The organism is Variovorax sp. 22077 (assembly GCF_052044195.1).
GTDB lineage: Bacteria > Pseudomonadota > Gammaproteobacteria > Burkholderiales > Burkholderiaceae_C > Variovorax > Variovorax atrisoli.
In genome coordinates this window covers 1-453,117 of sequence record NZ_JBQEQC010000001.1, presented here as the reverse complement: position 1 = coordinate 453,117, position 453,117 = coordinate 1, and the positions used below count along the sequence as shown (strand labels likewise).

Here is a 453,117-nt window from a genome sequence, read left to right as displayed (position 1 = left end):
CGGTGTCGAGCGCGGAGGTGGCCTCGTCCAGCAGGAGGATCGGCGCGTTCTTGTAGAGCGCGCGGGCAATGGCGAGGCGCTGTCGCTGGCCGCCCGAGAGCTGCGTCGCGTTGTGGCCCAGCACGGTGTCGATGCCCTGGGGCAGGTTCTCGACGTGCGAGCTCAGGTTGGCCGCGTCCACGCATTGCTGCACGCGCTCGCGATCGATCTCGGAACCCAGCGCCACGTTGGCGGCCAGCGAGTCGTTGAGCATCACCACGTCCTGGCTGACCATCGCGAACTGGGCGCGCAGGCTCTTGAGCTGCCACTCGCTCGTGTCGTGGCCGTCGAGCAGCACCTGGCCGCTGCTGGGCTGAACGAAGCGTGGCAGCAGGTTGACCAGCGTGGTCTTGCCCGAGCCCGAGGGCCCGACGAATGCGACCACCTGGCCGGGCTCGATGGTCAGGCTCACACCGTCGAGTGCGCGAAGCTCGTCGTCGCCCCGATAGCTGACCTTCACGTTGCGCAGCTCGATGCGACCCTGCGCATGTTCTAGGGTAAAGCTGCCCTGCGATTCGGGAGCCACTTCGTCGATGAGGATCAGCCCGCGCTCCAGCGCGGCGAGGCCGCGCGTGATGGGGCCCGCCACTTCGGCCAGGCGACGGATCGGCGCGATCAGCATCAGCATGGCCGTGATGTAAGCCACGAAGCCGCCCACCGTGAAGCCCTGCTTGCCGCTTTGCCAGAGCGCGATCATCACCACCACCGAGAGCGCCAGCGAGGCCATCATCTGCGTGAGCGGCGTGGTGGCGGCCTGCGCGATGGTCGATTTCACGGCCAGGCGGTTCAGGCGCTGGCTCAGCTGCTCGAAGCGGCGGCCTTGGGCGTCTTCGGCACCGTGCAGGCGCACCACGCGATGGGCCAGCACGTTCTCTTCGACCACGTAGGCCAGCTCGTCGGTGGCCTGCTGGCCCTGCTGGGTCAGGCGGTAGAGCCGCTTGGAGAACACCTTCATGATCCACGAGATGCTCGGCACCAGGAAAGCAACGATGAGCGTGAGCTTCCAGTTCAGGTAGATCAGGTAGCCCAGCAGCGCGACCAGCGTGAAGCCGTCGCGCGTGAGGCCGAGCAGCGCCTGCACCAGCAGCATCGCGCCGGTCTGCACTTCATAGACGACCGTGTTCGAAAGGGCACTGGCCGACTGGCGGGCGAACAGCGCGAGCTCGGCGCCGAGCAGCCGCTCGAACAGCACCCGCCGCAGCTTCTGCATGCCTTCGTTGGCGATGCGCGAGAGCGCGTACTGCGAGATGAACTGGGCGATGCCCCGCACCGCAAAGAGCAGCAGCACCGCGGCAGGCACGAACCAAAGCGGCATCTGGCCGCGCGTGAAGCCGCGGTCGAGCAGCGGCTTCAGCAGGGCCGCCATCAGCGGCTCGGTGACTGCAGCCAGCAGCGCCCCGATCAGTCCGAGTGCCCACCATTGACGGGAGCCGCCAAACCATGTCATGAGTCGCGCCAGGCGGCGCATCAGGGGAGGGCGCGCGATCTCGGCGCCGGGGGATGCTTGCATGGCGGCGGATTCTACGGGTCGGGCCTTTGCAGGCGCGCAGCCGCCCCCTGTGTAGGACCGGATCGACGGATAAACGTTTTGTGACGGCAGCCTCTGGGCAGTGTGTAACATCTCGCCTGTTAAAGCCGGGGAGAACTTTTTCACCCGGAAACCTCTCCGAACCGCATGAACAAGCCGTTGTCAGCCCAAATTCCAACTCCTTCTTCATCGCTATTTGCACGCCGCACCCTCATTGCGGCTCTCGCGGCCTCCCCCATGATTCCTGCACTCGCCCAGTTCCGGGTCGAGGTTTCGGGCGTGGGGCTCACGCAGCTGCCGATCGCGCTCGTTCCATTCAAGGGGCAAGAGGCCTCCCCACAGAAGATCTCCGACATCATTCAGGCCGACCTGGAACGAAGCGGCCAGTTCCGGGGCGTCGATGCCTCGGGCCAGACCCTCGACGAAGCCTCGCGTCCCGACCTTTCCCTCTGGCGCCAGCGCACTGCCGATTCGCTGGTCGCCGGCAGCGTCACTCGCCTGGCCGATGGCCGCTTCGACGTGCGTTTCCGCCTCTGGGACGTGGTCAAGGGACAGGACCTGGGCGGGCAGAGCTACACCGTTCCCCAGGGCGACCTGCGCCTCGCATCGCACCGCATTGCCGACTACGTCTACGAGAAGCTGACCGGCGAAAAGGGCATCTTCTCGACGCGCATCGCCTACGTCACCAAGGCAGGCAGCCGCTACTCGCTGTGGGTGGCCGATGCCGACGGCGAGAACGCGCAGGCTGCGCTCGCCAGCCCCGAGCCGATCATCTCGCCCTGCTGGTCTTCCAATGGTCAGCAGCTCGCGTACGTTTCCTTCGAGTCGCGCAAGCCGGTCGTGTACGTGCACAACGTGGCATCCGGCCAGCGCCGCCTGCTCGCCAACTTCAAGGGCTCGAACAGCGCCCCGGCCTGGGCGCCCGACGGCAACTCGCTGGCGGTCACGCTCAGCCGCGATGGCGGCTCGCAGCTCTTCTCCATTCCGGCCAACGGCGGCGAGCCGCGCCGGCTCACTCAAAGCTCCAGCATCGACACCGAGCCGGTGTACTCGGCCGACGGCAGCACGATCTATTTCGTGAGCGACCGCGGCGGCGCCCCGCAGATCTACAAGATGAGCGCCGGCGGCGGCAGCCCGACGCGCGTGACCTTCAGCGGGACCTACAACATCTCTCCGTCCGTCAGCGGCGACGGCCGGTGGTTGGCCTACATCTCGCGAGTGGGCGGCGCCTTCAAACTCCATGTGATGGAGTTGGCAACCGGCAACGTCAGCGCGATCACCGACACCTCCGCGGACGAAAGTCCGAGTTTTGCTCCGAACAGCAAGCTGATCGTCTATGCAACCCAGTTGCAGGGCCGCGAGGCCCTCATGACGACCACGCTCGATGGAAAAATAAAGGCACGACTGGCGGGGCAGGCGGGAGACATCCGTGAACCGGACTGGGGTCCGTTCCAAAAGCAATGACCAAGGTTTCTTTGAGGAGTTTGAAAAAATGTTGAAACGTTCGCTCTATTCGCTGGCCATCGTGGCTCTCATCGCCGGTTGCTCGTCGGGCACCAAGCTCAACGAAACGCCGGTGACCGACCGGTCCGGCACGGCTGGCGGCCAGCAAGGCGCCAGCACCGTGGCACCTGTCACCATCGACCCGACTGCGGGCACCGCTCAAGGTCCGGTGGGCGTCGAGCGCATCGTCTACTTCGACTACGACAGCTACACGGTCAAGCCCGAGTTCCAGTCGCTGATCGACGGCCATGCCCGCTTCCTGAAGGCCAACCCGCAGCGCCGCATCTCCATCGAAGGCCACACCGATGAGCGCGGCGGCCGCGAGTACAACCTGGCGCTGGGCCAGAAGCGTTCCGAAGCCGTGCGTCGCGCGCTGACCCTGCTGGGCGTGAACGACAACCAGATCGAAGCCGTGAGCTTCGGCAAGGAAAAGCCTGCGGTCACCGGCTCGGGTGAGGAAGTCTGGGCGCAGAACCGCCGCGCCGAAATCCGCTACACCCGGTGATGCCACGCGCCCTACTGCGAGGCTCGGCTCTGGCCGCGGCCTTGCTCTGCGTCTCGGCGGCCTCGCAGGCTGCGCTGTTCGAGGATGACGAGGCTCGCCGCGCCATCCTCGACCTGCGCCAGCGCGTCGAGGCCATGCGCCAGCAGACCGATCAGCGGCTGACCGACGAAAACGGCCAGTTGCGTCGCAGCCTGCTCGACCTGCAGAACCAGATCGAGCAGATGCGCGGCGACCTGGCTCGCATGACGGGGCAGAACGAGCAGCTCACGCGCACGTTGAGCGAAATGCAGTCGCGCCAGACCACCATCGACGACAAGCTCCGCCAGAGCGAGCCTTCGAAGGTGTCGGTGGACGGCCGCGAGTTCACCGCCGACCCCAAGGAAAAGGCCGACTTCGAGGCTGCCCTCGGCGTGTTCCGCTCGGGCCAGTTCGCGCAGGCGCAGACCGCGTTCGCCGAATTCGTCAAGCGCTACCCGCAAAGCGGCTACAACGCCTCTGCGCTGTTCTGGCTGGGCAATGCGCAGTACGCCACGCGCAACTACAACGAGGCCATCGCGAACTTCCGCTCCATGCTCTCGCTCGCGCCCGACCACGCCAAGGCTCCTGAGGCCGTGCTGTCGATCGCGAACTGCCAGATCGAGCTGAAGGACACGCGCGCTGCGCGCCGCACGCTGGAAGACCTGACCAAGGCCTACCCGCAGTCCGAAGCCGCGCAGGCCGGTCGCGAACGTCTCTCGCGCCTGCGCTGACGAGGGCGGAGCACTCCGCTTGAGCGCCATCATCGCCACTGCGTCTCTCACTCCTCCCACAGCCGCCGCGGATGTCGTCACCGACACCGCGGCGCCTGACTTTGCGCGCCGCTTCGGCGGCCTCGAGCGGCTGTACGGCGTGGCCGGTGCCGCACAAATCCGCGATGCCCACGTGCTGGTGGTCGGCATCGGCGGTGTCGGCTCCTGGGCCGTCGAGGCGCTGGCGCGCAGCGGGGTGGGGCGGCTGACCATGATCGACCTCGACCACGTGTCGGAGTCGAACATCAACCGCCAGATCCATGCGCTCGATGCAACGGTGGGGCAGGCCAAGGTCGAGGCCATGCGCGAGCGCATCGCGCAGATCAACTCCGAGTGCAAGGTCCAGGCCATCGACGATTTCGTCGAGCCCGGCAACTGGCTCTCGCTGCTCGACGCGGCCCAGGCTGCGAACGGGCCGGCAACGGCCGTCATCGATGCCTGCGACCAGGTGAAGGCCAAGGTGGCGATGGCCGCATGGGCTCGAGCGTCGCGCGCCACGTTCGTCACGGTGGGCGCCGCTGGCGGCAAGCGGCAGGCGCACAAGGTCGACATCGAAGACCTGTCGCTCGTCACGCACGACCCGCTGCTGGCCCAGCTGCGCCAGCGCCTGCGCAAGGAGCATGGCGCTCCGCGCGAAGGCCGCAAGATCGGTGTCGCCTGCGTGTTCAGCCGCGAGAGCGTGGCGCCTCCCGATGCCTCGTGCGCCATCGAGAGCGGTGACGGCACGCTCAACTGCCATGGGTACGGATCGGTGGTCAGCGTGACCGCGACTTTCGGCCAGTGCGCAGCAGGTTGGGTTCTGGACAAAATAGCGTCAAAGCACACGCTATAATCTTTGGCTTTGCCGGATAGCACTTCGGCGAAGAACAGAAAAATGGTTCGGGACGTTAGCTCAGTTGGTAGAGCAGCGGACTTTTAATCCGTTGGTCACTGGTTCGAATCCAGTACGTCCTACCAACACCCTGGAGCGCTCACCATACTGGTCGAGCGCTCTTTTTTTTGCCGAGTGCGTCGGCCATTGTGATCGCTGATGCTGCCGCCTGCGCGACCACCAATGGCCCTGCGCTCAGATCGCAACCTTCTTGTGCTCGCCAAGGTCCTGCGGCGGCTCGCCCGTGATGGCGGCCTTCGCCATCTTGTAGAGCTGCACCATCTTGCTGTCGTCCACGTCCCAGTACTCGGCATCGACCACCGCCACTGCGAGCAGGCCGAGGTTGGGATCGGTCGGGCCATTGGGGAACCAGGCCTGCGCCATCTTGTTGAAGAGTGCTTCCTTCTTTGCCTGGTCCTCAAGCAGCGCGGCGTGGCCCGACACCGACACGTAGCTGTCGTCGTCGGTGTTGGCATAGGCGATGTTCACCACCGGGTCGCTGGCGACGTGACGCGCGATGTCCCCGTTCTTCGGCACGAAGAAGTAAAGCGTGCGCACGTCGTCGCCGTCCCTGTTCTGCGTGGTCAGCGGATGGCTGTGCAGTTGGCCGTCGCCATGGCGGTGGGTCAGCATGCCGAAGCGGGTGTCCTTGATGAGGTCCCAGAGCTTGCCCAGGTCGGTCGTCGTCGTCATGTCGTTGAACTCCAGATCGGTGAAAAGAAGTCCTTAAGGTAAGCGCGGGCGTGTAGCGCGCCATGAGGACACACGGCGCACAGCCGTGTGGTCCCGCACCGACAAGGCTTGTCGAAGGGCAACGCGTTGGTGACGCAGCGAGCAGGCTGTTCCGGCCGTCCTCTGGCGGGGGAGCGTTCTCGAAGCGGCTACAGTCGCCCGTCTTTCCTCACCCGGCGGCTCTGGCTGGCGCCTCCGACCTTTTCCGATGCGTACCTTCATTTCTTTCTCCGCCATCGTTCTTTCTGCGGCATTGGCAGCCGGCTGTGTCACCCGCGAGGCTCCGCGCTACACGCCGCTGGGCAACGGCGTCTTCAAGTCGCCGACCGCGCAGGATGCCGAGAACTACTGTCGCAATTTCGGCGCACCGATGCGCTTCCTGGCCAACCCGGGCGCGGAAGACGCGGTCAAGCGGGTTTCCGGAGGCGAGGTCTTCTACCGCTGCGATTGACATAGAAAAGCCCACGGTCCTCAGTACCGTGGGCTCTTACTGCCGATCGGATCGGCGCTGCGCTCAGGCTTCCGGTGCCACGCTGCCCGGCAGCGTCGGCGCGTTCGTGCCGGCGGTGCTTTCCTTTTCGTCTTCCGCGTCTTTCTCATGCCGCGCCGCGATGAACAGGTACATCGCCGGCACCACGAAGAGCGTGAACAGCGTGCCGATGGACAGCCCGCTGAAGATCACGATGCCCATCGCCTTGCGGCCCGCGGCGCCGGCGCCTGAGGCGATGACCAGCGGCAGCACGCCGAAGACCATGGCGGCGGTCGTCATCAGGATGGGGCGCAGGCGGGTGCCGGCGGCTTCCACGATGGCGTCGAGCTTGCTCAGGCCCTGCTTCTGCAGGCGGTTGGCCACTTCGACGATCAGGATGCCGTGCTTGCTGATGAGGCCCATCAGCGTCACCAGGCCCACCTGGGTGTAGATGTTCATCGAGGCGAAGCCCCAGAAGATGAAGATCATCGCGCCGAAGAGGGCGAGCGGCACCGAAACCAGGATCACCACCGGATCGCGGAAGCTCTCGAACTGCGCCGCCAGCGCCAGGAACACGATGATCAGCGCGAAGACGAAGGTGATGGCGAAGTTGCCCGACTCCTGCACGAACTGGCGCGACTGGCCCGAGTAGTCCACCGTGTAGCCGCTGGGCGCCATCTGCTGGACCAGGCCGCGCAGGTACTCCAGCGTCTCGCCCTGCGTGCCGCTGGGCACGCCCTGGATGGTCACGGAATTGAGTTGCTGGAAGTGGTTCACCGTCTCGGGCTGCACGCTGTACTTCAGGCTCGCCACCGTGCTGGCCGGCACCACGCCGTTGGGCGTCTTGATGTAGAAGTTCAGCACGTCCGAGGGATTCAGCCGGTCGACCTGTTGCACCTGCGGGATCACCTTGTACGAGCGGCCCGAGATCGAGAAGTAGTTGACGTACGCACCGCCCAGCGCAGCGCCCATGGCGTTGCCGACGTCCTGTTGCGTGATGCCCAGCGAGGCGATCTTGTCGCGGTCGACCACCACGGAGGCCTGCGGCAGGTCGATCTTCAGGTCAGCGTCGATGTAGTAGAACTTTCCGTCGGCGCGCGCCTTGTCCATGATCTGCTGGGCGAGGGCGTTCAGATTCTCGAAGGGCTCGGTGGTCTTGATGACGAACTGCACCGGCAGGCCCGATGCACCCGGCAGTGCCGGGAACTGGAAGGCCACCACCTTCGCGCCGGCAATGCCGTTCCAGCGCTTCTGCAGATCGGTCTGGATGTCGTGCGCGCTGCGCGTGCGCTCGTCCCAGGGCTTGAGCAGCACGCCCGCGATGCCCGCGTTGGTGCTGGGCACGCCGGTCAGCTGGAAGAGCTGCGCGTACTCGGGCGTGTCGTGCGCGACCTTGAAGATCTGGTCGGCGTACGTCTGCATCTGGTTGATGGTGGCCGTGGGCGCGCCCACCACCTGCGACAGCACGATGCCCTGGTCTTCCTCGGGCGCGAGCTCCGACTTCGACATCTTGAACATCACGAACAGCAGCGCCACCAGGATCGCGCCCATGACGATCATCACCGGCCAGGTCTTGAGCACGCCGCGCAATATCAGCTGGTAGCGGTGATGCACGCGCTCGAAGACGTGCTCGATCTTCATTGCGAACTTGCCGGTGTCCTGCTCGGGCTTGAAGAAGCGCGAACACATCATGGGCGACAGCGTCAGCGCCACGATGCCCGACACCACCACCGAGCCCGCGAGCGTGAAGGCGAACTCGGTGAAGAGCGAGCCGGTCAGCCCGCCCTGGAAGCCGATGGGCACGTACACCGCCACCAGCACCACCGTCATCGCCAGGATGGGGCCGCCCAGTTCGCGCGCCGCGAGCAGCGAGGCCTGCATGGGCGACTTGCCCTCGCGCATGTGCCGGTCGACGTTCTCCACCACGATGATCGCGTCGTCCACCACCAGGCCGATGGCGAGCACCAGCGCCAGCAGCGTGAGCAGGTTGATCGAGTAGCCCAGCGCCAGCATGATGAAGAAGGTGCCGATCAGCGACAGCGGCATCGCGATCAGCGGCACCACCACCGCGCGCAGGCTTCCCAGGAAGAGATAGATCACCACCGTCACGATGACCAGCGCCTCCACCAGCGTCTTGATCACTTCGCTGATCGAGGTGTTGATGAAGTCGGTCGAGTCGTAGACGATCTTGCCGGTCAGCCCCGTGGGCAGCTGCGCCTGGATGTCGGGGAACACCGTGCGCACCTGCTTGGCCACCTCGAGGATGTTGGCTTCGGGCGCGACCTTGATGCCGATGAAGACCGAGCGCACGCCGTTGAAGGCCACGTTGAAGTCGTAGTTCTCGGAACCCAGCGTCACGTTGGCCACGTCCTGCAGCCGCACGATGGCGCCGTTGGCGCTCTTCACCGAAAGCTGCTTGAACTCGTCCACGCTGTGCAGCGAGGTGCCGGCCGTGAGCGGCACGCTGACCATCTGGCCCTTGCTCTGGCCGACGGCCGCGAGGTAGTTGTTGGCGGCCAGCGCCGCGCTCACGTCGGTGGCGGTCACGCCGTAGGCGGCCATCTTCTGCGCATCGAGCCATGCCCGCAGCGCGAAGGTGCGCGCGCCGAGGATCTCGGCGGTCTGCACGCCCGGAATGGCGTTGAGCTTGGGCTGCACCACGCGCACCAGGAAGTCGGTGACGTTGTTGTTGGGCAGCGTGTCGCTGTAGAAGCCGATGTACATCGCGTCGGTGGTCTGGCCGGTAGCCACCGTCAGCACCGGCTGCTGCGCCTGCGGCGGCAGCTGGTTGCGCACCGAGTTCACCTGCGTGTTGATCTCGGTCAGCGCGCGGTTGGAGTCGTAGTTCAGCCGCAGCGTGGCGGTGATGGTCGACACGCCCAGGCTGCTCGACGACGACAGGTAGTCGATGCCCTGCGCCTGCGACACCGCGGCCTCCAGAGGCTGCGTGATGAAGCCCGCGACCGTGGCCGCGTCCGCGCCGTAGTAGGCGGTGGTGATGGTGACCACGCCGTTCTCGGTCTTCGGGTACTGGTTGACCGGCAGGCCGGCCAGCGCGCGAAGGCCCAGGACCACGATCAGCAGGCTCACCACCATCGCCAGCACCGGCCGGCGGATGAAGATGTCTGTGAAGTTCATTCGGGCGACCTCATTTTTCCTGCGGCGTCGGCGCCGGGTTGTTGGTGGGCTGGACGCTGTTGTCCACCACCACCGGCGTGCCGTTCTTCAGCTTGTTCTGGCCGCTGCTCACCACCACCTGGCCAGCCGTGAGGCCCTTGACGATGGCGATCTGGTCGCCGCGCGTCGGGCCGGTCTCGATGAAGACCTGCTGCGCGACGAGCTGCTTGGCGCCCGATGGATTGGCCGGCTGCGCGGGCGCACCCGCGGTGCCTGCCGCGCCAGCGGTGCCAGGTTTGGGCGGCTCGGCTTCCTTCACCACGTACACGGTCGAGCCGTACGGGTTGTAGGTGACGGCGGTGGCCGGCAGCGTGAGCTGCTCCTGCTCGCCGCCGACATCGATCTTCACGTTGGCGAACATGCCGGGCAGCAGCTGCTGCTTCAGGTTGGAGATGGTGGCCTCGACCTGCACGTTGCGCGTGGCGGCGTCCACCTTCGGGCTGATCGCATTGATCTTGCCGCTGAAGCTCTGGCCCGGGAAGGTGTCGACCGACAGGTTTACCACCTGGCCCACCGCCAGGCCCGCGAGCTGCTGCTGGGGCAGGGCGAAGTCGACGTAGATCGGGTCCAGCGTCTGCAGCGTGACCAGCTTGTCGCCCGCATTCACGTACTGGCCGGGGTTCAGCGTGGTGATGCCCAGGCGGCCGGAGAAGGGCGCGCGGATCGACTTCTTCGCGACCAGCGCGGCCTGCTGCTCGACCTGCGCGCGCTTGGCCTTCAGGTCGTTGGTGTCGGCATCGATCTGCGCCTGGCTCACCGCCTGCACCGCGAGCTGCGCCTGGTCGCGCTTGAGTACGATGGCGGCCTGCGCGGCGGCCGCCTCGGCCGCGTGCAGCTGGGCGATGTCGGAATCGGCATTGAGCTCGACCAGCAGCGTGCCGGCCTTCACGTCCTGCCCCGACTTGAAGTGCACCGTGCGCACCAGCCCGGCCACCTCGGTGCCCAGGTCGGCGCCGCGCACCGGGTTCAGCGTGCCGACCGCGGTGAGCTGCGACTGCCACCGCAGCTTCTGCACCTCGGCCGTCGACACCGTCTGCGGGCCGGGCTTGGGCACTGCGGCGATCAGCGCGCGGATCTGAAGGAACTTGCCCACGGCGAGCACGGCGACCAGCAGCAGCACGCAGCCGATCATGATGATCATTCTCCGGGTCATAAATTGGCTTTTCTTGGAGTTATGGAGTGTTCGGGTCTGCTCAGTTCAGCGGGGCCGAAGCCTGAGGCGAGGGCGCAGCGGGCTGCCCCGGCGCGATCGCCGCGTCGGCCAGCTCGCCGCGGTTCCACCAGCCGCCGCCCAGTGCCTGGAAGAGCGCGGCCGTGTCGGCATAGCGCGCGGCCTGCGCCTGCGCCAGCGCGGTGTGCGTCTGCAGCCAGGCCTGCTGCGCGGTCAGCAGCGTCACGTAGCTCACCGCGCCGGCGCGGAACTGCGCGGTCGACAGGTCGAGCGACTGCCTGGCGAGCGACTCGGCGGTGGCCTGGGTCTGCAGCGCTGCCGCGTCGAGTTCGAGCGCGCGCAGTGCATCGGCCACGTTCTGGAAGGCGCCGAGCACGGTGTTGCGGTACTGCGCGGCTGCCGAGTCGTAGGCCGCGACGGCCGCGCGTTGCTGCGCGCGCAGCGCACCGCCGTTGAAGATCGGCTGCGTGAGCCCGGCGCCGATGTTCCACAGCGTCGTCGGCCCGGTGAACAGATCGCGGGCACGCAGCGAGGTGTTGCCGTAGCTCGCGCTGAGCTGTATCTGCGGATAGAGGTTCGCCGTAGCCACGCCGACCGCCGCGCTGGCCTGGTGCAGCTGCGCCTCGCTGGCACGCACGTCGGGCCGCTGGCGCGCGAGCTCGGAGGGCAGCGACAGCGGCAGCTCCTGCGGCAGCGAGAGGCTGGCGAGGTCGAACTCCGGCAGGCCCTGCTCCGAAGGCAGACGGCCCGCGAACACGGCGAGCTGGTGGCGCGTCTGCGCGAGCGATTTCTCCAGCGGCGGTATCGCCGCCTGCGTCTGCGCGACCTGCGTGCGCTGCTGCAGCACGATCGACTTCGGAATCGCGCCGGTGTCGAACTGCTTTTCGATCACGCCCAGCTGCTCGCGCTGCGCCTGCAGCACCTCTTGCGTGGCCTGCAGCTGGCCGCGCAGCGCGGCCTCGCGGATCGCGGTGGTGACGAGGTTCGAGGTCAGCGTGAGGTACGTCGCCTCCACCTGGTAGCGCTGCGCTTCCACGGCGGCCTGCGCGCCCTCGATCTGCCGGCGCGAGGCACCGAACACGTCGAGGTTGTAGCTGACGTTGACCGAGGCGTTGTACAGCGTGAGCAACTGGCCGCCCGCCACCCGCGTGCTGACCTCCGAGGCTCGCTCGCGTTGCACCCCCAGCTGCGCGTTGACCTGCGGCCACAGCAGGTTGCCCGACTTAGCGTCGTAGGTGGCCTCGGCCTGCCGCAGCGCGGCCTGCGCGGAAGCCAGCGTGGGGCTCTGGGCGAGCGAGGCGCGGATCAGCCGATCGAGCGGCTCCGAGCGGAACACCTCCCACCACTGGGCGGGAATGTCGCGGCCGGGGAGCAGCTCCTGCACCTGGCCGGCCGGCACGTCGGACTTCGCGGTGCGCGCCGGCATCGGCGCGGGTGTGTAGTCCGCGCCGCCGGCGGCGGCCGGCAGGTCGGGCATCCTGAAATCCGGCCCGACCGCACAGCCGCTCATCAGCAGCAGGACGGCGCCGAGCACGGCGCCCTGAACGGGCCACCCCGCGCGTCGACGCGCAAACGCAGCGCGCAACGACGAACCAGGGTGATCCTCCAATGCATTGTTGTCTTGATTTGGCATGGGGCAGCGGTTGTACACCCGGAACGCCCGGGCTGCCTGACTTCCTGAAGTCTCACCGCCGCGCCCTTGCCCCGCGAGGCCGTTGCGACGAAACGGGACCTGCACGGCGCGAAATGTACGGGCAAGGCGCCAAATGCACCACCCCAAGGGCACTGCAAAAAATTACCCACGGCCCAATTCCAGGAACACCGAGGAACCGGCTCTGCCGGGCCTCGGGTGTTGCCCCCGGTAGGGGGTTGGCGAAGCGGCACGCAGTGCCACGCAGCCTGGGGGCGAGCAATTGTTCAAAAAAAAGCCCGCACGAGGCGGGCTTGAAGGTGACCTGCTGGAGGAGGGAGGATCAGAGGATGCAGGCCACAGGGAGAGCCATGAATATCGCTTCCGAACCTGCACGCAACCTGACCTCGACGAAATCGTGTTCCAGCTAATGCCTGGCTAATTTTTTGCCGAGGCGCCGCCCGCGCCCGGCTCAGTCCTCGTCTTCCCACTTGCCCACCACCGTGCCCAGCACGGTGAAGGTGGAGCGCACCGGCTCGTGCTTGGGATTGAGCGGCAGCAGCCAGCGGCGGCCGTCCTCCTGCTTGAACACCTTGAAGGTGACCTCGTCGCTGTCCTCGAGCTTGGCGATGATGCGCTCGCCGTCGTCGGGCGTCCTCAGCGAGGTGTCGACGAAGACGATGGAGCCTGATGGGTAGCTCTTGAGCTGGCCACTGGGCGAGGTCATGCTGTCGCCGCGAACGCGCAGCGCATAGCTCTGGAGGCTGTGGTGGGCGATGCAGGGAATCCAGCGCTCGGCGCGCGGCTGCTGCGAGATCTCGTGGCTGTCCCAGTTGGCTGCGTCCGTCCACGAGATGAGCGGCACGGTGCCGGGCGTGCGCGGATTGAAGCTCGGAATCGTCGGGGGGATGTGGGTCACCCGGTACGGCCCGAGCGGTTCGTTGGCCCGGTCGCGGGCCTGGCGCATCTGGTCTTCGTCCCAGGGGGCGGGGCCGTCTCCGGTGTCGAGCCAGTTGGGATCGGCCCGGTAGGCGCGCGCCAGCGCCAGCACGCTCATGGAGCGGGTGACGTCCCCGCGCTCGATCTTGGAAATGCTCGACTGCTTGACGCCCGAGGCCGCTTCGGCCTGCTTCTGCGTCATCTTGGCGAATTTGCGCGCGGCCAGGGCGCGTTTGGCAATGCTGTCCATCGGTTGGGGATTTAAGCCCAAACGAATATTCTTCCTGAACTCTAGAATAGTTAAAAAAGGGAGGAAAGAATGAAACCAAGGGAGTTGGTTCTGGCCCTGAGGGCCATGGGCCTCACGCAGAAGCAGATCGAACAGAGAACAGGCATTCCGCAGCCGACGATCAGCAAGATCGGCCTGGGCCGGGTGGCCGACGTGATGTCGCGCCACTACGTCGCGCTGCTGGCTGCCTACGAGCAGCGTGCGAAGGAGGAGGCCCTGAAGCCGGGGCCCGAGGCCTTCCGCCCCCCGGCAAAGAAGCGATGAGCAGGCGGTGCATCGACGATGGACGTCGGGCCTGTGGCTCGACCGCGCGCTGTGCGTGCTGCTGGCGCTGCTTTCCCTGGCGGGACTGGCCTTCGGCCTGATCGCGGCGCATCCGGCCATCGCGGGCGGCAGCTGCTTCGGGCTGGCGTGCGCCGCGTGGGCGGCACAGGTGCTCTTCGACGGCGAGGCGCTCAGGCGCTCGCGTGCGGTTCGGGAGGCGCGAGAGCGAGGGTGGTGCTGACGCGCACGCAGTCCTTGATGTGCTGCTCGCCAAGGGCGCGCAGCGCCGCATAGCCGAGCGCGGCCGACACCATCTGCCCGGCGATGGGCACGTACTTGGTCGCCTGCTTGGCCGTGAGGCGCACGCCCGCGTGCTTTGCGAGGCGCAGCAGCAGGTCGTGCGTGACGAGCCGCCCGACCAGCAGCGCGCCCACGGTGGTCGCGGCCTTCTGGATGCGCTCGCGCTGGTGCGGCGCGAGCTTCTCGACCTGCGTGACCGAGAGGCCGAATTCCGCGCTGATCTGCGGCACCAGCCGCGATAGCAGCGCGGCGTCGGCCATCCAGTCGAGGCCGGGCAGGGGAACCGCGCTGGCTGCTGCCGCCATCAGCGCCTTGCGGCTGATGAGGCGGCGGCTGCGGTGGACGGCGGCGATGAGCTTTTCATCGCCCCGGGCCAGTTCGATGGCTGACGGCATCCGGCGACTCCCTTTCTTCCTGCCTGAGCGGCTTTGCGGTTCAGGCCGCCAGGGCTTCCAGCTGGTCCGACAGGGCCAGCCAGCGCTCCTCGAGGCGGCCGATTTCGTCGTTGAGCGCCTTCAGCCGCTTGCCGGCCTCGGCGATCTCGGCCGACGGCAGCGGCTGGGCCAGCCGCGCCTCGAGCTCGGCGCGTTCGGAGCCGGCCTTGGCCAGGCGTTCGTCGATCTGGGCGATCTCGCGCTTGATCGGCTTGGCCTGGTCGCTGCGCTGCTGGCGCTCCTGGGCGTCCTGCTTGCGCTGCTGGGGCGCTGCCGGGGCGGCCGCCGCTGGGGCCGCGGCGGCCTCGGCCTCGCGCACCGCCACCTTGGCTTCCTCGCGCAGGCGCTTCGATTCGTCGAGCAGGTAGCGCTGGTAGTCGTCGAGGTCGCCATCGAAGTCGCCGACAACCCCGCGGCCCACCAGCCAGAACTCGTCGCACACCGAGCGCAGCAGCGCGCGGTCGTGGCTCACCAGCATCAGCGTGCCTTCGAACTCGTTGAGCGCCACGGCCAGCGCCTCGCGGGTGGCCAGGTCGAGGTGGTTGGTCGGCTCGTCGAGCAGCAGCAGGTTGGGGCGCTGCCACACCATCATGGCGAGCACGAGGCGGGCCTTCTCGCCGCCGCTCATGGTGCCCACGGGCTGCTTCACCATGTCGCCGCTGAAGTTGAAGCTGCCCAGGTAGCCGCGCAGCGCCTGCTCGCCGGAAGGCTCCTTGGCATTGCCGCCGAGCTCGCGCGCCAGGCGCACCATGTGCTCCAGCGGGTTGCTCTCGGGGTGCAGCACGTCGAGTTCCTGCTGCGCGAAGTAGCCGATGTTCAGGCCCTTGCCTTCGGTGACCTGGCCCGCCAAGGCGCCCATCTCGCGCGCGATGGTCTTCACCAGCGTCGACTTGCCCTGGCCGTTGGCGCCCAGGATGCCGATGCGCTGGCCCGCCAGCACCGAGCGGTTCACGCCGCGCAGGATGGTCTTGGGCTCGGCGTCCTCGACAACGTAGCCGAAGCTCGCGTTGCTGATCGACAGCATCGGGTTGGGGATGTTGCCCGGCTCCTTGAACTCGAAGCTGAATTCGGCTTCGGCCAGCAGCGGCGCCACGCGTTCCATGCGCTCCAGCGCCTTGACGCGGCTCTGGGCCTGCTTGGCCTTGCTGGCCTTGGCCTTGAAGCGGTCGATGAACTTCTGCAGGTGGGCGATCTTTTCCTGCTGCTTGGCGAAGGCCTGCTGCTGCTGCTCCATCTGCAGCGCGCGCATGTCCTCGAACTTGCTGTAGTTGCCGCCGTAGCGCGTGAGCTGGGCGTTGGCGATGTGCAGGGTGACGTCGGTCACGGCGTCGAGGAACTCGCGGTCGTGGCTGATGACGATCATGGTGCCCTGGTACTTCTGCAGCCAGGCTTCGAGCCACACCAGCGCGTCCAGGTCCAGGTGGTTGGTGGGCTCGTCGAGCAGCAGAAGGTCGCTCGGGCACATCAGCGCGCGGGCCAGCTGCAGGCGCATGCGCCAGCCGCCCGAGAAGCTGTTGACCGGCGCGTCGAGCTCGTGCGTCTTGAAGCCCAGGCCCAGGATCAGCGCCTGCGCGCGCGGCACGGCGTCGTGCTCGCCGGCGTCGGCCAGGTCGGTGTAGGCGTGGGCCAGCTGCATGCCGATGTCGGCGTCGTCGGGGTTCTCGGTGTAGGCGGCCTCGATGGTGGCCAGCTGCTCGCGCAGCTCGGTCAGGCGGGTGTCGCCGCCCACCACGAAGTCGGTGGCCGACTCCTCGGTCTCGGGCATGTTCTGCGCCACCTGGGCCATGCGCCACTGCTTCGGAATGGAGAAATCGCCGCCGTCTTCGTGCAGCGTGCCGTTGAGCAGGGCGAACAGGGTCGACTTGCCGGCGCCGTTGCGGCCCACCAGCCCGACCTTCTCGCCGGGGTTGAGGGTGACCGTGGCGCCGTCGAGCAGGACCTTGGCGCTGCGGCGAAGAATGACGTTCTTGAGAGTGATCATGAAAGAGGAACCGTAGGGGCGATTATCCCGCCCGGCCTCGGACGCCCCGGAAAAAGGGGCAAAGGCGCGGGGAAATCGGCATCGATCGCCCGGTGAATGGAGTTGCGCAGCCAGTGGCTGCGGGAAAGCGGCAGAAAGGGGAGGGCTCGGGCGGGCGCAGCTAACGCACGCCGGCGCCGGCCACGAGGGCGTCGCGCGTGACCAGCAGCACCTGGTCTTCGCCGGCCGAGGTTTCGAGCCAGAACACTTCGAGCTGCGGAAAGGCGGCCTCGAAGTACTCGCGCTCGTTGCCGATCTCCAGCACCAGCACCGCGCGCTCGCTCATGCGAGACGGCGCGTCGGCGAACAGCTGGCGCACGAAATCCATGCCGTCGGCACCGCCGGCCAGTGCCAGCTCGGGCTCGGCGCGGTATTCGGCGGGCAGGGCGGCCATGCTGGCGCTGTTCACGTAGGGCGGGTTGCACAGGACCAGGTCGTAGGGACCGGGCAGGTTCTTCAGTCCGTCCGACTCGACCAGCCTCACCCGCGCGTCCAGCTCGTGGCGGGTGACGTTGATGGCCGCCACCTCCAGCGCCTGCAGCGAGATGTCCGCAGCGTCGACCGTCACTTCCGGGTACGTGAGCGCCGCCAGCACCGCGAGGCTGCCGTTGCCGGTGCACAGGTCGAGCACGCGCTGCGTGTGTTCGCCCAGCCAGTAGTCGATGGTTCCCTCGGCGATCAGCTCGGCGATGAAGCTGCGCGGCACGATGGCGCGCTCGTCCACGTAGAAGGGCACGCCCTGCAGCCAGGCTTCCTTGGTGAGATAGGCGGCGGGCTTGCGCGTCGAGATGCGTTCGTCGATGAGCGCCGCCACCTTGCCTGCGTCGGCGGGCGACACGGGCTTGTCGGCCACGCCGTCGAGGTCGTCCAGCGGCAGCTTCAGGCGCCACAGCACCAGCCAGGCGGCTTCGTCGAAGGCGTTGGCCGTGCCATGGCCGAAGGCCACGCCGGCTTCTTCCAGCCGCTTCGCGCCCGCCTCGATGAGTTCGATGACGGTGCTCATCCGGCGAGCGCGGCGTCCAGCCGCTTCAAGACGCGCAGGTAGATGCTCTTCAGCGTTTCGATCTCGGCCACTTCGATGTGCTCGTCGATCTTGTGGATGCTGGCGTTCACCGGGCCGAGCTCGACCACCTGCCTGCAGATCTTGGCGATGAAGCGCGCGTCGCTCGTACCGCCGCTGGTCGACAGCTCGGTCTCGATGCCGGTTTCATCGCGGATGGCGCCCTGCACGGCCTCCACCAGCTCGCCCGGCGTGGTCAGGAAGGGCAGGCCTCCGATGGTCCAGGCCAGCGTGTAGTCGACCTGGTGCGCGTCGAGCACGGCGTGCACGCGCTGCTGCAGCGACTCGGGCGTCGATTCGGTCGAGAAGCGGAAGTTGAAGTCGATCACCGCGCTGCCCGGGATCACGTTGCTCGCGCCGGTACCCGCGTGGAAATTGCTGATCTGCCAGCTGGTCGGCTGGAAGTACGGGTTGCTCGCCGCGTCCCAGCCGCCGGCAGCGTTGATGGCCACCAGCTCGGCCAGCGCGGGTGCGACCGCGTGGACCGGGTTCTTCGCCAGGTGCGGATAGGCGATGTGACCCTGCACGCCCTTGACCGTGAGCTTGCCGCTCATGGTGCCGCGACGGCCGTTCTTGATCATGTCGCCACAGCGCTCCACGGCCGTGGGTTCGCCGACGATGCAGTAGTCGACGGTCTCGCCGCGCGCGGCCAGTGCGTTGCAGACGACCACCGTGCCGTCCACGCCCGGGCCTTCCTCGTCGCTCGTGAGCAGCAGGGCGAGCGTGAGCTGTGGCTCTGGCACTGCCTGCAGGAAGTCTTCGATGGAGGTCACGAAGGCCGCGACCGACGTCTTCATGTCGCAGGCGCCTCGGCCGTAGAGCTTGCCGTCGCGGTGCGTGGGCGTGAAGGGATGGCTGGTCCACTGCTCGACGGGGCCGGTGGGCACCACGTCGGTGTGGCCGGCGAACACCAGCGTCCGGGTGGCGGCCTTCGCGTCCTTGGGGCGGCGCACCGCCCAGAGGTTGGTCACCCGGAAGTCGGCGGGGCCGCTCTCGATCGTCTCCAGCGTGAAGCCCAGCCGCGCCAGCCGCTCGCCGAGGATCTGCTGGCAGCCCGCGTCGTCGGGAGTGACGGAAGGGCGCGAGATGAGTTGTTCGGCTAGCTGGAGAGTTCGGGACATGGCACAGGAAAGGAGGGGGACTCTTCCAGGAACCCCGCGGAACCGGCGCTGCCGGGCCGCGGGCGTTGCCCCGGCGAGGGGGCGGCTAAGCGACACGAAGTGCGCGAAGCCTTGGGGGAGAGTCAGAATTTGACGTCTAGCGTGATGTCGGTGAAGGTGGGTTCGTCGACCTGATCCGTCAGGTGGCGGTCGTCGACATGCTGCTTGGGCGCCGCGCGGTTCTGCAGGCGCCACATGAGGTTGGTGGGGGAGTCGGCCTGCGACAGGCCCTCTTCGCGGGTGACGCGCTCTTCGATGACGAGGCGGGCGATGTCTTCCTCGAAGGTCTGCGAGCCTTCGGCCATCGACTTCTCCATGGCCTCCTTCACGCCGGAGAAGTCGCCCTTCTCGATCAGCTCGGCCACCAGCGCGGTGTTGAGCATGACCTCCATCGCAGGCACGCGCCCGCCGGTCGGCGTGCGCAGCAGGCGCTGCGACACGATGGCGCGCAGCGCACCGCCCAGGTCGCCCAGCAGCGTGGGGCGCACCTCGACGGGATAGAAGCTCAGGATGCGGTTCAGCGCGCGATAGCTGTTGTTGGCGTGCAGCGTGGCCACGCACAGGTGGCCCGACTGCGCGTAGGCGATGGCGGCCGACATGGTGTCGCGATCGCGGATTTCGCCGATCTGGATCACGTCGGGCGCCTGGCGCAGCGCGTTCTTCAGCGCCGTCTGCAGCGAGGTGGTGTCGCTGCCCACGTCGCGCTGGTTCACCACGGACTTCTTGTTGGTGTAGGTGAACTCGATCGGTTCCTCGACCGTGAGGATGTGGCCGCTGGCGTGCTCGTTGCGGTAGTCGAGCATCGAGGCCAGCGTGGTGGTCTTGCCGGCACCGGTGGCGCCGACCATGAGGATCAGCCCGCGCCGCTCCATGACGAGCGTCTTCAGGATGTCGGGCAGGTTCAGCTCTTCGAAGCTCGGAATCCGTGGGGCGATGTGCCGCACCACCACCGCGTAGGTGCCGCGCTGGCGCATGGCGCTGATGCGGTAGTTGCCGGCGTCCTCGAGGTGGACGGCCATGTTGAGCTCGCCCGTGCTCTCCAGCTCCTGGATGCGCGCGGCGGGCACCACTTCCGACAGCAGCGCCAGCGGCGCCGTGGGCGGCAGCACCTGCGCATTGACGGGCAGGCAGTTGCCGTTGATGCGGATCAGCACCGGGGAGTGGGCCGAGAGATAGATGTCGGATGCCTTGCGTTCGGCCATCAGACGAAGAAGCCGTTCCATCATGTTCATCGGTCTCTCTCCTCGGGTGCTCTTGGAATCATTCGTGAGCTGCGTGCAGAACGTGTTCTTCGCGGAGAACGCCGCAAAACCGGCTTTGCCGGGCCGCTGGCGTCGCCCCCTGCAAGGGGGCGTTCGAAGCGACACGAAGTGCGCGCAGCATGGGGTGTGCCAGGTTCAGTCGCGCAGCAGGTCGTTGAGGCTGGTCTTGGAGCGCGTCTGCGCGTCGACCGTCTTCACGATGATCGCGGCGTAGGTGCTGTAGTCCTGGCCCGACTTGGTCTTCTTGGGCAGGTTGCCGCTGATGACCACGCTGCCGGCCGGCACGCGGCCGTAGGAGATCTCGCCGGTGTCGCGGTTGAAGATCGGGGTGCTCTGGCCGATGTACACGCCCATGCCAAGCACCGAGTTCTCTTCGACGATCACGCCTTCGACGACTTCGGAGCGCGCGCCGATGAAGCAGTTGTCCTCGATGATGGTCGGGTTGGCCTGCAGCGGCTCCAGCACGCCGCCCAGGCCCACGCCGCCGGAGAGGTGCACGTTGGCGCCGACCTGCGCGCACGAGCCCACGGTGGCCCAGGTGTCGACCATGGAGCCTTCGCCCACGTAGGCGCCGATGTTCACGTACGAGGGCATCAGGATCGCGCCCTTGGCGATGTAGCTGCCGCGGCGGGCCACGGCCGGCGGCACGATGCGCACGCCCGATTCCTTCAGCTCGTTGGCCGACAGGTGCGAGAACTTGGTGGGCACCTTGTCGTAGAAGCCGAGCGAGCCGGCCTGGATCTGTTCGTTGTCCTTCAGGCGGAACGACAGCAGCACGGCCTTCTTGATCCACTGGTGCACGGTCCACTTGCCCACGCCTTCGCGGGTGGCCACGCGCAGCTTGCCGTTGTTGAGTTCGGTGATCACGTGCTCGACGGCGTCGCGCACTTCGGCCGTCGAGGAGGCGACCGAGATGTTGGCGCGGTCTTCCCACGCGGCGTCGATGATTTGTTGCAGTTGCTGGGTCATGGAGAGTCTCGGGTGAAAAATGGGGGCAGGGGTCAAGCGAAGCGGATCAGGGGCGGGCGTCCTTGCAGAAGCGCACGATGCGCAGTGCGGCCTCCACGCATTCGGCCGTTTCGGCCACAAGCGCCATGCGGATGCGGCCCCGGCCGGGGTTGACGCTGTGCGCGCCGTACGTCGTCTGGCGCGCCAGATAGCTCCCCGGCAGAACCGTCACATTGTATTGAGCGTACAGGGCGCGGGCGAAGGCTTCGTCGTCCCCAGCCCACACTTCGGGCACGCCGGCCCAGAGGTAGAAGCTGGCATCGGGCAGCCGCACATCGAGCACCGGCTCCAGCAGCGGCGTGACCGCCGCGAACTTGGCGCGGTACTGGGCGCGGTTGTCGACCACGTGCGACTCGTCGCCCCAGGCGGCGATGCTGGCCGCGGCCACGGCGCCGCTCATGGCGCTGCCGTGGTAGGTGCGATAGAGCAGGAATTTCCTGATGATGGCCGCGTCGCCCGCCACGAAGCCGCTGCGCAGGCCGGGCACGTTGCTGCGCTTGGACAGGGATGTGAGCGCGATCAGGTTGCGGAAGTCGGGCCGCCCGAGCTTCACCGAGGCCTCCAGGCCGCTGAGCGGGGGCTCGTCGCGGAAGTAGATCTCGCTGTAGCACTCGTCGGCGGCGATCACGAAGCCGTGGCGGTCGGAAAGCGCGAAGAGCTTCTTCCATTCGTCCAGCGCCATGACCGCGCCGGTGGGATTGCCCGGCGAGCAGACGAACACCAGCTGCGTGCGGGCCCAGATGTCTTCGGGCACGCTGTCCCAGTCGACCGCGAAGTTGCGCGCGGGCACGCTGGGCACGTAGTACGGCTCCGCGCCGGCGAGCAGGGCCGCGCCTTCGTAGATCTGATAGAACGGATTGGGCGACAGCACCACGGGCTTGGGCGAGGCGGTCGGGTCGACCACGGTCTGGGCCAGCGAGAAGAGCGCCTCGCGCGAGCCGTTGACGGGCAGCACCTGTGAGGCCGGGTCCAGCGAGAGGCTGTATCGGGTCTTGAGCCAGTCGGTGAAGGCGGTGCGCAGCTTCAGGTCGCCGGCGGTGGCGGGGTAGGCGGCCAGCGCGCCGAGGCTGGCGCTCAGTGCATCCTTGATGAAGCCCGGCGTGGCGTGCTTGGGTTCGCCGATGCCCAGGCTGATGGCCGTGAACTCGGGGTTGGGCGTGACGCCCGCGAACAGCTGCTTCAGCCGCTCGAAGGGGTAGGGTTGCAACCGGGAAAGCAGGGGATTCATGGCCGGGATTATCGGTGACAGGTGTTACCGCTCCCGGCGAAACGGCTACTCGCGCGGGCCGGTGGCAGGAGCGGACGCGGCCGCTCTCAGGCGGCACTGCGCCGGTAGAAGGCCAGCGAGCCGGCCAGCGCCAGCAGCATGCCGCCGCAGGCGCGGTCGATCCAGCGGGTGGCCGACACGGTCAGCAGCCGGATCGCCCGGGCGCCGACGAAGGCGTAGGCCAGCATCACCGTCATGTCCAGCGCCGCGAAGATCAGGGCGATGACGATGTACTGCGGCGCCTGGGCCCCCGAAGGGTCGATGAACTGCGGCAGGAGCGCCGAGCAGAAGATGTAGCCCTTGGGGTTGGTCACCGCCACCAGGAATGACTTGAGGAAGATCCGCCGGCTCTCGCCCGCCGCGGCCGAGGGTGCCGCATCGGCCGCCGGCAGGTGGAGGCCGCCCCTGGAGCGCAGCATGCGCAGGCCCAGCCAGGCCAGATAGATCGCGCCTACCCATTTCAGCATCGAGAACCAGAATTCCGACGCAGCCAGCAGGGCGCCCAGTCCGAGCGCCACGGCGCCGACCAGCACGAAATCGGACAGCACCGCCCCGAGCATTCCCGGCAGCGCTCGCCGCACGCCGTGGCGCGAGCCGTTGCTGAGCGCCAGCAGCACCGTCGGCCCGGGCGTGGCGATGGCGGCGAAGGCCACGATGGCGAAGAGCAGGGCGGTGGCGAGCGTCATCGTGGATTTCTCCTTGGTATCCGCGCGGGGTGCGGCTAGATCTTCTTGACCAGCACCAGGCTCTTGCGGTCCCAGTTGTACTTGCGCTTGCGGGCCTCGGGCAGCCAGTCGGGGTTGACCTGCTGGAAGCCGCGCTTGAGGAACCAGTGCATGGTGCGGGTGGTGAGCACGAAGATGCTCTCCAGCCCCATGGCCTTGGCGCGGTGCTCGATGTGCTTGAGGATACGCTCGCCGTCGCCCTGCGACTGCGATTGCGGCGACACCGTGAGCGCGGCCATCTCGGCGGTGCGCGCCTCGGGGTAGGGGTAGAGCGCCGCGCAGCCGAAGATCACGCCGTCGTGCTCGACCACCGTGTACTGGTGGATGTCGCGCTCGATCTCGGTGCGGTCGCGCTTGACCAGCGTGCCGTCGCGCTCGAAGGGTTCGATCAGCTGCAGGATGCCGCCGATGTCGTCCACCGAGGCCTCGCGCAGGCTCTCGAGCTTCTCGTCGATCACCATCGTGCCGACGCCGTCGTGCACGTACACCTCCAGCAGCAGCGAGCCGTCGAGGGCGAAGGGCAGGATGTGGTTGCGCTCCACGCCCGCCTTGCAGGCCTTCACGCAGTGCTGCAGGTAGAAGGCGGTGTCGGTGGGCTTCTGCGGCGGGGGCAGCGAGGCCAGCAGCTTCTCGGCGGCATCCAGCGGCAGCTCGGTGTCGATGGGGTTGTCCTCGCTCTCGGGCAGCTCGCTGTCGATGCGGATGCCGGGAATCTCGGTCAGGAAGATCAGCTTGTCGGCCTGCAGCGAGATGGCCACGCTGGTGGCGACCTCTTCCATCGTCAGGTTGAAGGCCTCGCCCGTGGGCGAGAAGCCGAAGGGCGACATCAGCACCATGGCGCCGAAATCCAGCGTGCGGCGGATGCCGGCCGCGTCCACCTTGCGCACCAGGCCCGAATGCTTGAAGTCCACCCCGTCGACCACGCCCACCGGCCGCGCGGTGATGAAGTTGCCCGAGATCACCCGCACGGTCGAGCCGGCCATCGGCGTGTTGGGCAGGCCCTGGCTGAAGGCCGCCTCGATCTCGTAGCGCAGCTGGCCGGCGGCTTCCTGAGCGGAGTCGAGCGCCACTTCGTCGGTGATGCGGATGCCGTGCGAATACTTCGCCTCGTGCCCCTTGGCCGCGAGCTGTTCGTTGACCTGCGGCCTGAAGCCGTGCACCAGCACGATCTTGACGCCCATGCTCTGGATCAGCGCCAGGTCTTGCGCGATGTTCTGCAGCTTGCCGGCAGCGATCGCTTCGCCCGCGAGCCCGACCACGAAAGTCTTACCGCGGTGCGTGTGAATGTAGGGTGCGACCGAGCGGAACCAGGGCACGAAGGTGAAATTGAAGACGGTGGACATGGGGCGTGATTGTGCATTCATGAAAGGCGGTCTGCCTGACTCGATCCGACCCCTGCGGATCGGTCGAGCCAGGCGGGCCGGACGGACGGATCAGGCGATCGCGCGCAGTACGCGGGCCGCGGCGGCGGGCGCCGACGGTGGCGGCGGCCCTTCGTGTCGGGCACGGAAGCCCGCCAGCAGCGCCGCGTAGGCGTCGGTCGCCCCGTGGGCCTCGTCCGAGCCCGGAGCGGGCAGCCCCAGCATCGCAGCCAGTTCGGCCGGCGCGATGGAGCCGTCGCGCAGCAGCGCATCGACCACCGCCATCAGCGCCGGCACGTGCGCCTCCAGCAGCGCCAGCGCGCGCTCGTGCTCCTGCGCCAGCAGGGCCTCGATCTCGGGGTTGGTGGCTTCCACGTCTGTGTTGACGTTGTCGTTCGGGTCGTTGGCGACGTCGGTGCGGCTCAGACGCGTGCCGAAGGCGAAGTGGCGCACGTACTGCGCGGCATAGGCGGTCGCCTGCATGAAGTCCTGCGTGGCGCCCGAGGTGCAGGCCTGTTCGCCGAACACCAGCCGCTCCGCGGCGCGTCCGGCCAGGCCCACGCAGATGCGGTCGCGCAGGTTCTCCTTCGACCAGGCCTTGCGCTGCTCGTAGCTGTTGTAGCCGCCCTCGAACGAGGCCACGTTGATCTTGATCTCCTGTGGCGCGCGGCCGAAGAGCAGGCCGTACGCCACGCCGTGGCCGGCCTCGTGCACCGCGAGCAGGGCGCGGAAGTCCTCGCTCGAACGCTGCTTGAGGCGATTCAGCTCCAGCGCCACCGGAAACTGGCGGCGCGCCTTGCGGTACTTCGCCGCGATGGCCGACACGCCCCCGTCCAGCGAGAGCCACACCGGCTCGCTGCCGTTGGCGCCTTGCTCCAGCGCCCACAGCGCGGCGTTGACCAGCGTGGCGCTCAGGATCGCGTGGATCGACGAGAACAGCGGACGCGTGCCCTGCGCCGGGAACACGGCGTTGGCATAGATCTGCTCGTACACGCTCGCGTCGAGCACGAAGCGCACGCCGGAGCTCTCCTGGATCTCGGCCACGTAGCGGTCGCAGATCGACAGGATCAGGCGCACGTAGGTCGCGCGGTCGAACGAGGGGTAGATCACGTGGTTGTTGCCCAGGCGTGCGATCTGCTCGGGGCGGAAGCGCTCGGCCAGGGCCTTCTTCACGTCGATGACGGAGAGCTTCTTCGTCAGCTCGTGGAAGATGTCGGCGTCGGTGTCGCAGTCCTCGACGCGCTGCGCCGTCTCGGCGTACATCTCGTCGAGGTTGCCCGAGACGAACACCAGCAGCTTGCTGTAGTCGGTCTCCCAGCCCTGCTGCGTGTCGCGGAAGGCGCGCAGGCGCGCGTTCACCTCGGCGGGCTTCCAGGCCATGATCTGAAGCAGCGTCTCCGACAGCTTCAGGCAGCGCTTCACCTCGCGCGCCTCCCAGGGCGACAGGTGCAGCTTGCGCTTCTTGTCGTACTTCTTCTTGTCGGAGCCGTCGCGGTCCTGCGTGTACTCGGCATAGGCCAGCGATGACTCGATCTCGCCGAGCATCGAGAGCGCGGGCGGCAGGCGGCCGTCGGACAGCAGCGCCCACACGTCCTGGTAGCGCTCGACCTTGGCGTCATGGCCGCCGTTGTCGACCGTGCGGAAGCGCTGGAACTCGTCCAGCACCAGGATGCCGGGCGTGCCCTCGGCGATGCCCGACTCGGCCAGCATGGCGGAGATGGAACCGCGGCTGTGATAGCCCGAGCCGTGGCTGAAGCCGTCCATCTGCACTTCGATGAAGCGGTCGTAGAAGCCCAGGTGCTGTGCGAGCCTGCGCACCAGCTGAGTCTTGCCGGTGCCGGTGAGGCCCCAGAGGCAGACGATGACCGGGCGGCTGATGAGCTGCGGCAGCACGTACCAGGCGCGGATCGAGTCGATCACGCGATCGATGATGTCGTCGATGCCGAAGAGCTCGGTCTTCAGCGCTTCGGCGACGGTCTGCAGGTGGCGAGTGCGCTCGGCGAGCTCGGCATGCAGTGGGTTTCGGATGTCTTTGGACATGTTTTTCTTCTTGGGTATCTGACAGGAACGGAGGAATGCAGCCGCCGCTTCGCCACGAAAGGCGGGCAGGGGGCGGCAGGCTCGACGCTGTGGGAGTCGGTCGCGGCGCTTCGGTCTGCGAAGCGCGCCGACGATGTCGAGGGCGCGGGCTTCAGGCCGGGCGGGGCAACTTGACCCTTCCGAGCGCACGGGGCGCGCGGCTTGCGCAGCGACGGCGCAAGGTGGTGAGGGCAAGGCGGTAGGACATGGACGCGATCGTAGTAGCGGTTTGCAATCGAGTAAAGACTATTTACGGATCGTGTCGCGATCTCGCCGCAATCAGGCCGAACGTTGTGGATGCCGTGCAACAACCGTGGTGGGCGCCGATAATCGACGGTTTGCCTGCCTGCCGGCTCCTTCGCTCCTGCGCGCAACCGGCGAGTGCCGCCGACGACTGCTTCCTGCCTTGACGACCACCACACCCCTTCGCATCGAGTTCCCCGAATCGCTTCCTGTATCGAGCAGGCGCGAGGAGATCATGGACGCCATCTCGGCGCACCAGGTCGTGATCGTCTGCGGCGAGACGGGCTCGGGCAAGACCACGCAGCTGCCGAAGATCGCCCTCTCGCTGGGCCGCGGCAAGCTCAACGCCGAGCCCGGCAAGGGCCGGCTCATCGGCCACACGCAGCCGCGCCGCATCGCCGCGAGCTCGGTGGCCAAGCGCATCGCAGAGGAGCTGAAGACGCCACTGGGCGACGTGGTCGGCTTCAAGGTGCGCTTCCAGGACCGCCTCTCGCGCGACGCCTCCGTCAAGCTGATGACAGACGGCATCCTGCTGGCCGAGACGCAGACCGATCCGCTGCTGAAGGCCTACGACACGCTCATCATCGACGAGGCCCACGAGCGCTCGCTGAACATCGACTTCCTGCTGGGCTACCTGCGAGAGATCCTGCCGCGCCGGCCCGACCTGAAGGTGATCGTCACCTCGGCCACCATCGACGCCGACCGCTTCGCGCAGCACTTCGCCTCGGCGAAGGGGCCGGCGCCCACGATCTTCGTCTCGGGCCGCACCTATCCGGTGGAGCAGCGCTACCGGCCCTTCGAGGAATCGCGAGAGCACGACCTGAACGACGCCATCGCAGACGCGGTCGACGAGCTCTGGCGCGACCCGCACAACGCGGGCGACATCCTCGTCTTCCTGCCCGGCGAGCGCGAGATCCGCGAGGCGGCCGACCATCTGCGCCGCCACCTGAGCCACCAGCCGCTGCTGCGCAGCGCCGAGGTGCTGCCGCTCTTCGCGCGGCTCTCTGGCCCCGAGCAGGACCGCATCTTCGACGGCCACACGGGCCGGCGCATCGTGCTGGCCACCAACGTTGCGGAGACCTCGCTCACCGTGCCGGGCATCCGCTACGTGATCGACACCGGTACCGCCCGCGTCAAGCGCTACAGCTTCCGCAGCAAGGTCGAGCAGCTGCTGGTCGAGCCGATCAGCCAGGCGGCCGCCAACCAGCGCGCGGGCCGCTGCGGCCGGGTGGCGAACGGCATCTGCATCCGCCTCTACGACGAGAAGGACTTCGAAAGCCGCCCGCGCTTCACCGATCCCGAGATCCTGCGCTCCTCGCTCGCAGGCGTGATCCTGCGCATGAAGTCGCTGCGCCTGGGCGACGTGGCGCGCTTCCCGTTCCTGGAGGCGCCGTCGCCGCGCGCCATCGCCGACGGCTACCAGCTGCTCAACGAACTGGGCGCGGTCGACGACGCCAACGAGCTCACGCCCACCGGCGCCGAGCTGTCGAAGCTGCCGCTCGACCCGCGCGTGGGCCGCATGATCCTGGAGGCCCGTTCGCGGGGGGCACTCGAGGAAGTGCTCGTCATCGCGTCGGCCCTCAGCGTGCAGGACGTGCGCGACCGGCCGATGGACGCACAGCAGCAGGCCGACCAGGCGCATGCGAAGTTCGACGACGAGAAGAGCGAGTTCAGCGGCTACCTCCGGTTGTGGAAGTGGATCGCGGACGCGCGCGGCGGGCATGGAGACACCCACAAGCTGAGCAACCGCCAGTACGAGCAGCTGCTGCGCCAGAACTTCATCAACATCCGCCGCGTGCGCGAGTGGCGCGACATCCATTCGCAGCTGCTCACGGTGGTCACCGAGCACAAGTGGCGCATCAATGCCCAGCCCGCCGGCTACGAGGCGCTGCACATGTCGATGCTGTCGGGCCTGCTGGGCAACATCGGCTGGAAGCTGGAGGACGACGAGGCCTACCTCGGCGCGCGGGGCATCAAGTTCTACAAGCACCCCGGCGCGCACCTGAAGAAGAAGCCCGGGCGCTGGATCGTCGCGGCCGAACTGGTCGAGACCACGCGCCTCTTCGGACGCGGCATCGCCAACATCGAGCCGCAGTGGCTCGAAGAGGTGGCTGGGCACCTGCTGAAGAAGCAGCTGCTCGATCCGCACTGGGAGAAGAAGGGCGCGCAGGTGTCGGCACTGGAGCGCGCAACGCTCTATGGCCTGGTGGTGTACAGCGGCCGGCGCGTGGACTTCACGCGGGTCGACCCCGTTGCCGCGCGCGAGATCTTCATCCGCGAGGCGCTGGTGGGCGGGCAGTGGGAAAGCAGATTCCCGTTCCTGCAGGCCAACCGCAAGCTCGTGCGCGAGGTGGAAGGGCTGGAGCACAAGTCGCGCCGGCAGGACGTGCTGGTCGACGACGAGCTGATCTTCGCCTTCTATGACGCCCAGCTTCCGCCCGATGTCGCCAGCGGCATCACGTTCGAGAACTGGTACCGCCAGGCCTCGAAGGAGCAGCCGCGCCTGCTTTACCTGACGCGCGACGAACTCATGCGCCACCAGGCGGCGGGCATCACGACGCAGTCCTTCCCGCCGACGCTGCGGCTGGGCGGCGTCGACTGCGCCGCGAGCTACCTGCATGAACCCGGCGATGCGAAGGACGGCCTCACCGTCAGCGTGCCGCTCTTCGTGCTCAACCAGGTCAGCGAAGAGCGCTGCGAATGGCTGGTGACGGGCATGCTCAAGGACAAGATCCAGGCCCTGCTCAAGAGCCTGCCGCAGCGTCCGCGTTCGCGGCTGGTGCCGCTGCCCGAGTCGGCCTCGAAGCTGGCGGAAGAACTGTCGGCCCCCGAGGTATTCGGCGCCGGCTCGCTGACCGACGTGCTGCTCAAGCGCGTGCGCGAGATGACCAGCATCGATGTCAAGCGCGCCGACTTCAAGCTCGACATGCTGCCTGCGCACCTGTTCATGAACCTGCGCGTGGTCGACGAGCACGGCCGGCAGCTGGGCATGGGGCGCAACCTCGGCGCGCTGAAGGCCGAACTGGGTGCGCAGGCGCGAGGAGCCTTCCAGGCGTTGGCAGGCCTGAACATCAAGGCGGCACCGGAGAAGAAGGCTGCCGCGACGGCGCCGGACCCGCGTTCGAAGCCCGCCGCCAAGGCCGCGGACGCGCCTGCCGCGCTGCCGGCCGGACAGCGCTACACCGCCTGGACCTTCGGCGAACTTCCCGAACTGATGGAAGTGCGCCGCGGTTCGCAGTCGCTGATCGGCTTTCCGGCACTGCGCGACGAAGGCGACGCCGTGACCATCGAGGTGTTCGACGAGCCCGCCGTGGCGGCAGCCAAGCACCGCGCCGGCCTGCGCCGCTTGTTCGCGCTGCAGCTCAAGGACGCGCTCAAGTACCTCGAGAAGAACATCCCCGACCTGCAGAAGATGTCGGTCGCATACATGCCACTGGGCACGTCGGAGGAACTGCGCACGCAGATCATCGACGTGGCGATCGACCGTGCGTTCCTGCAGGACCCGCTGCCCACCGACGAACAGGCGTTCAAGCGCCGGCTGGAGGAAGGGCGCGGCCGCCTCACGCTGATCGCCAACGAGGTGGCGCGGCTGGCCGGCGCGGTCCTCGTCGAGTACGCCGCGGCCGCGCGCAAGATCAAGGACACCAAGATCCAGCCCGAAGCCGTGCAGGATGCCGCCCAGCAGCTGCAGCGCCTGGTCGGCAAGCGCTTCATCGCCGACGCGCCGTGGACGCAGCTGCAGCACTTCGCGCGCTATCTCAAGGCCATCGTGCTGAGGCTCGACAAGCTGCGTGCCGACCCCGCGCGCGACGCGAGCAAGCTCGCCGAGCTGAAGCCCCAGGACCAGCGCTACTGGCGCCTCGTGGCGGAGCGCAAGGGCGTGGTGGACGAGCGCATGCTCGAATTCCGGTGGCTTTTGGAGGAACTGCGCGTGAGCTTCTTCGCGCAGGAGCTGCGCACGCCGCAGCCCGTGAGCGTGAAGAGGCTGGACAAGGCCTGGGCCCAGCTGCAGGCCTGAGACCACTGAGACCACTGAGACGACTGGGACGACTGGGACGACTGGGACGACTGGGACGAGAAAAAGCCCGCTTGCGCGGGCTTTTTCTTGGCTTCCTATGGCCGGGACGCGATGGCTGAGAGGCCTATATGCGTCCCATCAGCACCAGGATCACCACGATCACCACCACCAGGCCGAGGCCGCCGCTGGGTCCGTAGCCCCAGGAGCGGCTGTAGCCCCAGCTCGGCAGTGCGCCGATCAGCAGCAGGATGAGGATGATCAGCAGAATGAACGAGAGCGACATAAGGGTCTCCAGGGCGTTGTTGCAATGAGCTGTCATGCTCGCCCTGCCATGTCGCGCGTGTCGCCGGAAGGCAGCGCCTCCGGTGGTCAGGCGGCGTCCTACCGTGGGCGTCGGCGCCTTGCCGGCGCGGTTGCAGGCACGAACAGCAGCACCGCCGTCACCAGCAGGAAAACCAGGCCCAGCCCGCCCGTGATGAGCGCACCACCCCACAGCGAGAAGAAGCCGTCGAGCATGGCGTCCTGCGGGTCGTTCGGGTCGAAGAACACATCGACCTTCTCGCCGACCTTGTAGGCCGGCGGGCTGCTGCTGCTCGACGGCGCGAACTCGATGATCTCGCCCGAGGGCGCCCTGAAGCGCACCAGCGGTTTCCAGGTGCCTCCCGATTCGTGGCGCTCGGAGCTCTCGACGTAGAGCAGCCGCATCACCTCGCCCTGCGTGCGGCTGGCCGAGGCGATGAAGGACGCCGTGTTGTGGTGCAGCAGCCACGCGACCGCGCACAGCACCAAGGCGACCGCACCGAAAACGAGCCTCAGGATGGCAACGGGGTTGTTCTTCATGTGGGCAGGGACCTTCCGAGCAGGGCTGCGCTCGCAATGGCGCAGAGGCCCGACAGCACGGTGCAGGCGACGAGGAAGGCGGCGGCCGCCAGCGTCGCCACGAGCGCCTTGGCGAAGGAACGGGTGCGGAAGAAATAGATCGGCACGCCGAGAATGGGGAAGAGGCCCGCCAGCAAGGCCGAGCGCCCTGGCGGTGCGCCGCCGCGCTCCAGCCCCTCGGCGCGGCACCACGTGTAGCTGAGCGCCCCGATGAGCAGGGCGTGGGCAACGTCGATGGCCGAGTAGGACTTGCCGGCCACTTGCGGCACGACGGGCGAAAGCACGCCCGCCGCGACGAACGAGAGCGCAAGCGCCAGAAGCACCCGGCGCGGCCTGTTCATCGCGATGGGCATCGGGCGGTGGCTGCGGTCATCGAGCCGCAGCCGTCAGAGGCGTGCGAGGCGGTCCAGCGCCGCGAGCAGTGTCTCGTCCTTCTTGGCGAAGCAGAAGCGCACCACGCGCTGGTCGAAGCCGTTGCCGTAGAAGGCCGACAGCGGGATGGCGGCCACGCCGATCTCGCGCGTGAGCCACAGGCAGAACTCGGCTTCGGACAGGTCGCTCACCGCCGAGATGTCCACGCACTGGAAGTAGCTGCCTTCGCTGCGCAGCAGCCTGAAGCGGGTCTTCTCGGCCAGGCCGGCGGCGAACAGGTCCCGCTTGCGCTGGTAGAAGGCCGGCAGCTCGAGATAGGGCTTCGGCTCGGCCATGTACTGAGCCAGCGCATGCTGCATCGGCGTGTTCACGGTGAACACGTTGAACTGGTGCACCTTGCGGAACTCCGCCATCAGCGGGGCGGGCGCGGCCACGTAGCCGACCTTCCAGCCGGTGACGTGGTAGGTCTTGCCGAAGCTGCTGACGATGAAGCTGCGCGCGGCCAGCCCCGGAAAGCGCGCCACGCTCTCGTGGCGGGCACCGTCGAACACCATGTGCTCGTAGACCTCGTCGCTGATCACGAACACGTCGGTGGGCGCGAGCAGTTCCTCGAGTTGGCGCATCTCGGCCTCGGTCCATACCGTGGCGCTCGGGTTGTGCGGCGTGTTGATGATGATGGCGCGCGTGCGTGGAGTGAGCGCGGCGGCGATCTTGTCGAAATCGGGCCGGAAGGTGCCAGGCACCAGCGGCACGCGCACCACGCTGCCGCCGGCCAGCTCGATGTTGGGCACGTAGCTGTCGTAGCAGGGCTCCAGCACGATCACCTCGTCGCCCGGGCGCACCACGGCGAGGATGGCCGTGATGATCGCCTGCGTGGCGCCGGCGGTGACGGTGATCTCGGCCGCCGCGCTGTAGGTATGGCCGTACTGCGCCGCGATCTTGGCCGAGATGGCATCGCGCAGCGCCGGAATGCCGGGCATCGGCGGGTACTGGTTGTGGCCCGCGGCCATCGCGGCCGTCACGTCTTCCAGCAGCTTCGGATCGCAGTGGAAGTCCGGGAAGCCCTGGCCCAGGTTGACCGCGTTCTTCTCCGCGGCCAGCGCCGACATCACGGTGAAGATGGTGGTGCCGACGGCCGGCAGCTTGGTGACGATGTCGGGCGTGCGTGGTGACGTGCTCATGATGTCGTGGTTTCAGTTGTTCTTGCGCCAGCCTGTCGTCCGTCCTCGCTCCCTTCCAGGGACACCGCGGAACCGGCTTTGCCGGGCCGCTGGTGTCGCCCCCGGAGGGGGTTGGCGAAGCGACACGAAGTGCGCGAAGACTGGGGGAGGTCCTATTACAGCTCGTAGTCTTGTTGGTGGCCGCTGAGAGCCTTCGCGATCAGGTTGCGGTCGAGGCGGTCGGAGAGCAGCTCGGCGAACTTGAACACGAAATTGCGCAGGTAGGCGCTGCGCTTGAACGCGACCCGCGCGATATTCTGGCCGAACACATGGCCCATCGGGCGCACCACGAGGTCGGCGTTCGACTCGTCGCGCACCGCCATCTCGGCCACGATGCCCACGCCCAGCCCGAGGCGCACGTAGGTCTTGATCACGTCGGAGTCGATGGCTTCGAGCGCGATGCGCGGCGTGAGCTTCTTCTGGGCGAAGGCGTGGTCGATGCGCGTGCGGCCGGTGAACGAGGGGTGGTACGTGATGATCGGCTCGCTCGCCAGGTCTTCCAGCGTGATGCGCTCCTTGGAGGCCAGCGGATGGTCCTTGGGCAGCACCAGCACGTGCTGCCATTCGTAGCAGGGCAGGGTCACCAGTTCGGCGTAGCCGTCGAGCGACTCGGTGGCGATGCCGATCTCGGCGATCTCGTCGATCACCATGCGCGCCACCTGGTCGGGCGAGCCCTGGTGGAGGCTCACGTTGACCTTGGGATAGGCCTCGCGCAGGTTGGCCACGGGCACCGGCAGCACGTAGCGCGCCTGGGTGTGGGTGGTGGCGATGGAGAGGGTGCCGCTGTCCTGCGCGCTGAACTGCTCGCCGATGCGCTTGAGGTTGCCCACCTCGCGCATGATCAGCTCGATGCTGGCGATGACGTGCTGGCCCGGCTCGGTGACGCGCTTCAGCCGCTTGCCGTGGCGCGCGAAGATCTCGACGCCCAGTTCCTCCTCGAGCTCGATGATGGCCTTGGATACCCCGGGCTGCGAGGTGTGCAGTGCCTTGGCCGCCTCGGTGAGGTTCAGGTTGCGCCGCACGGCTTCCTGAACAAACTTGAACTGATGCAGATTCATATCAAATTCCGTCTTATTGCGGAATTCATTATGCCTTCGGAATCTATCGAAATTTCCCGATGTTCACGATTTGACCGCAATCCTGGCCAGGAGATCGACCAGTTCGGGCTCTTCGCCCACGATCCGGGCCAGCGAGAAACCTACGGCGGGCCAGCGCTGGCGCAGCGCCTCGACCTGCTGCGGCAGGTCTTCGCGGGCGTGCTTGCCCATGCCGAGGAAGAGCGGAACCACCCGGACGGCGGTTGCGCCACCGCCAATCAGCGTTTCGGCGGCCGTGGGCAGGTCGGGCGTCGCCAGTTCCATGTACGCGCAGGCCACGCGGGCGCCGGGATCGTCGGCGAGCACCTGCCGGGCGACCGCCTCGATGGGCTCGCGCCAGCGCTCGTCGCGCGAGCCGTGCGCCAGCAGGATGATTCCCTGGGTGGCCGTCATCGCCGCAGCACCAGCCAGCTGAAGGCCGTGAGCGACATCACCGAGTAGATCAGCCCCGGCGCTGCCGCCGTGAGCCATGGCGACCAGTTGCTGAGATTGCCCAGGTAGCCGAACACGTTGTTCAGCAGGAAGAAACTGATGCCGATCATCACGCCGCCGAACACGTAGGTCGTGATGCCGGACTGGCGGAAGTGCAGGTAGGCGAAGGGCAGGGCGAGCACCACCATCACGAGGCACGACAGCGGATAGAAGACCTTCCGCCAGAACTCGATCTCGTAGCGCTGCGCCGTCTGGCCGTTGGCGTCGAGGTGGCGGATGTAGTCGAACAGGTCGATCGTGCTCATCCGGTCGGGGCGCAGCAGCGCCACCGACACCATCTCGCCGGTCAGCGAGGTCGGCCAGTTCAGTTGAGGCAGCTTGGTGGTGACGATGTGCGCCTGTTCGGCCGAGCTGCGCGTGTCGTATTTCTGTTCTTCCACGCCGGTGAGCATCCAGTGGCCGTCGTCACCGATGGTGGCCGAGGCCGCGGTGATCTGGGTCTTGATGTAGCCGCTCTCGTCGAACTCGAAGATGCGCGGGCTCTTCAGCGCGCCCTTGCGGTCGATGGCCAGCACGTTCACCGCGTAGGAGACGTTGTCGCGCTTCTCCTTCAGCCACGCGCCCGTGTTGCCGGCCAGCGAATAGGTGCCCTGGTACCTGGCCTTGAGCAGCTGGCCCGTACGCTCGGAAATGGGCGCGATGTAGTCGCCGACGGCGAAGGTCAGCACCACGAAGCCGATGCCCATGATCAGCAGGGTGCGCAGCGCGCGCCAGGGCCCCAGGCCGCTGGTGCGCAGGATGGTGTATTCGGAGCTCTGCGCCAGCCGTGCCATGACGAAGATCGAGCCGATCAGCACGGTGATCGGCAGCAGTTCGTACAGGTGGCTCGGGATCAGCAGGGCCACGTACAGCAACGCTTGCGCGGGCCCGTAGTTCAGGCTGTCGGGCTTGCCGATGGACTGCAGTTCGTCGACGAAGTCGAAGAAGAAGAAGAGGCTCAGGAAGCCGAGCGTCACGAACGCGACGGCCTTCAGCACCTCGACGTAGATCAGGCGTCTTATCGTTTTCACGTGGGTTCGATCCTGGGAGCGGATGGCGGCGCGGCGACGGAGGCGGACGGGCTCTTCCGGATGCGGCGTCCCCAGTTGTTCTGGCGGGCGCCCAGCCATGCCAGGTTGATCAGCAGCACGCCGCCGTGCAGCAGCAGCATGAAGCCGCCCATGCCGAACTTGCCCGAGCTGATCCAGCTCTGGCCGAGGTTGAGCATGTTGTAGTAGACGACGAAGGCGAACAGTGCGAGCAGCAGGTTGCCGCTGCGGCCCACGCGCGGGTTGCCGCTGGACACGTTCAGCGCCAGCAGCACGAAGTTGATGGCGGCCAGCAGCATGCCGATGCGCCAGGCCAGCTCGCCCCGGCTCATGTCGCTCGCGTCGGTCAGCAGCGACAGCGTGGTGCGCGCACGTGCGGGGGTGGCGTCGTCGCCGAAGCCGGAGCTGCCGCCGGCGCGCGTGCCGTAGGTCTTGAATTCGCTGATCTTCAGGCCGGTGTTCGCCATCGGCTGCTCTAGGCGCTGGCCGTTGTTGAGCAGGAGGTAGCGCGAGTCGCCGATGTTCTCGATGCTGCCGCTGCGCGCCGAGGTCGTGATCTGCATGTTGCGCTCGATCGACCAGATGAAGACGTTGGTGGCCTTGGAGTTGTCCGGCGTCTCCTTGTCGATGAAGAACACCCGCACGCGGCCGGCCGATTCTCGGAATTCACCCGGCGCCACGCGCTCGATGTCGCTGCGCTGCTCGTACTGCTTGCGCATGCCGATGGTCTGCGAGTTGGCCCAGGGCCAGCCCACCAGCGCCATCACGGCGATGAGGATCAGCACCGGCCAGGCGAAACGGAACAGCGGCTTGACGAAGTCGGCCATGCCGCGACCGCTGGAGAACCAGATGACCATCTCGCTGTCGCGGTACATGCGCGACAGGGTGCCGACGATGGCGATGAACAGGCTCAGGCTGAGGATGGTCGGCATGTAGCCGAGCACCGTGTAGGCCATCACCAGGAACACCTCCTGCGGGTTCACACTGCCCTTGGACGCCAGCCCGAGGGTGCGGATGAGCATCATGGTCATCACGATGGTGACCAGTACCACGAGGGTCGCTCCGAAGCTGCGCGACAGCTCCTTGCGTAGGGAAGAATGGAATAACATCGTTCGAGGAAAAAAAGGATTATGGACTTTCAACTCAAGACCCTCACCGTCGCCCAGGCTGCAGCCGAGAAATCCGATGTCCTGATCGTGCTCGCCGGCAGCGCCCCCATCGTCTCCAAGGACCCGCTTTCCGTGCTCGCCGCCAGCGCCCGCAAGGCCGGCGACCTGCCCGACAAGGCCGGCAAGCTGCTGGGCCTCTACCGTCCCGAAGGCGTCGTCGCCGGCCGCGTGGTGCTCGCTGCCATCGGCGACGGCAAGCCGGCTTCCGTGCGCAGCGGGGTGGCCGCGGCCGTCAATGCGGCCAAGGCGCAGCCTGCCAGGCGCGTGACCCTGGTGTTCGCCCAGCCGGCCGACGGCCCGGCGGTGGCTGCAGCCGTCATTGCGGCGGCTGAAGCGAGCTATGTCTACACCACCACCAAGCCCAAGGCCGAGCCGCGCAGCATCCGCCAGCTGACTATCGGCGTTGCAGACGCCGGCGCGGTTTCCCAGCCCTTCGACGAAGCTCGCGCCACTGTCCGCGGCATCGAGCTGGCCAAGGAATGGGGCAACCGTCCCGCCAACCACGCCACGCCCACGCTGCTGGGCGAGGCCGCCAAGGAGCTCGGCAAGCTGCCGAACATCAAGTGCGAGGTGCTGGGCCCGAAGGAGGTCGAGAAGCTCGGCATGGGCTCCTTCGCCGCCGTGGCGCAGGGCTCGGCGCAGCCGCTGCGCTTCATCGTGCTGCGCTACCACGGCGCGCCCAAGAGCCAGGCGCCGGTCGTGCTGGTCGGCAAGGGCATCACCTTCGACACCGGCGGCGTCTCGCTCAAGCCGGCCGCCGAGATGGACGAGATGAAGTTCGACATGTGCGGCGCGGCCAGCGTGCTGGGCACATTCCGCGCCCTGGGCGACATCCAGCCTGCCATCAACGTCGTCGGCCTCATCCCCTCTTGCGAGAACATGAACGACGGCCGTGCCGTGAAGCCCGGCGACGTGGTGACCAGCATGAGCGGCCAGACCATCGAGGTGCTCAACACCGACGCCGAGGGCCGGCTCATCCTCTGCGACGCGCTGACCTACGCCAAGCGCTTCGAGCCCGCCGCCGTGATCGACATCGCCACGCTGACGGGTGCCTGCGTGATCGCCCTCGGCGGCGTGCGCAGCGGCCTGTTTTCCAGCGACGACACGCTCGCAGCGGCGCTCGAGGCCGCAGGCGAGGCCTCGCAGGACCGCTGCTGGCGCATGCCGCTGGACGATGACTACGCCGAGGGCCTGAAGAGCAACTTCGCCGACGTGGCCAACATCGCCGGCCGCGCGGGCGGCGCCATCACCGCGGCCAAGTTCCTGCAGCGCTTCGCCAGCGACTTCGCATGGGCGCACCTGGACATCGCCGGCACCGCATGGAAGAGCGGAGCGGCCAAGGGCTCGACCGGCCGGCCGGTGGGCCTGCTGGTGTCCTATCTGATGGGCCGCGTGGGCAGCACCGGTGCTGAGGATGGCACCCAAGGCGCCAAGGCCGGCGCCAAGACCAAGGTCGGCAAGAAGGCCGGCAAGTCCGCCGCGGCTCCCGCAGGAAAGACCCGGACCGAGAAGTGACCGAGATCGGCTTTCACTACAACGCGCGCGACAAGCTGAACTACGCCTGCCGGCTGGTTCGCAAGGCTGTGAACACGCGCGGCCTGCGCGTGGTGGTGGTGGGCGATGCACGCTCGCTCGAAGCGGTGGATGGAGCGCTCTGGCAGCTGTCGCCCGTGGACTTCGTCGCGCACTGCCGCGACGACGCCCCTGCGCACGTGGTCGCGCGCTCATCCGTGGTGCTGTCGTCGCAAGGCGCCGACGCGGCCTCGCTGCCGCACCGCGAGATGCTGGTGAACCTTGGTGTCGAGGTGCCCGCGGGCTTCGAGCGCTATGAACGCATGATCGACATCGTGAGCGACGAGGCGAACGACCGGCAGCTCGGCCGAGCCCGCTGGCGCCACTATGCCGATCGTGGCTACACCATCCTGCCGCACGACTTCGCAAAGAGTTCCTGACATGGCCAGCACGCTGCGCACCCCGCCCCGGTTCGTCCCCACGCTGACCACGGTGCTCGACATGCCCGCGGAGCCTGCGAGCCCCGAGCCGCAGGCCGCGCCGGCATCGCAGCCAGACCCGACGAACTCGATGGCGCTGCCGCCGGCTGCGCAGTTCTCGCAGGCGGAAATCGTCAGCCTCGAAGAGCAATTGCTGCACCGCGTTCTGCAGCGCGTCGACCTGTCGCTGGAGGAGCGTTTGAGCGACACCGTGTCAGCTGCCGTTCAGCATCAACTCGACGCAATGGTGCCGCGTTTGCGCAATGAAATAGAGGCTGTTCTGCGTGCGCTCGTCATCGAGGCGATGGCCGCTGAACTCAGCGAAAACACCGGGTCTACGCCACCTTCCGGACCCTGAATACTGGGCTAAACTGCGCCGCAGGTCGGAAGGGCGTGAGGGTGCCGCTGGTCCGCGGCGCGAAACTTGCGAGGTCTGCGCGCCCGGATCACACGACCGGTTTGTTTATTCTCTTTTCATCCAAGTTCTGGAGGTTCCCATGCAATTGAAATGGACTGCGGTCGCACTGGCTGCAATCACGCTCGTGGCTTGCGGCAAGAAGGAAGAAGCTGCTGCTCCCGCTGCAGCGCCCGCGCCAACGGCCGCGGCCCCGGCGGCTGCACCTGCACCCGCACCTGCCGGAGACACCCTGGTCGTCAAGATCGGCCACGTGGCACCTACCAGCGGCCCCATCGCCCACCTCGGCAAGGACAACGAGTTCGGCGCGAAGATGGCCATCGAAGACCTGAATGCAAAGGGCATCAAGATCGGCGACAAGGTCGCCAAGTTCGAACTGGTTCCCGAAGACGACGCTGGAGACCCGAAGCAGGGCACCGCAGTCGCCCAGAAGCTGGTGGACGAAAAGGTCAACGGCGTGGTCGGCCACCTGAACTCGGGCACCACCATTCCCGCCTCCAAGCTGTACAGCGACGCCGGCATTCCGCAGATCTCGCCTTCGGCCACCAACCCGAAGTACACCCGCCAGGGCTTCAAGACGACCTTCCGCGTCGTGGCTGACGACACGCAGCTCGGCGGCACGCTGGGCAAGTACGCCGTCGAAACGCTCAAGGGCAAGAACATCGCCGTGATCGACGACCGCACGGCCTACGGCCAGGGCGTCGCCGAAGAGTTCGAGAAGGCGGCCAAGGCTGCTGGCGCCACCATCGTGGGCCACGAATTCACCACCGACAAGTCGACCGACTTCAACGCCATCCTGACCAAGCTGAAGGCTGCCAAGCCCGACGTGCTGTTCTTCGGCGGCATGGACGCCGTTGGCGGCCCGATGCTCAAGCAGGTCAAGCAGCTGGGCCTGAACGTCAAGTTCATGGGCGGCGACGGCCTGTGCACCGGCGAACTGCCGAAGCTGGCTGGCGATGCCATCGGCGAAGACATGGTGGTGTGCGCGGAAGCCGGCGGCGTGGACGGCGACTTCAAGCAGCCGCTGGAAGACTTCAAGGCCAAGTTCAAGACCAAGAACGGCGTCGAAGTGCAGATCTATGCACCCTACGTGTACGACGCGGTCAACGTGCTGGCCGAAGCCATGGTGAAGGCCGGTTCGTCCGACCCTGCCAAGTACCTGCCCGAAGTCGGCAAGGTGCAATACAAGGGCGTGACCGGCCCGATCGCCTTCGACGAGAAGGGCGACATCAAGAACGGCGCCCTGACGCTGTACACCTACAAGGGTGGCGCGCGTACCCAGATCGCCGTGGTGCGCTGAGCTGCTTCAGCCAGGAACGAAAAAAGGGCCTTCGGGCCCTTTTTTCATGCCCGCCGTATTTGCGTGCGGGGGCGGGGAGAGCGTCAGAGCGGCGCGAGGCCGGACGGGCGGTTGGCGTTGCAGTACTCGATGAAGGCGTCGAGGTCGCGCGACTTGTCGAACACCGCATCCGCCCCGAGGGCCGTGCAACGCGCCCGGATGTCCGCCGTCACGTAGTTGCTGAGCACCACCACCCGCTGGCCGGGACGGCGTTCCTTGCAGCCGCCGAGAACGCCGAGACCGGAGCCTTCCTTGAGGAAGAGGTCGACGATCAGAAGCTGCCATTCATCGGGATGGGCGGCGAGCCAGGCGAGGGCGTCGCTTTCGGTCTCGGCGAAGCCTACCACACGGCCATTGACCAAATCCTCGAGTGCCGGGACCAGGTTGTCCCTGATGGTCTTGTTGTCCTCGACGAGGAACGTGATGAGGGCCATGCCGTGGTTTCGCCTTGAGAACCAATAGCGTAGCGTGCCCGGCGCCGACTCCGCGTAGGAGAAGGGATACGGACGAGGTCCGCAGCTCCGGTCAGTCGGCGCCCTCGGCGCGGATCTTGGCCTTGAGCTTCTCGGCCAGTGCCTGGCTCTCGTCGCGTTCGGCCGTCACTTCGAGCCGCTTCTCGATCTCTTCGCTCAGGGCGGCGTTCACCTCGGCAAGCTTCTCTGCGGATTTGGCCAGCTTTTCCTCGAGCTGGCTGGTGTGCTCGATCGCCTGCGCCACCTCGCCGACCTGTACCTCCTCGGGCAGTTCCTGTTCGAGCACCGTGTTGACCACGGCGAGGTTGTCCGATGCCCGTTGCACGTCGGCAGCCACCTGCTCGCTTTTTTCGAGGGTGCGATCCAGCGTCGTCGTGCCGCGCGACGGGTTTTTCTGTTTTCCGGCCATCGAGATTCCTTTGGGCTTTGGAGGAAGTAGAACCTTTGGATCGTAGCGCCAGACGCGAGCGCCTGCGAGGCCATCGGGGGTTGTTGGAAAGCAACGCATCGGCTTCCCGATCCTGGATGACGAGAGGGTGCAATGGAAAAGCCCTGCTGCCAAACAGAAAAGCCCAGGTGCTTTTGGCAACCTGGGCTTCTTGTTTCTCTGGCGGAGCAGGCGGGATTCGAACCCGCGGAGGGCTATTAACCCTCACACGCTTTCCAGGCGTGCGACTTAAACCGCTCATCCACCGCTCCGAAGCCCTCGATTGTAGCAGTCAGATCAGCCCTGATTCGACGGACCTTGCGACGACGGCTTGCCGGCCTGCACCATCCGCATCGCGGAGGCGATGAGCGAGGCGGTTTCGGTCATGTTGCTGGGCACGATCAGCGTGGTCTTGGAGTCGGCAGCGACCTTGCCGTAGGCGTCGACCGCGCGCTCGGCCACCTTGAGCTGCACGGCCTGCTCGCCGCCGGGCTGGCGGATGGCCGCTGCCACGCGCTCGATGGCATCCGCCGTCGCCGTGGCCACCGCGGTGATGGCCGCCGCCTCGCCCTGGGCGTTGTTGATCTGCGCCTGCTTCTCGCCTTCGGAGCGGGCGATGAAGGCCTCGCGCTCGCCGGTGGCGATGTTGATCTGCTCCTGGCGGCGGCCTTCGGATGCTGCGATCAGCGCGCGCTTCTCGCGCTCGGCGGTGATCTGGCGCTGCATCGCCTGCAGGATCTCCTTGGGTGGCGTCAGGTCCTTGATCTCGTAGCGCAGCACCTTCACGCCCCAGTTCAGCGCCGCCTCGTCGATCGCCGCCACCACCTGGGCGTTGATGACGTCGCGCTCCTCGAAGGTCTTGTCGAGTTCCAGCTTGCCGATCACGCTGCGCAGGGAGGTCTGGGCGAGCTGGGTCACGGCCACGATGTAGTTCGACGAGCCATAGCTGGCGCGCATCGGATCGGTCACCTGGAAGTACAGGATGCCGTCGACCTGCAGCTGCGTGTTGTCGCGGGTGATGCAGATCTGGCTCGGCACGTCGAGCGGGATTTCCTTCAGGCTGTGCTTGTAGGCCACCCGGTCGATGAACGGGATCAGGAAGTTGGGGCCGGGCGTCATCGTGCCGTGGTACTTGCCCAGCCGCTCGCGGATCCAGGCGTTCTGCTGGGGCACGAACTTGACCGACTGGCTGATGAAGATGATCGCGATGACCAGGATGATGAGAGGTACCGAGAATTCCATGGTGCGCTTCCTTTTCTGAGTTCTGTCTACGACGGACTGACTGACTAAACCTTGTCGACCACCAGCCGGCTGCCGACCACCTCGACCACGCGGTGTTCGCCGGTGGAGGGTGTGCGGCCGGCACGCTGGATCACCGTCCACTGCGCGCCGCGATAGCGCACGGTCGCCGTGCCGTCCGGGTTCCAGGCGTCGACCTGCACGGTCTCGCCGATGTCGAGGTTCACGTCGCGGTTGGCTTCGGTGGGAGGGGCGGGAGGGCGCTTGCGCTGGATCGCGTACCAGACCAGCACGGCCCCCACGCCGATGACGGCCGCCACGATCAGTTGCGTGACGGTGCCGAAGCCCAGGTGCGCCGAGATGGCTGCGGCAGCAAAGCCGGCCGCCAGCAGCAGGAGATAGACGGTGCCCGAGAGCAGCTCGACCACGATGGCCGCCCCCGCGATCAGCCACCAGACAGTGGAATTTGCCATGCCGACTCCTCTTGTTGCTTGTTCGATCCGCGTGATTCTGCGGCATCCGCTCCAAGCGCTTTCCCCGCGTAGGGATACTGCGGTGCGAAGGGCAGGGCCGGCCTTGTCCGACACCACCCGATGGCTTGCGCGAAGCTGACCGGAGCCGTCATCCGAATTCCGTACACTTCGCGCCTCGCCACATTGCCCTGTGTGTCCCTCTCAGCCAGACCGTCCGGAGCCCTGCTCATGAAATTTCGCTTTCCCATCGTCATCATCGACGAGGACTTCCGCTCCGAAAACACTTCGGGCCTCGGCATCCGCGCGCTCGCGCAGGCCATCGAGACGGAGGGCTTCGAGGTGCTGGGCGTCACCAGCTACGGCGACCTGAGCCAGTTCGCCCAGCAGCAAAGCCGCGCCAGCGCCTTCATCCTGTCGATCGACGACGAGGAGTTCACCATCGGCCCCGACCTCGACCCGGCCGTGCTGAACCTGCGCACCTTCATCGGCGAAGTGCGGCGCAAGAACGCCGACGTGCCGATCTACATCTACGGCGAGACCAAGACCTCGCGCCACCTGCCCAACGACATCCTGCGCGAGCTGCACGGCTTCATCCACATGTTCGAGGACACCCCCGAATTCGTGGCGCGCCACATCATCCGCGAGGCCAAGAGCTACCTCGAGAGCGTGCAGCCGCCTTTCTTCAAGGCGCTGATCGACTACGCGGAAGACGGCTCCTACTCCTGGCACTGTCCCGGCCATTCGGGCGGCGTGGCGTTCCTGAAGAGCCCAGTGGGCCAGATGTTCCACCAGTTCTTCGGCGAGAACATGCTGCGCGCCGACGTCTGCAACGCGGTGGAAGAGCTGGGCCAGCTGCTCGACCACACCGGCCCGGTCGCGGCCAGCGAGCGCAATGCGGCGCGCATCTTCAACGCCGACCACTGCTTCTTCGTGACCAACGGCACCAGCACCAGCAACAAGATGGTGTGGCACCACACGGTGGCGCCGGGCGACGTGGTGGTGGTCGACCGCAACTGCCACAAGTCCATCCTGCACGCGATCATCATGACCGGCGCGATTCCGGTGTTCATGAAGCCCACGCGCAACCACTTCGGCATCATCGGCCCCATTCCCAAGAGCGAGTTCGAGCAGAGCGCCATCAAGGCCAAGATCAAGGCCAACCCCCTCCTGGCCGACGTGGACGCCGACAAGGTCAAGCCGCGTGTGATGACGCTCACGCAGTCGACCTACGACGGCGTGATCTACAACACCGAGACCATCAAGAACATGCTCGACGGCTACGTCGACACGCTGCACTTCGACGAGGCATGGCTGCCGCACGCGGCCTTCCACCCGTTCTACGGTGCCTACCACGCGATGGGCAAGCGCCGGGTCCGGCCGAAGGAATCGCTGGTGTTCGCCACGCAGTCCACCCACAAGCTGCTGGCCGGCATCAGTCAGGCCAGCCACGTGCTGGTGCAGGACTCGCAGAACCGCCAGCTCGACCGCGACCTCTTCAACGAGGCCTACCTGATGCACTCGTCGACCAGCCCGCAGTACGCGATCATCGCGAGCTGCGACGTGGCCGCCGCCATGATGGAGCCGCCCGGCGGCACCGCGCTGGTGGAGGAGAGCATCCTCGAGGCGCTGGACTTCCGCCGCGCCATGCGCAAGGTCGAGGAGGAGTTCGGCAAGGACGAGTGGTGGTTCAAGGTCTGGGGTCCCGAGAAGCTCGTCGAAGAGGGCATCGGCCGCGCCGAGGACTGGATCATGCACGGCGAGAAGAACGGCCAGCCGAAGACCGGCAAGGGCAAGAACTCGCAGCGCAACTGGCACGGCTTCGGCGAGCTGGCCGACGGCTTCAACATGCTCGACCCGATCAAGTCGACCATCGTCACTCCCGGCCTGGACCTCGAAGGCAACTTCGCCGAGACCGGCATCCCGGCCAGCGTGGTGACCAAGTTCCTCGCCGAGCACGGCGTGATCGTGGAGAAGACCGGCCTCTACAGCTTCTTCATCATGTTCACCATCGGCATCACCAAGGGCCGCTGGAACACGCTGCTGACGGCGCTGCAGCAGTTCAAGGACGACTACGCGCGCAACCAGCCGATGTGGCGCATCATGCCGGAGTTCTGCCAGCAGCACCCCGGCTACGAGCGCCTGGGCCTGCGCGACCTGTGCCAGCACATCCACCAGCTGTACGCGCGCTACGACGTGGCCCGCCTCACGACCGAGATGTACCTGAGCGATCTCACGCCGGCCATGAAACCCAGCGACGCCTTCGCTCACATCGCGCACCGCAAGACCGAGCGGGTGGAAATCGACGAACTCGAAGGCCGCATCACCACCAGCCTGATCACGCCGTACCCGCCGGGCATTCCGCTGCTGATCCCGGGCGAAGTGTTCAACAAGAAGATCGTCGACTACCTCAAGTTCTCGCGCGAGTTCAACACGCAGTGCCCGGGTTTCGAGACAGACATCCACGGCCTGGTGGCGCGCGTCGACGAGACGGGCAAGAAGCGCTACTACGCCGACTGCGTCAAGGAATCGAAGTAAGGGGCAAGGAAGTCCGAGGGTCTGATCGATCGGCCGGTCAGCCCTCGCGCACCCGCATGAAGCGCGCGAACCGGGGCAGGCCCTTGGCCGTGGTCCCGTTGTAGCGGTAGGTCACCCAGCTGCCGACGGGCGGCGGGTTCTCGCGCTGCGCGTCGGTGAAGCCTCCGCCCAGCCTGAAGCGCTTGCCCTCGGGCGTCTCGACCACCAGGGCGCCGAGCCTGGTGCTGTGCCTGCCCTTGCCCAGGACATGCTCAACCACCCGGGCTTCGGCATCTTCGTAGGGCTTGACCTTCAGCAGATCGTTGCTGCGCTCGCCGCGGTAGCCGGAGGCGCCGCGGTGCAGCATCAGGCCTTCGCCGCCCATCTTCACCGTCTTGTCGAGCAGCGCCTGCAGGGCTTCGTGCGTGGTGGCGCGCTCCTGCGGCACGGGCACGACCCAGGGGGCGTCTGTGATCGGCAGCAGCTTGCGCAGGGCCGCGAGCCGCGTTGTGAAGTCGCCGGGCTGTGCGGGCAGGTCGAAGACCATGTAGCGCATCTCGTGCCACGCGATGTCGTTGGGCGTCTGGTTGCGAGCGGTCGATACGGCGTGCTCGAACCGGCCCCGGCCGGCCCAGAGCTCGCCGTCCAGTGGCTGCTTCGGCAGTGGGGCAGTGAACCATGTCGGGGCGACGATGCGCTCGCCGCCGCGCGTCCAGAGCTGCTTGCCGTCCCAGAAGGCGCGCACGCCGTCGTACTTCTCGCTGACCCAGTAGTCCGCCAGCGACATGCCGGGCCGATAGGTTTCGGCAAGGATCAACGATGGTGCAGGCTCGCGCGCGAGCGCCACGGCCGGCGAAGCGGCCAGCCCTAAGGCGGCGAGCAGCAGGAGTCGGCGGTTCAGCACGTTGCTATGGAATGAATAGCGAAAAAGCGAGGGCCGCTCGCGCGGCCCGTTTCGGTGGGCGTCGGGACGCTTACTCGGCCATGCCGCCGACCACGTTGCTGAAGCCGCCGTCCACGTAGGTGATCTCGGCGGTCACACCGCTGGCCAGGTCGCTCAGCAGGAAGGCCGCGACGTTGCCGACTTCCTCGATGGTCACGTTGCGCCGGATCGGCGATGCGTCGGCCACGGCCGCCAGCATCTTGCCGAAGCCCTTGATGCCGCTGGCCGCCAGCGTCTTGATCGGGCCCGCGCTGATGCCGTTGACGCGCATGCCCTTCGGGCCCAGCGAGGCCGCGGTGTAGCGCACCGAGGCTTCCAGCGAGGCCTTGGCCAGGCCCATGGTGTTGTAGTTGGGCAGCGCGCGTTCGGCGCCGAGGTAGGTCAGCGTGAGCAGGGCCGACTTGTCGTTCAGGTAGGGCAGGGCCGCCTTGGCCATTGCCGGGAAGCTGTATGCACTGATGTCGTGCGCGACCTTGAAGCCTTCGCGCGACAGCCCGTCGAGGAAGTCGCCCGCGATGGCCTCGCGCGGCGCGAAGCCGATGCTGTGCACGAAGCCGTCGAACTTGGGCCAGGCCTGGGCAAGGTCGGCGAAGAGCTTGTCGATCTGGGCATCGTCGCTCACGTCGCAGTCGAAAATCAGCTTCGAACCGAAGTCTGCGGCATATTCGGTGATACGGTCCTTGAATCGCTCGCCGACGTAGCTGAAGGCGAGCTCCGCGCCCTGGTCATGACAGGCCTTGGCAATGCCATAAGCAATGGAGCGATTGCTCAATACACCGGTGATCAGCAGTTTCTTGCCCGAAAGAAAGCCCATGAGGTTGCCTTGTGAAAATCTTGGGCAGAATTCTCGCATGCGGTTTCTCCGGGTCTGGTGGTTGTTGGTGTGTGCGGCTCCCGCCTGGGCCGCGCATGGTTACGCACTCTGGGACGATCTCAAGTACGCCCCCGGCTTCAAGGCCTTCGACTACGTCGATCCGGCGGCGCCGAAGGGCGGTGAGCTGAGGTTGGTGAGCAACCTGCGGGTGTCCACCTTCGACAAGTACAACCCCTTCACCATCAAAGGCACGGCGCCGGCCTATCTGGACAGCCTGATGTTCGACACGCTGCTTGCCGGCGCGATGGACGAGACAGGCTCGGGCTACGGCCTGTTGGCAGAAGACGTGACGGTCGCCCCCGACCGCCGCAGCGTCACCTTCCGGCTGCGCCCCGAGGCGAAGTTCCACAACGGCATGCCGGTCGAGGCCGCCGACGTGAAGCACACCTACGAAACGCTCATCGGTCCCTATACCTCTCCGGGCTACAAGACGTTGCTGCAGGAAGTGGACGGGGCCGATGTGCTCGATGCCCGCACCATCCGCTTCCGCTTCAAGACCGTCAATCGCGAGCTGCCGCTGATCGTCGGCGGCTTGCCTGTCTTCAGCCGTGCCTGGGGCGTGGAAAACGGCAAGGCCAAGCCCTTCGACCAGGTCGTGATGGATATTCCGATCGGCAGCGGCGCCTACAAGATCGGGCCTGTGCGCTTCGGCAAGGACATCACCTACGTGCGCGATCCCAACTACTGGGGACGCGACCTGCCGGTCAACCGCGGCTCGCACAACTTCGACCGGATCACCGTCAAGATCTACAAGGACAACGCCGCCCGGCTCGAAGCCCTGAAGGCCGGTGAGTTCGACATGATGAGCTTCTACTCGGCGGGAGACTGGGCGCGCCGGGTCTATGGCAGGCGCTTCAGCAGCGGCGAGCTGGTCAAGCAGGAGTTCCCGCACAAGAAGCCGGCGGGCTTTCAGAGTTACGTGCTCAACACCCGGCGGGACAAACTCAGTGATCCGCGCGTGCGCGAGGCGCTTGGGCTGGCGCTCGACTACGAGTGGATGAACCGGCAGATGTTCTACAACGGCTATCCGCGCGTGAAGGACCTGTTCGGCAACACCGACTGCGAGGCGCAAGGCTTGCCTTCGCCGCAAGAGAAGGCTTTGCTGGAGCCCTGGCGGGGCAAGATTCCCGATGCCGCCTTCGGCCCGATGTACGTGCCGCCCGTCACCGAGGGCGAGGGCCATTCGCTGCGAAACAATCTCCGCCACGCGCGAGATCTGCTGAAGCAGGCCGGGTGGGAGTACCGCGACGGTGCGCTGCGCAATGCGAAGGGCGAGGCGATGACGCTCGAATACCTGGACAGCAAGGAAGGCGGCGTGCGCACCGTGTCCCCATGGGTTCGCAACCTCGAAAAGCTGGGTATCAGGCTCAACTTCGTCACTGCCGATTTCGCGCTCTACCAGGAACGGCTCGACCGCTTCGACTTCGACATCACGACCATCAATTTCCAGGGCACGAACAACCCGGGCCAGCAACTGCTGGAGGTCTTCGGAAGCAAGGCGGCCAAGACGGAGAGTTCAGGCAACTTCATGGGCGTGTCGACGCCGGCCGTCGACGCTCTGCTCAAGGACATCGTCGACGCCGATACCAAGGCCGAACTTATCCCGGCCTGCAGGGCACTCGACCGGGTGATCATGCACAGCCACTACCTGATTCCCCAGTGGACATTGACATCGCACCGCATCGTCTACAACGACTGGCGGCTGGCGTTCAAGTCGCCCATGCCGCCCTACGCGGGGGGCGAGGACTGGGTCATGAGTACCTGGTGGGCCAGGATGCCTCCGCGCAAGCCCTAGAAGCATCAGAGAAAAATCAAGAAGAAGGAAACGGCCGTGCTCTCCTATGTCCTCAAGCGCCTGTTGCTGTTCATACCGACGCTGCTCGGCGTGCTGCTGGTGACCTTCCTCGTGATCCAGTTCGTGCCCGGCGGGCCGGTCGAGCAGTATCTTGCCGAGGCCAAGACCGCCGGGCGTGGCGGCGGCGGTGGGGGCTTCGAATCGGGCGGCGGCAGCTACCGCGGCAACCAGGGCGTGGACCCCAAGCGGCTGGAGCAGATCAAGGCGCTCTATGGCTTCGACAAGCCACCGCACGAGCGGCTCTTCCTCATGCTGGGGCAGTTCGCGCGCTTCGACCTCGGCAAGAGCTTCTTTCAGAACAAGGACGTCTGGACCCTGATCCTGGAGAAGCTGCCCGTATCGATCAGCCTGGGCTTGTGGACCTTCTTCATCAGTTATGGCGTGGCGGTGCCATTGGGCGTCGCGAAGGCGGTCAGGGCAGGTACGCGCTTCGACCTGATCAGTACCCTTATCGTGCTCATCGGCTATGCCATTCCCGGCTTCGTGCTCGGCGTGGCGCTTCTGGTGGTGTTCGGCGGACATCTGCAGTGGTTTCCGCTGCGGGGGCTGACCTCGGCCGACTGGGACGAGCTCAGCTGGGGCGCGCGGATCGTCGACTATCTCTGGCACATCACGCTGCCGGTGACCGCCATGGTGCTCGGCAGCTTCGCGGTGACGGCAATGCTCACGAAGAACGCCTTCCTGGAGGAAATCCGCAAGCAATACGTGTTGACAGCACGTGCCAAGGGGCTGGGCGAGAAGCAGGTGCTCTGGAAGCACGTGTTCCGCAACGCGCTGATCCCGATCATCACAGGCCTGCCCTCGGCGTTCATCGGCGCGTTCTTCGCGGGCTCGCTGCTGATCGAGACGCTGTTCTCGCTCGACGGGCTGGGCCTGCTGGGCTATGAAAGCGTGATCCGCCGGGACTATCCGGTCGTGCTCGGTACCCTGTTCCTCTTTACGCTGATCGGCTTGTTCGCCAAGCTGATTTCCGATCTCTGCTACGTCTTGGTGGATCCGCGTGTCAAGTTCGACTGATGGCGTCATGACTGGCGCTGGCGCTGGCGTTGGCGCGGCGCCCAAGGCCGAAACCGCAGCCAAGGCTGCCCATACCTCGCCGGGACGGCGCGCCTGGCTGCGCTTCAAGCGCAATCGGCTCGGTTTCTGGAGCCTGGTGATCTTTGTCGCGATGGTGGTTCTGAGCCTCTTTGCGGAAGTTCTCTCGACCGACAAGCCGCTGGTCCTGCGGTACGAGGGGCGAACCTATTTCCCGGTGCTGCGCGACTATTCCGAGAAGACCTTCGGCGGCGACTTCGAAACGCCGGCCGACTACCTCGACCCGTTCATCAAGGATCGCATCACGCAGGGCGACAACTGGGCGATCTATGCGCTCAATCCCTACGGTCCCAAGACGCTGAACTACTTCGCGAAATCGCCCAGCCCTGCCGCGCCAAGTCGGGACAACCTGCTAGGCACGGACGATCGCGGCCGCGACCTGCTGGCCCAGCTGATCTACGGGTTTCGCGTGAGCGTGCTGTTCGGCCTGGCGCTCACCGCCATCGGTACTGTGCTCGGCGTGGCTGCGGGGGCGGTGCAGGGCTATTTCGCGGGCAGGATCGACTTGGCATTCCAGCGCTTCATCGAAATATGGGGCTCGATGCCGGAGCTCTACCTGCTGATCATCTTCAGTGCCATCTTTGCGCCCAGCGTCGCGCTGCTGCTCATCCTGCTGAGTCTTTTCGGCTGGATGGGACTGGCCGACTACGTACGCGCCGAGTTCCTGCGCAACCGCCAGATGGACTACGTGCGCGCCGCCCGTGCCCTGGGTGTAGGCAATCTGCAGATCATGTGGCGCCACATCCTGCCCAACAGCATGGTGCCTGTCGTGACTTTCCTGCCCTTCCGAATGAGCGCTGCCATCCTGGCGCTCACCTCGCTAGATTTCCTTGGATTGGGCGTACCGCCGGGTACGCCGTCGCTGGGCGAACTGCTGAGCCAGGGCAAGTCCAACATTGACGCCTGGTGGATATCGATCTCTACGTTCGGCGTGCTGGTGCTGACGCTGTTGCTGCTGACCTTCATGGGCGACGCCCTGCGCGACGCGCTCGATCCCCGGAAGGCCGACAAGTGATGAGCAGCGACGCACAACAAACCACCGGCCATCAGCAGCCGCTGCTCGAAGTGGAGGACCTGCGCGTCGCCTTCGGCGGCAAGGAGGTCGTGCACGGCATCGACTTCCGGATGGCTGCGGGCGAGAAGCTCGCCCTGGTTGGCGAATCGGGCTCGGGCAAGACCGTCACCGCGCTGTCGCTGCTGCGGCTGGTTCAGAACGCGGAGCTTTCGGGCAGCGCCCGGCTCTTCGGCAACGGACAGAAGGAACAGAAACAGCATGGGCCACGCGACCTGCTGACCATTCCCGAGCGCCAGTTGCGCGGCATCCGCGGCAAGGAGATCGCGATGATCTTCCAGGAGCCGATGACCGCGCTGAACGCGCTCTACACCGTGGGCGACCAGATCGCCGAGGTGCTCGAACTGCACGAGGGCCTCTCGAAGCGAGAGGCGCAGGCGGCGGCGGTCCAGCTGCTGGCCGATACGGGCATCCCCGAGCCGGCGCGGCGGGCGAGGGCGTTTCCGCACCAGCTTTCGGGCGGTCAGCGGCAGCGCGCGATGATCGCCATGGCGCTCGCCTGCAAGCCGCGCCTGCTGCTGGCCGACGAGCCGACCACCGCGCTCGACGTGACGGTGCGCGCGCAGATACTCGACCTGCTAGCCGACCTGCAGCGCAAGCATGGCATGGCGGTGCTACTCATCACGCACGACCTGAACCTGGTTCGTCGCTTCGCCGATCGCGTGGTGGTCATGGAGAGTGGCCATATCGTCGAGCACGGCCCGGTGGCTTCGGTGTTCGAGGCGCCGCAGCATCCCTACACGCGCAAGCTGATCGACAGCCATCCCGAGCGCGACGTGGCGGCCGTGGCCGTGAATGCGGGTGCGGCACCGCTGATCGAGGCCAGCGCGCTGCGGGTGACCTATCCGGTGCCGAAGCCGGGATTCGCCGGGTGGTTCGGCAAGGGCGAGTTCGTGGCGGTGCAGGGCGCCGACTTCCGCATCGCGCCGGGCGAGACGCTGGGCGTGGTCGGCGAGTCGGGCTCGGGCAAGTCGACGCTCGCGCTCGCGGCGCTGGGGTTGCTCAAGCACAAGGGCGCGCTGACTGTCGCGGGCAAGGGCTGGGCGGTCGATCGCGCCTCCGACCTGGGACTGCGGCGGGTGATGCAGGTGGTTTTCCAGGATCCGTTCTCCTCGCTCTCGCCGCGCATGACGGTCGAGCAGATCGTGGGGGAGGGCCTGCGCGTGCATGCGCCGGAACTGGGCGTCGAGGCGAGGCGCACGCGCGCGCTGGCGGCGCTGGCCGACGTCGGGCTGACGGAGGCGCAGTTTCCGTCGCTTCTCGAGCGCTATCCGCACGAATTTTCGGGCGGACAGCGCCAGCGGCTGGCGATCGCGCGGGCGCTGATCGTCGATCCGCGGCTGCTGGTGCTCGACGAGCCCACCAGCGCGCTCGACGTCACCATCCAGAAGCAGGTACTCGGCCTGCTGCAGCGGCTGCAGCGCGAGCGGGGCCTGAGCTACCTGCTGATCACGCACGACGTGGAGGTGATCCGCGCGATGGCGCACAACGTCATCGTGATGAAGGACGGCGCCATCCTCGAAACCGGGCCGGTCGAACGAGTGCTCGACGTGCCCGAGCATCCCTATACGAAGAAGCTGGTGGCCGCCGCGCTGCTGGAATAAGACGGAGACTGAAACAAGAATGTCGGAGATCGGACGCGACCGGCGCGGAGCCTGGCGCGCGGCCCTGGCCTGCATGGTCACCCTTGCGGTGGCGATGGGCCTGGGGCGCTTCGCCTTCACGCCCATGCTGCCCATCATGCTGCACGAGGGAAAGCTGGAGCTGGCCGCAGGCGGTGTGCTGGCGTCGCTCAACTATCTGGGCTACTTCCTCGGTGCCGTGAGCTGCGCGGCGATCGGCATCAAGGCATCGAGCATGGTGCGGGGCGGCCTGCTGGCCACGGCCGCTCTGCTGGTAGGCATGGGGCTGCTGCACAGCTTCACGAGCTGGGGCGTGCTGCGCACCGCGGCTGGCGTGATGAGCGCGTGGGTCTTCGTCTTCGCTTCGGGCTGGGGCCTGCGCAGGCTTGCCGAGACGAACGCGCCGACGCTGGCCGGGGTGATCTACACCGGCCCAGGGATCGGGATCGCCATGACGGGCCTGCTCGGCGGCGCGCTGGGGCAGTGGGGTTCCGATGCGGGCTGGATCGGACTCGGCATTCTTGCGCTGGTACTGATCGCGCTGATCTGGCGGGTGTTCGACGACGGCGAAAAGGCTCCGGCCGGCGGTTCGGCGGCTGCGGCGCCGGCCGCCTCGGCCCGTGTGGCCGGGCCCGACGATCGCAGCGACGCGATCTGGCTCGTCGCGCTGTACGGGCTGGCGGGCTTCGGCTACATCATCACCGCCACCTTCCTGCCGGTGATCGCCCGTCAGGCGCTGCCGGGGTCGTCGTGGCCGGACTTCTTCTGGCCGCTGTTCGGGGTGGCGATCATCCCGGGCGCGCTGATCGGGGCCCGCGCCCCGACGCATTGGGACAATCGCCTGCTTCTGGCAGTGGCCTATGCGCTGCAGGCGCTGGGGGTGGTGCTGTCGGTCGCCTGGCCCAGCATTCCCGGTTTCGCACTTGGCAGTCTGCTGCTGGGCATGCCGTTCACCGCAATCACTCTTTTTGCGATGCGGGATGCGCGCCGGCTGCGTGGCAACGCGGCGGCGGGGCTGATCGGCTATGCGACGGCTTCGTACGGCGTGGGGCAGATCGTCGGGCCACTCTTTGCCGCGCCGCTGGCGCAGCGCACCGGCTCGTTCCAGCTGCCCTTGCTGGTTGCGGCAGCGGCACTGGCGTTCGGGGCAGTGCTCTTCGCATATGTCTGGTTGAAATCGCGCGGCGCGCCCGAAACGGTGCCGCAATAGAACGTTCGGCCCCGCAGCCCCTTCATTAATTGCGCAAATAGCATATAATTCGAGGCTCACGACCAAACGGGCGGGTACCAACCGCCCGTTTTTTTTGGTCCATCCATTCCAGGCATTCATTTCATGGCTTTCTGGCATCCGTGGCGGGCGGATGGCAGGGCCGGGCATTTAAAGGCGCTTTCGAACACGTGGCATTGCAGCAAATAGTGGAACAAACCGTAGCCGGCCTCGGCTACGACCTGGTCGAGGTCGAGCGTTCGGCCGGGGGACTGCTGCGCGTAACGATTGATTTGCCCTGGAAAGGCCCCAACTCCGAAGCTGCTGCCGCTGGCCTGCCGGAGCCTTTCGTCACCGTCGAGGATTGCGAGAAGGTGACCCGCCAGCTGCAGTTCGCGCTCGAGGTCGACGGGGTCGATTACAAGCGGCTCGAGGTTTCCTCGCCGGGTATTGACCGCCCGCTGCGCAATGAGCAGGATTTCGAGCGTTTCGTGGGCGAGGTGATCGACATCACGCTCAAGGCGCCGATGGGCGCTGCAGCGGCTGGCCAGGTGGCGGCCAATCGCAAGAAATTTCGCGGCACGCTGGAACGGGCCGCACAGGTAGAGGGCGCCGGCGCCCCGGGCTGGCAGATCGTCTGGAGCGATGCGCCCGAGCCCAAGCCGGGTCAAAAGGTGAGCAAGAAGCGCGCGCCCGCAACGTTGCAGGCGCTCGGCTTTGCGCTGGACGAGCTGCGCGAGGCGCGGCTCGCTCCGATTGTGGATTTCAAGGGCCGCAAGGCCAAAACCCAACCGGGTTTTTCGGATATTGACGACGGAACGCAGGTTCCGGACTGAACAGAGGAGTGGTGGCATGAATCGCGAAATGTTGATGTTGGTGGATGCGATCTCGCGCGAGAAGAACGTCGAGCGTGACGTCGTCTTCGGCGCGGTCGAGTCCGCGCTGGCGCAAGCCACCAAGAAGCTCCATCAGGGCGATGTGGACATCCGCGTCTCGGTCGATCGCGACAGCGGCGACTACGAAACCTTCCGCCGCTGGCATGTCGTGCCCGACGAGGCCGGCCTGCAGCTGCCGGATCAGGAAATCCTGCTGTTCGAAGCCAAGGAAGAGATGCCCGACATCGAGGTCGGCGAGTACATCGAAGAGGCCGTCGACTCGGTGCCCATCGGCCGGATCGGCGCCATGGCCGCCAAGCAGGTGATCCTGCAGAAGATCCGCGACGCTGAGCGCGAGATGCTGCTGAACGACTTCATGTCGCGCGGCGACAAGATCTTCGTCGGCACCGTCAAGCGCCTGGACAAGGGCGACATCATCGTCGAGGCCGGCCGCGTCGAAGGCCGCCTGCGCCGCAGCGAGATGATCGCCAAGGAAAACCTGCGCAACGGCGACCGCGTGCGCGCCATGATCATGGAGGTCGACCTGACGCTGCGCGGCGCGCCGATCATCCTGTCGCGCTCGGCCCCGGAATTCATGATCGAGCTGTTCCGCCAGGAAGTGCCCGAGATCGAGCAGGGCCTGCTCGAGATCAAGAGCTGCGCCCGCGACCCCGGCTCGCGCGCCAAGATCGCCGTGCTCTCGCACGACAAGCGTGTCGACCCGATCGGCACCTGCGTCGGCGTTCGCGGCACGCGCGTCAACGCCGTGACCAACGAGCTGGCCGGCGAGCGCGTGGACATCGTCCTATGGAGCGAAGACCCCGCCCAGTTCGTGATCGGCGCGCTGGCTCCGGCCAACGTGTCGTCGATCGTGGTCGACGAAGAGAAGCACGCCATGGACGTGGTGGTGGACGAGGAGAACCTCGCCATCGCCATCGGCCGCGGCGGCCAGAACGTGCGCCTGGCTTCCGACCTGACCGGCTGGAAGATCAACATCATGGACGCCAACGAGTCGGCCCAGAAGCAGGCGAGCGAGACGGACGCCAGCCGCAAGCTGTTCATGGAGAAGCTCGACGTCGACGAGGAAATCGCCGACATCCTCATTTCGGAAGGCTTCAACAGCCTCGAGGAAGTGGCCTACGTGCCCATCTCCGAAATGCTGGAGATCGAGGCCTTCGACGAAGACACCATCAACGAGCTGCGTGCGCGCGCCAAGGATGCGCTGCTGACCATGGAGATCGCCAAGGAAGAGGGCGTCGAGACGCAGTCCGCGGTGTCGCAGGACCTGCGCGACCTCGAGGGCCTCGACCCTGAGCTGATTCCGAAGCTGCACGAAGCGGGCGTGAATACCCGCGACGACCTTGCCGACCTCGCGGTCGATGAACTCACCGAGATCACCGGCCAGAGCGCCGATGACGCCAAAGCCCTCATCTTGAAGGCCCGCGAACATTGGTTCGCCGGCCAAGAGTGACGGTCATGGAGGCACGAAACCAATATGTCCAGTACCACTGTCGCCGAGTTCGCGAACGAGCTCAAGAAGACTCCCGAAACCTTGCTTGACCAGCTCAAGAGCGCGGGTGTACCCAAGGCGTCCGCCGCCGACGCCCTCACCGAGGCGGACAAGCAGCGCCTGCTCGGCCACCTGAAGGCCAGCCACGGCACTGTCGAGCCCGAGCGCAAGAAGATCACGCTGACCAAGAAGTCGACCAGCGAGATCAAGCAGGCCGACTCCACCGGCCGCGCCCGCACCATCCAGGTCGAGGTGCGCAAGAAGCGCACCTTCATCCAGCGCGACGACGGCCATCTGGCCGCAGCCCCGGAGGCCGCGCCGGCCGCCGCGGAGGCGCCCGCCGCTGCGCCTGCCGCACCTCGCGTCGACGAGGCCGAACTGGCCCGTCGCGAGGAAGAGGCACGCCGTCAGGCCGAGCTGATCCGTCGCCAGGAAGAGGAACTGGCCGAGAAGCGCCGCCAGCGCGAAGAGGCCGAGGCACGCGAACGCGAGCAGGCCGAGAAGGCTGAAAAGGCCGAGCAGGAAGCTGCGCGCGCCGCCGCCGAAGCAGCCGAGAAGAAGGCTGCCGCTGCGGCCGCGGCTGCTGCCGCCGCCGCCAAGCCGGCTGCTGCTCCTGCGCCCGCGCCCGCTGCGGTCACTGCAGCAGCCACTGCTGCTGCCGAAGAGAAGGCCGCCGCCGAGCAGAAGGCTGCCCAGGCCAAGGAAGATGCGAAGGCCAAGGCCGCTGCCGAATCGAAGGCCCGTGCCGAAGAGGAAGCTGCGCGTGCCCGCGATCTGGACGAGCGCCGCCGCAAGGCATTGGCCGAGGCCGAGGCCATCCGCGCCATGATGAACGCACCGGCCCGCGTGCTGGTTCCGCACAAGGCGCCCGAGAAGCCCCAGGCCGAGAAGGCCGGCGTCAAGGGAACGCTGCACAAGCCGACCGCGCCCGCAGCGCGAGCAGGTGCGCCTGCCGCGCCCGGTGCGGCTGCTGCGCCGAGCGGCGCTGGCGGCGGTGCGGGCAAGGAAGTCAAGTCCGCGAAGCTCTCTTCGAGCTGGGCTGGCGATCCTGCCAAGAAGAAGGAAATCAAGACCCGCGGCGATGCCAGCGGCGGCGTCGGACGCAGCAACTGGCGTGGAGGCCCGCGCGGCCGCCGCGGCAACGACCGCGGCCATGAAGAGCAGCACGTGCCGGCCGCACCGGTCGAGGCACGCGTGCTCGAAGTCCATGTGCCCGAGACCATCACCGTGGCCGAACTGGCGCACAAGATGTCCGTGAAGGCGCAGGAAGTCATCAAGCAGCTGATGAAGCTGGGCCAGATGGCGACCATCAACCAGTCGCTCGACCAGGACACCGCGATGATCCTGGTGGAGGAAATGGGCCACAACGCGGTGGTTGCCGCGCTGGACGACCCCGAAGCCTTCACCGACGAGGACGTGTCGGCGCAGATCGCCGAGGCGCTGCCGCGTGCTCCGGTCGTGACCGTCATGGGTCACGTCGACCACGGCAAGACCTCGCTGCTGGACTACATCCGCCGCGCCAAGGTCGCCGCGGGCGAAGCCGGCGGCATCACGCAGCACATCGGCGCCTACCACGTGGAAACCGAACGCGGCATGGTGTCGTTCCTCGACACCCCGGGTCACGAGGCCTTCACGGCCATGCGTGCCCGCGGTGCGCAGGCCACCGACATCGTGATCCTGGTGGTGGCGGCCGACGACGGCGTCATGCCCCAGACCAAGGAAGCCATCAAGCACGCGAAGGCGGCTGGTGTGCCGATCGTGGTCGCGATCAACAAGATCGACAAGCCCGATGCCAACCTGGACCGCGTGAAGCAGGAACTGGTGGCCGAGGAAGTCGTGCCCGAAGAGTACGGCGGCGACGTCCCGTTCGTCGGCGTGTCGGCCAAGACGGGCCAGGGCATCGACGAACTGCTCGAGCAGGTGCTGCTGCAGGCCGAAGTGCTGGAACTCAAGGCGCCGGTGGATGCCGCCGCCAAGGGCCTGGTCATCGAAGCGCAGCTCGACAAGGGCCGCGGTCCGGTCGCCACCGTGCTGGTGCAGTCCGGCACGCTCAAGACCGGCGACGTGGTGCTGGCAGGCTCGACCTACGGCCGCGTGCGCGCCATGCTGGACGAGGACGGCAAGCCGACCAAGTCCGCGGGCCCGTCGATCCCGGTCGAAATCCAGGGCCTGACCGAAGTGCCGCAGGCCGGCGACGAGTTCATGGTGATGGGCGACGAGCGCCGTGCGCGCGAAATCGCCACCTACCGTGCCGGCAAGTTCCGCAACACCAAGCTGGCGAAGGCCCAGGCCGCGAACCTGCAGAACATGTTCACCGACCTGTCGGCGGGCGAAGTGCAGACGCTGCGCATCATCATCAAGGCCGACGTGCAGGGTTCGCAGGAAGCGCTGTCGCAGTCGCTGCTCAAGCTGGCGACGGACGAGGTCAAGGTGCAGATTGTCTACGCCGGCGTGGGTGGCATCAGCGAAAGCGACATCAACCTCGCCATCGCCTCGAAGGCGGTCGTGATCGGCTTCAACGTGCGCGCCGACGCCGGTGCGCGCAAGCTGGCCGAGAGCAACGGCGTGCAGCTGAACTACTACAGCATCATTTACGACGCCGTCGACGAGATCAAGGTCGCGATGTCGGGCATGCTGGCGCCGGAGCGCCGCGAGGAAGTCATCGGCTCGGCCGAGATCCGCACGGTGTTCGTCGCATCGAAGATCGGTACGGTCGCTGGTTCCTACATCACCTCGGGTTCCGTCAACCGCAGCGCGCATTTCCGCCTGCTGCGCGACAACGTGGTGATCTACACCGGCGAGATCGACTCGCTCAAGCGCATGAAGGACGACGTGCGCGAAGTCCGCGAAGGCTTCGAGTGCGGTATCAAGCTCAAGAACTTCAACGACATCAAAGAGGGCGATCAGCTCGAATTCTTCGAGATCAAGGAGATCGCGCGGACACTTTGATCACCCCCAGGCTTCGCGCACTTCGTGTCGCTTCGCCAACCCCCTTCCGGGGGCAACACCGGCGGCCCGGCAAAGCCGGTTCCGCGGTGTTTTGCGAAGGGGTCCCGTTGATGAAGCCTGAGACCATGACGAGTTCCAGTTCCCTACATGCCTAAGAAAAAAGCAGCCGCTCCCAACCGCGCCTTCAAGGTCGCCGATCAGATCCAGCGCGATCTGACGGAGCTGATCGCGCGCGAGTTGAAGGACCCGCGCGTGGGCATGGTCACGCTCCAGGCCGTCGAAGTCACGCCCGACTACGCGCATGCGAAGGTGTTCTTCAGCCTGCTCACGGGCGACGTGGCCGAGACGACCGAAGCACTGAACCAGGCCGCGGGCTTCCTGCGCAACGGCCTGTTCAAACGCCTTCACATCCACACCGTGCCGACGCTGCACTTCGTGTTCGACCGCACCACCGAGCGTGCAGCCGACATGAACGCGCTCATCGCACAAGCCGTCGCTTCGCGCTCGAAAGACGACTAGCCATGAACGCGCCACGCACAAGGGTGCAGCGGCGCCCTGTGCATGGGGTGTTGCTGCTCGACAAGCCGCTGGGTTTCTCCAGCAACCAGGCCTTGCAGAAGGCCAAGTGGCTGCTGCGCGCCGAGAAGGCGGGCCACACCGGCACGCTCGACCCGCTGGCCACCGGCGTACTGCCGCTGTGCTTTGGCGCCGCCACCAAGTTCAGCCAGCTTCACCTGGATGCCGACAAGACCTACGTGGCCACCGCCCGCCTTGGCGTGAAGACCTCCACCGGCGATGCCGAGGGGGAGGTGATTTCCGAGCGCCCAGTCGAGGTCATGCCCGAAGACCTGGCGCGCGTCGAGGCGCAGTTCACCGGCCCGATCCGGCAGGTGCCGCCGATGCACAGCGCGCTCAAGAAAGACGGCAAGGCGCTCTACGAGTACGCCCGCGAGGGCGTGGAGGTCGAGCGGGCGCCGCGCGACGTGGTGATCCACAAGCTCGAGATCCGGGCGGTCGACGGTGACACCATCCGCATCCTCGCCTCCGTCAGCAAGGGCACCTACATCCGCACCCTCGGCGAGGACATCGGCGAGGCGCTCGGCTGCGGCGCGCACCTGACCTCGCTGCGGCGCGTCGCCACCGGCGGCTTCACCGAGGCCCAGTGCGTCACCATCGAGGCGCTGGAGGCCATGGACGAAGAGGAGCGCCTGGCGCAGCTGCTGCCGGCCGAATCGCTCGTGGGCGGCCACAGCCGCGTCACGCTGGGCACGGAAGATGCGGCACGTTTTCTGTCGGGCCTTCGCCGCCGCGGGGGCTGGGCCGATGCGGACGAGGTTGCCGTCTTCGGCACCCAGCCGCCTGCCTTCCTTGGCACGGCCCACGTCAAGTCCGGCGAACTGATTCCGGGGCGCTTGCTGAACCCCATCGAAATCCAGCAAATTCTTTTGAACGCACAACAGACCGAAGCGACACCATGAGTACCAAGCAAATCCGCAATATCGCCATCATTGCCCACGTTGACCATGGCAAGACCACGATGGTCGACCAGTTGCTGCGCCAGTCGGGCACCTTCGCCGAGCACGAGAAGGTGGTCGACACTGTGATGGACAACAACGCGATCGAAAAGGAACGCGGCATCACCATCCTGGCGAAGAACTGCGCCGTGAGCTGGAAGGGCACGCACATCAACATCGTCGACACCCCCGGCCACGCGGACTTCGGCGGCGAGGTGGAGCGGGCTCTCTCGATGGTCGACGGCGTGCTGCTGCTCATCGACGCCCAGGAAGGCCCGATGCCGCAGACCCGCTTCGTGACCAAGAAGGCGCTGGCGCTCGGCCTGAAGCCCATCGTGGTGGTGAACAAGGTCGACAAGCCGGGCGCGAACCCCGACAAGGTGGTCAACGCCGCCTTCGACCTGTTCGACAAGCTCGGCGCGACCGACGAGCAGCTCGACTTCCCGGTGGTGTACGCCTCGGGCATCAACGGCTGGTCCTCGCTCGAAGAGGGCCCGCAGGGCGAGCAGTGGGGCCCCGACATGTCGGCCCTGTTCGACACCATCCTGAAGCACGTGCCCTCGCAGAAGGGCGACCCCACCGCACCGCTGCAGCTGCAGATCTCGGCGCTCGACTTCTCGACCTTCGTCGGCCGCATCGGCGTGGGCCGCATCAGCCAGGGCACGCTCAAGCCCATGATGGACGTGCTGGTCATGGAAGGCCCCGACGGCAAGACCATCAAGGGCCGTGTGAACCAGGTGCTGACCTTCCAGGGCCTGGACCGCGTGCAGGCCACCGAAGCCGGCCCGGGCGAGATCGTGCTGATCAACGGCATTGCCGACATCGGCATCGGCGTGACCGTCACCGACCCGGCCAACCCGGCACCGCTGCCGATGCTCAAGGTCGACGAGCCCACGCTGACGATGAACTTCTGCGTCAACACCAGCCCGCTGGCCGGCCGCGAAGGCAAGTACGTCACCAGCCGCCAGATCTGGGACCGCCTGCAGAAGGAACTGCAGCACAACGTCGCGCTGCGCGTGAACGAGACCAGCGAGGAGGGCGTGTTCGAAGTGATGGGCCGCGGTGAACTGCACCTGACCATCCTGCTGGAGAACATGCGCCGCGAAGGCTACGAAATGGCCGTGTCGAAGCCGCGCGTGGTGTTCCGCGAAATCGACGGCGAACGCCACGAGCCGATCGAGCTGGTGACGGCCGACATCGAGGAAGGCCATCAGGGCGGCGTGATGCAGGCACTGGGCGAGCGCAAGGGCGAACTGGTCAACATGGAACCGGACGGCCGCGGCCGCGTGCGCCTCGAATACCGCATTCCGGCGCGCGGCCTGATCGGCTTCACGAACGAATTCCTGAACCTGACGCGCGGCTCCGGCCTCATCAGCAACATCTTCGACAGCTACGAGCCGCACAAGGGCGACATCGGCGGCCGCAAGAACGGCGTGCTGATCTCGATGGACGACGGTGAAATCTTCACCTACGCGCTGGGCAAGCTCGACGATCGCGGCCGCATGTTCGTGAAGGCGAACGACCCGGTGTACGAAGGCATGATCGTCGGCATCCACAGCCGCGACAACGACCTCGTGGTGAACGCCACGCGCACCAAGCAGCTGACGAACTTCCGCGTCTCGGGCAAGGAAGACGCGATCAAGATCACGCCCCCGATCGAACTCACGCTCGAATACGGCGTGGAATTCATCGAGGACGACGAGCTGGTGGAAATCACGCCCAAGAGCGTGCGCCTGCGCAAGCGCTTCCTGAAGGAGCACGAGCGCAAGCGCGCGAGCCGCGACCTGATGCAGGGCTGATCGAGCGGCCGCCTCCCGGGCACCGTTCTTTCCTGCTCCCTCCATGCGCCTGACGCACGGCGGCGCCGTCTGGCTGATGGTCGTCGTGACCCTGATGTGGGGCACGGCGGGCGTCGTCACGCGGCATCTGGCGCAGGCGCACAGCTTCGAGATCACCTTCTGGCGCAGTCTCTTCACGACGCTGGCGCTGCTGGTGATCCTGCCGCTTTGGCGCGGACGCGCCGTGTTCTCCCAGTTGCGCCGCGGCGGGCGTGAGATCTGGATTTCCGGCGTTTGCTGGGCAGTGATGTTCACGGCCTTCATGGTCGCGCTCACGCTGGCTTCGACGGCCAGCGTGCTGGTCACCATGTCGCTCGGGCCGCTGTTCACCGCGCTGGCGGCGCGCTTCTTCATCGGACACCGGCTGCCGGCGCGCACCTGGCTGGCCATCGTGGTCGCGGGGGCGGGCATCGGCTGGATGTATGGCACGCAATTGATGGAAGGCGGCGGCGGATCGCTGGCCGGCACGCTGCTCGCGCTGTGCGTGCCGCTGGCCGGTGCTGCGAACTGGACTGTCGTGCAGCACGCACAGGCGAAGGGCCACCGGATCGACCTGGTGCCCGCGGTGCTCATCGGCGCGGTGCTCACCGTGCTCTTCACGCTGCCTTTGGCATGGCCGTTCCAGGCCGGCGCGCACGACCTGGGGCTGCTGGCATTCCTGGGCGTGTTCCAGCTTGCGATTCCCTGCGTTCTTTCGGTGCTGTGCGCCCAGGTGCTGAAGGCGCCCGAAGTGGCGCTGCTGGCCCTGCTGGAGGTGATCTTCGGCATCGCGCTGGCGTGGATCGGCGCTGGCGAACAGCCCGCGCCGAGCGTGCTGGCCGGCGGGATGCTGGTCATCGGAGCGCTCGTCTTCAACGAGCTGCTTGCGCTGCGCGGACGGCGCACCACGGTCGCCGACACCGCGGTGCCGGGCGCGCACTGATCCCTGCGCCGGCTATTGCTCCACGCTGACGGCCGGCACGCCGATGCTGCCCATGCGTGCTTCGAGCACCTTGCGCATGAAGGTCTGGGCGAAGTCGTCGCCCACGCGCCATTCCCCGTCGTCGCCTTCGACGAAAGTGAATTCCCCCCTCACCGGCAGCGAGCTGTCGCTGCCCGACAGAGCGCCCATCAGGCTGTCGTTGTATTCGACGACCAGCGGGCAGGCGTGGCCGGAGCCGTCCTCGAGCTTGCGGCAGGGACCGGTGGGCTCGATCTCGGCGATCGCGCGCGCGCGGTTCGGGTCTTTGCGCACCAGGCCCGGGTCGGTGCGCGGGCGCATGCGCGCAGCCGAGGCGCTGCGGGCGGCGCCCAGCGGCGCGGCGCCTTCGCGAAAGGCCTTCTCCATCGCCTCGCGGCCGATGGGCTCGGCGTTGTAGAGCGGCCTGCCGTCGGCATCGAGATTGCCGAAGCGGGCCTCGACGATGGCGACGTCGGCGCCGCGCACGACCATGTCGTCGCCCTTCGGCTCGGCAGGGCCGATGGTGTAGGCCATCTGTTCCTTGCTGTCGCCCTGCGTCATGACGGCCATGCAGCCGCGGATGCGTTCCGGCTTGAGGTAGCCGATCTCGCGCATGCTGCCGACGGTGGGCGTCTCGATCACGCGGCCGCCGTTGGGATCGAGTTGGCGCATGCGCATGTCCATGCTCACGCGGCGCATGAGGCTGTCGAGCGTCGTGCGGGTGGAGGCGGCGTCGCAGGCGGGCACGCTGGCCGGCGCGAAGGCATACCAGCCGATTCCACCGCCGATCACGGCCACCGCGACGGCGAATTTCAGCGCGCCGATGCGGCTGCTGCGCTTCGCACGCGCCTGCCAGGCCTTGACGGCCCGCTCGTCGGCTTCGATGAGGGCCTGCGCCCCGTCCACGATGCGCGCGCGCTCGACGGCGGTGGCAAAGGGCGGTTCTGCCGCGACCTGGGCGCGCAGGGCATCGAAGCGTTCCCGTTCGAGCGGTCCCTCCGTGGCCAGCCATGCGAGCGTGGCGATGGGAGAGGCGGGCACGGTGCCGACGATGGGCGTCTCCGCGAGTGCCATGTCGCGCGTCTCGCTGTCGATCAGCGCGTCCTTGTGGAGCGATTCGATGGCTTCGTGCGTGATGCCCTGTTCCGCGAGTTCGACGAGGTCGTCGGTCTCGATGTCGGCGTCCGCGGCGTCGTCCCAGTGAGGGGCGTTCTCGTCGATTCGCTCGATCGCGGCGATCTGCTCCTCCTCGGTGACGAGGCCGCGCACGCGCATCCAGGCCAGCGCATGGGCCGGGCTTGGCAGGGGCGGGAGGGTGGCAGTCTCGGGGTGGGCGAGCGCGGCGTCGTGCTGCGCATCGTCGATCAGGCCCATGTTCAGCAGGGCCCGGAATGCGTCCGGATTGGCGTCTGGCGTCATGGGAGGATTCTGCCGTGGCGGCGCCGGCCCCGGGAGTGGGGGAAAAACCGGCAGCAAACCGGCAAGAAGGCGACAAGAAGACGACAAGAGATCGACAAGAAAAAACGCCGGCAGGAGCCGGCGTTTTCGTTTCAGGCCCGAAGGCGATCAGGGACGCGCGACCTTCCAGGCGCCGTTGGCGAAGCCGTCGCCGGTCTTGTCGCCAGGCTTGGCGTCCTTGGCCCAGTAGTACAGCGGCCAGCCCTTGTAGGCCCATTGGCGCTTGCCGTCCTCGCGAATGATGATGGTGTAGCCGCCGAGGGGCTTTGCGGTGTCTGCCACGGCCAGGGGGGGCCAGTTGGCGGCGCATTGGCCGTTGCAGGCGGAGGTGCCGGCGCCCGCGGTGTCCTTGGTGAAGGTGTACAGCGTCATTCCATTCGGTCCGACCAGCACGCCGTCGGCGGTGCGGGTGGGCGTGTCGGGTGCGCTTGCGGTCTTGTTGGACATGCTGCCGCAGCCGGCAAGCAGGGCCGCCGCGAGGATCGAGGCGCTGAGCAATTTCATGCAGTTTCTCCTTCGGTTGAAAAATCGCGAAAACCGGGCCGGTGACGAAGCACCGGACGAGGTGGATGCGCGAGCCGGCAGTTTATGCGGTCATCAAGACAGATCGCGGTAGGCCAGCGTCGCGAGTTTGAGCAAAAGGTCGCGCGGCAGCTTGCCGGCGATGGCGTAGCCGAAGCCCTGGTCCACCCAGTAGAAGCTCGGCACGGGGCCTTCGGAGGCGAAGCGGAAGGCGGTCTCGGCGGCTGCGGGGCTGCCGGCTGCACGTGCATCGAGGGTGCCGACGTAGAGCGTCACGCGCTCGCCGGCGGCGTCCTCGAACATGAACTGGGCGCGTGCGCCGGTCTCGCCGGGCAGCAGGCGGCCGCCGACCAGCGTGTAGCCCTGGCTGGAGAGGTCGGGCACCTTCAGCGGCCTGTCGAGGCGCCTGGAAAGCCACTGCACCAGGTGCTGCTGCTCGGAGGCAGCCACTTCGACCGGGTGGCGCTTCTCGGGCGCGTAGACCGCATGTGCCACCGAGGCGTCGTGCACGAATTCGCGCAGGGCAGGGGCGCGGGCCAGTTGCGAGCCCGCACGCGGGGCATGCCACTGGGCCCACTGGGCATTGCCGATCCAGCCCGCGGCGAAAGCCACCAGCAGCCCCGCTGCCAGGCCGCCCCAGCGCGTCCAGGAACTGCCTTGCCGCGTCCGCCCGAGCGCGCCCATCAGCGGCGCGGGAACAGGCGCGTCCAGCAGCTCGCCGTGCAGCCTGCGGAGTGCATCGCGCTGCGAGTGCCATGCCGCGACCTTGGCGGCCAGGGCAGGATCGCGCGCGATCGCCGCTTCGACCGCGTCATGGCGGTCGGCGGCCAGCTGGCCGTCGACCCAGGCGTGCAGCTCTTCTTCGGTGGGGGGCGGGGCGGGGCGGTTCATGGTCTTGCGTCGACGGGTTCGTTCACTTGAGGCGGCGCAGTCCGGGGCGCGCCGGCGCCGCGGCGCCGTCCATCAGCTCCTGCAGCCGGACGCGGGCGCGAGACAGGCGCGACATCACCGTGCCGACCGGCACGCCGAGCACCTTGGCGACTTCGGCGTAGGACAGGTCCTCGAGGGTCACCAGCAGCAGAACGGCGCGCTGCTCCTCGGGCAGCTGCATCAGGCAGCGCTGCAGATCCAGGCCCGTGCCGTGGTCGCGGCCGGTGTCTGCAAGGCCCTGGATCTCCTGGGCCGCGTCTTCCAGCGGCACCACCGCATGGGGCGGCGGCGTGCGCCGCACCTGGCTCGCGAAGATGTTGTGCATCACGGTGAAGAGCCAGGCGCGCAGGTCGCTGCCCACGACCCACAGTCGCCACTTGCCGCAGGCGCGCTCCAGCGTGTCCTGCACCAGGTCGTCGGCCGCCCAGGCGTTGCCCGTGAGCGCCCGCGCGTAGCGGCGCAGGCTCGGGATGTGCTCGACGAGCAGGCGGGCGTCCATGGGGAGGGCAGGATGTCCGGTCGATCAGGGCTTGGCGATCTTCCAGGCCCCGTTGACGCCGTCGCCGGTCTTGTCGCCGGGCTTGGTGTCCTTCACCCAGTAGTACAGCGGCCAGCCCTTGGCGGCCCACTGCTTCTTGCCGTCGTCGCGTGTGACGATGGTGAAGTCGCCGGCAGGCTTGTCGCCCTCGGCGGCCATGAAGGGCGGCCAGTTGGTGGCGCAGGTGCCGTTGCAGACCGATTTGCCGCTGCCGGCCGTGTCCTTGTCGAAGGTGTAGAGCGTCATGCCGTTCGGCCCGACGAGCACGCCGTCGGCAGGCTTGGGCTGGGCGAAGGCGGGGAGCGCGAGAACGACGCTCAGCAGGACGGCGGAAGAGGCGCGGAAAGGCAGCATGGAAGAACTCCTTGTTGGTGGCGACACCGGGCTTCCGGTGACAAGCGCACAAACGCCCGCAGCGCGGCTTTTATTCCATCGCCTGCAAAAAAATCTTCAGCGGTTGCGGCTCTTCATCGCGCGCTCGACCTCGCGCTTGCCTTCGCGGTCCTTGATGGTGTCGCGCTTGTCGTGCTCGGCCTTGCCCTTGGCGAGCGCGATCTCGCACTTCACCTTGCCGGACTTCCAGTGCAGGTTGAGCGGAACCAGCGTGTAACCCTTTTGCTCGACCTTGCCGATCAGCCGGCGGATCTCGTCCTTCTTTAGCAGCAGCTTCTTGGTGCGCACCGAGTCGGGGTTGACGTGGGTGGAGGCGCTCTTGAGCGGGTTGATCTGGCAGCCCAGTACGAAGAGTTCGCCGTTGCGGATCACGACGTAGCCGTCGGTGAGCTGCACCTTGCCTTCGCGCAGCGCCTTGACTTCCCAGCCTTCGAGGACCATGCCGGCCTCGAAGCGTTCTTCGAAGAAGTAGTTGTACGCGGCCTTCTTGTTGTCGGCGATGCGGGAGGAGGTATCTTGTTTCTTGGTGGCCATGGCTCGGGAATATGGGGGCTGCATGGCTTCAATACAATCCGTCGCGCACGCTGTGCCGATTCTATGAAAACAGTCAACAAGTCCGTCCTCATCTGGTACAGCGCCGAAGAGATGTATGCGCTCGTCATCGACGTCGCCAAATATCCGCAGTTTCTTCCGTGGTGCGACAAGTCCCGCGTCATCGAGGAGGACGAGGCCGGCATGACGGCCGAAGTGGGCCTCGCGTTCGCCGGGCTGCACCAGAGCTTCACCACCCGCAACACCCACGTTCCGGGGCGTGAGGTGCAGCTGAAACTGGTCGACGGCCCGTTCTCCAACCTCGACGGCAAGTGGAAATTCACGCCCGTGGGAGAAGAGGGCGAGCGCGCCTGCCGCGTCGAACTGCACCTGAGCTACGGCTTCAGCAACTTCGCCCTGCAGGCGCTCGTGGGCCCCGTGTTCGACACCATCGCATCGAGCCTGGTCGAGGCCTTCGTCAAGCGTGCCGAGCAGATCTACGGCTCGCCCTGACCCCCGCGATGGGCATCGAGGTCACGCTGAGCTGCTCGCCCGCGCCGCGGGAGGTCTTCGAGCAGGTGCTGCGCCTGCCACAAGGAGCGACGCTGGCCGATGCGGTGCGGGCCAGCGAGCTGCCCACCCGCTTTCCGAACCTCGATTGGCGCCATGCGATGACGCCCGGCATCTGGGGCAAGGCGGTCGAATGGGATCAGGTGCTGAAGGACGGCGACCGTGCCGAGCTGTGCCGCCCGCTCACGGTCGATCCGAAAGTGGCGCGCCGGGAGCGCTTCCAGCGCCAGGGCGCGCGGGGCACCGGACTGTTCGCGAACCGCCGCAAGGGCGGGAAGGCCGGCTACTGAGAGGCTTCCGGTGACTGCGGCTACTTGCAGTCGCTGTTGATCACGTCCTGGATGCGCTTCTGCTCGGCGGCGCGGGCGGCGTCGTCCATGATCTCGCGCTCGCCCTTGGCGTTGACCCGCGCGAGGCGGATGCCGCTGTCGACCGTGGCCTTGCTCTGGCGGGCGAGGGCGCAGTTGTCGGCCTTGGCCTTCGCGACCTTGGCTTGCTCCTCGGCCTGCTTGTTCTTTTGCTCGGCTTCGGCCTTCTTGGTCTTTTCCTCGAGTTCCTTGTCGACGCCGGTCGGCTTCGGCGCTGCGGCTGCCTTCGGCGCGGCAGCGGGGGCGTCGGCGGCGCCTTCCGCAGCAGGCGGGGCGTCGACATTCGGGTTGGCAGTGGAACGCGCCGCCGGCGGCGGGCCGACGCGGCGCAGGATGTTCTTCTCGGGCACGTCGGGCGGCGGGGCCTGGTCGCTGTAGACCTTCTTGCCGTTCTTGTCGAGCCATTGCCATTGGGCGCTTGCCGACAGCGGCAGCGCAACGACACATCCCAGTACCAGCCAGTGCACGAATTTCATCCCCGAAGTTTAGCCCGGCCTTACTTTTTGCAACATCCGGGGCGGGTGGTTTTGCAACGTTCATCAATTGCCTGTGTCGGCAAACCCATTGGCGGCCTCGTTACAATCCGTCTTTTGGAGCCTCACCCATGCGCCTTCTCGGCAAAGCGCTGACCTTCGACGACGTGTTGTTGGTGCCAGCCTTCTCCCAGGTCCTGCCCAAGGACACCTCCCTCGCCACCAAGCTCTCCCGCAACATCACGCTGAACCTGCCGCTCGTCTCGGCGGCCATGGACACCGTGACCGAAGCCCGCCTCGCGATCGCCATCGCGCAGGAAGGCGGCATCGGGATCGTGCACAAGAACCTCACAGCGCAGCAGCAGGCCGCAGAAGTGGCCCGGGTGAAGCGCTACGAGTCGGGCGTGCTGCGCGATCCGGTCGTCATCACGCCGACGCACTCGGTGCGCCAGGTGATGGCCCTGTCCGACCAGCTCGGCATCTCGGGCTTCCCGGTGGTCGACGCCGGCAAGGTGGTCGGCATCGTCACCGGCCGCGACCTGCGATTCGAGAGCCGCTACGACGTGCCCGTCAGCGAGATCATGACGCGCCGCGAGAAGCTCATCACCGTGCCCGACGGCACCACGCTCGCCGAAGCCAAGGCTCTGCTGAACAAGCACAAGCTCGAGCGCCTGCTCGTCATCAACGGCGACTGGGAGCTCAAGGGCCTCATCACCGTCAAGGACATCACCAAGCAGACCAGCTTCCCCAACGCCGCGCGCGACGCCAACGGCCGCCTGCGCGTGGGCGCGGCGGTCGGCGTGGGTGACGGCACCGAGGAGCGCGTCGAGGCGCTGGTGAAGGCCGGCGTCGACGCCATCGTGGTCGACACGGCCCACGGCCACAGCGCCGGCGTGATCGAGCGCGTGCGCTGGGTCAAGAAGAACTATCCGCAGGTCGACGTGATCGGCGGCAACATCGCCACCGGCGACGCCGCCCGCGCGCTGGCAGATGCCGGAGCCGACGCGGTCAAGGTCGGCATCGGCCCCGGTTCAATCTGCACCACCCGGATCGTGGCCGGCGTGGGCGTGCCGCAGATCATGGCGGTCGACAGTGTCGCCACAGCGCTGCAGGGCACGGGCATTCCGCTGATCTCCGACGGCGGCGTGCGCTATTCGGGCGACATCGCCAAGGCCATCGCGGCCGGCGCGAGCACCGTCATGATGGGCAGCATGTTCGCCGGCACCGAAGAGGCGCCTGGCGAGATCGTGCTGTACCAGGGCCGCAGCTACAAGAGCTATCGCGGCATGGGCTCGATCGGTGCGATGCAGCAGGGCAGTGCCGACCGGTACTTCCAGGAGTCGACCACCGGCAATCCCAACACCGACAAGCTCGTGCCCGAAGGCATCGAAGGCCGCGTGCCCTACAAGGGCTCGATCGTCTCGATCGTCTACCAGATGGCCGGCGGCGTGCGCGCCAGCATGGGCTACTGCGGCTGCGCGACCATCGCCGACATGCAGAACAAGGCCGAGTTCGTCGAGATCACCACGGCCGGCATCCGTGAGAGCCACGTCCACGACGTGCAGATCACCAAGGAAGCGCCGAACTACCGAGCTGATTGAGTGGGTTCTGGCCAGACCTTGAAAGTCAGGCCAGACTGGGACTAGAATTTGGGCCAGATTCAATTTTTCTGGCCCAAATGCAGTCCATCGGCATCGCCGAAGCCAAGAACAACTTCTCCGCCCTGATCGACTCCGTCGAGAAGGGCGAGGAAGTTCGCATCACCCGCCACGGCAAGGAAGTCGTGCGCATGCTGCCGGTGCGCCGCAAGCCGGTCATCACCGACGAGCAGATCGAGCGTGAGCTGGGCCAGATCGACGCGCTCCACGCCACCATCCAGCCCGGCCCGCGACCGCGCGCACTGCTCGACGAGGGGCGCCAGCAATGACAGCCTTCGTCATGGACGCCTCGGTCACCGCCGCCTGGCTGCTGCCCGACATGGCCAGCGAGCACACCCGCAGGCTCTACGCCGCCATCCGCCGCGACGAAGTCGAGCCGCAGGCGCCCAACGCCTGGCAATGGGAGTGCGCCAACATCCTCGCCAATGGCGTGCGCAGCGGCCGCATTCCCTCGTCCGCCGTCGAAGGACTGTGGAGCGTGCTCGATGCCATCCGCCACCGCGTCGAACTGCACGAACTCGCTCCGGCCCAGCACAAGGCCGTGCTCGCGGTGGCCATCGACGCCGGCATCTCGCTCTACGACGCGGGCTATCTCTGGCTCGCCAAGTCGCTCAACCTCCCGCTCGCCACCTTCGACGAGCAACTCATCCAGGCTGCACCTCGCGCGGGTGTCAGGCTGCTCGACATTTCAACGCTCTGAGTCCCAACGCCCATGCAACACGACAAGATCCTCATTCTCGATTTCGGCTCGCAGGTCACGCAGCTCATCGCACGCCGCGTGCGCGAAGCCCACGTGCTGAGCGAAGTGCATCCCTGCGACGTCACCGACGAGTGGGTGCGCGAATATGCGGCCGATGGTCACCTCAAGGGCGTGATCCTCTCGGGCAGCCACGCCAGCGTGTACGAGGAAACCACCGACAAGGCCCCGCAGGCCGTGTTCGACCTGGGCGTGCCCGTGCTTGGCATCTGCTACGGCATGCAGACCATGGCGCACCAGCTCGGCGGCAAGGTCGAGGGCGGCCACAAGCGCGAGTTCGGCTTCGCGGCCGTGCGCGCCCATGGCCACACGGCACTGCTGAAGGACATCGCCGACTTCACCACGCCCGAAGGCCACGGCATGCTCAACGTGTGGATGAGCCACGGCGACAAGGTCACCGAACTGCCGCCGGGCTTCAAGCTCATGGCCAGCACCGAGAGCTGCCCCATCGCCGGCATGGCCGACGAGGCCCGACGCTACTACGCAGTGCAGTTCCATCCCGAAGTCACGCACACGGTGCAGGGCAAGGCAATCCTCGAACGCTTCGTGCTTGGCATCTGCGGCGCCAAGCCCGACTGGGTCATGCGCGACCACATCGCCGAAGCCGTCGAGAAGATCCGCGAGCAGGTCGGCGATGAAGAAGTCATCCTGGGCCTGTCGGGCGGCGTCGATTCGAGCGTGGCTGCCGCGCTGATCCACCGCGCCATCGGCGACCAGCTGACCTGCGTGTTCGTCGACCACGGCCTGCTGCGCCTGAACGAGGGCGACATGGTCATGGAGATGTTCGAGGGCAAGCTGCACGCGAAGGTGATCCGCGTCGACGCCAGCGACCTGTTCCTCGGCAAGCTCGCGGGCGTGAGCGACCCGGAAGCCAAGCGCAAGATCATCGGCGGCGAGTTCGTCACCGTGTTCAAGCAGGAGGCTGCGAAGCTCAAGGCGGGCGGCGGCGGTCACAAGGGCGCGACCTTCCTGGCGCAGGGCACGATCTACCCCGACGTCATTGAGTCGGGCGGCGCCAAGAGCAAGAAGGCCGTCACCATCAAGAGCCACCACAACGTGGGCGGCCTGCCCGAGCAGCTCGGCCTCAAGCTGCTGGAGCCGCTGCGCGACCTGTTCAAGGACGAAGTGCGCGAACTCGGCGTGGCCCTGGGCCTGCCGCCGGAGATGGTCTATCGCCACCCGTTCCCCGGCCCGGGCCTGGGCGTGCGCATCCTCGGCGAAGTGAAGAAGGAATACGCCGACCTGCTGCGCCGCGCCGACGCGATCTTCATCGAGGAACTGCGCAACTTCACCGACGAAGCCACCGGCAAGACCTGGTACGACCTGACGAGCCAGGCCTTCACCGTGTTCCTGCCGGTCAAGAGCGTGGGCGTGATGGGCGACGGCCGCACCTACGACTACGTGGTGGCGCTGCGCGCCGTGCAGACCAGCGACTTCATGACCGCCGACTGGGCCGAGCTGCCGTACGCGCTGCTCAAGAAGGTGTCGGGCCGCATCATCAACGAGGTGCGCGGCATCAACCGCGTGACCTACGACGTGTCGAGCAAGCCGCCGGCGACGATCGAGTGGGAGTGAAGGGCTCCGCGGGGTCAGGCGGAACCGGCGCGCGCTGAGCACGCCGCCGACCAGGCCTCAGTTCAGCGTGATGTTGGCCTTCTTCGCCACCGCGTCGAATTTCGCAAGGCTCTTCACGACGAATTTCTGGGTCTCCGCGGGAGAAAGCTTGCCGGCCACCTGACCGCCTGCGGCCAGCGCAGCCACCACCTCGGGTGTGCGGCTGGTCTCCTCGATGGCGGCGTTGAGTCGCGAGACGATGCGCGCATCGACACCTGAAGGGACTGCCGCGACGAAGTACTGCGTCGCTTCGTAGCCCTTGAGGCCGGCCTCTTCCATCGTTGGCACGTCGGGCAGGCTGGGTATGCGGAAGGTCGTCGTCACCGCATAGGCCTTGAGCTGGCCCGACTTGATGTGCGCGAGCACGGGAGTCACGCCCAGCATGCCCAGGCTCGTCTGGCCGCCGATGATGTCTGTCACCGCCTGGCCGCCGCCCTTGTAGGGGATGTGGACCATCTCGGTGCCTGCCATGCTGTTGAACAGTTCGCCTGCCAGGTGCTGGCCGGTGCCGGTCCCCGAGCTCGCGAAGTTCCATTGCGCAGGCGTCTTCTTCATGGCTTGGATCAGTTCGGAGAGGTTTCGCGGCGCTCCCTCCTTCTTGCCGACAAGCACGATCGGGCCCTGCGACATCAACGCGACAGCCGAGAGCTCCTTGCCGATTTCCGGCTGGCGCTGGCCGTAGAGCACCGGACCGGGAACGGTCACGAGCATGTAGCCGTCCTTGGGTGCACGAGCCACAGCCTGCAGCGCCAACGCACCCGACGCACCGGGCCGGTTCTCGATGACGATGGACTGCCCGATCTTCTCGGACACGGCCTTGGCGATCACGCGCGTGATCACGTCGACCGAGCCTCCGGGCACGAAGCCCACCATCCACGTGATGGGCTTCGCCGTCGGCCAGGGCTTTTCCTGTGCCAGGGCCGGTTGCAGGAACAGGCCGCCGGCGAGGCCAGCGACGACGAGAAGACGGCGAGAAACGTGCGAGGGCATGAGCGACTCTCCAGTTGGATCGGTGTGGTGAAAAAAGAAGGACGTGGCGCGCTCAGTCGGCGGCACCTGGCGGTGTGTTCGGAAACTGCAGGCAGCTGTCGTTGAAGGCCTTCAGCATCCGCAGCATCGGCCCCATCACCCAGGTGTTGAAGACCAGCACATCGGTTTCTTCCTTGGGGTCCCGGATGATGTTGAACAGGTAGGGCGACTCGAGCTTGCCCTTGCCCTCGTTGACTTCGGGCTCCCAATAGAAATGCAGCTTCCAGTCGCGCCATTTCAGTGCGCGCAGCTCGTTCTTGATGAAGAAGGGGAAGCCCTCGCGCGCCGATTTGGTCTGTTCTCCGCGCAGGAAGGGCAGTTGATCCACGCCGTCGATCGGGCGATCCGCAGGAATCTCGGCGCCCGCGACCTTTGCCAGCGTCGCGAATACATCCGTCACATGCACGATCTCGTTGCTGACGCGACCGGGCTCGATCCGCCCGGGCCAGCGCGCAATGAAGGGCACGCGCAGGCTGCCTTCCATGGCCGTGTGGTACGTGCCGCGCCACGGGCCGGCCGTGCCGCGATAGGGCGCGCGGAACTCGGGGCCGTTGTCGCTGCAGAAGATGAACAGCGTGTCGTCCGCCAGCCCCAGGCGTTCGACCTCGTCGATGACCTGGCCGACACGGTGATCCATCTCGGCCATGGAATCGGCGAAGTCCCCGTTGCCCGTGCGGCCGGCAAAGTCGCGGTGCGGCAGCGTGGGGAAGTGCAGGTGCACCATCGGCAGGTACAGGAAGAACGGCCGGCCGGCCTCGCTGTGCCGGCGCATGAAATCGCATGAGCGCGCGACGAGTTCTTCGTCGATGGCGCGGCGCGATTCGAGGTCGTAGACCTTGACCTGGCGCGAGGGCTCGCCGCAGCGGCCTTCCATGATGTAGGGCAGGTCGACCACGCTCGGATCAAAGCCGGTGGTGGACGTGAACTGGCTCTCGTCCGTGGTGCGCGGAATGCCGTACCACTCGTCGAAGCCGCGGTCCGAGGGGTAGCGGCCTTCGACGTCGCCGAGATGCCATTTGCCGTAGTGCGCGGTGGCATAGCCGCGTGACGACAGCAGCTGCGCGAGCGTGATCTCTCGCCGCGTGAGCCCCTGCGGCATGCCCGGCGGCACGGATTGAAGGCACCCGGTGCGGATCGGATGGCGCCCGGTCATCAGCGCCGACCGCGTGGGCACGCAGTCGCTCTCGACGTTGAAGTTCTGCAGCAGCAGGCCCTCACGGGCCAGCTGGTCGATGCGTGGCGTGGGGGCGCCGCGCAACGCGCCGCCGCCGTAGCAGCCGAGCTCACCCCAACCCAGGTTGTCGGCGACGATCAGTACGATGTTTGGCAATGACATGGATGGCTTCTTTGCAATTGGAAGGCTCCCATTGCACTGCCAGATCCACGCCAGAATCAGTCCATCAGGCGCACAGTTTCATTCGTCTGGGGAATGCCCCTTCGGGCGGTACGACGACACCAGCTCGCGAAAGTCCGTCATCAGCGGCGACCACCTTGCGCCCGGGCGCGACAGAAGCACCAGCGTCCGGTTCACCACGAGTTCGGGAATGTTCAGCGGCACTGCCTTGCCAAGCCAGCTGCGCAGCACCGAGTCGGGCACGATGCTCAGTAGGTCGGTCGAGCTGAGGATCCCCATTGCTGCTTCGGAGGTGTATTCGGTCTCGACGGCCACGCTCGGCAGGGGCACGCCGTTGCGTTCGAAGATGGCGAAGAAGTGCCTGCGCGCCGCACTTTGCGGGGGCGCCATCACCCACGCATAGGGCGTGAGGTCGTTCAGGCCGACGACCGGCTTCTTCGTCAGCGGATGCCCCTGTCGCACCACCACGCGAATGTGGTCCTCCCCGAGCTGGAGCCGCGTGCTCAGCAACGACTGCCCCGTGTAGGAGGGCACGACCGCCAGGTCGATCTCGCCGTCTTCGACGGCCGCATCGAGCGCGTCGGACTTGCCGATGCGAAGACGCAGCCTCATGCCGGGGCGTTTGCGCACCATCTCGGCGGCGGCCATCACCGCGACGCTGTCGGCTGCCGGGCTGGTGATACCGAGCCGCAGCAGACCGGCATGCCGTGCGCGCAGTTCGGAGGCGGCGCGCGTGAGATCGAAGCGCTGCAACTCGAAACGTCGAGCCGCTTCCAGGAACATCTCGCCTTCGGCCGTCAACCTTGCACCATGCAGCCCCCGTTCGAGCAACTGCACGCCCACCTCGTCTTCGAGCCGGCGTATCGCCTTGGATACCGAGGGCTGGGTGACGCCCAGATGCTGCGCAGCACGGCTGATGCTCCCACTGCGCACGATTTCTATGAACGCCGTGAGGTCTGCTACAGAGAGATTCATGCTGTGAAGGAGTGCGCTGCGAGTGGTGCCGGCATTATCGAGTTGCGCTCTGCATGGCCGTGAGCCGTGTCCCTCCTGCCAATGCCGTGTCCGCTGCGCCATGACCTCGGGGCATGAACCGGTTTGTGTCGTCCGGTTCGCCCGCGGGCATCTAGACCTCTCGCGTCGTTCCCGCCTCAGATGCCCAGCCAGGCCCGCAGCGCGGCTCGGCTGCTCACGCCCGCGCGGCTGTAGGCGTTGCGCAGGTGCACCCGCACCGTGGCCGGCGAAAGGCCGAGCCGCAGCCCGACGTCCTTGCTGGAGTGCCCCATGCAGTACAGCCGCGCGATCTCGGCCTGTCGCGCGGTGAGTGCGGCGATGCCGTCGCGTGCAGGGCGGCGCTGCAGCGCGACGCGCAGGCCGCTTTCATCCGGGCCCACCTCGATCGACCATCCGGCGGCGTCCAGCTGACGCAATGCCGCCCGCTGGCCTGACAGCCACGCCTGCGGCAGGCGCGGCGAGGTCGCGCCTGAAAGCGCAGCGAGCGCCGGCCACGCGGCGCAGAAGGCGCGGTTGGCGAACAGCACCCAGCCCTGTGCATCGGTGAGTGCCAGCGGCCGCGACTCCTCGTCCAGGCCCTGGCGCGCATGGGCATACAGCCGGTTGACCAGCAGCGACTCGCGGATCTGCGGCGTGAGGGCGGTCAGCGCGCGCGCTTCGCGCTCGGTGTGCGGCGGCGAGCCGGGGCCTCGGTTGAGGTAAAGGTGCACGAAGGTCTCGCTGCCTTCGAAAGGAATCGCAACGCCCATCTGGTGGACGATGCCGTGGCTCGACAGGAATTCGCGCCAGGCCGGCGGCGTCTTCTTCCAGCGCGGGTCGTCGTCATTGGCGAACGCGGCCTGCTCGGGCTGCGCGCGCATGGCGAAGGTGATGAAGTCCAGCTCGGCGCCGTTGATCCGGTTCCACTGCTCGCTCATCGCGGCCAGGTCGTAGCCGATGCCCACCGACGAGACGAAGCTGCGCGGATGCCAGGTGTTGATGGCGCCGTGGTCGGCGCGGAATTCGTCGAGCAGGCGTCGCAGCAGCTCGTGCTGGAAGCGGTCGCTGCCGGTGGTGCGGGCCAGGCGCAGCAGCGACAGCGGCTCGGCTCCGCCGGCGGAGCGGGTCGGGAGAGTTTCGGGATCGGAGGGTGTTGTCCGGGAGGGCATGGCACGCGGGTCGCGATCGGAGGGCGGGCCGGGCGGGGCCGTCGGCCGGGGCGCCGCAGGCTACCACAAAGCATGGTACGGGCCGGGCGCGTTGCACCGGCAGCATCGCCCGGGCGGCCTCCAGGGCCGCGAGAGCGAGGAGAACAGACCATGAAACCCCATCCATCACAGCGCCTGATGCCGGCAGTGCGGTTGCTCTGCGCCCTGGGCATCTGTGCGGTGCCCGCCGTTCAGGCGCAGGTGCTCAATCCCAACGTGTGCCCGGGCGGCACGCTCTACAGCAGCCGCGACGAGGGCGCCTATTCCGGCTTCAGCACGGCGCGCGACGTGGTGCAGGCCGACTGCCAGAGCAATATCGCCGGCGGTGCCGAGTCGCAGGCCGGGATCGACCTCACTTCAGGCAATACGGCCATCGGGCGCTCGGCGACGGCCTACGGAAGCAATGCGTCGGCCTACGGCATCCGGGCGCAGGCCGCGGGCAATGGCGCGACCGCGATCGGCCTGCGCAGCAACGCGAGCGCGAATTCGGCCACCGCGATCGGCTCATTCACGGAAGCGAGCGCAGGCTCGGCCCTCGCCGTGGGCAATGTCGCCAAGGCGAGCGGGGAATCGTCGGTCGCGCTGGGCTACCGCAGCGCGGCCTCGGCCGTGGAGGCGGTCTCGATCGGTGCGGACAGCGCCGCCAGCGAGGAGCGCGCGGTCGCGGTAGGCAACGACAGCCAGGCGAGCGGCGTGCGCTCCAGTGCCTTCGGCGTCAACAGCAAGGCGCGCGACGAGCGCAGCACCGCCGTCGGGGCCGACAGCGACGCGGGCGGCTACGGCAGCGTGGCACTGGGTTCGGCCTCGCGCGCGTCCGGCGACGGTGCGACGGCGCTGGGCTATGCCAGCCTGGCCAGCGCCGACGGAGCCCTTGCGCTGGGCCGCAGTGCGTGGGCCAGTGGCGTGCGTTCCCTGGCTCTGGGCATGCTGAGCACCGCCAGCGGGCAGAACTCGGTGGCCATTGGCGCCCAGAGCAACGACGGGGGGCGCAGCAACGTGGTGTCCTTCGGTTCCCCGGGCAACCAGCGCACGCTGACCAATGTCGCGGGCATCGAAGCCAGCGGCCAGGTCGGTGCCGGCACCTTGTCCGTCGGTGGAAACGCGGCGGTGGGCGGCCAACTTGTCACGCAGGGCGGCATCGACAACCGCGGGGCAGGCATCGTCAATGCCGGGCGCATCAGCGGCGTCGTTGCCGGAGACGTCAGCGCCACCTCGACCGATGCCGTCAACGGGGCGCAGCTGTACGGCGTGCGCACCACTGCCGAGCAGGCCCTGACCCTCGCGACGAACCAGAGCACGCAGGTGATCGACATGACCCAGCAGCTGCAGACGCACACGACGCAGATCCAGGAGCAGTCGGTGCAACTGCAGGCGGTGGTGAACGGCCAGCTCGGCGTGTGCACCGTGAGCGGCGGGGCCTTGCGCTGCTCAATTCCCGGGCAGGCGGCGGCCAGCGCCAGCGGCATGGGTGCCGTCGCAGTGGGCATCGGCGCCTCGGCGCAGGGCGACGGCGCACAGGCCATCGGCCGCGACGCGCAGGCGCTCCACGCGGGCTCGCTCGCCATCGGTGATGGCGCGCGGGCGCTGGCCGATCCGACCACGGCCATCGGTGCGGCCTCGCTGGCCAGCGGTGTCAATGCGGTGGCCTTGGGCGCGAACGCCCGGGCCCTGGCCCCAGAATCTGTGGCGCTGGGGCAGGGCTCGGTGGCCGATCGTCCTTCCACGGTGAGCGTGGGCAGTGCGGCGGCGCCGCGCCAGATCGTCAACGTGGCACCCGGCACCCTGCCCACCGATGCGGTCAACCTCTCGCAGCTGGAGCGTGCCAACGCGCAGCTCGGCGCGCAGGTACAGGGGGTGCGCGACTTCGCGGCGCGCGGCGTCGCCCAGGCAATGGCGATGCCTTCGGTGCCGATGCTGCAGGCCGGCCGCCGCTGGGTCGGCGCCGCGGCAGCCCACTATGCGGGCCAGAGTGCGCTCGGCGTGGGCTTTGCCTACCAGCTCGACGACCACTGGCAGGTGGGCGGAGGGCTTTCCGTTGCAACCGGCTCCGGCGCGCAGGTCGGCGCAAGGATGCAGGCCGGCTACCAGTGGTAGCCGGTGCGCCGATGCAGCAGGCCCATGCTCAGAAGTTCGCCTTCAGGCCCACCGTCACCATGCCGCCCTTCGCCTGCTTCGACAGCTTGCCGAAGTAGTCGTAGTCGGCGGTGATCGACAGGTTCTGCGTCATGCGGTATTCGGCGCCGAAGCCGGCCATCAGGCCGGTCGAGCTGCCCGAGATGCGCTGGCTGGGCAGCGCCCAGTTGTTGTCGCCGGAGATGCGGCCGCGCGCGATGCCGAGCCGGCCGTTGAGCGCGAACGATTCGCCCAGCGGCAGCCGGGCGGTGGCTGCCGCGTAGAAGACCTGGCCCGTGCCCGACTGCAGGCCCGAATAGGCACCGTTCGAGCTCCACTGGCTCACGCGGCCGAGCCGCGCGTAGCCCGCCTCGACGCCGAAGGTCTCGGTGAAGCGATAGCCGCCGTACAGCTTGTAGGCCGTGCCGCTCCGGCTGCTTTTTTCGCCGCCCCACGGCACGGGCACACGGTTGGAAGACGAGAGGCTGTAGCTCGAGCGGCCGACGGCGCCGCCCACGTAGATGCCGGAATCCTGGCCCGGCCCCGCGGCGCTGGCGGCCATGGAGGCGGTGTCGAGGAGAAGGGCTGCTGCGAGGACGGTGCAGGCTTGCGTTCTGGTCTTCAAGATGAGTTTCCTGTTCGGATGGTTGGTTGATCGAGATCGGTCGGCAGGTGGCTCCGGCGCATCGACAGATGCGGTGCCACCGGCTTGCGACGATTCTCGAAACGCAACCTGAAGGAGTGCTTGGCGCTTGCTGAAGCGCTGATGAAGGGCGCGTGCCATGGGCGATGATCAAGGCATGTCAGATCAGCTTCTTCTTCCCGGTATCGAGCCTCCGCCCAAACCCCTGCCACGCCCGCGCAGCAAGGTGCGTCGCAGCAAGGCGGCACCCGGGCACTCTCTCTTTTTCGCAATTCTTCCGGCCCCGCAGGAGGCCGCCTCGATCGCCGAGCTCGGCGAACGCATGAACTCGCAGCACGCACTCAAGGGAACACTGGTGGCGGCGCACCGTCTGCACGTCACGCTCTTCGACCTGGGCGACTACGAGGAGGTGCCGGCCGACAAGGTCGTGCTGGCCTCGAAGGCCGCCGCATCCGTGCCGCCGCCTGCCTTCGACATCGTCTTCGAGAAGGCGATGAGCTTCGCCAAGGGTGCGCTCGCGCTGTGCGCCGACGACGAAGACGGCGTCCGCTCGCTCAAGGCCTTCCGCCAGCGCCTGGGCGAGGCGCTGGCCGACGCGGGCCTGAAGCCTGCGCGCTCCTTCACGCCGCACATGACGCTGGCCTATGCGCGGCGCAAGCTCGAAAGGCATGCGATCGAAGCGCCGGTGCGATGGTCGGCTGGCTCGCTGGTGCTGATCGACAGCCACGTGGGCGAGGGCGTGCACGAGGTGCTGGGCCGATGGCCCGAGGTGGCCTGAAATGGGCCCCGGCATTCTGTTCTGCCTTGCATCGGCTCCTTCTGTATCTGTTTCGCCGTGCAGGCGCTGAGGACAATGGCACTCCCTTTCATGGAACAGACATGACAGCAGAAATGACCCGCGACCAGATCGCCGACCAGATCGCCGCCGAGATCGGCCACAGCTTCGACGGCGAGATCATTGCCGGCGGCCACTACGTGCCGCTGGTGCGCGACGGCCGCACCATCCATCTCAGCGGCCAGGTGCCGCGCGTGGGCACCACGGTGGTGGTCACGGGCCGCGTCGGCGATGCGGTGTCGCTGGACAAGGCCCGCGAGGGCGCGCAGATCTGCGCACTGCGCAGCCTCGCGCTGCTGCGGCGCGCGCTAGGCTCGCTCGATGCGGTGGAAAAGGTGCTGCGCGTCGGCGTGTTCGTGCAGTGCACCGCCGACTTCACGCAGCAGAGCGAAGTGGCCGATGCCGCCTCCGACCTGCTGCACCGCGTGTTCGGCGAGGCCGGCGTGCACGTGCGCACGGCGGTCGGTGTCTACGCGCTGCCGAAGAACGCGACGGTCGAGGTGGAGATGACCGTCGCTGCCAAGCAGAACATCGGCTAGCCGGCGGGAAGGCTATCGCGGTGCGAGCGCCAGGACATCGCGCGCCAGCTGCGCGATCGTCAGCGGCGCGCAGCCCTCGGCGTTGTTGCTCACGGTGACGAACGCGTTCTGGCCCGCACGGGTGGTGCCCGCGATCACCTTGGCGAGCGCGGCGCGGGTTTCCGGATCGGGGTCGACGATCTTGTCGAAGGGGCCGTAGAGCTTTTCCGCGTCTTCATACCCGAAGCGGCCGTGCCGGCGGTGCAGGTTCCAGCGGCACACCAGCGGGCCCGGCCACATGGCGCGCAGCATCGGCAGCTGGTCTTCGATGGGCGGCATCTTGGCGTGCAGGCCCATGCAGAAGGTGGCGCGCACGCTGCGCAGCATGTCGGCGAAGGCGGGGTTCAGCAGCTGAGGGTCGCGCACCTCGACGGCGATCACCGCGTCGGGCGCGGTCGATGTGATGTCGGGCAGCGATTCGAGCATCGCCGCGATGCGCGCCAGCAGCGCGGGCTGGTCGGCCAGGAGGTGCCCGGGGATCGGGCTCAGCTGGAACACCAGCACGCCGATGCGATGGCCCAGGCCTTCGAGCGCGGGCAGCACGAAGTCCTGCCGTGCGATCTCGCTGCTGAGGAACACCGGGTTGGCCTGCATGCCGCGCCCGCCTTCGTCGCGCACCGTGGCATCGGTGACCAGGCTGGGCGCCTTCACCATGAAGCGGAAGTCGTCCGGCACCATGGCGGCGTAGCGCGCGTACTGGCTGGCGGTGAGGGCGCGGTAGAAGTTGCGGTCGACGCTCACGGTGCGAAACAGCGGGTGCTTCGCCAGCGCGGAGAGGCCGTTCTTGGAAAGCACGGTCTCGGCGTATTCGCCGTCCCACACCAGGTTGGCCCAGCCGGGGTAGCTCCACGACGAGGTGCCCAGGCGCAGGTTGGGAGGCAGCGCGGCGGCCAGCTCGACCAGTTCCGGATCGGCCGGCGCGGGCTCGACCGTCGCGGTGCGCGGCGGCTTCTTCTTCGCAGCGGATGCTTCGGCGGGCGGCGGTGGCGCGGCCGAAGGCGCTTCTTCGGGGCGCGGGAGGTCGGGAAAGAGGGAGTCCTGTACGTCGGCCATGGCTGGTGCCGCATTTTCGGCCAAGAGGAAAGCCGCCTGGCCGCGCCGGGCACAATCCGCGCCATGAAACAGTGGTTGCGTACGCAAGGCGGATGGTGGCTGGCCTGGCTGGCACTCACCGCCGTGGGCGCCGTGTGGATCGCGCGTGCCGAACTTGCGCAGATGCAGCAGGACTTCGAGACCGACGTGCGCATCGCGCACCGCCTGATGAGCCAGCAGATGGTGCAGTACGACGCCGTGCTGGCCACGCTGGCGCTGCTGGAGCCCAGCACGGGCGCGGACCATCCCGAGCAGCGCCTGCCTTCCGTGTACTCCTCGATCCTGCGCGTGCAGCGGCGCGACCGCGACCAGCCCTGGCCCGACAGCGCGCGCGCTGGCGCACTGGAAGCCGCCGAGGCGCGCTCGCGCAGCCTCCAGCGCGCCGAGCTGGCCGCGCTCGACCTGGCCCATGGCCGCTACACGCTGGTCATCGGCGCCACGCCTTTCAGCTACGCGCTCGACATCGACCTGGCCGGCTCCGTGCCCTGGCGCGACTGGCCGATGAATCCGCAGCGCAGCCCCGTGCGGCTGAGCCTGCAGCGCGACGGCCAGCAACTGGTGCTGCAGCCCGGCGCGATCTCGCCGAGCACGAACGGATGGCGCTTCGGCCTGACCAAGGCGCTCGCGTCTCCGAGCCAGCCTTTCGATCTGGTTGCCGAGAGGCAGGTGGTTTGGGGCGAGCTGCCCTGGCGCGGCATCGCCGGCGGGGCCGCCGCGATGGCGCTGCTGCTCGCAGGCCTGTGGACCGCCCAGCGCCAGCGCGTGGCGCGCCGCCGGGCCGAGGAGCTGCTGCGGCTCGGGCAGGTCGCGCGGCTCAATGCGCTCGGCGAGCTTTCCGCCGGCCTTGCGCACGAACTCAACCAGCCGCTCACGGCAGTGCTGGCCAACACCCAGGCCGCCCGCCGGCTGCTCGACGACGATCCGCCCGATCTGGACACGGCACGCGACGCGATGGGGCGCGCGGCAGAGCAGGCGCGCAGCGCGGCAGGCGTGGTGGGCCGGCTGCGCCGAGTGATCGAACGTCCGGGCGCCGGCAGCGAGACGAAGCCGCTGGTGCTGCAGGACGTGGTGCGCAGCGCCATGCACCTGCTGGCGCCCGAGTTCGCGAAGCGCGGCGTCGCCGCACAGTTCGATGCATCGGCACAGGCCCCGGTGCGCGTGCAGGCCGAGGACGTGGCGCTCGAGCAGATCGTGCACAACCTGCTGATGAACGCGCTGCAGGCACTCGACCTGGTGCCGGCGGCCGAGCGGCGGCTGGTGTTGTCCGTCGATCGCAAGGGACAGGAAGGCGTCCTGACCGTGACCGACAACGGCCGCGGCATCGCCCCCGAGGCGCTGCCGCGTCTCTTCGAACCCTTCTTCAGCACGCGCGAGGGCGGGCTTGGCCTCGGCCTGAGCCTCAGCGAGACGCTGGCCAGCGGCATGGGCGGCAGCCTGAGCGCCGCCAATGCCTCACCGCGCGGCGCGTGCTTCACCTTGCTGCTGCCGCTGGCCGATCCGCCATCGTCGCCGTAGTCGCCGTAGTCGTCTTCCTCGTCGTGAACACTACAAGCATCCATCCACCGCAATCCCCGCTCATCCACCTGATCGACGACGATCAGGCGGTGCGCGACGGCCTCTCGCTGCTGATCGGCACGGTCGGCCTGCGCGTGCAGGCGTGGGCCGACCCGCAGGCCTTCATCGACGGCTTCGACCGCGCCAGCGTCGGCGCCATCGTGCTGGACGTGCGCATGCCCGGCATCAGCGGGCTCACCGTGCTCGACCGGCTGGTGGCGCAGGGCGTCGACCAGCCGGTGATCATGCTGACGGGCCACGGCACCGTCGAGATGTGCCGCCGCGCCTTCAAGGCCGGCGCGGCGGAGTTCCTCGAGAAGCCGGTGGACGACGAGCAACTGCTCGAGGCGCTGCAGCAGGCGGTGCGCCAGCATGTGCGCTCGCGCGAGCGCTCGCAGGCCGACAACGCCGCGCGCGAGCGTGTGGCGCAGCTGTCGGAGCGCGAGCGCGAGGTGCTGGCCTTCATCGTGCAGGGGCTCACCAACAAGGAGATCGCGCGCACGCTCGCGCTGTCGCCGCGCACGGTCGAGACGCACCGTGCCAACCTGTTCGCCAAGCTCGACTGCGATTCGCTCGCGCAGCTGATCCGGCGCTATGCGGTGCTGGTGGACGGGGAGGGCGCTCCGTAGAACTACGGAGCGCCGGGCGTAGCCGTACGAATGGCACGCGCGGACAGCGTTTTCTACAGTGGCACAGCCGTCGGCAAGGGCCGGCGCAACAACCCGAATCCACTGGAGATAACGAACAATGCAATCCATCTTCCGCCTCGGCGGCGTCGCCGTCCTGCTCGCAGCCTCCGTCGCCCAGGTGCAGGCCCAGGCCCAGGCGCTCGCGCCGGCCGTGCGCACCGAGAAGAACATCTCGCTCGCCCTGGCCAACCAGATCGCCGCCGAAGCCGTGGCCGCCTGCGCCGCCAACGGCTACAACGTGGCTGCCACCGTGGTCGACCGCGCCGGCACCGTGCGTGCCGTGCAGCGCGCCGACAACGCCGGCCCGCACACATTGGCATCGAGCGAGCGCAAGGCGTGGACCTCGGCTTCGGCCAAGAGCCCCACGCAGGCCATGATGGAAGGCGCGCAGAAGAACCCTGGCGCCGCCAACCTGGTGTACCTGCCGGGCTTCCTGCTGCTGGGCGGCGGCGTGCCGGTCAAATCGGGCAATGAGGTGATCGGCGCGGTCGGTGTGGGCGGCGCGCCCGGCGGCCACCTCGACGAGCAGTGCGCCAACGCGGCGCTCGAGAAGGTCAAGGGCCAGCTCTGATGACCGCACGCGGTATCTGGCCGGGCCTGCTGGCGGTTGCGCTCGGGCTGGGCGTGCCGGCCGGTGCGCCTGCCCAGGTGCCGCCGCTGGCTGCCGAGGTGCTGGCCTTCGAGGGGCTGCACCAGGCCGCCTGGCACGGCGATCTGCAGAAGCTGAAGTCGCTGATCGCCTCGGGTGCGAACCTCGATGCGCGCGATTCGCGCGGGCGCACGCCGCTGCACGTCGCCACCTTCGCCCGGCAGCGCGAGGCGATCAGGCTGCTGGCCAAGGCCGGCGCCGACCTCGACCTGCTGGAGGACGACCGCTACGACGCCGTCACCATCGCCGCCGTGGCCGACGATGCGGCCACGCTCTCGGTGCTGCTCTCGCTCGGTGCCAAGGCCGGGCAGACCACGAGCCGCTACGACGGCACCGCCCTCATCGCAGCCGCGCACCTCGGCCACGACGAGGTGGTGCGCAGGCTCATCGCCGCGGGCGCCCCGCTGGACCACGTCAACAACCTGCACTGGACGGCGGTGATCGAATCCATCGTGCTCGGTGACGGCGGCCCGCGCCATCAGCGCACGCTGGCCGCATTGGTCGAGGCAGGCGCCGACCTCAAGCTCACCGACCGCCAGGGCAACACGCCGCTGCAGCTGGCGAAGGCGCGCGGCTACACCGCGATGGCCAAGCTGCTGGAGACACCGCGCGCAAAGTAGGCAGCTCGGGGAGAATGGGGCCTCGCCACGAGGCGCCAGGAGGAAATCGCCCCATGTACATGCCCCCGCAGTTCAATGCGAAGGACCCGGCCATCGCGCTGGAGTTGATGCGTTCGCATCCCTTCGCAAGCCTGATCTCGAACGACGACGACGGCCTGCCGTACGTCACGCACCTGCCGCTGGTCGCCGAGCAGCGAGCGGGCGACGAGCTGGTGCTGTGGGGCCATTGCGCCAAGCCGAATCCGCACTGGCGTTACCTGCAGGCCAGGCCTCGGGCGGTGGCCACCTTCCTCGGGCCGCACTCCTATCTCTCTCCTTCCGTCTACCCCGATCTCGCGCGCGTGCCGACCTGGAACTACCTGGCGGTTCACTGCACCGTCGAGGCGCGGCTGATCGAGGAGCCCGCCGAAAAGGATGTGCTGCTCAAGAAACTCATCCATGACCACGAGCCCACCTACGCGCAGCAATGGCGCGACCTCGGCGAGGAGTTCCAGCTCAAGATGCTTGCCGGCATCGTGGGCTTCGAGCTGCGGGTGACGGCGCTGCAATGCAAGATCAAGCTCAACCAGCATCGCCGCGAATCGCATGCCGCGATGCATGCCGTCTACAGCGCGGGCACGCCCGACGAGCAGGCGCTGGCGGCGTGGATGGGGCGCCTGGGCATGACGGCCGGGGCGCCGGTCGCGGAGGGCGGCTGAGGTGCGGGGACTCGGTCTGATCGGACTCGTGCTCGTGCTGGCGATCGTCGGGCTGGTCGCGAAGAAGCAACTGAGCGGCGTGGCCTCTTCCGCGCGGCCGGCGGTGCCCGGCATCGAGGTGCCCGCTGTCGGCGGCGCGGCTGCGAACCCGCAGCAGGTGCAGCAACAGGTCAAGGAAGCGCTGGACGCCGCCGTCAAGACGCGCCAGATGCCGGATGACAACTGAGGCGATCCACTCCCAGGAGATGCACGACGACGCGCACTGGATGGCGCTCGCGCTCGCCGAGGCGCGCCTTGCGGCCGAAGCCGGCGAAGTGCCGGTGGGCGCGGTGCTCGTGAAGGACGGCCGGCTGATCGCGACAGGGCGCAACACGCCGGTCGCGCAGCACGACCCCAGCGCGCATGCCGAGATCAATGCACTGCGCGCGGGAGCCCTGGCGCTCGGCAACTACCGGCTCGACGGCTGCGAGCTGTTCGTGACGCTCGAGCCCTGCGCGATGTGTTCGGGAGCGATGCTGCATTCGCGGCTTGCCCGCGTGGTTTACGGCGCAGCCGATCCGAAGACCGGTGCTGCCGGCTCGGTGCTCGATCTCTTCGCAGAGCCTCGTCTGAACCACCGCACGCTGGTGCAGGGTGGGGTGCTGGCCCAGGAGTGCGCCGAGGTGCTGCAGGCTTTCTTCCAGCAGCGGCGCAGCGCCGCGCGCGCACAGGCCGAGCCCTTGCGCGACGACGCGCTGCGCACGCCGCCAGCACGCTTCGATGCGCTCGCCGGCTACGACTTCGCACCGCACTACGTGCAGGACCTGCCGAGCCTTCAGGGCTGGCGCATGCACTATGTCGACGAAGGCGCCGGTGACGATCCGGCTTGCTGCCTCTGCCTGCATGGTCCGGGCGAATGGGGTTATCTCTTCAGGCACCTGGTGGGCGCGACGGGCCTGCGCACGCTGGTGCCCGACCTGATCGGCTTCGGCAAGAGCGACAAGCCCAAGCGCGAGGCAGCGCATTGCCTGGAGTGGCATCGCGACGTGCTGCTCGAATGGCTGGACCGCGTGCGGCCCGATGCGTCGGCGCTGGCGCTCGTCCACAGCCGGGCTGCCTACGGACTCGCCGCGCTCCTGCAGGCGGCAGCGCCCGGTCGGTTCGCGGTGGTGCTCGTCGCGCCCGACGGGCATGAGCGCGCCGATGATGCATGGCGCGCGCCCTTTCCCGACAGAGGGTTCGAGGCAGCGCTGCGCGCGCTCGGCCCTGTCTCCAAGGCCTCGGGGCCGACGCCGGAGCAGGCGGCGGTGCTCGCGCTGCAGCTGAGAAACGCAATGGGATACTCGAACGCGTGACCAAACACATCTACATCTACTCTCCCTCCAGCGCGGTCCGCGACAAGGCCGCTTTCCGGCGCGGCGTGAAGCGGCTCAAGGCTCTGGGCCATGAAGTCGAGGTCGACGATGCGGCACTCTCGGTGCACCAGCGCTTCGCGGGCGACGACGCCACGCGGCTCGCGGCGATCTCGCGCGCGGCTGCCAGCGGCGCCGACGTGGCGCTCATCGCGCGCGGCGGCTACGGCCTCACGCGCATCCTCGACGCCATTCCCTACAAGGCCCTGGCCAAGGCGATCGAGAAGGGCACCGAGTTCGTCGGCTGCAGCGACTTCACCGCGCTGCAGAACGCGCTGCTGACGAAGACCGGCGCGGTGACCTGGTCGGGTCCTGCGGTCGGAGAAGACTTCGGCGCCGAGGCCGGCCCCGACGACATCATGGAGGCCTGCTTCGACGACCTGATCACGGGGCAGGGCGAAGGCACCGGATGGCGCATGCCGGCGCGAGACGTCGACCTCGAGTTCAAGCCCGTGCAGGATGCGGTCCTGTGGGGCGGCAACCTCTGCGTGCTCACCAGCCTGCTCGGCACGCCGTACTTCCCGGCGGTGGACAAGGGCGTGCTCTTCATCGAGGACGTCAACGAGCACCCTTACCGCATCGAACGCATGCTCGATCAACTGAAGATGGCCGGCGTGCTCGCGCGCCAGCGTGCCGTCGTGTTCGGGCAATTCACGGGCATCCGCAAGGTGCCGGGTTACGACCGCGGGTTCGGACTGAACACGGTGATCGACCGGCTGCGCGCGTCGCTGAAGGTGCCGGTGCTGGCCGGCCTGCCATTTGGGCACGTTCAAACAAAAGTTTTATTGCCGGTGGGGGCGAAGGTGTCGATGGCCGCAGAGGGGCGTGATATTTTTCTCGTTTGGGGCCACAGGGACGCACATGGCCATGACGATCACCATGGACATGACCATGATCACCCCCACTGATTGAGACACAAAGGGAATAAAACGTTAAAAATAAAAACGGCCCCGAGGGGCCGTTTCAGATTCAATTGTTTTTGGTGAAGCGCTGATGCGTTCGCGGCCCCATCGAGCCGGGCAGTCCGCCCTTGAACATGCTATTGATCGCTTTCATCTGGCGGCGCGCGGCGGTTTCACCGTCGATGGCGCTCAGCGCGATCATGACGTCCTGCCGCAGGTACCACAGCGCCTCGACGTCGGCGGCAAACCGCACGCGCTGGCTCACCCGCTGGACCGAGTGACCGCCATGGCCCTGGAGCGCCGAAAGCATCGCGGTACGGATGCGCCCCAGCTGGCTCTCCGTCGCTCGGTGCGATCCGGAGCCGGGTACGTTCAGCAAACGAAGAAGACGGCGAAAGAACATGGGACGGGCGTTGTGGCGCCGAAAGCGGGAACGGACGCTACCTTAAGCCTGAGTTAACCATTCCACAAGATGTGAAACGATGTTTCTTGTTTGCAAACAACACGCTTTACTTATCGTTTTCGCTGGCCGTTGAATTTTGTTTTCCAAAGTACTACAAATTGAGCGTGACTCCTTTTATGCCCGTCTCGCTGCCACCGACACTTGCTGAATACTGAAGCCATCGATCCATTTCGTGCGTATAGGAACGGATGGAGATGGAATGTCCGCAAAGGTGGCGGACCGGGGTGCGAGGGGCCCGGGCATTTACAACGATCGACAGAAATCGAGAATCAAAACGGTATGGGTGTCAATTCCACAGTCGTGTTCGCTGATTTGACGGGAAGCACGAGGGTCTTCGAGGCGATGGGCAACGCGCGCGCCACGGAAACCGTGACCCGTCTGACGCAGTGGATCGGCGGCGTGTGCCAGGCGCATGGCGGCCGCGTGGTGAAGTCGCTCGGCGACGGCGTCTTCGCGATCTTCTTCAGCGGGGCGGCGGCCACGCATGCCGTCATCGAGCTGCAGCGCTATCACCAGAAGCGGCTGCTCGCATGGCCGGCACCCCTGCGCATGGCGCTGCAGATCGGGGTGGCCAGCGGCGAGGTGGTGGAGGTGGAGGGCGACTGCTATGGCGATGCCGTGAACCTCGCCTCGCGGTTGAGCGACCTCGCGGGGCCCGGCCAGATCTGGGTGACGGCCGCCGTGATTTCACAGTTGCGCGAAGGCTCCGTGCAGCATCGCGACCTGGGCCTGATCAACATCCGCGGGCGCAGCGAGATGTCGGTGGTGCACCGCATCGACTGGCAGGAGGACGTGACGTCCTTCCTCACCGTGCCGGCCGCGCTCGCGCCTCTGCGGATGCCCGATTCCTCCTTCGGCCAGATCGAGCTCGCGTGGCTCGACGTGCGCTCCATGTTCCGCACCGAGGAGCTCCCGATCCATCTCGGCCGCGTCGACGACGCGCAGTTCGTGGTGAAGGACCCGCGCGTCTCGCGGCTTCACGCCCGCATCGAGTTGCGGCACGGCAGCTGCGTTCTGATCGACGTCAGCACCTACGGCACCTGGGTGCGCTTCCACGGCAACGACGGGCCCAGCACCGAGATAGCGCTGCGGCGCGAGGAGTGCGTGCTGCATGGCCGGGGCGAGATCGGCCTGGGCGCGCCCCTGAGCGACTTCAGCGCGCCGACCATCGCCTTCAACACGAGCAGCGGCGACGTGCTGCTGTCGCGCCGCGAAATCGCACGCTGAGCGTCGACCTGCACTGCAGCGTCACTGCCCGCGGTGCCGACATTTGGCTAGGATGCCTGGCTGAGACCGGGTGCACCGCGCGCACGTATCGGGCGTTGCGTATCCACTCGGGCGTGTCCGCCCCTCAGGCCTGGAGCCACTGTGAACCTCAAATCGCAATCTTCTGTTTTCAAGCTGGCGGCCATCGGTGCCGTCGCCTTCGGTGCGCTGCTGGCGGCGGGAGCCGCCGATGCGCGCGGAAGCTGGTCGGTGCAGATCGGCACTCCCGGCTACGTGGTCGGCGGCTATCCGGCGCCGTACTACGCTCCGCCGCCGGTCTACCCCTATCCGGCGCCGATCTATTACGAACCGCCCCCGCCGGTGTACTACCGGCCACCGCCTCCTGTGTACTACCGCCCCGCACCGGTCTACACGCCGCCTCCGGGACGCATCTACTACGGGCCCGGCTATCCCTACCGCCCGCCGAACGGCTGGGACGACGAGCGCGACTGAAGCGCCCCCTGCTGAATCCTTTCTGAAGCGCTGGCATGCCCTCTGGCATGCCAATTTTGTTTCAAGGAGTGACTAAAAAGTCACATTGCTACACATTTTTGTGGCGACCTGACCGCTCCTGGACACCTGTCCTGCCGTTTTTGCGCAGGGCATGCCGCTTGCCTTTGATCGCTCCGACAGGCGCCGATGCGCCACAGGAGCGAGGATCATGTTGGAACAGCTGGAGGCCGGGCCCGCAACACCGGCCGACGAGGTGGTGTACGTCGCGCAGACGGCAAACGCCCGGGAAGACGCAGCGGCGCCTCACGGCTCCCGCCCGCTGAAGGCAGCGGCTGCGTTCTCGATCGCATCGGCGCTGGCCGCCTGCGGCGGCGGGGGTGGAGGAGGGGGCGGCGGGGCCGGCGGCTTCGGCTTTCCCATCGGCGGCGGTGGCGTCGCACCTGGCTCCAACCCGGCCACCCCCACGCCCGATACGGGCCCCTACCACTACACCCAGGCCCAGTCCGACGCGGAGGCCGCGCGCTTCCTGCTCCAGGCCCAGTTCTCCGCTTCCGAGGACGAGATCGCCGCCGTGCGCGCCAAGGGCTACCTGCCGTGGCTCAGCGAACAGCTTGCTGCGCCGCGCCAGCCGTCGGCCTGGGAGTGGGTCAACAGCAAGACGTATGGCAAGGTGGAAACCGATGCCATGATCTGGCGCCAGCTCATGACGGCGGCGGATCCGGTGCGCAAGCGCATGGCGCTGGCGCTCAGCGAAATCTTCGTGGTCTCGGGCACCGAGATCGGATCGAGCTGGCCCACGGCCATGATGGCCCAGTACTGGGACATGCTCGCCAACGGCGTCACCGCCAACTTCCGCCAGCTGCTGGAAGACGTGACGCTGAATCCCGCGATGGGCTTCTATCTCAACACCCGCGGCAACAGGAAGGAAGACGCTTCCGGCCGCCAGCCCGACGAGAACTACGCGCGCGAGGTCATGCAGCTCATGACCATCGGCCTCTACCAGCTCGAAGCCGACGGCACCGTGAAGACCGGCGCCGATGGCCAGCCGATCGAGACCTACGTGCAGAACGACGTGACCAACCTCGCGCGCGTGTTCACCGGCTACGACCTCGACATCCGCTCGTCCGAGCGCAACGGCTTCACTCCGCCAGGGGCCAGCTACACCATCGAGACCAACGCGTGGACCACGCGTCCCATGGCCTTCACGGCCGCCAACCACTCGATGCTGGAGGCACGCTTCCTGGGCGCCACCGTGCCCGCAGGAACGGCCGGCCCGGCGGCGCTGAAGATCGCGCTCGACACGCTCTTCAACCATCCGAACGTCGGGCCCTTCATCGGCCGGCAGCTGATCCAGCGGCTGGTCACCAGCAACCCGAGCCCAGCCTATGTGAAGCGCGTGGCCGACATCTTCGCGAACAACGGCGCGGGCGTGCGCGGCGACATGAAGAGCGTGTTCGCCGCCGTGCTGATCGACGACGAGGCGCGCGGCCCCGCTGGCCTTTCCGATCCGAACTTCGGCCACCTGCGCGAGCCCATGCTGCGGTTCGTGCAATGGGGGCGCACCTTCGGCATCGGCTCGGCATCGGACAACTGGAACATCGGAAATACCTTCGATCCGAGTTCGAGCCTGGGCCAGTGCCCGCTGCGCTCACCCTCGGTCTTCAACTTCTTCCGGCCGGGCTACGTGCCGCCCTCGACCGCGATCGCCAGCAACAAGATGGTCGCGCCCGAGTTCCAGCTGGTCAACGAGACCAGCGTGGGCGGCTATCTCAACTTCCTGCAAGGCAAACTGCAGAACGGCTTCGACAACAAGGACGTGATCGCCACCTACACGGCCGAGAAGGCGCTGGTGAACGATCCCGCCGCGCTGGTGCGCCGGCTCAACCTGCTGCTCACCGGCAACCAGCTCTCGGCCGCCACGGTCGCGCTGATCACCGACGCGCTGAGCAAGGCGCCGCTGGCGAACCCCACCACCGACGCCCGCAGGCTAGACCTCATCTGCGCCGGCGTGCTGCTGGTGATGGGCTCGCCCGAATACCTCGTGCAGAAATGAAGACAGAAGCCGGAGCGAACCGAACATGCACCTGATCGATCCTGCCCGCCACACGCGCCGCGCGTTCCTGCGCCGCTCGGGCCAACTCGCGATGGCCGGCACCGCGCTGCCTTTCGCACTCAACCTCGCCGCCATGGGCGAGGCCGCGGCCCAGGCCGCACCGGGCGACGACTACAAGGCGCTGGTCTGCGTCTTCCTCTTCGGCGGCAACGACTACGCCAACACGCTCGTCAACTTCGACACCGACAGCTACAACAAGTACAGCACCATCCGCGGCGGCATCGCGCTGCCATACGATGCGGAGCTCGCAAAGACCGAGCTCAAACCCGACGTGGCGCTCGCCAACGGCCGCAAGTACGCGCTGAACCCGACCATGGGCGGCCTTGCCACGCTCTTCGACCAAGGCAAGATGGCCGTGCAGCTCAACGTCGGCCCGCTCATCAAGCCGCTCACGCGCGCGCAGTTCAACAGCACGAACCGCCGGGATTTCCCGATTCCGCCCAAGCTCTTCTCGCACAACGACCAGCAGTCGATCTGGCAGTCGTCGTCGCCCGAGGGCTCGACCATCGGCTGGGGCGGCAACCTCGGCGACCTGATGCTCGGCGGACAGCGCAATGCGTCGCTGTTCACCTGCATCTCGGTGGCGGGCAACGCGGTGTTCCTGTCGGGCGACGAGGCGCTGCAGTACCAGGTCGGCACGGGCGGCGCGGTTCGCATCAACAGCGTGAGCCCGGCAACCGGCAGCGTGTACGGCTCCTCGGCCGTCAAGGCCGCCATGCAGCAGATCGCGCAACAGGCGCGCGGGCACACGCTGGAGAACGAATACAACAAGGTCACGCTGCGCGCGGTGGAGGCGGAAGGAAGGATCACCTCCGCCATCCAGTCCGATGTCATGGACGTCACCTTTCCCACCACCAACAACAACCTGGCCGCCCAGCTCAAGATGGTCGCCCGCCTGATCCGCGGGCGCGCCTCGCTGGGCGTGAAGCGCCAGGTGTTCTTCGTCTCCATGGGCGGCTACGACCTGCACGACGACCTCGACACCAAGCAGGGGCCGCTGATGCAGCGCCTGTCCGACGCCCTGGTCGCATTCCAGGCACAGATGGAAGCCCTCCAGATCGCCGACAAGGTCGTGGCCTTCACCGCCTCCGACTTCGGCCGCACCCTGTCGAGCAACGGCAACGGTTCCGACCACGGCTGGGGCAGCCATCATTTCGTGATTGGCGGTACCGGCCCTGACAAGGGCTCGGGCAAGGGCCCGGGCGCGGTGAAAGGCAAGGCCTTCTACGGCACGCCGCCGCCGGTGAGCGTGGGCAACACCTCGGCCGACGACGACCAGTGGCACGTCGGGCAGGGGCGGCTGCTGCCGACCACCTCGGTCGACCAGTACGCGGCGACGCTGGCCAAGTGGTTCGGCGTGCCCGATTCGGACCTCAACGGCATCCTGCCGAACCTGAAGAATTTCAACAACATCACAGCGCCGAGCGGCATCAGCTACCCGCGCGACATGGGGTTCATGACATGAACACAGCAATGAGCAGCATGGCCAGCATGAGCGCCATCGGCGGCCTCAACGGCATGGAGGGCGGCGCCAGCGTGAACTTCAGCGCCGAGCCCCACGACGAACCGCGCACTCCCGAGCGCAGCAAGGGCGTGACCCACGTGCGCCCCTTCACCAGCGTGGAAGCGGCCATCGCGGCGGTGGAGTCGCTGGACCGCGAGCTCAGGAAGTTCGAGCTCGCCGTGGCCGACAGCCTGCAGGACTACCTCGGCGTGCAGATGGCGCAGATCACCGACTGCGCGCTGGCGCGCGGCTGGGAGCCGGTGAGCTTCATGCAGCGCGAGGGCTTTCGCGTCTATCGCTACGAGGCGATGCGCAGCCCGCGCAAGGGCAGGAAGGAAAGGCGCAGCCGCGAGGGCTGAGCGCCTAGCCGCCGGCCGCGAGGATCTGCTCGAGCCTTGCGAAGTCGACCGGCTTCTGCAGATGGTGGTCGAAAAGCCCTTCGGCAGAGCGGCCGTTGGAGTCCTGCACCGAGAAGCCCGAGATCGCGATCAGCAGCCTGGGGGTGCCTTCGCGGGTGCTCTCGCGCAGTTGTCGCGCCACTTCGGTTCCCGGCAGGTCGGGCAGGCTGAGGTCGATCAGCGCCGCATCGAAGCTTCCGGCGGCGGCCGCGTCAAGCGCCTGCCGAGCCGTGTAGGTGCAGCGCGCGGTGTGGTCGAGCAGGCTCAGCAGCTCCTGCAGCAGGTCGGCCGAGGCCTGGTTGTCGTCGACGATGAGCACGTTCACTGGGAGCTCTTCTTTCCGTCAGGTTGGGTGTCAGATGGGTTGGCAAGCACGGCGGGCACCTGCAGCGGCAGCTCGACCGTGAAGCGCGACCCCTCTCCGGGTGCGCTCTCCACGTCGATGCGCCCGCCATGCAGGTCGACGATCTTGCGGGTGATGAAGAGGCCGAGGCCCAGGCCGGCCGCGTGCTTGCGGCTGTCGTCGGTGCGCTCGAACTGCTCGAAGATGCGAGCCTGGTCTTCCGGCGCGATGCCGATGCCCTGGTCGCGCACGCTCACGCGGGCCGTGTCGCCCGACTGTTGCACGAGCATTTCGACGGGCTTGCCGCCGCCGTAGCGCATCGCGTTGGTCAGCAGGTTGGTCAGCACCTGCTCGATGCGGAATTCGTCCCATGCGCCGCGCAGCTCGGCCGGCGCCGACAGCGTGACGACCGTGCCCGCGGCCTCGGCCTGCTGGCGCAGGTTTTCCACCACTGCCTTCGCCAGGGCCGAGAGATCCGTCGGCTGGGGCTTGATGGACAGCGCGTCGCGCCTGAGCCGCGTGACGTCGAGCATGTCGTCGATCAGCCGCACCATGTTACGGATCTGCCGCTGGTCCCGCTCGATCATCGCGGGCAGCCGTTCGGGCGAGAAGCTGGCGAGGTTGCCCTTCGAAAGATGCAGCTGCCGCAGCTGCGCCTCGAGGTAGAGGGTGTTCAGCGGCGTGCGCAGCTCGTGCGACACCATCGACATGAAGTCGTCGCGCATGCGCACCGCGCGCTCCAGATCGTGCTGCGTCTGCTGCAGCTGCTGCACCAGCTCTTCCTGCTTCTTGTGCGCGGCGGCCAGCAGGTCCATCTCGTGGCGCAGCGCCTTGCGGTGCTGGTAGAGGTCGACGAACACGTTCACCTTGCTGACGACGGCGTGCGGGTCCAGCGGCTTGTGCAGGAAGTCGACCGCGCCGCTCTCGTAGCCCTGGAAGGCGTAGTTCAGTTCGCGGCCCGCCGCGCTCACGAAGATGATGGGAATGTGCCGCGTGCGCTCGGTGCCGCGCATCAGCTCGGCGAGCTCGAAGCCGTTCATGCCGGGCATCTGCACGTCGACGATGGCCAGCGCGAATTCGTGCTCCAGCAGCAGCGCGAGTGCGGCCTCGGCCGAGCCCGCGCGATAGGCGGTGCGGCCGGGCGCGCGGATCAGCGCCTCCAGGGCCAGCAGGTTTTCCGGCAGGTCGTCCACGAGCAGCAGCTTGCTTTCGATGTCAATGTTCATGGACGGCCTCCAGTTGGAGCAGCAGGGCGCGCAGGTCGCGCAGCGGCAGCACGTAGTCGGGGAGATGGCGCGCGATGGCGGCCTGGGGCATGGTGGGAATCTGTGCTTCCTCCGGTTCCTGGACGGCCGTGAGCCCGCCGGCCAGATGGATGCGGTGCAGGCCTTCGGCGCCGTCCTCGTTCGCGCCGGTCAGCAGGAAGCCGGCCAGTGCCGATCCGTAGACGTCGGCGGCGGAGCCCATCAGCAGGTCGATGGACGGGCGCGAGAAGAGCACCGGCGGTTCGCAGCTCAGCGAGAACGAACGCTCGCGCTCGATCGACAGGTGATAGCCCGGCGGCGCGAAATACAGGCAGCCGGGCGCGAAGGGCATCTTGTCGTTGGCCTCGTGCACGGGAATGGGCAGCCGCTGCGCGAAGATCTCGGCCAGTCGGCTCTCGTGTTCCTCGGGCAGGTGCAGCACCACCGCCATCGGAATGTGCCAGCTGGCGGGCAGGTCTTCCAGCAGCGCCGAGAGCGCATCGATGCCGCCGGCCGAGGCGCCCAGCACCACCGCATCGACGCGCTTGCGCACCGGCGAACGCAGCTGGCGTTTCATCTGGCGCGTCATGTGGCTTTCTTGCGGTAGATGCGTTCGGCGCGCGCATGCGCGTCGAAGCGGTCGGCGTAGCTCGAGAAATCGATACTTTCCTTCGACCCGAGCCCGAGAAAGCCGCGGTGCGACAGCGACTCGTGGAACAGGCCCAGGGCCCGGTCCTGCAGCTCGCGGTTGAAGTAGATCAGCACGTTGCGGCACGACACGAGCTGGGTCTCCGCGAACACGCTGTCCGTCGCCAGGCTGTGGTCGGCGAAGATCACGTCGGCGCACAGCGAGGGGTCGAAGCGCGCGGCCTCGTAGGCGGCGGTGTAGTAGTCGGAGAACTCGCCGCGCCCGCCGGCTCGCTGGTAGTTCGCGGTGTAGCCGCGGATGGCCTCCAGCGGGAAGATGCCCTGCCTGGCCTTCTCCAGCGATGCGGGGTTGATGTCGGTGGCGTAGATCTGGGTGCGCGCCAGCAGCCCTTCCTCGCGCAGCAGGATGGCCAGCGAGAACACTTCCTCGCCCGTGCTGCAGCCCGCCACCCAGACCTTGACCGAAGGGTAGGTGTGCAGGATCGGCACCACGTGCTGCCTGAGCGCCAGGAAGTAGGACGGGTCGCGGAACATCTCGCTCACCGGGATCGTCAGGAACTGCAGCAGCCGCCCGAAGAGCGCCGGGTCGCGCAGCACGCGCTCCTGCAGCGCGGAGATGTTGGCGAATCCCAGCTGGTCGAGCGCGTACAGCACCCGGCGCTTCTGCGAGGCGGTGGTGTAGTTGCGGAAGTCGTAGCTGTACTTGAGGTAGATGGCCTCCATCAGCAGGCGCAGCTCGATCTCGGTGTCGCTCAGCGGAGGCAGCGGCGCTGCATTCGCTGCAGTCGCCGGTGCGCCGGCCCTGGACATGTCGTTGCGTGCGGTCACAGCCGCTCCATCTTCGGCAGCCAGACGCGCAGCAGCGAGAACAGGCGCTCCAGGTCCACCGGCTTGGCGAGGTAGTCATTGGCGCCCGCGGCCAGGCATTGCTCGCGGTCGTCCTTGGTGGCCTTGGCGGTGATGGCGATCACCGGCATGTCGGCGAAGCGCGGGTTGCCGCGCAGGCGGCGCGTGGCTTCCAGACCGTCCATCTCCGGCATCATCACGTCCATCAGCACCAGGTCGATCTCGCTGACCTGGTCGAGCCGCTCGAGCGCCTCGCGGCCGTTGCGGCCGATCTCGACGATGGCGCCGCGCTGTTCCAGCGCGCTGGTCAGCGCGAAGATGTTGCGCACGTCGTCGTCCACCAGCAGGATCGTGCGGCCCTCGAAGATGCGGTCGCGCCCGCGCGCCGTCTTCAGCATGCCCTGGCGCTCGCTCGACAGCTCGGCCTCCACCTTGTGCAGGAACAGCGTCACCTCGTCGAGCAGGCGCTCGGGCGAGCGTGCGCCCTTGATGATGATCGAGCGCGAGTAGCGCTGCAGCTCGGCTTCTTCCTCGCGCGTGAGGTTGCGCCCGGTGTAGACGATGACCGGCGGGAACGACACGATCTCCTCCGCCGCCATCGCCTTCAGCAGCTCGCTGCCCTGCATGTCGGGCAGCTTGAGGTCGGTGATCATGCAGTCGAAGACGCGGGTGCGCAGCAGCTCCAGCGCCTCCTCGCCGGAGCCGACGGCGACGATCTCGATGTCGTCGTCGCCGATCAGCTGGATGACGCTCTCGCGCTGCAGCTCGTCGTCTTCCACCAGCAGCACGACCTTGACCTTCTGCGTGAGCTTTTCCTCCAGCCGTGCGAACACCTTCATCAGCTCGTCGCGGGTGGCCGGCTTCAGCGCGTAGCCGACCGCGCCCATCTGCAGCGCCGCGCCCTGGGCGCTCTCGGCGGCCGACACCACGTGGATCGGGATGTGACGGGTGTGCGGCGAATCCTTCAGCCGCTGCAGCAGGTCGAGGCCGGTGCTGTCGGGCAGGCGCATGTCCAGCAGGATCGCGTCGGGCAGGAACTGCGTAGCCAGCTCGAAGCCATCGGCCGCGCCGTGAGCCACGAGGCACCTGTAGCCCAGCTCGTGCGCCAGGTCGTAGAGGATGTGGGCGAACTGCGGCTCGTCCTCGACCACCAGCACGCGGCGGACCTGATCGCGCGGCAGGCTGCGGTCGTCGGCGAACTGCGGCGCCGGCACCGGGGCAGGGGGCTTGGGTGCCAGCGAGGGATGCGTGGGCTGCGCAGGGGCCGGGGAGTGCGCGACCCGGTGCGCCTGAGGGGCCGGCGGCCTGGGCTGCTGCTGATGGCCGGGCGAGGCCTGGGGCGCCTGCGCCGGCAGCTGCAGCGTGAAGGTGCTGCCCTGGCCGGGCGTGCTATCGACGGTGAGCGTGCCGCCCAGCAGCTGCGTGAGGTCGCGCGAGATCGACAGGCCGAGGCCGGTGCCGCCGTAGCGCCGGCTGGTGGTGCCGTCCGCCTGGCGGAAGGCCTCGAAGATCAGCTCGTGCTGCGTCGGGTCGATGCCGATGCCCGAATCGGACACCGCGAAGGCCGCGCCGCCGTCGGCCGTGGGCGAGATGGCGAGCCTCACTTCGCCGCTGTCGGTGAACTTGATCGCGTTCGACAGCAGGTTCTTCAGGATCTGCTCCACCCGCTGCCGGTCGGTCAACAGCGAAGCCGGCGCGTCGGGGCTCAAGTCGAGCCTGAAGCCGAGCTTCTTCTGCATGCAAAGGGGCGCGAAGGTGTTTTCCAGGCTCTCGGCCAGCTTGGCCAGGGGCACGTTCTCGGTCACCACTTCGAGCTTGCCGGCCTCGACCTTCGCGATGTCGAGGATGTCGTTGATCAGCACCAGCAGGTCGTTGCCCGACGCGTAGATCGATTCCGCGAACTTCACCTGCTCGGCCGTCAGGTTGCCCTGCGGGTTGTCGCCCAGCAGCTTGGCCAGGATGAGCGCGCTGTTGAGCGGCGTGCGCAGCTCGTGCGACATGTTGGCAAGGAATTCCGACTTGTAGCGGCTCGCGCGCTGCAGTTCGTCGGCGCGGTCCTCCAGGTCGCGCTGTACGCGGCGCAGCGCGTTGTTGCGCTGGTCGAGCGCCTCGGTGCGCTCGGAAAGCTGGCTGTTCGTCTGCTCCAGCTCGGCCTGCTGGTTCTCGAGCATGGCCTGGGAGGCGCGCAGCGCGCGCGACTGTTCCTCCAGCTCCTCGTTGGCGGTGCGCAGCTCTTCCTGCTGCACCTGCAGCTCCTCGTTGAGCTGCTGGGTTTCGGCCAGCACATCCTGCAGCTGCTCGCGGTAGCGCGCGGCCGCCAGCGAGGTGCCGATGTCGTCCGCCACCATGTCCACGAGCTGGCTGCCGCGCTCGTCCAGCGTGCCGGGCAGGCCGAGCTCGACCACGCCGTTGACCATGCCGCTGCTGCCCACCGGCACCAGCAGCACCGCCTTCGGCGCCATCTCGCCCAGGCCGGAGTTGACCTTCAGGTACGCGGCGTCGATCGGATCGATCAGCATGCGCCGGTTCTCGGCGGCGGCCTGGCCGACCAGGCTTTCGGTGGGCGAGAAGACCTGCGGCATGGCCTCCGCGGCACTGGAGAAGCCGTAGCTCGCCGCCCGGCGCAGCGGACCGTGGCGCTCGCGCACATAGATGGCGCCGACCGAGGTGCCCAGGTGGCGGGAGAAGAAGGAAAGGATCTTGCGCCCCATGTCCGGCGCGCTGAGCTCCCCGACCAGGTCGCCGACCAGCTCGGTCTGCGTACCGCGCAGCCAGGCTTCGTGCGCGAGCCGGTCGTTGTGCTCGGCCTGCTTCTTGAGCACCACGTCGTAGCTGTCGGACAGCCGCACCAGCTGCCTGCGCCCGAAGTAGGCCACCAGCCCGGTGAAGCCCAGCGTGAACAGCAGGAAGAGCCCGACCACCCACCAGGCGGTGCGGTTGGCGTCGCTGTTGCGCTGGAAGCGCAGGGCCTGCTCGGTCTCCATGAAGGCGGTGAACTCGGCCCGCATGCTGTCGGTCAGGCGCTTGCCGCGGCCCACGCGCACCTGCAGCTGGGCGTCGTCGCCCTTGCGGCGGGCGGCGATCAGGTCGGCGGCGTACTGGTTCCAGGTCTCCTGGATGGCCGCGATGCGGTTGACCCGCTCCACCTGCTGGCGGTTGTCGGAGACCAGTTCACGCAGCGCGGTCGTCCCGGCCTTGACCCGGGGCAGCGCATCGCGATACGGATCGAGGAAGCTCTCGTCCCCGGTGATCACGAAGCCGCGCATGCCGGTTTCCATGTCGATGCTCTGGCGCTGGAGCTCGCTGGCGGCGCGGCTGACCCGGTCGGTGTGCTCGACCCATCCGATGGTCGACAGCAGGAACAGGATCAGCCCCACGAACACCACGGCGCCGAACAGACCGCCGATCAGGGGAAGCTTGATGTTGCGGCTCAGGAGCCGCTCGAAGTCGTCGGGATCGATCGCGGTGGGTGTTGTCGTCATCGGTGCCGTTTGTAAGCAAATCTTTTCAAGTTTGACCGAGAAAAACGCGCGACCCTGTCGGAGAAGTTCCCGACAGACGAGCCAGGGCTGCGCAGCGACGAGAAAAAGGGGCGCCTCGCTATACTGTGATTCTGTACAGTGAGTTCCAGATGGGCTCCGAACCCCTCCATCCGCAAGACGCGCCTCCAGCTCCCGCCGTCCATACCGTGTCCGTCAAGGCCCTGTGCGCCTTCGGCGCGAAGGCGGGCGACCTGGACCTGCGCTTCGTGCCGGCGCCCAGCGCGCTCGAAGGCATGGCCGGCCATGCGCTGGTGCAGCACAGGCGTGGCGGCGACTACGAGTGCGAGGTCGCCCTCGAATCAACCTGCGGCAGCGTGCATGTGCGGGGCCGTGCCGACGGCTACGAGCCCGACAGGGCCAGGGTCGAGGAGATCAAGACATTCCGCGGCGACTTCGACGCCATCCGCGGCAACCACCGCGCGCTGCACTGGGCGCAGGCCCGCACCTACGGCTGGATGCTGTGCGAGCGCGACGGACATGACGAAATGGCCGTGGCGCTGGTCTATCTCGACGTCGCAACCGGCGAGGAAACCGTGCTCGAAGAGCATCACACCCGCGAGGGCCTGCGCGAGCACTTCGAACTGCTGTGCGGCCGCTATGCCGCCTGGGCCGCGAGCGAAGCCGAGCACCGCGCCGCGCTCGACGGCACGCTGGCCACGCTTTCGTTTCCCTACGGCAGTTTCCGGGCCGGCCAGCGCGAGCTTGCCGAGGCCGTCTACCGGGCCGGCGCAGGGGGACGCTGCCTGCTGGCGCAGGCGCCCACCGGCATCGGCAAGACGCTGGCCACCATCTTTCCGCTGCTGAAGGCGCGCGCGGCCCGGAAGGTCGACCGCCTGTTCTTCCTCACCGCCAAGACCTCGGGCCGGCCGGTGGCGCTGCACGCGCTGCGCATGCTGGACAAGGGCAGGGGGCCGGCCAGGCTGCGCGTGCTCGAACTCGCGGCGCGCGAGAAGGTCTGCGAATACCCCGACCGCGCCTGCCACGGCGACGCATGCCCGCTGGCCAGGGGCTTCTACGACCGCCTGCCGGCCGCGCGCGAGCAGGCCGTGCAGGTGGCATGGCTCGATCGCGAGGCGCTGCGCGAGATCGGCCTTGCGCACGAAGTCTGCCCGTATTTCCTTGCGCAGGAGATGGCGCACTGGGCCGATGCCGTCGTCGGCGACTACAACTACTACTTCGACAGCAGCGCCTTCCTCTATGCCGTGATGCGCGAGGCCGGCTGGCGCGCCGCCGTGCTGGTCGACGAAGCCCACAACCTGCTCGAACGCGCACGCGGCATGTACACGGCCGAGCTCGACGGCGGTGCGCTGGAGGAAGCCCACCGCGCGGCGCCCGCCGTGCTGCGCGGTCCGCTCGCGCGGGTGTTCCGCGAATGGGACACGGTGCAGCAGTCGCAGCAGGCCGACTACGAAGCGGCCGACGAGATCCCGGAGCGCTTCCTGCGCACGCTGCAGGCCGCCAACACCGCCATGGCCGAGCATTTCGCCGCAACGCCCGAGTCTTCGCAGGGCCCCTTGCAGCGCTTCTTCTTCGACGCGCTGCACTTCGCCCGGCTGGCCGAGGCCTTCGGCGACCACTCGGTGTTCGAGCGCACGCTGGGCGCCACGCAGCAGGCGCGCCGCCTGGCCATCCGCAACCTCGTGCCGGCGCCGTTCCTGCACAGCCGCTTCGCGGAGGCGGCGTCAGTCACCTGCTTCTCGGGCACGCTGTCGCCTTTCGAGTTCTATCGCGATGCCCTCGGCGTGCCGGAGGACGCTGCATTGCTCGACGTGGCCTCGCCGTTTCGCAGCGCGCAGCTGCACGTGGAGGTGGCGACCGGCGTATCGACGCGCTTTCGCGATCGCGCGGGCTCGCTGCGCGACGTGGCCGACATCATCGGCGCTCAGTTCGAGCGACTGCCCGGCAACTACCTGGCCTTCTTCAGCAGCTTCGACTACCTCGAGAAGGCCTGCGCGGCTTTTTCGCTGAGGCACCCCGGCGTTCCCGTGTGGACCCAGACGCGCGGCATGCGCGAGGCCGACCGCCAGGGCTTCGTGGCGCGCTTCGAGGAGGGCGGGCAGGGCATCGGCTTCGCGGTGCTGGGCGGCGCTTTCGGCGAGGGCATCGACCTGCCGGGCAGCCGCCTGATCGGGGCCTTCGTGGCCAGCCTGGGCCTGCCTCAATACAACCCGCTCAACGAGATCACGCGCGAGCGTATGCAGGCGCGCTTCGGCAAGGGCTACGAATACACCTACCTCTACCCCGGCCTCCAGAAAGTGGTGCAGGCCGCCGGCCGCGTCATCCGCACCGAGGAAGACCAGGGCGTGCTGCACCTGCTGGACGACCGCTTCGCACGCGCCGAGATCCGGGAGCTTCTGCCGCGGTGGTGGCAGGTGCAACTGGTTGGCCGGAGTCAGGAATACCGACATGGATGAGCGTGGCGTGCGCGTTATCGGCGGCCCCTGGTCGGGTCGAATTGCGGTGCGACTGAGCCGTTCGTGCTTGCATATCTTTTCTGTCTGCAAATTGCGAGTTGTTGGCGATTGTTTTCGGTTTTCCGGATAATGAATTTATGTGATTTAAACGATCGAAATGAGCAGTTTTTCTCTAGGCCGTCTTTCAGGCTGCTTAGACTCGAAGAGGTAATTCATCAATTAGCTATCTCTTCATGAAATCAATCTTTTCAAACTCTGAATCGGAAATCCCGAAAAACTCTCGCCGGCAGTTCCTGCAAAAGGGCGCACAAACTGCCACTGCGATTTGGGGCGGCCTGGCGCTGACGGGATGCGGAGGAGGAGGAGGAGGAGGAGGAGGAGGAGGAGGAGGAGGAGGAGGAGGAGGAGGCGCCATCACTCCAAGTGGTGCGGGACTGTTTCCGGCTTCCGGGAACTCAAATGGACAGGCGGCGGTGCCGTCTCTCGAAAACTCGGCGCCGCAATCCGTAAACAATTCGAGTGCCGAGAATTCGCCTGGATCCGCTGCAGGTGGCACTGTCGACGAGAGTTTTTCCTCTGTCACGACACACCCGGTCATTCAGTCTTTCGTTCCTTCGGCCGAGGTTCCGGGAAAATTGATTGTTATCACTGGCGCCAAATTCGACTCTACAGCTGTCGTCAGCTTCGGCGGGGTGGCGGCAACGAAAGTCAGCGTCGATTCGGACACGCGGATTTCGGTCACGGTGCCCGCGTTGGCCGCGTCCGGGCCAATCACCGTAAAGACGACGGGGGGAGCCAGTCAGTCGAGCGCCCAGTTCTCCGTGCTGTCGGCACCCGCGCCGGCTGCTGGTTATCGGCTCGCCTGGCACGACGAGTTCGATGGCACCAGCTTGGACAAGAGGCGCTGGAGAGCACATGGCGGTACCCGGGGCGATGCCACCCATGCGCCCGATGCGATTGAGGTCGCCAACGGCGTCCTGACGATTTCGACCTATACGGATCCCGCGACGGGCAAGCACTGCACGGGCTTCCTGGACACGAACACCGGTGACCAAGGCAGATTCACCTTCGGCTATTTCGAGGCTCGCGTGCGCTTCGTGAGCATGCCTGGCCAGTGGTCGGCCTTCTGGCTGATGTCGAACATGAACAAGGTCTACGTGCCCGAGGACCCCAGTCTCGGGGTGGAGATCGACATCATCGAACATCGCGCGGTCGTGGAGAACAACGCAGGAAACGTCCGCAACCAGCATTCCAGTGCAATTCACTGGAATGGCTACGCGAAGGACGAGATGCAGACAGTCGGCAGCGGGCAGAAGCAACTGCCGGCGGGCCAGTCGTTCGCCGAATGGCATACCGTGGGTGTACTTTGGACTCCCTCGGGCTACCAGTTCTTCTTCGATGGAAATCCATACTGGGACACGACGATGGGGCTCTCCATGTCCCCGGAGTTCATCCGGCTCACCAGTGAAATCAAGGATCTCTACTGGGCTGGCAATATTCCGGCCGAAGGCTACGGCCGGCTGGGCGCCAGCACCAACGGGACCATGCAGATCGATTGGGTTCGCGTCTGGCAACTTCCCACACCTCCCTGACGGACCCTCATGACGCGCGCCGCCAGACGCCTCGAGCACGCCGGACAGCCTGACCTGTTCGGCGAAGCGCCTGCGGCCGCGATCGAAGGGCTGCGCTATGAGAACGGGTTCCTCTCGCGCGAGGAGGAAGCCGGCCTGCTGGCCATCGTGCAGGCTCTCCCGCTCAAGGAGATGCGCTACAAGGAATACACCGCCCGGCGAAGGGGCACGAGCTTCGGCGGCAGCTACGACTTCGACACCAACCGCCTGAAGCCCGGCGCGCCGCTGCCCCCTGAGCTGCATCCGCTTCGCGACAAGGCGGCGGCCTGGGCCGGCATCGCCCCCGAAGAACTCACGCACATGCTGATTGCCGAGTACCGGCCGGGCACGCCGCTGGGCTGGCATCGCGACGTGCCTGATTTCGAGGACATCGTCGGCGTGTCGCTGCACAACGATGCCGTCATGCAGTTCAGGCCCTACGTGCCTGGCGCGTCTTCTTCGGGGCCGCCAACGCTCGAGTTCCTGGTGGAGCCGCGCTCCATCTATCTATTGCGCGGACCCGCGCGGTGGGCCTGGCAGCACGCGATCGCGCCCACCGAGGCGCTGCGCTACTCCATCACCCTGCGAACGCGGGCTCGACGCGAACGGACTTCTTCTCTTTCTGTTCGTCCTTCTTCCGCCGGGGAGCGAAGAGAGACGCCGCCGCCGACAGGTCGCTGATCCAGGCGTTCCAGGCCGCTTCGCGCTGGGCCGGATCGCCGCGCAGCAGCGCCGACGGATGCAGCGTGACAAGCACTCGCCGTCCCGCCGCATCTTCCTGCCACTGGCCGCGCAGCTTCGTCACGGCCACGGTGCGTCCGAGCAGCGAGCGGGCGGCCGTCGCGCCCAGCGCGACGATGGCGCGCGGCCGTACCAGCTGAAGCTCGCTCTCCAGCCAGTGATGGCAGGCCTCGGCTTCTCGTTGACCCGGGGTCTTGTGCATGCGACGCCTGCCGCGCCATTCGTACTTGAAGTGCTTGACCGCGTTGGTCACGTACAGCTTCTCGCGCGACCAGCCGAGTTGCGCCACGGCCCGGTCGAAGAGCTTGCCGGCCGGCCCCACGAAAGGGCGGCCGGCGAGGTCTTCCTTGTCGCCTGGCTGTTCGCCCACGAACATCAGTACCGGGCGCACAGGACCCTCGCCGAACACGGACTGCGTCGCGTACTGTCCGATCGGGCACTCGCGACAGGCGTCGGTCGCCTCGTCGAGCGCCCGCAGCGCAGTCTGCGCCTCGCGAACGGTGATGCGCCGGCCGTTCAGGCCGCTGCCGCCATGGTCCGGCATTCTTCCTCGCACCGCCTGCAGGCTTCGGCGCAGCGCTGGCAGTGATCCGCGTCGTGGCTGCCGCATTCGGCGGCGCAGCGCTGGCAGATTTCGGCGCACATGCCGCATGCGACCACGACGTTGTCGCTGCCCCGTGCCATCAGGCCGGCAGCGAAGGCGCAGGCCGCGGCGCAGTCGATGTCCAGCGCGATGCATCGCGCCATGCCGCTCATTCCTTCGGCAAGGCAGGCGGCGGCGCATCGGTTGCATGCCAGGGCGCAGTCGTTGCAGGCAGCGATGCAGCGGTCCATGGAGCTGCGGGCAGTACCGGCAGAGGTCGCCGGCGTCATCTCGAACCTCCGCGCCGGGCCTGCAACTGGTTGCCGGCGCCGACGTGGCTCTCGCGGTCGTTGCGGCTTTCGGGCGTGCGCCGCGGCTCGTTCCTCGGCGTGGGCGGCTGGCTGCCTGCCTTGTTGTGTCGGGTGGGCAGGGTGTCGTGCTCGTCGGTGGTGACGGCGTCGGGGTCTTGATGCTGCTTGGCGGATGTCATGGGATGGAACTCCTTCGTGGAAAGTCGGGGAGGCCACTTGCCTCTCGCATCTCTTGTGCGTCTGCCCCTGCATGGCGCATGTGGGAATGGGCCCACCCTGCGCGTCGGCCCGGTGGAAGCCGGCCGGGCAATCCCACGACGGACGGCTCCGACGCTCGGCGCGCTCTTCTTCTTACCCGCGCAGCCTGCAACGCGCACAGCATGAAAGCTCCTCAACCAACCGCAGGAGCAACGCATGCCTAGAGGCGACAAGTCGTCCTATACGGACAAGCAGAAGCGACAGGCCGAACACATCGAGAAAGGCTACGAACATCGCGGCGTCGGCAAGGGCGAGGCGGAACGCCGGGCCTGGGCGACTGTGAATGCCGAGACCGGCGGCGGCAAGAAGAGCGGCTCTGGGCGCGGCAAGTCGGAGAACCAAGGCCCCTCGCGCAAGGGCGGAAAGCTCGGCGGCGCAGCGGCGGCGCATCGCACCGCGGCCGAGCGATCGGCCTCCGCCAGGAAGGCCGCCGCCACGCGCAAGCGCAACGCCGAGAAGCGCGGCTGAGCGCGGGGCTGCCGATGCACATCGTCCTGGGGGCGACCGGCCATGTCGGCTCGGCGGTCGCGCAGGCCCTGCTGGAGCGCAGCGAGCCGGTCACAGTGGTCACGCGCGATGCGCACAAGGCCCAGGCCTTGCGTACCAAGGGAGCGCACGTGGCGCAGGTCGACGTGTTCGACACGCATGCGCTGCGCCGGGTGTTCATGGGCGGTCGGCGCGTCTTCGTGCTGAACCCGCCGGCATCGCCTTCGTCGGACACCTCGGCGCAGGAGTCGAAGAGCGCGCACGCCATCGTTGCGGCGCTCGAGGGTTGCCAGCTCGAGAAGATCGTCGCCGAGTCGACCTACGGTGCACAGCCTGGCGAAGGCGTCGGCGACCTCAGCGTGCTGTACGAACTCGAACAGGCGCTCGCCGCCGGCCCGACGCCGTTCAGCGCACTCCGCGCCGCCTACTACATGAGCAACTGGGACGCCTCGCTGGACACCGCGCGCAGGCAGGGCAGGGTCCACAGCATGTTCCCGAAGGACTTCGAGCTGCCGATGGTGGCGCCGCACGACATCGGCCAGTTCGCCGCGAAGCTGATGCTGGGCCCGGCCGAATCATCGGGGCCATTCCATGTCGAGGGGCCTGAGCGCTACTCGCCGGGCGACGTGGCGCGTGCGTTCTCCGAAGCGCTCGGCAAGCCGGTGGAACTGGTCGAAACGCCTCGCGAGCAACTGGAGCAGGCCTTCTCGTCGCTGGGCTTTTCCGAGGCTGCCGCGAAGTCGTATGCCGCGATGACGCGGGCCACGATAGACCAACACTACGAACCGGCGACCAGGCCGGTGCGCGGTGCGATCACCCTGCGCGAATACATCACCGCGCTGGTGAGAAGAAGCTCCGGCTGACACGGTGGGGCGGGGGCTTCGAAAACCCGCCAGGATGCATGTCCGAAATTCGTGCGCGGCGCGATGAAGCCCCGGAAACCGGACATTCGCGACCTGTTTCTGGCGCCAGCCGGACAACTTTCGTTTTCCCGCCACTCGCATGCGGCGGCAAGAAGCCTGCTCGATCCGCGACGTTGCCCCGAACGTGGCAGCTATGTCGCGCAACGTCGCCGATCGCCGCGCCTTCGTGCGCGCCCGGATGAGGTTTGTAGTAGCTCGAACGCGTCGATACGATCCCGCGCCTTGCCCTCATGAAAGGACTCGCGGGTGCTTCCGACCGACGTTTCTTCCCCATCCTCCAACGCCGACCTGCAACAGCGCAGCCGGCGCCATGTCTGGCATCCGTGCACGCAGAGCATCCGCCTCGAGGCGGTGCCGCCGCTTCCCATCGCGCGCGGCGAAGGCGTGTGGCTCTTCGACCAGGAAGGCCGCCGCTACATGGACGCCACCAGCTCATGGTGGGTCAACCTCTTCGGCCATGCGCATCCGGCGATCAACTCCGCGCTGAAGCGGCAACTCGACACGCTCCCGCACGTGATGCTCGCTGGCTGCACGCACGAGCCGGCGGTGGAACTCGCGCAGCGGCTGTCGGGGCTCACGGGTGGCGTGTTCGGGCACTGCTTCTACGCCTCCGACGGCGCGTCGGCGGTCGAGATCGCGCTGAAGATGAGCTTTCATTTCTGGCGCAACGCGGGCCGCGGTGACAAGCGGCGCTTCGTCGCGATCAGACACGGCTACCACGGCGAGACGCTGGGCGCGCTGCATGTGACCGACGTGCCCGTGTTCCGCGACGCCTATGCGCCATTGCTCGCCGATTCGCTCCTGGTCGCTTCGCCCGACGCGCGCAATGCCGCTGCGGGCGAGAGCGAAGCCGATGTCGCCCACCGCGCAGCCGCCGAACTGGAGGCGCTGCTGGCCGAGCGGCACGGCACCATCGCCGCCGTGATCGTCGAGCCGCTGGTGCAATGCGCCGCCGGCATGGCGATGCACGACCCCGAATACCTGCGCTGCGTGCGCGCGCTGTGCGACCGCTACGGCGTGCACCTCATCGCCGACGAGATCGCCGTGGGCTGCGGGCGCACCGGCACCTTCTTCGCCTGCGAGCAGGCAGGCATCTGGCCGGACTTCGTGTGCCTGTCCAAAGGGATCAGCGGCGGCTACCTGCCGCTGGCGCTGGTGATGACGCGCGACGCAATCCACGACGCCTTCATCGACGACGACGCGACGCGCAGCTTCCTGCATTCGCACTCGTACACCGGCAACGCGCTGGCCTGCCGCGCGGCGCTGGCGACGCTGGACCTGTTCGAGGCCGAGAACGCATTGCAGCGCAACCAGGGCAGGGCGGCGCGCCTGCTCGAGCGGCTGCGGAAGGGCCTGGAAGGCCGGGAGGTGGAGCACCTGAGGCAGCGCGGAATGATCACCGCCTTCGACGTGCGCGAGCCGGGCGAGCGCTTTGCGGAGCGCTTCCATCTTGCGGCGCGCGCGCAGGGGCTGCTGATGCGGCCCATCGGCAATACCGTCTACCTGATGCCGCCCTACGCCATCGGCGACGACGAGATCGACCTGCTGGTCGACGGCACGCTCGCCACGCTGGACGCCGTCGCGGCCACGAACCCGAAGATGGAAGGAGCCCGCGATGTCGCGCTTGCTTGACCGACTGCAGAGCGAGATCGACGCGCTCGACGCCCAGTCGCTGCGCCGCCGCAGGCAGGTCGCCGAGAGCGCCTGCGCGCCGGTGCAGACGCTCACGCTGGCCGGCACCTCAGCGCCGCGCACCATGCTCTGCTTCAGCAGCAACGACTACCTAGGCCTGGCGGCGCATCCCGCGCTGGCGACGGCCCTGGCCGAGGGCGCCGCGCTGTACGGCGCGGGCAGCGGCGGCTCCCACCTGATCCTCGGGCACTCGCGTGCGCATGCGCAGCTCGAGGAAACGCTCGCCGGATGGATGACGCCCTTCATTCCCGAGGCGCGCAGCCTTTTCTTCTGCACTGGCTACATGGCCAACCTCGCGGTGCTGACCGCGCTTGGCGGGGCGGAGGCGGTGATCTTCTCGGAGGAGCTCAACCACGCCTCGCTGATCGACGGCGCCCGGCTCGCGAGGGCGCGCGTGGAGCGCTATGCGCACTGCGACGTGGCGGCGCTCGATGCGCAGCTCGCCGCCTGCGACGCACCGGTGAAGCTCATCGTGAGCGACGCGGTGTTCAGCATGGACGGCAACGTCGCGCCCGTGGCCGAACTGCTGGCGCTGGCCGAGAAGCACGATGCCTGGCTGGTGATCGACGATGCGCACGGCTTCGGCGTGCTGGGCGCCAGCGGACGCGGCGTGCCCGAGGCGCTGGGCCTGCATTCGCATCGGCTGGTGCTGGTGGGCACCCTTGGCAAGGCGGCGGGCGTGTCCGGCGCATTCGTGGCGGCGCACCGCACCGTCATCGACTACCTGGTGCAGCGCGCGCGGCCTTACATCTTCACCACGGCCGCGCCGCCGGCGCTCGCGCATGCGCTGCTCGCGAGCCTGGCGCTGATCGGCGGTGAGGAGGGCGCCGAACGCCGCGCGCGGCTCAAGGAGCGCATAGCCCAGCTGCGAAGCGGGCTGGCGTCGGTACTGCCGGCCGACGGCAGCGCCTGGCTGCCCGAGTCGCCGACCGCGATCCAGCCGCTGATCGTGGGGGACAACGCGCGTGCGATGCGGACGATGGCGCAGCTCGATGCGCACGGCCTGCGCGTCGGCGCGATCCGACCGCCGACGGTGCCCGCGGGCACGGCGCGGCTGCGCATCGCGCTGTCGGCCAGCCATACCGAGTCCGATGTCGCGCGATTGGTCGATGCGCTGGGCGAGGCCCTGGCCGGCCAGCGCTCGAAGGAGGTCGCATGAGCATGACGCAGCCTCGGCGCCGCTGGTTCGTGACCGGCACGGACACCGGCATCGGCAAGACGCTCGTGAGCAGCGCCATGCTGAGCCTGCTGGCCGGATCGGGCCTGCGCGCGGTCGGCATGAAGCCGGTGGCGGCAGGCCTCGAGGAGGTCGACGGTGCCTGGCGCAACGAAGACGTGGAGCAGCTGCAGGCCGCCGGCAATGTCGATGCACCGCTGGCACTGCGCTGCCCCTATCTGCTGCGAGCGCCGATGTCGCCGCATCTGGCGGCAAGGCAGGAGGGCGTGCAGATCGCGCTGCAGCCGCTGCTCTCGGCCTTCGAAGAACTTTCGGAGCGTGCCGACGCGGTGGTGGTCGAGGGTGTGGGCGGCTTCTGCGTGCCCTTCGGCGACGACCTCGACAGCGCCGACCTCGCCGTGGCACTGGGGCTGCCGGTGATCCTGGTGGTGGGCCTGAGGCTGGGCTGCCTCAACCACGCGCTGCTGAGCGCCGAGGCGATCCGCGCGCGCGGCCTGGTGCTGGCCGGATGGGTGGCGAGCATGGTCGATCCGTCGATGCTCGCGCCGCAGGCCAACCTGCAGACGCTGCGCGCGAGGCTCGGTGCGCCGCTGCTGGGCGTCGTGCCGCATCTGGAGAAGCCCGATGCGGCAGGCGCGGCCCGCCACATCGACCTGCCCGCGCTGCGGGCGACGGCGGGGCATGCAGCACGCCGCAGCGCCTTGCTGCAGGCAGCGGCATCAGCCGCGGCGGCCTGATTCTTCCAGCCGCTTGCCGCGCACGCCGCCCTGGCGCTCCAGCATCCAGCCGGGGTATTCGGCCGGCAGCGCGCTCACCTTGTCCAGCGCGGCGAGCTCGTCGGCCGTGAGCTTGATGGCGGTAGCCGCGATGTTGTCGTCCAGCTGCTCGACGCGCTTGGCGCCGATGATCACGCTGGTCACCACCTGCTGGTGCAGCAGCCACGCCAGCGCGATCTGCGCCACCGACACGCCGCGCGATTCGGCCAGGCCGCGCATCACGTCGATGCAGTCGTAGGCGCGTTCGACGTTCACCGGCGGAAAGTCGAAGTTGGTGCGGCGGCTGCCTTTCTCGGCCTCGGTGTTGCGGCCGTACTTGCCGCTGAGCAGGCCGCCCGCAAGCGGGCTCCACACCATCAGGCCGACGTTCTCGCTGCGCAGCAGCGGCACCAGCTCGCGCTCCAGGTCGCGCCCGGCGATGGTGTAGTAGGCCTGCAGCGACTCGAAGCGCGCCAGCCGGTCGCGTTCGGCGATGCCCAGCGCCTTGGCGATCTGCCAGGCGGCCCAGTTCGACACGCCCACGTAGCGCACGTGGCCTTGCCGCACCAGGTTGTCGAGTGCGTGCACCGTCTCCTCGATGGGTGTGACGGGGTCGAAGCCGTGGATCTGGTAGAGGTCGATGTGGTCGAGCTGCAGGCGCTGCAGGCTGGCCTTCACGCCGTCCATGATGTGGAAACGCGAGGCGCCGGCGGAGTTGACGCCCTTGCTGCCGGTCTCTCCCAGCACCTTGGTGGCCAGCACGAAGCTGTCGCGCGGCACCTTGAGGTTCTTCAGCGCCTGGCCGGTGATGACCTCCGACTGGCCTTCCGAATACACGTCGGCCGTGTCGATGAAGTTGATGCCGGCGTCCAGCGAGCGGCCGATCAGCCCCTCGGCCTCCGACTGCTGCAGGTTGCCGATCTGGCCCCAGATGCCGGAGGAGCCGCCGAAGGTCATGGTGCCCAGGCAGAGTTCGGAGACGAATAGGCCGGTGCGGCCGAACTTGCGGTATTGCATGGAAAGGTTCCTTTGTGGGGAGGGGGCGAGGGGAAAGAAGGCAGGGAAGGAGCGAAAGGCCCGATCCGCCGGAAAAGTATCCCGCCGGCTTCCGTTCCCCGGCGAGCGCGTTCCTGCAAAGTATTTGCCTGATTCTCCAGACCTCCCGCGCGGGGCGTGCGAAGCGGCGGGAGGAGCGCTAAGCTTCCGATCGCTCATTCCTCCAGGGGCCGTCCGGTCGTTTCCGCGGCTCCCCATCGCGACAAGGCTCCAGAAACATGTCCGACGAAACACCCGAAATCGCCGCCGCCATCGCCCAGCCGATGCCGCTCGACCCCGAACTCGAAGAAGCCCGCAAGCAGCTCGTGGCGCTCATCGAGCACATCACGCAGGGGCAGGAAGGCACCGTCGTCACCGCCGTCCCCGGCCTGCAGGTGTTCTGCATCCGCAAGCCCGAAGGGCCCAAGCACGGCTTCGCGTCCCCCGCTTTGGGGCTGATCGCGCAGGGCTCCAAGCGCATCATCGTGGGCGACGACATCTACGTGTACGACCCCATGCACTACCTCGTGACCTCCGTCGACCTGCCCGTGTGCGGCCAGGTGTGCGTCAAGAGCGAGGACGAGCCCTACCTGGGCGTGCGGCTCGAGCTGGCCCTCGACGAGATCGGCGACCTCATCGGCGACGAGAAGCTGCCGGCCAAGGCCAACGCGCCGGCCTCGCGCGGCATGTACGTCAACCGCATCGCCATGCCGGTGCTGGAGCCGGTGCTGCGCCTGCTGCGGCTGCTCGATACGCCGGAAGACGTGCCCATCGTCGCGCCGCTGATCAAGCGCGAGATCATGTATCGCCTGCTGGTCAACGGCGAGGGCGCCCGGCTGCGGCAGATCGCCCTGCAGGACAGCCACACGCAGCGCATCACCAAGGCCATCAGCGCGCTGCGCATGAACTATGCCCAGTCGCTGCGGGTGGAAGACATGGCGCGCGCGGTGCACATGAGCGTGTCGTCGTTCCACCACCACTTCAAGGCGGTGACCGCGATGAGCCCGCTGCAGTACCAGAAGCAGCTGCGTCTGCAGGAGGCGCGCCGGCAGATGCTGATCGCAGGCGCCGACGTGGCGAGCGCCGCGCACAGCGTGGGCTACGAGAGCACCTCGCAGTTCGCCCGCGAGTACGGCCGCATGTTCGGCGCGCCCCCGCTGCGCGACAAGCGCCGCTGGCTGGGCGAGGCGGGCAACGACGCGATGGGCGCCGCCTCCATGGAGGCGGCGTGAGCCTGCCGGCACGCGGAGCTGCGCCGCGTGGCTGAATCGAAGATCGCCATCTACGGCGCCATCGGCGCCAACGTGGCGATCGCGGCCACCAAGTTCGTCGTCGCGGGCATCACCGGCAGCTCGGCGATGCTGTCGGAAGGCGTGCATTCGGCGGTCGACACCTTCAACGGCGTGCTGCTGCTGGTGGGCCTGCACCTGAGCAAGCGGCCCGCGACGGCGGAGCACCCGTTCGGGCACGGCAAGGAGCTCTACTTCTGGAGCCTGATCGTCGCGGTGCTGATCTTCGGCCTGGGCGGAGGCGTGTCGTTCTTCGAGGGCGTGCAGCACATCCGCCAGCCGGAGCCGATGCGCGATCCGTTCTGGAACTACGTCGTGCTGGCCGCGGCGGCGCTCTTCGAGGGCACGAGCTTCCTGATCGCGCTGCGGCAGTTTCGCGCGCAGGCACGCGGATTGCCCTTCTGGCAGGCGCTCGACCGCAGCAAGGACCCGACCACCTACACCGTGCTGGCCGAGGATTCCGCCGCGCTGGTGGGCCTGGCGGTCGCCGCGCTCGGCATCTACCTGAGCCATGCGCTGGACATGCCCGAACTCGACGGCGTGGCCTCGGTGATCATCGGCGTGCTGCTGGCGGGCGTGGCGGTGGTGCTGGTCGCGCAGGCGCGCGGGCTGCTGATCGGCGAGGGCATCCGCCCCGAGACCGCCCGTGCCATCCGCGCGATGGCCATGGAGCAGGAATGCGTGGAGGAGGTGGGGCGCATCCTCTCGATGTACATCGGTCCCGACGAGGTGCTCGTGGTCGTCGACGTCAACTTCAAGGACGACACGCCCACCGGCGAGGCGGCCGATGCCATCGCGGCCATCGAGAAGCAGGCGCGTGCGCGTTTCCCGATGATCAGGCGGATCTTCATCGAGGCGAGCGAGGCACCCGCTCCGGCCAGGACCAGCGACGCCTTGTAGCACTTGCCGCGATTTCTTGCGTCGTCCCGGCCATGCAGGCTTCGCGAAACTTCGCTATCGTTTTGCCCGCTGCAGCAACCCGCCCGCCCCTTCGGGCGGGAGAACTCGACAACACGGAGAAATGCATGCTTTGGGAAAAGAAGCTGGCGCAGTGGAGCGCCGCGGTCCGCGAGCGCGCCAACCTGCCGGCGCGGCTAACCCTGTGGGATGGCCAGTCCTTCGATTTCGGCACCTTCAGCGGACCCGCCGTCACGCTGCACGTGAAGTCGCCAGCCGCGCTGTCGCTGATGCTGCAGCCCACGCTCGACAACCTGGGCGAGGCCTACGTCAAGAGCAAGATCGACATCGAGGGCAAGCTCAGCGACGTGATCGACATCGCCTACGGCCTGGCCAGGACATCGATCGACAAGCCGGGCGGCGCGCTGCAGAACATGGCGCGCTACTTCACGCACACCAAGTCCTCGGACAAGAAGTCCATCCAGTACCACTACGACGTTTCCAACGAGTTCTACCAGCTGTGGCTCGACCCGAACATGGTGTACTCGTGCGCCTACTTCGAGAACGGCGATGAAGACCTTGCCACCGCGCAACTCAAGAAGATCGACCACATCCTCACCAAGATCGAGCTGAAGCCGGGCCAGACCCTGCTCGACATCGGCTGCGGCTGGGGCGCGCTGGTGATCCGCGCGGCGCAGAAGTTCGGCGCGCGCTGCGTGGGCGTGACGCTGTCGCAGAACCAGTTCGACCTCGCGACCGAGCGCGTGAAGGCCGCCGGTTTGGAAGACCGCATCGAGATCCGCCTGCAGGACTACCGCGACGTGACCGGCCAGTTCGACCGCATCACCAGCGTCGGCATGTTCGAGCACGTGGGCCGCAAGAACCTGCCCGACTACTTCAGGCGCGTGCAGCAGCTGCTGGCCGACGACGGCGTGGTGATGAACCACGGCATCACCTCGTCCGACCCCGAAGGGGGCGGCGTGTCGTACGGCGGCGGCGACTTCATCGACCGCTACGTGTTCCCCAACGGCGAGCTGCCGCACATCAGCCTCGCGCTGCAGGCCATGCAGCAGGGCGGGCTCGAGGCCTTCGACGTGGAGAACCTGCGCCGCCACTACGCGCAGACGCTGCGCTTCTGGAGCGACGCCTACGAGGCCAACAGCGAGAAGGCGCGCGCCCTGGTCGACGAGGAGAAGTTCCGCATCTGGCGCGTGTACCTCGCGGGCTGCGCCTATGCCTTCGAGAACGACGACGTGGCGATCTACCAGGTCGTCGGGCGCAAGGCGGGCAGGCCGGCGAAGACGCTGCCCTGGTCGCGCCGCTACATCTACGACGGCACTTCGGCGCTGAACGCCGGCTGAGCTCGCTCGGGCTCGGGCGCCCGAGAGCCCGAGCCAGCGACAGGGGCTCATGGCGTCTATAGCATGCACGGCTCATGACCTCCACGACCCCCAGAACAACAAGCCGCCCACTGGTCATCGCCTCGATCATGGCCTCCATGGCGATGGTGGCCATAGAAGCCACCATCGTCTCCACCGTGATGCCGCAGATCGCCTCCGAGCTGGGCGGTCTGCATCTCTACAGCTGGGTGTTCGCCTCCTTCCTGCTGGCTCAGACCGCGATGACGGTGGTGTTCGGCAAGCTCTCCGACCTCTACGGCCGCAAGCCCATCATGTTCGTGGGCATCGCGGTCTTCGTCATCGGCTCGGTGCTCGCGGGCTTCTCGTGGTCGATGCCGGCCATGATCTGCTTCCGGCTCATACAGGGCATCGGCGCGGGCGCGATCCAGCCGGTGGCGCTCACCATCGTGGGCGATCTCTATCCGGTGCGCGAGCGCGGCAAGGTGCAGGGCTGGCTCGCGAGCGTGTGGGCGGTGTCGGCGGTGCTGGGGCCGATGATCGGCGCACTCATCGTGCAGAAGCTCTCGTGGGCGTGGATCTTCTGGGTCAACGTGCCGATCGGCCTCGCGGCGGCGGCGGGATTCTGGTTCTTTCTGCACGAAGCGCCCACGGTGCGGCGCTCTTCCATCGACATCGTGGGCGCCGTGCTCTTCACCATCGGCATCGCGGCGTTGATGATCGCGCTCACCGAATTCGGCGTGGGCAACTCGGGCGTGGCGCTCGCGTGGGCCGGGTTGTTCGCCGTCACGCTGGTGCTGTTCATCGCGCAGGAGCGCCGCGCGGCCGACCCGATGGTGTCGCTGCGCCTGTGGGGCGCGCGGATGATAGCCATCGTCAACGGCGCGGCCATGCTCGCCGGCATGGTGCTGATCGGCATCACCACCTTCCTGCCGATGTACGTGCAGGTGGTGCTGGAGCGCTCCTCGGTCACGGCCGGCCTCACGCTCACGATGGTCATGCTGGGCTGGCCCATCGGCGCGACGCTGACATCGCGCACCTTCCACCGCATCGGCCTGTGGCGCATGGTGGTGACCGGCGCGGCGCTGATTCCGGTGGGCGCCTCGACCTTCGTGCTGCTGGGCTCGGGCAGCTCTCCCGTGCTTCCCGCGATCGGCTCCTTCGTCATCGGACTGGGCATGGGCGTGATGAGCCTGAGCTCGCTCATCCTCATCCAGGAGGGCGTCGATCTCGCGCAGCGCGGCATCGCCACCGCATCGAACGTGTTCTCGCGCAACCTCGGCAGTGCGCTGGGCGCTGCCTTCTTCGGCGCGGTCTTCAACTTCGGGCTCACGCACGGTGACGGTCGGCCGATGTTCTCCGACGAGCAGCTGCGCATGCTGCTGCAGGGCGTGCACGGCTCCGTCGCGGGCGATTCGGCTATCCGCCTGGCGCTGGGTGGATCGCTGCACCTCACCTTCGTGATGATGCTGGTCGTGAGCCTCGGCGTGATCGCGCTGGCCTTGCTGCTGCCCAGGGAAGGGCTGGTGGAGAGCAGGGCGGTGGCAGCCGGGGAGGCTGCGCCGAAGTAGCCCGCCTCAGGGCGCCTGCAGCGCTTTCTTCATGTACGCGAGATAGAAGCCGGGCGCGTAGTCGTCGATGCGCCCGTATTCCTCGTAGCCCTGCTTCAGGTAGAAGCCGCGTGCCTGCCACTCGAAGGTGGACAGCTTCGCGTTCCTGGCGCCGAGCGTGATGGCCTGCCGCTCGGCTTCGGCCAGCAGGCGGCTGCCGAGGCCTGCGCCCCGGGCATCTTCCTCCACGAAGAGCACTTCGACATCGAGCCAGTACAGGAACACGAAGCCGCGCAGACCGCCGAGCAGACGGCCGTTCTCGTCCCTCGCATCGAGCCGGATGTATTCCTGCCTCGGGTATTCGCCGACGAAGCCGTAGTTGTAGCGGCGCAGCTTGAGGCCCAGTTCGCCGGAGCGCAACTGTTCCTCGGTAGGGGGCGACAGGGTGATGTTCATTCTGGTGCTGCCTCGATCCTGGGGAGGCGGCATTCTGCCCGCACGCGCGGACCGCATATCGATCCGCGCTTTCCTTCTTTGTGCGCTTCGGCAGCCGTTGATACGGTCTCGCTCTTTGCATTGCGAGGCGATCGACCATGGGCGCGAGGGATTTCGAGCGGCATCTTCTTTCGGGAGCGGACGGCTCCGCGCGGCATGAGGCCGATGTCCTGGTGATCGGCGGCGGGCCGGCCGGTGCATGGGCTGCCGTGAGCGCAGCCGCGCAAGGGGCGCGCGTGCTGCTCGCCGACAAGGGCTTCTGCGGCACGTCGGGCGCGACGGCGCCTTCGGGCACGGGGCTCTGGCACGTGTCGCCCGAAGGCAAGGCGCGCGAGGAGGCCAAGGCCAGCCGCCTGGCGATGGGTGGCCACCTGGCCGAGCACGCCTGGATGGACCGCGTGCTGGAGCAGACCTGGGAGAACGTCGAGCGGCTCAAGGACTGGGGCTACCCCTTTCCCGCCGACGATCAGGGCGCGCTGCGCTGCACCTCGCTGCAGGGTCCCGAATACATGCGGCTGATGCGCAAGCGGGTGAAGGAATCCGGCGCGCGCATCCTCGACCACAGCCCCGCGCTCGAACTGCTGGTGGACGAGCACGGCACCGTCTGCGGCGCCACCGGCGTCAACCGCCAGACGGGCGAGAGCTGGGTGGCGCGCACCGGTGCTGTGGTCATCGCCACCGGCGGCTGCGCCTTCCTGAGCCGCGCGCTCGGCTGCAACGTCCTCACGGGCGACGGCCAGCTGATGGCGGCGGAGGTGGGCGCGGCGCTCTCGGGCATGGAGTTCTCGAACGCCTACGGGCTCGGACCGGCGTTCTCGTCGGTGACCAAGTCGCTGTTCTACAACTGGGCGACCTTCTACACGGCCGACGGCGTGGCCATCGATGGCGCGGGCTCCTCGAAGGGGCGGGGCGTGATCGCGCAGACGCTGCAGTCGCAGCCGGTCTTCGCATGCCTCGACCGCGCCGATGCGCAGATCCGCGCGTGGATGCGCACCGCGCAGCCCAACTTCTTCGTTTCCTTCGACCGGCAGGGCATCGACCCCTTTACGCAGCACTTTCCCGTGACGCTGCGGCTCGAAGGCACCGTGCGCGGCACGGGCGGCCTGCACCTGGTGGACGACAGCTGCGCCACCTCGGTGCCGGGCCTGTACGCCGCAGGCGACGCCGCGACGCGCGAGCTGATCTGCGGCGGCTTCACCGGCGGCGGCAGCCACAACGCGGCCTGGGCGCTGTCTTCCGGCTTCTGGGCCGGCGCAGGCGCGGCGGCCTTCGGGCGCGATGCGCGCGCCAGGTCGCAGCGCACCGCACTGCGCGCGGGCGGCGTGGCGCTTTCGACGCGCGGTGCGACGGCCTTCGACAGCCAGGAAGTCGTTCGCGCGGTGCAGGCCGAGGTCTTTCCGTACGAGCGCAACTGGTTCCGCGAAGGCGATGCGCTGCGCGATTCGCTCTCGCGGCTCGATGCCTTGTGGGAGCGCCTGCGCACCAGCGCGCCGGCCGCCACTGCTACCGAGGCGGTGCGCGCACGCGAAGCGGCGGCCATGCTCGCCACCTCGCGCTGGATGTATCGCAGCGCGCTGCAGCGCACCGAAACGCGCGGCATGCACCGCCGGCGCGAGCACGGCACGCTCGATCCGTCGCAGCGGCACCGGCTGCTCAGCGGCGGGCTCGACGAGGTCTGGGTGCAGAAGCACGCAGTGAATGAAGGGGTGGACGCATGATCGAAGTCATCAGCGCCGAGCGCTGCACCGCCTGCAACATCTGCGTGAACGCCTGCCCGACGAACGTCTTCGAGGCCGTGCCGGGCGCAGCGCCGCGCATCGCCCGGCAGGACGACTGCCAGACGTGCTTCATGTGCGAGCTGTACTGCCCGGAAGACGCGCTCTACGTCGCACCGATCGCGGACCGCAGCGCCACCGCCGAGGAGCGCGATGCCGCGGCGGTGGCCCTCATGGGCAGTTACCGCAGCGCCGTCGGCTGGGGCCGCGGCCGCCAATCGACTGCGTCTGCCGATGCGAGCTTCGAGCTGCTGCGGCGCGCGCACTGAGCCGCCTTTTCTTTCTTCTCAACTGAGCTTCTCGATGTCCGATCTTCCAAGCCGCCGCCGGTTGCTGCGCGGCGCCGTCGCCGCAACTGCCGCAGCCGCCGCGAGCGCGTTGCCCGTCTTCTCCATTGCCCAGCAGCAGGGCAGCAGCCAGGTGCTGCGCCTGGGCTACATCGGCCCCGGCAAGAAGCCCGCCAACGCCACCGGCTGGGCGCTGCGGCAGGGGCACCTGCTGCGCGAGCTGGCGCCGCTGGGCTTCAAGGAAATCACGACGCGCAACTTCCCGAATGGGCCCGACCTCAACGAAGCGTTTCTCTCCGGCGCGCTCGACGTCGGCATCTACGGCGACACGCCCGCCGTGGTGGCGCGCTCGCGCGGTCTCGACGGGCAGCTCATCGGCTTCGACGCGGTCGGCATGAACGTGTGGCTGCTCACGCCGCGCAATGGCGTGCGCAGCGTGAAGGAACTCGAGGGCCAGTCCATCGGCGTGGCGCGCGGCTCCTACATGCACCGCTACGTGCTGGGCCTGCTGAAGGAGAACGGCCTGCAGAAGTCGGTCAAGGTGATCCACATGTTCCCGCGCGACGGCGAGGCGGCGCTCGACCAGGGCTCGATCGCGGCGTTCGCGGCGCAGATCGACGTGGGGCCACTGCTGGCCTCGCGCGGCTATCCGGTGATCGACGAGGCGGAGAAGCACCCGACGCTGCGTGGCACCTCGGTGATCGTCGCCTCGGGCAAGCTTCTGGCCGCTGCGCCGGGCCTGCCCGCCGCATGGACGCGCGCACGGCGCACCGCGCTGCAGGAGATCCATCGCAACAGCGCCGACTACTACGCCTTCCATTCGGAGGTGAGCGGCTTTCCGCTGGAGATCGTGAAGGTCTCGCACCCGCTGTCGCACTTCCCCGAGGCTGCGTATCCGCCCGAAGGGCTGGCGCTGCTCGACGAGGTGAAGAAGTTTCTGCTGGCCGAGAACCTCGTGAACCGCGACTTCGCGCTGTCCGAGTGGCGCGCTACGCAGCAGGCCTGAAGCGCGCCGCGGCGCTGCTCAGGAATGGCAGACGAGGCCGTCCTTGAGCAGCGTGATCTCGAACTGCAGGTTGCCCGCACGTGCGCCGCGCGCCTTTGCCAGCGTGCCGTCCGCGCGCCATTGGCGCAGCGCGGCGGCGAGGTAGTCGCGAGACGCCTCGTCGCCCTGCGGCAGGCGGATGGCGGCGTCCGAAGGCGGGCGCAGGCCGCTTGCCAGCGGCTTGTAGAAGCGCCATTCCTCGTTCTTCAGCAGCCGCTGAAGCACTTCCTCGTCTTCGGCCAGCGCCGTGCACTCGCCCGCCATGAAGGCCGACACCGCATGCACGGACGAGGGGTAGCTGCGCGGCTGCGCGCCGTAGCGCAGCGACACCGCGCCGGCATAGCCCGAGCCTTCGCCCACGCAGACCGAGGCGCCGCGCAGCGAGTCGGCATCCTGCACGCGGCCCTTGCGCAGCGCGACCACGAGGCCGCTGCCGGTGTCGTAGCTGCCGGGTGCCGCGTCGATGCCCTTGGGTGCGGCCGTTGCCGGAACACCTGCCACCAGCAGGTCGACGCGGCCTTCGCGCAAGGCCGCCTCCTGGGTGGCGGTGTCCAGCCCGACCAGCTCGAGCTTGACGCCGAGCGAGCGTGCGAGCTCGCGCGCCAGCGTGGCGTCGAAGCCGTCGGGTTCGGGCGGCGTGGGTGCTTCTGGAGGGGCCGGGCGGGGATAGCGGCGCACGCCCACGACGAGCGTGCCGCGCTCGATGGCCCTGGCGAGCACCGGCCCCTTGGGCAGTTCGCTCAGCCGGCTGCCCGAGGCCCACGAAGCGCCCAGGCCCGCCAGCGCGGCAGCCGCGGCGAGCGAGGCGCCCGCCAACGCGAACCTGCGGGGGCGCGTGGAAATGGCTTCACTCATCGAGGCTCAGCCCCCGCCGCCAGCGCAGCAGCCGCCGCTCCAGCAGCGCAAGAAGGTAGTTGAGCAGCAGCCCGAGCGTCGCCAGCAGCAGGATGCCCGCATACATGGTCGGTATCTGGAAGGTCTCCTGCGAGTTCAGCGTGAGAAAGCCCAGCCCGGAATGCGCACCGATCATCTCGGCCGCCACCAGCGCCGTGATGCTGTAGGCGCCCGCCAGCCGAACGCCGGTGAAGATCGAAGGCAGCGAAGCCGGCAGCACCACCTTGAAGAAGACGAAGCGGCGCGAGGCGCCCATCGACAGCGCCGAGTTCACCAGCAGCCGGTCGACCTGCTTCACGCCGCCCACCGTGCTCAGCAGCACCGGCCAGAACGAAGCCCAGAAGATGATCGCCACCTTCGACAGCTCCCCGATGCCCAGGAACAGGATGAACACCGGGAACAGCGCGAAGGCCGATGTCTGGCGGAACAGCTGCAGCACCGGATCGACGATGGCCGCGAGCCTCCTGAAGCCGCCCACGAGCAGACCCAGCACCACGCCCGCGACGCTCGCGAGCACCAGTCCCCAGAGCGAACGCTGCAGGCTGGCGGCGACATGCTTCCAGAGCTGGCCGTTCTCCAGCAGCTGCACGATGCTCGCGAGCACGGCCGAAGGCGGGCTCAGGTAGGCGTCGCTCACGATTCCCAGGCGCGGCAGCGCTTCCCACAGCGCGAGGAACAGCACGATGCCGATGCCGCGCTCGGCCACCCGGCCGAGGCTGCGTGCCAGCTTCAGAAGCCGGCTGGGCGACCGCACGACGGGCGCTTCGAGCACCGCGCTCACGACACCACTCCTTCGAGCGACCGGGGCCGCAGGCCGAGCTGCACTTCGTCCTTCAGCACCTCCCAGGCGCGCTGGCGCAGCGCTGCGAACTCGCCCGAGTGGCGCAGCTCCGCCGAGCGCGGGCGCGCGAGAGGGATGTCGATGATGTCCTTGATGCGGCCGGGCCGCTGCGTCATCACCGCCACGCGGTCTGAGAGGTACACGGCTTCCTCCAGGCTGTGCGTGATGAACACGATGGTCTTGCGGTGCTGCTCCCAGATGCGCAGCAGCTCGCCCTGCAGCACCTCGCGCGTCTGCGCATCGAGCGCGGCGAAGGGTTCGTCCATCAGCAGCACGTCGGGCTCGTAGGCCAGCGAGCGCGCGATGGCCACGCGCTGCTTCATGCCGCCGGAGATCTCGTGCGGGTAGCGCTCGCCGAAGCCCTGCAGGCCGACGAGCTCCAGGTATTCCTGCGCCGTGCGGCGGCGCGCGGGCCTGGCCACGCCGCGGATGTCCAGACCCACCGCGATGTTGTCGAGCACCGTCAGCCACGGAAAGAGCGCGTAGCCCTGGAACACCACGCCCTGGTTGCGGTTGATACCCGAAAGCGGCTGGCCATTGATGGCGATGCGCCCGCCGGTGCGCTCGGTGAGCCCGGCCAGGATGCCGAGGAAGGTCGACTTGCCGCAGCCCGAGGGGCCGAGCACCGAGAGGAACTCGCCTTCGCGCACGTCGAGGTCGAAGCCTTCGAGCACGCGCACCCGTTCGCTGGCGCCGCGTGCGGCGTAGTCCATCCGCACGTCGCGGGCGGAGATCTTGATGCTCATCGCTTGGTGCCCGCTCAGGCCTTCGTGGCGAAGGGGTTGAACTCGTTCGTGTACACGTCCTTCACCGACACCTTGCCGGTGGCGAGCTTGCCCTCGGACTGCAGGATGTCGATGTAGTACTGGATCGGCGGCTCGGTCACCACCAGGTCGTCGACGTAGGCGTAGCGGTCGACGTTCTTCAGCTCCATGTTTATGCGCCTGGCCACCAGCTTGCGGGCTTCCTCGGTGTTGGCGTTGACCCAGTTGCCGGCCTTGGCCAGCGCGGTCACCACGTCGCGCACCGCCTCGGGGTGCTGGCGGATGAACTGGCCGTGTGCGCTGTACGGTGCCATGCCGCCCAGGCCGCCGTCGAGGTCGAAGTCGCTCCACAGCCGCACCAGCGAGTCGGCGTTGTCGGCGCGGCCGGAGAAGGGCGCGTGGATGATCGCCAGGTCGGTGTTGCCGGTCACCAGCGTCTGCTCGGCCTGCTCGTCGGGGATGACGACGAAGTTGATCTTGTTGACGTCCACGCCATGCTGGCGCAGGTACTTCTTGGTGACGAACTCGGCGCAGGCGCCGAAGCTGTTGAAGCCGATGGTCTTGCCCTCGAGGTCCTTCGGCGCGCGGATGCCCGAGTCCTTGCGGACGAAGTACTTCATGTGCGGCGCTTCCTGCAGCGTCTTGCCGCCGGCGGCCACCACCTTGAGGTCGGCACCCGAGGCGATGGCCGAGATCACCAGCGGCACCATGCGGCTGCCGAAGTCGATCTCGCCCGTGCCCACCAGCGGAATGATCTGCGGCGCGGCGATCTTGCCGACGTAGTCGGGCCGGGTGTTGGTGCCCTCGAAGTAGCCGAGCTCGTCGGCTAGGTAGATCAGGTCGAAGGAGGGGTTGTTCGGGTACTTGAACGCGACCTTGTCGCCGGTCTTCTTCACCACCGCCGGAGCACTGCCGGCGGATGCGGTCCTGCCTTCGTCGCGCGAGCAGCCCGCGAGCAGCAATCCGCCGAGGCCGCTGGCGGCGCCGAGCGAAGCGAAGGTCTTGAGCGCGCGGCGGCGCGAGGAAAGGGCGGGAGTGGACGGGTTGGACATGGCGGCGCGCCCCGGGGTCGGGGCCGGTCTGGGAAGTTGGCTAGGCGCCGATGCTAGGAAGCGGCGCGCACGCCTCCAACGAAGAAATCCGCGCATGCATATGCGGCGACGGATAAGTGCGACAGCGGCGTGGAAATGCTTGCCCCGCGCGGCAGGCGGGGGCATCCTCGAAAGTTTCCCGCGATCTCCTTTCGTTCGGTCGCCCTTTCTTCCTTCTTCCATCGCCAGGACCAGACACACCCATGACCTACCACGCCGAACCCAAGCGCTACGACGCCATTCCCTACCGCCGCGTCGGCCGCAGCGGGCTGGTGCTGCCCGCCATCTCGCTCGGGCTGTGGCACAACTTCGGGGACACCACCTCCATCGCCACGCAGCGCCAGCTGCTGCGCACCGCCTTCGACCTGGGCATCAACCACTTCGACCTGGCCAACAACTACGGCCCGCCCTACGGCAGCGCCGAGACCAACTTCGGCCGCCTGCTGCGCGAAGACTTCAAGCCCTACCGCGACGAGCTCATCATCTCCAGCAAGGCAGGCTGGGACATGTGGCCGGGCCCCTACGGCAAGGGCGGCGGCTCGCGCAAATACGTGCTCGCCAGCCTCGACCAGAGCCTGCAGCGCCTGGGACTGGACTACGTCGACATCTTCTACTCGCACCGCTTCGACCCCGAGACGCCGCTGGAGGAAACGGCTTCCGCGCTGGCCCAGGCGGTGCAGCAGGGCAAGGCGCTGTATATCGGCATTTCGTCTTACTCCGCCGGCAAGACGCGCGAGATCGCCGCGCTGCTGCGCGAGTGGAAGGTGCCGCTGCTCATCCACCAGCCGGCCTACAACCTGTTCAACCGCTGGATCGAGAAGGACCTGCTGAACGCAACGGAAGAACTCGGCGCGGGCGTCATCGCCTTCACGCCGCTGGCGCAGGGCCTCCTGACCGACAAGTACCTCAGCGGCATCCCGGCCGACTCCCGCATCAACCGGCCCGGCGGCGGCTCGCTCAAGCAGGAGCACCTGTCGGAGGCCAACGTCGAACGTGCTCGCGCGCTCAACGAGATCGCACGGCGCCGCGGCCAGTCGCTGGCACAGCTCGCGCTGACCTGGACGCTGCGCGATCCGCGCGTGAGCTCGGCGCTGATCGGCGCGAGCCGGCCCGAGCAGATCGTCGACAACGTGGCGGCGCTCGCACATGCGCCGCTGAGCGCGGAGGAACTGGCGGAGATCGACAAGTACGCGGTGGAGGGCGGCGTGAACCTCTGGGAGAAGCCCTCGACGGACTTCGCCTGAGCCGCTTCTCTTCTTTGTCTTCTCAGGGACCGCATCAGGTAACTCGGAATCCGTCTTTGGCAAAGGCGGGTGCGCTTTGCAGAATCGGCGCAAGCATTCGTTCGATTCATTGATTGCCATGCAATTGCGCACCCATTACGTCTCCCCGGCCGCCCAGGCGCGCCATGTCCTGGCCCTCACCGCGAAAGCCTGGCATGTGCCACCGGCTTCGCCGCACGCGCTGGCGCGCCGCGCACCGCACGGCTACGTGCCTGTGCGCGCGCTTCGGCGCCTGCATGCGGCCGCCATGTTGAGCCTGCTGCCCCATTCGTGGTGAACTCGGCGCCAGGACATTGAACCTGGAGATGACCGAGCATGCTGATCGTTCTGGGTGGGCTGCCCGGCAGCGGCAAGACCACCATCGCCCGCGAGATCACCGCGCTGCTGCCTTGCGCGTACCTGCGCATCGATGCCATCGAGCAGGCGCTGCGCTCTGCCGGCGCACCCGGTGGCATATCCGACGGAACATCCACCGGTGAGATCGGCCCGGCCGGCTACATCGTGGCCTATGCGCTGGCTGGCTCCAATCTTTCCCTGGGCCAGGCGGTTCTGGCCGACTGCGTGAACCCCTTGCCCGTCACGCGCGAGGCCTGGCGGGCCGTCGCGGCGCGGGCTTCTTCACCCATCGTCGAAGTCGAGGTCGTGTGTTCCGACGCTGCAGAGCACAGGCGCCGCGTCGAGCAGCGGCGCGTCGACATACCCGGCCTCGTGCCACCCACGTGGGAGTCCGTGCAGCGGCACGACTACGAGCCGTGGAGCACGCCGCGCATCGTCATCGACACCGCCGCAATGAGCGCGCGAGAGGCTGCGCAGGCCATTCTTTCCCACACGAGACACTGAGCATCCAGCAGATATCGATATAGGAATTCAGCGCAAGCGGTGCGCGCAATGCCCCAGAGAATTCGCAGCAATTCTTCATCAAGGGGCGTCAGCCACCGCACACCGTGTCCTACTCGCTGTCCCTGCTCGACAAGAGCCTGATCCCGGAAGGCGCCGACGCCGCACAGGCGTTCCAGCACACCATCGCGCTCGCGCAGGCGGCCGAGCGGCTGGGCTACCGGCGCTACTGGCTCGCCGAACATCACGGCAACAGGAACTACGCAGGTTCGGCGCCCGAGGTGCTGGCAGCGCACCTGCTGGCAAAGACTTCGCGCATCCGCGTGGGCACCGGCGGCGTCATGCTCCAGCACTACAGCCCCTTCAAGGTGGCCGAGGTGTTCCGCGTGCTGGCCTCGCTGGCGCCGGGCCGCGTGGACATCGGCATCGGCAAGGCGCCCGGCGGCCTGCCGCTGACGAGCAAGGCGCTGCAGTGGCTGCACGATCCGGCCAGGAGCAGGAGCGAGGACTTCGGCGTGCGCCTGTCGGAGCTCGATGCCTTCCTGGACGACGGCGTCGCCTCCGGCCATGCGCTCGCCGGCGCTGTGGCCACGCCCAATCCGCCGCAACTGCCGCAGCGCGTGCTGCTGGGCGGCAGCCCCGAGAGCGCGGTGCTTGCCGCGCGCCTGGGCTGGCAGTTCACCTATGCAGGGCACTTCAATAGCGACCCCGTGAACCTTGCCCGATCGGTCGAGGCCTACCGCGCGGAAACGGGGCGGGCACCCCTACTGGCGCTCTTCGCCTTCGCGGCAGAGACGAGCGAGAAGGCCGCCGAGCTCGTGGGCGCGCTGCGCAGCTTCCGCGTGCACCTGCCCACCGGCCAGAGCGTGAACCTGCCAAGCCTCGAAGCAGCCGCCGAGTTCGCACGGCAGGCGGGCGTGAGCGACTACCGGACCGAGGAGCGCCGCCCGCATGTGATCGCCGGCACCGGCGAAGAAGTGCGCGATGCGCTCGATGCATTGAGCGCGCAGTACGGCATCGAGGAGTTCGTCATCGACATCCCCGTGGCCGGCTTCGCGGAGCGCCGTGCGTCGGTCGAACTGCTCGCCGCGGCGCGCGAGGCCGTGCCTGTCGCAGCCTGAGCCCTTCCTTCCTTCCTTCCTTCTTCCCATTGCGAACCCCTCGAAGCGAGCCATCGTCATGAGCAACGACAACAGCAACAAGAGCATCCGGTTCGGCGTCATGCTGCAGGGCGCCGGCAGCCACATGAACTCCTGGAAGCATCCGGGCGGGCCGGCCGATGCCAGCGTCAACCTCGGTTTCTTCGTGCGCACCGCGCAGAAGGCCGAGGCTGCCGGCATCGCCTTCGCGTTCGTGGCCGATGGGCTCTACATCAACGAGAAGTCGATCCCGCACTTCCTCAACCGCTTCGAGCCGATCTCGATCCTGTCGGCGCTCGCCACGGTGACCTCGAAGATCGGCCTCGCCGGCACCGTCTCCAGCTCCTACAGCGACCCGTTCACGGTGGCGCGTCAGTTCGCCTCGCTCGACCTCATCAGCGGCGGGCGCGCGGGCTGGAACGTGGTGACCACGCCGCTGGAAGGCAGCGCGAAGAACTACAGCCGCGCACACCCCGAGCACGCCTTGCGCTATGAAATCGCCGACGAGTACCTCGCGGTGACGCAGGGGCTGTGGGACAGCTGGGACGACGACGCCTTCGTGCGCGACCGCGAGAGCGGCCGCTTCTTCGATGGCGGCAAGCTCCACACGCTGAACCACAAGGGCCGCTTCTTCGAGGTGTCGGGGCCGCTGAACATCCAGCGCTCGCCGCAGGGCCAGCCGGTGATCTTCCAGGCCGGCTCGTCCGACGCGGGCATCGGGCTGGCCGGCAAGTACGCCGACGCCGTGTTCACCCATTCGCCCTCGCTGGAGGACACGCGCAGCTTCCTGCGGCAGGTGAAGGCCAGCGCAGTCGCGCAGGGCCGGCAGGCCGGCGACGTGAAGATCTTCCCTGGCATCGGCCCCGTGGTCGCCGCCACCGAGGAAGAGGCCGAAGCCAAGTACCGCGCCATCCGCGAGCTGCTGACGGTGGAGGAAGCCCTGGCCTACCTGGGACGCTTCTTCGACCACCACGACTTCAGCCAGTACCCGCTGGACGCACCGTTCCCCGAACTGGGCGAACTGGGCCGCAACAGCTTCCGCTCGACCACCGACCGCATCAAGGCCAACGCCAGGGCCAAGGGCCAGACGCTGCGCGAAGTGGCGCTCGAAGTGGCCACGCCCCGCACGCAGTTCGTGGGCACCGGCGAGCGCATCGCCGACGAGATCATCCGCTGGGTGGACGAGGGCGCGGCCGACGGCTTCATCCTCGGCTTCCCGGTGCTGGGGCAGGGGCTGGACGACTTCATCGAGTTCGTGATCCCGGCGCTGGAGGCGCGCGGGCGCTACCAGCGAGAGCTTCCCGGGCAGACGCTGCGCGACCACCTGGGCCTGCCGCGCAAGGCGAGCCGCTACGCGGCGCAGGAAATCGCGCCCGCCGTGCAGAAGGCCGCGTGATGAGCGAACAGTTCGTCTACACCACGCCGCTCGATCCGCGCGCGAAGCCGCTGATCGAAGGACTGACCTTCGAGTACGACAGCCGCTACGGCGACGTGATGCGCGAGCCGGGCCAGCCGCGCGAGATGGAGCGCTACCCAGCCGAGGTCTTCACACCGGCACATGGCGGCAACTTCGTGCTGCTGCTGCGCGACGGCGTGGCCATCGGCGGCGGCGCCTTCATGCGCCACGACGAGCGCACCGCCGAACTCAAGCGCGTGTGGACGCATGCCGATCTGCGCAGGCAAGGGCTGGCCAGCAAGGTGCTAGCCGAACTGGAGGCGGAGGTGCAGCGGCAGGGCTACGAGCGCATCTACCTGACGACCGGCTTTCGCCAGCCCGAGGCCGTGGGCCTGTACCTGGGCCATGGATACACGGCGCTCTTCGGTCCGCCCATCGATCCGGAGACGCCGCGCAAGCTGCCTTTCGAGAAATACCTGGACACCGGGCGGCGGCACGCCCCTTCGGCTCCCGGGCAACTGGTCGGAGCGGCGCAGCGATGAACACCACCGTCCTCGACGCGGCCGCCGAGCCGATGAACCCCGCGCCGGTGCGCGCACCGCAGCCGCAGCGTTCGCCGGTTCCCGCCGCGGCCCCGGCCAACGGCGACTACTCGCACTTCCGCATCGTGCCGGCGCGCTACCCGGCGCGCACCGTTGGCACCATCTTCGCCGTGCTGGTGATCGGCATCGTGCTGCACTCGACGCTCACCAACCCGCGCTGGGGCTGGGGCGTGTTCGCGCAGTGGTTCTTCGCCGAGCCGGTGCTGCAGGGCCTGGGCCGCACGCTTCTGCTGACGGCGCTGGGTGCGCTGCTGGGCTTCTTCTTCGGCACCGCGCTGGCGCTTGCGCGGGTGTCGCGTTCGCCTCTGCTGGCGCGGCTCGCGTGGGTGTTCACCTGGCTCTTCCGCTCGGTGCCGGTGATCGTGCTGCTGCTGATCATCAACAACCTGGGCTACCTCTACGAGACGGTGACGCTGGGCATCCCCGGCACCGATGTCACCTTCTTCTCGTACCCGACCACGCAGCTCATCAGCCCCTTCGTGGCGGCGCTGCTGGGACTCACGCTGAACCAGGCGGCCTTCGCCTCGGAGATCGTGCGCGGCGGCATTCTTTCGGTAGAGCAGGGGCAGCTGGAGGCGGCTGCGGCGCTGGGCCTGTCGCGCGGGCGGCAGTCGTTCCGCATCGTGCTGCCGCAGGCGATGCGCACCATTCTGCCCACGGCCTTCAACGACATCATCGGGCTCGCCAAGGGCACCTCGAACCTCTACATCCTGGCGCTGCCGGAGCTGTTCTACACGATCCAGATCATCTACAGGCGCAACCTGGAAGTGATTCCGCTACTGATGGTGGCGACCGTGTGGTACCTCATCATCCTCACGGTGCTGTCGGTGGTGCAGCACTACGTGGAGCGGCATTTCTCGCGCGGTGCGCTGCGCAACCCGCCGAGTTCGCGGCTCGCCCGCGTGGCCAGCAGGCTGTGGCGCTCGAAGCCGGCACCCGTGGCAGAGCCCGCCGCCGTCGTGCCCGCACAGGTCCCGCGCTGGACCGACCCGCTCACGCAGGGCGGCGAGGTCAGGATCCACGGCGTGTCGAAGAGCTTCGGCGCGCTCAAGGTGCTCGACGATGTCACGCTGACGGTGGGGCGGGGCAGCGTGACTGTGATCCTCGGCCAGTCGGGCTCGGGCAAGTCGACGCTGCTGCGCGCCATCAACCACCTGGAGCGCGTGGACGACGGTTTCATCTCCATCGACGGCGAACTCATCGGCTACCGGCGCGATGCCGACACACTCTACGAGCTGCGTGAGCGCGACATCCTGAAGCGCCGCGTCGACGTGGGCATGGTGTTCCAGAACTTCAACCTGTTCCCGCACCTGACGGTGCTGGAGAACATCGTCGAGGCGCCGATCTCCGTGCGCGGCCTCTCGCGGCCCGAAGCCGAGGCGCTCGCTTCCGAGCTGCTGGTGCGCGTGGGCCTGGGCGACAAGACGCACGCCTATCCGCGCCAGCTCTCCGGCGGCCAGCAGCAGCGCGTGGCCATCGCCCGCGCGCTGGCGCTCAAGCCCAAGGTGCTGCTGTTCGACGAGCCCACCTCGGCGCTCGACCCCGAGCTGGTGGGCGAGGTGCTGGCCGTCATCAAGGAGCTGGCGCGCTCGGGCACCACGCTGCTCATCGTCACGCACGAGATCGGCTTCGCACGCGAGGTGGCCGACAACATCGTCTTCATGGAGCGCGGCCGCATCCTGGAAACCGGATCGCCCGACAAGGTGTTCAACGCGCCGGAGCATCCGCGCACGGCCGAGTTCCTGGCCAAGGTTCTCTGACCTTCTTCCTTCCCGACTTCATTTCATCGACCTTCATGATCCATCGACGAAACATCCTGTCCGTTGTCCTTGCCGCGCTGCTGGCACCGCTGGCCGCATCGGCCCAGCCCGCTCCTGACCTGAGCCCCGAGCAGCCGGGCCGCCCGCGCGCGCAGAAGATCGACGAGGCCGTCCGGCTCGCGAAGGACTTCAGGTTCCAGAAGGAAGGCGTGCTCGTCGTCGGCACCACCACCGGCCGCCTGCCGTTCGCGGCCTACGCCACCGACACCAAGACACCCGTGGGCAACGCGCCCGACATCGCACAGCTGGTGGCCGACAGCCTCGGGCGCAAGCTGGAGCTGGTCTCCACCGCCTGGGCCGACTGGCCGCTGGGCCTGCAGTCGGGCAAGTTCGACCTGGTGGTCTCGAACGTGACCGTGACCGAGGAGCGCAAGGAGAAGTTCGACTTCTCGACCTATCGCAACGACCAGCTCGGCATCTACGTGAAATCCGACAGCAAGCTCGGCGCCATCAAGGAGCCGAAGGACATCGCGGGGCTGAAGGTGATCGTGTCCGCCAGCACCAACCAGGAGCAGATCCTGCTGCGCTGGAACAAGCAGAACGTGGCCGCCGGCCTGAAGCCGGTCGAGATCCAGTACTACGACGACGATGTGGTGCAGCGCCTGGCGCTGCAGTCGGGCCGTGCCGACGCCTACCTGGGGCCGAACGCCATCGCCGCCTACGAGGCGCGCGACGGCAAGACCAGGCTCGCGGGCCTGTTCTCGGGCGGCTGGCCGCTGAACGCAGAGATCGCCGTCACCTCGCGCAAGGGCTCGGGCATCGCCGAAGCCGTGACGCTGGCTTTGAACACGCAGATCAAGAACGGCAACTATGCCAAGGCGCTGTCGCGCTGGAACCTGGATTCGGAGGCCATTGCGGTCTCGCGCACCAATCCGCCCGGCCTGCCGAAGAACTGAGGCGATGGCCATGAATCTCTTCAAGAAAACCTGGATCGCCCGCGGTCTCGTCGCGCTCATGCTCGTGGCGGGCGCGGCCCATGCCGCCGACAAGTTCGACTTCAGCCCCGAGCAGAAGGGCCGCCTGCGCGGCCAGAAGGACGCCGAGGCGGTCAACGCGATTCCGCCCAGCTTCAAGTTCGTGAAGGAGGGCGTGCTGACCATCGCCATCGCGCCGTTCGCGCCGCCGATCTCGACCTACGCGTCGGACGCGAAGACTGTCGTCGGCTTCGACCCCGACTTCGCGCTGCTCGTCGCCGACGCGCTGGGCCTCAAGCTCGAACTGCAGCCCATCGCCTGGGCCGACTGGCCGCTCGGCCTGAGCTCGGGCAAGTACGACGCCGTGATCTCCAACGTGGGCGTGACCGAGCAGCGCAAGGAAAAATTCGACTTCTCGACCTATCGCCTCGGCCTGCATGGCTTCTACGTGAAGACCGACAGCGCCATCAAGTCGATCAGGGAGCCGAAGGACGTTGCGGGCCTCAAGCTGACGACCGGCGCCGGCACCAACCAGGAGCGCATCCTGCTCGAGTGGAACCGGCAGAACGTGGCGGCGGGGCTGAAACCGGTCGAGATCCAGTACTACGACGACGATGTGACGCGCACGCTGGCGGTGGTCACCAAGCGGGTGGACGCCAATTTCAATCCCAATGCGCCGCAGGCCTACGAGGCCGCGAAGAACGGGCAGATCAGGCTGGTCGGCACCGTCAACGCGGGCTGGCCGCTGAAGTCGGACGTGGCCATCGCCACGCGCAAGGGCAGCGGCCTCGCCGCGGCGCTGACCACCGCCACCAACAACCTGATCCGCAACGGCACCTACGGCCGGGCGCTCGCGCGCTGGAGCCTGACGGAAGAGGCCTTGCCGAAGTCCGAAACCAACCCGCCCGGCCTGCCGAAGTTCGCGCCGTGAGCAGCAGCATTCGCCATCTCGCCTTCCTCACGCCGGGCAACTACGCCGAGGCTGATCCGTTCGCCGGACTGGAGGCCGCCTTGAAGCTCTTCGAGTTCGGCGAGAAGCACGGCTTCGACAGCGCATGGGTGCGGCAGCGCCACCTGGAGCGTGGCGTCTCGTCGGCCGCGACCTTCCTGGCCGCCGCCACGCAGCGCACGCGCCGCATCGAACTGGGCGCGGCGGTGATCCAGATGGGCTACGAGAACCCGTTCCGCCTTGCCGAAGACCTGGCGACGGTCGACGTGCTCTCGCGCGGCAGGCTGCAGGTGGGCCTGAGCGCCGGCGCGCCGCTGCACGGCGCCCTGCTGGGCAACCGCTTCCACGATGCAGCGCCCAACACCGTCGACTACAGCCACAAGCGCGTGGGGCGGCTGAAGGCCAATCTCGAGGACGTGCTGCTCGGCAACGACCAGACTTTTGTGGAATCGGCCGGTGGACGCGTGCGCCCGCGCGTGCAGCCGTACGCGCCGGGTCTCACGGGGCGGCTCTGGTATGGCGGCGGCTCCCTGCGTTCGGCCGAATGGGCCGGGCGCAACGGCTTCAACCTCTTGCTGGGCAACGTGCTCACGGGCGAGAACACCGACGACTTCCTGCAGGCGCAGGTGGGCCTGGTCGAGCGCTACAAGGCCAGCGAGGCTGACAGGGACGCGGGCAGGGGCAGGGTGGCGCTGGGGCGCGTGATCGTGCCGCTCGACGGTGCGGACACCGTCACCCGCAAGCGCTATCGCGAGTTCGCTGCCGGCCGCATCGAGCGCACGCTGGCGCCGCAGGGCGAACGCCGCACGCTGTTCGCGAACGACCTCGTCGGCAGTTCCGACGAGATCCTCGAACGCCTGCGCCGCGACCCGGTGCTGCCGCTGGTGAGCGAGTTGCGGGTGGAGCTGCCCTACAACTTCGGCAGCGAAGACTACGAGCAGATATTGACCGACCTCTCCCGCCGCATCGCGCCGGAACTGGGTTGGCGCGCGGCTTGAATTGCAGGAGGAGAAACGGGGGAAGCAGGAGCAACGACAGGAGTTGAGTTCGAGGTGAGTCGGAGTCGGGTTGCGTTCTTCGCGATTCGACGGACGGCTTTGGGCGGGCCCTCGGGCCCGCTTTTTTTTCGTCAGCCTCGCAGGGCGGATGCGCCGAGCAGGAAATCGGTGACCTCGTCCGAGAACACATAGCGCTGCCCGCCGATGAGCACGCCGTCCGGGCTCTCCGGATCGGGCTGCGCGGTGGGCATGCCGTGGGCCACCAGCGCTTCGGCGCAGCCGAGCCAGTCGCCTTCGCCCTCCGGCTCGTTGCACGAGGCCCAGGAAAGGCCGCCGCAGGCGTTGTCGTCGAAGCCGTGCCGCTCCTGCCAGCTGGCGCCGTGTTCCAGCAGGAAGCGCACGAGACCGGCGTCGCCGCGGAATACGGCCTTGTTCAGCGCCGAGGCGTCCCAGTCGCCGCCGCGCGTGGCGATGGGCCAGCCGAGCCTGACCATCAGCTTCACCGCATCGGCGCAGCCTTGTGCGGCGAGTTCGGGCAGCAGCCGCAGCTGTGCTTGCGAGAGCGAACCGACGATGTCCGGGTGTGCAGCCTGGACGGCGCGGGCCGCGGCCTCGTCGCCTTTTGCGCAGGCGGCGATGAAGGCCTCGTCCACCGGCAGTGCGACGCCGCCTCCCGCTTGCTCCAGGAGGCTGGCGACTTCGGGGAGGCCGAAGCGCAGCGCGGCGACGTAGGCGCTCGTTCCGTCGCGCGTGGTCGCCTTGGGATCGGCTCCTGCCGCGAGCAGTGCCTCGATGTGCGCGGGCGAGCGGCGCCGGCGTATGGCCCACAGCAGCAGGGAGCCCCAGTCGCTGGTGGGCGGGCCAATGGGCGGTTCGTTGGCATCGCCGCCATGCGCGAGCAGCAGGCGCAGCGTGTCGACGTCGTCGAGGTCGAGCACGCGATAGAGCGCGTTCGTTCCCGCGATGCGGGCTCCGGCCTCGAGCAGCAGGCGCGTGCAGGCCGGGGTTTCGAGCGAGTGGTAGAGCGATTCGCCGTCGTCGGGATCGGCGCCCGCATCCAGCAGCAGCCGGGTGAGCGCGGCATCGCGGTTCTGGCCGGCGGCGCCGTAGAGCGCGGACAGCCGCTCGGTTTCGTCGGGCTGGGCGAGCGACGCGGGCGGCCAGCGGTTGCCAACCGATTGATTCGGGTCCGCGCCTGCGTCGAGCAGCAGCTTGGCGCAGTGGCGCAGGCGCTCCTTGTGGTCCGGCAACTGCAGCAGGCCCGAATGTGTGAGTGCCACGAGCGGCGGCAGCGCGAGCGGGCCGCCTGCGCGGTTCACCCAGCCGGGGTCGCGCTCGATGGCCTGGCGGATCAAGGCTTCGTTGCCGACCGCGCAGGCGAGGATCGGGTCATCGCCCGGCAGGCCCGGGCTCTCTTCGAGCAGGCGCAGGGCCAGCGCTGGCCGCGCGCGGTTCGTGCCCCCGGCGATGTCGCCGGCGTAGACGAGGCGCAGCCATTGCAGCACGGCCTTCGCCGGATCGTCCGCATGCGCGCGGCGTGCGAGGACGAAGCCCTGCAGGTCGGCCCAGGACGGGAATCCGTATTCGCGCGCGATGCACGACTGCGCGTCGTGCAGGCGAAGGCCGAGCGCGGCAATCGCCGAATCGCTCTTGCTGGCAGCAGCGGGAAGGGCTTCGCGAAAGCGCGCGGTGGCGGCGGGATCGTTGCTTCGGTAGAGCGCAAGCAGTTCCTTGGCTTGCTTCTTCAGATGGCCCAGGTCGGGCCGGGCGGGCATGCGCTTCATGTGTACCTCCGTGCATCAGACGCCGTCGGCCCGCAAATCCGGCTGCACAAAAGGCGAATGGATCGGCATATAGAGGCAAGTGGGTTCAACCCTTCCCGCGGGCCCGGGCGCGGCTTGCACCGCGGCGGCGATGTTAGGCCACGTCGAGCGCGAAGGTCAATGCGCACGACCGACTGGCGGGAGCGGCTAAAGTGGCACGCTGCTGCCCGCCATCGTCTCGCACGTCCAATCTCCAAATGGATACCCGACACCATGCTGCCCAGATTCCTCAAGCGGCTTGCCGCACGCTTCACCGGCTCGACGCCGCCACCCGAAACGCCTGCGACCGGCGGCGCAAAGACGCCGGCATTGAAGAAGGGCGACGTGCTCGCCTACCGCAGCGACGAGGCCTGGCGCGCCGTCTGGGTTCTCGAAGTCGATCCGTGGCCCGATGGAACATCGGTGGCGCACTGCCTGAGCTATCAGCCGCTGGACCAGAAACCCACCGTCGAATCGCTGAAGCACGCCGAGGTACTGATATGGCATTCGCCCATCGATGCCGACGGCGTGAGCCGGGGCAGCGAACTCATCGGCAACAGGCAGCCCGCCGAGGATGACCTGATCGGCTTCGCCGAATACCTGAGGCTCACCGACTTCCCGAGGTATCTGGAGCTGATGGGCCAGGACGGCCACGAGATCGTGCGCGAGGCCAATGCGCACTATCTGCGCGGCAACGAGCTCTGCGAGCAGGGCCGCAAGCAGGAAGGCATCGCCGAGTACGACGCGGCCGTGGAGCTCTTTCCGCTCTTCTTCGAGGCCATCGACAACCGCGCCTTCACGCGCATGGAACTCGGCGACTTCCAGGGCGCGCTCGAGGACTTCGAGCAGTCGCTGCAGGTGAATCCCGACGGCGAGGCCGCGTTCTTCTCGAAGGGCGAATGCCTCATGCGGCTCGGCCAGCTCGCCGCCGCGGAGTCGACCTTCAAGGAGGGCAGGGAGCGCTTTCCGGGCAAGAAGGCGCTCTTCGACGAATTCCTGGAGCGGGTGCGGGCGCAGCAGCGCTCGGGGAGCAAGTAGGAGCGACGCCGCTCAGCGCGCAGCCTCGGGACGCAACTGCTCCCTGAGGATGCGGCGGATCTCCAGGATCGCCAGCGGGTTCTCCTGCACGCTGTGCGCCGACGGGATCACCAGTTCGGAGGCCGCGCCGTCGAGGTGCGCGCTGGCATAGGGCACGATGCCGTCGCTCGACAGCGCCTGTGCCACGCCGGGCGTGTCGTTGCCGATGATCGAATGGAAGCGCACGCGCGGATTCATCGGCAGGCCCGACGACAGCCGCACGAACGGATCGCGGTCGCTGAGGTTGTCGATGCTGTTGGGGATGCGCAGCGTGCCCTGGTCCTGCCGCGCGGGCGCGATGCGGATCAGCTCGCGCGAGATGTCGCCCAGCTGCCCGAGCATCGCCACGGGCAGCGTGATGAGGTTGGCCACCCAGCGCGAGATGCGGTTGTTGGCGAAATCGGTGCCGCGGTGCGGCGAGGCGATGAAGATGGCGTCGCTCACCTGCGGCAGCGGCTCGAAGCGCAGGTAGGGCGCGAGCTTCTCTTCCATGCGCCGCTGCTGCGCGCCCTGCATCGGGTAGCTGGCGAGCAGGGCGTCCCAGAGCTTGTCTTCCGAGGACGAGACCATCAGCCGAGACAGCACCCCGCCCATGCTGTGGCCGATCAGCGTGATGTCGTTCGAGGCCGGTGCCTTGCCCGAGGGGTCGAAGTGCGCGAGCGTCTGCGTCACGGCTTCGCGGATCGCGAAGTTGTTGAGCGGCAGCGGTGCGTTGGTCGGGTAGTAGACCTGCCAGATCTGGTAGCGGCGGCGCAGCGTCTCGTCGCCCAGCACCTCGTTGGCCACGTTGATCCACGCCTCGGGGCTGCTCGCCAGGCCGTGCAGCATGATGACAGTGCGGCGGTTCGGATCGTAGGGCTGCATCAGGTAGATGCGCGGCTGCGTGAGGCCTTCGCGGCCGCCGAAGAGGCTGCGCAGCGCCTGCAGCGCGAAGTCGGAGCGCGCGAGCCACAGGCCGTAGCCCGAAGTGAAGTTGGCGGCCAGCGGTACTTCCTGGCCGGCGAGCTGCACGTTGGCGGTGCGGTACGGATCGTAGGCCGCGATGCGCAGGGTGCGGGTGCGAAGCACATCGCCGAGGTTGGCACCGTCGAACAGCAGCAGCGCGGTGACCGCCGGGAAGGGCATCTCGCGATAGGGCGGGCGAGGCTGCTGCCTGTCTGCAAGGTCGGCTCGCGGCGCCGGCGGCTCGTCGTCGGTGCGCCTGTCGCTCGCTGCCACCAGTTCCGCGCCGAAGCCGTCGCGCCGGTAGGTGTTGCGCAGGCCGGAGAAGGTCAGCGAGGCGGCGGGAATCAGTTCGTCGGGCAGGGGCGTGTCGGAAGGAAGGCGCAGGTTCGATACGTCGGTCTCGATGCGCCAGTCGCCCACCATCGGCATCGCAGGCTGCGCCACCGCGCGCGAACCGTTGCGGCGGACTCCGTCGTACAGGCCGGTGATGGCCTGCTGCACCGCGTAGTTGTAATAGTCGCGCACCTGGGTCTGCCGGTCCTCGAAGGCGCGGTCGCGCGGCTTGCGGGCTGTGAAGAACAGGTAGGCGTAGGCGTGGCGCGCGGTCTCGAACCAGGCCTCGATGGCGGCGGCATCGGTCGCGCCGCCGTGCTTCTCGGACGCGAGCGCCACCTGCAGCCAGACTTCGGAGAGCGCCGAGAGACGCTGCTCGTCGCTCAGGCCCGGCGAGTCCGCCAGCGCGTTGCGGCAGGCCTGGCCGTCCTTGCGGCACAGGTCGGCGTCGGAGCCGATCACGCGCAGCACTTCCTGCGCGGAGGTGCTCAGGCGGCCGGTGGTGAGCACGTCGCCGCGGCGCTGTGCGAGGTATTCGGCCGGCGAGATCGAACCGACGGTCACGCCCGCGCAGCCTGCCAGCAGTGCGGCCGCGCAGGCGAGCACGGGCAGCGAAGCGAAGAAGCGCAGCGCGCGTTTCATTGCGCCGCTCCGGTGCCAGCAGCCGCGACGCCCGGCAGGCCCTGCCGGATCGCCCGTGAGAAATCGACGCCCGGCGTCTTGTCCGTCGCGATCGCCCGCTCGGTGATGCGGCCAGCCGCGCGCAGCGCTTCCATGCTGTAGCCGGGCGCAAGGCCGCCCACGTCGAAGAGATAGTCGGGCAGGTAGCCCGAAGCGAGCAGCCGCCAGTCCATCGGCAGGCCCGGCACGATGCGCTTGGCCAGCGCATACACGATGGTGGTGCAGTTGGCGGTGAGCGTGTTGTAGAAGCTGGGCTCGCGCACCAGCGCCGCGCCTTCGCCGAGGTAGGCGAGGAAGAGCGAGCGGATCTCGGGCTGCGGCAGACTCACGCGGTACATGTAGACGTCCTCGCCGCGCACGTTGGTGCGCACGCGCAGGATGTCGTGCTCGTCGGCCGCGATCAGGCTCGTCTCGAACTGCTTGAAGAAGCCGCCCACCGACGAGAAGCTCTCGCCGCGCTCGTTGCGGATCTCGATGGAGAAGGTGAGGAACCGGCCGTCGTCGAAGCCGAAGGACACCAGCGTGTGCGCGATGGCAGGCCCGGTCCAGTACGAGAGAGACACGTCGACCGTGCGCAGGCGGTCGAGGTCGTACTGCCTCGTCTCCCAGCGCTGGGTGTAGTCGGTGTCGCTGCGCCACTCGAAGTTGCGCGCGTTGTCCAGCGTGACGATGCTGCCGTCGACGCGCGAGTGCAGCTGCCGCGAGACGTCGTCGGCCCACACGCGGTTCTGCGAGGGCAGGATGGTGCTCCACCAGCCCAGCAGCAGCGCGAATCCGACCGCGTAGGAGAGCAGGGCGCGCGCGGCCCGACTGCGCCACGTCAGCACGATCGCCGCGAGGCCGAAGGCGACCCACAGCACGCCCGCGCCGATCTTCATGGCGGCCGGGCCGGGGAAGTGGTACCAGAGCGCGAGGCTGGCCCACGAAGAACTCAGCAGCACCGCAAGCGTCAGCGCGAAGCGGCCCAGGAAGTGCAGGATCGTGCGGATCATTGCAGGCGTCGCGCTTCTAGCCGTAGACGCTCAGAGAGGCCAGGATGCGCGTGAAGTACGCATCCGCGAGGCTCGTCGCGGCCTTGGCGTCGCGTGCCTCCAGCGCATCGACGATGGCGGTGAGCTCGCGCAGCGTCTGCTCGCGCACCACGGCGCCCACGGGGCCGTTGAGATTCGAGCGGCCGTCGTACTGCACCGCGCGGCGGTCGGCCACCACGGCGTCGAACACCTGCATCAGGAAGCGGTTGCGCGTGGCGCGGAAGATCGCCTGGTGCACGCCGTAGATGCCCTCCTTGAACTGCAGCCACTGGTCGGCGTCGCGCACCACGGCGAGGTGATGGCGCATCAGCGCGAAGTCTTCGGCGTCGGCGCGCTGGGCGGACAGCGCCATCATGGCCGGCTCGAACAGCAGCCGGCCTTCGAGGATCTCGGTGTAGGTCGGCACGTCGCGGTGGTGCGCGGCCACGGGCAGGTCGGACTCGCTCAGCAGCTGCATCAGCCCCTCGGCCAGGAAGGTGCCGCTGCCGACCTTGCGCTCCAGCAGGCCCTGCGCGCTCATCATGGCCAGCGCATGGCGCACGGTGCTGCGCGAGGTCTTGAACTGCTCCGACAGGTCACGCTCGTTGGGCAGCTTGTCGCCCGGCTTGAGCGCGCCGTCGCGGATCGACTGGAGTATGGCGCGGTAGACCTTCGAGGCGGTCGCCTTGTCCTGCGCGGCGATGCGGCCCGAAAGATCCGTGACCTCGATCAGCGGCTGGAGCGGCTGCGGCACGGGCTTTGCATTCATGGTTGAAGAGTTCGCCAAAATGGTTGACCAATCGCAATTAATGTTCTTAGAATGAATTCATTACGCAGTCACATAAGACTGCGCTGCATGGCTCTGGATTGGTTGACCAATCCTTCCGAATCCGTTGATTTTCGTCGAAAGGTTGACCGTTTGCGCCGCCCCTCGCGCCGCAACGGTGATGTGTTCCCAATGACCCTGGATTCCAACACGGCGCCGGCGGCCGCGAGCCACGGCAGCGCGCGCAGCCCCGAGGAGCGCCTTTCCGCCCTCGGACTGAAGCTTCCGCCGCCACCGGCGCCCGTCGCCAACTTCGTCGCATGGCGCCGCAGCGGCCAGATGCTGTATCTCTCGGGCCAAGGGCCGCTCGAAGCAGACGGCCGCCTGCACGTGGGCCGTGTCGGCGAGGAGGTGAGCGTCGAGGCTGCCTACGCGCATGCCCGGCTGACCGGCCTGAACCTGCTGGCTGTCGCCAAGGCCGCGCTCGGCGAACTCGGGCGCGTGCGCAGTGTGGTGAAGCTGCTGGCCTTCGTGAATGCGGCGCCGGGCTTCGCCTTCCACCCGAAGGTCATCAACGGCTGCTCCGACCTGTTCGTCGAGGTGTTCGGCGACGAGGTGGGGCGGGGCGCGCGTTCCGCCATCGGCGCGGGCTCGCTGCCGGGGCACCAGACCGTCGAGGTCGAAGCCATCCTCGAAGTGGACTGACGATGGCCTACCAGTTCCAGTTCGAGGCGCTCGCGCCCTATGCAGGGCAACTGGCCGAAGGCCTGCTGCACACGCTGGGCTATGCCGCGTCGAGCATCGTGCTGGGCATGGCGATCGGCGTGGCGGGCTCGCTGGCGCTGATCTACGGCAGCAAGCCGCTGCGCGGCGTGACGCGTGTGTACGTGGAGTTCTTCCGCAACACGCCGGCGCTGGTGCAGCTCTTTCTCATCTACTTCGGCCTGCCCAACCTGGGCATCCGGCTGGAGGCGCCCGTGGCCGGCGTGATCTCTCTGGCGCTGTACTGCGGCGCTTACATGGTCGAGGTGTTCCGATCGGGGCTGATGTCGGTACCCCGCGGCCTCTCCGAAGCCGGTGCCGCGCTCGGGCTGCGGCCGCGCCAGGTGCTGGTGCACGTGCTGTTCGTGCCTGCGCTGCGCAACGTGTTTCCCTCGCTGGCCAGCCAGATGGTGCTCACGCTGATCGGCACCAGCCTCATCTCGCAGATCGGCGTGGAGGACATCTTCCACGCAGGCAGCTTCATCGACTCGCGCACTTTCCGCAGCTTCGAGGTGTACGTGGTGATCTGCGCGATGTACTTCGTCACGGTTCAGGCGCTGCGCGTGCTGCTGGGCTTCGTGCAGCGCCGGCTGTTCGGCAGGGAGGGCCGCTGAGATGCGCGGACTTTCCATTGCCGATCTCTGGCTGATCCTCGGCGCTATCCGCTGGACCGCCGCGCTTGCCCTGACCTCCTTCGCCATCGGCGCCGTCATCGGCCTCGGCGTGGCGGTGGCGCGCACTTCGCGGCTGACCTGGCTGCGCGTGCTGGCGCGCGTCTACGTCGAGCTTGTGCAGGGTACGCCGCTGCTCGGGGTGCTATTTCTCCTGTACTTCGGCGTGCCGATGCTGCTGGGCATCGAGATCAAGGCCTTCACGGCCGCCGCCGCAGCGTTCTCGCTTTCGGCCGGCGCCTTTCTCGGCGAGATCTGGCGCGGCGCGATCGAGTCCGTGCCCAAGGGGCAATGGGAGGCCGCCTCCTGCGTGGGTCTGCGCCGCTGGCACGTCATGCGGCACGTGGTGTGGCCGCAGGCCTTCCGCGTGGCGCTCGGACCGACGGTGAGCTACCTGGTGCAGCTCATCAAGAACACCTCGCTCGCGGCGCTCGTCGGCTTGGTCGAACTCACGCGTTCGGGCCAGATCGTGGCGGGGTCGACGCTGGCACACCTGCCAGTCTTCTGCGGCGTGGCCCTGTGCTACTTCGCCATCTGCTATCCGCTGGCTCGCCTGGCACTCTCTCTTGAAGGACGCATGAATGCCGCTCGTGCTCATTGATTCGGTCGAAAAGCACTTCGGCGACAACCATGTGCTGCGCGGCGTGGCCACCGAGGTCGCCAGGGGCGACATCGTGGCGCTCGTCGGGCGCAGCGGCTCTGGCAAGAGCACGCTGCTGCGCTGCGTGAACGGCCTGGAGACGATCAGCGCCGGCCGTATCGTGGTCGACGGCGTCGACGTGCAGTCGCCCGACACCGACCTGGCCCTGCTGCGCCGCCGCGTGGGCATGGTGTTCCAGAGCTTCAACCTGTTCCCGCACCTGTCGGCCGCGGCCAATGTGACGCTGGCGCCGGTGCTCACGAAGAAGATCGCCAAGGACGAGGCCCGCGACCTGGCCCAGCGCATGCTGGAGCGCGTGGGGCTGGGCCACAAGCTCGACGCCATGCCGTCGCAGCTCTCGGGCGGCCAGCAGCAGCGCGTGGCCATCGCGCGGGCGCTGGCGATGTCGCCGCAGCTCATGCTGTTCGACGAGGCCACCTCCGCGCTCGACCCCGAACTGGTCGGCGAAGTGCTGCGCGTGATGGAGGACCTGGCGCGCGACGGCATGACCATGATGGTCGTCACGCACGAGATGGCCTTCGCGCGCCGCGTGGCCTCCGAGGTGCTCTTCATGAACCAGGGCCGCATCTGGGAGCGCGGTACGCCCGAGCGGATGTTCGGCAGCCCGCAGACCCCCGAGTTCCAGCAGTTCGTGCAGTCCGTCGTCTGATTCCCACGCCTTCGTTTTCGTCGTTCTTGTCTTTCCTGTCTTCCAAGGAGCTTCCATGTTCAAACTGAAAACCCTGTTCGCCGCCGCGCTGGTCTGCGCCGCTCCCTTGCTCGCGCATGCCGACAAGCTCGCCGACATCAAGGCCAAGGGCGCGATCCGCATCGCCACAACCATCGACGCCGCGCCTTGGGGCTTCACCGACTCGGCAGGCAAGCCCACCGGCCTCGACGTGGAACTGGCCGAGAACGTGGCCAAGGCCATGGGCGTGAAGCTCGAGCTGCAGCAGGTGACCGGCGCCAACCGCATTCCGTACCTGCTGTCGAACAAGGTCGACGTGGTGATCGCCGCGCTGGGCAGTTCGCCCGAGCGTGCCAAGCAGGTCGCCTTCTCCAAGCCCTACGCGGCCGTGTACCTCGGCGTGTACGGCGGCAAGGGCACGCCCAAGTTCGCCAAGGTGGCCGACCTCGCGGGCCAGACCGTGGCAGTGCCCAAGGGCTCCACGCCCGACCTGTCGCTGAGCGAGCTGGCGCCGGGCGCCAAGCTGATCCGCCTGGAAGACACGGCTTCCACCATCTCGGCCTTCCTGTCGGGCCAGGCGCCGCTTTTCGCCGAGAACAACTTCATCGCGCAGAAGGTGGCCGACGAGAACCCTGCCAAGGGCATCGAGATGAAGTCGCTGATCCGCATCAGCCCCGCCTACATGGCCGTGCAGCCCGGCGAGACCGCGCTGCTGGCCGAGATGAACAGGATCATCGACGCCAAGACCGCCGACGGCAGCCTCGCGGCGCTGCGCCTGAAGTGGTTCAAGGACGAGCAGAAAGAAGTGAAGTGAGCCAGCCGCGTCCCTCCACCGTTTTCACGGACATCGACTGGGCCAGGCCCGGCAAGCAGGTCGGCCACGCGTGGCTTCCGTATTCGGGACATGACGATGCCTGGGGCGCGGTGGCGCTGCCTCTGGCAGTCATCGGCAACGGCGACGGCCCGACGGTGCTGGTCACCGGCGCCATCCACGGCGACGAATACGAAGGACCGATCGTCATCAACGAGTTGATCCGCAGGCTCGACGCCTCGCAGGTGAAGGGCTGCCTGATCCTGATGCCTTCCGCCAACGCCCCTGCGATGCGCGGGGCCTCGCGCGTGAGCCCGCTGGACGGCAAGAACCTCGCACGTGTATTCCCCGGCAACCCCTACGGCACGCCGACGGAGCAGATCGCAGCCTTCATCCACGACGTGCTGTTTCCCAAGTGCGATGCCTACGTCGACCTGCACGCGGGCGGCAGTTCGCTCTTCATCGAGGAGAGCGCGCAGGTCGTCGTCACGCCGACGCTGGCACCCGAAGTGCGCGAGCGCGCGGAAGACATGGCGCGCTGGTTCGGCGCCAGGTTCACCGTCATCACCGACAACATGGGCGACCCGCGCACCAGCTGCGGCGCGGCCGCGCACCTGGGCCTGGCCGCCATCGCGGCGGAGATGGGCGAGAACGGCAGCGTCTCGCCCAAGGGCGTCAAGCGCACCCGCGAATGCCTGGCGCGCGTGCTGGCGCGGCTGGGCGTGGTGCCGGGCGCGCTGCCCGAGGCGCCGCCGCCGAGCCGCCGCGTGCGCATCGTGCCCAACGGCGGCAACCTGCTGTCGCCGGGCGACGGCTACTTCGAGCCGCTGCACGAACTGGGCGACACGGTGGAGGCCGGCGAGCTCGCCGGCTACCTGCACCTGCTGCACGAGCCCGCGCAGGAGCCCCGCGAAGTGCGCTTCGCCAAGGGCGGCACGGTGTATTCGCAGCGCACCTTCGGCGCGGTGAAGCAGGGCAACAACCTGTGCGTGCTGGTCGAGGACGAGGCATGACCGACAAAGACGCGATGCAACCGATCGACCTGGCCGACTACCGCGCGGCGCACGAGCGCGTGAAGCCCTACATCCGCCGCACGCCGCTGGTCGAGGCCCATCCCTGGGTGCCAGGTGGCGCGGCGCAGGTGCGCTTCAAGGCCGAGTGCCAGCAGGTGACAGGCTCCTTCAAGGCGCGCGGCGCATTCAACCGCGTGCTGAACCTTCCCGAGGAGGTGCGCCGCCAGGGGCTGGCCACCGCGTCGGGCGGCAACTTCGGCGCGGCCGTGGCCTATGTCGGCAAGACGCTGGGTCTGCCGGCCAACGTGTTCGTGATGAACACCAGCACGCCGATCACCCGCGCCCGCATCGAGAGCCACGGCGCGAAGCTCACGGTGCATGGCGACTTCTGGGACCAGAGCTGGGACGCCGCCGGCGCCAACGTGGCCGAGCATGGCGGCGCGCTGCTGCATCCGTATGCCGACCGCGACGTGGTGATCGGGCAGGGCACGACTGCGCTGGAGATCATCGACGAGTGGCCCGAGGTCGAGACGCTGGTCGTTTCCATCGGCGGCGGCGGGCTGCTCGCCGGCATCGCGCAGGCGGCCAAGCTGCTCAAGCCTTCGATCCGCGTGATCGGGGTCGAGGCGGTGGGCTGTCCGACGCTCTACACCTGCCGCAAGGAAGGCCGCATCGTGAAGCTGGAGAACGTGAAGACGCGCGTGCCCATCCTGGCCGCGCGTTCGACCGAGCCGCTGAACTTCGAATTGATCGAGAAGTACGTCGACGAGATCGTGCTGGTCGACGAGGAAGTCATCGAGGACTCGGCGCGTTCGGCCTGGCAGCACGCCGGCCTGGCCATCGAGCTCGGCGCGGCCACCGCGCTGGCGGCCGTCAGCCACCGCTGCTTCGAGCGGCGCGACGACGAGAAGATCGCCGTGGTGCTTTGCGGCAGCGGCAGCGACGGGATGCCGAAGGCCTGAGGGCGCCTCAGAGCATGTAGGTCACGAGCTTGAAGTCCGGGTCCTCCGGGAACGACTTCACCGTGAACCCGAGCCGGCGCACCAGCTTCAGCATGTCGGGGTTGTTGGCAAGCACCAGCCCGTCCATCTCGGCGAGGCCCTTGTCGCGGGCCACGTCGATGATGCTTTCCATCAGCCGCGAGCCGATGCCCCGGCCGCTGAACTCGTCGGCCACCACGAGGGAGAACTCGCAGCTGGTCTGGTCGGGGTTGGTGACGTAGCGCGAGACGCCCACGATGCGCTCGCTCTCGAGCACGGTGCCGTCGGGGGACACGCTGCGCTCCATCACCACCGCCACCAGCGCCATCTCGCGGTCGTAGTCGATCAGCGTGAAGCGCGAGAGCATCGACGGCGGCAGCTCGTGGAATCGCGAGACGAAACGGAACCAGCGGCTCTCGGGCGACAGCCCCTGCACCAGCGCCTGCAGCATCTGCGCGTCGTTGGGGTGGACCGGCCGCACGATGTAGGTGCCGCCGCCCGTGCCGGCCAGCGGCCATTCGCGCCGGTAGCGCGCGGGGTACGGCATGATCGCCAGGTGCTGGTAGCCGTTGACCGCGTTGCCCACGTGGGCCGCCACCGCCTGCGAGCTGCTGCCGACCACGATGCGCGCATCGACCGAGATGGCGCCGTTCTCGTCCACGATGATCGGGTTGATGTCCATCTCGCGCAGCTCGGGCAGCTCGCACACCATTTCCGACACGCGCAGCAGCAGGTCTTCGAGCGCCTCCATGTCCACGGCATGGGCGCCGCGCCATTCGCCCAGCGTCTCGGCCACGCGCGAGCGTTCGATGAGCCGGCGCGCGAGAAACTGGTTGAGCGGCGGCAGCTCCATCGCGCGGTCGTTCAGCAGCTCGATCATGGTGCCGCCCGCACCGAACACGATGACCGGGCCGAATGGCTCGTCGGTGACCATGCCCACGTAGATCTCGCGGCCGCGCCGGGCGCGCGCCATCTTCTGCACCGTCACGCCGTTGATGCGCGCCTCGGGCGCGAGGCGGGCGACGCGCTCCATCATCTCGACGTAGGTGTCGCGCGCGGCGGTGCCGTTGAGCACGTTGAGCGCCACGCCTTCCACGTCGGACTTGTGAGGGATGTCGGGCGAATCGATCTTCAGCGCCACCGGAAAGCCCAGCTGCGTCGCGATCATCATCGCCTCGCTGGGGCTGCGCGCGAGCAGCGTGCGCGTGATCGGGATGTGGAAGGACGACAGCAGCGACTTCGATTCCATCTCCGTCAGCACGTTGCGCCGTTCGGCCAGCACGCTCTCGATGAGGAGGCGCGCGCCTTCGATGTCGGGCTTGGCCAGCGCCGACAGCGGCGGCGGCGTCTGCTGCAGCAGCTGCTGGTTCTGGTAGAAGGCCGCGATGTTGCCGAAGGCGCCCACGGCCGCCTCTGGCGTGCGGAAGCTCGGGATGGTCGCGTCGGCCAGCACCGAGCGCGCCTTGCCCACCGACGAGTCGCCCATCCAGCAGGCCAGCAGCGGCTTGTTCATCGGCCGCGGAATGTCGGCCAGCGCCTTCGCGGTGGCTCCCGCGTCGATGCCAGGCTTGGGCGAGAAGATGGCGAGCACGCCGTCGACCTGGCTGTCGGCCGAGGCCGCGTCGATGGCGGCGCGGTAGTGGGCGGGCTGCGCCTCTTCCGACAGGTCGATCAGGTCGGCCAGCGATGCGAGCGGGGGCAGGGCGGGCAGCAGCACCTTCTGCGCGGGGGCGGAGAGCTTGCCGAGGTCGAGACCGATCTCGTTGATCCAGTCGGCCGCCAGCACGCCGGGGCCGCCGCCGTTGGTGACCACCGCGAGGCGCTTGCCGACGGGCCTGTAGCGCGAGGCAAGGCACTTGGCGGCGGAGAAGAGTTCGACGAAGGAGCGCACGCGCACTGCGCCGGCCCGGCGCAGCGCGGCGTCGAACACGTCGTCGCTGCCCACGATGGCGGCGCTGTGCGTCTGCGCGGCCTCGTTGCCGGCTGGCTTGCGCCCGGCCTTGAGCACCACCACCGGCTTGGCGTGCGAGGCCGAGCGCAGCGCGCTCATGAAGCGGCGTGCATCGGCAATGCCTTCGAGGTAGATGATGATGCTGTGCGTGGCCTGGTCGTTGGCCAGGAAGTCGAGCACCTGCGGAATGTCGACCGAGGTGTGCGGGCCCAGCGAGACCACGCTGGAAAAGCCCACGCCGTTCTGCCGCGCCCAGTCGAGCATCGAGGCCGTGAGCGCGCCCGACTGCGCCACCAGTGCGAGGGGTCCGCTGCCCGCCAGCGGGCCGGCGACGCTGGCATTGAGATGCAGCAGCGGGCGCTGGAAGCCCAGCGAGTTGGGGCCCAGCAGGTGCACGCCCTCGCGGCGCGCAATCTTGCGCCACTGCGCCGCCTGCTCGGCGCCGATGCCGCTCGAAAGAACGACGGCCGCCTTGCAGCCGATGCGCCCCGCGATCTCCAGCGCAGCCGCCACGTCGCCCGGCGCCAGCGCGATCAGCGCGAGGTCGGCGTGGGTCTGCGCGAGCTCTTCGAGCGTGCCCTTGGTGCGCACGTCCAGGAAGCGCAGCGTGCCGTCGAAGCGTTGCGCGCGGAACGCCTCGCGAAGCGTGCGGCCGGCCGGCGTCTGCCCACCCGGGCCATCCGCGTTGCCGACGAAGGCGACGATGGAGGCGGGCGCGAAAAGCGGTGTCAGGAAATGCTTGTCCATGCCCCCGAGTCTGCACCGTTCGGAAGCTGCTGTGCATCGTGGCCGCACCCGAGAGCCGAGGTCAGGACGGGTTCAGAGGGCTTGGCTATATTCGGGTTTCCATGCAAAAACGTATCGGAGTGATCTTCGTCTCGCGACGGAACTCATTGCGCAGCATCCTGGCCGAAGCGTGCCTCGCACACCTGGACCCGAAGCGGTTCTCGGCCTCTTCCTGCGGGCAGCCTGGGCAGGTCGCCCGCGAATTCCATCCTGCCGCAGTCGCCGCGTTGAAGAGCGCGGGCATCCCCTTGCCCAACAGGCTGCCGCGCGGCTGGGACGAGCTGGCGCGTGCGAGTGCGCATCCTGCGGACTTCGTCATCACGCTCGATGAAACGACGGGCCCGCGCCAGCCCCTGTGGCCCGGCCAGCCCGACGCGGCCCTGTGGGCCTACCCCGACCTGCTCGATGGCCGCGATCCCGAGAGGGTCGCGCACGACGCGGTGCAGACGCTGTTCTCGCTGCGCCGCCGGCTGGAGCTGCTGGTGAGCCTGCCGATGCAGGGGGTGGACCGCTCGGCGGTGCGCTCGGACGTGCGCGACCTGGGCTACCTGCGCTAGTTGCAGCGATCGCGCCGGGCCGAAGGGCTCACTCCAGCGTGAACCCGATCTTCAAGGTCACCTGCCAGTGCGCGACCTTGCCGTCGACCACATGCCCGCGCGTCTCGGTGACGTTGAACCACTGGATGTTGCGCACCGTCTCGTGCGCCTTGGCGATGGCGCTTTTCACCGCATCTTCGATGCCGGTTGGAGACGAGCCGGTGAGTTCCAGGGTTTTGTAGACGTGGTTGGACATGGTCTCTGACTCCTTCTGGTTCGATTGAAAAAACGATTGAGCTGGCAGCGCTGGAAAAACATCGTAGTCCCGTTGCGCTGGTACGTGTCAGTGGACGTACCCGCCCTTGACGAAGCGCACCGGCTCGGCGTCCATGCGCGCGATGAGGGCGCCGAGACCGTCGGGCGGCAATGGCCGGACGCCGGGCTTCGACGAGGGCTGCTGCTCCGTGCGGCACAGCAGGTCGTCGTCGCTCCACGCGGCCTTGCCGGGCTCGCCGCGTGCGCGCAGCCAGCCGTCGCGGTCCACGATGAACTGGGTGCCCGCGAGCTGCGTGGTCGCGCCGACGAGCGAGAAGGCGGTCCACGCGGCGGGCGATGCGGCGATGCAGTCGTCGGACTGCGATGCGGCGGCTTCCGTCGCTTGCGGGGCGATCAGCACGGTGACGAGGCGCGGATCGTCGGCCGGCGTCGATGCGCCGGCCCCGAGGCTCGATGCGACGATGCGCAGGCGCTGGCCGCGCCAGCTGGAAAGGCTGCGCGGCGGCTTGTTGCCGCATTGCACCATCACATCGGGCGGCGCGATGGGCTGCGCCCACAGTCCGGCAGCGCGCAGGCTTTCCCCGGCGCCCTGGGCCTTCATGAAATCGATCAGCGCCCAGGCGTCGGCGTCGCTGAGCGTGGAGCCGAAGCCGGGCATGGTCGGGGTTTCGTGGCGGTCGCGCATGCCGTTCATCACATGCCACAGCACGTCGCCATCGGCGCGGCGCCACAGCAGCGGGCCTCCCAGGTCGGGCGGCCACACGGCCTGGGCCGAGGCCAGCGGCCCGTGACCCCTGCCGTCGGTACCGTGGCAGGCGGCGCACTGCGCTGCATACAGGGTGCGGCCGCGCTCGATGCTCTCGGCAGTGAAGCCTGTGGGCGATGCATGGAAGGTGGTCGGATACGCGGGCACCAGCACCACGTTGGCCTCGGGCCAAGGCGCCAATGCCGCCAGCAGCACAGCCGCTGCGGCCAGCCACACACGGCGCCGGCGCCAGAGTAGCGCAAGCAGCAGGATCAGCAGCGCCACGGCAAGCACGACGAGCGTGAGCCCGAGCCGCCGGGCCTGGCCGAGGTCGATCAGCAGGTTCTCGCCCGAAAGCCGCAGCGCCCACGGCCAGGCGGGCTGCCCGTGCGATTGCCCGGCCAGCCCCAGCACGTCGAGAACGCGCAGAAGCCACAGCTGCGCCCCTTGCAGCAGGCCGATCAGCAGGTTGAGCCAGCCGGCCTCGGGCGGACCACTCATCTCTTCAGTTCACCACGTGGCGTCGAGTCCCAGGTGCTTGAGCGCCTCGTGCCGCAGTTCGGCCAGCCGCGGATCGCCGCGGTGGCGCGGGTAGGGCAGGTCGACCACCAGCTCCGCCGCGATGCGCGCGGGCCGGTCGCTCAGCACGATCACGCGGTTGGCCAGGAACAGCGCCTCTTCCACGTCGTGCGTCACCAGCAGCGCCGAGAAGCCCGCGCGCTGCCAGAGGTTGACCAGCTCGCTCTGCATCGCGATCCGCGTGAGCGAGTCGAGCTTGCCCAGCGGCTCGTCGAGCACCAGCAGCTGCGGATCGTTGACCAGCGCGCGTGCCAGCGCCACGCGCTGCGCCATGCCGCCGGAAAGATGGTGCGGAAAGGCTTTCGCGAACTCGGTGAGGCCCACGAGCCTGAGCGCCTCGTCGACGCGGGCACGTTGTTCCTTCAGCACGCCGCGCGCCTGCAGGCCCAGCGCCACGTTGTCCCACACACTGCGCCATGGGTAGAGCGTCGGGTCCTGGAAGACGACGATGCGCGACGGATCGGGCCGGGTGATGGTTTCGCCGTTCTGGGTGATGGTGCCGGTGGTCGCGGGCTCGAGCCCGGCCACCAGCCGCAGCAGGGTCGACTTGCCGCAGCCGCTGGGTCCCAGCAGCGCGACGAACTCGCCGGGGCGAACCTGCAGGTCTACACCGTCGAGCACCTGCAGCACACCGCCGGACACCTCGAACCAGTGGCTGACGCCGCGGATGTCGATGTGCGCGCCAGCGGCATCTGCCTGGCCGGTCGGCGCGGGCGCGGGGGGAAGCACGGCGTTCGTCACCATTTCACGGTTCCCTTCTGCCAGGACAGCACGCGGTCGCGCACCTTGAAAAGCAGGGTGATGAGCCCGGAGCACAGCGCCGCCATCACGAGCAGCGCCGCATACATGTTGGCGTAGGCCGCCCAGCCCTGGGCCCACTGCAGATACCAGCCCAACCCGGCCTTCACGCCCATCATCTCGGCGGTGATCAGCACCGAGAACGATGCGCCCAGGCCCATGAAGAGGCCCACGAAAACCTGCGGCAGCGCAGCCGGGATCGCCACGCGGAACACCAGGAAGCGTTCCGACGCGCCCAGCGTGCGCGCCACGTCGTAGTAGCTCTTGTGCACCGAGGCCACGCCCGACCAGGTGAGCACCGCGACCGGAAAGAAGGTGGCCAGCCCCACGAGGAACACGGCGGCCGAATAGCTCGAAGGCGCGAAGAAGAAGGCCAGCGGCAGCAGTGCCGACGCGGGCACCGGCCCCAGGAAACGCAGCAGTGGATGCACCCAGTACCCCGCGATGCGCGACCAGCCGATGGCGACGCCGGTGATGAAGCCCACCAGCGCGCCCAGCACGAAGCCGTTGGCCAGCAGGCGCAGCGAATGCACGGTCGACAGACCCAGGCGCTGCCAGTCTTCGTGCACCACGTCGATCAGGCTCTGCGGCGGCGCAAAGAACGGGGAGGGCAGCACACCGAGCTTGGCGGTGGAGACCTCCCACAGCGCCAGGCCCACGGCCAGTGCGACGAGCCATTGCCCGGCCGGGCGCAGGGTGCGCACCAGCCTGCCGGCGCGGCTGCCCAGCAGCGAGATGGCGAGGAGCAGCGCGGCAATCACCAGCGTGGCGATGCCGAACTCGCGGGTGAAGGCCCAGTCGCTGAAGCCGACCTCCTTGTTCGGCCACAGCAGGGTGAGCAGGCCCAGCGCGACCCATGCGGCCGAGGCGAGCAGGCCCGTGGGCCAGATGCCCGCGGGGGCGGCGGGACGCAGCGTTGCCGACTGCGCTGTGGCCGTGGCCGCCGCCCTGGCCGCACGGGGCGCGGCGGAGGCCGGCGCGTGCGCGCCGCCCTGCAATCCGAGCGGAGCGTCGAGGATCTGTTCGGCCGTGCTCATGCCAGGACGTCCAGCGACACGTGGTTGGCGAAGCGGACCACGTCGGTGCTCTTCTTCAGGATGCCCGCATTGCGGAAGTCGGTGGCGAAGGCCTCGACCTCGTTGCGCAGCGCCTTGCCGGCCGGGTGGTGCTTGTAGGTGAGCTCGGCCAGCAGCTTCTGCAGGTCCTCGAGCGGCACCTTGGGCGCGTACTTCGAGTAGATGCGCGCGGCCTCGTTCGGGTTTTCGGAAACGTAGTCGGAGGCCTGCGCAAGGGCGCGCACCACGGCCGCCGCGCGCGGCTTGTCGTTGCGCGCCAGCTCGCCGCGCGCGCCGACGATGCAGCACAGCCGCTCGGCGTATTCGCCCTTGGCGCTGTTGGCGATCTCGGTGAAGACGCCCGGGTTGCGCTTCTCGATCAGGAATACGTTCGGGTCGCCATCTGCGATCACCTGGATCTCGCCTTTCTTCACCGCCACGTCGAGCAGGTCGGCAGGGTAGACGCGCCAGTCCACGTCCTTCTCGATGTTGATGCCCTTCTTGGCGAGGTGGATGGCGTAGAACTGCCGCGCCGGGCTGTTCTGGTCCGACACGCCGATGGTCTTGCCCTTCAGGCTCGCCAGGTCGGTCGTCACGCCCGCTGCCTTGGCACCCACCAGCCGCAGGCAGCCGCCGTGCACGCTGCCCACCACCTTCACGTCGAAGCCCGCTTCCAGCGGCTTCACCCAGCGATGGATCAGGCCCACGCCCAGATCGGCCTTGCCGGTGGCCAGCGCCTCCAGCATCTGGTCGGACGAGCCTGCCCAGTTGAGCAGCTCGACGTCGAGCCCGTTCTTCTCGAAGAAGCCGCGCTCCAGCGCCACGGGCACCGGCGCGAGGCAGAAGCCAGCCTGGCTCCATGCGAAGGTGAGCTTGCGCGGCTGCGAATTCGCGATGGTGGCGAACAGGCCGCCGGAACCCACCACGGCTGCGGCCGCGCCGGCCTGCAGCACGCTGCGGCGCGAGGGCGGCAAATGATCGAGAGCAAAGGTCATCGCAGGCTTCTCCTCCGGAAAATACGAAGCTGCGAGTGTTGGCGCACCACGCCGGCGCGGCCAACGAAGGAATGCGGCTATGGATATGCGCGCAGCTACTTTCCCTTGACGCCCCTGTTGCCGAAGCTCTCGGCGAGGAACTCGACGACGGCCTGCACCCGCGCCGTGCGGCCCTTGCGCGTCGGTACCAGCAGCGTGACCGGCGCGGTGTCGAACTGCCAGTCGGCCAGCACGCGTACCAGCGTGCCGCGTGCCACCGCATCGGCCGCGTCCCACTCGGAGCGAAGCACCAGGCCCAGGCCCTGTTCGGCCCACTGCCGGGCCACGCCGCCGTCGTTGGTGACGTAGGCAGGCGAGATGCGAAGGGTTTCCCGGCGGGCCTTGGCGGCGGCTGCGCGGCCGGCCGGGCGCAGGTGCCACAGCGTCACGTCCTCGTCGTTCTCGCGGATGCAGATGCAGTCGTGCTGCAACACGTCGCGCGGCATGCGGGGGGTGCCGCGCTGGCGCAGGTAATCAGGGCTGGCGCACAACCAGCGCTCGTTGGCGCTGAGCGTGCGCGCCACCCATGACGAATCGCGCACCGTGCCGATGTGGATCACCGCGTCGGCGTCGTGCCGGTCGGGCCACGGGGTCTCGCGCAGGTCGAGTTGCACGCCCAGCCCCGGGTGCAGCCTGGCGAAGCGCGCGAGCATCGGCGCGATGTACTGGCGACCGTATCCGAAGGGCGCGGCGATGCGCAGCGTGCCGGTGAGGCGCCGGTCGTCGCGCTGCATCGATTCGCGCAGCCCATCGATCTGCCCGAGCAGCGCGGCCGCCTCGCGCGCGAAGCGCTCGCCCTCGGGCGTGAGGCTCAGCTTGCGCGCGGTGCGGGTGGCCAGCGACAGGCCGAGCGACGCCTCCAGCTTGCGCAGCCGCATCGACAGCGCCGGCGGCGTGACGTCGAGCGCCCGCGCCGCCGCGCTCAGCGATGGCTCGCGCAGCAGGGCGGCGGCAAGCTGCATGTCCTCGATCTGGATCGTCGTCATTAACTTGTGCTTAACGATTGATGACTGCGCATTGAAGCACAAGCATGGCTTCGGAACGTAGAGTCCAAGGCCATGCAACAAGCTTCCCACGCCTATCCGCGCGCCGTGCTGTTCGACCTGCTTACCGCGCTGCTCGACTCCTGGACCGTCTGGAACGCCGCCGCCGGCTCCGAAGCGAAAGGCCGCGCCTGGCGCGCCGAGTACCTGCGGCTGACCTACGGCTGCGGCGCCTACGTGCCCTACGAGCAGCTCGTGCAGGAGGCTGCCCGCAACACCGGCATGGCCGGCTCGGCCCCCGATGCGCTCGAAGCGCAATGGGACACGCTGCCCGCATGGGACGGCGCGCGCGAGCTGCTGCTGGCGCTCAAGCCGCACTGCCGCCTCGCCGTGGTCACCAACTGCTCGAAGCGCCTGGGCCATCGTGCCGCGGCACGGCTGGGCATCGACTGGGACGTGGTCGTCACTTCCGAGGAGGCCGGCTTCTACAAGCCCGATCCGCGCCCGTACCGCATGGCGCTCGACCAGCTGGGCGTGCGGGCGCAGGACGCGGCCTTCGTCGCGGGCTCGGGCTACGACATGTTCGGCACGTCGGCGGTCGGTTTGCGCACGTACTGGCACAACCGCGTCGGCCTCTCGCTGCCCCAGGGTGCGCCACCGCCCGAGCTGCAGGCACCCACGCTCGACGCCGCGCTGCCCTGGCTCCAATCCTTCGCCGAATGACTGAATGAAAGAGGCCCACCCATGACAGAAACCCTCGCCACCATCGACACGCCCGCGGCCCTCATCGAGAGCACGCGCATGCAGCGCAACATCGAACGCATGCAAAGGCACATGAACGAGCTCGGCGTGCGCTTCCGCCCGCATGTGAAGACCAGCAAGTGCATCGAGGTCGCAAAGGCCCAGCGCGACGCGGGCGCCCAGGGCATCACCGTCTCCACGTTGAAGGAGGCCGAGCAGTTCTTCGCCGAAGGCTTCACCGACATCCTCTACGCCGTCGGCATGGCGCCGCACCGGCTGCCGCATGCGCTGGAGCTGCGCCGCCGCAGCTGCGCGCTGGGCATTCTCACCGACAGCGTGGCTTCGGCGGGCGCGATCGTCGAGTTCGGCCGCGCGAACGGCGAGGTCTTCGACGTGCTGATCGAAGTCGACACCGACGGGCACCGCAGCGGCATCAAGCCCGAAGAAGACGCGCTGATCGAAGTCGGCCGCGTGCTGCACGAGGGCGGCATGCGCCTCGGCGGTGTGCTGACCCACGCGGGCTCCAGCTACGAACTCGATACGCCCGAGGCCCTCAAGGCGATGGCCGAGCAGGAACGCTCAGGCTGCGTGCGCGCGGCGCAGCGGCTGCGAGAGGCAGGGCTGCCGTGCCCGGTGGTCAGCGTGGGTTCCACGCCCACCGCCTTGGCTGCGGACGCGCTGGACGGTGTGACCGAGGTGCGGGCCGGCGTGTACGTCTTCTTCGACCTCGTCATGCGCAACATCGGCGTGTGCACGGAAGACGACATCGCCCTGAGCGTGCTGACCACCGTGATCGGCCACCAGGCTGACAAAGGCTGGGCCATCGTCGACGCAGGCTGGATGGCGATGAGCCGCGACCGGGGGACCCAGAAGCAGAAGCGGGACTTCGGGTACGGGCAGATCTGCGATGCGCAGGGGCGGGTGCTCGACGGCTATGTGCTCAGTGGTGCAAACCAGGAACACGGCATTCTTTCGCGGGAAGGCGAGGCGGATGCGGACATTGCGGCGCGCTTTCCCGTGGGGACGAGGCTGCGCATCCTGCCGAACCATGCTTGTGCGACGGGGGCGCAGTTCCCGGAATATCACGCGTTGTCGGACGATGGCTCGCTGCGCGCCTGGGGGCGTTTTCACGGCTGGTGAGCGCGGCGGCCCATCCCCTCGAGACGTGAGCGGTGGAGCATCGCCTATTTGAAGATCATGGCCATCGCATCTTCGAAGGCCGGCAGATCTGTTGGCACATGTGCCGTCGAGTATGTGTTCTCCACGATGGTGAAACCCGCATAGGCGCGTTGCAGGAGCTTTTGATAGACCTTGTCCACCGGCACGTAGTTGCAGGACGAGGTATCGCCGCATCTTGCCAGGACCAATGTCACCGGGAGCAACTTTCCCTTCTGGGTGTCGTACATCTTCTGTTCGTAGCTGTCGGTTTCAGGTTGCTGGTACCCGAACGCGCCCTCGAAGGAGAGGAAGTACGAGAAAGTCAGGCTGTTGTTCGCGCCTTCCATGAAGAGAACGTAGCCAGTCATGCTTCCGCTGAGCGAATGCCCAGTGAGCATGCGTTTGCTGACGTCGGCGCGGTATTTCGATTCGATGTAAGGAACGAGTTCCTTCGTCAGGAAGTCGTGATAGGACACGGCACCTGGAAAGGTGTAGTCGGTGCTTCTGCGCGCAGTGCCTCCGATGCCAATCAGGATTGCGTCCACTCCGCGTCGTTCGAGGATGTTCTTCAGATTCGCAAAACGTCCGCTCGGTGGATTCGCGGCGTCGCCGTCCAGCGCATAGATGATGGGATATGCCTTGCTGCCGTTGTCGTAGGAGGGCGGCAAATAGATGCTGAGATCGTAGCTCGCGCCGGTCTGGGCGGACTTGATGGAGTCGGAAGTCGTGCGACCTGTCGTGGATGGAGTGCTCGGGGTGGTTGGGGTGGTTGGGGTGGGCGAGGTCACCAGGCCAATCGGAAGAGCGGCTCCGCCGCCGCCGCCGCCCCCGCCGCCACAGGCGGTCAGGGCCAGAAGAAGAACACCGCCAGATGCGAGTGTTCGCAGCAAGTCTTTGAATCCCATGAGGCTTTCCTGATCTTTGTGATGCGTCTCTGATCCGGCCGGCATCTTCGGCGCGCTCTCTTTTCGCTGTCAATGAGAGCAAGCGACGATGGCCGGCGTTCGCACCATTGCGCGCAATCTTGACCATGCGGGCTTTACAGAACTTAGTACGAAAGCTCTTCAATCACTCGCCGCACAGTCAGCAACGCAGTCCGCAGCCCGTTCAGACCTACCGACCCCAACGCCAGCCGCAACGCGTGCGGCACATGCTTCGACGTGGCAAAGGGTTCGGCCGTGGAAACCGAAACGCCTTCACGCATCAGCGCCGCGGCAACCAGATCGGCCCGCGTCTCCTCCGGCAGCGGCAGCCAGGCGAAGTACGAGAACGGATGCCGCACGCACCCCATCCCAGCGAGCACTTCGCCGACGATGGCCTGCCGAGCCGACGCGTCCTGCCGCTTCTCCGATTCGAGCCGCTCGACCGTGCCGTCCTCCAGCCAGGTGCATGCGATGGCGGTGGTCACGCCCGGCGTGCACCACGTCGTGGCGCGGATCGCGCGCTCCAGCTTCGGCATCCACGCATCGGGCGCGGCGACGAAGCCGACGCGCAGGCCGGTCGCGACGTTCTTGGAGAGGCCCGAGACATACACCGTCGTCTCGGGTGCCAGCACGGCAAGCGGCGGAGGTGGATCATCGGCCAGGAAGGCGTAGGCCGCATCCTCGATGACGAGCAGCCCGTGCCGCCGCGCGATGGCCACGAGGCGCTTGCGGCGGCTCGCGCTCATCACCCAGCCCAGCGGGTTGTGCATGGTCGGCATGGCGTAGATGGCACGCACGCGGCGCCGTGCGCACAGGCGCTCCAGCGCGTCGAGATCGGGGCCCTGGCCGGCGGCGGGCAGGGGCGCGAGTTCCAGCCGGTGCGCCTCGGCCAGCACCTTGAAGCCGGGGTAGGTGAGGGCGTCCACTGCGACCACATCGCCGGGCTGCAGCAACGCCATTGCAGTCACGGCGAGGCCGTGCTGGGCACCGTCGACGATCAGCACGTTCGACGGCTCCGCCGCGAGCCCTCGCGAGGCGAGGTGCCGGGCGAAGCAGGCGCGTTCGTGCATCCGCCCGCCGTGCGGTGCGTAGCGCAGCATCGCGTCGAGCTCGCCGCCGGCTGCGAGCTGCCGCAGCGCGCTGCGCAGCAGTTCGGCCTGCCCGGGCAGCGCGGGGTAGTTGAAGTTCAGGTCGACCAGGTCCGCCGGCAGGGCGCGCTGGTCGGCGCCGGGGCCCACGCGCAGCGAGGCCTCGCGCACGAAGGTGCCGCGGCCGACCTCGCCGCTGACCAGGCCCATGGCCTCCAGTTCGGCATAGACGCGCGATGCGGTGACCAGCGCAAGCCCGTGGCGCTCCGCCAGCTTGCGGTGCGTGGGCAGGCGGGTGCCGGGCGGCAGCCGGCCGGCGCGGATCTGCGCGGCGAGTTCATCGACCAGTTGCTTGTAGCGGGCTTCGGCCATCGTCGGTTCGATGTATCCATGACAATTCTTTGATTGTATTGATCGGCTCTCCTAGGATGGCGCCATTCCGGCTCCCGCTCCACCTGCCAACGATCATGCACATCGCCATCCTCACCTTCGACGGCTTCAACGAACTCGACTCGCTCATCGCGCTGGGCGTGCTCAACCGCATCAAGAAGCCTGGCTGGCGCGTGAGCATCTGCTGCCCGACGGCGGAAGTCACGTCGATGAACGGCGTCACCATCCGCGCGCAGTCGCTGCTCGAAGATGCGCGCCGCGCGGATGCGGTGGTGGTCGGCAGCGGGGTGAAGACGCGCGAGGTGGTCGCCAGCCCGGAGCTGATGGGGCGCCTGTCGCTCGATCCGCAGCGGCAGCTGATCGCGGCGCAGTGCTCGGGCACGCTCGTGCTGGCCAGGCTCGGCCTCGTCGAGGGCGTGCCGGCCTGCACCGACCTGACGACCAGGCCCTGGGTGCAGGAAGCCGGCGTGGAAGTGCTGAACCAGCCCTTCTTCGCGCGCGGCAACGTCGCCACCGCGGGGGGCTGCTTCGCGTCGCCCTACCTGGCCGGCTGGATCATTGCGCGCGCCGAGGGCGTCGAGGCGGCTGCCGACGCGCTGCACTACGTGGCGCCGGTGGGCGAGAAGGACGCCTACGTCGCCAACGCGCTGAAGAACATCACGCCGTATCTGCCGCGATGAGGTCCGCCGGCAACGTGGCCGCACTCGTAGCCGTTGCTGCGGCCTCCGGCTGCGGTGCGCAGCGCCCGTAGGTGTCGTCGAAGCGCACGATGTCGTCTTCGCCGAGATAGCCGCCGGTCTGCACCTCGATCACCTCGAGCACTGTCTTGCCCGGGTTCTCCAGCCGGTGGATCGCGCCGGAGGGCAGGTAGATCGATTCGTTCTCGTGCACCAGCCTCACCGTGCCGTCGCAGGTGGCGCGCGCCGTGCCCTTCACGACCACCCAGTGCTCGGAGCGGTGGTGGTGCATCTGCAGAGAGAGCCGGGCGCCGGGCTTCACCGTCAGGCGCTTGACCTGGAAGCGCTCGCCCAGGTCGATGCTGTCGTAGGCGCCCCATGGGCGCACCACGCGGCGGTGCTCGGTGGCTTCGGCGCAGCCTTCCAGCGAGAGCTTGCGCACCACCTCCGCCACCTGCTCGGCGCAGCCCGCGCCGGCCACGAGCACCGCGTCGGGCGTGTCCACGATGATGAGGTCCTGCGTGCCCAGGGCCACCACCGGCCGGTGCGGCGCGTGCACGAAGGTGTTGCGCGAGTTCAGCGCGCTGGCCTTGCCGCTGAGCCGGTTGCCGGCATCGTCGGCCGGATGCAGGCTGGCGACTGCGTTCCAGCTGCCCACGTCGCTCCACAGGCCCTCGAACTTGACGACGGCGATCTGCCGGTGCTTCTCGAGCACCGCGTAATCAATGCTGTCGGCGCGGCACTGCTCGAAGGCGGCGCGGTCCAGGCGCAGGAAGCTGCCGTCGCGGCTCGCCCTGGCGGTCGCGTTCTCGCAGGCCTGGAGGATGTCGCCCGCGTGCTCGCGAAGCGCGGCGACCAGCGTGCGTGCCTGCACGAGGAAGATGCCCGCGTTCCAGCTGTAGCCGCCCTGCAGGATCAGCATCTCGGCCACCGCTGCGCTCGGCTTCTCGACGAAGCGCGCCACCGCGTGGCTATGGCCGTCGGCCAGCGCCTCGCCGGCCTCGATGTAGCCGTAGGCCGTGCTCGGGAAGCTCGGCACCACGCCGAAGGTGACGATGTTGCCGGCCAGCGCGGCATCGATGCCGGTGCGCACGGTGCGCTCGAACAGGGCGATGTCGGGAATGTGGTGGTCCGAGGGCGCGAACAGCAGCAGGTCGTCTGGTGCGGCCAGCAGCGCCGCCGACGCCATCGCGGCCGCGGTGTTGCGCGCCACCGGCTCCAGGATCTGCCGGCCCGTGACCCGGGCGTTGTCCACCGTTTCCTTCACCAGGAAGCGGTGGTCTTCCGAGGTCACGCAGGTGATGTCGGCGTTAAGCAGCGCCAGCCGCTCCAGCGTGAGCTGCAGCAGGCTCCTGCCGCCGACCAGCGGCGCGAACTGCTTGGGCAGGGCCTTGCGCGACAGCGGCCACAGCCGCGTGCCGCTGCCGCCGCACAGGACCACGGGATGGATGGGAAGAGCGGTGTTCATGATCGGTCGCCAGCGTGAAGGAGGTGGTGGGTGGTGTGGATGGAGGGCCGTCCGGTTCAGATCAGCCCGGAATACGCGGCGTAGCTCACGGCCTGCGCGCGCGAGTGGACGTGCAGCTTCTTGTAGATGTTCTTGATGTGGGCGTTGACGGTCTGCCCCGAGATGCCCAGCCTGTTTCCGATTTCCTCGGTCACATGCCCGCGCGCGACGAAGCGCAGGATCTCGCACTCGCGCGCCGTCAGCGTCGTCGCGCGCGGCACGGGTTGCGCCACCGGCGGCAGCGCCCCCACCGGCCGGTGGCTCAGCCGCGAGAGCAGCCGGCGTGCCAGCCGCGGCGTGATGGCGGCACCGCCGTTGACCACCTGCAGCACCGCCTGGGCGAAGCTCTGCAGCCATGCGTCCTTCAGCAGGTAGCCGGTGGCGCCCAGTTCCAGCGCGTGCAGCACGTGCGCCTCGTCCTCCAGCACGGTGATGACGATGATCTCGGCCGAGCGGCGGTGCTCGCGCGCTTCCTGGATCAGGTCGAAGCCGGAGCCGTCGCCCAGCCGCAGGTCGACCATCAGCACGTCGAACTCGTGCGTGGCCACCAGCCGCCGGCCCTCGCGCAGGCTGCCGGCCTGGCCCTCGAGCTGTATGCGCAGGTCGGACAGCAGCTCCTGCGCGATCACGCGGCGCATGAACTCGTCGTCGTCCACGAGCAGCACGCGCACCGGCGCGTCTTCCTGCCCGGTCAGGAACCCCGGCCACAGCGGCGTGGCCGGTGCGCAGACCCCTGGCGGATAGCCCGACTGGCCGGCGCCCAGCTCGATGGCTGGGGTTGTAGCTTGTTCAGACATGGGTGTGCCCCCGGTTGGAGTGGATGTTGATGCCTCTGTCGTTGTTCTGGAAAAGCGCGGCCCCGGGCACCAGGGCGGGCACCGGGTCGTCGAAACCGTGCGGGTTGGCGCACTGCCAGCGCCAGCTGTCGGCGCACATCTGGTCGAGGTCGCGGCGCGCCCGCCAGCCGAGCGTGCGCCACGCGCTGCGCGCATCGGCCCAGTAGGCGGGGGCATCGCCAGGGCGGCGCGGCCCGATGCGCAGCGCGATGCGCCGGCCGCTCGCGCGCTCGAAGGCCGAGACCACTTCCAGCACCGATGCGCCGTGGCCGGTGCCCAGGTTGGCCATGAGGATGCCCGGCCGGCGCGCCGCGCGATGCAGGGCCGCCACATGGCCCTCGGCCACGTCCATCACGTGCACGTAGTCGCGCACGCCGGTGCCGTCGGCGGTGTCGTAGTCGGCGCCGTGCACCACCAGGTAGTCGCGCTCGCCGGCCGCGACCTGCGAGATGTAGGGCATCAGGTTGTTCGGCGGGCCGTTGGGCAGCTCGCCGAGCAGGCCGCTCTCGTGCGCGCCCACGGGGTTGAAGTAGCGCAGGCAGGCGATGCCCCAGCGCGGGTCGGCTCGCGAGAGGTCGGCCAGCATGCTCTCCACCATCGACTTGGTACGGCCGTAGGGGTTGACGGGGCCGTGCGGCGCGGCTTCGGCGATGGGCGAGGGATGCGAGTCGCCGTAAACGGTGGCGGAGGACGAGAACACCAGCGTGCGCACCCCCGCACGGTCCATGGCTCGCGCCAGTGCAAGGCTGCCGGCCAGGTTGACGTCGTAGTAGCCCAGCGGATCGGCCACCGATTCGCCGACCGCCTTCAGCCCCGCCAGGTGCACCACGGCGCGCACCTCGTGTGCCGCGAAGGCGCGGTCCAGTGCGGCTGCATCGCGCACGTCGGCGCGCACCAGCACGGGCTCGACGCCGGTGATGCACGCCACCCGCTTGAGCGAGCGCGCATCGCTGTTGACCAGCGTGTCGAGCACCACCGGCTGGTAGCCCGCCTCGATCAGCGCCACGCAGGTGTGGCTGCCGATGAAGCCTGCGCCGCCTGTCACGAGGATCCTGGGTGCTGGCATGGTCGTGTTCCTGGTGGCGGCGGCCGTCGCGTCAGGCGGTCGCGCAGCGCTGCAGTTCCTCTTCGAGGCGCTGCAGGATCACGTTGCGGTCGAGTTCGGCCTCGGCGAAGCGCCGGCCGATCGAGCCCATCAGCTCGCGCGTGGCGGGCGACATCGACAGCTGCTCGATGGCATCGGCCAGCGCGGCGGCGTCGCCGGGCTGCACCACCACGCCGCGGCCCCACACCGCCTCGCTGAGCGCGGTGCCGGCATGCGCCGTCACGATCACCGCGCGGCCGCTGGCGAACATGCCGCCCAGCTTCGAGGGCATGACCAGGTCGGCCGCGTCCGCGCGCTGGGGCAGTACGTGGATGTCGGCCATGCCCAGCAGTTCGTTGAAGCGCTCGTTGGGCTGCAGGTCGAGGAAGTGCACGTTGGCCAGCTGGGCGCAGGCGCTCGTGAGCGACGGGCGGCTCGGCCCGTTGCCGCAGAAGACGAAGTGGATGTCGTGTGAGCACACCAGCAGCCGCGCCGCCTCGGCCAGCAGCTCGATGCCCTGCTTGCTGCCGAGGCTGCCGGCATAGAGCACCACCACCGCGTCCGCCGGAATGCCCAGCTCCGCGCGATAGCCCTGCGGCGAGGCATTCGCAGTCAGCGGCGTCCGCTCGACGGGCCGGATCGCCTCCACGTCGACCCAGTTCGGGAACAGCACCAGCCTTGATTCGTCGACGCCTTTTTCCAGCGCCCTGGCGCGCATCGTGGTGGAGATGGTCGACACCCGGTCGAACCTGCGCATCAGCCAGCGCTCGGCCGCCAGCGCGAATCGCTTCACCCGGTCGCCACGCAGCCAGCCCAGGCCGAAGGCGGCGTCCACCTCGTAGTCCTGGATATGCAGCCAGGACCGGGCGCGCAGCAGCTTGGCCAGGCACAGCGCGGCCGGCGCGCAGGACACGGGCGGCTCAACAACGATCACGACCTCCGGCCGCCAGAAGATCTGCGCCAGCAGCAGCGGCACGCTCGACAGCGTGAACGACAGCAGGTGCCCGATGCGCCCCAGCGCCCGCGGCTGCTTGGGCACCCATGTGGGCGCACGCCAGACCGTCACGCCGTTCCAGACCGACTTGCGGTACATCCAGGCCGAATGGCCCTCGAACACCGACCACTGCGGAAAGAAGGGCGGCGACGCGATCACCCGCACCTCGTGCCCACGCGCCTGCAGCCACTCGGCCATCTCGCCCGAGTACTTGCCGATGCCGGCCAGCTCGGGCGCGAAGTTCATCGAGTAGAGGAGAACCTTCACGGCGCCGGCCTCCGCGCCAGCAGGCGCACGATGGGGAAGAAGCCGAAGTGCAGGCGCATGCGCGTCTCGTACAGCGCGAAGTCGCTCAGGCAGGCGATGAAGAACACGTAGTGCGGCCGCTCCGGAAAGAGCGCCACCACCGCCGCGTAGGAGGCCAGCCGCAGCGCCACCTCCAGCAGCGCCCAGCGGCCGAGCGAGCCCATCGAGGTCTTCAGCGAGAGCATCGTCTCGTGGTGGATCGTGTAGGTGCGCAGCAGGAAGTACGGCGCGATGCACAGGAAGATGGTGCGAGCCTCGTTGCCCAGCTTCAAAAGCGGCGCCGCGACCGAGATGAGCACGGCCAGCCCCGCGAAGAGCGCGCAGCCCAGCAGGAAGCAATGCCGTGCGAGCCGCAGCCTGGCGGCCGTGAAGTTGCCCGCGTCGGTCTCCAGCATCGCGGGCGTCCGCGTGACCAGGAAGGCCTGCACGAACTGCGAAGGCGCCTCGGCCAGCAGGAAGGCGATCTTGAAGGCACCCACGTAGCTCAGCGGCATGAAGTACGCCACGATGAGCAGGTCCGACTTGCGCAGCAGGAACATCAGCAGCGAATACACCGTCGCGCCGGCCTGCGAGGCCAGTTCGAGTGCGGCGCGGCCCGCCGGCGGCGCCGCGCCGTTGGCCGGCAGGCCGACCGCCAGGCACACCACCACGACCGCGATCAGGTTGATGAGCAGCAGGTGCGCCACGCCCAGGTCGAAATGCACTGCGGCGCAGATGCCCACGCCCGCGACCAGCACGGTCGAGCGGATGCCGGCCTCCAGGTTCAGCAGCCCCGCGCGGCCGAGGCCGCGGCTGAAGGACAGGCGCAGGCTGTTGAAGGCGAACACCACCAGCGTGGCCACCAGGATGGCGAAGGGCGCATCGCCCACCGGCAGGCGCTGCAGCGTGAGGATCACGATCGCCAGCACCGTCGCCATCGGCATGCCGATGGCCAGCGTGCGCACCACGTCGCCGCGCGTCACGCCCGGCGGCACCGAGGCCGCATTGCGCGAGAACAGCAGCGAGCTGCCCAGCGTGGCCACCACCAGCGCCACTTCCAGCACCGACTGGTAGACCGAGTACTCGCCGAAGCGCGCAGGCGGAACGCTCGCTGCCATCAGGAAGATGGCAAGGAAGCCCGAAAGGTATACATACAGCCGCGAGGCGAGCGCGCCCAGCCCCGACAGCCATGCCGGGCGCGCACCGGGCAGCGGAAGCGGCAGGCTGGGGTGCTTCATGGCGCGGGCTCGCTCGATGCTCATTTGCCGGCCGGCACTCGGTGCACCCGGCGGGTGTCGAAGAGCCGGCGCGCGAAGGCGCCGGTGCGGAAGGCGTTGTTCTTCGCGCGGCGCGCCATCTGCAGCGCGTAGGTCACGGCGGCCACGGTGAGCGTGCGGCCGCGCAGCGCATGGGGCATCGCCATCTTCGCGCTGCCCTGGAAGTGCAGCGCCACCACGCGAACGGGCTCGCCCGAAGAGCTGGTCAGCCAGGCCTTTGCCTCGCTCCGGGCGATGCGCTTGGCACCGCCGAGCACCTTGAACTCCCCGCGATGCAGGTTGTGCGTGCCGTTGATGTTGTGGTCGACCACCATGCCTTCGAACACGCGGTTGATGGGGTCGTCGTTGCCGGTGGCGTGCGCCCAGAGGTAGAGCAGCGTCATGTCCGACACACCCCCGCGCACGCCGCGCGCGGCGAAGCGCTGCGAGATCTCGCGCAGCTTCCTGCGGCCCGACGGGGTCGCATAGGTATCGAGCACGCAGGCCACGAAGCGGCGCAGACCGTTGGACGTCCAGTAGCTCACGTGCGGCGAGATCTGGCAGGGGTTCCAGCCGTCGGCCGACTGCATGCTGGAGCCCGAGAAGTCGGCCTTGCCCACCAGCCGCCTGATGTGTTCGCCCGCGCCCTCGAAGAGCAGCACGTCGCTGTCGATCAGCACGAAGTCGCGCACCTCGGGGTGGGATTCCAGAAACCGCGCCAGGAGAAAGTAGCGCCTGAAGCAGATCTTCTCGAACTCCGGCGAGTTGCTCGACAGATGCACGTAGGAGCGGCAGAAGCGCTCATAGGCCGGACCGGCGTCGGTCTCCGAGAGCACGAGCAGAGGCTCGCCGGCCAGTTCCGCCGATTCGCGGCACAGCGCCAGGGTCTTGTTCTGTCGGTCTTCCACGACGATGAAGGGCAGGGGCGGATTCATGATGCTCGGGTTGGGGTTGATGAGGTGACAGCGAAGGGATTCAGGGCCGGGCCGTCACGCTCTTGATGAGCGCCACGTGCGCGGGAACGAAGCGGCCGGCCGCGTCGATGGGCATGTCCAGCGTGAAGAGGCCCCGCGCGGTGGCCGCGTCGGCGATCCAGGTGCGAAGCTGCGCGGCGGTGAAGCGCGCAGGCGCGTCGCGGCCCCACGAGGCGGTCAGCGGCGTGAGCACGTGCAGCACCAGTTCCGAGGGCGGACCGGTCAGGTGCGAAGGCGGCTGCATGTATTCGCCGGCCATCAGGTTCTGGCACGGGGCCGACTTGGCGCTGAAGCGCTCCGCGCCTTCGCCCGCGTTGAAGGCCAGCCAGCGGTTGGTGGCGCCGGCGCGCGCGGCGCTGCACAGCATCTCCCAGCCCGCGGGCGTGATGCCCTTGGTGTTGTAGGTGCCGTCGAACCACCAGCCGCTGGCCAGCGCGCCATAGCGCTCCGACCAGTCGCGGATCACGCTCGACCAGGCCGCGACGAATCGAGCCGGCGGGGGCTCCTGCTCAGACACGTCGCCCAGGCATTCCATCATCGCCCGGTCGCCCTGCGGCGCGCGGAACGGCAGGTACAGGATCAGCGCGATGCCCCGGCTGCGCAGCGCGCGGCCGATCTCCAGCGGCAGGTCGCGCGGCGGGCGGTTGGCCACGCTGGACGGGCAGAGCACTTCGAGCGCGGCGTTGGGCGCGATGTACTGGCCGCTGTTCTGCCCGAGCGTCAGGATCAGGTGCGAGACGCGCATCTCCGCCAGCGTCGAGGCGAAGGTCTCCACGTCGAAGCGCTTGATCTCGCCGATCGACTGCTTGTCGGGCAGGTAGTGCACCATCACGCCGAAGCCGGGCTGCGGGGTCGGCTGCGCACGGGCTGCGAGCGGCAGCGCCGCGGCCAGCAGCAGCGTCGCGAGCAGCCGCACGAAGCGAACCAGGCTCCCGGTCATGGCAAGGCCCCCGCGAGCGACAGCGTGCCGCGCTTGAGCATCAGGTAGCGCCGCGCCACGTTGGCCGGCGCGCAGGTGCCGGCATGCACCCATGCCGGGCGCGCGTGCCCGTGGTGCGCGAGGTACTGAGCGAGCCGCGCCGGCTCGTCGTCATCGCTGGCCTCGCTGCCCACGAAGAAGGCGTAGTCCGCGAACAGCTCGCGGTGCACCGGGATGTCCGACAGCAGCAGCGGCACGCCCAGCGTCGCCGCCTCGGCCGCCGAGAGGTTGAAGCCCTCGAAGGTGGACAGCGAGATGAAGGCGGTGGCTCCCTGGTAGAGCCGCAGCAGCTCGTCGCGCGGCACCAGCCCGCGGTGCCGCACGCAGTCGCGCACCTCGGGCGGCATCTGCGACACCATGCGCTGCACTTCCGCCGCGCCGTTGCCGGTGATGTCGAGGCAGTCGACCAGCCCGGCGGCCTTCATGCGCGCGAAGAGCGCGAGGATGCCGGCGAAGTTCTTGTGCGGGTAGTAGTGGTAGGCCGCGATCAGGTAGCGCTCGCCGGGCACCGCCACGGCCGCGGGCGCGACGCGGTGCGCGTCCACCGGGTTGAAGATGACGCTCGAATGGGCACAGCGGCCGAAGTGGCGCTCGAAGTCGCGCTGGCTGCTGCGGCTGATGAAGACCACGTCCGCCGCGCTGTGCGCCGCGCGCCAGAGGTTCCAGTCGAGGAAGAGCCGCTTGCCGCGCCCGAAGTACTGCGGATAGGCCTTGTACTGCAGGTCGTGCACGATGACCACCGAGTCGCGATGCCGCCCCAGCAGCGTGAGCGGCAGGTAGTAGTTGGGGAACACAGAGAACAGCTGCTCGCCGGTGAGCAGCGTGCGCAGCCGGTGGAAGTTGTAGAGCAGCGTGTCGAGCACGAAGCGGCTGATCTTCAGCCGCTGTGCCAGTGCGAACAGGCGCGGATGCCGCTCGCTCACGGGCACCACGCGGTCGTCGGGTGCGAGCCGCATGTGGCGCAGCAGCACCTCCGACACGTTGAGCACGCCGCCGGCCGCCTTGTTGAGGCGCACGGTGTCGTAGTAGAGGTAGGTGGCCATGGCTGCGTCTTCTCTTTCTTGTTCTTCCTGCTTCATGCGCTCGGCAGGTGGCGCCGCACCACGCGCGTCGACGCGCGGCGGCTGCGCGAGCTCAGTGAGCCTGCGACGAAGGCGGCGATCAGGCCCGATGCAGCGAACGGGCCCCAGCCCAGGATGGGCCCGCGCATGAAAGGCACATAGGCGGCCAGAAGCACCAGCGCCGAGAGGTACGCAGCCGAGACTGGACGATCGGCCTGCACCGCCCGATCCACCGCGCGGAACATGGCCGAGATCGCGAAGCCGAAGAGCGCCGGCCCTGCCATGCCGAAATCGAAATACGCCGTGGTGAAGGGCGGCAGCGAGAGGTTGCTCTGCGAGAAGTTGCCCAGGATCGCGCTCCAGCCCAGCGGGTCGAAGTCCGGGAACATCTTCAGGCTGCGCGGCAGGAAGAAGGAGAAGGCCGACAGCAGGTAGCGGCCCCAGCCCAGGTCGGGGATCGGTGCGCGCTCCAGGATGCCGGCCACCACGAACATCGCGTCGAAGTCCTGGCTGAAGGGAAAGGTCCGCAGCTCCTCGCCCCAGATGCTGCCGCGCGAGATCAGGTTCAGCACCGGCCCCAGCCCGGCGATCGAGCCGAAGACCAGGCCCGCCAGGAGCCAGCGCCGGCTGCGCGACAGCAGATGGATGAGCAGCGGCAGCAGCCCGATCAGCAGGATCTGCCGCGCCGTGTTCACCGGGTTGGCCGCGATCGCCGACAGCCCGAACGCGATGCACGCCGCGCCCCAGGACCACAGCGTGCGGCGGCGCATCGCATGGATGGCAAGCGCCACGAAGCACAGCAATACCACCAGCTTGGGCAGCGTGGAATAGAAGATGAAGTCGATGGCGAGGTTGTTGTCCTCGCCGCTCAGGCCCACGACGCCGCGCGCCACGAAGTTGAGCTCCGGCTTCACCAGCAGCGCCCCGAAGGCGAACACTGCGCAGCCCAGCAGCAGCAACTGCGCATTGGCGAGCTCGACCAGGCGGCCGTCGCGCCGCACCATCGCGTCGGCCGGCGCATCGCGCTCCCCCAGCCGCGCCGCCTCCACGCCCGCCATGTAGAGCAGCAGCAGCATCAGCGCCTGCGTGTGCGATTCCGTGCGCATCAGACCGGCGTCCCAGAACTCCACGTCGTGCGCGATCTGCATTGCCGGCGCGATCGAGAAGTAGGTCAGGATCGTCGCGTAGTGGATCAGCAGGAACACGCTGCCGCCGGCTCGCCCCAGCATCGCGAGCTGAACCAGCGCCAGCACGGCCACCGCGGCGTATCCCCAAGCCGGATCGACCAGCCCGCAGAGGGTGGCGCAGACGATGCCGGACCAGAAGGCGAGGGGGCGCATGGCGGGGCCTTGGGTGGATGGAGCGGTTCGGCGGTTCAGGCGGGGGCCTGCACCTCGGTCAAGGCCTGTGCCCGGCTCGTGCCGATTTCCTCGACCGGCCGGATCGCCTTCTGGTAGTCGGCGTAGGTGCGGCGAAGCCCTTCGGCCAGCGGTACCGTCGCGTGCCAGCCGAGGCTGTGGGCGCGCGACACGTCCAGCAGCTTGCGGGGGGCGCCGTCGGGCTGCGCGAGGTCGTAGCGGATGGTGCCGGTGTAGCCCACCACGTCGCGGATCAGCTCGGTGAGTTCGGCGATGGAAACGTCCTCGCCGGTGCCGAGGTTGATGTGGCCGCGCATCGCGTCGGTCTGCTGGTCGTACTCGGCGCGTGAGAGGTTCATCACCGCCAGGCAGCCTTCGACCATGTCGTCGACGTACAGGAACTCGCGCCGCGCGCGGCCGCTGCCCCAGATCAGCACGCTGGGCGAGTTGCCGATCTTGGCCAGGTGGAAGCGCTGGATCAGCGCGGGCACCACGTGGCTGTTCTCGATGTGGTAGTTGTCGCCGGGGCCGTAGAGGTTGGTCGGCATCACGCTGCGGTAGTCGATGCCGTGCGTGGCGCCGTACTGCCTGTTGTAGCTCTCGCAGAGCTTGAGTCCCGCGATCTTGGCGATGGCGTAAGGCTCGTTGGTGGGCTCGAGCCTGCCGTTCAGCAGGTATTCCTCGCGGATCGGCTGCTCGGCCATCCGCGGGTAGATGCAGCTGGAGCCCAGGAACAGCAGCCGCTTCACGCCCGACACGAAGGCCTGGTGCGTCACGTTGGTGGCGATGGCCAGGTTCTCGTAGATGAACTGGGCCGGATAGGTCATGTTGGCGTGGATGCCGCCGACCCGTGCGGCCGCCAGGTACACCTGGTCGATGTGTTCCGTGGCGAAGAAGCGGGCCACGGCCGCTTGGTCGAGGAGGTCGAGTTCGGAGTGGGTTCGCGTCACCACCTCGTGGCCCAGTTCGCGAAGGCGCCGTGCCGTCGCCTGACCCACCATGCCGCGATGACCTGCAACAAAGATTCGCATATGAGCTTTCGTGAAGTGGTTGAATGGAAAAAGGCGAGTCCGGTGTTCGGGGTCGGATGCCGTCGTCTGCTACCGCGAACCCCGCGCCCCCGTCACCACGCCGAAGGTCTTCAGCAGGATCACGAAGTCGCGCCACAGCGACAGGTGGGCGACGTATTCCGCGTCCATCGCGGCGCGGCGGCGGTAGCTGATCTCGTTGCGGCCGCTGATCTGCCACAGGCCGGTGATGCCCGGGCGCACGGCGCAGTAGTGGGCCCAGTAGTCGCCGTACAGGTCCTTCTGCGCGAACATGCAGGGGCGCGGGCCGACCATGCTCATGTCGCCCTTGAGCACGTTCCAGAACTGCGGGAACTCGTCGATGCTGTACTTGCGCAGGAAGGCGCCGAAGCGGGTGATGCGCGGGTCGTGTTGCAGCTTCTGGTAGACGGCCCATTCGCGCCGCGCGGCCTCGTTCTCGCGCAGGTGGCGCGCGAGCACCGCGTCGGCATTGGCCACCATCGAGCGGAACTTGTAGAACTTGAACACGCGGCCGCCCTTGCCGTAGCGCGGCTGCATGTAGATGGCGGGGCCGCCCGACGTGTAGAGCACGCCGAGCCAGATGAGCGCGTAGGCCCATCCGAAGAAGAGGAAGAACGAGCCGGCCATCAGGATGTCGGCTGCGCGCTTGGCGCGGCGCTGCCAGGGCTTGCCGCCCAGGGGCATGTAGGGCGCGGTGTTGGCGGCCGTGCCGACGCCGGGGCTGCCGCGTCCGCGGTCCGAGGAATGGGTGGATCTCAGCGTGCTCATGATTCGGCATGCTCCGGTTCGATGCGCCTGGGCATCACGGTGTCGGCTGTGTCCAGCTGGTAGGAGGGATCGCGCCGCGGCGCGGCGGAGCCGGCGGTGGGCGAATAGCCGTAGTAGCCGTAGCCGTAGGTGCGATGGCGCCGCTGCGAGGTGTCGACGGCGTTGAACACCACGCCGTGGAAGGCCGCGCCCACGTGCGCGAGGCGCTTGCTGCTCTCGAGCAGCTCGCCCATCTCGCTGTTGTCGGCGCGGGCCACAAGCAGCACGGTGCCCATGCTGGGTGCCATCGCGGCGGTCTCGGAGGCCAGCAGGGTGGGGGGCGCGTCGATCACCACCACGTCGTAGCGCGCCGACAGCAGCGCCAGCGCATGCGCGAAGGTGTCGCTGGTCATCAGGACGGCCGGGTCGGCGTGGGGCGTGCCGGCGGACATCACGTCGAGGTAGGGCAGCACCTGGTGGTGGATGGCCTGCTCCAGCGCCACCTCGCCGGTGATCACGTCGGCCAGGCCGTCGCGGCGCTGCAGGCCGAAGTCTTCCGTCAGGGTGCCGCGGCGCAGGTCGCCGTCGATCAGCAGCACGCGCTTGCCCGACACCGCCAGCAGCGTCGCGAAGTTCGACGACACGAAGGTCTTGCCCGCGCCGGCCGTGGCGCTGGAGATCAGGATGCGGTTGTTGGGTGCGCCCACCATCACGAACTTGAGCGCGGTGCGCAGCCGCCGCAGGCCTTCGAGCGCCGGGTCCTCCACGTGCAGCGCCGCCAGCACCTTGATGCCGGGCTTGCCCTTGCGCACCGCGCGGTCGAGCACGCGCTGCTGCGTGCTCAGCGGAATGCTGCTGTAGACGTTCAACCCGGTGATCGCCTCGATGTGGTCCGGGCTTTCGATGGAGCGCTTGAGGTTCTTGCGCGCGAGCGCCGCCGCGCCCCCGGCGAAAAGGCCGCCGGCCAGCGCCAGCGCGACCACGATGATCGACTTGGGCCGCACCGGCTTCTCGGCCACCAGCGCCTGGTCGAGCACGCGCACGTTGGCCACCTTGCCTTCCTTGGCCAGCCGCATCTGCAGCGAGCTGTTGAGCAGCGTGGCGTAGAGCTCGGTGTTGACCTTGATGTCGCGCTGCATGCGCACCGTGTTCTGCTGCAGCATGGGCATGCGGCGGATGCGGCCGTCGATGGCGCCCAGTTCCCTCTTGAGCGAGGCGATCTGCGCGTCCAGCGTGCGCACCATCGGGTGCTCGGCGGTGAAGCGGCCCACCAGCTCCAGCCGCTTCTGGTTGGCGTCGAGCAGCTTGGTCTGCAGGTCGGCGTTCTGCGACAGGGCGTTGCGAGCCTCGTCGTCGAGGTTGATGGTGCCGTTCTGGTTGCGGTAGCGGTTGTAGGCGTCCTCGGACTGCTCCAGCTGCTGCTTGAGCTTCGGCAGCTCGGTGCCCAGGAAGCTCAGGGCGCGCTCGGCCTGAACCGTCTTCTGCTCGATGTTCTGGCGCACGTACAGGTTGGCGATCTCGTTGAGCACGCCGGCGAGCTGATTGCGGTTCTCGGCCTGCAGGCTGACGTCCATCACGCCCGACTGCTTGCCCTTCTCGACCACGCGCAGGTCGCGCTGCAGGCCCAGCAGCGTGAGTTGCTTGGAATGACGCACCAGCTCGAAGGCGGCGCCGGGGCGGGCTTCGAAGGAACCCACGAGCAGGTGCAGGTTGCCGCCAGGCACCGTGGCGTCCAGCGGCACGCCGACGGTGCCTCGCAGCGGCGACTCGAGTTCGGGGCTGCTCAGCGTGTAGTTGCCCTCGCTGCCGGCGACCAGCGTGAACTTCTTGCCCTCGAGAGCCGGCGGCACGTCCATCTGCGCCACCGCGATGTGCTCAGTGCCCGAGACATAGTTGCCCCAGCCGAACACGCCGGGCGTGGAAAGCCGGCTCGAATGCCGCGCCAGGAACTCGCCCACCACCGGGATGTAGCGCGGCTTCGCGTCGATGTAGAGCCGGGTGTTCTCCATCGCCTGGCCGAGCACCATGCGCGAGCGCAGGATCTCGGTCTCGCCCGCCGTGGGCGTCTTCACGTTGATGCTGCCGCCCCCGTTGGCGTCGCCGGGGAAGTTGCCGCCCGAGCGATCCGGGTCCTCCACCTGGATCAGGATGTTGGCCTCGTACACGCGGGTGCCGAAGAGTGCGTAGCCCACGCCCACGAACAGCGCCAGCGCCGTGATGCCGGCGATCAGCCAGCGGTTGTCGATGAGGATGTCGAGGTACTCGTGGAACCGGGATTCCCGGGGCCACGCCGTGGTCTCGAGCACCATCGGGGAGGCGCCCGCGGGCGCGGGAAGGGTCGGCTGCCAGTGCGCGTTCATGAAGTCACCTTCTTGTGGGCTGCGGCTTCGGTGTCCGGACGGGCGCGCCTAGCGGCGGGCGGTGTCGCGGGCGAGGTTGATGACCTGGGCGGCCGGGAGGATCAGGCTGAACACGCGGCTCCAGCTCACCAGCGGCACGCGGTCGACGTACACCACGTCGCGCGGCTGCAGCTCGAAGCGGTCGGCCAGCGCGAGCGCCACCGGGTTCTTCGCGTTCAGGTTGAAGACCTGCTGCACGTCGAGGTTGTCCGGCGCGTTGCGCACCACGTAGATCTGCCCCGGGTCGGAGGTGGTCAGGTCGGGCCCGCCCGCGTCGCCCAGCGCCTCGTTCAGCGTCAGGCGGCCGTTGTTGCGCATCTGCAGCGCCGACGGTGCGCGCACTTCGCCCATCACGTAGACGCGGCTGTCCTCGCGCGTTCCGACGTTGACGATGTCGCCGTTGCGCAGCGGAATGTTGTTGGCGTCGGCGCCCAGCGCCTGCAGCATCGGCAGGTTGATCACCGTCGAGACGCCGCCGCGCGTGAGCGTGACGTGCGCGCGGTCGCCGGCCTGGGTGAAGCTGCCGGCGCGGCTGATGGCCTCCGACAGCGTCATCGGCACGTCGGTGAAGATCTGCAGCCCCGGCGTGCGCACCTCGCCCTGCACGTAGGCGCGCTGGCTGCGGAAGGACTGGATGCGCACCGTCACCTGCGGGTCCTTGATGAAGGCCTTGATGCGGTCCGCGATCAGCTCCGAGGCGCCGCTCTCGGTCAGGCCCTGCACCTTGGTGCGGCCGATGTAGGGAAAGAAGATCTCGCCCTTGGCATCGACGATGAAGCCGGGCGCCACGGTCACGCCGGTCGGGTCCGACTGCTGGGCGATCACCGCACCGGCGTTCGGCAGCAGCTCGGGGTGGTCGTAAACGATGATGCCGACCACGTCGCCCGGCCCGATGGTGTAGACCGGCGCCGCGGTGAAGAGCCGCTTGATGTTGTCGGGCACGCCCGTCGGCCGCTGCGCGATCTGCGAGCGGATCAGGTCGGGCGTGATCGGGATGATCTTTCCGCTGTCGGCCGAAGCCGTGCTGTCGCCCGTGGTGCTGGTGAAGCCCAGCGGCGCCACCGTGCCGAAGCCCGGCGCACAGCCCGCCAGCGTCAGCAGCCCGATGGACACCAGCATGGCCAGGCCCAGCCATCGCAGGCGGGCCTGCGCTTGCGTCCGGGCCAGGGCCGCGAACGATGGGATTGCGCGCGGCTGTGTCGCTGGATCGTGGCGTTGCATGGTGGTCTCCTTGACGGCTGGTTGTGACGGTGGTGCAAGGTGCGAAAGGGGAGGAAGGCGGGCCCTTTTCAGAGCGCGGCCCAGGTGGTCATCGCCGGTTCCGGCGCCGCCGGCGCGGGGCTGCTGGCCTGGCTGCGACGCTCGATGCCGCCGGCCAGGCAGCGCTCGGCGACCCAGTCGCCCACGCTGCGCAGGAAGAGCTGCTGGCCTCTTTCGGTGCACACGGTGTGGTCGACCTCGCCGAGGAACTCGTACTGCAGCCCCTGCGCGAAGGGCTTGCGGGCGAAGGCGCCGAGCTGGTCGCGGCCGCGGTCGCACACGTGCAGAGAGCCCGAATACAGCAGCTGCATCGCCACATTGCGTTCGGCGAGCCGCTGCAGCGCGGCGCCGAACCAGATCGCGTTGGCCTCGGGTGCGCGCCTTTCGGCGAAGAAGCCCGGCATGGGCGTGGTCGAATGGCTGCGCGAGAAGCGGCGCTGCAGCCAGCGCCTGGCCTTGCCCGGGAACGAGGGGTGGGCCGGTGCGGCCAGTGCGCGGCGCAGATTGCGCTCCAGCCGCGCACGCAGCTCCGGAAAGGCGAAGCCGTCGAAGAGCGACAGCGCGACCACGCGCCTGTCGACCAGCGCGGCCGACATGGCCTGCTCCACGCCCGAGCACATGCCCACGATCACGAACTGCCGCGCACCCAGCGTGCGCTCGGCCGCGTCCATCGCCGCCTTCAGGCTGTGCACCGCGCGCATCTGCAGGTCGGGCGAGGTGGCCAGAGCCTCGCTGTCGCCGATCCCGCCCAGGTCGAAGCGCAGGCTGCTCACGCCGCGCGCGGCCAGCACATGCGCCAGCTTCACGTTGATGCGCCGCGGCCCCACCCGGTGGTTGGCGCCCATGTTGAACATGAGGCAGGCGGTGCCGCTGCGCGCCGGCCGCGCGGGGAGGGTGAGCATGCCCATCAGCGCGTCGCCGGGGCCGAACAGCAGCGGGGCCTGGGTGATGGCGAAGGGGAGCGTCGTGGTCGGGTCATTCATGAAGGGCACCCTGCAGGCGGTTGAGCGCGTCGGCCGGGACCATGGCGCTGTTGGGGTAGGGGTCCGAGGTCCAGTCGAGCTGGTGGCTGAAGTACGCGAGGCGCACCGGCATGTGGCGCGACTGCTGGTCGGCGGCCCACTGGGCGGTGCGTTCGTCGTCGGGCTCGGCCAGCACCAGCGTGTCGTGCAGCGCGGTGAGCGGCAGCGATTCGGGCACCAGCGCGGCCAGCTGGGCGCGCAGCGCGGGCGAGAGCACGGTGCCCAGCGCTTCGGCGGGCATCGCCTCGGGCTCCTGCAGCAGGCTGCGGCGCCAGGCCAGGTCGGGAATGCAGAAGGTGGTGTCGATGGCCGCCACATGCTGCTCGCGCAGCAGCCGGGCGTAGCCGCGCCCGTCGATCACCGGCTCCCACAGCACCAGCCGCACCGGGTCGCAGCGCCCGCCGCGCGCCGCCAGCACGGCCACCGTGGCGCCGAGCCGCGCACCGATCCACACGATGGAGGCGCCGGGCGCGCGCCGGCGCAGCTCTTCGTGCGCCGAGCACAGGTCGCGGCGCCAGCCGTCGAGCTCGCCCTCGGCTTCCTCGCCCGGCGAATCGCCCGAGCCATAGAAGTCGAAGCGCAGCGTGGCGATGCCCGAGCGCGAGAGCCGCTCGGCCAGCACCTTGAAGAAGCGGTGCGTGCGCAGGCCCTCCTGCCCGAACGGCGGGCACAGCAGCACGGCGGTGCCTCCCGCTGCGCCCTCGTTCGCTTCGGCGGGATGGAACACGCCGAAGAGCTGCCGCGAGGCCGGCCCGAACATGATCGGCGTCATTCGGCTCATGCGTGCGCCTCCAGCAGACGGCCGGAGTGGCTGGCCCGGCCGGCGCGCGCTTCCGTCTGCCGCCATTCGGCGATGGAGCCTACGCAGTCCATCCGCTCGGGCGCCGGTCCCAGCACCAGCCACAGGATGCGGCCGGCCACCGAGAGCTCGACACTGCGGCAGTCCGGCTCCAGGCCCACCTCGAAGCTCTGCGACGACAGCAGCAGCCCCACGCCGATGGCCTTGAGGCAGGCCTCCTTGCGCGTCCAGCAGGTCAGGAAGGCGCGGTCGCGCTCGTGCGCGGGCAGGGCGGCCAGCGCCTCCTGCTCGCGGTGGGTGAAATGCTCGGCCGCGAGCACCGCCGCGTCGGGCACCGGGCGCAGCAGCTCGATGTCGGCGCCCAGCGGGCCGCGGCCGCCGATGGCGATCAGCGCCAGGCCCTGGCTGTGGCTCAGCGAGAACTGCGTGCGCGCATGGCCGGTGAGCGACGGCTTGCCGAAGGAGCCCTTGGACAGGTGCAGCTCCGCATGCTGCAGGCCGGTGTACTCGCTCAACGCCTGCCGCAGCGCGAGGTGCGAGGCCACGTAGCGCTGGCGGTCCAGCGGCGAGCGGATGGCTTCGGCGCGCTCGCGCTCCTCGGCCGAGAGAACCTGCTCCGACGGAAGGCCGGCGAACCTGTCCAGGTCGACGTACAGGCACAGCGGCACGTCGATGGAGATCGGCTGGGGGGTGCTGTCAGTCATGTCCATCACCCCTTGCGCAGCCAGCCGCCGAGCGCGCCCAGCAGCCCGCCGCGGTGCTGCTGCGCGGCCGTGCCGGCGGCGAGTTCGGCGAGTTCGGAGGGCACGCCCTCGGCAGCGCCTCGGGGCGAGGCGGCGATCTGCCCGAGGTTCTCGAACAGGTAGCGGCGCGGCTCCACGCGATGGCCCAGCGCCTGCTGTGCCTGCTGCACCGCGCGCAGCACCAGCAGCGAGTCGCCGCCCAGGTCGAAGAAGTTGTCGCCCGGGCGGATGTCGGCCACGTCGATGCCGATCACCTCGGCCCAGATGCTGGCGAGCTGCGCCTGCTCCGGTTCGAGCTGGCTCTGCTTCGCTCTTGCCGCCCCGCCGTTGCCGTCGATCGCTGCGCCGGGCGCGGCCGCCTTGGCAGGGTCGGTGGCGGCCATCTTGCGCAGGTAGGCGGCGCTGGTCGAGGTCTCGGGGTCGGTGATCCGCTCCAGCGTGGCGCCGGGCTCTTCGGCCACGCGGCGCAGCACTTCGAGATAGCGCTCGCGCAACTGGGCGCCGGTCTCGCGCAGGTAGACGTCGGCGTTGTAGATCAGCGCGCCTTCCAGTCCGTGCGGCTTGTCCATCAGCCACACGCCGATGTCGTCGGTGGCGCCGTGCTGCATCACGTGGACCTGGCGGGTCTGCAGGCTGCCGACGCAGCGCGAGCGTTCGCGCGCGTCCTGGAACGAGAACATCGACTGGTAGGGCCCGGAGGTCTTGATCTGCCCCGCGTAGCCCGGCTCCTGCATCAGGCGCTCGAAGGGCACCTGCTGGTTGTTCATCATCGACAGCAACTCCTGCTTCACGTAGCGCATGAAGGCCGGCAGCGTGAGCGAGCGGTCGATGGCGAGCGAGACCGGCAGCACGTTGTTGAAGAAGCCCATGACGTCTTCCGTCTCCGCCTGCTGGCGTCCGCGCACCGGGTTGGCGATGACGATGGCGTCGTTGCCGGTCACCTGCGCCATGGTCAGCGCGTAGACGCCGAAGGTCAGCATGCTCAGCGTCACGTCCATGTCGCGAGCGATCTCGCGCAGCCGCTGCGTGCTCTGCAGGTCGATGTGGATCCAGTGCGCGCCGCCCTGGCCGCTCTTGCCGGCGCGCCGGGGCATGTCGGTCACCGGCGGGCGCACGGCCCTCGCGCCTTCGAGGCGGCCGCGCCAGAAGACGAGCTGCTCCTCGCAGGCCGGGCCGTCGAGCCATTTCTCCAGCCACTCGGCGTAGTCGCCCTGCGTGGTGAAGAGCGCGGGCAGGTTGTGCGGGCGGCCGCGCTCTGCGGCGTCGTACAGCGCCGCCATCTCGCGCTGCATGAGGTCGAAGGACCAGCCGTCCCAGATCAGATGGTGCGGAACGAAGAGGAACACATGCTCGTCCTCGTCGAGCCGGAACAGCGCCGCGTGCATCATCGGCGCGCTGTGGATGTCGATGGGCCGGTCCGCCAGCTCCTGCATGCGCTCGGCCAGCTCGGCCTCGCGCTGGTCGGCGGGCAGGCTGCGCAGGTCGACCAGCGGCAGGGCGAATTCCGCTGACTGGGAAATCACCTGCACCGGCTTGCCGCTTTCGGCGTCGATGCCGATGTGGGTGCGCAGCGAGGGCTGGCGGCGGATGATCTCGCGCCACACCGCCTCGAAGCGCGCCGCATCGAGCTGCCCGGTGAGCCGCTGCGCCGAGGGTGCGTTGTAGACCGAGCGGCCCGGATGCAGCTGCTCCATGAAGCGGATGCGCTCCTGAGCCATGGTCAGCGGCGCGGTGGTGCGCCCGATGCTGCGGCCGATCGGCGCCTGCAGGCCGACGCCCGAGCCCTGCAGCGCCTGGATGGAGGCTGCCAGCTTCTCGGCCGTGGGCGACTCGAAGAGAGTGCGCAGCGGCACCGTCACCTGGAACTCGCGGCTCAGCAGCGTGGTCAGGCGCGCCGCCAGCAGCGAATGGCCGCCCATGGTGAAGAAGTCGTCGTGCATGTCCAGCCCGGGCAGGCTCAGCACCTTCTCCATCAGCGCGAGCACCTTGCGCTCGTGCTCGTTGCGCGGGGCCGCGCCGCGGCGCACCTCGTCGCGCGCCACTGCCTGCGGAGGCGGAAGCGCGACACGGTCGATCTTGCCGTTGGCCAGCTTGGGCAGCACGTCCATCGTCACCACGTGCTGCGGCAGCATGAAGGCCGGCAGGTGCTTGCGCAGGTGCACCATCAGCGTCTCGAGGTCGAAGCCCGCGCCCTGCTTGAGCGCGAGGTAGGCCACCAGGCGCACGTCGCCGGGGTTGTCCTCGCGGGCGATCACCACCGCGCGCGAGACGCCCTCGACCTCGCAGCAGCGCACCTCGATCTCGCCGGGCTCGATGCGGTAGCCGCGCACCTTCACCTGGAAGTCCAGCCGCCCGAGGTGGTCGAGCAGGCCGTCGTTGCGCCAGCGGCCGCGGTCGCCGGAGCGGTATATCTTCTTGGGCGTGCCGAAGATGCGCACCGTGACGAAGCGCTCGGCCGTCAGCTCGGGGCGGTCGATGTACCCCAGCGACACGCCTTCGCCCGCGATGCAGATCTCGCCCGGCACGCCGATGGGGCAGGGCTGCAGGTCGGCGTCGAGGATCCAGATCTCGGTGTTGTCCACCGGCCTGCCGATGGCGACACCGCGCGAGGCGATCTCTTCCGGGCGCACATGCCAGGCGGTGGAATACACCGTGGTCTCGGTCGGGCCGTAGCCGTTCCACAGGCCTTCCATGCGTTCGCACAGCGCCAGCGCCATGCTCGGGCGCAGCGCCTCGCCGCCGGTCCAGCCACGGAAGCCCGGCGCACCGCCGGCCCACTGGGCATCGAGCAGCAGCTGCCACATGCCGGGCGTGGCCTGCAGCAGGGTGATCTGCTCCTCGTCGAGCGCGCGCGACAGGCGGGTGCCGTCCATCGCGACCTCGCGCTTGACGATCACCAGCTCGGCGCCCGCCGCCAGCGGCAGCAGCAGGTCGGGCACCGCCATGTCGAAGGACAGGGTGGTGACGGCCGCGATGCGGTCGTGCGGCCCGACGTTGGATTCGCGCTGCATCCACTGCAGCAGGTGCGCCACGCCCCGGTGATGGGCGATGACGCCCTTGGGCAGGCCCGTCGAGCCCGAGGTGTAGATGATGTACGAGGCATCCTCGGGGCCCGGGTCGTCCGCGCTCGGCGGCAGCGGCTCGCCGGAGAGCTGGCGCCAGTTGTCGCGGTCGATCTCGAAGATGCGCGCGCCCGCGTCGGCGCGCCAGTCGCGCGGTGCGACAGCGATGTCCGACGAGGTCAGCATCAGGCTGAGGCCCGCGTCGGTGGCGTAGTGGTCGAGCCGGGCCTGCGGGAAGGCGGTGTCCAGCGGCACGTAGGAGGCCCCTGCCTTGAGCACGCCCAGCATCGCGATCACCATCTCCAGGCTGCGCTCCACGCAAAGCCCCACGCGCTGGCCGCGGCCCACGCCGCGTGCGCGCAGGGCGCGTGCGAGGCGGTTGGAAAGCGCGTCGAGCTCGCCGTAGCTGCAGGTCCTGGCGCCGTCGCGCACCGCGGGGCTGTCGGGCTGCATCGGCACGCGCGCGAGGAAGCCCGCATGCGCCAGCGGCGCGCCGACCAGCGGAACGCGCGCCGGCTGCAGCGCGATCAGGTCGCGCGCGGCGTCGGCCGAAAGCACCTCCAGCCGGTCGACGGTCTCGTCGGGCTTGTGCGAGGCCGACAGCAGCACGCACTCGAACATGTCGAGCCAGCGCAGAACGCTCACCTCGTCGAACAGGTCGGTGTTGTACTGGACCTCGACCATCAGGCCGCCTTCGTGCGGGCGCAGGTTGGCGAAGAGCTCGAAGTTCTCGTAGCGGCGGGCGATGGTGTCCTGCACCACGTCCAGCGTGGTGAAGGCCTGCGCGCTGCTGGCCACGTCGGGGTCGACGTTGAAGGCCACGCTCACCAGCGGCAGCCGGCTCGGGTCGCGCTCCAGAGAGAGCTGGCCCAGCAGCGCGCCATAGGTCAGCGCCTGGTGGTCGAAGGCGTCGAGCACGGCGGTGTTGCACTCGTCCATCAGCGCGTCGAAGCGCATGCCCGCGTGCGCGGCGATGCGCAGCGGCAGCAGGTTCACGCAGTGCCCGACCAGGCCCGGCATGTCGTGCGCGAGCTGGCCCGAAGCCGGGATGCCGACCACGATGTCGTCCTGGCCGGAAAGACGGTGCAGCGTCGCCACGAAGCCGCTGAGCAGGCCGGTGAAGAGGCTGATTCCGGCCTTGGTGCTGGCCGATCGCACCGCGGCGACCAGCCGCTTGTCGAGCAGCCGCTCGGCACGGCGCGAATTGAAGGTGCGCGCGGCCGGGCGCGGGCGGTCCAGCGGCAGGTCGAGCACCGGCAGCGGGCTGCCGGGGAAGCGGCCCAGCCAGTAGTCGATGTGCGCCTGCATGTCGGGGTGCGCGGCGGCAGCGACTTCCTCAGCGGCGAAGTCGGAGAAGAGCGGCGCGGCCTTCAGCTTCAGGCCCGTGCCGGTCTCCTCGGCATACAGATGGCCCAGCTGCTCGGTGATGACCGCCCAAGACCAGCCGTCGCACACCACGTGGTGCGCCGACATCACCAGTTCGTGCTCGGTTTCGCCGAGGCGGTAGAGCGCGGCGCGGAAGAGCGGACCGTGCTCCAGCGAGAACGGCGTGCACACGGCCTCGTCGTGCGCATCGCGCAGCGCCAGCGCACGGGCATCGGGTGCGAGGCCGGCCAGGTCGTGCTCTGCCATCGGGTTGCCGCCCGGGTGGCTCACCAGCATGCAGGTGCCGTCGGGCGAGATGGTGGAGCGCAGGGCCTGGTGGCGTTCCAGCAGCCGGGCCATGGAGCGCGCCAGCGCGTCGTGGTCGAGTTCGCCGCGCAGGCGCAGCACCACCGACTCGTTGTAGGCCATCGAGGCCTCGGGGCTCAGCGTCGCGCCGAGCCAGACTTCGCGCTGCGATTCCGTGGTCGGGATGATGCACTCCACGGCACCGCCGCTCGCGGCGGGCTTGAGAACGGCGTTCATGCTGCGACCTTTCCGTTGACGTGTTGCTGGCTGGCGGCGGCCGCGTCGGGCACGTACCAGAAGGGCTGGCCGTCGATGTCGCGGGCCAGTACGGAGCCTTCCTCGGCGGGCTTGTGCAGGTCGAAGCCGGTGAGGGGCACTGCGCGGCGCGGCAGGAAGCCGGATTCCTGCATCTCGGCGACCGATTCCTTGAAGGCGCGCTGGATGAAGGCGATGTCCTCGGCGCTGTGGGCGCTCGTGAGGAAGCAGGGGAAGTTGTCCAGGATGTGGACCCCGCGGCTGCGCATCATGGCGAACAGCAGGTCCTGCAGCGGATGGTCTTCGAGCCAGCTCACGCGCCACAGCGACGAGAAATGCCGGACCTCGATGGGCGCGCCCACCTCCCTGCACCAGCCCGAAAGCTCGGCCGCCATGGCGGTGGTGCTGGCGTTGAGCCCCGACTGCAGCGCGGGCCCGGCTTCCTTCAGGTGATCGAGCGAGGCCTTCGCCGCCGCGAGCGCGAGCGGATGGCGCACGAAGGTGCCGGCAAAGTAGGTCACGCCCACGCCGGGAATGGAGTCGTCGCCGTACTGCCAGGCGCCGCCGTCGAGCGCGTCCATGAACTCGCGCTTGCCCGCGATCACGCCCACCGGGAAGCCGCCGCCGATGACCTTGCCGTAGGTGGCCAGGTCGGCGCGCACGCCGAAGAACTCCTGCGCGCCGCCCAGCGCGGTGCGGAATCCGGTGATGACCTCGTCGAAGATCAGGCAGCAGCCGTTCTTCGCGGTGATTTCGCGCAGCTCGTGCAGGAACTCGCGCGGCTGGAAGTCGGGCCGGCGGCTCTGCACCGGCTCGGCCACCACCGCGGCCAGGTCGCCCGCGTTCTCGCGGATGAACTCCAGCGCCTCGGGCGTGCCGTAGTCGAGCACGCGGATGTCGCCGAACATGCCGCTCATCACGCCCGGCGCGGCCGACAGGCCCTTGCCGGCCTTGCCAGCGCGCACCAGCACCTCGTCGAAGGTGCCGTGGTAGGAGCCGGTGAACACCACCACCGTGCTGCGGCCGGTGACGGTGCGCGCGATGCGCAGCGCCGCCATCACCGCCTCGGAGCCGGTGTTGCACAGGCCCGCGCGGTCGTTGCCGGTGAGTTCGCACACCAGCGCCGTCACTTCGGCGGCCAGCGGGTGCTGCGGCCCGATCTCGTAGCCCGCGTCGAGCTGCCGGCGCACGGCGTCGAGCACGAAGTCGGGCTGCCAGCCGAACATGTTCATGCCGAAGCCGTTGAGCGCGTCGACGTACTCGTTGCCGTCGAGGTCCCACATCTTCGAACCCTTGGAGCGCTCGATGACGATCTGGTAGGTGATCTCCTTCGTGATCGGCCTGAAGCCGTTGACCACGCGCGGATCGGCCATGTGCGGGCGGTTGGCCTCGGTGAATTCCTTGCTCTTGCGCGTGCGCTCCACGTAGCGGCGGATGAAGGCCGCCAGCCGCGCCTTCTGCCGGCCGCTGGGCTCGGCGGTGCGCTGGGTGTGGATGCGGGCGATGGCGCCGAAGGCCTTGCTCACGTCGTAGCGCACGGGCTGCGCGGGCTCGTCGGCGGCAGCGGCGGCAACGACAGGGGCGGGCGCGGCTGCCGGTGCAACCGCCACGGCGGCGGAAGCGGCCTGCACGGGTGCCATGGCCTGCAGCGTCACCAGCGGCGCTGCGGCAGCGGCGCCCGACAGCAGCGCGAGCTGCTGTCGCATCAATTCCATCTGCTGCGAAATCAGCTGGGGCAGATGGGCGTCGGCCATGGCGGCGCTGCCTTGCACGGGCATGTAGACCGGCATCGGCGCCGGCATCGGCTGCTGCACGGCCGCCTGCATGACGGAGACCGCGGTTTCGACTGGCGCGCTCGCCGCCGGAGCCATCGGGGCGGCGGGGGCCGGCGCCGCCTCGGGCGGCAGGCTCTCGCGCAGGAAGGCCGAGAGCGCGTCGAAGCTGCGGTAGTTCTCCATCAGCTGGCGGAAGCTCACGCCGACCTTGAAGTGCTTCTTGATCTGCGTGGCCGCCTGCGTGAGCGTGAGCGAGTCGAGGCCCAGTTCGCCGAAGGGCGCCTGTCCCTCGGCCTGGGCCATGTCGAGGCCGGAGATGTCTTCGAACAGGGCGCGCAGGCGAGCGTCGATGGGCGATGCGGCTGGCGGAGGAAGCGGCGAGGGCGTAGCGGCGGTCACGATCGGCTCCAGGGAAATGGGTGGGACGACGACGGCGGCGACGGGCGCAGCCGCAATGGACGAAACGACGGGAGAAGCAGCGGGACTGGCGGCGGGCGCAGGGACAGGGGCCGGGGCGATGTCGACCCAGCAGCGCTTGCGCTCGAAAGGCGTGGTCGGCAGGCGCACGCGCTGCGCGCCGGCACGGGCGGTCAGGCGCGAGAGCTCGACCTCGGCACCGCGGGCCCACAGGCGCGCGAGTGCCAGTCGAAGGGTGCGTGCCTCGTCGGCATCGGCGCCGGGCTCCAGGTGCAGCAGCGCAGCGACGCTGTCCGCCTTGGCACCGTGCTGGCGCGCCAGCGTGGCGAGCGTGTTGCGCGGGCCGGCCTCGACGAAGAGCGGGTTCTGCAGCTGCGCCATCGCGCTGCGCAGGGCCGGCGAGAAACGCACCGTGCCGCGCAGGTGCCGGGCCCAGTAGGCCGGGCTGGTGGCGTCGGCGTCTTCGAGCGGCTGGCCGGTGAGCGTCGAGAAGATCGGGATCTGCGGCGCGCGCAGCGCCACCTTGGCCACCAGCGCCTCGAAGGGCGCGACGGCCGGTTCCATCATGGCCGAGTGGAAGGCATGCGAGGTCTGCAGCGCGCGGCAGGCAATGCCGTCGGCCTCCAGCGCGGCCTGCAGCGCGGCGATGTCCTCGAAGGGGCCGGCGGCCACGCAGGCCGTGGGGCCGTTGTCGGCGGCGAGCGAAAGACCGGACCCGAGCCGGCCGGCGAGATCGGCCGCGCCCATGCGCACCGACAGCATCGCGCCCGCGGGCTGCGCCTGCATGAGCGCGCCGCGGCGGGCGACCAGCCGGGCGGCATCCTCGAGCCGCATCACGCCGGCGATGACGGCCGCGACGAACTCGCCCACGCTGTGGCCGACCAGCGCATGCGGACGAGCGCCCAGTGCCAGCAGCCGGCGGGCGAGTGCGTATTCGAGCGTGAAGATCGCGGGCTGCGTGGCGGCCGTGGGTGCCAGCGCCTGCGGGTCGTCGCTGAACATGCGCTCGCGCAGGTCGAAGTCCGTGGCGCCGGCGAAGGCTTCCATGCAGTCGTCGAAGGCTGCGGCGAACACCGGGTCGTTCGCATGGAGGTTGCGGCCCATGCCGGCGTATTGCGCGCCCTGGCCGGGGAACATCAGCACCAGCTGCTGTGCGCGCGCGGCCGCGCGGCCGCTGGCGGCGCGGGGCGACGCGGCATCGCGCAGCGCGGCGATGGCTTCGGCAGTGCCGCCGGCCACCACGGCGCGGCGGAAGGCGTGGGCCTTGCGGCCGACCGAGAGGGTGTGGGCCACGTCGGCAAGGGGGAGTGCTGGATGGCTTTCCAGGTGTGCGGCGAGCTGGCCGGCGGCGACGTCGAGCGCCGCCTCGGAGCGGGCCGAGAGCAGCAGCACCTGGTCGCCCGAGGCCGGCGGCGAGGCGGGCCGCGGCGGCGCTTCCTCGACGATGACGTGCGCATTGGTGCCGCCCACGCCGAAGGAGCTGACGCCCGCGCGGCGCGGCTGCTGCGTGCGCGGCCACTGCTGCAGGCTCGCGGTGACGTGGAAAGGCGTGCGCGCGAAATCGATCGCCGGGTTCGGCGCGCTGAAGTGCACGGTCGGCGGGATCTGCTCATGGTGCAGCGCCAGCGCCGTCTTGATGAGGCCTGCCGCACCCGCCGCCGTGACCATGTGGCCCACGTTGCTCTTGAGCGAGCCTAGCGTGCAGAAGTCCAGCGCGTCGGTGTGCTCGGCGTAGGCGCAAGCCAGTGCCTCGACTTCCACCGGGTCGCCCATCGGCGTGGCGGTGCCGTGCGCTTCCACGTACGAGATGCTGCGCGCGTCCACGTCGGCTGCCGCCAGCGCGGCGCGGATGACGGCCGCCTGGCCGTCGACGCTGGGCGCGGTGAAGCTGGCCTTGGCGCCGCCGTCGTTGTTCACGCAGGCGCTGCGCAGCACGGCGTAGATGGTGTCGCCGTCGGCCTGCGCGTCGGCCAGCCGCTTGAGCAGCACCACCGCGGCGCCGTCGCTGAAGACCGTGCCCTGCGCCTGCGCGTCGAAGCTGCGCGTGTGGCCGTCGGGCGAGAGCATCGAACCCTCGTTGTAGAGATAGCCGCTGCGCGGCGGGCAGGTGACCGAGGCGCCGCCGGCCAGCGCCATGTAGCACTGGCCCGTGCGCAGCGCATGGAACGCATGGGCCACCGCCACCAGCGAGGTCGAGCAGGCGGTGTGCACGCTGACGGCCGGGCCGGTGAGGTTGAGCCGGTTCGCCACCCGGGTGGTGATGTAGTCCTTCTCGTTGGCCAGCATCACCTGGAACTCGCCCACCGGCTCCACCAGGTCGGGCCGCGTGCTCACGTGGCGCTGGAAGTAGGTCGCGTTGTACATGCCGGCGTACACGCCCACCGGGCCCGGCGCGGCGTCGGGCACATAGCCGGCGCGCTCCAGCGCCTCCCAGCAGATCTCGAGGAACACGCGCTGCTGCGGGTCCATGAGCTGCGCTTCCTTCGGGCTGATGCCGAAGAAGGCGGCGTCGAAGTCCTCGATGCCGTCGATCACGCCGCGGGCGCGCACGTAGGCCGGATCGCTGCGCAGCGCCTCGGAGATGCCGGCGTCGAGCGTGGCGTCGTCGAAGAAGCTGATGGTGTCGCGCCCGGCGACGAGGTTGTCCCAGAACTGCTCCACGTCGGCCGCGCCGGGAAAGCGCCCGGCCGTGGCGATCAGCGCGACGGCGTCTTCCATATGGGTGGCCGCTGCGGTCGGTCGATCCTTGAAACCGGCCGCAGCGGCCTCGGCGGGCTGTTCGTCCGCCGGGTGCATCCGCGCCCCCATCGCTTTTGGTGTGGGATTGCGGAAGAAAAGGTTGGCCGACAGCGGCGCCGCCGAGTCCTGCCGCAGGTCGGCCAGCACCTGCAGCACGAGCAGCGAGTCACCGCCGAGGTCGAAGAAGTTGTCGTTGCGCCCGACCTTTGCAATGCGCAGCGCACGCGCGAACGCATCGCAGACACGCTGCTCGAAGGCGTCGCGCGCCTCCTCGAAGGGCTGGGCGAGGTCGGGGCGCTCGCCCGCCGGCTCGGGCAGCGCCCTGCGGTCGAGCTTGCCGTTGGAGGTGACCGGCAGCTGGGCGAGCCACACCTGTGCCGACGGCACCATCGCCGCGGGCAGCCGGTCTGCCAGATGGGCGCGCAGGGCCTCCCAGGAAGGCCGCTGTTCCGCAGAGCGCGAAACCAGATAGGCGACCAGGCGCAGCTGTCCGTTTCCGTCGGGCCGGGCGACCACGGCGCACGACTGGACGCCCGGGTGAGAGAGGATCGCGGCCTCGACTTCGCCCGTCTCGATGCGGTGGCCGTGGATCTTCACCTGGCCGTCGCGGCGGCCGATGAATTCGATGGTGCCGTCGGGCAGCCAGCGCGCGAGGTCGCCGGTGCGGTAGAGCCGCTCGCCGGCGGCGCCGAAGGGGTCTTGCACGAAGCGCTCGGCGCTGAGCCCGGGTTGTCGCAGGTAGCCGCGCGCCAGCCCGTGGCCGCCGATGCAGAGCTCGCCCACGAAGCCGGTCGGCAGCAGCGCCATCGACGGGCTCAGCACGCGCAGCACGGTGTTCTTGATCGGCCGGCCGAGCGGAATGGAGCGCAGCCCCTCGGCCAGCGGCGCGGCGATGCGGTACGTGGCCGCGAAGGTGGTGCACTCGGTGGGACCGTAGCCGTTGCTCAGGGTGAGCTGCGGCAGTGCGGCAAGCGCGCGCCGCACGTGCGGCACGGAAAGCGCCTCGCCGCCGGTGAACAGGTGGCGCAGGCCGGCGAGGTGCGCCGGGTCGTCGTCGATCACCGCGTTGAAGAGCGCCGCCGTGAGCCATGCGGTGTGCACGCCGTGGCGCCCGATGGTGCGAGCCAGGCCCGCGCCGGTGGGCACGCGCTCGTCGTGGACGACGCAGCAGCCGCCGTTGAGCAGCGGGCCCCAGATCTCGAGCGTGGCCGCGTCGAAGCCCAGCGGCGCCGCGTGCAGCATCGCAAGGCCCGGGGCGAGGTCGACGTAGTCCACGCCCGCCACCAGCCGCAGGATCGAGCGATGGCAGATCTCGATGCCCTTGGGCGTGCCCGTGGAGCCCGAGGTGTACATGACGTAGGCCACCGATTCGGCGTCGATGGCCGGTGGATTCAAGAAACCACGGTTCTGCTTGTCTTCAATCTCGTCGACCAGAAAAACGGCCTGACCGGGCGGAACCAGATGCCGCAGCTCCTGCGTGGTGAGCACCTGGTGCGCGCCGGCTTCCGCAAGCATGTAGGCGATGCGGTCGGCCGGGTAGTCCGTGGGCACCGGCACGTAGGCGGCGCCGGCCTTGAGGATGCCGAGCTGCGCGACGATGGCCGGCATCGAGCGCTCCAGCAGCATGCCCACGCCGTCGCCCGGCTGCACGCCCAAGCTCTGCAGGCGCTGCGCGAGGTCGCTGGAGCGGCGGTCGAGCTCGCCGTAGCTCATCGTCGCGTCGCCCTGCGCAAGGGCGATGGCATCGGGCGCCGTCTCCACCTGGCGCGCGAACATGGCCGGCACGGTCAGGGCCGAGTCCACCGGCGCGAGTGCGGTGTTCCAGGCGTCGAGCTGGTCGGCGCGGTCGGCTTGCGGCTGGGTGCGGATGTCGCCGATGGCGGCGTCGGGGCGATCGAACAGGTCCTGGGCCGTGTCGACGAGGGCGGCGAGCAGCTGGTCGATGTCGGCTGCATCCATCAGGCTTTCGGCCGCATCCATATGAAGAGTGCCGGTCGCCGCGTCGAAGCGCAGGCGCACCGGGGCGTCTGCGCTCTCCGATCCTTCCCGCAGCCACAGGGAAGGGACGGCTGCTGCTTGCTGCGCCGGCGCAGTGGTATTACGGCGGCTGGCATCCACGACGGCCAGCCACGCGTCGGCGGAACTGGCCGCGTCGAACGACACGGCGACCGGGGCGCGACCCGGCTCGTGCAGCACAGGCTGAGCGATGCCGAGCCAGCGCGACTGCAGCAGCAGCCAGGCGGCTGCGAAGAGGGTGTCGGGAAGCTGGTCGCCGCCCGCATGGCGGCGCGTCCAGTCACCAGCGAGACGGGAGGGCAGGGCTGCCGCGCCGGCGTGGCGGCCGACGGGGCCGTTCGAATTGGATCGCGGCGCGAAAAGGCCTTCCAGAGAAGGCTCTGGAGTTGCCTGGGCCGGCTGCGAAACAGTTTGAATTTCCACGTAAATATCCCGAAAGAAATAGCGCGAAAGCGTCCGTGCCATTGGAAAATCCATTGGCATCAATTGAAAGAACAGGAGGTGGTCCGTGCTTTTTCGTGACTTCATCCTAGGGTGTTTGCTGATGCCGTTGTGTTAACTTAAGGCCCTAGTTACAACTGGATAAAGTTATTTCGCATACGTACTACCCGAACCGTCCAGTACGAGGTAACTGATGCGCCGTTTGGAGTGAAAAGGGCGTTCGCCGACCCGTCCGAACCGGCTCCGAGGCGCGGTAGAAGCGAGGTACTCAGGGGGAGATTCGAGGGGATTTCGGGTGAAGGCGCGGTCGGCGCCTGTGTTGGGGGCGACCCCGGCGCCGTCGTCGTGCGCACCCCCAGCCATGCGGAAAACGCACCGGAAGAGACGTCGAAAAATGAAACATCCTCCCGGAGCCAACTGTATTCAATTGGCAGGGCTTGTAACCTAATAAGGAATATCAGAACAAAATCTGAAAATTGAAAAATTACGGCGGCTTGCAGTAGAGATGTGAATCCCATTTGAAGAAGGCCGCAAAAATCTCCGCGACATCCTATTACCCGATGTGATTCACATATCCAGGCGGGCTGCTCCGAATAACTTTCCCGGGGCTTTTTCCAGGCAATTGATCCGCATTGCCGCCATCACCGGGTCGGGTGCCGTCTTGAGGCGGAAAAGCCCTGTCGCCGCCGGAGCGCCCGGCGACTGCTGTTAGCCTTCGCGCATTCTTCGAGCGCGGTCCCGCAGGTCCGGGAGCGCGAGATCCAGGTTGTGCAGGAGGAATCCGATAGTGGTTGTGACAGGAAGGAACTGGCGCGCGGGCGTGGTGCTTGCCGCGGCATTGATGGTGGCGGCGTGCTCCACGTCTCCCAAGGCGCCGGTGGCGGGGCCGGGCGAATATGTCGTCCAGCCGGGCGATACGCTCTATCGCATCGCGTCCCGGTCGGGACGCTCGCCGGCAGACATCGCGCGCTGGAACAACCTTCAGGACCCCGACAAGCTCGAAGCGGGGCAGGTGCTGCGCGTGGTTCCGCCGGGCGGCGCGGCCTCCGCGGAGCCCTCTCCGAGCCGTGAACGGCCCGATCGCCCCGAGCGCTCCGAACGCGCGGAGCGCGCCAGGCCGCCCCGGGCCTCGGCGCCCAAGCCGGTGTCGCCCCCCGCGTCGCGACGCAGCGACTGGAGCTGGCCCTCGCAGGGCGCCGTCATCACCGGCTTCAACGGCACCAGCAGCAAGGGCATCGACATCGGCGGCAACCTGGGCGACCCCGTCGCATCCATCGGTGCCGGCAAGGTGGCGGTGACCGAAACGCTGCGCGGCTACGGCAGCGTGGTGATGGTCGACCACGGCGGTTCATATATGTCGGTCTACACCAACCTGCGCGCGGTTCAGGTCAAGCAGGGGCAGCAGGTGAAGCAGGGCCAGAAGCTCGCCGAGATCGGTAGCTCCGACGGCGGCCGCCCGCGCCTGCACTTCGAGATCCGCTATCGCGGCAACGCCGTCGATCCGCGCCAGTACCTCCCGGCAAGGTGAGCGAGTTCGCGCGGCGGCGGCCTTGCACCGCCTCTGGCGAACGGCATCCCCCGAATTGGCGATATCGCGCCGCCCGCGAAGCACGCAGACTCCCGCGCTGATCGATTTTTTCAAAAGGGGCGGCAATGGAACTCGTGTACTGGGTGTTCATCATTCTCGGCATCGTGCTGGCCGTGACCACGCAGTGGTTCCTGCTTGCCCCGTTCAGCCTGGAGTGGCGCCCGCTGCGCGAGCAGCTCGCCGAGCAGGTCACCCAGTCGGCTGCGCTCCTGCAGGAGTGCGCGGACCCTGCAGACGCCAAGGCCTGATCCGCCGCGCCCCGCGAAGGGGTCGCCACGCAGCAGGAGCGCGTGCCCTCTGCCTCTAAGATGCTCGCTGTTCAGAAATGACCAGAGCGATGCAGACGCGGTAGGCGAAGAGGAGGGCCACGACGCATGATTTCTTTGCTCCACACCGCGGACTGGCAGATCGGCCGGGTGTTCTCGCAATTCGAGCCCGACGATGCCTCGGCCCTGTTCGAGGCGCGCTTCAAGGCGGTCGACCGGCTGGCCGCCATCGCCACCGAGCGCCGGGTCGACGCGGTGCTTGTCGCGGGCGACGTGTTCGACCTGCAGACCGTGTCGGACAAGACCATTCGCCGCATGTTCAACGCCATGCAGGGCTTCACCGGGCCGTGGCTGCTTATCCCGGGCAACCACGATTCGGCGCTGAGCGAATCGGTCTGGAGCCGGGCGCAGCGGCTGGGCGCCATCGCGCCGAACGTCGTGTGCTGCCTGGAGCCCAGGCCGCACACCGTGGCGGGCAAGTTCACGCTGCTGCCCGCGCCGCTCACGCAGCGCCACACCTATGGCGACCTCACCGAGTGGTTCTCCACTGCAGAGCCGGAGGATGGGAGCCTGCCCCGCATCGGCCTCGCGCACGGCAGCGTGCAGGGCATCCTCTCGGAAGACATCGACTCCACCAACCCCATCGCCGCCGGCCGTGCCGCGCAGGCCGGGCTCGACTACCTCGCGCTCGGCGACTGGCACGGCACGCGGCAGATCGACGAGCGCACCTGGTACGCCGGCACGCCCGAGACCGACCGCTTCCGCGCCAACGACTCCGGCCAGGCGCTGCTGGTGCGCATCGATGGCCGCGGCGCGCTGCCGGCGGTCGAGCCCGTGCGCACCGGCCAGTTCGACTGGCAGCAGTGGGAGCCGCGCCTCGCCGTGTCTTCGGACATCGACGAGCTGGTGCGCAGGCTCGAGCAGATCGGCGCCGGCGACGTGCTGCAGCTGCGCGCGCAAGGCACCTGCGACCTTGCGGGCCACAACCGGCTGAACGCCGCCCTCGATGCCGCCCGCGCCCGTGCCCGCGCCCTGGTGTGGGACGGCGAGGCGCTGCGGCTGGAGCCGACCGAGGACGACATCCAGGCGCTGCACGCCGACGGCTTCGTCGGCGAGGCGCTGCAGGCATTGCGCGAGCGGCAGGGCGGCGCCGATGCCGAGCTGGCGCGCGACGCGCTGCTCACGCTCGCGCGCATCCTCGGTACGCAGGCGGGAGCCGCCGCATGAAGCTGCAGCGTCTTCGCATCGAGAACTTCAAGCTCTTCCGCGCGCCGCTCGAAATCGACGGCCTGACTGACGGGCTCAATCTCTTCGCCGCACCCAACGAGTCGGGCAAGTCGACCGTCGCCGAGGCCATCCGTGCCGCGTTCTTCGAGCGGCATCGCTCCAGCGCGGTCGAGCACCTGCGGCCCTGGGGCGAGAGCTCGGCCACGCCGATGGTCGAGGTCGATTTCGAACTCGACGGCAAGCGCTACCAGCTCACCAAGGCCTTCCTCGGCAAGAAGCGCTGCGAGCTGGTGATCGACGGCCGCGCCATGGACGGCGCCGTGGCCGAAGACCACCTCGCGGCGCTGCTGGGTTTCCGCTTTCCGGGCAAGGGCGCCAGCACGCCCGAGCACATGGGCATTCCGGGGCTGCTGTGGATCAGGCAGGGTACTTCGCACGACATCGCCAGTGCGGTCGGCTTTGCGAGCGACCATCTGCGCAACGCGCTCGGCGAATCGCTGGGCGAGCTGGCTTCCAGCAATGGCGACGCAGTGCTCAAGGCGGTGGAAGCCGAGCGCAACGAGCTGCTGACGCCCGCTGCCGGAACGCCGCGCGGCGCCTACGCCGATGCGATCAAGCTGCGTGCCGAGCTCGAAGCCGATCTGCAGCGGCTGCACGCCGACATCGAGTCGTACCAGTCGGGTGTCGACCGCCTGACGAACCTGCGGCGAGATCACCAGCGCGACGAAGCCGCCCGACCCTGGGCGGCGTTGCGCGAACAGCTTGCCGTCGCCCAGCAGCGGCTCGACGAAGCCCGGGGCCTGGACGAGAAGAAGACCGCGCAGGAGGCCGCGCTCAGGCAGATCGCCGCGCAGGTGAATTCATGGCGCACCCAGCTGCAGTCGATGGAGCGCGAGGAAGGCTCGCTCGCCCAGCGCGAGGCGAACCTGCAGAAAACACAGCAAGCCCTGGCCAAGGCGCTCGGCGAACTGCAGGCCTGGGAGCCACGCCATGCGGCCGCCACGAAGGCCGATGCCGAAGCGCGCGAGAACCTTCGAGTGGCGCGCCAGGCCGCGTCGCGCATCGCGCAGGAGAACGCCGTCCAGAGCCTGGCCGAACAACTTTCCGCGCTCTCCCAGAGCCACGAGAAGGCGAAGGCCGAGCAGCAAAAGGTGACCCGCCTGCAGGCCGAGGCGCAGTCGCTCGCGGTGCCTGACAGTGAACTCAAGCGGCTGCGCCAGTGCGCCGACACGCTTCGCAACGCGCAGGCGAGGCTCGACGCCGTGGCCACGGCCCTGGAGTTCGAGCTGCAGCCCGGCGCCGGCGTCCGCGTGGCGGGCGTTGAACTGGCGGGCTCGCAGCGCCGGACCGTCATCGCCCGAACCGACATCGAGATCGAAGGCGTGGGCCGCATCAGCGTGCTGCCGGGCGGTGCCGACCTCGAAAGCCTCGCCATCGAGCGCGACCGTGCGCGCGACGAGCTTGCCGCGCTGCTGCGGGGCCTGCGTGCGGAGAGCGTGGCCGCTGTCGAGGAGCGCACGCGCCTGCACGCACTTCGCAAGAGCGAAGCCGGCGCCGCCGAAGCCGTGCTGGCGGCGCTGGCCCCCAAAGGGCTCGGCGCCCTTGCCGCCGACGTCGCGACGCGCGAAGCGCGCCTGGCCGAAGCCCGGCAGGTGCTGCAGGGCATGCCGTCCGCATCGGAAGCAGACATCGCCGTGCCTTCGGCCGAGTCTGCGGAAGCCGCTGCACGCGCAGCGCTGGCCGATGCGTCGGCCGCGCTCAACGATGCGAAGGTCGCGGCCGGCAACGCACGCGAACAGGTGAAGGCGGCCGAAGACGAGCTCGCCGCCGTCCAGGCGACATTGAACGACCCCGCACGTGCCGGCAGAAAGGCCGAGGCAGGCGGCGCGCTGACCGACGCGCTGGCGCAGCAGTCGGCCATGCAGGACCGCCTCTCGGAACTCGCGCAGCGCCTGCAGACCGTCAACCTGCCCGTGCTTACGCAGGACGTCGAGCGACTGGAACGCAGCGCAAGGCAGGCCGAGGCCGCGCACAGCCAGCGTGCCAACGAGATCACGCGTCTCGAAGTCGAACTGGAGACCAAGGGCGCGCTGGGCCAGGAAGAGGCCGCTTCGGAGAAGCAGCGCGAGCTGGAACACGCCACGCGCCGATGCGCCGAGCTCGAACGGCGGGCGAGGGCGCTCGACCACCTGCTCAAGCTGCTGCGCGAGAAGCGCTCGGCACTGGCGCGGCGCCTGCGCGCGCCGCTGCAGAAGCACCTCGACCACTACCTGCAGATCCTTTTTCCCGGCGCGCAGATCGAGGTCGGCGACGATCTCTCGCCCGGCCGCATCACGCGCCAGGGCCTGCGCGGCGCCCAGAGCGGCGAGTTCGAGGAGCTCAGCGTGGGCGCGCGCGAGCAGATGGGCGTGGTCGCCCGGCTGGCCTATGCCGACCTGCTGCGCGAGGCGAACAAGCCGACGCTGCTCATCCTCGACGACGCGCTGGTCCACACCGACGAGGAGCGCCTGCGGCAGATGAAGCGGGTGCTGTACGACGCGGCGCAGCGGCACCAGATCCTGGTGTTCAGCTGCCACCCCGAGGCGTGGCGCGACCTGGGCGTGGTGGCGCGGAGCATTCCCTGAAGGGGTTCAAGTTTTTGGCGGCTCGATGGGCGGGCGCAAGCCCGGCCGGTTTCACGCAAGTGGTTTCCCGGTAGGCCAACTCGTCGAGCCGCCGCCCCGTTTGACTCGGACGCGGTGGAGCAAAGCTCCCTTGAGCTATCAGGGGGCGCAGTCCGCGTGGCTATACTGCGCCAGTCGCGTCGAACAAGGGCGCGATCGGGCTTGGACTCCCGTTGAAACTACTGCGACGCAAGCCGCAGTCACCCCGCAGGGGCTGCGGCTTCGTCGTTCGTGCTTCCAGTTTTGGCGGCTCGATGGGCGGGCGCGAGCCCGGCCGGTTTCACTCAAGTGGTTTCCCGGTAGTCCAACCCGTCGAGCCGCCGCCCCGCTTGGACTCGGGCGCGTCGGTTTTTAGCAAACCGAAACCCTTGGAGGCCTCTCATGGCTGCATCCGCTCGCGCATCAGCGCGCGTCTCTTCCCCTTCCGAATCCTCCGTCTCGCACGACGCCGAGCAGCTCGCGTTGCAGCTGTGCGACGACATCGGCAATCTCCAATCGATGCAGCGCGCCTACGCGTGCCTCGAAAAGCTCATCGTCCAGCAGGAGGTGAATGACGCTCAGGAGCTCTATCCCAGCAGGGCCGAGCTCGCGGCGCTGGTCGGCGTGGTCAACGAGGAGCTGCAGCGGCGGATCGACACGGCCGAGGCCACGGCGCAATCGCTGCGCCATGGCCTGGGAAAGAGCGGCACGCCCTGAACGTGTCCGGCGACGTGCTCGCTGCTACTTGTCGGCCGGCACGAAGAAAAGGTACTCGCCGCGCCCCACCTCGGGCGTGATCGTGTAGCCCGCGCACAGGTCCCCCGTGCACTGGAGGAAGATCACGCGCGGCCAGATGGTCGCGGCCGTGGGATAGCCAGGCAGGTACTGCGGCACGTGCCACACGCCGAGGGAACCGACGGGCAGCGCGTTTTCGGTGCCGCGCGCGTTCTGCAGGCCGCTGCCCATGTTCACGCGCTCGACGCGCAGCGGCTGCTGCTGGACCGCCGCGGCCACCGCCGTGGTGGCCGCGCAGCACGCGGCCAGCCAGAGGATGAGTACGGACCGGGTCATGTGGCGCTCCGGGGCGGTCATTGCGCGGCCTGCGCCGCGCGCGGTGCGGCCGCGACGTCGTCGGAGCGCTGGTCGAGCATGCGCGACGCGGCGCGGATGGAGGCCGCTTCGGCCGGGTCGATCGGCGTCACCGTGGCGCTGATGACTGGCATGGTGACCACGCCCGCATCTTCGGAGGCGGCAGCGGCCTGCTGCTGTTGTTGCTGCTGCTGCGGAACCGGGGCAGGCGCCGGCGGAGCCACGACGGCCACAGGCTGCGGAGCCGCTGGGGCAGGGACAGGGGTGGGTGCAGGTGCTGCCGCAGCCACCGGGCGCACCGGCGAGGCGGGCGCACCGCTGGCAGAGGCCTGCGGACCGTAGGCCGTTACGCGCTCCTCGGCCGTCATCGACTGCGGGCACTTGGTGCCGGTCATCTCCAGCGCGGCCATCGCGGCCGGGTCCATGCAGTCCATCGCGAGCGAGGCGGCCTTCATGCCCTTGTTCCACAGCTCGCGGCTCATCTTCAGGCGCTTGCAGTGCTCGTCGGTCCAGGTGGTGCCGAAGCTCAGGCCCACGCCCGCACCGTTGGCGCTGGCGCTGGTGCTGCCCATGCAGGTGTCGTTGCTCGTCGTCAGGTTGGGTCCGTTGACCGACGGCACGTTCTTGATCGTGTAGCTGCCGCGGTAGTCGACGGTGTTGGTCGTCGCACCGGTGTTGTTGACGTTCTGGTTGCTGGTCATCGTCGTGTTCACGGTCGCCGGACTCGAAAACGTCACCGACTGGCTGTTGCCCTGTGCCGACGTCATGGCCGAACTGGTCGACCCGTTGTTCGCGCCGGTGTTGGTGTTGGTCTGTTGAGCGAGGGCCACTGCGGAAACGCCCAGCAGCGCAAGAAAGATCAGCTTCTTCATTTTTCGACTCCTTTGAGAACCTTGAGGGGAGGGGCGCCGCCCCTCCCCATTGCCGATGACAGCAACCGTGTGCGCCGGGCTCAGGGAGCCGAGGCGGTCGCGCTTGCGCCGGCCGTGCCACCGGTGCCGCCACCGTTGGTGAAGCCGCCGGCATTGCCGAAGGAGATGTTGGTCACGCCGAAGGAGCCGCCCATGGAGCCTGCCGTCGCCGAGGTGGTCGTGCCGTTGATGGGCCCGTTGATCGCACCGGAGGAAGCGTTGTAGCCCGAGGTGGTGGTCGAGGTGCGGGTCACCAGGGCGATGCCGCCGCCGGGGCCGGCTGCCGTTGCGGCCGTGTTGTTGGTCGTGGAGGAAGCTGCGCCGCCTGCGCTGCCGCTCACGTGCGTGGCGCCGCCTGCGGAGTAGTTGGCGCTGCCTGCAGAGGTCGCATTGGCCGAAGCGTTGGCGCCGCCGATGGCCAGGCCGTTGCCCGTCGTCACGGCCATGCTGGTCACCTTGCCCGTGGTCGTGGCCGAGCCGCCTGCGGAAGCACCGCCGATCGCGAAGCCTGGCACCGCGAATGCGCCGCCCGAGGCGTTGGCATTGGCGGCCGAACTCGACGTGGCCGAGTTGTAGCTCAGTGCGCTGCCCGTGCCGGAGCTGGCGGCCGTCGATCCGGCGGCGCTGGAAGAGCCGGTGGAGGTGGATGTCGCGGCGACCGCGGTGCTGCCGACAGTTGCCGAGGCGACGCTGCCGACCAGGACGACTGCAATGGCGATGAGAGTCTTCTTCATGATGCTTCCTCGAGTGATGTGGAACAAACCCCGATTGCCGGACCACCCGGCCATCAGCTGCGGTCCGTGACGCTGTGTGGAGTGGCTTGCGTGACGACCGGGGTGCAGTTTCTGCGTCGGGGAAGCAACGAAAAATGCCTTGTGCTGGGTACTGCGAGGCTATTGCGAAAGATGTGGTCGAAGGCGTTTGCGGCGCTGCGGAAAAACGCGCTCGCCACACGATGGCCGCCATCGCGACGAAGGCCGTGGCTTGGCAATGAAGAACCATGGCAACCAGATGCAACCGAGGTAATCGAATCTGCGGGCGCTCTGCGGGTATCTCCGGGGTCGGCCGTCTGAAATACGCCGGCGCTGCACGTCAGTTCCGGGGCCGGCCCAACCCGCGAAAGAGCCTCCGCGGGCTCGTCGACCTGGCCGTTCGGCCATCTGTCCGTTGTCACGCCGAGCCCGGGCGCTTTGTCCTGCCTGCGCGGTTGCGCGCACGGGGGATTTGTCTCCCCCACAAAAGGGCGCAGCGCTCATGTGCGGATGCAGGCCGATTCCTACAGTCATCCCCATGGTCCGACGCCCAAGCCCAAGCGGGGCGGCAGGCAGTCGGAACCGCACAACCGGGGAACACGAATGGAACTGCTCGCACTGCTGCCGACGACCTTCATGAACCTGCTGCGCGAAGACGCCGGCATGTCGTTCATGGAGTTCGCGCTCATCGGGTCGTTGGTGATGGTCGTGCTCCTGCTGCTTCTGCTGGCCATCCGGCGCGGCGCCTGAAAACGGGGAGACCGACATGCATGAATTCGACGCCGTCCTCGAACTGCTGGCGATGCTGGTCTCCGACCTTCGCATGCTCGCGCTGTTCGCGCTCCTGGCCGTGGCCGCGGTCAGCGACTGGCGCTCCTACCGCATTCCCAACTGGCTGACCTTCGGCGGCGCGCTCTTCGCGCTGGTGTACGGCACGCTGGCCGCACGCACGCCGGCCGTGGGAGCCGCCAGCGCCTTCGGCGGGCTGGGCATCGGCTTCGCGGCGATGGTGCCGTTCTACGTGATCGGGATCATGGGCGCCGGCGACGTGAAGCTGATGGCCATGGCCGGGGCCTTCATCGGGCCGGAGCAGACGCTGATGGCGGTGCTCTTCACCTTCATTGCCGGCGGCGTGGCGGCCATGGCCTTCGCGATCCACCGGCGCCGCGTGGGCCACATGCTGGCCAACGTCAAGGACGCCGCCCAGGGCGTGATGTTCTCGGGCATCGCCGGCATCCGACCTTCGGGACGCATCGACGCGAGCCTGTCCATCGGCAAGCTGCCCTACGGCATCTGCATCGCGGCGGGCACGGCCATCGAGGTGCTCGCGCACCAGCTGGGCTACGTCTAGCCGTTCCTTCTTCTCTTTCCACCCTCTCTTCATTCATCTGCGACGGAGGTTCACATGAAGAACATCAAGGCGATCGGGCTGATCCTTCTGGCCCTGCTGACCGGGCTGGCGGCCGCCGTCTATGCGGCGGGATGGATCTCGAAGCAGGGCGGCATCGCGTCGAACAAGGTCGTCGTTGCGGCTGTCGACATCGAACTGGGCAGCCGCGTCAACCCGCAGATGCTCACCACGGTCGACTGGCCCCGCGGCTCGGTGCCCAACGGCGCGTTCAGCGACATCAAGGCGCTCGACGAGCGCGTGGTGAAGGTCGGCGTGCTGCGCGGCGAGGCGATTGTCGAGGGCAAGCTGGCGCCGGTGGGTACCCAGGGCGGGCTCTCGGCGGTGATCGCCACCGGCAAGCGGGCCATGACGGTGCGCGTCAACGATGTGGTGGGCGTGGCGGGCTTCGCGCTGCCGGGCAACTACGTCGACGTGATGGTCAACGCCCAGCAGGAGAAAGGCCGCGGCGAAGAGGCCCTGCAGATCAGCAAGACCGTGCTCGAGAAGGTGCTGGTGCTCGCAGTGGCGCAGGAGGCCAACCGCGACGACACCAAGCCGAAGGTGGTGAGCGCCGTCACGCTGGAGCTCTCGCTCGAGGACTCCGAGAAGCTCGACCTGGCGCGCAGCGTGGGCACGCTGTCCCTGGTGCTTCGCAACCAGATGGACAAGACCACGGTGGCCACCGACGGCATCACCAAGGGCCAGCTCTTCGGCGCGAAGGAAATCGTGCAGGTCGCCGCCACCGCACCCGCGCCGGCTCCGGCCCGTCCGCGAGTCCAGCGTGCAGGGCCCGCGGCACCCGCTTCAGATTGCGTCGAAGTGATCCAGAACGCAGCCCGCTCGCTGACCTGCTTCTGATCGCCTCGCACCCGACCAACTCCGAAACGACCGACACGAACCGACAGGAGGAACACCAAGTGCGCCATATCTCCACAACACTCGCCAGCGTCCTGGCGACCCTCGCGACCGTGTCGGCTCCCGCCACGGCTGCAGAGGCCGCCGCCGCAACCGCTTCCACCGTGGCCGCCGTGCCGGCGACCGCCATCGTCGCGGTGCCGCCGGCGGTCGCCGGCAGCACCGCCAACGGCACCCGCCGCTGCACCGCGATCATTCCCGACGACCAGCCCACGCAGGCCGTGCTGGGCAAGTCGGTCGTCATTCCACTGAAGACGCGCGTGGTGCGCATCGTGGTCAGCGGGCAGCCGCCGAGCCGCGCACCGGTGCCGGCCGCGGCGATGGCGGCCGTGCCCGCGGGCATGCAGCCCGTCGCGGCGCCGCCGGCCAATGCGAACGGCGGCGACGGCATCGCCGACGTCGACGTCACGCTGCTGAGTCCGACGGACCTGTTCTTTCGCGGCCGCCAGGCGGGCTCGATGAACGTGGTGCTGCAAAGCGCCGACGGCACCTGCTACATCAAGGACGTGGTCGTCACCATCGACCCGATGGCGCTGCAGGCCAAGCTGGCCGAGCTGATGCCCGAGGAGCGGCGCATCCAGGTGCGCAGCGCGGAGAAGTCGATCGTGCTCACCGGCGAGATCAGCGACGCGCTCAAGCTCGACGACGTGATGAGCCTGGCCTCCGCCTACGGCGCGGACGGCAAGAAGGTGGTGAACCTGCTGCGCGTGGCGACGCCGCAGCAGGTGATGCTCGAGGTGAAGATCGCCGAGGTGAGCAAGTCGCTGCTCGACAGGCTGGGCGGCGGCATCAATCTCTCGCGCACCAGCGGCGGCGGATTGAACAGCTACTCGCTGGTCTCGAACTTCCTGAGCGGCGGCGGCGGCCTGGTGCAGGCGCTGCGCATCGGCCGCGGCACGGTGACCATCGACGGCCAGAAGGACGATGGCCTGGTGCGCATCCTTGCGGAGCCCAACATCATGGCCATCAGCGGCCAGCAGGCGAGCTTCCTGTCGGGCGGCAAGATCTTCATCCCGGTGGCGCAGAACGCGGCCGGCGGCAGCGGCACCAACATCACGCTGGAGGAGAAGGAGTTCGGCATCGGGGTCAAGTTCACGCCCACGGTGCTCAACGGCAACCGGGTCAACCTGAAGATGGTGTCCGAGGTGTCGGACCTGTCGCAGACCGGGTCTCCCTTCACCACGGTCGGCGGCGTCACGGCGGTGCTGCCTTCGCTCACGGTGCGGCGCGCAGACACCACCGTGCAGCTCAACGACGGGCAGAGCTTCGTCATCGCCGGGCTCATCAAGGCCAACGTGACGGAGTCGATCAAGCGCTTTCCCGGACTGGGCGAGGTGCCCGTGATGGGCGCGCTGTTCCGCAGCACCGAGTTCCAGAACGAGCAGACCGAGCTGATGTTCGTCATCACGCCGCGCATGGTGAAACCGCTGGCCGAAGCGCCGCGGGTGCCGACGGACAACCACGTGGTGCCCAGCCGCGCCGAGGTCTATCTCAACGGAGCACTCGAAAGCTCCACCCCGGCCCCGGCCGCCCCCGACAGCGAACCCAAGTGAGGAGCACCGTCATGTTCACCATCGCCAGAACGACCACCGTTGCGCTCGTGTGCCTCCTGGGCGCCGGCTGCTCGCACGTCACGCCCAACTACGACGCCCGCTTCGGCGACGCGGTGCGCGACGCGAAACGGAAGATGACCATCAACCCCGACGCCGGCAAGAGCAACGACCCCGCCGTGGGCATGGACGGCCGCGCCGCGCGCGAGGCGATGAACCAGTACCACGAGTCGTACAAGACGCCGCCGCCTGCGGTGAACGTCATCAACATCGGCGGCCAGATCGGCGGACAAGGAGCAGGGAGCTCGAAGTGATGCACGCACATGTTGCATCGGCCAGGCCCGCTTCCTCGGGACTCACGCGGAAAGGAGAGTGACACGAATCGAAACGAACTTTCTTCCCTATCCATGTTTTCTCGAACCTGATCCCCAACCGTTCAAACATCGAAAGGAACGAATCATGCAAAACCTTTTCAAGGCCATCGGCCAATCGACCCAGAACTTCCTGCGCGAAGAAGAGGGCGCCCAGGTCGTCGAATACGCGCTGATCATCGCGGTCGTCTCGATCGCCCTGGTCGTCGCGCTGAAGGGCCTCACGGCGAACAACGGCGGCTTCACGTCGTTCATCACCCGCGTGACGAACTGCCTCACCACGGCCACCTGCTCGTAAGCCGCAGGGCGAGCGAGCCGGGCCTGGCCCGGCTCGCTGTACGCCAGCTGCTGCGTTCGCATTCTTTCCCGCATGGAAAAGGAGTAGTCCCATGTTGAAGTCATTTCTGAAAGACGAGAGCGGCGCGCAGATAGTCGAGTACGCGCTGATCATTGCTGTCGTCTCCATCGCGCTGGTTGTCGCGCTGCAGGTTCTGACGACGGGCAACAGCTTCAGCTCGTTCATTACCCGCGTCGCCAACTGTCTCGATGGCACGGGCTGCACCTGAGCCCGCGTCTGCCGGACCACCTCTGTTGCACAGGAGCCGATCATGCATGTCCGCCGTTCTCTTCGCCGCCAGCGCGGCGCGATGATCGTCACAGCCGCGCTGATCCTGCTGTTCCTGATGGGGTTCATGGGCATCGCCCTGGACTTCGGGCACCTGTTCGTGGTCAAGACCGAGCTGCAGACAGCTGTAGACAGCTGCGCCCTGTCCGCCGCGCGCGAGCTCGACGGGCAGGGCACGGCGATCACCCGGGCGACGAGTGCGGGCCAGGTCGCAGGCAACGCGAACGGCGTGAACATGCAATCGAGCAACTGGAGCGGGAAGGGCCAGATCGTTGCGAGCGACATCACCTTCCGCGACGCCTCCTATGCAGTGACGACCACGCCGGCATTGGCTCGCTATGCCCAGTGCGCGCACACGCAACCCGGCATCAACATCTGGCTCATGAAGGCCATGGGCGCCTTCACGGGCAACGCGGCCGGCAACCCTGCCACCCGCAGCGTCATCGCAAGCGCGGTCGCCACCCGTGCGAGCGCGCAGTCCGCATGCCCCATCCCGGTGGCCGCGAAGCCCAAGACCGGCGGCACGGCACCCAACTACGGCTTCGCCGTGGGCGAATGGGTGACGCTCATCATGGCGCAGAACGCCGCCACCGGCGGGCAGATCGGCTGGGCCAACCTGGACGGGAGCAACAGCGCTTCCGAAACCTCTGCCGAACTCAATGGCCGCTGCGGCGCCAAGGTGGGCGACACCATCGGAACGCCAGGCGTGCAGACCTCGGTGGCCGACGTGTGGAACCAGCGCTTCGGCATCTACAAGAACACCAGCGACCCGAGCACGGCGCGGCCCGACTACACCGGCTACGCCTACACATCGCTCAACTGGCCCTCGAAGTTCAACGCGTACAACGGCGCCCCAGGTGCCGGCGCGGGCCCGACTGCCCAGAATTTCGTGACCAAGCGCGCTGCCTTCGCTTCGTGCGCCGACACGGGCACCAAGGTGAAGGGCGCGAACAGCTGCGAGTCGATCACCGGGCTCTCGCTCAACAGCTTCCAGTCGCTGGCCGCGCCGGGCAACGTCGCCGGAGGCCACATGCAGTACGGCATGGACCGGCGCATCGTCACGGTGCCGGTCATCGACGGCGGCAACCACGTGATCGACTACCTCTGCATGCTGATGCTGCAGCCGTTGAGCATTCCGATGACCGACGTGCAGCTGGAATTCCTCGGCAACGCCGGTGCCGCCGGCAGCCCCTGCACGACCAGCGGGCTGGCGGGCGGAACGGCGGGGCCGCTGGTGCCGGTGCTGGTGAGATGAGATGAGAAGCGAAGAGAACGCAAGAAAGGGGCGCATGCCATGAAGCAGCCATCCCGTCGCACTCAGCAAGGCGTTGCGCTGGTCGAGCTCGCGCTGATCATCCCGCTGCTGCTGCTGCTGACCTTCATCACCACCGAGTTCGGCCGCGCGATGTACGAGTACAACGCGGTGGTCAAGTCGACGCGCGACGCGGTGCGCTACCTGTCGGTGCAGACGCCGGGCACGAAGATCACCGAGGCGCGCAACCTGGTGGTCTACGGCAACACCGCAGGCACCGGCTCGCCGCTGGCGCGCGGGCTGAGCCTGGCGAACGTGCCGGCGGGCACCTGCTGCACCTGGCAGTCGGCAGGCGCCGCGCCGATCATCACCACGGTGACGATCCGGGTGACCGGCTACACCTTCCATTCGATGTTCCCCTCGGTGTTCGGCGTGGTCTTCGCCAACGCGAGCGGCAACATCGCCTTCAGCAACATCACCGCCAGCATGAGGGCTGCATCATGAGACGCAGCCACAACCGCCGGCTCGGCGGCGCGACCACTGTCGAGTTCGCGCTGGGCCTGATCGTCTTCCTCATGTTCACGCTGGGCATCGTGGACTTCGCCCGCATGCTCTTCACCTGGAACGCAGCGCAGGAAGCGACGCGGGCAGGGGCCCGGTACGCGGTGGTGTGCGACGACACCACCCAGCAGGCGCTGGTGCTCGCGCGCATGAAGGCGCTGCTGCCGCAGATCAGCACGGTATCGGTGGCGTGGTCGCCCTCGGGCTGCACGGCCGCGACATGCCAGGGCGTGACCGTGAGCATCACCGGGCTCAACTACCAGTGGATCTCGCCCATCTCGGGCGCCACGGCGCCTCTGATCCCGATGCCGGGCTTCTCGACCTACCTACCGCGCGAGGTCATGCGCAAGGACCCGAACAGCGCGGCCATCTGTTCCTAGCCATCAACGCAACGGACAAGACCATGAAGATCGCCATCATCTCCCCCAACGCCAACCACCTGCAGGACATGCGCAAGGTGCTGGAGGCGCGCTCGCACACCGTGTCGCTGTTCGAAGGCGGCAAGAGCCGGATGCAGTGGGTCGTCGACAAGGCCTCGCCCGATCTCCTGCTGGTCGACGGCATGTGCTGCGACCCGCAGGAGCTCAACCTGGTCGAGAAGCTCACGCTGCAGCATCCGTCGATCGCGGTGGTGCTGCTGTGCGCGATGCAGACGCCCGAATTCCTGATCCACGCGATGCGCGCGGGCGTGCGCGAGGTGCTGCCGTCGCCCGCCGACACGGCCGCGCTGGAGGCGGCCGTGGAGCGCATCGCGCACAAGATGGCCGGTGCACAGGCACGCGCGCCGGGGCAGGTGGTGGCCTTCATGCCGTGCAAGGGCGGCAGCGGCTCGACCTTCCTGGCGACCAACATCGCGCACCAGCTCTCGAAGGAGCGCTCGGTGCTGCTGGTGGACCTGAACCTGCAGTTCGGCGATGCGCTGTCGTACGTGAGCGACCTGCGTCCGACCTCGACGATGGCGGACGTGGCCCGCGACATCGGCCGGCTCGACGCCTCGTTGCTGGCCGCGAGCGTGGTGCGCGTGTCGCCGACCTTCGCAGTGCTCGCGGCGCCGGAGGACATCTCGCGCGCGATGGACGTGAAGGCCGAGCACATCGACGCGATCCTGCACATCGCGCTGGGCGTGTACGACTTCGTGATCTTCGACCTGGGCCCGCGCATCGACACGCTCTCGATCCGCGTGCTGGACCGGGCCGACCGCATCTTCCCGGTGCTGCAGCCCAGCCTGCCGCACATCCGCAACGTGACGCGGCTGATGCACGTCTTCAAGTCGCTGGGCTACCAGCCCGGCAAGGTCGAGCTGCTGGTGAACCGCAGCGCGGGCGGAGGCGAGATCGGCCTGTCGGACATGCGGCGCTCGCTGGTGGGCGCGACGCTCACGATCGTGCCCGACGGCGGCAAGGACGTGGATGCGTCCATCAACCGCGGCGTGCCGCTGGCCGAGATGTCGCGCGGCAGCGCGCTGGCCAGGAAGCTCACCGACATCGCCCACTCGCTCAGCCCGCGCCAGGAGGCGGCGCCCGGCTTCATCGGGCGGCTGTTCCGCCGCGCCTGAGCGCGCATCGCCCAACCCATTCAACAGCAAGGCAGGTCCCCATGTCATTCAGAGAACAGCTCAATGCCATCGATACCGACAGCGCGATGCGGCAAGGCGGGAGTGCCGTGGAGCAGTCCGTCTCGCCCTATGCCTCGGACGCCTACAAGTCGCTGAAGGAGCGCATGCACCTGAAGCTGCTGGAGCGCTTCGACCTCTCCGCGCTCGAGACGCTCAAGCCCGAAGTGCTGCGCCAGGAAATCTCGACCATGACCACGCGGCTGCTGCAGGAGGAGCCCGAGGCGCTCAACGACATCGAGCGGCGCACGCTGATCCGCGACATCCAGCACGAGATGCTCGGCTTCGGGCCGATCGAGCTGCTGATGGCCGACCCTTCGGTCTCCGACATCCTGGTCAACTCGCACGAGAAGATCTATGTGGAGCGCAGGGGCAAGCTGGAGCTGACCAACGTCAGCTTCACCGACGAGAAGCACCTGCTGCGCATCATCGACAAGATCGTCTCGCTGGTGGGGCGGCGCATCGACGAGTCGAGCCCGATGGTCGACGCGCGGCTGCCCGACGGCTCGCGCGTAAACGCGGTCATCGCGCCGGTGGCGCTCGACGGGCCGATGATGTCGATCCGGCGATTCGCGAAGATCCCGTTGCGCATGGAGAACCTGGTGAACGAGCTCAAGACGTTGACGCCGCAGATGGCGCAGATGCTCGAGGGCCTGGCCCAGGCGAAGGTCAACATGCTGATCTCGGGCGGCACGGGCGCCGGCAAGACGACGCTGCTGAACATTCTCTCAGGCTTCATTCCGCCGAGCGAACGCATCATCACCATTGAGGACGCGGCCGAGCTCCAGCTGCAGCAGCCGCACGTGGCGCGCATGGAGACGCGGCCGATGAACATCGAGGGCAAGGGCGAGATCACGCAGCGCGCGCTGGTGCGCAACGCGCTGCGCATGCGGCCCGACCGCATTGTGATCGGCGAGGTGCGTGGCGCCGAGGCGGTCGACATGCTGCAGGCCATGAACACCGGCCACGAGGGCTCGCTCACCACCATCCACGCGAACACGCCGCGCGACGCGCTGGCGCGGCTGGAGAACATGATCGGCATGGCCAACCTGAACCTGCCGCACCGCACGGTGCGCCAGCAGATCGCGTCGGCCATCACGGTGATCGTGCAGGTGCTGCGCCTGGTGGACGGGCGCCGCAAGGTCACGAGCATCCAGGAGATCACCGGCATGGAAGGGGAGGTGGTCACCATGCAGGAGATCTTCAGCTTCCGCCAGACCGGCATGGGCCCCGACGGACAGGTGCGTGGGCATTTCCAGGCCTCCGGCGTGCGGCCGAAGTTCGCGGAGCGGCTGCATGCGTACGGCGTGGACCTGCCGGATGCGATGTTCGACCCGACCAAGCACTACGAATGACCTGACCAGGCAAGCAACAGGAGGCCATCATGCTCAACAACCTGGGGGGCAACACCCTCATCACCGTCACCGTGCTGGTGTTCGTGACCGTGCTGCTCATGCTGGAGGGGCTCTACATGCTGTGGCGCTCCTACAAGGGGCCCGAGGCGCGCAAGATCGAGAAGCGGCTGCAGGCGTTCTCCGCCGCGGTCGACCGCACGCCGCAGGCCCACCTGGCCAAGGAGCGCATGCTCAGCGAGGTGCCGTGGATGCAGCGCCTGCTGCTGACGCTGCCGCGCGCGCACGTGCTGGACCGCTTCATCCTCCAGGCCGGGCTGGAGTGGACGGTCTCCAGCTTCCTGCTGGTGTCGTGCGTGCTGGGCGTGCTCGGCTTCTTCGCATCGATGGTGATCGTGCACCAGTCGCTCCTGGTCGGGCTGGTGGTGGGAGGCTGCCTGGCGATACTGCCGCTGCTCTACCTGCAGAACCAGCGCAGCCGCCGGCTGACGCGGCTGGAAAAGCAGCTTCCCGAGGCGCTGGACCTCGTCACGCGGGCGCTGCGCGCGGGGCACTCGTTCGCCAGCGGCATCCAGATGATCGGCGAGGAGATGGCCGAGCCCATCGCCGGCGAGTTCCGCATGGTCGCCGACGAGGTGAACTTCGGCGTGTCGCTGCAGCAGGCCCTGACCAACCTCAGCGAGCGTGTGCCGCTGACCGACCTGCGCTACTTCGTGGTGTCGGTGCTGATCCAGCGCGATTCGGGCGGCAACCTGACGGAGGTGCTGGGCAACCTCAGCCGGTTGATCCGCGAGCGGCTCAAGCTGCTGGCGCGGGTGCGGGTGCTGTCGTCGGAAGGGCGGCTGTCGGCCTGGATTCTCGGGCTGATGCCGTTCGCGCTGGCGGCGCTCATGAACGTGTTCAACCCCGAATTCATGTCGCCGCTGTGGACCGATCCGATCGGGCAGACGGTGATCAAGTACATGCTGTTGGTGATGCTCGTTGGCGTCGTGCTGCTGCGCAAGATCGTGAAGATCCGCGTCTGAAGGAGAAGAACCATGACCATGCTGTTTCCCGTTCTCGTCTTCCTGGCCGTGTCGATGGCGATCGTCGGAGTGGCCGCCTGGCTGTCGCCGACGCGCACCGAGCAGCGACTGCAGGCGGTGGCCATGCCGGCAGGCAAGTCGGCGTGGACCGAGAAGGCCGTCAAGATCGTCGGGCCGTTCGCGCAGCTCTCTTCGCCCACCAGCGATGCCGAGCTCTCGCCGCTGCGGGTGCGCTTCCTGAACGCGGGCATCCGCCACCCGGACGCCTACATCATGTACTTCGGCATGAAGACGCTGCTGCCGCTGGGCTTCGCCGCGCTGGCCTACGTCGGCCTGCGAGCGACGGGTGCGGCGGACGACAGCACGGTGATGCTGCTGTGGCTGGCAGTGGTGGCGCTGGCCGGCTGCTACCTGCCCAACCTGGTGCTGCGCCTGATGATCCGCTCGCGCCGCCGCGAGATCTTCGAGAACTTTCCGGACGCCGCCGACCTGATGCTCGTGTGTGTGGAGGCCGGGCTGGGCCTCGATGCCGGGCTGGCCAAGGTCACGGAGGAAATCCAGGTGAAGAGCGCGGCGCTGGCGCAGGAGCTGCATTGGACCAACCTCGAGATGCGCGCCGGCTCCACCCGCGAGAAGTCACTGCGCAACCTGGCGCTGCGCACCGGCGTGGACGAGATCGGCACCTTCGCGACCATGCTGACCCAGGCCGACCGCTTCGGCACCAGCATCGGCGAATCGCTGCGGGTGTTCTCCGAGGACCTGCGCCACAAGCGCCACGTGCGCGCCGAGGAGCTCGCGGCCAAGGTGCCGACCAAGATGCTGGTTCCGCTGGTGCTGTGCATCTTCCCGTGCATCTCGCTGGTGATCCTGACGCCGGCGGCGATCCGCATCGTGCGGATGATCATGCCGATGCTCAACGGGACCTGAGCCCTTCATTCGAACCGACATCTCCTGGATGGAAAAAAGCCCTGCGCGCCGGTTGCGGCGCGCAGGGCTTCGGGCTTTGGCCTTCGCGTGTCGTGCTGCTGGATTCAGTGCGCGGGGGCGTGGAGCTGGTGCTTCATCGCGTAGATGTACAGCTCCAGGCGGTTGCCCACGCCGAGCTTCTGGTAGATCGAGGTGAGGTGGTTGCGCAGCGTGTGTTCGGTGACGAAGAGCCTGGCGGCCAGGGCCTTGTTCGACGCGCCGCTGCCTTCGACCACCGTGTGGATGATCTCGCGCTCCTTGCTCGTCAGGCTGGCCTGTTTGGCAGCTTCCGGATCGGCCTTGGGCTGCTGCTTCTTCACCGCGGTCAGCTCGTAGAAGACGCGGCCGATGGACTGCGCGTCGACGCAGAGCTCGCCGTTGTGCACACGCTCGATCGCGTCGATCACCTGCTGCGCCGGCGCGTCCTTGCGCATCACGCCGCGCGCGCCCTGCAGCACTGCGAGGTCGAGCGTGCGCTGTTCGCGCTCGCCGGTGAGCACCATGACGCGCGACACCTCGTTGGACACCAGCCGGGGCAGGATGTCCAGCGCGCTGTGGCCGTCGAGGTCCAGGTCGAGCACGATGACGTCGGGCGCGAGGCTCTGCGAGGTTGCCACCGCGTCCTCGCAGCAGCAGGCCGTGCCCACCACCTTCATGCGCGGATGCTCGCCGTCTATCAACCTCGACAGGCCCCAGAGCATGGTCTGGTGGTCGTCCACGAGCAGGACGCTGATGGGGTGGGTGGCTGGCTGCATGGTGGGCTCCTTGAACTTGGCTTTGGCTTGTCTCGTGTCGGTGCAGCGCGTGCTGGCTGGCATGCGGTCGGTGTTCGTCGGTTCTCAGATCGGTATTTCCACCAGCACGGCGGTGCCGCCGCTCTCGCACTGGCGGACCTGCGCGCGGCCGCCGAGAGCCGCTGCGCGTTCGGTGATGGAGTGGGGCCTGAACCTGGTGAAGCTCTCCTGGCCGGCTTCGTTCTCGATGCGAACGTGCAGCCGGCCATTGCTGCAGGCCAGGCGCACGCTGCCGCGGCGGGCCTGGGTGTGCTTGCAGATGTTGTTGAGGCCCTCGCCGACCAGCTGCAGCACCTCGGCGCTCACCCGGTCGTCGAGGTGCAGCGGGCCGTCGACGGCCACCGCGATGTCGATGCCGTAGAGGCCCTTGATCCGCGCGGCCTGGCGGTGCAGCTGCGGCAGCACCAGGCCGCCGCAGCCGTTGGCGCCTTGCCGGACTTCGCCCGCATAGCGGCGCAGGTCGGCGATGACGCCGTCGGCCACGTCCGTGAGCTTTTCCAGGTCTTCGCTCAGCGGGTTGTCTGCGGCCGCCTTCCTGCGCAGCGCGCACAGGCCCATGCGCAGGCCGATGTAGGGCTGCACGGCGGTGTCATGCAGGTCGAGCGCGAACTTCAGGCGCTCCGCCGTGGCAGCTTCGGAGGCCATGCGGTCGAGCACCTCGATGGTCTCGATGATCGGGAAGATCTGCTCCATCAGGTGCGTGAGGAAGAGCGCATCGGGCTTGTTGAAGAGGCCGTCGCGCGATGACACGAAGACGCGGCCTTCGCCCAGCCGCATCGGCAGCGGCGCGCTGATGAAGGCACGCGCCTCCAGCATCGCCGCCACCGCCTCGCAGCGTTGCGCGCCTTCCTCGTCCTCGGCGCGCCAGCCGGCTGCGGCAGCCGGCTCGAAGACATGGCTCTGTGCGCACAGCCGGCTCAGCGGCCAGGGCAGGCGGTTGCTGAGCACGGTCTGGCCGGTCGGCAGCGCCATCAACGCCATCAGCGGGGATTCGGCGATACGGCCGATGGTCTCGACGCTGACGTGCTCGCAGGCGTCGTTCTTGCGCAGCGTGCGCAGGACCCAGTTGCCCGAGGCGGTGTCGCGCGTCAGCAGGATGCAGTGGCTGGCCCTGAAGAAGGCCAGGGTCTTTTCCATCGTGCGGGCGATGGTGCGGCCGGCGCCGAAGCGCGGGTTGGAAAGCTGGCTGACGTCGCCCAGCAGCGCGAGCCGGCGCTGCAGCCCGAGCTTGGAGCCGCCCCAGTGCACGATCATGTGGCCGAGCGCCAGCAGGAAGGTGCTGCGCATCAGGAGCTGGGGCGCGTCGTTGCCGGTGCTGGTGGCCAGCCCGCAGGCCGCGAAGGACGCGACCGAAGCCACCGTCACGCGGGCGCCTTCCTCGAAACCCCAGCGGAAGGCGGAGGTGAGGATCGCGAAGAAATAGAAGAGGAAGAAGAGGCTCTGTACGCCGTCGGTCACGAAGATGATGAGCGTGAACCACAGCACGTCGGACCAGTGGATGACCTTGCCCTGGAAGTACGGGCGGCCCATGCGGGTGCATGCGTAAACCAGCAGGCTGTGCAGCACATAGCCGCAGAAGGCCAGCCACACGGTGCCGTGGATGTGCTCGCGATGGTCCCCGGCATCAACCACCACCGCCAGCAGCGCCGAAACCGAGAGCACCAGCCGCATACGCGCAACCATGAGCGCATCCGCGGCGACACCCGTATCGGCTTCGGGGGCGGCGGTGGTATGGGCCAGCATGGCTTGGGGTTCCCGGCATGAGTCGGATCACGCGATGCAGGGCGCGGGGCCATGGCTGCAGGCGGAGCCGAACGGTGTCATTCTGGAATTCATGCCTCGCACCTGAAAGGGATGTATGTGAAGGTTTCACATTACTACTTTGGTAGTCGAAAACAATGGCGCCAGAGGTCGATCGTCAATCTGTGACTCTTGTTGCACTTGGTTGCAAAGGTGCCGTTGCGCCGGGATTTTCGGGAGGCTGTCGAGGGGATGCGGTCCTGGCACCTCGTGGCCGGCGGGATATTTGCGGGTACCTGTTCAGCGCAACGACGCGGCCTTGTCCGGCTTGCGGGGCCGGCCTCAGGCGCGCCGTTCGACCAGTGCGGTGCGGCCCAGCGGCGTGACGCGGAGAACGACCGCCTGCCTGGATTTCTGCGGGCTCTGCCGGGTCCGGCAGGGCGGTGGCAGCGTGGCTTCGACCATGCCCGCGGCGTTCAGCACGGCGACGGAGTTGATTTCCGCCGGGTCGTCGATGCGCAGCGGGAAGACCGAGTTGCCGATCTTGCGAAGGTAGTCCAGCGGCATCACCGGCCACCCCGGCTCCTCGAGCGCCGCCACGGCCGCGCCGGCGCGCAGGCCGGCGATCTCGGCGTGGCCTTCCTCGGTGATGTCGAACACCACCGCGCTCTCGTACTGCTGGTAGCCGAAGTGGTCGAGATGGAACTCGGCTTCCACCAGGCCGGTAGCCATCAGTACGGAGGCGTGCCTGATGTCGGGGTCAGCAGTGAGCGTGACTGGAAGCTTCTCGTGCAGAAGCCGGAGGAGGAGGGTGAGCGGCATACATGCTCCCGTCTGCACCGCGACTGGTGCACATCGAGCAATGAGCAGGAACTGCGGACGGATGCCCGCATCGCAGCGCTGATCGCAGATACCGCTTCGAGACGCGCAGCAGCGCTACCGCGGGCGGAACGCCGCGGATGCACGATCTCCGTTCGTCGAGGGGCAGCATTGGCGTGAGCGCTTTAAATGTGATTTTTTCACTTTAGTTATTTAGTTGTACTCCCGCCGCCCGGCCTTGTCGAGAGTTTGTTTCGTGAAGGATTGCTCGCTCAGGGCGAGAACGTGACGTGCTGCGCGATCAGTACGCCGTCGACCACCCGGTCGCCCACGACCGTGACCTTGCGGCCGTTCTGGAGGTCGGACTGGGTGCCGTTCTCGAAAACGGCCGTACTGGCATCCACCGGCTGGCCGCGGACCCTGAAGCTGGCGGGCGGCGTGAACCCGCCGATGGCGCCGATCACGGTGAAGGAGGCCGGTCCGCCCGTGCCCGGCACGTTGCGGATGCGCAGCTTCTTCACCACCAGCACCCCGCCCGACATGAACCCGTCGACCTCGACCTTCACGCCGTTGCCGAGCGAGTTCGCATTGCCGCCTGCGATCTGCGCATTGGTCGCATCGACCGGCGTTCCAAGCACCCTGAAGGAGCCGCGCGAAGCGAAGTCAGTGATGACGCCCGCGAGCTGCACCGCCACACCATTGCTCGTCGGAATGGCGTACCAGCCCTGCACCCTGGTGGCCGAGAGCACGCCGCCGGCAGGGGCCGCCGTGCCGCGGGCCCGCACGACCACGCCGTTGGCGAGCGAAGATTCGTCCAGGCCCGTGAACGCGGCCGTGCCGTAGTCGACGGTCAGCTGGCCGAGCATGAAGGTCTTGTGCGCCTTGTCGAGGCTCTGCACCGCGCCTGTGGCCAGCGGATCGGTGAGGGCAGGGGCCACCTGGATGCGCGTGGCCCTCAGCATGCCTGGCGCGCCGGGCAGGCCCCACACCTGGATGACGCTGCCCGCCCTGACGTCGGAAAGGCCGTTGGCGTCGGCCCAGACCGTGGCCGAGTCGACGCTGACGCCGATGCCCATCACCACGAAGGTGCCGCCGGCAAGGTCGATGTTCGAAACCGCACCGCGGAGCTCGGCCGCCGAGACGACCTGGTTGGCGATGCCGCTTGTGAAGTTGGCGTCGACCTTGCCCGCGATGCGCGCGCTCATGCCGATCTGCAGTTCGGTCGCATCCTCGATGGTGAAGGTGGCGCTGTCGGTGTCGTAGCGCAGCCCGTTGAGGATGACGCTGCCCAGGCCGTCCGCCGCGCCGATGCCGGCTGCGTCCGCCGTCACGCCGGTGCCGCCTGAGCCCACGCCGGAGCCGTCGGTGTTGCTGTTGCCTGCAGTGCTGCTGCCCGCGCCGGCGTCGCTGCCGGTGCCTCCCGTAGCGCCCGTGGCACCTGTGCCGCTCGAGCCGCCTGCGGCGCCGGTCGAGCCCGTACCGCCGGTTCCGGACCCCGCCGAATCTGTGCCGGTGCCCGTTCCTGTCGATGTCCCGGCTCCCGTTCCGGCTCCGGCTCCGGTTCCGGTTCCGGTTCCGGTTCCGGTGGGGGCTGTCCCCGCGGTTCCCGTAGTTCCCGCAGCCCCGGTGGCCGCCGGCGGCGAAGTGCTGCCCGTGCCCACGCCAAGGCCTGCGATCGAGCCGCCTCCGCTCCCGCCGCCTCCGCCGCACGAAAGCAGCAGCGCCATGATCCCGGCCGACAGCAGGCCGAAGATGATCCTGCGAGGTGTCTTGATCGTGCTCATGGCCTGGGCTCGCTTTCTGATGGGGGCGGCCGTGCCGGCGCCCGATCGGCTGGCTCGTCTTCGAAGTAGGTGTAGATGCCCACGCGGATGCGCGCCTTCGCGCCGGCGGGGGCCTCGTCGACCGCCTTCGACATGTCCTGGGCCAGCTCATGGTGCAGCGCCGTCCAGCGCTCGCGCACCAGGCGCTGGATCCGTTCGCAGTCTTCCAGCGAGAGGCCGCGCGCGTACACCGCGCGTTCCAGCATCCGCGGCTGTTCGCCCAGGGTGTTGGCGACGGCGGCCAGCAGGTGGTCGCGGCCGTTGTCGCCCAGGAAGGCCAGCATCGACTGCAGGTCTTCGACCGGCACGAAGCCGTCGGTCGTGAGCTCGACCACGCCCTTGTCCTCGTCCTCGCTCACCATGTTCAGGCGCACCAGCTCGTCGAGGATGGTGCGGTGATGCACGTTGCCGCGGCTGCTCAGGCGCGCGACGGCCTCGAACGAGGGCGCGTCCTGGCCCGCCGTGATGGGCAGCCGGCGGTAGGTGTCATCTTTAGTAAGCATCTGCAGCCACAACGTGAAGGTCTTGGCCGCAGCCGACAGTTCCGTATGGGGCAGGGGATCGGTGGTTGCCCTGACCTTGGCCGTCACCGCCTTGCGGTTCAGGCCGGTGGTGACCGAAAGCTGGCTCAGGTTCGGGTTGGGAACGCCCTGCTTGCGCCAGCTGCGCTGGGCTTCCTCGATCAGCAGGTCACGCAGCAGTTCCTCGATGTGCGGATGCTTGACCCCCATGGCGAGCGCGAGCCTGACCACCGGCCGAAGAAGCCGGGCGCAGGCAGCGAGGGTCCAGTCCAGCCGGTGTTCCATGGAGTCGCGATGTGTTCCCGAAACTGCGGTTCAAAGAGGATGCGGCGCAGGTCGCCAATTGCGATCTGCTTGCAATTGTCTTGCGCAACAGTATGAATGTGAATGCTTTGGACTACTGCGAAGGTGTAGGCCAGGTGCACTAAACCAACAGCGCCGACAGCGTCCGCCGAGGCTCGCGAAGCGGGCATCGGCGTTCACGGCGGTTCAGGCGCCCGGGGCACTCGTGGTCGCCGGATCGTGCTGCAGGCGTGGCGGCAGCCGGTCGTCCAGCCAGTCCATGCGCCAGGCCAGCAGCGCCACCGCGCCGACGATGCAGGCGGCAGCCACCGCACCCGCGAGGCCATGCCGTTCGCGGTACGGATCGGGCGCGATGCGCTTCGCCCCCGGCGGCACGCGCGCGGTCTGAGAGAGCATGCCGCCGAGCCGCACGCTCACCTTCATGCGGCCATTGATGGCCCACCCGCTCGCATCGAGGATCGGCCCGAGGCTGCGCTGCCGCAGCTTCAGCCAGGCGATCAGCATGCTCGGCCCCGAGATGGCGATCACGATGCCGGCGAGCGCCACCGGTATCCACTGCCCCAGGTCGATGAACTTGCCGAAGATGCCCACCAGCACCGCGCTGATGCTGCCCAGCGCCACCCCGATGGCCGCGACGGTACCCACGTCGATGCGGCTGCCGGCCGATGGCACGCCCGGCTTGGCAGCCGGTTTGGCGGCGGCATTCGCACCCGCCGCCTGGTCGGCCGTGGCCACCCGGCCGGCCAGCGACTGGAGCGCATTCTGCGAACCCGCCTCGCTCGCGGCGGCGCGCTTGGCCACCTGTTCCTCGATCATGCGCACGAACTTCTTGTAGGGCGCGAAGAAGGCTTGGCCCACGCTGGTGGGGTTCTCGATCAGCTTGGTGATGGTGGCGTCCCAGTCGCGGCCCTGGCGGTCGTAGAAGACTCCGTTGCGGCCGACGAAGAGAAAGTCGACGTCGCCCGCGGTGAAGGCCGCGACGATGCTCATCTTCTGCCCCTGCCGCGTGCAGTCGCAGTAGGCCAGGCAGGTCTTTGCAAGGCCTGCCAGCGCCGCATGCCGGGCGGTGTCCTGCACCTGCACGGTGAGCTCGCAGCTGCGTCCGTCGAGGTAGAGCGTGCCGGCCTGGAAGATGGCGCCCTCGCGCTGGTAGAAGGCCTTGAACGACACGAAGTTGTGCAGCAGCACCAGCAGGTCGCGCTGCAGCCGCAGCAGCTTTTCGAGGTCGACCAGCAGCCGGTTGTGCTGCTCGGCGGCCTCGTCCTCGGCGATGAGTGCGAGGAGGGCGTCGCGCGTCGCGAGCAAGGCATCGATGCGTTCGCGCGGCAGGCCTGCGAGCGCATTGGCCGGGCGCGACGCGATCCAGGCCTCGCAGGGCGCGAGCCGGCGGCGCAGCTGTTGCCACTGTTCCTCCTCCAGCGCATCGCGCTCGCCCAGGAGCGGCGCCACGGCGTCGCGTGCGAAGACGGCCATCGCCTCGGCCCACGCGGGGTTCAGGCTGGTGCCGCGCAAGGGCAGCGAGCGGCTGGGTGTGACAGGCGCCAGCGGCAGCTCGGCAATAGGCTGCGCGCCCACGTCGAGGGTGTGGCCCGACAGTGCGTCGTATGCCTGCGGCGACGGATTGAGCGCCACCACCGCCTGGACGTCGTAGGCCGCGACGCGGCAGCGCGCGAAGAAGTCGTCGATCTTGGCAGCGACCGCGCGCAGCGCCTCGGTCGCCGCGAGCGTGCGGTCTCCCAGCGGCAGCAGCGCCTCGTCGCTGCCTTCGGCGCGCGCGTACCAGTCGCGCATGGCCTTGGCGTCTGCCATGAAGGCCTCGGCGCGGGCGCGGTCGAGGCCGGGTTTCCTGTCGTGGCGGTCGGGCGTGCTGCCGTGGGTGCGCATCGCCTCCTCGATGGTGGCGCGCAGCGCGTCGTCAGAGGCGGTGTCGGGGGTGACCACGCCGTCGCCGTTGAAGCGCATGGCGGCGAGCCACTCGCTGCGGTTGGAGATGTCGGCGAGCGTGAGCGTGTTCGAGTCGTTCTTGCCGAGCAGGTCGAGGATGCGCCGGCCTTCCTTCGCGAGATCCGCACCCGCGGCGCCCTTGTCGTCGAGGTCGTCCAGCGACAGGGTGCCGCCGCCGGCGAGCAATGCGTCGGGGCTGCGCAGCCGCTCGCAGGCCCAGCGGCAGGCCGCGATGACCTCGGGCGGGCGCACGCGGCCGTCGCCGTCGGTGTCGATCAGGTCGAGCGTGCGGGGATCGAAGTCGATGCCGCGGGTGGGGCAGGCTAGCGCGACCCACAGCTTCTGGTCGAGTTCGGCAATGTGGGCGATGTCCGCGCCGCTGCGGAACACCACCTGGTCGAGGCCGCCTGCGCGGATGAAGCTCCACCGGTGCGGCGTGGTCGCGGGAACCGGCGTGCTGGTGCCGGGGACGCCGGCGGGAATTGTCTTGGAGGGAAGGGTGGCGGTCGTCACTGTGGCGGGATTCCTGCGGCGTGGCGCGCGCGATGAGGAGAAAGAGCGACGCGCCGGTTCTTCGTCTGCGCATGAGCCTAGATCGCGCGGCAGCCGTGCCTTGAGGACAGACGGCGCGCAGCCATGTCGGCCTATGCCGACACCGCCGTTCGCAACGTAGAGGCCAAGGTGGAGGCCTATGGCAAATGTCCTGCACCTGTCGTCGCCTGCGGATGGCGGCGTGCAGGCCGCGCGCGGCCAAGACTCGGCTCATCCGCAGATCAATCACACACACACACACAGCCCGAGGAGCCATCAGCATGAGGCAGAACCCCAAGCAGACGCCGCGCGAGGAGCCGGAAGTGACGCAGGAAGAGTCCGTCCCCACCGATGGCCGCGACGTCGAGGGCGAAGAGCTCATGAAGGGCGTGACCAACAAGAAGCTGCACGAGAAGGGCGAGGCCGAGCACAAGACCCCCGAGAAAGCCGCGACGCACGGCGGCAAGCGCGATCCCGACTGAGATGGCGGCCGTCCTGAGCTCCCCGGCAGCCCCCGGCGCAGCCGCGGCCACCACGCGGTGGCAACGCTGGCGGCGGTGGGCCCTTCCCGCGCTGGGTGTCGTCGTCCTGGGCCTGTTGCTGTCGCACATCCACAAGATCGACTGGGCCGGCGCCTGGCATGCGCTGCAGAAGTATTCGCCCTGGCTGCTGCTGGCCGTGCTCGGGCTCGCCACCGCGAGCCACGCGCTTTACGGCTGCTTCGACCTGATCGGCAGGCGGCACCTGCGGCACAAGCTGTCGGCGCCGCGGACCTGGGCCATCGCCGTCACCAGCTATGCGTTCAACCTCAACCTCGGCTCGCTGGTCGGCGGCATCGGGATGCGCGCGCGGCTCTATGCACGCGCGGGTCTCGACGAAGCCACCGTCGCGCAAATCGTGGGGCTGAGCCTGGCGACCAACTGGCTCGGCTACGGGCTGCTGGCCGGCGGGCTTTTCGCAGCCGGTGCCATCCATCCGCCGCGGCAGGCGCACATCGGTGACGGCGCCTTGCGCGCGCTCGGCGTGGCGATGATCCTGCTGGCCATCGGCTACGTGGTGGCCTGCGCCGTCTCCCGCAGGCGCGAATGGGTGATCAGGGGTCGGCACGTGCGTCTGCCTGGCGGGCGCATCGCCGCGATGCAGCTGGTGCTGTCGAGCGCCAACTGGGCGCTGATGGGCGCCGCCATGTACCTGCTTCTGGGCCAGAAGGTGCCCTATGCCACGACGCTGGCGGTGCTGATGGCAGCCTCCATCGTCGGCGTGATCACGCCGATCCCGGCCGGGCTGGGTGTGCTCGAAGCTGTGTATCTCGCCCTGCTGTCGGGCACGGTGAGGCAGGGCGCACTGATGGGGGCGGTGCTGGCATACCGGGCGCTGTATTACCTGGTGCCGCTGGCAGGCGGGCTGGCGCTCTATCTGCTGCTGGAACGCACCCTGCCGGCGCAGGCCGATGGGGCAATGCCGCCGGCCGAGGCGCCGGCGGGGTGAACGACGAGGCTGGCGCCTGCGGGCTCAGAGCCCGTAGTACCTGTTGATGCTGGCCGTGTAGCTCTCGTCGTAGTCGGGGATGCTGGTGTCGGCGTACTTCGGGGCGCCTTCCAGCGTCTCCTTCTGCAGCGGAACCACGTAGCCTTCCTGCGCGGTGTCGTACTTCAGCATGTTCCAGGGAATGGGGTAGCGGTCCTTGCCCATGCCAAGGAAGCCGCCGAACTCCAGCACGGCGTAGCGCACCTGCCCCGACAGCTTGTCGATCATGAGGTCATCGATGGTGCCGAGCTTGTCGCCGGCGGAGTTGTAGACGGACGTTCCTTCGACACGGTCCGACGAGATGACGTTTGCCGTGATGGCCATGGCTGTTCTCCTTGCCGGCGCATCTGGGGAACGCCGACGCTCGCTCAAAGCCCAGGAGGCGGGTCTCTCGCGGATGCGCGGCGCCTTTCATCGGCGATGCGCGGGTCGGGCTGTAGGAAGATGCGTCGTTCGCCGCTGGCCGGCGGCTACCACGCGGCCTCGCCGCCCTGGAGCGCCCGCAGCGCGAGCAGGAAGGTCGCCGCGTTCCAGCTCTGGCCGGCCATGCCCATGGGCGCGAGCGTGCGGCCGTGGAACCACTCGGTGAAGCGCCAGTCGTCCAGCGCGTTGGACTGCGCCAGCCGCGCGAGTTCGCTCCAGGCCTTGGCCTGCTCGCCGAGCCTGGCGAGCGCCATCACCCAGAAGCCTCCGACGAAGGGCCAGATGCCGCCGTTGTGGTACTGGTGCACGATGTTCTGCCTGTGGCGGCCCATGTAGGCCCGCCACAGCGCGTGATGGCGCGGCAGCGGGTGCAGCACCACGCGCACCGGATAGGGGTCGCTCGCATGTGCCCGGTCGATGGTGTCGACGATGCGGCGCGCCATGTCCGTGTCGGCAAGCCCGCCCTGGATGGCCAGCACGTTGCCGAACACATCGCCTTCGTCGCCGACCACGGCCAGGTTCACGAAGCTCAGGTACAGCCCCGGGTCGCGCCGGCCACGGCGCGCGTAGTGCTGCAGCAGCCGCGCGCGGTGGTATTCGGGAAGATCGCGCTGGAAGGGATTGAACAGGTGGTTGAAGTGGTAGTGCGTCGCCTCCGCGTGGTCGAGCGCGAAGCGGCGCTTGACCTCGTACCACAGCGCATTCGTATAGAGCACGTAGCCCGAGCGCGGCATGATGTCGGCCCAGTCGCTGGCCTCGTTCTGCTGCAGCAGGCGGAAGTGCTGATGCTCCTGGGCCAGCAGCCAGCCGATGGCGCGGCCTGCTTCCTCCTGCCAACGCGAAGGGCCGACCTGCCCATGGCGGCGCACGTGGTCCACCGCGATCAGCCACCACAGCGTGGCGTCGATGCAGCCGAGGTACCAGAAATCCGCGTCGCGGCCTTCCGGATCGACGTACTTCGGGATCTGTCCGTTGGCCGCCTGCTGCGCCACCAGTGCCTCTAGGCTGGCCACCGCGCCTTGCTCCAGTGCGGGCACGCCGCTGCCGCACATGGCCATCACGCATATCGCGGCGTCGCGCCCGAAGATGCGCGTGTAGCGCCGTGCCTCGGCGGCCTCCGTCCGCGCAGCCGCCAGGATGCCGTGAGAAGTGAGATTGCGTTCCAGAAGTTCGAGCGAGGCTTTTGAGCAGTCTTCGATCAGTGCGCGTGCGGAAGCGTCGAGGTCGGTCATGGATTCCATGTTGGCTTGAGGCCCTCCTTTTTAACAACCGTGGGCCACGGCGGATGTAAAGCCGTGTGATATGCGCCCGCTTCCGGTGCACGTGCCGGACATACGGGCAGCTCTCCGACAAGGCGAATGGGCGCAGACCGTAACCACGGACAGGCGCGCGCTCGCAAATTCGATGAGGTCAGGCGAGAGCGGGCAAGCAGGCGGGGTTGGGCCCGATGCGCCGTTCTGCCGGTCATCAACCAAGGAACGCAGGTGCCCTCCAACCAACCGATTCAGAGCGAGCGAGACGCCTACCTTTTCAGGGAGGGCACACATTCCCGCCTCTACGACCTGCTCGGCTGCCATCCCGCTGCGGGCGGCGGCGCCGACTTCGCGGTGTGGGCGCCCAACGCGGAGTCGGTCTCGGTGGTCGGCGACTGGAACTACTGGTCGGGCGACGCCGATCCGCTGCAGCCCGACCCCGGCGGGACCGGCATATGGAGCGGCCATGTCGCGAATGCCGCGATCGGCCAGACCTACAAGTACCGCGTCCGCTCGCGCCACGCCGGCTACACGGTCGACAAGGCCGACCCGGTGGCCTTCGCCGCAGAGCTGCCGCCAGCCACCGCCTCGCGCATCTGCGAGCTTTCGTACCAGTGGGGCGATGGCGAATGGATGGCCGATCGCGGCCGTCGCAACGCGCTCGATGCGCCGATGTCGGTCTACGAGGTGCACCTGGGCTCCTGGCGCCGCGAGGACGGCCGCTTCCTGGGCTACCGAGAGATCGCGCACCAGCTCGCCGCCTACGCGATCGAGATGGGCTTCACGCACGTGGAGCTGATGCCCGTGACCGAGCATCCGTTCTACGGCTCCTGGGGCTACCAGACCACCGGCTACTTCGCGCCGACGTCGCGCTTCGGTTCGCCGCAGGACTTCATGTACCTGGTCGACCACCTGCACCAGCAGGGCATCGGCGTGCTGCTCGACTGGGTGCCCTCGCACTTTCCGACCGACGAGCACGGCCTCGCGTACTTCGACGGCACGCACCTGTACGAGCACGCCGATCCTCGCCAGGGCTTCCATCCCGAGTGGAACTCGAGCATCTTCAACTACGGCCGGCCCGAGGTGCGCAGCTTCCTCGTGTCGTCCGGACTTTTCTGGCTCGACCTGTACCACATCGACGGCCTGCGGGTGGACGCGGTGGCCTCGATGCTCTACCTCGACTACGCGCGCGGTCCCGGCGGCTGGGTGCCCAACCGCCATGGCGGGCGCGAGAACCTGGAGGCCATCGAGTTCCTGCAGACGCTCAACCGCGCCGTCTACCGCGAACACCCCGACGCGCTCACCGTGGCCGAGGAATCCACCGCCTGGCCGCGCGTCTCGCGCCCCACCGAGATGGACGGCCTGGGTTTCGGCGAGAAGTGGAACATGGGCTGGATGCACGACACGCTCGCCTACATGAAGGAAGAGCCGGTGTATCGCAAGTACCACCACCACAAGCTGACCTTCTCGCTGGTCTATGCCTTCCACGAGAACTTCGTGCTGCCGTTCTCGCACGACGAGGTGGTGCACGGCAAGCGTTCGCTGCTGGGCAAGATGCCCGGCGACAGCTGGCAGCAGTTCGCCAACCTGCGGGCGCTGTACGGCTTCATGTGGTCGCACCCGGGCAAGAAGCTGCTGTTCATGGGCAGCGAGTTCGGCCAGCGCCGCGAATGGACGCACGACGGCGAACTCGAATGGTGGGTGAGCGGCCTCGAAGGCCACGCGGGGCTGCAGCGGCTGGTGACGCAGCTCAACCGCGTCTATCGCGCATCGCCCGCGCTGTACCGGCTCGACTTCTCTCCTGCAGGCTTCGAGTGGGTTGCGGCCGACGAAGCCGACCTGAGCGTCTTCGCCTTCCTGCGCAAGGCCGACGACGGCAGCCCGCCGCTGCTGACCGTGAGCAACATGACCCCGGTGCCGCGCACCAACTACATGCTGGGCGTGCCGCTGGGCGGCCGCTGGCGCGAGGTGATCAACACCGACGCGACCGAGTTCGGCGGCTCGGGCTGGGGCAATTTCGGGGGCGTCGAGGCGGCGCCCGTGGGTTCCCACGGACGCAGGCAATCGGTGTGCCTCACCTTGCCGCCGCTGTCCACGCTGATCCTGGAGCACCAGCCCTCATGAAGAACATTTTCTCGACCAGGCCCGCCGCAGCCGCGAGCGCCGGCGCGGAAAGCGACCTCGGGGCATGGCAGGGCGATGCCCGCGCCGTCGTCGACGCGGTGCTGCCCAGCATCGACAACGGCCGCTTCGCCGTCAAATGCGTGGCCGGCGAGCGCGTGACGGTGCGCGCCCATTGCTTCACCGACGGCCACGACGTGCTGCGCGTGCAGCTGTGCTGGCGCGCCCAGGAGCAGTCGGAGTTCCGCGAGGTGCCGATGAAGCCGCTGGGCAACGACGTGTGGGAGGCCGGCTTCTCGCCGCCCTCGGCGGGCCGCTACGTGTACACGGTAGTGGCCTGGGTCGATCCTTTCGAGTCATGGCGCCATGAGATGAGCCGCCGCGTGGACCTGGCCGACGTCCGCGTCGCCGCCCAGGTCGGCGCGCTGGAGATCGCCGCGGCGGGCGCTCGCGCCGAGGGCGACGACCGCGTCACGCTCCAGCGCTGGGCCACCGAGCTGGACGCCACGGCCGCCAACCCGGGCACGGACGTCGCCGCCCTGAAGGCACTGGCGCTCGACGACGAATACGCCGTGCTCGCGCGGCGCCACCCCGATCGCCGCCATGCGGTGCGCCACACGGTGGAGCTTCCGCTGGTGGCGGATCGCGAGCGCGCCCGCTTCAGCACCTGGTACGAGCTCTTCCCGCGATCGGCCGGCACGCAGCCCGGCGTGCACGGCACCTTCAAGGACGTCGAGGCGCGGCTGCCGGCCATCGCCGAGATGGGTTTCGACGTGCTGTACTTCCCGCCGATCCACCCCATCGGCCGCATCCAGCGCAAGGGGCCCAACAACTCTCTGGAGGCCGGCCCCGGCGACGTGGGCAGCCCGTGGGCCATCGGTGCGGAGGAGGGCGGGCACAAGTCGATCCTGCCGGAACTGGGCACCGAGGAAGACTTCCGCCGCCTGCTCGCGCGCGCGGCGGAGCACGGCCTGGAGATCGCGATGGACATCGCCTTCCAGTGCGCGCCCGACCACCCGTACGTGAAGGCGCATCCCGACTGGTTCCGCTGGCGCCCCGACGGCACCGTGCAGTACGCCGAGAACCCGCCGAAGAAGTACCAGGACATCTACCCCTTCAACTTCGAGTGCGAGGGGTGGCGCGCGCTGTGGGCTGAGCTCAAGAGCGTGATCGACCACTGGATAGGGCAGGGCGTTCGCATCTTCCGCGTGGACAACCCGCACACCAAGGCCTTCCCGTTCTGGGAGTGGGTGATCGGCGAGGTCAAGCGCAAGCACCCCGACGCGATCTTCCTGGCGGAGGCGTTCACGCGGCCGAAGGTGATGCACCGGCTCGCGAAGCTGGGCTTCTCGCAGTCGTACACCTACTTCACCTGGCGCAACACGAAGGAGGAGCTGCAGGAGTACTTCACCGAGCTCTCGACCGAGCCGGGCATCGACTACTTCCGGCCCAACGTGTGGCCCAACACGCCCGACATCCTGCACGAGCAGCTGCAGAGCGGGGAGACTGCCGTGTTCATGTCGAGGCTGGTGCTGGCCGCCACGCTCGCGGCCAACTACGGCATCTACGGGCCGGCCTACGAGCTGCGCGAGCACCTGCCGCGCAGCCCGGGCAGCGAGGAGTACCTCGATTCCGAGAAGTACCAGCTGCGCCACTGGAACCACGACGACCCGGCGAGCCTGGCGCCCTTCATCGCGCGGGTGAACCGCATCCGCCGCGAGAACCCGGCCCTGCAGTCGGACCGCACGCTGCGCTTCCTGCACATCGACAACCCGCAGCTCATGGCCTATGCGAAGAGCTCGGCCGACGGCGCCAACGTGGTGGTGACGGTGGTCAACCTCGATCCCCACAACGTGCAGGAAGGCTGGGTGGGCCTGGAGCCCGCCAGCGTGGGCGTGAACCCGCCTTCGCGCGCCTTCCAGATGCACGACCTGCTCAGCGGGCAGCGCTTTCTCTGGCAGGGCGACTGGCACTACGTGCGGCTGGATCCGCGCAGCGTGCCCGCCCACATCTTCGTGGTCCGCAGGCGCCATGGCGACGAGCGCGGCTTCGACTACTTCCTCTGAGGTCGCCCGCCCATGAATGCACCCGTCTCCCACATCGCGCTCGAGACCGTCGAGATCGACAACAGCGACGATCCGCTGTGGTACCGCGATGCGGTGATCTACCAGCTCAACGTCAAGGCCTTCTTCGACTCCAACAACGACGGCATGGGCGACTTCAAGGGCGTTACCGCCAAGCTCGACTACGTGAAGGAGCTGGGCGTCAACACCATCTGGCTGATGCCCTTCTATCCCTCGCCGCTGCGCGACGACGGCTACGACATCTCCGAGTACGAGGACGTGCACCCGCAGTACGGCACGCTCGACGACTTCCGCGAGATGCTGGCCGAAGCCCACAAGCGCGGCCTGCGGGTGATCACGGAGCTGGTCATCAACCACACCTCCAGCGAGCACCCGTGGTTCAAGGCCGCGCGGCTCGCGCCGCCCGGATCGCCCGAGCGCAACTTCTACGTGTGGAGCGACACCGACCAGATCTACCAGGGCACGCGGATCATCTTCACCGACACCGAGACCTCCAACTGGACCTGGGACCCGGTCGCCAAGCAGTACTACTGGCACCGCTTCTTCAGCCACCAGCCCGACCTGAACTTCGACAACCCCGCGGTGCTGGAGGCCATCTTCAAGACGATGCGCTTCTGGCTCGACATGGGCGTGGACGGCTTCCGGCTCGACGCCATTCCGTACCTGGTGGAGCGCGACGGCACCAGCAACGAGAACCTGCCCGAGACGCACGCGGTGATCAAGCGGCTGCGCGCGGCCATCGACGCTCAGTACAAGAACCGCTTCCTGCTGGCCGAGGCCAACATGTGGCCCGAGGACGTGCGGGAGTACTTCGGCGACGGCGACGAGTGCCACATGGCCTACCACTTCCCGCTGATGCCGCGCATGTACATGGCCATCGCGCAGGAAGACCGCCACCCGATCGTCGAGATCATGGCCCAGACGCCCGACATTCCAGAGGGCTGCCAGTGGGCCATCTTCCTGCGCAACCACGACGAGCTCACGCTGGAGATGGTGACCAGCAAGGAGCGCGACTACATGTACACCATGTACGCGGCCGACATGCGCGCGCGCATCAACCTGGGCATCCGCCGGCGCCTGGCGCCGCTGATGGAGAACGACCTCGACCGCGTCAAGCTCATGAACGGCATGCTGCTGTCGATGCCGGGCTCGCCCATCATCTACTACGGCGACGAGATCGGCATGGGCGACAACGTGTTCGTGGGCGACCGCAACGGCGTGCGCACGCCGATGCAATGGAACCCCGACCGCAACGCCGGCTTCTCTCGCGCCGACCCGCAGCGCCTGTACCTGCAGCCGATCATGGACCCGCTGTACGGCTACGAGGCGCTCAACGTGGAGACGCAGGCGCGCGACAGCAGCTCGCTGCTGAACTGGACCAAGCGCATGCTGGCCGTGCGCAAGACCAGCCACGCCTTCGGCCGCGGCAAGCGGCGCTTCCTCAAGCCGGGCAACCGCAAGATCCTGGCCTACCTGAGCGAGTACGACGGCGACGTGATCCTGTCGGTGTTCAATCTCTCGCGTGCCGCGCAGCCGGTGGAGCTGGACCTGTCGGAGTTCAAGGGCTTCGTGCCCATCGAGATGCTCGGGCGCGCGCCGTTCCCGCCCATCGGCGAGCTGCCGTACCTGCTCACGCTGGCTTCGTACGGCTTCTACTGGTTCAAGCTCACGGCCGAGGCCGACGCCCCGAGCTGGCACCAGGAAGGCGTGGCGCTGCAGGAATGGCCCACCCTGGTGCTGTTCGACGGCTGGACCAGCTTCTTCCGCGACCGCGTGATGCCCTGGCGCATCGGCATGTCGGAGCGCATGCGCAACCAGTTCGAGCTGGAGACGCTGCCGCGCCACATCGAGATCCAGCGCTGGTACGCCTCCAAGGGCACGACGATCCAGCGCGCGCGGCTGGCCGACCATGCGGTGTGGGAGGCGAACGGCCTGAGCTGGCTGCTGCCGCTGCTCGAGCTCGACGGCCCGCCCGGCGGCGCCACCTACTTCATGCCGCTGGCGCTCGCCTGGGAAGAGCGCGACGAGGAGCGCATGGCCGGCGTTGCGCAGGCCGCGCTCGCCAAGGTGCGGCAGCAGGCGCAGGTCGGGCTGATGGGCGACGCCTTCTACGACGAGGCCTTCTGCCGCGAACTGGTGCGCACCATCGGCAGCGGCGCCGAGCTCGCGACCGCGAACGGCAAGCTGGTCTTCAGGCCCACGGCCGCCTTCGCGGAAACCGCGGCCGACATCGACGCGCTTCCCGTCGGCCGGCCCAGCGGCGTGAGCAGCAACACGGTGGTGACGCTGGGCGAGACGCTCTTCCTCAAGGGCTACCGCCACGTGCGCGAGGGCATCAACCCCGAGCTGGAGATGGGCCGCTTCCTCACCGAGGTGGCGCGCTATCCGCATTGCGTGCCGGTGCTCGGCGCGCTCGAATACATGACGGCCGACGGCCGCACGATGACGCTCGCGATGGTGCAGCGCTACGTGGCGAACCAGGGCGACGGCTGGGACTACACGCTGGGCTACCTGGAGCGCTTCCTGCGCGACGTGGCCACGTCGGACGGCGATGCGCCGGAGGTGGCCGCGGTGCACGGCGGCTTCCTCGCGCTGATGGCCAAGCTGGGCCGGCGAACGGCCGAGCTGCACGAGGCGCTGGCCTCGCGCACCGGCGCCGCGGCCTTCGACCCCGAGCCGCTCTCCGCGACCCATGTCGCCGGTTTCAAGGCACGCGCGGCCGCCGACGCCACAGCCACGCTCGAAATGCTGCGCGAGCGCTTCGAGCAGCTGCCGCCCGCCGCCCAGACCGATGCGCGCATGCTGCTGGACGCCGGCGAGGCGCTGCGCGCGAGCATCGAGGCGAAGCAGCCGGCCGAAGGCGGCGGCGTCATGAGCCGCTACCACGGCGACTACCACCTCGGCCAGGTGCTCGTGAAGGACAACGATTTCGTCATCATCGACTTCGAGGGCGAGCCGGCGCGCAGCTTCGACGAGCGCCGCATGAAGGGTTCGCCGCTGCGCGACGTGGCGGGCATGCTGCGCTCCTTCAACTACGCGCGCTGGTCCGCACTGCGCCGCGTGGCACAGAGCACGCAGGAGGCCGAGCGCCTTGCCGGACCCGCGATCGCCTGGGAGCAGGCCACGCGCGATGCGTTCCTGGCCGGCTACGGCCGGGCGCTCGATGGCGAGCTTCTTGCTCTCTTCGAACTGGAGAAGGCGCTCTACGAGCTTCGCTACGAACTCGGCAACCGCCTCGACTGGGCCCAGGTCCCGCTGCACGGCGTGCTCGCGCTGGTGCGGCCGGGGCGCGGCTGATGCCGCCCCCGACCCCACCGCTGTCGGCAACTGCCGCGAACCCCAAGCCAACCTAGCGAAACAAGGGAAGAACCACCATGGAAAACTTCGGCATTCACCTGGAGCCGTTGCGCGCCATCCTCTATCAGATCGGCGCATTCATTCCCCGGCTGCTGGTCGCGCTGGTGGTCGTGCTCGTCGGCTGGCTCGTGGCCAAGGCGGCGCGCTTCGCGGTGACCAAGGCCCTGCGCGCCATCAACTTCAACGTGCTGACCGAGCGCGCGGGTCTCGACAACTTCCTGCGCCAGGGTGGCCTGGCGGGCGACACGAGCAGCCTCTTCGGCGTGCTCGCGTACTGGCTGGTGATCCTGGCGTCGCTGCTCATCGCGTTCAACGGCATGGGGCTGAGCTACATCGCCGACCTGCTGGGGCGCATCGTCTGGTTCGTGCCGAACGTGTTCGTGGCGCTGCTGGTGCTGGCCTTCGGCTCGTACTTCGCGCGCTTCGTGGGTGACGCGGTGGCCAGCTATTTCCGCGGCGTGAAGATGCAGGACGCGGCGCTCTTCGCCAAGGCCGCGCAGTACGCGGTGATGGCCTTCGTGATCCTGATCGCGCTCGACCAGGTGAAGGTGGGCGGCGACATCGTGCGCGAGAGCTTCCTGGTGATCCTCGCGGGCGCCGTCTTCGCGCTGGCACTGGCCTTCGGGCTGGCGGGGAAGGACTGGGCCAAGTCCTGCATCGAACGCTGGTGGCCGAAGGAGGCCCGGGATGTCAGGGTCCAGCCGCCGATGCCTGCCGCACCGCCGAAGCCCGCGCCTCCACCTTCCGTCACCGGCGTCGGTCCCTACGGCCGGCAAGACAACGACCGCCCGCCGCGCTGAACGCGGCACCTCGCTCTCCTATCCCTTCCTCCAACCTGCAGCTTCCGGATGACATCAAAAAACACTGGCAATCCCGCGATCACGGCCGTCTGGCCCGGCCGGCCTTACCCTCGCGGCGCCACCTGGGACGGGGAGGGCGTCAACTTCGCGCTCTTCTCCCAGCATGCCGAGAAGGTCGAGCTGTGCCTCTTCGACGACCGCGGCCGTCACGAACTCCAGCGCATTCCCATGCGCGACCGCACCGACGGCGTGTGGCACTGCTACCTGCCCGAGGCGCGACCGGGCCAGGCCTACGGCTACCGGGTGCACGGCCCCTACAAGCCCGAGGAGGGCCACCGCTTCAACCCCAACAAGCTGCTGCTCGACCCCTACGCGAAAGACCTGGTGGGCGACCTGCGCTGGGGCGATGCGCTCTACGGCTACACGGTCGGCAGCAAGCGCGAGGACCTTTCCTTCGACCGCCGCGACAGCGCACCGCTCATGCCCAAGGGCCGGGTGCTCGAAACCGCCTTCACCTGGGGCGACGACCGCCGCCCGATGATCCCGTGGCAGGACATGGTGATCTGCGAGATGCACGTGCGCGGCTTCACCATGACCCACCCCGACGTGCCGCCCGAACTGCGCGGCACCTACGCGGCGCTGGGCTGCGCGCCCGTGGTCGACTACCTCAAGCGCCTGGGCGTCACCACCGTCGAGCTGCTGCCGGTGCACGGCTTCCTCAACGACCGTCACCTGTCGGAGCGCGGCCTTCGCAACTACTGGGGCTACAACACGCTGGCCTTCTTCGCCCCCGAGATGCGCTACAGCGCCTCGGGCAAGGTGAAGGAGTTCAAGACCATGGTGAAGACGCTGCACTCGGCGGGCATCGAGGTGATCCTCGACGTGGTCTACAACCACACCTGCGAGGGCAACCAGCTCGGGCCGACGCTGTCGATGCGCGGCGTGGACAACGCCTCCTACTACATCGTCAACGGCGACAACCGCCGCTACTACGACGACTTCACCGGCTGCGGCAACACCGTCAACCTGGAGCATCCGCAGGCGCTGCAACTGGTGCTGGATTCGCTGCGCTACTGGGCCGAGGAGATGCACGTCGACGGCTTCCGCTTCGACCTGGCCTCGGCGCTGGCGCGCGAGTCGGGCAAGGTGGAGAACCTGGGCGGCTTCTTCGACGCCATCGGCCAGGATCCGACGCTCAACCGCGTGAAGCTCATCGCCGAGCCCTGGGACCTGGGTCACGGCGGCTACCAGGTCGGCAACTTCCCGCCGGGCTGGGCCGAATGGAACGACCGCTACCGCGACGGGCTGCGCGGCTTCTGGAAGGGCGACGGCGGCCTGCTGGGCGAACTGGCCCGGCGCATCACCGGTTCTGAGGACCTCTACGGCTGGTCGGGCAAGCGGCCCACCTCCAGCATCAATTTCGTCACCGCGCACGACGGCTTCACGCTGCATGACCTGGTCTCGTACAACGACAAGCACAACGAGGCCAACGGGGAGGACAACCGCGACGGCAGCAACAACAACATCTCCTGGAACTGCGGAGCCGAAGGCGCCACCGAAGACCCCGAGGTGCTGGCGCTGCGCGAGCGGCAGAAGCGCAACCTGCTGGCCACGCTGCTGCTGTCGCAGGGCGTGCCCATGCTGCTGGCGGGCGACGAGCGCGGCCACACCCAGCAGGGCAACAACAACGTCTACTGCCAGGACAACGAACTCGGCTGGCTCGACTGGACGCCCACGCCCGAGCGGCTCGCGCTGGTGAGCTTCGTCGAGCGGATGGTGGCGCTGCGGCGCGCGCATCCGTCGTTCCGCCGGCGGTCGTTCTTCGCGGGCCAGCCGGCCGAGGTGGAGACCGTGACCGACGTGCACTGGCTCAGGCCCGACGGCGCCGAGATGCGCCCGGAGGACTGGAACGACGGAAACGCCCGCTGCATCGCGATGTACCTGCCCGGCGGCGGCATCGTCGACCGGGGACCACGCGGCGAGGCGCAGCACGACGACGACTTCATCGTGCTGTTCAACGCCCACCACGACGAGATCGCCTTCACGCTGCCCGCGACTTCACACGGCGCATGGCGGCTGCTGGTCGACACCGCCAGCACCGCGCCGCCGCTGACCACCGAGGACGCCGCCGCGCATGCGCCCGCGTGGAGCGAGCCCAGCTATCCGCTGCAATGCCGCTCGCTCGTGGTGATGAGCCGGCCGGACGTACGGCCATGACCACGCACGCGCACCGCATGCCCTTCGGCGCCACCGTGCAGGCGCAGGGGGTCGATTTCGCGCTCTGGGCCCCGTCGGCGGAGACCGTGCTGCTGGAGCACGGCACCGCCCGATCGCTGCCGATGAAGCGCGATGCCCACGGCTGGCACCGGCTCACGGTACCGCAGGCAGGGCAGGGCGACAGCTATGCCTTTCGCCTGCCGGACGGCACCCGCGTGCCCGATCCGGCCTCGCGCTACAACCCCGAGGACGTGCACGGCCCGAGCCGGGTGGTCGATCCGCACAGCTTCGCGTGGACCGACGACGCATGGCGCGGCCGCCCCTGGGAAGAGGCGGTTGTCTACGAGCTGCACCTTGGCACCTTCACCGAGGAAGGCACCTTCGAGGCCGCGCGGCAGCGGCTGGAAGAGCTGGCCGAGCTCGGCATCACCGCGGTCGAGCTGATGCCGCTGGCGGACTTTCCGGGCCGCCGCAACTGGGGCTACGACGGCGTGCTGCCCTTCGCGCCCGATGCCTCGTACGGCACGCCGGACGAACTCAAGGCGCTGGTCGACACGGCGCATTCGCTCGGGCTGATGGTGCTGGTCGATGTGGTCTACAACCACTTCGGACCGGAGGGCAACTACCTGCACGCCTACTGCCCCGAGTTCTTCAACGGCGAGCACCAGACCCCGTGGGGCCCGGCCATCAACTTCGACGGGCCGGGCTCGCGCGCGGTGCGCGACTTCTTCATCCACAACGCCTGCTACTGGATCGAGGAGTTCCGCTTCGACGGCCTGCGCATGGACGCGATCCACGCCATCCACGACGAGACGCGGCCGCACATCGTGCAGGAGATCCGCCAGGCGCTCGACGAGGGCCCGGCCCGCGAACGCCACGTGCACCTGGTGCTGGAGAACGACGCCAACCAGGCCTCGATGCTGATGCGCGACGGCCGCGGCATCCCCGTCGCCGGCACTGCGCAATGGAACGACGACCTGCACCACGCGGTGCACGTGTTCGCCACTGGCGAGCGCGATGGCTACTACACCGACTACGCGGCCGACCCGGTCGCCAGCTTCGCCTGCGCGTTGGCGGAGGGCTTCATCTACCAGGGGCAGCCGTCGGCCTTCCGCCATGGCGAGCGACGGGGCGAGCCGAGCACCCGGCTGCCGCCGCAGGCTTTCGTCTCTTTCCTGCAGACGCACGACCAGGTCGGCAACCGCGCCTTCGGCGAGCGCATCCACGCGCTCGGCGACCCGGTGCTGGTGCGCGCCGCGATGGCCTGCCTGCTGCTGTCGCCGCACGTGCCGATGTTCTTCATGGGCGACGAGTTCGCGGCTTCGACGCCGTTCCTGTATTTCTGCGACTTCGGCCCCGAGCTGGCCACCGCAGTTTCCGAGGGGCGGCGCTCCGAGTTCGGCGGGTTCGCGGCATTCGCCGACGAGGCCGCGCGTGCGCGCATTCCCGATCCGAACGCCGAGTCCACCTTTCTCGCCTCGAAGCTGCGCTGGCGCGAGCGCGGCACGCGCGCGCACTTCGAACGGTTGTGCGAGGTGCGGCAGCTGCTCGAAGTGCGGCATCGCCTGATCGTGCCCCGGCTCGCCGGCATGACGGCCGCAGGCGTCTACCGCAGCGATAACGGCACGCTGCAGGTGAGCTGGGACCTCGGGACTTCCGGCCGGCTGCACATGCTGGCGCACCTCGGCGAAAAGCCCACGGCGAGCCGGGATATTCCGCCCGGCGCGCTGGTTCATGGTGAAGGCGCCGCCATTCAAGAAGGTGCGCTGCAGCTCGAACGCGGCGCGGTGTACGTGACGCTGGAGGATCCACCGGGTGTCGGATGAAATGAGCGAGCCGCATGACGCGGTCACTGACGAACTGGTTCGGCTGTGCGAACACCACGGCATCGCCACCAGCTATTTCGATGCCTTCGGGATTCGCAGGGAGGCCAGCGCAGGCTCCCTGATGGCGCTGCTGGCCGAGTTCGGCGTCCGGCTCGGCCGCGTGGCGGATGCCGGGCCCGCACTGGAGGCGGCGCGACACGCAAGCCAGGCCCAGGCGCTGCCGCCGGTGCTCGTCGTTCGAACGCCTGCGACCGGATGGCAGGTGCGGCTGCGGCTGGCGCCATCGACCGGGCGGGTCCGCTGGCAGTTGCAGGACGAGCATTGGACAGTGCTCGAAGGCGAGAGCGACGTCTCCCCGGACCAAACAGCGCAGGGCGAACGCACCCTGCACGTCCCTGTCGAGCTCGAAGCCGGCTACCACCGGCTGCGCGTGGAGGGCCTGCCCGGCGAGACGCTGGTGCTGGCCACTCCCGGGCGATGCTACCGCCCGTCCGCCGTGCAGGACGGCGGACGCGTGTGGGGCGTGGCCGTGCAGCTCTACGGGCTGCGCTCGCCGCGCAACTGGGGCATCGGCGATTTCGGCGACCTGGAAGAACTGGCGGTGCGGACGGCCGGGCAGGGCGCCGACCTCATCGGGCTCAACCCGCTGCACGCGCTGTTCGCAGGCACGCCGGAGCATGCAAGCCCGTACAGCCCCTCGTCGCGGCAGCAGCTCAACGTGCTCTACATCGACGTCGAGGCGGTCGATGGCTTTTCCAGCTGCCCTGCCGCGCGAGAAAAGGTGGGCTCGCCGGACTTCCAGCAGCGCCTGGCCGCGCTGCGCGCTTCGCCGCTCGTCGACTACGCCGGCGTGGCGGTGGCGAAGTTCGAGGTGCTGGAGCTGCTCTTCGCACATTTCCGCGAGCGCCACCTCCCGCCGGAGGGCGTACCTGACGAAGCGGGCAGGGCGTTCCTCGATTTCGTCGATCGCCGCGGCGAGGCCCTTCGACGTCACGCGGTGTTCGAGGCCCTGCGGGCGCACTTCCTCTCCACCGAAGAAGGCTCTGGCGACTGGCACTCATGGCCCGACGCATGGCGCAATCCCGATTCCGCCGAGGTCGCCGCGTTCGCGCGCGTGCATGCGGACCGCGTGCACTTCCACCAGTACCTGCAGTGGGTGGCCGACCGGCAGCTCTCGCACGTCGCGGCGCGCTGCCGCGCGCTGGGCATGGGCGTGGGCCTCTATGCGGACCTGGCGGTGTCGGTCGACCGCAGCGGCTCCGACGCGTGGTCTTTCCAGCAAGGCTTTGCCGAAGGCGCCAGCATCGGCGCGCCGCCCGACGAGTTCAACCCGGCCGGCCAGCGCTGGGGCCTGCCGCCGCTGAAGCCGGGCAGCCTGCGCGCCGACGGCTACCGCTTCTTCATCGAGACGCTGCGCGCCAGCATGCGCGCAGCGGGCGCATTGCGCATCGACCACGCGATGGGCCTGATGCGGCTCTTCTGGATTCCACCCGGACGCGGGGCGGGCGAGGGCGCATACGTCTACTACCCGCTGGAGGAGATGCTCGCCATCGTCGCGATCGAAAGCCATCGCCAGCGCTGCATGGTGGTGGGCGAGGATCTCGGCACGGTCGAGGACGCGGTGCGCGAGGGCCTCTCTCGAGCCGACGTGCTCTCCTACCGCCTGCTCTACTTCGAGCGCCGCCACGGCGGCGGCTTCAAGGCGCCGGCCGAATATCCGCCGGCCGCGCTGGTCGCGATCAGCACGCACGACCTCGCGACCTTCGCGGGCTGGTGGACGGCGGCCGATCTTCGCGAGCGGCTGGCGCTGAACCTGTTTCCCGATCCGGCCGTCTTCGACAAGCAGCTGGCGGACCGCATGCGCGAGCGCGTCGAGCTCATCCAGTCGCTGCTGCAGGAAGGCCTGCTGTCCCGCGACGAGGCCGCCGAGGCTGCCGGCCTTTCGATGCCTTCGCCGCGGCTGGTGGAGGCGGCGCATGCCTTCCTCGCCAGGACGCCATCGGCGCTAATGGCGGTGCAATTGGAGGACGTGGCCGGCACCGTCGAGCAGGCCAACATGCCGGGGACGGTCGACGAACACCCCAACTGGCGCCGCAAGCTCGCGCAGCCCTTGGCGGCGCTGGCGCAGGGCGATCGCATGCGCGGACTGGCGCGGGTGCTGGGCGAAGCGCGGCCGCGGCAGCCGAATCACGAAGCGCCGGCCGGCCTGCAGACGCGCATTCCGCGCGCCACCTACAGGCTGCAGTTCCACAAGGACTTCGGCTTCGACGACGCCATCCGCGTGCTGCCCTACCTCGCGAAGCTGGGCGTGAGCCATGTCTACTGTTCGCCGATACAGCGCGCCCGGCCCGGCAGCATGCACGGCTACGACGTGGTCGCCCATGCCGAGATCAACCCCGAGCTCGGCGGCGCGGAGGGCTTCGCCCGCTTCGTCGATGCGCTGAAGGCGAACGGCCTGGGCCAGCTGCTGGACATGGTGCCCAACCACATGGGCGTGTTCGGCGCCGACAACGCCTGGTGGATGGACGTGCTGGAGAACGGCCCGGCCTCGCTCTTCGCGCAGCACTTCGACATCGACTGGCAGCCGCTGAACCCCGAGCTGGCCGGCAAGGTGCTGCTGCCGGTGCTGGGCGGGCACTACGGCGAGGTGCTGGAGAGCGGCGAACTGGTGCTGTGCTTCGAGGAAGCGGCCGGCAGCTTCGCCATGCGCTATTTCGAGCACCGCTTTCCGGTGGGCCCCGAAACCTACCCGACAGTGCTGGAGCCCGCGCTCTCGCGGCTCGGCGGCGTCGATGCGGACCGGCTCGCGAGTCTTTCGACTGCCTTCGGGCGACTGCCGGGGCGCAATGCCACGTCGCCGCACGAGCAGGCCGAGCGCGTGCGCGACAAGGAGCTGCTCAAGGCGCGGCTCGCGGACCTGGCCCTTGGGCAGCCTGAGGTGGCCCGTACGGTCGCCGCCGCGGTGGCCGAGTTCAACCTGGCCTCGATCGAGGGTCGCGACGCGCTGCACGGGCTGATCGAGACGCAGGCCTACCGGCTCGCGCACTGGCGCGTGGCGGCCGACGAGATCAACTACCGCCGCTTCTTCGACATCAACGATCTCGCGGGCGTGCGCATGGAGCGCGACGAGGTGTTCGAGGCCACGCAGTCCTTCGCGCTGGACCTCGCCGCTTCGGGCGCGGTCGACGGGCTGCGCATCGATCACCCCGACGGGCTGTACGACCCCGCGGGCTATTTCCGCAAGCTGCAGGAAGGCTATGCACGACGCGCCGGCCTGGCGCTGCCGACCCATGACGCCGGCGGCCGGCTCGCGCGGCCGCTCTATGTGGTGGCGGAGAAGATCGCGGCCGCGCACGAGGAGGTGCCCGACAGCTGGCACGTGCACGGCACCACCGGCTACCGTTTCGCCAACGTGGCCAACGGCGTGCTGGTCGATACCGCAGGCGAGGACAGCGTGCTGCACGCCTGGCAGCGCTTCAGCGGCGTGACGGAAGACTTCGCCTCGATCTGCCGCGAAGGCCGGCGCGAGGTGATGCGCAACGCACTGTCCTCGGAACTCAACGTGCTCTCCGGCGAGTTGCTTCGCATCGCCCGTGCCGACCGGGGAACGCGCGACTACACGCTCAACGCGCTGCGGCGGGCGCTGGCGGGCGTGTGCGCATGCATGAGCGTCTACCGCACCTACATCGTCGAGGGGCCGTCCCCGCAGGATGCGCACTTCATCGACGAAGCCGTGGCCGAGGCCGCGCGGCGCAGCGGTGATGCCGACTTGTCGGTGTTCGAGTTCCTGCGCGGGGCGCTGCGTGGCGAGGCCGCCGACGGGGCGCCGCCGGCCCTGGCCGAGCGGGTGCGCCGCTTCGCGATGCGCTTCCAGCAGTTCAGCGCGCCGGTGGCGGCCAAGGGCGTGGAAGACACGGCCTTCTACCGCTACTTTCCTCTGAGCTCGCTCAACGAGGTGGGCGGGGAGCCCGATCTTTTCGGCATCGAGGTCGAGCAGTTCCACGAGCTCTCGGCCGACCGCGCGCTGCGCTGGCCGCACACCATGCTCGCAACCTCGACGCACGACAACAAGCGCTCCGAAGACGTACGCAACCGCATCGACGTGCTTTCGGAGATTCCGGACGAATGGATGCACGCCCTGGCGCGCTGGCACGGCAAGTGCCGCGGATCGCGCGTGCAGCTGCCGGGCGGCGGCGAGATGCCATCCCCGGCCGACGAATACCTGCTCTACCAGACCCTGCTGGGCACCCTGCCGCCGGGCGGGCTCGCTGCTGCAGAGCTTCCGGACTACGCCGATCGAATCTGCCAATACATGCGCAAGGCCGCGCGCGAAGCCAAGCTGTGCACGCGCTGGACACAGCCGGACGAGCCGTACGAATCGGCTCTGGAGCACTTCGTGCGCGAGATCCTGGCTCCCGCCGAAAACGGGGAGGAGGGCGCCTGCCTGCGCGACATCCGGCAGCTGTCGGACCGGCTGGCGACGCTGGGCGCCTGGAACAGCCTGACCCTCACCTTGCTGAAATACGCCTCGCCCGGCGTGCCCGATCTGTACCAGGGAAGCGAGCTGATCGCGCTGAGCCTCGTGGACCCGGACAACCGTCGCCCCGTGGACTACGCGCTGCGCCAGCAGCTGCTCGATGAGCTGGACCAGACGGCCGGCAGGAACGATCTTTCGTCACGTATTCCGGCGATGGCCGCGGCCCCTCACGATGGTCGCGCGAAGCTCTGGTTCATCTGGCGCCTGCTGAGCTTGCGCCGGTCGCAGCCGCTGCTGTTTTCCGAAGGAAGCTATGAACCGCTGGCAGTCGAGGGCCCGCTGGCGCGCCACGTCGTGGCGTTCGCGCGGCGGCATGGCGACCAGGCCGTGCTGGTTCTGGCCGGCCGCCTGTTCGCGTCGATGTCTGGAGAAGCCGCTGCGCCGAGACTGCCGGAGGCGAGCAGCTGGGACGGCACGACCATCCGTCTGCCGGGCTGGCTCGCTGGCGCTTCGTTCCGAAACCTGCTGACCGGGGAGGCCGTCTCTGCCTCAGGGGATGCGGCGCGCCTTCGCCTCAGCGAAGCATTCGTCGCGATGCCCTGGGCTGCGTTGGCCGTGGCTGGCACGCGCTGAGATGAATGAGTCGGTCGGTTTGACAGGCGCCGACACCAGGTCCCCGCTGCGGACAGGCCGATGCGTGCAAACGTCGAAACAATTGCCTGGAATCCTGTGAAGCGATTGCTTCGACAAGCCGCGGCGTGATTCGACATGGGACGACCGGACGCTCGCTCTGGTCCGACCTGTGGTCTCGATACCATGTGCCGGCGGAGTCCGCATCCTGAATATTGGAGATGCCGCAGCAGGGGAGGCGTTCGACAATTCGGCGCCATCAAGCCCACTCGACTTCGAGATGATCGAACGCTTCATCCTGCCCTTCGGGAGGAATGTCTCTTTTCCGAATTCGAATCCGGAACCGCCTCGCCGGCTTGCTGCGCTGGTTGTCACAGCCTCATTGCTGTCAGGCTTCCATTCCAGCTCACTCGCTGAAATCCGCCTATGGAAGCGCGGCGCGCCGGGTGGGTTGAACGCCGTGCTTTATGTTCAGAACACGGGCACACAAGCGCAGCAGTGCGCCGTGTCCTGGGCCGACGCCAATCGTGCCTTCGGCAACGGGCATACGGTGATCGTCAAGCCGGGCGCCACGGAGAGCATCCAGACGGGCGTGGTGGCGGTCAACGAGGAGGCTCGTTGTCATCCATGGGTCGATCCGCAGGAACAGCGAGCCCAGGAGGAGCGGCGGCGCCGGGAAGCCGATGCCCAGCGTGCAGATGCCCTGCGCAGGAGCCAGCAAGAGGAGCAACGGGCGCGGCAGCAGCTTTTCGGGGCGCCGGCCGAAGCAGCGAAGGCCGGCAGCACCGGCGTCGGGCAGCAAAGCGGTGCTGCCGTGACCCCGCACGCAGCAGCGGCGGCGCAGGCTACCGCGCGTGCTGCTCCGGCCTTGGTGCGTCCCGCACAGGCCGCCGCGCCTTCTTCGCCGATCTACCCGCCGCCGCCCGACCCTTCCGTGACGCGCGCCAGCCGCGCAACGCAGTTGATCGGCGCAGTGGGAGCGGGTCTGGACGCAATGAGCCGTGCATCCGAGCGTGAAGAGCAGGAAAAGCTCTATCGGCAAGATCGGGCGGCGCAGATCGAGAACGATGCCAGGCAGGCTGTCGGAAATGGTGCAGACGTCAATCCATGGGGGGTCGAGAAATGACGCGGGTTCGCAAGCATGTTCTTGCAGTTGCGCTCGCCGCAGCGCTTATCTCCTTGGCAGGATGCGCGACTCATCCGTGGGAGCATGAGCGAGCAGCCGAGAAATGGATCGAGAGCACGGTTGTTCCCATTCAAAAGTCGCAGCCCCAACAGGCCGTCGCGCTGCTGCAAAAGCGCCTGAACGAGGAGTGCGCGCCCATCGAAGGTCTGGGAAAGATGTCCTTCTGGCAGATGAAGGGCTACAACGGGGAAAGCGGCAATCACCGGGCTTGTGCCCTCTACAGCGCGCAGCTCGCGATGGTGCTGTATCAATCCGGGCAATTCCGAGAAGCGGTTCCCTACATGTCGCAGGCGCTGCTCGACAAGGCATCGAGAGTGCCTGGGACCACCCCGCCCCTCAATGGCATGCTGTGCGAAAGCATGAGCTGGTACGGTGTCCGTGACCCTCAGATGCGCAGCGCACCGCTTTTCGTGGCGTACTTCGACACCATGGAGAAAGCCGGCGACGCACGGGCGAAGGACTTCATGTACAAGTCCTATCTTTGCCGCCTGGACGTCGACTACGGCGCCAGTCCGACGGCGCTTGAAGACGAGTTTGTGATGCGGACGCGGGCGTACTACGGAGAGGATGCGGCCCAGAAGAGTCAGCAGTACATCACGGTGATCCACCGCAAGCTGAAGCCCGCTCGCTTCGCGCTGCAGTCACAGCCCTACACCCCGCAAAGATTGGCGAAGGACGCCGAGCTCCTGAACAACGCGATCGCGCAAGTGCGACGCCAGGGATTGGATGCCCCCATCGGGACCATGCCCTCGCCGTATCCGCTGCACTTGCAGGCCTTGATGGCCGACAAGGAAAGAGCCCTCAGAACCAACGCCACGAATGAAGCGTACAAATAACGAAGGCGGCACGAGCCGGGGAGGGGGAGCGGCGCCTTACATCCCGGTGACCAGCCGCACCAGTTCAGCGAGCCGGGTCACGCCGGTCTTCTGGTGGATGGATTTGATCTGCGAACGAATGGTGCCGATCGACACCCCGCGGGACTCGGCGCAGGCCTGGGGCGTGAGGCCTTGAACGCAGATCGAGGTGCAGACTTCGCTTTCGGCCTGAGTGAGGCCGAAAACGATGCGCAGGCTGCTTTGTCGTTCCGCCATGGATCGATCACCGGAAGCGACCATCAGCGTCAAGGGCCTCTGCCAGTCCCTGGCCACCGCAGAGCTGGCTGACAACGGAGTCAAGCGCAGCACCAAAGGGCTGTGGGGCGCCGGTCGTCGAAGGGCGATCGCGCCTTGACGGCAGGCCTCGTGCCATTCCCGTGCCGTCGATGGCGATGGCGGCGATGGCTCGAAACGGCCGTTCACGAAGCGCAGCGCCTTCTCGCGCGCCATGAGCCTGCTGGCCGCCGAATTCGCGCGCAGCAAGCGCCGCGAATCGTCCAGCACGAAGATCGCGCAGCCCAGGGCATCGAACACCGATTCGACGTGGTTCACCTGCTGTTGCGAACTCTCAAGCTGGGCTTGCAGGCGCAACGCTCGTCCCATATGCGTGCCAATGCTCTGGAAGCTTTGTCGGGAGGAGGTCGACCCGATGTCGTCCGTCCCGCCATGCAAGCTCAAGAAGTGCGACAACCTGGTTGTCCTGGAAACGAATGCGCCTTCCCAATACCCCAGGTCCAGGGGACGCAGGAATTCCTGGTGATAGATGCTGTGCGAGCGCTGTCTGTCCCGATTCCATTGCCGGTCGTCGTACCAGCGGCCCACGTCCCATTCCGCGGCCACGGCCCGGGACGGGTCATATCGATGAAATTCGTCGTTGTAGCCCTGCTGGATCTTGCTGGCCAACTCGTCGTCGTCGGCCGCGACATCGCTGGCAAGGGTCTGGCCGGCGCCATCCAATGTCACGATGGCGACCAGTCGAGTGCCCGTCAGTGCACGAATCCGGTCGAGGGCGCATCGCCACGGCTGCTCGCCCATGCCTGCGGCGTATATGTTCTCGATCAGTGCTTGCATCTAACTACCACCTTGCTCCGGACGAAGAGGGGTTCCATTTGCCATCTATTATTTAACATAATACACATTGTGTGCGATATGGATGGATTCCGGGGAGGCCATCCCCCCGAAAATCCAGAAAGCAAATCTACCTCCGCGGACTGTTCCCCATGTCCAACACCAGACTGCCTTCCTTCAGATTCCTGATCGGCTTCGAAGCCGCTGCCCGCCTGGGGAGCTATTCGCGGGCGGCGGACGAACTGAGCATCTCCCAATCCGCCGTCAGCCACCAGATCGCCCAGCTCGAAGAGCAAGTCGGCCAGCCGCTGTTCCGGCGCAAAGGACGCGGCGTCGAATTGACGGTCTCCGGGCGCTTGCTGCTCGACAGCGTCGGCAAGTCGCTCGACCAGATCCGCAACGGGCTCGACCACATTGAAACCTACATGGACGACAGCCTGGTCACGCTGGTCTGTCCGGCGACGATCGCCGAAGGCTGGCTGCAGCCGCGCCTCGAGATGCTGCTGCGGGAGCATCCAGCGCTCTGTCCGATCATCTCGATCGACGAGACCGCACGCTACATCGACGAGATGGACGTGGATATCGCCATCACCCGCGAGCCGCTCAGGCAGCGCGGCGTGTTCGAGGTCCCGCTGCTCGAAGACGAACTCGTCGCAGTCGTGCATGCAGATTCCGCCGACAAGGCTGCCGCCGGGTTGCTTTGCCTCGAATCCGACCTCACGAGCGACCGCATCGGTCCGTTCATCCGCGAGCACTTCGGCAAGCTGCGCAGGCGCGCCATCTACGACGATCCGCGACTCCTGCTCGACGCAGCCTTGCGCGGCCACGGCGTGGCACTCGTGTCCCGCCTGTTGGCCGACGAAGCCCTGCACACGGGCCAGCTTCAGCGCCTCGTCGAGTACCCGAGCCTGTCGCTGGGCACGCTGTGGATCTCGCGCACCGAGGGCGAGCCGCGCATGCCGATGGTCCGCGGAGTGTTCGAGAGCCTGGTGCGTTACGCCAAGCCTTGAAAACCGAGTCATGAGCCAAATTGGCCGATCAGTCCAGAAAAGATCAATTTTCCAAATAGATAAACGTCAACAGAATCCGGGGCTCAGTAGTAACCCTTGATTTTCATGACAACTCGACGTGCCCTGATGGGCCTTGGCAGCCTCGGACTGATGAGCGGAATCCTGAGCGCATGTGGGGGAGGCGGTGGCGGCAATGGCCCGCAGGCACTTGTTCCGGTGCCGGCCCCTGCTCCTGCGCCCTCCCCGATCGCGCTCCAGCCCTCCCCGCAACCAACCGAAACCTGGCGGATTCCCGACGAGAGCGCTCCGCATCGCGCCGTATGGATGGCGTTCGCGGCCCGCGAATCGGTCTGGACCGCACCCATGCGCCAGCCGGTACAGCAGGCGCTGGCGCGCATCGCCAACGCCATCAGCGTCTACGAGCCGGTGAAGATGCTGGTGGGTGCGGAAGATTTCGCCACCGCGCGCCAGCTCTGCGGCTCCAACGTGGAACTGATCCAGCATGAGATCGACGATCTCTGGATGCGCGACACCGGCTGCGTCTTCGTGCGCAATACCCGCGGCGAGCGCGCAGCGGTGAGCTTCAACTTCAACGGCTGGGGCAACAAGCAGCCGCACACCCGCGACGCGACCGTGGCCGCCCGAATGGCGGAACTGACCGGGGTACCCCTGCTGCGCAGCCGGCTCGTGCTGGAAGGCGGCGGCATCGAAGTCGACGGGGAAGGCACGGCCATCATCACCGAGAGCTGCGTGCTCAACGCCAACCGCAATCCGGGCGTCACCAAGGCCGACGCCGAGGTCGAACTCAAGCGACTGCTGGGCCTGGAAAAGATCATCTGGCTGCCCGGCATCGCCAACCGCGACATCACCGACGGCCACACCGACTTCTACGCCCGCTTCATCAAGCCGGGAGTGGTCGTCGCGGCGCTGGAGAACGACGAGACCTCGTTCGATCACAGGGTGACGCGGCTTCATCTGGAGTTGCTGCGCGCGACGACCGATGCACGCGGCCGCGCGCTGCGGATCGTCGTGTTGGAAACGCCGGGCAAGGTGCGGCCGGAGTTCGCGCGCAAGGACTTCGCGGCCGGCTACGTGAATTTCCTGATCACCGACAAGGCTCTTTTCCTGCCCGAATTCGGCGATGCTGCGGCCGACCAGGCTGCCCGCAATGCGCTCGCGGCCCAATTGCCCAGCCACCAGATCGTCCAACTGAACATCGACGCCATTGCCTCCGGCGGCGGCGGCATCCACTGCACGACGCAACAGGAGCCCGTGTAGCAGGACACCGACATGCGCATGCCCCCTCCTCTACTGACCCGTCGCCGTCTGCTCGGCGGCCTGAGCCTCGCGCCCCTGGGACTGGCCGTGCCGTCGATGGCGGCGGCGCCCGAGTCCTGGCACATGCCTGACGAAGGCGATCCGCATCGTGCCACCTGGATGTCCTTCGGCGCTAACGAGGACGTCTGGGGCCGGCGCCTGCTGAAGCCGGTGCGCGAGCACCTGGCCAGCGTCGCGCGGACGATCGCGGCCTTCGAGCCGGTGCGCATGCTGGTGAACGAGGAAGACCACGATCTCGCGGCCCGCCTGTGCGGCAACCGGGTACAGCTCGAGGTGCAGCCGGTCGACGATCTCTGGATGCGCGACACCGGCCCCGTCTTCGTGCGCGACAGCGCCTCGGGCCAATGGGCCGGGGTGGATTTCAATTTCAACGGCTGGGGCCGCAAGCAGGAGCATGACCACGACGCGGAAGTCGCCGGTTACGTGACCAGTGCAGCCGGCGTACGGCGGCTGAGTACCCGCCTCGTGCTGGAGGGCGGCGGCATCGAGGTCGACGGGCAAGGCACGGCCATCATCACCGAGAGCTGCGTGCTCAATGCCAACCGCAATCCCGGCCTGGGCAGGGAAGCCTGCGAAGCCGAGCTGAAGCGGCTGCTGGGCCTGCGCAAGATCATCTGGCTGCCTGGAATCGCGGGGCGCGACATCACCGACGGCCACACCGATTTCTACGCCCGCTTCGCCTCGCCCGGCATCGTGGTGGCCGGCCTCGACGAGGACCCCGGCTCCTATGACCGGGCCGTGACCCGCCGGCACCTCGAGATCCTGAAACAGGCTACGGATGCCCGCGGCCAGCGGCTGCGTGTGGAAGTTCTAAGAGGGCCGGATTCCGTACGCCGGAAGCTGGAAACGCCCGAGTTCGCCGCCGGCTACATCAACTTCTACGTGTGCAACGGCGCGGTGATCGCGCCGCAGTTCGGCGATTCACGAGCCGATGGCAACGTCCGGTCGCTGCTGCAAGAGCTGTTTCCGCGCCGGGAGGTCGTTCAACTGGACATCGACGCCATTGCCGCGGGCGGCGGCGGCATCCACTGCACGACTCAGCAGCAGCCGGGCTGAGCAGGAGGAGCGAAGCTCACCACTTGCCATCCTTGGGCACAGCCTTGGGCGCGTTGGCCCTCGCATTGGCAGCTGCGGCGATCATCGAGGCAGCCTCCGAGCGGTTCGCCTTGTTCGCGAAGTCCACCGCAGTCATGCCCAGCTGGTTCTTCATGGTCGTGTCCGCACCCTCGTCGAGCAGCAGCTTCACCGCGTCGTTGGAGCCGTACATGGCCGCCATCATGAGCGGCGTGGTGCCGTTGGGCGACTGCGCGTCGATGAAGGCGAAGTTCTCGAGCAAGGTCTTCATGATCGCGATCTGCCCGCTGGTGGCGGCGTAGTGCAGCGGCGTCCAGCCGGTCTTGTTGACAGCGGCGTCGCGCTTGAGCAGCTGATCCACTACATCCTGCTGGCCCTTGATGGCAGCCAGCATCAGAGGGGTCTCGTCCTTCGGGCTGGCGATGTCCACGTCGGTCTGCGGCGCCTCGATCAGCACCTTGATCACCTTAGGCGAAGGCTCGCGCAATGCGATCAGGAGGCCCGTCTGGCCGTGTTCATCGCGGGTGTTGGGGTCGAATCCGCGCTGGATGAGGTTCCTGACGCCGCTGGCGTTGTCGCCGCGCACGGCCCGGAAAAAGTCTTCGAAGGAACCGGCATGGGCTGCAAAAGATGCAGCAACGACAATGAGATAGATCGATTTCTTGAAGTAGTTTTTCATGATTTGACTTCCCTGAACAAGGCTTCGAAATTGTCGCTCGTGGCCTTGGCGACGGCCTCCACGGGCATCTTTCGCAGCTCCGCGATCTGCTGCGCCACGTAGGGCACGTAGGACGGGTTGTTGGTCTTGCCGCGGTACGGCACCGGCGCGAGGTACGGGCTGTCGGTCTCGATCAGCATGCGGTCCAGCGGGACGAAAGCGGCCACGTCGCGCAGGTCCTGGGCCTTCTTGAACGTCAGGATGCCGGAGAAGGAGATGTAGAAACCCAGGTCCAGCGCCGCCCGCGCCACCTCGGCGGTCTCGGTGAAGCAGTGGAACACGCCGCCGGCCGCGCCGGGCGAGGCGTCCTCGCCCTCCTCCTTCAGGATCGCCAGCGTGTCCGCCGAGGCTTCGCGGGTATGGATGATCAGCGGCTTGCCGGTCTGGCGGGCGGCGCGGATGTGCACGCGGAAGCGGTCGCGCTGCCATTCGAGGTCGGAAATGCTGCGGCCGCCCTTGCGCTCCTCCATCTGGTAGTAGTCGAGGCCGGTCTCGCCGATGGCCACTACGCGCGGGCGCTGCGAGAGGCGCACCAGGTCTTCGACGGTGGGTTCGGCGATGTCCTCGTTGTCGGGATGCACGCCCACGCTGGCCCAGAAGTTGTCGTAGGCGGCCGCGAGGGCCTGCACTTCGTCGAATTCCTCGAGCTTGGTGCAGATGCACAGCGCCCGGTCGACCTGCGCCGCAGCCATGGCGGCGCGGATCTCAGGCATCTGGCCCGCGAATTCGGGAAAAGTGAGATGGCAGTGGGAGTCTGTGAACATCGGGAATGAGGGGATGGCGGTGCTCGCCCGTGGCTGGGCCCCGTGCGGGGTCCGTATGGGAGGCGGGCGCCGTCGAACGAGTTCCGCGCCACCGTGACGGCGGCGGAAGACTCAGATGGTTTGCGTGGGGCGGTCGGAGGCCATCGAGCCGCCGAGCGCCGCTTCGATGCGCGCCTTCAGCTGGCGCGACTTCTCGTCGGAAGGAAAACGGATGCCCACGCCCGGAGCCCGGTTGCCTGCGGCGCGCGGCGGCGTGATCCAGGCCACCTTTCCGGCCACGGGGTAGCGCTGCGGGTCTTCCGGCAGCGTCAGCAGCACATAGACGTCGTCGCCAAGGCGGTATTCGCGCGAGGTCGGAATGAAGATGCCGCCCTCGGCGAACAGCGGGATGTAGGCCGCGTACAGCGCGCCCTTTTCCTTGATGGCGAGCTGGATGACGCTCGGCCGGGCGGGTGCGGAGGATGCTGCGGGCGCAGCGGGTGCGGCAGGTTGGTTCATGGTCGGCGACGAGCGGCAGAGTTTAGGGTGGTTCGCGCTTCGCTCACAAGCGCTTCGAGCATGAGGCCCGCGTTGAACGGGTGCTCCGCGGTCCTTGCGGCGCTCGCGAGCGACTTCGACCAGCGCGCGAGCGCCAGCCGTGGCGGTGCCGCGGGCAGGTCGGCCGCTTCGAAGAATCGGGGCGCCGCGCCGTTGCCGACGGCCATCAGGTCATGGCAGAGCTTCTGCAGCGCGCCTACCGCCTGCGCAGGTGCGTGGTCGGCCAGCGCGCCGACGTCGCCTCGCACCATGGCCTTGGGCAGCAGTGCCCAGGCCTTGGGCGACTGCCCTGCCCGCGCGAGGCGCAGGGCATCGCTGGGCCGGCCGCCGGCGGCGCGCAGCAAGGCGGCCGCGTCGGCCGCAGGCACGTCCTGCGCGACCAGCCAGGCTTGCGCCTCGGCGGTTTCGGGCCAGGGAAGCGTGAAGCCGAGGCAGCGGCTGCGGATGGTCGGCAGCAGCTGCCAGGCAGCCTCGCTGGCGAGCACGAAGCGGACATCGCCGACGGGCTCCTCCAGCGTCTTCAGCAGCGCATTGGCGGTGATCGTGTTCATGCGCTCGGCCGGATACACCAGCACCACCTTGCCGCGTCCGCGCGCGCTGGTGCGCTGGGCGAAGCCGACCGCGTCGCGCATCGCCTCGACACGGATCTCGCGGCTGGGCTTGCGCTTCTTGTCGTCGATCTCGGCCTGGGCCTTCTCGTCGAGCGGCCAGCTCAGCTCATGCATGGCGACTTCGGGCATCAGCACGCAAAGGTCGGCATGCGTGCGCACCTCGATGGCGTGGCAGCTCGCGCAATGGCCGCAGGCGGTGCCCTGCTCCGTCGGCTGCTCGCACAGCCAGGCGGAGGCCAGGGCCAGCGCCAGTTCGTACTGGCCGATGCCGGACGGCCCCTGCAGCAGCCAGGCATGGCCGCGCTGGCGCAGCAGCTCCGTCAGCGGCCGGCGCAGCCAGGGAGACAGTGCCTCGGCGCTCATCGAATGCCTCCGCCGGCCAGCACACCGCGCGCAATCAGCTCGGACTCGATCTGCCACCAGACCTGTTCGCGCGTCTGGCTGGCGTCGATTCGCACGAAGCGTTGCGCGTCGGCGCTCGCGCGGTCCGCATAGCCCTGCGCCACGCGGCGGAAGAACTCGACCGGCTGGGCCTCGAACTTGTCGGGCACGCGGGCGCCGGCCAGCCGCTGCGCGGCGATCTCCGGGGCCAGGTCGAACCACAGCGTGACCTGCGGCTGCAGCAGCTTCGCGCTGCCGGCCTGCGCCTGGACCCATTGCTCGAGCGTCGACAGGACGGCGTTGTCGAAACCCCGCCCCGCGCCCTGGTAGGCGAAGGTGGCGTCGGTGAAGCGGTCGCAAAGCACCACGTCGCCACGCGCCAGCGCCGGCTCGATGACCTGCGCGATGTGGTCGCGCCGGGCGGCGAAGACCAGCAGCGACTCGGTCAAAGGGTCCATCGGCTTCTCGAGGATCAGCCCGCGCAGCGTTTCGGCCAGCGGCGTGCCGCCGGGCTCGCGAGTGCGCACGACGGTGCGGCCCTGCGCCTTGAAGCGCGCCTCCAGCGCATCGAGATGGCTCGACTTGCCCGCGCCGTCGATGCCTTCCAGCGTCAGAAAAAGGCCCTGTTCGCTCATTGGGTCGTCGCCTTCGGTTTGGTGTCGCCGCCACCGCGCTGGTAGCGGTTGACCGCTCGGTTGTGGTCGTCGAGCGAGCTGCTGAACTGGCTGGTGCCGTCGCCGCGCGACACGAAATACAGCGATTTGCTCTGGGCCGGCTGCACGGCCGCCAGCAGCGCCGCCTTGCCCGGCATCGAGATCGGCGTGGGCGGCAGGCCGCCGCGCGTGTAGGTGTTCCAGGGCGTGTCGGTCTGCAGGTCTTTCTTGCGCAGGTTGCCGTCGAAGGCGGTGCCCATGCCGTAGATGACCGTCGGATCGGTCTGCAGCGGCATGCCGATGCGCAACCGGTTGGCGAAGACGGCTGCGATCTCCGCCCGGTCGTTGGCCTTGCCTGTCTCCTTTTCGACAATACTGGCCAGAATCAGCGCCTCATCGGCCGATTTCAGCGGCAGGTCGGATGCTCGGGCAGCCCAGGCGGCTTCGAGCTTCTTGTCCATGGCCCGCATCGCGCGCTGCAGCAGGGCGACATCGGTGGAGCCCTTGGAGTAGGTATAGGTGTCCGGGAAGAAACGGCCTTCAGGATGCACGCCGGGCCTTCCCAGCTTGGCCATCAGCGCCTCGTCGGTCATGCCCACGCTGTCGGGCTTGAGCTGGTCGGCCTTGGCGAGCGCGGCGCGCACCTGGCGGATGTTCCAGCCTTCCACCAGCACCACGCTGCGCGTGGCCTCCTCGCCGCGCACCAGGATGTTGAGCAGCAGCTTGGGCGTCACGCCGCGTTCCAGCTCGTAGCTGCCGGCGCGCATCTGGCGGTCTTGTCCGGAGATGCGGAACCACAGGTAGAGCAGTTGCGGCTGGACGTCGACGCCCGTGTCGGCCACCGCCTGGGCGATGCCGCGCGGCGTGGTGCCGGGCTCGACCGACAGGTCGACGCTGGGCGCAGGCAGCTTGAGCGGCTGGTGCACCCACCAGAGGCCGGCACCGCCGAGCGCGAGCACGACCAGGGCGGCGAGCAGGAAAAGCGTGAGAAAGAAGCTGCGCACGGATCCGATGTGGGGGTGACGGAGAAAAAAGGAGGAAAAACCAGCAGGCCCCGGACGAGAGACAGGTGCCCTTGCGAACCGCAGGGCCGGAGCCCCCGCCGCCCCGAAGGGACAGGCCCGGCCATGATAATTCAGCGATGACCACTGTCGTTCTCAATGGGGTGACCGCCCTCTCCCATCTCGGCGTGATCCGGGCCGAAGGTCCCGACGCCGCCAGCTTCCTCCACGGCCAGCTCACACAGGACTTCTCCCTGCTCGGCGCCTCCGATGCCCGCCTCGCGGCCCTGTGCACCGCCAAGGGCCGTGTGATCGCAAGTTTCATCGGCATCAAGCCGCAACCAGAGCTGATCCTGCTGGTGTGCAGCCGCGACATCCTCGCCGCCACCCTCAAGCGTCTGTCGATGTATGTGCTGCGCGCCAAGGTCAAGCTGACCGATGCGACCGCGCAGTTTGCGCTCTACGGCCTGGCAGGCACCGCGCTCACGGCCAACGGACTCGACGCCGCTGCCCAGCCGGGCAAGCGCACGGCGGTCGGCGATGAAGTCAGCGCCGTGTCGCTCTACCCTGCCGACGGCGTGCCGCGCGCGCTCTGGATCGCCCCCGCAGGCCACGCTGCGCCAACGGGTCCGGCCCTGGAAGACAACCTGTGGCAATGGAGCGAGGTGCGCAGCGGCATCGTGACGCTGACGACCCCTGTCATCGAAGCCTTCGTGCCGCAGATGATCAACTACGAATCCGTGGGCGGCGTGAATTTCAAGAAGGGCTGCTATCCCGGCCAGGAAGTGGTTGCGCGCAGCCAGTTCCGCGGCACGCTGAAACGGCGCACCTACCTCGTGCAGGCCGACGCGCCGGTGTCCGTGGGCCAGGAAGTGTTCGCCGCCGACGACGCCGAGCAGCCCGTGGGCACCGTGGCGCAGGCAGCGCCGGCGCCCGGTGGCGGCTGGTCCGCGCTGGTCTCGATGCAGATCGCCGCGCTCGATGCCGGCGGCTTGCGCGCAGGCGCGGCCGACGGCCCGGCGCTCACGGTCGAGCCGCTGCCCTACCCGCTGCTCGAAGACATCTGAGCCCGCGCACTCCTTGAACCCCCAACGCCTTTGAAAGCAGGCGTTTGGCGCTGTCGGAAACGACGGCGCCATTTTTTTGCGTGTCTGCCAACCCCGTTGCCTTTGCTGCGCCGTAGAAGCCGGCACCGATCAACTCCGGCAAGGAAGACACACCATGAAGCGCAGACTCTTTTCCACCGCCCTGGCCGCGACAGCCATGACCGCCCTGGTCTCGCTCCCGGCCTGCGCCGAGCCATCGGAACGCCCCTATGTTCCTTCCACGCCGTCCAGCCGCATCGGTTCGCTGATGCAGATCAGCGTGGTCGACCGCGGCACCGGCGCCGAATTGCCGATCTACCGCCATCGCGGCGAATACTGGGTGGCCGGCCGCCCCGGCGCACGCTATGCCATCCGGGCGCGCAACGCGATGGGCGAGCGCATCATGGCCGTGATGTCCGTGGACGGCGTCAATGTGGTCACGGGCGAGACCGCAGGCGTACTGCAGAACGGCTACGTGTTCGGCCCCCGCGAGCGCAGCGACATCACCGGCTGGCGCAAGAGCGATTCGCAGATCGCGGCCTTCGAATTCGCGGCGGCCGGCAATTCGTACGCGAGCCGCACCGGCAGGCCCGACGACGTGGGCGTGATCGGCGTCGCGATGTTCCGCGAGCGCATGCCCGAGCCGCTGCCTCCGCCTGTCACGCCGTTCCCGCGCCGCGACGACTACGGCGGATATGGAGGGTATGGCCCCGAACGCGAGCGCCGCAGCGAATCGTCGTCGTACCAGGGCGATGCGCGGGCCAAGTCGGGCGCCGCGGACAGCGCCGCGCCAGCCGCGGCCGCCGAATCCTCTTCGTCGGGCAGCCTGGCGCGCCAGTCGGCACCCAGCCCGAGCCTGGGCACCGCCCACGGCCGCCGCGAAACCTCGTACGTCGGCAAGACCACCTTCGAGCGCGCGCAGTCGTCGCCCGACGAGGTCGTGCGCATTCGCTACGACAGCCGCGAGAACCTCGTCGCCGCGGGCATCATTCCGGTGCCGCCTGCGCCGCGCTGGCCGCGTCCCGCGGGCCCGTCGCCTTTCCCCGGCTCGGACCCGGGCTACGTGCCCGATCCTCTGAGCCGCTACTGAGAAGACGAAGCGGGCCGAAGCGGCCGGCGCATCTCGATGTGCGGGATGCCGGCCTCCTCGAAGCCCTCGCCGTGCGGTACATAGCCCAGCCGCGTGTAGAAGCGCTCGGCACTGCGCTGCGCGTTCAGCGCGACCACGCTGTCGCCGCGCTTCCGGGCGGCGTCTTCCAGCACCTGCATCACCGCGGCGCCATGTCCGCCGCTGCGCAGGTTGCGGTGCACCGCCACGCGGCCGATGTGCGAGATGCCGTTCTCGGCCGGCAGCAGCCGCGCCGTGGCGATGACCTGCCCGAGCCGGTTGCGCGCCACCGCGTGCAGCACCACGGCATCCTGCTCGTCCCACTCCAGCGATTCGGGAATGTTCTGCTCTTCGATGAACACCGCACGGCGCAGCGCACCGGCGCCTTCGCCCAGCGTGGCCCAGTCGCCCGTCTCGATGGTGCGCATGGCCTCGCCCGCCTCGTAGCCCAGCAGCACCTCGCGCAGTGCCGGCGGAACCGGCTTCGAGGTCTGCGTCGCCGGATCGGCGAACACGTAGACCAGCTCGCAGCCGACGAGAAACTGGTCCTGCCGGAACAGCCCGCCTTCGAACACGATCGACGAGTTGCCGATGCGCACGCAGCGCATGCCGACGTCGAGCACGTCGTCGATGCGCGCCGATGCGCGAAAGTCGACCGTCGCCTTGCGCACGTACAGGTCGCCGCCCATCGCGTGCATCGACTCCTCGTACGGCAGCGCCAGCGCACGCCAGTAGTCGGCGATGGCGGTGTCGAAGTACATCAGGTAGTGCGCGTTGAAGACGATCTTCTGCATGTCGACTTCGGCCCAGCGCACGCGCAGGCGGTGGAAGAAGCGGAAGTCCTTGCGTTCGTTGGATGTCGTCGTGTCGCTCATGGTGTCAGCAATGCCTCCTTGATTGCCCGGGCCGCGTCGTCCTGCGCCTGCAGCGCCTCCGGAATCGCCCGGCCCATCTTGATGAATTCGTGGATCACGCCGCGGTAGATCTCCAGGTCGACCGGAACGCCTGCCGCGCGCAGCTTGTCTGCGTAGGCGATGCCTTCGTCCACCACCGGGTCGCATTCGGCAAGGCCGATCCAGGCCGGCGCCACGCCGTCGACGTCGTCGGCCAGCAGCGGCGCAAAGCGCCAGTCGTCGCGGTCGGCGGGCGTGTTGACGTACTGCGCGAAGAAGAAGTCGATCATGGCCTTGGTCAGCAGCGGGCCGTCGACGTGGCGCAGGTGCGAGGCCGTGTCCTGGTGCGCGGTGGTGCCGGGGTAGATCAGCATCTGCAGCGAGAGCGGCAGCCCCGCATCGCGCGCGAGGATGGCGCAGACTGCCGCGAGCGTGCCGCCCGCGCTGTCGCCGCCCACCGCCAGCCGCGAGGGGTCGAGGCCCAGGCTTGCGCCTTCCTTCGCGATGAACTGGAAGGCATCCCACGCGTCGTTCGATGCGGTCGGGAACTTGTGCGCGGGGGCCAGCCGGTAGTCCACGGAAATCACGGCGCAGCCGCTCTTCATGCTCAGCACGCGGCACAGCGTGTCGTGCGTGCGGATGTTGCCGACGGTGAAGCCGCCACCATGGAAATAGATCAGCACCGGCAGCACCTCCGCCGAGGGCGCGTAGAGGCGCGCGGGGAGCGCATGGCCGTCGCGGGCCGCGATGGTGAAGTCTTCGATGCGCGCCAGTTCGGGCTTGGGCACTTCGAGCACGCCGGCACCCTTTTCATAGGAGGCCTTGGCCTCGTCGGGGGTCTGGCGGTCGAGCGGCGGGTGGCCTGCGCGGGCCATGCGTTCGACGACGCTGGCCATCTTCTGCGTGAGCCGCGTGGTGTCCGGTGTGCCCGGCGCGACAGCGGCAAGGGTTTCTTTCGTGTGCAAGACGGTTCGCTCTTGTTAGATTTGGCTGGTCGGCAATCGTACTGCCCCGGGCTCCCGGAGGCCTTCACCCCCATGGCACTCATCCAATACCTCACCCAGATCCAGTTCGAGTTCGGCGCGATCAAGCTGCTTTCCAGCGAATGCGCGCGCATCGGCATCAACCGTCCTCTGATCGTGACCGACGCCGGCGTGCGCGCGGCCGGCGTGCTGCAGAAGGCGCTCGACGCCATCGCCGACCTCGAAGTCTCGGTCTTCGACCAGACGCCCTCCAACCCCACCGAAGCCGCAGTGCGCGCGGCCGTGGAGCTCTACCGCAGCGGCCGCTGCGACGGCCTGATCGCCGTGGGCGGCGGCTCCGCCATCGACTGCGCCAAGGGCGTCGCCATCGCGGCCACGCACGAGGGTCCGCTCAAGACCTACGCGACCATCGAAGGCGGCTCGCCGCGCATCACCGATCGCGTGGTGCCGCTGATCGCGGTGCCCACCACCAGCGGCACCGGCAGCGAGGTGGCGCGCGGCGCCATCGTCATCGTCGACGACCACCGCAAGCTGGGCTTCCACAGCTGGTTCCTGATGCCCAAGGCGGCCATCTGCGACCCCGAGCTCACGCTCGGCCTGCCGCCCAAGCTCACTGCCGCCACCGGCATGGATGCCATCGCGCACTGCATGGAGACCTTCATGTCGGCGGCGTTCAATCCGCCGGCCGACGGCATCGGCCTCGACGGACTGGAGCGCGCATGGGGCCACATCGAACGCGCAACCAAGGACGGCAGCGACCGCGAGGCGCGCCTGAACCTGATGAGCGCGTCGATGCAGGGTGCGATGGCCTTCCAGAAGGGCCTGGGCTGCGTGCACTCGCTGAGCCACAGCCTGGGCGGCGTCGATCCGCGCCTGCATCACGGCACGCTCAACGCCCTCTTCCTGCCCGCTGTGATCCACTTCAACTCGGGCGCCGAGTCGGTGCAGAAGGAACAGCGCCTGCAGCGCATGGCGCAGGCCATGCACCTCGATTCGGCCGGCGACCTGGGCGATGCGATCCGCGACATGAACGCGCGCCTCGGCCTGCCCAAGGGCCTGGCCGAAGTGGGTGTGACGCCCGCGATGTTCGAGCAGATCATCGACGGCGCCATGGCCGACCACTGCCACAAGACCAACCCGCGCCTGGCCACGCGCGACGACTACAAGGCGATGCTCGAAGCCTCGATGTAAGGCCCGCGCAAGAAGCCTGTAATGGCTTCTTCTACACATTGCTTCAGTGAGCGTTCCGAGGGGTGTTTCAGAGGGAAAAACCGCCCTCTCACACCCCTCGCGTCATTTATGTGACATAAGGGATTTCTAGACTGTCACCGAAGGTTTCCCAGCCGCGGAAACCCAAGGGTCAGGGAAGTTCCGAATGCAGCGCACAGTCCAAGTCCACACCGTCCTGAGCTCGGAGCAGCTCAAGTTCCGCTCGATGCGGGGACGGGAGGGACTCTCCGAACTCTTCGAGTTCGAAGTGGACATGGTCAGCACCAGCTTCAGCCTCGACCTGAAGCAGCTGCTCGGCACCTCGCTCACGCTGGAGCTGGCCGACGAAGGCGGCCCGCGCTTCCTCAATGGCACCGTGGTTCGCTTCGAGCTCGTGGGCCGCGCCAACGAAACCGGCCGCCACTACATCTATCGCGCGCTGGTGCAGCCCTGGCTCTGGTACCTCACGCGCACCACCGACTGCCGCATCTTCCAGAACAAGAGCGTGCCCGAGGTGCTGGACGAAGTGCTGGGCAAGTACGGCTTCCAGTTCGAGAAGCGCCTCACCGGCAGCTACCCCACCTGGGAGTACTGCGTGCAGTACCAGGAGAGCGACTTCGCCTTCGTCAGCCGCCTGATGGAGCACGAAGGCATCGCCTATCACTTCGAACACGCCGACGGTTCGCACCTGCTGGTGCTGGCCGACGACGCAGGCAGCTACAAGCCTCTGCCGGGCCATGCCAGCATTCCCTACCGGCCGCGCGACCGCGTGGTCAATGCGCTGGAGCCCTGCATCGACCAGTGGCGGGTGGCCGAGCAGATCACCTCCGGCCGCGTGATGCTCGACGACTTCGATTTCCGGAAGTCGCGCGCCTCGCTCCAGAGCGTGCAGCAAGACCCCAAGCCTCACGATCACTCGACCTACGAGGTCTACGAATGGCTCGGCGGCTACACCGAGCACCAGCAGGGCGACGCCTACGCGAAGATCCGCCTGCAGGAGCTGCAATGCGCACACGAGCTGGCCGCGGGCCACACCAACGTGGTGGGCATGGCGCCGGGCTACCTGTTCCAGATGACGCATTGCCCGCGCGAGTCGGACAACCGCGAATACCTGGTCACCGAGACCCGCTACGACCTGCGCGAGCCCGAGTACTCCTCGGGCGGCAGCAGCGAATCGGTGTGCGAGTTCGACTTCACCGTGCTGCCCTCCTCCGTGCCCTACCGTCCGGCTCGCAAGACGCCACGCCCTCGTACCAACGGTCCGCAGACAGCCACGGTGGTCGGCCCCGAGGAGATCTGGACCGACCGATTCGGCCGCGTGAAGCTCCAGTTCCGCTGGGACCGCTACGGCCAGTCGAACGAGAACAGCTCCTGCTGGGTGCGCGTGTCGAGCAGCTGGGCCGGCGCCAACTACGGCACCATGCACATGCCGCGCGTGGGCCAGGAAGTGATCGTCGATTTCATCGGCGGCGAGCCCGACCGCCCCATCGTCACCGGCCGCGTCTACAACAGCGACCAGATGCCGCCATGGGAGCTGCCCGCCAACGCCACGGCCAGCGGCATCCTCACGCGCTCCAGCAGCGGCGGCGCAGCCAACCAGGCCAACATGCTGCGCTTCGAGGACCGCACGGGTGCCGAACAGATCCTGCTGCATGCCGAGCGCAACCTCGACGTTGAAGTGGAAGCGGACGAAACCCACACCACCGACGGCACCCGCACCACACTCATCAAGGGCCACGAATCGGCCACCTACCAGGACGGCGAGACGCGCGACATCACCGCCGGTGCCAGGGAAACCATCACAGGCGGCGACACCCGCAGCGTGACCGGCGGCTTCACCGAGACCGTGACCGGCGGCGTGAACCAGACCATCTCGGGCGGCAAGACGCGCGTGCTCAGCGGAGGCCTGAACGACACCATCACCGGCGGCGTCAACTCGACCATCACCGGCGGCTACCACGGCACCATCAACGGGCAGGAAGTGCGCTTCGTGAGTGCGGGCCGGCAGGACACCATCGACGCTTCGAACACGGTGGTGGTCAACGGCCCGTCGACCACCACTGTCACCGGCCCGACGGTGCATACCTCGCCGGACGTGACCTTCAACACCACGAACCACATCCACAACACGACGCAGCACGTCATCAACACCACCGTCTACAACACGACGTCGAACACCTACAACAACCTGGCGGTGAGCTACACCAACAACTCGGTCAGCTACACCAACAACTACGCCAAGAGCAGCGACTGGCGCCTGACCCGCTCCGGCGGCGCGGGCTTCCGCTTCGGCGCGGTGGGCATGTCGCTCGACTTCTGGGGCGTGCGCCAGCAGTTCTACGGCATCAACTCGCAGTACGCGGTGCTCAAGGTCGACTTCCTGACCTTCAAGATAGCGAACAAGGGCATCGACATCACCAACCAGGCCATGGAAGTCGGCAGGACCGCGGTCCGCTTCTACATGGACGGCATGGCGGCCTATGCGCAGGCCATGCACCTCGTGATGTGACGCCCGACATGGTCGAGTGGGAGACGCTTCTCTGGGTGTTCTTTGGCGTGGTGATGGCCGTGGTGGTGCTGGGCGGCATCGGCGCGGTGGGCTACATGCGCAAGGAGAACGGCCGCTACACGGCCGAGGCCAGGCGCTGGGCGGTGCTCGCGCAGACGGGCCAGCCGGCTGAAGCCGTGGTCAGCAACGTGCGCATGCATCCCAACAACATGACGCGCGGCGGCTCGCGCGGCCAGACGGTCTGCGCGCTGGTGCTCGACGTGGCCTACACCGATGCCGCCGGCGCGGCGCATTCGGCCTCGATTCCCACCTTCGTCGAAGACGCGCTGGTGCCGCAGTTCCTCACGCCGCAGCGCGTCGTCCACTTGCGCTACGACCCGAGCGATCCGGCCTCGGTGGCCATCGACCGCACGCGCACGCCGCTGGAGCTGCTGCGTGCCGACTGAGCGCTGTTCGCTTCCTCGTCCATGAAGACAGTCAAGCCGCTGCGGCTGAGCGTGATCACGCGCCCCTTCTTCCGGCAGGCCGAGCAGCGCCTGGCCGTCACCACGCTGTGCATGGCCTCGATGAGCGGCCAGCCTGTGCTGACACCCGAGCCCGAGTTCTGGAAGACGCTGTCCGAGGAACTGGGGCCGACCACGGCGATCGACCTCGGCATTCCCAAGGTTCGCGCCGAAATGCTCGCGACCGGCTACGCCTACACCGCGCACCATGAGGAGAAGACCCGCTGTGCCGCACGGCTGCAGGTCGGCCATCTGGCCAAGGACCTCGCGGTGTTCGGCGATCGTTTCTGGATCGGCGCACGCCCTTCCCCGCCCCAGCCCTTCGAGGCCATGCGCATCGACTGGACGCGCGCCTACGGCGGCCCCGATTTCGCGGACAACCCGCTGGGCCGCGGCCACGGCCTGGAGAACGTGAACGGCCATGAGGTGCAGCGGCTACCCAACATCGAAGACCCCGCGCACCGCCTGCACCATCCAGGCGACCGGCCGGAGCCGGCGGGCTTCGGTCCGCTCGACATCGCATGGCCGCGCCGCCTGCGGCTCATCGGCAAGCAATACGACGGGCATTGGCGCGACAACCTGTTCCCCGGATTCGCCGAGGACATGGACTGGCAGCTTTTCAACGCCGCGCCCGCCGACCAGCGTTTTCACGACACGGCGGAGATTGCACCGGGCACGCCCTTCGCGGTCTGGAACATGCACCCTGCAACGCCGATCCAGCAAGGCCGCCTGCCGCAGTGGCGCGCCCTTGCCGTCATCGCGCGGCACCGGCTTCCCCGCCAGATCGAGGAAGTGCCGCAGCGGCTGACCACCGCATGGTTCTTTCCACATCTCGAGCGCGTGGTGCTGGTCTTCCACGGAGAGACGCGCATCGATGAAGACGATGCGTCCGACATCTCGCATGTGATGCCGGCGCTGGAAAGCGTCGGCCAGCCGCGCGGCCTCGACCACTACGCCACCGTGCTGCGCCAGCGCTGCGATCCGGACAAGGGCGCGCTGTACATGTTCCGCGACGACGAGCTCATTCCCGACGAAGCGATCGGCCCGTGGCTCGACCAGCCCGGCACCGGCGACTCGGCGCTCGTGCGCAACATGCGCGAGCGTGGCGCGCAGGCCCGCGAAGACCTGAAGCAGAAGGCGCTCGCCGCCGGCCACAAGGCGCGGCACTTCAACGAGCGCCGCCTGCCGGAGCCCTTCACACGAATGCCCACGCTGCGCGAGCTGCCGGACTTCGTCGAACAGGCCGACCACCACGCGCGGGCCCAGCGCGAACAGGGCGCCGTCGAGCGCGAGCGCCTGCAGCGCGAGGCCGATGCCAACGCCAAGGAGTCGATGAAAGTCGGCTTCGACACCGGCAAGCTGGTGCGCGAACACGACGCCATGCGCCCGAAGGGCCCGCCGCAGGTCGACAGCGCCGAACTGCTGCGCGGCTTCGAAGGCATTCCCGCGGCCACCGGTACCGCGCCGCTGCCGGGGCAGCAGGTCGAGTCGATGCGCAAGCTCGCGCAGGACGCCGAGCGCGGGCTGCTCGCGCTGTACCGCGGTTCGGCCCAGCACCAGACGCCGATCGATGCACCCAGCGACGAACGGCAGGCCGCGCTGCGCGCCAAGGTTCTGTCCGTGCTCCAGGGCAGCCGCGATTTCACCGACATGGACCTCACGGGCGCCGACCTCCGCGGCATGGACCTGCAGGGCGCCTGCTTCCGCCGCGCGCTGCTCGAAGGCGCCGACCTGCGCCGCGCACGCTGCGAAGGCGCGGACTTCAGCGAAGCCGTGCTCGTGCGCGCGCATCTGTCGGCCGGCGACTTCAAGCGCGCGGTCTTCCGCGACACCAACCTCGCCGGCATCCAGTGCGAGCAGGCCGTCTTCTCGCAGGCCCTGTTCGAAGGCACGGGCTTCGAGAAGCTCAAGCTCGAGCGCTGCGACTTTTCATCGGCCCACATGCGCCACCTGCACGTCATCGAATCGCAGCTGCTGCATTGCAACTTCGATGCGGTCGACGCCGCCTACATCGGGTTTCTTTCCGACGTGGCCATCGAAGACTGCAGCTTTCGCGGCGCACGTCTCATGAAGGCCGGCTTCCTGGGCTGCCGCGTGGCAGGGCTCGACTTCAGCGGCGCCGAGCTCGAAGCCTGCGCCTGGACCCACGTGAATTGCGACGACCGAATGGTGTTCAGGCGTGCACTGCTGCGCAGCACCTGCTTCGTCGGCAACAGCAGCCTGCGCGGCGCCGACTTCGAAGAAGCCACGCTCGTGCAATGCAGCCTGCGCGAGATTCCGATGGAGGGCGTGCGCTTTGCGCGCTCGACCCTCGACACCTGCGATCTTTCGTCGTGCGACCTCACCGCCGCCGACCTCGGTGCGGCACAGACGCCCGAGAGCCTTTTCATACGCAGCAACCTGAGCCGGGCTTCGCTGCGCGCCGCGAACCTCATGAACGCCAATTTCAACAAGGCCCGGCTGCTGTCGGCCGACCTGCGCGAAGCCAATCTGTTTCGCGCCGACATGTCCCAGATCGTGATCGACGACGTCACCGAGACGCGCGACGCCTACATCGTGCACACCAAGACCGTGCCGGCCGCGCGGGCCGCCGCCGTCGAATGAGCCCGCAGGCGCTGGCAGCCAAGGTACGCAGCGGCGAGCCATTGCAGGGAGAAGACTTCAGCGCAATGCCGCTCGACGGACTCGACCTGTCGGGCGGATTGTTCAGCGAGTGCCGCTTCACGCGCGCAAGCATGACCGGCGTGCAACTGGCCGACGCCGTATTCGAGCGCTGTGTCTTCGACGGCGCAGCGATGGACGGCGCGCAGCTGGGCAAGACTTCTTTCCTGCGCTGCAGCCTGCAGGAAGCGCCGATGCATGCGGCTCGGTGGGAAGGTACGGTGGCTGCCGAGTCCGATCTGCGGGGCGTGCAGGCCGATGAATCGGTACTGCAGGAGGCCGCTTTCCACGATTGCGACCTCGGCGGCGCACGGTTCGTGCGTGCATCGGTCACCAAGACGATCTTCAACGACAGCCGCATCGGCGATGCCGACTTCGGCGAAGCCGCGTTCGCGACCGGCGTGTTCTTTCGCTGCGACCTGCGCGAGACGGGCTTTCTCGGCGCGCGTTTCGACAACGCGATCTTCACCGAGGCCGACCTGCGCGGCCAGTCGCTCGCAGGCCAGTCGCTCGAGCGCTGCCAGTTCATCGACGCGCGCCTGTCGAACTGCGTGTTCGACGACGCGCGGCTGGCGCAGTGCAACTTCAAGGGCGCGGCGCTGGATGGCGCACGGCTGCTGCGCGTGCACGCGCCGCAGTCGCTGTTTCCACAGGCCGACATGCGCGGGGCGGATTGCCGCGGGGGCGTGTTCGACCAGTCGCTGTGGATCGATGCGCAGCTCGCCGACGCCGACTTTTCAGACGCGCGGCTCGAACAATGCGTGTTCCACCGCGCCCGCTGCGAGCGCACGTCGTTCGCGCGCAGCCGGCTGGTGTACGCCGACTTTTCATACGCGGACCTGCGCGCCGCCAATTTCGAGAAGGCGGTCTTCCAGCGCACGCAGATGCACCGAAGCCTGCAGGCGGGCACGCGCTGGAGCGACCGCGTCGGCGTGCTCGACGCCGACCCCGAGCTGTTCGAGGCCGAGCGCGTCGCTTGGCAGCGCCCGCACCGCGCCGTGCGCATCGATCGCGACGCGCACGGGCTGATGCGCGCGCAGGACCTCCCCGCCTCCCACATGAAGGACCCCGCATGACGATGGCATCCAGGACACCGTCCAGCGCACCCGCGCCGCTGGCCGGCCGCGGCGACGAATGCGGCAATGAAAGCGCCGACGAAAGCGCGCTGGCGCCGCTGCTGCGCAAGACGGCAGGTCCGAAGCAACGGCAAGCCGACGCACCGCCCAGCGGCATCGCCATGGCGACGGTCAGCGCCGCCGAGGCCGAAGACGGCTTCTGCGAAGTCATGCTCGCAGACAGCCGCCGCACGCTGCGCTGCCGGCGCGCCGCCAGCTGCCTGCTGCTGCCCGGCCCCGGCGACACGGTGATGGTCGCCGGCCCGCACGACGAGGCGCTCTATCTCATCGCCGTCGTTGCGCAGGCCGACAGCAGCCTGGCCACGCTCGCAGTCGACGGCGACCTGCGGCTGCAGTCGCGTCACGGCGGCGTTGCCATCCAGGGCGCGGGTGCGATCGACCTCCAATCGGACACCGCCATCGCCAGCCGATCGCCGCAATGGACGCTCGCGGCCGAGCGCGCGCAATGCACCGTGTCCGAGCTGGACTACCAGGGCGCCGAAGTGCGGTTCGGCGTGCTGGTGTCGCGCTTCGTCGGCCGCGCCTGCGAGGTGGTGCTCGACCGGCTGAGCCTGCTCACGCGGTCGAGCTTCCGCATCACCGAGGAAGTCGAACAGGTGCGCGCGGGGCAGATCGACATGCAGGCCTCGCGCACGCTGCGCCTGCATGCGAAGAACACGCTCGTCACCAGCAAGGAGCTGGTGAAGGTCGATGCCGAGCAGATCCACATGGGCTGAACCACCCGCCACCGATTCGAAGGAGCTTCACGCATGTTCGCCAACGCACAGATGATGGGCATGGACCTGGCCTTTCCCGATGTCTGCAAGACGCCGCCGGCCGTTCCGATTCCCTACCCCAACTTCGCGCTCGGGCCCACGGCCATTCCCAATGCCTGGAACATCCTCTACGGCGGAACACCCGCGCACAACCTGGCGACGACCACGCCCATCACCAACGGCGACAACGCAGGCGTGCTGATGGGCGTGGTGTCGCAGACCGTGATGGGTCCGTCGCGCCACATCACGGGCGCGTTCACCGTGCTGCTCAAAGGCTCGCCATGCACGCGCATGACCAGCCTGACCGTGCAGAACCGCAGCAACATCGTCGGCATGCGCATCGTGCCGAGCCAGTTCAAGGTGCTCGTGCTCGCGCCCTGAATGCACATTCGGTTGCTTTTGTAAGCGGAAATAGTTCACTTTTGGCATGTGTATTGCTGCGATGCAGCAAAGCAGATGGCATGCCCCAATGATGTGCCACGGCAGTGGAGACGCAGGTCCTGAAAAGCCACCACGTCATCGATTGCGAGGCGCCAATGAATGCAAGTACCGTCCAGGAGTCGCACCAGATCGCGAAGGCGGAGGTCTCCACATGGCATGAGCGCTGGCGACGATGGCGAGGCGGCACCGCCGAGTCGCTGGTGCCGCGTATCGCGGGATACGCATTGCTCGCCTTCGTGCTCTGGCTCGTCGTTACCACGCTGATACAGCCGCTGGTCTCCAGGCAGGCCACGCGCGCGGTGCTGCAGGCCCCGGTGACGCTGGTCACCTCGCCCATCAGCGGCGTGGTCACGCAGATGACGGTGCGCGCGCTCGACAAGGTCGACGCCGGCGCCGTGGTGGCCACCGTGCAGAACCCGACCATCAACCGCGACATCCTCACCACGCTCAGCACCCAGCGGCTCGCGCTGCAGAGCCAGGTGGCGCAGTTGACGAACCAGGCCAACGCATCGGGCGATGAACTCCAGTTCGTGGAGCAGCAGGTCAAGCTGTACCGCACCGCATCGATGGCGCAGACGCGCGATGCGTGGCAGATCGCGCAGCGCCAGCGCGAGGTGGCGCAGTCCAGCGTGGCGGAGCAGGAGCAGAAGGTGCGCCGCACGTCCGCCATGCTCGACGAAGGCGCGGTGAGCCCGCAGGCCATGGATGCGGCACAGGCGCAGTTGAGCATCTCGCGGGCCAATGCGGCCGTGGCCGAGCAGGCCTACTCAGGCCTGGGCCAGAGCATGGCGAGCGCGAGCCGCGGCGTGTTCGTGGGCGGCGGCGGTGCCAGCGTCTACCAGACGCTCACCAGCCGGCGCGAGACACTGAGCAGCTCCATCGAGCGCGCGCAGCACGACAGCGAGGTCCTGCGCCAGCAGCTGCGCGAGGTGACCGCGCTGGAGGCCGAGGAACGCAGCCGCATCGACCGCATGGCCGCCTTCCAGGTGCGTGCGATGCAACCCGGCCAGGTGAACTCGGTGCTGATGCCGCAGGGCAGCTTCGTGCCGCAAGGGGCCACTCTGGTGCGCATGACCGACTGCAGCCGCATCGAAGTGGTCGCGGTCTTTCCGCCGCGGGTGGCCAGGAAGCTCAACATGGGCTCGACCATCGCCGTGAAAACCGACGACGGCGGCGCGGAAGTGTCGGCCCGCGTTACCCAGTTGTTGCCAGTTGCTCCAGAAGATTTCCAGAGCCGCTATGCAGTGCCCTTCCCCTTCGCGGAACAAGGCTCGCTGTACGCGGTGGCGCGTGTCGAGTCCGACAACCCGGCCTGGATCGCGCAACGAGGCCTGTGCGCCCCCGGCAAGGTGGTGTCGGCAAGGCTGGCCTCCTAGCGCGAAGCATGCATCCACGACGCCGATGAAGGCAGACGATGGATCACGCAACACCCGTTCGACGATGCGCGCTGGCGCCGGCCATGGCGCTCACGGCGATGCTGTGCCTTCATGCGCCGCAGGCACCGGCGGCCGAGGGCTCCGTGCAACAGCTGCTCGCGCGGCAGAGCTGCGACGGCCTGCGCCGTGCCGTGGCATTCAGCAGCCGGGGTGAGTCTTCGGCGCCGCTGCTGCTGCCGAGCTATCGCACCGAGGCTCAGATCGACGGCGTGCCTGAACTCGCGCCAAGCCTCGCGAACGTGGCCTTCGTGTACGACAACGCGCTGGCCGGCATCGCACTGCTCGCATGCGGCGACACCGCATCGGCCAAGCGCATCGCCGACGCTGTGGTGCTGGCCGTCGAGCACGACCCGCATTACTCCGACGGCCGCATCCGCAACGCCTACCGCGCCGGCCTGCTGACCGATGCGAAACCCGTGCTGTCCGGCTACTGGGACGCCAGCAGGAACCAGTGGATCGCCGATGCCTACCAGGTCAGCACCGCGACCGGCAACGTGGCCTGGGCCGCGCTGCTGTTGCTCAACGTGAACCAGTCTGCACCCTCGCCGCGCTATGCCGATGCCACCGCGAGGCTGCTGGCATGGATCGAGCAACGTACGCGTTCCAGCGTTGCGCCGGATGGCTACAGCGGCGGCTGGTACGGCTGGGACGACAGGCAGGCGGCGCAGACCTGGAAATCGACCGAGCACAACATCGACATCGCCATGGCCGCCGCATGGGCCGCACGCTCCGGCACGCACCCCGAGCACAAGCAGCAGGCCACCACCGCGCTGGCCTTCGTCGAACGCATGTGGAACAAGGGCGAGCAGCGCTTCCACATCGGCACGCAGGCCGACGGCGCGAGCGTCTCCGGCACGGCCTCGGGCCTCGATGCGCAGCTGTGGCCGCTGCTCGCCGCGCCGCCGGGCCACTGCGCATGGCAAGCCGGGCTTGCATGGATCGATGCCAACCATCGCTACGGTGCCGGCTACGGCTTCTCGCGCCAGCCCGACGGCATCTGGACCGAGGGCAGCGCCCAGGCCGCAGCCACGCTGGTGGCCGTCAAGGGCGCGGCGCCGGAGGCCTTGTGGCAACTGCTGGCCGCGCAGCGCGCGCCCAACGGCCTGTACTACGCCACGCCCAGCCCACGCATCTCGACCGGGCTGGCCATCGGGCCCGATTCCAAGGGCCCCGACTTCTTCTACTACCGCTGGCCCCACCTGGGCGCCACGGCCTGGATCGCACTTGCAGCCAAGGGCTGGAACCCGTTCACCGGAATCACCAACGTCGCAGGAGCAAAGCCATGTTCGAACTGATCGATACGCCTGAATTCAGGGTCAATCTGATGGTCGTGGGCCTGGCCCTGATCATGATTTTCCATGCCCGCGCCGACCGCGCGTCGCACCGCGTGCTGTTCGGCTTTCTCACCGCGCTGGTGCTGGTGCGCTACGTGGTGTGGCGGCTGGCCGAAACCCTGCCGCCGGCGGACCTGGGCTTCGGCACGCTGATGGGCTGGGTGTTCCTGGTGTTCGAGATGGTGTCGATCGTCTACACCCTGCTGTCGATACAGATGCTCTCGCGTCGCCGCGACAACCACGCGCAGGCGGATGCGGGCGAAGCGATGCTGCGCAAGCGCGGCGCGGCCGTGCCGGCCGTCGACGTCTTCATCTGCACCTACAACGAAGAGATCGGCGTGCTCGAGAAGACCATCCTCGCTGCGCAGGCCATCGACTATCCGCATCTGAATGTCTGGGTGCTCGACGACACGCGGCGCGACTGGCTGCGCGACTACTGCGAGCGAAAAGGTGTGCACTACGCGCGCCGGCCCGACAACGCGCATGCCAAGGCGGGCAACCTCAACAATGGGCTTCGGCAATCGGCAGCGCTGACCAATGCACCCTACATCCTCGTGCTGGACGCGGACTTCGCGCCTCACCGCGACATCGTCTACCGCGTGCTCGGCCTGTTCGGCGACCCGAAGTCGAAGGTGGGCCTGGTGCAGACGCCGCAGTTTTATTACAACGCCGACCCCATACAGCACAACCTGCGCGCCACCGACAGCTGGGTCGACGAACAGCGCGTGTTCTTCGACGTGCTGCAGCCCGCCAAGGACGCGGCCGACGTGGCGTTCTGCGTAGGCACCTCGTTCATCGTGCGGCGCGACGCCATCACCGCTGCCGGCGGTTTTCCCACGGGCAGCGTGTGCGAAGACATCTACACCACCTACACGCTGATGCGCTTCGGCTGGGTCACGCGCTGGCTCAACGAGCGGCTGTCGAACGGGCTGTCGGCGGACAGCGTCATCGACTACATCAACCAGCGCAGCCGCTGGTGCCTGGGCACCATCCAGGTGGCGCTGCTGCGCGACGGCCCGCTGCGCGGCAAGGGCTACAGCTTCACGGCGCGGCTGCACTACGTGCACGGGCTGATGCACTGGCTCACCAAGCCTTTCATCCTGCAGATCCTGGCGGCGCCCGCGCTCTACTGGTACACGGGCGTGTCGGCCTTCCATGCCACGCCCCAGGCCTTTGCCATGTACGGCCTGCCGCCGCTCGTCATGTTCTGGGGCTACACCTACTGGATCAGCCAGCGCCGCTGCCTGCCGGTGTTCACCGAAGTGACGCAGATCGTGGCCGCGATGGCGGTCACGCGCACCATCGTCTCGGCGCTGATCCGCCCTTTCGGGCGGCCGTTCAAGGTCACGGCCAAGGGGCAGGACCGCAGCAGGACGGTGGTGCACTGGAACCTGGTCGCGGTGTTCGGCGCCCTGATCGCGGCGATGCTGATGGGCGCGCTGGGCGCCATCGGCGGCTCGATGACCGCCGGCGATGTACTGAACGTGGTGTGGACCTTCGTCGCCACCGTGTACTGCCTGGCCGCGCTGATCGCCTGCATAGACCGCCCGCGCCCCGAGCACGACGAGCGCTTTCCGTACGACGCCGTCACCACCGTGCGCAGCGCCGCGGGCGTGGGTGCGGCACGCTTCGCCGAGATCGCGGGCGACGGCGCGCGGCTGCTCAACAGCGCCGCGCTGGGCCGCATCGCGGTCGGGCAGCCGCTGGACGTCCACGTCGACCACGTCGGCTGGGTTGCGGCCACGGTGACGGGCCGCTCCGACGCAGGCACCGAACTGGCCTTCGCGCACGACGAGGCGGTGCACGACCGGCTGGTGCGCCAGGTCTTCAGCCTGCCGCCCAGCCATGTCGCCACGCAGGTGAAGCCGGGGCGCGCCGCGCTGGCCTTCATGGACAGCGCGGGCTGGCGTTGGCCCAGGATGCCCCGAATGCCGGCGATGCCGCGCATGTTCGCCAGCAGCGCGCCGATGCTGATGGTGCTGCTGGTCGCCGTGCTGGTGCTATCGGGCTGCAACCTCACGCCGCCGCTGAAACCGGCCGACGTCGAAGTGCCCGCGCAGTGGGCCGAGGGAGCGGGCGGCGCCGATGCGGCACCCATGGCATGGCAGGCCTTCGTGCGTGACGACGAGCTGCGCGGGCTGATCGCTACCGCACTGGCCCGCAACCGCGACCTGCGCGTGTACGCCGCCAAGGCGAGGGAAGCGCGCGCCGTTTATGCGGGCACGCGTTCCAGCCTGTTTCCGGAGATCGGCCTCGCGGGCTCGGCCGGACGCGGCAACCAGGTCACGTCGCTCGGCCCGAACGGCGTGGCCACCAACAGCCAGGCGGTCGGCCGCGTAGGCAACACCTATGCGGTCCAGGCCGGCATCATGGCCTATGAGCTCGACTTCTTCGGCCGCGTCGACGCGGGCGTGAAGCAGGCGGGCTCGCAGGCCACGGCCAGCGACCTGGACTTTGCCGCGGCGCGCATGAGCCTCGTGGGCGAGGTGTCGAACGCCTACCTCACGCTGCGCGCCGACCGCGCACTGCTGGCGCTGGCCGAGTCCGACCTCGCCACCCAGACCGACAGCACCGGCGTGATGCAGCGTGCGCGCACGGCGGGCGGCACGTCGGACCTCGACCTGCTGCGTTCGCAGTCTCTGGTGCAGCGTGCCGCCGTTCAGCGCGAGGAATTCCGCATGCGCGTGGGGCAAGACCTGCAATGGCTCACCGTGCTGGTCGGCCAGCCGGTGCCCGCCAACACAGGCGCGCAGCGCCCATGGCCGGAGCGCTCGGTGGCCGACGTACCGGTGGGCCTGCCCGCGAGCCTGCTGCAGCGCCGGCCCGACCTGCTGGCCTCGTATGCGCGCGTCGAGGCCGCGAACTCTGGCATCGGCGCGGCCAAGGCGGCGTTCTATCCGAGCTTTTCATTGACCGCCGTGGGTGGCGGCCTGAGCAGCGAGTTCTCGAGCCTGCTGAGCTCCGGCAACCGCAGCTGGGCCACGGTGCTCGGCGTGTCGCTGCCCATCTTCGACTGGGGCCGGCGCTCCGCCAACCTGAGCGCGAACGAAGAGCGCCTGGCCGCCGCCATGGCGAGTTATGAATACGCCGTGCAGCAGGCATTGCGCGAAACTGCCAACGCGCTGATCGCCGACAGCCACCTGCGCCCGCAGCTCCAGGCCCAGCAGGCGCGCGTGCAGTCGCTGCAGCGAGTGGCGGCGATCTCGCGCACACGCTTTCGCAACGGGCTCGAAGACTACTTCGCCGGCGCCGATGCGCAGCGCGAGCTGTACGTCGAGCAGCGGCAATGGATAGAGCTGCAGCTCAAGCAGGCGGTCAATACGGTGAGCCTGTACAAGGCGCTCGGCGGCGGCTGGGAAGATGCGCCTGCGCCCATTGCCGCAGCAGGCGCGGCGCCGCGCCAGTGATCAAGCCGCCGGGGGTTCGGCGAACCACGCCTCGGCCCAGCCCTGCCGCTTGACGGGGTTGAACTCGCTGAACGTGAAGCTCGCGAGCTTTTCGGTGTGGAACGGGTCCTGCGCGAAGAACGCCTGCAGCGCGGCGAGCGATTCCGCGCGGGCCAGCATGAACCCGCCTGTCGCCGGCACCTTCGGCCCGGAGCAGAGCAGCAAGCCGGCGTCGTAGCCCAGTTGCAGGTAGGCGCGATGCGGCGGCACGGATTCCTGGATTCTTTCGAGCGGAACGAGGTAGTTGATTTCGACGATGAAGTGCTTCATGAATGATGTCTTCGATGGCTTTCCAGAGCGGTAGCAGCGACCGTGCCCGCCATGGCACTTTCGGTATTCAGCGCGCCAGCGGCAGCCGCATGTCGAAGCGCGCACCGCCGCCCGCTTCGTTCGCCGCCTCCAAGCGCCCGCCTTGCGCATGCACCACCGCCTGCGACAGCGCCAGCCCCAGGCCGAGTCCGGGCGTCTTCTCGTCGGAGCGCGCGGCGGCGCCGCGGTAGAAGCGCTTGAACAGGTGCGGCAGCTCGTCGCCGCGAATGCCCGGCCCGTGGTCCGACACGCTGACGATCGCCTCGTCGGCCTCCAGGTCGGCGCGCACGCTCACGTTAACCACCGTGTCGGGCGGCGAGAACTTGAGGGCGTTGTCCAGCAGGTTGGCCAGCGCGAGGCTGGCTGCGCCTCGGGCGACGCGCGCAGCGACCGGGAATGGCGCGTCCAGCAACAGGGCAAGCCGACGTTCGCGTGCCAGCGGCTCCAGGCGCCGCAGGGCCTCCTCGGCGAGCTGGTTCAGCGACACCGTTTCCACCGCGTCGCGCTCCTGGCCGGCGTCGAGGCGGGCCAGCACCAGCAGCTCCTCGACCAGCAGCGTGAGCGATTCGACCTCCTCCAGCGAGGAGCGCAGCGTCTCCACGTAAGCAGCCGGCTCGCGCGGCCTTCGCAGCGCCAGCTCGAGCTCGGTGCGCAGGCGCGACAGCGGCGAGCGCAACTCGTGCGAGGCATCGGCGGTGAAGCGACGCTGCGCCTCCATGCCCTGCTCGATGCGCGCGAGCATGTCGTTGAGGGTGTCCACGAGGCGGCCGATCTCGTCCCTGGTGCCGGGGTGCGGCAGCCGCTCGCCTAGGTTCGCATCGCCGATGCGGTGGGCCTGCAGCACCACATCGTCGATGGCGCCGAAGGCACGCCGGGTGATGAGCGCACCGGCCGCGCCCAGCGCCAGCAGCAGCGCGCCGCCAAGAATGATGAACAGCGCGCTGGCCATGGCGACGGTGCGGTTCACGTCGTCCAGCGAGCCCGCCACCTGCACCGCGAGCAGCGAGCTGCGGCCCGGCACGGGCACCGAGACCATGCGCGTGGGCTCCTCGCCGTAGCCGTCGAGCGTCTCGAAGACGGTCTCGCCCGCCGCGAGCCGCTCGCGCAGCGCGGCCGGGATGGGCAGCTGCGCCTCGCCGAGGTTGCTGCTGCGCGCGAGCACGCGGCCGTCGGCATCGACGATCTGCACCAGCCGGTCGAGCCGCACGAACGAAGGCGCGCCGGGGCCCGGCGGCGCCTCGTGGACGATGACGGTGTCGCCCTCGCCGGCCGCCAGCAGCATGCCCATCTCGGTTTCGGCCAGCGCGAGCAGCGCGGCGTCGAGCTCGCGGTGCACGTTGCGCGAGAACACCAGGTAGGAGGCGAAGGCGGCCACCGCCATCACCACCACGATCACGCTGACGTGCGCCAGCGCCAGCCGCTTGCGGAAGCTAATCATGAGCGACGCTTCCGCCGCCGTTGGCGTCCTCGGCCAGCGCCAGCCTGAAGCCGCGCCCGCGCACCGTGTGGATCAACGGCACGCACGGCGGCGCATCGACCTTGCGGCGCAGGTTGCTGATGTGAACGTCGATCAGGTTGTCGATGGAGATCAGGTCGTCCTTCCACACCTGCTCGGCCAGGCGCGAGCGGCTGACGACCTCGCCGGCGTGGCGCAGCAGGATCTGCAGGATCGCGAACTCCTTGTGGGTCAGCTCCAGCACCATGCCGCCGCGCAGCACGCGCTGGCTCACGGGGTCGAGGCTCAGGTCGGCCAGCGCGAGCACCACCGGCCGCACCAGCTCGGAGCGGCGCAACAGCGCGCGCACGCGGGCCAGCAGCTCGTCGAAGGCGAAGGGCTTGGTCAGGTAGTCGTCGGCGCCGGTGTTCAGGCCGGCCACCCGGTCGCTGAGCGCGTCCCGGGCGGTCAGCATGAGCACGGGGGTCTTGCAGCCGCGCTGGCGCAGGTCGCGGCACAGGGTGAGGCCGTCCTTTCCGGGCAGCATCCAGTCGAGCACGATCAGGTCGTAGGCGACGACGAACGCCTCCTCGTCGCCCTCCTCCGCGGTATGGACCACGTCGACCACGAAGCCCTCCTCCTGCAGGCCCCGGGCGAGCAGCCGGGCGGCCTTGCGGTCGTCTTCGATCAGCAGAATTCTCATGGCGCGGATCATGCCGTGCCTTCCTGACCAACGGCCACCGGGCCACCGGGCCACCGGGCCACCGGGCCGGATCCTTAAGAGAACTTCAGGATTTCTTGGGAGCTTCTTCAGGCGCCTTTTCCTACGCTCTCCGGCAGGAGACGGGAGCGGATCGAGGGCATGGGAAGGCGTCCCATGCACGGCGCGCCCGTCCCGCGACACCCCGGATCGCGATGAAGAAGAAATCCCTCTACCAGATAACCCCCGCGCGCATCGTCTTCGGCGTGATGACCTGCGCGGCCCTGTGCGTCGACTCCTTCGACGGCGCCGCCCATGCAGCTACCACGGTGGCCGCCGCCCCCGCCCCGATGCTGGTGCGCCAGGGCAACCGCCTGAGCGTGCCCGCCGGCTCGCCGCTGCGCGACCGGCTGCTGGTCGCCACCGTCGGCCAGGACACGCTGCCGCACGAGGTGAGCCTGCCCGCCACCGTGGAAGCCAACCCGGCGAGCACCGTCAACATCCTGCCGCCGCTGACCGGCCGGCTGCTCGAGCTCAAGGTGCGCCTGGGCGATACCGTCAGGCGCGGCCAGGTGCTCGCCACCATGAGCTCGCCCGACCTCGCGCAGGCCGTGGCCGATGCCCAGAAGGCCCGCGACGCGCTCGACCTCGCGCAGCGTGCGCTGGTGCGTGCGCGCGGCGTGAACGAGGCCGGCTCCAACGCCGCCAAGGACGTGGAGGCGGCCCATAGTGCCGTCGCCCAGCAGACGGCCGAACTGCGCCGCAGCGAGGCGCGCCTGCGCAGCCTGGGCGCGGACGGCAGCGGCACCCAGGCTGGCCAGGCCGGGCAGGTGCTGAAGATCGTCGCGCCCGCCTCCGGCACGGTCACGGCGCTGAACGCGGCCGCCGGTTCGAACCTGAACGACGCCAACGCGGCGCTGATGACGGTGTCGAACCTGGATTCGGTCTGGGTCACGGTCAACGTGCCCGAGAGCGTCGTGGGCACGGTCGCGCCCGGGCAGAACGTGGTGGTCACGCTGGCTGCCTACCCGGGCCGCAGCTTCAGCGGCAAGGTCGCCTTCGTGAGCGCGGTGCTCGACGCGGACACGCGCCGCGCCCGCGCCCGCATCGTGTTCGCCAACCCCGAAGGCATCTTCAAGCCCAACATGTACGCGACGGCCGTGCTGGGCGTGCCGCAGGGCGCGCAGCCGCAGGTGCCGGCCTCGGCGCTGCTGATGAACAACGACAGCGTGAGCGTCTTCGTCGAGGCCGAGCCCTGGACCTTCGTGCGCCGCACGGTGGAACTGGGCCGGGAGGACGGCGACAAGGTCCGCATCCGCAGCGGCCTGGCCGCGGGCGAGCGCGTGGTGGTGCGTGGTGGTGTGCTGCTGAATGATTAACCTCATCATCACCCAGTTCTTCCGCCGCAGGCACCTGGCCTGGGCGATGTCGGTGGCGCTGGTGCTCTTCGGCGCGTGGTCGTGGACGCAGATGACGGTCGAGGCCTACCCCGACCTCGGCGACGTCAACGTGCAGGTGACCACGCAGGTCAACGGCCTGGCCGCCGAGGAGATCGAGCAGCAGATCACCACGCCGCTGGAGCGCGCGCTGAGCAACACGCCCGGGCTGGCGTGGATCCGCTCCAGCAGCACCTTCGGCCTCTCGCTGATCACGCTGACCTTCAAGGACGGCACCGACGACTACTTCGCCCGCCAGCGCGTGACCGAGCGCATCGGCCAGGTCAGCCTGCCCTCCGGCGCGCAGCCCGGTCTGGGGCCGGTGGCGGGGCCGGCGGGCGAGATCTACCGCTACACGCTGGAGTCGGACACCAAGAACCTGATGGAGCTGTCGGAGCTGCAGCGCTGGAAGGTGATTCCGGCGCTCAAGCAGGTGGCCGGCGTGGTCGACATCAACAACTTCGGCGGCTTCACCCGCGAGTTCCAGCTGGAGCTGGACCCGGCGCGTCTGCAGAAATACGGTCTGGTGCTCAACGACGTGGTCACGGCCATCAACAACAACAGCGCCAACGCCGGCGGCGGGCGCATCGCGCGCGGCGACCAGAGCTACGTGGTGCGCGGCATCGGCCAGATCCGCACGCTGGACGACCTGGGCACGGTGGTGGTGGCGCAGAGCAGCGGCTCGCCGGTGCTGGTGCGCGACCTCGGGCGGCTGCAGTTCGGGCACCAGGAGCGCGGCGGCATCCTCGGCAAGGACACCAACCCGGACACCATCGAGGGCATCGTGCTGATGCTCAAGTACGAGAACCCATCGCGCGTGCTGGAGGGCGTGCACAGGAAGATCGACGAACTGCAGGCCGAGCTCGCGCCCATGGGCGTGAAGATCGTGCCCTACATCGACCGCGACGACCTGGTGAAGCTCACCGTGGACAAGGTGACGCACACCGTGCTCGAAGGCATGGCGCTGGTGTGCTTCGTGCTCATCCTCTTCCTGGGCAGCCCGCGCAGCGCGGTGGTGGCGGCGGTTGCCATTCCGATGTCGCTGGTGACGGTGTTCATCGTGATGCACTTCACCCGCATGCCGGCCAACCTGTTCTCGCTGGGCGCGATCGACTTCGGCATCATCGTGGACGGTGCCATCGTGGTGATGGAGGCCATCCTGCGGCGCCGCGAAGAAGAGCCGCATGCCACGCTCACCGAGGGCAACATCCTCGAGACGGTGAGCCATGTGTCGGGGCCGATCTTCTTCGCCACGCTGATCATCATCACGGCCTACTTTCCGCTCTTCGCCTTCGAGCGGGCCGAGGGCAAGCTCTTCAAGCCGATGGCCTTCACGGTCGGCTACGCGCTGGTGGGCGCCCTGCTCTGCGCGTTGACGCTCATTCCGAGCCTGGCCTACGTGGCGCTGCGCAAGCCGAGCAAGCCCTTCGTCAACAAGCCGCTGGTGTGGCTGACGGGTGCCTATCGCCGGGTGCTGGCGCGGCTGCTGGAGCTGCCGGCCATCGCCTACGGCCTGAGCGTGGCGGCGCTGGCCGCGGTGGTGGTGCTGGGCGCCACGGCCGGGCGCGAGTTCCTGCCCGACATCGACGAAGGCGCCCTGTGGCTGCAGGTCCAGCTGCCCTCGGGCCTGTCGCTGGACAAGGCCAGCGAGATGGCCACAGAGCTGCGGCACGTGCTGCTGGAGTACCCCGAGGTCTCCTACGTGGTGACGCAGCTCGGCCGCAACGACGACGGCACCGATCCGTGGACGCCCTCGCACATGGAGGTGCCCGTCGGCCTCAAGCCCTACGGCGAATGGCCGGCCGGAGTGAAGAAGGCCGACTTCGTGCGCACGCTGACGGAACGCTTCGCGCGCATGCCGGGCTTCGACGTGGGCATCAGCCAGCCGATCATCGACGGCGTGAACGACGCCGTGGGCGGCGCGCACAGTCCGCTGGTGCTGCGCATCTACGGCGACGACCTGAAGGAAAGCCGGCGCATCGGCAACCAGATCGTCGACCTGCTCCAGACGGTGCGCGGCACCGCCTCGGCGTCGCTGTTCCAGGAGCCGCCGATCCCGCAGGTGGTGATCGAACTCAACCGCGAGGCGGCGGCGCGCTTCGGCGTGAACGCGAACGACGTGGCCAGCCTGATCCAGACCGGCATCGGCGGTGCGCCCGTCATCACCGTCTATTCGGGCAACCGCACCTACAACGTGTCGGTGAAGATGCCGAAGAGCGCCAAGGGCAACACCGAAGCCATCGGCTCGCTGTTGCTCAACAGCTCCAGCGGCGCCAAGGTGCCGCTGGCGCAGGTGGCCGACATCCGGCTGCAGACCGGCGAAAGCACGATCTCGCACGAGATGAACGAGCGCCAGATCACGGTGCGCGTGGACAACCGAGACCGCGACCTGGCCTCCTACCTCGACGAGGCACGCGATCGCATCGCGAAGGAAGTGAAGTTCGACCCCACGAAGACCCGCCTGCAGTGGGCCGGCCAGTTCGAGAACCAGCAGCGCGCGCAGGCGCGGCTGGGCGTGTCGCTGGCCATCGTGGTGAGCATCATGGCCGTGCTGCTGTTCTTCCAGTTCGGAAAGATCCGGCAGGTGGCGCTGATCCTGGGCGTGGTGCCGATGGCGACGCTGGGCGGGCTGATCGCAGTGCACGTCGCGGGCGAAACGCTCAACGTGGCCACGGCCGTAGGCTTCATCGCGCTCTTCGGCGTATCGATACAGAACGGGATCATCATGGTCGCCAACTTCCGCCGCGTGCGCGGCGAAGGCCTGGCGCTGCAGGCCTCGGTGCTCGAAGGCGCGACCGAGCGGCTGCGGCCGGTGCTGATGACGGCCACGGTGGCCTCGGTGGGCATGCTGCCCGCGGCCCTGGCCACCGGCGTGGGCACCGACGTGCAGCGCGGCCTGGCGACCGTGGTGGTCGGCGGGCTGGTCGTGTCGACGCTGCTGACGCTCTTCATCCTGCCCACGCTCTACTTCGCGATGGAACGCCTGTTCGAACGCAAGGGCTGGGGCACGCGCTCGCGGCGCGACCGGTAGGAGAACAGAGAAATGAAGAAGAAGACGAACCTGGCGGCGCCCGTCCCGGCTGGTATTACGGCCGGCATCACTGCCGGCATCGCGGCGATGCTGCTGGCGGGCTGCGCGGTCGGTCCTGACTTCGCGCGCCCGCAGCTGAACCTGCCCGAGCGATACACGCCTGCGCCACCCACGAGCCAGGCCGCCGAGGGCGTGCCGCTCGCGCACCTGTCGAGCGATGTGGACGTGCCTGCCCAGTGGTGGCAGGCCTTCCGCAGCGAGCCGCTGAACGCGCTGGTCGCCCAGAGCCTCGCCGGCAACCCGACCATCGAGGCCGCCGATGCCGCCCTGCGCGCCGCGCAGGAGAACGAAGCCGCCGACCGCGCCGCCTTCTGGCCGAGCGTGGCGCTGGGCTACTCGCCGACGCGGCAGCGCGTGGCCAGCGCGGTGGCGAGCCCGGTGTCGTCCAACGCGAGTCTCTACACGCTGCACACGGCGCAGGTGACGGTGTCGTACACGCCCGACGTGTTCGGCGCCACCCGCAGGCAGGTGGAAGGCGCGCAGGCCAACACCGAGCTGCAGCAGTTCCAGAGCGTGGCCGCAAAGCTCTCGCTCAGCAGCAACGTGGTAACCGCCGCGATCACCGAAGCCTCGCTGCGCGCGCAGCAGGCCGCCACGCTGAAGATCATCGCGGGCCAGAAGGAAGTGCTGCAGGCCTATCGCCAGCAGCTGGCGCTGGGCCAGGCAGCGCCGGCCGACGTCGATGCCCAGGAAGCCGCGCTGGCCGCCACCGAAGCGACGCTGCCGCCGCTCGACCGGCAGCTTGCGCAGCAGCGCAACCTGCTGACCACGCTGGCCGGCCGCTTCCCGAGCCAGGGCGTGGAGGCGCGCTTCGATCTCGACGCGCTCCAACCGCCGACGGAGCTGCCGCTGACCCTGCCGTCCAGCCTCGTCGAGCATCGGCCGGACGTGCGTGCGGCCGAGGCGCAGCTGAAGTCGGCGAGCGCAGCCATCGGCGTGGCGGTGGCCGCGCGCCTGCCCAACGTGACGCTGGGCGTGAACTCGTACGGCTCCTCGGCCTACCGGCTGGCGGATCTGTTCAAGTCGTCCTCGCTCTTCTGGACGGTGGCCGCGAGCGTGACACAGCCCATCTTCGACGGCGGCGCGCTCAAACACCGCGAGGCCGCCGCCCGCGCATCGTTCGACCAGGCGGCCGCGCAGTACCGCGCGACGGTGCTCGCCGCCTTCCAGGACGTGGCGAACACGCTCGAAGCCATCGACGCCGACACCCGCGCGCTGCAGGCGGCGGTGAAGGCCGAGCGCGCGGCGTCGCAGAGCCTGGCGCGCACGCAGGCACAAGTACGGCTGGGCGACGCCAGCACGCTCTCGCTGCGCATCGCCCAGCAGGCCCAGCAGCAGGCGCTGCTCAACCTGGTGCAGGCCCGCGCGCTGCGGCTGACCGACGCGGCCGCCCTCTTCCAGGCGCTGGGCGGCGGCTGGTGGAACCAGCCGCAGGCTGCGGTCGCCTCGTCTTCGTCGCTTTCGACGTCTTCTTCCATTTCCCCCGCATCGCCATGAACATCATCCGCTACGACATGGGACCCCGCTTCAGCGAGATGGTGACCGTCGACCTGGGCACTGCGCGCCTGCTGTATCTCTCGGGCCAGGTGGCCGAGAACCCGTCGCTCGACATCACCGGGCAGACGCGCGAGATCCTCCATCACATCGACCGCCTGCTCGCCACGCAGGGTGCCACCAAGCAGGACCTGGTCAGCGTGACGATCTACCTGCGCACCGTGGGCGACTACGCCGCGATGAACTCGGTGTGGGACGAATGGGTGCCGGCGGGACACACTCCCGCGCGCGCCACGGTGGGAGCGAAACTGATCGACTCCGAGTACCGCGTCGAGATCCAGGCGACGGCCGCGATCGCAGTGAAGGGGCCGGCGCCGTGATGCGCCTCTTCCTTCTTGGAGCGCTGATGCTGAGCGGCTGCTCGGCCTTCGATGCGCATTCCTTCGACCGCTCCGCCGGCTGGCGCGCTGCCGAGGTCGTCAGCGTCGGGCGCGCGGGCGACCTTGCCGCCACGGCCGATCGCGATTGCGGCTCGGACGGTGGTGCCGCGGCGCCCTACGCCGTCGTGCGCTATCGCAACGGAGGCGTGCACAGCCGTTCGGTAGGCACCGGCCGATGGCCTGCCGGCGCCCGGCTCAAGGTCGGCGATGCGGTGGAAGTGAACGTCCTCGACTGCGCCGCGCCGCTGGCGCTGCCGGGTCAGAGCGGCAGCAGCTCCGGCACGCCGTCGCGCTGAAGCCAGCCCTCGAACTCGTCGGAAAGCCGCCGCGCCTCGCGCGTGGCGCGGCCCCATGCGGCGATGCGCGCCTGCGCGTCGTTCGCGAAATGGATGAAGTCCTTGCGGTCGGGCAGCTTGCCGTTGGGCAGTGACCGAACCCATTCGGGGTCGGGCGCAAGCACCACCATCCGGTCGAGAAAACCGCTGGCCTTGTGGCGCCAGCGCAGGCCCTTGTCGAGCCAGCCCGGCACCACCGCCTGCTGGAAGTGCGGGTACAGCACGATGCCCTCGTCGGCCGGCTGGTAGTCCAGGTGCAGGTGGTAGTCGGTGATGCCGCCGTCCCAGTAGGCGCCGCGCGGCGCGCCGGGAATATCGTGCACCGCCGCCAGCAGGAACGGGATCGAGCACGAGGCCTGCAGCACCATGTTGAAGTTGGCCTCGCTCAGCGCGTGCTGGCGCGTGCGGAAGTCGCGCGTGGCGAAAGGCAGGGCCGCGCCGGGGGTGGAGAACACGCAGCGCTCCAGCCACGCGCCCAGGCTCTTGCGGTGCAGGCTGTTGGTGGCGAATGCCCCGAGGTAGCCCACGGGCGTGCGCGCCCTGCCCTCGCGCCCGAGGATGTGCCGGCCGCGCGAGGTCACCACGTGAAGCCGATAGCGCGGATGGCTCAGCACCTCGCCGATGCGCCCGCCGTAGAACGATTCGAGGCTCTCGGCGAAGCGCTCGCTGAGCTGGTGCGGGCTGAGCTTCTTCTGGCCGGGCGGCACCTCGAACTGCTGGTGCACGTAGTCGTGCTCGAAGCGCTCGAAAGCGGTGTCGGGATCCGACAGGCAGGCCGTCGACAGCCGCCACGCGCCGATCGACGCGCCCACCAGGTGCACCTGCTGGCTCGACTGCGGCAGCCAGCGTCCGAAGATGAAACGGTCGAGCGGCCCGAGGATCAGCCCCTTCGGCCCGCCCGCCGCGCCGGGAACGGTGCGCACGTCCTGCGGACGCAGGCCGTGCTGCTCGATGTGCTTGCGGGCCGCGGGGCCGGCGTAGATGCGCAGGGCTTTCATCGTCATGCCGGTCGCGTCAGCAAGAAGCGTGCGTCGACGCCTGCCTTACTTGCGAAGCCCCTGCAGCTTGGCGAAGGCATTGGCCATCTGGCCGGCCGGTTGTGGCGAGCTGTCGCGGCGGCCGTGCTGCTGCTGGCCGCGTCCAGCCCCTTCGAAGCGGTTGTCGCGCGGGCCGTCGCGGCGCGCCGGAGCGGCGTCGAGCTTCATCGACAGGCCGATGCGCTTGCGGGCCACGTCCACTTCCATCACCTTGACCTTCACGATGTCGCCGGTCTTCACGACCTCGCGCGCGTCGTTCACGAACTTGTGGCTCAGCTGGCTCACGTGGACCAGCCCGTCCTGGTGCACGCCGAGGTCGACGAAGGCGCCGAACTGGGCCACGTTGCTCACGGTGCCTTCGAGGACCATGCCCTCCTTCAGGTCGGCGATGTCTTCCACGCCGTCGTTGAAGCGCGCCACCTTGAAGTCGGGGCGCGGGTCGCGACCGGGCTTCTCGAGTTCGCCCAGGATGTCCTTGACGGTGATGACGCCGAACTTCTCGTTGGCGAAGAGCTCGGGCTTCAGCGTCTTGAGCATGTCGGCGCGGCCCATCAGCTCGGTGATCGGCTTTCCGGTCTTGACGATGATCTGCTCGACCAGCGGGTAGGTCTCGGGGTGCACGCCGGTGATGTCCAGCGGGTCGGCACCGCCGCGGATGCGCAGGAAGCCCGCGCTTTGTTCAAAAGCCTTGGGGCCGAAGCCGGTCACGTCGAGCAGCTGCTTGCGGGTGGAGAAGGCGCCGTTGGCTTCGCGCCAGCGCACCACCGCCTTCGCCACGCTGGACGACAGGCCCGACACGCGGCTGAGCAGCGGCACGCTCGCGGTGTTGAGGTCCACGCCCACGGAGTTCACGCAGTCTTCCACCACGGCCTGCAGCGTGCGCGCGAGCTCGCTCTGGTTCACGTCGTGCTGGTACTGGCCCACGCCGATGCTCTTGGGGTCGATCTTCACGAGCTCGGCCAGCGGGTCCTGCAGGCGGCGCGCGATGGAGGCGGCGCCGCGCAGGCTCACGTCCACGTCGGGCATTTCCTGCGAGGCGAATTCGCTGGCGGAGTACACCGAGGCGCCGGCCTCGCTCACCACCACCTTGTCGACCTTCAGCTCGGGCGCGCCGGCCTGCGCGGCCATCTTGGCCAGCAGCTTGATGAGGTCGCCCGCCAGCTTGTCGGTCTCGCGGCTGGCGGTGCCGTTGCCGATGGCGATCAGGTTCACGCCGTGCTTGGCGCACAGCTTGCCCAGGGTGTGCAGCGAGCCTTCCCAGTCCTTGCGCGGTTCATGCGGGAACACGGTGGCGGTCTCGACCAGCTTGCCGGTGGAATCGACCACGGCCACCTTCACGCCGGTGCGGATGCCGGGGTCCAGGCCCATCACCACGCGCGGGCCGGCGGGCGCCGCGAGCAGCAGGTCGCGCAGGTTGTCTGCGAACACCTTGATGGCGACCTTTTCCGCGTCTTCGCGCAGGCGGGTGAACAGGTCGCGCTCGGTGGACAGCGCGAGCTTCACGCGCCAGGTCCAGGCCACGCACTTGCGGATCAGGTCGTCGGCCGGACGGCCCGAATGGCTCCAGCCCAGGTGCAGCGCAATGCGGCCTTCGGCGATGCTGGGCTTGCCGGGTTCGGGCTCCACGGGGAGCACCAGCTTGGCATCGAGGATCTCCAACGCGCGGCCGCGGAACACGGCCAGTGCGCGGTGCGAGGGCACGCGGCCGATGGGCTCGTCGTACTCGAAGTAGTCGCGGAACTTGGCGACGTCGGCGTTGTTCTCGTCCTTGCCGGCCATGAGGCTGGAGCGCAGCAGGCCCTCGTTCCAGAGCCATTCGCGCAGGCTCTGCACCAGCGCGGCGTCTTCGGCCCAGCGCTCGGAGAGTATGTCGCGCACGCCGTCGAGCACGAGCGGCACGGTGGAGAAATCGGGGCCCGGCTTGCCGTCGTCGAGGGTGGTGGCGGGCTGCAGGAAGGCCTTGGCTTCCACGGCGGGGTCGAGCGTGGGGTCGGCCAGCAGCTTGTCGGCCAGCGGCTCGATGCCGAATTCCCGGGCGATCTGGCCCTTGGTGCGGCGCTTCTGCTTGAACGGCAGGTAGAGGTCTTCGAGTTCCTGCTTGGTGGGCGCCAGCTCGATGGCGGCGCGCAGCTCGGGGGTCAGCTTGCCCTGCTCGTCGATGGCCTTGAGCACGGCCCCGCGGCGGTCTTCGAGTTCGCGCAGGTAGGAAAGACGCGCTTCAAGTTCGCGCAGCTGGGTGTCGTCGAGGCCATCGGTGGCTTCCTTGCGGTAGCGGGCGATGAATGGAACCGTGGCGCCCCCGTCGAGCAGTTCGACGGCGGCCTTCACCTGGTTCTCGCCGACCTTGATCTCGACGGCGAGCTGGCGAATGATTTTCTGCATGTCTTGAGCGCGTCCCTGGCAAAGCGCGGGAGTTTGCCATAGGCGAGCGCGGCCTCGGCCCCTGCCGGCCCGCCGGGCGTGTTACAGCTTGCGTTCGTGTTCCGCCCGTGCCGGCGCCGCGCACGGCACCACGAGCCGCACGCACAGGCCGTGCGGCGCGACGGGGCCGATGTCGAGCTCGGCGCCGATCGCCTCGGCGCGCGAATGCATGCTGCGCAGGCCCTTGCCCAGGCCGGCGGAGGCAATCCCGTCGCCCGCCGCCTCGCCCGCCCGAACGTTCGCCTCCGGGCCCAGCCCGCGGCCGTCGTCGCGCACCTCGAGCACCATCGCGCGCCCCTGGTCGTGCGCCGCGACCCGCAGCTCGACCCGGCTCGCACGCGAATGGCGCAAGGCGTTCGACAGCGCCTCCTGCGCGACGCGGCAGACCTGCGAGGCGGTCTCCGCGGGCATCTCGAAAGTCTCTGCCTCGGCCGGCACGCTCCACTCGAAGGCCACCCCCATGCGCTCGAAGGCGGGCAGCAGGCGGTAGCGCAGGTGGCCGAGGCGCTCGACGACGGTGCTGTCTCCCTGGTCGTCGAGATCGTCCACCGTCATCTGCAGCTCGAGCAGGCAGGCCTGGAGCGCCATCGAGAGGCTGCCGGGGCCGGCCGACCTGGGGTCCTGGCTGGCCAGCAGCGCCACCAGCCTGGAACCGACGCCGTCGTGCAGGTCGTTGGCAATGCGGCGGCGCTCGGCCATCACGGCATCGGCCTGGAGCGAATGGGAGGTGCGCTGCCGCGAGAAGTACCAGATGCCCACGACCATGGCCAGCACCAGCACGTTGACGGCCTGAAGGGCCCAGAAGGCGAACGACATGTCGCCCGCAGTGGCTGCGACGGCGGCCGGCCCTGACCAGATCGCCTGCGCGGCGACCGGCGTCAGGTGCAGTGCACCCGCGAGCACGGCCCAGGCCAGGAGCCGGCGGCGCGAGACCTGCCGGCGCAGCCATGCCAGCAGCACGCACCAGGCAGCGATCGAAAGCCACACGAACTGGTCTTCCAGAAGATGCGGAAGCTGAAGGTCCTGCGGCGCGAGCATGGCATGGCCTAGAGGAGTCCCCGATGGGAGGCGAAGCTCACGGCCTGCGCGCGGGTGTGCGCGTGCAGCTTGCGGTAGATGTTCTTGACGTGTGCGTTAACCGTCTGGGCACTGATGGTGAGCTGCAGCGCGATCTCTTCGGTTACGTAGCCGGTCGCTACAAGTCGCAACACTTCCCGCTCCCTTGCCGACAGGGTCGCCTTGCTGTCGGGCGGGCGCACCGGGTTCACGTTGGAGCGCTTGTGATCGAGGTGCACGAGCAGCCTGCGGGCCAGCCGGGGGGTGATGGCGGCACCGCCATTGACCACCTGCAGCACGGCCTGCGCATAGCTCTGGAACCACGCGTTCTTGACCAGGTAGCCCGAGGCGCCGAGCTCGAAGGCATGCAGCACCTGGGGTTCGTCCTCGAGGGCGGAAATGACGATGATCTCGGCCGCGCTGCGATGACGCTTGGCCTCCTCGATCAGCTCGAATCCGCTGCCGTCGCCGAGCCGGATGTCGACCATGAGCACGTCGAATTCATGCTGCATCAGCAGGCGCCGGCCCTCGCGCAGCGTACCGGCCTGTCCTTCGAGCTGGATGCGCAGGTCGCCCAGCAATTCCTGCGCGATGACGCGGCGCACGAACGGGTCGTCGTCCACGAGCAGTACGCGCACCGGCTTGGTCTGCTGCCCGGTCAGGAAGTCTGGCCACGGGAGGGTGTCGGCGGACGGTGACAGTAGTCCGCCGAACTGGCCAGGGTTGTTGTACTTCCTCGCAGAGTTGCTTGAATCTGTCAACGAAATCTCAAGATCGCTTTCCATTTCAGCCCCTTTGTGACAACTAGTCCATCGTGTTCGTTTCCAAAAGTTAATCCATTTCTACTCAGATTTTTAAACCGAACTTTTTTGATTACCTTGGTTGCATCCTGTTGCGATTGACTACCTGTGTCAAGTAAAAGTACTACTTTCCCTTGTGGCGACGCATGTAATGACCATTCGGCGAGGCTTTGGATGGGCAGTTCGACATGTCTTTTGCCATAGCCTTGCTCTACCCAACAAGGGGCGCCGTCCACCGTCCCCGAGACCTTGACGAAGCATTTCGACTGACATTTGAGCCATTCAAATCCCCCTCGCTGACCGTCAGCTGATGGCAAAGCGGCCCGCCGCACTGCCTTGCCTTACGCTCGCACGATGACTTTCCTTGCGCATCTGTTGCGCGTGCTGCGTGCCCTGCTCCGCGCCATCGCCACGGCGCTCGTCGTTCCGCTGCTGCTCTTCGAGGAGTGGGGGTGGGAGCCGCTGGCGGCGCTTGTGGCGCGCCTTTCGCACCTTCCCCTATGGGCTGCGCTAGAGGAGAGGCTGCGCCGGCTGCCGCCATGGGGAGCGCTGCTGGCCTTCTTCGTGCCGGTCCTGTTGCTGCTGCCGGTGAAGGTGCTGGCGCTCTTCCTCTTCGGCCGTGGCCATGCGGCGAGTGCGCTGACGGTGCTGGTGCTGGCCAAGCTGGTCGGCACGGCCATCGTGGCGCGGATCTTCCAGCTGGTCGAGGGACCGCTGATGCGCATTCCCTGGTTCGCCCGCTGGTATCCCCGATGGAAGGCCTGGAAGGACCGCGTGCTCGACTTCGTCAGGCAGAGCCGCCCCTGGCGCCTGGTGCGGGCGTTGAATCGGCGCCTCGCCCGAAGCTGGCGTCATTTCAAGGAAGGCTGATGCATATTTTACCCGGGTATATTGCAATCGCTATTTAACCCGGGTAATATTTGAGGCATGAACCTGCCCACTGAAACCCGCCGCGCCCTGATCCGCCAGTACAAGGAAACCCCGCGCCCCGCTGGCGTCTACGCGATCCGCAACAGGCTCGACGGACGCATCTACGTGGGCGGCAGCCTCGACGTCGAGGGCGCGATGAATCGCGCGCGTTTCGAGCTGAACATGCGCTCCCATCGCAGCAAGGCGCTCTTGCACGACTGGATCGCCCACGGCGCCAACCACTTCAGCTTCGAGGTGGTCGATCGCGTCAAGGAGCGAAAAGACCCCGATTTCGATCGCAAGGCCGAACTCGAGAAGCTTCTTTCGCTCTGGCAGGAAGAGCTTCAATGCTTCGGGGCGAACGGCTACAACACACCCTGAACGCATGTGCGATACATGCTGTCGAAACGGTGCGCAGCGAAGCGCAGCAGCGAGTAGATTACGCACCTCGTTTCGCTTGGCATCCCCCAGGAACAAACAAACACCCGAATGTCTTCCGACACCCCGACAACCACCCTGACCGTGTTCTTCGGCTTCCAGCGCGTCGCGCACGGCAGCAAGGCCGAAGTGCTCGAGCAGTTGAGTCGCCGCGACGATCCCGGCCCGTATCTCGTTTTCGACGACCAGACCGGCACCCAGCTCGACCTCGACATGCGCGAGCTCCCGCCCGAGCTGCGCTACCCCGAGGCCGAGCCGCATCGCGACGAGGCACCGCGCGGCGTGGGCCGTCCCAAGCTCGGCGTGGTCGCACGCGAGGTCACGCTGCTGCCGCGGCACTGGGACTGGCTGGGCCGCCAGCCCGGCGGCGCGTCGGTCGCGCTGCGCAAGCTGGTCGAAGATGCGCGCCGCGTGAACGCCGAGCGCGACACCGTGCGCGCTGCGCAGGAGGCCGCCTACCGCTTCATGACCGCGATCGCGGGCAACCTGCCCGGCTTCGAGGAAGCCACCCGCGCGCTTTTCGCCGGCGAGGAGCAGCGTTTCGCCAACCTGATCGAACCATGGCCCGCCGACGTGCGCGCCCATCTGCAGAAACTCGCGGCCGCCGGCTGGAACCATCGATGAGAACGACAACCGAGACGACCGGCTCCCCGGCCAGCAGCCAGGGTGCCGGCCAGAGCGGCCTGCAGGGCGTGCCCGTATCGCCCGTCAACGCGCCCCGGCCCTTGTGGAAGGTGTTCCTCTTCTTCCTCGCGCCGATGTTGCTCAGCAACATCCTCCAGTCGCTCTCGGGCACGCTCAACAACGTGTACGTGGGCCAGATGCTCGGCGTGGGCGCGCTCGCGGCGGTGTCGAGCTTCTTCCCGGTGATGTTCTTCTTCATCGCCTTCATCATCGGCCTGGGTGCGGGCGCCTCGGTGCTCATCGGCCAGGCCTGGGGCGCGCGCGACGCCGCCAAGGCGAAGGCCGTCGCGGGCACCACGCTCACCGTCGGCGTGCTGATGGGCCTCGTGATCGCCGTCTTCGGCGGCGCGTTCACCACGCCCATGCTGGCGGCGCTGGGAACGCCGCCCGACGTGCTGGCCGACTCCACGCGGTATGCGCGCATCATGCTGATCGCGATGCCGGGCGTGTTCATCTTCCTGCTGGCCACCGCGATGCTGCGCGGCGTGGGCGACACCGTCACGCCGCTGCTCACGCTGCTGATCTCCACCCTGATCGGCCTGGTGGTCACGCCTGCGCTCATCCGCGGCTGGGGCGGCCTGCCACAGCTCGGCGTGGCCAGCGGCGCATGGGCCTCGGTGCTGTCGTTCCTCGTGGCGACCGTCTGGCTGGGCTTCCGGCTGCGCCAGCGCAGGAGCCCGCTCGCACCCGATGCGGAATTCATGCGCAACCTGCGCATCCAGCCGCACCTGCTGAAGGCCGTGCTGCGCATCGGCGTGCCCACCGGCGTGCAGATGATCGTGGTGGCGCTGGCCGAGGTGGTGCTGCTGTCGATGGTCAACGGCTTCGGCTCCAACGCCACGGCCGCCTACGGCGCGGTCAACCAGGTGGTGGCCTACGTGCAGTTCCCCGCCATCTCCATCGCGATCACCGCGTCGATCCTCGGCGCGCAGGCCATCGGCGCGGGCCGTGCCAACCGGCTCGGCGCCATCGCGAAGACGGCGCTGCTGATGAACCTCGTGCTGACGGGCGGGCTGGTGCTGCTGGGCTACCTCTTCTCGCGTCCGCTGATGGGCTTCTTCATCACCAGCGCGCCGGTGATCGAGATCGCGCAGACGCTGCTGCACATCATGCTGTGGAGCCTGGTGGTGTTCGGCATGGCCTCGGCGCTCTCGGGGATCATGCGCGCCAGCGGCTCGGTGCTGGTGCCGACGCTGATCTCCATCTTCTGCATCCTGGGCGTGGAAGTGCCGGTGGCATGGCTCATGAGCCACCGCATCGGGCTCGACGGAGTCTGGGTGGCCTACCCCGTGACCTTCGGCGCGATGCTGCTGCTGCAGACCGCGTACTACCAGCTCGTGTGGCGCAAGAAGGCGATCCACCGGCTGGTGTAGGCGCCGCTCCTACCTTCCCTCGAAGGCGCGCTGCACCTCGGCAAGGTCGAGCTTGACCATCTTCATCATGGCCTGCATCGCGCGGTTGGCCTTGTCCTGGTCCTTGTCCTGGAACATGCGGATCATGGCCTTGGGCGCGACCTGCCACGACACGCCGTAGCGGTCGGTGAGCCAGCCGCACTGCACGGGCTCGCCGCCGCCTTCGAGCAGCCTGTCCCAGTAGTAGTCGACATCGGCCTGCGTCTCGCACGGCACGAACATCGAGATGGCCGGGTTGAACTTGTACTGCGGGCCGCCGTTGAGGATCATGAACTCCTGCCCGTCGAGCTCGAAGGTCGCGGTGAGCAGCGAGCCCTTGCGCTCGGGGTTGGCGTCGCCCCACAGCAGCCTGTCGGTGACGCGGGAGTTGGGGAAGATGCTGCTGTAGAAATTCAGCGCCTCCTCGCCGTTGGTGTCGAACCAGAGGCAGGGAACGATCTTCTGCATGGGATCTCCTTGGTGCTTGAATGATGAACCTTGAGGTTCAGTATCGAAGCCTCCGCCGCCGGCTGTCAACCCGTGCAACGCCTGTCAGTGGGAAGTTGTCAGGCGATGCGATAGAAGCCCTGGTCGGGGCGTACGCCCGCCCTCTTCGTGAACTCGACCGGATCGAAGCCCTCCTCGGCGAACTTCTTCTTCACGAACTCGGTGGCCGAGGCCACGGCCTGCTCGCTGGTCCATTCGACCAGCGTCAGGACGTTGAACTCGCTGCCTCCGCCCGTCTGGTCCAGCACATGCGCGCGCAGGCAGCCCGGCAGGTTGCGCAGTGTCTGCTGGATGCGCTGCATCTGCGCGATGAACGCCGGCCGCGCTTCGGCTGGCACGGCGAACTTGTCGACCCGGAAGACGGGACCGTAGGCAGGGATCGAGGAAGAGGTCGAGGACGAAGCGATGGTGTCGTGCGACATGGAGCGGATTCCTTGCAGAGAAAAATGCGCACGGGACCCGCGCGCTGGGAGTTATTCTCAAACCTCAAGTAAAGCTGAGGTCAAGGGCTTTTCTCTTCCATGAACGACGCACTTCAACGAGCCGGCATTCCCTCCACGCTCACGGTCGGCGAGGTGGCCCGCCGCAGCGGGGTGACCGTGTCCACGCTGCATTTCTACGAGGCGCAGGGGCTGATCGGCAGCACCCGCACCGCGGGCAATCAGCGACGCTACCCGCGCACGGTGCTGCGGCGCGTGGCCTTCGTTCGGGTAGCCCAGAGGGTAGGCATTTCGCTTGCCGAGATCGGCGCTGCACTGGCTACCCTGCCCGACTCTGCCGCGCCGACCCGCGAGGACTGGGCCCGGCTCTCGGCCTCATGGCGCGCGGATCTGGACGAGCGCCTGGCGCAATTGCAGAAGCTGCGCGACACCCTCGACGACTGCGTCGGCTGCGGCTGCCTGTCGATCGACCGCTGCAAGCTGCGCAATCCGCTCGACCGGCTCGGCGCCGAGGGCCAGGGGCCGCAACGGCTGCTGGTGAAACGAGGCGCCTGAAGAACCCAGGCGCTTGCGCCCAAAAAAAGCACTCCGCCGGCGAAATGCCCCGGCCGAATCGACCGCGCCCCACGGCGGCTGCAAGCGCCAAGGATGGTGCGCCGCCACGAAGGCAGAATGGAAAAAAGCAAAGGACTCCGAATGACGAGTACTTCACTCACACCCGAGGCCGCCCGTGCCTACGCTGTCGAGATGCACGGCGAACAGAAATACGGCACGCATCCCTACGTGCACCATCTCGACGCCGTCGCCGCCCTGCTCCAGCCCTACGGCGACAAGGCGCGCGTCGTCGGCTATCTGCACGACGTGGTCGAGGACACGGCCGCCACCGTGGCCGACGTGCGCTCGCGCTTCGGCGACCTGGTCGCCTCCTGCGTCGCTCTGCTCACCGACGCACCCGGTGCCAATCGCAAGGAGCGCAAGGCCAGGACTTACGCGGCGCTGGCCGAGGTGAAGGGCGACGAGGAACTCGCGCTGCTCGTGAAGGCCGCCGACCGGCTGGCCAATGTGCGTGCCTGCGTGGCCGACGGCCAGCGCGCCTTGTGGGACACCTACCGCGGGGAGCACCCGACCTTCAGGGCAGCCGCGTTCAGGCCCGGGCAGTGCGATCCGCTGTGGGCCGAGCTCGACACGCTGCTCTCGCCACCGCACGCGCCAGCGCCCTAGCCAGCACGCGGATTCGCGAACTCCATCACCCCGTCGTCCACCGAACCGAAGCGCAGGCTCACGAGATCGCGCGCGTAGTTCTGGTACACCCGCCACGGCGCGCGCGAGCCCTGCTTCGGAAACCTGTCCACCGCGCGCTGCACGTAGCCTGAGGAGAAGTCCAGCCAGGGCTCGGGCACCAGAGACGGGTCGGTGTTGCGGGGCGTGCATTGCCTCCAGCCGTGCTTCTCCATGTGGTTGAGCACCCGGCAGACATACGCACAGGTCAGGTCGCTCTTGAGCGTCCACGAGGCGTTCGTGTAGCCGAACGACGAGGCCAGGTTGGGCACGTCGCTGTACATCATTCCCTTGTAGTTGAAGGTCGCGGCCGGGTCCACGCTGCGGCCGTCCACTTCGAGCCGCACGCCGCCCAGCACCTGCAGTTCGAGCCCGGTGGCGGTGACGATCACGTCGGCCTGCAGCTCTCTGCCCGACTTCAGCCGGATGCCGCCCGGCGTGAAGGTGTCGACATGGTCCGTGACCATCGATGCGCGCCCTGCCCTGATGGCCGCGAACAGGTCGCCGTCTGGCACGAGGCAGAGGCGCTGGTCCCACGGGTTGTAGCGCGGAGTGAAATGCGTGGCGACGTCGTAGCCGGGCCCGAGGGCCTGCCGCACGCCGCCGAGGATCAAACGCTTCACGCGTTCGGGCCTGCGCCGCGCAAGGCGGAAGAAGTACATCGCCAGCAGCACGTTCTTCCAGCGCGTGAGGCCGTACGCGATGCCTGACGGCAGGAAGCTGCCCAGCGTGTACATGTCGGAATCGGAGCGCACGCCGGGATAGCGGAACAGGTCCCAGGTGCCGCCGCTGCGTTCGCGCCCCTCGAGGATCGCGTAGCTGCGCCCCGGGCACTTCGCCTGCAGGTGGTAGCCGGCGCCGATGCCTGAGAGCCCGGCGCCCACGACCAGCACGTCGAGGTGTTCCTGTCGGTGCTCCTGTTGCGGTTGCTGTTGCTGGGTCTGCCGGTCTCGGTCTTCTTCCTGCATCGACATGTCTCCTGTCTCCTCAGTTCCTGCTGCCGGCGCCTCCTGCGGGCTTGCTCCGGATCATCAGCCAGGCGCTCACCGCACTGAGCACCGCCAGGGCCGCGCTCGACAGCATCACCCAGCGAAACCCCGCGACGAAGGATTCGGCCACCGCGCGCTTGACCGCGGCCGCGGTCGCCGCGTCCACGCCCGGCGGCACCGCAGCGCCTCCGAGCTTGCTGCGTTCGCCTTCGAGAAATGCCGCCAGCTGCGGCGAAGCCCCCATCTCGCGCAGGTGCGCCGCCAGCGCCGCGTCGAAGGCCCAGGCCATGAGCGCGCCGAACACCGCGATCGCCAGCACCGCCGCCGCGCGCGACACCGCGTTGTTCACGCCCGAGGCCACGCCCGCCAGGTCGGCGCCGACGGAGTTCATCACCGTGGTCGTCAGCGGTGCCACCGTCACCGTCATGCCGAAGCCCAGCACCACCACCGCCGGCAGGAAGCCGCTCCAGAGGCTCGCGCCGACGCCCGGCAAGGCGAACAGGGCGAAGCCCGCGGCGGCGATGGACGGGCCGATCACCAGCGGCATGCGCGGCCCGAACCGGTCGACCAGCTGCCCCGCCCAGCCCGAGAGCGCGAACATGATGAAGATGAAAGGCAACAGCGCCGCGCCGGCCACCGTGGCCGAGTAGCCCTGCACCTGGATCAGGTTGAGCGGAAAAAAGTACAGCCCGCCGCCCAGCGCCGCATAGAGCAGCAGCGTGAGCAGGTTGGCGCCGCTGAAGTTGCCGATGCGCAGCAGCTGAAGCGGCAGCATCGGCGTGCGGGCCCTGTGCTCGGCGAAGAAGAAAGCCACGCTGCCAAGCACGCCGATGGCCAGCGCGCAGAGCACCGCCGCCGAACCCCAGCCCTGCGTCGGCGCCTCGATGAAGGCGTAGACGATGCCGCCGAGACCTGCCGTCGCCAGCAGCGCGCCCCACAGGTCGAGCCCGCCGGTGGCGGAAGCTCCGCGGCTTTCGGGCACGTGGCGCCACACGATCCACAGCACCAGCAGCGCCGTCGGCACGTTGATGAGGAAGGCCCAGGTCCACGAGAAGTGATCGACCAGGAAGCCGCCCAGCACCGGCCCCACTGCCCCCGTGATGCCGCTGAAGCCCGACCAGGTGCCGATGGCCTTGCCGCGCTCCTTCTCCGGAAAGGCCGCGCTGATGAGCGCGAGGCTGCCCGGTACCAGAAGCGCGCCGCCGATGCCCTGCACCGCGCGAGCGGCGATCAGCTGCTGCACGTTGGCCGCGAGCGCGCAGGCCACCGATGACAACGCGAAGATGCCGACACCGATCGCGAACACGCGCCTGCGCCCGTAGTGATCGCCCAGCGCCCCGCCCACCAGCAGCAGCGCCGCCAGCAGCAAGGCATAGGACTCGACCACCCATTGCGCCTGGAAGGCGGTTGCGTGCAGGTCGGACTGGATGGCCGGCAGCGCGACGTTGACGACGGTGCCGTCTATGAAGGCCATGCTCGAGCCGACGATGGCCGCTGCCAGCACCCATGGCCTGGCGGCTTCGGGACAGCCGGTCTCCTCGGGGCGGGCGCCGTGCAGGATCAGCGTGTCGTCGCAAGGCGCCTTGCCGATCTGTGCCATGGGGTCTCCTTTTCATGGGATTCCGTCTTGCTCCTTCCCCCTCTGGGGGAAGGTCGGGATGCGGGCAGCCCCCGCACGATACGCCATGCTTCCTCGAGCGCTGCCGCGCCCCCACCCCTGCCCTCCCCCAGAGGGGGAGGGAGAAACAGCCAGGATCAGGTTGCGCAGGCGGTCGCCGAGGGATTGGCCAGCGCCGCGCTCACGCTGCGCGCCATCGCGGCGGCGGCGGCCGAGGTCACGCGCTGCGCACCCTGCGCCAATGCGTCCATGCCGCCGCCCACGGGCTCGCCAAGGCTCAGCTGGCAGATCATCGTGCGGGCCCCGTCGGAGCGCCGCAGCGTCCAGGTGAAGCTCGCGTCCACTCGAGCGCCGTCCACCGCATCGAACTGCCGCAGCTGCACCGCGATGCGCCACACCGGCAGCGAACTCTGCCGGCCGCCCTTGGTCACGTCGAGCGCACCGAGCCGCCCGGCGATGCCGCTGGCCAGCGCGTCGCGCAGTTCGTTCTCGAAGGACGAGGCCCAGCGGTGCTGCTCCAGCACGTCGACCTGCACGCTGCCGTCGGGACGGCGCACCACCATCTGGGGCCGGGCCAGCCGCTCGGGCACGGCCACCGGCGCGAGCTCGATGTAGACCGGTGCGGTGCCGCCGATCGTCGAGGGCGCTGCGTCGGCTGCGGCCACCGGGCTCGCCAGCGTGTAGTAGTTGTCGGGCTTGCTTGCGCAGCCCGAGAGCGCGACCAGCGCTGCGGCAAGGTACGCGGGATAGGCAAGGTGTTTCGTCTTCATTTCTTCTTGTCGTCCGGTTTGCCGCGCAGCAGCGACTCGGGGTGGCGCTCGAGGTAGTCGGTCAGCACGCGCACCGAGCCGGCGGCGCGTGTGAGCTCCTGCAGCGTCTGTCGCATGTCCTGCTGCAGCGGCGAGTCGTCGGCCAGCGTGCGCTCGGCCGTGTTCACGGTCTTGCGCACGTCCTTCATGGCCGCAGCCAGCTCGGGCGTGACGTCGTTGTTGATGCGCTTGACCGTCTGCTCGGCGGCCGTGAGGGTCTTGTTGAGCGTCGCGAGCGTGGTGCGCAGGTCGGCCGCGATCTGCTCGTAGGGCACCTTGTTGAGCTTGGTCGCGATCTCCTGCACCTGCGACTGGATCTCGTCGAGGCTGTTGGGCACCGTGGGCAGCTCGATCGGGTTCTTCGACAGGTCGATCTTGGCGGCAGGCGCCTTCGGGAAGAAGTCGAGCGCCACGTAGACCTGGCCGGTCAGCAGATTGCCGTTGCGCAGCTGCGCGCGCAGGCCCTTCTCGGCCAGGAAGCGCAGCCGCTCCTGCTGGCTGAAGCGCGACTCGGCGCCGGTCTCGCCGGCGCGGCGGCGCAGGCGGTCTGGATAGACCTGCACCAGCACCGGCATGCGGAACTCGCGCTCGGCGCGGTCGAATTCGACGCCGATCGACTTCACCTCGCCGATCACCACGCCGCGGAAATCGACCGGCGCGCCCGGCGCCAGGCCGCGCAGCGACTGGTTGAAGTACATCAGCAGCGTCTGCGAAGGCCCGTCGGGCTCCTTCATGGCCGTCGTTTCGTCCTGCGCCAGCGCGAAGGAGGCGTTCTCGTTCGCCGTCGGCCCCATGGCGTCCTCGGGCGCGCGGAAGGCGATGCCGCCGAGCAGGATCGTGGCCAGCGACTGCGTGCGCAGCGTGAAGCCGCTGGCGCTGAGCTGCGCATCGATGCCGCTGGCCTGCCAGAAGCGGGTGTTCATGCCCACGAACTTGTCGTACGGCGCATTGACGAACACGCGCAGCGTCACGCCGCGACCGTCGCCGTCGAGTTCGTAGGCCGCCACCTGGCCGACCTTGATGCGCCTGAAGTAGACGGGCGAACCGACGTCGAGCGAGCCGACGTCGTTGGCGCGCAGCAGGAACTGCTTGCCGGAGTCGTCGCGGGTGACGATGGGCGGGCTCTCCAGGCCGGTGAACTCGCCCGCCGTTTCCTTCGACACGCCTGCGTCTGCCCCGATGTACGCACCCGACAGCAGCGTGTTGAGGCCCGAGATGCCGGAGGTGTCCAGCCGCGGGCGCACCACCCAGAAGCGCGAGTCTTCCGCGGTGAAGCCCTGCGCGTCCTTGTTGAACTGCACCAGCACGCGCACGTGCGAGCGGTCGCGCGCCAGGCGCAGGCTGGTGACCAGGCCGATCTGCACGTCCTTGTACTTGACGGCCGTCTTGCCCGCCTCCAGCCCCTCGGCGGTCTTGAAGGTCAGCACCACCTCCGGGCCGCGCTCCATGATGATGCGCGCCACCAGCGTGATGCCGACCAGCGCGGCCACGATGGGAATCAGCCAGATCAGCGAGGGCAGCCACTCGCGCCGGCGCACCACGCGCGGCTTGGGAAGCGGGTGCTGGCCTGTCGGGCTCGGCCGGGCGGATGGTGCCGGGTCGTCTTGGGGTCGGTCGTCTTCACTCATGCTGGTTTCTCGTCCCTTTTTTCATGTCCCTGTACAAGCTGCTCGTGCCGTGCGGCTTCCTCGTTGTCCTGCAGGATGGCCTGGTCCTCCCGGCTGTCCCAGGTGAGCTTCGGGTCGAAGCTCAGCGAGGCCAGCATGGTCAGCACCACCACCGAGCCGAAGGCCGCGATGCCCACGCCCGCGGTGATGACCGCGAAGCCCTGGATCTGCACCAGCCCGGTCAGCAGCGACACCACGAACACGTCGAGCATCGACCAGCGGCCGATGATCTCGATGATGTGATAGAGCTTCGCCCGCTCCCGCCGCCGCCATGTGCTGCCGCGCTGCGCCAGCACCACCAGCAGCAGGAGCACGGCCAGCTTGAACAGCGGTACCAGGAAGCTCGCGATGAAGACGATGGCCGCCAGCCCGTAGGCGCCGGACACCCAGAAATAGATGACGCCGCTCAGGATGGTGTCGTTCTGCGTACCGAACAGCGTGCGCGTGATCATCACCGGCAGCAGGTTGGCCGGGATGTACATCATGCAGGCCGCGATCAGGAAGGCCCAGGTGAGCTTCAGGCTCTGTGGCTTGCGCGTGTGCAGGTGCGTGCCGCAGCGGCCGCAGGGTTCGCCGTCCTGCGCGTCCTTCCAGACGGCGCCGCAGTGGCGGCAGGCCATGTAGCCCATCGAGGCGGCGGTGGGCGACTTCGCGTCTTCTTCATGTTCGTGGTGGTACCGGTCGCCGTAAGCCGCGAGGCTTCCGAGGCGCTGCCGGACGCGTCCCAGCGGCTTCATGCCGATGCCCCGCCTTTCCCTTCGCCAGGTTCGTCGCCGACCTTCTCGCCCCTCGGGCGGAACGCCATCCCCCAGAACGCGCCCGGGTCGAACGACAGCACCGCCGTCAGCATCACCGTGAGCGCCACGAAGGCCCACAGCGCCGGCCCCGGGACCACGGTCGCCATGCTCGAAAGCTTGACGATGGCCACGAGAACGCCCAGCAGGAACACCTCGATCATTCCCCAGGGCCGCAGCGACTGCATCGCCCGCACCAGCAGCGCGAAGCCCAGGGGCCGGTGCTCGCGGCTCAGCGGAACCAGCAGGTAGGCCAGGATGCAGAGCTGCAGGAAGGGAAAGAGGATGGTCGTGGCCAGCACCAGCAGCGCCACCACCGACATGCCCTCGGCGCTGAGCGCCACCACCGCGCCGGCCAGCGTGGTCTGGCTGCGCATGCCCTGCAGCTCGATCTCGACGATGGGGAACAGGTTCGCGATGGCGAACATGATCAGGCAGGCCACCGTCAGCGGGAGGATGCGGCGCTCCTGCTGCCCCGGATGCCGGTCGAGTTCGGTGCCGCAGCGCGGACAACGCGCCACGTCGCGCGGACGAAGCGGCGTGCGGCCATAGACCGCATCGCAGCCTGGGCAAACCACGGTATCAGGTACTTCCGTCATGGATGAGTACCCTAACTCATTCAGCCGCCGTGGCTTGTCGTCTTGAGCCGCAGGCTGCTGAAAACCGCCGCCACCGCGGCAAAGCTGGCGGCCAGCACCAGCGCGACCACCGGCCCGTGGCCGCCATGCGGGCTCCAGAAGCTGAAGACGCCCGCCAGCACCACGGCGCCCAGCGTCTGCCCGGTGAGCCGGGCCGTACCCAGCATGCCGCTGGCCGCACCACTGCGGTGCGCCGGCGGCGAGCTCACGATGGTGTGGTTGTTCGGCGACTGGAACAGCCCGAAGCCCAGCCCGCACAACGCCATGCGCCAGGCGATGTCGGCATTGCCCGGATGCGCCGGCAGCGCCGCCAGCAGCCCCAGCCCGATGGCCAGCAGGCCCAGCCCGATGCCTCCCAGCAGCCCGTCGGGGTAGCGCCCGATCAGCTTGCCCGCAATGGGCGCCATCACCACGATGGCCAGGGGCCAGGCCGTGATGAGCAGGCCCGCCTCGATGTGGCTGCGCCCGTACACCTCCAGCAGCAGGAAAGGCAGTGAGATGTAGGCCAGCATCTGCGCGCAGAACGCCGCAACCGAGGTGCCCATCGACAGCGCGAACACCGGGATGCGCAGCAGGTCGATCGGGAAAAGCGGCACGGCTTGCTTGCGCTGGCGCCGCAGGTAGACGAAGCCGACCACCAGTCCGGCCACCAGGATGCCCCAGGCCGATGCCTGCGAGCCGCCCGCGCCCTGCGCCCCTCCCTCGCGCACGCCCAGCCGGTCCACGCCCAGGAACACCAGCGAGAACATCAGCACGTTCAGCGCCACGTCGAGCGGCGAGAAGCGCAGCCCCGCGGCCGGAGGCACGCGATTGAAAGGCAGCGCCTTCATGCCGAGCGCGAAGGTGACGATGCCCAGCGGCACGTTGATGGCGAAGAGCCAGGGCCACGAAGCCACCGACAGGATCGCCGCCGCCACCGAGGGCCCTGCCACCGACGAGGTGGCCACCACCAGCGAATTGATCGCCATGCCCTTGCCCAGCTGCGACGACGGGTACGTGAGACGCACCAGCGCCGCATTCACGCTCATGATGCCGGCCGCGCCCAGGCCCTGGAAGGCGCGCGCCGCGATCAGCGTGCCCAGCGAGTTGGCGAATGTGGCGGCCAGCGAGGACAGCGTGAAAACCGCCATGCCGACCAGGTACACGCGCCGGTAGCCCACGAGGTCGCCCAGCGACGCCAGCGGCAGCAGCATCACCAGCGTGGCGATCTGGTAGGCGTTGACCACCCAGATCGACTGCGACGGGCTCGCGCTGAGTTCGCGCGCGATGCCAGGCAGCGCGAGGTTGACGATGGTGCCGTCGAGCACCGCCACGATCAGCCCGAGGATGATGACCAGCATCGCCCTGCCGCGCTCCGGCTGGGACAGCCCGTCGACGGGTCTTGGCGCCGTGTTGCCGCCGTTGTTGTTGTCTTCGGCGGCCGGGAGCGCGGCGCCTGCGCGTACCGTGTTCATCAGGCTTGCTGTGTCCTTCCTGTCTTTCCTGCCTTGCCCGTGGGCTCCGAGCGCACGCCGCCCAGCGTGAGCCAGGTCAGCACCAGCGCGATGAGCGCGCCGGCGGCCATGCCGGCCACCATCGGCAGCGGCCTGCCGTCGGTGAAGAAGCCCACCACCGCCATCGCCAGTGCGCCGGTGAGCATCTGCAGCGTGCCCAGCAGCGCCGAGGCCGTGCCTGCGATGGCACCGTGCATTTCGAGCGCGAGAACGCCGGTGGTCGGGATCACCAGCCCCATGAAGCCCGAGGCGATGAAGTACAGGACGATCAGCACCCAGATGCTGTCGCCGCCCATCGCGAAGTAGGCGAACATCGCGATCATCGCGGCGCCGCAGCACACCACGCCAAACTTGACGAGGTTGACCAGCCCGTAGCGCTCGCCCAGCGCACCGGTGAACTGCGAGGCGCCGATGAAAGCGGCCGCGTTCACACCGAAGGCCACGCTGTAGAGCGCGGGCGACAGGCCGTAGTGGTCGATCATCACGAACGACGAGTTCGCGAGGTAGGTGAAGAAGCCCGCCATCGCGAAGCTGCCGATGAACACCAGCCCGAGGTAGTGCGAGTCGCGCAGCAGCAGCCAGTAGGCCGACAGCGCGCTGCCGAGGCTGCTTTCTACGCGCTCCGAAGCCGGGCGGGTTTCGTCGAGCAGCTTCGCCATCATGGCGAGGCCGACCACTGCGGCGATGGTCACGGCCCAGAACACGCCGCGCCAGCCGGCGAACGCGATCACGGCGCTGCCCGCGAGCGGCGCGAGGATCGGCGACACGCTGAACACCAGCATCAGCAGCGACATCAGCCGCGCGGCGTCGGTGCCGGTGTGCAGGTCGCGCACCACCGCGCGCGGGATCGCCATGCCGGCCGCGGCGCCCAGGCCCTGGACGAAGCGCAGCACGATCAGCGTCTGGATGTCGGTCGCCAGCGCGCAGCCGATGCTCGCCAGCGCGAAGAGCAGCAGCCCCGCGTACAGCGGCGGCTTGCGGCCCACCATGTCGGAGACCGGCCCGTAGAGCAACTGCCCGGCGCCCAGCGACAGGAAGAAGGCCGTGAGGCTCATCTGCACCGCGCCGATGTCGGCGCGCAGGCTCTGTCCGATGGCGGGCAGCGCCGGCAGGTACATGTCGATGGCGAATGGCCCGATGGCCGAGAGCAGGCCCAGCAGCAGGGCCATCTTGAAGGAGGGGGAAGAACGCATCGAGCCGATTGTCGCGAAGCGCGGCGATCGGTGCAGGCGTGGGGTCGGCCCGGGCGCGGTTCAGCCCCCGTTGCTAATTCTGGGCAAAGAAACGGTTGCCTGGCCGTGGCAGGCCGAGGTTCTCGCGCAGGGTACGACCTTCGTACTCGCGCCTGAGGATGCCGCGGCGCTGCAGCTCGGGCACCACCTTGTCGACGAAGGCATCGAGCCCGCCGGGCAGCCAGGGGAACATGACGTTGAAGCCGTCGCAGCCCTCGCTTTCCAGCCACTCCTGCATGGCGTCGGCGATGGTCTGTGCGGTGCCGACGAAGGCCAGGCCGCCGTAGCCGCCCAGGCGCTGTGCCAGCTGGCGCACCGTGAGGTTCTCGCTGCGGGCCAGCTCGATCACGCGGGCGCGGCCGCTCTGGCTCGCATTGGTCTCGGGCACGTCGGGCAGCGGGCCGTCGGGGTCGAACTTCGACGCATCGTGGCCCAGCGCGATCGAGAGCGACGCGATGGCGCTGTCGTAGTGCACGAGGCTGTCGAGCTTCGCGCGGATGGCGCGTGCCTCTTCCACCGTGTCGCCCACCACCACGAAGGCCGCCGGCAGGATCTTGAGATGGTCGGGGTCGCGTCCGATCGCGCGCATGCGGCCCTTGATGTCGGCATAGAGGCTGCGCGCACCGGCCAGCGTGCCCGGCGCGGCGAACACGGCTTCGGCAGTCTCGGCCGCAAGCTGGCGCCCCGCCTCCGAGGCGCCCGCCTGCACGATCACCGGCCAGCCCTGCACCGGCCGCGCGATGTGCAGTGGCCCGCGCACCGACAGGTACTTGCCCTTGTGGTTCAGCACGTGCAGCTTCGCCGGGTCGAAGAAGCGGCCGCTTTCGACGTCGCGCTCGAAGGCATCGTCGGCCCAGCTGTCCCACAGCCCGGTGACCACGTCGTAGAACTCCCGGGCGCGGGCATAGCGCTCGTCGTGCTCCATGTGATCGTCGCGGCCGAAGTTCAGCGCGGCGTCGGGGTTGGAGGTGGTCACGATGTTCCAGCCCGCGCGGCCTTCGCTCAGGTGGTCGAGCGAGGCGAAGCGCCGCGCGATGTGGAACGGCTCGTCGAAGGTGGTCGAGGCGGTGGCCACCAGTCCGATGTGCTGCGTGTGCTGCGCCAGTGCCGACAGCAGCGTGAACGGCTCGAACGACGTCACCGTGTGGCTGTGCTGCAGCGCGGCCACGGGCATGTTCAGCACCGCGAGGTGGTCGGCCATGAAGAAGGCGTCGAAACGGCCCCGCTCCAGCGTCTGGGCCAGCTGCTTCAGGTGCGCGAAGTTGAAGTTCGCGTCGGGCCACGCGCCGGGATAGCGCCAGGCGCCGGTGTGGATGCTCACCGGGCGCATGAAGGCGCCCAGCCGCAGTTGCCTCGTGGTGCTCATGGACGGGGGCTACTTGCCGGCGGGCCAGAACACGAGCGCGCGCAGCTCGATGCTGCGGCGCGGCGGCGCCTCCTGCGAGCCCGTCGGATCCTCGAAGGCGGTGTGCGCGGTGTAGCGCGCCACGCCCTGCTCCAGCGAGTCGTAGATCTTCAGCAGCAGCGCCTCGTCGGGCCGAAGCCTCGGGAACCAGTACCAGCGGTGCGCCGGGTTCCAGGTGAAGGAATAGGTCTCGCCCACCTTGTCGGGGTAGACCAGGTCGGTGGGCACGAGGTCATCGGGCGAGATGGAGCGCGCGTCGCACAGCGCGAGCGGCAGGCGCTCGACCGTGGCCAGCGGCCGCCACAGGTTGACGATCGCGAAGCGGCTCTTCAGCCGCTCCTCGGCTTCGTCGGGGGGCAGATGGTCGCGCACGCGGCGCGGGCCGGAGACGAAGGTCTGGTCGTTGTGCACGCGGCGCACCGGCTCGCGCAGCTCGGCCGTGCGGCGCGAGCCCTGTGCGCTGTCGCGCAGCGTGTGGTCGAACACCACGATCTTCTCGGCGCCGGTCACGTCGCGCAGCAGCGCCTCGGCCTCGCGGTAGTAGATGTCGCGGATCGCCGCATCCTGGGAGAAATCGGCGAGCACGCTGCGGTGCGAGATCTGCGTGAAGCCGCTGCGGTCGAGCGAGAGTTCGTTCAGCGCGACCAGGGGGCGCCCGTCGCGGATCGCCACGCGGCGCGACTCCAGTTCGCCGGTCACCCAGGGCGTGCCGGGCGGCGGCTCGAATGTATAAGTCACGGGCCGCCCCTGCCCCGCCTTCAGGTAGTTCAGCTCCGCTTCCACCGAGGGCAGCGTGGCGGTCAACATCTGGCCATTCGATCCGACGCTCATGTAGCGTGACTCCTCAAAACGGTTCCTTGAACGGCCGCAGGTCCAGCTCCTGCGTCCATGCGCTGCGGTGCTGCACGTGCAGTTGCCAGTAGCTTTCAGCGATGGCTTCGAGCTGCAGCAGGCCGTCGTCGCCGGCCTGCTGCACGCGTTGTGGCGCGTTGCTGCGCAGGCGCTCGCCGTCGATGCCGCCATCGATGACCACATGCGCCACGTGAACACCCTGCGGACCGAATTCGCGCGCCAGGCTCTGGCTCAGCGAACGCAACGCGGCCTTGGCCGCAGCGAAGGCCGCGAAAGGCGGCTTGCCGCGCAGCGCCGCGGTGGCACCGGTGAACAGCAAGGTGCCGCGCGCGTGCTGTCCGCCCGCCTCGAAAGGATTGGCCAGCAGGCCGCGCAAGGCCTCATGCCCGAAGATGAAGCCGCCCAGCGCGCTGGTGCGCCAGGCCTGCGTGAACTGCTCGACTGAGAGCTCCAGCGTCGGCGCGCGCACCGCGCTCGCGGCGTTGAAGATGGCCACCGTGAGCGGGCCCAGCGCCCTCGCCTTCTGCGCAATGCCATGAATCTCGGCCTCGCTCGCCACGTCGCCCGCAAATGCATGGGCCCGGCCGCCGGCCGAGACGATTTCACCGGCCACCGCATCGAGCTGGGCCTGCGTCCGGCCGGTCAGCGCGACGATGAAGCCTTCGGCCGCGAAGCGCCGCGCGAGCGCCGCGCCCAAACCCGCGCTGGCGCCGACACCGGCGATCCACGCGACGGGCGACGGCCCGGAACCAGAGGGCAACGAAGATGGGGTGTTGGAGGTGGCAGCCATGGATGAGCACGAAGGCTATACCTGCGCCCCGCGGTGCGGAACGATGCAAAAGGGATAACCTTATTCGGCGGCAGGTCGGTGCCCTGCACCGCTTGACGACACCCCAGCTTCACCGCACGCGCCGCGGCCGCTACGCTATGGGCTTCCCGGACCGTTCATAACAACTCGCAGCAATCGTCATCCAGGAGAAGATCGCCCATGGCTCTGGCCCGCACGGTTCACGCCGACCTCTTTCGCGTGTTCCTCCTCACCCTCGTCTCGCTGTTCGCCATTCCGGCCGCGACGCTCGCCTTCACCGAATACGCGCTGCGCTCGCAGGACGCCGAGTTCCTGCAGGCGATCGAGAAGCGCATCGCCAACGACAGCCGCCTCACGCCCGCCGAGAAGGCCGAGGCGACCGGCTTCTACCGCAGCCACCAGCTCTCCAAGGCCTGCGACGCCACCGCGCCCGAGGACAGGAACTTCCACGACAAGGTGTGCAGCCCCTACTCGATGCAATGGCAGTTCCACTGGGCCGACCGCGCCGCCATCTGGACCATCGTGCTCGGCGCCGCGCTGCTCGCGGCGGCGCTGGTGCTGGGGGCGCTGGCCTTCGCCAACCGGGGCCTGCGCTACGCCAGCTTCGTTGCGGGCTGGCGGCTCATGACGGTGTCGTGCGCGGTCGAGGTCGTGCTGCAGAGCGCGATGCTGGTGTGGCTGTCGTTCTGGCTCACTGCGTACTTCTGGCACAGCTACTACATCAAGCTCATCGCGCTGGCGGGCATCGCGGCCGGCGCGGCGGTGTTCTACGCGATCTACACGCTGTTCAAGAAGCTGCCCTCGGGCAACGAGATCGAGGGCGAGCTGGTCTCGCAGGCCGATGCGCCGCGCCTGTGGGAGCGCATCCGCCAGCTCGCCGCCCGCGTGAAGACGGCGCCGCCCGACCACATCGTGGCCGGCATCGACACCAACTTCTTCGTGACCGAGGCGCCCTGCGAGGTCAAGGGCCGCACCCTGCAAGGGCGCACGCTGTTCGTGAGCCTGCCGCTCCTGCGCGTGCTCGACCAGACCGAGGCCGACGCCGTGCTCGCACACGAGCTCGCTCACCTGGGCGGCGGCGACACCCGCAGCAGCGCCGCGCTCGGCCCCAAGCTGCTGCAGTTCGACCAGTACACCTGGAAGATGCGAAGCGGCGGACTCACCATCGTGGCCCACTACCTGCTGCGGCTCTACCGCATGATCTTCGCCTTCGCGCTGGCCCGCGACAGCCGCGAGCGCGAGTACAAGGCCGACCGCGTTGCCGCAGGGCTCACCGCGCCGCATGCGATCGTGCAGTCGCTCATCAAGATCTCGGCCTATGCGAGCTACCGCAACGACGTGGAGCGCAAGCTCTTCGAACAAGATCGCGAGCATGACGGTGCCCTCGGCATCGCCCGCTTCGTCGCCGACGGCCTGCCGCCCTATGCCGGCTCGCCGGCTTTCATCGAGGCCATGAAGACGGCCGGCGTGCCGCACCCCTACGACAGCCATCCGCCGCTGCTCGAGCGCATGCGCAACGTGGGCCATCACGTGCCCGAGAGCGCCTATGGCGGCATCGTCTCGACCGCGCCGCAGGCCTCATGGGCCGACGAGATCGAGACCGCCCACGACATCGAGCAGCGCCTCTGGAGCGAGTATGAGCAGCGATTCGTGCAGAACCACGAGCTGAGCCTGGCCTACCGCTACGAACCTGCGACCGAGGAGGAGCGCGCCGTGGTGCTGCGCCACTTTCCGCCGGTGGGCTTCGAGCTGAAGAACGGCGAGCGCGTCGACATCAGCTACGAGGGCATGCACCCCAGTGCCAATGCTGCCGACGGCGGCTCGGCCATCCCGTGGGACGAGGTCAAGAGCCTGACCTACAAGGACGGCAGCTTCGGCGACACGCTCATCGTGACCCACCACGACAAGGGCATGCTGGGCGCGCGGACCACCAAGGTGAAGCTCGCAGGCCTCGGCAAGCAGAAGGAGAACTTCAAGGGCGTCGTCGGCCATTACTGGCGGCGCCACCAGATCATGAGGGCCCAACAACAGCAGCAACAACAGCAGTGACACCGGCAGCGTCGGCCGCCCTCCCCCGTTTCCCCAACCAGCCTCCACAAAACCATCCAACACCGGAGACAAGCAACCATGAACCCCGTAGAACAGAGAACCATCTCGAAGATCAGCTGGCGACTGCTGCCGCTTCTGATGGTCAGCTATTTCATCGCCTACCTCGACCGCGTGAACCTCGGCTTCGCCGGCGCGGCCATGTCCAAGGACCTGGGCTTCACCGCCGCCGTGTTCGGCAGCGCGGCCGGCATCTTCTTCCTGGCCTACTTCCTCTTCGAGGTGCCGAGCAACATGGCGCTGGAACGCTTCGGCGCGCGCCGCTGGATCGCCCGCATCATGTTCAGCTGGGGCGTCCTCTCGGCCGCACAGGCCTGGGTCGGCGGCTCGACCAGCTTCAACATCGTGCGCTTCCTGCTGGGCATCGCCGAGGCCGGCTTCTTCCCGGGCGTGATCTTCTACATCACGCTGTGGTTTCCGGCGGCGTACCGGGCACGCATCGTGGGCTGGTTCATGTTCGCCATCCCGATCTCGACCGTGATCGGCTCGCCCATCTCGGGCTACATCCTCAACATGGACGGCATCGGCGGCATGCACGGCTGGCAGTGGCTGTTCATCCTGGAAGCCGTGCCCTCGCTGATCCTGACCTTCTTCGTGCTGATGTACCTGCCCGACGGTCCGAAGGACGCCAGGTGGCTGACCGACGAGGAGCGCAGCTGGCTGCAGCGCACGCTGGACGCCGAGCGCGCCAACCGCGAGTCGATCAACAAGATCTCGTGGAAGCAGTCGCTGCTGAACCCGCGCGTGATCGGCCTGGGCTTCGTCTACATGGGCATCACGGTGCCGCTGTACGGCCTGAGCTTCTTCCTGCCGCAGATCATCAAGGGCTTCGGCGGACTGGGCAACGTGGAGATCGGCTTCATCAACGCCTTCCCCTACCTCGTGGGCGCCATCGCCATGCTGTTCTGGACGCGGGCTTCCGACGCGCGCAAGGAGCGCAAGTGGTTCCTGCTGATTCCGTTGGCCTGCATCTTCCTGGGCCTGGTGCTGGCTGCCCAGACCTCCGCGCCAGTGCCCAAGATGGCCGCCGTGACGCTGGCCGCCTTCGGCATCTTCAGCGCCCTGCCCACCTTCTGGACGCTGCCCACCGCCATCCTCAGCGGCACCGCTGCGGCGGCAGGTATCGCGTGGATCAACTCCATCGGCAACCTGGGCGGCTACATCGGCCCGACCATCTTCGGCACGCTCAAGGACAAGATGGGCAACGACTTCTACGCGGTGCTCTTCCTGGCGATGCTGTCGGCGGTGGCCATCGGGCTGGTGTTGATCATCGGGCACGACGCGCGCACGGAGCAGGCGCCTTCTGCGGGGCAGGCCTGAGGGCCCCGGGTAATCGCCATTCCCGCCATTCCATGTATTCCGGAAACCGCGATCTGCGGTTTCTCGCAATCAATATGCAACAAGTGTCATCTGAATGTTGATCAGAACGTTCTACAGGAGCGCTCGTTGAACGACGCAATTCCTCGATCGATGTCTTTGCTCAGAAAGAACGCCATGAAGACCAAGCAACTCATCCTCTCCAGCGTCCTCGCCTTCGCCGGTCTCGCCATGCTGGCTCCCAGCATCGCCTCGGCGGCACCGCGCCACCACCACAAGCACAAGGTGTGCAAGTGGGATGCGCGCCATCACCACCGCGTCTGCCACTGGGTGCGCTGATCCAGGGTGCGCTGATCGGGCCTGGGGCCGGCAGGCCGACAGGCACGCCGGTCCGCGGACCGCAGGAAGAAAACGAAAAAGCCCGCGTCAGCGGGCTTTTTTCGTTCATGGGCCACGCCCGGCTCAGTACAGCGTGGCGCGCTGCCGGGCAGGCAGCTCCCGGTCGTATGTCTCGCCGTCGAAGGCCGACTCGGTCAGCGCCGACAGGATGGCACCGGGCGTCGGCACCGCGGGCTTCGCGTCCGCCGGCAGCGGCGCCCACAGCTTCGAGCGCTGGATCGCCCGGGCGCACTGGAAGAACACCGTCTCCACCGCGATGCTGATCACGCACTTCGGCGGCTTGCCTTCCATGGCGAAGCGCTCCAGCAGCGCCGGGTCGACCGAGATTTGCGCCCGGCCGTTGACCCGCAGCGTCTCGCCCACGCCAGGGATAAGGAAAAGCAGCGCCACGCGCGGGTCGGCCACGATGTTGCGCAGGCTGTCGATGCGGTTGTTGCCGCGCCGCTCGGGCATCAGCAGCGTCTTCTCGTCCTGCACCGCGACGAAGCCCGGCGGATCGCCGCGCGGCGAGGCGTCCAGCCCGCCCGGGCCGATGGTGGCGAGCACCGCGAAGGGCGACGCGGCGATCAGCGCCTGGTAGCTCGGGTGCAGGTACGGCACCTCCTTCTTGAGGGATGCCTCGCCGGGCAGGCCGAACAGGGCTTCGAGCTGGGCGACGGTTTCGATGGCGTGGGAGGTCGTCATGTGCTTTCCTGCTGGATGCTGGTCGATTGTGGCGAGGCGCCCCATCCGCAGGCCAGCGCGGCCAGTGCGAGCAGCAAGGCGGCCACGCCGTAGATCCATGGTGGCGACGCGACCGGCAGCAGCAGCCCCGCAATGAGCGGCCCTGTTCCCGCGCCGATGTCGCGCCACACCGAGCGCGCCGCCAGTGCCTGCACGCGCTCGGGCCCCGGCGTGCGGCGGGCGACGATCGGCGGCAGCAGCGGCAGCTGAAGGGCTCGCAGCACCACGATCAGCGCCGCGCAGCTCCACAGCCATCCGAAGCCGAAGCCCACGAGCGCGATGGCGGTAATGAGCGAGAGGCTCACCAGCAGGCGCTCGGCGCCGAAGTGCTCGGCCATGCGACCGCCGACCGGGCTCAGCAGTATCTCCGCGAGGTAGCGCAGTGCCATCAGCACGCCGGCGACGATCACCGCGCCGCCGGGCAGCAGGTCCTTGCCTAGATAGGAAAGGCCGACGATGAAAAGCCCGTCGAGCGCCAGCCCTTCCATGAACGACCAGCTGTCCAGGCTGTTGGGCAGCTTGAAGCGCCTGGCCGGCCTGGTCAACGGATGCGGCGCCGCGGGCAGCCGTCGCGTGACGAAGCACGCCAGCAGCGAGAACACCGCAAGGATCGCGAAGATCGTGCGCGGCCCCGTCCAGTGCGCCAGCAGTGCGCCCAGCGGCAGCGCGAGCACCGGCCCCATCGCGATGAAGGCGCGCGAACGGCCGTTGCGCCGCGCGGCGCCCACGGGGTCGGCGGTAGCCAGCGCCTGCGTCGACAGGTTCAGCGCCGCGAAGCACAGCCCCCACATCAGCCGCAGCGGCAGCAGCGCCCAGAAGCCCGAGAGCGTGGCGTAGCCCAGCCCGCATGCGGCCGCCGCCACCACGGCGATGGTGCAGGTCAGCCGGTCGCCGTTGCGGGCATAGAAGCGGGCCACGAAGCCGTAGCCGGCGATCCGCACCAGCCGGTTGGCCGCGAGCAGCATGCCGGCCTCTGCGAGCGTCACGCCGAACTGGCTCGCGTACATCGGCAGCAGCAGGTAGAGCACCACGTCGGCCGGCAGCGAGAGGCCCAGGGCCATCGCCGCGTGGCGGGAGTTCAGGTCGGTGGGGGATGTTGGAGAAGCGGGTGCGGTGCGTGACATCGAGCCTCGATGGTGCGCCGCCACATGCCCTGGCGACAAACGACATTAACGCCCTTCATGCGTGAGAAAATCGCACGCATGCCGCTTCGTGAGCCTCCTTTGAACGCCGTGCGCGCCTTCGCCGCCGCGGCGCGCCACCTCAGCTTCACGCGCGCGGCGCTCGAGCTGCACGTCACGCACAGCGCCGTGAGCCGGCAGATCAAGGGCCTGGAGGAGGTCCTCGGCGTCACGCTGTTCGAGCGGCGCGTGCGCCAGGTCGCACTCACCGCCGAGGGCCAGCAGTTCTTCGCCGAGGTGCAGCCCGCGCTCGCACAAATCAACGCCGCAGCGCGGTCGCTGCAGTCGCAGGGGCCGGCGCACGCGGTGCGCATCAACGTGCGGCCATCCTTCGCGGTCCGCTGGCTCATTCCGCGCCTGCCCTCCTTCGTCGAGCGCTTTCCGGAGATCGAGCCGCAGGTCGTCACCAGCACCGTCATGCCAGAGGAAGCCGTCGGCAGCTTCGACATCGCGGTGCGCCGCGGCCTCGAAGGCTGGCCTTCGTCGGTGGAAGTGCGGCCCTTTCTCGAGGACGAGGTGCTTGTGGTCGGCGCGCCCGCTCTTTTCAGGACGCATCCCCTGCCCGACCTGCGCGCGCTGGCTTCGCACGTGCTGCTGTCGGCCCGCACCCGCAAGGACGACTGGGACGACTGGAAGAAGCAGGTCGGCGCTCCGCGTGCCCGGCCGGCGGGGCGGCTGCAGTTCGACCACCTGCACTTCGTGCTGCAGGCCGCGGTCGACGGACTGGGCATCGCGCTCGCGCCGACCTCGCTGGTGTCGCACGACCTCGCCTCGGGCCGCCTGCAGTCGCCGCTGCCCGAGCTGCGCATGACACTGGAGCGCTACTACTATGGGCTGGCGCCGGACGCCGCGCCGGAGGCCTCGTACGTGGTCGAGTGGTTCGAGCAGATGCAGGCCCGGGGCGCCTAGGCGGCTTCGCCAACCAGCGAGCGGATCACCTCCGCCACGCTCACGCGGCCCTTGCGCACGCTCGCATCGTCGCCCTCGAAGCGGATCCATCCTTCGTTGAAGCCGTCGAGCATCTGGATGCGCGGCACCGGGTCTCGCATGCCTTGCGCGCGGAAGATCGCGCCCCAGTTCTCGCGCGGCACCGCCTCGGCGCGCACCGGGCGTCCCAGCACTTGCGAGAGCGCCTCGGCAATGTCGTGCTGCGTCAGCCGCTGCGGCCCCTCGAGCTCGACGACGCGCGGCAGCTCGCCCTCGTGCAGCAGGAGTTCGGCAGCGAGGCGGCCGATGTCGGCCGTGGCCACCATCGGCACCGCGCGGTCGAGCGGCTGGAGGTAGCTGGACAACACGCCGTGTTCGCGGGCCTGCGCGATGTCCCAGCGCAGGTTCTCCAGGAACCAGGCGGGCCGCAGGAAAGTGATCGCGAAGGGCAGCGTGCGCAGCGCCTCTTCCAACAACGTGCGCTGGCTCAGCAGATTGGGCTGGGCCGCCTGCGCGCCGACGGTCGACAGGCACACCACGCGCCGCGGCCGGGCGGTGTCGAGCGCCTGGCGCAGCGCGGCGTTCTCCGCCCTCACTTCGGGAAAGCCCGGCTCGGGGTCGAAGTTCGGTGGCGGCAGGACGAAGACGCCGGCCGCGCCCGAGAAAGCGCGCGTCAACGCCTGGGCGTCGTCCATCTCGGCGATGGCCACCTCGCAGCCGAGTGCGGCCCATGGGCGGCCCTTGCCTTCATCGCGGACGACCGCGCGAACCGGCTGCCCTTCGGCCAGCAGGGCGCGCGCGACTGCGCCGCCAACCTGGCCCGTGATTCCGGTGATTGCGTACATGAAAGTTCCTTGTTCCTGACTTGATTCGATGGGGTGACGCATGCGACGGGACGAATCGTAGGAATGGCTCATCTTTGAGTAAAGCGACCGTGCGGCATATCATTCATGACACCTGATCACGAATAGAAATATGCCCCTCGACGGACGCCTCCTCTCCAACGTCAGCGTGCTGGCCGCAGTGGTCGAAGGCGGCAGCTTCGCCAGCGCCGCCAATGCACTGGGCCTGACGCCCTCCGGCGTGAGCCGCGCCATCGCCCGACTCGAAGGCCGCATCGGCATACGGCTGTTCGATCGCACGACCCGCTCGCTGAGCCTCACCGACGAGGGCCGGCAGCTCTACGCCAACATCAATCCGCTGGTGCTCGGCATCGAGGACGCAGTCACGATCGCCGCTGGCGCATCGGGCACGGTGCGCGGGCGCCTGCGCGTGAATACCGACGCCTTCACCTCGCGCCTGCTCCTGGCGCGGCACCTTCCGCGCTTTCTCGCGCAGTACCCGGAGCTCACGCTGGAGCTGATCGCACGCGACCAGCTGGGCGACCTCGTGGCCGAGGGCTTCGACATCGCGGTGCGCTTCGGCGAGCCGCCTTCGTCGTCGCTCGTTTCCCGCAAGCTGATGGATTCGCGCGTGGTCACAGTGGCGGCGCCGGCTTATATCGCGCGGCACGGCCGCCCTGCGAAGCCGGCCGACCTCGCCGGCCACGCCTGCCTGCAGGTGCGCAACCCCGCCACCGGCCAGCCGTACACGTGGGAGTTCCAGCGCGGACGCAAGCTCGTCGAGGTGCCGACCACGGGGCGGCTGCTGCTCACCGATCCGGGGACCGTGCTGGAGACGGTCCTTTCCGGCATCTGCGTGGCGCAGATCAAGGCGGTGGGCATCCAGCCGCAGCTCGACAGCGGCGAGCTGGTCGACCTGTTTCCCGACTGGCCGGATGAGCGGCTCCCGCTCCATGCGCTCTATCCGTCACGCCACCTGCCGGCGGCGAAGGTGCGTGCCTTCATCGACTTCGTGATGGAGGTGGTGTCGCCAGCATCCAAGCCGATGCCGAAGCCGATGCAAAAGCCGCAGCGCTGACGCTCGCTTGTCCGGAAACGGCCAGCCGACAACGTCTTCCGCCCGCACGATGCGGGCATGACTCCAACTCCCCTGCCCCGTTCCTTCCGCGACCTCGCGTGGTCCAACCTCGCCGCGCAGTCCGCAGAACAGCTGAGCCTTGCGGCGGTGCCGCTGGTCGCGGTGCTGGCGCTCGGCGCCGGCCCCGGCGAGATCGGCTTTCTTGCGGCCGTGCAGACGCTGCCCTTCCTGCTGGTCTCCATGCCCATGGGTCTGCTCGCGGACCGCATGTCGCGCCGGCGGCTGATGGTCTGGGCCGAGGGCCTGCGGGCGGTGTCGCTGATCGTGCTGCTGGCGATGGTGTTCGCGTCGAAGCTCAGCATCGGCTGGCTCGCCGTGCTGGGGTTCCTGGGAGCCGTCGGCACTGTGGGTTTCAGCGTCGCGGCACCTGCGCTGGTGCCGGCACTCGTGCCGCACGATGCGTTGGCGGCGGCCAACGGCCGACTGGAACTCGCGCGCAGCGCGGCCTTCACCGCCGGGCCTGCACTGGCGGGCGCGCTGGTCGCATGGGCCGGCGCATCCGCTGCGTTCGTCCTGGCCGCAGTTCTGTCGGCGGCAGCGGTGGCCCTGCTGCTGCGACTGAGCGAGGCGACACGCGAACCCTCCGCCGGCCGTCATCCGCTGCTGGAAGTGCGCAACGGTGCGCGCTTCGTCTGGCAGCACGAGATGTTGCGTCCCATGCTGATGACCGGTGCGGTCTTCAACATATCCTGGTTCGTGCTGCAGGCCGGCTACGTGCCCTACGCGGTGCGCGTGCTCGGCCTCGGTGCTCAGGCGGTCGGCTTCACGCTGGCGATGTACGGCGCAGGAATGGTCGTCGGTGCGCTGCTCACGCCTCGCGTGGTGGCTCGCCTGCCATTCGGCCGCGCGATACAGGTCGGCCCTTCGGTCGCCGTTCTGGCCGCTGCGGCGATGGCCGCCACGCTCGTCGTGCCGACCGCGACGCTGGCAGCGCTCTCGCTCTTCCTGTTCGGTGCGGGGCCGATGGTCTGGGTCATCACGTCGACCACGCTGCGCCAGAGCGTGACTGCGGCCACGATGCTGGGCCGGGTGTCGGCCGTGTTCCTCACGATCAACGCGGGTGCGCGCCCCATCGGCGCCGCGCTGGGCGGCATGGTCGGCGCGGCATGGGGCGAACCGGCCTGCCTGCTGCTGGCGCTCGCGGGCTTCGGGCTGCAGGCGGCGATCATCTTCGCGTCGCGCATTGCGACGCTGCACCGGCTGCCGGTGCCTGCCGTCTAGCAATCTGATGATCTAGCGGTCTAGAAGAGCGACGCCATCCCATTCGGTCGCGCATCCTCGATGTCGAGCATGCGCAGCTTGGTCAGTGCGCCGCCGCCCGCCGAAAAACCACCCGGCTTGTTGCCCGCGGCGAGCACACGATGGCACGGCACCACGGGCGCGAACGGGTTGTGGCCCATCGCCTGCCCTACGGCGCGCGACAGGCCCTTGTCGCCCAACTCCTCGGCAATCTCGCCATAGGTGCGGGTCTGGCCCGGCGGAATGCGCCGCGCGATCGCATAGATGCGCTGGTGGAACTCGGACACGCCGCTCATGTCGAGCTCGATGTGGCCCAGGTCGTCGCGCACACCGTGCAGCAGTCCCTGGATGGCCTCGATGGCGCGCTGCGCCATCTCGTTCGGCGGGCCTTCCTGCAGGTCAGGAAAACGCTGGCGCATGCGCGCTCGCGTGGCGGCCTCGCCGCTGTCGGCAGGCAGTTGCACGCCGACCAGCCCTCGTGGGCCCCATGCCAGCGCGCACATGCCGATGGAGGTTTCGAACAAGGCAAAGCCGCTCATTGCGATGCCTCCCGTTGCAGCGAATGCTGGCGCGATGCGAGCACCGCGCCGAGCCACAGGGCCATCGCCGAGGCCACGAGCCCGCGCGCAAGTCCGCCCGGGCCATCGGAGATCCAGCCCGTGACGGTCGGCCCGACGATCTGCCCCAGCGCGAAGATGATGGTGAAGGCGCTGATGCCGTGCGCCCAGCGCGATGGCGGCAGGTTGTGGCGCACCAGCGCGGTGGTCGATGCCACCACCGACAGGAACACCGCGCCGAAGAGCACGCCGGAGATCAGCGCCACCGGCGCCGCCGAACTCAGCACCGGCAGCAACGTCGCCACGCCGAGCAGCCCGTTGAGCAATGCCTGCGGCTGCCCGCCGCGATACCGGTCGAGCAGCCCCGCCCAGAGCCGCGAAGACGCCACGCAGGCGATGCCGAGCAATGCATAGAACAGCGTGACGAAGCCGGCACTGGCACCCTGCTCGCGCAGCAGCGCGATCACGAAGGTCATGTAGCCGATGTAGCCCATGCCGAACAGGGCATAGCCCGCGAGCGCCCAGCCGAAGCGGTGCAGCGCGACCGGCGGTGCCGAACCCGGTGCTGCGACAGGTGCCGCCGGCGCGGCCGTCTGCTGCGGCATCGCACGCCCCGCCCATGCCAGCAGGCAGGTGGCCGCCGCGCTTGCCACCGCCAGCGCCCACCACGCCCAGGCCCATCCGTGGGGCACGCCCGCGGCCGCTCGCAGCACCTGCGGCACGAGCAATGCCGACAGCAGGATGCCGAAGCCGGTGCCGCCGTAGTAGATGCCCAGCAGCAGGCCGCCTCGCGCCGATCCGGCTTCGCTGAGCCGGGCCGCCAGCAGCCCGCCCGCCACGAACACCCACGCGCTGGCCACGCCCGCCAGCAGGCGCTGCAGCAGCAAGGCCGATGCATCGGTGACGAAGCCGCTGCCCGCCATGAACACGCTGGCGAGCACCGCGCCGAACACCAGCAGCCGCGTCGCGCCGAAGCGCCGCATCAGCGCCGGCGTGCCCAGCGCACCGACGAGATAGCCGACCGCGTTGGCCGTGTTCATGCCGCCTGCCAGTGCGTAGCTCCAGCCCAGGTCGGCGCGCATCGGCGGCAGCAGCAGCGCGTAGGCGAAGCGCGTGATGCCCAGCGACACAGCGGCGCCCATCGAGAGCGCGAAGGCCAGCCGCAGCGTGGGCTGGGCGGAGATGGAGGTTGGAGAGGCGAGCGTCGTCGGCATTGCGGTGGCGGGCGGCAGGCGAGGCCTATTCTGCGGCAGCCGCCGCCGGCCTGCAGGAGCCCGCCCGCTCAACCCGCTTCGGCCACCGGGTCGGCGTGCAGCAGATGCCGCTCCAGCAGCACGGCCACATGCACCGCCTCGCGCTGCGCACCATCGCCGATCTGATGGCGGCAGCTGGTGCCGTCCGCCACCACGATGGCGCCGGGCTTCGCGCGGATGGCGGGCAGCAGGCTGGCCTCGGCCATCTTCATCGACACGTCGAAATGGCTGGCCTCGTAGCCGAAGCTGCCGGCCATGCCGCAGCACGAGCTTTCGATGAGCTCGGGCTGTGCGCCCGGGATCAGCTTCAGCACGTCCATCACCGGGCTCACCGCGCCGAAGGCCTTCTGGTGGCAGTGGCCGTGCAGGAGGATGGGCGCTTCGGCGGGCTTCAGGGGCAACTCGAAGCGCCCTTGCTTCAGCTCGCGCGTGATGAACTCCTCGAACAGCAGCGCGTGCCTGGCCACCAGTTCGGCCTTCTCGCCGAAGCCCATGACCAGCGCCTCGTCACGCAGCGTGAGCAGGCACGAAGGCTCCAGCCCGACGATGGGCACGCCGGCGCGCGCCAGCGGCACGAGCGCATCGATCAACGCCTCGGCCTTCTTCTTCGCCTCGTCGACCATGCCGCTGGCCAGGAATGTGCGGCCGCAGCAGTGGTGGCCGCCGCTCCTCTCCACCGTGTGCAGCACATAGCCCGCCGCCTGCAGCACGCGCGCGGCAGCAAATGCGTTCTCGCTCTCGAAGGTGCCATTGAAGGTGTCGACGAAGAGCACCGCCGTCTTGCCGCCGCGCCGCGCGATCGACAGCACCACGTCACGCTCGACGAACAGGCCAGGCTCGCCGGCCTTGCCGCGCCAGAAGGTGTCGCCGCGCCATTCGGGCAGCGAGCGCGTCGCCGAGAAGCCCAGCAGTTTCTCGCCCAGCCATGCGGCACCGGGCACGCTGTTGCGCAGGTTCAGCAGCCAGGGAAAGCGGCTGGCCCTGTGGGCGTAGTCGGGCAGGTTCGCCACCAGCCTGTCTTTCAGCGTGTGGCCGTGACGCTTCTTGTAGTGGTCGAGGAACTCGACCTTCATCTTCGCCATGTCAACGCCGGTCGGGCAGTCGCGCCTGCAGCCCTTGCAGCCCACGCACAGGTCCATGGTTTCGTGCATGGCCTCGCTGGTGAAGGCATCGGGGCCCAACTGGCCCGACAGTGCCAGCCGCAGCGTGTTGGCGCGCCCGCGCGTCAGGTGCTGCTCGTCGCGCGTCACGCGATAGCTCGGGCACATGGTGCCGGCGTCGAACTTGCGGCAATGGCCGTTGTTGTTGCACATCTCCACCGCCTTGGCCAGGCCGCCCGTGCTGTCGCCACCGCTGCCGGGCGCAGTGGTCACTTCGGTCACGGGGTCGGCGTTGACGTTCCAGGCCGACCAGTCGAGCACCGGCTTGAGCTCGATGCGCCGGTACGGCTTGGGCGCCGTGGGCGGCGCGAAGCGGAACAGCGCGCCGTCGTCCATGCGCGGCGGGTCGATGATCTTGCCGGGGTTGAAAAGATCGATGGGGTCGAGCTTGCGCTTGATCGCGCGGAAGGCCTCGTTGATGGCCGGGCCGAACTGCCATTCGATCCACTCGCCGCGGCACAGGCCGTCGCCGTGCTCGCCGCTGAATGCGCCCTTGTACCTGCGCACCAGCTCGCTCGCCTCCTCGGCGATGGCGCGCATCTTCGCGGCGCCGTCGGTGCGCATGTCGAGGATCGGCCGCACGTGCAGGGTGCCCACCGATGCATGTGCGTACCAGGTGCCGCGGCTGCCGTACTTGGCGAACACTTCGGTCAGCGCGTCGGTGTACTCGGCCAGATGCTCCAGCGGCACGGCGCAGTCCTCGATGAAGCTCACGGGTTTTCCGTCCCCCTTGAGGCTCATCATGATGTTGAGGCCGGCCTTGCGCACTTCCCAGAGGTTCTTCTGCCGCGCCTCGTCGGGCATCTCGACCACGCTGCCGGGCAGGCCGAGGTCGCCCATCAGTTCGACGAGCTGCTTCAGCTGCGCAAGCAGCAAGGCCTTGTCTGCGCCCGAGAACTCCACCAGCAGGATGGCCGCCGGCTTGCCGATCAGCGCCGTCTCCACCGTCGGCTTGAAGGCAGGGTTGGCCAGGCTCAGCTCGATCATCGTGCGGTCGACCAGTTCCACCGCCGTGGGCCCGAGCCTGACGATGTGCTGGGCCGAGTCCATGGCCGCATGGAAGGTCGGGAAGTTGACGATGCCCAGCACCTTGGCGCGCGGCAGCGGCGCGAGCTTGAGCTTCAGACTGCGGGTGTAGGCCAGCGTGCCCTCGGAGCCGATCAGCAGGTGCGCGAGGTTCACGCTGCCGTCGGCCGTGTAGGGCCGCTCGCTCTGGTTGTCGAAGATGTCGAGGTTGTAGCCCGCCACGCGGCGCATGACCTTGGGCCAGTGCTCGGCGATCGCCTCCCGGTGCTGCCGCGCGAGGCTGCGCACGAACTGCGCGATGCCTGCAGCGCGCACGCCCAGCGAGCCGACGGTGCCGAACTCGACCAGCTCGCCGTTCGACAGCCACGCGCTGGCGCCCAGCACGTTGTGCACCATGTTCCCGTAGGCGATGGAGCGCGAGCCGCAGGAGTTGTTGCCCGCCATGCCGCCCAGCGTGGCCTGCGCGCTGGTCGACACGTCCACCGGATACCAGAGCCCGTGCGGCTTGAGTTGCGCGTTCAGGTGGTCGAGCACCAGGCCGGGCTCGACGGTGGCCGTGCCCTCCTCCACGTTCACGTCGAGCACGCGGCGAAAGTGCTTGCTGTTGTCGATGACCAGCGCGGCACCGGTGGTCTGCCCGCACTGGCTCGTGCCGCCGCCGCGCGCGAGCACGGGCACCTTCAGGTCGCGGGCGATGTCGATGGCGGTCGCGATGTCGCGCTCGTTCGTGGGCACGAAGGCGCCGACGGGTGTGATCTGGTAGATCGACGCGTCGGTGGCGTAGCGGCCCCGCGAGGCGTCGTCGAACAGCACCTCGCCCTGAGTCTGCGAGCGCAGGCGGCGCGCGAGCAGCTCGCAGGTGTCATTGGGCGGAAGAACGGTTCCGGCTGGCTGCATGTGGCTGGCGGGGTCGATGCGCATGGTGATCAGGTCGCTTTGGCAGGCTTGGCCGATCTGGCCGGCTTGGTGGGTGGATAGATCTCGCCTGCGCGCAGCAGCTCCAGCACGGTGTCGCGCTTGCGCAGCACGTGCGACACCAGCACCTTGCGCATGGCCTCGGCGTCGCGCTTCGAGAGCGCATCGATCATCTGCTCGTGCTCCTCCACCGCGTGCTTCCACTTCGCCTCGTTCTGGTTGGTGCGAAAGCGCAGCGACTGCACGCGGGCGTTGATGGAGCGGTAGGTGTTCGACAGCACCGGGTTCGCCGCAGCCTCGTTGATCGCGGTGTGGATGCGCGCATTGAGCCGGTAGTAGCCCGAGAGATCGCGCCGCGAGAAGCAGGCCAGCATCTCGTAGTGCAGCGCGCGCACCTCGGCGAGTTCCTCGTCGGTGATGCGCCTGGCGGCCAGCTCGCCCGACATGCCCTCGAGCATGGCGAGCACCTCGAAGGTGTCGAGCACGTCGGCCTCGGTGAGCTTCACGGCCACCGCGCCGCGATTGGGCAGCAGATCGACCAGCCCTTCGGCCGCAAGCAACTTGATGGCTTCGCGCAGCGGCGTGCGCGACACGTTCAGCTTCAGGCACAGCTCCCGTTCGTTGAGCTTGGCGCCGGGCGCGATGAGCCCTTCGACCAGCATGGTCCGCAGGCGCGCGGCCACTTGGTCGTGCAGTGCGAGCCTGGAGATTTCGATGATTTCAGCTGTCATGGTTTTGTCCCTTGAACGCATTTTGAATGCAAAAAATCAGGCCTACAACCCTGGTTATTCAGGGTAAACCATCAAACAAGAATGCATTTTGAATGCAAAACTGAATGTGAAAGGAGAGTCCATGCTGCAACTCGACATCCATCCCACCGGCCGCCACTTCCTCCAGATTCCCGGTCCCAGCCCGGTGCCCGACCGCATCCTGCGGGCCATGAGCCTGCCCACCATCGACCACCGCGGGCCCGAGTTCGGCACGCTGGGCCTGAAGGTGCTGGGCGGCATCCGGCAGATCTTCAAGACGAAGCACCCTGTCGCCATCTATCCCGCTTCGGGCACGGGCGCCTGGGAGGCCGCGCTCGCCAACACGATGAGCCCCGGCGGTCACGTGCTCATGTACGAGACCGGCCATTTCGCCTCGCTGTGGCAGAAGATGGCCACGCGCCTGGGCCTCTCGACCGAATTCCTCGCCTGGCAGGGCGCCGACGCACAACTGCCCCACGCCCCGAGCTGGCGCCGCGGCGTGCAGGCCGACCTCATCGAGGCCCGGCTGCGCAAGGACACGGAAAGGAAGATCAAGGCCGTGTGCGTGGTGCACAACGAGACCTCCACCGGCGTCACCTCCGACATCGCCTCGGTGCGCAAGGCCATCGACGCGGCGGGCCACCCCGCCCTGCTGATGGTCGACAGCATCTCGGGCCTGGCCAGCGCCGACTACCGCCACGACGAATGGGGCGTGGACGTGTGCGTCAGCGGCTCGCAGAAGGGCCTGATGCTGCCGCCGGGCATCAGCTTCAACGCACTTTCGCCGCGCGCGCTCGAGGTCTCGAAGACCGCGAAGCTGCCCAAGGCCTTCTGGGCCTGGGACGAGATCGTCGAGATGAACAAGGACGGCTACTGGCCCTACACGCCCAACACCAACCTGCTCTACGGCCTCTCGGAGTCGCTGGACATGATCCTTGGCGAAGGGCTGGACAACGTGTTCGCGCGCCACCAGCGCTGGGCCGCCGGCGTGCGCGCCGCCGTCGATGCCTGGGGCCTGCCGATCCAGTGCGCCGACCCGGCCGTGTACTCGCCCGTGCTCACCGGCGTGATCACGCCCGAGGGCGTCGATGCCGACGCGCTGCGCCGGCTGATCCACCAGCGCTTCGACCTTTCGCTCGGCACCGGCCTGGGCAAGCTCAAGGGCCGCATGTTCCGCATGGGCCATCTGGGCGACAGCAACGACCTGACGCTGGTGGCCATGGTCGCCGGCGTCGAGATGGGCATGAAGCTCGCGGGCATCAAGCTGGCCGGAAGCGGCGTGCAGGCCGCGATGGACCACTTCTCGAGCCACACGGCACCGGCCGCGCTGCAGAAAGCCGCATAGACAACAGGCTCGCAGCGCCATCGGCGCTGCACAGGCACGCGGCGCCACCGGCACTGCACAGGTGTCAAGGCGCGGATGGCGCGCATCGGATTCCCAACCCACGACGGAGACAAGGAAGATGCAGAGACGTTCGTTGATCCAGGCCGCGGGCGCCGCAGCCGCCACGCTGGGCGTGCCCCGGCTCTTCGCGCAGGAATGGCCGACCGGGCCGGTGCGCATCGTGGTCGGTTTCCCGCCCGGCGGCGGCACCGACGCGCTGGCCCGCGTGGTCGCGCAGAAGCTGACCACCATGTGGGGCCAGCAGGTGATCGTCGAGAACAAGGGCGGCGTGGCCGGCGTGCTCGCTGCCGACTACGTGGCGCAGCAGCCCAGTGACGGCAGCACGCTGCTGATGGCCCACATCAACAGCCACGCGCTCGCGCCGAGCCTGCAGCCCAAGCTGCGCTACAACGTGGAGCGCGACTTCGTGCCCATCGTGCTGGTGGGCGTCACGCCCAATCTGCTGATCGCCAACCCCGCGCAGAAGGCGCTGTCGGTGAAGGACATCGTCGCCGCCTGCAAGGCCGCGCCCGGCACGCTGAGCTTCGGCTCGGCCGGCGCGGGCTCGGCGCAGCACCTCGCGCTGGAGATGTTCAAGCTGCAGGGCGGCGTCGATGCACTGCACGTGCCCTACAAGGGCAGCGGCCCGCTGCTGGCCGACCTGATGGGCGGGCAGATCCAGTACAGCTTCGAGACCATGACCGCCGCCACGCCGCACGTGAAGAACGGCCGCGTGCTCGCCGTGGCGCAGACGCGCACCAAGCGCGCCAAGGGCCATCCCAACGTGCCGACCATGCAGGAGCAAGGCTTCCAGGGCTTCGAGGCCACCACCTGGTACGGCCTCGCCGGGCCGGGCAAGCTGCCGGCCTCCATCGCGCAGAAGGTGAACCGCGACGTGAACACCGTGCTGGCGATGCCCGACGTGCAGGAGCGGCTCGATACCTACGGCGCGGAGGACGGCGGCGGCTCGCAGGACAAGTTCAGGCAGTTCATCGGCACCGAGATCGCGAAGTGGGCGAAGGTGGTGAAGGACGGGAACGTTCACGTGGAAACCTGAAGAACCTGGCTCACCCCCAGGCTTCGCGCACTTCGTGTCGCTACGCCAACCCCCTTCCGGGGGCAACACCTGAGGCCCGGCAAAGCCGGTTCCTCCGTGTTCCCGGAAGGATCGCCACTACCGGCCAGGTTTTTGCTGAGAAGATCGGGAAGATGACTCCATCCCAGACCGCCCTCACCGACGCACTCGTGGCCGCGCGCCGCGGCAACCGCACCCTCGACGCCACACCGTGGCTCGACACCCTCGAAGAAGCGGCGCAAGCCTATGAAGTGCAGGACGCCGTCGCGGCGGCGCTCGGCTGGTTCGACAGCCAGCCCGTGCCTCGCGCATGGAAGTCCGGCGGCGGCTCGCGCAGCGCGACGCTCACGCATGCGCCGCTGCCGCCTGCAGGCGTGCGGCAGGGCCCGGCCGATTTCAGCGACCTCGTGTTCCACACCCCCGGCATCGAGGCCGAGATCGCCTTGCGGCTCGGCCAGGACGTGACGCCTGCGCAGGCCGCGAAGCTCGATCACGACAGCGCCGCATCGCTCATCGACGCCATGGCGGTTTCCGTGGAGATCGTCGATGCGCGCTGGCAGGACCTGCCCTCCACGCCCGCCCTGCTGCGGCTGGCCGACTCGCAGGTGCACGGTGCGCTCGCGATCGGCGAATGGACGCCCTGCGCCGCCATCGACTGGGCCTCGCAGCGCTGCGAGACGAAGATCGGCAATGCCGAAGTGTTGGTGCGCGAAGGCACGCATCCGCTGGCCGATCCGGCGTGGCTGCTGCCGATCTGGCTGCGCCACATCACGCGCAGCGGGCAGACGGCGCCGGCCGGCACCGTCGTCACCACCGGCTCGTGGGTCGGCGTGCTGCCCTGCCGGCGCGGCGATCAGGTGACGGCCGAGTTCCCCGGCATCGGCGCCGTGCGCTTGATCGTGTAGCGCCCGCCTCCCACGCCCGAGCAGGCGACCAGGAAGTCGAGCACCGCCCGCACACGCGCGGGCAGCGTGCCGGCCTTGCCGATGTAGACCGCGTGGATCGGCTCCACCTCGGCCGGATTGAATTCCTCCATCAGCGGCACCAGCCGGCCCGCGTCGATGTCGTGCTGTATGTGGTACAGCGACAGCCGCGCCACGCCCGCCCCCGCGATCGCCAGCTGGCGCAGTGTTTCACCGTCGCCCGCGCGCACCGGCCCGGCCACCGGCAGCCACTGCATGCGGCCGTCCACGCGCAGCGGCCAGTCGGGCGTGTTGCGGCGATAGCTCCAGCCGAGGCGGTTGTGCGCCTCCAGCTCCTGCGGCGTTCGCGGCGTGCCGTATTTCTCCAGGTAGGCGGGTGCGGCGACGATGGCCTGGCTGGTCTCGCCCAGGCGCCGCGCCACGAGGTCGGACGCAGGCAGTTGGCCCCAGCGGATCGCGATGTCGGCGCGCTCGTCCATCAGGTCGACGATGCGGTCGGTCAGCGCGATGTCGAGCGTGATCTGCGGATGCATCTCCAGCAGGCGCGGCACCAGCGGCACCAGCTTGTGGTGGCCGAAAGAGACGCTGGCGTTGATGCTCACCCGGCCGCGCGGCGCAGCGCCGGCCGCGGCGCAGCGCTCGGCCTCGTCCATGTCGGCCAGCACGCGCAGGCTGCGCTCGTAGAACTCGGTGCCCTCTGGCGTGAGCTGCAGCTTGCGCGTGGAGCGGTGCACCAGCTGGATGCCCAGGCGCAGCTCGAGCCGCGCCACGAGCTTGCTCACGGCGGAGGGCGTCATGCCCAGCAGGCGCGAAGCGGACGAGAAGCCGCCCGACTCGACCACCTGCACGAAGGCCTCCATCTCCCCGGAGCGGTTGACGTCGATGCGCGGCATGGTGCCCCTTCAATCTGTGATTTCAACTCACAAGTCCGTGTACCAGCGGCATTCTAGTCATCGATGGCATTCGTCCCCCCAGTACGGGGCATCATGCCAATCGCTCTACTTGCCCTCACCGCCGGTGCCTTCGGAATAGGCACCACCGAGTTCGTCATCATGGGCCTGCTGATGCAGGTCTCGACGGACCTTCACGTCTCCATCACGGCCGCCGGCCTGCTGATCTCGGGCTATGCGCTCGGGGTGGCGGTGGGCGCGCCGGTGCTCACCATCGCCACCCGCAAGCTGCCGCGCAAGACGGTGCTGCTCGCGCTGATGGCGATCTTCACGCTCGGCAACCTCGCCTGTGCACTGGCACCCAACTACGAGATGCTGATGGCCGCGCGCGTCATCACCTCGCTGGCGCACGGCACCTTCTTCGGCGTCGGCTCGGTGGTCGCCACCGGCCTGGTGCCCCCGGAGCGACGCGCCTCGGCCATCGCGATCATGTTCACCGGCCTGACCGCAGCCACGCTGCTCGGCGTGCCGGCCGGCGCCTGGCTGGGCCTGCATTTCGGCTGGCGCTCGACCTTCTGGGCCGTGACGCTGATCGGCGTGCTGGCCTTCGCGGTGCTCTCGGTCTTCGTCCCCCGCGTCAAGGACTCGGCCAAGCCCGCGCCGCTGCGCGAGGAACTGGGCGTGCTGGCGCGTCCGCAGGTGCTGCTCGGCCTGGCGATGACGGTGCTCGGCTTCGCCGGCGTGTTCGTGGTCTACACCTACATCCAGCCGCTGCTCACGCAGGTCACGGGGCTCTCTGAATCGGCGGTGTCGCCGATCCTGCTGGTGTTCGGCGGCGGCCTCGCCGTCGGCAACCTGCTCGGCGGCAAGCTGGCAGACCGCGCGCCGATGGCTGCCGTGTTCGGCACGCTGGTGGCGCTGGCGGTGGTGCTCGGCGCGATGCAGTTCACCATCGGCACGCCGTTCACGGCCGTGGTGTTCGTCGGACTGCTCGGGATCGCCTCCTTCGCCACCGTCGCACCGATGCAGCTGCGGGTGCTCGAAAAGGCTTCCGGCTCCGGCCAGAACCTCGCGTCGAGCCTCAACATCGCGGCCTTCAACCTGGGCAACGCCCTCGGCGCCTGGGTCGGCGGCGTGGTGATCGACCACGGTCCAGGGCTGCGCGCCCTGGGCTGGGTGGCCGCGGCGATCACCCTGCTGGGCCTGGCCATCGCACTTTGGAGCCGCGCGCTCGACCGGCGCGAGCCAGGCAATGCGCTGGCCGACTGCGCTTCGGCTCGAGCCTGAGCCTTGCCCTGGCTTCTGACGCGCGGGGCGGGAGCACAATCGCGCGGCCCATGTCCCGCGCTCCTCTCCACATCCGCCCTGCCATCGCCGCCGACGCTCCCGCGCTGGCGGCGTTGTCCATCCAGGTCTGGCTCGACACCTACGCGACCGAAGGCGTCAGCGATCTGATTGCGCGCTACGTGCTGGACGAGTTCACGCCCGCCGCATTCGTATCGTGGATCAGCGATCCGAGCACCGCAGTGTTCGTCGCCGAGGCCGACGGCCTCTTGGTGGGCTATGCCCGGCTGCGCTTCGGCGCATCGCAGAAGCTCTTCCCTGCCGCCGACACCGAGCTATGCACCCTCTACGTGCAGGAGCCCTTCACCCAAGCCGGCGTGGGTTCCGCCCTCTTGCACGAGGCCCGTGCCGCGGTACGCAGCCGCACGGGCAGCGACGCGCTCTGGCTCACGGTCAACGTCCTGAACCTGCGCGCCTGCGCCTTCTACGGGAAGCACGGTTTCGTGCGCACGGGCACCGCCTGGTTCACGCTGGGCGACGCCCGTCACGAAAACCACGTGCTGGGCATCTGCTGAACGTTCGGGCCTGCCCGCTCAATACTCCAGCCGCGTCGGCAGATCGCTGCGCGAGCCACCGGACTGCATGAAGAACGCGAACCTGTCGCGTCCTGCGGCCTTGGCGTTGTAGAGGGCCACGTCGGCGCGTGCCAGCAGCTCCTCGGCGGTGGCCGACGAGCCGGTCGCGCGGTGGAAGGCGATGCCGATGCTGGTGGTGACGTCGACGCGCTGGCCATCCACCACGAAGGGCGGCGTGTGGACGCGGTCCACGATCTTCTCGGCGACCACGCCAGCCGCGTCCGGCGTGCTCAGCCCTTCCAGCACCAGCACGAACTCGTCGCCGGCCAGCCGCGCGACCATGTCGGTGCCGCGCACGCAGCCCTGCAGCCGCCGTGCGTATTCGGTCAGCACCGCGTCGCCCACTGCATGGCCCATGGTGTCGTTGATGGCCTTGAAGTGGTCGATGTCGAGGAACATCAGCGCCATCGCATGGCCGGTGAGCTGGCTGCGCAGCACTGCAGTGGGCAGGTATTCGTTGAAGGCCAGCCGGTTGGGCAGGCCGGTGAGCGTGTCCAGGCGCGCCAGCTCGATGAGCTTGTGCTCCACCACCTTCAGCGCGGTGATGTCCAGCGCCAGGGAGAAGATGCCGTGCGTCACGCCGTCGGTGCGCACGTCGGGCACGTAGATGACCTGGGTGACGCGCTCGCTCCCGCCGCGCTGCATGCGCGCCTCGAACTCCACGCGCTCGCCGGACAGCGCCCGAGCGAGCATCGGCCGGCGCGACTCGTACACCTCGCGGCCCGACACCTCCTGCACGTGGCGACCGAGCACCTGCGCCGGATCGAGCCCGAGCCACTCGCGGCTGGTGGCGTTGGCGAAGGTGATCTTCTCGTCGCGGTCGATGTAGGTGATGAGCGCCGGCATGTTGTCGGTGATGGCGCGCAGGCGCAGTTCGCTCTCGGCCTGGCGCAGCTCGGCTTCCTTCAGCGCCGTGATGTTGAAGGACATCAGGTAGAAGCCCACCACCTCGCCGCGCAGGTTCTTGTCGGGAATCAGGTTCACCTGGAAGTAGCCCTGGCGGCCGTGCAGCGGCGCGCGCACCGGAAAGCGGACCTTCTTGCCCGAGAACATGACCGGAAGGTACGGTTTGAGCTGGGTGTAGATCGTGCCGCCCAGCGCCGAGTGCAGCGTCGTTCCCTGCAGCGGCGCCTTCTCGCCCAGGCCAGCCATCTGGCGCGCGCGGATGTTCGCGAACAGGCAGTTCTGCTGGCGGTCGAAGTAGCCCACCAGCGCCGGAATGCTGTCGGTTACGTCGCGCAGGCGCGTTTCCTGCTCGCTCAGCGCGCGGCGTATGTTGACCTCCTCGGTGATATCGAAAGTCATCGAGAACACGCCGCTCACCTTGCCCTCGGCATCGAAGTCGGGGATGTAGTGGGCCTTGAAGATGCGGTCGCCGATGCCCAGCGCCGGGTCGCCGGACTTCTCGAGGATCACCGTCTCTCCGGCCAGTGCCCGCATGATGTGCGGCTCCACCAGAGCGAAGTCGGCCGGCCCGCGCACCTCCGGCATCAGGCGGCCGACCAGCGGACCGTTGCCGCTGTGCAGCGCCCGCACGTGCGCGTTGACGAAGGTGTAGCGCAGCGATGCGTCGACGTGCGACACCATCGCCGGAATGCTGTCGGCGATCACGCGGACCTGGGCCTCGCTGTGCGCGAGGCTGCGTTCGATGGCGCGCCGCTGCTCCATCAGCTCGTCGAAGGTGCGCGCCAGGTCGCCGATCTCGTCGGCCGCATAGGTGCGCTCCGCCACCGGCGTGTCGTCGTCGACCCGGGAAGGCGCCTGCTGGGTCGACTGCATGTGGCGGTGCAGTACCGCCAGCGGCGTCAGCTGCCGGCGCACCACCACGAGCGTCAACGCACCGGCGCACAAGGCGAGCGCGAACGCGCCGAACCAGGCGCCGCGCTCGATGGCATTGATGCTCGCGAAGGCCTCGCTGCGCGGATACATGGCCCCGACGATCCAGTTCGCCTGCACCATCCGGTCGAAGGCGTAGAGGCTGGGGACTCCGGCTTCGTTGATGCCCTCGCTGGAGCCCTGGAAGCCCGCCATCGCCCGCAGGATCTGCGCGTCGCCCCCGCTGCCGTTGGCCTGGACCTGGTTCAGGATGCGCGAGACGTTCGGATGGTCGACCATGACGCCGTCCACCGTGGTCACGAACAGGTAGCCGGTCTTGCCGAACTTCACGTCGGCAAGCGTGCCCAGCACGCTGCGATCCTTCAGGTTGATGGCGCCTGAGATCACGAAGCGCACCTGCCCGGTACCGTCGAATACCGGCTCGGTGATGGCCACCTGCGCCAGTCCGTTGAGCCGGTTGCGGTACGGCTCGGACACCAGGCCGGCCCTGGAGGCGACCGTCTGCTGGAAGTATGGCCGGTCCTTGACGTTCACCTTGCCGATCGCCTGCGCACCGTTGAGGTTGGCCACCAGGTTGCCGTCCATGTCGAGGAAGGCGACGTTGTCGAAGGCCTGGCGCAGCGCGGCATGCTTCTCGACGAAGGCCTGCAGCGCCGCGGTGCCCTGGAAGTCCTGCGCCTCCACGCTGCCGCTGAAGGTCTGCAGAAGGATGCGGCGGCTGCCGAATTTCTGGTCGATCGCATCGGCGATGGCGTCCACCCGGGCGAACTCCTCGGCCGCGATCGAGGCGCGCATGCTGCTCTTGACCAGATGGAGCGCGAAGGTGGCGATCGCGAAGGTGGCCAACAGGACCACCGCCGCCACGCCCAGACTCAGGCGTGTGTGCAATCCGAACCGGAATTTCGAGGGACCTGTTTGATTCATTGAACTTGCTCGGGGCCGGTACGTTGCCGGCGGCGGGTTTCCCGCCCTCCGAGTATCGGTGGGTTCGGGTTGCCGCGGAAGATGCAGGATTTACGCCGTGCAGACGCGGGCGGATTCAGCGCCCCGCGGGACGCGCCTCGCTCCCGGCAGCGAGACTGCGTCGTACCACCCGACCCGCCGGAGGAGCCCGAGCCCTCCAATCCGGCGCCGTCGATTTCTACAGCGCCTCTCCCGATGCGCTCAGGGCGACGGTCGCCTTCGAAGCTGCCATCGGCATCGAAGCTTCGGCGGGCTCGAGCAGCGCGTCGACCAGTGCGTCCACACGCTGCTCCGCGCGCCGGATCGACTGCGCGAGCTGCTCGCCGCCGAACTCGTCGGACTCCACCGCCGCCTCGTGCACCTCCGTGATGCCGATGTAGCCGAGCGCGCTGCGCACGCTGCTCTCGGTGTGGTTGAGGTGAGCGATGCGCCCGCCCGGGTCGTAGCCGTGATCGCCGCGCGCACCCAGCAGCACCGCGCGCTTGCCCGCGTCCGCCAGCATCGGCCAGTACGGCACCGCGCCGCGCGAGCGGTCGAAACCGAAGGTCCGGCCCACGCGCACGATGTTGTCGATCCAGGCCTTGAACTGTGCCGGCGCGCTGAAGTTGTACATGGGCAGGCCGACCACGATCAGGTCGGCCGCGAGCAGTTGGTCGACCAGCCTGTCGCTCTCGGCGAGCACCTCGGCCATCCACGGTTCGCGCGCGGCAGGCGGCGTGAAGGCGGCGTGGATCCAGCGCCCGTCGACGGGTGCCGGCGGGTGCTGGCCGACGTCGAGGTAGTCGACGCGGTCGGCGGGCCGCGCCTTCCGCCAGCGCTCGACGAAACGCGCGGAGAGCCGGCGGGTGTGGGAGCCGTGCAGGTCGGTGTCGGAGCGGCCCGGCCGGGCGCTGGCGTCGATGTGGAGGATATTGATGGTCGCGTTCTTCATGGATGAGTTTCCTTCTTTCGTATCGCGCTGCCAGAATGGGGCGCTGGCTTCGAATCTAGGATTCAAAGGCCGGCCCCACAAACGATCATTTCTCCACGCATGAAAGAGATTGGCTCATCTGTACGCACGTCGCGCAGGCTGCCCCCGCTGCTCGCGCTGCGAGCCTTCGAGGCGGCGGCGGCCCACCTGAGCTTCCAGCGGGCGGCGCAGGAGCTTTCGGTGACGCCGTCGGCCATCAGCCACCAGGTGCGCGCGCTCGAGGAGTCGCTCGGCCAGCCGCTTTTTCGCAGGCTCACTCGACAACTCGCGCTGACGCCAGCGGGGCAGCGGCTCTTCGACGACCTGCGCACCGGCTTCGACCTGCTGGAAGCCGGCGTCGACAAGCTGCGCCGCCCGCCCGCCTCGCAAGCCGCGACCCTGAGCACCAACACCGCCTTCGCCGCGCGCTGGGTGCTGCCGCGCATCGAGGCATTCCGCAAGGCCTGCCCCGGCGTCGAACTGCGGCTGCATGCGAGCGACACCCTGGTCGACCTGGCGCGCGGCGAGGCCGACATCGCCGTGCGCTCGGGCAACGGCAACTGGCCCGGCCTGGTGTCGCGCGAGCTGATGCGCGAGCGCTACGCGCCGCTGTGCAGCCCGATGCTGGGCCTGAACGACGCGGCAGACCTGCCGAAGCACCGGCTGATCCACTGCGACTGGCAGCCGCAGGCGCTCGCGCCCGCCGTATGGCCGCGATGGTTCCGCGAAGCCGGCATCGCGCCGCCGAGGGGGCGAGCGATGAAGGCATCAGGCCTGTCGTTCTCCGACGAGACACACGCCATGCTGGCCGCGCTCGCCGGCCACGGCGTAGCCCTGTTGAGCCTCACGCTGTCGGCCGAGGAACTCCGCAGCGGCGCGCTCGTGCAGCCCTTCGGGCCCGCGCTGGACACCGGCAGCTACTTCCTCGCCGTCGCCAATGGCAGGGAGGACGAGCCGGGGGTACGCGCCGTGTGGGAGTGGATCGCGTCGCAGGCTTCGGCAGGCTGAAAATTCATCCGACGATCGGACTTGCGGCTTGTTACCGGTTTCGCTGAGACTCCGGCAACAACAACCGAGCGAGGAGTCCCCATGAAGAGGTTTGCCGACGTGCCCGTTGCCATCGCGACAGGCGCGCTTCTTGTAATGGTTTTAACCTCATGCGGAGGTGGGGGCGGAGGCGGCGGTGGCGGCGCAGTGGGAGGAATAGGCATTGGCCTGGGCACGGGTGGAACCACGCCTCCCACCACCGCGCCACCGACTGCGAACACCCCCGAACTCCCGGCGCGCGACGCCCTCATCGCCCGTGCCAGGAGCTACGAACTCGACACGCCGTACGTGCCGCCGCCGGGCGATCCGCTCGAGCACAACACCTCGGGCTTCGCCAAGACGATGTGCTCGGCGGCCTTCATCACCGGGCTCGATCCCGTCGTCGCAGCCGAGAGCGTGGGCTATTTCACCGGCCCCTACGCCCAACGCAAGAAGGTCGGCGCTCCGGTCGTCGACCGCACGAAAAAAGAAGTCCGCATCACCATCCCCAGCGGCCCCACGTTGACGGCCCGCTACTACGGTTCGCAAGGCTGCATCACGCTGCCGCCGGGCAGGGACGACGTCTTCTTCGCCCCGGTGACGGTCAATAGCGCCCTGCCCGATCCTGCGACGCAGGCGTGGCCCATGGGCGACGTCATGCCGGGCGGCATCCCACCCGGCATCGACACCGCCAAGGTGAGCCAGGCAGTCGACGCGGCCTTCGAACTGCCCGAGGCCTACACCGCCGCTTTCGTGGTCACGCACAAGGGCCGCATCGTCGGCGAGCGCTACATGAACGGCATCACGCCGAGCACACCGCTGGAATCGTGGTCGATGGGCAAGAGCGTGACGGCGACCATGCTCGGCGTGCTCATGAAGCAGGGCGAATACCAGCTCGACCAGCGCGCGCCCATTCCGGAATGGCAAGGGGCGGACGACAAGCGCAAGGAGATCAGGATCTCCGACATCCTGCACATGTCGAGCGGCCTTCGCATCAAGGCGCCGGACGATCCGGACTTCAACCCCAACGGCACCTATCCCGACCACGTCTACTTCTATACGGGCCGCATCAACATCTTCAACTATGCGGCCACGCGGCCACAGCAATGGCCGCCGAACACCATCGGCCGCTACCGCAACACCGATCCGGTACTGGCGAACTACCTGATCAGGCTGGCCGTGGAGAAACGCCGCGAGGAGTACCTGTCGTTCCCGCAGAGAAACCTGTTCGACAAGATCGGCATCCGCACGATGACGCTGGAGACCGACCCGTACGGCAACTTCATGGGACAGGGCTACGACTTCATGTCGGCACGCGACTGGGCGCGGCTGGCCAACCTCTACCTGCAGGACGGCGTGTGGAACGGCGAGCGCATCCTGCCCGAAGGCTTCGTCAAGTTCGTCAGCACGCTCGCACCGGCCTGGGCCGCCGACAAGCGGCCGATCTACGGCGGCTTCTTCTGGCTCAACGGCACGAGCACGTGGCCCGTGCCGACCACGGCCTACTACATGCTCGGTGCCGGCGGGCAGGTGGTGCTGATCGTTCCGTCCCACGACCTCGTGGTTGTGCGGATGGGCTTCGACAAGGGCGAAAGCTCGTCGGTCACGAGCCTTCGCAAGGCGCTGACGCTGCTGATGCAGGCGGTGCCCGCGTCGTCGTAGTTCGTGGAAATGAAGAAAAGCCTCCCGAAGGAGGCCTGCCTTGCGAAGCACCGCCCGGCGCCGGCTCAGCGCGTCTTGCTCAGCAGGGTCTGCACCAGATAGCCGTCGCGATAGACGGCCTCGATCGTCCCATTGACGTGGTCGGAGGGATGCGCCGTCACGAACTTCTCCTCGGTCACGCGGTAGACCACCATGGTGCAGGACGAGTGCCTGCTCAGCGTGCGGGCCACGCCCGTGGCCTGCCTGAGGGTGGGATACGTCTCCATGGGTCGCGAACTGTTTTGCCGGATGTGGTTCCAAATGTTAACCCGTAGGTACTCAACATCTCTAAGGGTATCTTCCGAGCGCCAACAGTGCGGACTCTCCTCAAGCCACTGCCATCTGCCGCCTGAATGACAGGGAAATGCGCACGCCGCACTCACTACACTGCCCTGCGATGAACCACCCCGCCCCATCGCATCCCTCGCCAACCGCCTTCTTCCGAAGCGGCGAAATGCTGCGCAGCCGCGGCGTGAGCGACGTGGTGCTGACCGGCACGGTGGACGTTCCCATGCCTCCCACTCGCCTGCTCGCCGACTGGGAACGCGAGATCTCCTCGCAGCTCGCACTGGAACCCGGAGACGTGGAGCCCCTGCCCCTCGCACGGGCCCGCGCGCGCTGGCCGGACTACCGGCTGTGCGTCCAGGCTGCGTCCGACTGGGCGCAGGCGCAGGACCTGCCCGGGGTGCTCGCTTCCAGCGACGTCGCCCTGATGGCCTGCCGCGGTGCGAAGTACCACCACGACGGCATGCAGTACGGCTTCGCGGCGTTCTGCAATCTCTTCATGAGCGAGGACAAGGGGCTGGACCTGCACTTTCCCGCCGCAGGCCGGCGCATTCCGCTCAGGCGTGGGACCACGGCGATCTTCGACACCGGCCAGCCTCACGCGGTGATCCGGCGCGGCAGCAGCGGCTTCGATGCAGCCAACTTCGCGCATGGCAGCGATTGCAACCTGGTCTTCCTGACCTGGGAGCTCCCCATCGAGGACGCCTCCGTGGCGAAGGCACTGCGGATCGAGTTCGACGTCGCCGCAGCGAACGCGGCACATCCTGACGAGGAGTCGCTCATGCTGGGCGGCAAGCCTGCCGTCGTGAACCCGGCTTCCGGCCAGTGGATGCGTGACGGCTGACCGATTTCGCTCAGCGCTCCTGTGAACGAGCCGCAACGCCGGCGGCAAGCTCGGCCAGGCATTCCCTGACCGCCTGAAGCGGCGTCTTCTCATGGCAGCGTGCAGCGGCCTCGCGCGCGACGGCTTCGCTCAGGCGCCGCTCCTGCGCCGCCTCCACCTGCAGTTCGACGATCCATTTCATGAGCACCGCCAGCACGATCAGCAGCCCGATCGCCGCGCCGATCAAGGTCAGGCGCCAGTTGCCGATGCGAAGGACGGGGGCCGCGGCAGGCTTGTCGGCCATGCCTTCTTCATGCGCGGACATCTAGCGCGGCAGGCCCGGAAAGACCCACATGCTCAGGCCGAGGATCAGTCCGATCCCGAGGGAAACGATGGCGGCCGTGGTCAACACCGATGCCGCCACGATGCTCTGGACGAACAGAGCCATCATCACGAACCCCACCGTGGCGACGAAGCACATCACGACCGGCAGCAGCGCTCTGAGCGCCGCGCCGCGCCCGGGCACCAAGGGTGGTTCGTCCGGGCTGCCTTCTCGCAGGAACGGGGTTCGCATGAATGTCCTCCTCTTCGCGATATCTCGCGTGTATGCATGGGTCCGCTGAAGAAGGCCGGCTGCTTCGGGGCAACCTTTTCTGACCTTCCTCAAAGAAAGTGACTTAAGGTTAAGGAAAGGATCCGGCCGGGCTAAGGGATTACTGCGCGAACCTTGCGGATGAGAAGCGGCGCGGCGAACAAAGCTCGGCGGCCTGCGCAATAGTTAACAACCAGTGAACAGCAAGGCGCCGCCTGATCCTTGCGCGGACTCTAGGAGCGCGAGCCGGCAGCCACCAGTGCCGAAAGTCACTGCAGGCGGAGTCAGGCGTTGTCGCCGGGCGGCTGCAGCGCCCTCACCCAGTCGAAAACCGCCGCCACGGCCGGCTCGTCGCGTCGCTCCTTCGGGCAGACGAGATGGAACGGCAAGCCCGGCAGTTGCGGACCGAAGGGCTGGACGAGATTGCCCGCACGCAGTTCGTCGGCGATCAACGCAAGGCTCATCAGGGCGACGCCCTGTCCCTGCAGCGCTGCCGACACGGTGTGCGTCTCGTCGGAGAACACCGGGCCGGCCGACACGTCGAGACCCGGCACCTGCGCCTCCTGCTGCCACGCGGTCCACGTGCCCGGCTGGGTCTTGCTGCCCGGCACCTCGAAGTGCAGCAGCGTATGCCGCACCAGTTCGCCGGGGCGGCGCAGCTTGAGCACGGGGCTGCACGCCGGCGCGAAGACGTTGTCGAACAGCTTCTGCGACACCATGCCGGGCCACGCCCCGCGCCCATAGCGGATCGCGATGTCGGCGGTGACGCCGTCGAGCGGCACCGCGTCGTGCGACGCATGGATGCGCAGGTCGAGCCGCGGATGCAGCGCGCGCAGCGTGCTCACGCGCGGCAGCAGCCATCGCGCCGCGACAGCCGGCGTGGTCGACAGCGTGATTGCGGTCCGCTCGGGCGGCGCACGCAGCCGCGCGACCGCATTCGCCATGGCATTGAACGATTCGCCGAGCACCGCCTGCAGCTCCCGGCCCTGCGGCGTGAGCACCAGTTGCCTCGGCTGCCGGATGAAGAGCGCCACGCCGAGTGAATCCTCGAGCTGGCGCACCTGGTGGCTGATGGCCGTGGGCGTCACCGACAGCTCATTGGCCGCGAGCTTGGCGCTGCAGTGCCGCGCGGCGGCCTCGAAGGCGCGCAGCGCCGCCAGCGGAGGGAGTTGGCGAAGGTTGGCCATGGATGGGCGAATGGATGAATTTATTTTTCAGCAGTGCAAAGAAATCGTCGTTTGTCGCCGCATGAGTGCATCGGTAGATTTCACTTCATGCCAGGCAGACAGCTGAATTCTCTTCATCCAAACCTTCATGTCAAAGAGGACCGCTCCATGACCACACTGCTCCACATCGACGCCAGCGCCCGCCCCGGCCGCTCGGGCACGCACGTCCACGGCTCGCATTCGCGCCGCCTCAGCCATCACTTCGTCACGACCTGGCGCGCAGCGCGGCCCGATGACGAAGTGATCTACCGCGACGTCGGCGCCACGCCGCCCGGCCACGTCACCGGCGAATGGATCGCTTCCGGCTACACGCCGGCCGGGCAGCGAGAGCCGTGGATGCACGCGGTGCTCGCCGAAAGCGACGCGCTGATCGCCGAGGTCCGCCGCGCCGACGTGCTGGTGATCGGCGTGCCCATGTACAACTTCGGAATGCCCGCACCGCTGAAGTCATGGATCGACAACATCGTGCGCATCGGCTCCACCTTCGACTTCGACCCCTCCCGCGACAACCCGTACGTGCCGCTGCTGGCCGAGCGCCATCGCCGCACGGTGCTGCTCACCTCGTGCGGCAGCAGCGGCTACGGGCCGGGCGGCTTCCAGGCGCAGATGGACCTGCTCACACCGGGCGTCACGAACCCGCTGGCGCTGCTGGGATTGAACGAAGTCCACAGCGTCGCGATCGAGCACGCGGAGGACCGCGGCGACCTGCTGGAGCGCTCCATCTCGAATGCGCTCGCGCGCGTGGAGGCACTGGTCGCCGAACTGCAGGCCGCGTGATCGCCGGCCTGCCCTTCATCAACTTCTCCGGCCCTTCGTTCAGGCCGAACGCAGTTGCTCGCGCAGCTTCTGGCCGATCTCGGGCCGCTCCAGGAAGGGGTCGGCCGGATTGGTGATGGAGACGATGTTCTCCATGCGGCTGCGCACGTTGCCCAGCGCCTTCGGATGGCTGAACACGTAGAACTGGTTGTCGCTGATGGCCTCGAACACCTTGGCGGCCACTTCGGCGGCGGTGATCTTGCCGCTGCTCACCGCCTTGTTGCTCATCGCCTGGCCGATCAGCTGGCTCTTGGTGAGCTCGCTTTCCTTCGGTGCATTCGGGCGGTTGCGCTCGCTGCTGGTGATGCCCGTGGGCACGAAGTACGGGCACAGCAGGCTCGCACCGATCTGGTCGGTGACGAGGTTCAGGTCCTGGTACATCGTCTCGGTGAGGCTCACCACCGCGGCCTTCGCGGCGTTGTAGATGCCCATGTTGGGCGGCGTGAGCAGGCCGGCCATGCTGGCGGTGTTGGTCACGTGGCCGCGGTAGGACGGGTCTTTCGCGGCAGCTTCCAGCATCATCGGCACGAACAGGCGCACGCCGTGGATCACGCCCCAAAGGTCCACGCCCAGCACCCACTCCCAGTCGGCGACCGTGTTCTCCCACACCAGCCCGCCGGCACCCACGCCCGCGTTGTTGAACACGAAGTGCGGCGCGCCGAAGCGCTCCTTCACGGCAGCGGCCAACGCCTCCATCTGCGCGGCGTCCGACACGTCGACCTTGCGCGCCAGCACCTGAACGCCGGCCGCTTCCATCTCCGCCGCAGCCTTGTCGAGCGCGTCCTGCTGCACGTCGACCAGCACGAGGTTCATGCCGCGCGCGGCGCCGATGCGCGCGCATTCCAGGCCGAAGCCCGAACCCGCGCCAGTGAGAACTGCGGTCTTGCCCTTGAAGTCCTGAATCATTGGGTGCTTTCCTTTGGTTGTCTCTGCGCTGTCTATTGGACCGCTTCGCGCAGAGATCGACTGTCGTTCGCGTGACCCGAATCAACCTTCCGCCTTCTTCAGCACATACCCGATGCGGGGAAAGTGCACATGCACCGTGCCCACTTGCTCGCTGCTGCGCTCCAGCGTGTAGTGCGTGCGTGTGGCGGCGACCAGCGTGCCGGGCGTCTCTTCGAGGCCGAAGCTCTCGGCGCGGATGGTGACGGCGCTGCCCAGCGGGATGCCATGGTCGTCCTGGAAGGTGCTGTCGGTCAGCAGCGAGTGCGGCGTGGAGGCCTTGGCGACCGCGATGGCTTCTGCGCTCGTGAACTTCTCGGGCACGTCGTGGCCGATGGCGGCCATGCGGTCCATCCAGTCGACCACCGCGGGCGTGAGGTCGAGGATGGTGCGGACCGACTCGATGCGCCGCGTGTACCACAGCGGGTGGTAGGCCGAGAAGTCGGCGATGCTGGGCACCTCGCCGAGCAGGTAGGGCTTCTCGTCGAGCATGTCGGAGAGCCGGCGCAGGTACGACTTGTAGGCGCTGGTGGCATCGGCCGGGCGCAGGCGGATCATGTTGCCGGCGCTCATCTTGCCGCGGTCCTCGCCGAAGGCCTTGGCCGCCTCCGGCGGGGCCTTGGCGAACACCTCGGCCGCGCCCCTGGGCTGGAGGTTCCATGCCATGGCGGCCCAGAAGAGCGTGGTGTCGGCCCATTGCGCGAGGATGCGCGACATGCCCTTCTCGGGCTCGGGGTAGAGCGTGGGCGTGGGCTGCAGGTGCTCCAGCACGTCGGCGATGAGCGCGCTGTCGCAGTAGATGTCGGCACCGATCTGCAGGAACGGCGTCTTGCGGTAGCCGCCGGTGAGCACCTCCACGTCGGGCTTGGGCATGATCGGCGGGATGAAGACCGACTTCCACGGCAGCTTCTTGGCGCCGAGGATCAGGCGCACCTTCTCCGAGAACGGCGAGGTGAGGTAGTGATGGAGGATCAGGTCGGCCATGTTCGTGGGCTTTCTAGCGTTGTGATGTTGGCGCGCTTCAGCGGGGCTGGGCGCGCTGGATGATCGAATCGAAATCGGTGCCTGCGGCCAGGGTGCCGAAGGCATGGCCCCAGTCGCCGGCAAGGCGCGATGCGCAGAAGGCGTGCGCCACTGCAGGCGGGGCGGTCTGCACGAGCAGCGCGGCCTGCACGGCCAGTGCGACATCCTGCGCGAGGCGGCGGGCCTCGGCCTCGGAAGCCATCGCCTCGATGCGCGCCGGCAGTGCGTCGGCAAGGCGGTCGAGCGCGGCATGCTGCCCCCTCGCGGGCGCCAGCTCCTTCTCGAGCGCGGCCACCGCATCGCCCTTGCGCAGCCCGCGCAACAGGTCGAGCGCCATGATGTTGCCCGCGCCCTCCCAGATGGAGTTGAGCGGCATCTCGCGGTAGATGCGGGCCATGATGCCCTCGCCGCCCTCCTCCACGTAGCCGTTGCCGCCGAGGCACTCCATGGCTTCCTGAGCGAAGGCGCTGCCGCGCTTGCAGATCCAGAACTTGGCGACCGGTGTGAGCAGCCGGGCCATCAGGCGTTCGTGCTCGTCGGACTGGTGGTCGAAGGCCCGCGCGAGGCGGATGGCAAGCGCGGTTGCAGCCTCGCTCTCCAGCGCAAGGTCGGCCAGCACGTTCTTCATCAGCGGCTGGTCGATCAGCGGCTTGCCGAAGGCCATGCGCTGGCTGGCGTGGTTGAGCGCGATCGCCAGTGCCTGGCGCATCAGGCCGCTGGTGCCCAGCGCGCAGTCGAGCCGCGTCATCGTGCCCATCTCGAGGATCTGCGGAATGCCGCGGCCCTCATCGCCCACGAGCCACGCGGTTGCGCCGTGGAACTCGACCTCGGAGCTCGCGTTGGCCTTGTTGCCCAGCTTGTCCTTCAGCCGCTGGATGCGGATCGCGTTGCGGGAGCCATCCGGCAGCACGCGCGGCAGGAAGAAGCACGAAAGCCCGGCGGGCGCCTGCGCGAGCACCAGGAAGGCATCGCACATCGGTGCCGAGAAGAACCACTTGTGGCCGGTGATGGCGTAGCGCTCGCCCCAGGCATCGTTGCCGCCTTCGCGAACTGCCTGGGATGTGTTGGCCCGCACGTCGGAGCCGCCCTGCTTCTCGGTCATGCCCATGCCCATGGTCACGCCGGGCTTGTCGCCGAAGGGCTTGAGCGCCGGGTCGTACCAGAGGCTGCCGAGCTTCGGCGCCCAGTCGGCATGCACCGCCGCGTTGCCGCGCAGCGCGGGCGTGACGGCGTAGGTCATGGAGACGGGGCAAAGGATCGACGGCTCCAGCTCGGTGAAGAGCATGAAGCCGGCCGCGCGCAGCACGTGTGGCGAGGCGGAGGTGCCGGTCCACGGCGTGCCATGCAGGCCTGCGCCCACGGCGGCGCCCATCAGTGCGTGGTAGCTGGGGTGGAACTCCACCTCATCGATGCGCCGCCCGAAGCGATCGTGCGTGTGAAGCTCGGGCGTGTGGACATTGGCGAGCCGCGCATGCGCCTGCATGCCGGCCGAGCCGAGGGTGGCGCCCAGTTCGTGCAGCTGCGTGGTCTGCAGCGCGGGCGCGTTGAACTTCAGTGCATCGCGCAGCGGCCGGTTGGTGTCGAAGAGGTTGTAGTCGACCAGCGGCTCGGGCTGGTTGAAGACCTCGTGCGTCGAGTCCATTCGAATACCTCCGTGCTCTGCACCGCGGTGCTCGCTTGCTTGGGGCGGCCCGGCGCGGCGCGCATGACCGGCCTCCTTGCCGTGCGTTCAGCTCATCGGCGCATCAATCAGACGAGCTTGACCAGTTGCTTGCCGAAGTTGCGGCCCTTGAGCAGGCCCAGGAAGGCCTCCGGCGCCGACTCGATGCCCTGCGCGATCGACTCGCGCGGCTTGAGCTTGCCGGTGGCCACCAGCGTGCCCAGCTCGGTCAGCGCCTCCGGCCACACTTCCATGTGCTCGCTGACGATGAAGCCTTCGATCTTCATGCGGTTGATGAGGATCAGCGCCGGGTTGGCCAGGGGCAGCGGCTGGCCGTCGTAGCCCGCGATCATTCCGCACAGCGCCACGCGGGCGAAGGCGTTGGCGCGCAGCAGCACCGCGTCGAAGATGTAGCCGCCGACGTTCTCGAAGTAGCCGTCGATGCCGTTCGGGCAGGCTTCCTTGAGCGCGGCGCTCATCGACTTGACGTCGGGGTGCTGGCGGTAGTCGATGCAGGCGTCGAAGCCCAGTTCGTCGGTCACGTACTTGCACTTCTCGGCGCCGCCGGCAATGCCCACCACGCGGCAGCCGCGCGCCTTGGCCAGCGCGCCGAAGGCGCTGCCCACCGCGCCGCTGGCGGCGGTGATGACCACGGTTTCACCGGCCTTGGGCGCGATGATCTTCACCAGCCCGTACCAGGCGGTCACGCCCGGCATGCCGACCGCACCGAGGTAATGCGACAGCGGCACGTGCGTGGTGTCGACCTTCTTCAGCGCGCCGGGCTGCGAGGCATCGACCACGCTGTATTCCTGCCAGCCGCCGAAGCCGACCACCTTGTCGCCCACAGCGTACTTGGGGTGCTTGCTCTCGACCACTTCGCCGACGGTGCCGCCCTGCATGGTCTGGCCCAGCGGCTGCGGCTGCGCATAGCTCTTCGAGTCGTTCATGCGGCCGCGCATGTAGGGGTCCAGGCTCAGGTAGTGGTGGCGCACCAGGACCTGGTTGTCCTTGAGCGCGGGGGTTTCGGCGGTGACGAGCTTGAAGTTGCTGGCGACGGCTTCGCCCTCGGGGCGGTTGTCGAGATGGATCTGCTTGTTGGTGGGCATGGAAGACTCCAGGGAAATTCGGTCGATCTGCTGTTCGTTCAGGTCGTCAAGTCAGCTCAGTCGGTGGACGGCGGACGCATCTCGTTGGCGCTGGCCGGCCCCGTCGGCAGCCGGCGCTTCACGTACTTGAAGGTGCCGGTGGCATGGGCGCACACGCGCTCCTGCTCGTCGTAGATTCTGGCCTCGGTGAAAGCCAGCGTCGCCGTCCTGTGAATGAGCGTGCCGCGCGCATGCAGCGGGCCCACGGAGGGCTGCATGAAGCTGGTCTTCATCTCGATGGTGACCACGCCCGTCTCGGGCGCGATGCTGCGCGCGGCAGCGGCCATGGTGATGTCGAGCAAGGTCATGCAGGCACCGCCATGCGTCACGTCGAAGGTGTTCAGGTGCTCGGGCTTGGCGGTGTAGAGGATCTCGGATTCGCCGTTCTCGAACTTCGTGAGTTCGAAGCCCAGGTGGCGCGCGAACGGGATGCGGCTCGTGTACGAGCGGAAATTGATGTCTTCGTCTTGAGTGGTCATTTCAGTCTGCCAATGGCCGACACGATGGCACGGCCCCTTCGCGGGCTCCCGCGGAAGCGGCTTCGCCGGCCCGCAGGGTGCGCCCCCTCGAGGAGGTGTCCGAGCCACACGAAGTGGGCGAGGCTGGGAGTGGTCATTTCAAGCTGCGCCGAGCACGACGCTGACACCGCCATCCACCGCCAGCCACTGGCCAGTGACGTGCTTGCCGGCATCGCTCGCGAACAGCAGCGTCAGGCCCTTCAGGTCTTCCTCGTCGCCCAGGCGGCCCAGCGGCGCCTGCGCGGCCATCTTCTCCTCGCCCAGCGACTTGATGAGGCCGGCGGCCATCTTCGTCATGAAGAAGCCGGGGCAGATCGCGTTCACGTTGATGTTGTACTTGCCCCATTCGGCTGCCAGCGTGCGGGTGAAACCGATGACTGCGGTCTTGGAGGTGTTGTAGGCCAGCGTCTGCATCTCGGGCGGGTTGCCGTTGAGGCCGGCGATGGAGGCAATGTTGATGATGCGCCCCGACTTCTTCGGGATCATGTAGCCGTTGGCGATCTGCTGCGACAGGATGAAGTAGCCCCGCACGTTGAGGTTCATCACCTTGTCCCAGGCCTCGACCGGGTGGTTCTCGGCCGGCGCGCCCCAGCTGGCGCCCGCGTTGTTCACGAGGATGTCGACCGCGCCCATGCGCTGCAGCGTCTCGTCGGCCAGGCGGCGGGTGTCCTCCTCCTTCGAGCAGTCGGCGGCGATCCAGCGCGCGTCGATGCCGGCGGCCTGCAGCTCGGCGGCGGCCTGCTCCAGGTCGTCGGCCTTGCGCGAACTCAGCATGATCTTCGCGCCCGCCTCGCCCAGTGCATGGGCCATCTGCAGCCCCAGGCCGCGCGAGCCGCCGGTGACGAGGGCGGTCTTGCCGGTGAGGTCGAAGAGTTTCTGGACGGTGCGTGCGGTCATGGGTTGTCTCCGGGGTTCGGGTAGTGGTTCAGATCGTGTAGTCCATGCACTGGCGGGCTTCGCGCACGGCGCCGATGAACGGCTTCAGCGCCACGTGCTGCGGGTGGTCGGCGTAGGCAGCCAGCGCGGCGGCATCGGTGAATTCCGAGTACAGGACCAGGTCGTAGGTGGCTTCCAGCCCGGGCTGGGCGATGGCCACCTCGAAGCGCAGCGTGCCGGGCGAGAGCTTCGCGCAGGCATCGAGCAGCGCCTTGGCCTTGAGCAGGTTGGTCGCCTTGTCGGCGCCCTCGGCGTGCTCCTTGAACTTCCACATCACGATGTGCTTGAGCATGGCGGGCCTCCTTACTTGCTCGAAGGCGTGTTGGACAGGCGGGAGCGCACGTAGATCAGCACGAAGCCGACCAGCGCCACGACGCCGCCGGGCACGGCGATGGACCAGCCCAGCGCTGCATCGGTGCGGCCGGTGGCGATGCCGAGGATCACGCCGAAGAGGCCGCCGTAGATCAGGATCCAGATCCATTTCTCGAGCCGGGCGTGCGGCTTAGGCGGCTTGGCGGCGACAGGGGTGTTGGGGTTGGTGTTCGGCGAATCGGTCGTGGCCATCAAAAGGCGTCCTCGGGCAAAGCTGTACAGGTCGGGTCGCGGGTTTCGACCACGTTGAGCCATGCGCCGATTTTCGGCAGCTCGTAGTGGAAGAAATAGTCCGTGGCGCCGATCTTGCCAGCTGTTACCGCCCTCGCCTTTTCTCCATCGTTTTCCAGGGCCCTTTGGGCCACGTCCAGCCAGATCCAGGCCAGCACGGTGTGGCCGAAGGCCTGCATGTACGGCACCGCGTTGGCCAGCGCCTGGGCCGGATCGCCCGTGGACCAGGCGGCCTCGGTGGCGCTGCCGATGCGCTGCAGCGCGGCTCCCAGCGCCTTGGCATGGGCCGCCAGCGCCGGCACCTTGGCGGCGCGGCCGATGGTGGCGGTCATGCGCCCGGCCAGCAGCTGCAGGCCGCGGCCCTTTTCCATCAGCACCTTGCGACCCAGCAGGTCGGCCGCCTGGATGCCGTGGGTGCCCTCGTGGATCATGTTCAGGCGGTTGTCGCGCCAGTACTGCTCCACCGGGAAGTCGCGCGTGTAGCCGTAGCCGCCGTGCACCTGGATGGCCAGCGAATTCGCCTCCAGGCACCACTCGCTGGGCCAGCTCTTGGCGATGGGCGTGAGCACCTCCAGCAGCAGCCGCGCGTCGTCGGCGGCCTGGGCGTCGCCGGTCTTCTGCTCGTCGACCAGCCGGGCGCAGTACAGCTCCAGCGCCAGGGCGCCCTCGCAGTACGCCTTCTGGGCCAGCAGCATGCGGCGCACGTCGGCGTGCTCGATGATGCGCACCTGAGGCGCCGCCGAATCCTTGGCCACGGCCGCACCGGCGGCATCGGGCTTCTTCACCAGCCGGCCCTGGGGGCGGCTCTTCGCATACTCGAGCGAGGCGTGGTAGCCCGCCATGCCGAGCATGGTGGCGGCCGTCCCGACGCCGATGCGCGCCTCGTTCATCATGTGGAACATGCAGTGCAGGCCCTTGCCGGGCGCACCGACCAGATAGCCCACCGCGCCAGCCTTGCCGTCGACCGGGTACCTGCCCTCGCCGAAGTTCAGCAGCGTGTTGGTGGTGCCGCGCCAGCCCAGCTTGTGGTTGAGGCCTGCGAGCGCCACGTCGTTGCGCTGGCCGGTGAGCCGGCCCTCGGTGTCGACCATGCGCTTGGGCACGATGAACAGCGAAATGCCGCGCGTGCCTGGCACCAGCTTGCCGTTCTCGTCGGGAATCTTGGCCAGCACGATGTGCACGATGTTCTCGGTCAGCTCGTGGTCGCCTGCCGAGATCCACATCTTGTTGCCCGTGAGCCGATAGCGCGGACCCAGCGGATCGTTCTGGAAGTCATCGCCGTCGGGCACCGCGCGGGTGGCCACGTCGCTCAGCGAGGAGCCGGCCTGCGGCTCCGACAGGCACATGGTGCCGGCCCAGCGACCGGAGAACTCGTTCTTGGCGAAGACCTCCTTCTGCATCTCGGTGCCGTGCACCATCAGCAGGTTGGCGTTGCCGCTGGTGAGCATGTTCGAGCCGATGCTCACCGAGGCCATCGCGAAGAAGCTGTTGGCCGCCGCCTGCAGCGTGTAGGGCAGCTGCATGCCGCCGATGTCGTAGTCCTGCGCTGCGCTCATCATTCCCGACTCGACGAAGGCCTTGTGCGCATCGTGCGTGGCCTGCGGCAGCACGACCTTCTCGCCGTCGAAGTGCGGCTCCTGCGTGTCGACGATACGGTTGAACGGCGCGTACTTCTCGCGCGCGATGCGCTCGCAGGTGTCGAGCACGGCATCGAAGGTCTCGCGCGAATGATCGGCGAAGCGCTCGCGCTGGTTGAGGGCTTCGGCGTCGAGCCAGTCGTAGAGCAGGAAGTCGAGGGTGGAACGAAGGCTCATGGTCGAATTTCCGTGGGTGTCATGAGACCGCGGCGTTCCTTCTCAGGAACACCGCGGAACCGGCTTCGCCGGGCCGCCGGTGTTGCCCCCGGAAGGGGGTTGGCGAAGGCGACGCGCAGTGCGCCGCAGACTGGGGGAGAGTCAGAGAATTTCGAACACGCCCGCGGCGCCCATGCCGCCGCCGATGCACATCGTGACCACGACCTTCTTCGCGCCGCGGCGCTTGCCTTCGATGAGCGCGTGGCCCGTCAGGCGCTGGCCGCTCACGCCGTAGGGGTGGCCCACGGCGATGGCGCCGCCGTTCACGTTCAGGCGGTCGCCCGGGATGCCCAGCTTGTCGCGGCAGTAGATCACCTGCACCGCGAAGGCCTCGTTCAGCTCCCACAGGTCGATGTCGTTGACCGTCAGGCCGAGGCGCTTCAGCACCTTGGGCACCGCGAAGACGGGGCCGATGCCCATCTCGTCGGGCTCGCAGCCTGCCACGGCGAAGCCGAGGAAGCGGCCCAGGGGCTTCAGGCCCTTCTGCTCGGCGTACTTCTCGTCGACCACCACGCAGGCGCCGGCGCCGTCGGAGAACTGGCTGGCGTTGCCGGCCGAGATCAGGCCGCCGGGCAGCGCCGAGCGGATGCCGCTGATGCCTTCCTTGGTGGTGCCGGGGCGGATGCCTTCGTCGTTCTCGACGGTGACTTCCTTGGTGCGCAGGCCCAGCACGGGGTCGGCCACGCCGGCCAGCACGGTGATGGGGGCGATCTCGTCCTTGAACTTGCCGGCTTCCAGCGCGGCGGTGGCGCGCTGCTGGCTGGCGGCGCCGTATTCGTCCATGGCGTCGCGGCCGATGTTGTAGCGCTTGGCGACCTGCTCGGCCGTCTGCAGCATGTTCCAGTAGATCTCGGGCTTGTTCTTCACCAGCCAGGGGTCGGCCAGCATGTGCTTGTTGGCTTCGTTCTGCACGCAAGAGATGCTCTCGACGCCGCCGGCCACGTAGACCTCGCCCTCGCCCGCGACGATGCGCTGGGCGGCGGTGGCGATGGTCTGCAGGCCCGAGGAGCAGAAGCGGTTGATCGTCATGCCCGAGGTGGTGATGGGCAGTCCGGCGCGCAGCGCGATCTGGCGCGCGATGTTGGAGCCGGTGGCGCCTTCGGGCGTTGCGCAGCCCATGATGACGTCGTCGACCGATGCGGGGTCGATGCCGGCGCGCTGCACCGCGTGCTGCACCGCGTGGCCGCCCAGCGTGGCGCCGTGCGTCATGTTGAAGGCACCCTTCCAGCTCTTCGCGAGCGGCGTGCGGGCAGTGGAAACGATGACGGCGCTGGTCATGGTGAGGTCCTTTGGCTTTGAAGCAGTTGGAAGGGAAAAGAGAGAGCTGCAGTGGTTGTCGTCATTGCGCCGGAGCAGCGTTGGCGTTGCTCAGGAGCTGGCGGTAGAAGCCGATCATCTCGCCGTAGTTCGAGATGGCCAGGCGTTCGTTGTTGCCGTGGAAGCGCGCCAGGTCTTCGTTCTTCATGCGGAACGGCGAGAAGCGGAAGACGGCGTCGCTCACGATGCTGAAGTGGCGCGAGTCGGTGGCAGCGGTCATGAGGCCCGGCGCCACCACCGCATCGGGAAAGCTCTGGCGCACGGCCTGTTCGATCGCGCGGTAGCCGGTGCTGTCGGTCGACGACACGGGCGACGGCTCGGAGTTGCCCGGGTAGGCCTTGATCTTGATGTCGTCGTTGCCCAGCGCCTTGCGCAGGTGCGCTTCGGTGCTGGCGATGGTGTCGCCCGGCAGGATGCGGAAGTTGACGGCGGCCTCGGCGCGGCCGGGCAGCACGTTGTCCTTGTTGCCCGCACGAACGATGGTCAGCGCGGTGGTCGTGCGCAGCATGGCATTGCTGCTCGGGCTCTTCTCGAGGATGCCGCGCACCAGCGGCTCGGTGAGCCACAGGTTGGAGAGCATCACGCGGTTGACCCCGCTCATCTCGGGCGCGAGCGCGCCGAACATCTGGCCCGCCACGCCCTTGATGCCGCCGGGCATCGGGTTGGCCTCGAGCCGCGCCAGCGCCGCGCTCATGCTGCCGATGGCGCTGTGCTGCGGCGGCATCGACGAATGGCCGGGCGCGGTGTCGAGCGAGAGGAAGAAGGTGGCATAGCCCTTCTCCGCCAGGCCGATGAGCGCAGCCGGCTGCTTCAGGCCGGGCATCACGCCGTCGAGCACCAGCAGGCCCTCGTCGAGCACCCAGTCCAGGCGCACGTTGCGCGACTTGAGCAGTTCGGCGATGGGCAGCGCGCCGCGCAGGCCGCTCACCTCCTCGTCGTCGCCCATCACGAGGTAGACCGTCTGCCTCGGCTTGAAGCCGCTGCCGATGAGCAGTTCGATGGCTTCCATCTGCGCGAACAGGTTGCTCTTGTTGTCGAGCGTGCCGCGGCCCCAGATGAAGCCGTCCTTGATCTCGCCGGAGAAGGGATCGACCGTCCAGGCCTTCTCGGTGCCAGGCGCGATGGGCACCATGTCCTGGTGCGCCATCAGTGCGACGGGCTTGGCCTGCGGATCGGTGCCGGTCCAGGTGTAGAGCAGAGCCTTGTTGCCCACCACTTCCTTCTTCAGGGTGGCGTGCACCTTCGGGAACTGCTGCTCCAGGTAGGCGTGCAGCTTGTCGAACTCGGCTGCGTTGGCAGCCGGGTCGTCCAGCCCCGACACCGTGCGGAACGTGATCGCCGTGGACAGCCGCCGTGCGGCCGCCTGCAGGTCGATGTCCAGCTTGGGCGCGGGCGCCACCGCCAGTTGGCGCGACGGCGTGGTCCAGGTCTTGACCGCCAGGGCGGCTGCCAGCAGCACTACTGCCAGCAGCAGCCCGAGGAAGATGCGTTTCAACATTGGCGGTCTTGGTCCCGGCCCAGGTTACGCGTCGGCCATCAGCCGAAGGACTTGCCTTCGGCCACCAGCTTCTGGATCAGCGGTGCGGGCTGCCAGAACTCGGCGTCGTCGCGCGGGTTCTTCGCGAAGCGCTTCATCGTCTCGGCCACGTTGTACAGGCCGACCTGCGACGCGTAGTGCATCGGGCCACCGCGATAGATCGGGAAGCCGTAGCCGGTGAGGTACACCATGTCGATGTCGCCCGACTTCGAGGCGATGCCGTCTTCCAGGATGTGCGCGCCCTCGTTGACCAGCGCGTACACCAGGCGCTGCACGATCTCCTCGTCGGAAATCTTGCGCGGCGTGATGCCCAGTTCCTTGCGATGGTCCTCGATCATCTTGTTGACCAGTTCCGACGGGATGGCGTCGCGCTTGCCGGCCTGGTAGTCGTACCACCCTGCCCCGGTCTTCTGGCCGAAGCGGCCCAGTTCGCAGAGCTTGTCTGCCGTGCGGCTGTACTTCATGTCGGCACGCTCCACGGCGCGGCGCTTGCGGATCGCCCAGCCGATGTCGTTGCCGGCCAGGTCGCCCATGCGGAACGGGCCCATGGCGAAGCCGAACTTCTCGATGGCCTTGTCGACCTGCTGCGGCGTCGCGCCTTCGTCCAGCAGGAAGCCGGCCTGGCGGCTGTACTGCTCGATCATGCGGTTGCCGATGAAGCCGTCGCACACGCCCGAGACCACGGCCGTCTTCTTGATCTTCTTCCCGATGGCCATGACGGTGGCCAGCACGTCCTTCGCGGTGGCCTTGCCGCGCACCACTTCCAGCAGCTTCATCACGTTGGCGGGGCTGAAGAAGTGCATGCCGACCACGTCCTGCGGACGCTCGGTGAACGAGGCGATCTTGTCGACGTCCAGCGTCGAGGTGTTCGATGCCAGGATCGCGCCCTTCTTGGCGACGCGGTCGAGTTCCTTGAACACCTTCTCCTTCACGCCCATCTCCTCGAACACGGCCTCGATGATGAGGTCGGCGTCCTTCAGGTCGTCGTAGCTCAGCGTGGTGCTCAGCAGGGCCATGCGCTGCTCGTACTTGTCCTGCTTGAGCTTGCCCTTCTTGACCTGGGCTTCGTAGTTCTTCTTGATGGTGGCAATGCCGCGGTCGAGCGCCTCCTGCTTCATCTCGAGGATGGTCACGGGGATGCCCGCGTTCAGGAAGTTCATCGAGATGCCGCCGCCCATGGTGCCGGCGCCGATCACGCCGACCGACTTGATCTCGCGCTTGGGCGTGTCTTCCGGCACGTCGGGGATCTTGCTCGCGGCGCGCTCGGCCATGAACAGGTGGCGCAGCGCCAGCGATTCGGGCGTGAACATCAGCGAGGTGAAGATGCGGCGCTCTTCGGCCATGCCCGCGTCGAACTTCAGCTTGGTGGCGGCCTGCACGGCATCGACGCACTGCAGCGGCGCGGGGTAGTTCTTCGACATGCCGCCGACCATGTTCTTCGCGAACTGGAAGTAGGCATCGCCCTGCGGGTGCTTGCACGGCAGGTTGCGCACCAGCGGCAGCTCCTCGCCCGTCTTGCCGGCCACGCTCTTGGCGAAGGCCACGGCCTCGTCGAGCACCGATTCGGCCGATGCGGCCAGCTTGTCGAACAGCTTCTGGCCGGGCACCGATGCGAGCAGCTCGCTCTTGACCGGCTCACCGCTGACGATCATGTTCAGGGCCGTCTCGACGCCCAGAACGCGCGGCAGGCGCTGCGTGCCGCCTGCGCCGGGAATCAGGCCCAGCTTGACTTCGGGCAGCGCGACGTTGGTGCCGGGAGCGGCCACGCGGTAATGGCAGCCCAGGGCCAGTTCGAGGCCGCCGCCCATGCACACCGAGTGGATGGCAGCGACGATGGGCTTGGGAGAGGCTTCCAGCGCGAGGATCACGCTCAGCAGGTTGGGCTCCTGCAGCGCCTTGGGCGTGCCGAACTCCTTGATGTCCGCGCCGCCCGAGAACGCCTTGCCGGCGCCGGTGATGACGATGGCCTTGACGGCGTCATCGGCGTTGGCCTTCGACAGGCCGTCGGTGATGCCGATGCGCGTCGAGAAACCGAGACCGTTGACCGGAGGGTTGGTCAGTGTGATCACGGCGATATCGCCGAGCACTTTGTATTCAGCCGTCATGCTGCGTTCCTTGGTGTGTGAAGAAAAAGAAGAAAAAGCACGAGTGTTCTTTTTCGGGGGATTCTAGGCGTTTCGCGCGGCCCAACAATGGCACGCAGTCGCTGTAGAGACAAGGGCCGGGGATGCGGTGAACGGATACCGGACGCAGGGACGCGAAGGACGCAAAGGAAAGTCAGAAAAAATGATCTGCCTTCTCTTTCGCGCCCTTCGCGTGATCTTCGCGCCCTCTGCGTCCTCTTCGCTCGAAAACCCGCAATCGGAGGCCTAGACCTCCAGCCACTCCTTGCGGATGGTGGCGTCGGCGCGCAGGCCGGCGGGGGTGCCGTCGAAGACGATGCTGCCGTGGCCCATGACGAGCGCGCGGTCGGAGATTTCCATCGCGATGGTGAGCTTCTGCTCGATCAGCAGCACCGAGATGCCCTTGTCCTTGAGCGTGCGCAGGTACTGCCCCACCAGCTCGACGATCTTCGGCGCAAGGCCCTCCGTGGGCTCGTCGATGATGATCAGGTCGGGGTCGCCCATCAGCGTGCGGCACAGCGTGAGCATCTGCTGCTCGCCGCCGGAGAGCACGCCGGCCTCGGTGTGCTGGCGCTCCTTCAGGCGCGGGAACATGCCGTACATGTCGTCGAAGGACCAGCGGCTGCCCTTGCCCGAACCCTTCTGCCCCAGCAGCAGGTTCTGGTGCACCGTGAGCTTGGGGAAGATGTCGCGGTTCTCCGGCACGTAGCCGATGCCGAAGTGCGCGATCTCGTAGGCCTTGCGGCGCAGGATGTCCTGCCCCTTCCAGTGCAGGCCGCCTTCCGCGTGCACCAGGCCCATGATCGCCTTGGCGGTGGTCGAGCGGCCCGAGCCGTTGCGGCCCAGCAGCGCGACGATCTCGCCCGGGCTCACCTCGAAGGAAACGCCATGCAGCACATGGCTCTTGCCGTAGTAGGCGTGGATGTCTTGGAGCTTCAGCATTTCAGTGTCCCGCTCCCTGCGCGTCGGCAACGGAAGAGCCCAGATAGGCCTCCTGCACGCGCGCGTTGGCGCGAACGGCGGCGGGCGTGTCGAAGGCGATGACCTCGCCATAGACCACCACCGCGATCTTGTCGGCGAGGCCGAAGACCACGCCCATGTCGTGCTCCACCGTCAGGAGCGTCTTGCCGACGGTGACGTGCTTGATGAGCGAGATGAAGTGCGAGGTCTCGGTCTTGCTCATGCCGGCCGTGGGCTCGTCCAGCAGGATCACGCTGGCGCCGCCCGCAATCGTCACGCCGATCTCCAGCGCGCGCTGCTCGGCATAGGTGAGGTTCATCGCGTGCACGTCGCGCTTCTTCTCCAGGCCGATCTGCCGGATGAGCTCTTCCGTGCGCTCGTTGGCATCGTCCAGGTTCGAGAGGAAGCGAAGGAAGGTGTACTTGTAGCCCAGGCTCCACAGCACGCCGCAGCGCAGGTTCTCGAAGACGCTGAGCTTCGGGAAGATGTTGGTGATCTGGAAGCTGCGCGACAGCCCCATGCGGTTGATCTCGTACGGCTTCATGCCGTCGATGCGCGTGCCGTTGAGCAGCACCTCGCCGCTGGTCGGCGCGAGCCGACCGCTGATGAGGTTGAAGAGCGTCGACTTGCCCGCGCCGTTCGGACCGATGATGGCCACGCGCTCGCCGGCCGTCACGGCCAGGTCCACGCCGCGGATGATGTCGGTCTTGCCGAAGCTCTTGCGCAGGTTCCTGAGTTCGAGTGAATAAGTGGTCATGCCGTCTCCCGCCGCTTGATCTCGGCTTCGATTTCCTCCTGCGCATGGCCCCAGGCCCTGGTGAAGCGCCTGCGCACCACCTCGAACACGCCCAGGCCCACCGCGAACAGCGCAATTGCGACGATCCAGCTCGCGGCCGAGGAGGTGTCGAGCTGCAGCCCCGCGAACGGCACCATCGGGCCGAGCGCCGCGTTGAGCTGCATGTGATAGATCATCTCGACGATGGCCGCCGCGCCCGCGAGCATGATGGCCGCGCCGACCAGCAGCCCGACGTACAGCAGGTAGAAGCGCTTGATCTTGCCGAACAGCGCCACGCGCACGTTCATCATGATCAGGCTGGCCACGCCGCCGGGCGCGAACATCACCATCAGCAGGAACACCAGGCCCACATACAGCAGCCAGGCCTTGCTGAGCTCCGAAAGCAGCACCAGTGCGAACACCAGCAGCGCCGCGCCGATGATCGGCCCGAAGAAGAATGTCGCGCCGCCGAGGAAGGTGAACAGCAGGTAGCTGCCCGAGCGCAGCCCGTTGAGGCTGTCGGCCGCGTTCACGATCTCGAAGTTGATGGCCGCCAGTCCGCCGCCGATGCCCGCGAAGAAGCCGGCGATGATGAAGGCGTAGTAGCGCACGCGCTGCGTGTTGTAGCCGATGAACTCCACGCGCTCCGGGTTGTCGCGCACCGCGTTCAGCATGCGACCGAGCGGCGTGCCGGTGAAGGCGAACATCAGCCCGGTGCAGATGAAGCAGTAGACGGCGATCAGGTAGTACACCTGCTTCTGCGGACCGAAGTTGAGCCCGAAGAAGGAGGCGCCGTACACCCGGTTGGTGGTGATGCCGCCCTCGCCGCCGAAGAAGCTGGGGAACATCAGCGCCATCGCTGCCACCAGCTCGCCCAGGCCCAGCGTGATCATCGCGAAGGTGGTGCCCGACTTCTTGGTCGACACATAGCCGAAGAGCGCGGCGAAGAACATGCCGCCCAGGCCGCCGACGATGGGAATGAGCACCAGCGGAACCGGCAGCTTGCCGGCGCTGGCCAGGTTCATCGCATGGATCGCGATGAACGAGCCCATGCCCACGTACACCGCATGCCCGAAGCTGAGCATGCCGCCCTGCCCCAGCAGCATGTTGTAGCTCAGGCAGATGATGATGAGATAGCCGATCTGCGACAGCATGGTCAGCGCCAGGCTGCTGGTGAAGACCATCGGCGCCACGATCAGCAGCAGCGCGAAGAAGCTCCAGATCAGGATGCGGCCGATGTTCAGCGGCTTGAACCGGTAGTACTGGACGGGGTTGTTTGTCGTGGTTGCGGTGTTCATCGCGTCAGTCCTCCCGGGTTCCGAGAAGACCCTTGGGCCTGAAGATGAGGATCAGCACCAGGAAGAGGTACGGAAGGATCGGCGCGACCTGCGAGATCGTCAGCTTGAGCAGCTCGTAGCCGAAGGTCTGGTCGGTCACCGCCACGCCGAAGGCCTGCAGTCCGGTGGCCAGCGACTGGTCCATGGCCACGGCGAAGGTCTGCACCACGCCGATGATCAGCGAGGCCAGGAAGGCGCCCGCCAGCGAGCCCATGCCGCCGACCACCACCACCACGAAGATGATGGAGCCGACCGACGCAGCCATCGCCGGCTCGGTGACGTAGGTGTTGCCGCCGACCACGCCGGCCAGTCCCGCCAGCGCGGCGCCGCCGCCGAAGACCAGCATGAAGACGCGCGGCACGTTGTGGCCCAGCGCCTCGACCATCTCGGGATGCTTGAGCGCCGCCTGGATCACCAGGCCGATGCGCGTGCGCGTGAGCAGCAGCCACACCGACACCAGCATCAGCACCGCCACCAGCATGATGAAGGAGCGCGACTTGGGGAACTGCGTGCCGTAGAGCGTGAAGAGCGGCCCCTGCAGCGCCGACGGCAGGCCGTACGGCACCGTGGAGCGGCCCCACACCAGCTGCACGACTTCGAGGATCAGGTACGAAAGGCCGAAGGTCACCAGCAGCTCGGGCACGTGGCCGAACTTGTGGACGCGGCGCAGGCAGTAGCGCTCGAAGGCGGCGCCCAGCGCGAACACCAGCAGCGGCGCGATGAAGAGCGCCGGCCAGAAGCCGAGGATGCCCGACAGCGTGTAGGCGAAGTAGGCACCCAGCATGTAGAAGCTCGCGTGCGCGAAGTTGAGCACGCCCATCATGCTGAAGATCAGCGTGAGGCCGGAGCTCAGCATGAACAGCAGCAAGCCGTAGCTCACGCCATTGAGCAGCGAGATGACGAAGAATTCGACGTTCATCGGTCTTTCGTGTCAGTTGAAAAAGAAAGAGGCCCGAGTGTTGAAGTCGGGCCTCGACCAACAAGCAGGCTGCCGGGCTCAGTCCCTCGCCGTGCGTTGCACGGCACAGGCTGCATGAGCGACACGCAGTGCGCGCAGCCTGGGAGCGAACGTCATCCCGGACGCTTCATCTGGCACGAGGTGGGCGTGCTCGCCACGTACGCGTCGTAGTACTTCACCGGCACCAGCGTGTAGCCGGTGTTCTCGGGGCTGTACGGATACTTGGCGCTGGCCTTCTCCCACTTGGCGATGTACAGGCCCTGCTGTGCCTGGTGGTCGGTCTTGCGCAGCTCGATCTCGCCGTTGAAGCTCTTGAACTTCATGCCTTCCATCGCGGCCGCCACCTTCACCGGGTCGGTCGACTTGGTCTTCACGAAGGCTTCGGTGAGGGCCTGGAACACCGTGTAGATGTCGGTGGTGTAGAGGTCGTCGTTGAACTTCTTCTTGAAGTCGTCGGCGTACTTCTGCATGTCGCCGCCCATGTTGTAGTGGGCGTAGCCTACCTGGTAGACCTTGCCGTCCGAAGCCGCACCCATGGCCGTCGGTGTGCCGGTGGTCACCGCGTAGTAGGTGTAGAACTTGACGTTCAGGCCCGAGTCGTTGGCGGCCTTGATCAGCAGCGCCAGGTCGGAGCCCCAGTTGCCGGTGATGACGGTGTCGGCACCCGATGCCTTGATCTTCGCGATGTAGGGCGAGAAGTCGCGCACCTGCGCGAGCGGATGCAGGTCGTCGCCGACGATCTGCACGTCGGGGCGCTTGGTCTTGAGGTTGTCCTTCGCGAACTTCGAGACCTGCTGGCCGTGCGCGTAGTTCTGGTTCAGCAGGTAGACCTTCTTGATCTCCGGCTGGTCCTTCATGTAGGTGGTCAGCGCCTCCATCTTCATCGACGTGTCGGCGTCGAAGCGGTACTGCCAGTAGCTGCACTTGCTGTTGGTCAGGTCGGGGTCGACGGCCGCGTAGTTCAGGTACAGCGCTTCCTTGCCGGGGTTGCGCGCGTTGTTCTTCTCGAGCGCGTCGATGATGGCCAGGGCCGGGCCCGAGCCGTTGCCCTGCACGATGTAGCGCGCGCCCTGGTCGAGGGCCGAGCGCAGCGCGCTGGTGGTTTCCTGCGGGCTGAGCTTGTTGTCGATGCCGATGATCTCGAACTTCACGCCCGCCGCATTCTTCTTGTTGAACTCCTCGGCGAAGAACTGGAAGGTCTTGAGCTGGTTCGTCCCGACCGCGGCCATCAGGCCCGACAGCGGGTCGAGCCATGCGATCTTGACGGTTTCACCCTTCTGGGCAAAGGCACCGGTGGCGGTGGCAGCGATGACGGCTGCGGCGGCGATTTTCAGAGCGAAGTTCAATCTATATCTCCTGGTCAAACCGATTCAAAACGCCGCACGAGAGTACAAGCGTTTGCAGCCCCTCCCCTCAGGGAATGCCCGTAAGAGGGGCGCCGCAAAGGCCCGTTTCTATCGCGCATGCGACACCGCGTTTCTCCAATTTGCTACCCGCCGGTAGGCACCTGCTACCGCCGGGTAGGAAACGCGTTCACAAAGCGCCTAGGGACGCTTCATCTGGCACGACGTGGGCGTGCTCGCCACGTACGATTCGAAGTACTTCACGGGAACGTTGGTGTAGCCGGTGTTCTCCGCGTCGTAGGGGTACTTTGCGCTCGCCTTCTCCCACCGCGCGATGTAGAGGCCCTGCTGCAGCTGGTGGTCGGACTTGCGCATCTCGACCTCGCCGTTGAAGCTCTTGATCTTCATGCCTTCCAGTGCGGCAGCCACCTTCACCGGGTCGGTCGACCTGGACTTGACGAAGGCCGCATCGAGCAGCGCGAACACGTGGTAGATCGACGACTGCGTGAGGTCGTCGTTCATGCGCTTCTTGTAGCCTGCGAGCAGCTGCTGGATCTCGCCGCCCATGTTGTAGTGGGCGTAGGCGACGGTGTAGACCTTGCCCGCGGAGGTCGCGCCCATGGCGGTGGGCGTGCCGGCGCCCGGCGCGTAGTAGGTGAGGAACTTGACGTCCAGGCCGGAGTCGTTCGCCGCCTTGATGAGCAGCGACAGGTCGGAGCCCCAGTTGCCGGTGATGACGGTGTCGGCGCCCGATGCCTTGATCTTCGCGATGTAGGGCGAGAAGTCGCGCACCTGCGCGAGCGGATGGAGGTCGTCGCCCACGATCTGGATGTCGGGGCGCTTCACCTTGAGGTCTTCCTTGGCGTACTTCGACACCTGCACGCCGTGCGCATAGTTCTGCCCGAGGATGTAGACCTTCTTGATGTCGGGCTGGTCCTTCATCCAGGTGGTCAGCGCCTCCATCTTCATCGACGTGTCGGCGTCGAGCCGGAAGTGCCAGTAGCTGCACTTGCTGTTGGTCAGGTCGGGGTCGACAGCCGCGTAGTTCATGTACAGCAGCTCCTTGCCCGGGTTGCGCGCGTTGTTCTTCTCGATCGCGTCGATGATCGCGAGCGCGGGGCCCGAGCCGTTGCCCTGCATGATGTAGCGCGCACCCTGGTCCTGCGCGGAACGCAGCGCCGCGGTGGTCTCCTGCGGGCTGAGCTTGTTGTCCAGCGCGATGATCTCGAACTTCACGCCCGACTGGTTCTTCTTGTTGAACTCTTCGGCGAGGAACTGCGTGGTCTTCAGCTGGTTGGTGCCCACCGCAGCCATCAGGCCCGAAAGCGGGTCGAGCCAGGCGATCTTGACTGTCTCGCCCTTCTGCGCGAACGCGGCGGCAGCACTCGCCAACATTGCACAGGCAGCTACGGACTTGATGGCAACTTGCATGAAGAGTCTCCAATGTGAAAGGCGGAACGCCAGCGTACAAGCGGCCCTTTTTCCGCCGCACAGGGATTGCCCGCAAGCAAGGCCGCCGGGGCCGCCTTGCTATCGCGTATGCGACAGCGCGGCGCCCGCGGCAGCCCCGGCGGTCAAGCCGTGGGCAGCTTGTAGTCCTTGAGCAGCTCCCGCAGCTTCGTCTTGAGGATCTTTCCGGTGGCGCCCAGCGGGATGGCGTCGACGAACACCACGTCGTCCGGGATCTGCCACTTGGCGGTCTTGCCCTCGTAGAACTTCAGCAGCTCCTCGCGCGTGACCTCCGCATTGGCCTTCTTCGCGACGGCGATGATCGGCCGCTCGTCCCACTTCGGATGGAACACGCCGATGCACGCGGCCATGGCCACGGCCGGGTGCGCGACGGCGATGTTCTCGATGTCGATGGAGCTGATCCATTCGCCGCCGGACTTGATCACGTCCTTGCTGCGGTCGGTGATCTGCAGGTAGCCCTCGGCGTCGATGGTGGCCACGTCGCCGGTGGGGAACCAGCCGCGGTTGCGTTCGTCGGGAATGAGCGGATCGCCGCCCTCGCCCTTGAAGTACTCCTTGACGATCCACGGACCCTTGACCAGCAGGTCGCCATAGGCCTTGCCGTCCCAGGGCAGTTCCTTGCCGTCGCCGTCGACGATCTTCATGTCGACGCCGAAGATGGCGCGGCCCTGCTTCATGCGGATCTGCAGCTGCGCATCGGGCGGCAGCGACAGGTGCTTGTTCTTGAGCGTGCACAGCGTGCCCAGCGGGCTCATCTCGGTCATGCCCCAGGCGTGCAGCACTTCCACGCCGTAGAGCTCCTGGAACGCCTTGATCATGGCCGGCGGGCATGCCGAGCCGCCGATCACCGTGCGATTGAGCTTGCTGAACTTCAGGCCGCCGGCCTGCATGTGGCCCAGCAGCATCTGCCACACGGTGGGCACGCCGGCGGCGAAGGTCACGCCCTCCGACTCGATCAGCTCGTACACCGACTTGCCGTCGAGCGCCGCGCCCGGAAACACCAGCTTGCAGCCGACCAGCGCGGCCGAGTACGGGATGCCCCATGCGTTGACGTGGAACATGGGCACCACCGGCAGCACCGAGTCGCGCGCCGACAGGCGCATCACGTCGGGCAGCGCGGCGGCGTACGCATGCAGCATGGTCGAGCGATGGCTGTAGAGCGCGGCCTTGGGGTTGCCCGTGGTGCCGCTCGTGTAGCACATGCTGGAGGCGGAGTTCTCGTCGAAGGTGGGCCACTCGTACTCGGTGGACTGCGTGCCCATCCAGGTCTCGTAGCTCACCAGGTTGGGCACGCCGCTGTCGGCGGGGAGCCTGTCGGCATCACACAGTGCAACCCATTTCCGGATCGTGGGACAGCGGGCGTGCACCGCCTGCACCAGCGGCAGGAACGTGAGGTCGAAGCACAGGATCTGGTCTTCGGCATGGTTGGCGATCCACGCGATCTGGTCGGGGTGCAGGCGCGGGTTGATGGTGTGCAGCACGCGGCCGCTGCCGCTCACGCCGTAGTACAGCTCCAGGTGGCGATAGCCGTTCCAGGCCAGGGTGGCGATGCGGTCGCTGAACAGCAGCTGCTCGCCGTCCAGCGCGTTGGCCACCTGCCTGGCGCGCGATGCGATGTCGCGCCACGTGCAGCGGTGGATATCGCCTTCGACACGGCGCGAGACGATCTCGCCGTCGCCGTTGTGGCGCTCGGCGAACTCGATCAGCGACGAGATCAGAAGCGGTTGGTCTTGCATCAAACCCAGCATCTACGGACTCCTATGTGAAATGACTTCTTCAAAGCTCGGGAACAACGCATTCACGCAAGCTTCGGCCATTTGCACAATGACACAAACCCGCACTGCACGATTGAACGAAGCGGCTCAAGTGGGAGCCCTCGGACCGGTGCCCGCCGGCACCGTCACCACGTTGGTGCGGCACGGCTGGCGCAGCGTCTTGCCGCAGTCCGGCAGCGCGGCGGCATGCGGGTACGGCACGTAGCCCAGCACGATGCTCGACGCATTGGCGGCCTGATGCCACAGCGTGTTGGTCGAAGGCGTCTTGTCGTTGCCGAACAGCCAGAAGCCGGTCTGCGAAGGCGAGTCCACCGTCACGCGGATGCTGGAGCCGGCGCGAAAGACATGGGCGAACTTCTGGATCTCGATGCGCACCAGGTTGGGCTGCCCCGACAGCAGCGCCGCTTCCTTCGGCTGCGTGAAGTCGCCGAAGGGACGCAGCTCGGTGGAGCGGCTGTCGTCGAGCGCGCGCTTGGAGGCGCGCAGCCAGCCGCGCTGCACGAACATTTCCTTGCCATCGGGCCGCACTTCCGACACCGTGACCTGCAGGTCGGTGTTGTCGGCGGTGGCGCTCAGATACAGGTCGGCCGAGCCTTCCCCGTAGAAGCTCAGGTCCTCGGGCAAGGCGGCGGTGGTGAAGGTGAGCTGGCCGTCCTTCTCCGCATCGGCCACGGCCTGCCAGCCTTCGGCGGCCGGGTTGTTCACCACCGGGCTCTTCGCCGGATACCTGTAGTCGGACGAGGCCGCGCCAGCAGTCGGCTTCGCATCGCCGAGCACACCGCCCGGCTGCATCCACAGGCGCAGCGGCTTGACCTTAACCGGCAGGCGGTCGAACTCGGCCACGGCCGTCTGCTTCAGCTTCGCGGCGCCGTTCACCGCCTTCTGGTCGGTCTGCTGCATCTCCTGCAGCAGGCGAACGTGCGGCTCCTTCTCGAAGCCATTGTCCTCGCCCTTCACGAAATGGGCGAGGAAGCGCTTCAGCGTGCCGTCGATGTAGTCGGAGGTGACGTTGGTGTGGTGGTCGCCGTTGGAGCTGATGAGCCACATCTTCCCGGGCTCCATGGTGTCCTCGTAGTAGCCCGAGCGCGGGCCGATCTGCTCGTCCTGCCACGACTGGGTGCCGAGCGCGGGAATGTTGATCTTGCCGGTCTCGTAGAACGCGCTGCGCTTCACGTAGAGGCCGTCGGCATACGGGTTCTCGAGCCACTTGGTCAGGTCGAGATCGGGCCGCTTGATCTTCTCGATGTTATCGGCCACGGTCTTCGCGCATTCGGTGTCGCCGTCGAGCTTGGCGGCGAGGGCCGCGGCGCGGTTCCAGGTGGCCGGGAAGCCGCCCCACCACTGCGAGGGGAAGCCGATGTTCTTGATGCCGCCCGGGTAGCCCACGTCGCGGTACGGGTCCGTCACGTTCTTGCTGGGTGTGATCGCCAGCAGGCCCTTGGGCCGGTGTGCCGCCACCCACAGCTGGTTGTAGCCGGAGTACGAGTAGCCGACCATGCCGATCCTTCCGTTCGACCACGGCTGCTTGCCGGCCCATTCGAGGGCGAAGGCGCCGGCCGCGCCGGTGGAGGCGTCGAACACCTGGTCTTCGCCCGTCGAGCAGCCGGTGCCCGGCACGTTGAGGCCCATCACCGCGTAGCCCTCGGTCACCCAGAGCTGGCCGATGTTCGGGGCCGAACCCGAGCTGTAGCCGTCGTACTCGACCAGCAGCGGAAAGCTGCCCTTGCCTCCGTTGGGCAGCAGCAGCGAGTAGCGCATCCTGTTGCCGTCCGGCAGCGTGATGTAGCCCCACTTGCGGACCACCCCGGTCTCGGGCGTGGCCGGCGGTTGCGCTGGCGGTGTTTCGGCGGCGGGCGGGAAGAAGGCGAACCCGCTGCCCGACGAACCGCTGCCGCCGCAGGCTGCAAGGGCCGCCACGGTGGCAAGCAGCGACGCGGCAACGCGCCATCGGAGGGGGGGTGTGGAAATCCTCATGTTGTTGTCTCCGTTATCGTTTTGGTGGATGGCATGCGTTGCCCAGGCGCGTCTCGGGGCAAGACGGCGATCCCCTGATCAGGGCGCCGCGGTGATCTTCGTGGCCGTGGGTGTGGCGTCGAGCAGCAGCTGCGAGGGCCACGGCGCCCAGGTTGCACCAAGTTCGGGCGTGTTCGGATCGCCCTTTCGCATGAAGGCGCCCACGCTGGCCATGACCGCGTTCGACAGCGCCAGCCTCCCCTTCTCGTTGGCCTTGCCGCGTATCACGTTCGACAGCACCGAGGGGCCGAAATTGCCGAACACGAAAGGCAGGTCGAAGGCGTGCGCGGCGCCGTACACGTCGTTCCAGGGCGCGGCCTGCTGGGCCCAGTCGAGTCGGTAGTGCCAGATGTTCGACTGGCGCGTCTTCATCGTGTCGAGCAGGTTGTCGCGGTTGGCCTCGAACAGCCCTTTGGTGATGAGGGCTGTCGCCGCGTTGTAGCCGGTGCCGGGCTTGTCTACCGGAAGGTAGAACGGGTCGATGATGTCTTCCACCGTGAGCGTGGGCGCCGCATCGGGGTTGAAGTTGAACATCATCGAGAAGCGCTGGGCATCGGAGACGATCCAGCCCGACTTCGGGAAGCCGATGGTGCCCAGCAGCGACGCGAACAGCTTGCCCTCGTCGCGCGTGTTGCCCGAGAGCATCGGCACCTTCACGTACTGGTCGGCGGCGATGGCGCCGATGGGGTCGGTCGGGATCACCGTGCCGTCGGGAATGGGGCCGACCGCGCCGAGGCCGGCCGCGACCACGGTGGTGAGCATCTTGCCGCCGTCCTGCGCGCGCAGGTAGTCGGCGATCTGCGCCGGCGTGCGACCGGCGATGTAGGCCTTGGCGGCCGTGGCGTCGGCGACGGTGCCGTCGGCGACGAGCAGCTTCTCCAGGATGGCCTCGCCCTGCGCCAGCGAGACCGAGGCCGGCGACAGCGAAGGCAGCGTGCCCGCCGGCAGGTTGCTCGCCAGCGAGATGCCGCCGCTCATCTCGAAGGCCTTGTGGAAGAGGCCCTTGGCCATCGGCGAGGTCATCACCGACAGCAGGTTGGTGGCGCCGGCCGATTCGCCCGAGAGCGTGACGTTGCCCGGGTCGCCGCCGAAGCTGGCCGCGTTGTCGCGGATGAAGCGCAGCGCCGCCATGTTGTCCAGCAGCGCGAAGTTGCCCGAGTCGTCGCCTTCCGTCCCGCCCGGACGCAGCTGCGGCACGTTCAGGAAGCCCAGGATGCCCAGGCGGTAGCTGGCGGTGATGACCACCGCATTGGCGGCCTTGGCCAGCGCGGCACCGTCGTACAGCGGGTCCGCCGTATAGCCCGAGATGTTGCTGCCGCCATGGATGAAGAGCAGCACCGGCAGGTTCTTCTCTTCCGTGGCCGGGCGCCAGATGTTGACGAACAGGCAGTCCTCGCTGCCCGAGGGCTTGCCCAGCATGGTGCCGATGGTCTCGTCGTAGGTGTTGTTGGCGCCGGGACTGAAGATGCGGCCGATCTGCAGGCAGGCATTGCCGAACTTGCTGGCCTGGCGGATGCCGGTCCAGGGCTCGGGCGCCGCGGGCGCGCGCCAGCGCCGCGCACCGACCGGCGGCTTGGCGAAGGGAATGCCCTTCCAGAACCAGGTGCCGGTCCTGGCGCTGTCGTCCACGCCCTCGACCTTGCCGGCGGTGGTCTGTCGGACCATGGGGCCGTCGGCCGCGGGCGGCGCCGGGGCGGGAGCCGGTGCGGGCGGCGGCGCGCTGGGCAGGAAGACGAAGCCCGACGAATCGGAACCGCCGCCTCCACAGGCCGAAAGCGCCGCAAGGGCGGCCGCTGCCATCGCCAGGGCAGCAGCCCTGGCCGTGGCCGTCTTTCCTGCTGCTGCCGGGCCCTTCGGCGCTCGGGCGTTTGCCTCTGTCTCCATGTTTCTTGTCTCCACACCGGGTTAATCGGAATTCCTGGCTTGACGCGCCGCGCCCATACTCCGGGGCCGCCGAACACGTAAAAAATTCTAGGAACCGGCTCGGTTTTCATCGCTATCGCAACAAAGCCAAACGAATGACTTCAGGAGCCTCCACGCCGCTGCGCCAGCGCAGCCCCCAACGCCGGGCGGGCTGCATGCCGCAGCCGGAGCTGCGCACCAGCTCGGCCGCATGGCTCGAGGGCGTCCTGTCGATGTTCGAGGCCGAGGGGCTGGACGTGCCCTCGCTGCTGCGCGAAGCCGGCTTCGACCCCGACTCGCTGCATCGGCAGAACGCCCGCATCCCGGTCGACGAGATCTCCGTGCTCTGGCAGCTCGCGGTGGCCCGCGCCGGCCGGCCCACGCTGGGCCTGCACCGCGACCTGGCCGCCACACACAGCAAGCTGGGCACGGTCGGGCATGCGATGTCGTGCAGCTCCAGCCTCGAAGCGGCGCTCGTGCGGCTCACGCGCTACATGCCGGTGATCTCGGACGCGACCGCGTTCTCGCTGCAGCCCGATCCGCGCGGCTGCTGGATGCTGATGCGGCACACCGGCGGCAGCCTGCCCATTCCGCGCCAGCGCGTCGAATACGCCCTGCTGACCGTGCTCATGCAGTGCCAGTGGCTCACCCGGCGCGACCTGCAGCCGCTGGCCATGGAGTTCGTGTACCCGCCCCCGGCCGACGACCGCCTGCACCGCGAGGCCTTCGGCTGCGAGGTGCGGTTCAACGCCGAGGCCAACCGCCTGCTGCTGTCGGCCGCCGACCTTGCCACGGCCCTTCCCACCTTCCACGAAACGCTCGGGGAGATGCAGGAGCACCTGCTCGAGGAGCAGCTCGACCTTTTGGGCCAGACCACCACCAGCACGCTGGTGTGCGCCGAGATCGCACGCCGGCTGCAGCACGGCGAGCCGCGCCGGCAGGACGTGGCCTCGGGACTCGGCCTGGCCGAGCGCACGCTGCAGCGGCGGCTGCAGGAGGAGTCGGTGTCCTTCCAGGCGCTGCTCGACCGCACCCGCCGCGAACTGGCGAAGCAATACCTGGCCGAAGACCGCCACACGCTGACCGACGTGGCCGACATGCTGGGCTTCGTCGACAGCAGCAACTTCTTCCGGGCCTGCAAGCGCTGGTTCGGCGTGCCGCCGGCGCAGTACCGGGCCCGCATCTGGGACACGCCGGCCGCCCTCGCGGCCTGACCCTCCACGCCCCTCGATGGCCCGCCCGGCCAGGGGTTACGCGCCGTGCCGGACAATCCGGGCATGAGCTTGCTTGCTGAAGACACCGAGGCCGCGGACCTGGGCTTGCGCTGGAAACCGGGGTTTGCCGCCCTGGGACCGGCCTTTTTCACCGAACTGCGCCCCACGCCCCTGCCCGATCCCTACTGGGTGGGCCGCAGCGAAGCCGTCGCCCGCGAACTCGGGCTGCCCACCGGCTGGCACGAATCGAAGGCCACGCTGGCGGCGCTGACCGGCAGCATGCCGGTGGCCGGCGCCCGCCCCATCGCCACCGTCTACAGCGGCCACCAGTTCGGCGTGTGGGCCGGGCAGCTCGGCGACGGGCGCGCCATCATGCTCGGCGAGACCGAGGGGGGCCTCGAGGTGCAGCTCAAGGGTGCGGGGCGCACGCCCTACTCGCGCGGCGGCGACGGCCGCGCGGTGCTGCGCTCCAGCATCCGCGAATTCCTCTGCAGCGAGGCCATGCACGGCCTGGGCATTCCGACCACCCGCGCGCTGTGCGTGACCGGCTCCGATGCCCCCGTATACCGTGAGGAGATCGAAAGCGCCGCCGTGGTCACCCGCGTGGCGCCCAGCTTCGTGCGCTTCGGCCACTTCGAGCATTTCGCGGCCAACCAGCGCGACGAGGAACTGCGCGCCCTGGCCGACTACGTCATCGACCGCTACTACCCGGCCTGCCGCACCACCGACCGCTTCGGCGGCAACGCCTACGCAGCCTTCCTCGAGGCCGTGAGCGAGCGCACCGCGGCCCTGCTCGCCCAGTGGCAGGCCGTGGGCTTCTGTCACGGGGTGATGAACACCGACAACATGAGCATCCTCGGGCTCACCATCGACTACGGGCCGTTCCAGTTCCTCGACGGCTTCGACCCGCGCCACATCTGCAACCACAGCGACACCCAGGGTCGCTACGCCTTCAACCAGCAGCCCAACGTGGCCTACTGGAACCTCTTCTGCCTGGCGCAGGCACTGCTGCCGCTGATCGGCGACCAGGAAGTCGCGGTGGCTGCGCTGGAGTCGTACAAGACGGTGTTCCCAAACGAATTCGAGGGCCGCATGCGCGCCAAGCTGGGCCTGACGGAGGCTGCCGAAGGCGACCGGCCGCTGATCGAAGGCGTGCTCAAGCTGCTGGCCGCGGGCAAGGTCGACTACACGATCTTCTGGCGCCGGCTTTCCGGCTACATGGCCGACGGCAACGTGGAGCCGGTGCGCGACCTGTTCCTGGACCGTGCGGGCTTCGACGCCTGGCTGCTATCGTTTTCGCAGCGCCATGCCGGCACCGACAGGGCGCTGGCCGCCGAGCTGATGCGTCGCTCCAACCCCAAGTTCGTGCTGCGGAACCACCTGGGACAGCAGGCCATCGAAGCGAGTCAGCAAAAGGACCACTCGGGTGTGGCAACCTTGCTGGCTCTGCTGCAGACCCCATTTGAAGAACATCCCGGCGCCGACGCGTATGCCGGGTTCCCGCCCGACTGGGCTTCCACGATCGAAATCAGCTGCTCATCATGACCACTCCCGTACAGAAAACCGACGCCGAATGGAAAGCCCTGCTCGCTGAGAAAGGCGCCGAACCCGCGGCCTTCGAGGTGACCCGCCACGCGACCACCGAACGCCCCTTCACCGGCAAGTACGAGGCGCACTGGGAAGACGGCACCTACCACTGCATCTGCTGCGGCGCCAAGCTGTTCGAGTCGAGCACCAAGTTCGACGCCGGCTGCGGCTGGCCCAGCTTTTCGCAGGAGGCGGTGCCGGGCGCCATCCGCAACGTCATCGACCGCTCGCACGGCATGGTTCGCACCGAGAACGTCTGCGCCAACTGCGGCGCCCATCTGGGCCACGTCTTCCCGGACGGCCCGACCGAAACCGGCCTGCGCTACTGCATGAACTCGGCGTCGCTCGACTTCCAGAAGAAATAAGAGAAAAAGCGGCCCGCTCGATGAAACTGATCCTCGACTTCTTCCCGATCCTGCTCTTCTTCATTGCCTACAAGATGGGCAACATCTACACCGCCACCGGCGTGCTCATGGCCGCCACGGTGGTGCAGATGGCGATCATCTACGCCACCGAGCGCAAGCTGCAGGCGATGCAGAAGGCCACGCTGGTGCTGATCCTGCTGTTCGGCACGCTCACGCTGGCGCTGCACGACGATCGCTTCATCAAGTGGAAGCCGACGGTGCTGTATGGTGCTATGGCGCTGGCGCTCGCGGTGGCGCTCTGGGCACTCAAGAAGAACTTCCTGAAGATGCTTCTGGGCTCGCAGCTGGAGCTGCCCGACCGCATCTGGGGCCGGCTCAACGTGGCGTGGATCGGCTATTGCGTCTTCATGGCCGTCATCAACGGCTACGTGGCGGCGTACTTCACCACCGAGGCCTGGGTCAACTTCAAGCTCTGGGGCTACGTGTTCCCCATCGTCTTCCTGGTGGCGCAGGGCCTGTACATCGCGCCGCACCTGAAGAACGAAGAAGACAAGCCCGCGGCATGACGAGCACGACCGCCCCCCTTCCCACCACAGCCGGACTCGAGGCGGCGCTGCGCAAGGCGCTCGCGCCCACGGCCCTCGAAGTGATCGACGAAAGCACGGCCCACGCGGGCCACGCGGGTGCCAACGCCGAGGGCCGGGGCACCCATTTCCGGGTGCGCATCGCCTCCCCCCTGTTCGAGGGGAAGCCCCGCGTGGCGCGGCATCGGCTTGTGTATGATGCCCTCCAGGTTTTTATCGCACAGGGTCTGCACGCCATCGCCATCGAGGTGCTCTGAGTCAGTCGTCCAACGGACCGAACGCCGCGCTTGCACCGGCCGCTGCTCCTCTTCCCCTCCAATTCCTGCTTTCTTCCCCGCGCCTTTTCCTACACGCGCATTTCCCTCCCAGCTCGATATTCATTCCATGAAAAAACACATCATGCAGGCCGTCGCGGCCGCAGCGCTGCTCGGTGCCATCCCCATGGCGGCCCTGGCGCAGAACGCAGCCATCGTGAACGGCAAGCCGGTGCCCAAGGCCCGCATGGACGTCCTGGCCCAGCAGCTGGCAGCCGCCGGCCGCCCGGTGACGCCCGAGATGCAAGGCCAGCTGCGCGAGGAGATCGTGGCTCGCGAAGTGTTCATGCAGGAAGCCCAGAAGCAGGGCCTGGACGCCACCGAGGACTACAAGAACCAGCTCGAACTCGCCCGCCAGGCCATCCTGATCCGCGCGCTGTTCGAGAACTACCGCAAGACCAACCCGGTCTCGGACGCCGACGTGAAGGCCGAGTACGACAAGTTCGTCGCGGCCAATGGCGGCAAGGAATACAAGGCGCGCCACATCCTGGTCGAGACCGAAGACCAGGCCAAGAAGATCATGGCCGACCTGAAGAAGGGCGCCAAGTTCGAAGACATCGCCAAGAAGCAGAGCAAGGACCCGGGTTCGGGCGCCAATGGCGGCGACCTCGACTGGGCCAACCCCGCGAGCTTCGTGCCCGAGTTCTCGGAAGCCATGATCAAGCTCAAGAAGGGCGAGACCACCCCCGCCCCGATCAAGACCCAGTTCGGCTGGCACATCATCCGCGTCGACGACATCCGCCAGGCTCAGCTGCCGAAGCTGGAAGAAGTCAAGCCGCAGATCACGCAGCAGTTGCAGCAGCAGCGCCTGCAGAAGTACCAGGAAGACCTGCGCGCGAAAGCCAAGGTCGAGTAATCGACCCCGAGCATGAAAAAAAGCGGCCTCAGGGCCGCTTTTTTCATGGGCGCTCAGATCGCCCAGGTGCCGAAGTTGTCGCCCGGGCCGTCGAGTGCCCCAAACACCTGCCAGGCCGCGCCGGCATCCGCGCCCTGCACCGCCCGGCCCAGCGCATCGAGCGTGCGATGGATCTTCTTCGATGCGCCGAAGTGCGCGGCATTGAGCGCCTCGAGCTGCGGCAGCAGCGTGCGCAGGATCTCGATGCGTGCCGACGAAGCCGCCGCCTCGTCCGCGCGCCACGCGAGCAACTGCTTGCGGATCAAGTCCTCGATCCGCGCCGCTTCCAGCACATGCCGGCTTCGCGGGTGATCGAGGTCGAGCATCAGTCTCAGCCCACCCAGCGGCGCGCATTGCGCCAGATCTGCATCCAGGGGCTCAGCTCGCTCTTGTCGCCCGAGGTCCAGCTCATCTGGATGTTGCGGAACACGCGCTCGGGGTGCGGCATCACGGCGGTGAAGCGGCCGTCGGGCGTGGTCACCGAGGTCAGGCCGCCGGCGCTGCCGTTGGGGTTGAACGGGTACTGCTCGGTCGCCTTGCCGTGGTTGTCGACGAAGCGCATCGCCGCGATGGCCTTGTCGGCGTCGCCGCGGTACTTGAAGTTGGCGTAGCCCTCGCCGTGCGCCACCGCGATCGGCAGGCGGCTGCCGGCCATGCCCGCGAAGAAGATGCTGGGCGATTCGAGCACCTCGACCATCGACAGGCGTGCCTCGAAGCGCTCGCTCTGGTTGGTGGTGAAGCGCGGCCAGGCTTCGGCGCCCGGGATGATGTCGGCCAGCTCGGCGAACATCTGGCAGCCGTTGCACACGCCCAGGCCGAAGGTGTCGGCACGGCCGAAGAAGGTCTTGAACTGCTCGGCCAGCTTCGGATTGAAGGTGATGCTGCGCGCCCAGCCGATGCCGGCGCCCAGCGTGTCGCCGTAGCTGAAGCCGCCGCAGGCGACCACGCCCTTGAAGCTGGCAAGGTCCGCCCTGCCCGACTGCAGGTCGGTCATGTGGACGTCGAAGGCCTCGAAGCCGGCCTCGCTGAAGGCGTAGGCCATCTCGACGTGCGAGTTGACGCCCTGCTCTCGCAGGATCGCGACCCTCGGCCGCGACTGCAGGAGGGCCGGAGCCGCCGGCGCGGCAGCCTGCTGCGCGTTCGGCAGGAAAACGTGCATGCCCGGATCGGCCGGGTCGCCAGCCGCCGCGTGCTCGGCATCGGCGCAGGCCGGGTTGTCGCGCTCGCGGGCGATCTTCCAGCTGACCGAGTCCCACACCTGCTGCAGGTCGTGCAGGCTGGCGCTGAACACGGACTTGGCATCGCGCCAGACTTCGACCTTGCCCTTGCCTGCGTCCATCGGCGAGCTGGCGGGGCGCGTCTTGCCGACGAAATGGCTGTGGGTGCTCAGGCCGTGGGCGCGCAGCACCTGCATGACGTCGTTGCGCTCGGCGGTGCGCACCTGCAGCACCATGCCCAGTTCCTCGTTGAACAGCGCCTTGAGCGTGAGCTCCTCGCGGCGCGCGCTGACCTGCTGCGCCCAGTTCTTGGCGTCGCCGGTCTCCATGCGGCTGTCGGAGATGCCGTCGCCCTCCGTGACGAGCATGTCGACGTTCAGCGCCACGCCAACGTGGCCGGCAAAGGCCATCTCGCAGGCAGTGGCGAACAGGCCTCCGTCGCTGCGGTCGTGCATCGCGAGGATCTTGCCGTCGGCGCGCAGAGCGTTCACGGCATTGACCAGCGCGACGAGCTGCGCCGGATCGTCGAGGTCGGGCACCGTGTCGCCGCTCTGGTCGAGCGTCTGCGCGAGGATGCTCCCGGCCATGCGGTGCTTGCCCTGGCCCAGGTCGATCAGCACCAGCGTGGTGTCGGGCTCCTCGGCATCGAGCTGCGGGGTGAGCGTGCCGCGCACGTCGGGCAGCGTGGCGAAGGCGCTGACGATCAGGCTCACGGGCGACGTGACCTTCTTCGCTTCGGCGCCGTCCTTCCACTGGGTGCGCATCGACAGCGAATCCTTGCCGACGGGAATCGACACGCCCAGCGCCGGGCACAGTTCCATGCCGACGGCCTTTACGGTCTCATACAGCGCGGCGTCCTCGCCGGGCTCGCCGCAGGCGGCCATCCAGTTGGCCGAAAGCTTCACGCGCGAGAGTTCGATGGGCGCTGCCAGCAGGTTGGTGATGGCCTCCGCCACCGCCATGCGGCCCGAGGCCGGCGCGTCGAGCGCGGCCAGCGGCGTGCGCTCGCCCATGCTCATGGCCTCGCCGGCAAAACCCTTGTAGTCGGCCAGCGTCACGGCGCAGTCGGCCACCGGCACCTGCCATGGGCCGACCATCTGGTCGCGATGGCTCAGGCCGCCCACGGTGCGGTCGCCGATCGTCACGAGGAAGCGCTTGGAAGCCACGGTCGGATGCGAGAGCACGTCGATGGCCGCCTTCTGCAGGGCGACACCGGTGAGGTCGAGCGGCTTGAAGCTGCGCGCCACGGTCTTGACGTCGCGGTGCATCTTCGGCGGCTTGCCGAGCAGCACGTCCATCGGCATGTCGACGGGCTGCACCTCGGCGCCTTCGTCGGCCACCAGCAGCTGGCGCTCCTCGGTGGCCACGCCGACCACCGAGAACGGACAGCGCTCGCGCTCGCAGAAGGCCTTGAACTGTTCGAGCGAATCGGGCGCGATGGCCAGCACGTAGCGCTCCTGGCTTTCGTTGCACCAGATTTCCTTCGGCGCCATGCCCGACTCCTCGAGAGGCACCGAGCGCAGGTCGAAGCGCGCGCCGCGGCCGGCGTCATTGGTGAGTTCGGGGAAGGCGTTGCTCAGTCCGCCCGCGCCCACGTCGTGGATCGCGAGGATGGGGTTGGCCGCGCCCTGCTGCCAGCAGTGGTTGATGACCTCCTGCGCGCGGCGCTCGATCTCGGGGTTGCCGCGCTGCACCGAGTCGAAGTCGAGCTCGGCCGCGTTGGCGCCGGTGGCCATCGAGCTGGCGGCGCTGCCACCCATGCCGATGCGCATGCCGGGGCCGCCGAGCTGGATCAGCAGCGATCCGGCGGGGAACTGGATCTTCTTGGTCTGCGCCGCATCGATGCTGCCGAGGCCACCCGCGATCATGATGGGCTTGTGGTAGCCGCGCTGGACGGTGTCGACATCGCTGGCCACGGCCTGCTCATACTCGCGGAAGTAGCCCAGCAGGTTGGGACGGCCGAATTCGTTGTTGAACGCGGCGCCGCCCAGCGGGCCCTCGGTCATGATCTGCAGCGGGCTGGCGATGTGCTCGGGCTTGCCGTAGCTGCCCTCTTCAGGCCAGAGCTTCGACACGGTGAAGCCGGTGAGGCCCGCCTTGGGCTTCGAGCCGCGGCCAGTGGCGCCCTCGTCGCGGATCTCGCCGCCCGCGCCGGTCGAGGCACCGGGAAACGGCGAGATGGCCGTGGGATGGTTGTGCGTCTCGACCTTCATCAGCACATGGCTCAGGGCGCTATCTTTTTGATAGCTCTGCGAGCCGTGGGCCGGCACGAAGCGCTCGATGGTCGTGCCCTCCATGATCGAGGCGTTGTCCGCGTAGGCCACCACGGTGTGCTGCGGGTTCAGCTTCTCGGTGTTGCGGATCATCGAGAACAGGCTCTGCGGCTGGGCCTGGCCGTCGATGGTGAAGTTGGCGTTGAAGATCTTGTGGCGGCAGTGCTCGCTGTTGGCCTGCGCGAACATCATGAGCTCGACGTCGCTGGGGTTGCGGCCCAGGCGGGTGAAGGCGTCGACGAGGTAGTCGATCTCGTCCTCGGCCAGGGCCAGGCCGAAACCGGTGTTGGCCGCCACCAGCGCGGCGCGGCCCCCACCCTGCACGTCGACCTGCGCCATCGGCTGGGCCGGCAGTTCGCTGAAGAGGCTGGCGGCCTGCTCGACGGTGGCCAGCACCGATTCGGTCATGCGGTCGTGCAGCGGGCCGGCCACGGCGGCCAGCGCGTCGCCTTCGAGCACGGGCGCCTTGCCGATCAGGGGTGCCTTGAGCTTCAGGTGGTATTGGGTGACGCGCTCCACGCGCCGCAGGGCCAGCCCGCAGTTGTGAGCGATGTCGGTAGCCTTGGAGGCCCAGGGCGACACGGTGCCCAGGCGCGGCGTGACCACGACGCTGGCGCCGGCCTTGGCCGGGGCCTCGAAGGGGTCGCCGTAGGTGAGCAGCGCGGCGAAGCGCTCGCGGTCCGCCGCGCCGAGCGCCGCATCGGTCACCACGAGGTGCACGAAACGGGCCGAAATGCCCTCGATGCGCGGTTCGATGGCCTGCAGCTTCGGCAGCAGCTGCCGCGCGCGGAAGTCGCTGAGCGCGCTGCCGCCCTCGAACATGGTTACGACAGGAAGGGCTTTAGGTGCGGGCTGCGTCACGGTCGATGGGGCCTCGGGGGCCGCGTTGGGAATCAAGGAATCGAGGCGGATGGCCGCTGACTGGGGTCATCCGCGTTAACCCGGAATTTTAGCTTGCCGAATGGGATAATTCGGCCATGAGCATTAACTACAAAGACGCTGCAGGCATCGAAGCCATGCGGGTCGCCTGCCGCCTGGCCTCCGAGGTGCTGGACTACCTCACCCCCTTCATCAAGCCCGGCATCACGACCAACGAAATCGACCGGCTCGCCGCCGAGTACATGGTCAAGCAGGGCACCACCTCGGCCACGGTGGGCTACATGGGCGCGAGCAGCGTCCCGTTCCCGAAGTCGCTGTGCACCTCGGTGAACCATGTGGTGTGCCACGGCATTCCGAACGACAAGCCCCTGAAGAAGGGCGACATCATGAACGTCGACGTGACCGTCATCAAGGACGGCTGGTTCGGCGACAACAGCCGCATGTACGTGATCGGCGACGCGTCGATCGCCGCCAAGCGCCTGTGCCAGATCACCTTCGAGGCGATGTGGCACGGCATCCTGCAGGTGCGCCCCGGCGCGCACCTGGGCGACGTGGGCCATGCGATCCAGAAGTTCGCCGAAGGCCACGGGTTCTCGGTGGTGCGCGAGTTCTGCGGCCACGGCGTGGGCCAGCGCTTCCATGAAGAACCCCAGGTGCTGCACTACGGCCGCCCGGGCACCATGGAAGAGCTCAAGCCCGGCATGATCTTCACCATCGAGCCGATGATCAACGCCGGCAAGCGCGACGTGAAGGAAGACTTCAAGGGCGGCCAGTACGACGGCTGGACCATCGTCACGCGCGACCATTCGCTGTCGGCCCAGTGGGAGCACACCGTGCTCGTCACCGAGACCGGCTACGAGGTGCTGACCCTGTCGGCCGGCAGCCCGCCGCTGCCCTCCTTCGTCACCGCCACCAAGACCTGACGCGGCAGCGCCGCGTTCCATCGCCTTTCCGCCCGTGATCGAAGCAGCCAACATCGACGTGGCGACGCTGCGCGAAGCCTATCGCGCCAAGAAGCTCGCCCTGTTCGACACCCTGCGCTTCGCGCGCGCTCCCACCCGCAGCGTCCACACGGTGCTGCGCCAGCTCTCGGCGCTGGCCGACGAAACCCTGTGCACCCTGTGGCGCGAGGCCGGCTTCGGCGAATCGCTCACGCTGGCGGCCGTGGGCGGCTTCGGGCGCGGCGAACTCTTCCCCTATTCCGACGTCGACGTGCTGCTGCTGCTGCCGCCCGAGGGCGAGGCCGGCAGCATCGAGCCGGCCCGCATCGAGGCCTTCATCGGCCAGTGCTGGGACGCCGGCCTGGAGATCGGCTCCAGCGTGCGCACGGTCGAAGAATGCCTGGCGGAGGCCGAGAAGGACGTGACCGTCCAGACCTCGCTGCTCGAGGCACGCCTGATCGCCGGCAACAAGAAGCTGTTCACGGCCTTCCGCCGCCGCTTCTCGCGCGCCATCGACCCTCAGGCCTTCTTCGTGGCCAAGTCGCAGGAGATGCGGCACCGCCACCAGAAGTTCGATAACACGCCCTATGCGCTGGAACCCAACTGCAAGGAGTCGCCCGGCGGCCTGCGCGACCTGCAGACCATCCTCTGGATGACCAAGGCCGCGGGCTACGGCAGCCGCTGGGACGACCTGGCCAAGAACGGCCTGGCCACCTCCTTCGAGGCCCAGCAGATCAAGCGCAACGAGGCGCTGCTCTCGCTGATCCGCGCCCGGCTGCACGTGATCGCCAACCGGCGCGAGGACCGGCTGGTGTTCGACCTGCAGACCGCCGTGGCCGCGACCTTCGGCTACGAAAGCGAATCGCAGCGCAAGTCGAGCGAGGCGCTGATGCGGCGCTACTACTGGGCCGCCAAGGCGGTGTCGCAGCTCAACCAGATCCTGCTGCTCAACATTTCCGAGCGGCTGCAGCCCAGCGACGAGCAGCCCACGCCGATCAACGAGCGCTTCTACGAGCGCGCCGGGCTGATCGAGATCGCGAGCGATGACCTGTACGAGCGCGAGCCTCACGCGGTGCTCGAGACCTTCCTGCTCTACCAGAAGACCATCGGCGTGAAGGGCCTGTCGGCGCGCACGCTGCGGGCGCTCTACAACGCTCGCCACGTGATGGACAGCAAGTTCCGCAACGACCCGGTCAACCACGAGACCTTCATGCGGATCATCCAGCAGCCTTACGGCATCACGCATGCCTTCAGGCTGATGAACCAGACCTCGGTACTCGGGCGCTACCTGCGCGTGTTCCGCAGCATCGTCGGGCAGATGCAGCACGACCTGTTCCACGTCTACACGGTGGACCAGCACATCCTGATGGTGCTGCGCAACGTGCGTCGCTTCTTCATCGCCGAGCACGCGCACGAGTACCCGTTCTGCTCGCAGCTCGCGGCCGGCTGGGACAAGCCCTGGATCCTGTACGTGGCCGCCCTCTTCCACGACATCGCCAAGGGCCGCGGCGGCGACCACTCCACGCTGGGCGCGCGCGACGTGCAGCGCTTCTGCAAGCAGCACGGCATCGCCCGGGAAGACGCCAAGCTCATCGAATTCCTCGTGGCCGAGCATCTGGTGATGAGCCAGGTCGCCCAGAAGCAGGACCTGAGCGATCCGGAGGTGATCGGCGCCTTCGCCAGGCGCGTGGGCAACGAGCGCTACCTGACCGCGCTCTACCTGCTGACGGTGGCCGACATCCGCGGCACCTCGCCGCGCGTGTGGAACGCCTGGAAGGGCAAGCTGCTGGAAGACCTGTACCGCTACACCCTGCGCGCACTGGGCGGCCGCATGCCCGACCCCGACGCGGAGGTCGAGGCCCGCAAGCGCGAGGCCCTGGTGCAGCTTGCCCTGCACGCCCAGCGCTTCGAGGCGCACAAGGCCCTGTGGGACACGCTCGACGTGGGCTACTTCATGCGCCACGATGCCGGCGAGATCGCCTGGCATGCCAAGCAGCTCTCGCGCTTCGTGCCGCCGCCCGACGTACCGGTCGACCCGAAGGCGCCGCCGGTGGTCCGGGCGCGCCTGTCTCCCGTGGGCGAAGGCCTGCAGGTGGCGGTGTACACGCCCGACCAGCCCGACCTCTTCGCGCGCATCTGCGGCTATTTCGACCAGGCTTCCTTCAGCATCCTGGACGCCAAGGTGCACACCACGAGCAACGGCTACGCGCTCGACACCTTCCAGGTGGTGACCACCTTCCTGCCCGACCATTACCGCGACCTGATCAGCATGGTCGAGGCGGGCCTGGCGCAGACGCTGACCGAAGCGGGCGCGCTGCCTGCGCCCAGCATGGGCCGGGTGTCGCGGCGGGTGCGCAGCTTTCCGATCAAGCCGCGCATCAGCCTGCTGCCGGACGACAAGGCCCAGCGGTGGCTGCTCAGCATCTCCGCCAGCGACCGCGCCGGCCTCCTGTATTCGGTGGCCCGGGTGCTGGCGCGCCATCACTTGAACCTGCAGCTCGCCAAGGTCACGACCCTGGGCGAGCGGGTGGAAGACACCTTCCTGATCAGCGGCCCGGAGCTGCAGGGACAGAAGACCCAGCTGGCCATCGAAACCGAATTGATGGAAGCACTGGCCTCCTGACACCCCGGGAACCCTCAGAATGTCGGCCATGGAATTTCTGATCGAACAGCTATCCGAAACCGTCTCCTCGGCCACGACGCTGGAAGACCTGGCGCGCCCGATGCTCGAAATGCTGGAGGCGGCAACCGGCCTGGAATCGGCCTATCTCGCCATCATCGAGCCCGACAAGGCCCGCCAGCACATCCTCTTCGCCCACAACGCGGGCGAGATCGCCATTCCCGAAGGGGACTACCTGCCCTGGGGCGACACGCTGTGCCGCCACGCCCTCGAGGAAAACCGCATCTACGCCGACGACGCGGGCGGCTGCTGGGGCGATGCCGATGCCGCACGCGAACTGGGCATCAGGAGCTGCGCCGCCGCGCCGGTTAGGGTCGACGGCAGCCTCCATGGCGCGCTGTGCGTCGCCGGTGCCGGGCAGACGCCCCTGCCGGCCGTGGCGCAGCCGCTGCTGCGCCTGTTCGCCAGCCTGATCGGCCAGCAGGTCGAGCGCGAACGAATGATCGCCAAGCTCGACAAGGCCGGGATCGAGCTCCTGACCCATGCCGCGACCGACGCCCTCACCGGCCTGCCGAACCGCCGGGCGCTCGTCGATGCCCTGCAGCGCATGCTCGCCCAGGGCGCGCGCAGCGCCCAGAGCGTGCTGGTCGGCTTCATCGACATGGACGACTTCAAGAAGATCAACGACACGCACGGCCAGGAAGTCGGCGACGAGTTCCTCGCCGCCATGGCCAGGCAGCTGTCGGGCTCCGTGCGCGCGAGCGACATGCTGGCGCGCTTCGGTTCCGACGAGTTCGTGGTGATCGGCCTGGGTCCGGGCCTGGGCGAATCGCCGCGCACCGGCGCAATGGCGCTGGGCGACCGGCTGGCCGAGAACACCAAGGGCGAACTGCGGCTCAGGAACATGACGATCGACTACGCGGGCGCCAGCGTCGGGGTGGTGGCGGTCGATCCGCGAACCACCTCCGCGGAGGAAGCCCTGCGGCAGGCGGATGCCGCCATGGACGCGGTCAAGCGCACCCGCCGCCTGATGTTCCAGCAGGCCGGCGAAGCCATCTCGGGCTGATCCCACGCGGGCCGTCGAGCCCTCTCCTTAGCCCGCGAGCCCTGCGCCGGCAGCGCCCGCTCTTTCTTCCGGTTCCCCCGCAGGGGATCGACCGCCCTCCCCAAAAAACGAATCCATTTGCGCCTGTGCTCCGTACAGGCGCGAAGCGGATCGCTCGGCCTGCACGTCCGCGCTGCGGACTCGTCCCCGAATTCAGACAGTTGGGTCTCCCAAACCCAGTCCTTTCGTACTAATTAGTTCACATTCATTGTCAATGGTTAACTGATCCAAGAGAATGCCTCGGCATGGAAACTGGCTCGTCGTTGATTGACTATTACGAAAAGAAATCCTGCAGCGCGCAATGGCTGGAATTCAATCGCGGCATGGCCGCCGAACTGAGCGCCGGATTGCCCCCTGAGGATCTGAAGCAGCTTTTCTTTCGCATCGGCCAGCGTCTTGCGCATGCCCTGCCGATTCCCCCGTGCCGCACGCTGGGCGAGTTGCAGGACGAGTTCAACGCCCGCTGGGACGGCATCGACTGGGGCTTCGCCGTGCTGAACGAAGAGGCCGACGGCGTCGCCATCTCCCACGCCTGCAGCCCGGTCGCGGCCGCCTTCGGGCCGGAATCGACGGGCTGGAGCGTCGGCTTCTTCGAGGGCGCCTACCAGACCTGGTTCGAGGCGCAGCACATGCCCTCGAACCTTCGCGTGCACGCCTTGACGGAAGTCCATGCGGGTCCGCGCGTCGATCTGCGGCTGGCGAGGGTCGACCCATGAGCTCGGAGGAACACATGCCCGAGGACATCGCCGGCCTCTTTGGCAAGTTCGGCGGCAACGGCAACGGCTACCGGGAGTTCGCCCCGCCGGACGCAGAGGCGCCTCGCGCGTGGCCCTTGCTGACCGGCGAGAAGATCGCCCATCCGCCGACGGTCGCTGCGCCCGCGCCCGCACCCTCGCCTGCCCCGGCGTCCGTTCCGGTCGGCGCCGCGATGACGGCGCACGCACCGGTTCATGCACCAGTCCACGCACCCGTACACGCCCCCGCCGCGGCCCCCGTTCATGCACCGGCTGCCTCGGTGCCGCCACTGCAGGTCTTCGCGCCGCCGCCCGCGGCCATGTACGCGCCCGAGCCGCCCCTGACCCCGGTCGCGCCGGTGATGCCGCCGGCCGCCGCCATCGGCTCCTCCAGCCCGGGCGCCGCGCCGACGCCCCTGGAGCAGCTCTTCGCACGCCTGGCCGCGCCGCAGGTGCCCGCGGCACCGCCGGGTCCCATGTCACGCTGGCGAAGGCCGACGTGACGATGGTTGTCATCCCCGTCATCTCTTCCAAGGGCGGCGTAGGCAAGACGACGATTGCCGCCAATCTATGCACCGCGCTCGTCCAGCGCGGCCGGCGGGTGCTGGCCATCGATCTCGATCCCCAGAACGCGCTGCGCTTCCACATCGCCAACGAGCCGCAGGCCTGCGACAGCGGCCTGGTCGAGGCCGCCACCGGCCTGATGCCGTGGGCGCGTGTGATCCGACCCGCGCACGGCGGCGTGATGCTGCTGCCCTTCGGCGACGTCGACGACGAGCGCCAGATAGCGTTCGAGCAGCAGCTGGCCCGCGCCCCCGGCTGGCTGGGTGACACGCTAGAGCGCTTTGGCCTGCCCGCCGACACGCTGGTGGTGCTCGACACCCCGCCCGGCCCATCGGTGTACCTGCAGCAGGCATTGCGCGCGGCCAGCTTCGGCGTGGTCACGGTGCTGGCCGATGCAGGCTCCTTCGCAACGCTGCCCATCGTCGAGCGCATGCTCGACAAGTACGCCCGCCCGCGCACCGACTACCTCGGCACCGGCTACGTGGTGAACCAGATCGACCCCGGCAAGCGGCTCAACCACGACGTCTTCGAGCTGCTGCGCCAGCGGCTGCGCCCCGAGCTGCTGGGCATGCTGCACCTGGACCAGGCTGTGCCCGAGGCGCTGGCCTCGGCCGCGCCCGTGCAGCGCTACGCGCCCATGAGCCAGGCGACGCAGGACATCGACGCCTGCGCCGAGCGCCTGCTCGAACGCATCGACACCGTCCGCCAGGCGGCGTCCTTCCCGAACCTGCGGACCACGTAGACGAACCGATGAAACACGCCCAGTCCGCCCTGCCGCCCCAGCCCGAACCCCGCCCGGCGCCGGCGATCCTTCGGCTGCTGCCGGTGCGCATCTTCGGCTGGATCGCGGCGCTCACGATGCTGCCGGCGCTGATCATCGCGCCGATGACCTTCGAGCAGCAGATCGTGCTGTCGGTGGGCATCTTCGTGGCGGCGCTGGTCACCAACCGCTTCCGCGGCCGCTTCGCCAGCCTGGTTTTGATCTTCCTTTCGGTGGTCGTGTCCTCGCGCTACACCTACTGGCGGGTGACCGAGACCATGTTCATGGACAACCCGCTCGACTTCGTGCTGGGCGTGGGCCTGCTGATGGCCGAGCTCTACGCCTTCGTGGTGCTGCTGCTGGGCTACGTTCAGACCGCCTGGCCGCTGGAGCGCAAGCCGGTGCCGCTGCCGCAGGACCCGGCCGAGTGGCCCACCGTCGACCTGTTCATCCCGACCTACAACGAGTCGCTGTCGGTGGTGCGCCAGACCGTGCTGGCCGCGCAGTTGATCGACTGGCCACGCGACAAGCTCAAGATCTTCGTGCTCGACGACGGCCGCCGCGAGGAATTCCGCGTGTTCTGCGAGCAGGTCGGCGTGACCCACGTCATCCGCGACAACAACCGCCACGCCAAGGCCGGCAACATCAACGCCGCGCTGAAGAACACCACGGGCGAGTTCGTCGCGATCTTCGACTGCGACCACATCCCCACGCGCTCGTTCATGCAGATCGCCATGGGCTGGTTCGGGCGCGACCCCAAGCTGGGCATGGTCCAGCTGCCCCACTACTTCTTCTCGGCCGACCCCTTCGAGCGCAACCTCGACACCTTCGGCACGGTGCCCAACGAGGGCGAGCTCTTCTACGGCCTGATCCAGGACGGCAACGACCTCTGGAACGCCACCTTCTTCTGCGGCTCCTGCGCCGTGCTGCGGCGGACCATCGTGGAAGAAGTGGGCGGCATCGCGGTCGAGACCGTCACCGAAGACGCCCACACCGCGCTGAAGATGCATCGCCTGGGCTACAACACCGCCTACCTCGCGCTGCCGCAGGCCGCGGGCCTGGCGACCGAGAGCCTCTCGGGCCACGTGGGCCAGCGCATCCGCTGGGCGCGCGGCATGGCGCAGATCTTCCGCATCGACAACCCGCTGTTCGGCCGCGGCCTGCACTGGGCGCAGCGCCTGTGCTACGTGAACGCGATGCTGCACTTCCTGTACGGGCTGCCGCGGCTCATCTACCTGACGGCGCCACTGGCCTACCTGTACTTCGGCGCGAGCGTGATCCACGCCTCGGCCTCGATGATCTTCGCCTTCGCGCTGCCGCACATCCTGCACGCCAACCTGACCAACAGCCGCATCCAGGGGCGCTTCCGCTACCTGCTGTGGAACGAGGTCTACGAGGCGGTGCTGGCCTGGTACATCTTCCGTCCGACCCTGGTGGCGCTCATCAACCCCAAGCTGGGCAGCTTCAACGTGACGGCCAAGGGCGGCCTGATCCAGCAGGAGTATTTCGACAGCAGCATCGCCAAGGCCAGCCTGGTGCTGCTCGCGCTGAACTTCGTGGGCGTTTGCCTGGGCGTGTGGCGCCTGACCTGGGTGGATTCGCAGCACATCGCCACCGTGTGGCTGAACCTGGCCTGGACGGTCTACAACCTGATGATCCTGGGCGCCTGCGTGGCCGCGGCCAACGAGTCGCGCCAGCTGCGCGGCTCGCACCGCGTGGAGCTGAACCTGCCGGCCACGCTGTATTTCCCCGACGGCCGCTCCCTGCGCTGCAACACCTTCGACTTCTCCAGCGGCGGCCTGGGCCTCGAATTGCCGCAGGACATGAAGCTCGACCTAGAAACGCCGGTCGAGGTGGCGCTCTACCGCAACGACCAGGAGTCGCGCTTCGCCTCCAGCGTGCGCTTCAGCAACGGCAAGCGCCTGGGCCTTCGCTTCGCGCCGATGAGCTTCGCGCAGGAGCGTGCGCTGGTCCAGTGCACCACCGCCCGCGCCGACATCTGGGCCGCGCGCTGGGGCAACCACCCGCGGGTGCCGATCCACCGCGTGCTCGGCCACATCATCAGCATCAGCGGCACCGGGTTCAGAGACATGTTCAGCCACTACTACCGTGCGGCCGCCTCGCGGCTGCGTCCCGTCAAAGCGAAGGAATCCACGTGACGACCCACGTGACGCCCCACCAGCGCGCGCATCGCCGCGCCGAGCATCCAGTCAGCGCGGCTTCGTCCTCGTTCGTCTCCCGCGCCGTGGCGCTGGCCGTGGCCCTGGTGGCCACCGGCACCGCCTTCGGCCAGACCCGCACCGCCGAACCGCAGGCTCCGGCTGCTGTTCCTGCGGTCCCGGTCGCCGCCGCTGTCCCGCAGGCCGTGGCGGCAGCCGCGCCCACCGGCGGCGCCGTGCGCGAGTTCAACCTCACGCAGCTGGGCATCGACTACGCGGTGCAGTTGCGCGGCATCAGCGGCACGGTCGGCATTCCGTTCAACGTGCGCGCCGACGAGCTGGTGACCGCCGCCTCCTTCAGGCTGAACTACGCCTACTCGCCCTCGCTGATCCCGGAGCTGTCGCACCTGAAGGTCACGGTGAACGACGTGCTGGTGGCCACGCTGCCGGTGCCCACCGCCGGCGCGGGCCGTCCGCAGACGGCCGACATCCCGATCGACCGGCGCCTGATCACCGAATTCAACCGCATCAACGTCGAGCTCATCGGCCACTACACCCGCGAGTGCGAGGACCCGGCGCACACCAGCCTGTGGGCGCGCGTCGACGCCTCCAGCACGCTGAAGCTGACGGTGGCGCCGCTGAAGCTGGTCAACGACCTCGCGGCCCTGCCGCAGCCCTTCTTCGACCGCCGCGACGTCCGCCGGGCGCGCATTCCGTTCGTGTTCGGCACGGCCGCCTCGGGCCCGGTGCTGGAGGCGGCGGGCGTGGTCTCGTCGTGGTTCGGCGCGCTGGCCGACTACCGCGGCGCGACCTTCCCGGTGTCGGGCGCCGACCTGCCCACGGGCCACGCGGTGGTGTTCGTCACGCCCGATTCGAGCATTCCGGGCCTCACGCTGCCGGCCATCCGCGGGCCGGGCATCGCGATCGTCGACAACCCGCGCGACCCCAACGGCAAGCTGCTGCTGGTGATGGGCAGCACGCCCGCCGACCTGCGCACCGCCGCAGCCGCGCTGGCGCTCAATGCCAAGGCCTTTGCGGGCGCCACGGCCTCGATCACCGCCTTCCAGGAGCCGCCCACGCGCAAGCCCTATGACGCGCCGCGCTGGGTGCCGAGCGACCGGCCGCTGCAGCTGGGCGAACTGGCCACGGCGGCCGACCTCTCGGTGACGGGCTACAACCCCGACGTGGTCCGAGTGAACCTGCAGCTGCCGCCCGACCTCTTCACCTGGCGCAGCCGCGGCATTCCGCTCGACCTGCAATACCGCTACACGCCGCGCGTGCGGCCCGACCAGTCGACGCTCAACGTCAACGTCAACGAGAACTTCGTGGGCGGCCTGCCGCTGCGCTCTGCCAACCCGGCCGGCGACCGCTGGTGGAACCCGCTGGCGGTGAAGCTGATGCCCGACGGCACGCTGGCCGAGCGCAAGGAAGTGATCCTGCCGCCGCTGGCCATGGGTCCGCGCAGCCAGCTGCGGCTGCACTACTACTTCGAGCCGGTCGGCGGGCGCTGCGTGCCGCAGCTGGACAACGTGCGCGGCGCCATCGACCCGACCTCGAAGATCGACGTGTCGGGCTTCCCGCATTTCATCGCGATGCCGGAACTGGCCGCGTACGCCAACGGCGGCTTCCCGTTCTCGCGCATGGCCGACCTGTCCGACACCGCCGTCATCCTGCCCGACCAGCCCAGCAGCAGCGACACCGAGATGTTCCTCGGCCTGCTCGGCCAGATCGGCCGCTCCACCGGCTACCCCGCGCTGCGCGTGAAGGTGGGCCGCTCGGCCGAAGCGCAGCAGTGGGCCGACAAGGACCTGCTGGTGATCGGCAACCTGCAGAACCAGCCCCTGTTCACCCAGTGGGCCGACAGGATGCCGCTCAAGCGCAACGGCAACGCGCCCGAGTTCAAGCTCACCAGCTGGATCGACAGCGCCATCGACTTCGTGATCGGCGCGCGCACCCGCGAAGACCTTCCGGGCTCGATGCAGATCTCGGTGAGCGCCGACGGCCGCGACGGGGTGCTGGCCGGCTTCGAGTCGCCGCTTCGCAGCGGCCGCAGCGTGGTCGCCGCGATCGCCAACGGCGACTCGAAGGACGCTCTGCTCAACGCGCTGATGACGCCCGACCTGCTCAAGAGCGTGCAGGGCAGCATGACCATCGTGCGCGACACGCAGGTCAACAGCGTGCTGGGCCAGGACACCTACTATGTCGGGAGGCTGCCCCCCATCGCCTGGGTGCAGTGGAATCTCTCCCGCAGCCCGCTGATGCTGGCCGGGCTGGTGATCGTGCTGGCGCTGCTGGGCGCGGCCGTGTCGTACGCGGGCCTGCAGCTGCGCGCCCGCCGCCGGCTGTCGGTGAAGGCAAAGGGTAAGTAAGGAATACATGCAACGTTCGAAAACAGTGCCCCTGCCGCAACGGCCTTCGAGCCGGCGCGCCCTGCTGGGCGCAGCGGGGCTTGTGCTGGCCCTGCCCAGGCTGGCCGCTGCCGCGCCGGCCGCCCCGCCCCCCACGACGCCCGCCGCGGCTTCGCCCTCGCCAGCACCTGCACCTGCCTGCCACCCGGCCACCGACTGGGCCGCCTTCGCCGCGCGCCACATCCAGCCCGACGGGCGGGTGATCGACTTCAACACGCCGCAGCAGCAGTCGACTTCCGAGGGCCAGTCCTACGGCCTGTTCTTTTCGCTGATCCACAACGACCGCGCCACCTTCTCGCGCGTGCTGGCGTGGACCGAGGCCAATCTCGCGGGGGGCAGCCTCGCCAAGCAGCTGCCGGCCTGGCAATGGGGCCGCAAGCCCGCCGGCGGCTGGGGCGTGCTCGACGCCAACGCCGCATCCGACGCCGACCTGTGGATCGCCTATGCGCTGATGGAAGCCGGCCGGCTCTGGAACGACGCCGGCTACCGCTCGCTCGGCCGGGAGGTGCTGGCGCAGGCGGTGCGCGAGGAGATCATCAACGTGCCCGGCCTCGGGCGCATGCTGCTGCCCTGGCCCAAGTCGGTGGCGAGCGGGCCGCTGTGGCGCCTCAACCCGAGCTACATGCCTCTGCAGCTGCTGCGCTACTTCCAGCAGGCCGACGCGGCCGGCCCGTGGGGCGAGGTCATCGACAACACGCTGCGCATGTTCGGCGCCGTCACGCCAAAGGGCTTCGCGCCCGACTGGTGCGCCTGGTCGCAGGATTCGCGCAGCTTCGTCGCCGATCCGCAGAAGGGTGCCATCGGCAGCTACGACGCCATCCGCGTCTACCTCTGGGCGGGCATGCTTTCGGAGAAGGACCCGGCGCGCAAGATGCTGCTGCTGAACCTGCGCGGCCCGCGCCAGGCGCTGGCCGAGAACCACACGGTGCCCGAATACGTCGACACCGTCACCGGCCAGATCCGCGGCATGGCGCCGCTCGGCTTCTCGGGCGCGATGCTGCCCTACCTCAAGGCGCTGGACGCCACCGATGCATTGGCCGACCAGGTCGCCCGCGTGCCCGGCGGCCGCGTGGCGCCTCCCGCCGCCAACGCAACCACGCCGCCACCGACGCCCTTGCCGTACTACGAGCAGTGCCTGTTGCTTTTCGGACAGGCGTGGCTCGACGGCCGTTATGAATTCGGCCGCCACGGCCAGCTGCAAACCTCATGGAGAACGCTATGCCGTCCCAATCGACCGGCGCAATGACCGGCATGAAGACCGGCCTGACGACCGGCCTGATGCCGCAGCGCTCGCGCGGCCTCGCCGCCGGCCCGCGTGCTTTCGTGCCGTCGCGCCAATCGCGGCAATGGACGGCCTGCCTCGGCATGCTCGTGGCCCTGTACGCCGCCAACCCCGCCCATGCGCAGGCCGATGCCGCCAGCGCGGCGCTGATCGAGCAAGGCAACTACTGGCAGGCCCAGGGCCGCGCCGACCTGGCCGAGGAAAGCTGGAAGAAGCTGCTGAGCGTGCAGCCCCAGTCGACCGACGCGATGTACGGCATGGCGCAGGTCGAGCTCTCGCGCGGCAATTCCGACGCCGCGCGCACCTGGATCACCCGCCTGCGGACCGCGAACCCGAACGACAGCCGCCTTGCACGCCTGCAGCAGCAGGCGCAGCAGCCCGCCGGTGCGCAGAGCACGCTGCAGCGCGCCCGCGCCGCGGCTCGCGCCGGCCGCGCCGCCGAGGCAGTGGAGCTCTACCGCAGCCAGTTCGACAACCGTCCGCCGCCCGAGGCGCTGGCGCTGGAGTACTACCAGGTGCTGGCCAGCACGCCCCAGGGCGCCGATGAAGGCCGCCGCGGCCTCGAGCAGCTGGTGAAGGACCATCCGGAGAACGCCAACTACAAGCTCGCGCTGGCGCAGCAGAAGACCTACAGCGAATCGACCCGCCGCGCGGGCATCCGCGAGCTGGTCGAGCTGACCAAGCAGCCGGCCGTGGCCAATGCCGCGCGCGCCGCATGGCGCCAGGCGCTCATCTGGCTCGACGCGCGCCAGCCCGACGTTGCGCTCTACCAGGAATACCTGAGCACCAATCAGGCCGACGCTGCCGTGGCCGCTCGGCTCGAGAGCCTCACCAGCGCCAAGACCGCTGCCGCGAACTCGCCCGGCGTGCCGGTGGGCGAAGGCTTCAAGGCGCTGGACCGCGGCGACGCGAGCACTGCCGAGCAGCGCTTCCAGCAGGCGCTGCGCACGAAGGCCGACGACACCGAGGCGTTGGGCGGACTGGGCCTGGTGCGCCTGCGCCAGGAGCGCTTCGCCGAGGCGCAGGAACTGCTGGAGCGCGCGGTGCGCGCTGGCGGCAGCAAGTGGAACTCGGCGCTGCAGAGCGCCAACTACTGGGTGCTGGTCGGACAGGCCCGCGCCGCCCAGGGCAAGAACGACCTGCGCGGCGCGCAGTCGCTCTACGAGCGCGCCGTGCGCATCGATCCGCGCGAGCCGGTGGGCCAGAACGCGCTGGCCGACCTGCGCGCGGCCGCGGGCGACTTCCCTCAGGCCGAGCAGGGCTACAAGCGCGTGCTCGAAAGCCATCCGCAGAACACGCAGGCGCTGCGCGGGCTGATCTCGGTCTACGGCCAGACCGGCCGCCCCGACGAGGCCGTGGCCCTGTCGCGCCGTCTCACGCCCGAGCAGGCCACCCAGCTGGGCGGGCTGCGCGACATCCAGGTCGAGCAGGCGCGCAACCGTGCCCGCCAGCAGGCCGATGCCGGCGACGCGGCCGGCGCGCAGCGCACGCTCGAAGACGCGATGCTCGCCGCTCCAGACAGCCCCTGGGTGCGGCTGGACCTCGCGAATCTCTACCGCAAGCGCGGCATGGTGTCCGAGGCGCGCGGCGTGATGGAGGGCCTGCTGATGTCGCAGCCCGACATGCCCGACGCGCTCTATGCGAGCGCCCTGCTCGCCTCCGAGACCGGCGACGCGGCAGCGGGCATCCAGTACCTCGAACGCATTCCCGCCGGCTCGCGCACGCGCGACATGGCCGCGCTGCAGCGCCGCCTCTGGGCACAGCAGCAGGCAGCACGCGCGCAGGCGCTGGCCCGCCAGGGCCAGGTGGACGCCGCGCGCGGCGTGCTCGCACAGGCCGAGTCGGCGCTCAGCAGCGACATGCCGGCCGAGCTCTGGGGCCAGCTCGCGGGTGCCTATGCCGAGATCGGCGACGCACCGCGCGCCCTGGCCATGAGCCGCCAGCTGCTGGCGCGCTCGCCCACGCCGAGCACGGGCGACCGGCTGCTCTACGCCTCGGTGCTGCTCAAGACGAAGCAGGACATCGAGCTGTCGGCCGTGCTGCGCCAGCTGGCCGCCACCAACATGACGGCCAGCCAGCGCGCCGACTTCGACAACCTGCGCGTGGCCTTCGCGCTGCGCCAGACCGATTCGCTGCGCGAGGCAGGCAACCTCGAAGCGGCCTACAACGCGATGGCGCCGGTGCTTGCCGAGCGCCCGGACGATCCACAGGCGCTGGCTGCACTGGCGCGGCTGTACTCGGCGGCGCGCGACGAAGGCCAGGCGCTCGCGCTCTACCAGCGCGTGCTCCAGCGCAACCCGACCGATCTCGACACCCTGCTCGCCGCCGCTGCCAGCGCCAGCGCGCAGCGCGACCACAGCTCGGCCGAGAACTACGTGATGGCCGCGCTCAAGCAGGCCCCCGACCAGTCGCGCGTGCTAGCGGCGGCCGGGCGCGTCTACCGCAACGCCGGCGAGAGCCGCAAGGCCGAGCAGTACCTGCGCGCGGCGGTCGAGGCCGAGCGGCAGGTGGCATCGGGCGGCTTCGCCCCCGGCGGCATGGCCGCATCGCCGCTGCCGCAGGCCAACCCCTTCGCGGGCATGACGGGCGGCGCGCCCGGTGCGGCGGTGCCGGCCGGCTATCCGCCGGCCAACGGCAATCCATTCGCACAGGCGCGGATGCAGCCGGCTTCGTACCAGGCGCCTGCGGCAGCGGCTGGATACCCGGTGGCGCAGGCCTATCCCGCCTACCCTGCCAACGCCGCCTATCCGGCAGCAGCGGCGCCGAATGCCTACCCGCCCGGCGCACTGCCCTGGAACTCGGGCGCTCCGGCGTCGAACGCCAAGGGCCGCTCCACGGCGTCCAAGTCGTCGTCGACCCGCACGGCGCGCAATGCCGCGGCGAACCCGAACAACGTGCCGCAGGCCTCGGCCTATATCGCGCAGCCGATGCAACAGCCCTTGCCGCAGTACCCGGTACCCGGCACGCAGCAGGTCGCGCCGGTCTACATTCCGCCGGCACAGCAGGGCGGCTATCCGGCGCCGGGCTACCCGCAGGCCAACGCCGCCTATGCACAGGCCAACACGCCGCGTGCGGAATCCGGCTGGAACGCGCCGCTGCGCACCGCACCCGCGCCCCGTTCGGTGGAAGCCGAGCTGCAGGAGCTCGAATCACAGCGCGCCATCAGCCTCACGGCGGGCACGGTCTACCGAAACCGCGCCGGCGAGGCGGGCCTGAGCCGGCTCTCCGACTTCCAGCTGCCGATACAGGCGCGCTTCCCGGTGGGAGAAGGCAAGATCGTCGTGGGCGTGACGCCCACGGTGCTCGATGCCGGCACGCCCGCGAGCGACTACGGCACCGGCAGCCGCTTCGGCGGCGGCCCCAGCGCCGCGCTGAACTCGCTGAGCACCGGCGCCAGCCCCGGCCAGCAGAACGCGGCCGGCGTCGGACTCAACGTGGGCTACGAGGGCAAGAACATCGATGCCGGCATCGGCACCACGCCGCTGGGCTTTCCCACCACCAACGTCGTCGGCAACGTGACCTTCAAGGGCAGCATCGGCGACTCGTGGAACTACAAGGCCGACATCTCCCGCCGCGCCGTGACCGACAGCGTGCTGTCCTTCGCCGGCGCGAAGGACGAGCGCACCAACGAGCGCTGGGGCGGCGTGGTCGCCACCGGCGTGCGCGGCGACATCGGCTACGACGACGGCACCTACGGCGTGTACAGCTACCTCGCGGCGCACGGCATCACCGGCAGGAACGTGCAGAGCAATTCGCGCGTGGAAACCGGCGGCGGCGCCTATCTGCACCTGCTGAACAGCCCGAGTTCCAAGCTCACGCTGGGCATGAACATCGGCCTGATGGGCTACCAGAAGAACCTGAGCTACTACACCTTCGGGCAAGGCGGCTACTTCAGCCCGCAGAGCTTCGTGAGCGTGGCGTTCCCGGTCGACTGGACCGGGCGCAGCGACCGGCTCTCGTGGCGGCTGAACGCCTCGCTGGGCGTGCAGTCGTTCACCCAGAAGACTTCGCCCTACTTCCCCACGGACCCGTCGCGCAATTCGGCTGCATCCAACGCGGCCTACCAGGCGCTGGCGCTGGGGCTGAACAGCTCCAACTTCAACAACACCTACGCGAGCAGTTCGAAGACCGGCCTGGCCTACAACCTCGCCGCGGTGCTGGAATACCAGCTCGCTCCGAAGATGTTCCTGGGCGGAGCCCTGGGCTTCAACAACGCGCAGAACTACCGGCAGTTCACAGGCAGCGTCTACCTGCGCTACGTGTTCGGCGGCTCCAGCAGCATCGGCGTGCCCGGCGCCGGCTCGGGCACCACGCTGAACCCGATGACTTCGCCCTACACGCCGCTGCTCTGATCGGGGAGGCCCGCGCCGGGCTTCCCGTCGCGGCCCCACAGCGGCGCGCGCTCATACTGCGCGACCCAGGGCCCGACCTCCTTGGCCGCCATCGGCTTCGCGATGCCATAGCCCTGGCCCAGCGTGCAGCCCATGGCCAGCAGCGCCTCGCCCTGCTTCACCGTCTCGACGCCCTCGGCCACCGCCGTGAGCCCCAGGGCGTGGAGCAGCGCGATGATGCCCTGCACGATGGCGCGGTCCTGGCTGTTGTCGACCATGCCGCGCACGAAGGACTGGTCGATCTTCACCGTCGACACCGGCAGCTGGCGCAGGTAGGTCAGCGACGAATAGCCGGTGCCGAAGTCGTCGATGGTCACGCCCACGCCCAGCAGCTTGCAAGCCTCGACGAACAAGGCGACGTTCGCGAACTGGCTGATCGCGGTGGTCTCAAGGATCTCGAGCTCGAGCATGCCCTCGCCCTGCTTGGGAAACTGGGCCAGGTGGCGCGCCAGCCGCTCGACGAAGTCCCAGCGCATCATGTGGCGCGGCGCCACGTTCACGCTCACCGAGATCTGCAGGCCCTCGAGGCGCCACTGGTGCGCCTGCCACAGCGCGGTGGCGATGGCCCAGTCGCCGACCTGCTCGACCAGGGCATCGTCCTCGATGAGCGGCACGAACTGCGCCGGGGGCATCAGCCCGCGCTCGGGGTGCATCCAGCGGATCAGTGCCTCGACCCCGACCACCACGCCGCGCGACATGTCGACCTTGGGCTGGTAGACGAGGAAGAACTCGCCCTGCAGCAGCCCCTCCTGGATGCGCTGGCGCTCGCGCACCACCTGCTCGTCGGCGCGTGCCTGCGGGGCGTCGAAATAGTGCACCTTGCCGTCGGCCGCGCGCTTGGCGAAGAAGGCAGCGTGCTGCGCCTGGCGCAGCGCGGTCTCGGGCGGCGGGCCGTTGCTGTCGAGCAGCATGGCGCCGATGCTCGCGTCGATGCTGGCGGTCTGGCCGCGCCATTCCCAGGGTTCGGCGAGCGCCGTCTGTATGCGCTCGAGCACCTGCGCGCACTGCGAGGTGCCGAGGCCCGCGAAGAGCGCCGCGAACTCGTCGCCGCCCACGCGCGCCATCACGCTCTCACGCGGCAGCTCGGCCTTGATGCGGCGGGCCACCTCTTCCAGAGCTGCGTTGCCCGCGACCATGCCCAGGCGCGTATTCAGTTCGGCGAAGCGGTCGACATCGACGTAGCACACCGCCGCCAGCCGCTTGCCGGCGCGCGCCCAGTCGGCCATCAGCGGACGAAGGATCTCGTCCGGCGGAAGGCGGGCCGATCCGTCGTAGTAGGACGGCAGTGAAACGGTGGGTTGCTGGTTCGACAAAAGACTGGGACTCCGGAAGTCGCGGGCTATTGTTCTCCCAATTCGTACCGATCCACCCGTTGCGGCGAAGATTTGTTACTGGCACGTGTGCGCACCACAACACCTTCGTATACAACGCGGTGTCGGCCAGTACGCCGCCCTATCCGCAGTACGCGCCGACCACGCGGCCGGTGGGCTCGACCTGCACGTTGAGCCGCATCATGTCCTGCGTCGGATCGGCCGGCTCCGTCGCGAGAACGGTGCGCGCCATCCTCGCACCCGCGCGCTGGCGCATTTCCTCCAGCAGCTGCTGCGTGATGCGAAGCCCCAGCCCGAATCGCACCGACGCCGCCTGGCAGGTGTCGGGCGGGGTGACGAAGCTCGGCGGCTCGGGCACCTCCGAAGTCAGGGGGCGGTCGGCCGGCGGCGACTGGCAGGCGGCCAGGCCCATGCAAAGAGCCCAGGTACCCAGGACCGCCGCGGACCGGCGTCGACCGTTCGTGATGTGCATCTTTCGTGCTCCTTCCTCGCGTTCAAAGTTCCTCGAGAGCTTATTCCGCTGCCGGGCGCCCCTGCGTCAAAGATTAAGCCAGCGAGCCGCGAACCATCAACTAAATCACGCGGCCGCGATCCGGCATCGCATTCGGGCGCTATGCTGAAAGCAACGCGCGCAGTACCCGGCCGAGCCCTCTCGGCCCCATCCCCATGACACAGCCTCCTGCCACGGTTTTCCTGATCGACGTCGACAACACGCTGCTCGACAACGACCGCTTCATCGCCGACCTCCACGCACGCCTCGACGAGGCCTTCGGCGCCGAAAGCGCGAGCCGCTACTGGGTCGGCTTCGAGCAGCTTCGTGACTCCCTGGGCTACGTCGACTACCTCGGCGCGCTGCAGCTCTTTCGCACCAGCGAAAGCCGCGACGGCATGAGCGATGCACGGCTGCTGAGGATCTCGGAATTCGTCATCGACTACCCCTTCGCCGACAGGCTCTATCCCGGCGTGCACGAGACGCTGAAGCACCTGCGCCGCCACGGTCCCACGGTGGTCCTCTCGGACGGCGACGTGGTGCTGCAGCCGCGCAAGGTGCAGCGCTCGGGCCTGTGGGAGGCCGCGGAGGGCCGCGTGCTGATCTACGTGCACAAGGAAGAGATGCTCGACGTCGTCGAGCACCACCATCCCGCGCGGCACTACGTGATGATCGACGACAAGCTGCGCATCCTCTCGGCCATGAAAGCCATCTGGGGACCGCGTCTTACAACGGTCTTCGTGCGGCAGGGCCACTATGCGCTCGACACCGCGGCCAACGCAGCCTACGCACCCGCCGACATCACCGTCGAGCGCATCTCGGATCTCATCAACTTCGACTTCCCATCGACATGAGCCAAGCAAGCAATCCCCTGGCGGGCAAGCCCGCACCCATCGAACTGCTGGTCGACGTGCCGCGCCTGGTCTCGGCCTACTACACAGGCCGGCCCGACCCTGCGGTGCCCGCGCAGCGCGTGGCATTCGGCACCTCGGGGCACCGGGGCTCCTCCTTCGACGATGCCTTCAACGAATGGCATGTGCTGGCGATCAGCCAGGCCATCTGCGACTACCGCAGGCAGAAGGGCATCGACGGGCCGCTCTTCCTCGGCATCGACACGCACGCCCTTTCGACGCCGGCCTTCGGCAGCGCGGTCGAGGTGCTGGCAGCCAACGGCGTGGAGCTGATGATCTCGAAGGACGACGAGTACACGCCCACGCCGGCCGTGTCGCACGCGATCCTGGTCTACAACCGCGGCCGCACCACGGGACTGGCCGACGGCATCCTCATCACGCCCTCTCACAACCCGCCCGAGAGCGGCGGCTTCAAATACAACCCGCCCAACGGCGGGCCGGCCGGCACCGACATCACCGCGGCCGTCGAGGCAGCCGCCAACAAAATGCTCGCGAACGGCCTCGAAGGCGTGAAGCGCATGCCGCTCGCGCAGGCGCTGCGCGCTTCGACCACGCACCGCCACGACTACCTGAACACCTACGTCGAGGACCTGGCCCAGGTGCTCGACATGGATGCCATCCGCGACGTGAACATCGACCTGGGGGTCGACCCGCTTGGCGGCGCCGGCGTGCGCTACTGGCCGGCCATCGCCGAGCGCTACAAGCTCAAGCGCCTGAACGTGCTCAGCTGCGAGGTCGACCCGACCTTCCGCTTCATGTCGCTCGACTGGGACGGCCGCATCCGCATGGACCCGTCGTCGCCAGATGCGATGCACAAGCTGATCGAGCTGAAGGACCGCTTCGGCATCGCCTTCGCCTGCGACACCGACCACGACCGCCACGGCGTCGTCGCCGGCAGCACCGGCCTGATGCAGCCGAACAGCTACCTCGCGGTGATGATCGACTACCTCTACACGCACCGGCCGAACTGGCCCGCGCAGGCGGCCATCGGCAAGACGGTGGTGAGCAGCCAGATGATCGACCGCGTCGCCAGCCGGCTCGGACGCAGGCTGCACGAGGTGCCGGTGGGATTCAAGTGGTTCGTCGACGGGCTGGTCGATGCCTCGCTGGCCTTCGGCGGCGAGGAAAGCGCAGGCGCGACCTTCCTGCGCAAGGACGGCTCGGTGTGGACCACCGACAAGGACGGCATGGTGCCCGCCCTTCTCTCCGCCGAGATCGCCGCGCGCACCGGACGCGACCCGGGCGAACGCTATGCCGAGCTGACGCAGGCGCTGGGCAGGCCGGTCTCGAACCGGGTGGACGCTCCGGCGACGGTCGAGCAGAAGAAGCGGCTGTCGAGCCTGTCGCCGCAGCAGATCCGGTCGACCGAGCTGGCGGGCGACAGGATCGTCGAGGTGCTGAGCCATGCGCCAGGCAACGGCGCGGCCATCGGCGGCGTGAAGGTTGTCACCGCGAATGGCTGGTTCGCCGCGCGCCCCTCGGGCACGGAGAACATCTACAAGATCTACGGCGAGAGCTTCAAGGGCGAGGAGCATCTCGCGCAAATCCTCGAAGAAGCGCAGCACGTGGTTGACGGCGCGCTCGCAGGGAACTGAAGCCGCATGCGGACGCTGGTGCTGCGGCTGAACCCGGGCGACGACCTGCGTGCGTCGCTCGACTCGGCCCTGGCTGCGAGCGGCAGTGAAGCGGCATTCATCGTCTCGGGCATCGGCAGCCTGAACGGGGCGAGCATCCGTTTCGCGGGGGCGCCGAGGCCGGCTCGCATCGAGGGCGAGCTGGAGATCCTCACGCTGGCGGGCAGCCTGTCGCCGGACGGATCGCACCTGCACATCAGCGTGTCGGACGCCGAGGGCCGCGTCTTCGGTGGGCACGCGGCGCCGGGCTGCGTCGTGCGGACCACGGCCGAGATCCTCGTCGCCGTGCTGCCGGAGTGGCAGTTCGCGCGGACGCACGATCCGCTCACCGGCTATGCCGAGCTGAGCCCGCGCCTGAAGCCCTGAAGCCCTGAAGCCCTGAAGCCCTGAAGCCCTGAAGCTCAGCCTTCCAGCGACTCCACACGCAGCGTGGTGACCGGCCCCGCCACCTCGGCGCGCGCCTGCAGCGCATGCACGGCCAGGTCGAGCGCGCCCTGCTCCACCGGCCCGGTCAGCACCAGCACCTGAGGTCCCACCCCGGGCCGTTCGGCCGCCAGCGCGACCTGGTGCACCGGCACTTTCCGCTCGGCGAGGCCGGCGGCGATCGCCTGGATCTGATCGAGCGCACGCACCGGCACGCGCAGGTAGTGCGAGGTGTGGACGGCTGCGCGCGGCAGCACGGCCAGCGCATTGGTCGCATGCGCATGGACGCCGAGGTGCGGCACATGCTGCGCGGCATGGACGCCGTCGAGCCGAGCCACGTCGACAAGGTCGGCGATCACGGCAGAAGCGGTCTGTTCCGAGCCGGCGCCCGCGCCGTAGTACATCGTGAGTCCGGCCGCGTCGCTCTTCACCATGACGGCATTCATCGAACCGTTCACCTGCGCCATCAGGTGCGCGGCAGGCACGAGCACAGGCTGCACGCGCAGTTCGACCCCGGCCGCCTGCCGGCGCGCGACGCCCAGCAGCTTGATGCGGTAGCCCAGCTGCTCGGCGCAGGCCACATCCACGCCCTGCAGCGCGGTGATGCCCTCGACCTGGGCGTCTGCGAAGCGAAGCGGCATGCCGAAGGCGTTGGCGGCCAGCAGGGTCAGCTTGTGGGCCGCGTCGATGCCCTCGATGTCGAAGCTGGGGTCGGCCTCGGCATAGCCCAGCGCCTGGGCCTGCGCGAGTGCGGCGGCGAAGTCCAGGCCCTCGTCGCGCATCTTGCTCAGGATGAAGTTGGTGGTTCCGTTGATGATGCCGGCCACCCATTCGATGCGGTTGGCGGCGAGGCCTTCGCGCAGCGCCTTGATGATCGGGATGCTGACGGCCACCGCGCCTTCATAGGCCACGATCACGCCCTTCTCGCGCGCGGCCGTGAAGATTTCGGCGCCGTGCACCGCCAGCAGCGCCTTGTTGGCCGTGACCACGTGCTTGCCGTGCGCAATGGCGGCCAGCACCCAGTCGCGCGCAGGTCCGGTGCCGCCGGCCACTTCCACTACCACGTCGATGTCGGGATGCGTGGCGACGTGCATCGCGTCGGCCGTCAGCGCGACGCTGTCTCCCACGATGCCGGCCGCGCGCTCCAGGTTGCGCGCGGCGACCATCACCAGTTCGATGGACCGGCCGGCCCGCGCCGCGATGTCGGCACGGTTGCGCGCCAGCACGCGGAAAGTGCCCGAGCCGACGGTGCCGATGCCGATCATCCCGACGCGCAGGGTACGGATGGCCGCCTGGCGGTGGTGCAAGGGCTCTAGGGATTCAACGGGATCGCGGTACATGGACAACTCCTGACGAAAAAACAAAACCCAGCTGCCAGAGCTGGGTTCATTCGTTCGGGGGAGAGAGCGATACACCAGGTGGCTGCCGGAACGGCCACCTGCGCGTGCTCAGGTGGCCGCGGTGGTAATGGTGGTAATCATTCGAGCAACGACCATCGCCTGCGCGGAGGCAGGCGGCATCATGCGGCCCATGGGGGCTGCGAAAGATGCGAAGGGGAAGCGTTGGCTCGACATGAAGCCCTGGAGTGTACAGGACCCGGGCGGCGTCCCGGTCAGGGTGCGGCCGACAGCCGCTTTTCGACCCATACGCTGTAGCGCGAGAGCCCGAAGCACAGCACCCAGTAGACCGCGGCCACGAAGAGGTAGCCCTCGAGGTAGAAAGGCCGCCAGGTCGGGTCGCCGCCCAGCGCCAGCCCCAGCGCGCCCGTCAGCTCGAAGAGGCCGACCACGGTGACCAGCGAAGTGTCCTTCAGCGTGCCGACCACGTTGTTGGTCAGCGCGGGCACGACGAGGCGCAGCGCCTGCGGCAGCACGATGTCGCGCTGCACCGGCCAGCGGCCGAAGCCCAGCGCCATCGCCACTTCGATCTGCCCGCGCGGCACGGCCTGCAGGCCGCCCCGGATGATCTCCGCTAGGTAGGCGGCCACGAAGAGCGAAAGGCCCGCGAGCACGCGCACCAGCACATCGGGCTGCCATCCGGCCGGCCACAGCAGCGGCAGCAGGAACGAGGCCATGAACAGCACCGAGATCAGCGGCACGCCGCGCACCAGTTCGATGTAGCTCGCGCACAGGGTGCGCACCACCGGCCAGCCGGAGCGCCGCCCCAGGGCCAGCAGCAGTGCCAGCGGAAAGGCCAGCGCCAGCCCCACCACCGCGAGCCCGATGGTCAGCGGCAGGCCGCCCCAACGTCCGGTGGGCACATGGCTCAGGCCCAGTACGCCGCCGCGCATCAGCAGCACAAAGAGCAGCAGCGCGACGACCCACAGCGGCACCAGCCACCAGCGCCAACTGCGCGGCCAGGCGCTGAGCATGGTCACTGCCGACAACACGACCACCGCGACGGCGGGACGCCACTGCTCCTCGTACGGAAAGCGCCCGAAGAGCATCGGCCGCCACTTCTCGGCCACCACGCCCCAGCAGGCGCCATGCTGCACGGCCCGGCAGGCCTCGGCGTCAGGCCGGAACACGGCGTGCACGATGCCCCATTCGACGACGTGGAAGCCGATCCACGCGAAGAGCGCCAGCAGCAGCAGCGTCGCAAGCACGCGCATCGGCGAACCCCAGAGCTCGCTTCGCCATGCGATCGGCCCTTGCGCGGCGTTCCTCATCGCCAGCCCCGCAATGCGACGCGCGCGTTGTAGCGGTTCATGCCGAAGGAGATCAGCAGCGACAGCAGCAGGTAGACCGCCATGATGATCGCGATGCACTCGAAGGCGCGGCCGTTCGTACCGATGGTGGTGTTGGCCACCGACACCAGTTCCGGATAGCCCACGGCCACCGCCAGCGACGAGTTCTTGGTGAGGCTCAGCAACTGGTTGGTGAGCGACGGCACGATCACCCGAAGCGCCTGCGGCAGCACCACGATGCGCAGCTGCTGCACCGGCGAGAGCCCCAGCGCCTGCCCGGCCAGCACCTGCCCCTGCGGTACGGAAAGAATGCCCGCGCGCACGATCTCGGCCACGAAGGCGGCCGAATACAGGCTCAGGCCGGCGACGATGGTCACGTACTCGGGACTGAGCGCCGCGCCGCCGCTCACGCCGAAATCACCGCGCTCGGGAAGCTCGAAATGCAGGCCGCCCTCGCCCATCATCGGCCACGGCACGCTGAGGCCGCCCTTGCTCAGCCACACGCCCGGCAGGAGCCGCACCGGCTCCGTCGGATCGGGCAACAGGTTCGCCATCGCGAAAGCCAGCATCAGCAGCTGGACCAGCAGCGGCACGTTGCGCACTAGCTCGACATAAGCGGTGCAGATGCCGCGCAGCAGCACATGCGGCGCGAGCCGGCCGATGCCGATCAGCGTGCCCAGCACGACAGAGAAGATGGCTGCGGGCACTGCCGCGCGCACCGTATTGATCAGGCCCGCAAGGAAGGCGCGCCAGAACGGCTGGCTGGCATCGAAGTCGAGCCAGCCTTCGCTGATCGAGAAGCCGGCAGGCTCGGTGAGAAAGTCGAAGCCCGAACGCACGCCGCGTGCGCGCAGCACCTCGAGCGCATGGTGAACCACCCAGACCGCTCCGGCCACCACGGCCAGCACCAGCAGGGCCTGGACGGCCCATGCCAGCCAGACCCCGCGCGATGACGAAGGAGCAGCGCTTTTACGGATAGTCATTGCGTGGTGGAGAAGCGGTCCAATGCCAGGAACACCGCGGAACCGGCCGCGCCGGGCCGCTGGTGTTGCGCCCGGCGACGGGATTGGCGAAGCGACACGAAGTGCGCGAAGCCTGGAGAGCTCTTATCTCACCGGGGGGGCGTAGATCAGGCCGCCCTTGCTCCACAGGTTGTTGGAGCCGCGCGGCAGCTTCAGGACCGACTTCGGTCCGACGTTGCGCTCGAAGATCTCGCCGTAGTTGCCCACGGCCTTGATGGCGCGGAACGACCAGTCCTTGTCCAGGCCCAGCAGCTTGCCGAGGTCTTCACCGGAACCGAGCAGGCGCTGCTGCGCCGGGTCCTTGCTGCTGGCCTTGAGCTCGTCCGCGTTGGCCTGCGTGATGCCGAATTCCTCGGCCTCGATGAGCGCGTTGGGCACCCACTTGGCGATGGCGAACCACTCGTCGTCGCCGCGGCGCACCAGCGGCGCCAGCGGCTCCTTGGAGATCAGTTCGGGCAGGATCACGTAGTCGTCGGGATTGGTCGCTTCCTTGTTGCGCAGGCCGGCCAGCGCCGAGGCGTCCGTCGTGAAGGCCTGGCAGCGGCCCGAGAAGAAGGCCTTGAACGAGGCCTCGAAGCTCTCGAACACCACCGTCTTCACGGGAATGCCCTGCGCACGGAAGTAGTCCGACACGTTCTTCTCGTTGGTCGTGCCCGACTGGGTGCAGATGGTCGCGTTCTTGAGCTGCTTGGCGCTCGTCACCTTGAGCTTCTTGGGCACCAGGAAGCCCTGGCCGTCGTAGTAGGTGATGGTGGTGAAGTTGAAGCCCAGCGAGGCGTCGCGGGTGAGCGTCCAGGTGGTGTTGCGCGCGAGGATGTCGATCTCGCCGGCCTGCAGGGCCGAGAAGCGCTGTTGCGAGTTGAGCGGAACGAAGTCGACCTTCTTGCCGTCGCCGAGCACGGCAGCCGCGATGGCGCGGCAGGTGTCGACGTCCAGGCCCGACCAGTTGCCCTGCGTGTCGGGCGCCGAGAAGCCGGCAACGCCGTTGGTCACGCCGCACTTGACGGTGCCGCGCTGCTTGACTGCATCGAGCGTCTTGCCGGCGAACGCCGGGGCGGCAAAGGCCAGGGCTGCGAGGCAGGCGCCCGCGAGCAGCGCCGGCCGGAATGGTTTGTTCATCATTGGTGTTCTCCTCAACAACGGTAAGCAAAAGGCAGTGTACGGGCCGACGGCTGACTCTGCCAAAGAACTCCGGGTTGAATGCATATGCGCCTCGACAGGCTGGCTGGAAGCGCCGCAGGGTCACTACCATACGGCCCTTCACCAACCACTCAATGGGAATCCACACAATGGTCAAATCCGACGACACCGGCAAGTTCATCCTGCGCGTTTCTCTCGGCGTGCTGATCCTCCTGCATGGCATCGCCAAGCTGCAAGGCGGCGTCGGCTTCATCTCGGGCATGCTGGCCCAGCACGGGCTGCCGGGCGCATTGGCCTATCTGGTCTATATCGGGGAGGTGGTGGCGCCGGTGCTGCTGATCGTCGGCCTCTACACGCGGCCCGCAGCCTGGATCGTTGCCATCAACATGGTGGTGGCGATCGCGCTGGTCCACACGAAGGAACTGGGCGCACTGGGCAAGCAAGGCGGATGGGCGCTGGAACTGCAGGGCATGTTCCTGGCCGCAGCGCTCGGCCTCGCCTTCATGGGCGGCGGCCGCTTCGCGCTGAGCAGCAAGTACAACTGAGCCGGCGGGCTCAATCGTCGTCGGCAGCATCGAGGCCCGGAAACAGGACCTCGGTGTAGCCGAATCGCGAGAAATCGCGAACCCGCATCGGGTAGAGCTTGCCCAGCAGGTGATCGACCTCATGCTGCACCACGCGCGCATGAAAACCGGTGGCGACCCGATCGATGGGTTCACCGTAGGGGTCGAAGCCCGTATAGCGGATGCTGGCGAAGCGCGGCACCACGCCGCGCAGGCCCGGCACCGACAGGCACCCTTCCCAGCCCTCTTCCTCTTCATCGCCCAAGGGTGTGATGACAGGGTTCAGCAGCACGGTGCGCGGCACCGGTGGCGCATCGGGATAGCGCGGATTCACGACATCGGTGCCGAAGATCACGAGTTGCTGGTCGACGCCGATCTGCGGCGCGGCAAGACCGGCTCCATTGACCGCATGCATGGTCTCGAACATGTCTCGCACCAGCATGTGCAGTTCGTCGGTATCGAATGCGGCCACCGGCTGTGCGATGCGCAGCAGCCGGGGGTCGCCCATTTTCAGGATTTCGCGGATGGCCATGGCGGGATTATCGCGATGGCTCCGAACTCCGCCCCCGGAGGGGATCAGGGAGGGGTCTGGTTCTTCGAGTCGGGCGAAGTCCAGAGTCGCGCGTTGCCGCGAGGCGGGGTCGGGATAGAGCCCGGGCCGCCACCCGCGATGGGCGGACGAGGCGGCACCACCACAGGCGGAGCCACTGGGCGGCCGCCACCACCCCAGGCAGGCGGGCGGACCGGATAGGCCGGCCGGTCGTAGTAAGGCCTGTCGTAGTAGCGCGGACGCCGCTCGTAGTAGCCGCCGCCGTTGATGTAGACCGGCGCCGGCACCACCACGGGCGCGGGCTCGCTGTAGTAAGGCCCCGACGAATAGCCCCCGCCGTAGTAGGGATCGGCTGGAACGCCGACGCAGCCGGTCAGCAGCGCAACGCCACCGATGGCGGCACAGGCACCGAGAACTCGAATTTTGGTCATGAGGGACTCTCCTTGTGGCCTTCAATTAGCTTTCAACGTCAGGTTGTAGACCCTGTTGACTGCGCTGCGATGAAGCAGCGTAACGGCCGGTAAAGAGGCCGGTCGGGGTGCCTGCCGCCCGACGACTCAACCCGCCGGAACGCCGTTGGCAAGAATCTCCAGCATACGCGCCTCGTCGATGATCTCCACACCGGCCTCGCGCGCCTTCTCGAGCTTGCTCCCGGCCTCTTCGCCCGCCACCAGGTAGTGGGTCTTCTTGCTGACCGAACCGGACACCTTGGCGCCCGCCGCCTCCAATTTATCCTTTGCTTCGTCGCGGCTCAGCGTAGGAAGGGTGCCGGTGATGACGAAGGTCAGCCCCGCCAGCGGCTTCGGCGCCCGGGCGGCCGGCTCGCCCTCTTCCCAGGTCAGGCCGCAGGCACGCAGCTGCTCGACCACCTCGCGGTTGTGCGGCTGGTCGAAGAAGGTGCGCAGGCTCTGCGCCACCACCGGGCCGACGTCGTTCACCTCGAGCAGCTGCTCCTCGGTCGCGTCCATGATCGAGTCCAGCTTGCCGAAGTGCTTGGCCAGGTCCTTTGCGGTGCTCTCGCCCACATGCCGGATGCCCAGCCCGAACAGGAAGCGCGGCAGCGTGGTCTTCTTCGAGGCCTCCAGCGCATCGACGAGGTTCTTCGCCGACTTCTCCGCCATGCGGTCCAGGCCCGCCAGCGTGGCGAAGCCCAGCTTGTAGAGATCGGGCAAGGTCCGGATCAGGTTCGAATCCACGAGCTGCTCGACCAGCTTGTCGCCGAGCCCGTCGACATCCACCGCGCGACGCGCCGCGAAATGCAGGATGGCCTCCTTGCGCTGCGCCGCGCAGAACAGCCCTCCCGTGCAGCGATAGTCGACCTCGCCCTCCTCGCGAACCGCCTCCGAGCCGCAGACCGGGCACTTGCGCGGCATCGTGAAGACCGGGCCGCGCTGATCGTCGGGCTTGGCCAGGCTCTCCGGCGCCACGCCGACCACTTCGGGAATCACGTCTCCGGCGCGGCGCACGATCACCGTGTCGCCCACTCGCACGTCCTTGCGGCGCGCCTCGTCCTCGTTGTGCAGCGTGGCGTTCGTCACCGTCACCCCGCCGACGAACACCGGCGCAAGCTTGGCCACAGGCGTGAGCTTGCCGGTGCGCCCGACCTGGATCTCGATGCCGACCACCTCGGTCAGCTGCTCCTGGGCGGGGTACTTGTGGGCCACGGCCCAGCGCGGCTCGCGCGAGACGAAGCCCAGCTGCCGCTGCAGCTCGATGCTGTCGACCTTGTAGACCACGCCGTCGATGTCGTAGGGCAAGGCATCTCGCTGGCGGCCGATGTTCTCGTGGAACGCTATGAGTTCGATAGCGCCTGTGGCACGGGCCGTCTGCGTGGCGACCGGGAAACCCCATTCGTGGAACTGCTGCAGCCAGTCGAACTGCGTGGGCCAGTCGGGCCCGCCTTCGGCGGCGGGCGTCACCTCGCCCAGCCCGTAGGCAAAGAAGCTCAGCGGCCGCGCCGCGGCGATGGCGGGATCGAGCTGGCGCACGGCGCCGGCCGCCGCATTGCGCGGATTGACGAACACCTTCTCGTTCTTCTGCCCGTCCGCGATCTTCTGGCGCTGGCGCTCGTTGAGGGCGTCGAAGTCCGCGCGCTTCATGTAGACCTCGCCGCGCACCTCGACCACCGGCGGCGCCTTGCCCTTGAGGCGCAGCGGGATCTCGCGCACCGTGCGGATGTTCTGCGTGACGTCCTCGCCCACCTCGCCGTCGCCGCGCGTGGCCGCCTGCACCAGCACGCCGTTCTCGTAGCGCAGGTTCATGGCAAGGCCGTCGAACTTCAGTTCGCAGACGTAGCCGACCTGCGGGCCGTCCTCGGCGAGGCCCAGTTCGCGGCGCACGCGCGCATCGAAGGCGCTCGCGCCGCCGGGCGTGATGTCGGTCTCGGTACGGATCGACAGCATCGGCACCTTGTGGCGCACCTTGACGAAGCCTTCGAGCACCTTGCCGCCGACGCGCTGGGTCGGCGAGTCGGGCGTGCGCAGATCGGGAAACTCGGCCTCGATGGCCTGCAGGCGCTGGAAGAGCTTGTCGTACTCCGCATCCGGCAGCTCCGGCGCGTCGAGCACGTAGTAGAGATGGGCGTGCCGGTGGAGCTGTTCGCTCAGTGCGGCGGCTTCGCGTGCCGCTTCGTCGCGCGTCGTCATGGTGTCTCCCGAGGAGGAATCGAAATCAGCTGAAGAGTCGCCGCGCCAGCGGGGAACCCGCGGCAAGGTCGCGCCCGTCGAGCGTGTCGTAGAGCTGTTCGAGATCGGCGCCGATGACGTCCATGGTCTCGTCGCGCAGCAGCTGGCCGTCGCTGTCGGTGACCACGCCGTCCATCTCGCGAGCCAGGGTGGCGGCGGCTTCGCGCATGCGGCGGAAAGGTTCCTCTGCACGGTCGACCTGCGGCACGTCCAGGCTCAGGCTGAGTTCGCGGATGGCCGACTGGGCCGGGTCGTCGGCCAGCGCGGCCTGCGTGTCGAAGGCCAGGCCGAGGATCGGCGGCAGGCCGGCTTCGCTGGCCGGCAGCACCATGCGTCCCGGGATGATGCCCGCCACGAAGCCCAGCCGCGCGGCGTTCTGCTGCACGTAGCCCGGGCTCCAGGCCGCATGCAGCGCACGCAGGACGAAGCCCAGCTGCGCATCGTGTGCGCTGGCGAACTGGTCGAGCTCGCGGGCCCGCGCCACCTCGTCGAGCATCTCGGGAAATTCCGGGGCTCCGTTGACTGCATCGGCAAAGGCCTGGGCCTTGACCACGAACTCGGAGTACTCGATCTCGTTGAGCGCGCCCGTGCGGTTGGCCAGCTGCACGCCGACCTGGAAGGCACTGTAGCGCTGGCCGGCCACGGGCGGCTCCCATTGCCCGGTGTGTTCGTTCAGGCCCTCGATGGCCACCGGCTTGCTGCCCGCACGGCGCGTGGGCGGCATCGCGGCGAGAGCGGCATCGCCCGAGGCCAGGCCATCCAGCGAGATCGGCGCGATCACGTCGATCAGCGGATCGAGCCCACCCCGGCGCTCGACCGGGGGCACGGTCGCGCTGCTGGGCGCGGGAAGATCGGGGTCGAACAGCGGCTCGTGCCGGTCGGAGCCCTGCACCTTGTTCGGATCGTCGTTCAGCACCGGCTCCACGCCGTCGCCGCCCGCGGCAAGCGCGCGCTCGGCCTCATCGAGCGCGACGTCGACCGCATCGGGTTGCCGCGGCGCATTGCGGCGCGACATCATGGCCTCGTAGCCGATGACGGCCGCGAGAACGAGGCCGCCGAAGATTGCCAGGGCGAGTGTGAGATTGCTCATGGATCGTTGCCGCTCCGCTTATGCGGCTTCGACCATGGACACAGCCGACTCCATGTCGACCGCCACGATGCGCGAGACGCCCTGCTCCTGCATCGTCACGCCGATCAGCTGCTCGGCCATTTCCATGGCGATCTTGTTGTGGCTGATGAAGAGGAACTGGGTTTCGCGGCTCATGGCGGAGACGAGTTTGGCATAGCGCTCGGTGTTGGCGTCGTCCAGCGGCGCGTCCACTTCGTCGAGCAAACAGAAAGGCGCCGGGTTCAGCTGGAAGATGGCGAACACGAGCGCGATGGCCGTGAGCGCCTTCTCGCCGCCCGACAGCAGGTGGATGGTCTGGTTCTTCTTGCCGGGAGGCTGCGCCATCACCTGCACGCCGGAGTCGAGAATTTCGTCGCCGGTCATCATGAGCTTGGCGTTGCCGCCGCCGAAGAGTTCCGGGAACATGCGGCTGAAGTGCTCGTTGACGATCTTGAAGGTGCCGCCAAGCAGGTCGCGCGTCTCGGCGTCGATCTTGCGGATGGCGTCTTCCAGCGTGCCGATGGCTTCGTTCAGGTCGGCCGACTGCGCGTCGAGGAAGGTCTTGCGCTCGCTGGCAATGGCGAGTTCGTCCAGGGCCGCCAGGTTCACCGCGCCGAGCGCCGCCACCTCGCGGTTGAGGCGGTCGATCTCGCCTTGCAGGCCGGTGAGCCGCACCTTGTCGGTCTCGATCGACTTCTCGATCGCCTCGAGGTCGGCGCCGGCGTCGTCCAGAAGCTGCTGGTACTGCTCGACGCCCAGGCGCGCTGCCTGCTCCTTGAGCTGGAACTCGGTGATGCGCTGGCGCAGCGGGTCGAGCTCGCGCTCGAGCTGCAGGCGTCGCTCGTCGCTCGCGCGCAGCTTGAGCGTGAGGTCGTCGTACTGGCTGCGCGCCGCGCCCAGCGCAGTCTCGCGTTCGAGCTTGAGCGCGAGCGCATCCTGCAGGCCGGCCTGCGCGGCCGCATCGGACAGGCGGCCCAGCTCCGCGCGGGCGCGCTCGTCCTCGTCGGTCAGCGCCACGGTCTGCTGCGCGGCGGTCTCGATGGAGCGGTTGAGTTCGGCGCGGCGGGCTTCGAGCGTGCGCTGCGAGAAGGTGGCTTCCTGCGCCTGGCGTTCGAGACTGCGGTGCTGCTCGCGGCTTGCGGCCAGCGCACGGTTGGCCTCGATCACGCGTTCGTCGAGCTCGGCGTGGCGCTCCTGGGCATCGGCCAGCTGCATGTCGAGTTCCTCGAAGCGGCCCTCGGCGGCGATGCGCCGTTCCTGCAGTTCCTCGAGTTGTGCGTCGACTTCGCCGATGTCGGCGGACAGCTGCTGGCTGCGGGCACGGGTCTGCTCGGCCAGCTGCGTCATGCGCAGCGTCTCGACCTGCAGTTCGTGCGCGCGCGACTGGGTTTCGGCCGCTTCGCGCCGGGCGGTGACGAGGCGCGAGGCAGCATCGGCATAGGCGGCTTCGGCACGGACCAGCGCGGTGCGCGCTTCCTCGGTGATGAGCGTCTGGGCGCGCAGCTGGCGCTCCAGGTTTTCCATTTCCTGCTGGCGCGCCAGCAGGCCAGCCTGCTCGGAATCGGGTGCGTAGAAGTTGACGCTGTGCGCAGAGACGGCATGGCCGCTCTGCACGTAGATGACCTCGCCCGGCTGCAGCGAGCCACGCTGGGCCAGCGCCTCCTCGAAGCTCGCGGCGGTGTAGCAGCCGTGCAGCCAGTCGCTCAGCAGCGCCTGCTGACCGGCATCGTTCAGGCGCAGCAGGCTCGACAGGCGCGGCAGCGTTGCCGAACCTTCGGGCACGCCTGCGGCCGGCGGGCTGTAGAAGGCCAGCTTGGCAGGCGGCGCATCGTTGCCGAAGGCGCGGACCATCTCCAGCCGGCTGACCTCGAGCGCGCCCAGGCGCTCGCGCAGCGCGGCCTCGAGCGCGTTCTCCCAGCCCTGCTCGATGTGGATGCGGCTCCACAGGCCCTGCAGGCCTTCGAGGCCGTGCTTGGCGAGCCAGGGGGCCAGCTTGCCGTCGGTCTTGACCTTTTCCTGCAGGGCGCGCAGCGCCTCCAGGCGGGCCGAGAACTCGGCATGACGGGCGCCCTCGGTGTTGACGGCCTGCTGCTTCGTGCGGCGGTCGTCGTCGAGCTGCGGCACGGCTTCGAGCAGTTCCTGCAGGCGCGCATCGGATTCGCTCGCCGCCTCCTGCGCCATGGCGTACTGCTCCTGCATGTCGAGCAGGCGCGCTTCGTCGGGCGCGGCCAGGGCGTTCTGGTCGGCGCGCAGGCGTTCGCTGCGCTGCATCAGCTGGCGGCTCTGCTCCTCGATGTTGCGCTGGTCGGCGGCCAGCACCTGGATCTGCTGCTGCACCTGCGACACGGTCGTGCGCTGAGTGTTGGCCTCGTCCTGTGCGCGCTGCACGGCCTCTTCGAGCTCGGGCATGCGCGCGTCGTGCTCCTCGAGCTGGGCGGCCAGCATGATGGCCTGCTCCTCGGCATCGACGCCGGCGCCGGCCAGGGTCTCGATCTCGGCTTCGGCCTCCTCGCGGCGGCGGCCCCACTGGCCCATCTGTTCGCGCAGCTGGACGAGGCGCTGCTCGACGCGCTGGCGGCCCTCGACCACGAAGCGGATCTCGCCCTCGAGCCGGCCCACTTCGGCGCTGGCCTCGTAGAGCTTGCCCTGCGCCTGGTTGACCAGGTCACCGGCACCGTAGTGGGCCTGCCGCACGGTCTCGAGCTCGGCCTCGACGTGGCGCAGGTCGGCCATACGCGATTCGAGGTCGTTGATGGCGCGCTCCGAATCGGCCTTGATCTTCGCCTGGTCGGCATTGCTCTCGCTGCGCTTGAGGAACCACAGCTGGTGCTGCTTCTTCGTGGCGTCGCCCTGCAGCGCGTTGTAGCGCGCGGCCACCTCGGCCTGCTTCTCGAGCTTCTCGAGGTTGGCGTTGAGTTCGCGAAGGATGTCCTCGACGCGCGTGAGGTTCTCGCGCGTGTCGCCCAGGCGGTTCTCGGTCTCGCGGCGGCGCTCCTTGTACTTGGAGACGCCGGCGGCTTCTTCGAGGAAGAGGCGCAGCTCCTCGGGCTTGGATTCGATGATCCGGCTGATCGTGCCCTGGCCGATGATGGCGTAGGCGCGGGGGCCGAGGCCGGTGCCCAGGAACACGTCCTGGACGTCACGGCGGCGCACCGGCTGGTTGTTGATGTAGTAGCTGCTGGTGCCGTCGCGGGTGAGCACGCGCCGCACCGCGATTTCGCCGAACTGGTTCCATTGGCCACCGGCACGGTGGTCGGCGTTGTCGAACACCAGTTCCACGCTCGAACGGCTGGCCTGCTTTCGGGTGGTCGTGCCGTTGAAGATCACGTCCTGCATCGACTCGCCGCGAAGCTCCGAGGCGCGCGATTCGCCGAGCACCCAGCGCACCGCATCCATGATGTTCGACTTGCCGCAACCGTTGGGCCCGACAACGCCCACCAGTTGGCCCGGCAGCATGAAGTTGGTGGGTTCGGCGAACGACTTGAAGCCCGATAGCTTGATGGAATTAAGACGCACGACTTGTCGGCCTGCCTTGGCAGTAGCGCCAAGGTATTGATTTGTAAGGAAAATTGCACGGGCCCGCAGCTTGCAGCAGGCCGCCGCCCCAGCCTTGGATGATAACGTCAGGGCATGCACGATTCCCCGGTTTCACCCCTTGCCGCGCGCCGGGCCCGCCGCACGGCGCGCAGGGCAGGCTCGCTCGCCGTCCTGCTCGCCTCCCTGCTCGGCATTGCAGGCTGTTCGTCGGTGCGCGACACCCAGCGCGCCGAACCCTACAGCAACCAGGAGTGGCTGCAGTCCGGCGCCAACCGCATCGCCAACCTCTCGCTGCGCGACAACCTGCAGTCGATACGCCGGGTGCAGAGCACGCTCTACAAGCGCAACCCGCGCGAATGGCGAAAGTCGGCAACCAGCATGGAGGAAGCCACCCAGCGCGCCTGGGACGCGGTGCTCAAGGGCCCGCCGCTGCCCGAGCTCAAGGGCGCCAGCGGCATCGACGCCATCCGCATGGCCTTCGACACCACCCCACAGGGCTACCAGGGCGATCGCGTGGCTGCGCTGGTCTACGGCTGGGCCACCATGCTCAAGCAGGCCAACGGCGACACCTGGGACCAGACCATGCTTGACGGCATCAACGCCGAGAACAGCTTCCGGGCCGCGCGCAACTTCGAGATCTCGCTGTGGCTCATCTCCTCCAAGACCGGCCCCGACGGCCAGCCCCTGCTGCTGGCCACCGAGATCAGCGACCGCGGCCGCAACCTCGTGGCCGATCGCGAACTCTCCAAGGTGGTCGCACGCCTCGACCTGCTGGCCGCGCAGGCCGACGAGAAATACCGTCGGGCGGCGCTCGACTTCGGCCAGAACTGGGTGATGGGGGTGGTCATGCCCCTGTTCACGCTCGTGCCCAAGTGAGCCCACCGGGCGCGCCTCTTGCTGCAAGCCGTTACGCGATCGCAAGTGGCGACGAATCGAAGGAGAAAGCCGGCCCCTAGAATGGCCCGGCCCTCCCCTCCTCAACCCATTCGAGGCAGCAGCAATTCATGAGCTCCATCAATTTCATCGGCGGCGAAAAAGGCGGCGTAGGCAAGTCGGTCACCGCTCGGGTGCTGGCCCAGTACTTCATCGATCACAGCCGGCCCTTCACCGGCTTCGATACCGACCGCTCGCACAGCTCCTTCACTCGCTTCTACGAAGGCTTCGCCTCTCCGGTGGTGGTCGACAGCTTCGAGGGCCTCGACACCGTGGTCAACGGCTTCGAGACGAACCCGCAGCAGAGCGTGATCGTCGACCTCGCGGCACAGACGCTGGCGCCGCTGGCGCGCTGGATCAAGGAATCCGACCTCTTCGACGTGTTCGCCGAGATCGGCGTCACCGTCAACTTCTGGCATGTGCTGGACGACGGCAAGGACTCGACCGACCTGCTCGGCACGCTGATCGACACCTTCGGCAACCGTCCCAACTACATCGTGGTGCAGAACTACGGACGTGGCAGCGACTTCGGCATGCTGCTCGCATCGCAGTCGCTGTCGAAGGCCACGGCCAACGGCGCCCGCGTGATCGCCCTTCCCCGCCTGCACGACGCGAGCATGCGCAAGATCGACGCGCAGAACACCAGCTTCTGGAAAGCCGTGAACGACCGCGAGGGACCGCATGCGCTGGGCCTGCTGGAGCGCCAGCGCGTGAAGTCGTGGCTGGCGACGGCCTACGCAGCCTTCGACACCTTGCCTCTGTAAGTGCCTCGCCGGGCCTTCAGATCATCCCGCCGTTGATCGAGATCACCTGCCCCGTGATGTAGCCGGCCTCCTCGCTCGCGAGGAACGAGGCCAGCGCCGCCACTTCCTGCGGCGTTCCGGCGCGCTTGACCGGCACCATCTGGTTGATGACGGCGGGGTCGAACACCGCATCCGCCATCGGCGACGCGATGATCCCCGGTGCGATGGCGTTCACGGTCACGCCGCGCGAGGCCACTTCGAGCGACAGCGCCTTGGTCGCACTGTTGAGAGCGCCCTTGGCGGCCGCGTAATTGACCTGCCCCCGGTTGCCGGCAATGGCGGCCACCGACGAGATGTTCAGGATTCGGCCCCAGCGCGTGCGCATCATCGGCAGCAGCAGCGGCTGCGTGACGCGGAAGAAGCCGTTGAGCGACACGTCGATCACCTTGTGCCACTGTTCGGCGCGCATGCCGGGCAGCACGGCGTCGTCGTGCACGCCCGCGTTGTTGACCAGGATCTGCACCGCCCCTCCTTCGAGGATGCGAGCGCATGCTGCAGCGCAAGCCTCGTCGCTGCTCAGATCGAACACATGGCATTCGGCCTTGCCGCCCGCGGCCGTGATCGTTGCCGCCAGCTGCTCGACCGCCTCGGGCCGCGAGTTGGCATGCAGCAGCACGGTGGCGCCGTCGCGCGCCAGGCGCTGCGCCATGGCTGCGCCGAGCGCGCCGCTGGCGCCGGTGATCAGGGCGCGTTTTCCTTCGAGACTCATGGCGACGACGTGCTTTCTTTCTTATGCTGCCGCGGCGAGCGGCGTATTCAGGACCACCACGGCGCGGCCTTCGGCCAGCATGCGGCCGTCCTCGGCCTGCACCGTGAATTCATAGAGGATCTGCCGGTCGTCGCCCGAGAGGCGCCGGGCCGCGATCTGCAGGGCGCCGGCCACGTCGTCCAGCCGCGCCACCGCAAGCTTCACGTTGCGCGCACTCGCGAGAAAGCCGGCCGACGGCGCGCTGCCCTCTTCCGCCAGCAGGCCGCCGTGCAGGGCCATCGCCTGCGCTGCGTACTCGATCGCGTTCGGCGCCAGCAGGCCGCTTTCGGTGCGAAGCGGGTTGTCGGCCTGCGAATGAGTGGTGGTGGTGCAACGGATCGATTCGGCGTCCCAGCCTTCGAGCCGCTCCAGCAGGCACATGCTGCCGCTGTGCGGAATGCGCAGGGCGATGCCCCCGCGATCGAGCGTCTGCGGCGCGGTCAAGCAGCCCGCTCCAGGTCGGCCACCAGCAGAACATTTGCGAAGGGAGTGCCCTCGCTCATCGGAATGCTCTGCACGCGGAAGCCGAGGCGGTCGAGCACCGCCGTCCACTCGGCCAGAGGACGGCCCCAGGTCGGCGAGACCTTGTGGCCGCGGATGCGGGTGACGGTGCGGTCCACCCACTGGCTGATGGCGAAGCCGCGGCGGCTGGAGGCGTCGCCCACGCGCAGCAGCAGCCGCGCGTGCGGGTTGCCGCCGCGGCGCAGCGCATCGCGCACGCGCAGCAGCACACCTTCCTGCGCCTCGAGGTTCACGTAGTGCAGCACGTCGAGGATCACGACGAGATCGCAGTCGGGCAGATCGGCCTTGCACATGTCGGCGCAGACCAGCCGGGGTGCCGGCTCCAGGTGGCCGATGGAAGCCTCGGCGCGCGCCACGTCCTTGGGCATGAGCTCGATGCCGGTGTAGTCGGCGCCGTGCGGCGTGGCCGCCCACGACGACGGCCAGCGGCCCTGCTTCTGCATCGCGCTCATCGAGGCCAGCAGGCTCGCGAACAGGCCCTGGCCGCAGCCGATGTCGACCACGCGCTGGTGCTGCTCGCCGAACAGACGACGCTCGAGCAGCCCGCGGAACACCGGGTCGCGCCCGAGCTTGCCGCGCGCGAAATGCCAGGCGAAGTTGCCGCCCTTCTTGTACGGGACGGTGGCGGCCTCGTGCAGTTCGCGCCAGGCGGCCTCGGTGGAAAGTGAAGGCGACATTGCCGCGTTCATGGCTTCAGCCCTTCCGGCAGGGTCACGGAGCGCAGTCCATCGGCGCGCAGGCGTTCGAGCAACAAGGGCAATACCTCCAGCAAAACAGGTTGTCCCGCAGCGGTGCGCGCGGCGTTGCCGTCGTGCAGCAACAGGATGTCGCGCGCCTGCAGGTTTCGGCTCAGGCGCGCCATCACCTTGGCGGCGTCGCCCTCGCGGGTGTCGAAGCCGCGCCGCGTCCAGCTCACGAGCGAAAGGCCCAGGCGATGCAGCACGGGTTCGAGGAAAGGGTTGCGCAGGCCGGCCGGCGCGCGGAAGCAGGTCGGGCGCTGGCCGGTCACGTCGGCGAGGATGTCCTGCGCCCGTGCGATCTCGGCCGCGAAACCGCGCGGCCCGAGGAACGAGAAGTTGTGCCGGTGCCGCGCCGTGTGGTTCTGGATGCTGTGGCCGCGCGCGACGATCTCCCGGGCCAGCGCGGGCTGCGCGAGCACCCGCTCGGCGATGCAGAAGAAGGTGGCGCGCTGGCCGTGCGCGTCGAGCAGGTCGAGCACGCGCGGCGTGACTTCGGGCTCGGGGCCGTCGTCGATGGTGATGGCGACTTCGCGCCGCGCCGCCGCCGCCTCTGGGAGCCGGGTGACGTTGGGCCCCAGCAGGCTGCTGCGCGGCGTGAGTCCGGCGCCGGTGATCAGCGCGTGGTTCAGCACGATCGCGCCGACGGCCCAGGGCAAGGCGCCCGGCACCAGCACGCCCGCGCCGATGGCGGCCGCATGCCATGCCGCGCTGGCACGGATGGCCGGCGGCCAGGGCCAGGATTCGTTGGTGGACGCGGAAGCGGAAGACATGGAACCGGATTTTCCCCCGATCAGCCGCGCCCGGGCCGCGATGGCCCCACGCTGCGCGCGAACGCCGCCGACAGCAGCAGCGCCAGCAGCGCACCCGGCGCGACCACGCGGCCGATCGACGACAGCGCCGGAATGTCCGAGATCGCGATCAGCCCGAAGGACACCACCGTCGTCAGGTTGGCCAGCATCAGCGAGGCCAGCGTGTCCTCGTCGGCCGTGCCGGTGGTGCGCAACTGGTCGAAGAAGAGCGCGTAGTTCGAGCCCACCGCCACGATCAGCAGCAGGCCGACCAGGTGAAGGATGCCGAGCGCCGCCTGCAGCACGGCCATGCCGCCCAGCGTGAGCACCACCGCGAAGAGCAGCGGCTGGCAAACAGCCAGCAGCCGGCGCCACGAGCGCAGGTAGATGCCCAGCAGCACCACCACCGCCAGCGCGCCGAGCAGCACCTGCACGAAGGCCTCGTGCAGGTAGCGCTGGTACAGGCTCGCGAGCTCTCGCCCGACGTCGACCACCTGCACCTCGGGCAGGCCCGACAGCGCGGCCTCGAGCCGGGCCTGGTCGAACTTCGCACCGGGGTGCAGCACCAGCAGCGTGCCCCAGCCGCCGCCGGGGCGCTGGTACATCAGCGTATTCAGGACGGCGCCCAGCGGCCCGTCGGCCAGCTCGGCGCGCTGTATCGGCGACAGCTTGCGCGCGGCCTCCACGTCGGCCACGAAGGGCTCCAGTCGCGCTGCCGGCAATGGCAGCCCCTTCGTGGCCTCCGCGAGGTTGGAGCGCAGGGTCTGCGCGTCCGGCAGGCCGGCGAGGCGTGCCGACTGGACCTCCAGGCTCGGCAGCACGCGGGTGACGGTCTCGTAGCCGACCAGATCGCCGCTGTCGACCAGCGCGTCGAGCTTCGCGGCGGCGGCCTCGGTGTGGCGCAGCGCGGCCTGCTCGTCGTCGCCGAAGGCCACCACCAGCACGCCGCCGTCGCTCGCGCCGATGTCGTTGCGCAGCATCTCGTCGAGCTGCTGGGAGGCCTTGGGAACCGGGCTCATGGCGCCGAGATCGGCGCGCCACAGGTGGCCGCCCTGCCACAGCACCAGCGCCAGCGCGGCCACGCCGAGCGCGGCCAGCGGCCAGCGCAGGCGCGGCAGGCCGCGCACCAGCGCCCCGGCAAGCTGCGCCATGTAGCGGCGCATGCCCATGCCCGTGGCGCCATCGGGTGCCAGCACGGGCAGCACGTAGCGCGTGGCCAGCGCGGCCGAGACGAGGCCCGCGATGGAGAAAACGCCCAGCTGCGCCAGCCCCGGAAAGCCGGAGAACACGAGCGCCGCGAAGCCGCACACCGAGGTCAGCAGCCCCAGCCGCACGGTCGGCCAGTTCTGGTCGAGCCAGCGACGCCAGCCGGCACCGGGAACCGCACCTGCGCCGACCTGGCGCGCCTGGATCAGGTAGTAGATGGCGTAGTCGACCGTCTCCCCGATCAGCGTGCTGCCGAAGCCCAGCGTCAGCCCGTGCACCGAGCCGAACACCAGGCTCACGCTCGCGGTGCCGATCACCACGCCGGTCGCCACCGGCAGGAAGGCGATGACCAGCGCGCGCGGCGACGCGAAGGCCAGCAGCAGCAGCCCGCCCATCACGATGCCGCCCACCACCGCGAGGTGGATGGCTTCGGTCTTGATCTTGTCGCGGCTCATCACCGAGAACACCGGCGGACCGCTCAGCAGGAGCTTCGGGGCCTCGGCGCCCATGGCACGCGTCGCGGCCTCGTAGGCGGAATGCACGCGGGCGATGGCCACGGCCTGGGCGTCGAGGTCGCTGCCGGCGGCGCGCGTGGTGGCGATCATCAGTGCGCGCGGCGCGGTGCGCGACATCCACACCCCGTCCTCGCTGCGCGGCGAACTTGCGGGCACCAGTTCCATGGCGATGCGCTGCGTCTCGCCGGTCGGGTCGCGGTCGAGCAGCGGCTTGATCGCGTTGCCGGCCGGCGTACCGAGCATCGACAAGGTCTCGGTGATGGCGTCGCGCAGGCCCTCGGGAGTGAAGTGCCCCGGATTCACGCCGGGCGAAAGCTGATACCGGTGGTCGAATACCCAGGTTCCGGTGTCGCTCCAGTCGCTGACGTCACCGTTCTGGACCAGCTCGAAGAGCTTGCTCTCGCGCATCTCCTTCGCGACCGCGCGGGACACCGAAGCCCGCTGCGCCGCGCTGCCGCCCTCGAAACCCATCATCAGCGTGCGCGAGGCGACACCGCTTTGCAGCTGCTCGATCAGCACGCGCTGGCGCATGTCGGGGCTCTTGGGAAGGAAGGCCGAAAGATCGGCGCCGATCTGCGTGCGCGCGATCACCACCACGCCGCACAGCAGCACCAGCAGCCATGCCAGCAGCACGGCCGCCCTGCGCCCCCTGCCCGGCGGTCCGCCCGCCTGCTGCAGCTGCCCGGGCTGCGTCACGGCGCGGTGCGTCCGGGGGCGCCGGCTGGCGCGGATGCGGGCCCTGGGGCGGCGGCACCCGGCGTGATGTTCATGACCGAGCGGTCGCCGCCGACGAATTCCATTTCGAGGCCCAGCACGTCGCTCGCACGGCCGCTGATGCGCATGCTGCGCACCTGCGCGGCGAGGCGGCTGTCCAGCGGCGTGAGGTCGAGCGTCCACTTGGCGGCCGAGCCGGACACGGTGCTGCGGAAGTAGCGCTGCAGCGTGGCGCCGTCGCCCGTCAGCGTACCGCGCATGGCTTCGACCAGGCCGAGCAGCTCGGGCATGCTGTCGAGCGCCAGCGTCCGGTTGCGCCCGCCGCGCGAGAGCGTGAGCGTGTTGCCTTCGACCGCCATGGTCTCGACGCGCGGCGACAAGGTACGGCGCACCAGCTTGTCGGGCGCGTCGAAGCTCAGCGTGCCGCTGGCATCGAGCGGGCCTTCGAGGCCGTGCACGAAGCGCTGTTCCGTGAAGCGGGCCTCGCCGCTTTTCTGCCGGGCCAGCAGCGTCATCAGCTCGGGCAGGTCGAATGCCGCCCATGCAGGCACGGCGCAGAAGGCCAGCGCGAGCACCATTGCCCTGCAAAGCCGGTCAAGCCGCATCTTCGAGCCAGAAATCATGGAAATTGAACCAGTTGTAGGGGTACGCACGACACATCGCCTCCAGGCGCGCGACGTAGCCCTCGACAGCCGCGCGGATGCGCTGCTCGCGCTCCGCGGGGCTGGACGACCGCTCGCCGAAGTCGGCCAGCGGATCGAACCGGACGTCGTAGCGCGCGCCTCCGCCGTAGAGACCCGCCATGAAGAACACCTTGCGGCGCAGCAGTGCTGCAAGGCGGAAGGGACCGTCGTTGAAGACGGCGGGCTGCCCGAGGAACGGCAGCACGATGTTGTTGCCGCGCTGGTGCGCGGGCTGGTCCTCGCCGCCGGGCAGCGTGCGGTCGGCCAGCATGCCGCCCATGCCGCCGCCGTCGAGCCAGTCGCGAAGCTCCAGCATCGAATGCGGCCGGCCCAGGGCGATGACGTGCGGGCGCAGCTCGGGCACCGCGATGGCGTTGAGGATGCCGGTGATGCGCCGCGCATTGTCGGGATACATCAGCATCGCCAGGCGCAAATGGCGCTGGTGCGTCTGCTGCTTGCAGGCGCCCAGCGCCTCGAAGCTGCCGACATGGGCGCCGAGCAGGAAGGCGCCGCGGCCGTTGGCCAGCTCGACGTCGAGCGGCTCGTTGCCGGAGATCTTCACGTCGAAGAGATCCATGCGCCCGCGCAGGAAGTAGACGCGGTCGAGCACCGTCGACGCGAAAGCGTGCAGCAGGCGGAAGCCGTCGAGCCACCCGGCCTTGGGCCCGATGGCACGGAACAGATAGCGCTTGATGTGCCGGCGCGGCGCAGGCGCGAAGAGCAGGAAGTACAGGGCGATGGGCGGCAGCAGCAGCCGCGTGACGTGCCGCCCGAACACCAGCGCCATCATCACGATGAAGCGCAGCGCGAGCATGTTGCTGCGCTCGGGCGCGCGCGCCCAGTCGCCGCTCTCGCCGCGTTCCCCACGCTCGGCCCTGGCCTCCGCATGGCCGTTGCGTGCCGCCTCGTCGACGGCGCGCGTCTCGACGTCGGTGTGTTTCATCGGCCGGACTCTGGCACACCGGTCCAGCGGCCGGTGACAGCCACCACGCCGTCGCAGCGAACGTCGAATCGCACGCCGCGCGAGGCTCCTGTCTCGGGATTCAGCTCGATCGACAGCACGGCGCCGGGGCGCACGGGCGCGAGGAACTTGGCGGCCGCCAGCGTCGGATGCTCGCCCAGCCGCGCGACCAGCGCCGGCACGCGGCGGATGGCCTCCATCACCTCGGCCAGCACGAGCGCGCCCGGCAGCAGCGGCTGGCCCGCGAAGTGCCCGGCGAACACGGGGTGGTCGTCTGGCACCGCATGCGCCATCTGGACTGGCGTGTCGTCCTCGGCCAGCTGCGCCAGCGCGAATTCGCGCAGCGCCCGCACGGTGAGCTTGCCCGTGCCTTCGCGCGGGAAGGACTTCACCTGCACCACGCGGCGCGGCACGAAGACCGGCTCCAGCCGCTGGCGCAGCGCGGCGATGATCTGCCCCGCCGACAGCGTGGGCGCGACCACGAAGGCCACCGGCCGCACCACGCCGTCGGCCACCTCGTCGGGCAGCCAGAAGGCGCCGTCGTCCACGCCCGGAATGCTGTTGAGGTGGAAGTTCAGGTGCGCCAGCGAGCTGCGCCGGCCGGCCACATGGATCAGGTCGTTGGCACGGCCGAAAAGGCGGAAGCGGCGGTCGTCCAGCAGCTCGAGCACGTCGGCCATGGGCGTGGGCTCGGGCATGAAGTCGCCGCTGAAGACGAAGCGCTCGGGGCCGCCGTCGGCCGAGGGCTCGGCGTGCACGCGGATCTCGCCGAAGGTCTCCCAGATCTCGTTGTCGGTGGTACGGCGCGTGGCGACCTGGCCCGACTCGGTGCTGCCGTAGATCTCGAGCAGCACACTGCCCATCGCCTGCTCGGCCTGCAGCGCGAGCTGCGGCGACAGCGGCGCGGTGGCCGACAGGATCAGGTCGACCGGCGGCAGCTCGATGCCCGAGAGCAGCAGCGTCTTGAGGTGGAAAGGCGTGGTCACCAGCGCGCGCGGACGCGGCACCGAGGCCAGCGTCTTGGCGACGTCGGCCGGGAAGAACGGCCGGCCGCTCTCGAAGATCGCGCCGCCCAGCATGGCCAGCAGCACCGAAGACTCCAGCCCGTAGCTGTGCTGCACAGGCACGGTGGCGACCAGCGTCAGTCCCTCCAGGCTCGGGCGCTCCAGCACCCGGCACAGGCGCTTGACCGCCACGGCCACGTCGCCCACCAGCGTGCGCCAGGTCTTCGCGTGCGGCTGGGGGACGCCGGTGGAGCCCGAGGTCAGCAGGCTGGCGGCGTGCATGCCCGCGTCGATGCGCGGCACGTCCACGGGGGCATCGCCCGCGGGACCGGCCAGTCCTTCGAGCAGCAGCCGCTCGATGCCCGGCGTCTGGATGTGCGAGGCGTCGGTGTGCGCGAAAAGCGGCGAACCGCGGGATTCGAGCAGTCGCGCGATGGTGTCGGGCCGAGCATCGGGCGGCAGCATGCTCGCGCGGCCGCGCACCAGCGCCGCACCGAGGCTCACCGCGAAGGCATAGCGGTCGCCGCAGAGATTGACGGCGTCGCCCTCGGGCGGAAGCGTGGGAGCGAAGCGGGCCACGTCGGCCAGGAACTGGCGCGCGCTCACGGGAACGCCCGCGCGCCATGCGAGAGGAGCGTCGAGGTCGCGGTTCGCGAGCAGTGGCACGAAGCGGGTGTCGTCTGTCGTCACGCGGGCGGGGCCTGTGTCATTGGCCGCCGGGGCTGGTGTCAACCGACGACGTGCCATAGAACGCGCGCACCGCGTCCACGAGGCGCGTGCGTTCGAATTCGGGATGCAGCCGGTAGCGCACCAGGTGTTCGCCAACGAAGAGGAGCGTCACCATCACGGGCGACAGCACGTTGGCGAACAGCGACCAGTCGGAGAACGGCCGCGTCAGGTAGATGACGATCGAGGCCGTCACCATCACCGCGAAGAAGCCGGTCCAGATGCGGGTGAGCTGCGTGGTGTAGGCCAGCATGTGGCCGCGCAGCGGATGCACGCGCTGCGCGAACTGCGTGATCAGGGGCAGGCCCTTGCCGCGCAGCGTGGAGCCGAACCAGCCGCACAGCGCGCCGTTGATGGCCACGTGCTGCATCACGTACAGCCGGTTGGGGTCGCCCGCCTCACCCAGGAAGACGAGCGCGAAGCCTGCGATGCCGACCGCCACCGCGATGGCGACGCCCCAGCGGCCGAACCAGCTGCCGGCCAGGCCTATCGCGGCGAGCCAGAGCGGGCCGAGCAGCACCACCACTGCCCACGGCTGAGTCGCGTGGAACAGCGTCATCCAGTGGGAGAGGCCGGCATATGCGACCCCGGCCACCAGCAGGAGCGCTATTCGCCATCGGGACATGGGATCAGGTGGCGACGCGGTGCTCGGCCACGTGAGCCGCCAGCGTGCGCAGCGACTGGAAGATCTGCTGGTTGCGTTCGTCGTCGGAACGCAGCTGGAAGCCGTAGCGGCGCGAGACTTCGAGCGCGACTTCCAGGATGTCGATCGAATCGAGACCGAGACCTTCGCCGTACAGCGGTTCGGTCGGCACGATGTCCTCGGGAGCCACTTCGAGGTTGAGCGCGTTCACGAGCAGCACGGCCAGCTCTTTTTCGATCGGCGACTGTTCGGAGGCATCGCCGTTGGCGGGAATGGGGGGCTGGGCAGTCGATGACAAAAAAACCTCCTAAAACTTATTCCTGAACCACCGTGCGGGCCGTGGATTATAGGAGTGCCGTCCAGGGCCGGACGCGGAGCCTGCCGCGGCGCAGTACGTACTCTTTCTGCTTATTTCACCTTGTTGCAAGGCACGTGTGGACCACGGGGCGAATCGGCACCCGGACCAGGCCGTGCCGGAGGGAAGAACGAGCGCCGATTCACCCTAGACTACCCGCTTCGATACGACCCGGAGCGCCCCATGGCCGACCCCCTTCTGATCGCACGGCACGACACGATCGAGTGCAACCTCCTGCCCGGCCTGGCCAACCGCCACGGCCTCATCACCGGCGCCACCGGCACCGGCAAGACCGTCACGCTGCAGACCATCGCGCAGAAGCTCTCCTCGATCGGCGTGCCGGTGTTCATGGCCGACGTCAAGGGCGACCTGACCGGCATCAGCCAGAAGGGCAATATCGGCGACAAGCTGGCCGCCACCCTGAAGGAACGCGGCATCGATCTGCCCGAGCCCGCGGCCTGCCCCGTCACGCTGTGGGACGTCTTCGGCGAACAGGGCCATCCGGTGCGCGCCACCATCTCCGACATGGGCCCCCTGCTGCTGGGCCGCATGCTCGACGTGAACGAAACCCAGGCGGGTGTGCTGAACCTCGTGTTCAAGATCGCCGACGACAACGGCCTGCTGCTGCTCGACCTGAAGGACCTGCGCGCGATGCTGCAGTACGTGGGCGAGAACTCCAGCCAGTTCACCACGCAGTACGGGAACATCAGCGCCGCCAGCGTGGGCGCGATCCAGCGCGGACTGCTGCAGATCGAGACCCAGGGCGGCGACAAGTTCTTCGGCGAGCCCATGCTCAACATCGCCGACTTCATGCAGACCGTGGGCGGCAAGGGCGTGGTGAACGTGCTCGCGGCCGACAAGCTCATGAACTCGCCGCGCCTGTACGCCACCTTCCTGCTGTGGATGCTGTCGGAGCTCTTCGAGCAGCTGCCCGAAGTCGGCGACCCCGAGCAACCCAAGCTGGCCTTCTTCTTCGACGAGGCCCACCTGCTGTTCAACGAGGCGCCCAAGGCGCTGGTGGAGCGCATCGAGCTGGTCGTGCGGCTGGTGCGCTCCAAGGGCGTCGGCGTGTACTTCGTCACCCAGAACCCGCTGGATATTCCCGACACGGTGCTGGCCCAGCTCGGCAACCGCGTGCAGCACGCGCTGCGGGCCTTCACCCCGCGCGACCAGAAGGCCGTGAAGGCGGCCGCCAGCACCATGCGCCAGAAGCCCGGGCTGGACATCGAGACCGCCATCACCGAACTCGCGGTCGGCGAGGCGCTGGTGAGCCTGCTCGACGAGAAGGGCCGCCCGAGCGTGACCGAGCGCGTGTTCGTGCTGCCGCCGGCCAGCCAGCTCGGCCCGATCACGCCAGAGCAGCGCAAGGCGCTGATCGCCGGCTCGCTGGTCGCCGGCGTCTACGAGAAGTCGGTCGACCGCGAATCGGCCTACGAGAAGCTCAAGGGCCGCGCCGAAAGCGCGCCCGGCGCCCCTGCCCCCGCTGCACCGGGCTCCACCAAGGGCACGGAGGAATCGTCGGGCTCCGGCATGGGCAGCATGCTCAACGACATGCTCTTCGGCACCACCGGTCCGCGCGGCGCCAAGCACGATGGCCTGGTGCAGACCATGGCCAAGTCGGCGGTGCGGACCATGGGCACCTCGGTGGGCAAGGAGATCCTGCGCGGCGTGCTCGGCGGGATCTTCGGCGGCAAGAAGCGCTGAAGCTCCAGGGGCCTCGCCTGCCTACCTACCAGCGCAGCAGCCGAGGCCCGAGCAGCGCCCCGACCAGCACCGGCACCGCGATCCCGCTCACGTACCAGACGGCGAGGAAGGGAGCGGTCAGCTCCATGCAGTGCAGCGCATAGACCGAGGCTCCCACGCCGCCGGCCAGCGCACCGGCCGCCGCGCCCGCCAGTGCGGGCCGCGTGGGCGCCATGCCCCTGAGCGCGACGAGCGCAGCCGCGAACACCGGGAGCGCCATCAGCCCGATGCTCACCGCGCAGATGCGCCACGACTGCCCCATCAGCGCGGGCATGCGCGCCTCGCCCGGCATCGTGAACCAGGCGATCGCCGCCAGCATCCAGACCCCGAGCACCGGCAGCACGGCGCCCATCCACACATTCCGGGGCTTCACGCCCGGCCGCGCCAGCCGTTCCGCCGCCACGAAGCCGGCCGCGGCGATGCACAGCGGAAACAGCACCTTGACCCAGAACATCGGCCAGAACATGGCCTGCACGATGTCGTGCCGCACGCCGTAACCGGTGAACAGGATCGCGAGCGAGAACGGCAGTCCCACCAGCAACGCCAGCCACATGCGCGAGCTGGCGCGACGCCGGCGAAGCGGCACGGCCACGTCGCCGGTGGCCAGCATCGAGACCAGGTCGTCGGTCTTCATGCCGCGGCTCCCCAGCCGTTGCCGAAGCGGGCGGCCAGCGCCTTCAGCCCGCGGTGGATGCCGACCTTCACGGCCGACTCCGACATGCCGGTCAGGCTCGCGGTCTCGGCCACCGAGCGGCCCTCGATCTTGACGTGCACGATAGGCAGGCGCTGCCGCTCGGGCAGCGTCTCGAGCAGGCCGCCCAGGTCGCGCTTCGCGTCGCTGGCCTCCTCGGCGGATTCGGCGAAAACGGCGAGTTCGTCGTCCAGCGGCTCATGCAGGTCTTCACGGGCCGACTTGGCGCGCAGCAGGTCGATCATCTTGTAACGCGCGATGGCATGCACCCAGGCCGTCAGCGGCTGGTCGCTCTGGTAGGTGTGGCGCTGGTTGTGCATGGCGAGCAGGCATTCCTGGACGAGGTCTTCCACTTCATCGGGCCAGCCGAAAAGGCGCTTGCCCAGAAAGGCGCGCAGGTGCGCGGCGAGCTGCTGCAGGAAGTCGCGGTAGGCCTTCGCGTCGCCGTCGAGGCCGCGGAGGAACAGGCCGCGCAGCGCCGCTTCCACGTCGCCGGGATTCTTCCTGCTGCCTACGGTGTTTCGTTCCATCGGGCTGGCTGGTTACAGCCTTGTCGAAAAAGTTCCGACGCATTGTGCCGGGCCCGAGGGCGCCGGCATGGCGTCAGGGCTGCTTCAGGCACTGCTGGATGATCGGGCCGGTCCGCGTCCTGATCTTCTCCAGGTCCTGCAGGTCGGCCACGGGGGTGTCCTTCATGAGGCCGTCGGCCGCGCAGGTGCACAGCTTCTTCAGCTCTTCCTGCGATTTGTTCCCGTGCTCGCCCGCACTCTTGACGCAGCTGCCGACGAAGCTCTCCCTGAAGCTGGTCCTGAAGGCGGAGTCGAAGCCTTCGGAGAAACCCTCCCTGGCCTTGTCGCAGGCGCTCAGGCCGAGCAGGCCCAGGACGAGAAATGCACAGGCAAGCACACGCATCGTTCTTTCCTCCATCGCGTCCGGTCCATCCGTCCGTTCCCGCGCATTGTTCCCCATCTGCACGGCCATGCCCGCAGGACACCGGGTGCGCCCGTGGCGCGTTGCTTGCAAGCCGCACGCGTGATCGGTACATTGCATTTTTTGAGGGCCACCAATGTCTGCTGACAGCACAACGATCCCTTCCGCTCCCGGCGGTGCCACCGGCGCCGCGCCCCTCCCCCCGCTCCATCCCTCGCCGTCGACCGGCCACATCCGGCTGACCTCGCACGCCGGCGGCTTCGGCGCCCTGCCCATCCGATGGGGCGCCGCCACCGCGGCCGAACGCGGACCGGTGGTCGGCACCACCACCAAGCGTGCCCACCGCAACGTGATCGGCACCCACAGCGGCTCCTACAGCGTCTACCGCGCGCTCGCGGTGGCGGCCGGCGCGCTCAAGCGCGAGCACAAGGCCGACCTCACCAACACCGCGCCCACCGACGCGATCGGGCCCTATCCTCAATGGAGCGAGCCGGGGCGCATCGTCTCGCTCGACCCGTGGGGCGCGCAGGTGGCGGAGGTGTTCGCCACCGAGATGGCGGCGGGCTACGACATCCGCCCGACCATCGCGATCACCAAGGCTCACGTGATCCTGCCCGAGGTGATCGAGGCGCTTCAGAAAGGCCGCCTCAAGGCCGACGGCAGGTTCCTCACCGCCGGCGGCGCCGCGATGGTGACCAAGGCCGCGATCGAACCCGTGTGGTACCTGCCCGAGGTGGCGCGCAGATTCGGCTGCTCCGAGACCGACCTGCGCCGCACGCTCTTCGAGGAGACCGGCGGCATGTATCCCGAGCTGGTCACGCGCTCCGACCTCGAGGTGTTCCTGCCGCCCATCGGCGGGCAGACGCTCTACATCTTCGGCAACCCGCGCGACCTCGCCAACCCCGAGGTCGAGCTCACCGCGCGCATCCACGACGAGTGCAACGGCTCGGACGTGTTCGGCTCCGACATCTGCACCTGCCGCCCCTATCTCACGCACGCCATCGAGGAATGCATCCAGGGCGCGCAGCGCGGCGGCGTCGGACTGATCGCCTATTCGCGCAAGGAAGGCCGCGCACTGGGCGAGGTGACCAAGTTCCTGGTCTACAACGCACGCAAGCGCCAGGTGGGCGGCGACACGGCCGACCAGTACTTCGCGCGCACCGAGTGCGTGGCCGGCGTGCAGGACATGCGTTTCCAGGAGCTGATGCCCGACGTATTCCACTGGCTCGGCATCAGGAAGATCCATCGGCTCGTGTCGATGAGCAACCTGAAATTCGACGCGATCACCAGCTCGGGCATCGAGATCGGCGAGCGCGTGAACATCCCCGATGAATTGATCCCCGCGGACGCCCGCGTCGAGATGGACGCCAAGATGGCGGCCGGCTACTTCACGCCGGGCCCGGTGCCGGACGCGGAGGAACTGAAGAAGGCCAAGGGCCGAGGACTCAGCGAATGAACAGCAACACTCCCGGCAATCCCACCCGGAACGGCGACGACCCGAACCTGCCCGTCGACGGCTCGGGCAGCCTGCCGCCCGGCGGCGCGGGCGAAGTCGACCCCTCCATCGAATTCACCGCCGACACCGCACACCCGGCAGGCGCGGCCACGCTGCTGCGCACCACCGCGGCCATCCGCGAGCGCGCCAACGCCCTGCTCTCTCGCGCACGGCGCGGCGAGTCGCAGTGGTTCCGCATCGGCGGCGACGACGCACTCGAAGACGCGGCGCGCACCGTGGCCGAGGTCACGCGCGAGCGCTACCCGTGGGACACCATCCCGTACCACAGCCGCTGGCGCCATTTCGAGGCCGGCGGCGTGAACCGGGTCGAGGAGCTCGACAAGCTGCTCGGCAAGGTCGACGCACGCCAGCGCGCCCGCGCCCACATCGACCTGGTGCTGGTGAGCGTGCTGCTCGACGCCGGCGCCGGAGCCGGCTGGCACTACACCGAATCGGCCACGGGCCAGCGCTTCACGCGCTCGGAGGGGCTGGGCGTGGCGAGCTTCCATGCGTTCACCAGCGGGCTTTTCTCGTCCAATCCCGACCGCCCCTGCCAGGTCGACGCAGTCGGCCTGCGCGGCCTGGTCGCCGACCGCCTCGGCGACGCCTTCCAGGTGAGCGAAGTCAATCCGCTGGTCGGCCTCGCCGGCCGCGCCACGCTGCTGCGCCGGCTCGGCGAGGCCATGAGCGAGCAGCCCGAGACCTTCGGCGACGACGGCCGGCCCGGCGGGCTGTTCGACGCGCTTGTCGGCCCGTACGGCCCGGCCGCGCCGCCCACCGCCGAGGTCACGGCGCACCAGATCCTGTCGTTGCTGCTGGAGACGCTCTCGCGCATCTGGCCGGCGGCCAACGCGGTCGACAGCATCGCCGCCGACGGAAGCGACAGCCCCGGCGGCATCGGCTCGGGCGACCCCGCGCTGGCGCTCGGCGACTGCTGGCGCCACAGCGCCGTGCGCGGCCCCGGCCTCACCAACGGCTGGATGCCCTTCCACAAGCTCTCGCAGTGGCTCACCTACTCGCTGCTCGAACCCTTCGAATGGGCCGGCGTGAAGGTGCGCCAGCTCGACGCGCTCACCGCACTGCCCGAATACCGCAACGGCGGCCTGCTGATCGACAGTGGCGTGATCGTGCCGAAGGACCCGGCCTTCCTCACCCGCCAGTGGAAGGTGAGCGACGAATTCATCGTCGAATGGCGCGCGCTCACGGTGGCGCTGCTCGACGAGATCGCGCCGCGCGTGCGCAAGGTGCTCGACCGCACCGAGGAGGAGCTTCCGCTGGCCTGCGTGCTCGAAGGCGGCACCTGGGCGGCGGGCCGCGCCCTGGCACAGCGCCTGCGCGACGGCGCTCCGCCTCTGCTGATCGAGAGCGACGGCACCGTCTTTTAGACTCCAGGGTTCCCCTGTCTTCCAGCAACGCCACAAAAAATTCCGATGAGCAGCAACGTCCACCTCCTCGACCACCCCCTCATCCAGCACAAGCTCACGCTGATGCGCCGCAAGGACGCCTCCACCAACAGCTTCCGCCGGCTCCTCAACGAAATCAGCATGCTGATGGCCTATGAGGTCACGCGCGACATGCCGATGCAGGACATCGAGGTGGAAACGCCGCTGGAGACCATGCAGGCCAAGGTCATCGACGGCAAGAAGCTGGTGCTGGTGTCCATCCTGCGGGCCGGCACCGGCATCCTGGACGGCATGCTCACCGTGGTGCCCGGCGCGCGCGTGGGCCACATCGGCCTGTACCGCGACCCCAAGACGCTGACGGCCGTCGAGTACTACTTCAAGATGCCCGGCGAGATGGAGAACCGCGACGTGATCGTGGTCGACCCGATGCTGGCCACCGGCAACTCGGCCGTGGCCGCGGTCGAGCGCCTGAAGGAACTCAACCCCAAGTCGATCAAGTTCGTCTGCCTGCTGACCTGCCCCGAGGGTGTCTCGACCATGCAGAAGGCGCACCCTGACGTGGCGATCTACACCGCGGCGATCGACCGGGAGCTCAACAGCCACGGGTACATCCTTCCGGGCCTGGGCGACGCGGGCGACCGGATCTTCGGGACGAAGTGAGGCTCGCCCCCCAGGCTGCGCGCACTTCGTGTCGCTTCGCCCACCCCCCTACCGGGGGGCAACACCTGCGGCCCGGCGAAGCCGGTTCCGCGGTGTTCCCGGGATTGGGTTGCTGGGGGTTGGGGCCGTGCCCTCGTCGGGCACGAGGATTGCAGCGCTAGTTCTTTCATCACCAATCGAATCGAGGAGAAGTACCGTGACCGCACGTCGTCAATTGATCATCCGTTCCGTCGCCGTTGCCGCAGCGCTCGCTGCGGTGGGCGCCCCGGGCCTTGCGCTCGCTCAGGCCAAGCTGAAGGTGGCGGCGGTCTACACCGTGCCGTTCGAGCAGCAATGGGTGGGCCGCATCCACAAGGCGCTGAAGGCGGCCGAGGCGCGCGGGGAGATCGAATACAAGGCCACCGAGAACGTGAGCAACGCCGACTACGAGCGCGTGATGCGCGAGTACGCCACGGCCGGCAACCAGCTGATCCTGGGCGAGGTGTTCGGGGTGGAGGCGGCGGCGCGCAAGGTGGCGAAGGACTTTCCGAAGGTGGCCTTCCTGATGGGCTCCTCGCTCAAGCCCCAGGCGCCCAACTTCAGCGTGTTCGACAACTACATCCAGGAGCCCGCCTACCTCAGCGGCATGGTGGCCGGCGGCATGACGAAGAGCAACCGCATCGGCATGGTCGGCGGTTTTCCGATTCCCGAGGTCAACCGGCTGATGAACGCCTTCATGGCCGGCGCGAAGGAAACGAACCCGAAGGTGGAGTTCAGCGTGAGCTTCATCAACAGCTGGTTCGACCCGCCGAAGGCCAAGGAAGCGGCTTTCGCCATGATCGACAAGGGCGCCGACGTGATGTACGCGGAGCGCTTCGGCGTTTCCGATGCCGCCAAGGAAAAGGGCAAGCTCGCCATCGGCAACGTGATCGACACGCAGAGCCAGTACCCCGACACGGTGGTGGCCTCGGCCCTGTGGAACTTCGAGCCGGCGGCCGACCGCGCGATCAAGCTCGTGAAGGAAGGCAAGTTCGCCGCCGAGGACTACGGCATCTACGCGCAGATGAAGTACAAGGGCTCCGAGCTCTCGCCGCTGGGCACCTTCGAGAAGAAGGTCCCGGCCGACATCGTCGCGAAGGTGAAGGCCAAGCAGGCCGACATTCTCTCGGGCAAGTTCACCGTGAAGGTCGACGACTCCCAGCCCAAGTCGACGGCACGATGAAACACACCCCCAGGCCCCGCGCACCTCGTGTCGCTTCGCCCACCCCCTTGCAGGGGGCAACACCTGCGGCCCGGCAGAGCCGGTTCCGCGGTGTTCCCCGAATGGCCGGGAATGTTCTTGCTGCCGCAGCAATCGGGCTCTCGCTGACCGGCTGCGTGGGCGTCTACAAGGGCGGCGCCGTCGCCATCAACAGCAGCACGCGGCTCGACGACACGCCGCGCATCGCGGTGCTGTCGGCCTTCGAGCCCGAGCTGAAGCTGCTGCTCACGCGGCTGCAGGGTCCGGTGAAGCACAGCGTCAATGGCGTGGAATTCACCACCGGCACGCTCGAAGGCAAGCCGGTCGTGCTGTTCCTCTCCGGCATCAGCATGACCAACGCGACGATGAACACGCAGCTGGCGCTCAACCGCTTCCGCGTGACCAACATCGTCTTCAGCGGCATCGCAGGCGGCGTGAACCCGTCGCTGCACGTGGGCGACGTCACCGTGCCGGCGCAGTGGGGCCAGTACCTCGAAGTGCTGATGGCGCGCGAGACCTCTCCCGGCAGGTACACCGCCCCGCCCTTCATCACCGACGCGACGCTGCCCAACTTCGGGATGATGTTCCCGCGCCCGGTCGAGGTGCGTTCGGCGGCGCGGCCGGAGATCCACCGCAAGTTCTGGTTCGAGGCCGACCCGAAGATGCTCGAGGTGGCCCGCAGCATCCGCAACGTCGACCTGGCCAACTGCAGCGCCGGCAAGTGCCTGCCGCGCAAGCCGCAGCTGGTGGTGGGCGGCAACGGCGTCTCGGGCCAGGCCTTCATGGACAACAAGGCCTACCGCGAATACACCTACAAGACCTTCCAGGCCAACGTGCTCGACATGGAGACCGCGGCCGTGGGCATGGTCGCCTACAGCAACGGCGTGCCCTTCATCGCCTTCCGCTCGCTCAGCGACCTCGCGGGCGGCGGCGACGGCGAGAACGAAATGGGCACCTTCATGGGCATCGCGGCGGACAACTCCGCCAAGGTCATGCTGGCCTTCCTGGCCGCCTGGAAGTGACGGCGGCGCCCGCCGGCCTCATCCGACTCGTTCTGCTTCCGGGCATGGACGGCACCGGCGAGCTCTTCGAGCCCCTGGCCCAGGCCATGGAACGGCGAGACGCCATCGACGTCGTGCGCTATCCCGGCACCGAGCCGCTGGGCTATGACGAGCTCGAACGGCTGGTGCGCGCGCAGTTGCCGGCCGGCAAGCCCTTCGTTCTTCTGGGCGAATCCTTCTCGGGACCGCTGGCCATCTCCATCGCGGCGTCTCCGCCGCCGGGGCTGCGCGGCCTGATCCTGTGCTGCAGCTTTGCCCGCCGTCCTGCACCGGGGCTGGCGCTGCTGCGCGGCGGCCTGCTCGAGCTGTCGATGAGGTTCCTGCACTCCGGCCCGATGCGCGGACCGATGCGGCGCATGCTGCTGGGCCGCTTCGCCACGCCGCGCCTCGCGGCCCTGCTGCAGGGTTCGCTGCGGCAGGTGTCGACCGCCGTCATGACGCGCCGCATGAAGGAAGTGCAGCGCGTGAACGTGGTCGACAAGCTTGCGCGGGTGCGCGTGCCCGCGATGTACCTTCAGGCCATGGAGGACCGCATCGTTCCCGACCAGGCCGCCCGTACCATCCAGCATGCGCTGTCGGGCCTTCGCATCGTCCGGCTCGAAGGCCCGCACGGATTGCTGCAGGCCGCGCCCCTAGCCGCCGCCAATGCCATCGACAACTTTTGCCGCGAGCTCGGCAGTTCCGAGCCCGCCATCCCATGAACCCTCTTGTGCTCCGGCTCGGCGGCATCACCAAACGCTTCGGCGCGCTGGTGGCCAATGACGCCATTTCCCTGGACCTGCACGCAGGCGAGGTGCTCGCGCTGCTCGGCGAGAACGGTGCCGGAAAGTCGACGCTGATGTCGATCCTGTTCGGCCACTATGTCGCCGACGAAGGCAGCATCGAAGTCTTCGGCTCGCCGCTGCCGCCGGGCAACCCCAAGGCGGCGCTCGCCGCGGGCGTCGGCATGGTGCACCAGCACTTCACGCTGGCCGACAACCTCAGCGTGCTCGACAACGTGATGATGGGCACCGAACCGCTTTGGCGCCCGGTGTCGCGCCGCGCCGCCGCGCGCGAGCGGCTGCTCGATGTGGCGCGGCGCTTCGGCCTGCCGGTGCAGCCCGATGCGCTCGTCGGCAGCCTCTCGGTCGGAGAACGCCAGCGCGTGGAAATCCTGAAGGCGCTGTACCGCGGCGCGCGCATCCTCATCCTCGACGAGCCGACCGCCGTGCTCACGCCGCAGGAGAGCGAGGCGCTCTTCGCCACGCTCTCGCAAATGGTGGCGCAGGGGCTGTCGGTGATCTTCATCAGCCACAAGCTCGACGAGGTGCTGCGCGTGTCGCACCGCATCGCCGTGCTGCGCGGCGGCAAGCTGGTGGCCGAGGCCTGCACGGCCGACACCACGCAGGCGCAGCTCGCGCTCTGGATGGTCGGGCATGCGGTGGAGGCGCCGAAGCGCCGGCCCGCGAAGTCGGTGGGCGATGCCGTCTGCGTGCTCGACCACGTGAGCACCGCGGCCTCCGCCAAGGGCGACGGGCGCGACCGGCTGCGCGAGGTGTCGCTGACGCTGCGCGCGGGCGAGATCACCGCCATCGCCGGTGTCTCGGGCAACGGGCAGGTCGCGCTGGCCGAGCTGCTGTGCGGCACGCGCCGCGCGACCTCCGGCACGGCCCAGCTCATGGGCCGCGCGCTGCCGCCCTCGCCGGCCCGGCTGGTGCAGCGCGGCGTCGCGCGCATTCCGGAGGACCGTCACGCGGTCGGCGTGGTCGGCGACTTGCCGGTGTGGGAGAACGCGGTGTCGGAGCGGCTGCGAAGCCCCGTGTTCTCGCGCTGGTCGTGGATCGTGAAGCGCGCAGCAGCCCGACTCCACGCCCGGCGCATCGAAAAGGCGTTCGACGTGCGCGGAGCCGGCCTGATGGCGCCGGCTCGCTCGCTCTCGGGCGGGAACATGCAGAAACTGATTCTTGGACGCGCCCTGCTGGCGCCCGAACAACCCGAACCCGACTCCAGCCAGGACAAGGCCGACAGGAAGCACCCCAACCGAGCCCCGCGCCTGATCGTCGCGCACCAGCCCACCTGGGGCCTGGACATCGGCGCCGTCGCCTATGTGCAGCAGCAGCTGATCGCCGCCCGCGACGCGGGGGCAGCCGTGCTGGTGATTTCCGACGACCTCGACGAAGTGCTCGCGCTGGGCGACCGCGTGGCCGTGATGCACGGCGGCCGCCTGGGCGAAGCGCGCCCTGCCGCGGCATGGACGCGCGAGGCCATCGGGCTGGCCATGGCCGGCGCGACGTCGGCATCCCACGCCAAGGGAGCTTCGTCATGATGCGGCTCGAACGACGCCACGAGACCTCGCGCATGGCGCTGGTGCTCGCCCCCGTCGGCGCGATCGTCTTCACGATGGCGATCAGCGCGCTGCTGGTGCTTTGGGCCGGCGCGCCGATCGGCCGCACCTATGCGCTGCTGCTGCAAGGCGGCTTCGGATCGGTGTTCGCGTGGAGCGAGACGCTCACGCGGGCGATCCCGCTGATCCTCACCGGGCTGGCTGCCACCGTCGCCTTCAAGGCGCGGCTCTTCAACATCGGTGCGGAAGGCCAGCTCTACGCCGGCGCGCTGGCTGCCGTGGCAGTGGGCGGCATGCATGGCGGCACCGGCTTCGAGCTGTCGCCGTGGCTGCTCTTCCCGCTGATGATGCTGGCCGCCGCCATTGCCGGCGCGCTGATGCTGCTGGGTCCGGCGCTCATGAAGAACCGGCTGGGCGTGGACGAGGTCGTCACCACGCTGCTGATCAACTTCATCGTGCTGCTGGGCGTGTCGGCGCTGCTCGACGGGCCGATGAAGGACCCGACGGCCATGGGCTGGCCACAGAGCGTGTCGCTGCAGTCCGACCTCGAACTGGGCAAGCTCGTCGCGCAGACGCGGGTTCATACCGGCTTGCTCTGGGCGGTGTCGCTGGCGGTGATGGTGTGGGCGATCTTCAAGTACACGGTGCTGGGCTTCGACATCCGCGCCGTGGGCGCGAACGCGCGCGCCGCCGCCTTCGCGGGCGTGCCGGTGACGCGCACGGTGGTGATGGTGGCGCTGCTCTCGGGCGCGCTGGCCGGGCTGGCGGGCGCCATCGAGGTGGCGGGCCGCACCAGCTACGTCACGCTCGACATGTCGCCGGGCTACGGCTACACCGGCATCGTGATCGCGATGCTGGCGGGGCTGCATCCGCTGGGCGTGATCGCCGCCGCGGTGTTCGTGGCCGGTGTGCTCGTGGGCGCCGACACCATGAGCCGTGCGGTGGGCGTGCCGACCTACATCGCCGACGTGATCGTCGCGGCCTCGCTGATCGCGGTGCTGGTGGCGACGCTGCTCACGCAGTACCGGGTGAGGATGACGAAATGACGGCAGCCTTCGCATCTTCTGCCTTGCTCCTTCCCCCGCTGCGGGAAGGCTGGGATGGGGGCATCGGAGTCCCCATCGAGCGCCGCTTGCCCCCACCCCGGCCCTCCCCCGGAAGGCGAGGGAGAAATACGCAATGACCGACCTCCTGGACATTCTTTCCAACGCCGCCTTCTGGGTCGCGGTGCTGCGCATCGCCACGCCGCTCATCCTGGGTACGCTCGGCGTGCTGCTGTGCGAGCGCGCGGGCGTGCTCAACCTCGGCATCGAGGGGATCATGGTCGCAGGCGCCTTCACCGGCTGGCTCGCGGTCTATGCCGGTGCGCCGCTGTGGGTGGGCGTGGGGGTGGCCGCGCTCGCGGGCATGGTGTTCGGGCTGCTGCATGCCTTCCTGACCGTCGGGCTGGCGCTTTCGCAGCACGTCTCGGGGCTGGGCATCACCCTGCTGGCGACCGCGCTGAGCTACTTCGGCTATCGCGTGAGCTTTCCGAAGGTGAACACGCCGCCTACCATCACGCCCTTCGCACCGATGGACTGGCTGCCCATTCCCATCCTGGGTGCGCAGACCGCGCTCACCCTGTTCGCGCTGCTGCTGGTGCCGGCGGTGGGCTGGGTGCTGTACCGCACGCCGCTGGGCCTCGCGCTGCGCATGGCCGGCGAGAACCCGCAGGCCGCCGAGAGCCAGGGCGTGTCGGTCGCCGCCACGCGCACCGGCGCCATCGTCGCGGGCTCGGCGCTGATGGGCATGGCGGGCTCCTTTCTCACGCTGTCGGCCTTCAACGCCTTCTTCTTCAACATGGTGAACGGCCGCGGCTGGATCTGCGTGGCGCTGGTGGTGTTCGCCTCGTGGCGGCCGGGCAAGGCCCTGCTGGGCGCGCTGCTGTTCGCTTTCTTCGATGCGCTTCAGCTGCGGCTGCAACAATCGGGCGACGCCGTGCTGCCCTACCAGATCTACCTGATGCTGCCCTACCTGCTGTCGATCCTGGCGCTGGTGCTGGTGGCGCGCAAGGCAAGCTACCCGCAGGCGTTGATGAAACCGTACCGCAAGGGGGAACGCTGATGACCACGAGGACCGCCGCCGCCGCGCGAGGCGCCCTGCTCACGGCGCTGCTGGCTCTGTTGACCATGGGCAGCAACGGCGCTCGCGCACTCGGCATGAACTACGGCTACGAGGCCTTCAGCACGGCCGACGCCGTGACCTGGGTGCAGATGTGCGGCACCTGGGGCAAGGACCACCAGGGCACCTACCGCGTGGTGCACGCCGAGCAGTACGCCCAGTCGTTCCTCTACGTGCAGTGGATGAGCCGCGACGCCAACGGCAGCCTGCGCGCGGAGCACACGGTCGCCATCGCCGAACTCGACAACGACCATGCGGAGATTTCGCTGTCCGACCTCACCTGCCGCGCCACGCCGCGCGGCATCGTCGTCACCGCCAAGGCCGACTCGGGACACGACGAGAAGCTGCGCCGCGTGACCATCGAGGTCGGGCCTGCGCCGGGGCAATACCGGTACCGGGCGCAGAACTCGCGCTGAAGCGGCCGAGGCGGACAGCCGAATGGATACGGTGCTGCACCTGGACACGGCAAGCGGGCGGCTGTCGGCGGCCGGGATCATCGTCGACACCGACACCCGTGCAGACGACCTGCCCGCGCACTTCACGAAAAGAGCCGAAACCGCCCATGTCGAGGGACAGCTCGTGGATTGCGTATTCGCCCGGGCAGCGGCAACCTCGGGCGACATGACGGTGCAGCTCCAGCTGCGTTTCGAGAAAGAACTGCTCGTGAGCTGCTTCCTCACGCTCACGACCCCCGCCCTTCGCAAGCTGGAAGACGCCGACTTCTACGGCAGCGTCGACCAGCGCCATCGCTTCCACGAGCGCTGGCTGGCCACCATGGGCGTTGCCCGCCGCCCGGCCGGATTCCACTGGGGCAGCATCGGCGTCGCCCGCGACCGCAGCGACTACGTGTATATCTACCTCCACAACCTGAACAACCGCTGGGCCCATCGGCACCAGCCCTCGCCGCAGTGAGCGGGACAATCCCGCTGACCGATCGACCACAGAACACGCAAAGGCCGCCACGATGCTCGACCTCCTCATCACCAACGCCACCCTCCCCGACGGCCGCACCGGCATGTCGGTCGCCGTGCAGGACGGGTGCATCGCCGAAGTCACGCCCGGGCTCGATGCGCCGGCGCACGAAAAGCTCGACGCCCAGGGCCTGCTGCTCTCGCCCCACTTCGTCGACCCGCATTTCCACATGGACGCCACGCTGAGCTACGGCCTGCCGCGCGTCAACCAGAGCGGCACGCTGCTCGAAGGCATCGCGCTGTGGGGCGAGCTGAAGCCCCTGCTGACGGCCGACGCGCTCATCGAGCGCGCGCTGGCCTATTGCGACTGGGCGGTGGCCAAGGGGCTGCTGGCGGTGCGCTCGCATGTGGATACGAGCGACCCGAGCCTGCTGGCGGTCGATGCGCTGCTGGAGGTCCGGCGCAAGGTGGCGCCGTATCTCGATCTTCAGTTGGTCGCCTTTCCGCAGGACGGCGTGCTGCGCTCGCCCGGCGGCGTCGAGAACCTTGAGCGCGCCCTCGACAAGGGCGTGGACGTGGTCGGCGGCATCCCGCACTTCGAGCGCACCATGGCGGATGGCGCCGCCAGCGTGAAGCTGCTGTGCGAGATCGCGGCCGACCGGGGCAAGCTGGTCGACATGCACTGCGACGAGTCGGACGACCCGCTCTCGCGCCACATCGAGACGCTGGCCTTCGAGACGCAGCGCCTGGCGCTGCAGGGCCGCGTGACGGGCTCGCACTGCACCTCGATGCACTCGATGGACAACTACTATGTGAGCAAGCTGCTGCCGCTGATCGCCGAAAGCGGCGTGTCGGTGGTCTCCAACCCGCTCATCAACATCACGCTGCAGGGCCGCCACGACACCTACCCCAAGCGCCGCGGCATGACGCGCGTGCCGGAGCTCTTGGCCGCCGGCGTGAACGTCGCCTTCGGCCACGACTGCGTGATGGACCCCTGGTACGGCATGGGCTCGGGCGACATGCTCGAAGTGGCGCACATGGGCCTGCACGTGGCGCAGATGACCAGCCAGGAAGGCATCCGCCAGTGCTTCGAGGCGGTGACGACCAATGCCGCGCGCGTGATGCACCTGGAGAACTACGGCCTCGAGGCCGGCTGCGACGCCAGCTTCGTGCTGCTGCAGGCGCGCGACCCGGTCGAGGCGATCCGCCTGCGCGCCGCACGGCTCAAGGTGTTCCGCAAGGGCCGCCTGCTGGCCGAAACGCCGGCTGCCACGGCCAGCCTGCACCTTCCCGGCCGTGGCGAATCGACGAGCTGGATGGTGCCGAAGCCCCAGGACTGAATCAGAAAGCTACGTGCCGCCCTGCGCGATCTGCATCGGCAGACGCAGCCGTGCATGCAGGCCGGCACCGGGCGGCGTCTCGAGTTCGAGCCGCCCGCCGTGCGCCTGCGCGATGCGCTGCACGATCGCCAGCCCCAGCCCCGCGCCGGCCACGCCGCCGCGCTCCGCACGACCGCGGCGAAAAGCCTGCCTGAGCGCGTCGGCCTCGCCGGGTTCGATGCCATCGCCGCCGTCGATGACCTCGACGACGATCTCGTCGCCATCCACGCGGGTCGACAGGATGACCGGAGGTCTGCCATGCCGCCAGGCGTTCTCGATCAGGTTGCCGATGGCGCGCCGCATGGCCTGCGGGCGCAAGGCGACAGTGGGCACGTCGCCCAGTTGCAGGACCAGGAGGCGGCCATGGTCGGCACCGGCGGCAGCCAGCGAACACACCATGTCGTCCAGCGACGTAGCCACCGGCCTCTCGTCCCCCTCGCCTCTCGCGAAATCGAGGAACTGGCCCACGATGGCGTCCATTTCCTCCACGCTGCGGGTCATGCTGCTCACGAGTTCGGGTTCCATGCGCTCGCGCAGTATTTCAACTCCCAGGCGTAGCTTGGTGAGCGGTGTGCGAAGGTCGTGGGAGATGCCGGCCAGCATCAAGGCGCGCTCGCGCTCGGTCTGGCGAAGGCTGCTGACCAGTTGATTGAAGCTGCGACTCACGGTTGCCACTTCGGTGGGGCCGTCTTCGGGCAACGGCACGGGCTCATAACCGCCAGCCAGGGTCTGCGCGGCCTGCACCACGCGCACCAGCGGCCTGTTGAGCCGGCGCTGGAACCACAGCGCTCCCGCCAGGGCGAGCAGCGCGCTGCCTATCGACACCGCCACCAGCGCCCCCGTGAACTCGCGCGCCGGCAGCACACCGGGCATCACGATCCAGTGCTCGCTGCCGTCGACCATCAGCCGCAGCGCGAGGCCGCCGTCTTCCTCGCGGCGCCAGACGGCATCGACACCGAGGCTGGAGATGCGCGCCGACACCGAGCGCACGAAGCTGCGCTCCAGCGGCGTGAGCATCGGGCGCAGTCCTTCGCCTGCCCGCCTTGCGCGATCGGCCCGGCCAGCCAGCGCCTGGCGATTGAAGCCATCGACGAAGGCCGGCCGCTGCGCGGGCGGCAGCGCCAGCAGGCCGGAGCGGATCGCATCGACGTTGCGCGCCACGCTTTCAGCGATCTGGTCCAGGCGGGGCTTGAGCACCATCTCGCGAAGCAGCAGCGCGCCGCCAAGCTGGCCCAGCACGATCAGCACGACGATCAGCAGCGCGTTACGCCCGAACAGGCTGCGGGGAAAGAGCCTCATGGCACGAACAGGTAGCCCACGCCCCAGACGGTGCGGATGTGGCGCGGCTGGGCGGAGTCAGCCTCGATCAGCTTGCGCAGCCGCATCACCTGCACGTCGATGCTGCGGTCGGTCGCTTCATGGTCGCGGCCATGGGCCAGTTCGATCAGGCGCTCGCGGCCCAGGGGCCGGTTGGCGTTGAGCGCCAGCGCCTGCAGCAGGGCGAATTCGCCGGTGGTCAGCGCAATGTTCTCCTTCGATCCGTCCGATTCGCGTTCGAGGCGCCGCTCTCCGACGTGCAGCGTGAACACGCCGAAGCGCACGCTTTCCTGCGAGGACGCGGGTCCGCCATGCGCACCCAGCATGCGCTGGCGGCGCACCAGCGCCTGAATGCGCGCCAGCAGTTCGCGCGGGTTGAAAGGCTTGGGCAGATAGTCGTCGGCGCCCATCTCGAGGCCGACGATACGGTCGACCGGGTCGCCGCGCGCGGTGAGCATCAGGATGGGAATGGTCTCGCCCTGGGCACGCAGCCGGCGGCACACGGCCAGCCCGTCCTCCCCCGGCATCATGACGTCCAGCACCAGTACGTCGAAGCGCTCGCGCGCCAGCAGCTTGTCGAGCGGCAGGGCGCTCTCGACGGTGCGCACGGCATAGCCCTGGTCGCCAAGGTAGCGCTGCAGCAACGCGCGCAGGTCGGCTTCGTCGTCGGCAATCAGGATGCGGGCCAGCGCTTCGGTCATGCGGCGGATCGTAACGGCGGTCGCCCTGCCCGGTCGCGCGGGAAATCATGACAAACGATGACAAGGCCCGCAGGAGCGCTCACGGATTGTCATGAACGGGCCTGGCCGCGCCATGGATGGCTCACATCTCGCGGCCACAGTCACCGCAACGGCCCCGCGCGGTGCGGAGCCGGCACCGCAAGGAGTCCCGAACATGAAGCGCGTTCTTTCCCTGTCCACCTTCGCCGTGCTGGCCGGCGCCATGCTCGCATCCGGCTCGCCCGCCGATGCGGATGCGGCCAGCCGGCATGTGGTGCGGCCCAACTCGGCGGGCGGCGCCACCGCCACCAACATGCGAGCGGTACGCGGGCCCTACGGAGGCTACGCCGCACGCGCAGGCTCGACTTCCGTCAACCCCGACGGCTCGGCCAGCCACCGCAGCGGCTTTGCAGCAGCCGGCGCACGCGGCAGCGTGGAAAGCAGTGGAAGCGCGAGCCGCGACGCATCGGGCAACGTGACCCAGAGCCGCAGCACCACGGCCACCAGCGCCGTCACCGGCAACAGCGTGCAGAGCAGCACCAGCTACAGCAGCGGCAGCGGCCTGACGCACAGCGCCACCTGCTACAGCGCGGCCGGCGCGGTCATCCCCTGCCGTTGATGCCGGAGAGAAAAGCCATGAAGACATGCCACGTCCTCCTTCTGGCACTCGCGACGGCATCGTTCGCCGCCTGCGCCCAGACACCCGATGCAGGCCGCGCCGCGCAGATGCGCACCGAGCTGCACAGGCGTTTCGGCGCCGCAGACATCGACGCCGACGGGCGCCTCACCCGTGACGAAGCCCGCGGCAGGATGCCTTGGGTCTACCGCAATTTCGACGCCATCGACAGAGCCCGCGCGGGCAGCGTGACGACGGAGCAGATAGAGGCCTACGCCATGACCCAGCAACCCCGCGCACGGCAAAAATAGCACCATGGCCTTCGATTTGATCCGTGATTCGATGGGTCCCGCCATCGGCATCTGGCTGACCGGCCTGCTCGTCTTCGTGCTCGCGGCGGCCACGCTGGAAGGCCTGGTCCAGAGCTTCGTGCGGCGCCAGTCCTACGACTGGCGCGCCTATGGCGCCTCGCTCGCCGACGCGGTGGGCCGGCGAGCGGTCGACGCGCTGGGCCTGTCGATTGCCGCGCCGGTGCTGACCTGGGCGCATGCGCACCGGGTCGACACCATTTCGCTGTCGACGCCGGCGGCCTTCGCACTGCTCTTCGTGGGGCAGGAGTTCTGCTACTACTGGTATCACCGCGCGGCGCACCGGGTGCGCTGGTTCTGGGCCACGCACGCGGTGCACCACTCGCCCAACGAACTCACGCTGGCCGCCGCACTGCGCCTGGGCTGGACAGGCAAGCTCACCGGCACCGCGCTGTTCTTCGCGCCGCTCGTGTGGCTGGGCTTTCCGCCGGTGGCGGTGGTGGCAACCCTCGCCGCCAACCTGCTCTACCAGTTCTGGCTGCACGCACCGTGGATGCCTCGCCTGGGGCCGCTCGAATGGGTGCTGAACACGCCAGCGCACCACAAGGTGCACCATGCGTCGAACCCGGAATACCTCGACCGCAACTACGGCGGCGTGCTGATCGTGTTCGACAGGATGTTCGGCACCTTCGCACAGGAAAGAGGCGACGTGCGGCTGCGCTATGGCCTGACCACGCCGCTGCTCACGCACAACCCGCTGCGCATCGCATTCCACGAATGGGCGAACCTGGGCCGCGACCTCTGGCGAGCCAAGGGGTGGCGCGCGAAAATCTCTGCCCTTTTCGGTCCCCCGGGAGCCCTGTCATGACTCGTTTGTTGCGGATCTGCGCAGCCTGGCTGTGCATGACGGCTTTCTTGCCCGCGACGGCGCAGCCGTCCGGTTCGCCTGTCGCACAGCCGGACGTGCGCCTGCTGGCCAACCAGCCCTACGGCCCCGATCCGCGCCAGCGCATGGATGTCTACCTGCCGCCGAAGATGCAGCAAGGTGCCCCGATGCTCTTGATGGTCCACGGCGGTGCCTGGATGTTCGGCGACAAGGCGGCCGCATCGGTGGTCGACCGGAAGGTCGAGCACTGGGTGCGCGAGCAGGGTTTCATCCTGGTCTCGGTGAGCTACCGCTTCGTGCCGCAGGTCGACGTGATGCAGCAGGCGCAGGACGTCGCACGTGCCGTCGCCACCGCGCAGGCGAACGCGCCTTCGTGGGGCGGTGATGCCGGCCGCATCGTGCTCATGGGCCACTCGGCCGGCGCGCATCTCGCGGCGCTGGTCAGCGCATCGCCTTCCATTGCCCGCCAGCAAGGCGCCCGCCCCTGGCTCGGCACCGTGGCACTCGACAGTGCGGCGCTCGATACGGCCGAACTGATGCAGCGCCGGCACATGCCCTTCTACGACCGCGTGTTCGGCGGCGATCCGGCCTTCTGGCGCAGCGTGTCGCCCACCGACGCACTGGCTTCCGGCGCGCCGCCGATGCTGCTGGTGTGCTCGACCCAGCGCCGCGATGGCTCCTGCGCTCAGGCGAGGCAGTTCGCGGCGCGCATCGCGGCGACAGGCGGCCGTGCCGAGGTGGCGCCGGAAGATCTCTCGCACGCGCAGATCAACGCCGAGCTGGGGCTGCCGGGCGCCTACACCACCACAGTGGATGCCTTCGTCCGCTCGCTGCTCAAGGCATCGGGCCGAAGCTAGGCGAGCTCCTGCGCCAGCGCCGTCAGCGCCTCGCCGACCGGGCGCTCGACCTTCAGCGAGAGAAGCGGATCGGCCCGGGTGCGCCCCAGGTTCACTGCCGCCACCGGCTTGCCCGCCGCGGCCGCCGCCTGCACGAAGCGGAAGCCCGAATAGACCATCAGCGACGAGCCGGCGACGAGCACCGCATCGGCCTCCTCCAGCGCGGCGAAGGCGGCGGTGACGCGCTCCTTCGGCACGCTTTCACCGAAGAACACCACATCGGGCTTGAGCAGGCCGCCGCAGTGCGGACAGGCCGGCACGTCGAAGTCGGAGAAATCACGGCCGTCGAGGTCGGCGTCGCCGTCGGGCGCGGCGCGGGCTTCCAGCTCGGCCCAGCGCGGATTGCGCCGCCGCAGTTCGAGCTGCAGTTCTGCGCGCGGCGTGCGCCGCTCGCAGCCCATGCAGCGCACGGTGTCGATGCGCCCGTGCAGGTCGATGGCACCGCGGCTGCCGGCAGCCTCGTGCAGGCCGTCGACGTTCTGCGTGAGCAGCAGGCCGACGCGGCCCGCCTCGCCCAGCCGCGCCAGTGCGTGGTGCGCGGCACCCGGGCGGGCACCCGCCATCGTCGGCCAGCCGATCAGGCTGCGCGCCCAGTAGCGCTTGCGCGTGGATTCCTCGCCCATGAAGGCCTGGTAGGTGACCGGCGACGGACGTTTCCATTCGCCATCGACGTCGCGGTAGTCGGGAATGCCCGATTCGGTGCTGCAGCCCGCGCCGGTGAGCACGAAGAGCTTGCGGTGGCGCGTGGCGAAGTCGGCGAGCCCGGCATAGGCAGCAGGGTTGGCGGCGAGGTTGGCGGACATGCAGCGAGCATAAGTCGGCGGCCCGATTCCTGCTAAAGCCCTGGCTCTTGCCCGTCGCCGGAGAACGCCATGAACCACCACTCAAGCCCCCATCGCCCTACGCGGCGCGCTGCGATGCAGATCCTTGCCGCAGGCCTCGCCGGCGCAGCCCTGCCCGCCTTCGCCCAGTGGCCCGACCGGGCCATCAAGATCATCGTGACCTTCCCGCCCGGCGGCTCCAGCGACGTGCTCGCCCGCGTGATGGCGGAACAGCTCGCGAAGAAGCTGGGGCAGCCCGTGGTGGTCGACAACAAGCCCGGCGCGGGCGGCACCATCGGCGGCGCGCTGGTGGCGTCCTCACCGGCCGACGGCTACACGCTGATGCTGTCGAACACCACGCCGATCGCGCTCGGCCCATTCACGCTCGACAAGCTGCCCTACGACCCCGTCACGGGCTTCACCCATGTCGCCTACCTCGGGGCGGCGCCGCTGGTGATCATGGCGAGCAAGGGCTCCGGCCTCAAGACCTTCGCCGACTTCGAGGCGCTGGCGCGCAAGGAAGGCCGCATCGACTTCGGCTCGGGCGGGCCCGGGTCCATCGGGCACATCCACGGCGAGCTGCTGAAGAAGATCACCGGGATCAACATGGTGCACGTGCCCTATCGCGGCGGTGCGCCGATGAGCACCGACCTCATCGCCAACACCATCCCGGTGGGTATCGACGTCATCACCTCGTACGTTCCCTTCTTCAAGAGCGGCCAGCTGGTGCCGCTGGCCGTGACGGGCACGCAGCGTTCGCCGCTGATGCCGGAGGTGCCGACGATGGTCGAGCTGCGTCAGCCGAAGCTGGTGCTGGAGAACTTCTTCGGCCTCTCGGGGCCGGCCAAGCTGCCGCCGGACGTGGTGGCGCGCCTCAATGCCGCATGCAACGAGGTGCTGGCCATGCCCGATATCCAGAAGAAGCTGACCGAGCTGGGCATCGTCGCGAAACCGGAGTCGGTGGCCGTGTTCAACGGCTTCGTGAAGGAGCAGGTCGAAGTGCTCGGGCCGACGGTCAAGGGCGCCGGCATCAAGCTGTAGCCTCGCGGCCGCTCGGGCAGCCCCCAGAGCCCTTCAGAAGCGGACGCAGACGGCCTGCCTCTCCTGCAGCACCGCCTCCTGTGCGAATCGCTGGCGGTAGGTGCCCACGATGGTTGCGATGGCCGCGTCGTCCTTCTCGCTGCGGGCGTGCAGCAGCACCACCAGCTTGGAGCGCTCGCGCACGGCCTCGCCGGACATGCCGCGCCACTGGCCCGCCGCGTCGATCACCGTGAGCCCCTTGGGAAAGGCCGGCGTCACCGCGCTGTCCAGGAAGGCGGTCCATTCGGCATCGGAGACCTGGCCACCCGAGGGAATGGCACGGCCGAAGTACAGCGTGTCGCGCTCGAAGGCCTCGAAGCCGCTTGCGCAGGCGTTCGCGCCAACTGGCGCGGGCGGCAGGCTCCCGCACCCGGCGAGCGCGATCGCCGCCGCGGCGGCCGCCAGCGCGGCACGGCCGGGAGAAAGGATGGTTGCCGTCGTCGTTGTCATGCAAACACCTCGGTGCGTCGACCTCACTCAGCCCGGCAGCAGGACCAGCGGCGCCGGCTGGCCCTCGCCCGGCGGCTGGCCGCGGTCGAGCAGCCTCCAGCCGGGACTCCAGCGCGAAAGGCGGTTCTCGGCAACGGCCTCCTCCAGCATCGACTGGGCAGCGTCCGGGTGCTGCCAGTCGAGCGCCAGCGTGCGCAGGTCCCAGTCCCACCAGGGGCAGGCAAGGATGCGCTCCACCAGCGCGTCCGGAAAACGCCGGCGGATGACCCGCGCGGGCACGCCGCCCACCACGGTGAACGGCTCCACATCGTGCGTCACCACGGCGCCCGCGCCGATCACCGCGCCGTCGCCGATGGTGATGCCGCTCTTGAGGCTCACGCGCGAGCCGATCCACACGTCGTTGCCGATGGTCACCGGCGAGTGCGAAGCGAACTGCCCGACGGACTGGTGCCGGTAGGGCTCCGGAAAATTCGGCGCGTAGGCCAGCATGTGCGTGGTGAACCAGTCGGCCGGATGGTCGGACAGGGTCTGCACGCCGTCGCCGATCGAGCAATAGCGCCCCATGCGAACGTCGACGAGCAGCACGCCGGGCGAGATGCTCGAATAGGCGCCGATGGAGCAGCTGGCATGCAGCTGCGCCGAATGCCAGATGCGCACCGGCGTCTCGAAGCGCAACGGCGTCGGCAGCAGGCAGCCTTCGGAGAGGAAGAGCCCGTAGCTTTCGAGCCCCTTCGACAGTTCCGCGTTGATCGTCAGGCTCATGGGCTGGGCGCTCCGCTGTGTCGTTGCGTCGATCAGGCCTCGGGCGCGATGGCCTCGGCGTATTCGTAGAGCGCGCCGAGGATCTCCTCCCCGCGCTCGTCGGCGTTCTCGGAGAGCGCGTCGACCTCGCTGAACAGCATCTCGATGGTGCGTGCGCCGCCCTCGCCCTTGAAGAGCCTGGCGACGCGCAGCGCTTCCCAGCGCTCGGTCTCGTCCTCGTTCAGCAGTTCGGGCCAGTTGCGGGCGCGGTAGCGGAAGAGGAGTTCTTCGAGCCGTCCGTCGTCGAAGCCGGTGCGGTCCTTGGCCAGTTCCTCGGGCGAGAGGCCGCGCAACTGGTTCAGGCGTCGCCGGTCGGCATTGCCGACGAAGCCGCCGTACAGGTCCTCGTCGACGTCGGGCGTGGCCTCCTTGGGGCGGGCATATACCTGCGACCAGATCGCGCTCATGTCGGGCAGGTCGCGCGCGATGGCCGCGTGGCGCATCGCCGCCTCCAGGTCGACGCCCCAGCGCTCGGCCATGGGCGCCGCGAGCGTGCGCAGGTTGCCGACGACCATCGGCGACTTGTTGAGGTGCACGCCCTTGACCGGCAGGCGCACCACACCCTCGGGCAGGTCCGCGGTGCGGGTGAAGAGGCGCAGCCGCAGCGTCTCGACGTCGATGTCGCGCAGTTCGCTCGGGTCGTGGGCCAGGTCCCAGGCCAGCAGCTCGTTCTTGTTGGTGGGATGGCTCGCCAGCGGCCACATCACGGCGAGGCAGCCGCGCTCGACCGGGAACATGCCCGAGACATGCAGGAAGGGCTTCGCGGTCTCGCGCGTCGCGGGCAGGCCGAGTTCGGTGGCGACGCGGTCCTTCCTGTGCAGGCCGAAGGCGAAGTCGAACAGCTTGGGCTGCTTGCTGCGGATGAGGCGGGCCAGCGCGATGGTGGCGCGCACGTCGGACAAGGCATCGTGTGCCGACTCGTGCAGCAGGCCGTTGGCACGCGCCAGGTCTTCGAGCTTGAAGCTGGGCTTGCCGTCTTCCTTCTTCGGCCACTCGATGCCGTCGGGGCGTAGCGCATAGGTGAGGCGCACCACGTCGAGCAGGTCCCAGCGGCCGCATTCGTTCTGCCATTCGCGGGCGTACGGATCGATCAGGTTGCGCCAGAAGAGGAAGCGCGTGACCTCGTCGTCGAAGCGGATGGTGTTGTAGCCCACGCCGATGGTGCCGGGCTGCGAGAAGGCGCGCTCGATCTGCGCGGCGAACTCATGCTCGGGAACGCCACGCTCCAGGCACAGCTGCGGCGTGATGCCGGTGATCAGGCAGGCTTCGGGGCTGGGCAGGTAGTCCGGCGCGGGCTTGCAGTAGATCATCAGCGGCTCGCCGACCTCGTTGAGCTCCGCGTCGGTGCGCACGGCCGCGAACTGCGACGGACGGTCGCGGCGCGGCACCGCGCCGAAGGTTTCGTAGTCGTGCCAGAGAAAAGTGTGGTTCATTCAGAGCAGGGGTGAAAACAGGCGCGCGATGGCGTCGCCGAGGCGGCGCCAGAAACCCTGGCGCCGGTTGGCGCGCACCGCGCCGGAACTGTGCAGGTCGGTCTCGAACTGCGCCGCCAGCGGACGCGTCAGCTCGGGGCCGTAAACCACCGCGCTGACCTCGAAGTTGAGGCGAAAGCTGCGGTTGTCGAAGTTGGCGGTGCCGATCATCGCGCAATGATCGTCCACCACCAGGGTCTTGGAATGCAGCATGCGCGCCTTGTACTCCCATACCTTCACGCCGGCAGCGATCAGCTCGTCGAAGTACGACCGCGCGGCGGCGCTCACGACGGCCGAGTCGCTGCGGCGCGGCACCAGCAGGCGCACGTCGACGCCGCGCAGCGCAGCGCTCGTGAGCGCCATCAGTGCCGGCTCGCCGGGCACGAAGTACGGCGTGGTGAGCCAGGCTCGGTGCGTGGCCGAATGGATGGCCTCGACGTGCATGCGGTGTATGGCTTCCATCGGACTGTCGGGGCCGCTCGTGACGATCTGCACCGGAATGTGGCCGGCCTCCAGCTGCGGCAGCATGTCGTTGAGCGCGTCGTCCATGCCGCGCGGGTCTTCGCCGGTGGCGTAGGTCCAGTCTTCAAGGAAGGTGGTCTGCAGCCAGCGCACGGCACTGCCTTCGATGCGCAGGTGCACGTCGTGGTAGGCGTCGGGGTTGGTGCGCTTGTCTTCCTCGTCGGTGATGTTCACGCCGCCGGTGAAGCCGACACGGCCGTCGCACACCACGATCTTGCGGTGGGTGCGGTAGTTGGTCACCGGGCGCAGTCGCCGGCCGATCTTGGTGTCATGGAAGAGCGCCACCTTGATGCCGGCCTCCAGCATGGGCGCCATGAACTTGCGGCCGATGCGCTTGGAGCCCAGCGCATCGATCAGCAGGCGCACCGTGACGCCCTCTCTCGCACGCTCGATGAGCAGGTCGCGCAGCGCGGTGCCGATGCGGTCTGGCTCGAAGATGTAGTACTCGAGGTGGATGTGGTCCTGCGCGGCGCGAACGGCATCGAAGATCGCATCGAAGGTGCGTGCGCCGCCCGAGAGCAGCTCGACGTCGAGCGCGCTCGACACCGGCAGCCCGCAGGTCGCGGTGCCGAGCTTGGCCATCTGCTGCAGCGCGGGCGGCGCGTTCTGAGCCGCGTCGCGCAGCCTTGCCAGGTCGGCCTGCGAGGAGGCGCTGGCGCGGCTGCGCAGGCGCTTCAGGCGCTGCTTCTTCAGCCGCTGCGGCCCGAGGAAGTAATAGACGACGAACCCCGCGAACGGCAGCAGCGCCAGCGAGAGGATCCAGCTCATCGTCGACACCGGCGCGCGCTTCTGCATCACGATCCAGACCGACAGCACCGCGATGTAGCCGCTCCACGCGAGGGAGAGGCCGGTTTTCCATTCGTTGCTGAGTTCGGGGAGGATCAAGGCGGGAAGGCGGCTGGGACGGCGATTCGATATGGACGGGCCCAAAGAAAAAGGCCGGTAGCGATGCTACCGGCCTTTGGCTTCATTTCAGGAACCGCAAGCGATCAGCCTGCCGCTGCTTCCTCGGCTTCAGGCTTCGACTTGCCTTCCTTCTTCGGAAGCGGCTGGATGTCCAGCAGCACTTCGTCCTTGTCGTCGAGATCGACTTCGAGGCGACCACCGTCGGTGAGGCGTCCGAACAGCAGCTCGTCGGCCAGTGCACGGCGGATCGTGTCCTGGATCAGACGCTGCATCGGCCGTGCGCCCATCAGCGGATCGAAGCCCTTCTTCGCCAGGTGCTTGCGCAGCTTGTCGCTGAAGGTGACTTCCACCTTCTTCTCGCTGAGCTGGGTTTCCAGCTGCAGCAGGAACTTGTCGACCACGCGCAGGATGACCTGTTCGTCGAGCGCCTTGAAGTTGACGATGGCGTCCAGCCGGTTGCGGAACTCGGGCGAGAACAAGCGCTTGATGTCGCCCATTTCGTCGCCGGCCTGCCTCGGGTTGGTGAAGCCGATGGTCGCCTTGTTCATGGTCTCGGCACCCGCGTTCGTCGTCATGATGATGATGACGTTGCGGAAGTCGGCCTTGCGCCCGTTGTTGTCGGTCAGCGTGCCATGGTCCATGACCTGCAGCAGCACGTTGAAGATGTCCGGATGCGCCTTCTCGATCTCGTCGAGCAGCAGCACCGCGTGCGGCTTCTTCGTGATGGCTTCGGTCAGCAGACCGCCCTGGTCGAACCCGACATAGCCCGGAGGCGCGCCGATCAGGCGGCTCACCGCATGCCGTTCCATGTATTCCGACATGTCGAAGCGGATCAGCTCGATGCCCATGATGTAGGCGAGCTGCTTCGCGGCTTCGGTCTTGCCGACACCGGTGGGACCGGAGAACAGGAACGAGCCGATCGGCTTGTCGCCCTTGCCCAGGCCCGAGCGAGCCATCTTGACCGCCGAGGCGAGCACTTCGAGCGCCTTGTCCTGGCCGAACACCACGCTCTTGAGGTCGCGCTCGATGGTCTGCAGCTTGCTGCGGTCGTCATTGCTGACGTTGGCAGGGGGAATGCGCGCGATCTTCGCAACGATTTCCTCGACTTCGCTCTTGCTGATGGTCTTCTTGCGCTTGCTCGGCGGCAGGATGCGCTGGGCGGCGCCGGCCTCGTCGATGACGTCGATCGCCTTGTCGGGCAGGTGACGATCATTGATGTACTTGGCGCTGAGCTCGGCCGCAGCCTGCAGGGCCGCCACGGCGTACTTCACGCCATGGTGCTCCTCGAAGCGCGACTTCAGCCCCTTCAGGATGTCGACGGTCTCCTGCACCGACGGCTCGACCACGTCGACCTTCTGGAAACGACGCGACAGGGCCGCGTCCTTTTCGAAGATGCCGCGATACTCCGTGAAGGTGGTCGCGCCGATGCACTTGAGCTGGCCGCTGGAAAGCGCCGGCTTGAGCAGGTTCGACGCATCGAGCGTGCCGCCCGAGGCTGCGCCCGCACCGATCAGGGTGTGGATCTCGTCGATGAAGAGGATGGCATTCGGCTTGTCCTTGAGCGACTTGAGCACGCCCTTGAGGCGCTGCTCGAAATCACCGCGATACTTGGTGCCGGCCAGCAGCGCGCCCATGTCGAGCGAGAACACGTTCGACTCGGCCAGGATCTCCGGCACGTCGCCTTGCGTGATGCGCCATGCGAGGCCCTCGGCGATCGCGGTCTTGCCCACGCCGGCCTCGCCGACCAGCAGCGGGTTGTTCTTGCGCCGACGGCACAGGATCTGGATGACGCGCTCGACCTCGTACTCGCGGCCGATCAGCGGATCGATCTTGCCGTCCTTGGCCATCTGGTTGAGGTTCTGGGTGAACTGCTCGAGCGGCGAAGCCTTCTCGTTGCGCTCGCCGCCGCCCTCCTCGCCTTCACCCGAGGGAGCTTCGCCGCTGCCCTTGACGGCTTCCGGCGGATCGCTCTTCTTGATGCCGTGGGCGATGAAGTTCACCACGTCGAGGCGGGTGACGCCCTGCTGGTGCAGGTAGTACACGGCGTGCGAGTCCTTCTCACCGAAGATCGCAACCAGCACGTTGGCGCCGGTGACTTCCTTCTTGCCGTTTCCGGTGGACTGCACATGCATGATGGCGCGCTGGATCACGCGCTGGAAACCCAGGGTGGGCTGGGTGTCGACATCGTCGGTACCCGCCACCTGGGGCGTGTTGTCCTTGATGAAGTTGGTGAGCGACGCCCGCAGGTCGTCAACGTTGGCCGAGCAGGCGCGCAGAACTTCCGCGGCGCTCGGGTTGTCCAGCAAAGCGAGCAGCAGATGCTCCACGGTGATGAACTCGTGGCGCTGCTGCCGGGCCTCGACGAAGGCCATGTGCAAGCTGACTTCCAGTTCCTGGGCAATCATGTGATTTCCTTTTGCCTTGCTGTAAATAAGTTCTCAGATGGGTTGGAGCTTGCGCAATTCAACTGGTTCATGCAACAGGTTCGCTGATGCATTGGAGCGGATGCCCCGCCTGCTGGGCGGCCTCCATGACCTGATTGACCTTGGTGGCCGCCATGTCGCGGGAATAAACCCCACAGACGCCCCGGCCATCGAGGTGGATCTTGAGCATGATCTGGGTAGCGGTTTCGCGATCCTTGCTGAAATATTCCTGCAGCACGACGATCACGAACTCCATCGGCGTGTAGTCGTCGTTGAGCATCACCACCTGGTACATCTGCGGCGGCGCGGTTCTTTGCGGCCGGCGCTCGATGACCACCGAATCTCCATCGTCCCCGGCCGGTTTCTGCGCCGGCGGAGTGCCTGGAGTCTTTGGAATTCTCGTTGCCATGAAAATCATTCTATAGAGCGTGCAAGCGCCGTGCCGAGCAAAAAAACGTGGTGGCGCCTATCCGACAATTCAAGGGGTTTGCGGCGCTTGCGACAGTATTCCCCCAAGGCGGCGCCGCGAAGAGTTTTAGGCAAAAAACCCGGCGAAAACCCTGATTGAAGACGCAATAAAAAGCCCTTGAATTCCTTCCGGAAGTTCAAGGGCCCGCCGTGTGCGGCCACGACGCCCGCGGCGCCGGGACGCGAAGCAATTACATGTTGTCGATCATCACCTGGCCGAAGCCCGAGCAGCTCACCTGTGTCGCACCCTCCATCAGGCGGGCGAAGTCATAGGTGACCTTCTTGCTGGCGATGGACTTCTCCATCGAGCTGATGATCAGGTCGGCGGCTTCCTTCCAGCCCATGTGGCGCAGCATCATTTCGGCCGAGAGAATCTCGGAACCGGGATTCACATAGTCCTTGCCGGCGTACTTGGGGGCCGTGCCATGGGTGGCCTCGAACATCGCGACGGTGTCGCTCATGTTCGCACCCGGGGCGATGCCGATGCCGCCGACCTGGGCCGCCAGGGCGTCGGACACGTAGTCGCCATTGAGGTTGAGCGTGGCGATCACGCTGTATTCGGCGGGACGCAGCAGGATCTGTTGCAGGAAGGCATCGGCGATGCTGTCCTTGACGGTGATTTCCTTGCCCGTCTTCGGGTTCTTGAACTTCATCCACGGGCCGCCGTCGATCAGTTCCGCACCGAACTCCTTCGCGGCCAGGCCGTAGCCCCAGTCGCGGAAGCTGCCTTCGGTGAACTTCATGATGTTGCCCTTGTGCACCAGGGTGACGCTGGGCTTGTCGTTGTCGATGGCGTATTGCAGCGCCTTGCGCACGAGGCGCTCCGTGCCCTCCCGCGACACCGGCTTGACACCAAGGCCCGAGGTCTCGGGGAAGCGGATCTTCTTGACCCCCATCTCCTCCTGCAGGAACTTGATGAGCTTCTTCGCCTTCTCGCTTTCGGCCTCGAACTCGATGCCGGCATAGATGTCCTCCGAGTTCTCGCGGAAGATCACCATGTTGGTCTTGTGCGGCTCGCGCACCGGGCTGGGAACGCCTTCGAAATACTGGATGGGGCGCAGGCACACGTAGAGGTCGAGCTCCTGGCGCAGCGCCACATTCAGCGACCGGATGCCGCCGCCGACCGGCGTGGTCAGCGGCCCCTTGATGGAAACCACGTAGTCGCGCACGGCTTGCAGCGTTTCCTCGGGGAGCCAGACATCGGGGCCATAGACCTTGGTCGATTTCTCGCCGGCGTAGACCTCCATCCAGTGGATCTTCTTCTTGCCGCCATAGGCCTTGGCCACCGCGGCATCCACCACCTTCAGCATCACCGGAGTGATATCGAGTCCGGTGCCGTCACCCTCGATGAAAGGAATGATCGGTTGGTCAGGCACATTGAGAGAGTTGTCGGCGTTGACCGTGATCTTCTGGCCTTCGGTCGGGACTTTGATGTGCTGATAACTGGTCATGAAGGGAGGCGGCTCCGGGATTGACGTACTTTTGACAACTGTCAGCGAATTCAGACACGGCGCGCATTCCGCTGTACAGCCGGCGAACAAATCGCTGTACATTTTAGACGCAACCCATCAGCAAGCGTTTGTCAACCGACGGCCCGACGGCGTCGTTAGTGGCTGACCTTCTGCTCGCCGGGAGGCGTTTCCAACCAATTCTCGATAGAGGAATCATCAATGAGCAAAATTCTCGCAGTCATGATCGCCGGCCTGTTCGCCGCTGGCGCTTACGCCCAGAACCCGGCCGGCACGACGCCCGAGCAAGGCAACGCCACCAACAGCAAGTCGCAGCAACGCGCCGAAGCCAAGAAGGCTGCCAAGCCCGCTGGCCAGGTCAAGGCTCCGGCCGGCGACGAAGCCAAGACCCCCGAAGGCGGCGCCATCGGTGCCGACAAGGCTGCAGCCTCCGGCGAGAAGCGCGCTGAAACCCGCGACCAGCGTCGTCGCAACAAGGACGGCAGCATCAAGCGCAAGTCGACCCAAGGCGGCACCCCGAAGTAATTCGGCCTGCCCCGCAAAAGAAGCGCTCTTCGGAGCGCTTTTTTTTCGCCTGAAGTGTTCACGTTGGTGTCAACCGTGCGCAGTGGCCTCCGTTGAATGTCTACCTTCCGCAGGGAGGGCAATCCAGATCAACGAATTTCAAAGGATATGTTCATGAACAAGCTGCTCGCAGCCCTGGTCGCCGGTCTCTTCGCAGTCGGCGCTTTCGCTCAACAAGCCGAACCCGCTCCGGCTGCTCCCGCTCCCGCCAAGGCTGCCAAGCACGCTTCGGCCAAGAAGCACGCAGCCAAGAAGCACAAGGTTCGCCACGTGGCCAAGGCCCACACGGCCGCTGCCAAGAAGGTGTAAGCTTCCACGCTCACCGGCAATGCCCGCATCAGCGGGCATTTTTATTGGCATTTTTAAATCGAGGCCGGGCCCTGGCCCCGCCCTGAAAGAGTCGTCCGATGCTCAAGCGTCTCGCCGTACTGCTTCCCCTGCTCCTCGCATCCGCATCGTTCATGGTGCCGGCCCATGCCCAGCAGCAACCCCAGACCGATCTGCCGCGTACGCAACTGTCGATCGGGCTCTACAAGATCGACGCGCAGGTCGCGCAGACTCCGCTGCAACGTGAAATCGGACTGATGTTCCGCAAGGAAATGCCGCAGGCCGAGGGCATGATCTTCGTGTTCGAGCAGCCTGCGACGCAATGCTTCTGGATGCGCAACACGATCCTGCCGCTGACCGCCGCGTTCGTGGCAGACGACGGCCGCATCGTGAATCTGGCCGACATGCAGCCCATGACCGAGAACACGCATTGCTCGCAGGAGCCGGTGCGCTACGTGCTCGAAATGAACCAGGGATGGTTCGCCAAGAAGAACATCAAGAAGGGCGCGAAGATCGGCGGGGAGCTGTTCGCGGCCGGCAAACGATGAGTGTCTGCCGTCCATAGCCAACAAAAGCCGACCCAAGGTCGGCTTTTTCGTTTTCGGCAGAACGGGGGATCAGCCGAAGTTCTTGGCGGCGAAGTCCCAGTTGACCAGCTTGGCCAGGAAGG

General features: G+C 68.3%; 398 protein-coding genes and 2 tRNA genes (1 of these 400 only partly in view). 199 read left to right on the top strand and 201 right to left on the bottom strand.

Annotated elements, in window-relative coordinates; genetic code table 11:
* A protein-coding gene (gene msbA / locus ACTJLF_RS02000) for a lipid A export permease/ATP-binding protein MsbA (protein ID WP_132799018.1) crosses the window boundary here: on the bottom strand, positions 1-1,549 show its 5' portion. The gene continues 236 nt to the left of window position 1, outside the view; the window shows 1,549 of its 1,785 coding nt (coding positions 1-1,549); it begins with the start codon at positions 1,547-1,549; the stop codon falls past the left edge of the window.
* A 255-nt stretch (positions 1,550-1,804) separates the two neighbouring features.
* Between msbA and tolB the strand changes: the two genes are divergently transcribed.
* From tolB to ACTJLF_RS01975, 5 genes are all read left to right on the top strand, one after another.
* The gene (gene tolB, locus ACTJLF_RS01995) at positions 1,805-3,031 is read left to right on the top strand and encodes a Tol-Pal system beta propeller repeat protein TolB (RefSeq protein WP_354420795.1); all 1,227 of its coding nucleotides are present in this window, start codon (positions 1,805-1,807) and stop codon (positions 3,029-3,031) included.
* A gap of 28 nt (positions 3,032-3,059) precedes the next feature.
* Positions 3,060-3,575 carry a peptidoglycan-associated lipoprotein Pal gene (gene pal / locus ACTJLF_RS01990; protein ID WP_019652857.1) on the top strand — a complete coding sequence of 172 codons (516 nt, stop codon included), beginning with the start codon at positions 3,060-3,062 and terminating at the stop codon, positions 3,573-3,575.
* Entirely contained in the window at positions 3,575-4,324 is a 750-nt protein-coding gene (gene ybgF, locus ACTJLF_RS01985) for a tol-pal system protein YbgF (protein WP_019652856.1), read from the top strand. Before pal ends, ybgF begins: the two co-directional genes overlap by 1 nt.
* Before the next feature lie 19 nt (positions 4,325-4,343).
* The gene (locus ACTJLF_RS01980) at positions 4,344-5,195 is read left to right on the top strand and encodes a tRNA threonylcarbamoyladenosine dehydratase (protein WP_440882392.1); all 852 of its coding nucleotides are present in this window, start codon (positions 4,344-4,346) and stop codon (positions 5,193-5,195) included.
* 49 nt (positions 5,196-5,244) lie between these two features.
* Positions 5,245-5,320 (top strand) — tRNA-Lys (locus tag ACTJLF_RS01975).
* 109 nt (positions 5,321-5,429) lie between these two features.
* Here ACTJLF_RS01975 and ACTJLF_RS01970 read toward each other — a convergent pair.
* Entirely contained in the window at positions 5,430-5,927 is a 498-nt protein-coding gene (locus ACTJLF_RS01970; RefSeq protein ID WP_132750905.1) for a pyridoxamine 5'-phosphate oxidase family protein, read from the bottom strand.
* Between the two features lie 247 nt (positions 5,928-6,174).
* On the opposite strand from ACTJLF_RS01970, the gene ACTJLF_RS01965 reads away from it, so the two are divergent.
* Positions 6,175-6,417 carry a hypothetical protein gene (locus tag ACTJLF_RS01965; RefSeq protein WP_132750906.1) on the top strand — a complete coding sequence of 81 codons (243 nt, stop codon included), beginning with the start codon at positions 6,175-6,177 and terminating at the stop codon, positions 6,415-6,417.
* 63 nt (positions 6,418-6,480) lie between these two features.
* On the opposite strand, the gene ACTJLF_RS01960 is transcribed toward ACTJLF_RS01965, so the two are convergent.
* The 4 genes from ACTJLF_RS01960 to ACTJLF_RS01945 all read right to left on the bottom strand — a co-directional run bounded on the left by ACTJLF_RS01960 (position 6,481) and on the right by ACTJLF_RS01945 (position 13,602).
* Positions 6,481-9,573 (bottom strand): efflux RND transporter permease subunit, encoded by a 3,093-nt coding sequence (locus ACTJLF_RS01960; RefSeq protein ID WP_019652852.1) that lies wholly within the window; start codon positions 9,571-9,573, stop codon positions 6,481-6,483.
* 10 nt (positions 9,574-9,583) lie between these two features.
* The gene (locus ACTJLF_RS01955; RefSeq protein WP_440882391.1) at positions 9,584-10,765 is read right to left on the bottom strand and encodes an efflux RND transporter periplasmic adaptor subunit; all 1,182 of its coding nucleotides are present in this window, start codon (positions 10,763-10,765) and stop codon (positions 9,584-9,586) included.
* A gap of 40 nt (positions 10,766-10,805) precedes the next feature.
* Positions 10,806-12,317 carry an efflux transporter outer membrane subunit gene (locus ACTJLF_RS01950; protein WP_440882390.1) on the bottom strand — a complete coding sequence of 504 codons (1,512 nt, stop codon included), beginning with the start codon at positions 12,315-12,317 and terminating at the stop codon, positions 10,806-10,808.
* A gap of 568 nt (positions 12,318-12,885) precedes the next feature.
* Positions 12,886-13,602 carry a helix-turn-helix domain-containing protein gene (locus ACTJLF_RS01945; protein WP_019652849.1) on the bottom strand — a complete coding sequence of 239 codons (717 nt, stop codon included), beginning with the start codon at positions 13,600-13,602 and terminating at the stop codon, positions 12,886-12,888.
* A gap of 69 nt (positions 13,603-13,671) precedes the next feature.
* Here ACTJLF_RS01945 and ACTJLF_RS01940 point away from each other — a divergent pair, with 69 nt between their 5' ends.
* Together ACTJLF_RS01940 and ACTJLF_RS01935 are read left to right on the top strand one after the other, a co-directional pair.
* A complete protein-coding gene (locus tag ACTJLF_RS01940; protein ID WP_019652848.1) occupies positions 13,672-13,905 on the top strand; it encodes a helix-turn-helix domain-containing protein in 234 nt (77 codons plus the stop codon).
* A 7-nt stretch (positions 13,906-13,912) separates the two neighbouring features.
* A complete protein-coding gene (locus tag ACTJLF_RS01935; RefSeq protein ID WP_019652847.1) occupies positions 13,913-14,146 on the top strand; it encodes a hypothetical protein in 234 nt (77 codons plus the stop codon).
* Here ACTJLF_RS01935 and ACTJLF_RS01930 read toward each other — a convergent pair.
* From ACTJLF_RS01930 to ACTJLF_RS01885, 10 genes are all read right to left on the bottom strand, one after another.
* Positions 14,097-14,600: a hypothetical protein gene (locus ACTJLF_RS01930; RefSeq protein ID WP_440882389.1), complete on the bottom strand. Its 504-nt coding sequence runs from the start codon at positions 14,598-14,600 to the stop codon at positions 14,097-14,099. The genes ACTJLF_RS01935 and ACTJLF_RS01930 overlap by 50 nt on opposite strands.
* Positions 14,601-14,640: 40 nt before the next feature.
* Positions 14,641-16,620 carry an ABC-F family ATP-binding cassette domain-containing protein gene (locus ACTJLF_RS01925; RefSeq protein WP_126181696.1) on the bottom strand — a complete coding sequence of 660 codons (1,980 nt, stop codon included), beginning with the start codon at positions 16,618-16,620 and terminating at the stop codon, positions 14,641-14,643.
* A gap of 160 nt (positions 16,621-16,780) precedes the next feature.
* Complete coding sequence (gene prmB / locus ACTJLF_RS01920) at positions 16,781-17,662, bottom strand: 50S ribosomal protein L3 N(5)-glutamine methyltransferase (RefSeq protein WP_132750909.1); 882 nt, start codon at positions 17,660-17,662, stop codon at positions 16,781-16,783.
* Entirely contained in the window at positions 17,659-18,840 is a 1,182-nt protein-coding gene (gene dapE / locus ACTJLF_RS01915; RefSeq protein ID WP_132799006.1) for a succinyl-diaminopimelate desuccinylase, read from the bottom strand. Before dapE ends, prmB begins: the two co-directional genes overlap by 4 nt.
* A 122-nt stretch (positions 18,841-18,962) precedes the next feature.
* Positions 18,963-20,111: a PilT/PilU family type 4a pilus ATPase gene (locus tag ACTJLF_RS01910; RefSeq protein WP_019652842.1), complete on the bottom strand. Its 1,149-nt coding sequence runs from the start codon at positions 20,109-20,111 to the stop codon at positions 18,963-18,965.
* A 165-nt stretch (positions 20,112-20,276) separates the two neighbouring features.
* Entirely contained in the window at positions 20,277-21,110 is an 834-nt protein-coding gene (gene dapD, locus ACTJLF_RS01905) for a 2,3,4,5-tetrahydropyridine-2,6-dicarboxylate N-succinyltransferase (protein ID WP_126181699.1), read from the bottom strand.
* A gap of 46 nt (positions 21,111-21,156) precedes the next feature.
* On the bottom strand, positions 21,157-22,377 hold the full coding sequence (dapC, locus tag ACTJLF_RS01900) for a succinyldiaminopimelate transaminase (protein WP_440882388.1): 1,221 nt from the start codon (positions 22,375-22,377) through the stop codon (positions 21,157-21,159).
* A gap of 86 nt (positions 22,378-22,463) precedes the next feature.
* Positions 22,464-23,102: a LysE family translocator gene (locus ACTJLF_RS01895; protein WP_132799002.1), complete on the bottom strand. Its 639-nt coding sequence runs from the start codon at positions 23,100-23,102 to the stop codon at positions 22,464-22,466.
* A gap of 35 nt (positions 23,103-23,137) precedes the next feature.
* The gene (gene argA, locus ACTJLF_RS01890; RefSeq protein WP_019652838.1) at positions 23,138-24,484 is read right to left on the bottom strand and encodes an amino-acid N-acetyltransferase; all 1,347 of its coding nucleotides are present in this window, start codon (positions 24,482-24,484) and stop codon (positions 23,138-23,140) included.
* Positions 24,485-24,574: 90 nt separating this feature from the next.
* Complete coding sequence (locus ACTJLF_RS01885) at positions 24,575-26,542, bottom strand: AAA family ATPase (RefSeq protein ID WP_440882387.1); 1,968 nt, start codon at positions 26,540-26,542, stop codon at positions 24,575-24,577.
* Between the two features lie 517 nt (positions 26,543-27,059).
* Between ACTJLF_RS01885 and hrpA the strand changes: the two genes are divergently transcribed.
* The gene (gene hrpA, locus ACTJLF_RS01880; protein WP_440882427.1) at positions 27,060-30,842 is read left to right on the top strand and encodes an ATP-dependent RNA helicase HrpA; all 3,783 of its coding nucleotides are present in this window, start codon (positions 27,060-27,062) and stop codon (positions 30,840-30,842) included.
* Between the two features lie 124 nt (positions 30,843-30,966).
* Here hrpA and ACTJLF_RS01875 read toward each other — a convergent pair whose 3' ends face one another.
* The 8 genes from ACTJLF_RS01875 to lptF form a co-directional block, all read right to left on the bottom strand.
* Positions 30,967-31,125 carry a DUF3309 family protein gene (locus tag ACTJLF_RS01875; protein ID WP_019652835.1) on the bottom strand — a complete coding sequence of 53 codons (159 nt, stop codon included), beginning with the start codon at positions 31,123-31,125 and terminating at the stop codon, positions 30,967-30,969.
* 98 nt (positions 31,126-31,223) lie between these two features.
* Positions 31,224-31,682: a DUF3592 domain-containing protein gene (locus ACTJLF_RS01870; protein WP_440882386.1), complete on the bottom strand. Its 459-nt coding sequence runs from the start codon at positions 31,680-31,682 to the stop codon at positions 31,224-31,226.
* Positions 31,679-32,074 (bottom strand): hypothetical protein, encoded by a 396-nt coding sequence (locus ACTJLF_RS01865; protein WP_019652833.1) that lies wholly within the window; start codon positions 32,072-32,074, stop codon positions 31,679-31,681. Before ACTJLF_RS01865 ends, ACTJLF_RS01870 begins: the two co-directional genes overlap by 4 nt.
* Positions 32,075-32,107: 33 nt before the next feature.
* Positions 32,108-33,274 (bottom strand): pyridoxal phosphate-dependent aminotransferase, encoded by a 1,167-nt coding sequence (locus ACTJLF_RS01860; RefSeq protein WP_132750915.1) that lies wholly within the window; start codon positions 33,272-33,274, stop codon positions 32,108-32,110.
* Positions 33,275-33,429: 155 nt separating this feature from the next.
* Positions 33,430-34,371 carry a CysB family HTH-type transcriptional regulator gene (locus tag ACTJLF_RS01855; RefSeq protein WP_019652831.1) on the bottom strand — a complete coding sequence of 314 codons (942 nt, stop codon included), beginning with the start codon at positions 34,369-34,371 and terminating at the stop codon, positions 33,430-33,432.
* 63 nt (positions 34,372-34,434) lie between these two features.
* Positions 34,435-34,803 (bottom strand): sirohydrochlorin chelatase, encoded by a 369-nt coding sequence (locus tag ACTJLF_RS01850; protein ID WP_132750917.1) that lies wholly within the window; start codon positions 34,801-34,803, stop codon positions 34,435-34,437.
* Positions 34,800-35,912 carry an LPS export ABC transporter permease LptG gene (lptG, locus tag ACTJLF_RS01845; protein ID WP_019652829.1) on the bottom strand — a complete coding sequence of 371 codons (1,113 nt, stop codon included), beginning with the start codon at positions 35,910-35,912 and terminating at the stop codon, positions 34,800-34,802. The genes ACTJLF_RS01850 and lptG overlap by 4 nt, the downstream gene beginning before the upstream one ends.
* Positions 35,909-37,039: an LPS export ABC transporter permease LptF gene (gene lptF / locus ACTJLF_RS01840; RefSeq protein ID WP_019652828.1), complete on the bottom strand. Its 1,131-nt coding sequence runs from the start codon at positions 37,037-37,039 to the stop codon at positions 35,909-35,911. The genes lptG and lptF overlap by 4 nt, the downstream gene beginning before the upstream one ends.
* A 21-nt stretch (positions 37,040-37,060) precedes the next feature.
* Between lptF and ACTJLF_RS01835 the strand changes: the two genes are divergently transcribed.
* The 4 genes from ACTJLF_RS01835 (at position 37,061) to ACTJLF_RS01820 (ending at position 40,805) form a co-directional block, all read left to right on the top strand.
* Complete coding sequence (locus tag ACTJLF_RS01835) at positions 37,061-38,614, top strand: leucyl aminopeptidase (protein WP_132798988.1); 1,554 nt, start codon at positions 37,061-37,063, stop codon at positions 38,612-38,614.
* Entirely contained in the window at positions 38,611-39,051 is a 441-nt protein-coding gene (locus ACTJLF_RS01830; protein WP_440882385.1) for a DNA polymerase III subunit chi, read from the top strand. The genes ACTJLF_RS01835 and ACTJLF_RS01830 overlap by 4 nt, the downstream gene beginning before the upstream one ends.
* Position 39,052: 1 nt before the next feature.
* Positions 39,053-39,448 (top strand): hypothetical protein, encoded by a 396-nt coding sequence (locus ACTJLF_RS01825; RefSeq protein WP_019652825.1) that lies wholly within the window; start codon positions 39,053-39,055, stop codon positions 39,446-39,448.
* Positions 39,449-39,587: 139 nt separating this feature from the next.
* Positions 39,588-40,805, top strand: a complete 1,218-nt coding sequence (locus ACTJLF_RS01820; RefSeq protein ID WP_019652824.1) for a branched-chain amino acid ABC transporter substrate-binding protein — start codon at positions 39,588-39,590, stop codon at positions 40,803-40,805.
* Between the two features lie 83 nt (positions 40,806-40,888).
* Here ACTJLF_RS01820 and ACTJLF_RS01815 read toward each other — a convergent pair whose 3' ends face one another.
* The 5 genes from ACTJLF_RS01815 to ACTJLF_RS01795 all read right to left on the bottom strand — a co-directional run bounded on the left by ACTJLF_RS01815 (position 40,889) and on the right by ACTJLF_RS01795 (position 43,456).
* The gene (locus ACTJLF_RS01815) at positions 40,889-41,278 is read right to left on the bottom strand and encodes a response regulator (protein ID WP_019652823.1); all 390 of its coding nucleotides are present in this window, start codon (positions 41,276-41,278) and stop codon (positions 40,889-40,891) included.
* Between the two features lie 91 nt (positions 41,279-41,369).
* Complete coding sequence (locus ACTJLF_RS01810) at positions 41,370-41,726, bottom strand: hypothetical protein (protein WP_019652822.1); 357 nt, start codon at positions 41,724-41,726, stop codon at positions 41,370-41,372.
* A gap of 199 nt (positions 41,727-41,925) precedes the next feature.
* Positions 41,926-42,016 (bottom strand) — tRNA-Ser (locus ACTJLF_RS01805).
* Positions 42,017-42,041: 25 nt separating this feature from the next.
* Positions 42,042-42,986 carry an SPFH domain-containing protein gene (locus ACTJLF_RS01800; protein WP_132750919.1) on the bottom strand — a complete coding sequence of 315 codons (945 nt, stop codon included), beginning with the start codon at positions 42,984-42,986 and terminating at the stop codon, positions 42,042-42,044.
* A gap of 44 nt (positions 42,987-43,030) precedes the next feature.
* Positions 43,031-43,456: an NfeD family protein gene (locus ACTJLF_RS01795; RefSeq protein WP_019652820.1), complete on the bottom strand. Its 426-nt coding sequence runs from the start codon at positions 43,454-43,456 to the stop codon at positions 43,031-43,033.
* 228 nt (positions 43,457-43,684) lie between these two features.
* Between ACTJLF_RS01795 and ACTJLF_RS01790 the strand changes: the two genes are divergently transcribed.
* Positions 43,685-45,991: an arginine/lysine/ornithine decarboxylase gene (locus ACTJLF_RS01790; protein WP_019652819.1), complete on the top strand. Its 2,307-nt coding sequence runs from the start codon at positions 43,685-43,687 to the stop codon at positions 45,989-45,991.
* A 37-nt stretch (positions 45,992-46,028) separates the two neighbouring features.
* Here ACTJLF_RS01790 and ACTJLF_RS01785 read toward each other — a convergent pair whose 3' ends face one another.
* A complete protein-coding gene (locus tag ACTJLF_RS01785) occupies positions 46,029-46,874 on the bottom strand; it encodes a DNA ligase (protein WP_440882384.1) in 846 nt (281 codons plus the stop codon).
* A 70-nt stretch (positions 46,875-46,944) separates the two neighbouring features.
* Positions 46,945-47,727 (bottom strand): enoyl-ACP reductase FabI, encoded by a 783-nt coding sequence (gene fabI / locus ACTJLF_RS01780; RefSeq protein WP_019652817.1) that lies wholly within the window; start codon positions 47,725-47,727, stop codon positions 46,945-46,947.
* 37 nt (positions 47,728-47,764) lie between these two features.
* On the opposite strand from fabI, the gene ACTJLF_RS01775 reads away from it, so the two are divergent.
* From ACTJLF_RS01775 to ACTJLF_RS01720, 12 genes are all read left to right on the top strand, one after another.
* Positions 47,765-49,582 carry an extracellular solute-binding protein gene (locus ACTJLF_RS01775; protein WP_132750921.1) on the top strand — a complete coding sequence of 606 codons (1,818 nt, stop codon included), beginning with the start codon at positions 47,765-47,767 and terminating at the stop codon, positions 49,580-49,582.
* 36 nt (positions 49,583-49,618) lie between these two features.
* Positions 49,619-50,659, top strand: coding sequence for a microcin C ABC transporter permease YejB (locus tag ACTJLF_RS01770; protein ID WP_126181712.1), 1,041 nt, complete (start codon positions 49,619-49,621; stop codon positions 50,657-50,659).
* Between the two features lie 7 nt (positions 50,660-50,666).
* Entirely contained in the window at positions 50,667-51,752 is a 1,086-nt protein-coding gene (locus ACTJLF_RS01765) for an ABC transporter permease (protein WP_132750922.1), read from the top strand.
* The gene (locus ACTJLF_RS01760) at positions 51,752-53,413 is read left to right on the top strand and encodes a dipeptide ABC transporter ATP-binding protein (protein WP_132750923.1); all 1,662 of its coding nucleotides are present in this window, start codon (positions 51,752-51,754) and stop codon (positions 53,411-53,413) included. Before ACTJLF_RS01765 ends, ACTJLF_RS01760 begins: the two co-directional genes overlap by 1 nt.
* 19 nt (positions 53,414-53,432) lie before the next feature.
* The gene (locus tag ACTJLF_RS01755) at positions 53,433-54,641 is read left to right on the top strand and encodes a YbfB/YjiJ family MFS transporter (protein WP_132750924.1); all 1,209 of its coding nucleotides are present in this window, start codon (positions 53,433-53,435) and stop codon (positions 54,639-54,641) included.
* A gap of 188 nt (positions 54,642-54,829) precedes the next feature.
* Positions 54,830-55,474, top strand: a complete 645-nt coding sequence (gene rimP / locus ACTJLF_RS01750; RefSeq protein WP_019652811.1) for a ribosome maturation factor RimP — start codon at positions 54,830-54,832, stop codon at positions 55,472-55,474.
* 16 nt (positions 55,475-55,490) lie between these two features.
* Positions 55,491-56,984: a transcription termination factor NusA gene (gene nusA / locus ACTJLF_RS01745; RefSeq protein ID WP_126181716.1), complete on the top strand. Its 1,494-nt coding sequence runs from the start codon at positions 55,491-55,493 to the stop codon at positions 56,982-56,984.
* Positions 56,985-57,008: 24 nt separating this feature from the next.
* Entirely contained in the window at positions 57,009-59,972 is a 2,964-nt protein-coding gene (gene infB, locus ACTJLF_RS01740; protein WP_126181717.1) for a translation initiation factor IF-2, read from the top strand.
* Positions 59,973-60,119: 147 nt separating this feature from the next.
* Positions 60,120-60,491 (top strand): 30S ribosome-binding factor RbfA, encoded by a 372-nt coding sequence (gene rbfA, locus ACTJLF_RS01735; RefSeq protein ID WP_019652808.1) that lies wholly within the window; start codon positions 60,120-60,122, stop codon positions 60,489-60,491.
* Between the two features lie 2 nt (positions 60,492-60,493).
* On the top strand, positions 60,494-61,450 hold the full coding sequence (gene truB, locus ACTJLF_RS01730) for a tRNA pseudouridine(55) synthase TruB (protein ID WP_126181718.1): 957 nt from the start codon (positions 60,494-60,496) through the stop codon (positions 61,448-61,450).
* The gene (typA, locus tag ACTJLF_RS01725) at positions 61,447-63,285 is read left to right on the top strand and encodes a translational GTPase TypA (RefSeq protein WP_019652806.1); all 1,839 of its coding nucleotides are present in this window, start codon (positions 61,447-61,449) and stop codon (positions 63,283-63,285) included. Before truB ends, typA begins: the two co-directional genes overlap by 4 nt.
* A gap of 43 nt (positions 63,286-63,328) precedes the next feature.
* Complete coding sequence (locus ACTJLF_RS01720) at positions 63,329-64,246, top strand: DMT family transporter (protein ID WP_126181719.1); 918 nt, start codon at positions 63,329-63,331, stop codon at positions 64,244-64,246.
* A 12-nt stretch (positions 64,247-64,258) separates the two neighbouring features.
* Here ACTJLF_RS01720 and ACTJLF_RS01715 read toward each other — a convergent pair whose 3' ends face one another.
* The 6 genes from ACTJLF_RS01715 to smpB form a co-directional block, all read right to left on the bottom strand.
* A complete protein-coding gene (locus tag ACTJLF_RS01715) occupies positions 64,259-65,683 on the bottom strand; it encodes a hypothetical protein (RefSeq protein ID WP_132798879.1) in 1,425 nt (474 codons plus the stop codon).
* A gap of 147 nt (positions 65,684-65,830) precedes the next feature.
* Entirely contained in the window at positions 65,831-66,226 is a 396-nt protein-coding gene (locus ACTJLF_RS01710; RefSeq protein ID WP_132750928.1) for a COG4315 family predicted lipoprotein, read from the bottom strand.
* A gap of 93 nt (positions 66,227-66,319) precedes the next feature.
* Positions 66,320-67,135, bottom strand: a complete 816-nt coding sequence (locus ACTJLF_RS01705; protein WP_132750929.1) for an anti-sigma factor family protein — start codon at positions 67,133-67,135, stop codon at positions 66,320-66,322.
* A 22-nt stretch (positions 67,136-67,157) separates the two neighbouring features.
* A complete protein-coding gene (locus tag ACTJLF_RS01700) occupies positions 67,158-67,673 on the bottom strand; it encodes an RNA polymerase sigma factor (protein WP_019652801.1) in 516 nt (171 codons plus the stop codon).
* Positions 67,674-67,697: 24 nt separating this feature from the next.
* Positions 67,698-68,066 (bottom strand): hypothetical protein, encoded by a 369-nt coding sequence (locus ACTJLF_RS01695; RefSeq protein WP_132798875.1) that lies wholly within the window; start codon positions 68,064-68,066, stop codon positions 67,698-67,700.
* A 96-nt stretch (positions 68,067-68,162) separates the two neighbouring features.
* Positions 68,163-68,639, bottom strand: coding sequence for an SsrA-binding protein SmpB (smpB, locus tag ACTJLF_RS01690; RefSeq protein ID WP_019652799.1), 477 nt, complete (start codon positions 68,637-68,639; stop codon positions 68,163-68,165).
* Positions 68,640-68,702: 63 nt separating this feature from the next.
* Here smpB and ACTJLF_RS01685 point away from each other — a divergent pair, with 63 nt between their 5' ends.
* Both ACTJLF_RS01685 and ACTJLF_RS01680 read left to right on the top strand, forming a co-directional pair.
* Positions 68,703-69,149 carry a type II toxin-antitoxin system RatA family toxin gene (locus ACTJLF_RS01685; RefSeq protein ID WP_440882383.1) on the top strand — a complete coding sequence of 149 codons (447 nt, stop codon included), beginning with the start codon at positions 68,703-68,705 and terminating at the stop codon, positions 69,147-69,149.
* 8 nt (positions 69,150-69,157) lie between these two features.
* Entirely contained in the window at positions 69,158-69,496 is a 339-nt protein-coding gene (locus ACTJLF_RS01680) for an RnfH family protein (RefSeq protein WP_126181723.1), read from the top strand.
* 20 nt (positions 69,497-69,516) lie between these two features.
* Here ACTJLF_RS01680 and ACTJLF_RS01675 read toward each other — a convergent pair whose 3' ends face one another.
* Entirely contained in the window at positions 69,517-70,050 is a 534-nt protein-coding gene (locus ACTJLF_RS01675) for a DUF4124 domain-containing protein (RefSeq protein ID WP_019652796.1), read from the bottom strand.
* A gap of 128 nt (positions 70,051-70,178) precedes the next feature.
* On the opposite strand from ACTJLF_RS01675, the gene guaB reads away from it, so the two are divergent.
* The 4 genes from guaB to guaA all read left to right on the top strand — a co-directional run bounded on the left by guaB (position 70,179) and on the right by guaA (position 74,037).
* On the top strand, positions 70,179-71,648 hold the full coding sequence (guaB, locus tag ACTJLF_RS01670) for an IMP dehydrogenase (RefSeq protein WP_019652795.1): 1,470 nt from the start codon (positions 70,179-70,181) through the stop codon (positions 71,646-71,648).
* Between the two features lie 77 nt (positions 71,649-71,725).
* Positions 71,726-71,974, top strand: a complete 249-nt coding sequence (locus ACTJLF_RS01665) for a type II toxin-antitoxin system Phd/YefM family antitoxin (RefSeq protein WP_126181725.1) — start codon at positions 71,726-71,728, stop codon at positions 71,972-71,974.
* Positions 71,971-72,405, top strand: coding sequence for a type II toxin-antitoxin system VapC family toxin (locus ACTJLF_RS01660; protein ID WP_184603237.1), 435 nt, complete (start codon positions 71,971-71,973; stop codon positions 72,403-72,405). The genes ACTJLF_RS01665 and ACTJLF_RS01660 overlap by 4 nt, the downstream gene beginning before the upstream one ends.
* A 12-nt stretch (positions 72,406-72,417) precedes the next feature.
* The gene (gene guaA / locus ACTJLF_RS01655; RefSeq protein WP_019652792.1) at positions 72,418-74,037 is read left to right on the top strand and encodes a glutamine-hydrolyzing GMP synthase; all 1,620 of its coding nucleotides are present in this window, start codon (positions 72,418-72,420) and stop codon (positions 74,035-74,037) included.
* 57 nt (positions 74,038-74,094) lie between these two features.
* Here guaA and ACTJLF_RS01650 read toward each other — a convergent pair whose 3' ends face one another.
* The 4 genes from ACTJLF_RS01650 to ACTJLF_RS01635 all read right to left on the bottom strand — a co-directional run bounded on the left by ACTJLF_RS01650 (position 74,095) and on the right by ACTJLF_RS01635 (position 78,621).
* Positions 74,095-75,066, bottom strand: a complete 972-nt coding sequence (locus ACTJLF_RS01650; RefSeq protein WP_019652791.1) for a Bug family tripartite tricarboxylate transporter substrate binding protein — start codon at positions 75,064-75,066, stop codon at positions 74,095-74,097.
* Between the two features lie 52 nt (positions 75,067-75,118).
* Positions 75,119-76,441 carry an arylsulfatase gene (locus ACTJLF_RS01645; RefSeq protein ID WP_026346204.1) on the bottom strand — a complete coding sequence of 441 codons (1,323 nt, stop codon included), beginning with the start codon at positions 76,439-76,441 and terminating at the stop codon, positions 75,119-75,121.
* Between the two features lie 78 nt (positions 76,442-76,519).
* A complete protein-coding gene (locus tag ACTJLF_RS01640; RefSeq protein ID WP_165924445.1) occupies positions 76,520-77,434 on the bottom strand; it encodes a LysR family transcriptional regulator in 915 nt (304 codons plus the stop codon).
* 176 nt (positions 77,435-77,610) lie between these two features.
* Entirely contained in the window at positions 77,611-78,621 is a 1,011-nt protein-coding gene (locus ACTJLF_RS01635; RefSeq protein WP_440882382.1) for a response regulator transcription factor, read from the bottom strand.
* Between the two features lie 150 nt (positions 78,622-78,771).
* Here ACTJLF_RS01635 and ACTJLF_RS01630 point away from each other — a divergent pair, with 150 nt between their 5' ends.
* Positions 78,772-80,754 carry a YadA family autotransporter adhesin gene (locus tag ACTJLF_RS01630; protein WP_440882381.1) on the top strand — a complete coding sequence of 661 codons (1,983 nt, stop codon included), beginning with the start codon at positions 78,772-78,774 and terminating at the stop codon, positions 80,752-80,754.
* Positions 80,755-80,782: 28 nt separating this feature from the next.
* Here the strand turns inward: ACTJLF_RS01630 and ACTJLF_RS01625 are convergent, their stop codons facing one another.
* A complete protein-coding gene (locus tag ACTJLF_RS01625) occupies positions 80,783-81,397 on the bottom strand; it encodes a porin family protein (RefSeq protein ID WP_440882380.1) in 615 nt (204 codons plus the stop codon).
* Positions 81,398-81,554: 157 nt separating this feature from the next.
* Here ACTJLF_RS01625 and ACTJLF_RS01620 point away from each other — a divergent pair, with 157 nt between their 5' ends.
* Positions 81,555-82,193 carry a 2'-5' RNA ligase family protein gene (locus ACTJLF_RS01620; protein WP_019652784.1) on the top strand — a complete coding sequence of 213 codons (639 nt, stop codon included), beginning with the start codon at positions 81,555-81,557 and terminating at the stop codon, positions 82,191-82,193.
* A 101-nt stretch (positions 82,194-82,294) separates the two neighbouring features.
* Positions 82,295-82,789 (top strand): RidA family protein, encoded by a 495-nt coding sequence (locus ACTJLF_RS01615; protein WP_019652783.1) that lies wholly within the window; start codon positions 82,295-82,297, stop codon positions 82,787-82,789.
* A gap of 12 nt (positions 82,790-82,801) precedes the next feature.
* Here the strand turns inward: ACTJLF_RS01615 and ACTJLF_RS01610 are convergent, their stop codons facing one another.
* Positions 82,802-83,881: a DUF72 domain-containing protein gene (locus ACTJLF_RS01610; protein ID WP_132798859.1), complete on the bottom strand. Its 1,080-nt coding sequence runs from the start codon at positions 83,879-83,881 to the stop codon at positions 82,802-82,804.
* 63 nt (positions 83,882-83,944) lie between these two features.
* Between ACTJLF_RS01610 and ACTJLF_RS01605 the strand changes: the two genes are divergently transcribed.
* From ACTJLF_RS01605 to ACTJLF_RS01570, 8 genes are all read left to right on the top strand, one after another.
* Complete coding sequence (locus ACTJLF_RS01605) at positions 83,945-85,435, top strand: sensor histidine kinase (protein WP_440882379.1); 1,491 nt, start codon at positions 83,945-83,947, stop codon at positions 85,433-85,435.
* Positions 85,436-85,458: 23 nt separating this feature from the next.
* Complete coding sequence (locus ACTJLF_RS01600; protein ID WP_019652780.1) at positions 85,459-86,103, top strand: response regulator transcription factor; 645 nt, start codon at positions 85,459-85,461, stop codon at positions 86,101-86,103.
* 118 nt (positions 86,104-86,221) lie between these two features.
* Positions 86,222-86,734 (top strand): heme-binding protein, encoded by a 513-nt coding sequence (locus ACTJLF_RS01595; RefSeq protein ID WP_132798855.1) that lies wholly within the window; start codon positions 86,222-86,224, stop codon positions 86,732-86,734.
* Entirely contained in the window at positions 86,734-87,432 is a 699-nt protein-coding gene (locus tag ACTJLF_RS01590; protein WP_354323106.1) for an ankyrin repeat domain-containing protein, read from the top strand. The genes ACTJLF_RS01595 and ACTJLF_RS01590 overlap by 1 nt, the downstream gene beginning before the upstream one ends.
* Before the next feature lie 53 nt (positions 87,433-87,485).
* The gene (locus tag ACTJLF_RS01585; RefSeq protein WP_440882378.1) at positions 87,486-88,130 is read left to right on the top strand and encodes an FMN-binding negative transcriptional regulator; all 645 of its coding nucleotides are present in this window, start codon (positions 87,486-87,488) and stop codon (positions 88,128-88,130) included.
* 1 nt (position 88,131) lies between these two features.
* Positions 88,132-88,356 carry a hypothetical protein gene (locus ACTJLF_RS01580; RefSeq protein WP_354415075.1) on the top strand — a complete coding sequence of 75 codons (225 nt, stop codon included), beginning with the start codon at positions 88,132-88,134 and terminating at the stop codon, positions 88,354-88,356.
* Positions 88,346-89,464 (top strand): tRNA adenosine(34) deaminase TadA, encoded by a 1,119-nt coding sequence (gene tadA, locus ACTJLF_RS01575; RefSeq protein WP_440882377.1) that lies wholly within the window; start codon positions 88,346-88,348, stop codon positions 89,462-89,464. Before ACTJLF_RS01580 ends, tadA begins: the two co-directional genes overlap by 11 nt.
* Positions 89,461-90,429 (top strand): LD-carboxypeptidase, encoded by a 969-nt coding sequence (locus ACTJLF_RS01570; RefSeq protein WP_019652774.1) that lies wholly within the window; start codon positions 89,461-89,463, stop codon positions 90,427-90,429. Before tadA ends, ACTJLF_RS01570 begins: the two co-directional genes overlap by 4 nt.
* 61 nt (positions 90,430-90,490) lie before the next feature.
* Here ACTJLF_RS01570 and ACTJLF_RS01565 read toward each other — a convergent pair whose 3' ends face one another.
* Positions 90,491-90,826, bottom strand: a complete 336-nt coding sequence (locus tag ACTJLF_RS01565) for a hypothetical protein (RefSeq protein WP_019652773.1) — start codon at positions 90,824-90,826, stop codon at positions 90,491-90,493.
* Positions 90,827-91,165: 339 nt separating this feature from the next.
* Between ACTJLF_RS01565 and ACTJLF_RS01560 the strand changes: the two genes are divergently transcribed.
* The 5 genes from ACTJLF_RS01560 to ACTJLF_RS01540 all read left to right on the top strand — a co-directional run bounded on the left by ACTJLF_RS01560 (position 91,166) and on the right by ACTJLF_RS01540 (position 96,581).
* Complete coding sequence (locus ACTJLF_RS01560) at positions 91,166-92,113, top strand: adenylate/guanylate cyclase domain-containing protein (protein ID WP_440882376.1); 948 nt, start codon at positions 91,166-91,168, stop codon at positions 92,111-92,113.
* A 141-nt stretch (positions 92,114-92,254) separates the two neighbouring features.
* Positions 92,255-92,605, top strand: a complete 351-nt coding sequence (locus ACTJLF_RS01555; RefSeq protein ID WP_019652771.1) for a hypothetical protein — start codon at positions 92,255-92,257, stop codon at positions 92,603-92,605.
* A gap of 208 nt (positions 92,606-92,813) precedes the next feature.
* Positions 92,814-94,658 (top strand): DUF1800 domain-containing protein, encoded by a 1,845-nt coding sequence (locus ACTJLF_RS01550; RefSeq protein ID WP_019652770.1) that lies wholly within the window; start codon positions 92,814-92,816, stop codon positions 94,656-94,658.
* Between the two features lie 25 nt (positions 94,659-94,683).
* Positions 94,684-96,183 carry a DUF1501 domain-containing protein gene (locus tag ACTJLF_RS01545; protein ID WP_440882375.1) on the top strand — a complete coding sequence of 500 codons (1,500 nt, stop codon included), beginning with the start codon at positions 94,684-94,686 and terminating at the stop codon, positions 96,181-96,183.
* A gap of 8 nt (positions 96,184-96,191) precedes the next feature.
* Positions 96,192-96,581 (top strand): hypothetical protein, encoded by a 390-nt coding sequence (locus ACTJLF_RS01540; RefSeq protein ID WP_126181740.1) that lies wholly within the window; start codon positions 96,192-96,194, stop codon positions 96,579-96,581.
* 4 nt (positions 96,582-96,585) lie between these two features.
* Here the strand turns inward: ACTJLF_RS01540 and ACTJLF_RS01535 are convergent, their stop codons facing one another.
* From ACTJLF_RS01535 to ACTJLF_RS01515, 5 genes are read right to left on the bottom strand one after another with little or no spacing between them, the layout of a single operon-like run.
* Positions 96,586-96,945, bottom strand: coding sequence for a response regulator (locus ACTJLF_RS01535; RefSeq protein ID WP_019652767.1), 360 nt, complete (start codon positions 96,943-96,945; stop codon positions 96,586-96,588).
* Positions 96,942-98,189: a hybrid sensor histidine kinase/response regulator gene (locus ACTJLF_RS01530; protein WP_019652766.1), complete on the bottom strand. Its 1,248-nt coding sequence runs from the start codon at positions 98,187-98,189 to the stop codon at positions 96,942-96,944. Before ACTJLF_RS01530 ends, ACTJLF_RS01535 begins: the two co-directional genes overlap by 4 nt.
* Entirely contained in the window at positions 98,179-98,796 is a 618-nt protein-coding gene (locus tag ACTJLF_RS01525) for a chemotaxis protein CheB (protein WP_440882374.1), read from the bottom strand. The genes ACTJLF_RS01530 and ACTJLF_RS01525 overlap by 11 nt, the downstream gene beginning before the upstream one ends.
* Positions 98,793-99,665 carry a CheR family methyltransferase gene (locus ACTJLF_RS01520; protein ID WP_080647815.1) on the bottom strand — a complete coding sequence of 291 codons (873 nt, stop codon included), beginning with the start codon at positions 99,663-99,665 and terminating at the stop codon, positions 98,793-98,795. The genes ACTJLF_RS01525 and ACTJLF_RS01520 overlap by 4 nt, the downstream gene beginning before the upstream one ends.
* Before the next feature lie 14 nt (positions 99,666-99,679).
* On the bottom strand, positions 99,680-103,183 hold the full coding sequence (locus ACTJLF_RS01515; protein ID WP_440882373.1) for a response regulator: 3,504 nt from the start codon (positions 103,181-103,183) through the stop codon (positions 99,680-99,682).
* Between the two features lie 149 nt (positions 103,184-103,332).
* Between ACTJLF_RS01515 and ACTJLF_RS01510 the strand changes: the two genes are divergently transcribed.
* The 3 genes from ACTJLF_RS01510 to ACTJLF_RS01500 all read left to right on the top strand — a co-directional run bounded on the left by ACTJLF_RS01510 (position 103,333) and on the right by ACTJLF_RS01500 (position 107,948).
* The gene (locus ACTJLF_RS01510) at positions 103,333-105,657 is read left to right on the top strand and encodes an ATP-dependent DNA helicase (protein WP_440882372.1); all 2,325 of its coding nucleotides are present in this window, start codon (positions 103,333-103,335) and stop codon (positions 105,655-105,657) included.
* Between the two features lie 233 nt (positions 105,658-105,890).
* Positions 105,891-107,249, top strand: a complete 1,359-nt coding sequence (locus ACTJLF_RS01505) for a family 16 glycosylhydrolase (RefSeq protein ID WP_440882371.1) — start codon at positions 105,891-105,893, stop codon at positions 107,247-107,249.
* 9 nt (positions 107,250-107,258) lie between these two features.
* Positions 107,259-107,948 carry an alpha-ketoglutarate-dependent dioxygenase AlkB gene (locus tag ACTJLF_RS01500; RefSeq protein WP_440882370.1) on the top strand — a complete coding sequence of 230 codons (690 nt, stop codon included), beginning with the start codon at positions 107,259-107,261 and terminating at the stop codon, positions 107,946-107,948.
* On the opposite strand, the gene ACTJLF_RS01495 is transcribed toward ACTJLF_RS01500, so the two are convergent.
* The 3 genes from ACTJLF_RS01495 to ACTJLF_RS01485 form a co-directional block, all read right to left on the bottom strand.
* On the bottom strand, positions 107,845-108,552 hold the full coding sequence (locus ACTJLF_RS01495) for a UdgX family uracil-DNA binding protein (protein WP_440882369.1): 708 nt from the start codon (positions 108,550-108,552) through the stop codon (positions 107,845-107,847). The two genes, ACTJLF_RS01500 and ACTJLF_RS01495, sit on opposite strands and share 104 nt — an antisense overlap.
* Entirely contained in the window at positions 108,525-108,755 is a 231-nt protein-coding gene (locus ACTJLF_RS01490) for a four-helix bundle copper-binding protein (protein ID WP_440870509.1), read from the bottom strand. Before ACTJLF_RS01490 ends, ACTJLF_RS01495 begins: the two co-directional genes overlap by 28 nt.
* 122 nt (positions 108,756-108,877) lie before the next feature.
* Positions 108,878-109,081: a hypothetical protein gene (locus ACTJLF_RS01485; protein WP_440882368.1), complete on the bottom strand. Its 204-nt coding sequence runs from the start codon at positions 109,079-109,081 to the stop codon at positions 108,878-108,880.
* A 235-nt stretch (positions 109,082-109,316) separates the two neighbouring features.
* Between ACTJLF_RS01485 and ACTJLF_RS01480 the strand changes: the two genes are divergently transcribed.
* The 5 genes from ACTJLF_RS01480 (at position 109,317) to bioD (ending at position 114,175) form a co-directional block, all read left to right on the top strand.
* Positions 109,317-109,628: a plasmid stabilization protein gene (locus ACTJLF_RS01480; RefSeq protein WP_354415100.1), complete on the top strand. Its 312-nt coding sequence runs from the start codon at positions 109,317-109,319 to the stop codon at positions 109,626-109,628.
* Positions 109,629-109,642: 14 nt separating this feature from the next.
* Positions 109,643-110,509 carry an NmrA family NAD(P)-binding protein gene (locus ACTJLF_RS01475; protein WP_440882367.1) on the top strand — a complete coding sequence of 289 codons (867 nt, stop codon included), beginning with the start codon at positions 109,643-109,645 and terminating at the stop codon, positions 110,507-110,509.
* A 306-nt stretch (positions 110,510-110,815) separates the two neighbouring features.
* Positions 110,816-112,201, top strand: coding sequence for an adenosylmethionine--8-amino-7-oxononanoate transaminase (gene bioA, locus ACTJLF_RS01470; RefSeq protein ID WP_440882366.1), 1,386 nt, complete (start codon positions 110,816-110,818; stop codon positions 112,199-112,201).
* Complete coding sequence (locus tag ACTJLF_RS01465; protein ID WP_440882365.1) at positions 112,185-113,420, top strand: 8-amino-7-oxononanoate synthase; 1,236 nt, start codon at positions 112,185-112,187, stop codon at positions 113,418-113,420. Before bioA ends, ACTJLF_RS01465 begins: the two co-directional genes overlap by 17 nt.
* Positions 113,417-114,175: a dethiobiotin synthase gene (bioD, locus tag ACTJLF_RS01460; RefSeq protein WP_019652752.1), complete on the top strand. Its 759-nt coding sequence runs from the start codon at positions 113,417-113,419 to the stop codon at positions 114,173-114,175. The genes ACTJLF_RS01465 and bioD overlap by 4 nt, the downstream gene beginning before the upstream one ends.
* Here the strand turns inward: bioD and ACTJLF_RS01455 are convergent.
* Positions 114,158-115,210: an aldo/keto reductase gene (locus ACTJLF_RS01455; RefSeq protein WP_354420710.1), complete on the bottom strand. Its 1,053-nt coding sequence runs from the start codon at positions 115,208-115,210 to the stop codon at positions 114,158-114,160. The two genes, bioD and ACTJLF_RS01455, sit on opposite strands and share 18 nt — an antisense overlap.
* Before the next feature lie 257 nt (positions 115,211-115,467).
* Here ACTJLF_RS01455 and ACTJLF_RS01450 point away from each other — a divergent pair, with 257 nt between their 5' ends.
* The 4 genes from ACTJLF_RS01450 (at position 115,468) to ACTJLF_RS01435 (ending at position 120,343) form a co-directional block, all read left to right on the top strand.
* Entirely contained in the window at positions 115,468-116,460 is a 993-nt protein-coding gene (locus ACTJLF_RS01450; RefSeq protein WP_019652750.1) for an AraC family transcriptional regulator, read from the top strand.
* A 27-nt stretch (positions 116,461-116,487) separates the two neighbouring features.
* Complete coding sequence (locus ACTJLF_RS01445) at positions 116,488-117,417, top strand: cation diffusion facilitator family transporter (RefSeq protein ID WP_440882364.1); 930 nt, start codon at positions 116,488-116,490, stop codon at positions 117,415-117,417.
* 125 nt (positions 117,418-117,542) lie between these two features.
* Positions 117,543-118,775: an SAM-dependent methyltransferase gene (locus ACTJLF_RS01440; RefSeq protein ID WP_019652748.1), complete on the top strand. Its 1,233-nt coding sequence runs from the start codon at positions 117,543-117,545 to the stop codon at positions 118,773-118,775.
* 74 nt (positions 118,776-118,849) lie between these two features.
* The gene (locus tag ACTJLF_RS01435; RefSeq protein WP_440882363.1) at positions 118,850-120,343 is read left to right on the top strand and encodes an MFS transporter; all 1,494 of its coding nucleotides are present in this window, start codon (positions 118,850-118,852) and stop codon (positions 120,341-120,343) included.
* 6 nt (positions 120,344-120,349) lie between these two features.
* Here ACTJLF_RS01435 and ACTJLF_RS01430 read toward each other — a convergent pair whose 3' ends face one another.
* Positions 120,350-120,778, bottom strand: coding sequence for a GNAT family N-acetyltransferase (locus ACTJLF_RS01430; protein WP_019652746.1), 429 nt, complete (start codon positions 120,776-120,778; stop codon positions 120,350-120,352).
* Between the two features lie 137 nt (positions 120,779-120,915).
* On the opposite strand from ACTJLF_RS01430, the gene ACTJLF_RS01425 reads away from it, so the two are divergent.
* From ACTJLF_RS01425 to ACTJLF_RS01415, 3 genes are read left to right on the top strand one after another with little or no spacing between them, the layout of a single operon-like run.
* A complete protein-coding gene (locus ACTJLF_RS01425) occupies positions 120,916-122,535 on the top strand; it encodes an FAD-dependent oxidoreductase (protein WP_440882362.1) in 1,620 nt (539 codons plus the stop codon).
* A complete protein-coding gene (locus tag ACTJLF_RS01420) occupies positions 122,532-122,861 on the top strand; it encodes a 4Fe-4S binding protein (protein WP_440882361.1) in 330 nt (109 codons plus the stop codon). The genes ACTJLF_RS01425 and ACTJLF_RS01420 overlap by 4 nt, the downstream gene beginning before the upstream one ends.
* Positions 122,862-122,895: 34 nt before the next feature.
* Positions 122,896-123,885, top strand: coding sequence for an ABC transporter substrate-binding protein (locus tag ACTJLF_RS01415; protein ID WP_440882360.1), 990 nt, complete (start codon positions 122,896-122,898; stop codon positions 123,883-123,885).
* A gap of 18 nt (positions 123,886-123,903) precedes the next feature.
* Here ACTJLF_RS01415 and ACTJLF_RS01410 read toward each other — a convergent pair whose 3' ends face one another.
* The 4 genes from ACTJLF_RS01410 to ACTJLF_RS01395 are packed head-to-tail and all read right to left on the bottom strand — an operon-like array spanning position 123,904 to position 127,475.
* A complete protein-coding gene (locus tag ACTJLF_RS01410; RefSeq protein WP_440882359.1) occupies positions 123,904-124,779 on the bottom strand; it encodes a substrate-binding periplasmic protein in 876 nt (291 codons plus the stop codon).
* Positions 124,772-125,599, bottom strand: a complete 828-nt coding sequence (locus ACTJLF_RS01405) for an ABC transporter permease (RefSeq protein ID WP_354415127.1) — start codon at positions 125,597-125,599, stop codon at positions 124,772-124,774. Before ACTJLF_RS01405 ends, ACTJLF_RS01410 begins: the two co-directional genes overlap by 8 nt.
* Entirely contained in the window at positions 125,596-126,405 is an 810-nt protein-coding gene (locus ACTJLF_RS01400; RefSeq protein WP_440882358.1) for an ABC transporter ATP-binding protein, read from the bottom strand. Before ACTJLF_RS01400 ends, ACTJLF_RS01405 begins: the two co-directional genes overlap by 4 nt.
* A 14-nt stretch (positions 126,406-126,419) precedes the next feature.
* On the bottom strand, positions 126,420-127,475 hold the full coding sequence (locus ACTJLF_RS01395; RefSeq protein WP_440882357.1) for an ABC transporter substrate-binding protein: 1,056 nt from the start codon (positions 127,473-127,475) through the stop codon (positions 126,420-126,422).
* 242 nt (positions 127,476-127,717) lie between these two features.
* On the opposite strand from ACTJLF_RS01395, the gene mgrA reads away from it, so the two are divergent.
* The 10 genes from mgrA (at position 127,718) to ACTJLF_RS01345 (ending at position 137,452) form a co-directional block, all read left to right on the top strand.
* Positions 127,718-128,758, top strand: a complete 1,041-nt coding sequence (gene mgrA / locus ACTJLF_RS01390) for an L-glyceraldehyde 3-phosphate reductase (RefSeq protein ID WP_440882356.1) — start codon at positions 127,718-127,720, stop codon at positions 128,756-128,758.
* Between the two features lie 118 nt (positions 128,759-128,876).
* The gene (locus tag ACTJLF_RS01385) at positions 128,877-129,074 is read left to right on the top strand and encodes a hypothetical protein (protein WP_019652737.1); all 198 of its coding nucleotides are present in this window, start codon (positions 128,877-128,879) and stop codon (positions 129,072-129,074) included.
* Positions 129,075-129,112: 38 nt separating this feature from the next.
* Positions 129,113-129,637 (top strand): AAA family ATPase, encoded by a 525-nt coding sequence (locus ACTJLF_RS01380; protein ID WP_440882355.1) that lies wholly within the window; start codon positions 129,113-129,115, stop codon positions 129,635-129,637.
* A 104-nt stretch (positions 129,638-129,741) separates the two neighbouring features.
* On the top strand, positions 129,742-130,755 hold the full coding sequence (locus ACTJLF_RS01375; protein ID WP_440882354.1) for an LLM class flavin-dependent oxidoreductase: 1,014 nt from the start codon (positions 129,742-129,744) through the stop codon (positions 130,753-130,755).
* A gap of 58 nt (positions 130,756-130,813) precedes the next feature.
* Complete coding sequence (locus ACTJLF_RS01370) at positions 130,814-132,169, top strand: LLM class flavin-dependent oxidoreductase (RefSeq protein ID WP_145759293.1); 1,356 nt, start codon at positions 130,814-130,816, stop codon at positions 132,167-132,169.
* Positions 132,169-132,711: a GNAT family N-acetyltransferase gene (locus tag ACTJLF_RS01365; protein ID WP_440882353.1), complete on the top strand. Its 543-nt coding sequence runs from the start codon at positions 132,169-132,171 to the stop codon at positions 132,709-132,711. Before ACTJLF_RS01370 ends, ACTJLF_RS01365 begins: the two co-directional genes overlap by 1 nt.
* Positions 132,708-134,531 carry an amino acid ABC transporter permease/ATP-binding protein gene (locus tag ACTJLF_RS01360; protein ID WP_440882352.1) on the top strand — a complete coding sequence of 608 codons (1,824 nt, stop codon included), beginning with the start codon at positions 132,708-132,710 and terminating at the stop codon, positions 134,529-134,531. Before ACTJLF_RS01365 ends, ACTJLF_RS01360 begins: the two co-directional genes overlap by 4 nt.
* Before the next feature lie 35 nt (positions 134,532-134,566).
* Positions 134,567-135,487, top strand: a complete 921-nt coding sequence (locus ACTJLF_RS01355) for an ABC transporter substrate-binding protein (protein WP_132750971.1) — start codon at positions 134,567-134,569, stop codon at positions 135,485-135,487.
* Between the two features lie 10 nt (positions 135,488-135,497).
* Entirely contained in the window at positions 135,498-136,436 is a 939-nt protein-coding gene (locus ACTJLF_RS01350; protein WP_132750972.1) for an ABC transporter substrate-binding protein, read from the top strand.
* On the top strand, positions 136,433-137,452 hold the full coding sequence (locus tag ACTJLF_RS01345) for an LLM class flavin-dependent oxidoreductase (RefSeq protein ID WP_440882351.1): 1,020 nt from the start codon (positions 136,433-136,435) through the stop codon (positions 137,450-137,452). Before ACTJLF_RS01350 ends, ACTJLF_RS01345 begins: the two co-directional genes overlap by 4 nt.
* 131 nt (positions 137,453-137,583) lie before the next feature.
* Here the strand turns inward: ACTJLF_RS01345 and ACTJLF_RS01340 are convergent, their stop codons facing one another.
* Positions 137,584-139,236, bottom strand: a complete 1,653-nt coding sequence (locus ACTJLF_RS01340) for an ankyrin repeat domain-containing protein (protein WP_440882350.1) — start codon at positions 139,234-139,236, stop codon at positions 137,584-137,586.
* A gap of 252 nt (positions 139,237-139,488) precedes the next feature.
* On the opposite strand from ACTJLF_RS01340, the gene ACTJLF_RS01335 reads away from it, so the two are divergent.
* Positions 139,489-140,292 (top strand): tetratricopeptide repeat protein, encoded by an 804-nt coding sequence (locus ACTJLF_RS01335; protein ID WP_440882349.1) that lies wholly within the window; start codon positions 139,489-139,491, stop codon positions 140,290-140,292.
* Between the two features lie 12 nt (positions 140,293-140,304).
* On the opposite strand, the gene ACTJLF_RS01330 is transcribed toward ACTJLF_RS01335, so the two are convergent.
* The 3 genes from ACTJLF_RS01330 to ACTJLF_RS01320 are packed head-to-tail and all read right to left on the bottom strand — an operon-like array spanning position 140,305 to position 144,069.
* Entirely contained in the window at positions 140,305-142,251 is a 1,947-nt protein-coding gene (locus ACTJLF_RS01330; RefSeq protein WP_440882348.1) for an esterase/lipase family protein, read from the bottom strand.
* Complete coding sequence (locus tag ACTJLF_RS01325; protein WP_440882347.1) at positions 142,248-143,282, bottom strand: lipoprotein N-acyltransferase Lnb domain-containing protein; 1,035 nt, start codon at positions 143,280-143,282, stop codon at positions 142,248-142,250. The genes ACTJLF_RS01330 and ACTJLF_RS01325 overlap by 4 nt, the downstream gene beginning before the upstream one ends.
* Positions 143,283-143,298: 16 nt before the next feature.
* The gene (locus tag ACTJLF_RS01320) at positions 143,299-144,069 is read right to left on the bottom strand and encodes a FadR/GntR family transcriptional regulator (RefSeq protein ID WP_019652725.1); all 771 of its coding nucleotides are present in this window, start codon (positions 144,067-144,069) and stop codon (positions 143,299-143,301) included.
* Between the two features lie 189 nt (positions 144,070-144,258).
* Between ACTJLF_RS01320 and ACTJLF_RS01315 the strand changes: the two genes are divergently transcribed.
* The 7 genes from ACTJLF_RS01315 to ACTJLF_RS01285 are packed head-to-tail and all read left to right on the top strand — an operon-like array spanning position 144,259 to position 149,613.
* Positions 144,259-144,771, top strand: coding sequence for a RidA family protein (locus ACTJLF_RS01315; protein WP_440882346.1), 513 nt, complete (start codon positions 144,259-144,261; stop codon positions 144,769-144,771).
* A gap of 2 nt (positions 144,772-144,773) precedes the next feature.
* Entirely contained in the window at positions 144,774-145,442 is a 669-nt protein-coding gene (locus ACTJLF_RS01310; RefSeq protein WP_019652723.1) for an amino acid ABC transporter permease, read from the top strand.
* Position 145,443: 1 nt separating this feature from the next.
* Complete coding sequence (locus tag ACTJLF_RS01305; RefSeq protein WP_019652722.1) at positions 145,444-146,100, top strand: amino acid ABC transporter permease; 657 nt, start codon at positions 145,444-145,446, stop codon at positions 146,098-146,100.
* Positions 146,081-146,809: an amino acid ABC transporter ATP-binding protein gene (locus ACTJLF_RS01300; RefSeq protein WP_440882345.1), complete on the top strand. Its 729-nt coding sequence runs from the start codon at positions 146,081-146,083 to the stop codon at positions 146,807-146,809. The genes ACTJLF_RS01305 and ACTJLF_RS01300 overlap by 20 nt, the downstream gene beginning before the upstream one ends.
* Positions 146,810-146,864: 55 nt before the next feature.
* Complete coding sequence (locus tag ACTJLF_RS01295; protein WP_019652720.1) at positions 146,865-147,641, top strand: transporter substrate-binding domain-containing protein; 777 nt, start codon at positions 146,865-146,867, stop codon at positions 147,639-147,641.
* The gene (locus ACTJLF_RS01290; RefSeq protein ID WP_440882344.1) at positions 147,638-148,651 is read left to right on the top strand and encodes a succinylglutamate desuccinylase/aspartoacylase family protein; all 1,014 of its coding nucleotides are present in this window, start codon (positions 147,638-147,640) and stop codon (positions 148,649-148,651) included. Before ACTJLF_RS01295 ends, ACTJLF_RS01290 begins: the two co-directional genes overlap by 4 nt.
* Positions 148,648-149,613: a threonine ammonia-lyase gene (locus tag ACTJLF_RS01285; protein WP_440882343.1), complete on the top strand. Its 966-nt coding sequence runs from the start codon at positions 148,648-148,650 to the stop codon at positions 149,611-149,613. Before ACTJLF_RS01290 ends, ACTJLF_RS01285 begins: the two co-directional genes overlap by 4 nt.
* 7 nt (positions 149,614-149,620) lie before the next feature.
* On the opposite strand, the gene ACTJLF_RS01280 is transcribed toward ACTJLF_RS01285, so the two are convergent.
* The gene (locus ACTJLF_RS01280) at positions 149,621-152,329 is read right to left on the bottom strand and encodes a bifunctional acetate--CoA ligase family protein/GNAT family N-acetyltransferase (protein ID WP_132750980.1); all 2,709 of its coding nucleotides are present in this window, start codon (positions 152,327-152,329) and stop codon (positions 149,621-149,623) included.
* 101 nt (positions 152,330-152,430) lie between these two features.
* Between ACTJLF_RS01280 and ACTJLF_RS01275 the strand changes: the two genes are divergently transcribed.
* A complete protein-coding gene (locus ACTJLF_RS01275; protein WP_132750981.1) occupies positions 152,431-152,925 on the top strand; it encodes an arsenate reductase/protein-tyrosine-phosphatase family protein in 495 nt (164 codons plus the stop codon).
* Positions 152,926-152,953: 28 nt separating this feature from the next.
* On the opposite strand, the gene ACTJLF_RS01270 is transcribed toward ACTJLF_RS01275, so the two are convergent.
* The 6 genes from ACTJLF_RS01270 to ACTJLF_RS01245 all read right to left on the bottom strand — a co-directional run bounded on the left by ACTJLF_RS01270 (position 152,954) and on the right by ACTJLF_RS01245 (position 158,377).
* Positions 152,954-153,160, bottom strand: a complete 207-nt coding sequence (locus ACTJLF_RS01270) for a dodecin (RefSeq protein WP_019652715.1) — start codon at positions 153,158-153,160, stop codon at positions 152,954-152,956.
* Positions 153,161-153,247: 87 nt separating this feature from the next.
* A complete protein-coding gene (locus ACTJLF_RS01265; RefSeq protein ID WP_440882342.1) occupies positions 153,248-154,426 on the bottom strand; it encodes a c-type cytochrome in 1,179 nt (392 codons plus the stop codon).
* 9 nt (positions 154,427-154,435) lie between these two features.
* Complete coding sequence (locus ACTJLF_RS01260) at positions 154,436-155,248, bottom strand: ABC transporter ATP-binding protein (RefSeq protein WP_440882341.1); 813 nt, start codon at positions 155,246-155,248, stop codon at positions 154,436-154,438.
* The gene (locus ACTJLF_RS01255; RefSeq protein ID WP_440882340.1) at positions 155,242-156,339 is read right to left on the bottom strand and encodes an ABC transporter permease; all 1,098 of its coding nucleotides are present in this window, start codon (positions 156,337-156,339) and stop codon (positions 155,242-155,244) included. Before ACTJLF_RS01255 ends, ACTJLF_RS01260 begins: the two co-directional genes overlap by 7 nt.
* Entirely contained in the window at positions 156,336-157,352 is a 1,017-nt protein-coding gene (locus ACTJLF_RS01250; RefSeq protein ID WP_440882339.1) for an ABC transporter substrate-binding protein, read from the bottom strand. Before ACTJLF_RS01250 ends, ACTJLF_RS01255 begins: the two co-directional genes overlap by 4 nt.
* Before the next feature lie 95 nt (positions 157,353-157,447).
* The gene (locus tag ACTJLF_RS01245) at positions 157,448-158,377 is read right to left on the bottom strand and encodes a LysR family transcriptional regulator (RefSeq protein WP_440882338.1); all 930 of its coding nucleotides are present in this window, start codon (positions 158,375-158,377) and stop codon (positions 157,448-157,450) included.
* A 72-nt stretch (positions 158,378-158,449) separates the two neighbouring features.
* Here ACTJLF_RS01245 and ACTJLF_RS01240 point away from each other — a divergent pair, with 72 nt between their 5' ends.
* The gene (locus ACTJLF_RS01240; protein ID WP_440882337.1) at positions 158,450-159,097 is read left to right on the top strand and encodes an HAD family hydrolase; all 648 of its coding nucleotides are present in this window, start codon (positions 158,450-158,452) and stop codon (positions 159,095-159,097) included.
* A 21-nt stretch (positions 159,098-159,118) separates the two neighbouring features.
* Positions 159,119-160,255, top strand: coding sequence for a DSD1 family PLP-dependent enzyme (locus tag ACTJLF_RS01235; RefSeq protein ID WP_440882336.1), 1,137 nt, complete (start codon positions 159,119-159,121; stop codon positions 160,253-160,255).
* 44 nt (positions 160,256-160,299) lie between these two features.
* Here the strand turns inward: ACTJLF_RS01235 and ACTJLF_RS01230 are convergent, their stop codons facing one another.
* Together ACTJLF_RS01230 and ACTJLF_RS01225 are read right to left on the bottom strand one after the other, a co-directional pair.
* The gene (locus ACTJLF_RS01230; protein WP_440882335.1) at positions 160,300-161,178 is read right to left on the bottom strand and encodes an alpha/beta hydrolase; all 879 of its coding nucleotides are present in this window, start codon (positions 161,176-161,178) and stop codon (positions 160,300-160,302) included.
* 143 nt (positions 161,179-161,321) lie between these two features.
* The gene (locus ACTJLF_RS01225) at positions 161,322-162,656 is read right to left on the bottom strand and encodes a PLP-dependent aminotransferase family protein (RefSeq protein WP_440882334.1); all 1,335 of its coding nucleotides are present in this window, start codon (positions 162,654-162,656) and stop codon (positions 161,322-161,324) included.
* Positions 162,657-162,751: 95 nt separating this feature from the next.
* On the opposite strand from ACTJLF_RS01225, the gene ACTJLF_RS01220 reads away from it, so the two are divergent.
* Entirely contained in the window at positions 162,752-163,354 is a 603-nt protein-coding gene (locus ACTJLF_RS01220; protein ID WP_145759309.1) for a DJ-1/PfpI family protein, read from the top strand.
* Here ACTJLF_RS01220 and ACTJLF_RS01215 read toward each other — a convergent pair.
* The 18 genes from ACTJLF_RS01215 to ACTJLF_RS01130 form a co-directional block, all read right to left on the bottom strand.
* Entirely contained in the window at positions 163,332-164,819 is a 1,488-nt protein-coding gene (locus ACTJLF_RS01215; protein ID WP_440882333.1) for a mannose-1-phosphate guanylyltransferase/mannose-6-phosphate isomerase, read from the bottom strand. The two genes, ACTJLF_RS01220 and ACTJLF_RS01215, sit on opposite strands and share 23 nt — an antisense overlap.
* A 56-nt stretch (positions 164,820-164,875) precedes the next feature.
* A complete protein-coding gene (locus tag ACTJLF_RS01210; RefSeq protein ID WP_440882332.1) occupies positions 164,876-165,655 on the bottom strand; it encodes a LuxR C-terminal-related transcriptional regulator in 780 nt (259 codons plus the stop codon).
* On the bottom strand, positions 165,648-166,760 hold the full coding sequence (gene galE, locus ACTJLF_RS01205; RefSeq protein ID WP_440882331.1) for a UDP-glucose 4-epimerase GalE: 1,113 nt from the start codon (positions 166,758-166,760) through the stop codon (positions 165,648-165,650). The genes ACTJLF_RS01210 and galE overlap by 8 nt, the downstream gene beginning before the upstream one ends.
* A gap of 31 nt (positions 166,761-166,791) precedes the next feature.
* Positions 166,792-168,039, bottom strand: coding sequence for a glycosyltransferase WbuB (locus ACTJLF_RS01200; RefSeq protein ID WP_184603325.1), 1,248 nt, complete (start codon positions 168,037-168,039; stop codon positions 166,792-166,794).
* On the bottom strand, positions 168,036-169,295 hold the full coding sequence (locus ACTJLF_RS01195; RefSeq protein ID WP_019652701.1) for a polysaccharide biosynthesis protein: 1,260 nt from the start codon (positions 169,293-169,295) through the stop codon (positions 168,036-168,038). Before ACTJLF_RS01195 ends, ACTJLF_RS01200 begins: the two co-directional genes overlap by 4 nt.
* Before the next feature lie 20 nt (positions 169,296-169,315).
* On the bottom strand, positions 169,316-170,248 hold the full coding sequence (locus ACTJLF_RS01190) for a hypothetical protein (protein ID WP_132798769.1): 933 nt from the start codon (positions 170,246-170,248) through the stop codon (positions 169,316-169,318).
* A gap of 40 nt (positions 170,249-170,288) precedes the next feature.
* Positions 170,289-171,227, bottom strand: a complete 939-nt coding sequence (locus tag ACTJLF_RS01185) for a hypothetical protein (protein ID WP_440882330.1) — start codon at positions 171,225-171,227, stop codon at positions 170,289-170,291.
* The gene (locus tag ACTJLF_RS01180) at positions 171,224-172,309 is read right to left on the bottom strand and encodes a glycosyltransferase (RefSeq protein WP_354323188.1); all 1,086 of its coding nucleotides are present in this window, start codon (positions 172,307-172,309) and stop codon (positions 171,224-171,226) included. The genes ACTJLF_RS01185 and ACTJLF_RS01180 overlap by 4 nt, the downstream gene beginning before the upstream one ends.
* Before the next feature lie 32 nt (positions 172,310-172,341).
* Positions 172,342-173,667, bottom strand: coding sequence for a hypothetical protein (locus tag ACTJLF_RS01175; protein ID WP_132798765.1), 1,326 nt, complete (start codon positions 173,665-173,667; stop codon positions 172,342-172,344).
* 35 nt (positions 173,668-173,702) lie between these two features.
* The gene (locus tag ACTJLF_RS01170; protein WP_051127528.1) at positions 173,703-174,716 is read right to left on the bottom strand and encodes a GDP-L-fucose synthase family protein; all 1,014 of its coding nucleotides are present in this window, start codon (positions 174,714-174,716) and stop codon (positions 173,703-173,705) included.
* A 69-nt stretch (positions 174,717-174,785) separates the two neighbouring features.
* Entirely contained in the window at positions 174,786-175,502 is a 717-nt protein-coding gene (locus ACTJLF_RS01165; protein WP_019652695.1) for a sugar transferase, read from the bottom strand.
* Positions 175,499-177,841: a polysaccharide biosynthesis tyrosine autokinase gene (locus ACTJLF_RS01160; RefSeq protein ID WP_145759319.1), complete on the bottom strand. Its 2,343-nt coding sequence runs from the start codon at positions 177,839-177,841 to the stop codon at positions 175,499-175,501. The genes ACTJLF_RS01165 and ACTJLF_RS01160 overlap by 4 nt, the downstream gene beginning before the upstream one ends.
* A gap of 48 nt (positions 177,842-177,889) precedes the next feature.
* A complete protein-coding gene (locus tag ACTJLF_RS01155; protein ID WP_354323195.1) occupies positions 177,890-179,101 on the bottom strand; it encodes a polysaccharide biosynthesis/export family protein in 1,212 nt (403 codons plus the stop codon).
* Positions 179,102-179,169: 68 nt separating this feature from the next.
* On the bottom strand, positions 179,170-180,123 hold the full coding sequence (locus ACTJLF_RS01150; protein ID WP_019652692.1) for a hypothetical protein: 954 nt from the start codon (positions 180,121-180,123) through the stop codon (positions 179,170-179,172).
* Positions 180,116-180,943, bottom strand: coding sequence for a serine aminopeptidase domain-containing protein (locus ACTJLF_RS01145; protein ID WP_354420649.1), 828 nt, complete (start codon positions 180,941-180,943; stop codon positions 180,116-180,118). The genes ACTJLF_RS01150 and ACTJLF_RS01145 overlap by 8 nt, the downstream gene beginning before the upstream one ends.
* On the bottom strand, positions 180,940-181,665 hold the full coding sequence (locus ACTJLF_RS01140; protein ID WP_440882329.1) for a 4'-phosphopantetheinyl transferase family protein: 726 nt from the start codon (positions 181,663-181,665) through the stop codon (positions 180,940-180,942). Before ACTJLF_RS01140 ends, ACTJLF_RS01145 begins: the two co-directional genes overlap by 4 nt.
* Positions 181,666-181,670: 5 nt before the next feature.
* Entirely contained in the window at positions 181,671-186,674 is a 5,004-nt protein-coding gene (locus ACTJLF_RS01135; protein WP_440882328.1) for an amino acid adenylation domain-containing protein, read from the bottom strand.
* Positions 186,671-194,104 carry an amino acid adenylation domain-containing protein gene (locus ACTJLF_RS01130; RefSeq protein ID WP_440882327.1) on the bottom strand — a complete coding sequence of 2,478 codons (7,434 nt, stop codon included), beginning with the start codon at positions 194,102-194,104 and terminating at the stop codon, positions 186,671-186,673. Before ACTJLF_RS01130 ends, ACTJLF_RS01135 begins: the two co-directional genes overlap by 4 nt.
* Before the next feature lie 763 nt (positions 194,105-194,867).
* Here ACTJLF_RS01130 and ACTJLF_RS01125 point away from each other — a divergent pair.
* The 5 genes from ACTJLF_RS01125 (at position 194,868) to ACTJLF_RS01105 (ending at position 200,520) form a co-directional block, all read left to right on the top strand.
* The gene (locus ACTJLF_RS01125) at positions 194,868-195,608 is read left to right on the top strand and encodes a peptidoglycan DD-metalloendopeptidase family protein (RefSeq protein ID WP_440882326.1); all 741 of its coding nucleotides are present in this window, start codon (positions 194,868-194,870) and stop codon (positions 195,606-195,608) included.
* A 125-nt stretch (positions 195,609-195,733) separates the two neighbouring features.
* Positions 195,734-195,916, top strand: coding sequence for a hypothetical protein (locus ACTJLF_RS01120; protein WP_019652686.1), 183 nt, complete (start codon positions 195,734-195,736; stop codon positions 195,914-195,916).
* A 126-nt stretch (positions 195,917-196,042) separates the two neighbouring features.
* Positions 196,043-197,161 (top strand): metallophosphoesterase family protein, encoded by a 1,119-nt coding sequence (locus tag ACTJLF_RS01115; protein ID WP_440882325.1) that lies wholly within the window; start codon positions 196,043-196,045, stop codon positions 197,159-197,161.
* The gene (locus ACTJLF_RS01110) at positions 197,158-199,785 is read left to right on the top strand and encodes an AAA family ATPase (protein WP_440882324.1); all 2,628 of its coding nucleotides are present in this window, start codon (positions 197,158-197,160) and stop codon (positions 199,783-199,785) included. Before ACTJLF_RS01115 ends, ACTJLF_RS01110 begins: the two co-directional genes overlap by 4 nt.
* 420 nt (positions 199,786-200,205) lie before the next feature.
* Positions 200,206-200,520, top strand: a complete 315-nt coding sequence (locus ACTJLF_RS01105; protein ID WP_354323207.1) for a hypothetical protein — start codon at positions 200,206-200,208, stop codon at positions 200,518-200,520.
* Between the two features lie 24 nt (positions 200,521-200,544).
* Here the strand turns inward: ACTJLF_RS01105 and ACTJLF_RS01100 are convergent, their stop codons facing one another.
* From ACTJLF_RS01100 to ACTJLF_RS01090, 3 genes are all read right to left on the bottom strand, one after another.
* The gene (locus ACTJLF_RS01100) at positions 200,545-200,874 is read right to left on the bottom strand and encodes a hypothetical protein (RefSeq protein ID WP_132750999.1); all 330 of its coding nucleotides are present in this window, start codon (positions 200,872-200,874) and stop codon (positions 200,545-200,547) included.
* A gap of 17 nt (positions 200,875-200,891) precedes the next feature.
* A complete protein-coding gene (locus tag ACTJLF_RS01095; RefSeq protein ID WP_440882323.1) occupies positions 200,892-201,764 on the bottom strand; it encodes a hypothetical protein in 873 nt (290 codons plus the stop codon).
* Between the two features lie 80 nt (positions 201,765-201,844).
* Positions 201,845-202,537, bottom strand: a complete 693-nt coding sequence (locus ACTJLF_RS01090) for a hypothetical protein (RefSeq protein WP_126181803.1) — start codon at positions 202,535-202,537, stop codon at positions 201,845-201,847.
* A gap of 621 nt (positions 202,538-203,158) precedes the next feature.
* On the opposite strand from ACTJLF_RS01090, the gene ACTJLF_RS01085 reads away from it, so the two are divergent.
* From ACTJLF_RS01085 to ACTJLF_RS01020, 14 genes are all read left to right on the top strand, one after another.
* The gene (locus ACTJLF_RS01085) at positions 203,159-203,305 is read left to right on the top strand and encodes a hypothetical protein (protein ID WP_019652679.1); all 147 of its coding nucleotides are present in this window, start codon (positions 203,159-203,161) and stop codon (positions 203,303-203,305) included.
* A gap of 16 nt (positions 203,306-203,321) precedes the next feature.
* The gene (locus tag ACTJLF_RS01080; RefSeq protein ID WP_132798751.1) at positions 203,322-203,906 is read left to right on the top strand and encodes an A24 family peptidase; all 585 of its coding nucleotides are present in this window, start codon (positions 203,322-203,324) and stop codon (positions 203,904-203,906) included.
* A 54-nt stretch (positions 203,907-203,960) separates the two neighbouring features.
* A complete protein-coding gene (gene cpaB / locus ACTJLF_RS01075; RefSeq protein ID WP_126181805.1) occupies positions 203,961-204,803 on the top strand; it encodes a Flp pilus assembly protein CpaB in 843 nt (280 codons plus the stop codon).
* Between the two features lie 59 nt (positions 204,804-204,862).
* A complete protein-coding gene (locus ACTJLF_RS01070) occupies positions 204,863-206,413 on the top strand; it encodes a type II and III secretion system protein family protein (protein ID WP_126181806.1) in 1,551 nt (516 codons plus the stop codon).
* Between the two features lie 11 nt (positions 206,414-206,424).
* Positions 206,425-206,724: a hypothetical protein gene (locus tag ACTJLF_RS01065; protein ID WP_019652675.1), complete on the top strand. Its 300-nt coding sequence runs from the start codon at positions 206,425-206,427 to the stop codon at positions 206,722-206,724.
* Between the two features lie 145 nt (positions 206,725-206,869).
* Entirely contained in the window at positions 206,870-207,079 is a 210-nt protein-coding gene (locus ACTJLF_RS01060; RefSeq protein WP_019652674.1) for a Flp family type IVb pilin, read from the top strand.
* Between the two features lie 91 nt (positions 207,080-207,170).
* On the top strand, positions 207,171-207,347 hold the full coding sequence (locus ACTJLF_RS01055; RefSeq protein ID WP_019652673.1) for a Flp family type IVb pilin: 177 nt from the start codon (positions 207,171-207,173) through the stop codon (positions 207,345-207,347).
* Between the two features lie 42 nt (positions 207,348-207,389).
* On the top strand, positions 207,390-208,661 hold the full coding sequence (locus tag ACTJLF_RS01050) for a pilus assembly protein TadG-related protein (protein ID WP_440882322.1): 1,272 nt from the start codon (positions 207,390-207,392) through the stop codon (positions 208,659-208,661).
* Positions 208,662-208,700: 39 nt separating this feature from the next.
* A complete protein-coding gene (locus tag ACTJLF_RS01045; protein ID WP_440882321.1) occupies positions 208,701-209,162 on the top strand; it encodes a TadE/TadG family type IV pilus assembly protein in 462 nt (153 codons plus the stop codon).
* The gene (locus tag ACTJLF_RS01040; RefSeq protein WP_132751003.1) at positions 209,159-209,599 is read left to right on the top strand and encodes a TadE/TadG family type IV pilus assembly protein; all 441 of its coding nucleotides are present in this window, start codon (positions 209,159-209,161) and stop codon (positions 209,597-209,599) included. Before ACTJLF_RS01045 ends, ACTJLF_RS01040 begins: the two co-directional genes overlap by 4 nt.
* Before the next feature lie 23 nt (positions 209,600-209,622).
* Positions 209,623-210,774, top strand: a complete 1,152-nt coding sequence (locus tag ACTJLF_RS01035) for an AAA family ATPase (protein WP_184603353.1) — start codon at positions 209,623-209,625, stop codon at positions 210,772-210,774.
* 41 nt (positions 210,775-210,815) lie between these two features.
* Positions 210,816-212,186 (top strand): CpaF family protein, encoded by a 1,371-nt coding sequence (locus ACTJLF_RS01030; RefSeq protein ID WP_019652668.1) that lies wholly within the window; start codon positions 210,816-210,818, stop codon positions 212,184-212,186.
* A 29-nt stretch (positions 212,187-212,215) separates the two neighbouring features.
* The gene (locus ACTJLF_RS01025) at positions 212,216-213,208 is read left to right on the top strand and encodes a type II secretion system F family protein (RefSeq protein ID WP_440882320.1); all 993 of its coding nucleotides are present in this window, start codon (positions 212,216-212,218) and stop codon (positions 213,206-213,208) included.
* Between the two features lie 12 nt (positions 213,209-213,220).
* Positions 213,221-214,135 (top strand): type II secretion system F family protein, encoded by a 915-nt coding sequence (locus ACTJLF_RS01020; RefSeq protein WP_019652666.1) that lies wholly within the window; start codon positions 213,221-213,223, stop codon positions 214,133-214,135.
* A gap of 104 nt (positions 214,136-214,239) precedes the next feature.
* Here ACTJLF_RS01020 and ACTJLF_RS01015 read toward each other — a convergent pair whose 3' ends face one another.
* The 6 genes from ACTJLF_RS01015 to ACTJLF_RS00990 all read right to left on the bottom strand — a co-directional run bounded on the left by ACTJLF_RS01015 (position 214,240) and on the right by ACTJLF_RS00990 (position 222,631).
* Complete coding sequence (locus ACTJLF_RS01015; protein ID WP_026346192.1) at positions 214,240-214,929, bottom strand: response regulator; 690 nt, start codon at positions 214,927-214,929, stop codon at positions 214,240-214,242.
* 84 nt (positions 214,930-215,013) lie between these two features.
* The gene (locus ACTJLF_RS01010) at positions 215,014-216,711 is read right to left on the bottom strand and encodes a sensor histidine kinase (RefSeq protein ID WP_019652664.1); all 1,698 of its coding nucleotides are present in this window, start codon (positions 216,709-216,711) and stop codon (positions 215,014-215,016) included.
* Positions 216,712-217,050: 339 nt separating this feature from the next.
* Positions 217,051-217,530 carry a hypothetical protein gene (locus ACTJLF_RS01005; protein WP_126181812.1) on the bottom strand — a complete coding sequence of 160 codons (480 nt, stop codon included), beginning with the start codon at positions 217,528-217,530 and terminating at the stop codon, positions 217,051-217,053.
* A gap of 269 nt (positions 217,531-217,799) precedes the next feature.
* The gene (locus ACTJLF_RS01000; RefSeq protein WP_440882319.1) at positions 217,800-219,311 is read right to left on the bottom strand and encodes a DUF5666 domain-containing protein; all 1,512 of its coding nucleotides are present in this window, start codon (positions 219,309-219,311) and stop codon (positions 217,800-217,802) included.
* Positions 219,308-220,156, bottom strand: coding sequence for a DUF6502 family protein (locus ACTJLF_RS00995; RefSeq protein WP_126181814.1), 849 nt, complete (start codon positions 220,154-220,156; stop codon positions 219,308-219,310). The genes ACTJLF_RS01000 and ACTJLF_RS00995 overlap by 4 nt, the downstream gene beginning before the upstream one ends.
* A gap of 204 nt (positions 220,157-220,360) precedes the next feature.
* Positions 220,361-222,631 carry a hypothetical protein gene (locus tag ACTJLF_RS00990; RefSeq protein WP_440882318.1) on the bottom strand — a complete coding sequence of 757 codons (2,271 nt, stop codon included), beginning with the start codon at positions 222,629-222,631 and terminating at the stop codon, positions 220,361-220,363.
* A gap of 299 nt (positions 222,632-222,930) precedes the next feature.
* Here ACTJLF_RS00990 and ACTJLF_RS00985 point away from each other — a divergent pair, with 299 nt between their 5' ends.
* Entirely contained in the window at positions 222,931-223,131 is a 201-nt protein-coding gene (locus ACTJLF_RS00985; protein WP_440882317.1) for a hypothetical protein, read from the top strand.
* A gap of 1 nt (position 223,132) precedes the next feature.
* Entirely contained in the window at positions 223,133-224,137 is a 1,005-nt protein-coding gene (locus ACTJLF_RS00980) for a lysylphosphatidylglycerol synthase domain-containing protein (protein WP_132798731.1), read from the top strand.
* Positions 224,138-224,161: 24 nt separating this feature from the next.
* Here the strand turns inward: ACTJLF_RS00980 and ACTJLF_RS00975 are convergent, their stop codons facing one another.
* Entirely contained in the window at positions 224,162-224,500 is a 339-nt protein-coding gene (locus ACTJLF_RS00975) for a PRC-barrel domain-containing protein (RefSeq protein WP_019652657.1), read from the bottom strand.
* Between the two features lie 146 nt (positions 224,501-224,646).
* On the bottom strand, positions 224,647-225,831 hold the full coding sequence (locus ACTJLF_RS00970; protein ID WP_184604096.1) for an amylo-alpha-1,6-glucosidase: 1,185 nt from the start codon (positions 225,829-225,831) through the stop codon (positions 224,647-224,649).
* A 252-nt stretch (positions 225,832-226,083) separates the two neighbouring features.
* Here ACTJLF_RS00970 and glgB point away from each other — a divergent pair, with 252 nt between their 5' ends.
* The 9 genes from glgB (at position 226,084) to ACTJLF_RS00925 (ending at position 245,386) form a co-directional block, all read left to right on the top strand.
* Positions 226,084-227,976: a 1,4-alpha-glucan branching protein GlgB gene (gene glgB / locus ACTJLF_RS00965; protein ID WP_145759334.1), complete on the top strand. Its 1,893-nt coding sequence runs from the start codon at positions 226,084-226,086 to the stop codon at positions 227,974-227,976.
* On the top strand, positions 227,973-230,039 hold the full coding sequence (locus ACTJLF_RS00960) for an alpha-1,4-glucan--maltose-1-phosphate maltosyltransferase (RefSeq protein WP_440882316.1): 2,067 nt from the start codon (positions 227,973-227,975) through the stop codon (positions 230,037-230,039). The genes glgB and ACTJLF_RS00960 overlap by 4 nt, the downstream gene beginning before the upstream one ends.
* 12 nt (positions 230,040-230,051) lie before the next feature.
* Positions 230,052-233,354, top strand: coding sequence for a maltose alpha-D-glucosyltransferase (gene treS, locus ACTJLF_RS00955; protein ID WP_440882315.1), 3,303 nt, complete (start codon positions 230,052-230,054; stop codon positions 233,352-233,354).
* Between the two features lie 77 nt (positions 233,355-233,431).
* Positions 233,432-234,214 (top strand): mechanosensitive ion channel family protein, encoded by a 783-nt coding sequence (locus tag ACTJLF_RS00950; RefSeq protein WP_132751016.1) that lies wholly within the window; start codon positions 233,432-233,434, stop codon positions 234,212-234,214.
* A gap of 48 nt (positions 234,215-234,262) precedes the next feature.
* A complete protein-coding gene (gene glgX, locus ACTJLF_RS00945) occupies positions 234,263-236,431 on the top strand; it encodes a glycogen debranching protein GlgX (RefSeq protein WP_126181822.1) in 2,169 nt (722 codons plus the stop codon).
* On the top strand, positions 236,428-238,257 hold the full coding sequence (gene treZ, locus ACTJLF_RS00940) for a malto-oligosyltrehalose trehalohydrolase (protein ID WP_440882314.1): 1,830 nt from the start codon (positions 236,428-236,430) through the stop codon (positions 238,255-238,257). The genes glgX and treZ overlap by 4 nt, the downstream gene beginning before the upstream one ends.
* 1 nt (position 238,258) lies before the next feature.
* Entirely contained in the window at positions 238,259-243,367 is a 5,109-nt protein-coding gene (locus tag ACTJLF_RS00935) for a malto-oligosyltrehalose synthase (RefSeq protein WP_440882313.1), read from the top strand.
* Positions 243,368-243,644: 277 nt separating this feature from the next.
* A complete protein-coding gene (locus ACTJLF_RS00930) occupies positions 243,645-244,490 on the top strand; it encodes a hypothetical protein (protein ID WP_440882312.1) in 846 nt (281 codons plus the stop codon).
* Entirely contained in the window at positions 244,487-245,386 is a 900-nt protein-coding gene (locus ACTJLF_RS00925; RefSeq protein ID WP_440882311.1) for a hypothetical protein, read from the top strand. Before ACTJLF_RS00930 ends, ACTJLF_RS00925 begins: the two co-directional genes overlap by 4 nt.
* 36 nt (positions 245,387-245,422) lie before the next feature.
* Here the strand turns inward: ACTJLF_RS00925 and ACTJLF_RS00920 are convergent, their stop codons facing one another.
* Positions 245,423-246,496 carry a helix-turn-helix transcriptional regulator gene (locus ACTJLF_RS00920; protein WP_440882310.1) on the bottom strand — a complete coding sequence of 358 codons (1,074 nt, stop codon included), beginning with the start codon at positions 246,494-246,496 and terminating at the stop codon, positions 245,423-245,425.
* A gap of 149 nt (positions 246,497-246,645) precedes the next feature.
* On the opposite strand from ACTJLF_RS00920, the gene ACTJLF_RS00915 reads away from it, so the two are divergent.
* The 3 genes from ACTJLF_RS00915 to ACTJLF_RS00905 all read left to right on the top strand — a co-directional run bounded on the left by ACTJLF_RS00915 (position 246,646) and on the right by ACTJLF_RS00905 (position 249,897).
* Positions 246,646-247,503 (top strand): LysR family transcriptional regulator, encoded by an 858-nt coding sequence (locus ACTJLF_RS00915; RefSeq protein ID WP_440882309.1) that lies wholly within the window; start codon positions 246,646-246,648, stop codon positions 247,501-247,503.
* 105 nt (positions 247,504-247,608) lie between these two features.
* Positions 247,609-248,781 carry an agmatine deiminase family protein gene (locus ACTJLF_RS00910; RefSeq protein WP_440882308.1) on the top strand — a complete coding sequence of 391 codons (1,173 nt, stop codon included), beginning with the start codon at positions 247,609-247,611 and terminating at the stop codon, positions 248,779-248,781.
* A gap of 96 nt (positions 248,782-248,877) precedes the next feature.
* Positions 248,878-249,897 (top strand): agmatine deiminase family protein, encoded by a 1,020-nt coding sequence (locus ACTJLF_RS00905; RefSeq protein WP_440882426.1) that lies wholly within the window; start codon positions 248,878-248,880, stop codon positions 249,895-249,897.
* A gap of 16 nt (positions 249,898-249,913) precedes the next feature.
* Here ACTJLF_RS00905 and ACTJLF_RS00900 read toward each other — a convergent pair whose 3' ends face one another.
* The 6 genes from ACTJLF_RS00900 to mltG form a co-directional block, all read right to left on the bottom strand.
* A complete protein-coding gene (locus tag ACTJLF_RS00900; RefSeq protein ID WP_132751024.1) occupies positions 249,914-250,594 on the bottom strand; it encodes an ankyrin repeat domain-containing protein in 681 nt (226 codons plus the stop codon).
* Positions 250,591-251,397: a TatD family hydrolase gene (locus tag ACTJLF_RS00895; protein WP_019652642.1), complete on the bottom strand. Its 807-nt coding sequence runs from the start codon at positions 251,395-251,397 to the stop codon at positions 250,591-250,593. Before ACTJLF_RS00895 ends, ACTJLF_RS00900 begins: the two co-directional genes overlap by 4 nt.
* Positions 251,398-251,508: 111 nt before the next feature.
* Positions 251,509-251,895, bottom strand: coding sequence for a PilZ domain-containing protein (locus ACTJLF_RS00890; RefSeq protein WP_019652641.1), 387 nt, complete (start codon positions 251,893-251,895; stop codon positions 251,509-251,511).
* Positions 251,892-252,908 (bottom strand): DNA polymerase III subunit delta', encoded by a 1,017-nt coding sequence (locus ACTJLF_RS00885; RefSeq protein WP_019652640.1) that lies wholly within the window; start codon positions 252,906-252,908, stop codon positions 251,892-251,894. Before ACTJLF_RS00885 ends, ACTJLF_RS00890 begins: the two co-directional genes overlap by 4 nt.
* Positions 252,905-253,561 (bottom strand): dTMP kinase, encoded by a 657-nt coding sequence (tmk, locus tag ACTJLF_RS00880; protein WP_132798707.1) that lies wholly within the window; start codon positions 253,559-253,561, stop codon positions 252,905-252,907. The genes ACTJLF_RS00885 and tmk overlap by 4 nt, the downstream gene beginning before the upstream one ends.
* Positions 253,558-254,583 carry an endolytic transglycosylase MltG gene (gene mltG / locus ACTJLF_RS00875; protein ID WP_019652638.1) on the bottom strand — a complete coding sequence of 342 codons (1,026 nt, stop codon included), beginning with the start codon at positions 254,581-254,583 and terminating at the stop codon, positions 253,558-253,560. Before mltG ends, tmk begins: the two co-directional genes overlap by 4 nt.
* Positions 254,584-254,720: 137 nt before the next feature.
* Between mltG and ygfZ the strand changes: the two genes are divergently transcribed.
* Positions 254,721-255,647 (top strand): CAF17-like 4Fe-4S cluster assembly/insertion protein YgfZ, encoded by a 927-nt coding sequence (gene ygfZ / locus ACTJLF_RS00870; RefSeq protein WP_019652637.1) that lies wholly within the window; start codon positions 254,721-254,723, stop codon positions 255,645-255,647.
* A gap of 154 nt (positions 255,648-255,801) precedes the next feature.
* A complete protein-coding gene (locus tag ACTJLF_RS00865; RefSeq protein WP_440882307.1) occupies positions 255,802-256,755 on the top strand; it encodes a hypothetical protein in 954 nt (317 codons plus the stop codon).
* Here the strand turns inward: ACTJLF_RS00865 and ACTJLF_RS00860 are convergent.
* Together ACTJLF_RS00860 and ACTJLF_RS00855 are read right to left on the bottom strand one after the other, a co-directional pair.
* The gene (locus ACTJLF_RS00860) at positions 256,749-257,648 is read right to left on the bottom strand and encodes a YbgC/FadM family acyl-CoA thioesterase (protein ID WP_019652635.1); all 900 of its coding nucleotides are present in this window, start codon (positions 257,646-257,648) and stop codon (positions 256,749-256,751) included. The genes ACTJLF_RS00865 and ACTJLF_RS00860 overlap by 7 nt on opposite strands.
* On the bottom strand, positions 257,645-258,562 hold the full coding sequence (locus tag ACTJLF_RS00855; protein ID WP_309936203.1) for an alpha/beta hydrolase: 918 nt from the start codon (positions 258,560-258,562) through the stop codon (positions 257,645-257,647). Before ACTJLF_RS00855 ends, ACTJLF_RS00860 begins: the two co-directional genes overlap by 4 nt.
* Before the next feature lie 141 nt (positions 258,563-258,703).
* Here ACTJLF_RS00855 and ACTJLF_RS00850 point away from each other — a divergent pair, with 141 nt between their 5' ends.
* The 10 genes from ACTJLF_RS00850 (at position 258,704) to ACTJLF_RS00805 (ending at position 274,040) form a co-directional block, all read left to right on the top strand.
* A complete protein-coding gene (locus ACTJLF_RS00850) occupies positions 258,704-259,840 on the top strand; it encodes an iron-containing alcohol dehydrogenase (RefSeq protein ID WP_126181836.1) in 1,137 nt (378 codons plus the stop codon).
* A 184-nt stretch (positions 259,841-260,024) separates the two neighbouring features.
* A complete protein-coding gene (locus ACTJLF_RS00845; RefSeq protein ID WP_440882306.1) occupies positions 260,025-262,367 on the top strand; it encodes a type VI secretion system Vgr family protein in 2,343 nt (780 codons plus the stop codon).
* Positions 262,364-262,813 carry a hypothetical protein gene (locus tag ACTJLF_RS00840; protein ID WP_440882305.1) on the top strand — a complete coding sequence of 150 codons (450 nt, stop codon included), beginning with the start codon at positions 262,364-262,366 and terminating at the stop codon, positions 262,811-262,813. The genes ACTJLF_RS00845 and ACTJLF_RS00840 overlap by 4 nt, the downstream gene beginning before the upstream one ends.
* Positions 262,814-262,834: 21 nt before the next feature.
* Entirely contained in the window at positions 262,835-265,474 is a 2,640-nt protein-coding gene (locus tag ACTJLF_RS00835; RefSeq protein ID WP_440882304.1) for a DUF2169 domain-containing protein, read from the top strand.
* Complete coding sequence (locus tag ACTJLF_RS00830; RefSeq protein WP_440882303.1) at positions 265,471-266,607, top strand: pentapeptide repeat-containing protein; 1,137 nt, start codon at positions 265,471-265,473, stop codon at positions 266,605-266,607. The genes ACTJLF_RS00835 and ACTJLF_RS00830 overlap by 4 nt, the downstream gene beginning before the upstream one ends.
* Positions 266,604-267,383, top strand: a complete 780-nt coding sequence (locus tag ACTJLF_RS00825; RefSeq protein WP_354420597.1) for a DUF3540 domain-containing protein — start codon at positions 266,604-266,606, stop codon at positions 267,381-267,383. Before ACTJLF_RS00830 ends, ACTJLF_RS00825 begins: the two co-directional genes overlap by 4 nt.
* A 33-nt stretch (positions 267,384-267,416) precedes the next feature.
* Positions 267,417-267,803, top strand: coding sequence for a DUF4150 domain-containing protein (locus ACTJLF_RS00820; protein WP_019652627.1), 387 nt, complete (start codon positions 267,417-267,419; stop codon positions 267,801-267,803).
* Positions 267,804-267,958: 155 nt separating this feature from the next.
* On the top strand, positions 267,959-269,239 hold the full coding sequence (locus ACTJLF_RS00815) for an HlyD family secretion protein (RefSeq protein WP_126181842.1): 1,281 nt from the start codon (positions 267,959-267,961) through the stop codon (positions 269,237-269,239).
* A 38-nt stretch (positions 269,240-269,277) separates the two neighbouring features.
* On the top strand, positions 269,278-270,594 hold the full coding sequence (locus ACTJLF_RS00810) for a hypothetical protein (protein WP_440882302.1): 1,317 nt from the start codon (positions 269,278-269,280) through the stop codon (positions 270,592-270,594).
* Entirely contained in the window at positions 270,582-274,040 is a 3,459-nt protein-coding gene (locus ACTJLF_RS00805) for an efflux transporter outer membrane subunit (RefSeq protein WP_440882301.1), read from the top strand. The genes ACTJLF_RS00810 and ACTJLF_RS00805 overlap by 13 nt, the downstream gene beginning before the upstream one ends.
* On the opposite strand, the gene ACTJLF_RS00800 is transcribed toward ACTJLF_RS00805, so the two are convergent.
* From ACTJLF_RS00800 to ACTJLF_RS00790, 3 genes are all read right to left on the bottom strand, one after another.
* A complete protein-coding gene (locus ACTJLF_RS00800; RefSeq protein WP_019652623.1) occupies positions 274,041-274,349 on the bottom strand; it encodes a YciI family protein in 309 nt (102 codons plus the stop codon).
* A 67-nt stretch (positions 274,350-274,416) separates the two neighbouring features.
* Positions 274,417-275,826 carry a sensor histidine kinase gene (locus ACTJLF_RS00795; RefSeq protein ID WP_440882300.1) on the bottom strand — a complete coding sequence of 470 codons (1,410 nt, stop codon included), beginning with the start codon at positions 275,824-275,826 and terminating at the stop codon, positions 274,417-274,419.
* Positions 275,819-276,526, bottom strand: a complete 708-nt coding sequence (locus ACTJLF_RS00790) for a response regulator transcription factor (RefSeq protein ID WP_126181845.1) — start codon at positions 276,524-276,526, stop codon at positions 275,819-275,821. Before ACTJLF_RS00790 ends, ACTJLF_RS00795 begins: the two co-directional genes overlap by 8 nt.
* A 212-nt stretch (positions 276,527-276,738) precedes the next feature.
* On the opposite strand from ACTJLF_RS00790, the gene ACTJLF_RS00785 reads away from it, so the two are divergent.
* From ACTJLF_RS00785 to ACTJLF_RS00765, 5 genes are read left to right on the top strand one after another with little or no spacing between them, the layout of a single operon-like run.
* Complete coding sequence (locus tag ACTJLF_RS00785) at positions 276,739-277,902, top strand: efflux RND transporter periplasmic adaptor subunit (RefSeq protein WP_440882299.1); 1,164 nt, start codon at positions 276,739-276,741, stop codon at positions 277,900-277,902.
* A complete protein-coding gene (locus tag ACTJLF_RS00780; protein WP_126181846.1) occupies positions 277,895-280,990 on the top strand; it encodes an efflux RND transporter permease subunit in 3,096 nt (1,031 codons plus the stop codon). The genes ACTJLF_RS00785 and ACTJLF_RS00780 overlap by 8 nt, the downstream gene beginning before the upstream one ends.
* Before the next feature lie 12 nt (positions 280,991-281,002).
* Positions 281,003-282,547 (top strand): efflux transporter outer membrane subunit, encoded by a 1,545-nt coding sequence (locus ACTJLF_RS00775; protein WP_440882298.1) that lies wholly within the window; start codon positions 281,003-281,005, stop codon positions 282,545-282,547.
* Entirely contained in the window at positions 282,544-282,924 is a 381-nt protein-coding gene (locus ACTJLF_RS00770) for a RidA family protein (protein WP_440882297.1), read from the top strand. The genes ACTJLF_RS00775 and ACTJLF_RS00770 overlap by 4 nt, the downstream gene beginning before the upstream one ends.
* The gene (locus ACTJLF_RS00765) at positions 282,924-283,280 is read left to right on the top strand and encodes a hypothetical protein (RefSeq protein ID WP_126181848.1); all 357 of its coding nucleotides are present in this window, start codon (positions 282,924-282,926) and stop codon (positions 283,278-283,280) included. Before ACTJLF_RS00770 ends, ACTJLF_RS00765 begins: the two co-directional genes overlap by 1 nt.
* On the opposite strand, the gene ACTJLF_RS00760 is transcribed toward ACTJLF_RS00765, so the two are convergent.
* The 4 genes from ACTJLF_RS00760 to ACTJLF_RS00745 form a co-directional block, all read right to left on the bottom strand.
* On the bottom strand, positions 283,244-284,317 hold the full coding sequence (locus tag ACTJLF_RS00760; RefSeq protein ID WP_132751783.1) for a phospholipase: 1,074 nt from the start codon (positions 284,315-284,317) through the stop codon (positions 283,244-283,246). The genes ACTJLF_RS00765 and ACTJLF_RS00760 overlap by 37 nt on opposite strands.
* A gap of 45 nt (positions 284,318-284,362) precedes the next feature.
* The gene (locus ACTJLF_RS00755; RefSeq protein ID WP_126181849.1) at positions 284,363-286,738 is read right to left on the bottom strand and encodes a Tex family protein; all 2,376 of its coding nucleotides are present in this window, start codon (positions 286,736-286,738) and stop codon (positions 284,363-284,365) included.
* Positions 286,739-286,819: 81 nt separating this feature from the next.
* Complete coding sequence (locus ACTJLF_RS00750) at positions 286,820-287,815, bottom strand: sensor histidine kinase (protein WP_440882296.1); 996 nt, start codon at positions 287,813-287,815, stop codon at positions 286,820-286,822.
* A gap of 8 nt (positions 287,816-287,823) precedes the next feature.
* Entirely contained in the window at positions 287,824-288,618 is a 795-nt protein-coding gene (locus ACTJLF_RS00745; protein WP_019652612.1) for a LuxR C-terminal-related transcriptional regulator, read from the bottom strand.
* 369 nt (positions 288,619-288,987) lie between these two features.
* Between ACTJLF_RS00745 and ACTJLF_RS00740 the strand changes: the two genes are divergently transcribed.
* From ACTJLF_RS00740 to ACTJLF_RS00725, 4 genes are all read left to right on the top strand, one after another.
* Positions 288,988-289,503 carry a hypothetical protein gene (locus ACTJLF_RS00740; protein ID WP_020722942.1) on the top strand — a complete coding sequence of 172 codons (516 nt, stop codon included), beginning with the start codon at positions 288,988-288,990 and terminating at the stop codon, positions 289,501-289,503.
* Between the two features lie 57 nt (positions 289,504-289,560).
* Positions 289,561-289,923 carry a GIY-YIG nuclease family protein gene (locus tag ACTJLF_RS00735; protein WP_126181852.1) on the top strand — a complete coding sequence of 121 codons (363 nt, stop codon included), beginning with the start codon at positions 289,561-289,563 and terminating at the stop codon, positions 289,921-289,923.
* A 108-nt stretch (positions 289,924-290,031) separates the two neighbouring features.
* Entirely contained in the window at positions 290,032-290,604 is a 573-nt protein-coding gene (locus tag ACTJLF_RS00730; protein WP_145759357.1) for a DUF2239 family protein, read from the top strand.
* Complete coding sequence (locus ACTJLF_RS00725) at positions 290,601-292,037, top strand: MATE family efflux transporter (protein ID WP_354415282.1); 1,437 nt, start codon at positions 290,601-290,603, stop codon at positions 292,035-292,037. The genes ACTJLF_RS00730 and ACTJLF_RS00725 overlap by 4 nt, the downstream gene beginning before the upstream one ends.
* A gap of 9 nt (positions 292,038-292,046) precedes the next feature.
* Here the strand turns inward: ACTJLF_RS00725 and ACTJLF_RS00720 are convergent, their stop codons facing one another.
* Both ACTJLF_RS00720 and ACTJLF_RS00715 read right to left on the bottom strand, forming a co-directional pair.
* Entirely contained in the window at positions 292,047-292,523 is a 477-nt protein-coding gene (locus ACTJLF_RS00720; protein WP_440882295.1) for a VOC family protein, read from the bottom strand.
* A gap of 98 nt (positions 292,524-292,621) precedes the next feature.
* The gene (locus ACTJLF_RS00715) at positions 292,622-292,984 is read right to left on the bottom strand and encodes an antibiotic biosynthesis monooxygenase family protein (protein ID WP_126181854.1); all 363 of its coding nucleotides are present in this window, start codon (positions 292,982-292,984) and stop codon (positions 292,622-292,624) included.
* A gap of 99 nt (positions 292,985-293,083) precedes the next feature.
* Between ACTJLF_RS00715 and soxR the strand changes: the two genes are divergently transcribed.
* Both soxR and ACTJLF_RS00705 read left to right on the top strand, forming a co-directional pair.
* Positions 293,084-293,557, top strand: coding sequence for a redox-sensitive transcriptional activator SoxR (gene soxR, locus ACTJLF_RS00710; protein ID WP_440882294.1), 474 nt, complete (start codon positions 293,084-293,086; stop codon positions 293,555-293,557).
* Positions 293,558-293,698: 141 nt separating this feature from the next.
* The gene (locus tag ACTJLF_RS00705; RefSeq protein ID WP_019652604.1) at positions 293,699-294,223 is read left to right on the top strand and encodes an HD domain-containing protein; all 525 of its coding nucleotides are present in this window, start codon (positions 293,699-293,701) and stop codon (positions 294,221-294,223) included.
* On the opposite strand, the gene ACTJLF_RS00700 is transcribed toward ACTJLF_RS00705, so the two are convergent.
* The 11 genes from ACTJLF_RS00700 to ACTJLF_RS00650 form a co-directional block, all read right to left on the bottom strand.
* A complete protein-coding gene (locus ACTJLF_RS00700) occupies positions 294,220-295,254 on the bottom strand; it encodes a flavin-containing monooxygenase (protein ID WP_440882293.1) in 1,035 nt (344 codons plus the stop codon). The two genes, ACTJLF_RS00705 and ACTJLF_RS00700, sit on opposite strands and share 4 nt — an antisense overlap.
* A 13-nt stretch (positions 295,255-295,267) precedes the next feature.
* On the bottom strand, positions 295,268-296,869 hold the full coding sequence (locus tag ACTJLF_RS00695) for an MFS transporter (RefSeq protein WP_440882292.1): 1,602 nt from the start codon (positions 296,867-296,869) through the stop codon (positions 295,268-295,270).
* A gap of 155 nt (positions 296,870-297,024) precedes the next feature.
* Entirely contained in the window at positions 297,025-297,657 is a 633-nt protein-coding gene (locus tag ACTJLF_RS00690) for a PqiC family protein (protein WP_440882291.1), read from the bottom strand.
* Positions 297,654-299,324 (bottom strand): PqiB family protein, encoded by a 1,671-nt coding sequence (locus tag ACTJLF_RS00685; RefSeq protein WP_440882290.1) that lies wholly within the window; start codon positions 299,322-299,324, stop codon positions 297,654-297,656. The genes ACTJLF_RS00690 and ACTJLF_RS00685 overlap by 4 nt, the downstream gene beginning before the upstream one ends.
* Positions 299,321-299,992 carry a paraquat-inducible protein A gene (locus ACTJLF_RS00680; RefSeq protein WP_051127541.1) on the bottom strand — a complete coding sequence of 224 codons (672 nt, stop codon included), beginning with the start codon at positions 299,990-299,992 and terminating at the stop codon, positions 299,321-299,323. Before ACTJLF_RS00680 ends, ACTJLF_RS00685 begins: the two co-directional genes overlap by 4 nt.
* 104 nt (positions 299,993-300,096) lie before the next feature.
* Positions 300,097-300,756, bottom strand: coding sequence for a paraquat-inducible protein A (locus ACTJLF_RS00675; protein WP_019652598.1), 660 nt, complete (start codon positions 300,754-300,756; stop codon positions 300,097-300,099).
* A 20-nt stretch (positions 300,757-300,776) separates the two neighbouring features.
* The gene (locus ACTJLF_RS00670) at positions 300,777-302,249 is read right to left on the bottom strand and encodes an MFS transporter (protein ID WP_207902160.1); all 1,473 of its coding nucleotides are present in this window, start codon (positions 302,247-302,249) and stop codon (positions 300,777-300,779) included.
* On the bottom strand, positions 302,249-303,481 hold the full coding sequence (locus ACTJLF_RS00665; protein WP_440882289.1) for a multidrug effflux MFS transporter: 1,233 nt from the start codon (positions 303,479-303,481) through the stop codon (positions 302,249-302,251). The genes ACTJLF_RS00670 and ACTJLF_RS00665 overlap by 1 nt, the downstream gene beginning before the upstream one ends.
* A 73-nt stretch (positions 303,482-303,554) precedes the next feature.
* On the bottom strand, positions 303,555-304,886 hold the full coding sequence (locus ACTJLF_RS00660; protein WP_440882288.1) for an LLM class flavin-dependent oxidoreductase: 1,332 nt from the start codon (positions 304,884-304,886) through the stop codon (positions 303,555-303,557).
* Between the two features lie 9 nt (positions 304,887-304,895).
* Entirely contained in the window at positions 304,896-305,756 is an 861-nt protein-coding gene (locus tag ACTJLF_RS00655; protein ID WP_440882287.1) for a CmcJ/NvfI family oxidoreductase, read from the bottom strand.
* A gap of 13 nt (positions 305,757-305,769) precedes the next feature.
* On the bottom strand, positions 305,770-306,537 hold the full coding sequence (locus ACTJLF_RS00650) for an SDR family NAD(P)-dependent oxidoreductase (RefSeq protein WP_309936189.1): 768 nt from the start codon (positions 306,535-306,537) through the stop codon (positions 305,770-305,772).
* A 228-nt stretch (positions 306,538-306,765) separates the two neighbouring features.
* On the opposite strand from ACTJLF_RS00650, the gene ACTJLF_RS00645 reads away from it, so the two are divergent.
* The 3 genes from ACTJLF_RS00645 (at position 306,766) to ACTJLF_RS00635 (ending at position 310,347) form a co-directional block, all read left to right on the top strand.
* A complete protein-coding gene (locus tag ACTJLF_RS00645) occupies positions 306,766-308,634 on the top strand; it encodes a M48 family metallopeptidase (protein WP_440882286.1) in 1,869 nt (622 codons plus the stop codon).
* Between the two features lie 78 nt (positions 308,635-308,712).
* Positions 308,713-310,011 carry an MFS transporter gene (locus ACTJLF_RS00640; protein ID WP_019652591.1) on the top strand — a complete coding sequence of 433 codons (1,299 nt, stop codon included), beginning with the start codon at positions 308,713-308,715 and terminating at the stop codon, positions 310,009-310,011.
* Positions 310,012-310,185: 174 nt separating this feature from the next.
* Positions 310,186-310,347, top strand: a complete 162-nt coding sequence (locus ACTJLF_RS00635; protein WP_019652590.1) for an HHHH-motif protein — start codon at positions 310,186-310,188, stop codon at positions 310,345-310,347.
* Positions 310,348-310,470: 123 nt separating this feature from the next.
* Here ACTJLF_RS00635 and ACTJLF_RS00630 read toward each other — a convergent pair whose 3' ends face one another.
* Both ACTJLF_RS00630 and ACTJLF_RS00625 read right to left on the bottom strand, forming a co-directional pair.
* Complete coding sequence (locus ACTJLF_RS00630) at positions 310,471-311,091, bottom strand: pyridoxamine 5'-phosphate oxidase family protein (RefSeq protein ID WP_354422877.1); 621 nt, start codon at positions 311,089-311,091, stop codon at positions 310,471-310,473.
* The gene (locus ACTJLF_RS00625) at positions 311,088-312,254 is read right to left on the bottom strand and encodes an MFS transporter (RefSeq protein WP_440882285.1); all 1,167 of its coding nucleotides are present in this window, start codon (positions 312,252-312,254) and stop codon (positions 311,088-311,090) included. Before ACTJLF_RS00625 ends, ACTJLF_RS00630 begins: the two co-directional genes overlap by 4 nt.
* 78 nt (positions 312,255-312,332) lie before the next feature.
* Between ACTJLF_RS00625 and ACTJLF_RS00620 the strand changes: the two genes are divergently transcribed.
* Positions 312,333-313,220: a LysR substrate-binding domain-containing protein gene (locus tag ACTJLF_RS00620; RefSeq protein WP_440882284.1), complete on the top strand. Its 888-nt coding sequence runs from the start codon at positions 312,333-312,335 to the stop codon at positions 313,218-313,220.
* Here ACTJLF_RS00620 and ACTJLF_RS00615 read toward each other — a convergent pair.
* Complete coding sequence (locus tag ACTJLF_RS00615; RefSeq protein ID WP_132798661.1) at positions 313,217-314,083, bottom strand: NmrA family NAD(P)-binding protein; 867 nt, start codon at positions 314,081-314,083, stop codon at positions 313,217-313,219. The genes ACTJLF_RS00620 and ACTJLF_RS00615 overlap by 4 nt on opposite strands.
* Positions 314,084-314,213: 130 nt before the next feature.
* Here ACTJLF_RS00615 and ACTJLF_RS00610 point away from each other — a divergent pair, with 130 nt between their 5' ends.
* Positions 314,214-315,158, top strand: a complete 945-nt coding sequence (locus tag ACTJLF_RS00610; RefSeq protein WP_440882283.1) for a LysR substrate-binding domain-containing protein — start codon at positions 314,214-314,216, stop codon at positions 315,156-315,158.
* 57 nt (positions 315,159-315,215) lie between these two features.
* The gene (locus ACTJLF_RS00605) at positions 315,216-316,439 is read left to right on the top strand and encodes an MFS transporter (protein ID WP_440882282.1); all 1,224 of its coding nucleotides are present in this window, start codon (positions 315,216-315,218) and stop codon (positions 316,437-316,439) included.
* Positions 316,440-316,459: 20 nt separating this feature from the next.
* On the opposite strand, the gene ACTJLF_RS00600 is transcribed toward ACTJLF_RS00605, so the two are convergent.
* The 4 genes from ACTJLF_RS00600 to ACTJLF_RS00585 form a co-directional block, all read right to left on the bottom strand.
* Complete coding sequence (locus tag ACTJLF_RS00600) at positions 316,460-316,996, bottom strand: methylated-DNA--[protein]-cysteine S-methyltransferase (protein WP_440882281.1); 537 nt, start codon at positions 316,994-316,996, stop codon at positions 316,460-316,462.
* Positions 316,993-318,228: a YbfB/YjiJ family MFS transporter gene (locus tag ACTJLF_RS00595; protein ID WP_132751056.1), complete on the bottom strand. Its 1,236-nt coding sequence runs from the start codon at positions 318,226-318,228 to the stop codon at positions 316,993-316,995. The genes ACTJLF_RS00600 and ACTJLF_RS00595 overlap by 4 nt, the downstream gene beginning before the upstream one ends.
* Before the next feature lie 68 nt (positions 318,229-318,296).
* Positions 318,297-321,374 carry an FAD-binding and (Fe-S)-binding domain-containing protein gene (locus tag ACTJLF_RS00590; RefSeq protein WP_440882280.1) on the bottom strand — a complete coding sequence of 1,026 codons (3,078 nt, stop codon included), beginning with the start codon at positions 321,372-321,374 and terminating at the stop codon, positions 318,297-318,299.
* Positions 321,375-321,379: 5 nt separating this feature from the next.
* Complete coding sequence (locus tag ACTJLF_RS00585; RefSeq protein WP_019652581.1) at positions 321,380-322,099, bottom strand: GntR family transcriptional regulator; 720 nt, start codon at positions 322,097-322,099, stop codon at positions 321,380-321,382.
* A 121-nt stretch (positions 322,100-322,220) separates the two neighbouring features.
* Between ACTJLF_RS00585 and ACTJLF_RS00580 the strand changes: the two genes are divergently transcribed.
* The 3 genes from ACTJLF_RS00580 to ACTJLF_RS00570 all read left to right on the top strand — a co-directional run bounded on the left by ACTJLF_RS00580 (position 322,221) and on the right by ACTJLF_RS00570 (position 325,481).
* The gene (locus tag ACTJLF_RS00580) at positions 322,221-323,462 is read left to right on the top strand and encodes a pyridoxal-phosphate-dependent aminotransferase family protein (protein ID WP_440882279.1); all 1,242 of its coding nucleotides are present in this window, start codon (positions 322,221-322,223) and stop codon (positions 323,460-323,462) included.
* Between the two features lie 118 nt (positions 323,463-323,580).
* Positions 323,581-324,558: a Bug family tripartite tricarboxylate transporter substrate binding protein gene (locus ACTJLF_RS00575; RefSeq protein WP_126181873.1), complete on the top strand. Its 978-nt coding sequence runs from the start codon at positions 323,581-323,583 to the stop codon at positions 324,556-324,558.
* Between the two features lie 152 nt (positions 324,559-324,710).
* Positions 324,711-325,481 (top strand): fumarylacetoacetate hydrolase family protein, encoded by a 771-nt coding sequence (locus ACTJLF_RS00570; RefSeq protein WP_019652578.1) that lies wholly within the window; start codon positions 324,711-324,713, stop codon positions 325,479-325,481.
* On the opposite strand, the gene ACTJLF_RS00565 is transcribed toward ACTJLF_RS00570, so the two are convergent.
* Positions 325,430-326,392 (bottom strand): LysR substrate-binding domain-containing protein, encoded by a 963-nt coding sequence (locus ACTJLF_RS00565; RefSeq protein WP_126181875.1) that lies wholly within the window; start codon positions 326,390-326,392, stop codon positions 325,430-325,432. The genes ACTJLF_RS00570 and ACTJLF_RS00565 overlap by 52 nt on opposite strands.
* Positions 326,393-326,485: 93 nt before the next feature.
* Between ACTJLF_RS00565 and ACTJLF_RS00560 the strand changes: the two genes are divergently transcribed.
* The gene (locus ACTJLF_RS00560; RefSeq protein ID WP_126181876.1) at positions 326,486-327,676 is read left to right on the top strand and encodes an MFS transporter; all 1,191 of its coding nucleotides are present in this window, start codon (positions 326,486-326,488) and stop codon (positions 327,674-327,676) included.
* Positions 327,677-327,726: 50 nt separating this feature from the next.
* The gene (locus tag ACTJLF_RS00555; RefSeq protein WP_440882278.1) at positions 327,727-328,248 is read left to right on the top strand and encodes an N-acetyltransferase family protein; all 522 of its coding nucleotides are present in this window, start codon (positions 327,727-327,729) and stop codon (positions 328,246-328,248) included.
* 18 nt (positions 328,249-328,266) lie between these two features.
* Here ACTJLF_RS00555 and ACTJLF_RS00550 read toward each other — a convergent pair whose 3' ends face one another.
* Together ACTJLF_RS00550 and ACTJLF_RS00545 are read right to left on the bottom strand one after the other, a co-directional pair.
* Complete coding sequence (locus ACTJLF_RS00550) at positions 328,267-331,032, bottom strand: diguanylate cyclase domain-containing protein (RefSeq protein WP_440882277.1); 2,766 nt, start codon at positions 331,030-331,032, stop codon at positions 328,267-328,269.
* Positions 331,033-331,285: 253 nt separating this feature from the next.
* The gene (locus ACTJLF_RS00545) at positions 331,286-332,038 is read right to left on the bottom strand and encodes an FMN-dependent NADH-azoreductase (RefSeq protein ID WP_440882276.1); all 753 of its coding nucleotides are present in this window, start codon (positions 332,036-332,038) and stop codon (positions 331,286-331,288) included.
* Positions 332,039-332,137: 99 nt separating this feature from the next.
* Here ACTJLF_RS00545 and ACTJLF_RS00540 point away from each other — a divergent pair, with 99 nt between their 5' ends.
* Complete coding sequence (locus tag ACTJLF_RS00540) at positions 332,138-333,064, top strand: LysR substrate-binding domain-containing protein (RefSeq protein ID WP_440882275.1); 927 nt, start codon at positions 332,138-332,140, stop codon at positions 333,062-333,064.
* Positions 333,065-333,199: 135 nt separating this feature from the next.
* A complete protein-coding gene (locus ACTJLF_RS00535) occupies positions 333,200-334,744 on the top strand; it encodes a serine hydrolase domain-containing protein (RefSeq protein ID WP_440882274.1) in 1,545 nt (514 codons plus the stop codon).
* 65 nt (positions 334,745-334,809) lie between these two features.
* On the opposite strand, the gene ACTJLF_RS00530 is transcribed toward ACTJLF_RS00535, so the two are convergent.
* Positions 334,810-335,010 (bottom strand): hypothetical protein, encoded by a 201-nt coding sequence (locus ACTJLF_RS00530; RefSeq protein ID WP_126181881.1) that lies wholly within the window; start codon positions 335,008-335,010, stop codon positions 334,810-334,812.
* Between the two features lie 170 nt (positions 335,011-335,180).
* Here ACTJLF_RS00530 and ACTJLF_RS00525 point away from each other — a divergent pair, with 170 nt between their 5' ends.
* On the top strand, positions 335,181-335,912 hold the full coding sequence (locus tag ACTJLF_RS00525; RefSeq protein ID WP_440882273.1) for a hypothetical protein: 732 nt from the start codon (positions 335,181-335,183) through the stop codon (positions 335,910-335,912).
* A gap of 10 nt (positions 335,913-335,922) precedes the next feature.
* Here ACTJLF_RS00525 and ACTJLF_RS00520 read toward each other — a convergent pair whose 3' ends face one another.
* The 3 genes from ACTJLF_RS00520 to ACTJLF_RS00510 form a co-directional block, all read right to left on the bottom strand.
* Entirely contained in the window at positions 335,923-336,195 is a 273-nt protein-coding gene (locus ACTJLF_RS00520; protein ID WP_440882272.1) for a hypothetical protein, read from the bottom strand.
* Between the two features lie 21 nt (positions 336,196-336,216).
* Positions 336,217-336,465: a hypothetical protein gene (locus ACTJLF_RS00515; protein WP_440882271.1), complete on the bottom strand. Its 249-nt coding sequence runs from the start codon at positions 336,463-336,465 to the stop codon at positions 336,217-336,219.
* A gap of 302 nt (positions 336,466-336,767) precedes the next feature.
* Positions 336,768-337,670 carry a LysR substrate-binding domain-containing protein gene (locus ACTJLF_RS00510; RefSeq protein ID WP_440882270.1) on the bottom strand — a complete coding sequence of 301 codons (903 nt, stop codon included), beginning with the start codon at positions 337,668-337,670 and terminating at the stop codon, positions 336,768-336,770.
* 147 nt (positions 337,671-337,817) lie between these two features.
* Between ACTJLF_RS00510 and ACTJLF_RS00505 the strand changes: the two genes are divergently transcribed.
* Positions 337,818-338,486 carry an FMN-dependent NADH-azoreductase gene (locus ACTJLF_RS00505; RefSeq protein WP_440882269.1) on the top strand — a complete coding sequence of 223 codons (669 nt, stop codon included), beginning with the start codon at positions 337,818-337,820 and terminating at the stop codon, positions 338,484-338,486.
* A gap of 39 nt (positions 338,487-338,525) precedes the next feature.
* Here ACTJLF_RS00505 and ACTJLF_RS00500 read toward each other — a convergent pair whose 3' ends face one another.
* The 21 genes from ACTJLF_RS00500 to ACTJLF_RS00400 form a co-directional block, all read right to left on the bottom strand.
* A complete protein-coding gene (locus ACTJLF_RS00500) occupies positions 338,526-339,431 on the bottom strand; it encodes an SDR family oxidoreductase (RefSeq protein WP_132798625.1) in 906 nt (301 codons plus the stop codon).
* A gap of 81 nt (positions 339,432-339,512) precedes the next feature.
* Positions 339,513-340,451, bottom strand: a complete 939-nt coding sequence (locus ACTJLF_RS00495; protein WP_440882268.1) for a glutathione S-transferase family protein — start codon at positions 340,449-340,451, stop codon at positions 339,513-339,515.
* A gap of 37 nt (positions 340,452-340,488) precedes the next feature.
* Positions 340,489-342,132, bottom strand: a complete 1,644-nt coding sequence (locus tag ACTJLF_RS00490) for an isovaleryl-CoA dehydrogenase (RefSeq protein WP_440882267.1) — start codon at positions 342,130-342,132, stop codon at positions 340,489-340,491.
* A 107-nt stretch (positions 342,133-342,239) separates the two neighbouring features.
* Entirely contained in the window at positions 342,240-343,256 is a 1,017-nt protein-coding gene (locus ACTJLF_RS00485; protein WP_354323355.1) for an NADP-dependent oxidoreductase, read from the bottom strand.
* Between the two features lie 56 nt (positions 343,257-343,312).
* Positions 343,313-343,774 (bottom strand): PaaI family thioesterase, encoded by a 462-nt coding sequence (locus tag ACTJLF_RS00480; RefSeq protein ID WP_019652560.1) that lies wholly within the window; start codon positions 343,772-343,774, stop codon positions 343,313-343,315.
* Between the two features lie 138 nt (positions 343,775-343,912).
* Positions 343,913-344,710 (bottom strand): SDR family oxidoreductase, encoded by a 798-nt coding sequence (locus tag ACTJLF_RS00475; RefSeq protein ID WP_019652559.1) that lies wholly within the window; start codon positions 344,708-344,710, stop codon positions 343,913-343,915.
* Positions 344,711-344,738: 28 nt separating this feature from the next.
* Positions 344,739-345,041 (bottom strand): Dabb family protein, encoded by a 303-nt coding sequence (locus tag ACTJLF_RS00470; protein ID WP_019652558.1) that lies wholly within the window; start codon positions 345,039-345,041, stop codon positions 344,739-344,741.
* Between the two features lie 11 nt (positions 345,042-345,052).
* Positions 345,053-345,313 carry a hypothetical protein gene (locus ACTJLF_RS00465; protein WP_019652557.1) on the bottom strand — a complete coding sequence of 87 codons (261 nt, stop codon included), beginning with the start codon at positions 345,311-345,313 and terminating at the stop codon, positions 345,053-345,055.
* Positions 345,313-347,166, bottom strand: a complete 1,854-nt coding sequence (locus ACTJLF_RS00460) for an acyl-CoA dehydrogenase (protein WP_354323358.1) — start codon at positions 347,164-347,166, stop codon at positions 345,313-345,315. The genes ACTJLF_RS00465 and ACTJLF_RS00460 overlap by 1 nt, the downstream gene beginning before the upstream one ends.
* 141 nt (positions 347,167-347,307) lie before the next feature.
* Positions 347,308-348,483 (bottom strand): acetyl-CoA C-acyltransferase, encoded by a 1,176-nt coding sequence (locus ACTJLF_RS00455; protein ID WP_145758505.1) that lies wholly within the window; start codon positions 348,481-348,483, stop codon positions 347,308-347,310.
* Positions 348,484-348,544: 61 nt separating this feature from the next.
* The gene (locus tag ACTJLF_RS00450; protein ID WP_126181893.1) at positions 348,545-350,020 is read right to left on the bottom strand and encodes a M20 family peptidase; all 1,476 of its coding nucleotides are present in this window, start codon (positions 350,018-350,020) and stop codon (positions 348,545-348,547) included.
* 38 nt (positions 350,021-350,058) lie between these two features.
* Positions 350,059-352,164: a 3-hydroxyacyl-CoA dehydrogenase NAD-binding domain-containing protein gene (locus ACTJLF_RS00445; protein ID WP_440882266.1), complete on the bottom strand. Its 2,106-nt coding sequence runs from the start codon at positions 352,162-352,164 to the stop codon at positions 350,059-350,061.
* 264 nt (positions 352,165-352,428) lie between these two features.
* Entirely contained in the window at positions 352,429-353,124 is a 696-nt protein-coding gene (locus tag ACTJLF_RS00440) for an ABC transporter ATP-binding protein (RefSeq protein ID WP_019652552.1), read from the bottom strand.
* Between the two features lies 1 nt (position 353,125).
* Entirely contained in the window at positions 353,126-353,899 is a 774-nt protein-coding gene (locus tag ACTJLF_RS00435) for an ABC transporter ATP-binding protein (RefSeq protein WP_019652551.1), read from the bottom strand.
* Positions 353,896-355,215, bottom strand: a complete 1,320-nt coding sequence (locus ACTJLF_RS00430) for a branched-chain amino acid ABC transporter permease (protein ID WP_440882265.1) — start codon at positions 355,213-355,215, stop codon at positions 353,896-353,898. Before ACTJLF_RS00430 ends, ACTJLF_RS00435 begins: the two co-directional genes overlap by 4 nt.
* A gap of 4 nt (positions 355,216-355,219) precedes the next feature.
* Complete coding sequence (locus tag ACTJLF_RS00425) at positions 355,220-356,173, bottom strand: branched-chain amino acid ABC transporter permease (protein ID WP_019652549.1); 954 nt, start codon at positions 356,171-356,173, stop codon at positions 355,220-355,222.
* Positions 356,174-356,325: 152 nt separating this feature from the next.
* A complete protein-coding gene (locus ACTJLF_RS00420) occupies positions 356,326-357,558 on the bottom strand; it encodes a branched-chain amino acid ABC transporter substrate-binding protein (RefSeq protein ID WP_019652548.1) in 1,233 nt (410 codons plus the stop codon).
* A gap of 198 nt (positions 357,559-357,756) precedes the next feature.
* The gene (locus ACTJLF_RS00415; RefSeq protein ID WP_440882264.1) at positions 357,757-358,986 is read right to left on the bottom strand and encodes a branched-chain amino acid ABC transporter substrate-binding protein; all 1,230 of its coding nucleotides are present in this window, start codon (positions 358,984-358,986) and stop codon (positions 357,757-357,759) included.
* A 143-nt stretch (positions 358,987-359,129) separates the two neighbouring features.
* Positions 359,130-360,773, bottom strand: coding sequence for a 3-(methylthio)propionyl-CoA ligase (locus ACTJLF_RS00410; RefSeq protein ID WP_145758507.1), 1,644 nt, complete (start codon positions 360,771-360,773; stop codon positions 359,130-359,132).
* Positions 360,774-360,887: 114 nt separating this feature from the next.
* Positions 360,888-362,774, bottom strand: a complete 1,887-nt coding sequence (locus ACTJLF_RS00405) for a CocE/NonD family hydrolase (protein WP_440882263.1) — start codon at positions 362,772-362,774, stop codon at positions 360,888-360,890.
* A gap of 78 nt (positions 362,775-362,852) precedes the next feature.
* Positions 362,853-364,613, bottom strand: coding sequence for a carboxylesterase/lipase family protein (locus ACTJLF_RS00400; protein WP_440882425.1), 1,761 nt, complete (start codon positions 364,611-364,613; stop codon positions 362,853-362,855).
* Between the two features lie 278 nt (positions 364,614-364,891).
* On the opposite strand from ACTJLF_RS00400, the gene ACTJLF_RS00395 reads away from it, so the two are divergent.
* The 6 genes from ACTJLF_RS00395 to ACTJLF_RS00370 all read left to right on the top strand — a co-directional run bounded on the left by ACTJLF_RS00395 (position 364,892) and on the right by ACTJLF_RS00370 (position 369,635).
* A complete protein-coding gene (locus tag ACTJLF_RS00395) occupies positions 364,892-365,929 on the top strand; it encodes an AraC family transcriptional regulator (RefSeq protein WP_440882424.1) in 1,038 nt (345 codons plus the stop codon).
* Between the two features lie 63 nt (positions 365,930-365,992).
* Positions 365,993-367,474, top strand: coding sequence for a protein adenylyltransferase SelO (locus tag ACTJLF_RS00390; protein WP_354422926.1), 1,482 nt, complete (start codon positions 365,993-365,995; stop codon positions 367,472-367,474).
* Positions 367,471-367,881: a peptide-methionine (R)-S-oxide reductase MsrB gene (msrB, locus tag ACTJLF_RS00385; protein WP_440882262.1), complete on the top strand. Its 411-nt coding sequence runs from the start codon at positions 367,471-367,473 to the stop codon at positions 367,879-367,881. Before ACTJLF_RS00390 ends, msrB begins: the two co-directional genes overlap by 4 nt.
* Positions 367,882-367,901: 20 nt before the next feature.
* Positions 367,902-368,447: a septation protein A gene (locus tag ACTJLF_RS00380; protein ID WP_019652541.1), complete on the top strand. Its 546-nt coding sequence runs from the start codon at positions 367,902-367,904 to the stop codon at positions 368,445-368,447.
* Positions 368,444-368,722, top strand: a complete 279-nt coding sequence (locus tag ACTJLF_RS00375; protein ID WP_440882261.1) for a BolA family protein — start codon at positions 368,444-368,446, stop codon at positions 368,720-368,722. The genes ACTJLF_RS00380 and ACTJLF_RS00375 overlap by 4 nt, the downstream gene beginning before the upstream one ends.
* A 127-nt stretch (positions 368,723-368,849) precedes the next feature.
* Entirely contained in the window at positions 368,850-369,635 is a 786-nt protein-coding gene (locus tag ACTJLF_RS00370; protein ID WP_019652539.1) for a peptidylprolyl isomerase, read from the top strand.
* 53 nt (positions 369,636-369,688) lie between these two features.
* On the opposite strand, the gene ACTJLF_RS00365 is transcribed toward ACTJLF_RS00370, so the two are convergent.
* Positions 369,689-370,000, bottom strand: coding sequence for a hypothetical protein (locus tag ACTJLF_RS00365; RefSeq protein WP_019652538.1), 312 nt, complete (start codon positions 369,998-370,000; stop codon positions 369,689-369,691).
* A 5-nt stretch (positions 370,001-370,005) separates the two neighbouring features.
* Positions 370,006-373,986, bottom strand: coding sequence for a phosphoribosylformylglycinamidine synthase (purL, locus tag ACTJLF_RS00360; protein WP_440882260.1), 3,981 nt, complete (start codon positions 373,984-373,986; stop codon positions 370,006-370,008).
* A 155-nt stretch (positions 373,987-374,141) separates the two neighbouring features.
* Here purL and map point away from each other — a divergent pair, with 155 nt between their 5' ends.
* The 10 genes from map (at position 374,142) to ACTJLF_RS00310 (ending at position 390,968) form a co-directional block, all read left to right on the top strand.
* Entirely contained in the window at positions 374,142-374,966 is an 825-nt protein-coding gene (gene map / locus ACTJLF_RS00355; protein ID WP_019652536.1) for a type I methionyl aminopeptidase, read from the top strand.
* 34 nt (positions 374,967-375,000) lie between these two features.
* The gene (locus ACTJLF_RS00350; RefSeq protein WP_126181906.1) at positions 375,001-377,607 is read left to right on the top strand and encodes a [protein-PII] uridylyltransferase; all 2,607 of its coding nucleotides are present in this window, start codon (positions 375,001-375,003) and stop codon (positions 377,605-377,607) included.
* Between the two features lie 28 nt (positions 377,608-377,635).
* A complete protein-coding gene (locus ACTJLF_RS00345; RefSeq protein ID WP_440882259.1) occupies positions 377,636-378,670 on the top strand; it encodes a diguanylate cyclase in 1,035 nt (344 codons plus the stop codon).
* 284 nt (positions 378,671-378,954) lie between these two features.
* Positions 378,955-379,425, top strand: a complete 471-nt coding sequence (bcsD, locus tag ACTJLF_RS00340) for a cellulose biosynthesis protein BcsD (RefSeq protein WP_309936194.1) — start codon at positions 378,955-378,957, stop codon at positions 379,423-379,425.
* Entirely contained in the window at positions 379,422-379,946 is a 525-nt protein-coding gene (locus tag ACTJLF_RS00335; protein WP_354422932.1) for a hypothetical protein, read from the top strand. Before bcsD ends, ACTJLF_RS00335 begins: the two co-directional genes overlap by 4 nt.
* A 2-nt stretch (positions 379,947-379,948) precedes the next feature.
* Positions 379,949-380,749: a cellulose biosynthesis protein BcsQ gene (gene bcsQ / locus ACTJLF_RS00330; RefSeq protein WP_240649851.1), complete on the top strand. Its 801-nt coding sequence runs from the start codon at positions 379,949-379,951 to the stop codon at positions 380,747-380,749.
* Positions 380,750-380,757: 8 nt separating this feature from the next.
* Complete coding sequence (bcsA, locus tag ACTJLF_RS00325) at positions 380,758-382,926, top strand: UDP-forming cellulose synthase catalytic subunit (RefSeq protein WP_440882258.1); 2,169 nt, start codon at positions 380,758-380,760, stop codon at positions 382,924-382,926.
* Positions 382,923-385,295, top strand: coding sequence for a cellulose biosynthesis cyclic di-GMP-binding regulatory protein BcsB (gene bcsB, locus ACTJLF_RS00320; protein ID WP_440882257.1), 2,373 nt, complete (start codon positions 382,923-382,925; stop codon positions 385,293-385,295). Before bcsA ends, bcsB begins: the two co-directional genes overlap by 4 nt.
* 7 nt (positions 385,296-385,302) lie before the next feature.
* Positions 385,303-386,580 carry a cellulose synthase complex periplasmic endoglucanase BcsZ gene (gene bcsZ / locus ACTJLF_RS00315; RefSeq protein ID WP_309936195.1) on the top strand — a complete coding sequence of 426 codons (1,278 nt, stop codon included), beginning with the start codon at positions 385,303-385,305 and terminating at the stop codon, positions 386,578-386,580.
* Positions 386,553-390,968, top strand: coding sequence for a cellulose synthase subunit BcsC-related outer membrane protein (locus ACTJLF_RS00310; protein ID WP_440882256.1), 4,416 nt, complete (start codon positions 386,553-386,555; stop codon positions 390,966-390,968). The genes bcsZ and ACTJLF_RS00310 overlap by 28 nt, the downstream gene beginning before the upstream one ends.
* On the opposite strand, the gene ACTJLF_RS00305 is transcribed toward ACTJLF_RS00310, so the two are convergent.
* Together ACTJLF_RS00305 and ACTJLF_RS00300 are read right to left on the bottom strand one after the other, a co-directional pair.
* A complete protein-coding gene (locus ACTJLF_RS00305) occupies positions 390,950-392,320 on the bottom strand; it encodes a putative bifunctional diguanylate cyclase/phosphodiesterase (RefSeq protein WP_019652527.1) in 1,371 nt (456 codons plus the stop codon). The genes ACTJLF_RS00310 and ACTJLF_RS00305 overlap by 19 nt on opposite strands.
* A gap of 139 nt (positions 392,321-392,459) precedes the next feature.
* Complete coding sequence (locus ACTJLF_RS00300; protein ID WP_440882255.1) at positions 392,460-392,810, bottom strand: hypothetical protein; 351 nt, start codon at positions 392,808-392,810, stop codon at positions 392,460-392,462.
* 194 nt (positions 392,811-393,004) lie between these two features.
* On the opposite strand from ACTJLF_RS00300, the gene ACTJLF_RS00295 reads away from it, so the two are divergent.
* Genes ACTJLF_RS00295 through ACTJLF_RS00285 form a run of 3 tightly spaced genes read left to right on the top strand, consistent with a single transcriptional unit; the run spans position 393,005 to position 395,739 of the window.
* Entirely contained in the window at positions 393,005-393,682 is a 678-nt protein-coding gene (locus tag ACTJLF_RS00295; RefSeq protein ID WP_440882254.1) for an HAD family hydrolase, read from the top strand.
* The gene (pgm, locus tag ACTJLF_RS00290; RefSeq protein WP_440882253.1) at positions 393,679-395,334 is read left to right on the top strand and encodes a phosphoglucomutase (alpha-D-glucose-1,6-bisphosphate-dependent); all 1,656 of its coding nucleotides are present in this window, start codon (positions 393,679-393,681) and stop codon (positions 395,332-395,334) included. The genes ACTJLF_RS00295 and pgm overlap by 4 nt, the downstream gene beginning before the upstream one ends.
* A 6-nt stretch (positions 395,335-395,340) precedes the next feature.
* Positions 395,341-395,739 carry a PPC domain-containing DNA-binding protein gene (locus tag ACTJLF_RS00285; RefSeq protein WP_440882252.1) on the top strand — a complete coding sequence of 133 codons (399 nt, stop codon included), beginning with the start codon at positions 395,341-395,343 and terminating at the stop codon, positions 395,737-395,739.
* 35 nt (positions 395,740-395,774) lie between these two features.
* On the opposite strand, the gene ACTJLF_RS00280 is transcribed toward ACTJLF_RS00285, so the two are convergent.
* From ACTJLF_RS00280 to ACTJLF_RS00265, 4 genes are all read right to left on the bottom strand, one after another.
* Positions 395,775-397,136, bottom strand: coding sequence for a homoserine dehydrogenase (locus ACTJLF_RS00280; protein ID WP_132751087.1), 1,362 nt, complete (start codon positions 397,134-397,136; stop codon positions 395,775-395,777).
* Between the two features lie 272 nt (positions 397,137-397,408).
* Positions 397,409-398,464, bottom strand: a complete 1,056-nt coding sequence (locus ACTJLF_RS00275; RefSeq protein ID WP_132751088.1) for an amino acid ABC transporter permease — start codon at positions 398,462-398,464, stop codon at positions 397,409-397,411.
* Positions 398,461-399,465, bottom strand: a complete 1,005-nt coding sequence (locus ACTJLF_RS00270; RefSeq protein ID WP_019652519.1) for an amino acid ABC transporter permease — start codon at positions 399,463-399,465, stop codon at positions 398,461-398,463. The genes ACTJLF_RS00275 and ACTJLF_RS00270 overlap by 4 nt, the downstream gene beginning before the upstream one ends.
* A gap of 123 nt (positions 399,466-399,588) precedes the next feature.
* A complete protein-coding gene (locus ACTJLF_RS00265) occupies positions 399,589-400,623 on the bottom strand; it encodes an amino acid ABC transporter substrate-binding protein (protein WP_026346170.1) in 1,035 nt (344 codons plus the stop codon).
* Between the two features lie 170 nt (positions 400,624-400,793).
* Here ACTJLF_RS00265 and ACTJLF_RS00260 point away from each other — a divergent pair, with 170 nt between their 5' ends.
* On the top strand, positions 400,794-401,189 hold the full coding sequence (locus tag ACTJLF_RS00260; protein ID WP_019652517.1) for a DoxX family protein: 396 nt from the start codon (positions 400,794-400,796) through the stop codon (positions 401,187-401,189).
* 10 nt (positions 401,190-401,199) lie between these two features.
* Here the strand turns inward: ACTJLF_RS00260 and def are convergent, their stop codons facing one another.
* From def to smc, 5 genes are all read right to left on the bottom strand, one after another.
* Entirely contained in the window at positions 401,200-401,739 is a 540-nt protein-coding gene (def, locus tag ACTJLF_RS00255) for a peptide deformylase (RefSeq protein WP_019652516.1), read from the bottom strand.
* 44 nt (positions 401,740-401,783) lie between these two features.
* Positions 401,784-402,188, bottom strand: a complete 405-nt coding sequence (locus tag ACTJLF_RS00250) for a hypothetical protein (RefSeq protein WP_019652515.1) — start codon at positions 402,186-402,188, stop codon at positions 401,784-401,786.
* Positions 402,189-402,314: 126 nt separating this feature from the next.
* On the bottom strand, positions 402,315-404,402 hold the full coding sequence (gene ligA / locus ACTJLF_RS00245) for an NAD-dependent DNA ligase LigA (RefSeq protein ID WP_440882251.1): 2,088 nt from the start codon (positions 404,400-404,402) through the stop codon (positions 402,315-402,317).
* 25 nt (positions 404,403-404,427) lie between these two features.
* The gene (locus ACTJLF_RS00240; RefSeq protein WP_440882250.1) at positions 404,428-405,531 is read right to left on the bottom strand and encodes a cell division protein ZipA C-terminal FtsZ-binding domain-containing protein; all 1,104 of its coding nucleotides are present in this window, start codon (positions 405,529-405,531) and stop codon (positions 404,428-404,430) included.
* 18 nt (positions 405,532-405,549) lie between these two features.
* Complete coding sequence (smc, locus tag ACTJLF_RS00235) at positions 405,550-409,065, bottom strand: chromosome segregation protein SMC (protein ID WP_354323415.1); 3,516 nt, start codon at positions 409,063-409,065, stop codon at positions 405,550-405,552.
* Between the two features lie 114 nt (positions 409,066-409,179).
* Between smc and ACTJLF_RS00230 the strand changes: the two genes are divergently transcribed.
* Together ACTJLF_RS00230 and ACTJLF_RS00225 are read left to right on the top strand one after the other, a co-directional pair.
* Complete coding sequence (locus tag ACTJLF_RS00230) at positions 409,180-409,962, top strand: hypothetical protein (RefSeq protein WP_440882249.1); 783 nt, start codon at positions 409,180-409,182, stop codon at positions 409,960-409,962.
* 128 nt (positions 409,963-410,090) lie between these two features.
* Complete coding sequence (locus tag ACTJLF_RS00225) at positions 410,091-410,783, top strand: mobilization protein (RefSeq protein WP_019652510.1); 693 nt, start codon at positions 410,091-410,093, stop codon at positions 410,781-410,783.
* A gap of 16 nt (positions 410,784-410,799) precedes the next feature.
* Here the strand turns inward: ACTJLF_RS00225 and fabG are convergent, their stop codons facing one another.
* Genes fabG through ACTJLF_RS00175 form a run of 10 tightly spaced genes read right to left on the bottom strand, consistent with a single transcriptional unit; the run spans position 410,800 to position 420,370 of the window.
* Positions 410,800-411,531, bottom strand: a complete 732-nt coding sequence (fabG, locus tag ACTJLF_RS00220) for a 3-oxoacyl-ACP reductase FabG (protein WP_126181919.1) — start codon at positions 411,529-411,531, stop codon at positions 410,800-410,802.
* Between the two features lie 21 nt (positions 411,532-411,552).
* Complete coding sequence (locus tag ACTJLF_RS00215; protein WP_440882248.1) at positions 411,553-412,014, bottom strand: hydroxymyristoyl-ACP dehydratase; 462 nt, start codon at positions 412,012-412,014, stop codon at positions 411,553-411,555.
* On the bottom strand, positions 412,011-412,781 hold the full coding sequence (locus tag ACTJLF_RS00210; RefSeq protein ID WP_416488921.1) for a class I SAM-dependent methyltransferase: 771 nt from the start codon (positions 412,779-412,781) through the stop codon (positions 412,011-412,013). The genes ACTJLF_RS00215 and ACTJLF_RS00210 overlap by 4 nt, the downstream gene beginning before the upstream one ends.
* Positions 412,778-413,602 (bottom strand): polysaccharide deacetylase family protein, encoded by an 825-nt coding sequence (locus tag ACTJLF_RS00205; RefSeq protein WP_126181921.1) that lies wholly within the window; start codon positions 413,600-413,602, stop codon positions 412,778-412,780. The genes ACTJLF_RS00210 and ACTJLF_RS00205 overlap by 4 nt, the downstream gene beginning before the upstream one ends.
* A 20-nt stretch (positions 413,603-413,622) precedes the next feature.
* Complete coding sequence (locus tag ACTJLF_RS00200; protein ID WP_132798573.1) at positions 413,623-416,037, bottom strand: transporter; 2,415 nt, start codon at positions 416,035-416,037, stop codon at positions 413,623-413,625.
* Positions 416,034-416,678: a LolA-related protein gene (locus tag ACTJLF_RS00195; protein ID WP_038113782.1), complete on the bottom strand. Its 645-nt coding sequence runs from the start codon at positions 416,676-416,678 to the stop codon at positions 416,034-416,036. The genes ACTJLF_RS00200 and ACTJLF_RS00195 overlap by 4 nt, the downstream gene beginning before the upstream one ends.
* Positions 416,650-417,681 (bottom strand): acyl-CoA synthetase, encoded by a 1,032-nt coding sequence (locus tag ACTJLF_RS00190; protein WP_132798571.1) that lies wholly within the window; start codon positions 417,679-417,681, stop codon positions 416,650-416,652. The genes ACTJLF_RS00195 and ACTJLF_RS00190 overlap by 29 nt, the downstream gene beginning before the upstream one ends.
* The gene (locus ACTJLF_RS00185) at positions 417,678-419,393 is read right to left on the bottom strand and encodes an AMP-binding protein (protein WP_440882247.1); all 1,716 of its coding nucleotides are present in this window, start codon (positions 419,391-419,393) and stop codon (positions 417,678-417,680) included. Before ACTJLF_RS00185 ends, ACTJLF_RS00190 begins: the two co-directional genes overlap by 4 nt.
* Positions 419,394-419,409: 16 nt before the next feature.
* Positions 419,410-420,054 carry a membrane protein gene (locus ACTJLF_RS00180; protein WP_026346167.1) on the bottom strand — a complete coding sequence of 215 codons (645 nt, stop codon included), beginning with the start codon at positions 420,052-420,054 and terminating at the stop codon, positions 419,410-419,412.
* A 4-nt stretch (positions 420,055-420,058) separates the two neighbouring features.
* Positions 420,059-420,370: a phosphopantetheine-binding protein gene (locus tag ACTJLF_RS00175; protein ID WP_126181925.1), complete on the bottom strand. Its 312-nt coding sequence runs from the start codon at positions 420,368-420,370 to the stop codon at positions 420,059-420,061.
* A gap of 240 nt (positions 420,371-420,610) precedes the next feature.
* Between ACTJLF_RS00175 and ACTJLF_RS00170 the strand changes: the two genes are divergently transcribed.
* Complete coding sequence (locus ACTJLF_RS00170) at positions 420,611-422,131, top strand: helicase HerA-like domain-containing protein (protein WP_132798567.1); 1,521 nt, start codon at positions 420,611-420,613, stop codon at positions 422,129-422,131.
* A gap of 25 nt (positions 422,132-422,156) precedes the next feature.
* Here ACTJLF_RS00170 and ACTJLF_RS00165 read toward each other — a convergent pair whose 3' ends face one another.
* The 3 genes from ACTJLF_RS00165 to ACTJLF_RS00155 form a co-directional block, all read right to left on the bottom strand.
* Positions 422,157-422,804, bottom strand: a complete 648-nt coding sequence (locus ACTJLF_RS00165) for an NrsF family protein (protein ID WP_440882246.1) — start codon at positions 422,802-422,804, stop codon at positions 422,157-422,159.
* The gene (locus ACTJLF_RS00160) at positions 422,801-423,391 is read right to left on the bottom strand and encodes a sigma-70 family RNA polymerase sigma factor (RefSeq protein WP_019652497.1); all 591 of its coding nucleotides are present in this window, start codon (positions 423,389-423,391) and stop codon (positions 422,801-422,803) included. Before ACTJLF_RS00160 ends, ACTJLF_RS00165 begins: the two co-directional genes overlap by 4 nt.
* Before the next feature lie 73 nt (positions 423,392-423,464).
* Entirely contained in the window at positions 423,465-423,773 is a 309-nt protein-coding gene (locus ACTJLF_RS00155; RefSeq protein ID WP_440882245.1) for a hypothetical protein, read from the bottom strand.
* 154 nt (positions 423,774-423,927) lie between these two features.
* Between ACTJLF_RS00155 and ACTJLF_RS00150 the strand changes: the two genes are divergently transcribed.
* The 12 genes from ACTJLF_RS00150 to ACTJLF_RS00095 all read left to right on the top strand — a co-directional run bounded on the left by ACTJLF_RS00150 (position 423,928) and on the right by ACTJLF_RS00095 (position 436,363).
* On the top strand, positions 423,928-425,247 hold the full coding sequence (locus ACTJLF_RS00150) for a GTP cyclohydrolase II (RefSeq protein ID WP_019652495.1): 1,320 nt from the start codon (positions 423,928-423,930) through the stop codon (positions 425,245-425,247).
* On the top strand, positions 425,244-426,671 hold the full coding sequence (locus ACTJLF_RS00145) for a URC4/urg3 family protein (RefSeq protein WP_440882244.1): 1,428 nt from the start codon (positions 425,244-425,246) through the stop codon (positions 426,669-426,671). The genes ACTJLF_RS00150 and ACTJLF_RS00145 overlap by 4 nt, the downstream gene beginning before the upstream one ends.
* A gap of 45 nt (positions 426,672-426,716) precedes the next feature.
* Positions 426,717-427,349 carry a uracil phosphoribosyltransferase gene (gene upp, locus ACTJLF_RS00140; protein WP_019652493.1) on the top strand — a complete coding sequence of 211 codons (633 nt, stop codon included), beginning with the start codon at positions 426,717-426,719 and terminating at the stop codon, positions 427,347-427,349.
* A gap of 196 nt (positions 427,350-427,545) precedes the next feature.
* The gene (locus tag ACTJLF_RS00135) at positions 427,546-428,550 is read left to right on the top strand and encodes a BMP family protein (RefSeq protein ID WP_132751100.1); all 1,005 of its coding nucleotides are present in this window, start codon (positions 427,546-427,548) and stop codon (positions 428,548-428,550) included.
* A gap of 101 nt (positions 428,551-428,651) precedes the next feature.
* Complete coding sequence (locus ACTJLF_RS00130) at positions 428,652-429,590, top strand: 5'-methylthioadenosine/S-adenosylhomocysteine nucleosidase (protein WP_440882243.1); 939 nt, start codon at positions 428,652-428,654, stop codon at positions 429,588-429,590.
* A gap of 44 nt (positions 429,591-429,634) precedes the next feature.
* Positions 429,635-430,330, top strand: coding sequence for an alpha/beta fold hydrolase (locus ACTJLF_RS00125; RefSeq protein ID WP_440882242.1), 696 nt, complete (start codon positions 429,635-429,637; stop codon positions 430,328-430,330).
* The gene (locus ACTJLF_RS00120) at positions 430,327-431,934 is read left to right on the top strand and encodes an ABC transporter ATP-binding protein (protein WP_440882241.1); all 1,608 of its coding nucleotides are present in this window, start codon (positions 430,327-430,329) and stop codon (positions 431,932-431,934) included. The genes ACTJLF_RS00125 and ACTJLF_RS00120 overlap by 4 nt, the downstream gene beginning before the upstream one ends.
* Complete coding sequence (locus ACTJLF_RS00115; protein ID WP_440882423.1) at positions 431,934-432,998, top strand: ABC transporter permease; 1,065 nt, start codon at positions 431,934-431,936, stop codon at positions 432,996-432,998. The genes ACTJLF_RS00120 and ACTJLF_RS00115 overlap by 1 nt, the downstream gene beginning before the upstream one ends.
* A gap of 133 nt (positions 432,999-433,131) precedes the next feature.
* Positions 433,132-434,055 carry an ABC transporter permease gene (locus ACTJLF_RS00110; protein ID WP_019652487.1) on the top strand — a complete coding sequence of 308 codons (924 nt, stop codon included), beginning with the start codon at positions 433,132-433,134 and terminating at the stop codon, positions 434,053-434,055.
* Positions 434,055-434,528, top strand: a complete 474-nt coding sequence (locus ACTJLF_RS00105) for a hypothetical protein (protein ID WP_440882240.1) — start codon at positions 434,055-434,057, stop codon at positions 434,526-434,528. Before ACTJLF_RS00110 ends, ACTJLF_RS00105 begins: the two co-directional genes overlap by 1 nt.
* 22 nt (positions 434,529-434,550) lie before the next feature.
* On the top strand, positions 434,551-435,024 hold the full coding sequence (locus ACTJLF_RS00100; protein WP_440882239.1) for a hypothetical protein: 474 nt from the start codon (positions 434,551-434,553) through the stop codon (positions 435,022-435,024).
* Between the two features lie 52 nt (positions 435,025-435,076).
* On the top strand, positions 435,077-436,363 hold the full coding sequence (locus ACTJLF_RS00095; RefSeq protein WP_440882238.1) for an amidohydrolase family protein: 1,287 nt from the start codon (positions 435,077-435,079) through the stop codon (positions 436,361-436,363).
* Between the two features lie 9 nt (positions 436,364-436,372).
* Here the strand turns inward: ACTJLF_RS00095 and ACTJLF_RS00090 are convergent, their stop codons facing one another.
* Both ACTJLF_RS00090 and ompR read right to left on the bottom strand, forming a co-directional pair.
* Positions 436,373-437,701 carry an ATP-binding protein gene (locus ACTJLF_RS00090; protein ID WP_440882237.1) on the bottom strand — a complete coding sequence of 443 codons (1,329 nt, stop codon included), beginning with the start codon at positions 437,699-437,701 and terminating at the stop codon, positions 436,373-436,375.
* The gene (gene ompR / locus ACTJLF_RS00085) at positions 437,698-438,420 is read right to left on the bottom strand and encodes an osmolarity response regulator transcription factor OmpR (protein ID WP_126181937.1); all 723 of its coding nucleotides are present in this window, start codon (positions 438,418-438,420) and stop codon (positions 437,698-437,700) included. Before ompR ends, ACTJLF_RS00090 begins: the two co-directional genes overlap by 4 nt.
* Before the next feature lie 193 nt (positions 438,421-438,613).
* Between ompR and ACTJLF_RS00080 the strand changes: the two genes are divergently transcribed.
* From ACTJLF_RS00080 to ACTJLF_RS00065, 4 genes are read left to right on the top strand one after another with little or no spacing between them, the layout of a single operon-like run.
* A complete protein-coding gene (locus tag ACTJLF_RS00080) occupies positions 438,614-439,057 on the top strand; it encodes a hypothetical protein (RefSeq protein ID WP_126181938.1) in 444 nt (147 codons plus the stop codon).
* Positions 439,058-439,074: 17 nt separating this feature from the next.
* Positions 439,075-439,365, top strand: a complete 291-nt coding sequence (locus tag ACTJLF_RS00075; protein ID WP_440882236.1) for a hypothetical protein — start codon at positions 439,075-439,077, stop codon at positions 439,363-439,365.
* A gap of 4 nt (positions 439,366-439,369) precedes the next feature.
* Positions 439,370-440,230: a sterol desaturase family protein gene (locus ACTJLF_RS00070; RefSeq protein ID WP_440882235.1), complete on the top strand. Its 861-nt coding sequence runs from the start codon at positions 439,370-439,372 to the stop codon at positions 440,228-440,230.
* 35 nt (positions 440,231-440,265) lie between these two features.
* Positions 440,266-441,105 (top strand): alpha/beta hydrolase, encoded by an 840-nt coding sequence (locus ACTJLF_RS00065; protein ID WP_440882234.1) that lies wholly within the window; start codon positions 440,266-440,268, stop codon positions 441,103-441,105.
* Here ACTJLF_RS00065 and ACTJLF_RS00060 read toward each other — a convergent pair.
* Complete coding sequence (locus ACTJLF_RS00060; protein WP_126181941.1) at positions 441,102-441,947, bottom strand: NAD-dependent protein deacetylase; 846 nt, start codon at positions 441,945-441,947, stop codon at positions 441,102-441,104. The two genes, ACTJLF_RS00065 and ACTJLF_RS00060, sit on opposite strands and share 4 nt — an antisense overlap.
* Before the next feature lie 69 nt (positions 441,948-442,016).
* On the opposite strand from ACTJLF_RS00060, the gene ACTJLF_RS00055 reads away from it, so the two are divergent.
* Entirely contained in the window at positions 442,017-443,006 is a 990-nt protein-coding gene (locus ACTJLF_RS00055) for a Bug family tripartite tricarboxylate transporter substrate binding protein (RefSeq protein WP_440882233.1), read from the top strand.
* Between the two features lie 33 nt (positions 443,007-443,039).
* Here the strand turns inward: ACTJLF_RS00055 and ACTJLF_RS00050 are convergent, their stop codons facing one another.
* From ACTJLF_RS00050 to icd, 7 genes are all read right to left on the bottom strand, one after another.
* Positions 443,040-443,495, bottom strand: a complete 456-nt coding sequence (locus tag ACTJLF_RS00050; RefSeq protein ID WP_440882232.1) for a DUF3574 domain-containing protein — start codon at positions 443,493-443,495, stop codon at positions 443,040-443,042.
* 27 nt (positions 443,496-443,522) lie between these two features.
* Positions 443,523-444,257, bottom strand: a complete 735-nt coding sequence (locus tag ACTJLF_RS00045) for a CatB-related O-acetyltransferase (protein ID WP_165924452.1) — start codon at positions 444,255-444,257, stop codon at positions 443,523-443,525.
* A gap of 32 nt (positions 444,258-444,289) precedes the next feature.
* On the bottom strand, positions 444,290-445,729 hold the full coding sequence (gene sbcB / locus ACTJLF_RS00040) for an exodeoxyribonuclease I (protein WP_132751113.1): 1,440 nt from the start codon (positions 445,727-445,729) through the stop codon (positions 444,290-444,292).
* Positions 445,730-447,175: a cardiolipin synthase gene (cls, locus tag ACTJLF_RS00035; protein ID WP_126181946.1), complete on the bottom strand. Its 1,446-nt coding sequence runs from the start codon at positions 447,173-447,175 to the stop codon at positions 445,730-445,732.
* A gap of 104 nt (positions 447,176-447,279) precedes the next feature.
* Positions 447,280-449,601, bottom strand: a complete 2,322-nt coding sequence (gene clpA / locus ACTJLF_RS00030; protein WP_019652472.1) for an ATP-dependent Clp protease ATP-binding subunit ClpA — start codon at positions 449,599-449,601, stop codon at positions 447,280-447,282.
* 67 nt (positions 449,602-449,668) lie between these two features.
* Positions 449,669-450,028: an ATP-dependent Clp protease adapter ClpS gene (gene clpS / locus ACTJLF_RS00025; protein WP_038113980.1), complete on the bottom strand. Its 360-nt coding sequence runs from the start codon at positions 450,026-450,028 to the stop codon at positions 449,669-449,671.
* Between the two features lie 250 nt (positions 450,029-450,278).
* The gene (gene icd, locus ACTJLF_RS00020) at positions 450,279-451,538 is read right to left on the bottom strand and encodes an NADP-dependent isocitrate dehydrogenase (protein ID WP_019652470.1); all 1,260 of its coding nucleotides are present in this window, start codon (positions 451,536-451,538) and stop codon (positions 450,279-450,281) included.
* 219 nt (positions 451,539-451,757) lie between these two features.
* Here icd and ACTJLF_RS00015 point away from each other — a divergent pair, with 219 nt between their 5' ends.
* From ACTJLF_RS00015 to ACTJLF_RS00005, 3 genes are all read left to right on the top strand, one after another.
* Positions 451,758-452,081, top strand: coding sequence for a hypothetical protein (locus tag ACTJLF_RS00015; protein WP_019652469.1), 324 nt, complete (start codon positions 451,758-451,760; stop codon positions 452,079-452,081).
* Positions 452,082-452,234: 153 nt separating this feature from the next.
* Positions 452,235-452,429, top strand: a complete 195-nt coding sequence (locus tag ACTJLF_RS00010; protein ID WP_026346157.1) for a hypothetical protein — start codon at positions 452,235-452,237, stop codon at positions 452,427-452,429.
* A gap of 98 nt (positions 452,430-452,527) precedes the next feature.
* Complete coding sequence (locus ACTJLF_RS00005) at positions 452,528-452,995, top strand: DUF192 domain-containing protein (protein WP_019652467.1); 468 nt, start codon at positions 452,528-452,530, stop codon at positions 452,993-452,995.
* Positions 452,996-453,117: the final 122 nt, after the last annotated feature.

Excerpts from the sequence above, each read along its gene's own strand:
- treS (WP_440882315.1), top strand. The coding sequence starts at position 230,052 with ATGAATGCACCCGTCTCCCACATCGCGCTCGAGACCGTCGAGATCGAC.
- ACTJLF_RS01520 (WP_080647815.1), bottom strand. The coding sequence starts at position 99,665 with ATGTCCAGGGCCGGCGCACCGGCGACTGCAGCGAATGCAGCGCCGCTG.
- ACTJLF_RS00150 (WP_019652495.1), top strand. The coding sequence starts at position 423,928 with ATGTCTGCTGACAGCACAACGATCCCTTCCGCTCCCGGCGGTGCCACC.
- cpaB (WP_126181805.1), top strand. The coding sequence starts at position 203,961 with ATGAAGAACATCAAGGCGATCGGGCTGATCCTTCTGGCCCTGCTGACC.
- ACTJLF_RS00805 (WP_440882301.1), top strand. The coding sequence starts at position 270,582 with ATGTTCGAACTGATCGATACGCCTGAATTCAGGGTCAATCTGATGGTC.
- ACTJLF_RS00240 (WP_440882250.1), bottom strand. The coding sequence starts at position 405,531 with ATGAGCAATCTCACACTCGCCCTGGCAATCTTCGGCGGCCTCGTTCTC.
- ACTJLF_RS00440 (WP_019652552.1), bottom strand. The coding sequence starts at position 353,124 with ATGCTGAAGCTCCAAGACATCCACGCCTACTACGGCAAGAGCCATGTG.
- ACTJLF_RS00365 (WP_019652538.1), bottom strand. The coding sequence starts at position 370,000 with ATGCTCGACCTCGATCACCCGCGAAGCCGGCATGTGCTGGAAGCGGCG.
- ACTJLF_RS00560 (WP_126181876.1), top strand. The coding sequence starts at position 326,486 with ATGCCAATCGCTCTACTTGCCCTCACCGCCGGTGCCTTCGGAATAGGC.
- ACTJLF_RS00500 (WP_132798625.1), bottom strand. The coding sequence starts at position 339,431 with ATGATTCAGGACTTCAAGGGCAAGACCGCAGTTCTCACTGGCGCGGGT.
- ACTJLF_RS00825 (WP_354420597.1), top strand. The coding sequence starts at position 266,604 with ATGACGATGGCATCCAGGACACCGTCCAGCGCACCCGCGCCGCTGGCC.
- bcsA (WP_440882258.1), top strand. The coding sequence starts at position 380,758 with ATGAAACACGCCCAGTCCGCCCTGCCGCCCCAGCCCGAACCCCGCCCG.
- ACTJLF_RS00780 (WP_126181846.1), top strand. The coding sequence starts at position 277,895 with ATGATTAACCTCATCATCACCCAGTTCTTCCGCCGCAGGCACCTGGCC.
- ACTJLF_RS00705 (WP_019652604.1), top strand. The coding sequence starts at position 293,699 with ATGACGAGTACTTCACTCACACCCGAGGCCGCCCGTGCCTACGCTGTC.
- ompR (WP_126181937.1), bottom strand. The coding sequence starts at position 438,420 with ATGACCGAAGCGCTGGCCCGCATCCTGATTGCCGACGACGAAGCCGAC.
- ACTJLF_RS00280 (WP_132751087.1), bottom strand. The coding sequence starts at position 397,136 with ATGTACCGCGATCCCGTTGAATCCCTAGAGCCCTTGCACCACCGCCAG.
- ACTJLF_RS00455 (WP_145758505.1), bottom strand. The coding sequence starts at position 348,483 with ATGACCAGCGCCGTCATCGTTTCCACTGCCCGCACGCCGCTCGCGAAG.
- ACTJLF_RS00285 (WP_440882252.1), top strand. The coding sequence starts at position 395,341 with ATGCGGACGCTGGTGCTGCGGCTGAACCCGGGCGACGACCTGCGTGCG.
- ACTJLF_RS00055 (WP_440882233.1), top strand. The coding sequence starts at position 442,017 with ATGAACCACCACTCAAGCCCCCATCGCCCTACGCGGCGCGCTGCGATG.
- ACTJLF_RS00110 (WP_019652487.1), top strand. The coding sequence starts at position 433,132 with ATGACCGACCTCCTGGACATTCTTTCCAACGCCGCCTTCTGGGTCGCG.
- ACTJLF_RS00495 (WP_440882268.1), bottom strand. The coding sequence starts at position 340,451 with ATGGCCGACCTGATCCTCCATCACTACCTCACCTCGCCGTTCTCGGAG.
- ACTJLF_RS00975 (WP_019652657.1), bottom strand. The coding sequence starts at position 224,500 with ATGGCCATCACGGCAAACGTCATCTCGTCGGACCGTGTCGAAGGAACG.
- ACTJLF_RS00715 (WP_126181854.1), bottom strand. The coding sequence starts at position 292,984 with ATGTCGCACGACACCATCGCTTCGTCCTCGACCTCTTCCTCGATCCCT.
- ACTJLF_RS01210 (WP_440882332.1), bottom strand. The coding sequence starts at position 165,655 with ATGTCTGAACAAGCTACAACCCCAGCCATCGAGCTGGGCGCCGGCCAG.
- ACTJLF_RS00630 (WP_354422877.1), bottom strand. The coding sequence starts at position 311,091 with ATGACGACCTCCCACGCCATCGAAACCGTCGCCCAGCTCGAAGCCCTG.
- ACTJLF_RS01260 (WP_440882341.1), bottom strand. The coding sequence starts at position 155,248 with ATGGTGACGAACGCCGTGCTTCCCCCCGCGCCCGCGCCGACCGGCCAG.
- ACTJLF_RS01940 (WP_019652848.1), top strand. The coding sequence starts at position 13,672 with ATGAAACCAAGGGAGTTGGTTCTGGCCCTGAGGGCCATGGGCCTCACG.
- ACTJLF_RS01650 (WP_019652791.1), bottom strand. The coding sequence starts at position 75,066 with ATGCCCTCGCACGTTTCTCGCCGTCTTCTCGTCGTCGCTGGCCTCGCC.
- ACTJLF_RS01895 (WP_132799002.1), bottom strand. The coding sequence starts at position 23,102 with ATGACGCTCGCCACCGCCCTGCTCTTCGCCATCGTGGCCTTCGCCGCC.
- ACTJLF_RS00190 (WP_132798571.1), bottom strand. The coding sequence starts at position 417,681 with ATGAAACACACCGACGTCGAGACGCGCGCCGTCGACGAGGCGGCACGC.
- ACTJLF_RS00060 (WP_126181941.1), bottom strand. The coding sequence starts at position 441,947 with ATGTCCGCCAACCTCGCCGCCAACCCTGCTGCCTATGCCGGGCTCGCC.
- ACTJLF_RS00015 (WP_019652469.1), top strand. The coding sequence starts at position 451,758 with ATGAGCAAAATTCTCGCAGTCATGATCGCCGGCCTGTTCGCCGCTGGC.
- ACTJLF_RS00895 (WP_019652642.1), bottom strand. The coding sequence starts at position 251,397 with ATGTTCACAGACTCCCACTGCCATCTCACTTTTCCCGAATTCGCGGGC.
- ACTJLF_RS01630 (WP_440882381.1), top strand. The coding sequence starts at position 78,772 with ATGAAACCCCATCCATCACAGCGCCTGATGCCGGCAGTGCGGTTGCTC.
- ACTJLF_RS00605 (WP_440882282.1), top strand. The coding sequence starts at position 315,216 with ATGACTCCAACTCCCCTGCCCCGTTCCTTCCGCGACCTCGCGTGGTCC.
- ACTJLF_RS01090 (WP_126181803.1), bottom strand. The coding sequence starts at position 202,537 with ATGAAGAAGACTCTCATCGCCATTGCAGTCGTCCTGGTCGGCAGCGTC.
- ACTJLF_RS00610 (WP_440882283.1), top strand. The coding sequence starts at position 314,214 with ATGCCCCTCGACGGACGCCTCCTCTCCAACGTCAGCGTGCTGGCCGCA.
- tolB (WP_354420795.1), top strand. The coding sequence starts at position 1,805 with ATGATTCCTGCACTCGCCCAGTTCCGGGTCGAGGTTTCGGGCGTGGGG.
- ACTJLF_RS00745 (WP_019652612.1), bottom strand. The coding sequence starts at position 288,618 with ATGGAAAGCGATCTTGAGATTTCGTTGACAGATTCAAGCAACTCTGCG.
- ACTJLF_RS00845 (WP_440882306.1), top strand. The coding sequence starts at position 260,025 with ATGCAGCGCACAGTCCAAGTCCACACCGTCCTGAGCTCGGAGCAGCTC.
- dapC (WP_440882388.1), bottom strand. The coding sequence starts at position 22,377 with ATGAATCCCCTGCTTTCCCGGTTGCAACCCTACCCCTTCGAGCGGCTG.
- ACTJLF_RS00755 (WP_126181849.1), bottom strand. The coding sequence starts at position 286,738 with ATGCAGAAAATCATTCGCCAGCTCGCCGTCGAGATCAAGGTCGGCGAG.
- ACTJLF_RS01640 (WP_165924445.1), bottom strand. The coding sequence starts at position 77,434 with ATGAATCTCTCTGTAGCAGACCTCACGGCGTTCATAGAAATCGTGCGC.
- ACTJLF_RS00005 (WP_019652467.1), top strand. The coding sequence starts at position 452,528 with ATGCTCAAGCGTCTCGCCGTACTGCTTCCCCTGCTCCTCGCATCCGCA.
- ACTJLF_RS00145 (WP_440882244.1), top strand. The coding sequence starts at position 425,244 with ATGAACAGCAACACTCCCGGCAATCCCACCCGGAACGGCGACGACCCG.
- ACTJLF_RS01870 (WP_440882386.1), bottom strand. The coding sequence starts at position 31,682 with ATGAAGAACAACCCCGTTGCCATCCTGAGGCTCGTTTTCGGTGCGGTC.
- ACTJLF_RS00050 (WP_440882232.1), bottom strand. The coding sequence starts at position 443,495 with ATGACAACGACGACGGCAACCATCCTTTCTCCCGGCCGTGCCGCGCTG.
- ACTJLF_RS00660 (WP_440882288.1), bottom strand. The coding sequence starts at position 304,886 with ATGAGCACCACGAGGCAACTGCGGCTGGGCGCCTTCATGCGCCCGGTG.
- ACTJLF_RS00860 (WP_019652635.1), bottom strand. The coding sequence starts at position 257,648 with ATGAGCGACACGACGACATCCAACGAACGCAAGGACTTCCGCTTCTTC.
- ACTJLF_RS01145 (WP_354420649.1), bottom strand. The coding sequence starts at position 180,943 with ATGAGCCGAATGACGCCGATCATGTTCGGGCCGGCCTCGCGGCAGCTC.
- guaA (WP_019652792.1), top strand. The coding sequence starts at position 72,418 with ATGCAACACGACAAGATCCTCATTCTCGATTTCGGCTCGCAGGTCACG.
- ACTJLF_RS01035 (WP_184603353.1), top strand. The coding sequence starts at position 209,623 with ATGAAGATCGCCATCATCTCCCCCAACGCCAACCACCTGCAGGACATG.
- ACTJLF_RS00865 (WP_440882307.1), top strand. The coding sequence starts at position 255,802 with ATGAAGCGCAGACTCTTTTCCACCGCCCTGGCCGCGACAGCCATGACC.
- ACTJLF_RS00700 (WP_440882293.1), bottom strand. The coding sequence starts at position 295,254 with ATGTCGATGCAGGAAGAAGACCGAGACCGGCAGACCCAGCAACAGCAA.
- ACTJLF_RS00730 (WP_145759357.1), top strand. The coding sequence starts at position 290,032 with ATGTCTTCCGACACCCCGACAACCACCCTGACCGTGTTCTTCGGCTTC.
- ACTJLF_RS00930 (WP_440882312.1), top strand. The coding sequence starts at position 243,645 with ATGATCGAACGCTTCATCCTGCCCTTCGGGAGGAATGTCTCTTTTCCG.
- ACTJLF_RS01505 (WP_440882371.1), top strand. The coding sequence starts at position 105,891 with ATGAAATCAATCTTTTCAAACTCTGAATCGGAAATCCCGAAAAACTCT.
- ACTJLF_RS01850 (WP_132750917.1), bottom strand. The coding sequence starts at position 34,803 with ATGACGGCCACCCAGGGAATCATCCTGCTGGCGCACGGCTCGCGCGAC.
- ACTJLF_RS01150 (WP_019652692.1), bottom strand. The coding sequence starts at position 180,123 with ATGAATGACCCGACCACGACGCTCCCCTTCGCCATCACCCAGGCCCCG.
- ACTJLF_RS01280 (WP_132750980.1), bottom strand. The coding sequence starts at position 152,329 with ATGGACAAGCATTTCCTGACACCGCTTTTCGCGCCCGCCTCCATCGTC.
- ACTJLF_RS01620 (WP_019652784.1), top strand. The coding sequence starts at position 81,555 with ATGGGCGATGATCAAGGCATGTCAGATCAGCTTCTTCTTCCCGGTATC.
- ACTJLF_RS01425 (WP_440882362.1), top strand. The coding sequence starts at position 120,916 with ATGGGCGCGAGGGATTTCGAGCGGCATCTTCTTTCGGGAGCGGACGGC.
- ACTJLF_RS01545 (WP_440882375.1), top strand. The coding sequence starts at position 94,684 with ATGCACCTGATCGATCCTGCCCGCCACACGCGCCGCGCGTTCCTGCGC.
- ACTJLF_RS01215 (WP_440882333.1), bottom strand. The coding sequence starts at position 164,819 with ATGAACACCGCTCTTCCCATCCATCCCGTGGTCCTGTGCGGCGGCAGC.
- ACTJLF_RS00010 (WP_026346157.1), top strand. The coding sequence starts at position 452,235 with ATGAACAAGCTGCTCGCAGCCCTGGTCGCCGGTCTCTTCGCAGTCGGC.
- ACTJLF_RS01525 (WP_440882374.1), bottom strand. The coding sequence starts at position 98,796 with ATGACGCGCCAGATGAAACGCCAGCTGCGTTCGCCGGTGCGCAAGCGC.
- ACTJLF_RS01430 (WP_019652746.1), bottom strand. The coding sequence starts at position 120,778 with ATGAACATCACCCTGTCGCCCCCTACCGAGGAACAGTTGCGCTCCGGC.
- ACTJLF_RS00750 (WP_440882296.1), bottom strand. The coding sequence starts at position 287,815 with ATGCTCGCGCCGCAGGACCTTCAGCTTCCGCATCTTCTGGAAGACCAG.
- ACTJLF_RS00640 (WP_019652591.1), top strand. The coding sequence starts at position 308,713 with ATGAACCCCGTAGAACAGAGAACCATCTCGAAGATCAGCTGGCGACTG.
- ACTJLF_RS01860 (WP_132750915.1), bottom strand. The coding sequence starts at position 33,274 with ATGAGCACGTCACCACGCACGCCCGACATCGTCACCAAGCTGCCGGCC.
- ACTJLF_RS00790 (WP_126181845.1), bottom strand. The coding sequence starts at position 276,526 with ATGAGAATTCTGCTGATCGAAGACGACCGCAAGGCCGCCCGGCTGCTC.
- ACTJLF_RS01765 (WP_132750922.1), top strand. The coding sequence starts at position 50,667 with ATGACTGGCGCTGGCGCTGGCGTTGGCGCGGCGCCCAAGGCCGAAACC.
- ACTJLF_RS01000 (WP_440882319.1), bottom strand. The coding sequence starts at position 219,311 with ATGAGCACGATCAAGACACCTCGCAGGATCATCTTCGGCCTGCTGTCG.
- ACTJLF_RS01645 (WP_026346204.1), bottom strand. The coding sequence starts at position 76,441 with ATGTCATTGCCAAACATCGTACTGATCGTCGCCGACAACCTGGGTTGG.
- ACTJLF_RS01550 (WP_019652770.1), top strand. The coding sequence starts at position 92,814 with ATGTTGGAACAGCTGGAGGCCGGGCCCGCAACACCGGCCGACGAGGTG.
- ACTJLF_RS00885 (WP_019652640.1), bottom strand. The coding sequence starts at position 252,908 with ATGAGCGCCGAGGCACTGTCTCCCTGGCTGCGCCGGCCGCTGACGGAG.
- nusA (WP_126181716.1), top strand. The coding sequence starts at position 55,491 with ATGAATCGCGAAATGTTGATGTTGGTGGATGCGATCTCGCGCGAGAAG.
- ACTJLF_RS00070 (WP_440882235.1), top strand. The coding sequence starts at position 439,370 with ATGGCCTTCGATTTGATCCGTGATTCGATGGGTCCCGCCATCGGCATC.
- ACTJLF_RS00815 (WP_126181842.1), top strand. The coding sequence starts at position 267,959 with ATGAATGCAAGTACCGTCCAGGAGTCGCACCAGATCGCGAAGGCGGAG.
- ACTJLF_RS00655 (WP_440882287.1), bottom strand. The coding sequence starts at position 305,756 with ATGAGCGTCGGATCGAATGGCCAGATGTTGACCGCCACGCTGCCCTCG.
- ACTJLF_RS01105 (WP_354323207.1), top strand. The coding sequence starts at position 200,206 with ATGGCTGCATCCGCTCGCGCATCAGCGCGCGTCTCTTCCCCTTCCGAA.
- ACTJLF_RS00100 (WP_440882239.1), top strand. The coding sequence starts at position 434,551 with ATGGATACGGTGCTGCACCTGGACACGGCAAGCGGGCGGCTGTCGGCG.
- ACTJLF_RS00850 (WP_126181836.1), top strand. The coding sequence starts at position 258,704 with ATGGCACTCATCCAATACCTCACCCAGATCCAGTTCGAGTTCGGCGCG.
- ACTJLF_RS00160 (WP_019652497.1), bottom strand. The coding sequence starts at position 423,391 with ATGGAACGAAACACCGTAGGCAGCAGGAAGAATCCCGGCGACGTGGAA.
- dapD (WP_126181699.1), bottom strand. The coding sequence starts at position 21,110 with ATGACCCAGCAACTGCAACAAATCATCGACGCCGCGTGGGAAGACCGC.
- ACTJLF_RS01270 (WP_019652715.1), bottom strand. The coding sequence starts at position 153,160 with ATGTCCAACCACGTCTACAAAACCCTGGAACTCACCGGCTCGTCTCCA.
- purL (WP_440882260.1), bottom strand. The coding sequence starts at position 373,986 with ATGTTCGAGGGCGGCAGCGCGCTCAGCGACTTCCGCGCGCGGCAGCTG.
- ACTJLF_RS00690 (WP_440882291.1), bottom strand. The coding sequence starts at position 297,657 with ATGAAGACGAAACACCTTGCCTATCCCGCGTACCTTGCCGCAGCGCTG.
- ACTJLF_RS01275 (WP_132750981.1), top strand. The coding sequence starts at position 152,431 with ATGCAAAAACGTATCGGAGTGATCTTCGTCTCGCGACGGAACTCATTG.
- ACTJLF_RS01955 (WP_440882391.1), bottom strand. The coding sequence starts at position 10,765 with ATGACCCGGAGAATGATCATCATGATCGGCTGCGTGCTGCTGCTGGTC.
- ACTJLF_RS00580 (WP_440882279.1), top strand. The coding sequence starts at position 322,221 with ATGCTGCAACTCGACATCCATCCCACCGGCCGCCACTTCCTCCAGATT.
- ACTJLF_RS00470 (WP_019652558.1), bottom strand. The coding sequence starts at position 345,041 with ATGCTCAAGCACATCGTGATGTGGAAGTTCAAGGAGCACGCCGAGGGC.
- ACTJLF_RS01835 (WP_132798988.1), top strand. The coding sequence starts at position 37,061 with ATGGACTTTCAACTCAAGACCCTCACCGTCGCCCAGGCTGCAGCCGAG.
- ACTJLF_RS00795 (WP_440882300.1), bottom strand. The coding sequence starts at position 275,826 with ATGATTAGCTTCCGCAAGCGGCTGGCGCTGGCGCACGTCAGCGTGATC.
- ACTJLF_RS01015 (WP_026346192.1), bottom strand. The coding sequence starts at position 214,929 with ATGCAGCCAGCCACCCACCCCATCAGCGTCCTGCTCGTGGACGACCAC.
- ACTJLF_RS00810 (WP_440882302.1), top strand. The coding sequence starts at position 269,278 with ATGGATCACGCAACACCCGTTCGACGATGCGCGCTGGCGCCGGCCATG.
- ACTJLF_RS01675 (WP_019652796.1), bottom strand. The coding sequence starts at position 70,050 with ATGAAATTCGTGCACTGGCTGGTACTGGGATGTGTCGTTGCGCTGCCG.
- ACTJLF_RS00695 (WP_440882292.1), bottom strand. The coding sequence starts at position 296,869 with ATGGCACAGATCGGCAAGGCGCCTTGCGACGACACGCTGATCCTGCAC.
- ACTJLF_RS00375 (WP_440882261.1), top strand. The coding sequence starts at position 368,444 with ATGACGAGCACGACCGCCCCCCTTCCCACCACAGCCGGACTCGAGGCG.
- ACTJLF_RS01285 (WP_440882343.1), top strand. The coding sequence starts at position 148,648 with ATGACCGACAAAGACGCGATGCAACCGATCGACCTGGCCGACTACCGC.
- ACTJLF_RS00165 (WP_440882246.1), bottom strand. The coding sequence starts at position 422,804 with ATGAAGACCGACGACCTGGTCTCGATGCTGGCCACCGGCGACGTGGCC.
- galE (WP_440882331.1), bottom strand. The coding sequence starts at position 166,760 with ATGCCAGCACCCAGGATCCTCGTGACAGGCGGCGCAGGCTTCATCGGC.
- tmk (WP_132798707.1), bottom strand. The coding sequence starts at position 253,561 with ATGAGCGAACAGGGCCTTTTTCTGACGCTGGAAGGCATCGACGGCGCG.
- ACTJLF_RS00910 (WP_440882308.1), top strand. The coding sequence starts at position 247,609 with ATGACAACTCGACGTGCCCTGATGGGCCTTGGCAGCCTCGGACTGATG.
- bcsZ (WP_309936195.1), top strand. The coding sequence starts at position 385,303 with ATGCAACGTTCGAAAACAGTGCCCCTGCCGCAACGGCCTTCGAGCCGG.
- ACTJLF_RS01755 (WP_132750924.1), top strand. The coding sequence starts at position 53,433 with ATGTCGGAGATCGGACGCGACCGGCGCGGAGCCTGGCGCGCGGCCCTG.
- ACTJLF_RS00565 (WP_126181875.1), bottom strand. The coding sequence starts at position 326,392 with ATGCCGCGCATCGACGTCAACCGCTCCGGGGAGATGGAGGCCTTCGTG.
- ACTJLF_RS00400 (WP_440882425.1), bottom strand. The coding sequence starts at position 364,613 with ATGGCAGCGGCCGCCCTTGCGGCGCTTTCGGCCTGTGGAGGCGGCGGT.
- bioD (WP_019652752.1), top strand. The coding sequence starts at position 113,417 with ATGAGCATGACGCAGCCTCGGCGCCGCTGGTTCGTGACCGGCACGGAC.
- ACTJLF_RS01060 (WP_019652674.1), top strand. The coding sequence starts at position 206,870 with ATGCAAAACCTTTTCAAGGCCATCGGCCAATCGACCCAGAACTTCCTG.
- ACTJLF_RS01855 (WP_019652831.1), bottom strand. The coding sequence starts at position 34,371 with ATGAATCTGCATCAGTTCAAGTTTGTTCAGGAAGCCGTGCGGCGCAAC.
- ACTJLF_RS00905 (WP_440882426.1), top strand. The coding sequence starts at position 248,878 with ATGGCGGCGGCGCCCGAGTCCTGGCACATGCCTGACGAAGGCGATCCG.
- ACTJLF_RS00625 (WP_440882285.1), bottom strand. The coding sequence starts at position 312,254 with ATGTCACGCACCGCACCCGCTTCTCCAACATCCCCCACCGACCTGAAC.
- ACTJLF_RS01235 (WP_440882336.1), top strand. The coding sequence starts at position 159,119 with ATGACAGAAACCCTCGCCACCATCGACACGCCCGCGGCCCTCATCGAG.
- ACTJLF_RS00920 (WP_440882310.1), bottom strand. The coding sequence starts at position 246,496 with ATGCAAGCACTGATCGAGAACATATACGCCGCAGGCATGGGCGAGCAG.
- ACTJLF_RS01490 (WP_440870509.1), bottom strand. The coding sequence starts at position 108,755 with ATGGCGCGATGCATCGCGCTGGACATCGACTGCGCCGCGGCCTGCGCC.
- hrpA (WP_440882427.1), top strand. The coding sequence starts at position 27,060 with ATGGACGCCATCTCGGCGCACCAGGTCGTGATCGTCTGCGGCGAGACG.
- ACTJLF_RS00570 (WP_019652578.1), top strand. The coding sequence starts at position 324,711 with ATGACTCCATCCCAGACCGCCCTCACCGACGCACTCGTGGCCGCGCGC.
- ACTJLF_RS00335 (WP_354422932.1), top strand. The coding sequence starts at position 379,422 with ATGAGCTCGGAGGAACACATGCCCGAGGACATCGCCGGCCTCTTTGGC.
- ACTJLF_RS00515 (WP_440882271.1), bottom strand. The coding sequence starts at position 336,465 with ATGCGAACCCCGTTCCTGCGAGAAGGCAGCCCGGACGAACCACCCTTG.
- ACTJLF_RS01865 (WP_019652833.1), bottom strand. The coding sequence starts at position 32,074 with ATGCCCATCGCGATGAACAGGCCGCGCCGGGTGCTTCTGGCGCTTGCG.
- ACTJLF_RS01945 (WP_019652849.1), bottom strand. The coding sequence starts at position 13,602 with ATGGACAGCATTGCCAAACGCGCCCTGGCCGCGCGCAAATTCGCCAAG.
- ACTJLF_RS00205 (WP_126181921.1), bottom strand. The coding sequence starts at position 413,602 with ATGTCTTCCGCTTCCGCGTCCACCAACGAATCCTGGCCCTGGCCGCCG.
- ACTJLF_RS01225 (WP_440882334.1), bottom strand. The coding sequence starts at position 162,656 with ATGGCCGAAGCCCGCTACAAGCAACTGGTCGATGAACTCGCCGCGCAG.
- ACTJLF_RS01810 (WP_019652822.1), bottom strand. The coding sequence starts at position 41,726 with ATGGCCGGAAAACAGAAAAACCCGTCGCGCGGCACGACGACGCTGGAT.
- ACTJLF_RS00595 (WP_132751056.1), bottom strand. The coding sequence starts at position 318,228 with ATGCCGACGACGCTCGCCTCTCCAACCTCCATCTCCGCCCAGCCCACG.
- soxR (WP_440882294.1), top strand. The coding sequence starts at position 293,084 with ATGAACGACGCACTTCAACGAGCCGGCATTCCCTCCACGCTCACGGTC.
- ACTJLF_RS00210 (WP_416488921.1), bottom strand. The coding sequence starts at position 412,781 with ATGAACGCGGCAATGTCGCCTTCACTTTCCACCGAGGCCGCCTGGCGC.
- ACTJLF_RS01300 (WP_440882345.1), top strand. The coding sequence starts at position 146,081 with ATGCCGCTCGTGCTCATTGATTCGGTCGAAAAGCACTTCGGCGACAAC.
- ACTJLF_RS00510 (WP_440882270.1), bottom strand. The coding sequence starts at position 337,670 with ATGGCCAACCTTCGCCAACTCCCTCCGCTGGCGGCGCTGCGCGCCTTC.
- ACTJLF_RS01790 (WP_019652819.1), top strand. The coding sequence starts at position 43,685 with ATGAAATTTCGCTTTCCCATCGTCATCATCGACGAGGACTTCCGCTCC.
- ACTJLF_RS01485 (WP_440882368.1), bottom strand. The coding sequence starts at position 109,081 with ATGACATCCGCCAAGCAGCATCAAGACCCCGACGCCGTCACCACCGAC.
- ACTJLF_RS01130 (WP_440882327.1), bottom strand. The coding sequence starts at position 194,104 with ATGGCACGGACGCTTTCGCGCTATTTCTTTCGGGATATTTACGTGGAA.
- ACTJLF_RS00405 (WP_440882263.1), bottom strand. The coding sequence starts at position 362,774 with ATGAGGATTTCCACACCCCCCCTCCGATGGCGCGTTGCCGCGTCGCTG.
- ACTJLF_RS00390 (WP_354422926.1), top strand. The coding sequence starts at position 365,993 with ATGAGCTTGCTTGCTGAAGACACCGAGGCCGCGGACCTGGGCTTGCGC.
- ACTJLF_RS01265 (WP_440882342.1), bottom strand. The coding sequence starts at position 154,426 with ATGAGTGGTCCGCCCGAGGCCGGCTGGCTCAACCTGCTGATCGGCCTG.
- ACTJLF_RS01925 (WP_126181696.1), bottom strand. The coding sequence starts at position 16,620 with ATGATCACTCTCAAGAACGTCATTCTTCGCCGCAGCGCCAAGGTCCTG.
- ACTJLF_RS01910 (WP_019652842.1), bottom strand. The coding sequence starts at position 20,111 with ATGAACATGATGGAACGGCTTCTTCGTCTGATGGCCGAACGCAAGGCA.
- ACTJLF_RS01030 (WP_019652668.1), top strand. The coding sequence starts at position 210,816 with ATGTCATTCAGAGAACAGCTCAATGCCATCGATACCGACAGCGCGATG.
- ACTJLF_RS00800 (WP_019652623.1), bottom strand. The coding sequence starts at position 274,349 with ATGAAGCACTTCATCGTCGAAATCAACTACCTCGTTCCGCTCGAAAGA.
- ACTJLF_RS00775 (WP_440882298.1), top strand. The coding sequence starts at position 281,003 with ATGAAGAAGAAGACGAACCTGGCGGCGCCCGTCCCGGCTGGTATTACG.
- ACTJLF_RS00935 (WP_440882313.1), top strand. The coding sequence starts at position 238,259 with ATGAGCGAGCCGCATGACGCGGTCACTGACGAACTGGTTCGGCTGTGC.
- ACTJLF_RS01400 (WP_440882358.1), bottom strand. The coding sequence starts at position 126,405 with ATGAGCATCAAGATCTCCGCCCGCGACGTGCGGATGGACTACGCCGCA.
- ACTJLF_RS01185 (WP_440882330.1), bottom strand. The coding sequence starts at position 171,227 with ATGACCGGGAGCCTGGTTCGCTTCGTGCGGCTGCTCGCGACGCTGCTG.
- ACTJLF_RS00900 (WP_132751024.1), bottom strand. The coding sequence starts at position 250,594 with ATGAAAAACTACTTCAAGAAATCGATCTATCTCATTGTCGTTGCTGCA.
- ACTJLF_RS01095 (WP_440882323.1), bottom strand. The coding sequence starts at position 201,764 with ATGAAGAAGCTGATCTTTCTTGCGCTGCTGGGCGTTTCCGCAGTGGCC.
- ACTJLF_RS00115 (WP_440882423.1), top strand. The coding sequence starts at position 431,934 with ATGCGGCTCGAACGACGCCACGAGACCTCGCGCATGGCGCTGGTGCTC.
- ligA (WP_440882251.1), bottom strand. The coding sequence starts at position 404,402 with ATGACGACGCGCGACGAAGCGGCACGCGAAGCCGCCGCACTGAGCGAA.
- ACTJLF_RS00370 (WP_019652539.1), top strand. The coding sequence starts at position 368,850 with ATGAAAAAACACATCATGCAGGCCGTCGCGGCCGCAGCGCTGCTCGGT.
- ACTJLF_RS01380 (WP_440882355.1), top strand. The coding sequence starts at position 129,113 with ATGCTGATCGTTCTGGGTGGGCTGCCCGGCAGCGGCAAGACCACCATC.
- ACTJLF_RS00530 (WP_126181881.1), bottom strand. The coding sequence starts at position 335,010 with ATGGAGACGTATCCCACCCTCAGGCAGGCCACGGGCGTGGCCCGCACG.
- ACTJLF_RS01540 (WP_126181740.1), top strand. The coding sequence starts at position 96,192 with ATGAGCAGCATGGCCAGCATGAGCGCCATCGGCGGCCTCAACGGCATG.
- ACTJLF_RS01310 (WP_019652723.1), top strand. The coding sequence starts at position 144,774 with ATGGCCTACCAGTTCCAGTTCGAGGCGCTCGCGCCCTATGCAGGGCAA.
- ACTJLF_RS01475 (WP_440882367.1), top strand. The coding sequence starts at position 109,643 with ATGCACATCGTCCTGGGGGCGACCGGCCATGTCGGCTCGGCGGTCGCG.
- ACTJLF_RS01530 (WP_019652766.1), bottom strand. The coding sequence starts at position 98,189 with ATGAACATTGACATCGAAAGCAAGCTGCTGCTCGTGGACGACCTGCCG.
- ACTJLF_RS00250 (WP_019652515.1), bottom strand. The coding sequence starts at position 402,188 with ATGACCAAAATTCGAGTTCTCGGTGCCTGTGCCGCCATCGGTGGCGTT.
- ACTJLF_RS00270 (WP_019652519.1), bottom strand. The coding sequence starts at position 399,465 with ATGACTATCCGTAAAAGCGCTGCTCCTTCGTCATCGCGCGGGGTCTGG.
- map (WP_019652536.1), top strand. The coding sequence starts at position 374,142 with ATGAGCATTAACTACAAAGACGCTGCAGGCATCGAAGCCATGCGGGTC.
- ACTJLF_RS00295 (WP_440882254.1), top strand. The coding sequence starts at position 393,005 with ATGACACAGCCTCCTGCCACGGTTTTCCTGATCGACGTCGACAACACG.
- ACTJLF_RS01605 (WP_440882379.1), top strand. The coding sequence starts at position 83,945 with ATGAAACAGTGGTTGCGTACGCAAGGCGGATGGTGGCTGGCCTGGCTG.
- ACTJLF_RS00265 (WP_026346170.1), bottom strand. The coding sequence starts at position 400,623 with ATGAACAAACCATTCCGGCCGGCGCTGCTCGCGGGCGCCTGCCTCGCA.
- ACTJLF_RS00740 (WP_020722942.1), top strand. The coding sequence starts at position 288,988 with ATGACTTTCCTTGCGCATCTGTTGCGCGTGCTGCGTGCCCTGCTCCGC.
- ACTJLF_RS00830 (WP_440882303.1), top strand. The coding sequence starts at position 265,471 with ATGAGCCCGCAGGCGCTGGCAGCCAAGGTACGCAGCGGCGAGCCATTG.
- ACTJLF_RS00380 (WP_019652541.1), top strand. The coding sequence starts at position 367,902 with ATGAAACTGATCCTCGACTTCTTCCCGATCCTGCTCTTCTTCATTGCC.
- ACTJLF_RS00545 (WP_440882276.1), bottom strand. The coding sequence starts at position 332,038 with ATGAAGAACGCGACCATCAATATCCTCCACATCGACGCCAGCGCCCGG.
- ACTJLF_RS00600 (WP_440882281.1), bottom strand. The coding sequence starts at position 316,996 with ATGAGCGGCTTTGCCTTGTTCGAAACCTCCATCGGCATGTGCGCGCTG.
- ACTJLF_RS00410 (WP_145758507.1), bottom strand. The coding sequence starts at position 360,773 with ATGCTGGGTTTGATGCAAGACCAACCGCTTCTGATCTCGTCGCTGATC.
- ACTJLF_RS00635 (WP_019652590.1), top strand. The coding sequence starts at position 310,186 with ATGAAGACCAAGCAACTCATCCTCTCCAGCGTCCTCGCCTTCGCCGGT.
- ACTJLF_RS01885 (WP_440882387.1), bottom strand. The coding sequence starts at position 26,542 with ATGTCCAAAGACATCCGAAACCCACTGCATGCCGAGCTCGCCGAGCGC.
- ACTJLF_RS01930 (WP_440882389.1), bottom strand. The coding sequence starts at position 14,600 with ATGCCGTCAGCCATCGAACTGGCCCGGGGCGATGAAAAGCTCATCGCC.
- ACTJLF_RS01590 (WP_354323106.1), top strand. The coding sequence starts at position 86,734 with ATGACCGCACGCGGTATCTGGCCGGGCCTGCTGGCGGTTGCGCTCGGG.
- ACTJLF_RS01025 (WP_440882320.1), top strand. The coding sequence starts at position 212,216 with ATGCTCAACAACCTGGGGGGCAACACCCTCATCACCGTCACCGTGCTG.
- ACTJLF_RS01775 (WP_132750921.1), top strand. The coding sequence starts at position 47,765 with ATGCGGTTTCTCCGGGTCTGGTGGTTGTTGGTGTGTGCGGCTCCCGCC.
- ACTJLF_RS01565 (WP_019652773.1), bottom strand. The coding sequence starts at position 90,826 with ATGTTCTTTCGCCGTCTTCTTCGTTTGCTGAACGTACCCGGCTCCGGA.
- ACTJLF_RS00680 (WP_051127541.1), bottom strand. The coding sequence starts at position 299,992 with ATGGGCTACATGGCCTGCCGCCACTGCGGCGCCGTCTGGAAGGACGCG.
- ACTJLF_RS01615 (WP_019652783.1), top strand. The coding sequence starts at position 82,295 with ATGACAGCAGAAATGACCCGCGACCAGATCGCCGACCAGATCGCCGCC.
- ACTJLF_RS00430 (WP_440882265.1), bottom strand. The coding sequence starts at position 355,215 with ATGAACACCGCAACCACGACAAACAACCCCGTCCAGTACTACCGGTTC.
- ACTJLF_RS01325 (WP_440882347.1), bottom strand. The coding sequence starts at position 143,282 with ATGATCCGCACGATCCTGCACTTCCTGGGCCGCTTCGCGCTGACGCTT.
- ACTJLF_RS01595 (WP_132798855.1), top strand. The coding sequence starts at position 86,222 with ATGCAATCCATCTTCCGCCTCGGCGGCGTCGCCGTCCTGCTCGCAGCC.
- ACTJLF_RS00275 (WP_132751088.1), bottom strand. The coding sequence starts at position 398,464 with ATGAGGAACGCCGCGCAAGGGCCGATCGCATGGCGAAGCGAGCTCTGG.
- ACTJLF_RS01230 (WP_440882335.1), bottom strand. The coding sequence starts at position 161,178 with ATGGGATTCAAAGACTTGCTGCGAACACTCGCATCTGGCGGTGTTCTT.
- ACTJLF_RS01135 (WP_440882328.1), bottom strand. The coding sequence starts at position 186,674 with ATGAACGCCGTTCTCAAGCCCGCCGCGAGCGGCGGTGCCGTGGAGTGC.
- ACTJLF_RS01250 (WP_440882339.1), bottom strand. The coding sequence starts at position 157,352 with ATGACCTTTGCTCTCGATCATTTGCCGCCCTCGCGCCGCAGCGTGCTG.
- pal (WP_019652857.1), top strand. The coding sequence starts at position 3,060 with ATGTTGAAACGTTCGCTCTATTCGCTGGCCATCGTGGCTCTCATCGCC.
- ACTJLF_RS01100 (WP_132750999.1), bottom strand. The coding sequence starts at position 200,874 with ATGACCCGGTCCGTACTCATCCTCTGGCTGGCCGCGTGCTGCGCGGCC.
- ACTJLF_RS00575 (WP_126181873.1), top strand. The coding sequence starts at position 323,581 with ATGCAGAGACGTTCGTTGATCCAGGCCGCGGGCGCCGCAGCCGCCACG.
- ygfZ (WP_019652637.1), top strand. The coding sequence starts at position 254,721 with ATGACCACTGTCGTTCTCAATGGGGTGACCGCCCTCTCCCATCTCGGC.
- ACTJLF_RS00465 (WP_019652557.1), bottom strand. The coding sequence starts at position 345,313 with ATGGCCACGACCGATTCGCCGAACACCAACCCCAACACCCCTGTCGCC.
- ACTJLF_RS00445 (WP_440882266.1), bottom strand. The coding sequence starts at position 352,164 with ATGACGGCTGAATACAAAGTGCTCGGCGATATCGCCGTGATCACACTG.
- ACTJLF_RS01330 (WP_440882348.1), bottom strand. The coding sequence starts at position 142,251 with ATGAAACGCGCGCTGCGCTTCTTCGCTTCGCTGCCCGTGCTCGCCTGC.
- ACTJLF_RS01170 (WP_051127528.1), bottom strand. The coding sequence starts at position 174,716 with ATGCGAATCTTTGTTGCAGGTCATCGCGGCATGGTGGGTCAGGCGACG.
- mgrA (WP_440882356.1), top strand. The coding sequence starts at position 127,718 with ATGACCTACCACGCCGAACCCAAGCGCTACGACGCCATTCCCTACCGC.
- ACTJLF_RS00890 (WP_019652641.1), bottom strand. The coding sequence starts at position 251,895 with ATGAACCAACCTGCCGCACCCGCTGCGCCCGCAGCATCCTCCGCACCC.
- ACTJLF_RS00260 (WP_019652517.1), top strand. The coding sequence starts at position 400,794 with ATGGTCAAATCCGACGACACCGGCAAGTTCATCCTGCGCGTTTCTCTC.
- ACTJLF_RS00130 (WP_440882243.1), top strand. The coding sequence starts at position 428,652 with ATGGCCGGGAATGTTCTTGCTGCCGCAGCAATCGGGCTCTCGCTGACC.
- ACTJLF_RS00180 (WP_026346167.1), bottom strand. The coding sequence starts at position 420,054 with ATGTCCCGATGGCGAATAGCGCTCCTGCTGGTGGCCGGGGTCGCATAT.
- ACTJLF_RS01110 (WP_440882324.1), top strand. The coding sequence starts at position 197,158 with ATGAAGCTGCAGCGTCTTCGCATCGAGAACTTCAAGCTCTTCCGCGCG.
- ACTJLF_RS00950 (WP_132751016.1), top strand. The coding sequence starts at position 233,432 with ATGGAAAACTTCGGCATTCACCTGGAGCCGTTGCGCGCCATCCTCTAT.
- tadA (WP_440882377.1), top strand. The coding sequence starts at position 88,346 with ATGACAACTGAGGCGATCCACTCCCAGGAGATGCACGACGACGCGCAC.
- ACTJLF_RS01340 (WP_440882350.1), bottom strand. The coding sequence starts at position 139,236 with ATGAAGCGCATGCCCGCCCGGCCCGACCTGGGCCATCTGAAGAAGCAA.
- infB (WP_126181717.1), top strand. The coding sequence starts at position 57,009 with ATGTCCAGTACCACTGTCGCCGAGTTCGCGAACGAGCTCAAGAAGACT.
- msrB (WP_440882262.1), top strand. The coding sequence starts at position 367,471 with ATGACCACTCCCGTACAGAAAACCGACGCCGAATGGAAAGCCCTGCTC.
- guaB (WP_019652795.1), top strand. The coding sequence starts at position 70,179 with ATGCGCCTTCTCGGCAAAGCGCTGACCTTCGACGACGTGTTGTTGGTG.
- ACTJLF_RS01140 (WP_440882329.1), bottom strand. The coding sequence starts at position 181,665 with ATGACTGACAGCACCCCCCAGCCGATCTCCATCGACGTGCCGCTGTGC.
- ACTJLF_RS01500 (WP_440882370.1), top strand. The coding sequence starts at position 107,259 with ATGACGCGCGCCGCCAGACGCCTCGAGCACGCCGGACAGCCTGACCTG.
- ACTJLF_RS00835 (WP_440882304.1), top strand. The coding sequence starts at position 262,835 with ATGAAGACAGTCAAGCCGCTGCGGCTGAGCGTGATCACGCGCCCCTTC.
- ACTJLF_RS00615 (WP_132798661.1), bottom strand. The coding sequence starts at position 314,083 with ATGTACGCAATCACCGGAATCACGGGCCAGGTTGGCGGCGCAGTCGCG.
- sbcB (WP_132751113.1), bottom strand. The coding sequence starts at position 445,729 with ATGAACCACACTTTTCTCTGGCACGACTACGAAACCTTCGGCGCGGTG.
- ACTJLF_RS00585 (WP_019652581.1), bottom strand. The coding sequence starts at position 322,099 with ATGACAGCTGAAATCATCGAAATCTCCAGGCTCGCACTGCACGACCAA.
- ACTJLF_RS00980 (WP_132798731.1), top strand. The coding sequence starts at position 223,133 with ATGGCGGCCGTCCTGAGCTCCCCGGCAGCCCCCGGCGCAGCCGCGGCC.
- ACTJLF_RS00925 (WP_440882311.1), top strand. The coding sequence starts at position 244,487 with ATGACGCGGGTTCGCAAGCATGTTCTTGCAGTTGCGCTCGCCGCAGCG.
- ACTJLF_RS01685 (WP_440882383.1), top strand. The coding sequence starts at position 68,703 with ATGAAAACAGTCAACAAGTCCGTCCTCATCTGGTACAGCGCCGAAGAG.
- ACTJLF_RS01760 (WP_132750923.1), top strand. The coding sequence starts at position 51,752 with ATGAGCAGCGACGCACAACAAACCACCGGCCATCAGCAGCCGCTGCTC.
- ACTJLF_RS00620 (WP_440882284.1), top strand. The coding sequence starts at position 312,333 with ATGCCGCTTCGTGAGCCTCCTTTGAACGCCGTGCGCGCCTTCGCCGCC.
- ACTJLF_RS00540 (WP_440882275.1), top strand. The coding sequence starts at position 332,138 with ATGAAAGAGATTGGCTCATCTGTACGCACGTCGCGCAGGCTGCCCCCG.
- ACTJLF_RS00120 (WP_440882241.1), top strand. The coding sequence starts at position 430,327 with ATGAACCCTCTTGTGCTCCGGCTCGGCGGCATCACCAAACGCTTCGGC.
- bcsD (WP_309936194.1), top strand. The coding sequence starts at position 378,955 with ATGGAAACTGGCTCGTCGTTGATTGACTATTACGAAAAGAAATCCTGC.
- ACTJLF_RS01680 (WP_126181723.1), top strand. The coding sequence starts at position 69,158 with ATGGGCATCGAGGTCACGCTGAGCTGCTCGCCCGCGCCGCGGGAGGTC.
- clpA (WP_019652472.1), bottom strand. The coding sequence starts at position 449,601 with ATGATTGCCCAGGAACTGGAAGTCAGCTTGCACATGGCCTTCGTCGAG.
- ACTJLF_RS00155 (WP_440882245.1), bottom strand. The coding sequence starts at position 423,773 with ATGCGTGTGCTTGCCTGTGCATTTCTCGTCCTGGGCCTGCTCGGCCTG.
- def (WP_019652516.1), bottom strand. The coding sequence starts at position 401,739 with ATGGCCATCCGCGAAATCCTGAAAATGGGCGACCCCCGGCTGCTGCGC.
- ACTJLF_RS01175 (WP_132798765.1), bottom strand. The coding sequence starts at position 173,667 with ATGCGCCCCCTCGCCTTCTGGTCCGGCATCGTCTGCGCCACCCTCTGC.
- ACTJLF_RS01585 (WP_440882378.1), top strand. The coding sequence starts at position 87,486 with ATGTACATGCCCCCGCAGTTCAATGCGAAGGACCCGGCCATCGCGCTG.
- ACTJLF_RS01120 (WP_019652686.1), top strand. The coding sequence starts at position 195,734 with ATGGAACTCGTGTACTGGGTGTTCATCATTCTCGGCATCGTGCTGGCC.
- ACTJLF_RS00170 (WP_132798567.1), top strand. The coding sequence starts at position 420,611 with ATGGCCGACCCCCTTCTGATCGCACGGCACGACACGATCGAGTGCAAC.
- ACTJLF_RS01195 (WP_019652701.1), bottom strand. The coding sequence starts at position 169,295 with ATGAAGCACCCCAGCCTGCCGCTTCCGCTGCCCGGTGCGCGCCCGGCA.
- ACTJLF_RS01010 (WP_019652664.1), bottom strand. The coding sequence starts at position 216,711 with ATGCTGGCCCATACCACCGCCGCCCCCGAAGCCGATACGGGTGTCGCC.
- ACTJLF_RS01415 (WP_440882360.1), top strand. The coding sequence starts at position 122,896 with ATGTCCGATCTTCCAAGCCGCCGCCGGTTGCTGCGCGGCGCCGTCGCC.
- ACTJLF_RS01020 (WP_019652666.1), top strand. The coding sequence starts at position 213,221 with ATGACCATGCTGTTTCCCGTTCTCGTCTTCCTGGCCGTGTCGATGGCG.
- ACTJLF_RS01455 (WP_354420710.1), bottom strand. The coding sequence starts at position 115,210 with ATGCAATACCGCAAGTTCGGCCGCACCGGCCTATTCGTCTCCGAACTC.
- ACTJLF_RS00485 (WP_354323355.1), bottom strand. The coding sequence starts at position 343,256 with ATGCCCACCAACAAGCAGATCCATCTCGACAACCGCCCCGAGGGCGAA.
- ACTJLF_RS01495 (WP_440882369.1), bottom strand. The coding sequence starts at position 108,552 with ATGCCGGACCATGGCGGCAGCGGCCTGAACGGCCGGCGCATCACCGTT.
- ACTJLF_RS00760 (WP_132751783.1), bottom strand. The coding sequence starts at position 284,317 with ATGAAAGCCCTGCGCATCTACGCCGGCCCCGCGGCCCGCAAGCACATC.
- ACTJLF_RS00770 (WP_440882297.1), top strand. The coding sequence starts at position 282,544 with ATGAACATCATCCGCTACGACATGGGACCCCGCTTCAGCGAGATGGTG.
- ACTJLF_RS01005 (WP_126181812.1), bottom strand. The coding sequence starts at position 217,530 with ATGCCGCTCACCCTCCTCCTCCGGCTTCTGCACGAGAAGCTTCCAGTC.
- ACTJLF_RS00685 (WP_440882290.1), bottom strand. The coding sequence starts at position 299,324 with ATGAGTGAAGACGACCGACCCCAAGACGACCCGGCACCATCCGCCCGG.
- ACTJLF_RS01055 (WP_019652673.1), top strand. The coding sequence starts at position 207,171 with ATGTTGAAGTCATTTCTGAAAGACGAGAGCGGCGCGCAGATAGTCGAG.
- ACTJLF_RS00345 (WP_440882259.1), top strand. The coding sequence starts at position 377,636 with ATGGAATTTCTGATCGAACAGCTATCCGAAACCGTCTCCTCGGCCACG.
- ACTJLF_RS01355 (WP_132750971.1), top strand. The coding sequence starts at position 134,567 with ATGATCCATCGACGAAACATCCTGTCCGTTGTCCTTGCCGCGCTGCTG.
- ACTJLF_RS01875 (WP_019652835.1), bottom strand. The coding sequence starts at position 31,125 with ATGTCGCTCTCGTTCATTCTGCTGATCATCCTCATCCTGCTGCTGATC.
- ACTJLF_RS00125 (WP_440882242.1), top strand. The coding sequence starts at position 429,635 with ATGGACGGCACCGGCGAGCTCTTCGAGCCCCTGGCCCAGGCCATGGAA.
- ACTJLF_RS01695 (WP_132798875.1), bottom strand. The coding sequence starts at position 68,066 with ATGCTGCCTTTCCGCGCCTCTTCCGCCGTCCTGCTGAGCGTCGTTCTC.
- ACTJLF_RS00460 (WP_354323358.1), bottom strand. The coding sequence starts at position 347,166 with ATGAGCCTTCGTTCCACCCTCGACTTCCTGCTCTACGACTGGCTCGAC.
- ACTJLF_RS01295 (WP_019652720.1), top strand. The coding sequence starts at position 146,865 with ATGTTCAAACTGAAAACCCTGTTCGCCGCCGCGCTGGTCTGCGCCGCT.
- ACTJLF_RS01960 (WP_019652852.1), bottom strand. The coding sequence starts at position 9,573 with ATGAACTTCACAGACATCTTCATCCGCCGGCCGGTGCTGGCGATGGTG.
- ACTJLF_RS01815 (WP_019652823.1), bottom strand. The coding sequence starts at position 41,278 with ATGGCCCTCATCACGTTCCTCGTCGAGGACAACAAGACCATCAGGGAC.
- ACTJLF_RS01420 (WP_440882361.1), top strand. The coding sequence starts at position 122,532 with ATGATCGAAGTCATCAGCGCCGAGCGCTGCACCGCCTGCAACATCTGC.
- ACTJLF_RS01220 (WP_145759309.1), top strand. The coding sequence starts at position 162,752 with ATGCACATCGCCATCCTCACCTTCGACGGCTTCAACGAACTCGACTCG.
- ACTJLF_RS01335 (WP_440882349.1), top strand. The coding sequence starts at position 139,489 with ATGCTGCCCAGATTCCTCAAGCGGCTTGCCGCACGCTTCACCGGCTCG.
- ACTJLF_RS01705 (WP_132750929.1), bottom strand. The coding sequence starts at position 67,135 with ATGAACCGCCCCGCCCCGCCCCCCACCGAAGAAGAGCTGCACGCCTGG.
- treZ (WP_440882314.1), top strand. The coding sequence starts at position 236,428 with ATGACCACGCACGCGCACCGCATGCCCTTCGGCGCCACCGTGCAGGCG.
- ACTJLF_RS00555 (WP_440882278.1), top strand. The coding sequence starts at position 327,727 with ATGTCCCGCGCTCCTCTCCACATCCGCCCTGCCATCGCCGCCGACGCT.
- ACTJLF_RS01410 (WP_440882359.1), bottom strand. The coding sequence starts at position 124,779 with ATGAGTGAAGCCATTTCCACGCGCCCCCGCAGGTTCGCGTTGGCGGGC.
- ACTJLF_RS00300 (WP_440882255.1), bottom strand. The coding sequence starts at position 392,810 with ATGCACATCACGAACGGTCGACGCCGGTCCGCGGCGGTCCTGGGTACC.
- ACTJLF_RS00415 (WP_440882264.1), bottom strand. The coding sequence starts at position 358,986 with ATGCAAGTTGCCATCAAGTCCGTAGCTGCCTGTGCAATGTTGGCGAGT.
- ACTJLF_RS01115 (WP_440882325.1), top strand. The coding sequence starts at position 196,043 with ATGATTTCTTTGCTCCACACCGCGGACTGGCAGATCGGCCGGGTGTTC.
- ACTJLF_RS00395 (WP_440882424.1), top strand. The coding sequence starts at position 364,892 with ATGCCGCAGCCGGAGCTGCGCACCAGCTCGGCCGCATGGCTCGAGGGC.
- ACTJLF_RS00820 (WP_019652627.1), top strand. The coding sequence starts at position 267,417 with ATGTTCGCCAACGCACAGATGATGGGCATGGACCTGGCCTTTCCCGAT.
- ACTJLF_RS01665 (WP_126181725.1), top strand. The coding sequence starts at position 71,726 with ATGCAGTCCATCGGCATCGCCGAAGCCAAGAACAACTTCTCCGCCCTG.
- ACTJLF_RS00525 (WP_440882273.1), top strand. The coding sequence starts at position 335,181 with ATGAACCACCCCGCCCCATCGCATCCCTCGCCAACCGCCTTCTTCCGA.
- ACTJLF_RS01240 (WP_440882337.1), top strand. The coding sequence starts at position 158,450 with ATGCAACAAGCTTCCCACGCCTATCCGCGCGCCGTGCTGTTCGACCTG.
- ACTJLF_RS01085 (WP_019652679.1), top strand. The coding sequence starts at position 203,159 with ATGGAACTGCTCGCACTGCTGCCGACGACCTTCATGAACCTGCTGCGC.
- ACTJLF_RS01700 (WP_019652801.1), bottom strand. The coding sequence starts at position 67,673 with ATGGACGCCCGCCTGCTCGTCGAGCACATCCCGAGCCTGCGCCGCTAC.
- ACTJLF_RS00535 (WP_440882274.1), top strand. The coding sequence starts at position 333,200 with ATGGTTTTAACCTCATGCGGAGGTGGGGGCGGAGGCGGCGGTGGCGGC.
- ACTJLF_RS00785 (WP_440882299.1), top strand. The coding sequence starts at position 276,739 with ATGAAGAAGAAATCCCTCTACCAGATAACCCCCGCGCGCATCGTCTTC.
- lptF (WP_019652828.1), bottom strand. The coding sequence starts at position 37,039 with ATGTTATTCCATTCTTCCCTACGCAAGGAGCTGTCGCGCAGCTTCGGA.
- ACTJLF_RS00435 (WP_019652551.1), bottom strand. The coding sequence starts at position 353,899 with ATGACCACTTATTCACTCGAACTCAGGAACCTGCGCAAGAGCTTCGGC.
- ACTJLF_RS01395 (WP_440882357.1), bottom strand. The coding sequence starts at position 127,475 with ATGTCCAACCCGTCCACTCCCGCCCTTTCCTCGCGCCGCCGCGCGCTC.
- fabI (WP_019652817.1), bottom strand. The coding sequence starts at position 47,727 with ATGGGCTTTCTTTCGGGCAAGAAACTGCTGATCACCGGTGTATTGAGC.
- ACTJLF_RS01255 (WP_440882340.1), bottom strand. The coding sequence starts at position 156,339 with ATGAGCACGGCCGAACAGATCCTCGACGCTCCGCTCGGATTGCAGGGC.
- ACTJLF_RS00985 (WP_440882317.1), top strand. The coding sequence starts at position 222,931 with ATGAGGCAGAACCCCAAGCAGACGCCGCGCGAGGAGCCGGAAGTGACG.
- truB (WP_126181718.1), top strand. The coding sequence starts at position 60,494 with ATGAACGCGCCACGCACAAGGGTGCAGCGGCGCCCTGTGCATGGGGTG.
- glgX (WP_126181822.1), top strand. The coding sequence starts at position 234,263 with ATGACATCAAAAAACACTGGCAATCCCGCGATCACGGCCGTCTGGCCC.
- ACTJLF_RS01435 (WP_440882363.1), top strand. The coding sequence starts at position 118,850 with ATGACCTCCACGACCCCCAGAACAACAAGCCGCCCACTGGTCATCGCC.
- ACTJLF_RS01165 (WP_019652695.1), bottom strand. The coding sequence starts at position 175,502 with ATGAGCACGCTGAGATCCACCCATTCCTCGGACCGCGGACGCGGCAGC.
- ACTJLF_RS00310 (WP_440882256.1), top strand. The coding sequence starts at position 386,553 with ATGCCGTCCCAATCGACCGGCGCAATGACCGGCATGAAGACCGGCCTG.
- ACTJLF_RS01155 (WP_354323195.1), bottom strand. The coding sequence starts at position 179,101 with ATGCAACGCCACGATCCAGCGACACAGCCGCGCGCAATCCCATCGTTC.
- ACTJLF_RS01040 (WP_132751003.1), top strand. The coding sequence starts at position 209,159 with ATGAGACGCAGCCACAACCGCCGGCTCGGCGGCGCGACCACTGTCGAG.
- ACTJLF_RS00450 (WP_126181893.1), bottom strand. The coding sequence starts at position 350,020 with ATGTTGAAACGCATCTTCCTCGGGCTGCTGCTGGCAGTAGTGCTGCTG.
- ACTJLF_RS01560 (WP_440882376.1), top strand. The coding sequence starts at position 91,166 with ATGGGTGTCAATTCCACAGTCGTGTTCGCTGATTTGACGGGAAGCACG.
- rbfA (WP_019652808.1), top strand. The coding sequence starts at position 60,120 with ATGCCTAAGAAAAAAGCAGCCGCTCCCAACCGCGCCTTCAAGGTCGCC.
- ACTJLF_RS01465 (WP_440882365.1), top strand. The coding sequence starts at position 112,185 with ATGTCGCGCTTGCTTGACCGACTGCAGAGCGAGATCGACGCGCTCGAC.
- ACTJLF_RS00230 (WP_440882249.1), top strand. The coding sequence starts at position 409,180 with ATGCACGATTCCCCGGTTTCACCCCTTGCCGCGCGCCGGGCCCGCCGC.
- ACTJLF_RS01610 (WP_132798859.1), bottom strand. The coding sequence starts at position 83,881 with ATGGCCGACGTACAGGACTCCCTCTTTCCCGACCTCCCGCGCCCCGAA.
- ACTJLF_RS00725 (WP_354415282.1), top strand. The coding sequence starts at position 290,601 with ATGAGAACGACAACCGAGACGACCGGCTCCCCGGCCAGCAGCCAGGGT.
- ACTJLF_RS01965 (WP_132750906.1), top strand. The coding sequence starts at position 6,175 with ATGCGTACCTTCATTTCTTTCTCCGCCATCGTTCTTTCTGCGGCATTG.
- clpS (WP_038113980.1), bottom strand. The coding sequence starts at position 450,028 with ATGGCAACGAGAATTCCAAAGACTCCAGGCACTCCGCCGGCGCAGAAA.
- ACTJLF_RS00765 (WP_126181848.1), top strand. The coding sequence starts at position 282,924 with ATGCGCCTCTTCCTTCTTGGAGCGCTGATGCTGAGCGGCTGCTCGGCC.
- ACTJLF_RS00090 (WP_440882237.1), bottom strand. The coding sequence starts at position 437,701 with ATGAGGCTCTTTCCCCGCAGCCTGTTCGGGCGTAACGCGCTGCTGATC.
- ACTJLF_RS01515 (WP_440882373.1), bottom strand. The coding sequence starts at position 103,183 with ATGACGACAACACCCACCGCGATCGATCCCGACGACTTCGAGCGGCTC.
- dapE (WP_132799006.1), bottom strand. The coding sequence starts at position 18,840 with ATGTCCCGAACTCTCCAGCTAGCCGAACAACTCATCTCGCGCCCTTCC.
- ACTJLF_RS01715 (WP_132798879.1), bottom strand. The coding sequence starts at position 65,683 with ATGACGCCAGACGCCAATCCGGACGCATTCCGGGCCCTGCTGAACATG.
- ACTJLF_RS01970 (WP_132750905.1), bottom strand. The coding sequence starts at position 5,927 with ATGACGACGACGACCGACCTGGGCAAGCTCTGGGACCTCATCAAGGAC.
- ACTJLF_RS01045 (WP_440882321.1), top strand. The coding sequence starts at position 208,701 with ATGAAGCAGCCATCCCGTCGCACTCAGCAAGGCGTTGCGCTGGTCGAG.
- ACTJLF_RS01710 (WP_132750928.1), bottom strand. The coding sequence starts at position 66,226 with ATGAAATTGCTCAGCGCCTCGATCCTCGCGGCGGCCCTGCTTGCCGGC.
- ACTJLF_RS00080 (WP_126181938.1), top strand. The coding sequence starts at position 438,614 with ATGAAGCGCGTTCTTTCCCTGTCCACCTTCGCCGTGCTGGCCGGCGCC.
- ACTJLF_RS01245 (WP_440882338.1), bottom strand. The coding sequence starts at position 158,377 with ATGACGACGATCCAGATCGAGGACATGCAGCTTGCCGCCGCCCTGCTG.
- argA (WP_019652838.1), bottom strand. The coding sequence starts at position 24,484 with ATGTCCACCGTCTTCAATTTCACCTTCGTGCCCTGGTTCCGCTCGGTC.
- ACTJLF_RS01370 (WP_145759293.1), top strand. The coding sequence starts at position 130,814 with ATGAGCAACGACAACAGCAACAAGAGCATCCGGTTCGGCGTCATGCTG.
- ACTJLF_RS00075 (WP_440882236.1), top strand. The coding sequence starts at position 439,075 with ATGAAGACATGCCACGTCCTCCTTCTGGCACTCGCGACGGCATCGTTC.
- ACTJLF_RS00425 (WP_019652549.1), bottom strand. The coding sequence starts at position 356,173 with ATGAACGTCGAATTCTTCGTCATCTCGCTGCTCAATGGCGTGAGCTAC.
- ACTJLF_RS00735 (WP_126181852.1), top strand. The coding sequence starts at position 289,561 with ATGAACCTGCCCACTGAAACCCGCCGCGCCCTGATCCGCCAGTACAAG.
- icd (WP_019652470.1), bottom strand. The coding sequence starts at position 451,538 with ATGACCAGTTATCAGCACATCAAAGTCCCGACCGAAGGCCAGAAGATC.
- upp (WP_019652493.1), top strand. The coding sequence starts at position 426,717 with ATGAGCAGCAACGTCCACCTCCTCGACCACCCCCTCATCCAGCACAAG.
- ACTJLF_RS01385 (WP_019652737.1), top strand. The coding sequence starts at position 128,877 with ATGCAATTGCGCACCCATTACGTCTCCCCGGCCGCCCAGGCGCGCCAT.
- ACTJLF_RS01180 (WP_354323188.1), bottom strand. The coding sequence starts at position 172,309 with ATGGCCACCTACCTCTACTACGACACCGTGCGCCTCAACAAGGCGGCC.
- ACTJLF_RS00195 (WP_038113782.1), bottom strand. The coding sequence starts at position 416,678 with ATGATTTCTGGCTCGAAGATGCGGCTTGACCGGCTTTGCAGGGCAATG.
- ACTJLF_RS00590 (WP_440882280.1), bottom strand. The coding sequence starts at position 321,374 with ATGCGCATCGACCCCGCCAGCCACATGCAGCCAGCCGGAACCGTTCTT.
- ACTJLF_RS01450 (WP_019652750.1), top strand. The coding sequence starts at position 115,468 with ATGTCCGACGAAACACCCGAAATCGCCGCCGCCATCGCCCAGCCGATG.
- ACTJLF_RS00095 (WP_440882238.1), top strand. The coding sequence starts at position 435,077 with ATGCTCGACCTCCTCATCACCAACGCCACCCTCCCCGACGGCCGCACC.
- fabG (WP_126181919.1), bottom strand. The coding sequence starts at position 411,531 with ATGAGTCTCGAAGGAAAACGCGCCCTGATCACCGGCGCCAGCGGCGCG.
- ACTJLF_RS00670 (WP_207902160.1), bottom strand. The coding sequence starts at position 302,249 with ATGAACACGGTACGCGCAGGCGCCGCGCTCCCGGCCGCCGAAGACAAC.
- ACTJLF_RS00675 (WP_019652598.1), bottom strand. The coding sequence starts at position 300,756 with ATGACGGAAGTACCTGATACCGTGGTTTGCCCAGGCTGCGATGCGGTC.
- ACTJLF_RS01825 (WP_019652825.1), top strand. The coding sequence starts at position 39,053 with ATGGCCAGCACGCTGCGCACCCCGCCCCGGTTCGTCCCCACGCTGACC.
- ACTJLF_RS00065 (WP_440882234.1), top strand. The coding sequence starts at position 440,266 with ATGACGGCTTTCTTGCCCGCGACGGCGCAGCCGTCCGGTTCGCCTGTC.
- ACTJLF_RS00520 (WP_440882272.1), bottom strand. The coding sequence starts at position 336,195 with ATGGCCGACAAGCCTGCCGCGGCCCCCGTCCTTCGCATCGGCAACTGG.
- ACTJLF_RS00645 (WP_440882286.1), top strand. The coding sequence starts at position 306,766 with ATGGCTCTGGCCCGCACGGTTCACGCCGACCTCTTTCGCGTGTTCCTC.
- ACTJLF_RS00970 (WP_184604096.1), bottom strand. The coding sequence starts at position 225,831 with ATGACCGACCTCGACGCTTCCGCACGCGCACTGATCGAAGACTGCTCA.
- smpB (WP_019652799.1), bottom strand. The coding sequence starts at position 68,639 with ATGGCCACCAAGAAACAAGATACCTCCTCCCGCATCGCCGACAACAAG.
- ACTJLF_RS01320 (WP_019652725.1), bottom strand. The coding sequence starts at position 144,069 with ATGAATGCAAAGCCCGTGCCGCAGCCGCTCCAGCCGCTGATCGAGGTC.
- ACTJLF_RS01160 (WP_145759319.1), bottom strand. The coding sequence starts at position 177,841 with ATGAACGCGCACTGGCAGCCGACCCTTCCCGCGCCCGCGGGCGCCTCC.
- ACTJLF_RS01635 (WP_440882382.1), bottom strand. The coding sequence starts at position 78,621 with ATGCCCTCCCGGACAACACCCTCCGATCCCGAAACTCTCCCGACCCGC.
- ACTJLF_RS00665 (WP_440882289.1), bottom strand. The coding sequence starts at position 303,481 with ATGCGTTCTTCCCCCTCCTTCAAGATGGCCCTGCTGCTGGGCCTGCTC.
- typA (WP_019652806.1), top strand. The coding sequence starts at position 61,447 with ATGAGTACCAAGCAAATCCGCAATATCGCCATCATTGCCCACGTTGAC.
- ACTJLF_RS01800 (WP_132750919.1), bottom strand. The coding sequence starts at position 42,986 with ATGGAATTCTCGGTACCTCTCATCATCCTGGTCATCGCGATCATCTTC.
- ACTJLF_RS01360 (WP_440882352.1), top strand. The coding sequence starts at position 132,708 with ATGAACACCACCGTCCTCGACGCGGCCGCCGAGCCGATGAACCCCGCG.
- ybgF (WP_019652856.1), top strand. The coding sequence starts at position 3,575 with ATGCCACGCGCCCTACTGCGAGGCTCGGCTCTGGCCGCGGCCTTGCTC.
- pgm (WP_440882253.1), top strand. The coding sequence starts at position 393,679 with ATGAGCCAAGCAAGCAATCCCCTGGCGGGCAAGCCCGCACCCATCGAA.
- ACTJLF_RS01080 (WP_132798751.1), top strand. The coding sequence starts at position 203,322 with ATGCATGAATTCGACGCCGTCCTCGAACTGCTGGCGATGCTGGTCTCC.
- ACTJLF_RS01365 (WP_440882353.1), top strand. The coding sequence starts at position 132,169 with ATGAGCGAACAGTTCGTCTACACCACGCCGCTCGATCCGCGCGCGAAG.
- ACTJLF_RS00855 (WP_309936203.1), bottom strand. The coding sequence starts at position 258,562 with ATGGCCAGCGTCGTCGAACGCATGGCCCGCGCAGGCCACCCGCCGCTC.
- ACTJLF_RS00480 (WP_019652560.1), bottom strand. The coding sequence starts at position 343,774 with ATGACCACTCAAGACGAAGACATCAATTTCCGCTCGTACACGAGCCGC.
- ACTJLF_RS00475 (WP_019652559.1), bottom strand. The coding sequence starts at position 344,710 with ATGACCGCACGCACCGTCCAGAAACTCTTCGACCTCACCGGCAAGACC.
- ACTJLF_RS00960 (WP_440882316.1), top strand. The coding sequence starts at position 227,973 with ATGAAGAACATTTTCTCGACCAGGCCCGCCGCAGCCGCGAGCGCCGGC.
- ACTJLF_RS01720 (WP_126181719.1), top strand. The coding sequence starts at position 63,329 with ATGCGCCTGACGCACGGCGGCGCCGTCTGGCTGATGGTCGTCGTGACC.
- ACTJLF_RS00505 (WP_440882269.1), top strand. The coding sequence starts at position 337,818 with ATGACCACACTGCTCCACATCGACGCCAGCGCCCGCCCCGGCCGCTCG.
- ACTJLF_RS01480 (WP_354415100.1), top strand. The coding sequence starts at position 109,317 with ATGCCTAGAGGCGACAAGTCGTCCTATACGGACAAGCAGAAGCGACAG.
- ACTJLF_RS01305 (WP_019652722.1), top strand. The coding sequence starts at position 145,444 with ATGCGCGGACTTTCCATTGCCGATCTCTGGCTGATCCTCGGCGCTATC.
- ACTJLF_RS01440 (WP_019652748.1), top strand. The coding sequence starts at position 117,543 with ATGCTTTGGGAAAAGAAGCTGGCGCAGTGGAGCGCCGCGGTCCGCGAG.
- ACTJLF_RS01315 (WP_440882346.1), top strand. The coding sequence starts at position 144,259 with ATGACCCTGGATTCCAACACGGCGCCGGCGGCCGCGAGCCACGGCAGC.
- ACTJLF_RS00915 (WP_440882309.1), top strand. The coding sequence starts at position 246,646 with ATGTCCAACACCAGACTGCCTTCCTTCAGATTCCTGATCGGCTTCGAA.
- ACTJLF_RS01510 (WP_440882372.1), top strand. The coding sequence starts at position 103,333 with ATGGGCTCCGAACCCCTCCATCCGCAAGACGCGCCTCCAGCTCCCGCC.
- ACTJLF_RS01820 (WP_019652824.1), top strand. The coding sequence starts at position 39,588 with ATGCAATTGAAATGGACTGCGGTCGCACTGGCTGCAATCACGCTCGTG.
- ACTJLF_RS00995 (WP_126181814.1), bottom strand. The coding sequence starts at position 220,156 with ATGGAACACCGGCTGGACTGGACCCTCGCTGCCTGCGCCCGGCTTCTT.
- ACTJLF_RS01795 (WP_019652820.1), bottom strand. The coding sequence starts at position 43,456 with ATGGCAAATTCCACTGTCTGGTGGCTGATCGCGGGGGCGGCCATCGTG.
- ACTJLF_RS00490 (WP_440882267.1), bottom strand. The coding sequence starts at position 342,132 with ATGGACTCGACGCACGAGGTCTTCAACCAGCCCGAGCCGCTGGTCGAC.
- ACTJLF_RS01350 (WP_132750972.1), top strand. The coding sequence starts at position 135,498 with ATGAATCTCTTCAAGAAAACCTGGATCGCCCGCGGTCTCGTCGCGCTC.
- ACTJLF_RS01065 (WP_019652675.1), top strand. The coding sequence starts at position 206,425 with ATGTTCACCATCGCCAGAACGACCACCGTTGCGCTCGTGTGCCTCCTG.
- ACTJLF_RS00225 (WP_019652510.1), top strand. The coding sequence starts at position 410,091 with ATGAGCTCCATCAATTTCATCGGCGGCGAAAAAGGCGGCGTAGGCAAG.
- ACTJLF_RS00720 (WP_440882295.1), bottom strand. The coding sequence starts at position 292,523 with ATGCAGAAGATCGTTCCCTGCCTCTGGTTCGACACCAACGGCGAGGAG.
- ACTJLF_RS01190 (WP_132798769.1), bottom strand. The coding sequence starts at position 170,248 with ATGAATCCGCCCCTGCCCTTCATCGTCGTGGAAGACCGACAGAACAAG.
- ACTJLF_RS01050 (WP_440882322.1), top strand. The coding sequence starts at position 207,390 with ATGCATGTCCGCCGTTCTCTTCGCCGCCAGCGCGGCGCGATGATCGTC.
- ACTJLF_RS00045 (WP_165924452.1), bottom strand. The coding sequence starts at position 444,257 with ATGAGCCTGACGATCAACGCGGAACTGTCGAAGGGGCTCGAAAGCTAC.
- ACTJLF_RS00105 (WP_440882240.1), top strand. The coding sequence starts at position 434,055 with ATGACCACGAGGACCGCCGCCGCCGCGCGAGGCGCCCTGCTCACGGCG.
- prmB (WP_132750909.1), bottom strand. The coding sequence starts at position 17,662 with ATGAGCACCGTCATCGAACTCATCGAGGCGGGCGCGAAGCGGCTGGAA.
- ACTJLF_RS01660 (WP_184603237.1), top strand. The coding sequence starts at position 71,971 with ATGACAGCCTTCGTCATGGACGCCTCGGTCACCGCCGCCTGGCTGCTG.
- bcsQ (WP_240649851.1), top strand. The coding sequence starts at position 379,949 with ATGGTTGTCATCCCCGTCATCTCTTCCAAGGGCGGCGTAGGCAAGACG.